This window comes from Streptomyces sp. 2P-4 (assembly GCF_030167965.1).
GTDB lineage: Bacteria > Actinomycetota > Actinomycetes > Streptomycetales > Streptomycetaceae > Streptomyces > Streptomyces globosus_A.
On record NZ_CP095012.1, the window covers coordinates 173,015 to 549,987 of the forward strand.

The following is a 376,973-nucleotide window of genomic DNA, read 5'->3' on the forward strand; positions in this document are numbered from 1 at the left end:
ACCGGCCCGGACTCACCGCCGAGCGGTTCGTCGCCGACCCGTACGGCCCGCCCGGCGCCCGCGTCTACCGGTCCGGGGACCTCGCCCGCCGCCTGCCCGGCGGCGAGCTGGAGTTCCTGGGGCGCGCCGACCACCAGGTGAAGATCCGGGGCATCCGGATCGAGCCGGGCGAGATCGAGTCGGTGCTGTCCCGGCACCCCTCGGTCGCCCAGGCCGCGGTCGTGGCCCGGGACGACCGGCCCGGCGGCAAGTACCTCGCCGCGTACGTCGTGCCCGCCGCCGGGCACGGCTGGGATGCGGAGGAGCTGCGCCGGCACGCGGAGGAGTTCCTGCTGAAGGCGATGGTGCCGACCGCGTTCGTGCCCGTGGACGCCTTCCCGCTATCCCCGAACGGCAAGCTGGACCGCAGGGCCCTGCCGGCCCCGGCGCTCGACGCCGCACTGACCGGCCGGCCGCCGCGGACCGCTCTGGAGCGGGCGCTGTGCGGCCTGTTCGGGGAGGTGCTGGACCGGCCCTGGGACAGCATCGACGACAACTTCTTCGCCTTCGGCGGCCACTCCCTGCTGGCCACCCGGCTGATCAGCCGGATCCGCTCCGAGCTCGGCGCCGAACTGCCCATCCGGACCGTCTTCGAGACGCCGACCGTGGCGGCCGTCGCCGAGGCGCTGGCCGGCGCGGGCGGGGACGCCGTGCGCAGGCCTCTGGTCCGGGCCGCCCGCCCCGAGACCGTCCCGCTGTCCTCCGGGCAGCGCCGGCTGTGGTTCCTCAACCGGCTCCAGGGCCGGCGGGCCGCGTACAACATGCCCTCCGCGATCCGCCTGACGGGCGCACTGGACGTGCCCGCCCTGGAGGCCGCCCTCGGCGACCTCACCGCCCGGCACGAGATCCTGCGGACGGTGTACCCCGACTCCCCGCAGGGCCCGCGGCAGCGGGTGCTGGACGCGGCGGACGCCAGGCCGGTCCTGCGCACCGGGCAGGTCGCCGAGGCGGACGCGGCCGCCGCCGTGGCCCGCGCGGCCGCCGAGGGCTTCGACGTCACCGCCGACCTGCCGGTCCGGGCCCACCTGTTCGAGACCGGCCCCGACACGTACGTCTTCGTCCTCGTCGTCCACCACATCGCCGGCGACGGCTGGTCGATGGGGCCGCTGTGGCGCGACCTGTCGGCCGCGTACGCGGCCCGGCTCGACGGCACCGCGTACACCGGGCCGGAACTGCCGGTGCAGTACGCGGACTACGCCCTGTGGCAGCGGGAGCTGCTCGGCGACGAGGACGACCCGGACAGCACCGTCTCCCGGCAGCTCGCCCACTGGCGCCGGGTTCTGGACGGGGTCGCGGAGGAGACCGCCCTGCCGGTCGACCGGCCGCGCCCGCCCGTCTCCTCCCACCGCGGCGGGACGGCGCCGTTCCGGGTGCCGGCACCGCTGCACCGGCGGCTGCTGGAGGTCGCCGAGCAGACCGACTCCAGCCTGTTCATGGTCGTCCAGGCCGCGCTGGCGGCGCTGCTCACCCGGCTGGGCGGCAGCACCGACATCGTGATCGGCACACCGATCGCGGGCCGCACCGACGAGGCCCTCGACGACCTCGTGGGCTTCTTCGTCAACACGCTGGCGCTGCGCACGGACACCTCCGGCGACCCCACCGCGCGCGAGCTGCTGCACCGGGTCCGCACCGCCGACCTCGCCGCGTACGAGAACCAGGACGTGCCCTTCGAGCGGCTCGTGGAGGTCCTCAACCCGGCCCGCTCGATGGCCCGGCACCCGCTGTTCCAGGTGATGCTGGCCCTGCACAACACCACCGAGGACCTGCCGGACCTGCCGGGGGCGGCCGCCTCCGCGCTGCCCGTCGAGACCGACGCCGCCCAGTTCGACCTGCACTTCGACCTGACCGAGAGCCGCGCCGGGGACGGCGCGCCCGCCGGCATGGACTGCTACGTCGAGTACGCCGAGGACCTCTTCGACCGGGACACCGCGCAGTCCTTCGCGGACCGGCTGGTGCGCATGCTGGACGCCTTCGGCGAGGACCTGGACCAGCGGACGGCGGCCGTCGGCCTGCTCGGGCCCCAGGAGCGGGAGCTCCTGCTCACCGGCTGGAGCGGCAGCGGGCACCCGGCCGAACCGGTCACGGTCGTCCGCCGGTTCGAGGAGCGGGCCGCAGCCTCGCCGGAGGCCGTGGCGCTGCGCACCGGACCGCTGGTGCTGACCTACGCGGAGCTGAACGCGCGGGCCAACCGGATCGCCCGCCGGCTGATCGCGCGGGGCGCCGGGCCGGAGGACCTGGTGGCGCTGGTGCTGCCGCGGTCGGCGGAGATGGTCGCGGCCATGCTCGGCGTGCTGAAGGCCGGCGCGGCCTACCTGCCGGTGGACCCCACGCACCCGCGGGCGCGGACCGCCGCCGTGCTGGAGGACGCCGCTCCGGCGGTCGTCCTCACCGCCGAGGACGTGTCCGCCCTGCTGGAGGGGGCGGATCCGGGAGACGCGGAGCACTCCGCGAACCCGGTGGACGCGGACCGGGTGCGGCCCCTGGCCCCCCGCCACCCGGCCTACGTCATCTACACCTCGGGTTCGACGGGCCGCCCCAAGGGCGTGGTCGTGGAGCACCGCTCGGTGGTCAACTTCCTGGAGACCACCAACGACTACTACGAGCTGACCGCCGCCGACACCGTCCTGCACTTCGCGACGCCGACCTTCGACGTGTCCGTGCTGGAGATCTTCTGCCCGCTGCTGGCCGGAGCCACCCTGGCGGTCGCCGACGCCGACCAGCGCCGGGACCCGGAGCTGCTGACGGAGTTCATCCGGGAGGCCGGCGTCACGGTCGCCGACCTGCCCCCGGCCCTGCTGCCGCTGCTCGACCCCGACCGGCTGTCCTGCCTGCGGATCGTGTCGGTCGGCGGCGAGGCCTGCCCGGCCGGCCTGGTCGCCGCCTGGGCCGCCGACGGCCGCCGGTTCATCAACAGCTACGGCCCGACCGAGAGCACCGTGGCCGTCACCGTCATGGACTGCACGGGCAGCTACGACCGGAACCCGCCCATCGGCCGCCCGATGCAGAACATCCGCGCGTACGTCCTCGACGGGGACCTGAACCCCGTCCCCGCGGGGGTAGCCGGCGAGCTGTACCTGGCGGGCGCCGGCCTGGCCCGCGGCTACCTGCGGCGCGCCGCGCTGACCGCGGAGCGCTTCGTGGCCTGCCCGTACGGGGAGCCGGGGGCCCGCATGTACCGCACCGGGGACCTGGTGCGCTGGCAGCGGGACGGCACGCTGGACTTCCTCGGCCGCACCGACGACCAGGTGAAGATCCGCGGGTTCCGCATCGAGCTCGGCGAGATCGAGGCGGTGCTCTCCGCGCATCCGGCGGTCGAGCAGGCCCGCGTCCTGGCGGTCGACCTGCCGTCCGCGGGGCTCTCGCTCGTCGCGTACGCCGTCCCCGCGGCGGGCTCGCCGGCGGCCGGGGCCGAGGAGCTGCTGCGCGCGCACGCGGCGGCCGCCCTGCCCGGGCACATGGTGCCGGCCGCGTTCTGTGTGCTGGACGCACTGCCGATGACGCCGAACGGCAAGCTGGACCGGAAGGCGCTGCCGACCCCGGACCTCCGGGCGGCGGAACGGCCCCGCGCGGCTCCGCAGTCGGACACGGAGCGGGCGGTGGCCGGGATCTGGGAGGAGCTGCTCGGCGCCGGGCGGGTCGGCCGGGACGAGAGCTTCTTCGCCCTCGGCGGCCACTCGCTGCTGGTGGTGCGGGCCGTGAACGCGATCCGGTCGCGGTTCGGGGTGGCACTGCCGATCCAGCAGTTCTTCCGGGAGCCGACCGTCGCCGGGTTGGCGCGGGCGGTCGAAGCGGGCGCCGCCGCCCCGGTGGAGGGCGCCGCCGCCGACGGCCCCCGTGTCGTCCGCCGCGCCCGCACGGCCCGTACCGCCGCGCCGTCCGCCGGGGGGAACCGGTGAAGCCCCTCGCGCAGGACGAGATCCGCCGCGCCTTCGTGAACATGTCGAAGAGCCGCTCCCGGGCCCTGAGCGTGCCGGTCCTGGACCGGGTGGACTGGGAGGACCGCGACTTCTACGCGTGGACGGACGGCCGCGACCTCAGCCGCGCCTACCTGGTGGCGCAGCGGCCGGACGGGCCGGTCGGCGTGGAGCTGCGGGCCACCCGCCGGACCGCGGACTTCCGCAGGAAGTCCATCTGCGGGCTGTGCTACACCTCGCACCCGGTCGGTGGGACGGCCCTCTTCTCCGCCCTCAAGGGCGGCAGGGAAGGCCGGCTGGGGAACTCGGTGGGGCTGTACGCCTGCCGGAACCTCGCCTGTTCCGCGTACGCCCGGAAGAAGATCGCGGCTCCCATGGGCCAGATGGACGAGACGCTCGACCTGGACGAGCGGATCGCCCGGGTCGTCCAGGGACTGGAGGCGTTCGTGTCGCGAATCCTCCACTGACGGCGGTCCCGACCGCGCCGCGCCGGGCGTCGGCGCGGCGCCCGGCGGGTTCAGGGGAGCGGGGGCGGGCGGCGGATAGGGTGCGGTGCGTGTCCGAGCCACTGCGCGACCTCGCCGGCTACGGCGCCGAGCCGCCGCACGCCGCCTGGCCCGGCGGCGCCCGGGTCGCCGTCAGCCTCGTCCTCAACTACGAGGAGGGCGGCGAGAGCAACGTCCTGGAGGGCGACGCCGCCTCGGAGGGCTACCTGCACGAGGTGGTGGGCGCTCCGCCCGTCGTCGGAGGGCGCGACCTGAACTCCGAGTCGATGTTCGCGTACGGGGCGCGCGCTGGATTCTGGCGCGTGCACCGCACCCTGGCGGCGCACCGGGTGCCGGTGACCGTGCACGCGGTCGGGCAGGCGCTGGAGCGCAACCCGGAAGCGGGGCGGGCGATGGGCGCCGCCGGCTGGGAGGTGGCGGGCCACGGCCGGCGGTGGATCGACTACCGGGACGTGCCGGAGGACGCCGAGCGGGCCGACATCGCGGACACGGTCCGCACGGTCGAGCGGCTCACCGGCCGGCGGCCCGTCGGCTGGTACACGGGCCGGACCAGTCCGGCCACGCGGCGCCTCGTCGCCGAGGAGGGCGGCTTCCTCTACGACTCCGACGACTACGCGGACGACCTGCCGTACTACGTCGAGGCGGCGGGCCGGCCGCACCTGGTGCTGCCGTACAGCCTGGACGCGAACGACTTCAAGTTCCTGATCGTGCACGGCTTCACCACCGCCGACGACATGCTCGCCTACCTCGTCGACACGTTCGACGTGCTGCACGCCGAGGGGGCCGACCGGCCGCGCATGATGAGCGTCGGCATGCACGGCCGGATCATCGGCCGGCCCGGGCGGATCCGGGCGCTCGACGGGTTCCTGCGGCATGTGGCGCAGCTCGGCGGGGCGTGGGTCGCCACGCGCGAGCAGATCGCCCGGCACTGGCTCGCCGCGCACCCGCCGCCGCGGTGACGCCGGAAGGCGGCGCCCCGGTGGGACGCCGCCCTGCGGCCCGGGCGGGCCGCCGCCGGGTCAGCGGCAGTTCACCCAGGTGTTCGACTTGATGTAGTGCGTGGCGTTGTCGGACTTCTTGAAGCCGCGCGGGACGGTACCGCTCGACCCGCTGTGGTTCTTCTCCGAGAACCACTTGAAGTCGCAGGAGGAGCCGCGGTTGTACCAGGACTTGAAGCTCTGGAAGACCGTGTAGTTGGTGAGGTCCTTGTTGGTGCCCGCGACCTGCTGCCGACGGCCGGTGTAGTTGGAGCCCGACCACACGCAGAAGTAGCCCGACGGGCAGTCCGACGCCGCCTGCGGCTCGGCGCTCGCGGCTCCCGCCCCGCCGACGAGCAGACCGCCGGTGAGCGCGAGGCCGCCGGCGACGGCGGCGAACTTCTTGGTGACGCGCATGCTGTTTCCCCCTCTGATGTGCAGGTGGGCCGACCGGTTCGGCCGGCTCGCCATCGAGACTGCGGGGCGGGGTGCGGGGCGCGCCACAGCCTGCGGGGAAATGAGGCGGTTACGGGACGTCCCGGGCGCTGACCTGCTGGGATGCGGGTGGGAGGTGACGGCTCGGTGGGAGGCCGCGGGCGGCCGCGGCGGCGGGGAGGAGCGTCCAGCCGTCCACTTCCGTCACCGTCGGGGCGGCGGGGTCCCAGCCCGCGGCGAGGGCTGCGTCGAGGAGGGCGCGGACCGCGCCCGGCTCGTGGAGGTTGAGCCACTCCTCCCGGGACGTGCCCACCGAGCCGGAGGGGGCCAGACCGTCGGGTACCCAGCGGCCGGGGCCGTTGCGGAAGACGATCCTGAGCACGGCGCGCCGGTCGCGGCCGTGGACAAGCGTCAAAGACTCGCGGCAGTCGCAGCGTCCGTCCTCGCGGCGTGTGTGGGAATGGCGTACCGACCAGGTGAACGTCCGGTCGCCGGCCACCAGTCGGCGGCCCCTGCTGGTCCTGCGCGCCATCGTGTCCTCCGTTGGCTGCCGTGGCGGTGCTGCCGTGCTGCCGTGCTGCCGTGCTGCCGTGCTGCCGTGCTGCCGTGCTGCCGTGCTGCCGTGAACGATATCCGGCCGGTGGATCTTGCAGTGATGTGCGATCCGCGTGGCGTTGGGCGTGGGATCCAGAAGCGTTCCGGCTAGGCTGTGGGGCGGAGGTGACCGCTGTGTCCACTGAGAACGAGCTGTTCAGCGCGGTCGACGCGCTGCTGGAGCAGGTCGCGCAGGACCCCCTGCCGCATCCCGCCGAGCGCCGGCGCCTGCGCGAGGCCGCGGGGCTGAGCCAGGACCAGATCGCGGCCGCCCTGAAGACGCGGCGCGAGACGGTCAGCGGGTGGGAGGCCGGGCGTACGGACCCCCGCCCCCCGAAGCGCGCGGCGTACGCCAGGCTCCTGGAGGGCCTCGCCGAGCGCTTCCCGCCGCCCGGGCAGGAGGCGGCAGCCGCCGACGCCGCGGCCGGAGCCGGAGCCCGGGAGGAGGCGGAGCCTGCCGGCGGGGCTGCGGCCGAACCGACCGCTCCGCCGGCCGGCGGAGCCCGGGCCGCAAGGCCTGACGGCGCCTCAGTCCCGGCTGCTGCCCCTGCCGCAGCCTCCGTCCCCTCCCCCGCTCCCGATGGCCGGTCCGTGCCCCGGCCCGCCGTTCGCACGACCGGCGGCCCGGAGCGGCGGCGGCCCGCCCCCGTGGCCGGCGAGGCGCGGTTCTCCCACGGCCCGCTCGTCGTCCTCGACGCGGACGCGGACCGGCAGGTCGTCGCGTACGGCGTCGGCGGCATCGTCCTGGACGTGCCCGCCGCGTCCCTGCCGGCCCTGGTCGAGTGGGCGCTCGGCGAGGCGATGCTCGGCGCGCCGCGCCTCCACCGCAACGGCCGGGACTCCGACCCGGTGCTCGTGCTGACCGACGCGGCCGCCGAGCGCTACGGGCTGCCCGCGCGCCTCTCGCCGCAGGAGCGGCTCGCCGGGCGGCTCCCGGACGACCACAAGGCGGTCAGGCAGCTCACCAAGGCGGACTGGCAGCTCACCCGGCGCGGCCTCGGCCCCTGGGCCCGGATCTACCGGCCCGCGCAGGGCGGCCGGCGCTCCTGCGTGCAGCTGTGCGTCCTCGGCTGGGACGCGCTCGACGCCCGTTCGTGGGGCGGGGCCGCGGAGCTGCCGCCGGCCGAACTGGCCCGGCTGCTGGGCACGTACGCGACCCGGGTCATCACCCCGCGCGGCTCGACCGCGGTCAACGGCCTGGAGCTGATGACCGCCCTGCACCCGCCGACCCGGGCCGGCGAGCCGGACGCCTCCGGGCGCCGCCACAGCGAGCACAACCCCGGCTCGCTCGGCACGCAGCCCGTCGACTGCGCGCCGCCCGAGGCACCCGACGGGCACCCGCTGCTGGCGCACCTCCCCCGCTTCCACCAGCGCGGCCCCGCCGAGATGCTGCTGGAGGAGGCGTACGACTGGGCGCGGCCCCTCACCGACGAGGAGTGCCTGAAGCCGTACGTGGTGGGCATCGACGTGAACATGGCGTTCGCCGCGGGTGCGAACGGTGCCGTCGTCGGGCTCGGCGCGCCGACCCGGGTCTCCCGTCCCGCCTTCGACGCGAGGGTGCCCGGCTGCTGGCTCGTCGACCTCTCGCACGTCGAGCTCGACCCGCGCCTGCCGTCGCCGTTCACCCCGACCGGTGCCCGGCCGGAGGGGCCCGCCTGGTACGCGACGCCGACGGTCGCGTACGCGGTGGAGCTCGGCTGGTCCGTGCAGCCGCTGGAGGGCTACCTGCGCGCCGAGACCGGCCGCTACCTCGACGCCTGGTACGGGCGGCTGCGGGACGCGTACGTCGCCACGATGGCCGACCTCGGCGTCACCACCGGCATGGAGCCTCAGGCGTTCCTCGACGCGATGGCCCGGCACCGGGAGGCCGACCCGGAGCTGGCGCTGGTCCTGACCGCGATCAAGGCGACCGTCAAGGGCGGCATCGGCAAGCTCCGCGAACGCCCCCGGGGCGGCGGCTGGCGGCCCGGCCAGCCCTGGCCCGCGCTGCAGCGCCCGACGTGGCGCCCCGACATCCGGGCGGCGGTCATCTCCCGCACCCGCGTCAACATGCACCGCAAGATGCGCAACCTCGCCGCCGCGACGGGCCGCTTCCCGGTCGCCGTCCTGTCGGACTGCGCTGTGTACGCTTCCGACGGGCCGAGCCCGCTGGACTTCCTCCCCTACGAGGACGGCAAGCCCCTCAAGGGCGGCTTCCAGCTCGGGGTCTCCCCCGGCATGGTCAAGCACGAGGGCACCCAGACGGTGCTGTGGGCCGAAGGCGTGCGCGAGGAGCACGGGGACTGCCTGAACCTGGCCCGCTACATCAAGGACGGCCGGATCACCGCCCAGGACGACGGAGAGTAGGGAGCGCCCGATGGACACGGTCGGGGAAGGCCTGGAAGGGGCCCTGCAGGCGGCGTTCACCCGTCCCGTCCCGAAGAGCGCGGGCGCGCAGATGCGCTACCTGGTGCGGCAGTACAAGGGCCGCACCGGGGAGGTGGCGCGGCTCCTCGGCATCAGCCGGCGCACCGTCGAGCGGTACGTGCGCGACCAGCTGAAGCGGCCCCGGCCCGAACTCGCCGCCCGCCTGGAGCGCGAGGTGCTCAGGCGGTGGCAGCCGCAGGTCCGGGCGCGGGCCCGGAAGGCCGCGGCCACCACCGGCGGCATCATGATCGACACGCGGGCGCGGTTCGGCTACACCGCCGCGCCCGGCACCACCGACGACGCCCGGCTGCGCCACCTCACGGTGGCCCTGCCGCCGGAGTTCGCCGGCCGCCTCTTCGACGCGCAGGAGGCCGGTGCCACCGAGCAGCAGCTCCGGCAGATCGCCGCGGAGGGGCTGCAGGAGATCTACTTCAAGGACCAGGGGCGGCGCGCGCAGGGCCTGCTGGTGGAGTACACCGACCTGGAACACGTCGAGTTCGAGCTGTAGGCCCCGCTGCGGGGCTCTGGGCACGGCCGGGAGCGGTGGCGCGCTCGGGGCCTGCCTCAGACTGCCCGGGGCGGCTTCGGGCGGCTCTGGCAGCCTGCCGGGCGCTCGGCGTTGCGGGTGGCTGCCCCTTTGAGGCGCCTCGTGCCCCTGGAGGGCTCTGAGCGGCCCTGAGGATCCCTGAGGGGCCCTGCCGTGTCTTCCGTGTCCTCCCAGGCGCCTGGGCAATCCCTGGGAGCGCTCTGAGGGCGGTTCCCAGTGGCGTTGGTACGGGGGCCGGTTGGGGCCACGGCTGGGCCGGGGGACGGAATCAGTACGGACCGCGCGGCGGTGTCGGCCGGGGCTGGGCCGGGGAGGGGCCATGCTCGGAGCCCCGGCCCCTTCCCGCTGGGCACCACTCCCCTGCGGCCGCAGCCGGCCCGCTCTGCTCCCCGTTGCGTGCCTGCCGGTCGGCGGCAGGGACTGAAGCCTGCGGCGGGGTTCCGGAGGGCCCCTCCCCCTGTACTCCCTCCCCCGAACCGGGGGGACTGAACGCCGGTGAGCACGCTTCGGTCCCTGTCCCTTCAGTCACTGCACAAACCTGCAGGTCAGCGGCCTCCCTCTCGTTTTCCAGGGACCGAAGGGACTGAAATCGCTAGTTATGAGCTACCCAGAGACATGCAGTCATACTTACGCCCGCGCATACACGCACGCACATAAAGAGTGGAAGTAGTGATTCCGAGTCCCTTCAGTCCCTGTCCCGTCCCTCTCAAGGCTCTGACCTGCACTTTTACAAAGGGACCAAACACGGAGGGACTGAACGAGGGTCCAGCCCCTTCAGTACCTCGACCCCTCTGACGGACACCTCGGAGACGGATCGCGCGCCTGAGGCCGAGAGGGACCGAACGCCGCGGGCCGGGTTCGGTCCAGCAGTCGGTCCCGCGGACCACCGGCGTTCGGTCCCTGCCGACGGAGACCTCCTCCGAGGGAGGGACGGTCGAGTGCGGCTCCAGGAGGAGTCCAGGGGCGATCCACGAGGCGGCCGCGACACGCCCGGACGTACACCCGGCTCCAGAAGGGGCCATTCAGGACGAACCAGGTGAGAAAGTCAGGGTCTGAGGGACTGAAGGGACTGAATTCCGGATAGTGCGGCCGCTACATCCCGGGCCTGCGCGGACTCTGGGGTAACCTCCGGCATAGTGAATCTTGAGTCCCTCTGGTCCCTGAGGCGCAGGCCGGCGCACATCTCGGGGAGCAGTCCAGGGATGGGAACGACCGTCGCCGACACCGCGTCAAGGAAGAGCCAGTGCCCGTCTATTCCGAGAGCCTGCCACATGCGGTGAGCGGCGGGTCGGCACTGGACGTGGCCACCTGGCTGGCCCGACGAGGCTACCCCGTCCACCCGCTGGCCCCGGGGGCCAAGACGCCCGCAGCCAACTGCCCCGACTGCCGCGGCGCCCGCCACTCCCCCGCCGGCTGCCCCTGCCACTCCGAGGGCCGCTGGTGCCATGGCTTCCACGCCGCCACCACCGACCTCCGCACCCTGCAGCGCTGGTGGCGCGCCGAGCCGGCGTTCGGCATCGGGGTCTCCTGCGGCCCTGCCCGGCTCGTCGTCATCGACGTGGACGCCCACGCCGCGCCCCTTCCCGACCGCCGCAAGCTGCTGCCCGGCATCCCCGTCGACGACCGGGTCGACCTCACCGGCCTGCGGAACGGCTACCACACCCTGGCGCTGCTGGCCGCGTACCGCTCCCGGCCCCACCCCTGCGAGGACGCCTCGACGCTGCGCGTCCGCACGCCCTCCGGCGGGATGCACATCTGGTACCGGGTGCCCCAGGACGGCCCCGCCTTCCGCAGCTCCAGCGGCTCCGGCTCGCGGGCGGCCCTCGCCTGGCAGGTCGACGTCCGCGCAGGGGGCGGGTACATCGTCGCCCCTACCACCCGTACGACCGCCGGACTGTACGAGGCGCTGCCCGGCGCCCGTGTGCCCGCGGCGCTGCCGCTGTGGCTGACGGCCGAGCTCGTCCGCACCGGACATGCCCCGGACGAGGCCCCGGCCGCGCCTGAGGCTCCCTCAGAGGCTTCCGGAGGCCCCCTGGCGGCCCCGCGGAGCCCCGCACGGCCCGCGCCCCGCGCCAGGGCCGGCCGACGCCTCCTCGGCCCGCTCCTCGACGACGTACGCGCCTGCGGCACAGCCCCCGCCGGCACGGCCTTCAGCGAGAAGCTCAACCGGGCCGCGTTCACCGCCGGAGGGCTCGCCGCCGCGGGCCACCTCGACCACGGAGAGGGCCGCCTCCTGCTCCTCGAAGCCGCCGACCACGCACGACCACACCAGCAGCGCCGGAACCGCCTCATCGTCGAAGCAGGGCTGCGCGCCGGAAGCGACCGACCCATCCACCCCAAGGAATGCCCATGAGCAGCGCCGAAAGCACCGGGTTCAACGCCCAGGCCGCGGCGGAACAGCTCGCTGCGTTCACTCCGGACCCCGGACCGGCCGCACCGGCCGCGGCAGCCGCGACCGGCCGCCGCCTGCCCGCCCAGCAGGGCGGCGCCCAGGCGCCGGGCCCCGTCAACGACTTCATCGCGGGCGGTCTGCTGCGCAACCTCACCGACCGCGGCAACGCCAAGCTCTTCGCCCACCTCCACCACCACCGGTTCCGGCACGTGGAGGGACTGGGCTGGTACGTGTGGGACGAGTACCGGTGGAAGCGGACCGGCGGGGAGAAGGCCGCCATCTGGGCCGCCGGCGAGATGGCCGAGGAACTGCCCACCCACGACCCGCGGGGCGTCTTCACCGACCGCGAGCTGGCCCAGCACCGCAAGCGCGCCATGTCCACCTCCGGCGTGAAGGCCATGCTCACCCAGGCCAAGGCCTCCCCCGAACTCGCCCTCGACCCCGACACCCTGGACGGCGACAAGTACGCGCTGTGCACCCCCGCCGGCGTCGTGGACCTGCGCACCGGCGACCTGCGCAAGCCGGACCCCACCCGCGACCTGCACTCCCGCGCCACCTACCTGGCGCCCGAGGCCATGCCGACGCCCCGGTTCCACGACTTCCTCCACCAGACGTTCGGGGACGACGACAAGGGCAAGGAGATGATCAACTTCTTGCACCTGCTGCTCGGCTACTCCGTCACCGGCGACGTCGGCGGCCAGGTCCTGCCCTTCCTCTACGGCGTCGGCGCGAACGGCAAGTCCGCGCTCCTCGACGTCGTCATCAAGATCCTCGGTGACTACGCGGACGTCGCCCCGCCGGGCTTCCTGATGGAGCGCGGCAAGTTCAACGAGCACTCCACCGAGTTGACGGAACTGCACGGCCGCCGCCTGTTCGTCTGCAGCGAGCTCAAGCCGCACGACAAGTTCGACGAAGCCCGGGTCAAGCTCCTCACCGGCGGCGACCGGCTCAAGGCCCGCCGGATGCGGCAGGACTTCTTCAGCTTCGAGCCCACGCACAAGCTGTGGCTGCTCGGCAACCACCGCCCCGAGGTCGGCACCGGCGGACACGCGTTCTGGCGGCGCATCCGGCTCATCCCCTTCGAGCGGGTCGTGCCCGACCACCGGAAGATCGACAACCTGGCGGACATCCTGGTGACGGAGGAGGGCCCCGGCATCCTCAACTGGATGATCCAGGGAGCGAAGGCCTACCTCGCGACGAAACCGGCCCTGACCGGCCCCAGCGTCGTCCGCACCGCCACCCAGGCCTACGCGACGACCGAAGACCACATCGGGCGGTTCCTCGCCGAATGCTGCACCACCGGGGCGGACCTGGCAGAACCCCGTGATCTGAAGGTGGAGCAGGGAGCCCTCTACCGGGCGTACAGTGCATGGTGCCTCGACGGCGAGGGACTGCGCCCCGCCACGACCCGCGCGTTCGCCACACGCATCCGGGCCGAGGTCGGCGTCGCGTCACCGAGCGAGATGCTCCGCTCGAACGGCCAGAAGTTCTATCCAGGTCTGGCCCTCCTCACCGACGAGGAACAGCCGCCCCGTGAGGCGAACAGGGCAGGTTCCAGGTGACCGGCCGGACGTGTGCAGCCTCCCCGGGGCGGGCACGCCTACGATGGACAAGGAAGATGAACAGACCCACCGGGCGGCGGCGGCCCGCAGCGCACTGCCGCATATCGGTTTCGGCGCCGCCCGCGGCGTGGACGAACAAGGGGCCCGGAAGGGCCGACGTGAACGAGGAAGGACCCAGGCCATGAGCTCGCTACTGACGGCAAGCGATCTCGCCCACGAGGACAAAGTGGTGTGGCTGGAGGACCCCGAACAGCTCGATTACGTACGCCAGGCCCTGGACAAGACCCCTCGTCGGCGCGGGAAGCCGCGCTACCACCGCGACGGCCGCATGATCGGCTTCACGGAGCTCGGCGACACCGCGGAGGCGGACCCGGACAGCGGCCTGCAGAAGCGGCGCGTCTTCTACCTGCTGCCGCACGACCGGGACGCCGAGCCCGACGGCCTGTACCGGGAGGGCGCGCCGGGCGAAGCCGTCGACCCGCGGACGATTGAGCCGCGGCAGGTCGGCAGGAAGACCGCGCGGTCGCAGCGCGGGCTGTCCGCGCCTACCGTCGCCTGAACCTGTCTGCCCCGAGGGCCGCGATCCGGTCCCTTTCAGGTGTGTTTCAGGTCGTTGTCCTTGACGCGGCGGGCGCCGCCGCGGCTGAAGTGGCGGCTGAAGCGATGGCTGAAAAGTGGCTGAAGCTTATGGCGAATTTCAGTCCCTTCAGTCCCTACGGTCCCTTCCCTGGTCCCTCCCCCGCTGTGGGTGGCGGGGCCGTTGAGGCGTTAACGCCGTTAACGGCGTTAACGCCGGCGGCCGCCGCGCAGCCTCAGATGCGGGTGATGAGCAGCTCCGTGACGGCCTTCAGGTCGTCGGGCGTGAGGTGCGCGGTCAGGGCGTCCGCGATGGTCTCGGGCGAGTCCGTCGCGATCATGATGCGCGGGTGTCCCGTCGGCGACGGTCCCTGACCGAACGCCTGCACCGAGCCCGTTGCCGCGCCTGCTGCCGTGCCTCCTGCCGTGCCTCCTGCCGTGCCCGTCGGGGCGACCGGAGTCGGACGGGCCGCAGGTGCGGCCGCCACCGGCGCGGCGGGGGGCGGCGCAAGGGCCGTAGCCGGCGAGGGCGGCGGGGGCGGCGGGGTGTGGGTGCGCTGGCGCGGGGTGACCGTCGCCGCCTCTGCGGCCGCTGCCTCCTGCTGCTCCTGCGGCAGCCGGCCGATGCGGCGGGCCGGCTCCACCTTCAGCTCTCCCGTGTCCACCTTCTCCTGGAGCTCAGGCGTCAGGTTCAGCAGCGCCAGCCGCTGCGACACCCACGCCGGCGTCTTCCCGAGCCGCTTGGCCACCTGGGCCTGCGAGCCGTGGACCTCCACGAGCTCCTGGAGGGCGCGCGCCTGGTCCATGGGCGCCACGTCGACCCGGTGGACGTTCGCGATGAGCGCCGACTCGAGGATGTCCGCGGCCGAGGCGGCGAGAGAGTCGTTCACGTGGATGTGCATCGACTTCAGGCCCGCCAGCTGGGCCGCCGCCAGGCGCCGGTTGCCGTCGATCACCACGTACGGGGCCCGGCCCAGGCCGTCGGTCTGCCCCGGGTGCGCTTCCATGAAGGCCATGCGCGTGGCGACCGCGAGGGGCTGGAGCTGGCCGCGCGAGAGCAGGGACTGGGCCAGCTCGTCCAGCTCGGTCAGGTCCTCGCGGAGGTTGAACGGGTTGTGCGCGAGGGCCTCGATCGGCACCTCCGACGGCGGCTGGACCCCGGAGGTCGGGGCCCCCGTCGCCTCCGCGATGGCGGCGCGGCGGGAGCTGACGCCCACCGGCTGGGCCCGGGCGAAGGACGCCGAGACCCCGAGCTTGTCGGCCTTGCTCATGAGATCTCCCTGGCGAGGGCGCGCATTGCGACCGCCTGGTCGCCCTTCGGCGCGTAGACGAAGAGGGGCTGCTTCACACGGACGGCCTCGCGCTGTTCCTTCAGGTCGGGAACGACCGCGACGACACGGGGATCCTTTATGTCCATCCACGCCTGGAGCGAGGACGTCGCGATGAAGCCGCGGCGGCCGTCGTAGAGGTTGACGACCAGCCCGAGGTAGTCGATGTCGAGGCTCAGGTCGTCCCGCAGGTCGTTGATCTGGGAGGTGAGGAGGTCGTAGGCGTCGGCCGACGAGTCCTCCGCCTGGACGACGATCAGCGCACCCGAGGCGCCCGGCTGCTCGTTCTCCCGGCGGCGCCCGTAGTAGATCGCGGCATCCATGCTGAGGCCGAGGCTCGGCGGGCAGTCGATGATGACGATGTCGTAGTCCGACTCCAGCGGGGTCAGGGCCCGTTCGAGGGAGGCCTCGCGGGCGCGGACCGTGGAGAGGCGGACGTCGAGGAGGAAGGCGTCCGTGCAGGCGGGCAGCAGGTGCAGGCGGTCGCCGAAGCGGGCGTCCGGGATCGGGACGACCAGGTCGGCGAGGGGGCCCTTGGCCTCCCCCGCCATGTGGCAGGTGAGGCTGTCGCCGCCGATGGGCAGCGGCTGCTGGCCGAGCTGCTTGGTGAGGTGGCCCTGCGGGTCGAAGTCGACGAGCAGGACGCGCATCCCGAGGCCCGGCAGGTCCTCCAGGTCCAGCGAGCTGCCGGAGCCGGCTGCCGGCGGGGCCGCCAACTGGCGGGCCACACGCACAGGGTGGAGGGAGTCGGGGTCCTCGGCGAGCGCCTCGCCGGTGCCGGCGGTGATGGCCGTCTTGCCGACGCCGCCCTTCTGGTTGCACACGACGATGCGGCGGACCACCGAAGGGCGCTGCACCGTCGGAGCCGGGTTCATCTCCAGCCAGAGGCTGACCGCTTGGGCCAGGCCCTGGATGAGCGAGACGCCGCGGTCCCTGGCATCGGCGCGGAACGACTCCCACTGGCCGGCGGGCAGCCAGGTGGAGAACGACTCGGCGCCGGAGGTGTCCACGGAGGACGGCGCGGACGCGAGCGCGCTCCACTGGGCGATGCCCTGGTGGACGGCGTCCTGGATGTCCACCCGGAGTTGGGCGGTGCGGATCTTCAACTCCTGGCGGAGCCAGGGCGGCAGCTTGGAGACGACCTTCTCTCGGTCGCTCGGGGTGGGAGAAGTCATGAGAGGGACTTTACTAACGTTCTGGAGTATGTGTGGGCGGCGCGCTTGGGTTTTGCTAACGAATTGGTTCGAGATGCGGATACGCGCGGCTACGGGCGCCCGTGACGGAGGGTCCGGAAAGCCGACAGGGCGGCCTCGCACACGCCGTAGCGAGCACCCCCGTGGTTCACCACGGCGCATGCGAGGCCGCCCTGGGCGGCACGTTCGGGCGGGGCCGACCGGGCGGGGCCGACGGGGTCAGCCGACCCCGACCGCCGCCGAGTCCGCTGACACGAGTCCGAGTTCGGCTCGGAGGTCGGGCGACCCGGCGGCCGCGAAGAGCGGTATGCGGTCCGCGGGAACGATCCCGGGGAGCAGGAACGTCCACAGGTCGGCGACCCGGTCGTGGAGGTCCCTGCGCCCGGTGCGGACGTGTGAGGTGACCTGGATGCCGGTGAACGAGCCGACGAGGCACGTCGCGAGGTTGTTCACGTCCAGCCCCGGCAGGAGGTCCCCCCGCTCCCGGGCCGGCGCCAGGCACACGCGGACCGTCTCGATCCATGCGTCGTAGGGCGCCGGGTCGGGGTTCGTGAAGGAGCCGAACTCGATGACGAGCCGGATGCCGGCGCGGATGCGGACGTTTGTGCGCAGTCCGTGCGCCATCTGGTGCGACAGGTCGATGACCGTCTGGAGGCCCGGGTCCTCTATGGCCGGGACGTCCGCGGAGACCTGGAACTGCTCGTCCATCAGCGTGCGGGCGAGGGCTTCCTTGGAGCGGAAGTGGAAGTACAGGGCGCCCTTGGTCACTCCGGCGTGGCGGACGACGTCGCTGAGGCTGGTCCCGCCGAAGCCGCTGCGGTCGAAGGCCTTCGCGGCGCCGTCGAGGATCGCCTGCCGGGTGATCTCGGCACGTTCCTGCCGGGCCCTCGCCACGTACGCCACTCCTGCTGCTCTCGGCCGAGCGGCTGCGCCGCTGCGGCGGTTCTCGTGCGGGCCCGGGGACGCGGCCTGCACCGGAGCCAATGTACTGGGAGGACGCCAAAAAATACCAGTCGACAGGTACTTTTTGGAGCGTGGGGAGGGGCGCTGACGGCGTTAACGGCGTTAACGCCCCTCCCCGTCGGGTGGCCTGGTCGCGTCGGCGGCGGGCCGAGCGTTAACGCCGTTAACGCCTCTCCCCCAGCGGGCGGCCGGGGCGGCCGGGGCCTGCCGAGCGTTAACGCCGTTAATGCCCGGCCGCCATGTGCCAGCCGTCAGGCGCCAGGGACGAGGGCGTTAACGGCGTTAATGGTCCCGACCCTGTGGGGCGTTCACGGTGCCAAGCTACGGGGCGGGCGGTGCGTCCAGGGCGTTCAGGGCCGTCTGCCAGGGGAAGTGCGGCGGGGCGTCCTGGCCCGCGGGGCCCGGGACGAAGCCGTTCTCCCCGAAGAGCACCGTCACTCCGGCGGTGCGCAAGGTCGCCAGCGACGGCTCGAACTGCGGGTGCGCTGCCAGGGCGGCATTCGTACACGGCATGGTGACGACCGTGGCGCCCTTGCCGAGCGCCTCGGCGGCGATACCGATCGCGAAGCGGTCGGTCAGACCCAGCGCCCAGGCGTTCACGGAGTTGAAGGTCGCCGGGGCGAAGAGCACCGCGTCGGCCGCGGGCCAGACATCGGGCTCGCCGGGAAGCTTGTACTGCCAGCGCACCGGATGCCCGGTGAGGGCGGCCAGCCCGTCGGTGCTGCCGGAGAGCCAGTGTGCGGCCGTCGGGGTGAGCCCCAGGCAGACGTCCCACCCTCGGGACTGGGCGTCCTCGATCACGTGGGCCACGTCGAACACGGGCGGTGCGGCGGAGCAGAGCAGATAGAGCGTTTTCGTGCTGGTCATAGCGACATGTGATCACATTCCTTGACCTCGACCACAGTTGAGGGCAGAGCATCGGAGCCATGAGCGAAGAAGACACGGCCCTGAAGGCCATTGAGCAGGTTGTCGCCGACGTGCAGCGCACCCAGCGTGAGAAGGATGCGGAGGGCTTCCTCGCCCTCTTCCACCCCGACGCCCTGTGGACGACCGCACACGGCAAGGTCCTCATCGGCTTCGATGCGATAGCCGACTTCACCCGGTCCGTGCTGCCCGGCGCGAGCTGGGACGGCGAGGTGACCTACGACGTGGTGCACACCCAGTTCCTGCGGCCCGATGTCGCCGCCGTGAAGGTGCGCCAGCTGTACACCGACGCGGAGGGGCGCCCGGAGAGCGAAGGAGCGCCGCTGTACGTGATGACGCGCGGCGGCGACGGCCGCTGGCTGCTGACGGCCTGCCAGAACACGCAGGTCCGCGCCGCCTAGACGCACGCGTATGCGGGCGAGCCTCTCGGCCATGGCCCGTCTCGCGGCGACCGGCTTCACTGGGGCCATGACGCAGACAGAGATGCAGACGCAGACGCAGGCGCAGACAGCGGCCGGGACGACCCTCGTCATCGGGGGACGCGGCAAGACCGGGCGGCGCGTCGTCGCCAGGCTCCAGGACAAGGGCCGTCCCGTGCGGGTGGGGTCGCGAAGCGGGCAGCCCGCCTTCGACTGGCACGAGCCGGCCGGCTGGGCGGCCGCCCTCGACGGGGTCGACCGGGTGTACGTGACGTACCACCCCGACCTGTCCTTCCCTGGCGCCACCGAGCAGGTCGGCGCGCTCGCGGAGGCGGCCGTCGCCGCCGGGGCGCGCCGCCTGGTGCTGCTCTCCGGGCGCGGGGAGCAGGCCGCACAGCGGGCCGAGGAGGCAGTGAAAGCGACGGGCGCCGACTGGACGGTCGTCCGGGCCAGCTGGTTCAACCAGAACTTCGACGAGGACTTCTTCCTGGAATCCGTGCGCGCCGGGGAGTTCGCCCTGCCGACCGCGGACGCCGTCGAGGCGTTCGTCGACGCCGACGACATCGCCGACGTCGTCGTGGCGGCGCTGGAGGACGACCGGCACATCGGCCGCACCTACGAGCTGTCCGGGCCGCGGCTGCTGTCCTTCGGCGACGTGGCGGCCGAGCTGTCCAAGGCGACCGGGCGGCAGATCACGTACGTGCCCGTCTCCGATGCGGACTTCCGGGCGGTCCTTCGAGAGCAGGGGCAGCACGAGGACTTCGCCGACCTGTTCGGGCTGCTGCTGGACGGGCGCAACGCCCACGTTGTGCACGGCATCGAGGACGTGCTCGGCAGGCCGCCGCGGGACTTCTCCGCGTACGTGCGCGAGGCGGCGGCCACCGGCGTCTGGGACGTGTGAGCAGGACAGCATGGACATGATGAGCGGGCTGCTCGAAGGGCCCAAGGCGCGGGGTGCCGTCGTGCTGAAGTCCGTCTTCGATCCGCCCTGGGCGGTCCGCATCGAGGACCGGGCGCCGCTGACGGTCATGACGATGGTCCGGGGGGAGGGCTGGCTCCTTCCGGACGGGGGCGCACCCGTGCGGATCCGCCCGGGGGACGTCGCCGTCGTACGCGGTCCGGACCCGTACACGCTGGCGGACGAGCAGGGGACGCCGGTGCAGATCACCGTGGACGCCGAGCAGAACTGCAGCCTTCCGGACGGCACCGACGTCAACGGGGCGATGGATCTCGGAGTCCGGACCTGGGGCACGACGGTGCAGGATGCCGGGTCCGTCGTCATGCTCAGCGGCACCTACACCGAGCCGAGCGAGGTCGGGCGGCGGCTGCTGGGAGCCCTGCCGACCGTCCTCGTACGGCCGGCGGCCGAGGTCGACGCCACGCTGATCGGGCTGCTCGCATCCGAGGTCTCCCGCGACGAACCGGGCCAGGAAATCGTCCTCGACCGGCTGCTCGACCTGCTGCTGATCGGAGTGCTGCGCGCATGGCTCGCCGACCCGGGTTCGGGGGCACCGGGCTGGTACCGCGCTCAGTCCGACCCGGTCGTCGGACGGGCGGTGCGGCTGCTGCACGAGAACCCGGCCCACGGCTGGACGGTCGCAGAGCTCGCGCAGAAGACCGGGGTATCCCGGGCAGCACTGGCGCGACGGTTCGCGGAGGTCGTGGGGGAGCCTCCGATCGCGTACCTGACGGGGCTGCGGCTGGCGCTGGCCGCGGACCTCCTCCGCGAACCGGACGCCACTGTGGCGACCGTCGCCCGGCGGGTGGGCTACGGCTCGGCGTTCGCCCTGTCGACGGCGTTCAAACGAGTCCGCGGCCTCAGCCCGCAACAGTCCCGCACCCAGCCCGCCACATCGGCCCCGCCGACACCGCCCGGCCCGGGGGAGCGTTAACGCCGTTAATGATCGCGGAGTGTTCCGCCCCGCCCATGGGCGTTAACGGCGTTAACGGCCCCGGGCGCGTGGGGGGCGGCAGAGGGCCGCTGGGTGTGGGGGCATTAACGGCGTTAACGGTTGCCGGGGGTGAGGGGTGGGGAGGGGGCGACGCTCCGAGCGTTAACGGCGTTAACGGTCAGGCCTGGCGGTGGCAGGTGCCCAGCGTTAACGGCGTTAATGCCGGCCGGCCATCGGGGGTGGGGGAGGGGGTGGCGTTAACGGCGTTAATGGTTGAGGCGTGGGGCTCTCGGGGGAGGGGCGGCGTTAACGGCGTTAATGATCGTTCCGGTCCGGGGGCGGATGGTGTGTGTCAGGCGGAGACGGGGGTGCGGGTGAAAGCCGTGCGCAGGGCGAAGATGCCGAGGAGGCCGCCTGCCGCATACCGCTGGGCCGTCATGACGCGGGGGCGGGTGGCCAGGAATCCCGAGACACGTGCTGCGCCCAGCATGACCAGGGCGTTCACCGCGAGCCCCACGGTGATCTGCACGGCACCGAGCTGCAGCAGTTGCGCCCAGGCCGGGCCCGCCTGCGGGTCCATGAACTGGGGGAGGAGCGCGGCGTACATGAGAGCGATCTTGGGGTTGAGGAGGTTGGTGAGGAGCCCCATGGAGAACAGGCGGGCGTCGGAGACGGGAGGCAGGTCGTTGGACGGGGCGAAGGGCGAGCGGCCGCCGGGCTTGAGCATGTCCCACGCCAGGTAGGCCAGGTAGGCGGCTCCGGCGAGCTTGACCACCGTGAACGCCAGGGGGACGGCGGCGAACAGTGCGGACAGCCCGGCGGCCGCGGCCAGCAGGTAGCACAGGAATCCCACGGCGGTCCCGCTCAGACTGACCAGCCCTGCCCTGCGGCCCTGGGTGATCGCGCGTGAGGCGAGGTGGATCATGTTCGGTCCGGGGGTGAGGGCCATGCCCAGTTCGACCAGGGCGACTCCCCCCACTGCGGCCAGACTGATCACTGGACGACTCCTGTGGCAGGCGCGAGGGGGAGGACGCCCACCGCTTGGCCGCCTGAGGTTTCGCCTGTGAGGTGGAAGCCCAGATTCAGGTAGAACGGCTCCGGGGTGCCAGGGCCGGGTTCCCACGTCACGTAGGCGTGGGTCGCGCCGCGGCGGGCCAGTTCCGCCGTGACCGCCTCGACCGCGAAGCGGCCGTAGCCCCTGCCCTGGTGGGCGGCGGATATGTTCAGGCGCCAGATGCCGGAGCGGATGTCCGCGGGGTCCTTCTCGGGATTCCACGCCACGTCCAGGAACGCCATCACGAAGCCGACGACCTCGGTGCCGTCGGCGATGGCACGCGGCCAGGCGGCCGGCCCATGGACGTATGCCTCGGCAAGCGACTTGACCACGGGGGAGACCAGGTGAGACTGGTCGGGGCGGACCTCGACGGCGCAGACGGCGTCGAAGTTGGCTGCGGTCACCGGTTCCAGGCGCAGTTGTGCGGCAGTGCTCATGGGCGCACCCTATCCGGGGCCCCGGCACGCGTCTCCGTGCTCGACAGGCCGTCATGGCGGCTGGATGTGCCGGGGGTTGCTCCCGTGCGGGGACTTCGTCAGCGGACTGCCAGGGTCCCGGCCAGGCAGGCCAGGGCGATCGTGCAGAGTGCCGTGCGCCAGCGGTTCGCGGGGACCCAGCGGGACTCGAACGCCTGCCGGACTGCCGCCGGGTCGGGGACGCGGTCCGCCGGACCCGCCTGCTCCAGGGCGTTGTTCAGCGGGATGTTGATCCGTCCCGTGACGGCGAGGGCGAGGACGTACGCGCACAGCGCGGCTGTCAGCAGGACGGCCGCCCGGCCCCCGCCGCCTGCGAGGTGCAGCGCGAGGGCGAGGCCGGTGAAGAGGAGGGCGCCCAGGAAGCCAGTGAGGAACCAGCCGTTCACCTGATTTCTTCCAGGATGCCCCGGCCTTCAGGCTGGGGAGGAATGCGTCCTTGGCGTGGAGGCGCGGAGCGCCGGAGTTCTCTTCGCATCTGTTCTGGCCTGCACTCTCTTTCGTTGTCAGTGGCGGGTGTTACGTTGCGGATCATGGCGACGGCAGTGATGTCCGAGACGGTGGCCGGGCACGCCCGGTACACCTTCCGGCTGCGTCTGTCGTCCACGGCCCGTACCGCTCTGGAAGCGGAGTGGGGGCGGTGCCGGTGGGTGTGGAACGAGTGCGTGGCGATGTCCTGCAAGGTCCACAAGCACAACAAGGCGACCGGCGAGAAGACGACGTGCGGCCCGGCGCAGCTCGACAAGATGCTGACCGAGGCCCGCCGGTCGATGAGCTGGCTGCGTGAGGGTGCTTCGGTTCCTCAGCAGCAGATCATCCGGGACTTCGCCAAGTCCCGGGCGAAGGCGCTGGGGGACATCAAGGCGAAGCTGCCGATGCGGCAGCGGGCCGGGATGCCGCGCCCGAAGAAGAAGCGCGAGGCCGCGCCGTCGCTGAACTACACGACTCGTGGTTTCCGCCTCAAGGACGGCCGTCTGGATCTGGCGGGCGGGATCGTGCTGACGGTGGTGTGGTCGCGTGACCTGCCCAAGTCTCCGTCCTCGGTGCGGGTGTACCGGGACAGCCTCGGGCATTGGTATGCGTCGTTCGTCGTCCGGGCGGTGACCGAGGCCCTGCCGGAGACCGGTCGTGTGATCGGCGTGGACTGGGGCGTGGAGGAGACCGCCACCACCACCTCCGATGCCCACGACCTGCCGCACGCCCAGCACGGCAGGACGGCCGCGGCCAGGCTCGCGCACTACCAGCGGATGATGGCCCGGCGCCGGACTGCGAAGAACCGGCCCGACACCAAGGGCTACAAGAAGGCCCGCCGGGCAGCGGCGAAGGTGTCCAAGAAGATCGCCCGGCAGCGGCAGGACACCGGCCGCAAGTGGGCCAAGGCCGTCGTCCGCGACTTCGACCACCTCGCCGTGGAGGACTTCCGCCCGAAGTTCCTCGCCAAGTCCACCATGGCCCGCAAGGCGGCAGACGCCGCGATCGGAGCCACCAAGACCGCGCTGGTCGAGATGGCCCGCAAGCACGGGCGCACCGTGCACCTGGTCCACCCCGCGCACACCACCATGGACTGCGCGCACTGCGGAGCGAGAGCCAAGCACCGCCTGCCTCTTTCCGAGAGAACGTATACGTGCACCGCGTGCGCAGCAGTGTCCCCCAGGGACAAGAACTCCGCCCGCGTGATGCTCGTCCGGGCTGGTCTCGTACCCGGCCAGTGCTGATCTTGTAAGACCTGCACCCCCGCCGGGGGCCAGGCGAAGTGAGCTGGGAATCCCCTCCCTTCAGGGAGGGGAGGAGTCAAGATCGCCGTGTTGATGCGCTGCATCACCTCGATGAGCGTGCGGTCGTCGCAGCGCTTCAGAGCCGGCATCACCGACACGTCGAAGGCGAAGAACAGGCCCGCCATGAGGCCCGTCGTGAGGGTGGCGGCGATGAGCGAGGCGAGTGCTGCGAGTTCCACGTCCGGGGCTCCCTGGTGTCGGTCGCGGTGCGGTGGTGGTGCCGGGTGCCGATCGTACGGGCGGGGACGGGTGCTGTCGCGGGTCTTGGTGAGGGCCCGGCGCGCGGTCGGTCGGCGCCGCGTAGGCCGTAGCCTGGCCGTGGAGCGCCGGGTGAGGGCATCCGGCATCGACCGGCAGGAGGCTGAGCGTGCTGACCGCACTGGACGGGGCGTACGGGGACCGCGCGGACGCGGTAAGTGTTGCCGGGCGGACCGCCTCGTACGAGGAGCTGCTGGCCGCGGCGCGCGCGGTCGCGGCCGACGTGGCCGGGGCACCGGCGTTCGCCGTGACCGCGACGGCGTCCCTGGAGACGGTGGCCGCGGCGGTCGGCGGGCTGCTGGCGGGGGTGCCGTTCGTTCCGCTGCCGCCCGACGCCGGCCCGGCGGAGCGGGAGCACATCCTGCGGGACTCCGGGGCCGTCACCGTGGAGGTGGACTTCGCACGCAGGGCAGCGGGAGCCCCGGCCGGTGCGGGCGGGGCGCCGGAGGATCCCGCGCTCGTGCTGTACACCTCCGGGACGACCGGTGCGCCCAAGGGGGTCGTCCTCACCCGTGCGGCCATCGCCGCCGACCTCGACGCCCTCGCCGAAGCCTGGCAGTGGAGCGCCGACGACACTCTCGTGCACGGGCTGCCGCTGTTCCACGTGCACGGTCTGGTGCTCGGTGTCCTCGGGGCGCTGCGCACCGGCAGCCGGCTTGTCCACACCGGCAGGCCGACCCCCGAGGCGTACGCGCGGGCCGGCGGCAGCCTCTTCTTCGGGGTGCCGACCGTGTGGTCCCGGATCGCCGCCGACGCGCAGGCCGCCCGCGCCCTGTCCGGGGCGCGGCTGCTGGTCTCCGGGAGCGCGGCCCTGCCCGCGCCGGTCTTCCGGGACCTGGAGCGGCTGACCGGGCTGCGGCCCGTGGAGCGGTACGGGATGACGGAGACCCTGATCACGGTGAGCGGGCGGGCCGGCGGGGAGGTGCGCCCCGGCACGGTCGGCACACCGCTGCCGGGGATCCGCACCCGGATCGCCGCCGAGCCCGGTGCGGAGATCGGGGAGCTCCAGCTCACCGGGCCGACGCTGTTCTCCGGGTACCTGGGGCGGCCGGAGGCCACCGCGGCCGCGTACACCGAGGACGGGTGGTTCCGTACGGGCGACATCGCCGCCGTCGACGAGGACCAGGTGCACCGGATCGTGGGGCGGGCCTCCATCGACATGATCAAGTCGGGTGGGTACCGGATCGGCGCCGGGGAGATCGAGAACGCCCTGCTGGACCACCCGAAGGTGCAGGAGGCGGCGGTTGTGGGTGTGCCCGACGCGGATCTGGGGCAGCGGATCGTGGCCTTCGTCGTCGCCGAGGGAGTGACCGGCGCCGAACTCACCGACTTCGTCGCCGCGCACCTGTCCGTGCACAAGCGGCCGCGGGAGGTCCGCTTCGTTGCGTCGCTGCCGCGGAACGCGATGGGCAAGCCGCAGAAGAAGCTGCTGCTCGCCGACGAGGCCGGGCCCGCGCCGAGGTAGTTTCGCTTCCCCTATCGGAATTTTGAGTCGCTTCAGTCGCTGACGGCGCGGGGGCAGGGGGTTGACCTGCAGTTCCGTGCAGGGACCGAAAGCGGGAGGGACTGAGAGCGGGAGGGACCGAGAGCGGCGGCGCCGGTGGCGCCCCGGTCCCTCGGGTGCCGGCCGGCTGCTGCTCGTCGGCCCGTTCCTCCACGTCGGCGAACTCCGTTCCGGAGGCGCTTCACGATGCCGTGTGGTGCGTCGTATGCCCGCGGGAGGCCGACCGGCCTTCCGCGGGCCGGCCGTTCGCCTTCCGTGCCGGAAGGCTCAACGACCTCGCAACTCGCCTGTGCTACAAGGCAGTTACACCTACTTCAGGCCGTTACGAAAGAACCGGCCATCCGGTATGGTTCCCGCGTCGTGCGGGGGACGCCGGCCGGCAGGCGCCCGTGCACCGATCGGGCACGGCTTCAGTCGAAGGCGAGCAGGGGGCGCATCGGATATGCAGACGCATGTGGTGATCATCGGCGGGGGGCCGGTCGGGCTGCTCATCGCCGCCGAACTGGCCGGGTACGGGGTCGACACCGTGGTGCTGGAGGCACAGGACGCGGTGTCCGAGCGGCCCAAGGCGACGACGCTCCACGCCCGGGCCGTGCAGTGCCTGGCCCGGCGCGGGCACCTCCCGGAGCACGTGCCGCTGTCGGCGGGCGGCGACGGCTGCGGCTGCCCGTTCCACTTCGCCGGGCTGCCCGGCCTGGTGATCACGGCGCCGGAAGGCGAGCCGGAGCCCATCCTCAAATGGCCGCAGGCCGAGCTGGAGCGGCTCTTCGAGGCCCGTGCCCGCAAGGCCGGCGCGCGGATCCTCCGCGGCCACCGGGTCGCGGCGATCAGCCAGGAACAGGAGCCGGAGCACAACCCGGAGGACGGCGCCGGCGCCGGGGCCGGGGGAGCGGTGACCGTCAGAGCCGAGGGGCCGCACGGCCCCCTGACCCTGACCGCCCGCTACGCGGTCGGCGCGGACGGCGCCCGCAGTACGGTCCGCGAGCAGGCGGGCATCACCTCCGAGACGCACCCCGCGACCGTCTCCGCGCTGACCGGCACCGTCCGGCTGCGCGACGGCGCCCTCGCCGACGGCTGGCACCGCACCCCGCACGGCTGGATCGTCGCCAAGAGCGATCCGCACACCGGGGACACACACATCCGCACCCTCAACTGCGCGGGCGCCCACAGCGAGCGGCACCTGCCGCCCACCCTCGACGAGTTGCGGCGTGAGGTCGCCTGGATCGCGGGCCGCCACATCGCGATGGACGAGCCGCGCTGGCTCGGCCGGTTCAGCGACTTCGCCCGCCTGGCCGGAACGTTCCGCCGGGGCCGCGTCTTCCTGGCCGGGGACGCCGCGCACGTGCACTTCCCGATCGGCGGCCAGGGCCTGAGCACCGGAGTGCTGGACGCCCTCAACCTCGGCTGGAAGCTCGCCCTCGCCGTCCGCGGCCAGGCGGGCCCCCGCCTCCTCGACAGCTACGACCGCGAACGCCGGCCCGCCGCCCGCAGGGTCCTCGACAACACCCGTGCCCAGCTCGCCCTGATGCGGCCCGGCCCCGAACTCGACGCCCTCCGTGCCCTCTTCGCCGCCCTGCTGTCGGCGGACCGGGACGCCGGACACCTGCGGAACATGATCAGCGCCCAGGACACGGTCCTCCCCGGCTGCACCGGGCGCACGCCCTCCGGAGGCGGGACGTTCCTGCCGAACGTCGCGCTCCGCACCCCGCAGGGGGAGACCGACGTCATCGGGCTGCTCCAGGAGGGCCGGCCCCTGCTGCTGTCCTTCGGGGACGGGGCCTGCGTACACCGGGAGACGGCCCGCGACTGGGAGGGCGTCCTGCGCGTGGTCCGCGCGCGCCCCGTGCCCGAGATCCCGTACGAGGCGCTGCTGGTGCGGCCTGACGGGTATGTGGCCTGGGCGCCGGGCGGGGAGGGGCTGGAGGCGGCGCTGTCCGAGCACTTCGCCGCGCCCGCGCCGGCGGTGCTGCCCTGACCGGTCCCGCACCCCCCGTACGGAAACGGAATCGGAAACGGAACCGGAGGTAGAGCTTCCGGCGAGTGTGCCGACGGGGGCCCGCCGCGCGGTGGCGGCGGGCCCCCGTCGGGTTGCCGGCGGCCGGTCCGGCCTGCCCGGCCCGGTCAGACCGGGGAGGGCACCCCGACCGGTTCCGTCACCTCCGAGGCGTGCCGCTCGGCCCAGTTCTCCAGTGCCGTCCGGCAGGCGTGGTCGAGGTGGCGCAGGCCGCCGAGGTGTAGTTCGACGGGCCTGTCGTGCGGCAGCGACTCCAGGGTGTCGAGGATCTTCGGCAGCCGCAGGAAGGTGGCGTTGCCCGTCAGGTGGGCCTGGACGGGGCCGGCGCCCTTGTCGACGACCTCGACCCGGACGTGCGAGGTCTCCCACGCCGTCTTGGCCACGGCCAGGGCGAGTCCGACGAGCACCCCCTCGAACATGCCCACCGCCACGATTGCGAGGGCCGTGGCCACCAGGACGACGGCCTCTCCCCGGTGCTCCCGCCACAGCGACCCGATCTCCCGTACGGGGATCAGCTTGCAGCCGGCGTGTACCAGGACGCCCGCCAGCGCGGCCACGGGGATGACGCCGAGCGCGGCCGGCAGCAGCGCCGCGAACAGCAGCAGCCACACGCCGTGCAGCACGCGGGACGCCTTGGTCCGCGCGCCCGCCTGCACGTTCGCGGCGCTGCGGACGATGACAGCGGTCATCGGCAGGGCCCCGAGCAGTCCGCACACGGTGTTGCCGGCGCCCTGGGCCATGAGCTCCTTGTCGTACTCGGTGCGCGGCCCGTCGTGGAGCCGGTCGACGGCGGCGGCGCAGAACAGGCTCTCAGCCGAGGCGATCAGGGCGAACGCGAGGACGGTGCCGACGGCGCCGATGCCGGCGAGCTGCGCGAAGTCGCCCGCGCCCGGCGGGTTCACCGCGTCCAGCAGCCCCTGCACCTCGACCTTCGCCACCGGCAGCCCCAGCAGGTACACGGCGGCCGTGGCCAGTCCGACCGCGGCGAGCGGTCCCGGCACCGTCTGCACGGCCTTCGGGAGCCGCTTCCACAGCACCAGCACGGCGATGGTCCCGGCGCCGACGGCGAGGGCGGCCGGCGAGGCGGTGGAGCCGAGGGCTCCGGCCAGGGTGCCCGGCAGCTGAAGGATCTTGTCCAGTCCGCTGGAGGGCGCCTTGACCTCGGCCATCGCGTACAGCTGGCCCGCGATGAGGACCAGCCCGATGCCGGCGAGCATGCCCTCGACGACCGCGAGGGAGATGGCGCGGAAGAACCGGCCGAGCCGCAGCGCGGCCATCAGCATCTGGAGCAGTCCGGCCGACAGGACGAGCACGCCCAGCGCGGCCACCCCGAACTCCTGGACGGCTTCGAAGACGAGCACGGTCAGGCCCGCGGCGGGCCCCGACACCTGGAGGCTGCTGCCCCGCATCGCGCCGGCGACGATCCCGCCGACGATCCCGGTCACCAGGCCGAGTTCGGCGGGCACCCCGGAGGCGACGGCGACGCCCACGCACAGCGGGAGGGCGACGAGGAAGACGACGACCGAGGCCCCGAAGTCGCGGGCCAGGCTCGACGGGTCGGGCAGCCGCCGTCCGGCGGTCTTGTCGTGCGCGCTCACAGGGCGAGGAAGGCGTCGGCGTCCGGCTGGTGGGCCAGTACGGAACCTGTGTGGACCTCGTAGAACCAGCCGTGCAGCCGCAGCCGGCCGTCGGCCAGCCGCGCTGCCGCGCTCGGGTAGGCGCGCAGCCGGTCGAGCTGGTCCAGGACGTGGGCCTGGACCGGGCGGGAGAGGTCGGGCGGCGCGGTGCCGGCGCCGGCCGGGAGGGGGGTGGCCTGCTCCAGCCATTCGCGGACCGCGGGCACGGCGGTGAGGTCGTCCCCGCGGGCCATGGCGCCGACGGCGCCGCAGTGGGAGTGTCCGCACACGATGATGTCGGAGACCTCTAACACCTCGATGGCGTACTCGATGGTGGCGGATTCGCCGGCCGGGTGGGGCTGGTCGTGCCGGGGGACGATGTTGCCCGCGGTGCGCAGCTCGAACAGCTCGCCGGGGCGGGCCCCGGTGATCAGGGCCGGGACGACCCGGGAGTCGGAACAGGTGATGAACAGGGCCTGCGGGGACTGGCCGGAGGCGAGCCGGCTCAGTTCCTCCGGCTGCACGTTGAGCTCCGGGAAGGCGCGGGCGTGCTCGATGAGGTGTTGCATGTCATGCCTCCTGATGCGTCTGAGGGCGCGTCGGTGTGACGTGTGCTGTGACGTGTGCTGTGACGTGAGTAAGGAGTGACTCAAGGGGTGCTAGAGGATGGAATGAGTCCGAAAAACGTCGGTACGTGTGGCAGGTAGGCTGCGTTCCGAGCGCGTCGGAGTGCCGGCGTGCGGAGGCAGCGCGGGACGGTGGGCGGCCGCATGCGTTCCGGCGTACGGGGCTCCACGGCGCGGGGTGCGGGCGTACGGTGGCACGCGCGGCGGCGGCAGGTACGGCGGACCGGGGTGGGGTCGGCCGCCGGAGGCGGGCGTTGTGGCGCGGTGTGCGGCGCTGTTCAGCAGCGGAACGCCTGGATCGCTGCGAGGCGTCTCGACCCCGACATGCCGGCCGGCACGCAGGGGCCGGAGGTGTCGGCGGCGGTCGCGGGCCTGGCTCCGTCCGCTGGGCGGGCGCCGCTCCGGCCGGGCCGGTCCACGCCGGTGGACCCGGAGCGGACGGCGTTGCGGCAGTGGCCCGGGGCGGATTTCGCCGCGGGCGCGGCCTCGTCGCACAGCGGGCTCTCCGTGCCGACGGCGAGCGCCGGCACGGGGCGGCTCTCGGGTACCCCGTCACCGCGGGCCAACAGCAGGGCCAGAAGGGTGGCGGCCAGCGTCGCCAGGAGGAACCGGCCGGTTCGGGATCGTGTCACGGTTCGGCTCCTCCCACGGCAAGAATCGGTGCACGTAACAGCGGACCGGGGGCACGGCGGCCGCCCCCTGACGGTGACGCTAGCACCTCAACCTTGAGTGGAACGTTAACCGGACGTGACCAAAGCCCCTCGGGAGTGGCCGGATTCCGAGGGGTCGGGGCTGTCGCACGCCGCCCCGAAGAAGGTTCACGGGAGCGGCAGTTGGGAGGCGGCGGCCGGAGCGGCCGCGCCTGCCGCGTCGGCGCCGGGCCGGGCGGCGGGCGTGCCCCGGGCCCGGCGGCGGCGGTCGTCAGGCGGCGCCGGCGGGCGCGGCCTCACGGGCGGCGGCGAGGTTCTCCATGGCCTCCGCGTACACGGCGGCGCCCCGGTGCTCGGACAGGTCCAGCGCGGCCAGCACGGAGGGGATGACCACGCTCGGCAGGACGTGGCGCATCAGCGCCGACACCCGGCCCACCAGGTCCTGGTACTCGCAGATCGCCTGCGACATCGACTGGATGCCCGCGAAGGACCCGACGATGACGTCGGCGGTCTCGGAGGGCACGACGTGCGGCAGCAGCTCGCCTTGCGCCTGCGCCCGCTGGAGCAGCTCCAGGCCGACCTCGCCCCACCGCAGGAACGGGCCGCTGCGGTCCAGGCCCTGGGCCAGCTGGTCCATCGACAGGCGGACCCCGGCGCGCACCATCGGGTCGGTCTGGAGGCGGTGCGCGTGCAGCATCACCACATCCACGATCTCCTGCATCTTGGATGCCCGCGGCGGGACGGAGAGCTGCTGGTCCTGTTCGGCGAGGACTCCCTGCGCGAGGTCTTCCTTCGACTGGAAGTGGAAGTACAGTGCCCCCTTCGTCACCCCTGCGGTGGTGAGGATCTCGGAGATCGTCGCCGCCTGGTAGCCGCGCTCTTCGAAGATCTTGGCCGCTGCGGAGAGGATCGTCTTGCGTGTGCGGATGGCACGGACCTGCTCAGCCACGTGACACCTTCCTCCTCGGGTTGGGCGAACCGATGAAGGCTCAGAAAAAACCGTCCAGTTCGTATTTTACAAAGCGTAACGGCTCCGAGGACCCTGCACCACTAACAGGTGTAACTTTCAGTCAAGTTGGGACGCCCATGATCCTTGTGACCGGCGGCAGCGGCACGATCGGCCGCGAAGTGCTCCGCCTCCTCCCCTCCGACGTGCGCGTTCGCGTGATGGCCCGGGTGCCGGAACGCGTCGTGGGAGCGCCCGCGGCCGCCGAGGTCGTCCACGGCGACTTCGGCGATCCGCGCTCCGTGGCGGCCGCCTTGGAGGGCGCGGACGCGGTCTTCCTCGTCACCAGCCGTGTGGAGGAGGACGACGGCCGGTTCCTGCAGGCCGCGCGGTCCGCCGGGGTGGGGCACATCGTCAAGCTCTCCGCCGCCGCGGTCGAGGACCCCCTCGCCGACGACGCCGTCACCCGCTGGCAGCGGCGCAACGAGGAACTGCTGCGCACCTGCGGGACGGCTTGGACCCTGCTGCGCCCCCGCTCCTTCATGTCGAACGCGCTCTCCTGGGCCGGGTCCGTCCGCGAGCAGGGGGTGGTGCGGGCCCTCCACGGCCGCTCGCCCAACTCCTGCGTCGACCCCCGGGACGTCGCCGAGGTGGCCGTACGGGCGCTCACCGGGCTGATACCGCCGGGCGGGGCGCACACGCTGACCGGTCCCGAAGCGCTCACCGCCGCCGGGCAGACGGCCGTGCTCGCCGGGCTGCTGGGGCGGCCGCTGCGGTTTGAGGAACTGGGTGCGGAGCAGGCACGCGCCGTGCTCGCCGCCCGCTACCCCGCGGAGGTCGTCGAGGCGCTGCTGAAGAGCGCGGAGCGGCAGCGGGCCGGGGCGAAGGCCGCCGTGGGCGCTGCGGTTCCATGCCTGCTGGGGCGGCCTGCAGGCTCATTCCGCCGGTGGGCGGCCGACCACCTGGCGGCCTTCGCCGGCGGGTGACGGCCCGGCGCCGGGCCGGCCGGGCGGCGGCGGGTGGCCGGGCGAGCGGGGGGTGGCGGCGGGCGTGGGGGGTGGTGGCGTACGCGGCGCCGCTCCGGGGCCCGGCCTGGCCGTCACGACCCGTGGCGGCCCGCCCTGACCGTGGAGGTGAAGACGGCCTCGCCCGCCTGGCGGGCCGTCACCACCACGGTCTCCTCGCCGTCGGGGCCGGTGTGCGGGGCGCGCACCGCCTCGATCATGCAGGGGGTGTCCAGCTCCGCGTACTTCGTGAACTCGCTGGCCAGGCCGAGGGGCAGGTAGGAGGAGCGGCCGAGCGCGGCGGCCGTGGCCTGGCGGGCGGCCTCCAGCAGGACCATGCCCGGCACGTGGTCCACCGCGTGCTCGAACAGCACGGGGTGGCTCGTGTCCACGCGCAGCCGCCAGAGGTCCTGCTCGCCGGTGGGGGAGAGCACGACGTCCATGGGCGACATGCGGCCCACGCTCTGCGGGGCCGCCGGGCTGATCAGCGGCAGCCGGTACCAGTCGCCGTCGAGGGTGTGGCCGCTGCGGATCCGGCGGTAGACGGCGGGCGCCATGCAGGAGAAGGAGCCGCCGCCGGTGGCGACGACGTGGCCGTCCCGGTGCAGGACCGCCTCGAAGCGCAGACCTGACAGAGCGGTTCCGCGCCGGTTGACCTCGGTGCAGGTGACGTCGATCGTCAGTGCAGCGGGTTCGAGGCCGACCCGCAGGTGCCGGGGCTCGACGTCGATGTGGATGTCCCGGATGGCGAAGTGGTGGCCGAACGGCACGCCGAACTCGGCGTGCCCCAGCAGGATCCCGATCTGGCGGACGGTCTCGCAGGCGATCAGCGGGTCGTGGTGGCCGCCGGCGACGGGGGTGAAGAAGCTGTGGCCGCGCGGCCACTGGGCCGCCATCACGAAGTGCGTGTCGTCCACTCTGGCCCAGTCGGTGAGCACCACCTCGGCGACGGCCGAGCGGTGCACCAGCTCCTTCGGGACCGTCGTCGTCAGCGGTGTGGAGAAGGAACTGCCGGGCCGGGCGGCGAAGGCCGCGAAGGCCGCCCTCATGTCTCCGTCGAACGTGGTGCGCTCAACCTGGAACGTGCTCGCAGACATCGATCCCCCCTGGGTCCGTTTGAGAGCGAGTCGGGTGCGGGTTGCCCTTGGCCGGGAAAACTACATACCAACCGGTTTAATTTCTAGTGGCTGTCGGAGCGCGATGCCGAAATTGGCGGACGCGTTGACTCCGTGTTGCCCGCCCCTTGCCCGCGAGTTGGCCCCCGTCCGGCGTTTCCGCTGGTCGCTGTGGTGTGGGGGTGGGGGAGGGGCATGAGTCGGCCCTGAGTGGCCCTTGAGGGGGCCTCGAACGAACCGTGCCGTGACGGGAGGCCGGGCGTGTCCGAACTGCGCCCCTGTGGCGGGTTGCGTGTCGACGTGCTGTAAAAACCGCTTGGGCGGTTTGTTAGAGTCGTCGTCAGTTGGGGCTGCTGGCCTGCCCCCTTCCGTGTGCGCGGCTTCCGAGCACGACTCCGGTCCGTCTTCGGCGAGCACGGCACCCCGGCACTGACGGAGCAGTCGATGACCAAGCAGGAGCGCGCCGTCCGCACGCGTGGAACGCTGATCCGGTCCGCAGCCGAGGTCTTCGGCAGAGAGGGGTACTCGGTCGCCTCGCTCGCCGCGATCAGCTCGCTGGCCGGGGTGAGCAACGGGGCCCTGCACTTCCACTTCGCGAGCAAGGCCGTCCTGGCCGACGCCGTCGAGGCCGCCGCCCTCGCGCGCCTTGCGGAGCTGGTCGGCGGGCCGCTCCCGGCACCCGGCGCGGGCCGGGTGCAGCATCTCGTCGACGTGACCCACCGCCTTGCCGGCGCCCTGCGCGCCGACCCCGTGCTCCGGGCCGGCTTCCAGTTGGCCGGAGAGTCCTCCCGCCCGCCCCGGCACGACCTGCGCGGGCACTGGCGCGCCTGGGTCGAGGAGGCCGTACGGGGCGCGGAGGCGGCCGGGGAGCTCCGTGCCGGGGTGGCGGTGCGGGACGCGGCGGCCGCCGTGGCCGCGGCCACCACGGGCCTGGAGGTCCTCGGCGCCCGCGACGCGGAATGGCTCTCGGCCGCCGCGGTCGCCGGGCTCTGGCGGCTGCTGCTTCCGGCCCTCGTGCCGGAAGCGGTCGTCAAGGGGATCGAGGTCGCGGGAGCCCGCCCGCTGTAGAGACCCTCCGGTCTGTTTCAGGCGGGACGCGACATGATTCCGGTGAGATGCGGCTGTGGTCCGCGAGGTTGCCGCCTGGTCACACACGCGTGAACTCGCCTACTGAACAGGCAAGTTGAGCGAGCCTCAAGGGTGACCGGGCATCAAAACAGCACGGTCGGTTTTGTATTGACAAACCGTCGGACCTGTTTTTTACTGAGTGCGGCTCATCCACGAACCAGGGGAGTACGGCGTGGACATCGAAGTACTGGGCACACTGGCGGTTCGGGAACAGGGCGTCTCCATTACGCCGACCGCCCCCAAGCCGCGACAGGTTCTGGCGCTGCTCGCGCTCCATGCCGACCAGGTCGTCCCGGTCTCGGCCCTCATCGAGGAGCTGTGGGCGGGCACCCCGCCGCGCAGCGCCCGCACCACCCTCCAGACATACGTCCTCCAGCTGCGGGCCCTCATCGCCGCAGCCCTCGACGAGGCCGCCGCCCGGTCCGCCGGGACCGGCCCGGACGGGCACCCCGCGGAGGGCGCGGCGGCCGCAGGCCGGCGCACCGCCAAGGACGTCCTCGTCACCCTGCCCGGCGGCTACCTGCTCAACAGCGGCGGCGGCACCAGCGACGTCCGCGAGTTCGACCGCCTCGCCGGCATGGGCTACCGCGCCATGGACGCGGACGACTTCCCCGGCGCGGCCCGGCTGCTCCGCGAGGCGCTGTCCCTGTGGTCCGGCCCGGCCTTCGCCGACGTCCAGGGCGGCGTCCAGCTCGACATGGAGACGCGGCGGCTGGAGGAGACCCGGCTCTGCGCCCTCGACCAGCGCATCGAGGCCGACATGCGCCTCGGCCGGCACCGCGAGCTGCTCGCCGAGCTCACCGTCCTCGTCAGCCGCTACCGCACCCACGAGAACCTGCACGGCCAGTTCATGCTGGCTCTGCACCGCTCCGGCCGCCGCGGCGAAGCCCTCGACGTCTACCAGCGGCTGCGCGCCACCCTCGTGCGGGAGCTGGGCATCGAACCCTCCGCGGCCCTGCGCAGACTGCAGCGCTCCATCCTGATGGCGGCCCCGGAGAACCAGCTCGACAGCGCCGCCAAGGCGGCCAGCGAGCGGCTCGTGCGCGTCGGCTGACATGGCCGGCGCGCGCAGGACCACAGCCGGGGCCGCGGGCGCCGCGGCCGGGACCGCAGGCAGGACCGCGGCCGGGACCGCAGGCAGGGCCGGGGCCGCGGGCAGCGCGGGCAGGGCCGGCGGCAGGGCCGCAGGCCGGGGAGGCGGAGCCGTGCAGGAGAGGTCGGAGCGCACCCGCCGGCGGCTCGTCCGGGCCGGCGCCGAGATGTTCCACCGCAACGGCTACGCGCAGTCCACGCTCGGCGACATCGCCCGCACCGCCGGCGTCACCAAGGGCGCCCTGTACTTCCACTTCGGCTCCAAGGACGAACTCGCCGAAGCCGTCCAGCAGCGCGGTGCAGCCCTCCTCGGCGAGACCGTGCACGAGCTGCGCGCCGCCGGGGCCTCCCCGCTGCAGGCGCTGGTCACCACCACGCACTGGCTGGCCCGCGCCCTGCACGACGACCCCGCCGTCCCGGCGAGCTTCCGCATCACCAAGGAGTGCACCGGCCGGCCCGCCGGGACCGCGGACTTCCACCGGGCATGGCTCGGCGCCGTCCGCACGCTGCTGCGGCAGGCCCGCGATGCGGGCGAACTGCGGCCGGGGCTCGGCTGGGAGAGCGCGGAGTCGCTCGTCGCCGCGGCCGCCTGCGGTATCGAGGCCCTCGCCGCCGCCGGCATGCCGAACGACGAACTGCGCAGCAGGGTCGCCGCCATGTGGGAGCTGCTGCTGCCCGGCCTCGTCCCCGGCACTGCCGCCGCCGCGTACGCCCTCCGCCCGCCCGGGGAGGAGCCGGCCGGGCCGCCCGCGCCCGTGGCGGCGCAGCGCCGCCCCGGTACCGCCGAACCCCTGGAGTGCCGCCGATGACGACCGGTGAACACCCGCTCCCCGAAGCCGCACCCGCACCCCCGCCCGCCGAGGTCCTGGCCGACGTCGTCGGCGTCCTCGGCGACGTCCTGCGAATCGACGCCGCCCGGATCGACCCGCGGCAGACCTTCCGGTCCCTCGGCATGGACTCCCTGCTGACCGTCGAACTCGTCGCGGTCGTCAACGCCCGCCACGGCACGGCCATCCTCCCGACCGACCTCTACGACCACCCCACCCCGGAGTCGTTCGCCGCGCAGGTGGCCGCGGAACTGCACCGGACCGCCGCCCCCCGCCCCCGCCCCGGCCGCCGCCCGGCGCAGGCGCCGCCCGCCGCCGCGGAAGCAGGCCCGCCGGCATCCCCGCCCGCCGGAGAGATCGCCGAGGTGCTGCGCGAACAGCTCGCCGCCGTCCTCGGCTGCGACGTGTGGGAGATCGGCCCCGCCGCCGACTTCACCGGCCTCAACGTGGACTCCGTCCTCGGCGCCGAGTTCGTCGCCACCCTCAACCGCACCTTCGGCCTGCGGGAACGCGCGGTCGTCCTCTACGACCACCCCGACCTGGCCGCCCTGTCCGAGCACGTCGCCGGACTCCTGCGGACCGCGCCGCGCCCACCCGCTGCCCTCGGCGCGCGCGAGCTCGACGTCCTGCTCGACGCCGTGCGCGACGACCGGCTCACCGTGGACGAAGCCCTCGTCCTGCTGTCGCGGCACGGCTAGCAGAAGTCGCGTCCGGATGGACGAGAGGGAGATCCTGACCCGGTTCCGCGACGGGACACTGGACCGCGGACAGGCCATGGCCCTGCTCGCCGGAGCCGTCCCGGCGCCCGCGCCGGTCGCCCCTCCTGCCGCTTCTGCCGCCCCGGCCGCCCTGGCCGCCCCGGCCGCCCCGGTTGTCCCGGCCTGCCCGGCCGCCCCGGCTGGCCCGGTCGCGCCGCCGCCCGGTGCGGCCCCCGTGCCGCGCCGCGAGGAGGCCGCTGCCGCCGCGCCGGTCGCCGTCGTCGGCATGGCCCTCCGCCAGCCGCAGGCCCCCGACACCGCCGCCGTGTGGCGGCAGCTGCGCCGCGGGCACTCCACCGCCTCCGCCCCGCCGCCCGGCCGGGCAGCCACCGGCACCGGCCACTACCTGGACGCCGTACAGGACTTCGACGCCGAGTTCTTCGGCATCGACCCCGCCGACGCCGCGCTCGCCGACCCGCAGGAACGGCTCTTCCTCGAGACCGCCTGGGAGGCGCTGGAAGACGCCGGCTGCACCGGAAGCCGCCTCGACGCCCTGCGCACCGACGACGGCACACCCCGCAGCGTCGGCGTGTACGCGGGCGCCGGCAGCGGTGAATACGCCCTGCTCGCCGCCGCCGCTGCCGCCGCCGCGGACGGCGAGCCGGGCGGCGGCGGCCCGCTGCCCCGCCCCGACACCTGGAACCTCGCCAACCGCGTGTCCGCACTGCTGCACCTGACCGGCCCCAGCCTCACCCTCGACACCGCAGAGTCCTCCGTCCTGGTCGCCCTCCACCATGCGCTGGCCGCGCTGCGCCGCGGGGAGTGCCGGGCGGCCCTCGTCGGCGGCGTACGGCTGCTGCTGCACCCCTCCGGCCGGCCTTCCGGAGCGGGCGAGGCCGTCGGCGCCGTCGTGCTGAAACCCCTCGAACGGGCCCTCGCCGACGGGGACACCGTGCACTGCCTCGTCCGCGGCAGCGCCGTCGGGTACGTCCCCGCCGGACCGGACGCGGCCGGGGCGCCCGCGGAGCGGCTCGTCCGGGCCGCCCTCCGCGAGAGCGGCCCCGGTGCGGCCGCGCCGCCGCCTGTGGAGGACGCCGCCTCGGTGGCCGCCGCCGTCGGCGACGCCGGGGCCGCCACCGGCGTGGCCGTGCTCGCCCGCGCCGTGCTCCGACTGCGCCACGGCACACCGCTGCCCCGGCCCGGCCGGCCCCCGGCCGAGGACGCGGATCCGGCCGGCACGGTCGATCCGGCCCGCACGGCGGGCCCGGAGCGCGCCGCGGTCCGCGTACGGGGTGCGGGCGGCGTGGAGGCGTACGCGGTCCTGGAGGCGTACGCCCCCGGGCGGGCCGCACCGCCGCCGCAAGCCGCCGCGACCGTACGGGTCCGGGCCGGGGAGCGGGCCGGCGAGCGGGCCGGGGAACCGGGCGCGGAGGAGGCCGAACTGGTGCTGCTCTCCGGGCCCACCCCGGCCCATCTGGCCGCCACGGCACACCGGTTGGCCGGCTTCCTCGCCGCCCCGGGCCCCGCGCCCGGGCTGGCGGCCGTCGCCCGCAGCCTCCGCACCGGCCGTGCGCCCATGCCCTGCCGGTACGCCGTGCTCGCCACCGACACCGAGCGGCTGGCCCGACAGCTCGCCGGCCTCGCCCCGCAGGACGCGACCGACCTCCGCCACGGCGGCGCCGACCCGCTGCGCCTGGGCGCCGTGCCCGAGACCGGCCCCTACCTCGCCGCCCTGTGGGCGGGCCGCCGCCTGGACCAGCTGCGCGACCTGTGGCTGGCCGGCGTCGACGTGGACTGGGCCGTGCTGGAGCAGGGCCGGTCCGGGGCCGGGGCGGCGGTCGTCCCGCTGCCGCCGTCGGCGTTCCTGCGCAGCACCCACTGGCTCGGCGGCGGCCCCGCCCGGTAGCGCACGCGGGCATGGGCCGTGCCGCACGCCCGCCGCGGGGCGGCAGACCGGCCCGGCCGCGCCCTGCTTTTCCCGTAACTTCTCTGCGAACCGTCCTCGAGTCGCCTTCCGCGGGCCTTCCGGGCATCGTCCGGTCTTTTTCCGGCGGCCGAACCGGAAAACGCTCCGGAGGACCGCGGCCCACTCGCCGGGCAGCCTCCCGGTCGAGAATCGGACGGAAAATACCGCACGGTTATCCGAAGGGCGCCGGAGCCCTGTCGGAATTGACCGCCGGGGAAAGCCCCCACGTCGGATCGGCAAGCGCCTCCGAGGCCCGCGGGCCGTCATCCGGAACCAGCCGTGGCAGGCTCGGGCGGGCCGTCGCACCGGACAGCTCCTGGAGCCGCCGCAACAGGACCTGCTGCTGCCGGCCCAGTACGGCGATCCGGTCGCCCAGCAGTGCGATCTCCCGCCGCAGCGCCGGCAGCTCCGCCTCCGCGTCCGCCGCCTGGTCCGCCGCCTGGCCCGGGCCCGCGTACGCCGCCGCGGCCGGCCCCGGGGCCGCCAGGGAGGGGGCGTGCCGCAGGATCTCCTCCATCCGGCCGTGCAGCGCCGGCCCCGGCTCCACGCCGAGCCCGTCCACCAGCCGACGGCGGGCGCGCTCGTACACGCCGAGCGCCTCGCCCTGCCGGCCGCACCGGTACAGGGCCAGCATCAGCAGGTCGTAGAACCGCTCCCGCAGCGGGTGGCGGGCCGTCAGCCGCTCCAGCTCCCGCACCGAGTCGGCGTGCCGGCCGCAGCGCAGCCGCGCCTCGTACAGCGTCTCCAGCGTCGTCAGCCGCAGCTCTTCCAGCCGGTCCGCCTCGCCCGCGCAGATCGGCCCGCGCGCCCCGCCGTCCAGAGCCGGACCCCGCCACAGCGCGAGCGCCGACCGCAGCAGGCCCGCCGCCCGGTCCGGTTCCCCGGCGAGGAGCGCGCGGCCCTCCGCGGACAGCAGTTGGAAGCGCTGCGCGTCGCTCGACGCGCCGCCCGGCTGCAGCAGGTAGCCCAGCGGGTGCGTGCTGATCCACTCCGCCTCGCCGCCGTCCGGGCCGGCCGGGCCCTGCGGCAGCAGCCGGCGCAGCCGCGCCACGTGCGCCTGCAGGGCGTTCGCGGCGGACGCCGGAGGGTGGTCGCCCCACAGCTCGTCGATGAGCCGGTCCGCGGCCAGCACCTCCCCGGCCCGTACGACCAGCGCGGCGAGCAGGGTCCGCTGCTTCGGGCCCGACGGCACGACCCGCGTCCCGGTCCGGCCGTCGTGGACCTCCACCGGGCCCAGGATGCGGAACTCCACCCCGCTGCCGCTGTACGCGCCGAATTCCATGCTGCCTCCTCCCGGAGATCCGGTGGGATGCGCGCAAAAACCGACCCCGGTTCGAAATCTAGCAGCTCGAACAGGCGCTGCAAGCGCCGCCGTCGGAGGCCCGCTCGACGCCCGCTCAAGAATTCCGGGACATTGTCCGGGGCCGGGCTACCGTTCCCGTTCGGAGTCTGAAAATCGATGGGACTCGACAAACAGGCGGAGGAATCCATGAAGATTCAGGTTCTGGGTCCGTTGAGTGCCGAAGTCAACGGGGCGTCGATTGTTCCGACGGCCGGCAAGCCGCGGCAGATCCTGGCGCTGCTCGCCCTGTACCCGGGCCGCGTGATGCCCGTACCCACCCTGATGGAGGAGATCTGGGGAACGAACCTGCCCCAGAGCGCGCTCACGACCCTCCAGACGTACATCCTCCAGCTGCGCAGGCGGCTGGGCACCGCCATGGGCCCCGGCACGCCCGGCAGCGCCAAGGACGTCCTCGCGACCCGGCACGGCGGGTACCTGCTCCAGGTGCAGCCGCAGTCCGTGGACGTCCACGAGTACGAGACGCTCGTCTCGGGCGGCCAGAGCGCCTTCGAGGCGGGCGACGACGAGCAGGCCGCCGACATGCTGCGCAAGGCCCTCGCCATATGGCAGGGCCCGGCCCTCGTCGACGTGCGGGTCGGCCCGATCCTGGAGATCGAGGTCATGCGGCTGGAGGAGAGCCGCCTCGTCACCGTCGAGCGGCGCATCGACGCCGACCTGCGGCTCGGCCGGCACACCGAACTCCTCGCCGAGCTCGCCGAGCTGATCGCCCGGCACCCGCAGCACGAGGGCCTGCACTCGCAGGCGATGGTCGCGCTGTACCGCTCGGGCCGCCAGGCCACCGGGCTCGACGTCTACCGCAGGCTGCGCGCCCGGCTGATCGACGAGCTGGGTGTGGAGCCGTCGCCGCAGCTGCAGCGGCTGCACCAGGCGATGCTGACCGTCGACCCGGCCCTCGACGTGGTCGCGGGACCGCGCCGGGTGTCCACGTTCGACCTGTACGCCGCCTAGCGGCCCGGCGCCCGCTGCCGCTGCCGAAAGCCGCTGCCGCCCCGCTCCTGCCGTTCCTGCCGTGCCCGCCGCGCCGGGCCGCGCGCGGTGGCGGTCCAGCAGGCGCGCAGCGGGGTTCGAGCAGGTCTCCAGCGGCTTCCGCGAGGGTCGGGACGACATCGCGGAACGGGGAGGGTGGAGATGGCGGTACGACTGCACTGCTTCGCGCACGCAGGGGCCGGGGACTCCGCGTTCCGGCGCTGGAGCCGGAGCACGGGCAGCGGCGTCGACACCGTCGCCTGGCCGCTGCCCGGCCGCGACCGGCGCCGCCGCGAGCCGCGCGTCACCACCCGCGAGGCGCTCCTCGCCGACCTGGGACCGCTGTTCGAGCACATCGCCGACGAGCCCGGTGTCCCGTACGTCCTGTACGGGCACAGCCTCGGCGCGACCATCGCCTACACCGTCGCCCGCGCCCTCCGGCAGACCGGGCTGCCGCAGCCCGCGCTGCTCGCCGTCGGCGCCTGCCCGCCGCCCGGCACGCCCGCCGTGCTCGCGGCCGCCGCCGAACTGCCCGACGCCGAACTCCTCGCCGTCCTCGACCGGTACGGTGCCGCGCCGCCCGACACCCGGCCCGGCGACGTGTGGCACCGGCACGTCATGCCCGTCCTCCGCGACGACCTGCGCCTCGCCCTGGCCCTGCGCGCCGCCGCCGACGGCCCCGTCGACGTACCGCTGCTCGCCGTGGGCGGCGCCGACGACCGCCTCGCCGACGCCGGCGCGCTCGCCGCGTGGGGGGACTGGACCACCGGCCGCTTCGTGCAGCGGACCCTGCCCGGCGGCCACTTCTTCGTCCGCGACCGCGAGCTGCCGCGGCTCCTCGGCCGGGCCGCCCGCATCGTCCGGCGCAGCCGCGCACAGCAGCTGCAACAGCAACAGCAACAGCAACAGCAGCAGGAAGCGCAGCGACAGCAGCAGGATCGGGAACAGGGAGGGGCGCGATGAGGCGCGTCGTCATCACCGGCATCGGAGTCGTCGCCCCCGGCCGGCCCGGCACCCGGGAGTTCTGGTCCCTGCTCACCGAGGGCCGCACCGCCACCCGCGCGATCAGCCTCTTCGACGCCTCCTCCTTCCGCTCCCGCGTCGCCGCCGAGGCCGACTTCGACCCCGTCGCCCACGGCTTCACCGCCGAGGAGCGCACCCGCCTCGACCGCGCCGCCCAGTTCGCCCTCACCGCCGCCCGCGAGGCCCTCGCCGACGCGGGCGCCGCCGCCGACCCCGTCCGCACCGGCGTCACCCTCGGCAGCGCCCTCGGCTGCACCACCGGGCTCGACGCCGAGTACGGCGTCGTCAGCGAGCGCGGCACGCGCCGCCTCGTCGACCACACCAAGGCCGTCGCCCACCTGCACGACTACCTCGTGCCCAGCTCCATGGCCGCCGAAGTGGCCCGCGCCGCCGGCGCCCAGGGGCCCGTCGCGCTCGTCTCCACCGGATGCACCTCCGGCCTCGACGCGATCGGGCACGCCGTCGACCTCGTCCGCGAGGGCAGCGCCGACGTCATGCTCGCCGGCGCGACCGAAGCGCCCATCACGCCGATCACCGCGGCCTGCTTCGACGCGATCCGCGCCACCTCCACCCGCAACGACGACCCGGCGACCGCCTCCCGCCCCTTCGACGCCACCCGCAACGGCTTCGTCCTCGGCGAAGGCTGCGCCGTCCTCGTCCTGGAGGAGTACGGGCACGCCCGCCGCCGCGGCGCACACATCTACGCCGAGATCGCCGGTTTCGCCTCGCGCAGCAACGCGTACCACATGACCGGGCTGCGCCCCGACGGCGTCGAGATGGCTGCCGCCATCACCGCCGCCCTCGACGAGGCGCGCCTCGCGCCCGACCGGATCGACTACGTCAACGCGCACGGCTCCGGCACCAAGCAGAACGACAAGCACGAGACCGAGGCCTTCAAACGGGCCCTCGGACAGCACGCGTACGAGGTGCCCGTCAGCTCCATCAAGTCGATGATCGGCCACTCCCTCGGCGCCATCGGCGCGCTGGAGGTCGCCGCCTGCGCCCTCGCCATCGAGCACGACACCGTCCCGCCGACCGCGAACCTGCACGAGCCGGACCCCGCCTGCGACCTCGACTACACCCCGCTCACCGCCCGCTCGCGGCGCACCGACGCCGTCCTGACCGTCGGCAGCGGCTTCGGCGGCTTCCAGAGCGCGATGATCCTGACCGACCCCGGACTCACCCCGAAGGCCGAGGACTGACCGATGAGCACCGCAGCCACCGCCACCGCCCCCGCCGTCACCGGGATCGGCGTCGCCGCCCCCAACGGCCTCGGCCTGAAGGCCTGGTGGGCCGCCGTACTCCGCGGCGAGAGCGGCATCCGCCCGCTGACCCGCTTCGACGCCTCCCCCTACCCGGTGCGGCTTGCGGGCGAGGTCCCCGGGTTCGTCGACGAGGAGCACGTCCCGAGCCGGCTCCTCCAGCAGACCGACCGGGTCACCCGCCTGTCGCTCGCCGCCGCCAAGGAGGCCCTCGACGACGCCGGCGCCGACCCCGCCGACCTGCCCGACTACGCGGCCGGCGTCGTCACCGCCAACTCCGCCGGCGGGTTCGAGTTCGGGCAGCGCGAGCTGGAGGCGCTGTGGAGCCGCGGCGGCCGGCACGTCAGCGCCTACCAGTCCTTCGCCTGGTTCTACGCCGTCAACAGCGGCCAGATCTCCATCCGGCACGGGCTGCGCGGCGCCAGCGGCGTCATCGTCACCGAGCAGGCCGGAGGCCTGGACGCGACCGCGCACGCCCGGCGGCAGATCCGCAAGGGCGCCCACCTCGTCATCACCGGCGGCATCGACTCCTCGCTGTGCCCGTGGGGGTGGGCCGCGCACCTCGCGGGCGGCGGGCTGAGCACCGAGCCCGACCCGGCGCGCGCCTACCTGCCGTTCGACCCGGACGCGAGCGGGTACGTGGTCGGCGAGGGCGGGGCGCACCTGGTCCTGGAGGACGCCGCGCGGGCGCGGGAGCGCGGGGCGCGCGCCTACGGGGTGATCGCCGGGCACGGGGCCGCGTTCGACGGGCCTGGCAGCGGGTCCGCCGGCGGGCCTGCCGGCGGCGCCTCGGGCGGTGCCGTGAGCAGCGGCTGCCGGCTGGGCGCCGCGGCCGAGGCCGCACTCGCCGACGCCGGCATCGGACCCGGCGACGTGGACGTCGTCTTCGCCGACGCCGCCGGCGAACGCACCGCCGACCGCCGCGAAGCCGAGGCCCTCGCGGAGCTGTTCGGGCCGCGGGCCGTGCCCGTCACCGCCCCGAAATCGATGACGGGGCGGCTCGCCGCCGGCGGATCCGCCCTCGACCTTGCCGCCGCGCTGATGGCGCTGCACGAGCAGGTCGTCCCGCCGACCACCGGAACCTCCGCCCCCGCCGACGACTGCCCCGTCGACCTCGTCACGGGCGCCCCCCGCACCGGGCTGCGGCTGCGCACGGCGCTGGTCCTGGCCCGCGGGCGCGGCGGCTTCAACTCGGCCGTCGTCGTCCGCGCCCCGGCGGCCTGAACCCCCCGGCCGCCCCTTCGTACGTCGTCAAGCCCGTCCCCACACCCCCTCGCCCACTGAACAGAGGTGTTGCATGAACCGCCTGGAGCTCAGCAGTCTGACCCGCATCCTGCGGGAGTGCGCCGGAGAGGAGGAGGGCGTCGACCTCGACGGCGACGTCCTCGACCAGTACTGGTTCGAGCTCGGCTACGACTCCCTCGCCGTGCTCCAGACCACCGGCTACATCGAGCGGGAGTTCGGCATCGTCCTCGACGGCGAGGACTTCGACGAGGCCGACACGCCCCGCCGCTACCTGGACATGGTCAACCGGGTCCTCTCGGAGCGGGCCCCCGTCTGACCGCCGGCGCCGCCTCCGGCGCCCCCGTACCGAGACGACGACGGGCGCGAGAGCCGCCGCCGGACCGCCGGGTGCCCACCCGGCCCGGTCCGGCGGCGGCTCTTCACCGTACGACGGCCGCCCGCCGGGCATCCGCCCCGCCCGGTCAGCGGAGGTCGTCGCGGGTCACCAGGCGGCGGGAGACCTGCCAGCCCGAATCCGCGCGGACCAGGGTGTCCTCCATCACGCACATCCGGTACAACCGCGGCTCCCCGCCCCGCGGCGTCAGGTGGACCTGGGCGTACGCGCGGGTGCGGAGCGTGCCGTCCGGGGCGGGGCGGACGTCCAGCATGCCGATCCAGTGCCGCAGCCGGTCCCCGGTCGCCTCCTCCGCCTGCCGGTTGCGCCGTACGTTCGCCACCAGGCCGGCCCGGCCCCGTACGGGCTCCGGCAGCGTCGGCACGTCGAAGACCGCGTCCGCGGTGAACGTCGCCGCCCAGCCCTCCGCCTCGAACGAGTCGAACAGCTGCATCTGGCGGGCGTAGAACTGCTGGACCTGCGCGTACAGCGGGCCGAATTCGGCCGCAGGCAGCGCTGATTCGGCACGAATGCCGGATTCGGTGCGGGTGCTCATGGGATTCCCTCCGTCGGGTCACCACAGTCTTTGCGGCCCAGGTCGAGCACCCTTCGAAGCCTCCTCAAGCACTCCTCCCCAGGGTGGTGAGCGTGCCGCAGCCGCGACCGCCCCATCGGGAGCCAGCAGGAGGACGCACCATGCCGACACTCGTGTACCCGCAACTCCCCTTGGACGGCCTGCTGCGCCGCGCAGCCGTCCGGGACCCCGCCGGCTGGGCGATCCGCGCGGGCCGCGGCCGCGGGCGCGCCGGCGGGGCCGGGACCGCCACGTTCGCCGAACTCGACGCCCGCACCGACCGGATCGCCGCCTGGCTGGAGGAGGCCTGCGGCCGCCGCGGCGCCCGCATCGGCGTCGCCAACACCCTCGACGCCGGCTTCGCCGCCGCCTACTACGGGGCCGTGCGCAGCGGCAACACGGCCGTGCTGGTCAACCCGCTGCTCAAGGAGGCGGGCCTGCTGCACGTGTGCACCGCCGCCGCCGTCGAGATCGCCTTCGTGCCCACCGCGACCGCCGAGACGCTGCTGAAACTCGCCGACCGGCTGCCCGCGCTGCGCACCGTCGTCGTGACCGACGCGCCGGACGGGGTCGTCCCCGGCGACGCCCTGCCGCTGGCCGCCGTCCTGGACTCGGCCGCCGAGCGGGCCTGCCTGCCGCCGGGGCGGGCCGACCTCGACGCCGACGCATGCATCCAGTTCACCACCGGCACCACCGGCCGCCCCAAGGGCGTCCGCCTCAGCCACCGCAACCTTGTCGCGAACGCCGCACAGATCGCCGCCGCGCACCGGCTCGGCAGCGACTCCGTCACCCTCAACCACCTCCCCCTGTACCACGTGATGCACCTCAACTCGGCGGTCTTCGCCGGCTCCTTCCAGGTGCTGTGCCCCGACCCCGACCCGGTCGCCTCGCTCGCGCTGGCCGCCGAGGTGTCCGCCACGCACTACTACGGGCTCCCCGCCCGCCTGCACGCCCTCGCCGCCGACGACCGGCTCGCCGGCCCCTTCCCGGCAGGGACGAGCCTGACCGCCGTCCTGTCCGGGGGGAGCGCGCTCGCGCCGAGCGCCGCCCGCGCCCTGGAGGAGCGGCTCGGCGTGCCCGTCGTCCAGGGATACGGGATGGCCGAGCTGTCGCCGCTCTCGCACTGCCAGGACCCGCACGACCCGAAGCCGGGCTCCGTGGGGAAGGCCGTACCGGGCACCGAGTTCCGCATCGTCCACCTGGAGACGCGGACCCCGCTCGACGTGTACGCCACCGGCGAGGTGCAGGTCCGCGGGCCGCAGGTGACGGCCGGCTACCTGGACCGGCCCTGCCCCGCCCTCGCCCCCGACGGGTGGTTCTCCACCGGAGACGTCGGCTACCGCACCGAGGACGGCTCGCTGTTCCTCGTCGACCGCCTCGGCGACGTCTTCAAGTACGACAACGAACTCGTCTCGCCGACCGCCGTCGAGCGGATCGTCGCCGCCGACCCGCGCGTCGCCGACTGCGTCGCCGCAGGCTGGCCCGACCCCGTCCACGGGGCCGTCGTCTGGCTCGGGCTCGTCCTGCGCGACGCGGCCGCACCCGCCGCCCGCCGCCTCGACCTCGCCGACGCGGTCGTGGAGGGCGCCAACGAGCGCCTCGCCGGCTTCGAGCAGATCCGCCGCGTCGACATCCTCGACGCCGTCCCCCGCAACCACGCCGGCAAGCCCGAGCGCGCCGCCCTCCGCAAGGACATCCGGGCCCGCGCCGCCGCCGAAGCGGCCGCCGGGGCGCCCGGGGCCGCCGGGGCCGCCGCCGTTGCCGCCCCGGACGCCGCCGAGGCCGTCCTGTGACCCGCCCGAACCGCCAGACACAAGGAGCCACCGCCATGCGGACCCGGACCACCACGCCCCCGCCGCACACCACCGCCCCGCGGCACACCACCGCCCTGCGGGCCGCCACCGGCACGCCCGCCGAGCCGCCCGCCGGCCGGGCCGCCCGCGTCCTCGTCGTCGGCGCGGGCCCCGTCGGCCTCACCGCCGCCCACGAACTCGCCCGCCGCGGCCTGCCCGTACGGCTCGTCGACGCCGCGCCCGGCCCCGCCGCCACCAGCCGCGCCGTCGCCGTCCACCCCCGCACCCTGGAGACGTTCGACCAGATGGGCCTGGCCGACGCCTTCCTCGCCGCCGGCCGCCGCAACCAGGCCTTCACCATGTACGCCTCCGGCCGGCGCCTCGTCCGCCTCGAAGCCGACTACGAGACGATGCCGACCCGGCACCCGTACAGCCTCGTCATCGAGCAGACCCGCACCGAGGAACTGCTGCGCGAGGCCGTCGCCCGGCTCGGCGTCACCGTCGAATGGGGCGTCCGCCTCACCGCCCTCGACCAGGACGACACCGCCGTCCGCGCCACCCTCGAACACGCCGACGGCACCCGCGAGGAGTACGAGGTCCCCTGGCTCGTCGGCTGCGACGGCGGCCACAGCACCGTCCGCAAACAGCTCGGCCTCCCCCTGATCGGCGAATCCCGCGACACCTGGGAGCTCGCCGACGCCGCCGTCGAGACCGACCTCCCGCCCGACACCATCTACTGGGCGCACACCGGCGGCCAGGCCCTGATGATGGTCCCCTACCAGGAGGCCGGGCGGTGGCGGCTGCTCGACACCGCACCCGTACGCCGCCCCGGCGACGCCTACGACCCGGCGGACGTCGCCGCACGCTTCTCCCGCAAGCTCAGCGCCGGCCTCGGCCGCCCCGTCACCGTCGGCGAACCCGCCTGGAGCTCCGTCTTCACCTTCCAGCAGCGCATGGTCCCCCGTATGCGGGAAGGCCGCTGCTTCGTCGCCGGCGACGCCGCCCACGTCCACAGCCCCGCCTCCGGGCAGGGCATGAACACCGGCATCCAGGAGGCGTACAACCTCGGCTGGAAGCTCGCCATGGCCGACCGCGGGCAGGCCGGACCCGAGCTGCTGGCCACGTACGGCATGGAGCGCGTCCCCGTCGGGCGGGCGCTGCTCGGCTCCACCCGCAAGGCCACCTTCCTCGTCCAGTTCAAGAACCGGCTCGCCGGCGTCGCCCTGCCCGTCGTCTTCACCTTCGTCCGCAACATCACCCCACTGCGCCGGGCCATCCAGCGCAAGGTCCTCGGCGGCATGTCCGGGCTCCGCCTCGCCTACCCCGACAGCCCCCTGTCCACCCCCGTCACCGGGCCCGGCCTGCCCGCCGGGACCCGCGCCGCGGCCGCCGCCGCCCGGCACCCCGACGCCCCCGGCGCCCAGGCCCTCACCGCCGAACTCCGCGACCCCCGCTGGACCCTGCTGTGGGCCGCCGCCGGACCCGGCGAAGCCCTCCGCGTCGCCCGCGCCACCGCCGCCGAACACGCCGACTGGCTCTCCGTACGCACCGTCGGCGACACCGCCGGCCGCGGCCCCGACCCGCTGCCCGACCCCGACGGCCTGCTGCGCCGCACCCTCGCCCTCGCACCGGGCGGCTGGCTCCTCATCCGGCCCGACGGGTACGTCGCCGCCGGCGGGCCCGTCCTCGGCTGGCAGGCCCTGGAGCGGGCGCTCGCCCCGCTGGGCCGGCTCGCCGAGGTCCACGAGCTGCGCCCGTACGCCGAGGCGCGGGCGGAGGCACGGGCCGAGGCGCAGGCGGAGCAGCAGCGCCGGCAGGCCCTCCAGCAGGTGTCCGGCGGATCTCCAGCGGTCCGCGACACGGTCGAGTCCACACCACGAGTCCTGGAGGGACAGCGATGACAGCACCGACACCGGCATCGGCACCGGCACCGGCACCGGCGCGGGAGTCCCGCCGGCCGGTCGCCCTGGTCACCGGCGGCACGAGCGGCATCGGCCTCGCCGTGGCCCGCGACCTCGGCCGGCGCGGCCACCGCGTCTTCCTGTGCGCCCGTACCGCCGAGGCCGTCGAGCAGACCGTCGCCGAACTGCGAGCCGAAGGACTCGACGTCGACGGCACCGCCGCCGACGTCCGCTCCGGCGAGTCGGTCGCCGCGCTCGTCGCGGCCTGCGTCGCGCGGTTCGGACCGATCGGCGTCCTCGTCAACAACGCGGGACGCAGCGGCGGCGGGCCGACCGCCGGGATCAGCGACGAGCTCTGGTACGACGTCATCGACACCAACCTGAACGGCGTCTTCCTGCTGACGCGGGAGGTGCTGCGCAACGGCGGCCTCGCGGACGCCGCGAACGGCCGGATCATCAACATCGCCTCCACGGCCGGCAAGCAGGGCGTCCTGCTCGGCGCGCCCTACTCGGCCTCCAAGCACGCCGTCGTCGGCTTCACCAAGGCCCTCGGCAAGGAGCTCGCGCCGACGGGGGTCACCGTGAACGCCGTCTGCCCCGGGTACGTCGAGACGCCCATGGCGGAGCGGGTGCGCGCCGGGTACGCGGCGGCGTGGGGGACGACCGTCGAGGACGTGCAGGAGCAGTTCGAGGCGAAGATCCCGCTCGGCCGGTACGCGACACCCGACGAGGTCGCGGCGATGGTCGGCTACCTGACCACGGACCTGGCGGCATCGGTGACGGCGCAGGCGCTCAACGTCTGCGGCGGACTGGGGAACTTCTGATGGCGGAAAGAGGGGCGGCAGGGACCGTGACGAAGATCGCCGGCGCAGTGGGGGAGATGCACCGCACGGTGCACGACATCGAGGTCGACGCGCCGGCAGGCGTCGTCTACGGGCTCATTGCCGACCCCGTGCAGTGGCCGCTGCTCTTCCCGCCCAACGTGCACGTGGACCGCCTCGCCCACGACGGGACGCACGAGCACCTGCGGATGTGGGCCACCGCCAACGGCCAGGTCAAGACGTGGACCTCGCGCCGCGTCCTCGACGCCGGGAACCGCCGCATCGAGTTCCGGCAGGAAGCCGCCGCGCCGCCGCTGAGCGAGATGACCGGCACGTGGGAGGTGGAGCCGCTGGGCGGCGACCGGTGCCGGCTGACGCTGCTGCACGACTTCCGGGTCAGCGGCGACAGCCCCGAGGACATCGCCTGGGTCGAGCGCGCCACCGACGCCAACAGCCGCGCCGAACTCGACAGCCTCGCCCGCATCGCCGGCGGGTGGGCGCTGATGGACCAGCTCGTGATGACCTTCGAGGACACCGTCCGCGTGGAGGCCCCGCCGGAGCGGGTGTACGCCTTCCTGGAGCGGGCCGACCGGTGGCCCGTACTGCTGCCGCACGTCGCGCGCCTCGACCTCACCGAGGACCCGGCCCTCCCCGGGGTGCAGCTGCTCGCGATGGACACGCTGACCGCGGACGGGTCGTCGCACACCACCGAGTCGGTGCGGGTGTGCTTCCCCGAGGAGGGCCGCATCGTCTACAAGCAGACCCGGCCGCCGGCCCTCATGTCCGCGCACACCGGCGCCTGGACGGTCGCCGGCGACGCCCGCGGCTCGACGGTGACCTCCCGCCACGGCGTCGTCCTGCGGCCGGACGCCGTGACACGGGTCCTGGGCCCGACCGCCGACCTGGCGGCGGCCCGGCGCTACGTACGCGACGCGCTGGGCCGCAACAGCACGGTGACGATGACGCACGCGAAACGGGACGCGGAGGCCGCGGCGCGCGCGGCGGCGGCCCGCGCGGCGGAGCCGGCCGTGCGGGCGGCCTAACCGCGCAACGGCCGGGCGGCGTAGCCGCGCAGGGCCTGGCGGCCGGCGGCCTGCGGCTCCAAGACGGCTCCACGGGGGCTCCAGCGGATGCCGACAGACTCTGCATCAAGCGTGAGAGAGGTGTGTGATGGCTGTCCAGCGAGTGCACCGCGCGTCCTACACCATGGACGTCGCCGCGCCGGCCGGCGTGGTCTACGGGCTGGTGGCGGACACGACCCAGTGGCCGTTGTTCGTCCCCGCGAGCATTCACGTGGAGCGCCTGGACTTCGACGGCGTCCACGACCGGTTCCACATGTGGGCCACGGCGAACGGAACCGTCCGGTCCTGGCTCTCCCGCCGAACCCTCGACGCCACCCGGCACCGCATCGACTTCCGGCACGAGCTGCCCGCGGCCCCCACCACGGCCATGGGCGGCAGCTGGACGGTCGAGCCACGCGGGCCGGGCCGCTGCCGCCTGCTCCTCGAACACGACTTCACCGTCGACGGGGACCGGGCCGCGGACGCCGCATGGGTCCGGCGGGCCACCGACACCAACAGCCGCGCGGAGCTCGCGCAGCTGAAGGAGACCGCCGAGCAGTGGAGCCGCCTGGACGACCTGCTCCTCACCTTCGAGGACTCCGTCCGCGTCGACGGCCCCGCGGACCTCGTCTACGCCTTCCTGTACGACGTCGCCGACTGGCCGCGGCTGCTGCCGCACGTCTCCCGGCTCGACGTCAGGGAGGACGAGCCGGGGGTGCAGCTGATGGCGATGGACACCCTGACCGCGGACGGCTCGGTGCACACCACGGAGTCGGTACGGGTCTGCTTCCCGCACGCCGGCCGCATCGTCTACAAGCAGACGGCCACGCCCGCGCTGATGGCCGCGCACACGGGGGAGTGGTCGGTCATCCCGGACGAGACGGGCGTCACCGCGGTCTCGCAGCACAGCGTCCTGCTGCGCGAGGACGCGGTGGAGCGCGTACTGGGCACCGGCACGACGCCGGCACAGGCACGCGCGTACGTCCGCGAGGCGCTGGGCCGCAACAGCACGGCGACGCTGGCCCTGGCGAAGCAGCACGCGGAGACGGCGGTGCGGATGCTGTAGCGGAGGGCCAGGGCGCCCCCCCTCGGCCGCTGCCGCCACTGTCACGGCCCCGCTGCCACCGCTGCCACCGCTGCCACCGCTGCCACCGCCGCCCCCGCCGCCCCCGCTGCCCCCGCCGCCCCCGCTGCCACAGACCCGCCCGCCGCTGGTCGGCTGCCTGCCGGAACCGGCCGCAACCCCCGGCCCGCCGCTCCCTGCGGGCCGGCCCCGGACCCGCGGTACCTGCGGCCGCGGCACGGCAGGGCCCCGCCGGAACCCTTCCACCCACGCCCCCTCCGGCGGGGCTCCGCCGTCACCCCGGCGGCGCGTCAGGCCGTGTCAGCGATACGTGGCAGAGGCATGCATCATGGTCCCCTTTGCAGGCCCACGCCGAGGAGGGGTACCGATGGCAGCCGCCCTGACCGTGGTCATCGCCCCAGGTCCCGCACCGGCCCTGGACCTGCGCGGCCCACTTGACCCGGACGCCCTGGAGGCCGCGCTCGCGGCACTCCCGCCGAGCGCCCACACCCTGCACCGGCACTCCGCGACCCACCACACCCTGCGCCTGGAGTCGGGCGACTGCCCGGCAGGCGCCCTCGCCGACCTGCTGACCGCCCCGCCGCCGCAGACCCCAGCTGCTGCGGACGCGGCAGTGCCGGCCGCCGCCGCACGGGACGACGCGGCAGGGCTGCCGGCGGAGCACCCCCTGCCCGCGCACGGCACCGCGTCGCGGGGGGCGGGCGCAGGGGCGGGGACAGCGGCGGTAGGCGCGGCAGGCGCGGCAGGCGCGTTTGGTGTCGCTGGTGTGGCCAGTGCGGGCACTGCGACGGCTGGGGCCGGTGCCGCGGCCGCGCGGGCCGGGCGCGGCCGGGCCGCGGCCGTACCCCCTGCCGGACTGCCCGCAGCCCCCCGGCAGCGGGAAGTGCTGCTCGACGCGCTCACCGCGCGGTCCGGTGCCGCGCCGCTGCACGTCGAGCAGCTGCACTGGCGCTGGTACGGGCCCCTGGACACCCGCCGCTTCCGCGACGCCTGGCGGGCGGTGGCCGCGCAGGAGCCCGTGCTGCGGGCCGCGTTCGCCGAGCACGCCGCCGACTCGGCCGCCGCCGGGCCGTGCGTCGTCGTACACCCGGAGGCCGCCCCCGACCCCGTACGCCACCCGTACGGCTCCGCCGACTGGCACTCGCTGCTCGTCGGCGAACGCCTCCGCCCCTTCGACCTGCACCGCCCCGGCCCGCTGCGCATCGCGCTGCTCGACGAGCAGGCCGGCCCCGCCGGCCCCACCCGCGTCATCCTCACCTTCCACCACGCCCTGCTCGACGGGTGGAGCGTCCGGCTGCTGCTGCGCTCCTTCTACCGCGCCTATCTCGCCGCCGGCCGCACCCACGGCGGCGAACGCCGCCCCGACGTCCGCGACCACCTCGACTGGCTCGCCCGCCAGGACGACACCGCCCCCCGCGCCTACTGGGCCCGCGCCGTCCCCCCGGCCGACTCCCGCACCCTGCCCCCCACCGCGGCCGCCGCCGTCGCGGCTCGCGGCGACCGGCCCGCCCGCACCGGGCCCGCCCGCACCGGACACGGCCGCGCCCGTATCCGGCTGACCCCCGGCGAAGCAGTCCGGCTGCGCGAATGGGCCGCACGGCACGGCGCCGCCGAGTCCACCGCGCTCGGCGCCGCCTGGGCGCTGCTGCTGCACCGCGGGACGGGCTCCGGGTTCCGGCCGTCGCCGGTCGCGTTCGCCGTCGCCGCGTCCGGGCGCGGCATCACCCTGCGCGGCGCCGCCGGCCTGCCCGCCCCGCTCCAGGGGCCGCTGCCGCTGCACGTCCGCGTCGACCCGTCGGCGCCTGTCGTTCGGCTGCTGGCGGACCTGGCCGGGGCGACGCTCGGGGCTTCCTCGTACGAATGGGTGTCGCACGGGCAGATCCACACCTGGAGCGGCCGCGGCGCCGACAGCGAACTCACCGCCTCGCTGCTCGCGTTCGACCCCCCGGCGGGCCCGCCCTTCCATCCCGGGCCGCCGGCCGCGGTGGAGGCCGAGCTCGCCGAGGAGGGCGTACAGCTGGGGCGGCCGCAGGCCGTCGACGCGTACACGGCGCTGCCGATCAGCATCCGCGCGCACCACGACTGCGAGGGCGGGCTGGTGCTGACCGCCGTGAACGACCGCACCCGCATCCCCGACGCGGAGGCCGAGGCGGCGCTCGCGCAGACCGCGCTGCTGCTGCGCGAGCTCCCGGCCGACACCGACGGCACCACGCCCGCCAGGCAGTTCCTGCGCCTTCTCGCGGAGGCGGCCGGGCCGGCCACGCCGGCAGCCCCGCCCGCGGCCCGCGGCACCGGCCTGGTCGAGCTGCGGTCGGCCGCGCACCCCGGCGCCGGAACGGTCCTGCTCGTCCCGCCGCCCGGCGCGACCGCCGACTGCTACGCCGGCGTCGCCGACGCCTACCGCGGCCCGCAGGCCCTCGCCACCGTCCCGCCGCCCGCGGACGCCGCCGCCTGCCTGCGCGCCCTGCGGCCCGCACTCGCCGCCGGGGAACCGCTGCTCCTCGGCGGCCACTCCGGCGGCGGGCAGCTCGCGTACGAGATCGCACGGCGCATCGGCGCGCACGGCTGGCGCCCGCCGCCCGTGGCCGTCGCCGCTTCGGCCCGCGGCCTCGCCCGCACCCTGCGCACGGCGGCACCGCCCACCGACGGCGACTGACGACCACTCAGACAGCGGCGGGCAGCAACTGCTTCCGAACAAGCCCCACCACATCGTCAACGTGGTCGTTGAGGTAGAAGTGCCCGCCGTCGAACCAGTGGAACTCGGTCTCCGCGTCCGTGTGCCCGCGCCAGGCCGCCGCCTCGCGCAGCGACACCTTCGTGTCGCGCTGCCCGACCAACGCCACGATCGGGCAGCGCAGCGGCGGCCCGGGCCGGTACCGGTAGGACCGCGCGGCCTCGTAGTCGGCCCGCAGCACGGGCAGGCTCATCCGCAGCAGCCGGTCGTCCGTCAGCAGCTCGTCCGGAGTGCCGCCCAGGTCCTTCACGGTGGACAGCACCCACTCGTCGTCGCCGATGTTGTCGTACTCGCCCTCCCGGTGCGTCGACGGCGCCCGGCGGCTCGACGCGAACAGCACGAGCGGCTCGATGCCCGCCGCCTCCAGCCGCAGCGCCACCTCGAAGCCGACGGTCGCGCCGATGCTGTGCCCGAAGAACGCGAGCGGCCGGTCCGACCAGGACAGCAGCTCGGCGTACACCCGGTCCGCCATCTCCTGCACGTCCGTCACGAACGGCTCCGCCCGCCGGTCGCCCCGCCCCGGGTACTGGACGGTGAGCACCTCCAGGGCGGGGGAGAGCGCCCGCGAGAACGGGAAGAAGTAGCTGGCCGACCCCCCGGAGTGAGGCAGGCACACCAACCGCACCGCCGCCTCCGGCGCCGGATGGAACCGGCGCACCCACGCCCCGCCCGCGCTCCTCGCGCTCATCGCACCTCCCGTACGCATCCACTGGCACGGGCCAATCTCCCCACCCCGCATCGTGCCCCCTTCGAACCTCCCTTGAGCGGGGATGGCGTCGGCACAACCGGCTGCACGTTGCAGCCTGACCGTGCGGGGGTTCGACGCGAGTGGAGGGGATTGGACGGGGGTTCGAGTGAACGTCGAGCGGGCGTCGCGACGCTGGTCGTCCGTACGGACCAGCTACGGACCGGCCACGGAACAGCCCGGCCCCGCGGCTCCGTGAGGCCGAGCCCCCCGAGCCCTGTGACGAAGGAGCTGATCCACGCCGCCATGGCCACGACGACCGAGACCACCGCCGGTACCGCTGCCGCCGTCCCCGGCCCCGCCGGCACGGCGCCGGGCCGGGTCGCCGCGGTCCCCGCCGGGGCGCCCGCCGTTGCTCCCGAGGAGGCCGCCGCCCTTGCCCGCGCCGCGCGGCTCGACGCGCTGCTCGGCGACCCGCTCGACCCCGCCAACCCGCACGGCCTGGCCGAGCTCCTCGCTGCCGACACTCGCGGCGAACCCCCCGCAGCCACCGAGCAGTTGCTTACCGACGCACGCCTCGGCGCCGAGTTCGTGCCCGCCGAGTTCGGCGGCCGCCTCACCCGCGCCGACCTGCTCGCCAAAGTGCTCCGCCCCGTCTTCCGCCGCGACGTCGCCCTCGGCTTCGGCTACGGCATCACCTCGCTCTTCGGCACCGCCGCCGTCTGGGCCGCCGGCACCGAACGGCAGCGCGCCGACACCGCCGGGCTGCTCCTGCGCGGCGGCCGCGCCTCGATCGTCCACCACGAGGTCGCCCACGCCAACGCCATCCTCCGCGACGAGTTCACCGCCACCCCCGGCCGCTCCGGCTACACCCTCAGCGGGCGCAAGGACGTCATCATGAACGCGTCCCGCTCCGCCGCCTGGGTCGTCTGGGCCCGCACCGCGCCCGAACGCGGCCCCCGCAGCCACTCCGTGCTCCTCCTCGACCCCGCCGACCTCCCCGCCGGCACCGTCACCCGGCTGCCCCGCGTCCCCACCCCCGGCATGCGCGGCGGGCTGTTCTCCGGCCTGGAGTTCACCGGCGCGCCCGTCCCGTCGTCCGCCCTCGTCGGCCGGCCCGGCGAAGGCGTCGCCCTCGCGCTGCGCACCTTCCAGGTCAACCGCTGCCTGATCCCCGCCCTGGCCGTCGCCGCCGCCGACACCGTCCTGCACTCCGCCGTCCGCGCCGTCACCCCCGGCCGCGGCGGGCGCACCGTACGCCGCTGGTACAAGCCGCTCACCGGCGTCTTCGCCGACCTGCTGGCCTGCGACAGCATGGCGACGACCGCGCTGCGCGCGCTCAGCCTGCTGCCCGAGCGCAGCCACGTCCTGGCCGCCGCCGTCAAGTACGTCGTGCCGGACCTGCTGCGCGAGGACCTCGAAGCCCTCGCGTCCGTCCTCGGCTCGCACGGGTACGAGCACCGCAGCCCCCAGTACGGCTCCCTCGACAAGCTGGTGCGCGACCTGCCCGTCGCCGGCCTCGGCCACACCGGGACGGCCGCCTGCCAGGCCGTCATCGTCCCGCAGCTGCGCAGCCTCGCCGAGCGGTCCTGGTTCAGCGCCGAGGAGCCGCCGCCCGCGCTGTTCCGCGCCGGCGCGCCCCTGCCCGTACTGGACTACCGGCTGCTCGGCATCGCCAGCGGCGACGACTTCCTCTCCGCCACCCTCGCCGGCACCGCCGAACGCCTCGCACCGCACCGGGCCGACGGCGGCCCCGCGAGTGACCTCGCCGCGCTCGCGGAACTCGCCGAGACCTTCGTCAACGAGCTGCGCGGGCTCCGCGCCCGCTGCCTGCGCATCCCCGAGACGCGGGAGTCGCTGACCGACCCGGCCGTCGTCACCCTCTCCGACCGGTACGCCCTCGTCCTCGCCGCGGCAAGCGTCCTCGGCGTGTGGGAGTCCCGTTCCCAGGACGGCCGCGACCCGTTCCTCGCCGACCCGGCCTGGGCCGTACTCGCCCTGACGCGGATCGGCCGCCGCATGGGCATCCCCGTGCCGGAACTCCCCGACGGCGTCCTCGACCGGATGCTCGCCGAACTGTCCGCGCGCTACCGCGACGGCCGCAGCTGCGACCTCGACGGGCTCCCGCTCGCACGGTGACGCCCGGCGAAGCATCCGCCCGCCCGCACCGGCCCCAGAACCGCCCACAGGAGGAGCCCGCCCATGCCGGACCACCCCGCACCGGACGCGCCGCGCACCGCGACGCGCATCGCGCCGCCCGTCCACGTCCCCGGCCCGCACGGGCCGTGGGACGAGGTCCACCGCGGACTGGACCGGTACGGCAGCGCCGTCGTGTACGCGACCTGGGGAGAATGGCTGCCCGCGGCCCTCGCCGAGCCGGGCCTGCGCCCGCTGCTCGGCCGTGACTGGCAGCGCTACCGCGGCACCGCGGACGCGGCGATCCGGTACCGCTTCCTGACCTCCCGCATGATCATCAAGTACACGGCGGCTGCCGCGCTGTGCACCGGCCCCGCCGCGTTCGACCTCGCGTACAAGCTGGGCGGGCGCCCGTTCATCCGCGGGCTCGACCAGATCGACATCAGCCTGAGCCACACCGACGACCTCATCGCGGTCGGCGTCTGCCGCACCGGCCGCATCGGGGTCGACGTCGAGCCGGCCGACCGCCGCATGTCCTTCGAGCTGCTCCGCAGCCACATGTGCACCCCCGCCGAACACGCCGAGCTCGCCCGCATGTCGGGGGAGCGGCAGACCGCGGAGCTGCTGCGGCTGTGGACGCTGAAGGAGGCGTACACCAAGGCCCTCGGGCAGGGCCTCCAGCTCGGCTTCACCGAGTTCGGCTTCGGCCTGACCGGCGGCGGCCTGATCGCCCCGGACGGCACCCCGGCCGCGGGCGGGGAATGGGCGTTCGCGACGCACCCGGTCCTGGCCGACCGCTACCTGCTGAGCACGGCATGCCACGACACGGGCCTGGACACGGCCCGCGACACGGCGGTCGACACGATGCTGGACCCGGCGTTCATGGCGGCGGTGGAGGACGCCCTGGCGACGGGGTGACAGCCGTTGCATTCCGGCGCGTACGAAGGCGGCCGCTCCCCCGATGCCGGGGGAGCGGCCGCTGTGGTGCGGTGGTGCGTCGGCTACCAGGCGGGTACCGGCAGCGGGGCGGTGCCCAGTGCGGGCACCGTCCACCGCTGTGCGGCGCTGGGGTTGCAGTCGAACAGCCAGAGCCGGGTGCCCGGGGTGGTGTTCATGCTGCCGAGGTCCAGGCAGCGGCCGGAGGCCGGGTGGTAGACGTTGCCGTCCGCCCGGGGCAGGAACTGCTGGCTCGGGGCTCCGCTGTCGCAGGTGCGGAGCTCGATGGGTGTCGTGTTGGCGGTGCCCGCGTTCACGGCGTTGAGGCACCACGTGTCCTGGGTCCGGATCGTTCCGTCACCCCGGACCTGGAACTTCTGTGCGTCGGTGCCGTTGCAGGCCGCTATCTGGATCCTGTTGCCGTCCTCGGTCCGGTTGTGGTCGTTGTCGACGCAGTTCGACGGGGCGCCGGTCAGGGAGATGGGGCTCACGGCGTCAGGCGCGGTCGGAGCGGCGGCATGGGAGTAGACGGCGAAGTTGCTGATGCCGCCCGCCTGGAGGTGGTCCAGGCTTGCTCCGTCGGCCTTGAAGCGCCCGAGTACGAGCGGGCCGCTCGGCGCGGGGCTCGTCGACGCCCGGTGGTGGCCGCTGCCGGCCAGGACGCCGTTGACGTAGAGGCTCATGCGTCCGGTGCCGGCGTCGTAGACGGCGGTCAGGCGGGTCCAGGCGCCGGGCGTGAACCGGGCGGCTTCGTTGGTGGTGGAGGTGAAGTCGAACGGCCAGCCGTCGGCGTCCGCCCATGCCAGGGCGAAGTACCAGCGCCCGGAGTTCCGGTCGGGGTAGAGGATGAAGGTGCTGGTGCGGTTGCCGTCCTGGCTGGCGATGATTCCGCCGCTCGCATCGGCCTTGGCCCACGTGCTGAGCGTGAAGCTCTTGCGCGTGTCGACCGCCGGCCGGGCCGTGGTGAGCGTCGCCGGTGACTGCCTGCCGTCGAAAGCCGTGTACGGGACGGAGCGGCCGCCGATGGCCTCGGACGCGGCGACCGTGACGCTGCCGGACGCCGTGGCGTGGTTGGTGCCGACGGCGTCCGGGGCGGTGGTGCCGTTCTGCTCGCTCAGCTTCCACTGCGCGGAGGGCCGGTGCAGGTTGCCGAGGAAGGTGGGTGTCGTGTCGATGCCGGTCGCCGTGGGATGCGGGACGGAGCTCCCGTTCGGGGCTTGGCCGAGTCCCTTGAAGCCGACGACCTGGTGGCTCTCGTCGACCGCCCACAGGTCGGGGATCCCGTCTCCGGTGAGGTCGCCGTCGGAGCCGACCCGCGGGTAGCGGGACGGGTCGACCTTCCCGCCGAGGACGCCACCGGCCGGGTCGCCGAAGCCGGTGAGGTCGGGCGCCTGTGCCGTGCCCTTGACGGAGAAGGCGTGCAGGGAGCCGTCGGCCTTCGAACGGGCCCACAGGGTCGGCAGGTCGGTGCCCTGGGCACGCCCCGGGGTGATCAGCTCGTAGCCGTCCCAGCGGTTGTCGTTGGGGGAGAGCAGCATCGCTTGGCCGGCCAGCTGGTTGGCCGTACCTGCAGTGGCCAGCCAGAGCCGTCCGTTCTCGACGAACAGCAGGGAGGTGCGCTTCAGCGCGCCGTCCTTGGCCGTGTCACCGGAGAGGGAGCCGAAAGCCGCGATCTGTGTCGTCTTCGACCAGTCGGCACCGTATCCGTGGGCGGCGCAGTCGAGGGCCGCCCCGCCCGGTGTGGCACAGCCGGCCGGCTTGGGGACGTCTACGGGTGCCGTGCCGTCCAGGAGGCCGCCGGTCCCGCTGTTGCGGTAGACGTAGAGGTCGGGCTGGCCGGGCTGGTGGGCGAAGAGGTCGTCGACGTTCTTGAAGCCAAGGCTGCCGCGGTGGGTGGTCCGGATGCCGTTCCAGCCGTTCCACCCGGGCGCGAGCTGCGGGCGGGCGCTCGGGGATGCGGCCGGGTCGGTTCCGGCGCCGATGACGCGCAGGGCGCCCGAGCTGTCCGGCAGGAGGACGTCGGGCTTGCGGTCGCCCGTCACGTCCCCGAAGACCGGGGCAGGGCTGTCGGGGGAGGAGGGGACGTAGAAGCCGTAGGCGACGGGCTGGGAGAGGTTGCCCGCGTTGTCCTGGGTCTGGACGTACAGGTGGTTGGTGCCCCACTGGCGGGGGGTCAGCTTGACGGCGGCCTTGCCGTCGGTGAGCCGGACGGTGTCGGTGTCGGTGCACTTCCAGTTGACGGCCGCCGCTCTGGCGGGGTCGGTAGTCCAGCGGGCGCACGCCAGGCCCGAGGTGCGGCTGCCGGCGGCGGGGGCCGGGTCGGTGCCCGTGATGGTGAAGGTGCCTTCTTCGCCCACCCGCTTGGGGTGGGCGTCGAGCGAGCCAGAGGCAGGGAAGTCAGCGGAGGAGACGACTGCGGTCGGCGGCGTCCGGTCGACGCGGAAGAAACACATCTCGGTGGCGCTGCTGGTGAGGGTGCCGTCAGTGGTGCGGGCGACCCAGCCGTACTGGTGTCCGTCGGTCAGGGCGCCGATGTTGACCGTGACTTCTCCGTAGCTGCTGTTCCAGCCGGAGTCGGCCCACGAGCTCTTGCCACCGTCATCGTCATCCCAGTACTGGAAGCCGGTGTAGAGCTGCCGTCCGGTCGCGGAGTACGTCGACGTGGTGAGGGTGACGTTGTTGTTGGCTCCCACCCAGCCCGGGTTGTCCCAGGGGTTCGCGGTGCCGGGCGTGCGGCAGTCGGCGTACGAGCCGGAGCCGGCGAAACCGGGGGTGGGCCGGGTGCGGGGCCACCACACGGTCGGCGTGATGTCGTACTCGACCGTGATGTGCGGGGTGTTCTCGTAGCGCTGCCGGTAGTACTTGTTGTACTCGTCATCGGGGGCCAGGCCGACGGTGATGGTGGGCCACTTGCCGCGGACGGCGCCCTTCACCAGGTCGGTGACGTTGAAGTCGATCTGGCCGGTGCCCGACATGTTGGTGTGCCCCACCTTGGTGCAGCCCTGCATCCTGGAGGCGGTGCCGCAGGGCTGCCGGTTCCAACTGGTCGGGTTCCCGATGGCGTTGGTGGAGTACAGGCCCATCGGGGTGGATGTGCTGGGGCTGGACGAGGAGATGACGGTCGCGGAGAACGTCGCGGCGATGACCTCGGTGTTGTGTAGGCGGGAGTCGACGCCGATCTGGAAGTAGGCGCGGGTGCGGCCGATGCCGGTGCAGGGCGGGTTGCCGACGTTGTAGCCGCAGTAGCCGGTGGCCGGCTTGTCCTGGCCGTGCTCGGTGCCGTTGAACTCGTTGGTGTCCGGATAGGCCTCCTGGACCTGGGCCCAGGCCTGGTTGGGGTTGTCGAGCGTGGGATTCCAGCCGGGGTCGATGAACCAGGGGCCGGTGCCCTTGCTCAGCAGCTCCGCATCGGGGACCAGTTCGATGCCCTTGGCGTCGACGCTCGTCCGCACCTGCTTCACGGAGGCTCCCGCGCCGGGACCGTCTGCGGTGGACGGCGACGGCGGCTGGTCCGCGGGCGGCGCCGACTGCGGCGCGTCGGCGCCGGCCGACTTGCCCGGGCGCTGGGCGGCCCCGGCAGCCGCAGACGGCGCCGAGGCCGCCGAGTCCCACATGAAGGAGGTGGGGCTGGTGAAACGGGTCCTGCCCTGGTCGTCCTTGACTTCCAGGTTGCCTGCCGAGTCGCTGCTGACGGCGAGGCCGTCCGCCTCGACGCCGAGGCGCATGGTTCGGACCGCCGGATTCGCGGCGGCCTGCGCGGTGCGGACGATCAGGACCTGGCTCCAGCCGCCCTGCCGGTCGGCGCTCAGCCGCAGGTCGACGTCGGGCAGCACGTTGCGGTAGTAGGCGCTGTCCCCGACGAGGGTCGGTTTGGGCAGCGCGAAGGGGGCCTTGAAGGACAGCGTCTTACCGTCGCCGGTGGCCATCGAGACCATGGGGCCGCTGCCCCCGCCGGAGAAACCCAGCTTCGAGGAGACGGCGGTCGGGACGACCGTTCCGTCCGGGGTGGTGCGGAGGGTCGCGTCGAGGGCGCGCCACTGCCCGTCCGGGCCTTTGAGCCGCTCCGGTACGGCGCTGGTGTCGGTGGTGAGCGTGCCGCTCGGGTTGGCGAACGTCTGACTGCTCGCGGTCGTCAGCTCGGTGACCGCCACCCGCTTTCCGCTGCTCCTGGCCCCGGCGAGGGCCTTGCCGACGGCAGCCTCAAGCGCACTCGGCGCACGCTTGGGTGGAGGCGCCGGCCAGCTGGTGTGTCCCGGGCCGTGGCCGCGGGCGCCGCCGTCGGCCGCCGCTTGCGGAGCGGCGGCAAGGCCTGCTCCGAGCGACAGGACGACCGCTCCGGCGACGGGCAGCAGTGCGGAGCGCACGGCACTCCGTCTGCGGCCGCCTGGCCGTGGTGTGCGCGGTGTGAGAGAAGACGGCCTCACGTGCATTGCCCCCTGAGCTGTGAGACGGACAGAAGTCAACCGCACGATTTCTTCACGACTGCAACTCTGTCAACGAGTTTTCGTGGTCCGGGTGATCGGTTTGGGAGATAACGCCCTGGTGCGCCCCGTGGGTGATATGAGTCACGTGAGGGGAATGTAGGGCTCCGCTGCTAAATCGAACGCCCTCTCCGTAAGGTGCGTTCTCTCTGGGTGGCGTCTGCCCCGGAGTTCGCGTTCTTCGGTGTCCTGTGGGGGGATTCGGTTGTCTCGTAGACGGGCTTTCTTCGCGCGCTCGCGTCCGCGGCGTGCCCGCGTCGCGACGGTGGCGGCATTCGCCGTTGTCGTCTCCGGTCTGGGTTTGCCTGCCGTCCAGGCGGCCGAAAAGCCTCCACGCGTGTGGGTTCCACCCCAAACGGCGCTGCCGGATGTGAAACCGGTCAAGGGGGTCGACGCAAAGCGCTCCGCGAAGCAGGCGCCGTCTGGCCGAAAATGGACGCCCGATTCGAACAAGAAGATTCCTTCGGGTGTAGTTGATGTCAAGCTGGCGCCGAAGGGTTCGCCTCAGGGGGCGTCGGGGAACGGGTCGATTCAGGCCGGAAAGCTGCCTGTCTGGATCGCACCTGTAAATGGCGCGAACAGTTCGGCTGGATTCTCGTCCCGGGTTCTCGGAGCAGCCGGGGCCGGATTTCGTCAGGACTCCGCCCTCCGCGTCGAACTCAAGGACGCCGCCAAGACCCGTACCGCCGGAGTCAACGGCGCACTCGTCGGCCTCAGCGCCGCGCCCGGCGCCGGGCCGACCGGCAAGGTCGAAGTCGCCCTCGACATCTCGGCATGGGCCGCGGCCACCGGCGCGAACTGGGCCGACCGGGCCCGCGTGGTGCAGATGCCCGCCTGCGCCCTGACCACCCCGGGCGCCGCCGGCTGCACTTCGCGGACGCCGCTGGACTCCCGCCGCGACGCTTCGGGGCGCCTCGTCGCACAGATCGACGCGCCGAAGCCGTCCACACCTTCCGCGGGCAAGGACGGCAAGGCCGGAGCCGCTGCGTCGGCCCCGCAGGTACTCGCCGCCCTGGACACGGCGATCGCCGTGGAGGCGGGCCCGCGGGGCGCGAGCGGCGACTACACGGCGACGCCGCTGCAGCCGTCCGCGTCCTGGCAGGCCGGGGCCAACGCCGCGAACTTCACCTACGGCTACACCGTCGAGGTGCCCAACGGCATCGCCGGCGCCGGGCCGAGCATCTCGCTCGGCTACGACTCCTCCTCCGTGGACGGCCGTACGGCGTCGACGAACGCGCAGGCCGGCCCGATCGGCGAGGGCTGGGACTGGAGCCCCGGCTCGATCTCCCGCTCGTACAAGAGCTGCAAGGACGCGGGCATCAAGGACTCGGGCGACGAGTGCTGGGCCGGCGACATCCTCTCCCTGAACCTGGCGGGCCACTCCGGCCAGATCGTCCGCGACGACACCACCTGCGTCTACCGGCTGCAGAACGACGACGGCACCAAGATCGAGAGGCTGACCGGCCAGCGCAACTCGGCCTGGCAGGGCGAGGCCTTCAAGGTCACCATCCCCGACGGCACCCAGTACTACTTCGGGGCGAACCGCCTGCCCGGCGGCGACGGAACCGACCCGGAGGCCAAGTCCGTCTCCACGGTCCCGGTCTACTTCAACAGCGGCCAGGACAAGTGCCTCGGCGCCGCGACTCCGGCCAACGGCACCTGGAAGCAGCTGGGCTGGCAGTGGAACCTCGACTACGCCGTCGACCCGCACCAGAACCTGACCAGCTACCGCTACCACCAGGAGGACAACTACTACGGGCGCGGGGGCGGCCAGAACAACGGCACCGGCACCTCCACGAAGTACCAGCGCGCCAGCATCCCGACGTGGATCGGCTACGGCCAGCGCCTGCCCGAGCAGATCGCGGCCAAGGGCACGCTCAAGCCGGCCGCGCAGATCCGCCTGGCCTCGGCGGAGCGCTGCTTCCCCAAGGACGGCATCACCTGCGACCCGGCGCAGCGCACGTCGGCGAACGCGAAATCCTGGCCCGACACCCCCGTCGACCAGGAGTGCAAGTCCACCGGCCAGTGCCTGAACCTCTCGCCCACGTACTTCAGCACCAAGCGCATCACGAAGATCTTCACTGAGGTCCTGGCCGGCACGAGCCACCGACTGGTCGACACCTACCTCCTCAACCAGTCGTTCCAGGACCCCGGCGACGGTTCCTCGCCCACCCTCTGGCTCAACTCGATCGAGCGCAGGGCGTCCAACGGGCAGCCGGAGCAGAAACTGCCCCTGGTGTCCTTCGCGCCGCTGCAGATCGCCAACCGCGTCGACGGCGTGGTGAAGCGCCCGGACGGCACGGAAGCCTCCGCGCCCCGCTACAACCGGCCCCGCATCCAGACGATCACCACCGAGACCGGTGGCGAGATCAACGTCGTCTACAAGGCGCCGGAGTGCTCCCGGACCAAGGGCACGATGCCTTTCGCGGAAGACCGCAACACCATGGCGTGCATGCCGGTCAAGTGGTACCTGCCCGGCCAGTCCTACGCGGACCCGGTGAACGACTGGTTCCACAAGGTCGTCGTCCAGTCGGTCACCCAGCAGGACAAGGTCGCCGGCCAGGTCACCACCGTGACGGACTACGAGTACGGCGGCGGCATCGCCTGGCACCGCAACGACTCCGAGTTCGCCGACCCCAAGACCCGCACTTGGGACCAGTTCCGCGGCTTCGCCACGGTCACCACCCGAACCGGCAACGGCAACGCGGCCGAGGCCCCGCGCACGAAGACGGTGGCCACGTACCTGCGCGGCATGGACGGCGACACCCTCGCCGACGGCACCAAGCGCAGCGTCACCCTCGCGGACGCCCACGGCGGCTCCACCAAGGACCAGGAGGCCTTCGCCGGCCGGGTGCTCCAGACGGAGACGTACGACCGTGACGGCGGCAAGGTCGTCGCCGACGAGGTCACCACCCCCTGGCTCGCCGAGAAGGCCACCGCCACCCGCGCCCAGTCCGGCGGCATGCCCGCCATCACCGCCCGCGCCCAGAACACGGCCAAGGTGACGAGCCGGGCCAAGCTGGCGGACGGCACCTGGCGCACGAGCGAGCGCACGTCGAAGTACGACGACACGCTGTTCACCCGCCCGATCGAGGTCGACGACAAGCAGGACCTGGCCCGCCCCGAGCAGCGCCTGTGCACCACCTTCGACTACGCCGCCGGCCCCGGCGGCGCCGTCACCGAGCTGGTCTCCCGCACGCTCGTCCTCTCGGGCGCCTGCGGCCAGACCCCGACCGCCGCCAACACGGTCGGCGACACCCTCGCCTACTTCGACAACCTGCCGGCCAAGCAGACCGGCGCTACCGGCGACCAGACCGGCACCGCGGTCCTGGAGCGGTACGACGACGCGGGCAAGCCGGTCTACCGGCTGAACTCCACCTCGACGTACGACGCGTACGGCCGCGTCACCAGCAACACCAACAAGGTCCGCAAGGACGCCGCCCACCCCGACGGCGCGGTCACCACGACGGAATACAAGCCGGCCACCGGCGCCGTCCCCACGGAGGTCACCCACACCAACCCGCTCGGCTGGAAGACGACCACCACCCTCGACCCGGGGCGCTCGCTCCCGCTGAAGACCACCGACGAGAACGGCCGCGTCGCCGAACGCGCCTACGACCCCTTCGGCCGCGTCACGTCCATCTGGCAGCCCGGCCAGGAGCGCGCGAAGGGCGCGCTGCCCGTGCGCAAGTACGCGTACGCGATGAACGGCACTGCGGCGCCGTCCAGCGTTCTGAGCCAGGCGCTCATGAGCAACAAGACGTACACCTCCAGCTACACCATCTACGACGGCCTGGGCCGCATCCGCCAGACGCAGGCCAACCCGGTGTCCGGCACGGCCGGTCGCCTGATCACCGACGCACTGTTCGACTCCCACGGCCGGCAGGTGAAGACCAGCGCCGCCTACTACAACAACGAGGCGCGCCCGTCGGGGGCGCTGTTCCTCCCCAACGGCGGCGTCAACCCCGACAGCAAGCTCCCCTCGCAGACCGTCACCGTCTTCGACGGCCTCGGCCGGCCCACGGCGTCGATCCTCCAGTCGTACGGCGTGGAGCAGTGGCGCACCAGGATGGAGTACCCAGGTGCCGACGAGACCCGCACGATCCCGCCGAACGGCGGCTTCGCGACGGCGACCATCAGCAACGGCACCACCTCGCTCCTGCGCCAGTACAAGTCGAACACGCCGACCGGCCCGTACGACGAGACGACGTACGAGACCAACGCGCAGGGCAAGGAGCTGCGGCGGAAGGACGCCGCGGGCAACGAGTGGACGTTCGCCTACGACCTCCTCGGCCGGGTGGTGAAGACCACCGACCCCGACTCCGGCACCGGCACCACCCTCTACGACGACAGCAGGAACCTCACCACCGTCACCGACGGCCGGGGCAAGAGCGCCACGACCCTCACCGACATCCTGGGCCGCACCGTCGCCACGTACGAGGGCACGGCCGTCGACCCGGCCAAGCAGGTGGGCGGCTTCACCTACGACACCAAGGCCCTGGGCAAGCCGGCGACGACCACCCGCTACGTCGGTGGGGCCGGGGGCAGCGCCTACGTCTCCGAGGTCACCGGGTACGACGCCGGCTACCGCCCGCTCGGGACGAAGACCACGATCCCGGCAGTGGAGAAGGGACTGGCCGGCACTTACGAGTCCAAGAACACCTACAGCTCCTTCGGGCAGCTCGCGACGACGGTGCTGCCGTCCATCCCGCAGGCAGGACTTGCCGCCGAGACCCTGACGTTCTCCACCGACACCGCGGGCAACCTCGTCGCGTTCGATGGCACGATTGATGGGACGCTGTCGCCGTACCTCGTCGACCTGTGGCGCGACCCGTACGGCAACGACGTCCGCACGACGCTCGGCACGACCGGCAAGCAGGTCGTCTCCACGGTTGACCACGACATCGCGACCGGCCGCACCATCCGCTCGACTCTCGACAAGCAGACGGACGCGACCGCCAGTGTCGACGCCGTCGACTACACCTACAACCAGGCCGGCCGACTGACGTCGATCGGCAATACGCAGGACGGGGCCCAGCGCGACCTGCAGTGCTTCACGTACGACCACCTGGGTCGGCTGACCCAGGCCTGGACCGACAGCGGCACCCAGACCACCGCCCCGCAGCCGAGCGTCCCGGGCATCGGCGGCTGCACCAACCGCGACGGCCCCGCGGTCGACGGCACGGGCAAGCCCAGCGTCAGCGGCCCGGCCCCGTACTGGCAGCAGTACGAGTACGACCTGATCGGCAACCGCAAGAAGCTGGTCCGCAAGGACGTCACCGGCAACACCGCCAAGGACACGACGGTCACCCAGACCTTCGGCGGCCGTCAGAACACCGGCACCGGCACGGGCGGCCCGCACGCCCTCATGGCCTCCACCGAGACCGGGCCGTCCGGCACGAAGGTCACGTCGTACACGTACGACGCGGGCGGCAACACCGCCTCCATCACCAGCACGCCCGGCACGAAGACGCTGACCTGGAACGAGCAGGGCAAGCTCGACAAGATCGTGGGCACCGGCGAGAGCGCCGGCACGAGCTACCTGTACGACACGAGCGGCAACCAGCTCATCCGCCGCGACCCGGGCAGCACCACCCTCAACCTCGGCTCCGACCAGATCACCCTCGACTCCGCCACCGGCAAGGTCACCAACGTCCGCACCTACGCGGCTCCCGGCGGCCTGTCCATCACCCGCACCACCGCCGACGGCACGTCGAACCTCACCTACCAGAGCTCCGACCACCACGGCACGGGCGGCGTCCAGCTCAACGCCACCGACCTCAGCCACGTCCGCCGCGCCTCGGACCCCTTCGGCAACGACCGCGGCACTCCGCCGGCACCCGGGGCCTGGGCGGGGGACAAGGGCTTCGTCGGCGGGACGAAGGAGAAGTCGACCGGCTTCACCCTCCTGGGGGCCCGCGAGTACGACCCGACAACGGGCCGCTTCATCAGCCCGGACCCGATCATCGACGCGGGCGACCCCCAGCAGTGGAACGCGTACGCGTACTCGAACAACGACCCGATCAACAAGTCGGACCCGAGCGGCCTCAAGAACGGCTGCGACAACCCAGTTGAGTGCAAGAACAACAAGGACAGCGGCTTGGACAAGCCGTTCACCCGGAGCACCGGCAGCACCACGCCCGATGACGGCGAGACGGCGCTTCGGAACGCGAACAACAAGCTCTACAAGGCCAAGCAGCGGCGGGACCACCTCGTCCGCGAGGTCGTCAACCTCATCGGCGACCTGATCGGCTACAACGACGCCCGCGACTGCTTCACCAAGGGCGACGTCATGGCCTGCATCAACACGGCCCTCAACTTCGTCCCCTGGGGAAAGATCGCCAAGGCCATCAAGGTCGGCATCAAGGCCTTCAAGATCTACAAGGAGCTGAACAAGGCCTACGACGCCGTCCACGAGGCGGAACGCGGGGTCTCCAGCGCGGCAGAGTCCATGGCCCGTGCCAAGACTGCTGCGAAGGAGGCGAGGGACGCCGAGGCGAAGGCAGCGCAGGCGGCATCAGAGAAAGCCGGCAAGGAGACGGCAACCGACAGCGCAGGCACGCAGAGCAAAACAACACGAGAGGCGGCCGACAGCGAGGCGAGCACCAGCAGCTCCTCTTCCCGCAGCGACGCGGAGACCTCCGGGCCGAGCTGCAAGACCAACAGCTTCCCCACCGGCACCCGTGTGCAGATGGCCGACGGAACGACGAAGGAGATCCAGGACGTCCGCGTCGGCGACACCGTCCTCGCCACAGACCCGCAGACCGGCGAGACCCGCCCCCAGCGGGTGACGGCCACCATCACCACCCCCGACGACAAGGACTTCACGGACCTCACCCTCACCGACGACAGCAACCCCCGCGCCCCGCCCGTCCAGCTCACCTCCACCCTCCACCACCCGCACTGGAACGAGACCCGCCGACAGTGGGTCGACGCGGGCGACTTCAACCCCGGCGAACAACTCCGCCGCCCGGACGGCACGACCCTCACGGTCCAGACGAAGCGCAACTACCCCTACGCAGTAACCACCCACAACCTCACGGTCAACGACTTCCACACGTACTATGTGCTCGCAGGCGCCGCCCCCGTCCTCGTCCACAATTGTCCTGTAGCTGGAGATGACGGCCCCGAGATCATCAGGGGCCGTGGCCGGGCCTCGCAAGACCCGGCCGAGCTGCCGGATATCGTCGATCCTGCTAACGGCGGGTATAGCTCACCTCGCGGGACGCGATCCCACTCGGAACCGGGCACTACCCGTCGCGCGAGTCAAGCGGTGGGTGACGAGGCACAGACCCGAGCCTCTACTGTGTCCCGCGCCCCGACTTATGCAGAGAAAATGGCGGATCTGGCAGACTCTAGTGGTGGTTCCGGCGGCATCGTAGAAGCGGCTGCTGCGGCTGGCATGGTCGGTTGGCGTGCTTGGCAAATTCTGAGGGGGTGGTGGAATGGGCGTCGTGGACAGTGAAGCACGTGCCATCTTGGAAGAGTTCACCCGTGATGGTCACCTGTCACCGAGTTCATCAGAGAGAGCCAAATGGGGTGACTGGCAGCAGGTGACTCCGGGATGGGTTCTCCTTCTCAGCCTCAAGGCTTTGCTTCTCTTGCGCTGGGAGGGAGGCCGAACGGGTCCCGAACTGCTTCCTCGGCTGCCTCCAGGGCTGTCTCGTGACGAGGGCGATCGTCTGGTAGACGCGCTGCGTGGCAACCTCTCGGCAGCCCGTGTAGCGCGGCAGAGCGGAGCATTTACCCTCGAGCGAGTGCTTGAACTCTTGGTTCTTCTCATTGCCGAGGAAGCGATGACGGATGAAGAGGTCACCGTCCTCATGGAGTCGGCGCGAGCGATGAACGAGGAGGCGTTGCAAGCAGGAGACCTGCTTGCAACCCCGTGCCGCGGAGTCGATGTCGGTCCGTGGGACGTGAGTGAGACGGGATGGCAGACCCTCGACCTGCTGGACCTCGGGGGGCTGAGGATTCCGCGTGGGGCTGCACGAAAGGTAGAGCTCAACCGTCTGCGGTCCGGCCCGGAATACGGGGAGGTGGTCCTCCTCCGTGACACCACCGCAAGCCTGCAACTTCAGGCATTTCGGATACTCGGGGAGCCGGAGTGGGAGAGGGTCCGCGTCCGGCTTGAGGAGGACGTGCGAGCACGTGGAGGCGAGGCTGAGCAATGGTCTGGGCGGGCTGGTGTCGAGCTCAGAGCGACGATCCCCGTTGTCAGTGATGTTCACGGGCGAGACTCCATGACGGTGCGGTTCATCGGATGTGACGGTCCGGGCTGGCTGCTGAGGGGAGTGATAAACGGCGAACTGGCCCTCCCTGAAAGTCGTGACGATTGGGCATATTCCTGCTTCGAAAGTGTGGTGGTTGTGCCCTCCTTCGCGATGCGTACCACAGGTATTTCCGCCTCGCCCACCGATTACGGCCTGGCGCCGCCGGAGCATACTCGGGCGATTCCGCTGAGAATGCCTGTGTGAATGTCGTTGGGTATGGTCGGGAAATGGCAGGCTGATCCATCCCTTGAACCATGCTGACCCTCTCAGGGCCTATCCTGCTGGGGTCGACCGCTCGCAACGGTTCGGGCGGGCCACTCAAGGGCTCGCGCGTGTTCGTGAGCGAGTAGATGTGAGACTCTTTAGAAAATTTGGGGCCCTGCCGATTATCGACAGGGCCCCAAATCGTCTGACGGCAACGTCGGTGAAGCTAGTTACCTGGTTGAAGAGTATTGGCGTGGCTGCCCTTCGAAATGTATTTAATCGCCCGCGGTGCCGGCATCCCGTTCCAGTCTGCGGATCGTGTTAATCGACATGGAAAGGATTCAAATAGCTGACCCTGCAGAACGAGGAATCCTGGCGGGGAGATGAACCGGGAGATCGCTACTGTGTTGCGGGTCAGCGAGCGATCGGTGGAGCGGTGGCGCCGCCAGTGGCGCGGTCGTGGCGAGGCCGGAGTCCTGTCGAAGGGCTCGCGGGGGCGACCGCGGCTCGCGAGAAGCAGATCGCCAGACTTGAGCGGGAGTCGGACCGTGGTCCGCTGGTCCATGGTTGGGCCGACCAGAGGTGGACGCTAACGCGGGTGAAGATACTGATCGGCCGTTTGTTCCATGTGAGCTACACGGTGGAGGGCACATGACGGCTGCTGAAGCGGCACGGCTGGTCGTGGCAACAGCCGATCCGCCGAGCCATCGAACGCGACGACGCGGCCGTGGAGCTGTGGAAGAGGGACGTCTGGCCGCGGGTAAGAGCACCGCGGCGGCATGCAACGGCTGGATCGTGTTTGAGGACGAAGCCGGCCAGTCGATGACGCCGCCGCGTGCCTGAACTTGGGGCCGGATCGGACGGACCCCGGTCGTCCGAGTTCGTGGACGGGGCGCCGGACGAGTGTCGATGGTGGGCATGACCTGCTACCCACCCGCGATTACACGATTGCCGAGCGGTCGAAGAACTACCGACACTCCACGAACCATCAGGTCGTCATCGACGCCGACACCCGACTGGTCGTCTTGGTCGGCCGGCCGCTTGCCGGGAACCGCAACGACTGCAAAGCGTGGGAGGAGTCCGGCGCCAAGGCATCCGTCGGCAAGACCCTCACGATCGCCGCCGGCGGCTACCCAGGCACCGGACTCGTCATTCGCACCGTCGGCAGCGCGGCCAGGCTGCGCTGCCGGACTGGAAAGAGGACCACAACCGGTCCCACAAGCAGGTCCGTGCCCGCGTCGAGCATGGCCTCGCCCGCATGAAGACCTGGAAGATCCTCCGCGACTGCCGCCTCAGAGGCGATGGCGTCCACCACGCCATGCTCGGCATCGCCCGGATGCACGACGTCGCTCTCGCCGGATAGACCAGGGGGCCACACCGCAGCCAACCATGCCCGAGTCGACTCGGAGATCTTTTACGGGACAGCTCTTAGCGGCGGGGCTGTGTGGTGCGGGTGAAGCGGGTGAAGCGGGTGAGGGTGGTGCCGGTGGGGAAGGTGGTGCGTTCCGTGACCGTGAAGGCGGTGGGGTCGAAGGGGCCGTCGAAGGCGGGGATGCCGGCTCCGGCGACCACCGGGTAGCTCTTGACGATCAGTTCGTCGATCTCGGGGAGCAGGGCGCCTGCCAGTTTGCCGCCGCCGCAGAGCCAGATGTCCAGGCCGCCGCCCGTGTCCTCCTTTTTCAGGTCGCGGACGAGGGGGAGGGGGTCGCCCGGGACGACCGTGACCGCAGGGTCCGGGTTCGGGGTGAGGGTGCTCGAGATGACGTACTGGCGCAGGTGGGCGTACGGGCTCGTGATGCCCGCGTCGTAGGCCGGGCGGTAGGTGCCGAGGCCCATGAGGACGGTGTCGAAGCGGCGGTTCGGGGTGTCGGCGACGCCGGAGGCGGTGCGGAAGGCCGTCGGGACGGTCTCCGGGTAGAGGGTGTTCGTCCATGCGGTGTACGCGGCGGTCTGCTGTTCGTCGCCGGTCGGGAAGAAGTCGTACTCGCCGCCCGGGCCGGCGATGCGGCCGTCGATGGAGACGCCTACGTAGTACACGAGCTTGCGCAAGATGGGACTCCGTTTGTAGTACTGTGTTTGTAGTGGTTTGACTGTAGTACTACGGATGGAGTGGTGGCAATGGCGAGGCGGAACGAGGAGCGGCGTAGGGCCTTGGTGGACGCTGCGATCGAGGTGCTGGCGAGGGAAGGCGCGCGAGGGCTCACCTTTCGCGCGGTGGATGGCGAGGCCGCCGTGCCGGCGGGTACCGCGTCGAACTACTTCGCCAACCGCGACGACCTCCTCACCCAGGCCGGCGCGCGCGTGTACGAGCGGCTGCAGCCGGACGAGGAGACGATCGAGCGGCAGCGGACGGCCGGACGGGATCGCGAGACGTACGTCGAGCTGATGCGGGAACTCGTCGGGCGGGTCGCGTCCTTCCGGACCGGGTACCTGGCGCTGCTCGAACTGCGGCTCGAGGCGACGCGTCGGCCTGAGCTCCGGAAGGTCCTGACCGAGCGGGTCCGGACCGATGTCGATGCGAACGTCGCCTACCACGAGGCCTCTGGGCTGCCTGGTGATGCGACTGCCGTCAAGTTGCTGATGCTGGCGCTGAACTGGCTGATCGTTGAGCAGCTCACCTTGCCCGAGGTTTTCGGGGAGGAGGAGCGGGATGCGCTGGTCGCTGCTGCGGTCGAGCGCATCGTGGGGGCGGCGGCGTCGTCGTCGTCCGCGTAGGCGGCCCCGTCCGCCCCGACGGGGCTGTCTGCCCTGTCTGCCTCGTCTGCCTCGTCTGCCCCGTTGGCCCCTCGGCCCCTCGGAGCATTGGCCGGTTGTACTGGGGCGCCCGGTGCGGCCGGCTGGTGGGTGGGGGTTGGCGTTCAAACCAACCTGCAGGAGAGGGGGAGCGGGGGCCGGGGTGTGATCTCGGCCGGCCCTTGTGAGGGGCCGGGCGTTCGAGATGCGGGTGCTTCTCGCCGTTTCGGCGTGGCGGCGCCGCGGTCACGGGGTGGTTGCCGCCGGCTCCGTCAGGCGGGCCGTTGCGATGCGGAGGAGGAGGTTGGCTGCGGCCGTGCGGCAGAAGGGGGTGTCCGGGGTGGGCGGGTTGGCCCAGTAGAGCGGGCGGGCCGGGGTCGGGTGGTGGTGGGTGGGGTGCGGGACGCCGAGTCGGGTGTCGGCGCCGAGGCATTCGGCGCGGCGCTGGTGGGTGCGGTTCCAGCGGGTTCGCGTGCCGGGGGCGACCAGGAGGTAGTAGTTGCCGCCGCGGGGGTCGTGGATGATCGGGCCCTCCAGAGCGTCCGCGAAGGCCAGGTTCACGACCGTGGTCGTGGTGCAGCCGACTGCTGCGGCTGCGAGAGCCTGCGGGAAGCGGATCGCCTCGAAGCGCTCCCCGAGCGGGAGCACCGCCACCCCGCACGTCCGCCATGCCGCGTACGCCTCCGCCGGGTCGCGCAGTGCTCCGGCGTACCAGTCCGTGGGTGATGTGTTGTGGTGCAAGGGGCCTTCCCTACCGTCGTCGGCTCGGTGTGGCGACGACGGTAGGGGCCCCGGGTGGGGGGAAGGGGCCCGGTTTCGGCCCCTGTGCGTCAGGCGGCCAGGAGGCCGAGGTCGACCGCCAGGCGGCTTGCCAGGCGGCGGCGTTCCGGAGCCCGGCTGGTCGTCTCTTCCAGGACGATGACGCGGGCGAAGCCGTTGTAGCGGGTGGTGTCCGGGGCTGCTGCGTGCGCCTGTTGGAGGGTCGTCAGCGCGGCTTCGGCTTGGCCGTCCAGGTGGTACGCACGAGCCTGCTCGACACGGTGGCGGGCGCGTCGCGGGCGCGACGGGATGGTGGCGGCCTCTGCCCGGGCGGCCTGGCGGGCGGCCTCGCCGCCGGAGTGCAGCTCCACGGCCACGCTCACGCCGTGCGCGCCCATCAGCGCGCGCCCGAAGGACGTGATGGGGTGGAAGTAGTCGGCGGGCAGGCGCTGTGCGATCTGGTCGGCGCGTTCCCACCAGCCCCACGCCGCGCCCGTCTCGCGCCGCTTCGCGGCGGTGAGGCCGGCCTCCGCACGCAGTGCGCCGACGAGCGCCTGGACGTGCTGGGGTGCCCGGTCCAGGTTCGGTTCGAGTAGGTGCAGGGCCTGACGGACGACTTCGTCCGCCTCGTCGTAGCGGCCGGGGCCGGAGTCGCGGTGGGCCTGGGCGGACAGCCATGCGGCCACGCCGATGGCGTGCGGGTCCTCGGATTCGTGGGCCGCGGCCGTCCCGCGCTCGGCGACCCGCCACAGCAGCGACGGGTCCGGCTGGTAGGCGACGAAGAACTGCGCCAGGTGGAACGCCTCCGCCTGGAGGGCAAGGGCGGCGCGCCGCTCGGCTGCGGTGTCGGCCTGGCGGACCGCCAGCTGCGTGTCGCGGATCAGTCCGGGCAGGAGGGAGCCGATCACCTCGCGGTGGTCGGGTGCCCCGTGGCGGGCGCGCCACGCGGAGTCGAGGGCGGCGCGCAGGAACTCCGGCGACGGGGCTTCGCGCGTCCCGGGCGGAGGGTAGGAGGCGAGGGCCGTGCGGACGGCCGCCAGTCTGTCGTGGTCGGGGCCGAGGAAGAGGTCGGTGTGCGGCTCGGCGCCCATGTCGCCGACGAGGTCGTCCAGGCGGCGGATCCGCAAGGCCTGCGCGATGCGCAGGATCTCCGGCAGCCGCGGCATGCGCATGCTGCCCGTCTCGATCTTCTTCACCCAGGACGGGTGGTGGCCGAGGAGTCCGGCCAGTTGCTCGCGGGTCATGCCGCGGCGGGTGCGGTGGATCTGGACACGTTGCCCGAACGCGATGGGATTGTCGTGCGGGCCGGGGGGAGCATCGAATGACACGGCCTTGCCCCTTCTCTGTGCAGCTCGACACAGGACAGCGTAGGACGCGGGGTCGGCCTCGGGTGCCCAATCCTTTTGCCGGTACGCGACGTTCGGGACCGGCTGGAGCGGACGAGTCGGCCTCAGGTCACCGGGTACGCGGACTGGAAGGACAGGCGGGACTCGGCCGTGTCGGCCAGGGTGGTCAGGGTGTCGTCCAGGGGCAGGAAGGCCTCCCAGGGCTCCGTGCCTGCGGCCCTGGCCAGGTGGGCGGTCAGGAGGTCCTCCAGGTCGGGGACGCGCTTGCCCTTCCAGACCTTGTCCGCCGTGCTGACCAGGAGGTCCTCCACCGTGGCGGCCGGGTCCGTCCAGCGGGCGTGGGTGTACGCGAAGCGGGCCAGGCGGGGTGGGAAGCCGTGGGCGAGGAGGAGGGCGCGGCCGGCCGGTTCGTGGGCGGAGCCGGGGCCGGTGAGTTCGGCGGGGTGCAGGACCTTGCCGATGTCGTGGGTCGCCGCGCCGAACAGCACCGCCTCGCGGTCGATCTCCAGGGTGGTGAAGTGGTTCGCGACCCAGGTCGTCAGCTCGTACGCCACGTCGTGGACGGCGCGCAGGTGTGCGGCGAGGCGGGGGGCTGCTCCCAGGGTCGCGAGGAGGTCCGGTACGGGGTCCGGGAGGGGGCGCAGGGGCGGGTCGAGGGGTGTCGTCAGGGCGTGGGCGAGGAGGGTGGAAGGCATCTGCCGAGCCTAGGGGGAGTTTCCAGCGGGCTGAAGCAGAGCCGGACCGGGCGGAGGGTTCGAAGCCACGGCCTCGGGAGGTGATCGGGGAAGAAGCCCCCCCGTGCGATGGTTCGGCGGCCTTTTGGCCCGGCTCGACGAACAGGCCGGGTGACGCGCAGCCGACCGGGGGACGCCAGAAACCCGTGGTCCGGTACCGCCACCAGTAAAGAACCGTTGGATCGACCGGCCACGCGGCCAGCTGAACGCCCTGGGGTTCGAAGTGGTCGCGCTCGGGATCGACAGGCCGCCAACTCCGGTCCTGCGGCTCGTCGTCCCGAGGTGGGCGGACGTGTTCCACGGACCGCTCATCACAGGCCCCGAAAGCCTGGTAGTTCTGTTGCGCCTCGACCAGTGAGGTCCGGTTGGCGCCCACTTCCCAGTCGGGCCAGCGCAGCTGCAGGGCGTCGTCCTCCCAGAAGCACACCGGGCAGATCTCGTACGAGCCGGGTGGCTCGCCCATTGTCAGACGGCCGCAGCACACGCAGGGGTACTTGATGATCACGCCTGTCATCCTGTCCTACCGCGCAGTCAACCCCGATCCGGACCTGCTGCTGCCGGCGCCTTGTCCAGGTCGAGTTCGATCGCGGGGATTCGCAGCCGGAAGCCGCCCGATCAGGTGGCTGCCGAAGGCCGCACACGTGGGGGTGTCCGTTGGGGTCGGTACGCGTGTGCGGGTGGGGGTGGGGAGGTGCCCTCGGGGGTGCCCTTCTGGGCCTCGGCGGTGTGGGGGAGCGTCGCTAGCGTCGGGGTTTTCGGTGGAGGGAGGGGTGCGGGGTGCGTGAGGTGAAGGAGGCCGGGGGTGCCCGGGCGGGTCGGGAGGGTGGGCGGCGTGCGGAGGCGGCGCCGCTGCACGGGATTGCCGCCTTGCAGCGGGCCGCGGGGAATGCGGCCGTCACCCGGTGGATCCAGCGTGCTGCCGAGCCGCCGGAGGCGGGGCGGGAGCGGGAGTACGCGATGGCGCCTACCGCGCACGCGGAGTGGAGCGACTTCTGCTCGATGATGAGGGAAGCCGGAGTCGCCGATGACGTGGTCGATGACGCTTGGCAGTTGGTGTTGGGCGGCCTCGCCGAGCAGGGGCAGGTCAACGCGGAGGCCGCGCAGATCCAGGACGTGCAGGAGCGGCGCGGCCACGCCATGTCGAACACGTGGTTCTCGGATCTGGTGAAGCTCGTGGGGAACCACCTGGAGATCGACACGCCCACGCTGGCCCTGTGGTCCGGCGGCGAGGCGGTCAGTCGGTATGCCGCGGTGAGGGGGCACACGCCGTTGGAGGAAACCCGGTTCGGGCGGGTGCTCGACAGGCTGGTGATCACGCCGGACTGGGACCTGAAGTTGCCGATGTGGCGCGTGGTGTCCCAGGCGTTCGTGAGCCGGGCCACCGTGCCCGTGCATGTCTTCATGCGGGCCTACGAACCGGAGAGCGTGCTCTTGTTGCAGGAGGTGCCGCAGTTGCGGGCGATTCAGACGATGAATCCCAACGTGACATTGCACTGGCATCCGCTGTACACGCAGCCCGACGGGACGCTGCGGGAGGTGAATTCCGACCTGGAGTTGGTGGACGACGCGGCCTATACGAGTCGGGACCATTGTGTCGCTGCCCTCTACCAGTACTTGCTGCGGGTGCACGACCGCGGGAACGCGCAGGGGGAGCACGCCTATCGGGCCATGAGCGCCATGCTCGGCGCCAACGGCAATCCGCAGGACTGACGCCTCCGCGGCGTCAGTGCAGGGGGCCCGCGATGGCTCGTAGGGCCGTCAGGTGGCGGGTGTAGGCTGCGCGGCCGGCGTCGGTCAGGTACAGCCATGTGCGGGGGCGGCGGCCTGCCTGGCCCTTTTCGATGCCCAGCCAGCCCGCCTCCTCCAGGCGTGTCGCCTGCTTCGAGAGGGCCGAGTCGGTGATTTCCACCAGGTCGCGGATGTAGGCGAACTCGGCCTTGTCGATGCCGGCGAGCGCTGCGACGACCGACAGGCGGACCGCCGAGTTCAGGAGGGGTTCGAGGGCGTGGCGGGGGTGCCCCGTCGGCGGGGCCGGCTTGGTCGTCATGCCGGGCGGGATTCGCGGAGGGCGGCGACCGCCGCCGGGGCGGCGCAGGCCAGGGCTGCCGCGGCCGCGAAGGGGACGCTGCCGGTGAACGCGGTCAGACCCAGCGCGAGGCTCGCGCAGTAGGCCGCGGCCCAGGTGCCGATTACCGTCAGGTGCCTGCGGCCCATGCCGCGCGGCACCACCGGCCGGCGTACGGCGAACACGGAGAGGGCCGTGACCGCCAGGGCGTTGGCCGGCATGGTGACGGCCAGTGCTGCCGGGCCGCGCCACAGCAGGACGGCGGGGACGAGGACGAGCTGCCATGCGGCGAACAGCCACAGGTAGCGGCCGTACCAGCCCCTGCCTGCCTGGGATGCTGCCTCGATCCGCGCGATGCCCTGCAGGGTCGCGCTCGCGCTTGTCTGGTCTGCCACCTGTTGCCCCCGTGCGTCGTTGCGCGCCGGACGGGTTTGTTTGCCGTCCGGCATCTACTTTCCACCTTAGCAAGTAGATGCCTGAAGGGAAGGGCGGCGGGCGGCGGACGCGGCAGGGCCCGGTCGGTTCAACCGACCGGGCCCGCGGGGTGGGTGGCGGGGCGTCAGGCCGTTGCCGTCGCCGTCGCCTTCGCCGGCTGGGGGGCTGTCTCGTCCGGCGTCGGCTCGTCCGCCGCCGGGCGGGCGGCGGGGGTGCGGGGGATGGCCAGGGCGGCCGCGGCGCCCACGAGGACCACCGCCACGCCGACCCAGATCGCCGGCTTCATGCCGTCCACGAACTGCTGGGCGTTCTCCGCGGAGCCGTTGCGGACGAACACCGTGGCCAGGACGGCGATGCCGAGGGCGCCGCCGACCTCGCGGGCCGTGGTGTTCGCGCCCGACGCCGTGCCGTACAGCTTCTGCGAGACCGACGCGAGGACGACCGCCGCGGTCGGGGCGAAGGCGAAGCCCATGCCCGTACCGCCGATGATCATGCCGCCGACGAGGTGCGAGTACGGGGTGTTGTCCGTCGCCGCCAGGGCGATCCAGCCGAGGCCGACCGCCTGGAGGAAGAGGCCGAGCGCCATCAGGCGGCCGCCGCCGACGCGGTCGGTCAGGATGCCGGCCACCGGCGCGATGAACATCGGCATCAGGGTCCACGCCAGGGTCAGCACGCCCGCCTCCAGCGGGGTGCGCACCGGGGCGATCTGGAGGTACTGGGAGAGCAGGAAGATCGACCCGAAGACGCCGAAGTACATCGCCCCCGAGACCGCGTTGCAGAGGACGAACGAGCGGATCCGGTACAGCGACAGCGGCAGCATCGGCTCCGCGGCCCGCGCCTCCCAGGCGACGAACCCGGCGAGCAGGACCACGCCGGCGGCGAACGCGCCGATGATGGTGCCGTCGGTCCAGCCGTCCTCGGAGCCGTTGACGATGCCCCAGACCAGGGCGACGAGCCCGCCCGTGGCCAGGACCATGCCGAACAGGTCGAGGCGGGTGCCGGCCAGCCGGCTCTCGTCCAGGACCTTCAGCACCAGCGGGACCGCGATCAGGCAGACGGGCACGTTGATCCAGAAGATCCAGTGCCAGTCGATGCCGTCGACGACGGCGCCGCCGACCAGCGGGCCGAAGGCCACGGCCAGGCCGCTGAACGCCGACCACAGGCCGAGGGCCAGGTTGCGCCGGTTGGCGGGTACGGCCTGCGCCAGCAGGGTCATCGACAGCGGCATCACGGCCGCCGCGCCCACGCCCTGCGCGGTGCGGCCGGCGATCAGCTCGGCGGTGGTGTCGCACAGGCCGCAGTAGACCGAGGCGGCGGTGAAGAGGCCGATGCCCAGGAGGAAGACCCTGCGCCGGCCGAACCGGTCGCCGAGGGCCGCGCCCGTCAGGAGCAGGCAGGCGAACGCCAGGACGTACGCGTTGACGAACCACTGGAGGTCCTGCGTGTCCGCGCTCAGGTCCCTGGCCAGGGTCGGCAGGGCCGTGGAGACGACGAGGTTGTTCAGGGCGACCATGAACATCGGGACGCTCGTCGCGGTGATCAGCAGCCACAGGGCCGGGCGGCGGCGCCCCGCGCCGTCGTCCGCTCCTAAGGCGCCCGGGCCGCCGGGGCCCGTGCTCGGGGTCTTGGTCTGGTTCGTGCTCATCCGGGGGTCTCCAGTACGAAGGCGGGGACGGAAGACGGTCGTGCAGAGGAGGGGCCCGACCCGGGGCGGGGGTGTCCCGGGTCGGGAGAAGAGGGGTCCGGGCGGAGTGCGGCGCGCCCGGAGGGCGCCGTCAGGAGGCGTTCTCGGCGTCCGCGCGCAGTTGCGCGGCGAGGCGGGCGCGCGCGTCGTCCCAGTCCAGCGGGAGTTCGCCGACGGGCAGCTCCCAGAAGGTGAAGACGGCCGTGCGCATCGTGGGCCGCAGTTCGCGCATGATGCCGCGGTGCGGTTCGGTCCTCGCGTAGCCGTGGATCGCCTCGCGGCTCTCCCAGGCGGACAGCGTCCAGAACGTGCGCTTGAGGGGTTGGGCGATCAGGGAGGCCTCGACGGCTCCGCGCGACGTCTTCAGCTGGGCCCAGGCCGCGAGGGCGCGGACGAAGAAGCGGGGGACGTCGGCGAACGACCTGACCTCGAAGCGGGAGGCCATGATGTGGGTCCGGGTGTCAGCGGGGACCTGCTTGCTGCTCTGCCAGGTGAGTTTGGGCACCGTGGGTCTCGCCTTCAGTATTGGTGAGTGGCAGTATCCATGATAGATAGTGGAACTGTCCACTAGCTAATCAAGTGCAAAAATGAGCCGGGAGAAGGAAGAGCGATGCGTATCTCGGAGCTGAGCCGCCGCAGCGGGGTGCCGATCACCACCATCAAGTACTACCTCCGCGAGGGACTGCTGCATCCCGGACGCGCGACCGCCCCGAACCAGGCCGAGTACGACGATTCGCACGTACGGCGGCTCCGGCTGGTCCGGGCCCTGGTCGGGGTGCGCGGGCTGAGCGTGGGCGCCGCCAAGGAGGTCCTCGGCGGCGTGTACGAGCGGGAGGGCGACCCCCACCGCGTCCTCGGCCTCGTCCTCGGAGCCACCGCCGACGCGGCGGACACCGGGGACGCGGCCGGGGGCGCGGCGAGCCCCCGCATGTCCGAGGTCGACGCCCTGCTGGACGCCCTCGGCTGGCAGGTGTCCGAGGACGCCTCCGGCAAGGCGGTCGTCGCCCGGACCCTCGACACCCTCGCCGAGCTCGGCACGGACTACGACTGGAAGCGGCTCGTCCCCTACGGCGAGCTCGCCGCGCGGATCGCCGCCGTCGACCTCGACGGGATCGAGGGGATCCAGGACCCGCTCGAAATGGCCGAGCAGGCCCTGGTGCTGACGGTCCTGCTGGAGCCGGCCCTCATGGCGCTGCGCCGGCTCGCCCAGGAGCACCAGTCCGCGGTCCGCCGGGGCGCCGGGCCCGAGGGCCCGGACGCTCCCGGCGCGCCCGCGGGCGGCGTCAGCCCTCCGCCTGCTCCCTGAGCTCCTTCAGGAGCTGGGCCGCGGCCTCGGCGCCCGAGGAGAAGCCCGCCTCGTGCGAGCCGATCTGGTCCCAGCCCAGCTTCCGGGAGTGGAAGTAGGAGCCGGCCAGCTTCAGCCGCGTCCCCTCGTTGACGTTGTATATGTCCGCCTGGAGGTTGCGGACGTTGATGTCGATGATCGGGTGCGTGTACGGGAACTCCGCGATCACCGACTCCGGGTCCACCTCCAGCGGGTAGTCCAGCGTCACGAAGTAGTCCTTCTCCGCGGTGAAGCCGTGCAGCTTGTTCATGTAGTACGCCACGTACTGCTTCGCCTCGCCGCCCGCCACGACCTGCCCGTAGTTCCAGGCCTCCCAGCGCTCCCTCGTCGCCGGCATCACCGACGCGTCCGTGTGCAGCACCACCCGCGAGGAGCTGTAGCGCACCGGTCCCAGCACCTCCTTCTGGCGGGCCGTCGGGTTCTCCAGCAGCGCCAGCGCCTCGTCCGCGTGCGTGCCCACGACGACGTAGTCGAACGTCTCGCTGCCCCGGGCCGTCGTCACCGTGACGCCGTCCGCCTCCTGCCGGATCGACGTCGCCGGCTCCGCCACCCGCAGGTCGCCGCCGATCGCGGCGACCGCCTTGCGCACGTACGAGATCGAGCCGCCGCCGACCGTCCGCCAGTCGACCTTGCGGCCGCCGAGCCCGCCCTCGTCGTGCCCCAGGTAGAAGGCGATCACCGTCGAGGCCGGGATCTCCCAGATCAGCTCCGCCGGCACCGACCACACCGCCGAGCACAGCAGGATCACGTACGAGTAGCGGAACGCCTCGCTGTAGCCGCCCCGGTCGAGGTACTCGCCCAGCGGGATGTCCGCCTTCTTGCGCAGGAAGTCGCGGCGGCCCTCCTCGTGGAAGCGGCGCGCCTCCCGCCAGATCGTGACGAACTCCTCCGAGTAGCGGCCGACGACCTCCTCCTCCGACAGGTCCAGCTCGCGCGTGCCGTACTCCAGCCCGCTGTCCAGGTCGAAGAAGTTGAAGCCGCCCAGGTGCTCCACCGCCTCCACGCCCAGCTCCTCGAAGAAGCCGAACAGGTTCGGGTAGGCCGGCCGGTTGAAGACCACGAAAGCGGTGTCGATGCCGAGGATGCGGCCGTCGTCCTCCACCTCCACGGTGTTGGCGTGCCCGCCGAGCCGGTCCTCCCGCTCGAACACGGTGATCTGCGCGTGCCCGCGCAGGTGGTAGGCAGCGGAGATCCCGGCGACGCCGGCGCCGACGATCGCGACGCGGGGAGTGGGATTCTGCGACATGGAAACGTCCTTCACAGTCGTTGCGGCGATGTCAGATGCGGGCGGCGGAGGAGTCGGAGGTCCGCTTGGCGAGCGGGAACTGCCAGAGCGAGAACAGCCGGTCCTCCCGGTGCAGATGCCGCAGCACCTGCATCACGTCGTCGACCACGGACTGGTCCGTGACCGCTTCGTGCGGGTACAACTCCCTGCGTACGCGCTCCAACTGGAGCAGCAGTAGAGCGGGATTGGGGAGCGGGGCCTCGAATACCCCCTGCGAGTGAACGTACGACAGCACGACCGCCGCCGCCGCGTGCACCAGGCAGTACTCCTTGGCCAGGTCGAACAGCTCCGGCGACTGCGCGTACGCCCGGCCCAGCCGCGCCTTCAGGTCCCGCGCCCGCCCGTGCAGCGCGCCCGCGCGCCCCACCAGCTCCTCCGCGGTGTCCGCCGCGGCCAGCAGCCGCTCCCGGTCCGTGCCCGCGGCCCGCTCAGCGAGCTCCCGCAGCCGGCGGATCCCGTCCGGCGCGGCCAGCACCGCGTCGTCCAGGCCGCCGCGGCTGAACAGCTCCTGCTTCCACGGCGCGTACGGCGGCAGCTCCGCGTCCATCCCGAACAGCGTCGCGGCGCGCTCCTCGGCCACCGCCACGGCCGCCGGGTCCGGGTCGGCCGCCGACGCCAGCAGGCTGCCCAGCTGGTGGCCCAGGTTGCGCAGGTTCACCACCGTGTTGCCGTCGGCGATGTCGGTGATCAGGATGTCGCGGACCATCTTCTGGTGCATGCCGTAGTGCGGGTGGTCGCGGACGAACGTCCGCGCGCCCAGCACCACCGTCAGCTGCGACAGCGTCCGCTGCAGTTTCGTCGGCACCAGGTACTTCACCACCGACGACCACACGCTGACCTGCTCCGGGGCCGCCTGCAGGCTGCGCGTCGCCCCCAGGAACACCGCGTCCGCCAGCATCAGGTCCGCGAACGCCTCCGCCAGCTGGCGCCGCGTGTACGGGACGTCCGCGACGGTGTCGCCCAGCAGCACCCGGTTCTCCGCGAAGTCCACCGCCAGGCGCAGGCTCGTGTCCACCGCGGCCAGCGCCAGGTGCATCAGCACCACGCGGGCCGTCTGGCTCGCCTTCAGGGCGATCTCCAGACCCTCCCCGCGGCGCCCCAGCATCGCCGAGTCCGGGACGAACGTCCCGTCGAAGCGGACCCCGCTGAGGTCCAGCGCCCGCACCCCGTACAGGTTCTCGAACGGCGTGTCCTCGACCGTGCCCGGCTCCGCCAGCCACTTGTCCACCACGAACAGCGAGTACGCGGCCGGGCCCGGCCGCTCCCCGGTCCGCGCGAAGACGACCATCTTGTCGGCGACCGTCGCATTGCCGATCGGCCACTTCTCGCCGTACAGCCGCCAGCCGCCCTCGACCCGCTCGGCCCGCACCTCGTTCGCCACCAGGTCGCTGCCGTGCACCCGCTCCGACAGGCCCCAGGACATCGAGCTGCCCCGCCGCATGTCCGCGATCAGCGAGCGCTTCTGCTCCTCCGTGCCGGTGATCCACGCCGGCATGAAGCTGAGGTTGTTCAGCGCCGTGCCGACCGCGGTCGACGGGTCGCGGCGCGCCACCAGGCGCATCAGGTTGACACCGGTCTCCACGTTGCCCGCGAGGCCGCCCTGCTCGGCCGGCAGGCCCCGCAGGTGCGCGCCCCACCGGCGCAGCAGGTTCACGTAGTGCACCGGATAGGCGCCGCTCTCGTCGAACTCCAGCACCCCGGCGAACGGCATCCGGCTGTCCGGGTCGTGCGGGTCGCCGAGGTACTCCTCGAGCTCCGCGGCCAGCGCGGTCAGATCGGACTTGGACATCAGGACTCTTCCCGTCGGTTCGAGGCCAGCCGCACCGGCAGCGCGGTGAACAGCAGGCCGGACTCCCGCATGGCCAGCGCCGCGTCGAGCGCCGGCTCCAGCACCGCGCCCCGCCGCCGCGGGTCGCTGCCGTCGGCGCGGGCCAGCAGATAGCCGACGACCGCGCCCAGCCAGCCGGCCGAGCCGGGCTCCGTCCCGTACAGGGAGCGGTCCCGGTTGGCCCGCCACAGGTGGACGGCGCAGCCCGCCGCGTGCAGCCACGCGTACCGCTCGGCCGCGTCCACCAGCGCGTTCGGGTCGGCGCCCGGCCCGCGGGCCGCGCGGGTCAGCCCGCCCAGCCCCGCCACCGCGCCCGCCAGCTCCTCCACCAGCGCCGCGACGGGCGCGGCGGACGCGTCCGCCGCCAGGGCCGCCGCCACCTCCGCGGCTGCCTCGGGCAGGGCCGCCAGGACCGGGTCGGCGCCGCGCGCGAACATGTCGAGCCGGCCCGGCTCGTACGCCGGCAGCGCGGCATCCAGGGCGAACACCGCGGACAGCGCCCCCGGATCGGCCGCCGCGGCCCCGCCCTCGGTGAGGGTGGGCACCTGGCCGGCGTACGACTTCAGGTTCGCCAGGGTGCTCGCGTCGATCACCCGGACCACCGCCGTGTCCCGCTGGAGCTTCTGGAACAGCCCCGCGCCGCCCTCGCCCTCCCGCAGCACCGAGCGGGTGGCGAGCACCGCGCCCGCCCGCCGCACCAGCTCCTCGCAGGACTCCGCCACCACGTGCTTGGCCGCCGGAGCCCACACCGAGAACGCCTCCGGCACCACGTGCACGCCGCGGGCCGCGGTCAGCGCCGACACGTCCGCCGCGAGCAGCGCCGCCGCGGCGACCGACAGTTCGCGCCGCGGCCACGGCGACGCCGCCAGCACCGCCCTGCCGACCTTCCGCACGGCCGCGAAGTCCAGGGCGATGCGGACGGCGCTGTCCGCGATGCCCAGGCTGCCGGCCATGCTCATCAGGCGGACCGCCTGCTGCGCCTTGACGGCCGCCTCCAGGCCCTCGCCCTCCCGGCCGACGCGCGCCCCGTCCGGCACCCGCAGGCCCGTGAACCGCAGCCGCGCCAGGTCGATGCCGCGCATCCCGTTCGTCGCGGCCGCCGGCAGCCGCTCCAGCTGCCCCGCCGGCACGTCCCGCAGGTCCAGCAGGACCGCCGAGAACGCGCCGGGACCGCGGGCCCCGGTGCGGGCGACCACGTACACCGCCTCGCACCGCAGGCCCAGCCCGACCATCCACTTCTCGCCGTCCAGCACGCCGTCCGCGCTCAGCGCGACCTCGTTGGCCAGCAGGTCGCTGCCGTGCGCCGACTCGGTGAGCGCGAAGCCCACCGCGCCGCCGCCGCGCAGGACCTCCGCGGCGAGCTGCTGCTGCTCCACGCTGCCGTGCAGCTGCAGGCAGGTCGCCGCGATGATGCTGAACATCGTGCCGGGCATGATGTTCACGTCCCGGCGGGCCGCCGACCGCACCAGCGTCAGGCTGCGGTCGAAGGCCTCGAACGTGCCGCCCCACTCCTTGGGCAGGTAGTTCAGGTGGAACCCGGCCCGCGCCAGCTCCGCGCAGAACTCCGCCGGGAACGCGTCCCGCTCGTCGCGGCCGACGGCCGCCGCGAACCCGTACGGGTTCGCGTCGTCCGCCGGGTCGCCCAGCAGCGCCTCCAGCTCCTCCGCGTCGCGCACGCTCACGGCATCCCCGCCGAGGTCTCCAGCGGCACCGGCCGGTAGTCCGCGGCGGACGCCGGGACGTGCACGCCCGCGTTGCGCAGCTGGTTCAGCCGGGTGTGGAAGGCGGCGCCCCGCATCAGGTGGTGGGCCACCTCGGCGACCCGGCGGTTGCCGGGCGTCTTGAGGTAGCTGCCGGTCACCCAGTCGTTGAAGCTGCCCATGGCCGGCCCGCACCACACCTGGTAGTCCATGGCGCGGTCCGCGTCGCCGACGACCGCCCACCGCGAGGCCATGCCCAGGTACCAGCGGAACACCAGGGCCATCTTCCGCTTCGGGCTGTCGGCCGCGCGGGCCAGCTGCTCGGGGTCGCGGCGGCTGAAGTACTTCACGCACTCCTGCCAGACGTCCTCCAGCGGCCGCCGGAACACCTGCGACTCCAGCTTCGCCCGGTCGGCGGCCGGGATGTCCTCCAGGCCGTCGTACGCCTGGTACAGCTCGTACAGGCGGCGGGCGCGCATCGGGAAGAACGTGCCCTTCTTCAGGACCTGGAGGTCCACGCCCATCTCGAACATGTCGGCCGCCGGGGCCATCTCGCAGTCCGCGATGCCCGCCTCGGCGAGCATCGCCTTGGCGGCGGTGGAGGCGCCCGACTCCAGGCAGGACTGGTTCACCGAGCCGGTCACCGCGTACGCGGCGCCCATCGCGAAGGCGGCCGCCACCGCGACGGGCGTGCCCAGGCCGCCGCCGGCGCCGACCCGGATCGGGACGGCGTACCGGTACTCGCGCTGGACGTGGTCGCGCAGCCGCAGGATCGTCGGCAGCAGTGCGGGCAGCGGCCGGCGGTCGGTGTGGCCGCCGGAGTCGGCCTCGACGGTGATGTCGTCGGCCAGCGGCAGATGGCGGGCCAGCTCGGCCTGCTCCGCCGTCACCAGCCCCTGCTCCAGCAGGGCCGCGACCAGCGCGGCCGGCGCCGGGCGCATGAACCGCTCGGCGGTCTCCGGCCGGCTGATCTTGGCGATCAGCCGGTTGTCGGCGGCGATGCGGCCGTCCTCGTCCCGGCGCAGCCCTGCCAGCCGGTAGCGCACCACGTGCGGGGTGAGGTCCATGTACGCCGACGCCTCGACGCAGCGCACCCCGTGCCGCAGGAACAGCTCGACGGCCTCCCGCTCCAGCCGGTCCTCGCTCGGGCTGTGGATCAGGTTCACCGCGAACGGCAGGCCGGGGATCTCCGCGGCGAACCGGGCCAGCGCCGCCTCGATGTGCTCGGGCAGCAGGCCGGCCGCGCCGAAGGAGGCGAGGAACCCCTCCCGGGCGAGGGCGACCACCATGTCGGCGGAGGCGATCCCGCCCGCCATGGCGCCCGCCATGTACGCGTACCTCACCCCGTGAGCGGCGCGGAAGGCGGCCGAGCCCAGCCGCTCCGGCGGGAGCGGCTGCGCGGCGGCCAGCAGGGGCAGGCCGTCGCCGTCGGCGGTCGCGAAACCGCCGGCCGCGGCGCCGATGCCCTCACGGGTGACGGTGATGAAACACGGGTGGTCCAGATCGGCCAGCACCTGGTAGATCCCGGCGGGGTCGATGCTCGGGTTGCGCTCTCCGTACCACCGGAGAGGGGTCTCGAGAGTGTCCATGGGGAAACGAAGCTCCTTGGGCTCAGCTGTCGGGCCGTCAGGCCTCGGTGGAACGGACCTCGATGGCCACGTCGGTGAGTTCGTAGATGCGCAGTCCCGGCTTCGACAGCTCGGCGTCGGCGATGACCAGCAGGCGCCCCTCCTCGCGGCGCACCTCCTTGACGTGCACGTCGAAGGAGAGCTCCTTGTCGTGGCGCAGGATCTGGCCGCGGTACTTCCAGGACATCTCCACCCCGGTCGCCATCGCGAAGCGCGGCCGCTCGAAGCCCTCGGCGAGGTTCTCCTCGATCACGTACAGGCGCATCGCCTGGAGGATCGCCTCGACGCCGAGCGAGCCGGGCATCACGGGGTCGCGGTGGAAGTGGCAGTCGAAGTACCACTCGTCGGGGCGGATCGCCCGGTGGCCGTGCAGGTAGCCGCGGCCGTGCCGGCCGCCGCCCTCGACCAGGTCCACCCGGTCGACGAGCGCGAACCGGCCGCCGGGCAGGTGCAGGTGGCCGCCTGACGGGTCGGTGAAGGCGGGCGCGCCCTCGGGGAGCTCGATGCGGCGGACCTTCGCCGGGTCGACCTCGTTCGTCTCGATCCAGGGGGCCACGTACGTGCCGTTGTCCAGGCCCACCTGGTTGGCCAGGGCGGCGTCGCTGAAGTAGCCGAACAGCGACTCGCCCGTGTAGAAGACCTCGCCGTCGGCCGACAGCTCGTAGGAGAAGTTCTGCAGGACGGCGCCCGTGACGGCGCTGGTCATCAGGAGCCTGGAGTGGTGGCGGATGGTCTTGCCCCGCAGGTCGATGTCCTTGACCAGGGTGGCGCGGCCGTCCAGGTTGCGGATGGCGTACTGCTCGTCGGTGTTCTTCAGGGTGGCGCCGAGGTAGTAGCCGAGGAAGATCGCCGCCTGGAGCGAGCTCTCCATGTAGACGGCGTTCGGCATGTGCGGGTAGGAGTTCTCCTCGTAGTACCAGGCGTCGGCGGGGGAGTCGTACTCGGTCACCATCTCCGAGCCGGGGCCCAGGTCGCCGCGGGTGCCCTTGAGGGACATGACGCGGTCGACGAACTGGAACGCGCCGTTCGGGATGTACGGGGCCCGGCTCGTGCGGTAGACCTCGAACTCCGGGCCCATCGCGATGTCCAGGTCGCCCTTCGCGGCGTGCGCCAGGTGCATCTCGTTGATCATGGCGGCCTCGCCGCTGCGGTTGCGGCGGCCCAGGAACTGCGGGATGCCGCCGGCCTCCGGGCGGTAGGGGGTGCCCGGCTTCTCGCGGACCTGGAGGCCGAGGTTCTTCATCCGGATGACCGGCAGGTCCCCTATGTAGATCAGCACGTCCGCGATGACCGTGGCGCGCGGCAGGAGCGTCAGCTCCATGACCTCGACCTCGTAGCGGATCTGCGTGTGCTTCTGCGTGATCTGGCCGCGGACCTGGACCTCGATCGGGGTGTCCGTGACGCACTGGAAGGCGGCGTCCGGGAGGGTCAGGTGCATGCCCTGGTGCAGGAGGTAGATCTGCAGGAGCTGGACGGCGCCCTCGGCGACGAGGGAGCCGGCGAGCACCGGGTCGTCCGGGAAGTGGCACTCGAAGTACCAGGCGTCGGGCTGCAGGTTCTTCACCGCGCTGAGCGTGCCGAGGCCGCGGGGGCCGCCCTTGCGGTCGATGGTGACCTCGTCGACCATGCGGAGCTTCTCGACGGGCAGCCGCAGGGCCGGGTTGATGCCCGGGTCCTGGGCGTGGTCGGGGCCGAACACGTCGCCGGGGCGTCCCTGGGCGAGCAGTTCCAGGTCCTCGGCGGTGAGGTGGTTCTTGTCGGTGTAGGCGAGCGGCTTGAAGTACCCCTTGGGCAGGGCGGCCCGCTCGGCCTTCTCCTTGTCGGTCATGACCACGCCGATCGGGGTCTCCAGCTCGGCGGCGCTGAAGAAGCCGGCGCAGGCGTTGTGCAGCTCCAGGATGAGCTCGCCGTCGGCGTAGCACTTGTAGCTGAAGAAGAAGAGCGTGGTGTCGCCGTTGTGCACGAACCGGTCGATGGAGATGTCGTACTTGAGGGTCTGGCCGACGCGCGGCAGGTTCCCGCGGAAGACCAGCGTGCTGTCGAGGAGCCGGTAGACCCGCTCGCCCTTGTTGCGGAAGTCGATGCCGAGGTAGCTGACCAGCAGCAGGTCGCACTGGCCGGCCTCGACGGTGACGGCCGGCGGCACGCCCCCGTCGACGGCGTACCAGGCGTCCTCGGGGACGTCGTACTCCGTGGTGATCTTCGCGGGCTTGAACTCGTGCGTGGTGCCGGACAGGGCGGTGACCCGGCTGACGAAGTGGTACGGCTCGGCGGGCAGCCGGACGCGCTGGGCGTAGCCGTCGATGACGCCGAACTCCGGGCCGAACACCTTGGCGACGCTGCCGACGGCGAACTCCATCAGGTCCGCTTCGTCCCAGATCACCCCGTCGGGCTTGGTGGCGGGGGCGGCCGGCGGCAGGACGGCGCTCGCCTCGATGACGCGCGGCGCGGACGGCTGCGGCGGGGCGGCCGGCGCGGCGGGCAGCGCCGCCCGGGCGGGCGCGGCGGGTACGGCGGGCGCGGCGCTCACCGGGGGGACGCCCCCGGCGGTGGCCGGACCGCCCTCCAGCAGGGATTCCGCGCGGCTGAGCGCGGACTCCTGCAGGATGCGCTGGGTCTCCATCACCACCCCGTGGGTGGAGACCATCTGGCGGCGGATGTCGCGGACCAGGTCGGCGGCGGCCGCGGCCGCGTCGCCGGAGGCGGCGGAGGCCGGGGCCGCCTGGGCGGACCGGGACGGCGCGCGGCGGGCGCCCGCCCGGGCGGGCTCCGGCGCCGGCAGGAGGGAGCCCTGCCCGGCCGGGGCGCCCGGGGCCGCGGGTGCGGCGGGGGCGGCCGGCTCGGCGGCGGCGGGCTGCACGGCCGCGGGCACCGGGGGCGCCCACGGGAGGAAGGAGATCGGCTCGCCGTCGAAGGCGATGACCTCCGGATCGGCCAGGGTCGGGTCGGCAGGCATGAGGCGTGGGTCCTCCGGCGGTACGGACGGGACGGGTGCGGGTGTTGCCGCGGCCGACGCCGCGGCCGGAGCAGGGGCGCCCGGACGGGCAGGTCTGCCGGCGGCCGGGGCGGCCGTACCGGTGGAACGCGGCCCGGCGGCCGGGGCGGGCCCCGACCCGGCGGGCGCGGAGCCGGTGCCTGCGGCACCGGTGCCGGCGGCGGACGGGGCCGAGGCGGACGATGCGGGGCTCGCGGCCGCCGGACCGGTGGGACCGTCGGCGGCAGCCGGGACGGAACGCCCGCCGCCGGTCGAGCCGGTCGGCGCAGACCCGCGCGCCGCAGGAGCCGTGGTGGCCCCGGCGGGCCCGGGGGCCGCGGTCCCCGGCGTGGCCGGTGCGGACCCGGCGAGCGGCCCGGCCGCGCCGGCCGCGGTGACGCCCGCGGCGACCCGCGACGGCACCGGGACGCCGCCGCCCACCCGGAAGCGGGAGTTGCGGGCCGCCAGCACCGGCGCCGGCTCGGCGGCGGGAGCCAGCAGCGGCTCCAGGTCGACGGCGAGGCCGTGCCCCACCAGCCGGGCGGCCAGCTGCGCCACCGACCGGGCGGCCGGCACGCCGCGCCGGTCCACCGGCACGGCGACGTGCGCCGCCCCGCCCAGGGTGTCCTTGACCCATCGCGAGCAGGTCGAGCTCGGCCCGACTTCCAGGAAGTAGCGGAACCCCCGGTCGTAGGCCCCGCGCACCAGCCGCGGGAAGTCGATCGTCGAGCGCAGCGTGTGCGCGATCCGGCGGCTGACCTCCGTGCGGTCCAGGTCCCGGATCGCCTCGTAGTCGTACGCGCTGAACAGCTCCAGGCCGCCCGTCGAGCCGGTCGGGTAGTCGTTCAGGCCGGCCAGCCCGTCCAGTTCGGCGTCGACCGCCGGGCAGTGCATCACCGCGTTGACGGGCGACCGGGCCGCCGGGCAGCCCAGCTCCGCGATCAGCGCCCGGCACTGCGCCGGATCACCCGCGACCACCAGCTCCTTCGGGGTGTTGACGTGCGTCAGGTACACGCGGTCGTAGCCGCGGGCCAGCGCCGCCCGGACGGTGTCCGCGTCGGTGAGCAGCACATGGCTCGCCCACACGTCCGCGTCCGGGGTGTCCTCGGGCAGGCCCCACAGCTCGCGCACGGTGCGCCGCGGCCCGCACAGCCGGTCGTGGAAGAGCGGCGTGTTGCTGATCAGGTCGTCGCGGCGGCCCTCCGGCAGCCAGCACTCCGTCGCGAACAGCATGCTCGACTCGCCGAGGCTGTAACCGAAGCCGCCGTGCGCGGTGATCCCGAGGACGCCGCGGACCAGGTCCGTGTACAGCATCGCGAAGCTGGTGCCGGTCGCCAGCATGAACGGGATGTCCTCGCCCAGCGAGGCCTCCAGCTCCATCAGCTCCCGCCGGCCCGGGGCCGCCTGCGTCCGCGGGTACAGGGCCGCGGCCCGCATCAGCCGGGCCGGCTCGTCCGCCTGCCCCTCGAACCGGTCCAGCAGCCCCGGGAACGCCCGGAAGAAGTCCTGGCCCAGGCCCGGGTAGGAGTTGAACGCCCCCGGGTAGACCAGCGCGACCCTGCCGTCGGGGCCGATCGGCGCGGCCGTCGAGAAGCTCCCCGCCGGCGTCGCCCACTCCCCGCCACCGGCGTGCACGCCCGGCAGGTCCCGTACGGCGAGCTCCAGTTGGGCCAGCAGCTCCTCCCGGTCCCGCCCGACGAGCACCGCGCGCACCGGCTTGCCGGCGAGCGTGCCGGCAGCCGCGCGGGCGAGCTCGTACGGGTCGCGGCCCTCGGCCAGCAGGTCCCGGTGCAGGGCGGCCAGCGTGAGCAGGTCGTCCGCCGAGTCCGCGGCCAGCGGCAGCAGCACCGGCCCGTCCGCGCGCCGCCAGTCCGCGGCGCTGACCGCGCCGCGGGTGGTGTCGGAGGACAGCACCATGTGGCCGTGGGCGCCGCTGCCGCCGAGGAAGCTGACCGCCGCGTACCGGCGGCTGTCCTTGCGGGTACGCAGCCACGGTTGGGAAGCGGTCGGCACATACAGCCCGGACGCCGCGAAGTCCTCCGCGAGATCGCCGGCCGGGCGCTGCCAGCCGCGCGTGCCGGGCACGTAGCCGTGGTGCAGGCCCAGCACGGAGCGGATCAGCCCCGCCATGCCCGCCGCGCAGCCGGCGTCGCCGACCTGCGCCTTGGCGCTGCCCAGCGCGGCGCTCGCCGTGCCCGCCGGGTACACCGCGGCCAGTGCCGCGATCTCCGCCCGGTCCTGGGCGGCGGTGCCGCCCGCGTGCGCCTCGACGCAGCCGATGTCGGCGGCCGTGACGCCCGCCTCCTCCAGCGCGGCGGAGGCCGCCGCCGCGAACGCGTCCGCGTCCGCCTCCGGCAGCTCCCCGTCGACGGGGTCCGCGTACCGGATGGCGAGGGACTCCAGCCGCGCGTACACCCGCGCGCCCGGAGCGGCCCCGCCGGGACGGGTGACGACGACGGCGCCGGCGCCCTCGCCGATGCGGCGGCCCCGCCCGCCCTCGCCGAAGGTCAGGCCGGCCTCGGCCACCGCCTCCGGCGTCAGCAGCAGGTTCTCCGCCGAGCCCGCCAGGTCGACCGCACCGACCAGGACGGCCTCGATGCTGGGGTCGAGCAGCAGCAGCCGCGCCACCTCCAGCGCCTCGGCGGTGCCCGAGCCGTCCGCGGAGACCGTGAACGACGGGCCCGTCAGGTTCCACAGCGAGGAGATGCGGCTCGCCATCACGTTGCCGATGTAGCTGAGGACCTCGTTCGCGACGATCGGGTCGACGACCGCGTCCCGGCCGACCGCCGTCAGCGCGGACAGCACCTCCTCGTCGACGGGCACCCCGGCCCGCTCGAACTCGGCGCGCAGGAACTGCCCGAGCCGGTAGCGGGTCAGCCGCAGGTGGGTGGCCGGCTCCATCTCCATCGCGACGACCACCGCGACCCGGCGCGGCTCGGGCGCGGTCCGCCCGGCCGGCACCGCCCGGCTGTAGCCGGCGTCCAGCAGCGCCTCGTCGGCGACCTTCGTCGCCAGCGCGTGCTGGAGGTTGTACGTGCGCAGGTCCGTCGGCGGGATCTTCTGGTCGATCGGGTCGATGCCGACGCCGTCGACGAACGCGCCGTGCGGCAGGGCGTCCGGCGACACCCCGGCCGCGGTCTCCAGGGAGCCGCCCCGGGTGCCGTCCAGGCCGCGCCAGCGCCGCTCGGGCAGCGGGACCAGGGCGTCCTCGCCGCCGTACACGGCCCGCTCGAAGGAGCCGACGCCGTCCAGCGCCCCGAAGTGCGCGCCCAGGCCCACCACGTCGAGGGCGGGCAGCGCGGCCGCCGGCTCCTCCGCCGGGGCCTCGCCGCCGGTGTGTTGCGACAGCACCACGTGCGCGTTCGTGCCGCCGAAGCCGAAAGCGGACACCGCGCCGCGGCGCGGCCCCGGACCGGACGGCCAGTCGCGGCCGGCGCGCACCAGGTTCGCGGAGCCGACCCGGCCGTCCCTGGAGGACACCGGCTGCTCGACGCCGATCGTCGGCGGGATGTGCCCGTTGCCCATCGCCAGGACGACCTTCAGCATGCTGCTCAGGCCGGCGACGGTGAGGAGGTGCCCGATGTTGCCCTTGACCGAGCCGATCAGCGGGGTCCGGCCGGCCGCACCGAAGAACTCGGCGACCGAGCCGGCCTCGGTGGCGTCGCCGATCGGCGTCCCCGTCGCGTGGCACTCCAGGTAGTCGATCGCCGCCGGGTCCACGCCCGCCTGCGCGTACGCCAGTTCGTACGACTGGAGCTGGCCGCCGGACTGGGGGACGAGCAGGTGGCGGCCCGCGCCGTCGTTGGTCAGGCCGATCCCGTCGACCACCGCGTGGATGGTGTCGCCGTCGCGGAGCGCGTCCGCGAGCCGCTTCACGGCGACCATGCCCGCGCCCTGACCGGTCAGGATGCCGCCCGAGCGGTCGTCGAACGGCTGGCTGAACCCGTCCCGCGGGTAGGCCTGCAGGTCGGAGAACGACAGGTGGATGAGGGTGGGGTCGGGGGCGCACACGCCGCCCGCCAGCACCAGGTCGGCCTGCCCGGCCGCCAGGTGGTCGCAGGCCAGCTTGAGCGCGTACAGGGCGGAGGAGCAGGCCGCGTCGAGGGCGTAGCGGGGACCGCCCAGGCCCAGCGCGGCCGCGGCCACCCCGACGGGGGAGCCGCTGACCCGCAGGTCCTGCGGGTTCAGGGACGCCGCGTCGATCTGCAGGGCCTTGTCGGCGAGTGCGCCGAGCGCCGGGTGCCCGGCGTCGCGCAGGCCCTGGAGGACGGCCTCCTGCACCAGCGGCACGCTGACCTCGGCAGAGGCGAGGGTCGGGAAGGAGTAGTTGCCCAGGATCAGACCGGTGCGGGCGAGGACCTCCGGCCGGTCGGCGTGCCCGCTGTCCCGCAGCGCCTCCCGCGCCACGTGCAGCGACCAGTGGAAGATCCGGTCGAGGCCGGCGAGCTGCCCGGCGTCGAGGCGGTAGCCGGTCGGGTCGAAGGCGAAGTCGGTGATGAAGCCGCCCCGGCGGCAGTAGATCTCGTGCTGGGGGTCGGTGTCCCGGGGGTCGAGGGCGGGGCCGAAGACCTCCTCCCCGCCCTCCCTGCGGCTGTCCGTGCCGGAGCTGAGGTTCTGCCAGAACTCGGCAGGCGTCCCCGCTCCGGGGAACAGGCAGGAGAGGCCGACGATCGCGTACTTGCTCATGAGAGCTGTGGGGTCCCTTCTGAGGGGCGGCCGGCCCGGACGGGCGCACGGTGCGGGTACCGTCCGGGCCGACACGACCGCTTGCGTCGGATACGGAGCGGAATCAGCCGCTGGTGCCGTTCCGGGTGGCGAACTTCGCCGCCAGCTGCGGGGCGGAGACCACCGACACGTTGTCGAAGCGGGTCAGGACGCGTCCGTCGGGCGCGCAGGCCGTGATGGTGAGCGAGGAGCTGGTGCCGTTGCTCGCCGCGGTCGGCTCCACCACGATCAGGAACGGCTCGCCGTCCGGCAGCGGGTGGTGCAGGTCGGCGCGGCCCACCGAGAGCGGCAGCCCCGACGTCCCGCGGAAGAGCTTCACCCACACCAGGCCCGCCTGGAGCAGCAGGTCGGCCGTGCCGGGCGCGTAGCGGGAGCCGCCGTAGGCGCCGCCGTCGGGCCGGTGCTCGGCCAGCGAGGCCTCCAGCACCAGCCGGGACTCCGCCTCGGCCAGGATCCGGCGCACCCCGCGCAGGGACGGGCCGTGGAAGAGCGTGCCGTCGGCGTACAGGAACCCGGCGTCCCGGCCGGTGCCCGTCGCCGGCAGCCCGGCCACAGCCGGAGCGTCGGCCGCCGCGCCCGTCTCGACCACCGCGCCGTAGTGCGGCCGCGGGCCGCCGTCGGCGCCGGTCGAGCGGATCGCCGCGCCCAGCGTGCCACCGGACGGGGTGAGGGTCAGGGAGATCCGGGCCGGCTCGGTGCCGTCGAAGACGATGCCCTTCTGGACGGTGAAGTCCCGGACCCGGTGCACCTCCTGGCCCGTCGTCCGCTCGGCCGCGCCGATCGCCCAGCCGAGGGCGACCGCCGCCGGCAGCACCGCCGCGTCACCGATCACGTGGTCCCCGATGACCGGGTCCCCGGCCAGCGCCTCCAGCGACCGCTCCACCGTCACCGGCGCACCGCTCGCGGGCCGCTCCGGCTCGGACAGCGGCGTCGTCGGCCCGAGGACGGTGACGACGTCGTCCGCACGGCCCGCCGAGAACTGCTCGGCGAACATCTTCGCCCCGGTCTCCACGGGGATCAGGACGATGCCCCGCTCCTCGAAGATCGCCTTGACCTGCGGGGAGACCATGCCGCTCTCCCACGCCCCCCAGTTCAGGGAGGTGATGTGGGCCTGCGGGTTGCGCTGCTTGAACGAAGACGCCCAGGTGTTCAGCACCTCGTTCGCCATCGCGTAGTCCGACTGGCCCTGGTTGCCGAAGAACCCGGCGACCGAGGAGAACAGCACCGCGTGGCGCAGTGCACCGGCGGGCAGGGCCGCGGCCACCGAGCGCAGCCCGGCCAGCTTCGGCGCGAAGACCCGCTCGATCTCCGATGCCTTCTTGTTCGCGATCAGCTGGTCGGCCAGGACGCCCGCACCGTGCACCAGGCCGGTGACGCGCTCCCGGTACGGGGCGAGCGCGGCGGCCGTCGCGGCCGCGTCGGTGATGTCCGCGGCGAGGTACTCGACCTCGCTGCCCGCGGCCCGCACCTCCTCCAGCGTTGCCCGGATCTCGCGGGCGCCGACGACCGCACCGCTGAGCTGCTCCACCCGCTTCGGGGTCGGCTTCTCACCGGTCGCCTTCAGGTGCGCGGCCGCCGCGCCCTTCAGCGCGGACCCGGCCACGCCGCGCGCCCACTCCGGCTCGTCGGCCAGCGGGGTGCGGCCCAGCAGGAGCAGTCCGGGCCGGTACTGGCGGGCCAGTTCGACGACGCAGGCGGCGGTGATGCCGCGGCCGCCACCGGTGACGACCAGCAGGTCGTCGGGGCCGAGCTGCGGGACGTCCGTGGCGGCGGCCCGCAGGGGCTGCTCGGCGACGGTGAGGCCGACACGGCGGGTGCCGTCGTGGCCGACCTGCACGGTGTCGGCGACGGCGTCGGACGCCTCGTCCACGACGAGGGCGGCGGCCGCCTGCGCGTCGAGCGCCGGCGCCAGGTCCACGGCCCGGCAGAACACCGCCGGCGCCTCCACCGCGAGGGTCTTCACCAGGCCGGCGACACCGCCCGCCGGGACCTTCTCCTCGGGCACCCCGCCGAGGCCGAAGCGGCCGTCGAGCCGGGTGGCCGTGACGAACGCGGCGCGCCCGGAGGCGGCTGCGGTGCCGAGCGGCTCGACCGCGTGCTTGGCGACGAGGAGGGTGTGCGCCAGCCGCCGCACCCCGTCCGACCAGTCGCCGCCGTCGGCGGCGGACACGTCGACGACCAGGCTGACCCGGTCGGCCAGCACCGGCTCGATCCGCTCGGCGAGCTCGGTGACGCCCCAGCCGGACAGGGCGTGGTCGGTCACGCCGGTGATCCGCTCGGCGACCCCGGGAAGCCGCAGTACGTGCACGCGGCGGCCGGACCCGGCGAGCCGGGCGGCGACGGCCGAGGCCAGCTCGGAGCCGTCGTCGACGACGAGGGCGGCGCTGCCGTCCTCGTACGCGCCCACCAGCAGGTCCGGGGTGGGCAGGGCCGTCAGCGCGGCCTGCGCCCGGCCGATGCCCGCCTTGGGCTGCGGGGCAGTGCCCGCGGCGGTGGGTGCGGACGGGGCGGGGGCTCCGGTGGGGGCGGAGCTTCCGGCGATCAGCTGGACGATGTCGCGGAGGGTGCGGAGTTCGGCGAGCTGCTCGGGTCCGGCGGTGACGGTGGCGTCGGCGCGTTCCTGGAGGACGCCCATGATTTCGACGCGCTTGATGGAGTCGATGCCGAGGTCGGCTTCGATGTCCATGTCGAGGTCGAGCATGTCCGCCGGGTAGCCCGTCTTCTCCGAGACGACGGAGAGCAGGACGGCCTGCACGGCGCCCGCGTCGGGTCCGGAGGCCACCGGGGCGGCGGGGGCCGGGGCGGCGGGAGCGGCGGAACCGGCGATCAGCTGGACGATGTCGCGGAGGGTGCGGAGTTCGGCGAGCTGCTCGGGTCCTGCGGTGACGGTGGCTCCGGCGCGCTCTTGGAGGACGCCCATGATCTCGACGCGCTTGATGGAGTCGATGCCGAGGTCGGCTTCGATGTCCATGTCGAGGTCGAGCATGTCGGCCGGGTAGCCCGTCTTCTCCGAGACGACGGAGAGCAGGACGGCCTGCACGGCGCCCGCGTCGGGTCCGGAGGCCACGGGGGCGGCAGCCGGAGCGGCGGGAGCGGCGGGGGCGGCGGCCGCGGTGGGGGTCGCGGAACCGGCGATGATGCCCACGATGTCGCGGAGGGTGCGGAGTTCGGCGAGCTGCTCGGGTCCTGCGGTGACGGTGGCTCCGGCGCGTTCCTGGAGGACGCCCATGATCTCGACGCGCTTGATGGAGTCGATGCCGAGGTCGGCTTCGATGTCCATGTCGAGGTCGAGCATGTCGGCCGGGTAGCCCGTCTTCTCCGAGACGACGGAGAGCAGGACCGCCTGGACGGCACCGGCGTCCGGGCCGGAGGCCGCTGCCGGAGCGGGGGCCGCTGCCGGAGCCGCCGCGGTCGAGCCGGCCATGATGCCGATGATGTCGCGGAGGGTGCGGAGTTCGGCGAGCTGCTCGGGTCCTGCGGTGACGGTGGCTCCGGCGCGCTCTTGGAGGACGCCCATGATCTCGACGCGCTTGATGGAGTCGATGCCGAGGTCGGCTTCGATGTCCATGTCCAGGTCGAGCATGTCCGCCGGGTAGCCCGTCTTCTCCGAGACCACCTCCAGCAGCACCGCCTCCACCGCGCCCGACGTGGGAGCGGCCGCAGGGGCAGGGGCCGCCGGGGCGGGGGCCGTCGCGGTCGAGCCGGCCATGATGCCGATGATGTCGCGGAGGGTGCGGAGTTCGGCGAGCTGCTCGGGTCCGGCGGTGACGGTGGCTCCGGCGCGTTCCTGGAGGACGCCCATGATCTCGACGCGCTTGATGGAGTCGATGCCGAGGTCGGCTTCGATGTCCATGTCGAGGTCGAGCATGTCGGCCGGGTAGCCGGTCTTCTCCGAGACGACTTCCAGCAGGACGTCCGCCACACCGGCACCGGCCGGGGCCTGCGGCGCGGACACCGGGGCCGGGGCAGGCGCCGGGGCCGGGGCGGCCTTCGGCGCGGCGGGCTGCGGGGCGGCCGCGGGGGCAGTCGGCGCGGTCGGTGCGGCCACGGCCGCGGAGACCAGGACCGGGGCCGCGGCCGGGGCCTGCGGCGCGGGCGCCGCCGGGGCGGCGGGCGCGGGGCCGGGGCGAGGGCGGCCGGGGCCGGGGCGGGTGCCACGGCGGGCCGGGCGGCCGGCGCGGACACCGGCGCCGGGGCGGCGCTGCGGACCGGGGCGCCGGCGGCGGCGCCGAGCTCCAGTCCGGCGAGGTCGCGCAGGATCTCGTTGGCCCGCAGGTGGCTGCGTCCGATGTCGAGCCCGTGCTCCTTGACGGCGTTGACCGCGTCGAGGACCTCGCTCAGCCGGCCCTGCTCGGCGGCGCGCTCCAGGAGCCCGGTCAGGCGCTCGGCGCTCTGCAGCTGGCCCGTCAGGTAGTCGTCGTGCAGGGAAAGGTGGTCGGCCACTAGATCGGCCAGGCGGTCGTTGTCCACGTGGGCTGTCTCCATGACGGCGGGTTCCGGGGCCGGCGTCGGCGTCGGCGCCGGGGCGGGTGCGGAGGCCGCGACCGGGGCGGGTGCGGGCCGGACGGCCACGGCCGTCGCGGTGGCGGCCGGTGCGGCGGCGGCGAGGGCGGCCGCGGCCGGGACCGGTGCCGGGGCGGACGCCGGCGCCTTCGCCGGGGCGGCCTGCGGCGCCGTGGCGGGGGCGGTCGGGGCGGTCGGGGCCTTCGCGGCGGCCGGCGCCGGGGCCGCGGGCGCCGGGGCCGCGGGCGCCGGGGCGGCGGCCTTCGGCAGGGTCGGGACCGCGATGCGGTACCCGTTCTCGAGCGCGTCGCGGTAGGCGGCCTTGCGCTCCGGCGAGACGTAGTTGATGCCGTTGAGGAGGATGGACATCCCCTTCTTCGGCGCCTGCTCCGCCTCCGCGGCGGGCCCGTACCGGTCCGCGGTCTCCAGCGGCAGGCCGAGTACCGCGAGCTGGGCCACGCCCTGCTTCAGCGCGGTGTCCGCGTCCTTGCCGGGACCGGCGTCGAGCGCGACGACGGTGTGCTCGCGCCCGCCGAGGATCCGGCCGACCAGCTTCGCCAGCACGTCCTTCGGGCCGAACTCGACGAACACCCGGAACCCGGCCTCGTACATCTCCTCCACGCGGGCGGCGAAGTCGACGGGGTTCAGCAGCTGCTCGGTCAGGATGCGCCGGTTCGCGACGGTGTCCGCGCCGTACACGGCACCCCGCGTGTTCGCGAACACGGGTGCGGCGGGCGCGGCGACCTCGACCGCGTCGACGCTGCCGCGGAACGCCTCCACGGCGTGCCCGACGAACGGCGTGTGGAACGCCGCCGACACCGGCAGGCGGGAGGCCCGTACGCCGGCCTCCTTGGCGGCCGCGATCAGCTTCTCCACCTGGGCGGTCGCCCCGCCCACGACGATCTGGTCGGGCGCGTTGCGGTTGCAGACGACGACCCCGTCGACGGCGGCGAGCAGCTCGGCCACCCGCTCCTCCGGGGCGGACACCGCGGCCATGGCACCGGCCTCGAAGTTCTCCTCGGCCGGCGGGGACATCGCGTTGCCGCGGGCCCGGGCGAGCGTGAAGAACGCGTCGTCGCCGAAGGAGCCCGCCGCCCACAGGGCGGTCAGCTCGCCGAAGCTGTGGCCGAGGAACCCGTCCGCGGCGAAGCCCAGCTCGGACAGGTAGCGGTACTGGCCCGCGGACAGGGCGCCGATCGCCGGCTGCGCGTACGCGGTCGCCCGCAGAGCGGCCTCCTGCTCCTTGCGCGCGGCGTCGTCGAACGCGGGCGGCGGGAACGCGACCGCCGACAACGGTGCGGCCGCGCCCTCGAACTGCCGGTTCGCGGCGTCGAACGCGGCGCGCAGCGGCGGCAGCGCCATCACCGCGGTCCTGCCCGGGTTGACGTACTGGCTGCCCTGCCCGGAGAACAGGGCGCCGACCTTGCCGGCGGCGGCCGCGCGGCGGCGGAACCAGATGCCCTTCGGGTGCGACCAGGCCTCCTCCGCGGGCCGGGCGCGCAGCTGCCCGAGCGCGGTGTCGCGCAGCGCGGCGAGCTCGCCGGCGGTGCGGGCGACGAGCGCGATGCGGGCGCTGCCCTCGGGGACGGGCCCCGCGGTGGCGGGGGCGCCGCCGGCCAGCAGCTCGGTCAGCGCGGCCGTGTCGGGGGCGTGCCAGAGGTGGACGGCGGCCACCTGGTGGCCGGCGCGCAGGTCGTCGCCCTCGCCGTGCTCCTCCAGCACCATGTGGAAGTTGGTGCCGCCGAAGCCGAACGAGGAGATGGCCGCGCGGCGCTTGGGCCGTTCGGGGTGGCGGATCCAGGGTCGGGCCTCGGAGTTGACGTACAGCGGGCCGGCCCCCGGCTGCAGGGAGCTGCCCGGCTCCTGGACGTTGATCGTCGGGGGGAGCACCTTGTGGTGCAGGGCCATGGCCAGCTTGATCATTCCGGCGGCGCCGGCGGCGGCCTTGGTGTGGCCGATCTGCGACTTCACGCTGCCGACGGCCGCGTACGCCTTGGCGTCGGTGGCCTCGGCGAGGACGGAGGTGAGCGCCTTCAGCTCGGTGGCGTCGCCGACGGCGGTGCCGGTGCCGTGTGCCTCGAACAGCTCGACGCTGGCGGGGGAGCAGTCGGCGTCCTCGTACGCGCGGCGCAGCGCGACCATCTGGCCCTCTGCGCGCGGGGCGTAGATGGACTTGAAGCGGCCGTCGCTGGAGGTGCCCATGCCGCGCAGCACCGCGTAGATGCGGTTGCCGTCGCGTTCGGCGTCGGAGAGGCGGCGCAGGGCCAGCATGCCGATGCCCTCGCCGATCAGGGTGCCGTCGGCGTCCTTGTCGAAGGGGCGGATGTTCCCCGACTTCGACAGGGCCGGCGTCTTGCTGAAGCACAGGTACATGAAGATCGTGTTCTCGGCGTCGCAGCCGCCGACGAGCATGGTGTCGGAGCGGCGCTCCAGCAGCTCGCTGACGGCCGCGCGGACCGCGCCGAGCGAGCTGGCGCACGCGGCGTCGACGGTCATGTTGATGCCGCCGAGGTCGAGCCGGTTGGCGACCCGGCCGGCGACGACGTTGCCGAGCATGCCGGGGAAGGAGTTCTCCTCCCACGGGGCGTACGCGAGGCGGAACTTGGCGGCGATCTCCTCGGCGTCCCGGTCGGTGAGGCCGCAGCTGCGGACGACCTCCTTGATGACCGGGGTCTGGAGGCGGGCGGTCAGCGGCTGGGTGAGCTGGTTGGCGCCGGTGATGCCGAGGACGACGCCGGTGCGGGAGGCGTCGTACCAGGGCTGGTCGGCCCCGGCGTCCTTGAGCAGGTCGCGGGCGACGACGAGGCTGAGGAGCTGGAGGACGTCGGTGACCTCCAGGGTGTTCGGGGGCAGGCCGAACTCCAGCGGGTTGAACGGCACGTCCGGTATGAAGCCGCCGCGCCGGGAGTAGGTCTTGTCGGGTGCCGACGGGTCCGGGTCGTAGTGCTCGGAGAGGTCCCAGTGGGTGCCGGGCACGTCCTCGATGCAGTCGGCCGCCGCGACCACGTTGGACCAGAACTCGCGCAGGTCGGGCGACTTCGGGTACAGGGCGGAGAGGCCGACGATGGCGATCGGGTCTCGGGCCAGCCGGCGGTCCAGCTGGCTGTCCGACGGCGGAGTGACGGGCTGCGGAGAATTCACGACAGAGCTCTCAGGGTCTCGGGGCGATCGGCCGTGGGCCGGGGTCCGCCGGTCATCGTGGAGAAGGGCCTGCCAGGAGCGGGCGGCGGTCAGGCGGCGTGCACCAGCTGCGCGATCAGGGCGGCGGCGTCCGGGCGGCTGAGCATGGTGTAGTGGTCGCCGGGGCTGCGGTGCAGGGTGAGCCCGCGGGGGGCCAGCGGCTCCCAGCCGAGCGTCGGGTCGTCGGGGATCAGGCTGCCCTCGGCCGTGACGAGGACCAGCGGCACGCTCGACGGCACGGCCTCGTACGGGGTGGTGAGCCGGTTGTTGCGCAGCAGCCCGTCCACATACGTGTCGTACAGCTTGCGGAGCCCGAACACCGGGGTGCCGGCCTTCAGGGCGCCGGCGGCGACGGCGGCGTCCAGGACGGCCTCCAGGCCGCGGTCGACGTCCGCGCCGGCGAGCCGCTCCGGGTCCGGGGCCACCGGCAGGCCGCGCTTCGCCCCGAGGTACAGGGCGAACCAGCCGAGGAGCAGGGTGGGGTCCAGCTCCTCGTCGGACGGCTTGTACGCATCGGTGGGGGCGATGCTGTCCAGCAGGACGAGCCGGCGGGGCCGCTGCCCGGCCGGGAGCTGCTCGACGAGGGCCTGGGCGACGACGCCGCCGAAGGACCAGCCGGCCAGGGTGTACGGGCGGGCACCGCCGGCCGGGGAGCCGCCGGCGCGGGCGTCCTCGGCGCGGGCGCCGAGGAGCTCCGCGGCGAGCCGGCCGGCGAGGTCCTCGACGGTGGTCGCGGCGCGGCCGCCCGTCAGCGCGGCCTCCCAGTACTCGGGGAGCGCCGACAGGTCGAGGACGGTGAGCCCCGACCCGGCCGGCAGCGCCGCGGCGAGCGTCCGGTGCACCTCGGCGTCCAGCGCGCCGGGGTGCACCAGGTACACCGTGTCGGCCCCGGCCGCGGCGGTGCTCAGCCGGCGGACGGGCGCCGGAGTCCGGTCAGGACGCAGCCGCATGCCGTTCCTCGGCTCGGGTCTTGGACTCCTCCGCGATGAAGGCGGCCAGGTCCTTGATGGTGGGGTGGTACCACAGGGTGGTGGTGCCGAGTTCGAATCCGAGCCAGTTCTCCATTTCCCCGGCGAGGATCAGAGCCTCGGTGGAGTCGAGGTCGAGCTCGTCGAAGTAAAGCTCCGGCGACACCTCGCTCTGCTCCACACCGAGCTTGTGGGCGATCTTCTCGACAAGCCACTGCTGGGCTTCTGACGCCGTCACAACGAGCACGTTGGTTCCTCCCTGGTCCGTGAATTCCGGAAGACCCGGTCTGAAAGGGGGGCGAGGGCCGGCAATGGCCGTCGTGCGCGGTCGGCGCACGTCCGGGCCGTCCTGACGCCGCACTGCCGGCAGGTGCTGCGCGGCGGTGGGAAAAGGCGTCGGAGAAATTACGGGACCCCTGCGCCGGTGATTCCGCCGGCGGTGGGGAAGGAAATGGCGCGGTACATGGTGCACCCCCCCGGGCGGGTCCGGAAACAGAAGACGGAGAAGACGGATCCCATGAATTCCACGGGTTCTTCCCCGTGCCTTGCCCCTGTCCTTGTCCAGCACAGTAGGCAGGTGCCGGAGGGTGTGGCAAGCAATTCCCGCCGCTGTCCGGGACATGCCTGTCGGGCCTCCACCCGGCGTTGAGTTCACGTCGAGGAACCGCCCCGAATAACGGGAGTAGCCGGGCTTTTCGGGCACTCGGATGGTGTGCCGCACACGGACGAGCGCCCCTCCGGAGTGGCCGGAAGGGCGCTCATGGGACCCCGCAGGAGCAGTCGCGGGGACGGTGCGGAATCGCGGTGCGGGCAGCGCAGGGCAGGGCAGCGCGGGGCAGGGCAGGGCAGGGCAGGGCAGGGCAGGGCGGGGCAGGGCGGGGCAGCGCAGGGCAGCGCAGGGCAGGGCAGGCCCCCGCCCCGCCCCCGCCCGCCGGACGGCTACGACGCCCAGGCGCCCGGCGGCGCGAACACCGGCGGCCGGCGCCGCGGCAGCCTGAACACCACCGCCGACTCCTCCTGCTCGGCCGCGGCCTGCGCCTCGGCCGCCAGTCGCAGCCTGGCGGTCAGCAGCACCGCCACCGCCGCGACCTCCTCGGCGGTCGGGTTCCCCCGGGTGATCCGGATCGCCGCCGCCGACAGCGCGGTGCTCCCGTCGGCGCTCACAGGGGCAGGTTCCCGTGCTTCCGGCTCGGCAGCTGCTGGTGCTTGGCCCGCAGCATGTCGAGGGCGGCGATCAGCCGGGAGCGCGTCTCCGCAGGGTCGATCACGTCGTCGACCAGGCCGCGCTCGGCCGCGTAGTAGGGGTGCATCAGCTCGGTCTGGTACTCCTTGATCTTCTGCGCGCGGGTCTCCTCCGGGTTGTCGGAGGCGGCGATCTCCCGCCGGAAGATGACGTTCGCCGCGCCCTCCGCGCCCATCACCGCGATCTCGTTCGACGGCCACGCCAGCGCGATGTCGGCGCCGATCGACCGCGAGTCCATGACGATGTACGCGCCGCCGTACGCCTTGCGCAGGATCAGGCTGATCCGCGGCACCGTCGCGTTGCAGTACGCGTACAGCAGCTTCGCGCCGTGCCGGATGATGCCGTTGTGCTCCTGGTCGACGCCCGGCAGGAAGCCCGGCACGTCGATCAGCGTCACCAGCGGAATGCTGAACGCGTCGCAGAACTGCACGAACCGGGCCGCCTTCTCGGACGCCTGGATGTCCAGCACGCCCGCCAGGTGCGCCGGCTGGTTCGCCACGATCCCCACGACCTGCCCGCCGAGCCGCGCCAGCGCGCACACCACGTTCTGCGCCCACTGGCCGTGCACCTCGAAGTAGTCGCCGTGGTCGACGACCTCCTCGATCAGGTCGCGGATGTCGTAGCCCTGCGTCGGCCGCGCCGGGACCAGGTCCAGCAGGCTCTCGCAGCGCCGGTCGCACGGGTCCTCCCGGTCGCCCGCCGGCGCCAGCTCCCGGTTGTTCGACGGCAGCAGCGACAGCAGGTGCCGCACGTCCTCCAGGCAGCTCTGCTCGTCGTCGTACGCGAACGCCGCCACACCGGAGGCCGCGGCGTGGCTGTCCGCCCCGCCCAGGTGCTCCATCGTGACCGCCTCGCCGGTCACCGCCTGGACCACGTCCGGGCCGGTGATGAACATCTGCGAGGTGCCGCGCACCATGAACACGAAGTCCGTCAGCGCCGGCGAGTAGGCGGCGCCGCCCGCACACGGGCCGAGCACCACCGAGATCTGGGGCAGCACACCGGAGTTGCGGACGTTGCGCTGGAAGATGCCGCCGTACCCGGCGAGGGCCGTGACCCCCTCCTGGATGCGGGCGCCCGCCCCGTCGCACAGGCCGACGATCGGCGCCCCGGCCGCCTCGGCCAGGTCCATCAGCTTGTGGATCTTCTCGGCGTGGGCCTCGCCCAGCGCACCGCCGAAGATCCGGAAGTCGTGGGCGTAGGCGAAGACGGTCCGGCCGTGCACCTTGCCCCAGCCCGTCACCACGCCGTCCGTGTGCGGCCGCTTGTCCTCCAGGCCGAAGCCGGTGGCACGGTGCCGGCGCAGCCCCTCCACCTCGTTGAACGTGCCCTCGTCGAAGAGGATCGCGATGCGCTCGCGGGCGGTCAGCTTTCCCTTGGCGTGCTGCGCGGCGGTCGCGCGCTCGCTCGGACCGGCCTCGGCGAGCGCCCGCATGGCGCCCAGCTCGGCCGTCCGCTCGCGCAGGGAGGCGTAGCGGATGGTCTCGTTCTCCAGCGGTCTTTCGTCGACGATGCTCATGCGGGCCCTTTCGACACATCAGGCACCGGGTGCGGACCGGTGTCGCGTAGTGCTGTGACCGGGACGGTCTGCTGTCCGACAACGCGGCGAGGCGCCGTGCCGGGCGCCGTGACCCGGTGAACCTTCCCGGCCACAGCACTAGCCAGCTTGGGAGCGCGCGCTACAGCCGGGCTCGAATTCCGACCGCAGCCCGGCGCAGGACCGCCGGTATCCCGGCAGGGGCGGGTTTCCGGTCCGGGAACACCCCTCCCGCCAGGGCGTTTCGAGTGCCTGTCGAGGCCGGCGGGCCACCTTGGGCGCAACGGGGGCGCGCGGTGGCGCGGCCCCGACCGAGCGGAAGGAGGCCCGCCGTGCACGGCGCGCACCACCGGGATCCGGCCGGCGACGCCACCCTCACCGAGGTGGCCGACGGCGTCCACGCCTACGTCCAGCCGCCCGGCGGCTGGTGCCTGAACAACGCGGGCGTCATCCACGACGGCGGGCACAGCGCCCTCGTCGACACCGCCGCCACAGAGGCCCGTGCCCGCGGGCTGCGCGCGGCGGCCCTGCGGCTCGCCCCGCGGCCGCCGAGAGCCGTCGTCAGCACCCACTTCCACGGCGACCACACCTACGGCAACTGCCTCTTCCCCGAAGCGCTGGTCATCGGCCACGAACGCACCCGCAGCATGGTCCTGGCCGCCGGGAAGCACATGGCCGGCGTGTGGCCGGAAGTGTGCTGGGGCGACATCGACATCACCCCGCCGCAGCTCACCTTCCGCGACCGGACCACCCTGCACGTGGGGGACGTCCGGGCCGAGATCGTCCACATCGGGCCCGCCGCGCACACCACCGACGACACCGTCGTCTGGCTCCCCGACCAGCGCGTGCTGTTCACCGGGGACCTCGTCATGAACGGCGTCACCCCCTTCTGCGCCATGGGCTCCGTCAGCGGCTCCCTCGACGCACTGGACCGGCTGCGGGCCCTCGGCGCCGACACCGTCGTCCCCGGCCACGGCCCCGTCGGCGGCCCCGGCCTCCTCGACGCCAACCAGGCCTACTTCCGGTACGTACGGGACCTCGCCGCCGACGGCGCGGCCGCCGGCCTGGCCCCGCTGGAACTCGCCCGGACCGCCGGGCCGGGCCCGTACGCCGGACTCCTCGACCCGGAGCGGCTGCTGCCCAACCTCCACCGCGCGTACGCCGAGCAGCAGGGGCGGGAGCCGGGCGCCCCGCTCGACATCGGCGCCCTCTTCGAGGAGATGTCGCTCTACCGCGGAGGCCGCCCCGCCTGCGCCGCCTGACCCCTCCCCGGCCCCGCGCCCGGCGCTCCGGCCCCGCCGGCCGGAACCCCTCCCGAGCTGCGCTGGAGCCGCCCTGGAGAGGCCCTGGAGGGCCGCGCCACCCCGCCCGGTCCGACCGGCGCGTTCCGGCCGCGGCTCCCCTAGCATCCGGAAGGAGGGGCGGGCCGACCGCCCGCCGGAGCCCGCAGCGGGGGATCAGGAGGGACCGGGTGAGCGGGGACGTCAGCTTCGCAGTGCTGGGACCGCTGGAAGTCAGGACCGGGGACGAACGGCTGCGCCTGGGCGGCCCCATCCCCGCGCGGGTGCTCGCCACCCTGCTGCTCGAACCCGGCCGCACCGTCTCCGTCTCCCGCCTCGTCGCGGCCGCCTGGGACGACGAACCCCCCACCACCGCCGCCCACCAGGTCCGCAAGGCCGTCGCCGACCTGCGCCAGCGCATACCCGGCGGCGCCACCGCCATCGCCACCGAAGGCCCCGGCTACCGCATCGACGTCGACCCCGCCCGCCTCGACCTCACCCTCTTCACCCACCGCCTCCAGCAGGCCCGCGGCGCCCTCGACGCCCACCGCCCCGCCGAGGCCGCCGGGCACCTGCGCGACGCGCTCGCCCTGTGGCGCGGCCCCGTCCTCGCCGGCAGCAGCGGCCCCGTCATCGCCGCCGCCTCCGCCGTCCTCGAGGAACGCCGCCTGACCGCCGTCGAACAGCTCGTCGAACTACGCCTCGCCCTCGGCGAGAGCGGCGAACTCATCGGCGACCTGCGCGAACTGATCGCCGAGCACCCGCTGCGCGAAACCCTCCGCGGCCACCTGATGCTCGCCCTCTACCGCTCCGGACGCCAGGCCGAGGCCCTCGCCGAATTCGGCCGGGTCCGCGAACTGCTCGTCGAGGACCTCGGCATCGACCCCGGCCCCCAGCTCACCCGCCTCCACGAGGCGATCCTCCGCGACAGCCCCGAACTCGCCGCCCCGAACCCGCCGCCCCACCCGCCGCCCCGCCCCCGGACACCCCCCGCGCACCGGCCGGCGCCCCCTGCACCCTCCCGCCCGACCTCCCCGACTTCACCGGCCGCGAACGCGAGCTGCGCCACCTCCTCGCCCCGCCCGACCCGGGCCTGCCGGACGCCGCCGCCCGCGTCCTCGGCATCGACGGCATGGGCGGCAGCGGCAAGACCGCCCTCGCCCTGCACGCCGCGCACCGCCTCGCCCCCGGCTACCCCGACGGCCGGCTCTACGCCGACCTGCGCGGCTTCTCCTCCGCCGAGAGCCCCCGCCCGCCCGGCGCGGTCATCGGCTCCCTGCTGCGCATCCTCGGCACCCCCGGCGAACGCATCCCCGACGACCTCGACGGCCGCACCGCCCTGTGGCGGGCCACCCTCGCCGACCGCCGGGTCCTCCTCGTCCTCGACGACGCCGCGGACGCCGCACAGGTACGGCCGCTGCTCCCGGCCTCCTCCGGCTGCCTGGTCCTCGTCACCAGCCGCACCCGCATGACCGGGCTCGACGGCGCCGACTGGATCAGCGTCGCGGCGATGCCGCCGACCGACGGCCTCGCCCTGATCACCCGCGTCCTCGGCGCGGACCGCGTACGCGCCGAACCCGGCGCCGCCGCCGCACTCGGCTCCCTGTGCGGGCACCTGCCGCTCGCCCTGCGCATCGCCGGCGCCCGGCTGCGCAGCCGCCCCCGCTGGACCGTCCGCCACCTCGTCGACCGGCTCGGCGACGAGGCCCGCCGCATCGACGAGCTCCGCTCCGGCGACCAGAGCGTCAAGGCGACCCTCCAGCTGTCCTACGAGGCGATGGCCCCCGCCCACCGCGAGGCCCTGCGGCTCCTCGGCCTGCACCCGGGCCGCGACATGGGCGTCCACTCGGCGGCCGCCCTGCTGGGCACCGGCCTGCGGGAGGCCGAGGACGTCCTGGAGCACCTCCTCGACATGAACCTCGCCTGCCAGTACGAGATGGGCCGCTACGCCCTCCACGACATGGTCCGCAGCTTCACCCACAGCCTGCACGGGGCGCCGCCGCGGCCGCAGGAGCGGGCCGCCCTGCAACGGGTCCTCGACCACTTCCTCGCCGCCACCGAGGAGGCCTGCCGGATCCGCTTCCCCGGCCGCGCCCCCGCGGGACCGCCCGCGCCCGCGCCCTCGGAGGACGGCCTGCCCGGCCTCCCGGGCCCGGTCGACGCCGCGGCCGCGGAGGACTGGTTCGAGCGGGAACAGGGAGCCCTGCTCGCCGCGGCGCAGTGCGCGGAGCGGGCCGGCTTCGACCGGCACGCCGTCCACCTGGCCCGCAACCTCGCCTTCCACCTCAACGCGCGCAGCAGCCTGGAGGAGTTCGGCCGGGCCGCCGCCGTCGCGGTAGCCGCGGCCCGCCGCCTCGGCGACCCGGCCGTGCTGCGGGTCAGCCTGTCGAACCAGGCCGTCGCCCACTGCAAGCTCGGCCGGTTCCCCGAAGGCGTCACCGCGGCGACCGAGGCGCTCGGCCTGGCGGCCGGCCTGGACGACCGGTCCGGCGAGGCGGTCTGCCTCACCCTGCTCGGCCTGCTGCAGAGCCTCCTCGGCGACCTCGGCGCGGCCCGCCGCCACCTGGAGCGCGGGGCCGCCCTGCACCGGGAGCTCTCCGATCCGCGGCAGGAGGCGTACACCCTGTGCAACCTGAGCTCGGTCCTGACCTGGACCGGCCGGCCCGCGGAGGCCGCCGCGGCCGCCGCCCGCGCAGTCGCCCTGGCCGGGCGGGCCGGCACCGCCGGCGAGCAGGTGTCCGCGCTCAACGACCTGGCCGCCGCCCGCCTCGCGCTCGGCGAGGAGCAGGAGGCCCTCGCCGCGCTGGAACGGGCCATGGACCTGGCAGGCGAGTGCCGCATGCCGGAGAACCTCGGCCTCACCCTCGCCCTGGCAGCCGAGGCCTGCCAGCGCACCGGCCGCACGGTCCTCGCCGGAGACCACGCCGAACGGGCCCTGGAGCTCATCCGGGCGCACGGCACCGCGCTGCGGCAGGCGGTCGCGGAGAACGTCCTCGGCCGGGTCCACCTGCTGCGCGGCGCCCCCGAACGGGCCCGGGAGCTCCACGCCGAGGCCCTCCGCAGCGCCGACGCCGTCGGCTACCGCATCGAGTCCGCCAGAGCCCTGCGCGGCCTGGCCCTCGCCCACGAGGCGCTCGGCGACCGGGACCGGGCCCGCACCCACCGCGACCGGGCGGACGCCGCGTTCGCCGCCCTGACCGGCGCCCCGGCGCCCGCCGCCCTGGCCACCGTCCCCTGAGCGAAGGCAGAGAAGGGCGGCTCAGCCCTACGGCCGGACGAACGACGGGCCGATCTCGGTCGCACGCACGCCCCCGCCCCCGTCCCCGCCCGCCGGCCCGAGGGCGGCGCCCGCCCCGCAGACAGCCGCCGCTGCCACCGCCGCCACCAGGACGGCCACCGTCCTCCGCATCACGCAACCTCCTCCTCGCCGGGGCCGGCGCGCCCCGCGGCGCCCGGCAGGAACCATGCTGGCCGCGGCCGTTCCCGAAGGGTTCCCGCCCGGATCCCGGCCGCGGCGGCGGCGCGGGCCGCCCGTACGCCCTCAGCCGGTCAGGCGCAGCGGCAGCGTCCGCAGCCCGCCCACCACGACCGAGTCCAGCCGCTCCGGCGGGCCGTCCGGCTCCACGCCGCGGACCTGGCGGACGAACTCCCGCAGCACCGCCCGGATCTCCAGCTTCGCCAGCTGCGAGCCCACGCAGTAGTGCGGGCCCGCGCCCAGCGCCAGGTGCCGGTTCGGGGTGCGGCGGATGTCGAAGGCGTCCGGGTCGGCGAAGTGCGCGGGGTCCCGGTTCGCGGACGGCAGCCAGCACACCACGAGGTCGCCCTCGCGGACCTGCCGCCCGCCCAGCACCGCGTCCCGCGCGGCCCGCCGCACGAGGTGCGTGGCGCTGGAGGTCCACCGCAGGATCTCCTCGATCGCCGTCCCGGCCACCTCCTCGAAGCCGGTGCGCAGCAGCTCCCACTGCGCGGGCCGCTCCAGCAGCGCGAGCATGCCGCCCGACATGGCGAGCCGTACGTTCTCCGTCCCGCCGACCAGCAGGTTGTCGCAGTTGAGGACGACGTCCTCGACAGGCAGCGGCCGGCCGTCCACGTGCACCGCCGCGAGGACGCTGACCAGGTCGTCGCCGGGCTGGGCCCGCCGCCGCTCCGCCAACTCGCCGAAGTAGTCGAGGATCTGCAGGTGCGCCAGCGTCCGCTCCGTCGCGGTGCCCGCGCAGAACGCGTCCGTCGTCCACTCCACGATGTCCGGCCGGTCCCGCTCCGGAATCCCGAGGAACGTGCAGACCACCTCCACCGGCAGGACGGCCGCGATGCCGGTCACGAAGTCGGTGCGCCCGGCCGCCACCGCGTCCCGGACGATCCGCTCCGCCTGCGCGTCCAGCGCGTCCGACAGCCGGCGCAGGTTGCGGGGGGCGAACCAGCCGGCGACGGCCCCGCGCAGCACCCGGTGGCGCTCCGGCTCGGACAGGGCCAGGGTCCGGTTGCCGCCCGGGTCGTCGCCCTGGGCGCGCGGCCGCAGCAGGATCCCCGAGGCGGAGCTGTACGTCCGCGCGTCCCGCAGCACCTCGTCGATCTCGTCGTAGCGGGTCAGCGACCAGAAGCCGGGGAACTCGCCCGGCCCGTGCCACAGCACCGGCTCCTGCTCGCGCAGCCGGGCCCACAGGGCGTACGGGTCGCCGGAGCGGTGCGTCTCGCCGTCGAGGAGGCGTGCGGTGTCCTCCTGCGCCGTCGTCCGCGGCGCGTGCGCCGCCGCCGTCGCGCTCACGGCGCCGAAGGGGCCGCGGCGGCCGCCGACCGGGCCAGCTCGTCGGAGATCAGCGGGAACGGCGGCTCGGTCCGCAGGTAGAAGTGCCCGCCGGGCAGCACCAGCGGGGTGAACGTGCCGGAGGTGTGCCCGCTCCACCGGGCGAACCGCGTGCGGATCTCCGGGATGTCGTCCTCCCCGGCCACCGCGACCAGGCGGGAGGAGATCCGGGCGCCCTCGTACCCGTCGTAGCGGGAGACGAGCCGCAGGTCCGCCTTGATGTACTCCAGCAGCAGCTCCATCAGCTCGTCCTCCCGGAGCAGTTCGATGCTGAGCGGCTCGTACCGGCCGAGGTAGCGGAGGACGTCCGCGGTGTCCTCGAACGGCACCGGCGGGCGCAGCGCGGGCGCCGCCGCCGACGACACCACCAGGACGGGCACCGGCCGGCCGGCCCGCTCCAGCAGCCGGGCCGTCTCGAAGGCGACGTACGCGCCCATGCTGTGCCCGAACAGCACGGAGTACGCCTCCCCGCTCGCCAGGACCTCGTCGGCGACGGCCTGCGCCAGCCCGGTCAGCGACTCGGGATGGTCCTGCGTGATGCGGTCCTCGCGGCCCGGGTACTGCACGGCGTGGACGCGGGCCCCGGGCAGCAGGCCCTGCCAGGAGCGGAAGAAGGAGGCGCAGCCGCCCGCGTGGGGGAAGCACAGGACGGCCGGGCGCCCGTCGTGCCCGGGGGCGAACTCTCTGATGGAGCTGGTGGTCGAAGGCATGGGGAACCCATCGGTGTCGTGGCGGACGTACGGACGGACGGACGGCGTGCGGAGGCGGGCCGGGCGGGGCCCGCGGTCAAGGCTGCGACAGCAGTTCGACCTGCTCGGGGATGGTGCCGCACCGGTACACCTGCCGGACCGGCAGCGTCCGGCCCGCGATCCGGCCCAGCGCGCGGGAGAGCCGCAGCACGGACAGCGAGTTCCCGCCGAGGTCGAAGAAGGTGTCCTGCTCGGTGCCCCGCACGGGGACGCCGAGGACCTCCTCCCAGGCGCGCGCGATCTGCGCCGCGAGCCCGCCCGCCACGGGCGCCGGGGCAGCTGCGGCGGGCGCGGGCCGGCGTACCGACGCCAGCAGCGCCGCCCGGTCGATCTTGTCGTGTGCGGAGCGCGGCAGCGACGGCAGGAACACGATCCGGTCGGGCACGACCGCCGCGCTCAGCGCCTCCTCCACCACCCGCCGCACCGACGCCGCGTCCACCTCCGCGCCCGGCTCTCGCACCGCGAAGGCGTACGAGGTCGCGGACTCGGCGTCATAGGCGACGGCCGCCGCCCGCAGGCCCGGATGCGCGGCGATGGCCTCCTCGACGGCCTCGATGTGGACCCGCACCCCGCGGATCTTCACCTCGTTGTCGAGCCGGCCCACGAACTCCAGGCCGCCCTCCGGCAGCCACCGCCCCAGGTCGCCCGTCAGGTACACCCGCTCCAGCCGGCCCGGCCCGGTCTCGACGTCGGTGAACCGGGCCCGCGTCAGCGCCTCGTCACCGACGTAGCCGCGGGCGACCGTCGGGCCGCTGACCGCGATCTGCCCGGCCGCGCCCAGCGGCACGGCGCGCAGCCGCTCGTCGAGCAGGTGCACGGTCGCCCCCGGGATCGCGAAGCCGATCGTGGAGTCCGCGGGCTCGGTGTAGAAGCGGTACGTCGACCAGACGGTGCACTCCGTCGGCCCGTACTCGTTGCCCAGCACCACACCGGGCAGCAGCGCGAAGTGCCGGTCGATGACGGACCGGGCGAGGGACTCCCCGGCGCACACCACCACCCGCAGCCGCTCCAGCGCGGCCGCGACGCCCGCATCCTCCCGGGCGGTGTCCAGCAGCTCGGAGTGGAAGCTCGGCACGGTCAGCGTCTGGGTGACGCCGTACGCGGCGATCAGCCCGGCCAGCGCCTGCGGGTTGCGCCGCTCCTCCTCGTCGGCGACGACGAGCGTCCCGCCCACGGCGAGCGTGCCCCACACCCCGGCCACCGACGAGTCGAAGTGGAACGGCGACAGCAGCAGGAACACGGGCCTGCCGAACCGCTCGTACACCTCCACGCGCGCGGCGTTCGACGCCGCCAGGTTCCGCTGCGAGACCGACACGCCCTTGGGGCGGCCGCTGCTGCCCGAGGTGTACAGCACGTACGCCTCCCGCTCCGCGGGGTCCCGCACCCACTCCCGGCCCGCCGAGGCGCCTACCGGCGGCGGCTCCGCGGCGGCGTCGAACGCGCCCGTGCGCGGATCGACGACCACCCCCAGCCCCGCCGACTCCCGGATGTGCGCCAGCGCCTCCGGCGCCGCCCGCGGGTCGGCGAACACGAACGACCGGCCCGACAGCCAGGCCGCCAGGGCGTACACGACGGCCCCGGCCGTCCGGTGCGACAGGATGCCGATCCGGTCCGCGCCGGCGGACCGCGGGTCGGCGTCCAGCTCCCGGGCGGCGGCCTCCGCCGCCTCCCGCAGGGCGCCGTAGGACAGTACCGAGCCCCCGCACACCACGGCGGGGCCGTCGGGGCTGCGCAGGGCGTGCTCCATCACCGCGTCGAGGGCAAGCTGATGTCTCGTCATGGCCCGCATGCTGCGCAGCCGCCCTTCCCGGATCCTTCCCGACGCGTTCCGGGAACCCGCCGGGAAGCCGCCGGGAACGCGCCGGGAGCGGCCCCTCCCAGACTCGTCGGTGCCGGCGGCCCGCGCACACCCCTGCCGCCCGGCCCCACGGACACCACTGGAAGGGACAGCCGCGGTGTACAAGTCTTTCGCCGAGAAGCTCTCGGAGCCCGACCTCATCGACCTCGGGAACGGCATCCACGTCCTGCGGTTCGAGGTCATGAAGGTCACCTCGGTCCGCGCCGCCGTCGTGGACCTCCTCGAACGCGGCGTGATCCGCCCCGGCCAGACCCTCGTCGACAGCTCCAGCGGCATCTACGGCCACGCCCTCGCCCTCGTCTGCCGCGAACTCGGCCTCAAGGCACACGTCTTCGCCTCCGTCGCCGTCGACGCCGCGATCCGCACCCAGCTGAAGTACCTCGGCGCCACCTACACGCAGGTGCCGTCCTCCGGGGACGACGGCCTCCAGCACGACCAGGAGACCCGCGTCCGCCTCGTCCACGCCTACCTGCGCGAGCACCCCGACGCCTACTGGATGCAGCAGTACCACGACGACGTCCACTACCTCGGCTACGAGCGCGTCGCCCACACCGTCGTCAAGGAGCTCGGCTCCGACGGCGTCACCCTCGTCGGCGGCATCGGCACCGGCGCCTCCACCGGCGCGATGAGCCGCTACCTGCGCGCCGCGTCCGCGGGCGTCCGCGTCGCCGGCATCCAGCCCTTCGGCAGCCGCTCCTTCGGCTCCGAGGCCATCCCCCTCGACGGGTTCATCATCGCCGGCATCGGCAGCGGCATCCGCTTCGACAACATCGACTACAGCGCCTACGACGACATCCACTGGCTCGACTTCTCCGTCTCCGCCGCCGGATGCCGCCACCTGCTCTCCACCACCGGCGTCTTCGCGGGCCTGTCAGCCGGCGCGAGCTGGCAGGTCTCCCGCCACATCCGCGCCGCCGAACCCGACGGCAGCCCCATCGTCTTCCTCGCCGCCGACCCCGGCCACCGCTACGTCGAACGCGTCTTCCCGCCCGACGGCCCGCTCACCGAGGACCCCGCCTACCACCCGCGCACCATCGCCGACCTCTCCGAGATGGCAGGCCCCTGGTGCACCATGCGCTGGGACCGGCGGCCCTACAGCGTCACCGACGACCTCCCGCCCTACACCCCCGCCGCCGCCCGGCAGCCCGCGTACGCCTGACCCCCCCGCCACCCCGTCCGGCACCTCCTGCGAGGCCACACCATGACCCACGTCGCCGTCATCAACTACGGCCCCCGCCACGACTACGCCGCGATGCTCCCCGAACTGGCCGACCGGCTCCACGTCTTCAGCCACCACCGGCTCACCGGCACCGCCGCCCTCGCCTCGTACGAGTACGTCGAGGACTGCGAGTCCGTCCCCTACCCGGAGCTGCGCATCCGCGGACTCGCCCGCGACACCGGCCTCGCCCACGTCATCACCGACAACGAGTACGACCTGGAGCGCGCCGCCCGCATCCGCGCCGACCTCGGCCTCCCCGGCCAGAGCCCCGCCAGCGCCCTGTCCTTCCGCGACAAGGCCGTCATGAAGGAGACCGCCCGCCGCACCGTCCCCACCGCCCCCTTCCGGCGGCTCGCCGACATCACCGACCTGACCGGCTTCATCGCCGAGCAGGGCTACCCCGTCGTCGTCAAACCCGTCAAACAGGGCGGCTCCCGCGACATCAGCGTCCTGCACGACGACGACGCCCTCCTCGCCTTCAGCCGCCGCCCCTGGCGCGACGACCTCATGGCCGAGGGCTTCGTCGAAGGCCCCATGTACCACGTCGACGCCGTCGTCGCCCCCGGCTACCGCTTCGTCGCCGCCTCCCGCTACCTGCGCAGCTGCCTCGGCGTGTTCTCCGGGCACAACAACGGCTCCGTGCAGCTCCACCCCGTCCGCGACCCCTTCGCCCGACGGCTGGAGGAGTTCCTCGACCGCGTCCTGGAGGCCTTCGAGACCCCCGACACCGCCGCCTACCACCTGGAGGTCTTCCACACCCCCGACGACGAGCTCGTCCTCTGCGAGATCGCCTCCCGCGTCGGCGGCGACCGCATCCCCGCCCTCACCCGCCTCACCTACGGCGTCGACCTGCACACCGCCTGGCTGCGCCAGTCCGTCGGCCTGCCCGCCGCCCCGCCGCCCAGCGCGCCCCCCGCCGCCGTCCACGGCTCCGTGTCGATCCTCCCGCAGGGCCGGCCCGTCGCCGCGCCCGAACGGCCGCCGTTCCCCTGGGTGCGCCACTACGAAACCAACGAGAACCTCGCCGCCGGCGCAGTCGCCCAGAACAGCACCTCCTACCTGTGCTTCGCGATCGTGGAGGGCGCCGACGCCGCCCAGGTCGAACAGCGGCTCCTGGAAACCGAGGCATGGCTCATGGACCGGGTCCGGGACACGGAGGTGCCGGCCCCGTGAACACCTGGCGGCAGACCTCGCCGACCGGCCGCGCCCTCCTGGTCACCGTCCTCCTCACCGGCCTGACCACCTTCATGTTCCTCCCGCTGCTCGCCGTCCACCTCTCCTCGGAGGGCGTCCCCGCCGGCCGCACCGGCTTCCTCGTCGGCCTGCTGGCCTTCTGCAGCCAGGGCTTCTCCCTGGTGTGCGGGCTCGTCGTCGACCGCTTCGGCACCCGCGCCGTCCTCGCCTCCGGCTTCGGCCTGCGCATCGCCGGATACGCCCTCCTGGGCGCCGGGACCGCCTCCGCGACCGCCGTCGCAGGGATCGCCGCCGTCGGCATCGGCGGCTCGCTGCTGGGCCTGGCCGTCAAGACCCGGCTCGTCGCCGAGGACGGCGTCCCCGCCCGCGACATGCTCGCCCTGCGCTCCACGTTCGTGAACGTGGGCGTCATCGCCGGCCCCGCACTCGGCGCGCTCGTCTACCCGCTCGGCTTCGGCTGGATCCTCGCCGCCTGCATCCTCTCCCACCTGCTCCTCGGCATCCGGCTGACCCTCCGCCCCGCGGCCGCCGCCCCGTCGGCGGCCGCGCCGCCGCAGCCGGGCGGCGGCCCGACAGCCGCCACCGGGGCGGCGCCTGCGGCCGCGGACCCCGCCGCCCGGCGCCGGGCCGTGCGCCAGTGGGTCCCGCTCTGCCTGGTCGGCGTCGCCTTCTGGGCCCTCTACAGCCAGCTCAACGTCATCCTGCCGATCAGCGCCAAGGAGATGACCGGCAGCACCGCCGCCATCTCCGTCGTCTTCACCGTCAACGGCCTCCTCGTCGTCCTCCTCCAGTACACGCTCCTGCGCCACGTGTTCCGGCAGGCCGCCGCCCGCACCCTGCTCGTCGTCGGGTTCCTCGCCTTCGCCGCCGCGTACGCGCTCCTCATCCCGCTCGCCGGCTGGTCCGCGCTGCTGGCGTTCGTCCTGCCGGTGACGCTCGCCGAGATGCTCATCGCCCCCAGCCTCGACGAGCAGGCCGTCCAGGCCGGACCGCTCGGCCGGACCGGGCTCGCCCTCGGCGCGATGAGCGCCGCCGGCGCCGTCGGCAGCCTGCTCGGCTCCAGCCTCGGCGGCTTCCTCCTTCAGACGCTGCACACCGGCACCGGCATCTGGCTGGTGATCGTCGCGGTGTCCGTCGCCGCGGCCGCCTCCTCACTCCTCCTCCCGAAAGCGCGGATGCAGCATGCCTGACCTGCCCGACCCCACCGCCGCCGACCGGCCCGACCGGTCCGACCTTCCCGGCCTTCCCGAGCCGCGGCCCACCGCCGTCCTGCTCAACCCGCGTGACCTCGTCATCGCCGCCGCGCAGCGGCTCGGGCTGTCCGTCGTCGTCGCCGCCGACCCCTCCTCGCCGGTCCCCGTCCCCGACGGCCTGCCCTGCACCGTCCTGCGCACCCCGTGGATCACCGACCCCGCCGACCTCGTACGCCGGCTGCGCGCGCTCGCCCCGGCCGGACCCGCCTCCGTGTTCGGGTTCGGCGAGGCCGGCGCCGGCACCGCTGCCGCCGTGAACCGGGAGCTGGGCTGGCCCGGCAACCCGCCCGAGGCGCTGGAGGCCTTCCGGGACAAGGCCCGGCTGCGGGCCGCCGTCGGCGACCGGGCCGGCGTACCGGTGGCGTACGAGGTCTGCTCCGACCGCGAACAGGCCCGTGCCGCCGCCGCCCGCATCGGCTTCCCCTGCGTCATCAAGCCCGTCGCGGGCACCGGCAGCTCCGGCGTCCGCCTCCTCACCACGCCCGAGGAGGCCGAAGCGCACCTGGCGGCAGTGGCGTTCACCGCGCAGTACGTCGTCGAGGAGTTCCTGGAGGGCGCCGAGTACAGCGTCGAGGCCGTGAGCACCCCCGCCGGGCACCGCGTCCTGGCCGTCACCGAGAAGGCGACCACGGGCGCCCCCCACTTCGTCGAGACCGGCCACGTCCTGCCCGTGGTCCTGGACCCCGCCGACGAGGCCGCCGTCACCGCCGTCGTCACCGCCACCCTCGACGCGGCCGGGCTGCGCTACGGGCCCTCCCACACCGAGGTCATGCTGACCGCGGCCGGCCCCCGCCTGATCGAGTCGCACGGCCGGCCCGGCGGCGACCGGATCAGCGACATGCTGGGCCTCGCGCTCGGCGAGGACGTCTTCGCGCAGATGATGCTCGCCGTCTTCGGGCTGCCGGAGCCGGCGCGCGCCGCCCGCCGCCGCGTCGCGGGCATCCGGTACGTCACCTTCGACCGGAGCGTGCCCGTGCCGCCGCACGGGACGGGCACCGCGCTCGTCGCCTCGCTGCCCGGGGTCGCCGAGGTGGAGATCAGCGTTCCCGCCGGGGAACTGCCGCCGCCGGTGGCCGCGTCGGGCGACCGGCACGGCTTCGTGGTCGCCACCGGCGACACCCGCGAGGAGCTGGAGGCCAACCTCGCCCGCGCCGTCCGCACCCTGACCGCCGCCTGACCCGCCCGCCGCCGCCCGGCCGCCCCGCCCCGCCGCCGTCCCGTCCTTCCGAAGAAGAGGTGCCGTCCGTGCCGTACAAGATCCTCGTCCTGGTCTCCCAGGCCTCGAAGTTCGAGCTCGACAACCACTCGATCATCCCGAGCGCCCTCCACCGCGAGGGCCACGAGGTGCACGTCGGCGACATCGACACGCTGAACGTGCACGACTCCGTCGTCGTCTGCGACCGGGTGCGGCTCTCCGAGGAGTTCATCGCCGGCGGCGACTTCCCGTCGCTGAGCGAGCCCTACGCCTCCGCGGAGGACTTCGACCTGGTGTGGGTGCTCGCCGGAACCCACCCGGAGGCCGGAGACGACTCCTTCCGCCTGCTGTGGCTGCTGAACCAGCGCGTCCCGTTCGTCAACGACGCCTCCGCGCTGTTCTTCCTCAACACGAAGATCAACCTGGGGGCGGTCGTCCCCGCCGAGCACCTGCCCGCCTCGTACGTCTCCAACGACTTCGACTTCCTGAACGCGCTCGTGGAGTCCGACGCCGACCGCTCCTGGGTGGTCAAGCCGACCAGCGACGGCTGCGGCGCCGACGTCTTCGTCGTCAACAAGCTCGACCGCAACCGCTCCGCGCTGCTCGGCTCGGCCACCGGCAACGCCGCGTCCCGGAACGGCCGCTACGGCCGCGAGATCATCGGCATGGCCAAGCGGCACACCGTCGCCCAGGAGTACGTCCCCCACGTCCGCACCAACGAGAAGCGCGTCATCATCGCGGGCGACACCCCTGTCTCGGGCTTCCTGCGCTTCCACCCGGAGCACGACCACCGCTCCAACGCCACCCTCGGCGCCCGCTTCGAGGCACTGGAGCTGACCCCGCAGGAGGAGGACTTCGTCCGTCTCCTGGGCAAGCGGATGATGGACCTCGGCATCTTCTACTCGGGCATCGACATGGCGTACCCGTACGTCATCGAGGTGAACATGGTGAACCCCGGCGGACTCAGCTACCACACGCTCGCCACCGGCGAGGACACCTCGTCCGCGGCGGTCAACGCCGTGCTGGAGTCCCTCCGCTCCGCCGGCAGGCTGCGCTGACCGGGGGCGCGTACGCGCGGAAGCGGCCCGCCCCGTTCCCGGGGGCGGGCCGCTTCCCATGCGGTCCTCATACGACGGTGCTCACCGTCGTGCCGTGCGTGCGGTCGGTGCGGTCCGCGGCGGTCCGTGCCGGACCGCCGCGGACTACCAGCCGGCCGAGCCGATCTCCTTGCGGGCGCCGAGGCCGGAGCCGGTGCCCGGGTAGAGGAAGAGCTTGCCGGTGGAGTTCTGGACCGCGATCAGGTCGTCCGACGGGCTGTTGTTGAACAGGTCGCCGCCGATCAGGTCGGACATGCCGTTCCAGCCGCCCGAGCCGATCATGATGCGCGGGCTCAGGTACCCGCGGTCTCCCGGGTAGAGGAACAGCTTGCCCGTCGACTTCTCGACCGCGACGAGGTCCTGGCGGCCGCTGTTGTTCAGGTCCATGCCGGTCAGGTTCGTCATGCCGTTCCAGCCGCCGGAGCCGATCTCCTTGCGGGCGCCGAGGCCGGAGCCGGTGCCCGGGTAGAGGTACAGCTTGCCCGTCGACTTCTCGACCGCCGCGAGGTCCGCGACGCTGTCGCCGTTGAGGTTCAGCGCGGTCAGGTTCGACATGCCGTTCCAGCCGCCGGAGCCGATCAGCACGCGCTCGGAGCCGCCCGAGATCGTCGAGTTGTCCCTGCCCTTGTAGAGCCACAGCTTGCCGGTGGACTCCTCGACGGCGACCAGGTCGTCCTTGCCGTCCTTGTTGAAGTCGCCGCCCGTCAGGTTCGACATGCCGTTCCAGCCGCCGGAGCCGAGCAGCACACGGGACGAGCCGCCGGCGATCGTGCCGTTGCCGTTGCCCTTGTACATCCACAGCTTGCCCGTGGAGTTCTCCACCGCGACGATGTCGAGGACGTTGTCGCCGTTGAGGTCGGCGGACGCCAGGTCGTTCATGCCCTTGTCGGTCGGGTCGCCCGGCGGAGCCGGGATGACCGGCGGCTCCTCGGTCGTGGTGCCGCAGTTCTTGCTGGTCTGCGTCCTGTCCGGGTAGAACGCGGCGCCGTTGAACGTGGGCCGCTGGTCGGTGCGGTTCAGGCGCTGCTCGTAGTGCAGGTGGGCGCCGGTGGAGTTGCCCGTGCTGCCGACGGCGCCGATCTGCTGGCCGGCCTTGACGGAGGCGCCGTCCGAGACGCTGAAGCTGCTCAGGTGGGCGTAGACCGTGCTCCAGCCGCCGCCGTGGTCGATGACGACGTACTTGCCGTAGCTGCGGCCGCCGAGGTCGCGCACCGTCGCCTTGCCGGCGGCGCTCGCCACGACCGGGGAGCCGTACGTGGAGCCGCCCTGGGTGAAGTCGAGGGCGTAGTACGAGGGGCTGTGGCCGGAGCGGGAGCGGCCGGTCCAGGACTCGTTGCACTTGAACGGCATCTGGAAGTGCGGCCGTTCGGCCGAGGCGAAGGTGGACATCGGGCCGATGTCGTAGCCGGCCGGCAGGCCCATCTCGGAGACGGTCAGCTCGTCGAGGTCGCCGTGGAAGTGGGTGTCCTCGACGGCGTTGGCGCCGCTGACGCTGAGGGTGGTGGCGGCGATGGTCGCGCAGAGCAGACCGGTCGCGATGCGGACTCGCCTGGTCATGAACTTCTTGATCATTTCGGTGTCGTCGTCCAAACCGGCCGGGGGCCGAGAGAAGGGGAGGTCGGGGGCCGCCGCGCCGCACAGTGGCGCGGCGGCGGGCGCGCTGCGGCCGCGGTGCGGCCGGCGCGGGGGCGGTGCAGGAAGGAGGGGGCCGGGCGGATGCCGGGCCGGGTGCAGGGCCGGCGGGGGCGGTGTCGTCACCCCCGCCGGGGCCACGGGGCTGCTACCAGCCGCCGGAGCCGATCTGCTTGCGGGCGGAGAGGCCAGAGCCGGTGCCGGGGTAGAGCCAGAGCTTGCCGGTGGACTTCTCGACGGCGACCAGGTCGTCGTAGGCGTTCGAGGTGAAGTCGCCGCCGATCAGGTCGTTCATGCCGTTCCAGCCGCCCGAGCCGATCTCCTTGCGCTCGGCGAGGCCCGTGCCGGTGCTCTTGTAGAAGAAGAGCTTGCCGCTGGAGGACTCGGCGGCGACCACATCGGTCTTGCGGTCGTTGTCGACGTCCATGCCGACGAGGTCGTGCATGCCGTTCCAGCCGCCGGAGCCGATCAGGACGCGGCTGCTGCCGCCGCCGATGGCGCCGGTGCCGTTGCCCTTGTAGAGCCACAGCTTGCCGGTGGACTTCTCGACGGCCACGACGTCGGCCTTGCCGTCGCCCGAGAAGTCGCCGCCGATCAGGTCCTTCATGCCGTTCCAGCCGCCCGAGCCGATCTCCTTGCGGGCGCCCAGGCCGGAGCCGGTGCCGGGGTAGAGGTAGAGCTTGCCGGTGGACTCCTGGGTGGCGACGATGTCGTCCTTGCCGTCGCCGTTGTAGTCGGCGGCCGCCAGGTTGGACATGCCGTTCCAGCCGCCGGAGCCGATCTCGACGCGGGCGCTGCCGGCGGCGATGGTGCCGTTGCTGTTGCCCTTGTACAGCCACAGCTTGCCGGTGGAGGCCTCGACGCCCACGACGTCGTCGACGGAGTCGCCGTTGATGTTCGCGGCCACCAGGTCGGTCATGCCGGGGGCGGGCTGCGGCTTGGGGGCCTCGTCGTCCACGATGTTCTTGTAGCGGACCGGGTAGTAGGGGCCGTACCCCGGGTAGTACGGGTAGTCGTAGATGCGGTGGTGCACTCCGCTCGGGGTGAAGTCGAAGCCCCAGTACTTGGTGTGGTCGCTGTTGGCCCACCGCTCGAAGAGGACGACGTGGCCGCCTGCGCCGGGGTCGTTGTCGAGCAGGGCGTCGCCCGCCTTCAGGTCCGACTTGCCGATCTTGTAGACGGTGCCGCGCGGCTCGAAGCCGTCCGTGGTCAGCGAGGTGTCCAGGTCCCAGGCCATCGAGACGAAGCCGGAGCAGTCGGTGCGGTACCCGCCGTGGCGGCCGCCCCAGTCGTAGTCGAGGCCGATCCCGACCCAGCTCTTGGCCCGCTCGATGACCGTGTCGCGGGATATCTTCGGCGTCGTGGCGGCCGCGGCGAACGACGTGGCGCGGGCCTCGGCGTCGACGGGCGTCTCCGCGCCCTGGCCAGGGCTGCCGAAGTCCGGGTTTCCTGAGTCGGCCGATGCGGCGCCGCCGGTCACGGGGGCCACGGAGGCCGGGGCGGCGGTCGCGGGGCCGTTGACCGCGACGACGGTGCCGGCCGCTGCGGCGATGGCGAGGAGGGCCGCGATTCCGGTGCGGCGGGCGGTCTGTCCGTTGCGAGGCATGGGTGTACTCCGGTTCGTCGTGCGTGAGGTTGTGGTGGGTGCCGGGAGCAGGGGTCGTCCGTGGGCTCGACCGGCGGTTCGGTGCGCTGTCGTGGTGCGGCGGGGCCGCGGGCTGGTGCGGAGGGAAAGCCGGGTGGCGGCGGGGGAGGGGTTCCGGCGCTGGTCGGACGGCTGCCCTGCAGGTACAGCGGTCTGGTGTGGCGGAGGAGGCGCCGGTGCGTCCCCGGTGTGTCCCGGTGCGTCCCCGTCCGGTCGCCTGAGGGGACGTCAGCCGGCGAGGGCGCCGGCGGCGTCCGCGGCCGGTGCCGCCGTCCCCGGAGTGCGCTCCAGGGGGACGGCCGAGGCCATCGGGGCGACCGAGGTGAGGCCGACGGCGAGGGCGAAGACCGCGGCGGCCCTCATGACGTGGATACGCATGGCGCTGGATTCCTTTCGAACGACAGGGTCGGTGGTGTGGCGTCCCGCCCGGCCCCGTGAGCGGACCGACTCCTTCGGACACGTCCCGCGGTGACGTTTCCTCAGGCCTTCGAGGCGGTGTCCCCGAGGTCTCCCTCGCTGACAGGAATCAGCTTCGCCGCTGGTCAAAGCGCTGGGAAGAGAGATCGACTGGACCGAACCGGCCCTGGCCCAACCGGGCCAGCGGGACTGCCGCACGGTGCCGGCGCGCCGGGTGGCGGGTGGGGGAGCGAGGTCAAGGCGGACCGGGCGGTTCCGGACATCTTTTGCGCGGCTGCGCATGCAGCGGGGACCGTACGGACACCCGTTCCGTGCCCGTACGGGTGTCCGTACGGGGACGCCCGGCCCGGCACCGGCGCCCCGGGTCCGGGCCGAAAGTCCCGGACCGACAGGCGAATTGGCCCGCCGCGGTTTGGCCGATATTCGATCGGGCGGGCCCCCGGAACCGGTCAGGCGACCTGGGTAGGGAATTCCGTACGCTACGGTAACTTCGCTGTCCGTCACCAGTGACGGCCCTCAGCCATTTACCGACCGGAGCCACTGACCTTTCGAAGGCCCGGCGGATCGCCATGGAGGGCGAATATGAGTACCACCGAGCGCCGCAGCCGAATAGAGGCCCTCGGCGCCTTTCTTCCCGCGGGACGCGAGACCAACGACGAACTCCGCGCGAAGGTGCCGAACCTGGGCGACGCGGACGTCCGCCGGATCACCGGCATCGCCGAGCGCCGCGTCCACGACCCCGACCCGGCCGCAGGCGAGGACTCCTTCGGGATGGCCCTCGCCGCCGCCCGCGACTGCCTGGCCGTCTCCCGCCACCGGGCGGCCGACCTCGACGTCGTCATCAGCGCGTCCATCACCCGCGTGAAGGACGGCAGCCGCTTCCACTTCGAGCCGTCCTTCGCCGGGATGCTGGCCAAGGAGCTGGGGGCCCGGCCCGCCGTCAGCTTCGACGTCTCCAACGCCTGCGCCGGCATGATGACCGGCGTGTGGCTGCTGGACCGGATGATCCGCTCCGGCGCCGTCCGCACCGGCATGGTCGTCAGCGGCGAGCAGGCCACCCGCGTCGCCTGCACCGCCGCCCGCGAACTGCGCGACTCCTACGACCCGCAGTTCGCCTCCCTCTCGGTCGGCGACTCCGCCGCCGCGGTCGTCCTCGACGAATCCACCGGCCCCGCCGACCGCATCCACTACATCGAGCTCATGACCTGCGCCGAATACTCCCACCTCTGCATGGGAATGCCGAGCGACCGCAGCCAGGGAATCGGCCTCTACACCGACAACAAGAAGATGCACGACCGGGAACGCCTCAAACTGTGGCCGCGGTTCCACGAGGATTTCCTTGCCAAGAACGGGCGCTCCTTCGAGGACGAGGAATTCGACCACATCATTCAGCACCAGGTCGGCACCCGGTTCATCGAGTACGCCAACCGGACCGCCGAGGCGGAGTTCGGCACGCCCATGCCGCCGTCCCTCCAGACCGTGGAGCAGTACGGCAACACCGCGACCACCTCCCACTTCCTGACCCTGCGCGACCACCTCCGCCGCACCCGCGCCGCGGCCGGCGACGGCACCGGCCCGGATCGGGACCGCGCTGCCACCGCCGGCGCCAAGTACCTCCTGGTGCCCGCCGCCTCGGGACTCGTCACCGGCGCGCTGTCCGCCACCGTCACCCACGCAGGGGCGTGATCCGCCATGGGCATTGTCATCACCGCATCCGCGACCGCCACCCACACCGACCCCGGCACCCCCGCCTCCGCAGCCGACCTCGCCGGGCGCGCCGCCCGCCGCTGCCTCGCCCGCGCCCGCGTCTCCCCGTCCGCCGTAGGCGTCCTCGTCAACGTCGGCGTCTACCGCGAGAACAACACCTTCGAACCGGCCCTCGCCGCCCTGGTCCAGAAGGAAACCGGCATCAACCCCGACTACCTCGCCGACCCCCAGCCCGCCGCCGGCTTCTCCTTCGACCTCATGGACGGCGCCTGCGGCGTCCTCAGCGCCGTCCAGGCCGGCCAGTCCCTCCTCGCCACCGGCACCACCGAGCGGCTCCTCATCACCGCCGCCGACGTCCACCCCGGCGGCGACGCCTCCCGCGACCCCGACTACCCCTACGCGGACCTCGCGGGCGCGTTCCTCCTCGAACGCGACGCCGACCCCGGCACGGGCTTCGGGCCCGTACGCCACTACGGCGGCGACCGGCCCACCGACGTCGCGGGCTACCTCGACCTCGACACCATGGGCACCGGCGGACGCTCCCGCATCACCGTGCACCGCACCCCCGGCCACGAGCAGCGCACCGCCGAACTCGCCGCGGCCGCGGTCGCCGCGTACACCGCCGAGTTCGGCCTCGACACCGGCCGCACCCTCGTCATCGGCCCGGACGCCCCCGCGGGCGCCGGCGGCGATCCGGGACGCGGCCGGCCGCACACCGCGGCCCCCGTCCTCGGCTACCTGCACGCCCTGGAACACGCCCGCCCCGAAGGCGTCGACACCCTCCTGTTCGTCACCGCCGGCGCCGGACCGCGAGCGGCCTGCGCCTCCTACCGCCCGCAGGGATGGTGACCGCCATGCCGACCACGACCGCCACCCCGGCCGGAGCCCGGCCCGCAGCCGCCGACGACCTCGGCGCCCACAGCCTGGCCGGCCTCCTCGAACGCAACGCCCGCGCCTTCCCCGACAAGCCGGCCGTCATCCACCCGGTCGGCGGCCCGCGGCGCGACGGCGCCCGCCCCGCCTACCGGACCCTCACCTACGGCCGGCTCCAGCAGACCGTTGAGGAGCTCGCCGCCGGCCTGGTCCGCGCCGGCATCACCAAGGGCACCAAAACCGTCCTGATGGCGCCGCCCGGACCCGAACTGTTCGCCCTCGCCTTCGCCCTCTTCCGGGTCGGCGCCGTGCCCGTCGTCGTCGACCCCGGCATGGGCGTCCGCCGGATGCTGCACTGCTACCGCACCGTCGGAGCCGAGGCGTTCATCGGGCCGCCCCTCGCGCACGCCGCCCGCCTCCTCGGCCGCCGCACCTTCGCCGGGATCCGCGTCCCCGTCACCCTGGGACGGCACCGCCTCGGCAGGGCCCGCACCCTCACCGCCTTACGGACCCTCGGCGCCGAGGGCGGCGCGGCCGCACCCGTGGCCGCGGGCCGCGACGACCTGCTGATGATCGGCTTCACCACCGGCAGCACCGGCCCCGCCAAGGGCGTCGAGTACACCCACCGCATGGCCCTGTCCATCGCCCGCCAGATCGAGGCCGTGCACGGCCGCACCCGCGACGACACCTCCCTGGTCACCCTGCCGTTCTACGGGGTCCTCGACCTCGTCTACGGCTCCACCCTCGTCCTCGCCCCGCTGGCCCCCTCCCGCGTCGCCCAGGCCGACCCCGCGCTCGTCGTCGACGCGCTCGAACGCTTCGCCGTCACCACGATGTTCGCCTCGCCCGCCCTCCTCGGCCCCCTCGCCGCCCACCTCGGCGCCGCCGCCCCCGGCCGCCACCCGCTGCCCGACCTGCACTGCGTCGTCGGCGGCGGAGCACCCGTACCGGACACGACGGTGGCCGCGCTGCGCCGCGTACTGGACCCGCGGGCCCGCATCCACGTCACGTACGGGGCGACGGAGGCGCTGCCGGTCACGTCGATCGAGGCGGAGGAACTCCTTGGCCCGGCCGCGGACGCGGACGCGGCCCCCGGCGGTGGCGGCGGTGGCGGCGGTACGGCGGCACGCGCCGCCGAAGGCGCCGGAACCTGCGTGGGACGCCCCGTCCCCGGCATCCGCCTCGCCATCCTGCCCGTCACGGACGGCCCGCTGCCCCGCCCCGCACCCCACCTCCCGGCGGGCCGGGTCGGCGAGATCGCCGTCCGCGGCGACTGCGTCAGCCCCCGCTACCACCACTCCCCGGACGCCGACCGGCTCCACAAGGTGCCCGACGCCGCCGACCCTGCCGGCCCCGCCTGGCACCGCACCGGCGACCTCGGCTACCTCGACGACGACGGCCGCCTCTGGTTCTGCGGCCGCTCCGCGCAACGCGTCCGCACCGAGCACCGCGACCTCCACACGGTCCGCTGCGAGGGCGTCTTCAACGCCCACCCCCAGGTCCGCCGCACGGCCCTGGTCGGCATCCCCGCAGCCCCGGACAGCGGCTGGGGCCGCGGCGGACGCACGACGACCCGCAGCGGCACCGCACGCGGCACCGCCCAGAGGACGATTCCCGCCCGCGCCGCCGCGGGCAGCAGCGCACACACGAACACCGACACCGCCCGCCGCACCGCCGAGGGCGGCACCGCCGCTGGCAGCGCGACAGCCGCCGGCGGCTCAGCGCCCGGAGGGCCATCCGGCACCGCCCCCGGCGGTGCGCCCGCGGACCCGCGGCGGGACCGCCTCCGCCCGGTCGTCTGCGTCGAGACCGTCGACGAGCACCTCGACGACGCCGCCTGGCAGCGCCTCACCGCCGAACTGCGCGCCCTCGCCTGCGCTCACGCACCGACCACCGGCGTCGAGGAGTTCCTGCACCACCCCGGCTTCCCCGTCGACATCCGGCACAACGCCAAGATCGGCCGCGAGGAGCTCGCCCGCTGGGCCGAACGCCGCCTCACCCCTCCCACCTCCCCGACACCCCGCCGGCGCGCCGCCCGGCTCGTCCCGCTCGCCGGGTGGGCGTACCTCGTCGGCGGCGCCGTATGGGCGGCGGCCGTCGGCGTGCCCGAAGCGCGCCTGCCGCGCCTGCTGTGGTGGGCGGACGCCGTGCTCAGCACGGCCGGGCACGCCGTCCAGATCCCGCTGGCCCTGCCCCGGGCCCGCGCGGCCGGCATCCGCCGCCCCGCCGCCGTCGGCCTGACCATGCTCTACGGGGCGACCTGGTGGCGGCAGCTGTGAAAATCCTGATCACCGGAGCCACCGGCTTCCTCGGGGGCCACCTCGCCGACGCCTGCCTGCGCTCCGGCCACGGCGTACGCGCCCTCGTCCGCCCCGGCAGCGACACCGACCGGCTGCGCACCCTGCCCGGAGTCGAACTCGTCACCGGCGACCTCACCCGCCCCGACTCGCTCCGGCGCGCCGCCGACGGCTGCGAAGCCGTCCTGCACAGCGCCGCCCGCGTCGTCGACCACGGCACCCGCGCCCAGTTCACCGAGGCCAACGTCACCGGCACGCTGCGGCTGATGGACGCCGCCCGCGCCGCCGGCGCGCGCCGGTTCGTGTTCGTCTCCAGCCCCAGCGCGCTGATGCACCTGCGGGAGGGGGACCGGCTCGGCATCGACGAGACCACCCCCTACCCCACCCGCTGGTTCAACGACTACTGCGCGACCAAGGCCGTCGCCGAACAGCACGTCCTCGCCGCCGACACCGCCGGCTTCACCACCTGCGCCCTGCGGCCCCGCGGCATCTGGGGGCCGCGCGACCACGCCGGGTTCCTGCCCCGCCTCATGGGCGCCCTGCACGCGGGACGCCTCCCGGACCTGTCGGGCGGCAGACCTGTCCTGGTCTCCCTCTGCCACGTCGACAACGCGGTCGACGCCTGCCTGCGGGCCGCCGTGTCCGCCCCGGCGGAACGCATCGGCGGGCGCGCGTACTTCGTCGCGGACGAGGAGACGACCGACCTGTGGCCGTTCCTCGCCGACGTCGCCGCCCGCCTCGGCTGCCCGCCGCCCGCGCCCCGCATCCCGCTGCCCGCGGGCCGGGCGCTCGCCGCGGCGGTCGAGGCGGTGTGGCGGCTGCGCCCGGACGCCGCGGCCCGGGCCCGGACGAGCCCGCCGATCAGCCGGTACATGATGGCCCTGCTGACCCGTTCGAGCACGTACGACACGACGGCGGCCCGCCGCGACCTCGGCTACACCCCCGTCCGCACCCGGGAGGACGGCCTGGCCGGCCTGACCCGCTGGGTCGCCGCGCAGGGCGGCGTCGCGTCCTGGACGGCCCCCCGCCCCCGCCCCGCCCACACGCACACCCCGGACGCCACACCCCCGGCCCCGGCACGCGCCCCGCACCCGCCGGCAGAAACGGCACCAGGCGGCGGCACCGCCGGACCCCGTACCGCAGCCGCACACACCGCGGCCCGCCCGCGCCGGCAGCACGCCGCCCCCGCCACCCCGCGCAGCACCGCCCACCCGCACACCGGCCCCGCAGCGGACCCCGCCGAACACCCGGCCCCGCACCCTCCGGCCGACACACCGCCGGGCTCTGCACCTGCCTCCGGTACTGCACCTGCCTCCAGTCCTGCGCCGGCCTCCGGTACGAGCCCGACGTCCGCTCGCGGCCCCGCCGACATCCCGTCCGCTGCCGCGGGCCGCGGCCGCCGCGCCGCACGCGGTCCCGCGGGACAGCCCAGGCCCCCCGGCACGCCGCGCCGCGCACCGGCAGAGCCCGAGAGCGACGACTCCGGCCGCCCCGCGCACGGGACCCGCCCCACCGGCACCACACGTGCCGGAGCCGCGCGGCCCGCAGACGCCGGCGGAGGGGCGGCGCCCGGAGGGGGGACGCCGCGTCACGGATCCACCGATCCGGCCGGACCCGCCGGCCGAGAGGACACCTCACGATGACCACCAGCACACCGCACCCGCCCGGCACCTCGAACCAGCCGGAGCAGCCCCGCACACCCGCAGCCTCCGACGAGGCGGGCCCGCAGAACACTTCAGGCCCGTCGGAGGCGCCCCGGCCGTCCGCCGGGTCCGGCACACCCGCCCCGCCGGAGGAGGCCCGCACGCCCGGCGGTGTGTACCGGCGGCCCGTGTCGCCCACCGAGCGGCTCTACCTCGCCGCCGGGCAGCCGCGCGGTGCCATGGCCCTGCGGATCGTCGTCGAAGGCGACGGCCTCCCCGACCCCGACCGGCTCCGCACCGCCGTCGCACGGGCCGCGCAGACGTGCCCCGGCTCCCGGCTCGTCCGCAGCGGCCCCCTGTGGACGGCCGGGGGCCCGCCGCCGCACGTCCTCCACGCGCCCCCCGCCCGGGGCCGGTTCGACGTATCGGACCCGCACACCGCCCGCCTCCTCACCGACCGGTCCGGCCCGGCGGACCAGCCGGGCTGCGAGGTGCTCGTCGTGCCCGGTGCCGGAGGTGCCCGCACCACCCTCGTGTTCAGCGCCTCGCACGCCCTGATGGACGGGCACGGCGCCCTCACCTGGGTGCGCGAGGTCTTCCGCGCCCTCCGCGGCGAGGCCGCCCGGCCCGCCGCCGACCCGTCCACCGACCTCGGCGTGCTGCGCCGGCTCGCCGCCGACCAGGGCGGCCGACCCCGCCGGCGGCCCGCGCCGCTGCCAGGGCGGCGCTCCCCGCTCGGCCCCGCCGCGGCCGCCGGCTCCCCGTCGCAGACGCTGTGGCTGCGCCGCACCCTGCCCGGCCGGCACCCCGCGCTCACCGCCCGGCTCGCCCAGGCCGTCGCCGACACGGCACGGCTCGACACGCGCGCCATGGTCCCCGTGGACCTGCGCCGCCACCTCCCGCACCTCGCCGCCGCCACCGGCAACCTGACCCTGCCCCTCTTCCTCGACCTGCGCCCCGGCCAGGACTGGGCCGCCGCCCACACCCGCCTGCTGACCGCGCTCACCGCGGGCGGCGAACTCGCCGCCGGGTTCGAAGCCGGGCTCGTCCGCCGCCTGCCCGGCCCGGCCCTCGCCGCGCTGCTGCGCGCCGCGCAGTCCGCCGCCGTACGCACGGACCGGCACCTGGCCTCCGCCGTCGTCTCCCACCTCGGGCGGCTCGACACCGGCGGGCTCTCCGGCGGCGGGTTCACCGCCGCCACGGCCTACGCCCTGCCCGCGCACGCGCCGCTGGTGCCGCTGTCGTTCGCCGTCGCGGAGACGGCCGACACGACCGAGATCACCCTCGGCGTCCGCGCCGCCGACCCCTCCCTGCCGCGCCGCGCCCCCGCCTTCCTGGACGCCGTCCTCGACCGGCTTCTCGCAGGCGGCGCCGACACTCGTACGGGCGCCCCGGCCGCCCCGGCTGTCCCCTCCGCCCAGGCTGCCCCGGCCAGCGCGACTGTCGTCGACCTGTTCCGCGCGCAGGCCGCCCGTACCCCCGCGGCCGTGGCCCTCGACGGGCCCGCCGGACCGGTCACCTACGCGGAGCTGGACCGGCGTTCCGACGCGGTCGCCGCAGAGCTTGTGCGGCGCGGAACCGCCCGCCAGGACCTCGTCGGCCTCGTCGTGGACCGCACCCCGGAGGGCGTGGCCGCGCTGTGGGGGATCCTCAAGGCCGGCGCCGCCTACGTCCCCCTCGACCCGGCCCACCCCGGCCCGCGGGTCCGCGGCGTCCTCGCGTCCTGCGGCGCCCGTCTCACGCTGACCCGGCGCCACCTGGTCCCCGGACTCGCCGGGTTCGTCCCCGGCGAGCTCCTGGCCGTCGAGGACGTGCCGACGCCCGCGCAGCCCGCCGACCCCCCGGCTGCGGCCGGCACCGCACCGGCCCCGGGCGACCTGGCGTACGTCATGCACACCTCCGGCTCGACCGGCCGCCCCAAGGGCGTCCTGGTCGAGCACCGCGGGCTGGCCGCCTTCGTCCGCTGGATGACCGGCCTGTGCCGCGTCGGCGAAGGCACCCGCTTCGGCTTCGCCTCCTCCTACGCCTTCGACATCTCCTGCTTCCCGCTGTTCCTGCCCCTGCTGGCCGGCGGAACGGCCGTCCTCGCCCCGGAAGCGCCGTCCCCCGCCGTGCTCCGCGCGCTCGTCGCCGAACACCGGGCCGACACGCTCGCCCTGACACCGTCCCACCTGGCCCTCCTCGACGGCGACGGCGGCGGCCGCCTGCGCACCCTCCTGCTCGGCGGCGAGGAACTGACCCCGGCGGCCGTCCGCTCCGCGTACGCCGCCTTCGGCACCGGCTGCCGGCTGATCAACGGCTACGGGCCGACCGAGGCCACCGTCGCCTGCCTCGCCCACGTCGTGGACGACACCGAGACGGGCCCCTCGCTGCCGCTGGGCACACCGGGCCCGGACCTCCGCGTCGACCTGGTCGCGGAGGACGGCACGCCCATCGGGTCCGGCCCGCAGGACGCCGGCCGCGTCGGCGAGATCGTCGTCCACGGCGTGCAGGTGGCGCGCGGCTACCACCGCCCCGATCAGGCGCCCGCCGAACCGGCCGGCGCCGGCACGCCGTTCGCGACCGGGCCCGACGGGATGCGCTCGTACCGCACCGGCGACCTCGGACGCCGCCTCCCGGGCGGCGGCATCGCCTTCGCAGGGCGGGCGGACGGCCAGGTGAAGGTGGCCGGCCACCGCATCGAGCCCGCCGAGATCACCGCAGCCCTGGAGGCACACCCCGGCGTGGCCCGCGCCGCGGTCACGACCCGGCGCCGACCGGGCGCACGGGGCCCGGTCCTGTGCGCGTACGCAGTCCCCGCCCGCGGCACCACGGCCACAGCCCCGGCGGCCGCCGACCCGGCGGCCCCGGCCGAGTCCGGCCCGGCGCCCTCCGCCGGTGCGCCCTCGGCGGACGAGCTCCGCGCCCACCTGGCCGGGATCCTGCCCCGGCACCTGATCCCGGCGCACGTCCTGACCGTCGCAGCCCTGCCCGCCACCGTGAGCGGCAAGACGGACTTCGACGCCCTCCCCGACCCGTTCGCCGGAACCGCCGCCCCACCCACGGCCGAGCCTCCCGAGCCTCCCGAGCCTCCCGAGCCGGCCGGCACCGACCCCGGCGGCAGCCCCGCGGCGCTGCACGCCCGCGTGGCCCGCCACTGGGCGACCGTCCTCGGGGTCGACGCCTCCGCGCTGACCGCCGACTCCGACTTCCAGGCGCTCGGCGGCGATTCGCTCGCCCTCGTCGAGATGCTGAGCGCCGTCAGCGCCGACCTGCTCACCCCGGACCAGGCGCGCCGCCTCACCGAGGACCTCGCCGTCCTGGTCCGCGACCTGACCCTCGGCCGGGTCTGCGACCGCCTCACCGCCGTACGCGAAGGAACCACCGCATGATCTTCGTCGGAGAGGGCGCCCTGCTGCGCCGTGCCGTCTCCCACGCCGCCGCCGGAGGCCACCGCGTCGACCTGGTCTGCTCTTCGGACCCGCTCGACGCGGCGGCCGCCGGCCCCGGCACGGCGCACCTCGCCGCGGCCGACGTCAACGCGGCGGCCGCCGACCTGGCGGCGGCCTGCACCGACGGGGTCGTCTGGTCGGTCAACAACCGGCAGGTCTTCCGCGCCCCGGTGCTGTCGCTGGGGCTCCGCATCGTCAACGTCCACAACGGGCTGCTGCCGCAGCACCGGGGACTGCCGTCCGCCGCCGTGGTGTTCGCGCTGCTCCACGGGGACACCGAGTACGGGGCCACCGTGCACGAGGTCGACACCGGGATCGACACCGGCCCCGTGCTCGCCGAGCAGCGCTTCCCCATCGGGCCCGCGGACCGCTTCCACGAGGTGATGCTGCGCGGCGTCCGCGCCTGCCAGGCGCTGTTCGAGCAGACGCTGCCTGCCGTGGCCGCGGGCGAACGGCCCCCGGCCGCCCGGCCGAACCCGCCGGCCGCCGCAGGGCCGGGCGCGTACTACGGGCGGCGGGCCCTCGCCCGCCTCGGGGAGCACCGCGGCTCCCCCTCCTTCGCACGCGCCACCGACCTCGGCCCCTTCGCGGTCCACGCCCCCGAGGTCGCCGAGGCCCTGCACCGCGTAGGACCCTGAGCCGGGGCGGCCGCCCGGCCTCCCGTATGCGTACGGGAACTTCCTCCGCAGCAAACGGGGTTGGGCCGCCCCGCGACCCGATGCCATGATCGTTCCGCGGCGCGCGACCCGGCTGCCGGCCGACGGCCCGGGGCGTACCGCAGCGGACCCACAGGAGGGACCCGGCGTGCGCCGACTCGTCTACTACATCGCCACCACGCTCGACGGCTTCATCGCCGGCCCGGACGGCGCCGACCCGACCGGTCCGAACGGCTTCTGGCCGATCGCGGAGGACTACATCGAGCACCTCGTCGCCGAGTACCCGGAGACTCTGCCCGTCCATGCCCGGCAGGCGCTGTCCGTCACGGCCGAGGGCACCCGGTTCGACACCGTCCTCGAAGGGCGCCGCACGTACGAGATCGGCCTTGCGGCCGGCATCGCCGACGCCTACCCGCACCTGCGGCACCTCGTGTTCTCCCGCACCCTCACGGAGCTTCCCGACCCGGCCGTCGAGCTGGTCTCCGGCGACCCGGTGGCGACCGTGCGCGAGCTCAAGCAGCAGGACGGCAAGGACATCTGGCTGATCGGCGGCGCCGAGCTGGCCGGATCCCTGTACGCGGAGATCGACATGCTGGTCCTCAAGGTCGCCCCGCTCACCCTGGGCGACGGGATCCCGCTGTTCTCCCGCAAGGCGGTCTTCGACCCCCGCACGTGGACGCTCGCCGACCACACGGTCCTCAAGAGCGGAGCGGTGTTCCTCACCTACACCCGCACCACTGCCTGACCCCAGGGCGGCCCGGGCCCGCCCGGTGCGGGCGGGCCTACCGGCCGGAGGGAGCCGCCGGCCCCCGGGCGATCACGACGCCGGCTTCCCGGCGCCAGCCCAGCGAGGAGTAGAGGCGCCGCCCCTCCTCGCTGGCGATGAGGAGACCGGTACGGGCGCCCTGGGCCACGGCGGCCTCCGCCAGAGCGCCCATCACGGCGCGTCCCAGGCCGCGTCGCCGGTGCGCCGGGTCCGTCTCGATGCGGTCGGCGACCGCGTCGGCGCCGACCACGGCGACGGTGCCGCGCGCCGCCACCTCTCCGGAGGGGTGGCGGAGGGAGACGGCCGTGACCGGTCCGTCGGTGCGGACCTCGCGCTCGTACGGTGCGGCGGGCGCGTGCTGCGGGTGTCCGCCCAGATCGGCCGACATGAGCCACTCGGACCGGTGGAGCAGCTCCAGCCCGGCGGCGTTGACGACGGCTTCGACGGCGTCCGGGCGCTGTGTGGGCACCGTGAGCCAGGTGGTCTGCCTCGCGGCGGCCACGGCTGCCGCCAGCCGTGTCAACGATGCGGGGTCCTCGTCCGCGCGGAGCGCGAACACCTCGACCTCGCGGCCGGGTTGGTCGCATCTTGACCGCAGGCCGTCCCCGGCTGACCCGACCGACTCGGCCTCGGGCAGGGAGCGGGCCGCGGTCCAGCCGTTCAGCCAGCGCCGTATCAGCTCTGATTCGATCTTCGCCATCCGGCGATTAGAGCATGACCGCAACGGGTCGTGGGGCGAGCGGCCGTCCCCCGCCGCCGTCCGCTGACGGGTCCGGTTTGCCGCCGCGCAGGCCGCCCGCTCGGCTTCACCGACACCGACGGCACCCAGCCCGACTTCGCCGTCCACTGGGCCGACGCCCTCGAACCGGTCCACGGCCCCCTCGGCGAGCCGCTGTAGCCGCCGCCGGCCACCGCGTCGTCCCGGGCCCCGGTGCCCGGGCGCGCATCCGGCACCGGCATCCTGGTGCCCGGCGGGCCGACCGCCGGGCGGGCGGCGGAACGCCCGTACGCGCACGAACGACCGGAGAAACCAGGATGCAGGACGCAGACCGCTGGCTGAAGCGCTTCACCCCCGCAGCCGGCCGCACCCCCGGCACGGCGGCCTACGCGCCCGTCACCGGCTTCCGCTCCCGTGTCGTCTGCCTGCCCCACGCCGGCGGCGCCGCCCCCGCCTACCAGCCGTGGGCCCGCCACCTGCCGGCCGACACCGAGCTGTTGGCCGTCCAGTACCCCGGCCGCCAGGAGCGGCTCGGCGAGCCCTGCCCCGACACCCTCGGCGAGCTCGCCGACGCGGTCGCCGCCGCCCTCGCCGCGCTCCCCGCCCTGCCCACCGTCGTCTTCGGCCACAGCATGGGCTCGCTCGTCGCGTACGAGACCGTCCTGCGGCTCGCCCGGCACGCCCCGCAGGCCCTGCCCGTCCGCCTCTTCGTCTCCGGCGCACCCGCCCCCGTACGCGACCGCACCAACCTGCCCGCCCTTGACGACGACTCCCTCCTCGCCTACGTCCGCGACCAGGGCGCCGCCCAGCCCGAGGTGTACGACATCCCCGAACTCCGCGAACTCCTGATGCCCTCCCTGCACGGCGACTTCGGGCAGCTCACCCGGTACCGCCCGGCCCGCCCCCTGGCCCGCGTCCCCGTCCCGGTGACCGCGCTCGGCGGCGACTCCGACGCGGGCTGCCCGCCCGAATCCCTCGCCACCTGGGCCGAGGCCACCACCGAGGACTTCACCTCCCGCATCTTTCCCGGCGGTCACTTCTACCTCCAGGGCCGCGAGGACACCCTGGCCGGCCTGGTCACGACCGCCCTCCGCGCGGCGGCCCGCTGACGGCGCCGTCCGGCCCCGGGCGCCGGTCGCGCCGCCGCAGGCCACGGCGTACGTTCCCCCGATCGCGTGCGCCCGGAGGGGGCCGGGTCCACCGCGCCCGCCGACGCCGGATCCGGCCGCTGCCTGCGCCGCGCCGCGCCGCGGAGGCCGCGGGCGGCCGAGGCCGTGACCGATCGGAGCGGCCGCCACCGGCCGAGGAGCAGGGGACGGGGGCCCGGGGAACACCACCGGTTCCCCGGCCCGACGGGCGGCAGCCCCAGGTGAGCCCCCGGCCCGGCTACCCGGCTGCTGTGGCCGCCGTCGCCGCGTCGGCCGGGTGGCCGGCGGCCGCCTGCGGGCCGTCCGGGATGTGGAGGACCGCTGCCGCGCCCGCCAAGACCGCCGCCCCGAGAGGGAAGCAGCCCTGCTGCGGCACGGTGTCGGTGCGCGCGCGGGCCGAGTCGGCCTCGGGGGCCGGAGCCAGCCCCCACGCGGCGCCCTCCGCCCGGCGCTGCAGCAGCCCCTCGTACGTGTCGGGCTCCGGCTCGCCCAGGCCGATCGCCGCGCTGCGGCCCAGGCTGCCCGCGACGAACGCGTACTCCGCCCCCAGCAGGGCCCCCACCACCGCGCCGGCACCGGACCAGGTGAGGTCCGCGTCGCCCAGCCGCATGCTGCTCGGCGGCCGCTGGAGGTGCAGGTTGTGCGCGGACACCAGCGTCGGGCCGCGCCCGGCCTCGGCGGCGCGGATGGCGAGCAGGTTCTCCGCCATCAGCCCGTCCCGCACGGCCAGCAGCCCCCGCAACCGCTCCGGCCGGTCCATGGGCCGCGCCGCCTGCCGGTGGTAGCGCAACAGGCCGCGCCCGGCGGCGAGGTGCACGCCCGCCCGGTGCCACTCCTCCCGCGACGTGGCCGCGATCCGCTCCGGGGCACGGGAGTACAGTGCGCCCCACAGGTCGTCGGCGAGCGCCAGCAGCGCCGCGGCCGCCGGCTCGGCCCCCGGCGAGGCCGCCGCGTCCAGCACCGCCTCCGGCCGGCTCCACCGCCCGTCGTCGCCGGCCAGCTCCGCGAGGTCGACGCCGAGGTCCAGGCCCAGGTGGGCGCGGGCGTGCTCCAGGTAAGGCCGGGGGCTGGGCGCGCTCATGGACTCCGTCGGCGCGTCGAAGCCGTGGAAGGCGAGCCGCTCCCGAGGGGGCCGGCTCCGGTTGTACGCGTGCATCCAGGCGACGAGCCGCCGGTTGGCCGCCGACTCACCCCAGCCGTGGCTGAACCCCTCGCGCATCACCGCGTCGAGGGTCCCCTGCCCCTTGCGGACGTAGTCGTCGACGGCGAGCGCGGCCACCCGGTCGACCTCCAGGGCGACCGACCGGAAGCCGAGCCCGACGAGCTGCTCGAACAGGTCGTTGCGGACCCACCCGAAGGCGGGTTCGAGGTGCGTCGGCTCTCCCAGGCCCAGCAGGCCGCACGACGCAGGGACGAATTTCCGGATCTCCCGACTCATCATGTCCCGCAAGCGTATCTTTGAAAGCTCGGTGGAGGCTTTGCTCCCCATCCGCCTTGGATAGAGGGCCTCTCCGTTTCCAAAGTCTCAAACAGCAGGGAAGCGATGCGCCCAGCCGACCTGGCCCGCGGCCACGGCCTCTCCACCCAGGCCGTCCGCAACTACGAGCGCGACGGGTTCCTCCCGCCCGCCGAGCGCACCCCCAGCGGCTACCGCGTCTACACCACGCTGCACGCGGCCGCACTGCGCGCCTTCCTCGCGCTCGTCGCCGCGTACGGGCACCAGCCGGCCGGCCGCATCATGAACGCCGTCCACCGCCACGCCCTCGACGACGCCCTCGACACCGTCGACCGGGGACATGCCCGGCTGCTGCGCGACCGGGAGACCCTCGCCGCCGTACGGCAGGCCGTCGGCCACCTGGCGGCAGAGCCGCCCCCCGCCCCCGACCGGCCCGCCCCCGAGCAGCCCACCTTTGCGCGGCCCGCCCGGGCCGGCGGGCCCCTGACCGTCGGCGAACTCGCCCGCCGGCTAGGCGTCACCCCGGCCACCCTGCGCAACTGGGAGGCCGCCGGCATCCTCGACCCCGCCCGCGATACCGGCACCGGGTACCGCGTCTACCGCGAGGCCGACGGACGCGACGCCGAACTCGCCCACCTCCTGCGGCGCGGCGGCTACCCCCTGGACCGCATCGCCACCGTCGTCCGGCAGATCCGCGCGACCGCCGGCACCGGGGCCGCCACCGGCCCGGGTGCCGACGCCCTCACCAGCGCCCTCGACGACTGGCAGCGCCGACTCACCGCGCGGGGCGTCGCCATGCTCACCGCGGCCGCCCGGCTCGCCGACTACCTGGCCTTGCGCGACGGCCCCGCCCGGCTGGACCCCGCCGCCGCACAGCCGCCCGCCGGATGACCACGCCCTCTCGGCGCCCCGTCACGGGCCGTCGAACTCCGGCAGGGACGGCGCATGGCGGTACCACCGGGCGATGGCCGGGTGCGTGAACGACCACCCGTCCGGCCCGGCCCGCAGCACCTCCTGCGCGGCGGCCTCGTCGAGCAGCCGGTACACCGCGTCCGGGGGCAGCCCCCACAGGGCGAACCGGGACGAGACGACCGCCCGGATCCAGTGCCCGGTCACGGTGCTGCCCGCCAGGAGCGGCACCAGCAGCACGAAGGCGGCCGAGGCGGCGAGAACGAGCGCGGAGCACAGCAGCGTCGCCGGGAGGTCCCCGACGACCCACAGCCTCCCCGTAGGGCGCGCCGTGTGGTCCGCGAACCACGAGCTGAAGCCCAGCAGCATCGCGGCCCCCGTCAGGAACAGGACGTCCACGACCGAATCCGACACCGCCACCGCGAACAGCAGCACCAGCCCGCTCGGAACGCCCTTCAGCAACCCCTGCCAGACCCGCCCGACCGGATCGCCGCGCGGCGCCCGCGGATCCAGCCTGTGCCGCTGGTACGCGTACCAGGCGAACCCGGCAAGCACGCCCAGCAGGAACCACGCCGGCCCCTGGTCCGAGTCGGACGTGCCGTACGCAGACCCGTAGTACGAGTCGTCGGCCCGGCTCACGGAGTCGTCCAGGCTCAGCATCAACCACACCAGCACGCACATCAGCGCCGCATACGCGCCGGCCAGCCACCGGGACGGCCGCCGCCCGCAGTAGAGCACCCGCAGGTCGCCGACCGGCCCGCCCTCCTCCTTCTCCCGGAAGGCCAGCAGCCGCAGGGCCGTGTGGCGGCGCTGCTCGCGGAACGGCCCCCGGTGCTGGCGGTACGGCAGGTACGCCCCGAACAGGTGCCGCACCAGCCGGAGTTGCAGCGACTCCTCCGTCGCGTCCTCGGCGACCAGCTCCGCGGGGTCCGCGCGCCCGTCCGTGTACAGCAGCCGGGCGGCGCCGGCCAGGGTCGGGTCGGCGAGGACCGCGGCGGCCGGCAGGTCGGGCCGGGCCGCGAGCGCCTCCAGCACCCGCGCCCACTCCCGCTGCTTCGTACGGGAACGGGAGCTGCGCTGGATCCACCCGTCGAGGTCGTCGACGCCGAGGGGGCGCAGCCGGACCCCGGCGCTCCCGGCGATGACGGTGTCGGTCCGCTCCACCGTGTCGGTGAACTCCGCCCAGCCGCTGACCAGGACGAACGGGGCCTGCTCGGGCAGCCGGTTGAACAGGTGCAGCGCGCAGGCCCGCTGGCGCAGGGTGAGACTGTCGAAGTCGTCGAGGATGGGCAGCAGGAGGTGCCTGCCGAGCAGGGTGCGGACGTCCTCGGCAGTGCAGCAGGTGAGCGCGCCCGCGATCCAGGCCAGCAGGTCGTCGACCGGGCCGGGCTGGGGGCGCCAGCCGCGCAGCGACACCAGCACGGGCACCGCCCCCGCGCCCGCCGAGGTCAGCAGCCGGGTGCCGAGGTGCCGGGCGAGCTGGGTCTTGCCGGAGCCGCGGTCGCCCAGGACGAGCAGGCGCCGCCCCCGGGCGAGGGCGTGGACGTCGGCGATGTCGTCGTAGCGCCCGTCGAGGTTGGGGGCGTCGGGGCCGGCGTCGGTGAAGTCCGGGCTGACGGTGGTGTAGCGCAGGGGGATCGGCGCCGGGTGGGCGGACACGCCCCAGGGCCGCCGGTCGGGGGCGAGGGTCCGCCAGGCGTCCCGTTCCAGGGAGCCGGGGCCCGGGCCGTCCGGGCCGGCGGCCGCCTGCCGGTCGGACGGGACGGCGGCGGGGTTCGCAGGGACGGCGGGGTCCGCGGGCCCCGCCGTCCCTGCCCGGGCGGGGATCGGGATCGGGGGCGGCCCCGGCACGCCGCCGGCGGCGGCGAGGGGGCCCGTACGCGGGTCGGAGCGGAGGCCTGCGCGGGGGGCTGCGGGAGGGGCGAGGTCCCTCGGGCCGGGCGGCGGCTCGGCGGCCGGGCCCTGCTGCGGCGGGACGACCCGGGCCCACTGGTGCTCCGCCCGGGCCCGCGCGTAACGGGCCTGCCACAGGTCGAGGTTGGCCTCCGGGTCGCACGCCTGCACCCACGCCCGTACGAGCTCCCAGCGCGGCAGGCTCCGCCCCGACGCGGCGGCGCTCAGCGCCCCCTTGCTCCAGTTGACGTCCGTGGAGAGGCGGGCCAGGGTCAGCCCGGCCGCGGCACGGAGCCCGCGCAGTTCCCGCGCGAGCTCCGCCAGGGCCGGGACGCTTGTGTCGAGCGGCTGTTCGGGCCGCCCGCGCCGTCCCGTCGCCATGTCGGCCGCTACCGGCCGGCCGGCGGGACGACGGGGCCGGCACCGTCCGTGCCGCCGTCGCCGGAGATGCGGCGGGCCAGCTCCAGGCCCGTCGTGGTGACCATCACGATCACCGCGAGGGACGTTCCCGGGTCCTGGCCGAGCACGGCCAGGACGGCGGTGACCACGGCCACCACCACGACGACGACCACCTTCACGCGTACGGGGGAGGGGCGTACGCCCAGCCCCGGAACCCAGCCAACGGAAGCCACGGACATTCCCATCACGGAATCCTCCGATCGAAGCAACGGTCCGGATCGAGGTGCGAAGCGCCTGCGCGGGCCCGCAGTTGGCGCTGCGGGCAGCCGCTCGGCGGCCGGAAGCCGACGGGCGCCCACCCACCATGCCCGAACGCCGCCCTCCCCGGCATTGGCCCGAAAAATGCCCCTATAGCCCGCTGTATCCACTGATGCCGGACCCAGTGAACATGCCGCCGCCCGGGCCGTCCGTCCGTGAACTATGCGCCTGGCGATACGTCCTCCGAGGTCACGGCCACCCTGGGGGCGGGGCAGCGTTCACGAAGAAGAGACCGCACTGAACAACACCCTCTGTCGCGCATACTGCCCTCGGGGGCGCATCCGTGAAGATTCGCGCCCCCTCCCGCGGGAGCCGACGGTCCGGATCCGCGCATCGGCGGGGGCCGTTGGCGCGGCCCCCGCCCCTCCGCCCCGCACACCGAAGACCCGCCGGGGCGTACGCCGGCACCCGCTCAGGCGGGAAGGCCGGTGCCAGTGCCAGTGCCGCTGCCGGCGCCCGGCAGGCCCGGCAGGCCCGGCGCGGCCGGTGCCTCCGGCGGTGCCCCGGCCGGATCCGCGGGCCGACGCGAGGCGATGCCGCGGGCCCGCGCCATCCGGTCGATGACCAGGCAGAACACCGGCGCGCTCACCAGCTCCACGACCAGCGCCTGCCACGGCGCGTCCGCGGCCGTCCCGGCGTCCGCCAACTGCCCCAGGGCGAGCGCCAGCCCGAACGACAGGACGTTGTTCGCCGTGTGCATGGCGATCACGGCCTCCAGCCCGCCGGTCCGCAGGACGAGCCACCCCCACCACAGCGCCGAGTACAGCAGCAGGAAGAAGCCGCTCCACCCGCCGAACCCGTGCGCCAGCGCGAACAGCACGGACGCCACGCACACCCCGGGCCAGGGGGAGCGCAGGAAGCCGCCGAAGAACTGGACGAGCCAGCCGCGGAAGATGAACTCCTCGGCCGCAGCCTGGAAAGGCACCAGCGCCGCGAACAACACCAGCCCCACCAGCAGCCGCGTCATCCCGGGGACGTCGCCCTCGAAGACCTCGTCCCCGGCCGCGAGCCACTCCCACAGCACGAGGACGCCCATCTGCACGGCCATGACCGCGAACGCCACGGCCGCGCACAGCCCGAGCCAGCGCCACCGCATCCGCCCGGCCACCGACACGACCGTCCCCGGCGGCCGCCTCCCGCACCACAGCACGCCCAGCAGCACCGCCGGGATGCCGAGCGCCAGGCCGGTCAGCGCGAGCGCCTGGTCGGCGAGCGGGTCGGCCAGCAGCCGGTCGCCTCCGTCCTCGGGGGCGGGGCCGAACCCCAGCGCCTGGCCGACCGCCATGCCGATCCCGACCAGCAGCACCATCGCCACCAGGAACAGCCCGGCCACGACGGCGAACTCGCCGAGGCGGTGCCAGGCGCGCTGACGCCCGTTTCGGGCCTGCTCGTGGTACTGCGTCCCGGCCGGCGCGGCGACCCGCCGCGGCGGCTCCGGCTGCACCGGCGGCCACCCCCAGGCCGCGCCGGGATGCGCATACGGCCCGCCGTGCGGAACGGCGGCGTAGGGCTGCCCGCCCTGCGCGCCCCCGTGATACGCCTCCCCGCCCCCGAGCGGCGGGGCCCCGGGGTACGCCTGCGGCCCGCCGGGGTGGGCCTGCGGCCCGGCCGCCGGCCCGGGGGGCGCCCACGGGTCGCCCGCCGATCCGGGAGGTGCCCACGGGTCGCGGCCCTCCGGCCGCTCCCGCGCGGCATCCCCTGCCCGGCCCGGCTCCGATATCTCCGACACGGCCGAAGCCCCTTTCACTCGCCTCGCCCCAGGACACCGCGATCACCGGGCCCGGCACGGCACACGGCCGCCCCGGCACCCTAAGCGATCACCCCCGCGCCCCTCCGCCGCCGGCCCGCGGGCGGGGGAGCGCCTACCGGGGGAGCACCCACCGGGGAGCCGCAGCGCGAGGCCGTCGAGGACGACCTCCAGCCCGTACGCGGACTCCGCGTCCCGCAGCGCGGCGGGATCGGCGCCGGCGGCGGCCGCAGGGGGCCGTCCCGGGCGCCCGCACCCGCCTGCCCGGCGCCGCCCCCGCCGGTGCGGGCCGCCTGCGCGGGCACGGGACGGGGCCCGGTCCGGATTCCGGTCGGGTCCGGTAGGTTGCCTGGCATGAGCACATCCCCGCCGTCCGGACCGCCCCACCCCCTCGGCGGGCAGCAGCCTCCCCCCGGTTCCGGTTTCGGGCCGCCGCCCGGCCCGCCCCCGCAGCAGCCCTGGGCCTTCCCGCCCGCGGCCGCGTCGCCCGCGGCCGCGTCGGCCGCGCCGCCGATGCCCGCCGTGCCGCCGTTCCCGCCCGGGGCCCCGTCCCGCCGCGGCGGCGCAGGCCGCACCCTCGCGATCACGGCCGGCGTCCTCGTCCTCCTCGGTGTCCTCGCCGTCCCCGCCCAGAAGGTCCTCGGCGCCGTCTCCACCAGCGCGTTCCCGCCGGCCGAGCACATGCTGACGGTCCCGCAGCACCTCCTCGGCGGCCGGTACACGCTGACCGACGACGAATCGGCGGCGATGAAGGAGGAACTGGCCGGCGAGGCCGTCCGGCGCGACCCCACCATCCACGACCCCCGGCCCGCCGTCGGCCGCTACAGCGGCTCCGCCGGGAAGAAGACCGCGGTGCTGTCGTTCTCCGGGCTGTACGGGCAGTTCAAGCACCCGGAAGCCGTCCGCGACTCGATCCTGCGCGGCGCCCGGACCTCCGAGGGCGCGGCCGAAGCCGGTCCGCCGCAGCTCTTCCGGCCCGCCGGCTCCGAGGTCGCCGTCAGCTGCCAGGTCCTGACGCTCACCGAGGAGGGCGCCAAGTCGACCGTCCCGGTGTGCGCGTGGGGCGACGGGAACACCGCCGCGTTCGTCGGCTGGGTCCTCCCGGACACCGTCGGCCGCGCCCCCGACGCGGTCGACCTGGCCGGCTTCGCCCGCCTGACCCTCGACGTCCGCGCCGAGACCCGGCGCCCCCTCACCCGCCCCTGAGCCGACCGCTGCCGCGGCCCGCCCCCGCCACGGCCTGTATGGCGCCCCGACCCTGCTCCAGTTGATCGCCCCGCCCGGGCGCGGCATCTGACGGCCCGACCGGGGCCGGGGGCCGCCACCCGCCGGGGGTGGCGGCCCCCGCGCGTCCCCGGGCTCCCGGTCGGGCGAGCAGACCGTGCCCGCCGCAGGCGGCGTACAGAAGCGGAATCCGCGGGCGGTCCCCTCGCAGGGTTCCGGACGGCCGCCCGACCGGATTCCGGCCCCCACTTCAAGGGCGCCCTAGCCGGACCTTAAGGGACGGATAACAGGGCGCCCACATCGCTTCCGGAGCCCGGAAGCGGACGGATTCGCGCTTAGGGTCACTGGCGTTGACCGAGGCACATCCGATGCCGCCGCCGTCTCCCCGGCGGATCGCCTGTTCACCAAGAGGTTCCTGATGTCCCGTAAGCGAATTGCCCTGGCCTGCGCGGCCGTGGTCGTCGGAGCGGCCTCCGTCGCCGTCCCCGTCGCAGCGAACGCCGGAGAGGACGGCGGGCTCGGCGCCACCTGCCGCATCACGGAGCAGTCCACCGCGTGGTGGGCGTCCGCCGAAATCTCCGTCGCCAACAAGGGGGACCGGCCCGTACGGGACTGGACCGCCCGGTTCGAGCTGTCGCAGGGCCAGGCCACCATCGACAACCCGTGGGCGTACGAACTCCGCCAGGACGGCAAGCGCGTCACCGTCAAGCCCATAGCCGACCGGGCCGACGTCGCCGCCGGCGCGACCCGGGCCGTCAAGGTCGGGATCAACCCCGCCGGCAAGGCCATCCCCAAGATCAGCGGCTGCAAGGCGACCGGCCCCGACAGCGGCAGCGGCAACGGGACCGGCACCGACGCCAAGGTCCCCGCCGACAGCGGCTCCTTCGTCAAGGACCACACCGCCGTCCACCTGATGTGGAAGCCGCCGGCCGGCGCCGCAGACACCGACCGCTACGAGGTCTTCCAGAACGGCAAGCGGCTCAAGACGGTGACCGGCACGATGACCGACATCGAGAAGCTCGCGCCCGGCACCCGCTACACCTTCAAGGTCCGCACCCTCCGCGCCGACGGCAGCACCTCCGGCTTCAGCAAGGACATCGTCCTCACCACCCACGCCGCACCCGGCCAGGACGCCGCGAAACCGGTCATCCCCGCCGACCTCGAAGCCACCGCCTCCGGCCCCTACCAGGCCACCCTGCGCTGGCACCCGGCCACCGACGACGTCGCCGTCACCGGCTACCGCATCTACCGCAACGGCACGCGCGTCCAGGAAGCCGACGCCAAGGCCGACACCGCCACCGTCTCCGGCCTCACCCCGAGCACCGCCTACCGCTTCAAGGTCACCGCGGTCGACGCCTCCGGCAAGGAGTCCGAGCCGACCCGCGAGGCCGGCGTGACCACGGCACCGGCACCCGGCGGCGGCACGGGCGGCGGAGGTACGGGCGGCGGCACGGGCACGGGAGCACCCGGCGACTTCACCGCCACCACCTCCACCAAGCAGGACGGCCCCGTCACCCAGCACTACCTCAACCTCGCCTGGTCCGTCCCCCGGAACCTCGGCCAGATCACGACCTACCAGGTCTACCTGAACGGCAAGCCGGCCCAGACCTTCATGTGGGGCACCGCCACCCCCGTACTGCCCGTGCCGACCACGAAGGGCACCCGCGAAGTCCTCGTCGGCTCCCACCCCGGCACCACGTACACGGTGAAGATCCGGGCGCGGCTCGGCGACGGCACCTGGGGCGCCTTCTCCCGCGAACTGACCGTCAAGACCGGCGGCTGACCTGCGGCCCCGCGCCCCGCGCCCCGCGGCCCCGCGCCCGCCCGACCCACCCAGGCACACACCAGGAGCACCCCGCATGAGCACCGCCCCGCACCCGACGACCTCCCCCACCCCCACCGCAGCCGCCCGGGCGCCCCGCCGCCGGACCGCGGCCCTGCGCCTCACCGCCCTCGCCGTCCTCCCCCTGGCCGTCACCACCCTCGGCACCGGCCCCGCCGCGGCGCACGGCGCGACCTCCGACCCCGTCAGCCGCAGCGTGGCCTGCACGAAGAACCGCACCGCGACCGAAGCCTGCCGCCTCGCCCTCGCCGCGAGCCCCGCCATCCCCGGCGACTGGAAGTCGATCGTCCAGGGCCGCGCCATCGACCACAGCACCCCCACCTCCTCGCCGCAGCACCGCGCCCGCATCCCCGACGGCAAGCTGTGCAGCGCCGGCAACGCCCAGTTCTCCGGCCTGGACCTGCCCCGCGACGACTTCCCCTCCACGACCCTGCCCGGCGGCGCGGAGTACGACCTGCGCTACGACATCAGCGCCCTGCACAACCCGTACCGCATGGAGATGTACGTCACGAAGGACGGCTACGACCCGAAGAAGCCGCTGAAGTGGTCCGACCTGGAGGACACCCCGTTCCTCAGCGCGGACAACACGGCGGCGACGGCGGCCCCGTCCGGGTACCTCGGCTCCAAGGCGTTCACGTTCAAGGCGGTGCTCCCCCAGAAGAAGGGCAAGCACCTGATCTACACGATCTGGCACGGCCTGAAGAAGCCCGACGGCTCCTTCCAGAGCGAGGAGGCCTTCTACTCCTGCTCGGACGTCACCTTCAGGTAGCCCCCGAGACCGAGGGGGGAGGGCCGGCCACCCCACCGCCGCCCTCCCCCCTCACCTTGGCCGCCTAAGGTGTGTCCGTGAACCACCTGGACGACCAGCCGCACGTGACCCTGCTGTGCCGGGACGACACCTCCGTCGGAGTCCGCTTCGGTGACCGGTCCGCACCCGACGGATACTGCGTGCAGTACGCGGTGGACCTGTGGGCCCCGGGCATGACCGCCCGGCTCGACGGCGCCGTGGCCTGGGTCCGCGGCAGCGACCTCGCCCCCTTCCTGGCCGGGCTGGCCGAGGACTTCCGCGGCTGGGACGGCGAGCGGACCTGGCAGACCCACGACGGCGACCTGACCGTGACAGCTGTCCACCGCTCCGGCGGGCACACCGGCCTGACCTGGACGCTGCGCCCCTGGCGGCTGTCGGCGGGCGGCTGGAGCGCCTCGGCGACCACGTGGCTGGAAGCCGGAGAGGGCATGCGCTCCTTCGCCGCCGATATCGGCCACTTCCTCGCCTGGGAACCCGCACACCCGTAGGCCGGGCCCGCAGAACCCGGCCACCGCGGACAAGATCGACATCAGAGTGTAGAGCCCACTGAACGCGACATCCGGGGCATCGGGGATGCTGGTCCTCCGCACGGTCGCGAAAGGGGCGGCGTTCATGGTGACTTGGCAGGACCAGTTACGGACGGCCCGCACCTGGCGGGACTACCGCCAGGCTCTCCACACCTTCTGGATGGACGGCCTCGACGTCGACACGCTCGGCGAACTGGGCCGGACGATGGCCGAAAGGGCCGCGGCATTCGACGGGCACGCCGGCGCCAATGGCTTCGACCGGGTCCTCGACCGGACCCTCCCCGACACCCGGCCGGACTGGGCAGAGGTCGAGTTGTGCGTACGAACCCGCGCGGAGCACCGCCCGGGCGAGGACGCCGCCGGCCTCGTCGCCCGATGGGCCGAAGGCTACCGCGCATGCGGAGGCGACCCCGGGCCCCGCACACCGCAGCACCGGGCAGCGCCAGGGGGGCGGAGGCGCCGGGCGGCCAGGACCGCGGCGGTGCTGCTGCTCGCTGCCGGGGGCATCGCCGCCGGCGCGTTCCAGGTCGGGGACTGGTGGAGGGACCGGCAGGGCCCGGCCGGCAACACAGCGGGCTCCGGGGAGTCGCCCATCCCCGGGAGCACTTCCGAAGGGACCGACGGAAACCGAAGCCGCCCCTCCAGCCCGCCGAGCCCCAGCCCCGACTCCGCCCCGCCCCCGTCGGCCGACGGCGGCGGACCCCGTTCGTTCGCCGCCGTGATCAGGTGGTCCGACGACGGTGCGAACGGCACCGACCCCTCACCGAGGGTGTGGGCCTACGACTCGCCCACCGAAGGCGGCGAGGCGCACCACAACGGCTTCTACGAGCCGGACCAGCACTTCCACGTCCAGTGCCAGGTCACCAACGGCCGGGTCTTCCCCCTCGGCGACGCCTACCAGGGCCCCCGCCGCGAGGGCGTCTGGTACCGCGTCCAGCCCGGCAAGTGGGTCCCCGCTGCGTACGTCGACGCCGTCACTGCTCCCCTGCCCGCCTGCTGACCCCCACCCGCACCCCATCCACCGGCGCCACCGGCGCCACCGGCGAGAGGGAGCCGCACCGTGTCACCATCCAGCACACCCCGACGCAGGAACCGCACGTCCGCGCTGACCGCGGCGGCGGTGACAGCGGTCGCCGTCACCGCCGCCGGAGCCGGCTGCCTGGCGGGCCGCAGTGAGCCGACGGCCCCCGACCGGCCTGCCGTCGAGATGGCCGGCAAGCCGGGCACCCTGCCCCACCCGGAGATCACCCGGCTCTCGGGCGCCAGCCGCGTGAAGTCCGACAGCCCCGGCCACCCCGTCAAGATCCGCCCCTGCCCCGGCCCCGCCCCGTACGGCAGCCACGGCTGCCACGAGTCGTCCATCCGCTTCCTGCCCGACAACACCCCCGTACGCATGTGGTGCTGGACCGACACGACGGCCCCCGACGCGCGACCGCCGTCCGACAAGCGCTGGTTCTACGTCATCGAGGCCGACGGCAGCCCCCACCCCGGCGAGGCGGGGTACGTCCACTCGGCACTGATCCCGACCGCCGAACAGATCCGGGTGCCGGAGTGCACCACCCGGCGGCTCCTGGAGGCGGCCCCGCTGCCCCCGGCCCAGACCGACCCGGCCCCGGACCCGAGCCCCGACCCCGCCCCCAGCCGGCCCGCCCGTCCGACGCCCGCCCCTCCCACCGCGCCGGCCGCGTCCCCCGCACCGCCGGCCGACAGCACGCCGGCTCCGCCGCCGGCCGGGCGCACCGTCACCCAGCAGAGCGGACGCCACGGATCCCCGACGTTCACCGACCCGCACGCCGTGAGCGGCCCGGGGCAGCGGATCCCGGCCCACAGCCGGGTGGAGGTACAGTGCCGGGTCCACGCGCCCGGGATGAAGTCCGCCAACCCCGACGGCTGGTGGTACCGGATCGCCGACAGCCCGTGGAACGGCCGCTACTACGCGGTGGCCAACACCTTCATGAACGGCGACACCCCGGGCCAGACCCCACCCACCAACACGGACTGGACGGTCCCCGTCTGCTGACCGCGGTGCCGTTGCCGCCGCGCCTGCCGCCGCGGACCGCTCCTGCGAATGTGCCCCCGGCATGTCCCGGCGGGCGTAGGGTCCGACGGGCAACGACGACCGGGACCGGCCCGCGCCTCCCCATGGGCCGTTCGACGAACGGGTGGAGAAGCCGATGGAGCCACTGGTGTTCCACAGCAGCGACCTGGACGAGACCGAGGCCTTCCTCTCCGGCACCTACACGGCCGTACGGATCTCCACCGCGGACGGGGACGGCCCGACCAGCACCCGGCTGATGCGCCGGACCACGCCCGGGTTCAGCGTGAACGAGTTCGAGATCGGCTTCGCCATGCAGTACGCGGCGCAGCCCCTCGGCCGGGTCTGCGTGGCGACGGTCCGCTCCGGCACCGTGTCCGTGGACGCGGACGGCACCGGCCCCGCCGCCACCTTCGGGCCCGGCGACACCTTCCTCCACGCCGTCCCGGACCGCCCCTACCGCGGCTCCCTGGACTCCGTATGCCAGACCGCGGTGCTCTTCGACCCCGACCTCCTCCCGCGGGTCGCCGCCCGCGGTGCCCGGGACCGCGGGCCCGTCCGCCTGACCGGCCGCCGTCCGCTGAGCGCGCAGGCCGGCCGGCAGCTCGCCGGCACCCTCGCCCACCTCGCCCACCTCGCCGCGCTGCCCCGGCAGCTGCGGACCGAACTGGTGCTGCGCAGCGCCGCGCAACTCCTCGCCGCCACCGCCTTGGCCACGCTGCCCAGCACCCTTGGCCCCGACGGCCACGGGCCGGGCGGCAGCCCGGGCCCGGCGCCCGTCGACGGCCGGGACTCCGGGACGGGAACTCTCCGCCGCGCCATCGCGTTCATCGAGGACAACGCCGACCGCGACATCTCCCTCGCCGACATCTCCGCCGCCGCCCGCGTCACCCCGCGGGCCCTGCAATACGCCTTCTCCCGGCACGCAGGTACGACCCCGCTGGCGTACCTGCGTGCCGTGCGCCTGGCAGCCGCGCACGCCGACCTGGCAGCAGCCGACCCCTCGACGGGAGCCACCGTCTCGGCGGTCGCCGCGCGCTGGGGCTTCGCCCACACCGGCCGCTTCGCGGCCGCGTACCGCCGCCGCTACGGAAGCAGCCCGTCCGCCACCCTCCGCAGCTGACCCAGCGGAGCATCCCCGCGCCCGCGGGGTCGACACTTGCTGAGCTGGGGGTATGTCAGCTGCGGTAGCCGTTTTCATTCAGTTGCATGCAACTGCACTTCCTTAACATGACCGCGGTTCGACAGGGACATCCGTCATGGCTCACACGGTACAGCCCAGGCCTATCCGGCTGCTCCTCGCTTATGGCGGCGCCGCTCCCTTCGAAGCGGGTTTGCCGATGCCGATGCAGCGCACGGCCGTGCGCTGCATCGGCATGGAAGCCGGACAGCCTCGGTCTGGTGACTTGCGCTGTTCGCTCTCTGGGCAGCAGCTCCCCGTGATCCGTTCAGGGGCGCCGTCGAGTGCCTCCAGCAGCCGAGGCAAGGCCGGCATGCAGTGCCACCAGGTAGTTCAGTGGCCCGCCCGTTATTCGCCGAGGATGGTGGCGCGTGCCGCGCGTGCCCAGATCGCCTGTTGTCGTGTGGTGAACCCCATGCGGTTCCAGTGGAAGATGATGTGGCGAGAAAGGATGCTCCGTAGGCCGAGGGTGAGTCGGCCGTGGTCATGGGCGTCGGCGAGACACCGCCCGGCCTTCTCCAGCCCGGCGGCCCAGGCCGCCACGGGCATCAGCAGCTCGTCGTCGGCCGTGAGCCCGGCGGTATTGATCGTCAGGAGTCTGTGGATCGACGGTGTCATGGATGACACCTGCTCGCCGGGGATGCCGGCGGGTAGCGGGCGGCTTGCTTCCACGCGTGCCCAGACGTCGCCCTGCTCGCTCCATTCCTGGCCGGCTGCCCGCAGGAGCAGCGTGACCACGAGGAGGGACGTGACCTTCGCGTCGGGCTGACGCGAGGGGTTGGCGTCGGCGGTATGCAAGAAGGCGAGTGCTCCTTCGCTGTCTGTGTGGAAGAGGTCGTGAGCGAGCTGGATGCCGACCGCTCCACCGAAGGCTGCGGTCTCCGGCTCGTACGGGATGACCCGCCACTGCTGCACCGCCCCGCAGGCGATCGCGGCGTCGAGGTTCGCGGTGAGGCGCGCGCGTACGGCGCGACTCGATGTTGCGGGAGCGGGTAGGACGCGCAGCCGCCAGCAGGGGTGCTTGCGCACGAACCACCAGGAGGCGATGAGCCCTTCGTTGTAAGCCTGGCGGAGCGCTGGCAGCAGGTAGGCGGAGAACGCCTCGCGGGCGCGGCCGTAGTCGGAGAATTCCACGTTCACCTGCTGCCACCGCTCGGCTCCGTCGTTTGCGGAAAGCGCCGCCCTGCCGGCGGCACGGTAGAGGTCTACGGCGTCTGCCAGGAGCGGGACGGAGCAGGCGTGTCGGGCGGCGACTTGGGAGAGGGGCTGCCCGGTGAGGGCGGCCAGTACGGCGGCTTCGGGCGGTGTGTCCATGTGGGCTCCGCTCACACCAGCAGGAGGCTGGTGTCCCAGTCGCAGGCGGGCGCGGGGGTATCGGCGCTTTGGAAAGCGAGCGCTGCGCCGGCCGTCCCTTCCAGGAAACCTGAGCCTTGCGGGGGCGGTGCGGCCAGGAACCGCTGGGTGAGCCGGGGAACGTGCTCCTGGAAGCGGTGCGGGTCCAGCGCGTCCGCGGCCACGCGCTGGACTACCCGCAGGAGGCCGCCGATGCCGTGGCACAGACTGCGGCCGGTGAGCTGGTCGAGCTGGGCGGAGTCGCCGATGCAGGACAGGAGCGCCTCTTCGACGGCGCGTTGGCGGGCGGAATCGTCCAGGGCGAGGGCAGCGAGTTGCTGAGCGCGCACGATGCCGGGGGTTCCGTAGCACCAGGATGGTGCTTCCGTGTGGTGTGTGGCAGGGCCGGCCGTATGCGTCCATCGGGGCCAATGAGTGCCATGGCGGTCGGTTTGGCGTATCTGGTCGAGCCAGTGACAGATCGTCTGCATTGACGTTTCCTGGCCGGGCACGGTGATGCCGCGCAGCGTGGCGAGGGCGAGGAGGGCCAGGGGCCCGGTGATGCCGTGTGCGAGGCCTGCGTTGGCGTGTCCGGCTGGGGTGGGCTGGTGCAGGTTGGTGGGGCCGTGCCACACCCACCAGCCCGGCTGCCCGTCGGGTAGCGGCCGGGTCAGGCGGACCAGGTACTCCAGGACCCCCCTGAGGTCGTCGCCGGTCGGTGCCCGCCGCAGAAGAAGTGCGCCGATGCCGGTGAGGCCGCGCAGCAGGTCGTACTCGGCGAACGCGGCCGGGATGCCGTGGTCGATGCGGGTGTGGGCGGCCGCCAGGCGCTGCCGGGTGTGGGCCGCGATGGTGCGGTCCAGGGCGGCGAGGGCGTTGGCGTAGCGGCCGGTGTCTGCGGCAGCGAGGTGGAGGACGAAGGCCATCGCGGGAGCGCCGAGGAACAGGCCGGCCTGGTCGCCGTCTATGAGCGGTCCGATTCCCGTGAGCCGGCGCTGGACCTCATGCCAGGCAGTCGTTCCCCTGTGTGCCCGCTCGACGTCGAGGAGCACTGTGCCGAGTGAGCCGTGGGCCAAGGACTGACCGGTGGCGAGGTCTGCAGCGTGAGGAGTGGCGGTCACCGTGCTCCTTCGGCTCGGGCGGTGCTCTGCACGGCGATGGTGCGGGCCAGGCGACGGCAGTCCGCCTCCCCTTCCGGGTCCAGGCCGGCGGCTCGGTTGTGGTGCATGTGCAGCAGGGACGGCAAGACATCCAACGGATCCCGGCCCGCGGCGGAGAGGTCGTCCCGGTAGGACTCAAGAGCTGCGCGCCGCCGGGCCCATGCGTCGATGAGAACGGATCCACCGGGCACCTCGAGCAGCCCGGACCGGTCGGGGGCGGCCAGATACAGTGCGCTGGTCTGGACGGCACGCGGGGGCGCAGCGCCCTCCGCCTGTGGGAGAACGGACAGCAGCCACACCCGGGCTGCATCCGTGCTGCCGGCGAGGACGGTGGCGATGTCGTGGAAGCTGGCCGCCGTCACTGCCGGAGCGAGCTCGGCCGGTATCCGCAGCTTCATCTGCGCGCGGGCGGCCGCGGAGTCGGCGATGAAAACCTGCTCCGCAGCTGCCAACAGCCGGCCGGTGCCGTACCGGCCGGTCTCCGGCTCGTCGGTGTCCCATTGCACACGGCGCAGGAGCCCGTCCAGGCGGAGCTGTGCGGCCCATGCCCCGACGGCCTGCGCCACGTCGCCGAAGGCGGCAGCACCGGGGAGCTGGATGCGGATGCGCAGGTGCGGATCGGGGTCGCTGTAGCGAGTGAACCACCAAGCCGGCTGGGGATCCCAGGTGTCCATCAGGGTGGGCAGCGCGGCGGTCAGCAGCTCGGTGGCGCGTGCGGGGTGGCTGTAGAGCTTGAGGAACGTCCAGGGGGAGGCGCCCGGCAGGCGGCCCTCACCGCGGGGGACGACCGTCGTGGGGGTGGGGCGGCGGACGGGCCGCTGGGTGGCGACGAAGGGCATGGTGACCTCGTGCGCCCGTCCAAGCCACCCGTAGGCCGCTTCAGGAGGCGCCTCGTGCACGGTCACGCGGCGGGTGCGCTCCAGTTCCAGGCGCAGCAGCTGCTGATGGGCGAGGTCGGCCAGGTCGAGGCGCAGGCGTTGGTCGTCGGTCCCGAGGAAGACGGTGCGGGGGACGCCGTAGACGGCCCTCCAGTGCTCGAAGCGGTGCGGCCACCTCTCGGCGCCGTCACGGGCGAGCTCGTGGTGGCGCAGCCGCCAGCAGGCGGGCGACAGAATGGTGCGGCCGATGCGGACCTCGGGAAGGAACGGCAGGCTGCTAGCGGCTCCCCAGGCGAAGGGGGCGAGGACGGCGGTGTGTGAGCGGTGGACTTCCGTGACGAACCTGACCAGCGGGTGGGTGGCGTTGGTCGGCTCGACTGCGTTCATCACCGACGGCTCGATGATCCGCCCGGTGGAGAGCGAGGCCAGGTACAGGCGGCGGGAGTCGGCGCCGACGCCGAGGTCGTCCAAGTCGAGGTTGGCGACCGGGTTGTGCTCGCCCAGGCTCAGGAGGTGCGGCACGACCGCGGGCGAGCGGCTGACGTTCTGGGTACGCAGCCGCAGGGGCGGGCTGGAGACCTGTGCACGGTCCGCTGCTTCGGTGAGGGTGGGCAGGTCGGTGTAGACGCGCTGCATGCGCTCGCGGTCGTCCGGCTCCAGCAGGGGCAGGAACCGTCCGGTGGTGGTGCCGGCGGCGAGGGACAGGCCGACGATGCTCAGCTCGAACCGGCCGTCGTTGAGGGCGTGGAGGCTCGGGGCGTGAACGGAGAAGCAGAGCTCGACGTGTGCGGGTACCTGCCACAGGCTGCCCACCGTCAGGGCGTCGAGGTCCTCGCGGGTGAGCGCGATCTCACGCCGGTCGGTCTGGGCGGCGTCTTGGGCCAGGGCCAGGAGGTGCTCGTCGCGCCGGGTGGTGGCCAGTACGGGCCGCTTGAGGACCGAGCCGCGGTACCCGGCGGGGAAGCCCAGGCCGATGTTCGGGTCGGTCAGGTCTCGTACGGGGACCAGGGCGCCCATGCTGTAGCGCTCGAGGAACCGGGTGCGGTAGTCCTGCCAGGCCGGCGGGCCAGCCGGGTAGGGGGAGATCCGGGCGATGGCCGCCAGGGCCGTCTGGGCCTCGCGGGCCACCGCGGCGGGCAGTCGGACGTCGCAGTCCGGGCGCGAGGTGACCACCAGGGTGCGAGTGGCGACCCCGGTCACGGCCGTCATGCGCCGTGTGGCCTCATCCCGGATGTCGCGCTGGGCGGCAGGCGGGGACGCCAGGTGTCGGCGGAGCAGGCGGCGGATCCGCCGCAACTCCGCGACTATGGCCGCCGCCGCCGGAATCCGGTCCGCTCTGAGCAGGTCCAGCTGCTGTACGAGGTGGTCGAGGGGATCGTCGCAGGTCATGGGGGCGCGCAGGGAAGTAAGGAGGATGCGGTGGGAGATCAGTCCGCGGACGGTGTTCTCGACGATTTCGACCGGGGTCGTGGGGTAGTCGCCGTGCAGCTTGTCGATGATCTCGGCCACCGTGATCGGGGAGGCGGCCAGCGCGAGGATGGTCTCGATGGCCTTGGTGCGTCGCATGGTTTTCTCGACAGGGCCTTCCTTGCCGGGTTGGTGCGGCACGGTGACCTTCGCGCCGCGTATCACGTGCGTCGGGTCAGCGACGACCGGCAGGAGTTGCAGGATGCCGGGGATGTTCTCCAGCGAGGCGATGGCCGCGGCGAGCCACTCCGCGTCTGCCCGGACGTCGATCCGGTGGTGGGCTCCCCACCGGGCGTGGCCGGAGGCTCCGGTACGGATGGGTGCGGGGCCGGCGAACAGCCCGAACGGGGTGGCGCGGTACCGGCTGCGCAGCAGGTACCGCATCAAGGAGACCACTGCCCGTCGGACAGGCCGCGGGCGGGCGACCTTGCCGCTGATCACCCCTCGTACGGCATCCGCCAGGAGCGGGCTGGCGACCTCGACGGCGGCCGAGGCCGCCTCGTCGGACCAAACCTCCGTGATCCACGCGGTCCAGGCGGGGACGTCGTCCTGGGCCAGGTCGGGCCAGGGAGGCAGGGCATCCGTCAGGGGCCTGGCCGTGGCTCTGAGCAGTGCCGCGTCAAGGGCTTCATACATTGTCATGCCTCCTTCGTCGTCACCGGAGGGTGCGGGGCCGAGCCCGACGAGCAGGCCCGGCCCGGCCCCGCGGGAGGGGGCAGCAGCAGGGTCAGCCGCTGATGCAGGTGCTGTTGGAGCAGGCGGACTGGCAGGTGGACCCGCAGCCGTCGCCGGTGTCGTTCAGCAGGCCGGCGACGACCGGCGCGGACGCGAGCGTCTCGATGTCCAGGTCGAAGTCGGAGTCCGTGCCGGACGCGTAGTCCGTGGCCGCCTTCAGGACGGGGTTGTTCTGCCGTGCCATCTGGTTCCTCCTGTGAGGTGGTGGATGGTGCTCGGGACACCTGGTCGTAGCGGCGCCTCTACGGCCAGGAGATGATCACCCGGGTGTGCGGCCGGTCGATGACCCGGCCGCCCTCGGGAAGCTTTTCGTCCGGCGTGCCGGCCGGGTAGACGTCGATGCGCGCGCGGTCGTCGCGGAAGTCGCGGTCCCACGACTGCATCTGAACGACCAACGCCTCCGCGAGCCCGGCGCCTTCCGGCCCGTGGCCGATGGCGCCGAGTTCGAACCGGTCGGGGTCCTGGGTCCGACGCACCGTGCGGTACGCGAAGCTGCCGCCCCTGACGAGCGTCGGGACGCCGAGGGGGGAGGCGGACGCGATCAGGCCGCGCGAGCGGGCGGCCGCGGTGCCGGTGAGCAGAGGCAGGTTTTCGAGGACTGTGGTCAGGAACAAGTCGAGGTGCTCGTTCGACTCGTCTCCGGCCAGCGTCACCCCGGACCATGCTTCCACGCTTGGCATGTGCAGTGCCTCGCGCAGGGCCCCCTGGTTCGGCTCCGGGTGCCCGTCGAGGCGCAGGCCGACCTCCTCGCCCGGCACGTCGTGCAGGAGCAGCAAGCGGACGCGGTTCTCGCCGGCGCCCTGCATGGGGACAAAGCCGCACAGCTCGAAGCCGTCGCTGACGAGCCGCTCGCCGTCGCGCACGAACGCGATGGTGCGCGTCATGCCGCGCATGCGCAGCGGCACGACCAGGCGGCCGCCGTCGACCAGCTGGTCGATCCACGTAGGGGGGATGTCCGCGGCCTGCACCGTGACGATGATGCGGTCGTACGGGCCGTCGGCGGCGGCGCCGTCCTCACCGTCGGCCGTCACCAGTTTCACGCGCCGGTCGTAGCCCGTCTCCTTGAGGAAGCGTTCGGCGCGAGCGGTGACGTCGCGGTCGATGTCCATGGAGACGACCGTGCCGCCGGGGCCGACGATCTCGGCGAGGTAGGCGGCGTTCACGCCGCCGGATCCGATCTCCAGCACCCGCTGGCCGGGGTGGAGGTCGGCCTGTTCAATCTGCATGGCCTGGATCCGGGGGGCGGAAACCGAGCTGAGCTGGATGCCATCGGCGTCGGTCTTGGTGATCACGGCGTCTTCCACGCCGTAGGTCTTGGTGATGTCCGTCTGGGGGGTCGCGAGGTGCCGGGGCACTTTGCGGAATGCTGCCACGGCGCCGCTGCTCCGAAGGGCGCCCATCTCGATCAGGCGGCTGACCATTTGGTCCCGCAACTCCCGGTCGGACGCCGGGGGCTTCATGTCGGTGCTCGTCATGCGGGGGACGCTATCCATGCTGGTTCTCCTTTTGGCCCACATGTGCTGGGAAGGCTGAGAGCGCGTGGTTTGGTCCGGAGGAAGGCCACACTCCTCACTGGGGTGGGCGCGAGGTGTCTTGCACACGCCGGGCGCTCCGGCAGGCAGTTCCCGGACCGCCGACCGGTCACGCAGCGCAGCACAGCTGCGTTGCCCTTCCGCTCCGGCGAGGTGTGGCAGCGCATGCTCCAGCCTCGCTGCCAAGCCGCGCACCGGTCACAGCTCCGTGAGGGGCAGGGGGAGCTCGGCGCGTAGGGTCTTGCCGGGGCACCCGACGTCGAGAGACCAGCTCACCGCCACGCCCAGCCTGCCGACCCGCCGCAGGCCCAGAAGCCGCCTCGCAGCCCGCAGGCCCGACCGGTACTCCAGGAGCATCGGCCCTCCCACGTCCAGGCACAGCTCGTCCACAACCGGGTAGTGCCGTGACCGGGCCACAAGCTCCAGTTCCTCAAACTGCGCGCCGGCCTCCCGCTCGGGCGCCTGCACGTAGCGCACGACCTTGAGCATCAGACTGTTCCGGCGGGCAAGGCTCGCAGCGGCCCGCACTCCGTCCGTGCGGAACCCCCACAGCCGTGTCAGCGGTGCTGCCTGCCGGATCGGCCTGCTGGCCAGCGGCGACCACTGCCGTTGCAGGGCGTTGTCCCGCCCCATCCCGTCACGGACCGCGGGGATCTCGGTCAAGTCCACGGCACGCCCTCCTCCTCAATTGCCGGTACAGGGCCGGGCTTACGGCGGAGGGATGGCGCCCTCCTGGCCCGACCCCACACCCGTGGGGGTGTGCACGGTAGTGAGGGGAGGCGCATGCCCTGGCCCCGCGCACACCCTTAGTCAACGCCCGGTCACAGGGTGCGGGTAGGGCGATCCGGGGCGGGCGACGCTGTCTCCCCCAGGGCGATTTGACCCGCCCTTTGCCTGCGCCTGTCCTCGCGTTCAACCTACGGTTGGCCCGTGGACCCAAGGCGAAACGACGCCTTAGTGGCGTGGATGGCTGAGAAGCGGCTTGGCTCGCGCGAGCTTGCCGACCTGGTCAATGCCGCTGTCGGCGAGATCACCGGCCGTGTCGGAGGCCTGGACGACTCCAACATCCGGGCATGGCGGTCAGGCCGGGTCCGCTGCCCCAAGGGGGCGCAGCTCCGGGCTCTGGAACTGCTCTCCGGGCTGTCAGCAGCTGACTTAGGGTTCGTGCGCCGGGCCCGCCTGCCGGCCCCCGACCCCAACCAGGAGCCGCCCGTGGAACGCCGTACCTTCCTCGCCTTCCCCGCCGCTGCCGCCGCGGCAGGGGTCCCTTCGCCGGCCTCCGCTGCATCAACAGCCCGCGTGGGCATGTCCGACGTGGCACGCCTCCACCAGCGCTTCACCGACATCATCGCCTCCGACCACCGGCACGGCGGCCAGGCCAGCATCGAGCACGAGGCCGTCCGCCTAGCCTCTGAAGCACTCCTCCTCCAGAAGTCCGGCACTGCATCGCAGCGGGTTCGAACGAACCTGTATGCGACGGCGGCTTCGTTCATGTCCTCGGCAATGTGGGCCGCCATCGACGGCCGCCGGTTCGGCGATGCTCGCAACCACCTGCGGCACGCCGCGCAGCTCGCCGAACTCTCAGGTGATCCGGCGATCAAGTTCCGGATCTGGTCGCACGCGGGAACCATGTACCGCCATCAGGGCAGTCCGGCCGAGGCAGCGGCCGCCAACAACGTCGCCCGCGGCCTGTCCCTCGCCCGCCGCGACCCCCTGTTCGCCTCGCTCGGCCTGGCCCGGCACGCTGCTATCCACGCGGCTGCCGGCGAACGCAGAGCGGTTCGGCGTGCGTTCGGACATGCCCAGGAAGCGATGGCCCGCGCCAACCGCGGCGATGTCCGCCCGGTGTGGCTTACGGCGTTCTTCGACCAGGCCGAACTTGACTCTCTCGCCTTGTCGGCATACCTCACGCTCGGGGACTGGGCGATGGCGGAGGCCCACGGACACCGCTGCCTGGCAGCTCTGCGCCCTCACATGCGCAGGTCGAAGGCGATCACCACGTCCCGCCTGGCCCTTGCGCAGCTCGAACAGGGCGACGCCGAATCAGCCCTCGCGACCGCCATGAGGGTCCCTGCCGACGCTGCCTCCCGCCACCCCCGCGTGGTCGGCATGCTCGATACCTTCGGCCGCCGCCTTAACGCGATCGCCCCGCAGAGCGCCCACGAAGCCGCCTGGCGGGAGTTCATCACCAGGAAGGATCACACCGCATGACCACGTCTGCACCCGCCATACGGCGGCACGCGACGCTCACCCCGGCCTTGAAGGCCGTGATCGGAGACCTGTACGCCCTGGTGCGCGCCGATCTCCTTGACCACCCGAACTACCGCCTGGACGTGTTCCTGGAGCGGCTGGACCGGCACGCCGCCGAACCGGGTTGGGCCGTGGTCATCGCGCACGGCTCCGACGCCGCCCCGGTCGGCTACGCCTATGCCAACAGTGTGGGGCCGGGTGACCGGTGGTGGAAGCGGCTGAACTCGCCGGCTCCAGTCCGGTACACAGGCAAGGACGCCGTGGCTGTCAAAGAGATCGGCGTCATCCCCGCCTGGCGCGGGATCGGCGTATCCCGACATATGCATGACGCGCTACTGGCCGACCGCGGCGAGCCCCACGCGACGCTGATGGTGAACCCCGTTGCCGGCGATGGGAAGGTGATGCGCCTGTACGAGGGTTGGGGATACGAGGAGATCGGTGTGGTGCAGCCTTCCCCAGATTCACCGTGGCTGGTGTGCATGGGACGCCCTCTCCGCGCCTGACGAGTGCGCCGGAGCGGGGATGCGGCGCGGGGTCGACAGCTCGACGACGCTTGGCATGCAGGGCCTCCATCGGAACATCCCAGCCGGGCGCGGGGTAACGGCCGAACCAGCCGCGGCGCCGGATCCGGTCCGCGGCAGTGGCCGACATGCCGCGGTGCGCTGCCGCAAAGCTTTGGGCAGGGCCGGGCGGCTCCGTTACCTTCGCGACCCGACGCCCCAAGCCTCCTCTGGCCGGGCGGCGTGCCGTTCCGCAAGCCGAAAGGGCCCGAGAGGCGTGGATACAACCTCAGGCGCAGGACAAGCCGAAGCACGGGAGAAGACGGGATGGAGCATGCCCTGCCTTCTCTTCGCAGGGGTTGCCGTCGTGCTCCGTCACACCACCGTGTGGTCGTGGTGGACGCTGCTGTGGGGGCCGCTGCTGTTGCTCGGCGCCGCCACGGCGGTGCACGAGTGGCGGCTGTCGGCGCACAAACGGTGGCGGATCGGCGTCATGGAATGGCTTGCCCTCGTCTGGGCGAACGTCGGCTTCGCGGTGTGCCTGGCGGGCGTCTGGGTGCGGGGCTGACCGGTTGTCAGGGCCGCGTCGCGGCGTCGTCCGCTTCGGCGGCGGGGGGCTTCGCGTAGAGGATCTCGCGGGCCTGCTCCGCGGCGCGGACAATGCTCTCGGTGACGAAGTCGACGAAGCGGGCGATGTTCTCGAGGCGGGCGGCCGCCGGGGTGTCGGGGCCGAGGATGCCGACGCCCTGGCGGGCGACCACGACGAGTTGGGCCGTGGAACGGGCGCTGGCCAGCATCGACTGGTACCAGACGTCGTTGTCGACGATGTAGCGCTCGCGGCGGCGTTCGTCCCGCTCGCGGCGTACGAGGCCCTGCTCCTCCAGGAACGCGATCGCCTTGGAGACGGACGCCGGGCTGACCTGGAGCCGCTGGACCAGCTCGGCCGCGGTGAGGCTGCCGGCGTCGGTGGTGTACAGGCACACCATGACACGGGCCATCATCTTCGGGACGCCCGATCCCACGAGGACGGTGGTGAACTCCTCTTCGTACCGGCGTACTTCCTCGGAGTCGCGGCCGTGGGGCTGCGGGGGCGTCGGCGCGTTGCGCGGGGCCGGCTTCCTGCGGCGCTGGGCGCGCTGCTCGGTGGCGCGGTGCGCCAGGTCGGCGCGGTAGGCGGTGTGGCCGCCGTTGCGCATGACTTCGCGCGTGACGGTCGAGGTCGGGCGGTCGAGGCGCCGGGCGATCTCCGCGTAGGCGAGGCCGTCGGCCAGTCCCCGTGCGATCTGCTGGCGTTCCTGCTGGGTGAGCCTGCCTCCCGGCATGGCGCCTCCTTTGCGTTGCGGGACTCCAGTATAGCGTTTGCCCGCAGTTCATTGCAACGCCCGCCGGGTGATCGTTGCGTTATCTTCTGCCTCGGTGCAACGATTGCAGGGCTCTGAGCTGCCAAAATGACCGCTTCTCGCGATGTGTTGATTGCCTGCATGGAAAACGCAACGTAGCTTTTCTCATGTTGGAAACAGCGGGCCGCAAGGGCCCGCCGACCCACTCCAGGGAGAACGCAGCATGCAGACCTTCGCCACCCCCGCCCCCGTCTCCGTCGTCCTCGACGTCCCCGCGGGCAGCATCCGCTTCATCGCCGCGGACCGGGCCGACACCACCGTCGAGGTGCTGCCCGCGGACGCCTCCAAGGAGCGCGACGTCACCGCCGCCCAGGAGACGACGGTCGCCTGCACCGACGGCGTCCTGACCATCACCACGCCGAAGAAGAAGGGGCTCCTGGCCGGCGCCGGCTGCGTCGAGGTCACCGTCCGGCTTCCGGCCGACTCGCACGTCGAGGCCAGGACCGCCTCGGCCGAGTTCCGCGGCGTCGGACGGCTGGGCGAGGTCGCCTACGACAGCGCCCACGGCACCGTCAAGCTCGACGAGGTCGCCGCCGCCCGCCTCACCCTCCAGGCCGGCGACATCACCGTCGGCCTCCTCGGCGGACCGGCCGAACTCCGCACGCAGAAGGGCGACCTGACCGTCACCGAAGCCCGCCGCGGCCCGCTCACCCTGCGCACCGAGCACGGCGACATCACCGTCGGCGCCGCCCGCGGCACCTCCGCCTCCCTTGACGCCGGCACCTCCTACGGCCGCATCCACAACGCCCTCGCCAACGCCGACGGCGACGCCCCGGCCCTGCCCATCCACGCGACCACCGCCTACGGCAACATCACCGCCCGAACCCTGTGACACCCCACCGGCCGCACGGCCACCGAGGCCGACAGCGCTCCCGGCGCCGAGGGGCGCCGGGGCGCGCCGTCACACCTGCACCCCGCCCTACGCGCCGGCCCGCCCGCGCTCCACATGGGCCGTGATGCGGGCGATCGTGGCGGCGTTGTCCACGAAGAGATGGCCCTGCATGCCCGCCGCGCGGGCCGCCTCGACGTTCACCGCCACGTCGTCGACGAAGAGACACTCCTCGGGCCGCACGCCCAACTGGGCGCAGGCCGTGCCGAAGGCGCGCGGACCAGCGACGACGTCACCCCGATGCCCCCGGCGCCGATCAGGCTCCACAGCATTCCCGTTTGCCTCGCGCTGCCAGAGCCGCGTGCTCGGTGTTGTGGCCGATCGCCGCTGATCGCCTTCGGGAGCGCCGCTCGAAAGCCGGCACCGGTCCGGCGGTCGGGTGGCCAGGCCGGGGTCGGCGGTGAGCGTCTGCAGGGTCGCGAGGATCTGGCTCATCGTGTCGTGACTCGTCGGGCGGTCATACGGCAGGGGAGGGCGAGGGCGGGGGAGCCGGCATGGGTCGGGGTGCCGTCGGCAGCGGATCCCCGAAGGCTTCGCGGGCCGTGGCGAGCACCGCCGCGGCGAGGCCGCGTGCGGCCCCCGCCGTACGGCCGCGGATGCGGGACGGCCGGGCCGCGAGGCCGTGCGTCCGGATGTCCGCGTCGTGCGGGAGGTGCACCACGGCCGCGGTGTGCGGGGCCAGCATTGTCGCGGCCGCCCGGGCCACCGCCGGGAGGCGCCCGTCCGAGGCGGCGGAGAACGCGACGACCGTGCGCTGCAGGGGCATCCCTTCGCAGTGGCGGAGGACCTCCACGGCCTGTTGCAGCCGGTGTACGCCGCCCGCGGTGGGCTGTGCGCACAGCACGGGCACGGCGTACGGGAGGGCGCACCAGCCGCGGGTCAGCCCCGGCAGGCCCGCCCAGTCGGCCGCGGTGACGTCGTGCGCGACGGGGTGGGCGGTGTCGGCGACGAGGACCTGCCAGCCGCCGGCGGCGGCCAGTTGGTACCAGGCGGCGGGGTCGGCGGGGAGGGGCAGAGGGGCGGCGCTCCACTCGCGGCCGTCGGTCAGCACCGACCACCTGCCCTCGGCCGCCGGCCGGACCGCGGCCGCGTCGCGGATCTCGGCTCGGCTCAGCGGCCGGTCCGGCGGAAGGGCCCCGAGACCGCCGCCCTGGGCGCCCGCCGTCCAGGCCGGCCAGGGGGAGCAGAGCCGCGCCGACAGGTCGGCGACGACCGTGTCGCCGAGCCGGGCCAGCGCGTCCGCGAGCAGGCAGGCCACCGTCGAGCGGCCGCTGCCGCCGCCGGCGGCCATCACGGGCACCACGAGGCGCGCCGATTCGGGGATCCTCTCCGATGCCGGTTCGCCCCGTCCCAGTCCCAGTCCCATGAATTCCCGGACCCCCGCCCGTGCACGAAGGCTGATTTGTGTGAATTACGTATCCGCGGCTATCGCATGGACGGCGGCCGCGCACCCTGTACCGCCCACCGGGGGAGCCGGTTGACGGATTCGTCGGTCCTGCTCAACGAGCGCACATGGCATAGTGTCACGATCTGCGATGCGATCGCGGTCGCGGCAACTACCGGCCAGGGTGGCCACGTTGGCTACGGCGTTCGCACATCAGTGAGGCGTCGCGAGGGAATTCAATGAGGGTGAAGCGCTGGCCGGCGCCGGCCATGGCCGGGTCGCTCGCCGGATACGACGCGGGCCGGGGCCGTGTCGAACAGTTCCGCCGGATCCCTCCGGTCGCATTTGCCCGCAGGCAGACGCACGCCTACGTCATCAGGCAAATCCCCGAAGGTGACGGCCGCCTGCCCGCCGGCAACCTCTGCCCCCGCGTCGTCCCGTACGCGAGCCGGCGGAACTCGTCGAGCCGCATGACCCGGGTGACCGGCATGCGCAGGGGGGCGGAGTGGTGAGCGAAAGCGACCTGTTCCGCCCGTGGGGCGTGGTGACCGCGGCCTTCTGGACGGGCGCGCCCGGGCCCACCCCCGAGCCGCCCGGGCCCACTCCCGAGCCGCCCGGGCCCACCCCCGAGCCGCCCGGGCCCACTCCCGAGCCGCCCGCCGCTGCACCACCGGCATCCGCCGGACCCCCGGACGTGCCTGCCCGGATCGCCGTCATCGCCGCCCTGGCCGCCGAAGGCAGCGTGGACCAGGCCGTGCTGCACGCCGAGCAGCTCGACACCGCGTACGGAGCCGCCGCCGGAACCCCCGCCACCGCCCTCGCCGACATCCGCGAGGTGCGCGGCTACCTCGCCAGCCTGGCCGGCGACACGCGGGCGGCGGTCGGCTGGTACCTGGACGCGCTGCGCCTGCGTGCCGCCCTGCAAGGCCCCGCGCACCCCGACACCGGGGCCGCGGTCCGCCGCACGTACAGCCTCTGGCGGACCGTCGCGGACCCCGCCCTCGGGCAGGCCCTCGGCGCGGAACTCCTGGCCACGGCCGTCGCCGTCCAGGGCCGGGACAGTGCGGCCGCACGCCGCATCCGTGCGGTCCTGGCCGACCCGGCCCCCGACTGGTCGCACGACACTCCGACCGAACTGACGGCGTCCTGGGAGGACGCCTTCACCCTCTGGGAACGCGACGACCCCTGATGTCCGCCCCCGCCCCCTTCCCCTGCCGGCAGGCACCGCGGCTCAGCGGTCCGACTGGCGGGCCCGGAAGTCCGCGCGCACGGCGTCCAGGATCTGCGCGGCCTCGTCCAGGCCAAGCCGGCGGCAGCGCTTGGCGGCGGCCGAGAGGCGGGCCATCGCCTCCGAGGCCCGGCCGAGGCCGTTGTACTCGATCACCGCGGCCAGCCGGACGGATTCGGCCCGGGGCACTTCGCCCTGCTCGCCGTCCCGTTCGTGCGCGGCGACGGATGCCTCCGCTTCCGCCAGGGCGTCGGCGAAGCGCTCGGCCGCGGCGAGGACACGGGCCCGCTGGTAGTGGATGGTGCCGGACTCGTACGCGTGGGAGAAGCCGTCCGTGTCCTGCGGCACCGCCGTGCACACGGCGTCGGCCTCCGCCAGGTGGGCGAGTGCCTCCGCCACCCCCGGCGGCTCCTCCGCCACCCCGGGCTGCTGCTCCGCGTCCCCGGGCTGCTGCTCCGCGTCCCCCGCCCCGGGGCGCTCGCCGAGCGGGGTCAGCCGGGCGAACTCGCACATCATCCGGATGATCACCGGCGGGTTGGCCGCCTTCGCGTGCGCCTCGACGGCACGGGCGTACGCCGCGCGGGCGGCGTCCCACCGGTCGGCCGCCGCCAGCGACACCGCCGCCTCCGACGCCACCAGCGTCAGCACCGCCGGGTCGTCCTCCCAGCCCGCGACGGTGTCCGCCAGCCGCAGGAACACCTCCGCCGCAGCCCGGTGCTCCTCCAGCATGCGCAGACCGCGCCCCAGGGTCAGCCGGACCTGGGCGTGCAGCCGCTCGTCGAGGACACCCGACTCGTCCGCGTCGACGGACTCCAGGACGGCGACGGCCTCCTCCGGGCGGCCCGCGCGCGTGAGGACGTCCGCGAGCTGGAGCCGCATGTCGGCCGCCGCGTCGTGCGCGCCGCTCCGGTCGTGCCGGGCGGCGGCCTCGGACAGGTGCCGCACCGCGGTGGCCGCGTCCCCGACGTGCGAGGCCGCGTGCCCGAGCATGGCGTGCACGGAGACCAGCGGGAAGTCGGTCGCGCCGTGCCGTACGGCGAGCGCGATCACCTGGTGGAGCGGCTCGACGGCCTCCCCGTACCTGCCCTGCGCGAACAGCGTCTGGGCGAGGATCGAGCGGGTGCGCATGCCCAGCCAGGGGCGGCCGGACGCCTCGACCTCTTCCAGCGCGGCCCGCAGGTGGCCCTCCGCCCGCTCCGGCGCGCCGCGGCGCAGCGCCAGATCCGCCGTGAACTCCAGCGCGCCCGCCCTGCGGTGCGGTACGGCAAGCCGTTCGGCCTCGGAGCGCAGCAGCGCGACGGTCTCCTCGAACCGTTCGAGGGCGGCCGCGGAGACCTCCGGAAGCTCCACCACGGCGTCGTGGTAGGCGGCGTAGGCGCGGAAGTAGACGACGGTCAGGTACTCCTCGGCGGCTTCGGCCGCGTCGGCGGCGTCGGCGTCCGCCGCCCGGTCGGACGGCCCGGCCGGCAGGCCCGGGGAGTCCGCCGACGCGGCCAGCTCCTCCGCCTCGCGCAGGACCGCGTCCAGGCCGGCCCGGATCCCCGCCCGGTCCACAGCAGCCCCGGCATCGGAACCACCATCGGCAGCGCCGTCGGAACCGGAACCGGAACCGTCCCCGGTCCTCCGTACGGACGCCCAGGCCAGGGCCCGCGCCCGGCAGACGAGCGCGTCCCACGGCAGGCCGGCCGCGCCGAACAGCCCGGCGGCCTCCGTCATCGCGGCCACGGCCTCGGTCTCCCGGTCGTCCCCGAACAGCCCGTACGCGCGCTGCTCCACGAGCTCGGCGCGCAGGCGCCCCTCCGGGCCGAGCCGGTCGTCGTGCACGTACCCGTCCGCCCCGGCCACGGCGGCGATCCGCTGCCACAGCGGCGTGTCACCGGGGTGCGCCAGCACGGCCATCCGCCGGGCCTCCCGCACCAGCTCGACGAAGTCCTCCGGAATCGCGAGGGCGGCCGGAGCACCGGGGGCGCTGTTCCCGCCGCTCCCGCTCCCGCCCCCGGAGCCGGACCCCGCGCCCGCGGCGGCCGTACGCAGCCCCAGCGGCAGCGGCTCCCCGGTCAGGGGCGCGCACGCCAGCCGCGCGCGCCGCCGGTCGCCGACCCCCGTCGTGCCGTTGCGCGCGTCGAACGCCGCGGCCAGGGACTCCCCTTCCGCCCGTACGGTCTCCAGCAGTTCCCCCGCCGTCCAGCTCCGTCCGGGCGGCCCGGCCACCGGCGTGTCCGCGTGCCCGTCCGAGACGAGCCGGGCGAGGAGCACCTCCACGCCGGTCAGGAAGCCGAGGCGGGCCAGCGGCGCGCCGACCGCCTCGAAGAGCGGCCGGTTCTCGGCGAGGATCTCCAGGCCGCGGCCCTCGTTGCGGGTGAGGGCGCAGAACTCCAGGTGCAGCCCGACCTCGTCCTGCATGCCCGTCATGCCGCGGACCCGCCGGTAGCCGCTCAGGTGGTGCGAGCGCGCCTCGTCCAGGCGGCCGGACCGCACCAGCGGCAGCAGCGCCTGCGCCTGGCTCATCTGCGGTTCGTCGGAGCAGGACGATGCGCCCTCCAGGACCGGACGCCACACCTCCAGCGCCGCCGCGTCGTCGCCGGCGCGGACGCGGTGCAGCGCATGGTGGCGCGTCTCGCAGGCCTCGCAGTCGCTGAGCCGGGTGCGGGGCCGGGTCGCCCACAGGTCGTACGCCGCATCCGTGCCCACCCCGGTGTGCGCCGCGAGGTGGTACCGCATCGCCGCCACCGGCTGCACGCCGTGGCCGTCCGCCTCGTACCGCTCCCGCATGCGCCCGATCCAGCCCTCGATCGTCGCCGGCGGCACCTCCGGCACCTGGAGCAGCGACGTCGCGACCCACTTGAAGCGCCACAGGACCTGGTGCGCCTCCCATTCGCTGAACGAGCCCGGCGCCTCCTCCCACAGCTTCAGCAGCCGCGCGAACACCACCGGCGACTTGCGGTGCTCGCCGGTGTTCTCGTACGCCGCCATCAGCTCCATCAGCGCCGTGACCAGGATGTCCGGCTTGTCGAACGGCTCGGCGGCCTCGACCAGCTCCTCCGCGGTGACGGTGCGCGGCAGGCCGTACGGGCGCTCGTTGTTCTCGCGCAGCGCTTCGAACACGGCCTCGGGGGTGTCCAGCATCTACTGCTCCTTCCGGGGCTCGTCGGAACCGGGAGCGGACTGTGCGCCGCCGGGGTGCATGGCATGGGTGAGGAGGCTGATGAACGCCCGGTTCAGCAGGGCGCTCTCGTTCGTCTTCAGGGGCCGCCGGCTCAGCAGCAGCGCCTGCCCCAGCAGCGACTCGGCCGCGGCGACGGCAAGCCCCCGCTCGGTGATCGTCACGGCCTGGCGGACCAGCGGGTTGAGGTGGTTGAGGACGAGCTGCGCGCGCGGGGTCTCGCTGCGCAGCGAGCCGAGGATGTCGGCCCACAGGCCGTCGCTGTCGGCGGCCAGCCCGGACCGCGTCCGCTCGTGGCGGGCCTCCCGGTTGTCCAGCAGCAGCCCCGGCGCGGTGACCGGCTGGAAGTCGCGCAGGACGACGTCGCAGTCGTGCGCGGCGACCGTCTCGCGGGCGACGGCGAGGAACGCGGCGGCCCGGATCTCCGCGGACGGGTCCACGGCATCGAGGTGCGCCGTGACGGTCGCCGGATCCAGGTCGGCCACGGCCGTCCCCGGCCGGATCTCCGGCAGCCGGTGCACCAGGTCGCGGTCGTACGTGTATCCGCCGTTGACGACGCCGAGGCCGGCGGCGGAGGCGATCGGGGCGACCTGGCGGAACTCCTCGACGCTGCGGGCCACGAGGACGGTGGGGTGCGTCCGCGCGAACTCCTCCAGGGTGACGTTCCCGTCGGTCGTCTCGAACGGCAGCCACGGCAGGACGATGCGCAGCAGCTCGTCGTCGTAGCGGGCGAGGGCCTTGACCGCGAGGTGGTGCACGTCGATGAAGCGGTGCAGCAGCGCCGGGTCGCTCGCGGCGAGGCCGGTCAGCCAGTCGCGGATGCGCACGCCCAGCGCGTCCCGTACGGCGGCGAGGGTGCCGTCCTCGTACAGGGCCTCGCGGGACGCCGTCGGCCGCAGGCTCGTCGTGTCGATGACGCAGCGCACGAAGAACGCCCAGTCGGGCAGGAGCTCGGGCGCCTGGTCGCTGAGCAGCATCCCCTTGAGGTGGACGCGGTGCCCGGCGCGCTGGGCCGGGCTGAGCGCGGTCGGCAGCACGTACGCGACGCCGCGCAGGCCGGCGGCCGGCAGGTCGAGCTCGATGGTGTCGAGGGGCGTGAAGTCGAAGACGGAGCGGCAGTAGGCGGTCAGCGCCTCGCGGCGCGCGAGCGGCGAGCCGTGCTGCTGCTGCCACGGCGGGGCCTCGTCGATACGGGTGCGCGCGCCGTCCTCGCCGACGACGGCCACCTCGTGCGGCAGCAGGCGCCCGTAGTGGCGGGCCAGCTCGACGACCCGGGCGTGGGCCGTCCATTCGGCGTTGTCGGCGCGGGGGGTGAGCCGCACGGTGGTGCCGGGCTCCGGCACGGCGCCGGCGGGAAGGGTGCGGATGGTGTACCGGCCGTCGGAGTGGCCGCGCCACTCGACGGCGGGCGCGGCGGGGTCGGCGGCGTGCCGGCTGACCACGGTGATCTCGTCGGCGACGACGAAGCAGGCGAGCAGGCCGATGCCGAACTGGCCGATGAAGTCCCCGCGCTCGGCGGCGAGCCCGGCCCCGTCCAGGCCGCCGTCGGCGGTCCGCTTGGAGCTGCGGCCGATGGTCGCGAGGAACCGGTGCACGTCGGCCTCGGTCAGGCCGATGCCGGTGTCGGTGATGGTGAGCGTGCCGCCGGTCCGCACGGTGATCGCGGCGGGTGCGCCGGGGTCGGCGGCCCGGCGGGCGGTGATGGCGTCCACCGAGTTCTGCAGGAGTTCCCGCAGGTAGACGCGGGGGCTGGAGTAGAGGTGGTGGGACAGCAGGTCGACCAGGCCGCGCAGGTCGACCTGGAAGGTGTGGGCGGATGCGGAGTGCGACACCTGTACGGGATCTTTCGTTCGGCGCGCCGCGCGGGGCGGCGGCAGGACGGGGGAGGAGGTCTGGGCCGGCCCGGGGTCAGGCGCCGACGGAGGAGCGGTAGTTGCGGTAGGCCGCCACGGGGTCGCCGCCGTTGACGTAGTACCAGGGGAACTCGGAGACGACGCCGCCGGTCGCGTCGAAGCAGCGGCGTGCGTACTCCTTGTCCCCGGCGAGCGCGAACGCCATGGCGAAGGAGTTGCACGCCTGCACCCGGCCGTCTCCTGCCGCGAAGCCGGCGTGGAGGACGGACCGGTCGGCGGCCTCCCGCAGCGAACGCACGACGTCGGAGCCGCGCATGTACTGCGCGCACGCCTCGCCGTCGAGGTCCAGCCAGTGCTCGATGTGCGCGAGCGCGACGAGCTGCCCCAGCAGGCTCCCCTCGGGCGCCTTCAGCATCGACGCGCGGGCGAAGGCGTGCATCTCCTCGTGCGAGCCGCCCCACTTCCGGCACACCTGCTGCAGGTGCTGCTGGTGGGCCCGCAGATGGAACGGGTCGCGCCGCACCACCGCCTCGAACCGCCGCTGCGCGACGACCGGGCCGACTTCGAGGCCGCGGCCGCTGGTCTGCAGCACCTGCCAGGGCGAGACCCAGTCGGGCTCGCGTTCGGCGGCCGCGTAGAGGAACGTTTCGGCACGGCGCAGCCGCTCGTGGAACACCTCGAACTGGGCCCGCGACACGTGCGTGGCCCGCGCGCCGGTCCGCGCCTCCCAACCCCAGCCCACATAACGCGTCCCGGCGACCAGCAGCGGCAGCGCCGAGTCCGGCTCGGCCGCGATCGCCCGGTGGATCCACTCCTCCACCCCGGCGACCTCGGAGAGCGTCCACAGCATCCCGGCCCGGTCACCGTTGTCGGGCCGCGCGGCGAGCCCGTCCCGCACCCCCGCCCAGTCACCGGCCTCCGCGGCCTCCCGCACCCGCGTGACCGCAGGGTCGCCGCAGTCCTTCTCCAACCGCACACCGCCCCTGCCGACCCACCGCCGCAGCGACAGCCCCGCCCCCCGGAGCAACGCCATACCCACCCCTTGCTTGTCCCGCTACACGTCCATGACCAGGGCCGATGCCGGACCGCCCCCGCAAACCACTGAGTATCACGCCCCAGGGACACCCGCACAAACACTTTCCCGCCCCGCGCCAGACATGTGGCCGACAACCCCCACACACCGCCCGGAAGCCTCGCCCGGCCGGTGCCTACGACCTGGGGAGGGGGACCAGGGGAGGGGGTCGGATCGGTCCGCGGAGTGAGGCGGGCGGCTCGGGCGCGGCGATAGCGTCGGAGAGGGCGGGCGCGCAGTGCCTGAGGCGCCCCCTGTGAGCGCGAACGGACGGGTGGTGCAGTGGCGGTGGGCGAGGGCGTGGGCGTCGGCGGGTGGCAGGGGGAGTTGCTGGACCTGGAGGGGTACCTCGGGCGGACCGGGTTCCGGGGGGAGCGGGCAGCGACCGAGGGCGTGCTGCGGGAGCTGGTGCGGGCGCATGTGACCGCACTGCCGTTCGAGAACTTCGACGCCGTGCTCGGGGCGGCCATTCCGCTTGACGTGCCGGCCGTGCAGGACAAGATGCTGCGGCGCCGACGGGGCGGATACTGCTACGAGCATGCCGCGCTCTTCGCCGCCGCTCTCGAAAGGCTCGGGTTCCGCTTCACCGCCCTGCACGGTCGCGTAACCCTCGGCTCGGAGAAGGTCACGCCCGCCACGCACGCGCTGCTGCTCGCCGAAATCCCCGGCGACGACCGCCGCTGGCTGTGCGACGTGGGGTACGGCGCCGGCCCGCTGGAGCCGCTCGAACTGCTCGACGGCGCCCGTTCCGAGGCCGGAGGGTGGCCGTTCCGGTTGGAGCGGCGGCCGGGGGAGTTCGGCATCGACCACTGGTGGCTGCACCACCGCGGCCCGGACGGCTGGGTCGACCGGCACACCTTCACGCTCACCCCGCAGCACCCCGTCGACTACGTCGGCGGCAGCCACTACGTCGGCACGCACCCCCGGTCGCCGTTCACCCGCCGCGCCTACGCCCAGCGGTTCGACGGCCGCCGCCACCAGATCCTCGACGGGGACGAATGGACGACCGTCCTCCCGGACGGCACCCGCAGCAGCCGCACCGTGCACCCGCGCGACCTGGGCCGGGTGCTGGGGGAGGAGTTCGCCATCGTCCTCGACGAGGACACCGCAGCCCTGCTCGCCGGCAGGACGGCCGCCAACACCCCGCCTCCCCGATGAGGCCCGACACCTCCGCGCCGCCGCCCCGCGCCTTCGCCGCATGCACACGTGGTGGCCGAGGATCCTCCCCTCCCGGAGCGCCCCTAGGGTGCCCGTCAGGAACTGTCCAGCAGGACCCGGCCGGGGCATGCTCCCGGCCGGCGCACGCTCGCCTTCGTGGCCACCCGCCCGGCCGACCGGGCGGACCTGACCGCGGCCGCCCGCCCGCACGGTGTCAGCGCCCGTACAGGCACCGCCGCTCCGCCGCGTACGTGCCGTCCGGCAGGACCGCGTCCGTGAGCTCGAACTGCTCGCCGGCGCCGGCGCCGCCTGGGCCCGGCCACGTGAGGACGGTCCCCGCGGGCCGACTGCTGGGGAGGTGGACGGGCTGGCCGTCGGCGGCGCGGACACCGATCAGGGTGTAGGTCCGCAGGACCCGCGCGCCCGGAACCGGCTGTGCCGCCGGGCGGGCGGCGGCCCGGTGCGTCCGCGCCCGGCGCAGGAGGAAGAACACCAGGGCGACGGTGAGGCCGCCGAGCACGTCCGCCGTCCAGCCGGTGAGTACGGCGTGCATCGTCATCACTCTCCTCGCCTTCCGCGCCATGCCCGGCCGCCCCGGGGCAGCGACCGTCGCTCAGGGTCCTCGGCGGACGAACGGCCGCGCCCGGTGGAGCGCTCCCCGCCGCCGAGGCGCTCGCGCAGGGCACCGTAGTGCTCGCTGAGGTAGGAGATGGCGTGCTTCGCGGCGAGAGCGACGAGCATCGTGTACGGCGCGGGCTCGGCCAGGAGGTCGCCGGCGCCCTCGGCGACGGCCTTCAAAGGCACCTCCTGCACGACCTTGTACAGCCCGAACAGGCCCGCGCCCGGCAGCACGACGAGCGCACCCTTCGCCGCGGCCTCCCGCAGGAGGGCGAGGGCGCGCTCCGCCTGGGTCTTGACCGTCGACCCCGGCCGTTCCAGCACGGTGCCGGCCGCCGCCGCAGGCACCTGGAAGGCCTTGTGGACGACGACCGCCTCCTGCTGGCTGACGGGCAGCCGGGAGAGCGCGGAGTAGAGGACCACCTTGTCGACGACCGCCTGCGCCGGATCCGCGGACGCGCTGCAGCACACCTCCTCCACGAGCGCGGACGAAGCGTGCCTGACCGTGAGGGCGTAGCCGTCCTTGGCCACGATGCGGTAGGCCGCGCACTTCTTGTGGATCCGGTTGCGGGCAGTGGTCCAGATCGCCCGCTCCGGCCGCTCCCACCGCCCGAAGTGCCGGTACGCCTCGACCATCACCTCCTGCGCGATGTCCTCGGCGACCTCCCGGTGGTCCTCGTTGTCGGGCAGGAGGCCCCTCAGCCTGTCCAGGCAGAAGGAGCGCACCCGCGGCCGGTACAGCCGGAAGAAGCGGTCCCAGTCGTCGAGGTGGTGCAGGCACCGGTCGCACCAGCGCGACGGGTCGAGGTACTCCGCGGTCTCGTCCCCGGCCCGGTCCGGCGGTTCGGGCAGGTCCAGCAGGTCAACGGGAGCGGTGCACCCCAGGCACGGTGTGGCCGCGAAGGACAGGTCCATCATCTCGGTTCTCCTCACGACCGCCCCGGGTGGGCCGGTCGCCGTGGGTGAGGCACAGGGAACCGGATTTGGACGGGGTCGGAGAGAAGAACTTCGAAAAATCTTGGAACGGCACCCCCGCGCGGGCCGCGGAGCAGCCCGGAGAGCCGGTGCCCGCCAGGGGCACCGGCTCTTCAGCGGAGCAGGAACATCACACCATCAGCAGGAGCCGGGTCTGGGGGACCAGCTTGCGGTTGACGCTCGTGCTCTGCACGAAGATGGTGAAGTCGTCGTTGTGGTCGGGCTTGACGCGGACCTCCGCGTCCGGGAGGCCCAGCAGGGCGCGGGCCTCCGGCCCCGTGTACACCTTGTCCGTCTTCTTCTCCAGCACCGCGATCTGCTTGCGCGCCTGGACTTTCTCCGACTTGCTGAGCTGGTAGAAAGCCGAGCCGTTCTTGAAGGTGTGCCCGCATTCCACGACCCATTCGCGTATGCCCGCCTCCCGCGCCACCGGAATGAGCTCATAGCCCGACGGGTCCACCGCGGTCAGGCCGGCCGCCTTGATGGTGGCCTCGTTCACCGCGTCGCCGCCCGTGGAGAAGACCGCCTTCGAGCCGCGGATTCCCTTCGTGCGGCCCACCATGAATTTCTCCGTGGCCTCCCGGATGACCTCGCCGGCCTCCTCCAGGCCCTGGGTGCTCGTGGCGTCCCAGACGGCGATGTTGTCCCTCGGGAAGCCGCACTGCATGGCCTCCCGCTTGCCCATCTGGTCGGGCACGAGGACGGCCAGCGTCCAGTTGTCGTCCTGCGTCTCGATCATCTTGGACACCGCCTGCACCAGGGCCTTCGCGCTCTTGGAGGGCGCGTCCGCGCAGCGGTGGCTCGCGTTCTCCTGGCCGTCCGTCAGGATGAACGTCAGGAAGCTGTGGTCGCCGTACAGCTGGGCCGTCTGGGCCAGTTCCCGCTGCGACTTCAGCGTGGCCGCGAGCAGCGCCGTCATCCCGCCGACCCGGTAGAGCTGCTTCAGGGACGGCATGCGCAGCACGTCCTTGTCGTAGATGATGCACTCGACTTCGTTCGAGAAGACGTAGACCGTGACACGGGTTTCCTGGTCCAGTTCCCGCGAGCGGCGGGCCAGGTATTCGATCTGGCGGTCGGCGACTTCCACGACCTTGTTGTTCAGGTGCGACATCGACGAACTGGCGTCCAGCACAAGGGCAACGTGATTGATGTAGTTCTGGTTTCCGGACACGACCGCTCCCCGTCTTTTTCTTCCGAACCGATGTCCTTACTTTGTCACCCCCCACTGACAATCGACCCCGGCTCCGGCTCCGGCTCCGGTCCGGCCCGACCGGGGCGGAACGCCCGCAGCCGCCGCCTACCGCCGCCCGAACCGGGTCCGGTACGCCGACGGGGTGATGCCCGTCTCACGGCGCATCAGCGTCCGCAGACGCGCGGCGGTCCCGAGCCCGCTGCGCCGCGCCACCACCTCCAGGCGCGCCTCGCCCCGCTCGATCAAACGGCAGGCCAGGGCGACCCGTTCCGCCGTGAGCCAGGCCAGCGGCGTCGTTCCCAACTGGGCCCGGAAACGGCGGTGCAGCGTCGCCGGGCTGACCGCCGCGCGCGCCGCGAGATCGGCCACCGACAGCGGTGCGTCCAGGCGCTCCAGCGCCCAGGCCAGGACCGGCGCGAGGGACTCGTCGGGCAGGTCGGGCACGGGGCGCTCCACGAACTGGCGCTGGCCCCCGTCGCGGTGGGCGGCGAACACCAGGCGGCGGCTCACGGCGGTCGCGACCTCAGCGCCGTGGTCGCGGCGCACGATGTGCAGCCCGAGGTCGAGCGCGGCCGCGCTGCCCGCCGCGGTGAGGATGTCGCCGTCGTCCACGAACAGCACGTCGGACTCCAGCCGGACGGACGGGAAGCGCGCCCGGAAGGAGTCCGCCCACTGCCAGTGCGCGGTGGCCCGGCGCCCGTCGAGCACACCGGCCTCCGCCAGGGTGAAGGCGCCACTGCAGAAGCCGACCAGGCGCGCACCGCGCGCATGGGCGCGGCGGACGGCGTCCAGCACGGCGGGGCGCCGAGGAACCTCCACGTCGGGGCGGTTCGGGACGATCAAGGTGTCCGCCGCCTCGGCCGCTTCCAGGCCGGCGACTCCCGTCAGGGTGAAGAACCCGTCCCGCATCAGGGTGCGGGGCTCGGGGGAGCAGAGCGCGAACTCGTACAGGTCACGCCCGATCTCCGGTCGGCGCAGCCCGAACACCTCGGTCGCGCAGCCGAGCTCGAAGGGGTTCGAGTTCGCGTCGACGACCACGACGACCCGGTGCGCGCCTGCCGGGCGCGGTGCGTGCGAGGATCCGTGCGGCATGTGTGATTCCTAGCACTCACACCGCCTGCCCGGCAATGCGGACGATGGGCCCATGAGCAACGCACCCGTCTCCCTCGCCAAGGCCCTGGCCTCCTTCGACGCCCTGTGGAGCCCCCGCATCGTCACGCAGGTCAACGACTACGACGTGCGCATCGCCAAGGTCGGGGGCGAGCACGTCTGGCACGCCCACGACGACACCGACGAGTTCTTCCTCGTCCTCGACGGAGAGCTGCACATCTCCCTGCGCGAGCCGGAGGGGGAGCGCACGGTCCTCCTCCCCCGGGGCTCGGTCTTCACCGTTCCCAAGGGCACGCACCACAGGCCGTACGCCCCGTCCGGCGCCGCGATCCTCATGTTCGAGCCCACGGGGACGCCGACCACCGGCGACCGCCACGACGAGGTACCGGCCCACGTCGACGTGACGACCGGTCACGCACTCGGCACACTCGGGGCCTGAACCGGCGGCCCGCCGCAGGCAGCGTCCTCCAGCGGTGGACATCGCTGCACCCGCCTGCCGCCCGGCGACCGCGTGCGCTCGCCGGGCTCGCGGACGTCTCTGCCGGGCCAGACCCCCTCGTCCGCCCCGTCCCGGCGACAGGGGCCGCGCCACGGTCGGGCCGCGCGGGGTGAGCCACGCCTTCCTCGCCGCGGCCGCCGGACACAGGGCCCCAGGTCCGGGCCCCAGGCAGCAGGCTGACCGGGCCCGCCGGCCCGTCAGAGCCAGCCCTGCTGCGCCGCCTTCAGGCCTGCCTCGAAGCGGCTCGTGGCGTGCAGGCGCTCCATCAGCGCGGCCATCTGCCGCCGGACCGTCCGCAGTGAGACCCCCAGCCGCTTCGCCGCCGCCTCATCGGTCATGCCCGACGCCAGCAGCCGCAGCAGCTCCAGCTCGGCGGCGGTCGGCTGCGTGTCGCTGGGGCGCGGGCGGTCCGCCCCGAGGGGCACCGCCGCGTTCCACGTCTGCTCGAACAGGGTGATCAGCGAGGCGACGATGCCCGGCGCGCGCGTACACAGAGCGCCCAGACGGGAGTTGGCCGGGTCGATCGGCACGACGGCGACCGTGGCCGTCCTCTCCGACCTCATCTGGGCCCATGCCCGAGCAGCCCACGGACTCGAACACGTCCGGGCCAGGCCCTGCGACGCAGGCGTCGACCTCTACCTCTTCTTCCGCGCCGCCTCCGAGGCCGCCGCCCTCGACCAGGCCCGCGCCCTCCTCTCCGGCGCCCGCGCCCCGCTCCGCGCCCACGGCTACGCCACCCCGCCGCCGGGCCGCCCACCCGCCAAGGACCAAGGAACGCAGTGACCAACACCCTCCTCCAGGCCGCCCGCAAGACCGCCGTCGCCGCCCTGTCCGGCGTGCTCGGGGCCGGGCTGCTCACCGCGGCGACCGTCGCCGCCGCCCCGGCCGCCCAGGCCGCGACGACGTGCAGCGGCACCGCCTCGATCTACGGCGTCCTCCCCGACGGCCGCCTCACCTTCAGCAGCATCACGCCCGCCACGGGCGAGCTGAAGAAGGTCGTCATCGGAGCCGACCTCGGCTTCGAGCCGAAGGCGATGGCCACCCTCAACTTCAACACCGTCCTGGTCACCTCGACCGCCGGCGCCCTCTACCGCCTGGACGTCCTCACCAACAACACGTCGCTCGTACTGGAGCGCCCGCCCGTCAAGCTCTTCGACAGCGGCTGGACGCACGACAAGCTCACCTACGACGGCCACGGCCACCTGTACGGCACCGCCGGCGGCCTCCTCCTCCAGTACCTGGTGTCGCAGCCGAAGCCGACCGGTTCGGCGCACATCGGCCAGCGCAGGGAGATCGGCAGCGGCTTCGTCCTGAAGACCCTCACCGCCGCCGGCGACGACCGCCTGCTGGCGACCACGGGGGCGGGCGCCCTGTACTCGTACAGGATCGACAGCGCGGGCGGGTGGAGCCGCGACGACCTGAAGGCCTCTGGCTGGTCCGCCTTCGACCAGCTCGTCTCGCCCGGCGGCGGCCTCTACTACGGCCGGATCGCCACCACCGGCGCCATGTACTGGTACAAGGACGCCGATCCGGCCGACGGCAGCGGCAGCGACATCGCCTACCACAACGACACGCCCGTCAACACCGGCGGCTGGACGCAGCAGCTGCTCTCCGCCCAGCCGGGCACGTTCACCTGCACCACCGCCGCGGACCCGCTCGACGGCCGCGACATCCCCGCCGTGAAGGCGGCCGGCCGCGACCTGATGAACCGCCACGACGGCGGCGTCTGGAACAACTCCACCCAGTGGAGCTGCCTGGAGCAGCTCTGGGACAGGGAGAGCGGCTGGCGCTACTGGGCCGACAACCCGAGCTCCAGCGCGTACGGCATTCCCCAGGCCCTGCCCGGCTCCAAGATGGACGCCTTCGGCGACGACTGGCGCACCAACCCGATCACGCAGATCAAGTGGGGCCTGTCGTACATCGACGGCCGGTACGGCACGCCGTGCGGCGCCTGGAACCACTTCCTGAAGAACAACTGGTACTGACGCGCGCCGCGGCCGCGGCCCCGGCCGCACCCCGCGCCTCGTACCCCCCGGCCTCACGCTCTTCCGCCCCGCCCGGCTCAGGGCTGTCCGAAACCACCGGAGAAGAACCCATGCGTCGCTCGTCGTCCCGCACGCTCCGCCTCACCGCGACCCTCGCCGCGGCCGCGACCTCCCTCGGCCTGGTCACCCTCACCACGGCGACGCCGGCCCAGGCGGCCGCCATCTGCGGCGGCAACGTCTCCGTCTACGGCACCCTGCCGGACGGGCGCCTCACGTACACGGCGATATCCCCGACCACCGGCGACCGCGTCAAGACGCTGATCGGCGCGAACCCGGGCTTCACGCCGAAGGCGATGGCCACCCTCAACTTCAACACGGTCCTCGTGACGTCCACGGCGGGCGAGCTGTACCGCGTCGACATCCAGACCAACGACAGCGCCCTGGCACTGGCCGGCGTGACCAGGATCTGGGACAGCGGCTGGACCTTCGACAAGATGGTCTACGACGGCGCCGGCCACCTCTACGGCACGGTCGCGGGCCAGCTCCACCGCTACAACGTCTCCCAGGCCAAGCCCGCCGGCCCGGCGCACATCGCCAAGCACGTCGTGATCGACGAGGGCTTCGTCCTCAAGACCCTCGCCGCGGCCGGCGACGACGTCCTCGTCGCCACCACCGCCGACGGCAGGCTGCTCTCGTACCAGATCAACGGCGTCGGCGACTGGGAGCGCTCCGAACTGAAGAGCAGCGGCTGGTCGGCGGTCGACAGCCTCGTCTCGCCCGGCGGCGGCCTCTACTACGGCCGCACGAACGGCGGCATGTACTGGTACCACGACGCCGACCCCACCGACGGCAGGGGCGGCGACATCGCCTACCACTCCGACGACCCGGTCGACGCGAGCGGCTGGACGCAGACCCTGCTCTCCGCGTACGCCAACGACTGCACCTACCAGCCGCCGGCGCCCCCGACCCCGACCCCGTCCACCCGCGGCGGCCAGATCACCCGTACCGAGATCATGAGCCGCGCCGTGAACTGGCTGAACCGCGACATCCCGTACAGCCAGAGCGCGTACGCCTCCGACCCGGACGGCGGCCACTCGTACCGCACGGACTGCTCGGGCTTCATCTCGATGGCCTGGCACGCCGGCAGCAGCTACACCACCGCCACCCTCCCGGGCGTCAGCGCCACCATCTCCAAGTCGGACCTCCAGCCGGGGGACGCGCTGAACACGTCGTCCGGGCACGTGGTGCTCTTCGAGAAGTGGGTCGACAAGGCGGCCGGCAAGTTCTCGTACATCCACCAGTCGAACCCGAACGACGACATGATGCGCGGCCAGGACTACCTCAACGGCGGCTCGGACGGCCGCATCGCCGGGCACGCGGCGTCGGGGTACGTGGCCCTCCGCTACGACAAGGTGATCAACGGCTGACACCGGCACACCCCGGGGCCCGCGGGGCCGCAGCACGCAGGCTGCGCACCGCGGGCTCCGCTGTTGCCGGGCGCGTTCAGACTCAGATCATTGCAACGGAAGCCTCTTGCGTATTGCATTACCGCTCACGCTCACCGCAACGATTGCAAGTCAACTACCTGCACAAACGTAAATATCAAGCAGTAGGCATGTTGATGCTTGCTCAAACGCAACGTAGCTTTTCTGGTGTCGGAAACAAGAGCGAACGCCCCCAAACGGAGGACGACACCATGACGACGACCCCCTCACCCTGGACCGGCACGGTCACCGTCGACGACACCGCACTCGCGGTGACCGACACCGGCGGCCCCGGCCGCCCCGTGGTCTACCTCAACGGCTGCTACGCCGACCAGTCGCACTGGCGCCGCGTCATCGCCGACCTCGGCAGCACCGACTTCCGCCACATCACGTTCGACGCGCGCGGCCGCGGCAGGTCGCAGCGCTCCGCGGACTACTCCTTCGAGGCGTGCCTCCGCGACATCGACGCGGTCCTCGCCGCGCGCGCCGTGGAACAGCCGATCGTGGTGGGCTGGTCCTACGGCGCCGCACTCGCCGTCAACTGGGCCGCCCGCAACCCCGGCCGCGCCCGGGGCGCGGTGTGCGTGGACGGAGCGCTGCCGCACGAATGGCTCGACGACGCCGCCCGCGAGAAGATCCGCAAGCTGTTCCGCCGGCTGAGCCCGCTGTTCCCGGTCGCCCGCCGACTCGGCCTGGCGGCCCGCATGAGCGCCGCGCAACACGCCGAAATCAACATCGAGGCGAACGAACTCTGCGCGCCGGCCGTCCTCGACCCCGTCCTGGACAGCCTGACCCTCCCGGTCCGCTACGTCCTCGCCACCGGCGGCAACCTGGGCGGGGAAGCACAGCTGATGGAGAAGATCCGGGCCGACCTGACCCCGGCCACCCTCCGCAACCCGCACATCCGCATCGCCGCGAAGGCCCCCAGCAACCACTCGAAGATCCTCCGCAACGACTTCCGCGCGGTAGCGGACACCGTCCGCGAACTCGCCGGCGCCCCGCGCAGCCCCCAGGCGGCCTGACCCGTGACGCCCCCACCGCACCGGAACCCGGCCGCCGCAGCGAATTCGCCCGCGGCGACCGGTGCCGCGGGGCACACCGGTCAGGGCCGGCGCGCCCCGCGGGCCGCACGTTCCCGCCACAGGCAGTAGACGCCGGCCGGATCGCTCCAGGAACTCCAGGGTCGCGCACCCACCGAGCCGTCGACGAGCCGGAACTGCGCGAGCGCCTCGTCGTACCGCTTCTGCCGGGTCAGGAAGTAGGCCAGCAGGTGCCGTACTTCCGCCGTGTTCGGGTGCCCGGCGGGTGCCGCGGCCACGTCCGCGAGTGCGGCGTCGACCGCGGCCGTCAGCTCCGGAGTCCTGAAGTCGCCCGCCTTCGCGCCGTCGTCGTGGTGCTCGTACCACGCGATCAGCGGCAGCGCCGCGAGCAGGCTCCCGCGAGGGGCCGTTGCCGCGGCCTCCCGCGCGAACGACGCGGCCAGCTCCTCCGAGCCGCGCCACTTCGCGCACCAGAACTGAAGCGCCGCGCAGTGAGCGGCGTAGTGGTACGGGTCGCGGGCCGTGATCTCCTTCCATAGCGTCTGCATGTCCGCATGGGAGCGGCCGAGGCCCACCGCCACCCAGATCTCGTTGACGTGGGGTCCGGGGTCGTCCGGATTCAGATCCGCTGCACGTGCGTTCTCGGCCGGCGCCTGGACCAGGGTGCTGTGGAACCCCGCGAACTGCTCACGGCTGGTGTCCTTCGCCCAGCCGCCGCCCCGCAGGTCCCAGGCCAGCGCGATCGTGGCCTGCGCCCGTACGAGCACTGCGTCCGGGTCGTCCGGGCCGACGGAAGCCTCCCACGCGGCCAGCCAGCTGTCCGGGCGGGCGGCCCGGTGGTCGCCGAACGCCGCGGTGTAGTGGGAGCGGCGAGCCCAGTCCCTGCGCTCCCGGCTCGATGCGAGCAGCCGTGCGGCAGGCTCCCATATGCCGCGTGCGGCGGCGGCCTGCGCCAGTTCCAGCTCGGGTTCGGGAGCCGCCCGGGACGCATTCTGCTGCGAGGCGGGAAGCAGCCCCAACTTCTGGGCCTTGGCGGACGGATCGCGGGAGGAGGAACCACCGGTGGTGCTGCGGTAGTAGACGACCGCCACGGCGATGGCGACGGCGATGGCGAGGGCACGTGCGATGTCCACCATCACGCACTGCCTCTCCGGCGGGCGCCCGCCACGGGCACGGCGGTGCACAGCGCGCGCACGGATACAGCCATGAAGCGGTTTTCCCCCGGTTCGAGAAACAGGTCGGTCGGGAGCGGGCCGGGAGCACCCCGGCGCCCCGCAAGTCCGTTCCCCGTGGAAGGTGATCATCGCATGATCTGCTGCTCCCCTGGACTGCAAGGCGGGCCGGTGAGGGGATGTACACCACCCCGCGACGCCCGCCGGGGCGAGCCCCCTTCGGTCCTCGCCCCGGCGCTCGAACGTCGCCGTCAGCTGATGACGTCACCTCGTACACCTACCTGGGCGGCGCCGCCTGGGCGAAGAGCACCGACGAGTTCACCAAGGCCGAGGACCGCGTCCACTCCGTGTCGCGCGGCTACGGCCTGGTGCAGACCCGCACCGGCGCGGCGGACGACCCGAAGACGCTGACGGAGACGCGCTACTTCCGCGGCCTCGACGGCAAGGAGGTCAAGGACTCCGCCGGGGCAGCCGTCACCGACCGGGACGTCTTCGCCGGCACCCCGCGCGAGACCGCGCTCGACAACGGCGACGACACGGCCAAGCTCCTGACGGCCATGTCCGTCACGCCGTGGGTCTCGGCCCTCAGTGCCACCCGCATGCGCGCGGGCCTGCCCGACCTGGTCGCCGTCAAGTCGGGCACGGAGAAGCAGTCCACCCGCACGACGACCGCCGGCGGCACCCGCACGGTCGAGTCCACCACCCACCACGACGACCTCGGCATGGTGGACTGGGTCTCGGAGACCGGCGACACGGCCAAGACCGGCGACGAGAAGTGCACCAGCAGAATGACGGGGGCGACGGCTACGACACCGTCTCCAGCGTCCCCTCGACCTGCGGCCCTGCGAAGAACGCGCTCTGCTACGACATCCACGGGCGCCAGCTCGCCTCGGCCGACGCCTACGGCAAGGTCACCACGACCGCGTACACGCCGGCCACGGGCGAGGCGCCCACCTCGATGACGGTCACCAACCCGCTGGGCCACACCGTCACGTCCGAGGTCGACCCGCTGCGCTCGCAGCCGGTGAAGGTCACCGACGCCAACGGCAAGGCCACCAGCACGGCCTACGATGCCCTCGGCCGTATGACGAAGGTCTGGCTGCCGAACCGGCCGATGGCCACCTACCCCGATTCCCCCAGCCGCGTCTTCGCGTACACGATCCGCAACAGCGGCCCGAACGTCACCACGTCGAAGACCCTGACCCACGACCAGAAGTACTCCGTCGTCCACTCCATCCAGGACGGCCTGCTGCGCGAGCGCCAGACGCAGACGCAGTCGCCCGACCTGGCCGGACGCCTCGTCTCGGAGACGTTCTACGACACCCGCGGCCTGGCCTGGCGCAGCTCCGGCACCTACTACGCCGACGGAGCCCCGTCGCCCGACCTGGTGACCGGTGCCGAGACCGCCTACCCGTCGTCCACCGACACCGTCTTCGACGGCGCCGGCCGGCCCACGGCGGTCATCGCCAAGAAGTTCGGCACCGAGACCCGCCGCACCACTACCAGCTACACCGGCGACACCACCACGGTCGTCCCGCCCGCGGGCGGAGTGGCCACCACCGACGTCACCGACGCCCTCGGCCGCGTCATCAAGCGCAAGCAGTACACCGACCCCGCGCGCACGGCGTCCCAGTCGACGCACTACACGTACAACAAGCTGGGGCTGCTGGCGCAGGTCACCGACCCGGGCAACGCGAAGTGGACGTACACCTACGACGTCCGCGGCCGCCAGATCGAGGCGAGCGACCCCGACAAGGGCGTCACCAAGACCGCCTACGACGCCGGTGACCGGGCGACCGACGTCACCGACGCCCGCGGCATCACCCTCCACACCGACTACGACGACCTCGGCCGTCCGGTCGCGACCAAGCAGGGCGCGACCACCCTGACGGCGCACGTCCACGACACCGTCGCCAAGGGGCACCCGGCCAAGTCCGTCCGCTACGAGGGCGGCAAGGCGTACGAGTCGGAGATCCTCTCCTACAACGACCTGTACCAGCCGCTCGCCACGACGGTGACCATCCCGGCCACCCCGGATACGGGGGCCCTGGCCGGCACCTACCAGTGGACGAACACCTACAACATCGCCGGCCAGGTCCTCACCACCAAGCACCCCGCGATCGGCGGCCTGCCGGCGGAGACGGTCGGCAGCACCTACAAGTCGGTCTCCGGCCTCCTCAACAGCATGGGCGCCGGCACCACCCGACTCGTGTCGGCCATGGCGTACGACCACTACGGCCGCACCACCCGCTCCGAGCACGGAGCCCTCGGCCAGCGCCTGTACCGCACCACCGAGTACGACGAGCACACCGGCCAGGTCACCCGCTCCTACACCGACCGCGACACCGCACCCCAGCGGATCGAGGACACCAAGTACGGCTACAACCCGGCCGGCAGCATCACGTCCATCGCCACCGCGTACGGGCAGGACGCGCTGCGCACCACGGACACCCAGTGCGTCAACCTCGACGCGCTGAACCGCATCACGCAGGCGTGGACCAACCAGGGCGAGACCTGCGCGGCGGCCCCGTCGGCGGCTGTCATCGGCGGCGAGGACCCGTACTGGACCTCGTACACCTATGACGCGGTCGGCAACCGCAAGACCGAGACCAAGCGCAAGACGGCCTCGGGCCCGGCGGCCGACACCGTCCGCACCTACCAGGCCCCGACACCGGGCAAGCACGACCTGCCCAAGGTCACGCAGACCGGAGTCGACCCGCACGAGGAGGTCTTCACCTACGACGCGGCCGGCAACACCAAGACCCGCAAGACCGGCGCGGACACCGAGACGCAGTACCTCGACTGGGACTCTGAAGGCCACCTGAAGACCCTCAACCAGGGCACCTCCAGCAACTCCTTCGTCTACGACACCGCGGGCCAGCGCCTGCTCCGCAAGGACAGCAAGGGCACCACGCTGTACCTGCCGGGCGGCAACGAACTGCGCCTGGACAAGGCCGGCGCCGTGTCGGGCACCCGCTACTACGGCGGCGTGGCGATGCGCGAGGGCGGCAAGCTGACGTACCTCTTCGCCGACCACCACGGCACGGGCACCATCCAGGTGACCGGGGACGCGGCGCAGACGGTGACCCGCCGCAAGACGGGCATCTTCGGCGAGGCCCGGGGCCCGCAGCCGGAGTCGTGGGCGGGCGACAAGGGCTTCGTCGGCGGCACGAAGGACACCGACACCGGTCTCACCCACCTGGGAGCCCGCGAGTACGACCCGCTGACGGGCCGCTTCATCTCGGTCGACCCGATCATGGACCTGTCCAGCTCGCAGCAGATGCACGGGTACGTCTACTCCAGCAACAACCCGGTCACGCTCTCCGACCCGTCGGGCCTGATCGAGACGGACTGCCTGAACGGCCACTGCGATGGCAACTACGACCCGCGCGACGACAAGAAGCCGGTATCGGACCCGACCCGCAAGAAGGCAATAACGGGCGGCTACAACAGCCACAACGACTACCGGAAGCCGACGCTGCTGGAGGACGACTACGGCCTCACGATCCGGCTGCCAAAGAAGAAGCAGCAGCTCTTCATCAAGCTGTACGCCCAGCAGTACATCAAGCAGACCACCAGGTACGGCCTGGGGTTCTCAGAACAGGACGACTGGATCAACAAGACGCAGGCGATGATCTACGCCTGCGAGGCGATCAAGTGCGCCGAGCTCCGTGACTACGTGATCCAGCACGGCCTCGCCGTCGAAGCCGTGTACGGACCCTGGGAGGGCCGAAACCTCAACGCCCGGGCAGTGCCGAAGGCGATGCCCGCGAACTACCGCAAGATATCGACGGCCAAGGTGACCGGCTGCCAGTGCTTCCTCGCTGGCACGAAGGTCGAGATGGCCGACGGCACGACCAAGAGCATCGAGGACGTGCAACTCGGCGACGAGGTCAGGGCCACCGACCCGCGCTCCGGCGAAACCGGCAAGCGCCCCGTCACCCGCCTGATCGTCACCGAGAACGACAAGCACTTCAACAAGCTGTCCATCGCGACGCAGGAAGGCATCACCGAACTCACAGCAACCTACGAGCACCCCTTCTGGTCGCCATCTGAAAACGCCTGGCTGGACGCCGCCGACCTGAGGCCCGGCATGACGCTCCAGACGAGCGACGGCACCACGGCCATCCTGACGGCGAACCACCCCTTCACCCAGCACGCAAAGACGTACAACCTCACGGTCGCAGACCTCCACACGTACTATGTGCTGGCGGGGGCCACACCAGTCCTCGTTCACAACTGCAATGTGGACCCTCAGGGTGCCCCTGGGGGAAAGAACGGCGCTGCCGTCAGCATCAAGCAGGTGAAAATGGCACTGGGTAGGGCTGGCATGGGCGTTTCCCGGTACGACATCGTGCACGTGCCAGAGATCCGCACTGCAGGAGATGGTCTGCCTGCCTATGGAAACAGTCCTCACGACGGCAATGGCATGCCGAATCTGGGCCCGCGAGGACGTCCGGTAATCCAGATCTCCAACATGGGACTGGCTGATATGGATACGGCTGTGGCCATGATCTTCCACGAGATCCATCATCACCGGATGTACGCCACCTGGCCGGGATCCATGGGTGGAACAGAGTCCGCTGCGGAAGCATTCGGGCAAGCTATGCTCGGCGTTTTCAGGCGAAGGACGGGTTCATGATTCAGCTAACGCGCTTCACTCCCTCGGAAGTCGAGGCACTCGGGCGGGATCGAAACTTCCTCCGAGACCAGTCAGAGTGGCTTTGCCCTTCGTGCGGAGAGGTTTCGGTTCGCACCTACCTCAGAAATACGAAACACGCGAATCGTCCCGCAGTGATCAGCTACACGTGGTGTGCCGCATGCCGCAAGATGTATGGCTCAACCGGTCCTCTACCACCCGGTCTGACCATCTCGGATCCATGGCGGGAGTTGGACCCGGCGGCGTGGGAACAGTTCGATACCAGCCTGCCCGGGCTCTTCGCTAAGCTCGACCGACTCTGGGAGGACGGCGTGCTGCCGCAAAGCGTCGTCTGGACGCGGTAGCAGAGTGCCGATCATGTCGTAAACACGAGCAAACAGAAGCCCCGCCAGGTGACTCCTGGCGGGGCTTCTGCATGGGGTGACGGCAGTAGTTGACGGCAACGTCAACGGACGAGAGCAGCGCCGGCTGGCGGTTCATCGCCGTCGAGCCCAATTGCCTTGGCACCGGTCGGGCTGACGAGGGCCGTGCTGAGAGTGTCGATGGCGTCGCGCTGGAGGCGGAGCCGGACGTGGGCGTAGACGGTGGCGGTGACGCCGATGTGGGCGTGGCCGAGGAGTTCCTTGATCACGATGAGTTCGATGCCCTGTTCCAGGAGCAGGGTGGCGGTGGAGTGTCGGAGGTCGTGGAAGCGGATGCGGCGGAGGCCGGCCTTGCGGAGGAGCGTGATGAAGGCGCGGGTGAGGTTGGTCGGGTCGATCGGTCGGCCCTGCCCGGTGGTGAATACGTGCCCGTCGTGCTGCCATGTAGTGCCCGCGGACTCCCGCTCGCGCTCCTGCTGTTCGTGGTGGAGCTTCAGCGACTGGACGCAGCGGGTGGGGAGGGCGATGCGGCGTTCGGAGGCCCGGGTCTTGGTGGGCAGCGTGGTGAGCCCGCCTGCGGCGGTTCGCTGAAGGGTGCGGCGGATGGCGGCGGTGCCTGCGTCGAGGTCGAGGTCTTCCCAGCGCAGTCCGAGGAGTTCGCCCTTGCGGAGTCCGGTGTGGAGGGCGAGTTCGAACAGCGCGTGCAGCCGGTGGTTCTGGGCGGCGGTGAGGAGCTGGCGGGCTTCGCTGGCGGTGAGGGGTTCGAGGCGTCGGGGTCGTGGGGTGCCGGTGCGGACGTTGCGGGCGACGTTGCGCGGGATCTCCTCTTCGCGGACGGCGTGTTCCAGGGCGGACTTGAGGACGGAGTGGATGTAGGTGAGCGTCAGCGGGGAGAGCAGCTTGTGGCAGCACTGGCCAACGGCGCAGCAGCGGGGGATCTTCACGCCGGGCGTCGAGGCGGCGCGTGCAGCACTGGCAGGAGGTGCGGAGCTGGTTGAGCCAGGTGCGGACGTCCTTGGCGGTGAGCTTGACCAGCTTCTTCTTGCCCAGGCCGGGGACGAGGTAGCGGTTGACGCAGGTGGTGTAGCGGGTGTGGGTGGTTTCGCGGAGGTGGTGGACGGCGACGTTCTCCAGCCAGTACGTCAGGTACGTGGCCACGCTGCCCTGCGTGGAGGGGATGGGGAGGCCGCGGTTGCTGGTGGCGATCTTCTCGGTGAGCTTGGCCAGGGCGTCTTTGCGGGTGGTGCCGTAGACGCGGATGCGTTTGCGGGTGTTGCCGGGGGCGAGGACGTATCCGGCGGCTTCCCAGCGGCCGTCCTTGCGCTGGTAGACGGTTCCGTCGCCGTTGGCGCGCACGCGGCGGGAGGCGGGGGTGTCGCGGGGCGTGGTCATCAGGCAGCGTCCTGGTCGAGGCGGGTGCGAATGAAGTCGGTCAGGGCGTGGGTGGGGATGCGGCGGGCGCGGCCGAGGGTGATGGAGGCGAGCTGGCGGGTGCGGAGCAGGTCGTAGACGGCGGAGCGGCCGAGCTGGAGGCGGGCCATGACCTGGGGGACGGTGAGGAGTTCCGTGTCGGCGGTCACTCGGTGACCCCCTGCCGGTCTGCGCTGGTCAACCGGCAACCGGAGTGACGGACCGGGTGGCCGGCGCGGTCGCCGGAGCGCTTCGAGCGTCGGGTTCGGGTCGGTTGCTCGGGTCGGGTCTGCCGTTTCGCGGCCAGGAGGTCGGCGAGGTGTTCGAGTTCGGGCAGGAGGCCGGTTCCGGCGTACTGCCAGTGGGAGATGACCAGCGTCGTGTCCGAACCGTCGGGCCGTGCAGTGATATCGCGGTGACCGGGACGGTGACCTGTGGAATTACCGTGACTGGGTCGGTGACCGGCTGCGAGGTCAGTGGGGTGTCCGGCGCGGTCACTGACCGGAGTGCTGTCCGTCTGGCCGGCCTGCGTCTCAGCCGATGTTGGGGCCGGGGTCTGGGGGTCGGGTCGGCTGGTTCGCCAGGCGGTGCGTTCGGCTCGGAGGTGGGCGAGGGTGGTGGAGTAGTGGCGGGTGCGGGTGGAGAAGTGGCCTCGGAAGCCGAGCATGTGGGCCCATTGGCGCAGGCGCAGGTGGGCGTGCCGTCGTTTGGTGGCGAGGTGCCAGGCTGTGTGGATCATGCGGCGGGCATGGTCGGTGATGTCGTACTTATCCAGTTCGGCGAGGAGGCGAAGTCGGCGGTCGAGGGTGCCGGTGGTGGTCTCGGCTCCCTTGGTGGCGTACTTGGCGATGTAGGCGGCGACGTGCCGGTCGGTGACCGGGCCACCGCCGCTGAAGTCGGTGCCGCGGATCGCCCGGACGTCGATCTGCCGCCCGAACCGGAACACCAACCGCCCGGCCCGATGTGAGTTTTGGGGCTGGGGCGCGGGGATGTCCCCGGCGGGCTGCGGTTGCTTCGGCGGTTCGCCCCCGTGGCGGACGCGGGTGCGTGTGGCGGCGGCGCGGACGGCGTGGTCGAGGAGTTGGGTGGTGGCCCAGGCGGGCGGTGTGCTGCCAGGGCCCGTGGGTCCGTCGAGGCGGACGACGGCGTGGAAGTGGACCTGGCCCCGTTTCTGGTACTCGGCGACCTTCGCGTACGAGAGCGTGGCGTGGTCCCGCAGGACCCGCTGCGTCAGCCCTGCCGCTTTCGCGATCTCCCGCCGCAGGTGGGTGGTGAAGCGTGCCCACAGGGCCGGGGCGTGCGCGTTCCACAGGACCGCGCCCGCGTAGTCGTAGCGGTCGGGATCGAGTGGGGTGCCGAGGAGCGGGTCGTTGTCGGAGTGGGTGTGGCCGCAGTGGCAGCGGCCGGTGTCGGGCTGGTTGTGGACGGGCCCGAAGCCGGGTGCGGTGAGGGTGGCGAAGACGCGGGGGTGGGCGGCGACGCTGGTGGGGACGGTCTTGCCGCCGCGAAGTCCCGCGGCGATGAGTTGGTAGGTGTCGTAGCGGTAGATGGCGGAACAGGCGGGGCAGCGGGTGACGCGACGGTTGCCGCAGCGGACCAGCAGCTCGCCCGCCGGGAGCCGGCCGGAGTCGAAGTGGTCGAGGATCTCGCCGGTCGCGCTGTTCAGACGGGTTCGGTGCCCGGTCAGGCGGATCGGGTGCGCGCACCCGCCGAGCGTGCTGATCTGTCGTGCGAGGGGTGCGAGGTGGCCGGTGGCGGCGAGCTTCGCCAGCTTGGCGGTGAGCCTGGCGCGGCGCTCCAGGGTCGAACGTCCTGCCGCCGATGCGGTGACGTCCGCCGGGCAGGAAGGTGTCGTGAACGCCGACGACGGATGCGAGGCGGCTGGAACGGTTGCGGGGTACGGAAGTTGGAGCTGTGAGGGCATGCGGAACAGGGCCTTTCGGCGGGAGTGCGGAAGCGGTATGCGCGGGGTGGCGTGGGCAGGCCGAAGTGATCGGCTCACAGGGGAACGGGGCGCCTCGAAGTCGGGCGCGAGGGCCGGACCAGTGGGAGCCTGGTCGGCGGGGCGCGGTGGTGATCACCGGCGGGTGCGTGACGTTAACATCGCCCCACGGGCGCATTCAAGTGCATCCCTCCTCATTCCTTTCTGTGGGGTCGGGACGCGGGTAGTGTGGGGCCGGTTTCCCGGCTTGGACGGGCCGGATTTCGCTGGTAGAGGGCGTGGAAAGCGGGGTGGCAGGCGTGGTGACGACGCGGCGCGGGCGCAGGCCGGCGGGCAGCGGGGTACCGCTGACGTTCGAGGTCATCGCCGAGACCCTGCGCGAGCGCATCCGCTCCGGCGGGCTGCAGCCGGGTGATGCGCTGCCGACGCAGGCCGTGTTGATGCGGGAGTTCGGAGCGTCGAGCCTGACCGTGCAGAAGGCCATGGCCCTGCTGAAGCAGGAGGGGTGGGCGGTCTCCCGCCCCGGCAAGGGAGCCTTCGTCGCCCACCACGACCACGCAGATGGCGACGCTGATGACCTCGACGGCCCCGAGGCGACCGCGCCCGCCACCGGGACGGCGGCCCGCGTCGAAGCGCTGGAACGAGCGCTGGCCGAGGCCGCTCAGCAGATCGCCGACCTTCGTGGCCGCATCAAGGCCCTGGAATCAGGCAGCGGCGAGCGGGGCCACTGACCCACCGTGCCGCGTGGCCCAGGACCGGACAAGCGTGGCCGGGGGTGGCCCGGGGCGTGCGTTCAGATTTTCTCTACGAGGTTCAAGGCGGGCACCGCCCGCCTGAGCGGGCCGCCGTCGTCTGCAAACCCCGCCGTCTACTCCCGCGATCAGGCGCTACTGGAGGCACCGAGCCGAAGCGGTAGTGGGGCTGCGGGAGCGGCAACCGGCCAGATTGCCGGATGACCGGAGCCGGGCACCTGGCGGAGCAAGCTATCGCCTACGACCGTCCTACGGCCGGATCGCAGGCACAGGGCCGGCCAGGGGGCCGACCCTTCACGCGCGTCGCGCAGGCTCACCGAGGGCGGTGGCCGGCACCGCCTCCAGCGGGGGAGCGATGCCCCGGCGGCCCACCCTCGCGGCGGCCCCTCCCGCCCCGGCTCCGCGCCGCCAAACTGGGCGACGCATCAGCCCGGCCCATATATCATCGGCGCTATGGACAGCGGGCGGTACTCGATCGAGATCGAGCCGGAGGTACGGCTGTGGCTGGAGAGCATTCCGGCCCATCACTACAAGCAGGCCGAACGCGTTGCTGACCTGCTCGCGGAGCAGCCCACCACGCTCGACGAACCGCACTCCCGCCATCTGGGCGGCAAGCTCCGCGAGCTGCGCTTCCGCCTCGGCGATGCTCACCAGCGCATTACCTACTGGCTCGCACCCGACCGACGTGTCGTGCTGCTCACCGTGTTCCGCAAGACCAAGATGCGCGAGCAGGCTGAAGTGGACCGCGCCCACGCCGCACAGCGATTGTGCGAGGCAGAGCATGAAGCCGCAGCCGAGCACGACCTCTACAGCCGCAACCTCAAGGAGAACCGGTGAACCACAGCGAATGGAGGACCCGTCGCCACCGCCAGCTGCTGGGCGAACACCTGGACGCTGACCCCGAGTACGATCGGGTCTACGAAGAGGCCGGCCTCGCCATGACGTTGGGCAAGGCCGTCTACGACCGGCGTAAGCAGCTGGGCCTGAGCGAGGCCGACCTCGCCGAGCGCATGCACGTCGGCGTCGATGACATTGAAGGCATCGAGACGGCCACCGAGCTGCCGCCTATCGCGGTCATCATGCGCCTGGCCCGCGCATTGGACCTCACGGTGGACGTGCACCTCGCCGGCGGAGACGAGCCCACCGTCACCATCGTCGCCCCAGCGGCCTGAGGCGGGGAGGAACCATGCAGGACCCGCCTTCCGCGCTCGCCCGTGAGCTCGGGCAACTCGTCCACGACCGGCGCATCGAGCTCGGGCTGTCCCAGGCCGAGCTGGCCGAGCGGTGCGGGATGAAGCAGCCGCAGATCTCCCGCTTCGAAGGCGGCGGGACCGTGCCCACACTTCCCCTCCTGCGCCGCCTGGCTCAGGCTCTCGGCGCCGACCTGAGCATCAGCCTCACCCCGCACGACGAAGCCGCTTGACACGCATTCGGAATTCCTGGAATTCCCCAGGCGGTGTAGACCGCTGACGGCAGTAGTGACGGCAACAAGCGCGGACGCCAGGGCACAGCCACGGACGCCAGCGGAGCACGAAACCCCCGATGACCTGCGATAACGCAGGTGAGGGTGGGGTGCGTAGCACACGTACTATGTGCTCGCGGGCGATACGCCGGTACTGGTACACAACAGCGACTGCGGTACGCCTCGGGGTTTTCCGAACAGGGAGCTCCCGAGGGACCCCCGGACCGGTGAGCCAGCTCCTGACTCGGCGGCCGCCGGTTATCCACACACGCAGCTTGGGGTGAAGGTCAGCAAGCGGAATCCCCCGTACGCTCAGGCTCGGGAGTTTGATGCAGATGGCAAGCCTGTGAGGGACATCGAATTCACTGACCACGGACGGCCGCAGAACCATGACAATCCGCATCAGCATCGCTGGAATGAAAATGCGACTGGCGGCACCCGTAGTCGTGGTATTCCGGAGCCGCTGGATTGAGGGGTGATCGATGAATGGAATTCTGGAATTCCAGATGCAGGACGCTGAAGGCGGGATGATCGGTTTCGATAGTGTGCTTGCCTGGGTCCCTGACAATGGCTGGGTATGGTCTGTGCTCGAATTCGACGGGATTTTGCAGGCAATGGCGGGTTTGGGATATAGGGAATTTCTGCAGCGGGTGGCCTCCTCGCCGCAAGGGTGCGTCATGTCGTGGGATCAGCTCCAAGACTTCGCGGCCAGCGTGCAGCAGTGCTTCGATCTGCTACTCGTAGCGGTAAAGGATCGCTGTCTGCTCGATCCGGGGAAGTTCGCTGCAGGGGATTTCGCAGAATGCCTTCTGGTTCTAACTGCCAGTGACAGCACCTGGTGGACGGTAAGAATCGACCCCGCGGTGGAAGAAGTATCTGCTCTCGCAGTCCGTCTCCAGTCGGAGTACGGAGGTAAGGCGGGATAGGGGGAGGTCTCATAATGAGTCGCTGAGGCCAATTTGAAGCCCCGCCAAGTGCGCTTGGCGGGGCTTCTGCATGAGGTGGCGGCTGTACGATAGTCGACGGCAGTGTCATTGGACGGCGGCCTCGTTGGCGGCGCCGAGGCCACGGGGGCATTCCGGGGCTGCGGCCACCGCCGAAGAGATGCGAAGAGGCGGCTAAGGGCTTGCAGGGAACACGTTGATTTCCCGCGATCCCTTAGCCCTGCCAGTAGAGGAGTGTGTGGATGTCCATCGGCTGGCGGGAGCCGAAGTAGTAGACGTTCAGGCCTGTTACGTGCGTGGCGCCCGTTGCTGCGTCTATCCAGTGGAAGCCCGCGGATTCCAGGGCCGCTCGGGCCCGGGGGTCGCCCTCGAAGTCGCCTGCCCAGGGGCCCAGGGTGCTGATCGAGACCTCGCGGCCGTCCGCGTACTCGATCACGTGGTACGTGCCGTCGCCCTGCTGGTGTGCTTCGCCGCAGTGGACCGGGGGTTTCGGGGCGAGGCCCGCCGCCGTCAGGGCCGCCGACGCGCGGTGGAGTTGGGCCTCCTGGTCGGGGCGGGCGGGCGGGTCCGTGCAGATCGCCTCCAGGCGCCAGCGCGGGTCCGTGCCGTTCCCGCAGTACGGGACGTACTCGTGCACGATCGCCCGCCGGACGTCCTCGTCCAGCCCCTCCACCTCGACCCGCGGCCGGCCCAGCGCCTCGTACGCGGCCCGGGCCGGGGCAGGGTCCTCGGTCAGGCGGTACAGGGCGTACGCAGCCCAGAGCGCGGCGTCGACCGTAGGGGCTTCGGCGAGGTACGCGCGCAGTCGGTCCGTGTCGGCCATAAGGTCCTGGGCGGCGTACGCGACTTCGGGGTCCGGGTCGGTCAGCGCGTCGGTGATGTCCTCGCCGCGGAGGTCGCGCAGGCGAATGCGCAGGGCGCGGACGGCGGGCTCGGACTCGTCGAGGCCGTCGAGTGCGTCGGCCACGGCCGCGGCGCCGTGACGGTCCACCAGGGTCTCCAGGCACTCCCCGCCGGCCATCCGGTCGCGCCAGCCGGGGCGGAAGGCGAGGTCCGCCACCGCCGTGAGGGCCGTGAGGTCGCCGAGCCGGGTACGGGCCCGGAGGACGGGCTGCTCGATCCGGTAGCCGCGCTCTGCCCGGCGGTCCTCGTGGCGCAGCCACGGCAGCAGTTCCTCGCGGTCCGAGAGGAGGCCCAGGAGTTGCACGCGCACCTCGTGCGCGTCGTGCGGGTCGCGGACGCACGCCAGCAGCGCCTCCAGGTGCGTCTGCGGGACCCGGCCGTGCAGCGCCTCGGCGCAGGCCCGCCGCCGCCACGACGGCTCGGCCTGGTCCAGGGCGCAGTCGGCCAGTTCCTCGGCGGCGTACGCCCGGAGGCCGTCGCCGTTGATGCGGCCCGCTTCCGGAGAGAGTGCGCGGATATCGCGCCGGGGGCCGCTGCTCATGCGCCGTGCCGACTGGCCAGCAGCTGCACCATGCTGCTGTCCGCGGAGACGCTTTGCAGATCCGCTCCGGGGATGCGGCTGACGACCATGCGCCAGTCGGACTTCCGGTAGGACAGGAAGTCGGCCGCTGTCCGCTCGCCGTCCTGCTTCCAGCCGGCACGCTCCAGCGCCGCCCCGATCTTCGGCAACGCCTTCTCGGCGTCCGCGGACTTCGCCGTGCCGTACCAGTTGACCCTGTCCGGGTCCTTCACACCGCCCCGCTCGGAGGTGGTCATCGCCTGTGCGTGGTCCAGTCCGGCGGCGGCGAGGGCCTTGCGGAGGTCACCGTCGACGGCGACCTGGTCAATCGGCGAGCCACTCGTCGCGCCCGACGAGGACATGGACGCGGCTCCGCCGCACCCGCCCGACAGCAGCACCGCCGCAGCGGCTACGGCCACCACCACCGGCCTGTTACGCACGTACACCCTGACCCCCCGTTTCGATGAGGACGGGAGTCTCGCACGACCGCACCCGTGCACACGAACGAAATCCGTGCTGCACCTGCGGTTTCGCGCCGGGGTGTCCGACGTGCCGTGCGCCGCGAAAGGCTTAGTCTCAGCCTAACGTTGACAGTCCGATCATCCGACTCGCGCAGTGGCGTCGGATCCGCTCCTGCCGAGCCGGGTGCACCGAAAGGCCCGTAACACCCCGTGCTTTCCCATCCCCCGCTCCGTCTCCGGCGCTGGGCGCGGTTCGTCCTGCTGCCCGCCGTCGCCTCCGCAGTCCTGGCGGCCGCCGCCACCGGGTGCGGGCCGAAGCCGGCTGCCGAGTCGAAGAGCAGCCCGACGCCCCGGCCGCCGTTCGCGCCCCCGAAGCTCGCGCCCGCCTGGATGTCGCCCACCGCGACCGGGAAGCCCTTCCACACCACCCTCCACGCGACGTGGCACACCGCGTCGGCCCTGTACGTGGGCCGCGGCAGCGGTGTCGAGATCCTCGACGCGGCCACCGGGCAGTCCAAGGGGAGCGTCCAACCCCCCGAGCCCGGCGCGACCCTCTGTGCCATGACGCCGACCCTGTCCGCGGACGGGCTGGGGGCGGTCGCCTGGATCAAGGGCGACCCGGAAGGGCGTGGCGCCTCGTGTGAACACGTGTCGCTGGTCGACACCGGCAGGGACGGCGCCGTCGTCTGGACGACGTCGGTCACCGGCTCCGCGGTGGCCGGGCAGCCGTTCACGAGCGAGACCGCGGCTCTCGGTTGGGCCGGCGACGTGCTCGCCGTCATGACGCCCAACACCGTGGTCGGCCTGCAGAAGGACCACAGCCGGGCGTGGGCGTGGTCCAACCCGGGCGTCGCCCGGCAGGAATTCGTCTACAACGACGACATGGCCGTCCGCGGGGACCGCATCACCGTCATGCTCAGTGAGAAGGGCGCACCGGCCAGGCCGAACTACTCCTTCGTGACCCTCGACGGCAAGGGCCGCCAGACCAAGCCCGCGGCAGAGCGTGTTCCGCTCGGCGACGGCATGTACCTGCACCTGGTGTCCGACCACCCCGAGGCACTCCTCGTCACGCCCCCCTCCGAGGCGGCGCCCGAGCTGCTGCTCCTGGCGGCCGACGGGGCCATCACGCGCCGCATCGCGCTCACCACCCCCGTCGGTCACGCCGAGTTGCGCGGCATCGGCACCTACTGGCGGCCGGACAGCATGTTCGACATCCGGTTCACCGACACCACCGTCTTCGTCACGGCGGGAAGCACCATCAGCGACACCCCTGCCCACGTGGCGGCGTTCGACCTGAAGACCGGGGCGATGCGGTGGAGCCGGCCCGTGGAGGCGGTGACCGTGCCCCGCCTTGTCGGTGCCGAAGCGGACGCGGTGTACGTCCTCGCCGGGAGGACCACCTCCGACATGACCATGTACGCCTTCACCTCCGGCGACGGTACCCGGACGCCGATCAGCAGTGTGACCGCCCCGCGCACGCTGCTGCCGGTCACAGGTCTCGCGATCGACTACAGGGCGGGCAACCTCGCCATGACCGAGACCCGTGCGGGGATGTTCGGCACCCTGATGTTCCGCGCCCCCTGACGAAACCGGCAGGTGGCGGGGGTTCTCGGCCAGTTTTCGGAACGTGTGCCGGTACGGCCGGATCCGGCCCTGCCGTCGACAGGATCAACAGGTAAGTCGGTCGGCGCCGTTGCGGAGGAACGTTGTGAGGACTCTCGCAGAGGACATGGTCTTGCTCGCCTTCGACGACGAGGGCGGCCGGCTTCCCGTGCGGCAGTCCCTCGCTCCGGCGGTGCGCGGGGCGCTGCTCGCCGAGTTGCTCGACGGCGGCGCCCTCGCCGACCGTGCGGGCACGGCCCGCGCCGCCGGGCAGGCGCCGCAGGACGCCGTGCTGCGGCGGCTGTGGGAGCAGGTCGGGGCCGAGCCGGACCGGAAGTGGCTGCACTGGGTCCGCAAGGACGGCCGGGAGTCGATCCGCGAGGTGCTGCGCGGCCTGGAGAAGGACGGGCTCGTGGAGCAGAGTACCGACCGGGTTTTCGGGGTGTTCCCGCTGAACAAGGCCGCGCTCACCGCGGACGGCGTCGCCGCCGCCCGCGGCGTACGGGCGGCAGTGGCCGCAGCCGCCGAGGCGGCGGGCGGCGCGGACGCCGGCCGGGTCGCCCTGCTGGCCGGGATCGCCCACGCGGGCGGCCAGTTGGCCGCCGCCCTGCCCGCCGACCGGCGCCGCGCCCTCAAGGACAGGCTGGCCGCCCTGTCCGCGGACGCCGCACCCGTGTCGGCGGCCGTGCAGCGGGCGGTGCAGGACCTCCAGGGCGCGGCCGCCTCCGCGTAGCCAAGGGGCCGGGCGTCAGATGCAGCCGCGTTCCCGTGCCAGCAGCGCGGCGGTTGGGCGGCTCGACGCGCCGAGGGTCCGCAGCCGGTCGGCGACGTGGCGCGGGTACGTCCGCGCCGACATGCCCAGCTGCCGCGCCCCGACCTCGTCCTTCCGACAACTCCGCCACCAGGTACCGCGCACGGGTGCGGCCCGCTCGTGGCGAAAGACCACCGCGCCACCCGCCGCGCGCCCGAGCACCCCCCGACCCGCCCTCCACCGGCCCGCAGGGCACGCACAGGACGGAGCCGGCCGCCCGCCGACCGAGAGGGTCGACGAACGGCCGGCACCGCAGACCGGGGCAGGGCTTCGCTACGGGTGCACCTGCTCGACGAGACGGATCCGGCAGGAGGCGGCGCCCCGCTCCCCGCCGCTGTCGGGCAGCACCCAGAACGAGCCGTCGAAGTCGCGCCCGACCACCCGTACCTTGCTCTTCCAGGAGGGCGGCACGTACGTCCGGGCCGCCCTCAGCAGTTCGCCCAGCGCCTCCTCCCGCGTCCTGTTCCCGCTCACTGTCCTGATGACGGTGACGCGCCGCTGCGCGCCCGACTCCTCTTCGGCGATGACCAGCCAAGCCGGCATGGCCCAACCCCCTTCGTCTTGACGGCGTACGAACCCACGACCGGATCGGGTCAGGGCGAGGGCGAGGGACGGCGGCGCGTCAGCCCCGCCCGTCACACGCCTTGCAGTCCCCGCTCCCCTTGCAGCTGTCGCACTTCGCCCCGCTCCAGCCCCGGAACCCGGAGCCCCCGCAGGTCGTGCACTTCCCGTCGCCCTTGCAGCGCTGGCACATACCGGACCTCACTTCCGGCCCTTGGCGGGCGTGTAGACGCGGGCCTTCTCCCACCCGGGCGCCTTGTTCAGGACGGCGCCGAAGTACCGGTTCGGCGGGGTGGCCTGACCGTCGGGCAGGCGGCCGGCGCCCAGGGAGGGGCTGTACTTGCGGAAGATCGCAATGGCCTTGGTCAGGCAGTTGTTGTGGGTGACCTGGTAGCCGTTGGCCTTCATGTTCTGGTAGGTGCGCTGCGCCGCCCGCAGGTCGCCGCCGGGGGTGTTCGTGCACCGGTAGTGGTCGTAGAAGCCCTTGCGGTGCCCGCTGTCCGGCTTCAGGCTCGTGCGCAGCTTCTCCCACGTGCCGCCGGCGATCCAGCTGCCGTTCGGCTTGCCGGGCGCGGTGTACGAGTCGCCCTCGGCGTTCTCGGTCGCGCCCCAGATCCAGTGCTGGGAGTTCCCCGGGTCGCGGACGGCCCAGGCGATGTGCCCTGCGCCGCGCGCCCCCTCCGCGTCCTGGAAGAAGCAGACCCGCCCGCCCGCCGCGGCCTGCGCCTGCCCCGCGGGCAGCACGGCGGGGGAGGCGGCGCCGCACAGGACGGCGGTGAGCAGGGGCACCGCGAAGGCGGCGCGGCGGCGGCCTGCCCGGGTGAGTGATCGGATCACGTCGTTCTTCTCCTCTCCGGGGTGAACCCCGGCCTGAGCGGTGCGTCCGTCGCACCGCCGGGAACGACAATGGCCGCGGGTCCGGGGCCGGAGGAGGGGTGGCGGCCGGTGTAATGCTGCACCCCCGGTTACACCGCTCCGACCTGCGCTTTCAGTGAGTCGGTGCAACATGTTCAGGGGTGTGGTCGCGTTGGGGAGTGCCGGGAGCACCGGGAGTGCCGGTCCGCCGTTCACCGAGTTGGCCGGGGCGTTCGGCGGGGCACTGGACGACTGGTCGGCGGCGGTCAAGGACGCCCTCGCCGCCGAGGGCCGGTACCAGAACTGGCTGGCGCGCAGGCTGGGCACGCCCGCGCCGAAGGTGTCGTTGTGGCTGCGGGGGCGGGAACAGGTCTGGCTGAGCGGCGCGGGCCTGCCCGGCGCGGCCACCACCCGGGCCATCGTCCGCGAACTCGGCCTGGAGGGCCCGCCGGCGGACCGCCTGGCCGCCCTCGCCGCCCGCATCGACGACCTCCAACGCCAACTGGAGGCCCTCCACCCCCGCGACTGGCGCAAACGCGCGGTGGAACACCTCCGCGGCACCGCCCCCGATCCCGCGGCCCCGGACGCCCCGCCCGCGCCCCCATCCGCGAGCACCCGCCCCGCACCGCCACGCAGGCGGCGCCGCACGGCATCCCGCCTGGCGGCAGCGGCCGCGACGGGCGTGGCGGCAGCAGTCCTCGTCGCCTACCTGGCCTCCGCCCGCACGACCCCGGACACCGCAATGCCCGCCACCGCCCCGCAGCCGGCGACGACCCCGCGGGCGGCAGCCCTCGAACAACCGGGCCTGGAGAAGAACACCCTCGGCGCCGACAGCCGCTGCGGAGAGCCCGTCCCCGGACCGGAGTCGGTGGTCTGGCGGGTGTGCGCCCGGGTGGACGCGGACCGCGTCGCGTTCGCCGTAAAACTCACGAACCAGGCCGACCGCGCGGCAACGGCCCGCGTCCGGGTCAAGGTGCAGTACGCACGGCAGAAGGCCTTCCACGCGTGCCCGGAGGCACCGAACCCGCAGCCCGTCGACGTCCCCCCGGGCCGCACGGTCATCACCGACCCGGCCCGCTGCTCGATCCCGCGCGAGCCGGTTCCGTACGCCTACCAGGGCGTCGGCTGGGTGGTCCCGCCGAACGCCGACGCCGGCTCGTACGAACTCTCCCCCACAGCCCACGTCCACCCGGACCGCACGATCTGGAAGCCCGACCTTCTGTGATGTACGGGCGCGGGGTGCGGGGCCGCCACGTCAGAAGGAGTGGCAGGCCGGGCGCTCCCGGGGCCGGCCTGCCGGGTCGACGTCGTCGCGGAGCTCGCGGAACTCGCGCTCGGGGGCTCGGGTGAAGGTGCGCAGGGCATCGTCGGAGACCTGCGGGGGCAGCCGCTCGGTCACGTGGCCGCGTCCAGGCAGCCGCGCCGCAGACGGCCGCCGGTGGTCCCACTCGTCATGACCGCAAGCCCGGAAGCCCCGTCCCGCGCTGCCCGCACACGCGCCCCGGCACTCCCGGCCCGATTCACCCGCTCGGCCCCGCGCGGGGACCTGTGGGGCCCCGTCCCCGGCGGCGGCCGGATTGTGCGGGGGGTTGTTGCCGGGGTCTGGGGGGTGTGCCAGCATGCGAGGGCGTGATCGTGATCTTGGAGTCGGCTGTGGTGCCCCCGTGAGCGGGCCGCGGCGATCTGCTGACGAGAGGTGCGACGTTGAATTCGTCTGCCGACACGGCACCATCAGCTGGAACGAATCCGTATGGCCAGGTCGGACGTCCTGAGTCGGCCCGCGTGCCCGGACAGGGCTCCCCGCCGGGCGGTCCCGGTCCGGACGGCGCCGCCGTCGATCCGGTCGCCGAGCGGTTCCACTTCCTCGTGAACGCCCCCGCCCTCTTCAACGCCGTCGTCACCGCGCTCGAATGGGATGTCTTCGGCCATCTCTCCGCCCACCCCGGCGCCTCCTTCGAGGAGCTGCACGCCGCCGTCGGCGTGCCGGCGCACTCCCTGCGGGTGCTGCTGCACGCCGTGTGCACCACCGGCCTGCTGGAGCGGGGCCCCGACGGCGGCTACCGCAACGCGCCCGCCGCCGCCGAGCTCCTCGCCCCCGACGGCCCGGACAGCTGGCGCCACATCCTCACCGGCTGGCGGGAGATCTACTACCCCGCCTTCTCCCGTATGAGCGAGGCCCTCGCTGCCGGCACCAACCTCGCGCTCGACGCGCACCCCGGCGACGAGCCGACGCTCTACCGCCGCCTCGCACACGACCCGGAGCGGGAGGCGGTCTTCCACCGCAGCATGAGCGCCTTCACCCTCAAGAGCCTCGACGCGCTCGTCGAGACGGGGGAGTTCGCCACCGTGCGGCACCTGCTCGACATCGGCGGCGGCGACGGCACCACCAGCGCCCGGCTGCTCGCCCGCCACCCGGGCATGCGCTCCACCGTCTTCGACATCCCGTCCGTCGCCCAACTGGCAGCCGACGCCAAGGCCGAGGCCCGGGACCGCATCCGGCTGCACCCCGGCGACCTCTTCGCCGACCCCTTCCCGCCCGGCGCGGACGCCGTCCTCTTCAGCCACGTCCTGGAGATCTTCTCCGCCGGGCAGATCACGGAGCTGCTGGCCAAGGCGCACGCCGTCCTCCCCTCCGGCGGACGCGTGTTCGTCTACGGCTACAACGCCTCCGACGACGAGACCCGCGGCTGGTACTCCGCGCGCCTCTCCCTCTACCTCAACGTGCTCGCCAGCGGCCAGGGCATGGCCTACCCGGCCCGCGACTACGAGGAGTGGATGCGCCGGGCCGGCTTCGACGCCGTGCGCACCCGCACCGGCTACCCCTACGAGCACGGTCTGACCATCGGCACCAAGCCGTGAGCCGCCGGTTGCCCTCCGCCGGCCGCAGCCGGTTCCCCGCCGCCGACCCGGGGGCGCCCGCCACCGGCTCCCCGGTCCGCTTCCTGCTGTGGCTGGCGACCCGCCACCGCGCCGGCCTCGTCCTGGCCACGCTGTTCGGCGTGCTGTGCACTCTTGCGCAGGCGCTGGTCCCGGCGGCCGTCGCCCTCGGCATCGACCGCGGGCTCCTCCAGCGCGACCGCGACGCACTGCTGCTGTGGGGCGGGGCGGTCCTCGCCCTCGGGGTCTTCCAGGCCGTCGTCGGCATGCTGCGCGACCGGGCGTCGATCACGAACCGGTTCGGCGCCGTGTACGGGACCACCCAGCTCGTCGTCCGCCACGCCGCCCACCTCGGCGCCGACCTGCCGCGGCGGGCCTCCACTGGCTCCGTCGTCAGCGTCAGCGCCTCGGACGTCGGCCACCTCGGCACCGCCCTGGAGGGCACGGCGCGCGGCAGCGGCGCGATCGTCTCGATCCTCTTCGCCGCCGTGTTCATGCTGGTCACGTCCTGGCAGCTGGGCCTGGTCGTGCTGGTCGGCGTCCCGCTGATCGCCGCCGCCGTCACCCGGCTGATGCGCGTCCTGCACGGCCGCCAGCAGCGGCTGCGCGAACAGCAGGGCGCCCTCACCGACCTGTCCGTCGACATCATCGACGGGCTGCGCGTGCTGCGCGGCTTCGGCGGCGAGAAGACGTACGGCCGCCGCTACCGCGAGGGCTCCCAGGCGGTGCGCGCCGAGGGCACCCGCGTCGCGGCCACCGTCGCAGACATCGCCTTCCTGCGCGTCCTGCTGCCCGGCGCGCTGCTCGTCGCCATCGTCTGGCTCGGCGCGCACCAGGTGAGCACCGGCCGCCTCGAACCGGGCCTGCTCGTCGCCTTCTACGGGTACGCCGTCTTCCTCACCGACCAGCTCGGGCAGGTCACCGCCATGCTCGACCAGCTGACCCGCGCCAACGTCGCCGCCGGCCGCGTCCTGGACTTCCTGCGCCTGCAACGGGAACGGCCGGGCGGCACCCGCCCCCTCGACGCCGCCGCGGCCGGCCTCCCGCTGCACGACCCGGACTCCGGGCTGACCGTCCCGCCCGGCCGGCTCCTCGCCGTCGTCTGCGGCACCGAAGGGGACGCCCGTACGCTCGCGGAACGGCTCTGCGGCCACACCGACTCCGCGCTGCTGCTCGGCGACACCCCCCTCTCCGCCCACCGCACCGACGACGTACGCCGCCACGCCCTCCTCGCCGACAACGACGCCACCCTCTTCGCCGGGCGCCTCGGCACCGAACTCGACCCCCGCGACGGCGACCCCCGCGACGGCGACCCCCGCGACGGCGGCCCCCGCGACGGCGGCCCCCGCGACGGCGGCCTCCGCACCGAAGCCCTCCTGCGCGCCCTCGACGCCGCCTCCGCCCGCGACGTCGTCGACGCCCTCCCCGACGGCCTCGCCCACGAGACCACCGGCGGCCGCGAGTTCTCCGGCGGGCAGCAGCAGCGGCTGCGCCTGGCCCGCGCCCTGCTCGCCGACCCGCGGCTGCTCGTCCTCGTCGAGCCGACGAACGCCCTCGACGCCCCCACCGAGGGCCGCGTCGCCCGGAACCTCGGCCCCCACCGCGCCGGCCGGACCACCGTCGTCTTCACCACCAGCCCGATCGTCCTGGAACACGCCGAGTCGGTGGTGTTCGTCAAGGACGGCAAGGCCGTCGCCGAAGGGCGCCACCGGACCCTGCTCGCCGACCCCGACTACCGCGCCGTCGTCACCCGTGAGGTCCTGGCATGACCGCACCCGCCGCCACCGACCCGGACCCCGCCGCCGGCCTCGGCCCCGGCGCGGCCCCGCCCGCCGACCGGCTGCCCGTCGCCTCCCCCCGGGAGGTCCGCGCGCACGCCCGGCGGACCATGCTCCGGCACCGCGGCCCCCTGGCCGCGTCCCTCGCCCTGCACGCGCTGGCCTGCATCGCCGCGCTGGCCGCACCCCAGCTCCTCGGCCGGATCGTCGAGGCCGCCGCGCACGGCACCCTCGCCGTCACCCCGGTCGCCCTCGCCATCTGCGCCGCGGTCGTCCTCCAGGCGGTCCTCACCCGCTTCGCCCGGCTGGCCTCCCTCCGCCTCGGCGAGACCGTACTGGCAGAGCTGCGCGAGGAGTTCGTCGAGCGGGTGCTGTCCCTGCCCACCCCCGTCGTGGAGCGGGCCGGCACCGGCGAGCTGGTCACCCGTACCACCAGGGACGTCGACGTCCTCGCGCTCACCGTGCAGCGGGCCGTCCCCGACACCCTCGTGGCGGGCACCACCATCGCCCTGACCGTCGGCGCCGTGTTCCTCACCGACCCGCTGCTGGTGCTGCCCTGCCTGGTCGCCGTGCCGGTGCTGTGGCTGTCCACACGCTGGTACCTGCGGCGGGCCCGCGCCGGCTACCTGCGCTCCAACTCCGCGTACGCCCGCCTCACCGACACCCTCGGCGAGACCGTCGCCGGCGCCCCCACGGTGGAGGCGCTCCGACTCCAGGGGCGCCGCCGGCGCCGCACCGACGCGGACATCGCCGCCTCGTACGCTGCCGAACGGCACACCCTGAACCTGCGCAGCACCTACCTGCCGATCGCCGACACCGGCTACATCCTGCCCGTGGCCGCCACCCTCGTCATCGGCGGGCTGATGTACATCGAGGGGATGGTCGGCCTGGCCGCCGTCACCGCCGCCACCCTGTACGTCCAGCAGGTGATCGGGCCCGTCGACACCATGCTGTACTGGATGGACGAACTCCAGGTCGGCGGCGCTTCCATGGCCCGCATCCTTGGCGTCCGCGACGCCGCCGCCCCGGCGGCGGCAGCCCCGGCCACCGCCGCCCCGGACGAGGCCCCGCGGCCCGGCGGCCCCCGCGACGCCGCGATCGACGTCCAGGGCGTCCACTTCGCCTACCGGCAGCGGCAGGAGAGCCTCCGCGGTGTCGACCTGCACGTACGGCCCGGCGAGCGGCTGGCCGTCGTGGGACCCTCCGGCGCCGGCAAATCCACCCTCGGCCGCCTCCTCGCCGGGATCGACACCCCCGGCCGGGGCACCGTCCGCCTGGGCGGCGTGCCCCTGACACAGCTGCCGCCGGACGAACTGCGCCGCAGCGTCATCCTCGTCACCCAGGAGTACCACGTCTTCCGCGGCACCCTGGCCGACAACCTGCTCGTCGCCCGCCCCGACGCGGCCCCCGCCGACCTGGAGCGCGCCCTGCGGGCCGTCGCCGCCTGGGAGTGGGCGTCGGCGCTCGGCCTGGACCACGAGGTCGGCTCCGGCGCGGCCGAACTGCCCCCGGCCCGCGCCCAGCAGCTGGCCCTCGCCCGGCTGCTGCTCCTCGACCCGCCGGTCGTCGTCTTCGACGAGGCGACCGCCCTCCTCGACCCGCACACCGCGCGCACGGTGGAACGCGCCCTTGCCGCGCTCCTCGCCGGGACGGTCGTCTCCATCGCCCACCGCCTGCACACCGCCCACGACGCCGACCGCGTCGTCGTCCTGGAGGACGGCCGCATCACCGAGACCGGCACCCACGACGACCTGGTGGCCCGCGGCGGCGTGTACGCCCGGCTGTGGAAGTCCTGGCACGGCTGACGCGGCACAGGGCCGGCAGGGCCTCCGTCCCTCACCACGCCACGGGCAGCCGGTGCACCCCGTAGAAGCCCATGTCCTCGCCCAGCGGCACCTCCGACGGCGGCACGGCCAGCTTCAGCCCGGGGAAGCGCGCGAACAGCGCCGGGAACGCGATCCGCATCTCCGTGCGGGCCAGGTGCTGCCCGATGCACTGGTGCGCCCCGTGGCCGAAGGCGAGGTGCCCGGAGGCGGGGCGGGCGAGGTCGAGGCGGTCGGGGTCGGTGAAGCGCGCCGGGTCCCGGTTCGCGGCGGACAGCGACACCGTGACGGACTCCCCGGCGCGCAGCGTGCACCCCTCCACGACGACGTCCTCCAGCGGGGAGCGGGGCACCCCGAAGTGGAAGATGGTCAGGTACCGCAGCAGCTCCTCCACCGCGTTCCCGGCGAGCGACGGATCGTCCGCGAGCCGGGCCGCCTCGCCCGGGTGGGACAGCAGCGCGAACGTGCCGAGCCCGAGGGAGCCGGCGGTCGTCTCGTGCCCCGCCGACAGCAGGAGGGCGCCCACGCCGGCGACCTCCGCGGTGGACAGCTCGCCCCCTGCCGCGAGTGCGCTCAGCAGGTCGTCGCCGGGCGCCCGGCGCCGGTGCCGGGCCAGCTCCGTGAGGAACGCGTCCAGTTCGGCCATGGCTGCCTCGGCCTCGGCGGCGGTCGCACCGATCCGGAACAGGGTGGCGCTGTTGCGCTGGAAGGAGGCGCGCTCGCCGTACGGCACGCCGAGCAGCTCGCAGATCACCAGGGAGGGGACGGGCAGCGCGAACGCCTCGACGAGGTCGGCCCGGCCGCCGAGGGCGGCCATCGCCTCCAGGCGGTCCCCGACGATCTGCCCGATGCGGGGCGCCAGGGCCCGCGTACGGCGGGCGGTGAACCAGCCCATCAGGTGCCGGCGCAGCCGCGTGTGCTGCGGCGCGTCCATGTCGACGAGCCAGCCCGGCAGGGCGGGGCTGCCGTAGAACGGGTCTGTCCCCGGCCGGGCCACCGGCACCCGCTTCAGCTCCGAGCGGGCGCTGAACCGGGGGTCGGCGAGCACCCGGCGGGCCGCCTCGTGGCCGGTGACGAGCCATCCGAGGTGGCCGTCGGGGTAGCGCAGGCGGCTGACCGGGCCGCGGGTGCGCAGCGCCGTGAGCTCCGGCGGCGGGTCGAACGGGCGGTCCCGGTCGCGGGCGGTGGGGTGGACGGGAACGCGGCCGCTGTTCACGAGGAACCCCCCGGCCGCGCACCCGCTCCGGACCGCGGCCGGGCGTGCTCCCGGAGAAAGGCCCCGAGCCGCCGCACGCCCTCGTCGATCTCCTCCGGCTCCAGGTAGCTGCACGACAGCCGCAGCGTACGGGTGCCCCCGCCGCCCGGGTGGAAGGGCGCCATCGGCGTCCACAGCACCCCGTACCCGGCCGCGGACACCTCCAGCAGCCCGGCGTCCGCCGGCACGGGCAGCCGCATCCGGACGAAGAACCCGCCGCCGGGCCGGTTCCACTCCACCCCCTCCGGCAGCCCGGCCGCGCCCTCGCGGTCCAGCGCCCGCAGCAGGCGGGCGAGGTTGCGCCGGTACAGCGCGGACCTGGCCCGGCTCAGCTCGGCGAGCGAGCCGCCGTGCTCCAGCAGCATCCCGGCGATCAGCGCCTGGCACACCGGCGAGGTGTTGACGGTGACCGCGGTCTTCAGCCGCGCCAGCTCCGCCGCGAGCGGGACGGCCGCGGCCCCTGCGGTGGACACGGACTGGTCGGCGACGACGTAGCCGACGCGCGCCCCGGGGAAGCACACCTTCGCGAACGTCCCGATGTGCACGACCCGCCGCCCGCCGTCCAGGGCCTTCAGGGCGGGCAGTTCGGCGCCCGGGGGAGCGGTGAACCCGTACGCGTTGTCCTCCAGGACGAGGAAGTCCTCCTGCGCGGCCAGCTCCAGCAGCCGCGGCCGCCGCCCGGCCGCCATGCGGGTGCCGCCGGGGTTGGCGTAGTCGGGGGCGACGTAGCAGGCGCGGATGCGGCGCCCGGAGCGGCGGGCCGCCCGGCACGCCTCGGCCAGTGCGCCGACGTCGAGGCCGTCGGCGTCCTCGGGGACGGGCACCACCGCGGCGCCGAGCAGGCTGGCGGCGCTGGTGATGCCCACGAAGCACGGGTCGGAGACGGCCAGCACGTCCCCCGGGGAGGCGATCAGGGCGCGCAGCACGAGGAACATCGCCTCCTGCGCCCCGACGGTGATCACCAGCGCGTCCGGGTCGGCGTCGATGCCCTGGTCGCGGCGGAGGGCGTCGGCGACGATCCCGTTGATCAGCCCGCGGGCCGGCCCGTACTCGTACAGCAGCCGGGCCGCCCGCTCCGGCCCGAGACCCGACGCGGCCGCGTGCGCGGTGAAGCGGTCCAGGTAGCGGGCGGTGTCCAGGCCCTCGTACGGGGCCGGGTGGGGGGCGCCGGGGGCGAAGGAGAGGGCGTCGGGGTAGCGGCCCATGATCTCGTTGAGGAAGCCGATCGACTCCAGGACCGGGTCCTGGAGCGAGGCGTGCAGCACGTCGCGGGGGAGGACGGTCATGCCGGGGCCCGTCCCGAACGCGCCCGGTACCGCCCGGTCTTGGCCAGCACGTCGGGGCTGTGGATGCGGCGGGCCTGGACGACCGCGAACTCCGCCAGGTAGCCGCGCAGCAGCTCCAGGGGCTCCTCGGCGAGCGTCAGCATGGCCCGGTTGGCGGCCACGGCCGGCCCGGCCAGCTCGCGAACGGCCCGCTCGGCGGCCGCGTCGAGGGCGGCGGCCGGCAGCACCTCGTCGACCAGCAGGGCGGCCGCCGGGTCGGAGGTGTGGATGCGGCGCCCCGAGAGGATGACCTGCCGGGCCGTGCGGGCTCCGGTGAGGCGGGTGAGCCGCAGGTTGCCCAGGCCCGGGACGATGCCCTCGTCGGCGGCGGGCAGGCTCAGGAAGGCGCCCTCCTCGGCGATGACGCGGTCCAGGACGAGGAGGAGCTGCATGCCGCCGCCGATGGCGAACCCGTCGACGACGCCCACCCACGGCTTGCCGGCCGCGGCTCCGCCGGCGGCGGCCGGCCCCTCGCGCAGCAGGCCGCGGGCCAGCTTGTTGACGTAGCCGAGCTCCCGGCCGAGAAGGAACTCCACGAAGGAGATCCGGCCCGCGTGCAGCTCCTTGAGGTTGATGCCCGCGCTGAAGATCCGCCTCCCGGCGTGGCGCGGGTGGGTGACGGGCCCGCCGCGCAGCACGCCGACGCGGATCCGGTCGTCGAGGAGGGCCACGTCGACGGCGGTTTCGAGGTCGGCGATGAGCCGGTCGTCCTCCGCGTTGAGGCAGTGGCCGTTGCGGAAGGTGACGTACGCCCCCTCGCCGCGGCGTTCGAGCAGCACCGCGGGCAGCTCCAGCCGGTCCGTGCGCCGGAACTCCGCGAGGCGGGCCGCCGAGCCCGGCGCGGGCCGCAGCATGCTCTCGATCAGGTGCGTGCCCGCGGTCGGGGAGCGCAGCAGGGCGCCGAAGAAGATGCCCTGGTCGATCTCGCGGCCCTCCTTGTGCGCCTGGAGGCCTGCGCGTTCCGCGCCGAGTCGGGCGGCGTCCGGTACGAGCCCGGGGAAGCGTACGGCGGCTTCCGCGGCCAGTTCGGGCAGCCGGGGGCGGCGCGTCCGCCCCGCGGTGAGCTCGTCGTAGACGGCGTCGGCGTGGCGGGCGAGGAAGGCGTGCCGGACCGCACGGCAGTCCTCGTGGAGGTTCTCGGCCCGCTCGGCCTCGGCGGCGGTCCGGTCGGGGCGGGCCGGCAGGAGGGCGAGCCTCCGCTCGGTCTCGGCGGCGTACCCGGCGAGCAGCTTGGCGTCGGCGGCGGGGTCCCCGCAGAAGCCCGGGTCTCCCGGGACGGCGTCGGGGTCGGGGGCGTCGGGGCCGCCGACGCGGGAAGCGCGGGAGCCGGGGGAGTCGGGGCCGGCCGCCGGGAGGTCCGCCTCCCGGCGCGCCGTCCCGTCACTCACCCGGCCCTCCCGCCGTGCCGCCCGGCTCCGCCGCAGCGTCCGCGGCCGCGGCCAGGCGGCGCAGTTCGCGGTCGCAGGCGGCCAGGTGGGGGCCCAGCGCCTCGTCGAACTCCAGGCTCTGCGCCTCCAGCAGCAGCTGCCGGCGGATCGCGAGCTCCCGGTCGGAGATCCGGCCCATCAGCACGGCCGCGGTGTGCGCGGCCTCCTCCGTGTCGTCCGCGAGCTGGTCGACCAGGCCCAGGTCGCGGGCCCGCACGGCGTCGATGTCGTCGCCCCACAGCACGATCTGCCGGGCGCGGGCCGCCCCGAGCTGCCGGGATATCCGGTGCACGGCCATCCCGGGCCAGAAGTGCCCGTCGTTGACCGGCGCGAGGAGCCGCAGGTCCGGCGACCCGATCCGGTAGTCGCTGACCAGCAGCAGGTCGAGGGCGGCCCCGCCGCACGCCCCGGAGGCGACGGCGATGCTCAGCGCGGGCAGCCGCTCCAGCCTCCGCACGGCCCGCTCCCAGCGGTTGATCTGCCGGATGTCCACCTCCCCCGGCCAGGCCCGCGTCCCGGCCGGCGCGTCGGGCAGCCGCAGCAGGACCACCGAGCCGTCGGCCCGCGCCTCGGCCCGGTCGCAGGCGCCGGTGACGGCGGCGGTCAGCTCGGGCAGGGGCTGCCGGGCGTCCAGTTCCAGGGTGGTGCACAGCCCGTCCGCGGGGCCGCCGGGCACGGTCCTCGCCGTCCCGTCGGCCGGTTCGCCCTCCGCGGGCGGCGGCAGCGTGTCGTGCGTCCGCATCGCAGTTCCCTTCGTCGTCGCGCCGCCGCCCGCCGTGCGGCCCGGGGTGCGGGTCACCACCGCGCCAGCGCCATCTCGATCGTCGAGCCGGGCCCCATCGTCATCAGCACCCCCAGGTCGCCGGGGCGGACCGAGCCCTCGGACGCCAGGCGCTGGTAGGAGAAGAGGAAGGAGCCGCTCGACAGGTTTCCGTGGTCGCGCAGCACGCCGGTGGTGTGCCGGACGTCGTGCCGGGTCAGCCCCAGGTTGACCCGGACGGAGTCCACGACCTTCTTGCCGCCGGAGTGCACCACCCAGTGGCCGATGTCCGAGGCCAGCAGGCCCGTACCGTGCAGCAGCCGCCCCAGCGCCGCCTCCGCGTGCGCGCCGACGACGTACGGGATGTCCGGGTCCAGCCAGAAGCTGAACCTTCCGTGCCCCTCGTCCCAGTCGTAGCGCATCGCGTCGACGGCGTCGGGGATGATCCGGCTGGAGAACCGCAGCAGTGCCGGCGCCGGCGCCCCGCCCGCAGCCGGGCCGCCGCCGCCCGGCGCGGTGACGGCGACGGCCGCCGCGCCGTCCCCGAAGAGGCTGTTGACGACGGAGGAGCGCATCGTCCCGTCGAAGACGTACGCCGCCGAGCACACCTCCACGCACACCAGCAGCGCCAGCTCCCCGGGGTGCGTGCGGGCCCAGCCGGTGACCGCGCCCAGCGCGTTGAGCCCGGCGTTGCAGCCCATGCCGACGACGTCGAGGCGCGAGCAGTCGACGTCGAGGCCCATCTCCTTGATGAGCAGTGCGGAGAACCCGGGCGTCAGGAAGCCGGTCGACGTCACGCAGCACAGGTGGCGCACGTCCGACAGCCGCGCCCCGGTGTCGGCGAGGCAGTTCTCGACCGCCCGCCGCCCCAGCAGCAGCCCCTGCTCCGTGTGCTTGCGCAGCAGTTCGCCCTGCGTCTCCACCGCCCGCGAGCCGTCGGGGCCGGCGGCCGGGAGGGTCAGGCCGCGCCGCTCGATGGCGCTGTTCAGGAAGAGCGAGCGGACCCGGGGATCGGTGACGGCCAGCAGGTCGAGCAGCTCGCGCTGGCTGTAGCTGGTGTCGGGGACGGCCGTGCCGACCCCGGCGAGCCGGGCTGCGGTCCCCGTGTCCGGCAGGCTCATCCGAGGTAGTCCTCCAACCCGCCTTCGCGCACCGTGTCCAGGGTGAAGCAGTGGAAGCCCCCGCCGAACAGCCGCCGGTGCCGGTGCCGGACGGGAACCGCCGTGAAACCGTGCTTCTCCAGGGTCCTCGCGAGCTCCGGGCAGGCCTCGTTGACCAGCACCGTGTCCGGGCCGGCGGACAGCACGTTGAGGTCGATGAACGGGCTGGTCAGCACCAGGTCCTCGTCCTCGTAGCGGGGGAAGTTGTCGCCCTCCGGGGCGGGCGCGACGATCCGGTCCCACTTCCGCAGCGCCTCGGGCAGCTTCTCGGCGACGGCCTCCGAGCGCACGAGCAGGGTGCCGGGCCGCAACGCGAGGACCATGCTGTCGATGTGGCTGTCGCTGAGCCGGTGCACGCGGTGGATCCGGAACCGGTCGCCCACGTGCCGCTCCAGCCAGTCGCAGGCCAGGGCGTGGTGCGCGGTGGAGACGTTGACGACGAGGTCGCGGCCGAGCCGCAGCACCTGCGCCCCGTCGAACATCATCTCGATGCCGACGTCGTAGGGGGAGGGGCTCGGCGTGCCGATGGGCTCCGTCGGGCCGCCGATCGTGCTCTCCCGGGCGTAGTCGAGGTCGAACGACGCGTCCGTCATCAGCGGGCGCGGCATCACCGTCCAGCGGGCGCCCTGCGCGAAGTACCGCTGGAAGACGGGGGTGAGGAACTGGGTCTCGAAGTAGCGGGAGCGGATCATCGGCGGCGTCTCGATGATCTCGTCGCCGAGGATCAGCGTGTTGTCGCGGATGTTCAGCGGCGGGACGACGGACGCGGACCACGCGGGGGTGCGCACCTCGCTGGTGCCGGGGTCGAGGTCCATCGGGCGGAGCACGGTGGCCCCGAGGGCGGTCAGGGCCGCCGCGATGCCCTCCAGGTCCTCGACGAGCTCGTCGACGTAGCGCTGCTTGATGGGCACCCGCCCCCGGCGGGACCCGTCCGGTCCGGCACTCCCCGGCCCGGCACCCCCCGGCCCGGCCCCGCCGACGGTGAGCCGCGGGTAGTACCACTCGGACCGCGTCGTGTTGTCTCCGGCGATGTTGTCGTGGAAGAAGAGGTCGAAGGACAGCTCCCGCTCGTGGGAGGTGTAGTGCGCCGCCGAGCCGACGACCACCTCCTTGAGCGGGGACCATTCGTCGAAGCTGTTCAGCGTCATCGTGAGCTCCCTCGCTCGCTCGAAGTGCCCGTCCCGGCCGCCGTGCGCCCGGGCAGGGCGGGCAGCCCGGACCGCAGCGGCAGCGCCAGGGAGAGGTACTTGCCGTCCTCCTCCAGGCAGATGCCGTGCGCCACGCAGGAGCCGAGGAACTCCTCGACCTCCGCCCGCCCCACGGCCCCGCCGTCCGCTCCGGTCTCGCCGCCCAGTTCCCGGTGGATGCGGGCGGCGCTGCGCGGGGCGTCGCCGCACAGCTCGTAGGCCCGCGCCCGCCACCCGGCGAGGGTCGTCTTGCGGCGCCGGCCGCCCCGCGTGTCGAACAGGGTCAGCCAGTCCGGCCCCCGCCGGTACGTGAGGGTGGGCCGGTCCGCGGAGGCCCATTCCCGCCCCCACGCCTCGACGGCCTTGGCGAGCTCGGCGACGGCGTCCGGGGAGGCCACCCCCGGCGCCCGGTAGTCGAAGAAGTAGGCGATCCGGCCGTGGTCCAGGCCGGGCACCGGGAACGCCAGCCGGTAGGCGCTCTTCGGCCTGATCTCGCCCATCCCGAAGGACGGGTCGGTGAAGTACGGGCTGAACCGCTCCAGCCAGATCCTCCCGACGCCGGCGGGCGGCTCCAGATGCGTCAGCAGCGGTACGAGGGCGGCCTGGCCGGTGTAGTCCTCGTCGGTCTCGCCGGGGAAGCCGGCCAGCACGTTCCAGTCGACGCGGACGCCGTAGTAGTGCGCCCACTTGAGCAGCCGGACGTTGAGGAGCCGCGAGGAGCCCTTCCGCATCAGCCCGAGGACGTGCGTGCTGAGGCTCTCCAGGCCCGGCTGGATCTTCCACACCCCGGCCTCGGACAGCAGGCGCACCTGGTCCCGGGTGAGGTTGGCCTTCACCTCGAAGAACAGGGCGGTGTCCCACGGGGCCCCGCGCAGCCCCGAGCAGAAGGTGTCGAGGTAGGCCATGTCGAGGATGTTGTCGACGGCGTCGACCGCGAGGACCCGGTGCCGGCGCATCAGCTCCTCCAGCTCCGCCAGCGCCCGCTCCGGGGACTTCGCCCGGTACTGCATGCCCAGCGCGTTGAGCCCGCAGAAGGTGCAGTGGTGCTTCGCACCCCACCAGCAGCCCCGGGAGAACTCCACCAGCAGCCGCTGCGTGTTGCGGCCGATCACGCGGTCCCGGCCGAGGGCGTCCAGGGCGGTGAAGTAGTCGTCGTAGTCGGGGATCGGCAGCTGGTCCATCTCGCGGGTGCGGGCACCGGGGGAGGGGGTGGTCACCCGGCCGTCGGGGGTGCGGCCGCAGACGCCCGGGAGGGCGGCCGGGTCGGCGCCGCGCGCGACGGCCGCCGCCAGCCGGGGCAGCGTCACATCGCCCTCGCCGACGACCACGTAGTCGATGAAGTCGAAATTCCTCAGGTACTCCGGCCCCATGTCGCCGTCGTAGTTCGCGCCGCCGAACACGGTGATCAATTCGGGGCGGGCCTCCTTCAGACGGCGCGCGAGAGCCAGCGCGGCGACGTTCTGGATGAAGGTCGACGTGAATCCGACGATGTCGAATTCCGACCACATGTCGCGGGCGGCGAGTTCGTCGATCCACGCGGGGAGGCGGTGCCCGCGCAAATCGGCCACGCTGTCCCAGTCCGCGCCCGCTTCGGCGCACATTTCGGCCACTTCCGGGAAACGCAGCCGGTAATCCTCCACGTCCTCGGTCACCCCGAAGGCCGCCGTACCGAAGAGCCATTCGCCGAACAGGTGGACCCGTTCCGAAGGGGCCTCGGTGATCACCTCGTAAAGGCCCGTCCCCAGTTCGGCGGCCAGCTCCAGATTCGGGTAGACGCTCCGGGCGTCGTGGCCGAAGGAGCGGAGCGCGGCCTGGAGCAGCCCGCACTGGATGGAAGGGGTGTCCGTGCGCGCCCACGGCATGTTCACCAGCCCGATCCTCAGCGGCCTCGCCGGGACGCAGTCCGGTGGGAACAGGGGCTGGTCGATCAGTTTCAGCTCACCGCCGCCTGACACGATTCCTCCGTACGTCCGCTCCGGCAGGCCGGACCCCTCCCCGGCGGGCGGGGAAGGACCCGGGTCGCGCACTGGTCGGTCCGCGGCTCAGTTTCAGTCCTTGACGTTGCTGGCCGAAACGATGCCGATGTCCTTCACATTGCTGTCCGAGACGATCTCCGCGACATCCGCGTCCTCGATCTCGGTCCAGACGATTTCACGCTCCATGGTTCACCTCCCTCCTCATATCCGGACATGAGATTCCGTCGGTGAACGGTCAACGATCGTAGGAAGCCCGCCAGCGGCGAACAAGGTGGCGATCCGGCCACCGCGGCATCCGGCCGGGCGGCATCCGGCCGATTCCCGTGGGGCCTCGGAGTCGGGAGAGGCGCTCTTGACGGTTTCTCACGCCGGTTTTCACAATGGGCCGGTCCGGCCGGGCCGGATCGCCTCGCCCGCCGCCGGAAAAGGGCACTGCGACCACGGGGAGTACTGCCGGATGCTGCGACTGCTCATCGGAAACGACTGGAGCGAGGAACTGGAAGAGCCGGCCGGCACCGGCTGGGCCGTGCAGCGCCTGCTGTGGTTCGCCCGCGACGGGGACGTCCTCGTCCTGCCTGTTCCGCCGGAGGAGGAGTTCCTCTCCTACGTCACCTCCCTGACGGGCACCCGCCGCGACTCCCTGGAGGTCGTCGTCCCGCCGCCCGGCCGCCTCGGCACCGGCGCCCTCACCGCGGACCGGCTCACCGACCCGGCCTTCGTCGCCGAGCTGCGCAAGCGGACCGCCGGCCGGCCCGTCGGCGAGGTCTTCGCCCTGTGGCCCGACGCCGCCGTCGCGGCCGCCGCCGACGCCCTGGGCTGCCCCGGTGCCCTCGAAGGGCACGCCTTCCTCACGCAGAGCGGCGGACTCCTCGGCAGCAGCAAGGCCGTCTTCCGCGCCCTGGCCGCCGGCGTGGGCGCCCCCCTCCCGGACGGCGCGGTCTGCGCCGATCCGCGGCGCGCCGAGGAGCACATCGTCCGCCTGCTCGACGACGGATGCCCCGTCATCCTCAAGCAGGACTTCGGCTCCGGCAGCGACGGCAACGAGATCCTCGGCCGCACGGCCGACGTCGACCTGCGCGGCGCACGCGCCGTACGCGCCCTCCCCGACCGGGCGGCGGTCACCGCGTACCTCGCCGAGCGCTGGGACTGGCTCACCGTCGGCGGCCGCGACCGGTTCGTCGTCGAGCGCTACCACCCCGGCAGCCGCGCCTACTTCGCCGAGTACTGGATCTCCGACGCGGGCATCCGCCTCGGCGGCCACGGCGAAATGCAGTACCGCCCCCTGCCCAACGCCCAGGTCATGCCCGCCCCGGACCTGACCGCCCGGCAGCTCGACGCACTCCTCGACGGCGGACACCGCATCTCGCAGGGGCTCCGCGCGATCGGCTACCGCGGCATCCTCAGCGCCGACGCCGTCCTCACCCCGGAAGGGGACGTCCTCTTCACCGAGTACAACGGCCGCGCCACCGGCTCCACCCACATCTACGAGATCGTCGGCAAGCGGGTCGTCGGCCCGGGCTTCGGCACCGACCGCATCCTGCTGGAGCGCGTGTGGCCCCGGCACTGGGAGGTGCCCTCCTTCACCGACGCCCTCACCCGGCTCCGCGACTCCGGCCACGCCTACGACCCCGCCACCCGCCGCGGCGCGATCATCCTGGCCGCCTACCACCCGGGCCGCAAGGGCGTCATGCTCTGCTTCGCGGACGACACCGTCGAGGCCGCCCTCCGCCGGGAGGAACAGGTCGCCCGGCTCTTCACCCCCGCCGCCTGACCGGGCCCGCGCGGGGAAGCGGACCCGATTGCGCCGAGGGGGGTCCGCGGGACCGGGCAGGGCGGTACGCTCCCGCTTCATCCGCTGCTCGCGAAGCGGGTGGGGAACCGTCGGGGGGTGGACGAGTTGGTGCTGGGCGACCGCTACGAGTTGAGCGTCGGGTGCCGGGTCAGCGTGGAGAGCCAGGGCAGTCTGACGACGGTGAAGTGGAGCGTGGCGAGGCTGTCGTCACCCGACATGCGCCGGCCGCGGGAGGGCGAGGAGCCGGTCGCCTTCTCGTGCCCGCGGTGCCGCAAGGACTTCACCGCCACCGTCGAGTGCGCCGCCAAGGCCCGGCGCAAGCGCATGGCCTACCTGGTGGTCGGCAGCGTGCTGCTGCTGTCGCTGCTGGTCACCCTCCCCATGGCCTTCCACCTCGGCGGGCAGGTCAGGGAGGAGGACGACCCCTCGATGAACCCCATGGCCGTCCTCGTGCCCCTCGTCGCCGTCGGGTTCGTCGCCGGGCTGACACTGTTCCGGTTCGGCCGCCGCTACGCGGGCATCAGGAAGTACCGCCTGGTCCGACCCGACGGGAAGCGGACGATCCTGGTCCAGGGGCACCGCTTCGACTGATCCGGCGGCCGCCGGACAGCTGATCCACCGTGTACGAGACCGCGTACCCGCCGGTGCGGCACGCCGAACGGCTCCGATCGGGAACGCGCGGGGCCCTGCGTACATCTATCAGTGCGGCGCGGTTCCGCAGGGGCCGCGCCGCACGTAACTGCACGGTGTGAGGGCAAGGCGGGGCTGGGATGAAGGCGATAACGGTGGCGGGCGGCTCTCCGGACGACCCGGAGCGCGAAAGGACGGCCGCGCCGGGGGCGGGCCGGGAGGCCGCGGACGCGGAACCGGACACCGCGGCCGCGTCGGCCGAGGCCGCGCCTGCCGCCGAGTCCCCCGAGGCGGACGCCGACGGTGACACGGGCGCCGCGCCCCCGGCACCCCCCGCCGGGGCACCGGACCGCGGGCCCGCCGAGGACACCGCCTCCGAGTCCGGACGCGAACCCGCGGCCGACCCCGACCCGTCGAAGGCCGCCGCCGCCGCAGCCGATGCCGCCGCCGACGCCGAGGCCGGTGCGCAGGCCCCGGCCGCCGAGGCGGGACAGGCGGACACCGCCGGCGACCCCGACGACCCGGCGGCGGCCGACACCGGGGCGGAGGGCGCCGGGGCCCGCCCGCAGCCCGAGCAGGCGGCCGACCCCCGGGTGGCGGCGCCGTCGCCCGCTCCCGGGGACCGCCCCGAGGCCGAGGCGGCGGACGATCCCGCGGACTCCGCGGACGGGGCCCGCCCCGAGCCGGACGACGCGCCCGGGGGCCGCACCGCGGCCGCGCCCGAGGACGGCGCGAAGGACGACGCGACGCTGGTGTTCACCAAGCCGCCGCGCGGCCCGGCCGCCACCCCCGCCGAGCCGGCCGCGAAGCCCGGCACCGAGTCCGCCCCGCCCGCCGGAGCACCGGCGGACGGCGCCGTCGCCGGGGCCGAGCCCGCTCCGGCGGCCGCGGACGACGACACGCGGACCCTCGTCTTCCGCGCCCCGGACGCCGCGGCGCTGTCCCGGAAGCCGGAGCCGGAGCCGAAGCCGGGCCCCGCGCCCGCGGCGGAGGACACCGACGAGCCGCCCGCCCGGGGCGACCGGCCCGACGCGTCCGGCAGCGACGGCCGGAAGCGGCCCGCGTGGGCGCGTACGGAGGAAGCGGAGGAGGACGACCCCGAGCGCACGACCCGCTTCGCCGCCTTCCAGCCCCCCACCACCCGTGCGCCCGCCGCACCCAAGCCCGCCGCCCCGAGGCCCTCCGGCCCGGCGCCGACCGCCTCCCGCCCCCTCGCTCCGGCGCCGGGAGCGCCCCGCCCCACCACCCCCGGGCCCACCACCCCCGGGCCCGCCGCCCCCAGGCCCGCCGCCCCGGCGTCGCCGAACGCGACCCGGCCCGCCGCCCCGCGGCCGGCCCCCCGCCCGCAGCCCGCGGCCCCGGCCCCCGCCGCGTACCAGCCGCCGCCGCTGGACCTGCCGGCGGTACGGCTGCCGCACACGGAGGCCCGGCGCCGCCCGCTGCTGCGCAGTGCCAGGCTGTGGGCGCCGGCCGGGGTGCTGCTCCTCGCCGGGGGCCTCGTCGGCGCGCAGCTCCTGCGCCCGCTGCCCGCGCCCCGGCTCGTGGCCGCCGAGACCACCCGTACCGTCGACGGGCAGTTCTCCGTCCCGTGGCCCGCCATGGGCCAGGGCGCGGTCCGCGTCGCCGGCTCGGGCGAGGTCGGCTCGTTCGGCGAGCAGAAGCCCGTTCCGACGGCCAGCGTCGCCAAGGTGATGACGGCCTACGTGATCCTCAAGGGCCACCCGCTGCGCAAGAACGAGCCCGGCCCCTCCCTCACGGTCGACGCGAAGGCCGTCGCCGAGGGGAAGTCGGAGGACGAGTCCCGGATCGAGGGGCTCACCGCCGGCCAGAAGTTCAGCCAGCTGGACATGCTCAAGATGCTGATGATCCCGTCGGGCAACAACGCCGCACGCCTGCTGGCCCGCTGGGACACCGGCACCGACTCCGAGGCCGCGTTCGTGGAGAAGATGAACGCCGCGGCCCGGGACCTCGGGATGAAGGACACCACGTACACCGACCCCAGCGGCCTGGACGCCGGGACCGTCAGCACCGCCGCCGACCAGCTGAAGCTGGCCGAGGCGGTGATGAAGGACGAGGTGTTCCGCTCGATCGTCGCCATGCCCAGCGCGCCCATCAAGGGGCTGCCGCAGCCGCTGGTCAACAACAACACGCTGCTGACCGCGCAGGGCCTCAGCGTCCGCGGCATCAAGACCGGCTCCAGCACGCCGGCGGGCGGCGCGCTGATGTGGGCGGCGTACAAGTCGGTAGGCGACGAGACCCCGCTGATCCTGGGCACGCTGATGGAGCAGCGGGTGGAGGGCTCCGACCCGAACGCCACGAAGAGCCTGGCCCTGGTGCTCTCCAACAGCAAGAAGATCATCGAGGCGGTGCGCTCGGCCCTGGCATCCGCGCCGCTCGTCCGCAAGGGCGACGTCGTCGGGTATGTGGACGACGGGCTCGGCGGCCGTACGCCCCTCGTGGCGGCCAAGGACCTGAACGCGATCGCCGTCCCGGGCCAGCAGTTCAAGCTGACGCTGTCCCCCGGGGCGTCGCCGCTGCGGCGCGAGGCGAAGGCGGGCACCCAGGTCGGCACCCTGACGGCCGGCGAGGGCGACGGCGCGAAGAGCGTGCCGGTGGCGGTCCGTACCGCCCTGGAGGAGCCCTCCCTCGGCACCCGCCTCACCCGCCTGCGCTGACGCCCGCCGCGCCTGAGGCCGGTGCCTCGGCGGGATCCCCGCCGAGGCACCGGTGCCCTACTCCGAGCCGGTGTCGGGCGGGCTTCAGGGGCGGCGGCCGGTGGTGGAGGCGAAGCCCAGCCAGGTGTGGCGGTTGTTCCACCAGCACCAGCCGACCTTGGGCGCGTTGCGCCGCTCGCGGCCGTCGCGGCCGGTGCCGTTGCTGATCCAGATGGCCGGCGTACGGGCGTCGAAGCTGCCGTTCGGCTTGCGCAGGCGCGAGCCGATGGTCATGAAGCAGCGGTTGCGCTCCAGGACGGCGGGCTGCTGGATCAGCCAGTGGATGCCCTCCGTGAGCAGCAGCGGGGTGCGGTCCTCCCGGTGGAGTGCGGGCAGCGCCTCTTCCGGGCTCCAGTTGGCCATCCGGTCGCCGCGGTCGGGGCCGGCGACGAGGTAGAGGGGCGCGTCGGGCAGGTCGATGCCGTCCGGGGTGAACCGGTCGACGTCCGCCATGTCGGTGACGACGAACCCGGGCTTGTCCCCGCGGCGGAGCAGCGGGGCGAGGGCGGAGGCGGGCGCCAGGTCCGGGTGGACGGCCAGCAGGAGATCCCCGCCGTCGCCGCCGGCGGTGGCGGCGTACGCCCGCAGTTGTTCGGCGGGGATCCCGGCCTGCTCGGGCACCCCGAGCTCGATCAGCCGTTCCGCCTGCGCGGGCAGCGACGGGAGCGGGAGGGCAGCGGAAACGGTCTCGGGCAAGGTACTTCCTCGTCTTCGTAATGGGGAGGGAAGGAGTGTGGCAGCGGCGGGTGCGGACTCAGCGGCTCAGGCCCCGGAACCGCTTCACCGCGAGTGGGAAGAACACCGCGATCAGCGCCACCGGCCAGGCCACGGCGAGGAGTTCGGCGTGCTCGGCGGCCCAGGAGCCGCCGCCGGTGCCGCCGGGGCTGCCGACGAGGCCGCGCACGGCGGTGGCGGTCGCCGACAGCGGGTTCCACTCCACGACCGCGCCCAGCCAGGCCGGCATCGTTCCGGGCGCGGCGATCGCGTTGGAGAGGAAGCCGACCGGCCACACCAGGATCTGCACCGCCTGCACCAGTTCCGGCTTGCCCGCGACCAGCCCCAGGTGGATGCCGACCCACAGCATCGCGAACCGCAGCAGCAACAGCAGCCCCACGGCCGCCAGGAAGGCGGCGGTCCCGTGGTGCCAGCGCCAGCCCATCGCGTACCCGACCGCGATCATCACGGTGAGGCCGACCGCCGACTGCAGCATGTCGGCGGTGCTCCGGCCGACGAGGACCGCGCCGGAGGCCATCGGCAGCGACCGGAACCGGTCGATGACGCCCTTGCCGAGGTCCTGGGTGACCGCCAGCATGGTCGCCTCCAGGCCGAAGGCCATCGTCATGGCGAGCATGCCGGGCACCAGGTAGGCCGTGAAGTCGCCGTCGACGCCCCGGCCGCCGCCGATCAGGAAGCCGAACATCAGCATCATCATCACCGGGAAGACCAGCCCGACGGCCACCTGCGCCGGCTCGCGCGCCCAGTGCATCAGCTCGCGCCTGGTCATCGTCCACGAGTCGGCGGCGGCCCAGCCCAGCCGCGTGCCCGTCCCCGTGCCCGTGCCGTGCGCCGCGCTCGTGCCGAGCACCGTACCCGTACTCATGCCGCGTCCTCCTTCTTCGTCAGGTGCATGAAGACCTCGTCGAGGGTGGGCCGGCGCACCGCGATGTCGCGCGCCTCGATGCCGGCCGCCTCCAGGGCCCGTACGGTCCCGGTCAGGGCCGCCATCCGGTCGGTGACGGCGGCGCTGACCAGGCGCAGGTCCTCGTCCACGACCGCCTCGCCCGGCAGGAGGGCGGCCGCGCGCGCCAGGTGGGCCGCGTCGTGCAGCACGACGTCGATGCGGTCGCCGCCGGTGGCCGACTTCAGCTGGTCCGGTGTGCCTTCGGCGATGGCCCTGCCGTGGTCGACGACCGTGATCCGGTCGGCGAGCTGGTCGGCCTCCTCCAGGTACTGGGTGGTCAGCAGGACGGTCGTGCCGCCGTCGACGAGCGAGCGCACCGCGCTCCACACCTCCGTGCGGCCGCGCGGGTCCAGCCCGGTCGTCGGCTCGTCCAGGAAGAGCACCTCCGGCTGCGAGATGAGGGCCGCCGCCAGGTCGAGGCGCCGCCGCATCCCGCCGCTGTACTGCTTGACGGCCTTGGGGCCGGTGTCCGCGAGCCCGAACCGGGCCAGCAGCTCGCCTGCCCGGCGTGCGGCGCCGCGCGCGCCGAGCCGGTGGAGCCGGCCGAAGAGCTCCAGGTTCTGGCGTCCGCTCAGCTCCTCGTCCACGGCGGCGTTCTGGCCGACCAGCCCGATGCGGGCGCGGACCTCGTCGGTACGGGTCCTGACGTCGGCCCCGGCCACCTCGACGCGTCCTTCGTCGGGGCGCAGCAGCGTGGACATGATGCGCACGGCCGTGGTCTTGCCGGCGCCGTTCGGGCCCAGGATCCCCTGGACGGTCCCGGCCCGGACCGTGAGGTCCAGGCCGTCCAGGGCCCGCTTGGCCCCGTAGCTCTTCCGCAGGCCTTCGACGAGGATCGCCGGATCGCGGTCGGTCACAGCAGAAGCCTTCCGTCAGTGGTCAAACTTGACTAGCGAACAAGAAGGTACGATGATCGAGCCGATTAGTCAAACTTGATTAGCACTGCATCGCGGACGCGGGCCCTCGCCGCCGGCGGCCCCGCCCCCGCCGCCTACGCTGGTCGAACCTGTCCTGAAGGGAGACGCCCATGTCAGCGATCCGGCTGCTGGTCCTCGGCGCGGTCCGCCAGCACGGACGCGCACACGGCTACCAGGTCCGCAACGACCTGGAGTTCTGGGGCGCCCACGAGTGGTCCAACGCCAAACCGGGCTCGATCTACCACGCGCTCAAGCAGATGGCGAAGGAGGGCCTCCTCCTGGCCCACGAGGTCGCCCCGAGCACCGCCGGCGGCCCTCCGCGCGTCGAGTACGAGATGACGGAGCAGGGCGCCGAGGAGTACTTCACGCTGCTGCGCCAGTCGCTGACCTCGTACGACCAGAAGATGGACGTCCTGTCGGCCGGCATCGGCTTCATCGTCGACCTGCCGCGCGAGGAGGCCGTCGCGCTCCTGAGGGAGCGGATCGCCCGGCTCGACCAGTGGCGGTCCGCGGTCACCGAGTACTACACGCCGGAGAACGGCCCCGGGCAGCTCGGGCACATCGGCGAGATCATGAACATGTGGGTGCACTCGGCCGACAGCGAGGCCGCCTGGACCAACGGCCTGATCGAGCGGATCGAGGGCGGCGCCTACACCTTCGCCGGGGAGGGCGAGCCCTTCGTCGCCGTCCTCGCGGACGGCGAGCCGAACCCGTACGCCGCCCCCCGCTGAACGGGCCGTACGCCGCACGGGCACGTCCGGGCAGCCGAGCCCGGCTCAGCGGTACGGTGCGCCGCGCCCGCGCCCGCGCCCGCGCCCGCGCCCGCGCCCGCGCCCGTGGGGCGCGATCCCGCCACGCCCCCCGTGCCTGCTCGCGCCCCTGTGCACCCCGGCGCGCTCCGGCGTGTCCGGCGTCTTCCGCAGGCGGCGCACGCCCGTCCGATGCGGTGAAGACCGTGCGTGGCATATGCGAAGTGCCGTATGCCCCGCCCCAGCATGTCCCTTGCACTGCCGACCACCACCGTGGAAAGGGACCTCTGTGGCCGACGCCAAGAAGGAAAACGCCAGGAAGTTCGCAGGATCCGTCGGACTCGTGACCCCGCTGGAGGGGCCTGCCGTCTCCCCGGCGCCGCCGGCCGACGAGACGTGGCAGCTGCCGCACGGCAGCGCCCGCGTCTACTACGGCGAAGGCCGCCAGGGCATGGTCCGGCCGGTCGTCCTGGCCGACGGCTTCAACATGGGGCCGACCGACTTCGACCGGCTCTGGGACGGCCTGGAGAACGGCCGGTATCCCTTCGTCAGCGAGCTCCGGCGCCGCGGCCGCACGCTGGTCCTCGTCGGGTTCGACGAGCGCAGCGAGTCGATCCTCCGCAACTCCGAGACCATGACCGCCGCCATCCTGCGGACCGTCGCCGAGCAGATCGGCGACGCCCGGCTGGTCGTCGGCGGGTTCAGCATGGGCGGCATCGTCGCCCGCTACGCGCTCGCGCACATGGAAGCACAGCGCATCGACCACCGCACCGCCGTCTACGTGTCGTTCGACAGCCCGCACCGCGGCGCGTGGGTGCCGGTCGGACTGCAGGCCTTCGCCCACTACCTCGCCCAGACCGGCAACGACACCTACCTGCGGCAGATCAGCAGCCCGGCCTCGCAGCAGATGCTGTGGCGGCACCTCGACGCCCTCGACGGCACCCCGCAGGAAAGCCCGATGCGCCGCGAGTTCAAGGAGCAGCTCCAGCGCCTCGGCGGCTGGCCCCGCGTCCCGCGGCTGCTCGGCGTGGCCAGCGGCCGCGGCGACGGCTCCGGCAACGGCGTCCGCGCCGGGGACAAGACGCTCAGCTGCGCCGGACCGCTCTTCGACGGTACGCACTTCCTCGCCCAGTCCCAGGGCGAGAAGGCCGAGGTCGCCGTCCTGAACGGCCTCCTCGGCGGCCCGCACACCATCACCACGAGCGGGTTCCCCGAGCTGGACGGGGCGCCGGGCGGCACCCTCGAGTCCTTCGGCATCATCGCCGACACCCTCGCCTCCTTCGGCGAGCGCGTCGACCTCGTCCACCGGTCGGTGTGCTTCGTCCCGTCCGTCAGCGCGGTCGCCATCCGCGACCTCGACCAGCAGGACGACCTGTACGCCGACATCGACGACCTGCCCCCGGACCAGTCCGAGCTCGACGACTACATGCTCTCCACCTCCAACGACCCGCACAGCGCCATGACCCCCGAGATCGCCGAGTGGGTCCTCGACCGCCTGCCCGGCTGACCGACCCGACCCCCCGGCCCGCCCCGGCCCGGCCCGCAGGAGAGCGGCCCGGGGCGGGCCGGATGTGATGCAGGTCACAGCGCAACCCTGTCAGGGATCGCAAGGCCGTCCGGTTCAAGGTGCGAGACCACGCCGGACCACGGCGGATCCCGAGCAGACAGGAGCACGGACATGCAGCACCGCATCGTCGTCCTCGGCGCCGGCTACACCGGAGCGGTCGCCGCCGGCCGCCTCGCCCGCCGGCTCCACGCCGACGACGTCACCATCACCCTGGTCAACGCCGAGCCCGACTTCGTCGAGCGGGTCCGCCTGCACCAGCTCGCCGCCGGCCAGGAGCTCCGGCCCCGCCCGTTCGACGAGATGTTCGCCGGGACGGGCGTGCGGCTGGAGCTCGCCGAGGTCACCGCAGTCGACGTCGACCGCAAGGCGGTCACGGTCCGGGGCGGTGACGGGCCTGCGGAGCTGGCCTACGACACCCTGGTCTACGCCCTCGGCAGCGGCTGGAACGACGGCGGAGTCCCCGGCGCCGCCCGGCACGCCCACGAGGTGTCCAGCCGCCGCGGCGCCCTCCGGCTCCGCGAGCGCCTGGCCGCCCTGGAGGCCGGCCGGCCCGTGGTCGTGGTCGGCGGCGGCCTGACCGGCCTGGAGGCCGCGACGGAGATCGCCGAGGCCCGCCCCGACCTCGACGTGCACCTGCTCACCCGCGGCGCCCTCGGCGACTGGCTGTCCCGCAAGGGCCGCGACCACCTGCGGAAGGTCGCCGACCGCCTCGGCATCACCGTCCACGAACACACGCAGGCCGCCGCCGTCGCCGCAGACCGGGTGACCACGGCCGACGGGACGGACCTCCCCTCGGCGGCCACCGTCTGGACCACCGGCTTCGCCGTCCACCCGATCGCCGGCGCCACCGGCCTCGAACTCACCGACGGCGGGCAGATCGCCGTCGACGCCACCATGCGCTCGCTCTCGCACCCCGACGTCTACGCGGTGGGCGACGCCGCGATGGCCCTCGGCCCGAACGACCGGCCGCTGCGCATGTCCTGCGCCTCGGGCGTGCCGATGGCCTGGCAGGCCGCCGACGCCATCGCCGCCCGGCTCGCCGGCGTGAAGGTGCCGCACGTCCCGATCCGCTACTACCAGCAGTGCATCTCGCTGGGCCGGAAGGAGGGCCTCATCCAGTTCGTCACCGCCGACGACCGCGCCGTCGAGAAGGCCCTCACCGGCCGCACCGCCGCCCTCTACAAGGAAATCATCTGCAAGGGCGCGACCTGGGGCGTCGCCAACCCGACCCTGGGGATGCCGACCCGGCGCCGCCGCACCGCGCCCGCGGCGCAGACCGCGCCCGCGGCCGCCCCCTCCGGGGCGGCGGCCTGACCGGGGCCCGGCCCCGGCCGCGCCCCCGGCCGCGTACGGATGCGGGCGCGGACCCGCGGCGCGCACCGGCGCCACGGGTCCGCACCGGCCGTCAGCGCGGGGTGAGGAGGCAGAACTCGTTGCCCTCCGGGTCGGCCAGCACCTTCCAGTGGATCGAGGACTGGTCGATCCCGGGGTCGGTGGCGCCGAGGGCGCGCAGCCGGGCGGCCTCCGCCTCCAGGTCGTCCCCGCGGTAGGGGGCGATGTCGAGGTGGACGCGGTTCCACACCGTCTTGGCGTCGGGCGTCCGGACGAACTCCAGGTACGGGCCGACGCCTTGGGAGGAACGCAGCGACGCGTGGTCGTCGGCGGCCTCGGCCACCGTCCAGTCCGTCGCCTCGCCCCAGAACCGGGCCATGGCCCGCGGGTCGGCGCAGTCGACCACCACCGCGGCGATCGGCCCGGTGTCCCGGTAGACCGGACGGGGCTCCAGGACGCAGAACTCGTTGCCCTCCGGGTCGGCCATGACCGTCCAGGGGACGTCGCCCTGGCCCACGTCGGCGAGCACCGCCCCCAGATCCTTCAGGCGGCCCACCAGTTCGGCCTGGTGGGCGGCCGAGGCGGTGGCCAGGTCGATGTGCACCCGGTTCTTCACCGTCTTGGGCTCCGGCCGGGCGATGAGGTCGATGCAGACGGCCGACGGGTCAGGATAGGAGAAGCCCACCGGTTCGAGGTTCGTCACCCCGGGCGCCTCGCTGTCGACGCCCCACCCCAGCACCTCCGCCCAGAACCGGCCGAGCGCGGAGTCGTCCTGCGCCTTCATGTTGATCTGCACGAGTCGTGTTGCCATACCGCGGATCCTAGGCGGCGGTCTCGGCGGTCTCGCCGGCCGGAGGGGCGTGGACGGCGTTCACCGGCCCGCCGAGGGCCTCCGCCGGAACTCCTTCAGCGGCCGTCCGCCCCGTCGGGCGGCCAGCGCGCCGGCCCGTAGAGCCGCTGCACGGCCTCGGTGTCCGCGGCGGAGAGTTCGCGCCGGCCGTCGCCGCCGGAGGCCGTCATCACGGAGTCGGTGTCGGCCGTCGTGTGGCCCAGCCCCAGGGCGTGCCCGATCTCGTGCACGGCGACGGCCTGGAGGTCGGTGAGCAGCCCGGGCCGGTTCGTCCACGTCGGGGCGTCGTTGAAGTGGACGTCGCCGGCGAAGGGTTCCGGTGCCGCCGCGGAGGGCGGCGGCCACGCATGCCCCAGCACCACCGCGTTGTCGTCGAAGGGCGGCGTGCCGAGGAAGGCGGGCGGATCGCCGTGCTCGCGGACCAGGAAGCCGACGAGGATGTCCACGCGGTACAGCCGGGTCAGCGCCTGCACGGCCCGTGCCTGCGTACGGTCGAAGGCCGGCCCGAAGCGGACCGCGAGCGCGAGCGCGTGCACGGCGCCGGAGGCCGCGAGCGGCGGGGGGAGGTGGCGGAACGTCAGGGGCGTCACCGCGGCCCAGGTGGCGAAGGCCTGCGCGACCGCGGAGGACGCCTGCGCCGGCGTCAGGTCGGAGGTGTGCCGCATGAACCCGTACGTCAGGTCCGTACGGGGCCAGGCGCGGATCGTCGGCACCGCCCGGGGCACCGCCGCGGCGCCCGGCAGGAGGTCCGGCACCCCGCAGCGCGGCCGCCGCAGCTGCGCCAGGGTGCGCTCGCCCGTCTCGCCGTCGGCTTCGAGCCCGAAGCACTCCTGGTACCGGCGCACCGCCTCGGCCAGCTGCTCGTCGTACTGGTCGGCGGCGCGCGGCGCGTAGGGTGCGTACCCCAGCCGTCGCAGGTACGCGTACAGGGCCGCGACCTCGGGGCCGTGGTCGCCCCTCTTCAGGGGCTGGAGCGGGGCCTTCGGCATCCGCGCCTCCCGGAGTCGGTGCGGCCGGCAGCCGGCACACGTAAACCCGGCAGCAGGGGGGCCGTCCGCGCAGTGGTGCTGCTTCCACGATAGGAGCCGCCCGGGCGGGCGCAACCCAGTGGCCGCCCGCGCTCACTCCCCGCCGTCCCAGCCCCCGTCCTCGTCCCACTCCTCGTCCTCGCCGTCGTACGCGTACTCTTCCGCGACGTACGCGAGCGGCTCGGCCACCCATCCCGCGGCCAGCACGAGCCGGGAGGACCGCTGCACCGCGAGGAAGCCGAACGGCCGGTCGAACCGGACGTCGACGGTCCGCACACGGTACGGAGGCGCCGGCAGCAGGCCGGCCCCCACCGCCGCGAACGCGGTGACGGCGGCGGCCTCGAACCCCTTCGCGTGGAACCGCGCCACCGCCGCCTGCCGGCCCGAACCGATCAGGAGCGGCTCCCGGGTGACCCCGGGGAAGTGGCCGTCGGCCTCGCGCGTGCCGGCGGTCTCCAGGCCGAACAGCCCGGCCTGCTCCAGCAGGTCGTGCTCGGCGTCGACGGCGAAGGCGACGGTGTCGACGCTCAGCCGCGGCTCGGGCCGGTACGCCGCCCCGACGCCGACCCGGAGGCCCGGCCCCGGCGTTCCCTCGGGCAGGGAGAAGCCGTCCACCGAAGGCACCGCCCGCGTCGCGGCGGAGATGCCGCCGGCCAGCACCTGCCCGGCCGGGGCGTCCGCGGAGCCGAGGACGAGGTGGACGTCCACCCCTGCATCGCCGACCACCTCCAGTACGGTGACGGGCCCGGCGGGCGTCCCCGCGACCCGCACGCGGTGCAGCAGCGAGGTCGTCCGGAGCAGCCGCACCACCTCCCGGCCGGCCCACGGCCCCTCCCGCAGGGTCCCGGGCCACTCCCGGAACGGCCGTATCCAGCGCAGCCGCAGCGCCAGCGCCGACGCCAGGACCAGCCGGGTGTCCTCGGTCAGCTCCACCGGCATCCGCTCGACGAGGCCGCCCGTCCGCGCGGCCGCCCACTCGTCGAGCAGCCTCCGGTCGGCGGCCGGATCGCCGCCGAGCGCTCCCCGCGCCCCCTCGGGCAGCCGGGCCGCCCACTCCGGTTCGAGCGGCAGGTCCGCCCGCGTCCACAGCCCGGCCGCGGCCTCCAGCCCCCGTACGCGCCCCAGTGCGGCCAGCAGCTCCCGGGCCGCGCCGGCGGCCCGCCCGGCGGGTATGCCGAGCGCCTCGGCCAGTTCCGCCCGCGCCGGCCCGCCGGCCCCGTCCGCCAGCAGCGCCAGCAGCGGCCAGACCCCGGCGGCGGTCAACACGGTCCCCGTACGCCCGTCGGCCGCGACAGCGGCCTCGGCCCAGCGCCCGGTCAGCCGGTTGACCGCCCGAACCGTCGCATCCCTTGTACTCATGCGCGGAGCCTACGGCCGCCCCGCCCCCGCCCCGGAACGCTTTTCCGCGCCCCGGGGCCTCAGGACGCCCTGGTGTACCGGGAGGCGGCTCCTTCCCGCTTGTAGGCCTCGACCCGGTGCCATGCGTCCGCCCACTGCCGGATCTCCTGCTCCCGGGTCACCCCGCAGGCCCGCACGAAGTGCAGCAGCACCTTCTCGCTGCACCCGCGCCGGCCCTTGAGGACGTCCCCGATGGTGGTGCTGGGCAGGCGGCTCACCCCGCCGGCCCCGGGGACGGCGGCGCGCTCCTCCAGCGTGCGCAGGGTCGGCTGCCCTGCGGCCAGCCGGAGCTCCCGCATGGCCTGGAGGAGGTCGGCGGGCTCCACCACGTAGGGAAGGGCCGGCGCGCTCCTCGGCAGGGCAACGGCGGTGCCCCGCGCGTCGACGGCCGCCTTCGCCGCGCGCTGCCAGAGCTTCTTCGCGTCGGCCACCGAACCGCCGCAGCACCGGACGTACGCCTCGACGGTCCTCCACGGCGGGAGGCTGCGGCCCTTGTCCGCCCGGCACAGCGCCGCCACCGAGGCGGGATGGCCCATCTCCTTCGACGTCTGCGCCATGCGGCTGTAGGAGAACCAGGACGGGCGGAGCGACCGGAGCCACTCCGCCAGTTCCTTCCTGGTCACCTCAGCACGGGCGCTCGTCCCGCGCCCCACCGCTACCGCGAGCGGCGGGAGGGGAGGACCTGCACCAGCCGGCGGACCAGCTCGATGCCCAGCAGACCGCCGACACCGACGGTGATCGCGGCCGTCTGCAGGTCCGTCCCGGCGAGGACCAGGCCGGTGACGGCCCCGAGGACCAGCACCACCATGACGGCGGGGACGGCGGGGATCAGCGGGGAGGGGGAGGCGGCGCGCTCCCCCTGTGCGTGCGTGTTGTCGTTTGCCCTACGGTTCACAGTCACCTCGCGGCTGGTAGTCAACTCGACGGGTGCCGCTGCAATCTGACGGCCTGCCAGGACCGTGAGACCAGACACCTCCGGCAAATTCTTTCGGCCCGCAAGCCCCGCGCATAGCGCGTGCGAGCCGGCGAACCGGGACACGGAGGGGGAACGGCCCGCGAGCACGCCGCCCCCACGCCCCCATCCCTTCCCCTGACCTGCAGCGGAGCGGGAGCGAGCGTTCCACGCAAAGGTGGGACGAACTGAAACGGGCGGTAGCGGGGCCCCGGGGGGCTGAGGCACTCTCTCTCTTGTTCGCGCACACACCGTAGTTGAGGAGAGGGTCATGCAAGGGCCTTAGGGGTGCCGTATGGCCGCACTGTTCCGGGGGGACGTACGACTTCCGGAAAAGGCCTGCCCTCCGTCCCGTCACGGATGCGCACCGTGGCCCTGGAGCCCTCCCCTGCCCTCTCCCCGTCCCACCTCGGCCTTTCCGGCCGGTAGCCAACTCGACACGCACCACACCGGGCCGGAACCCGTGCCAGCGGGTTCCCCCAAGCACTGGCGCCGTCAGGCCCTGGACCCCCAGGCCCTGACGGCGCTGCTGCGTGGGGGCCCGCAGGCCGGGCACTGCCGCGGCCTTCCGGCCCCGCACCTGGCGGCGGCCTCGGCTCTGCCGGCGGCGGCCCGTGCCGGAGCCGGTGCCCTGTACCCCCCGATGCGCGTTCGGTTAGGGTGACCTTGCCTGGCTGCAGGTTCGGGAACCGCTGCCGCAGGTGGCACCCCATGGAACGGAACAGTCAGAGGCAGGGCGCAGTGAGAGACGACGGCCGGGCGCATGCGTGCCGCGCCCCCGCGGGGACGGAGCACCCATGCGGGTGACAGGCGTTCCGTGCGCCGCCCCGGCGACCGGGACGAGGCGCCGTGGATAAGATCGCGCTCACGGCCGGAGCCCTCTACGCCATCGTGCTGCTCCGCGCAGGAGGAACCTTCGCCGTCGGGTGGCTCGCCGGCGCCGGCGCCCGGCGCAGCCGGTTTGCCGAGCGGATCTCCTCGGCGAAGTTCCAGCGGGTCGAGCGGGCGATCCAGCGCTGGGGCGCCCCGGTGGTGGCCCTCTCCTTCCTGACGGTCGGCTTCCAGACCGCCGCGAACCTGCTCGCGGGCAGCATGCGCATGCCACTGGTGCGCTACCTCCCCGCCCTGTTCATCGGCGGCGCGGCCTGGGCGCTGATCTACGCGACCGCGGGGCTCGGTGTGCTCCAGGTACTGGGCCGCCTCTTCGCCGGGCACCCGGCCCTCGGGGCGACCGCCGTGGCCGTCCTCGTCCTCGCGGTGTCCGGGACGGTCGCGTACCGCAGACGCAGGGCTACCTCGCCCCCACCCCCTGCGAGGGACGAGCCCTGAACGGCTCCTGCCGGGCCGGCGGCACCCCCGACCGACACCAGCGGTCCCGCTCCCTCCCCTGAAACGGCGGGACAGCCGCAGCCGACGGGCGCCGGCGGCGCCCGGGGGGCCGACACGCTCGCGGAGGCGGCCGCGCTGAGCCGCGAGTACGACGGCATCGTCGCGGCGAACGCCCTGGTCGCGGTGGACGACGAGCACGACCCGGAGGGCGGCAGCACCGCCTTCGAGCGGGCCCACGTAGCCGCCCTCCTGGCCCGCGCCCACGAGCACCTGCAGGAACTGGACGACGCCTTGGACCGCCTCGCACAGGGCCACTACGGCCCGTGCGAGAACTGCCGCAACCCCATCCCGCCGGAACGCCTGGAAATCCGCCCGGCAGCCGCCACCTGCGTCGACCGCGCTTCCTCACCCCCGCACTCCCTCACCGCCCGCCGCACCCTGCACGCCACGAGCTGACTGTTCCGACGGCCGTACACGCTCCCCTCGTGCCGGGGGTGCTGTCGCGGGGCCGGCCGGCCGCCCCGGGCCGATACGGGACAAGTACGGGACAGCGACCCCATGAAGACCGGGACCGCGTTCCGAGATCCTGGCGGCGTGGCTCCGGAGGGAGCCGACGAGAGGAGATTCTGATGCCGCAGTTGGAAATCGAGTTCCCGGCCATCGCGCAGAACTGGCTGGCGGTCGAGAACGTCCCGCAGATGAGCCGGGACGCGGCGGAGGAGCGCGCCTGGGTTCCCGCGTACTGGGCGACCCCCGCCGCCGCCTGATCCCGAGACCGGACCGGGGGGCGCCAGTTCCGGGCGCCCCCCGGTCCGTTTTGCCCGCACACCCCTCTTTTTCCTTCTCCGGACTACCTGGACGGTGCTTCGATGTCGCCTACAGCCTCACGTCATTCCTCCCGGGGGAAAATCGACCGCGTGGACGCCCTGCTCGTCGCCGACGGCCGGTTCGGTGATTCCCGGGCCATCGGGGAGCGCAACGCGGCCCGGTTCGTCCTCGGCCTCCGGCTGATGGCGCAAAAGGAGACCCGCCATCCGGAGGTGTTGCACCGGCTCTCCCGGCTGAGCCGCGAAGAGCTGCTTCCCCTGCTCGGCGACCCCGTCCTGCGCAATGCGTTCGAGGACGACATGGCCAAGCTGGAGAACGGCCGTCCCGACGCCCTGGGTCTGGCCGCCCTGGCCGCCCGCCTGCCCCTCGGCACGGACGGCCTGGGGCCGTGCGAGCGCATGGCCACCCCGCACGTGAGGCCGTGGCCGGAGTACGGGCCCGCATGGCTGTGGACCGAGATGAACCCGGCCGACCGGGTCCCGGGCGAGCTGTCGGTCCGGCTGCGTCGGCTCTACGACGGCAGCATCGAGGGCGGGCCCGCGGCGGACCCGGTCATCCCGTCACCCGACATGTGCCGGCGGCTGTCGCGCGGGGCGGACCTGCTCACACGGCTGCTCCCGCAGGTCGGGCCGAGCGTTCTGCGGCACGTCTCCGTCGTGGGCTTCACCCGGGGGGAATCGGCCGACGGCCCGCTCCAGTCGCTCTCGGGCGGCGACCCCCTCCCCTCGGCCATTCTGATGGCCCCGGAGCGCCTGACGGACCCGTGGACGGCCGCGGAAACCCTCCTGCACGAGGGCGTCCACCTCAAGCTCTTCGACGCACTGCGCTCGGGGGCGCTCCTGCGTGCCGCCGACCTGTCCGTGCCGATCCCGTGGCGGCAGACGCCCTGGCGGCTCGTGCGGGTGCTCGTGGCGCTCCATTTTTACGTGCACATGCTGGTCTTCCAGGAAGCTGCCCGGCACGCGGACGACACGCTGAGGGCCGAGTTCGGCGACCCGCCGGCCGACGAGGTCGTCGACGAGGTGAGCCCGGACACGGAGGCGGCCCGCGACGGCACCTACGGGACGAGCCTGGAGCGCGCCCGCTACCTGGCCGGATACGTACTGGCGCTCCCGGAGGACCACCTGACGGCCGACGGCCGGCGGTTCCTGCACTGGCTGCTCGACGCCCTGAACCTGGTGCACGAAGACTCCGGGATCACGCCGCCCGCGGGGGTGGCCGGCGTGGTCCCGGTACGACCGCCCGCGGCGACCGGGCAGGCGGCGGTGGTACGCCGCTCCGCCCGTGCGATGGCCCGGCCGATGCCCGAGCAGGGGGAACTGCTCGTGGTGAACACGGACACCGCGGCGATGCACTGGCTCAACGCGCGTTCCTGGCTGATCTACTCGCTGTGCGACGGACGGGACGCGCACGCCGTGGCGGCGGAGTACGGGCGCCGCTCGGGAGCGGCCGGCGAAGCGGCGCACGACCATGTCGCCGCCTGCATGTCGGAATTGACCGCGGCGGGCCTGCTCGAGTGAGGGGAGCGGAAACCTGTCGCGGCGCCCCGGCCGGAAATCCGGCACGGACCCGGGAAACCGCCGGATCGATCCCTTTCGGCCCCATCGTGGAGGGGAAAAACGTCTCCACGGTGCATTTCCCGTCATGGGGCCCCTCCGTTCACTGAAATACCGGGACACGGTCGGGACATCTGCCTCAGGAATACAGGACGCGAAATCCGGGATGATCGTCTCGTTCCATTCGGTTCCACACAGATGTGAGGAGAAAGACCCATGCCGGTTTCCCTGGCAACCCCGGGAGTCCAGGAATTCGATGTCGACGAGTTCGACCTCGACGTGCGCATCGCGGTGAACGCGGACATCCCGTCCGTCGAGGGCGGGTTCAGCAACTGGTACTCCTGCAAGGGCTCGTGCGCCTCGTACTGCTGCGACGGGCTCGGCAGCCTCCGCTGCACCATCAACCCGTAGTAGACGGAAGAGCAATGAGCGGCCTGCCCTTCCCCGGGCAGGCCGTTCTCCATGGGAAAGGGGCGACCCAAGTGTCAAGCGAGCGGGTCTTCGTCATTTCGCCGCGCAAGAGCGGAACGCATCTGGTTCAGGAACTCCTCGTACACCTCGGCTACCGCGTGTACGGCGAACCGGTACCGCCGGACGGAGGCCGTCCCGCCTTCAGCATCCGGGAACGGATCGAGATGGCAGAGAGGTTCCTCGACCCCGACGAGTTCGCCGCACTCGACCACGTACGGGACCGGGAGGCCTTCATCCGCACGACGGACGAGGCCTGGCTGCAGCTGGCGTGGGCCTGGCAGACCCGCCTCGCGGTCGCCCCCCTGGCCCATGTGGAGGCCATAGCGCCCGAGGCGCGGTTCGGTCCGAAGATGCGCCCCGAGATCTGGACCGCTCCGTTCTCCTCCACCCCGGCCGGAATGAGCTGGATCTTCCACTCGGTGGACGTCTGGCGGATGGACAACACCTTCCTGGCCGAGTGGGTCAACACCGGCTCCCCCAGAGTGATCCTCAACTACCGGGACCCGAGGGACGTCCTCGTCTCGCTCGTGGACTTCTTCTCCCGCAGCAACGGACTCAGGTTCCTGAGGTATCCGGAGTCGGCCGTCTTCGGCCCCGTCCTGGAGTCGATGGAGGACTACGGCAAGAAGCTGGACTACGCGCTGTCCGACCCCCGGATGCCGCTGCTGTCGGACTTCGAGTCCGCCATCAGCTTCCTGCACCACCCGAACGTCTGCCACGTCTCCTTCGAGGAACTCGTCGGCCCGCAGGGCGGCGGAACGCGCACGGCCCAGCTGGCTGCCGTCAAGCGCGTCGCGGACTGGCTGGAGCACGACATCGACCCGGCATCCGTGGCCGACTGCCTCTTCAACCCGCAGTCCTTCACCCTCAACAAGGGCCGTACGGGACGCTGGCGGGAAACCTTCTCCCCGGATCACGTGGAGCGGTTCGAGGCCCGGTTCGGGCACCTCCTCGACAGCTTCGGCTACGCACGCGGAGCCGCTCGGTGATCACCGGCCCGCTTGCGGAACAGGCGCGGCGCACCGCACGCCTCATCACCTCGCGCCTCGCCGACCCCGCCCACGTCCGGGCGAGCGTGTCCGCGTCGATCGAGGACCCCAACACCCCCGGCCCGCGGCAGGCCAGCTCCCTGCTCGCCGGCGACGCCGGCCTGGCGCTGCTGCTGCGCATGGCGTCCGATGCCGACCCCGGGGCGGGTTGGCACCGGGACGCCCACGAGCGGCTCGTCAGCGCCGTACGGAGCACCCACGACAACCCCATGGCCGAATACGGCCTCGTGGCGGGAACGGCGGGCCTGGCCCTCGTGCTCGCGGACTTCGCCTCGGCCGACCCGCGCTACCGGCACAGCCTCGGCGCTCTGCACACCCGCCTGGGCGAGCAGCTGCGCGAGCGCGGCCATCGGCGCCCGCAACCCCCTGTGAGCGTGGCCGCGTACGACACGCTGCAGGGAGCGGCCGGCACGCTCGGCTACCTCGTGTCCGTGCCCTCACCGGACGACGCCCTGCGCGACGGCATCCAGGGGCTCGTGGACGAACTGGTGGGAGTCTGCACCCCCGCCGCGACGCAGACCGAGCCACGCTGGGTCATCCCGCCCGAGGACTACCCGCTGCCCCGGGAGCAGGAGGAGTATCCGCACGGGTACATCAACCTCGGCCTCGCCCACGGCGTCCCCGGACCGCTCGCCGCACTGTCCCTCGCCTGGCGGGCCGGGTACCGGCGCCCCGGTATGCGCGAGGCCATCGCCAACGCGATCGACCTGCTGTCGTCCACCGCCGTCGAGGACGGCTTCGGAGCCGACTGGCCCAGCGGCGTCCCGCTGGACGCCGAAGGCCGGCGCACCCCGGCCCGGCACACCGCCAGGACGGCCTGGTGCTACGGCGCCCCGGGCATCGCCGCCGCCCTGCTCGTCGCGGCAGAAGCGCTGGAGGACGACCGGCTGCGGGCCTGCGCCGTCGCCGCGTTCGAGGCGGCACTGCGGCGGTCCGAGGACCGCCTCCACACGCTGCCGCCCACGATCTGCCACGGCCTGGCCGGCCTGCTCGCGATCTGCCGGGTCTTCGCCTGCACCACGGACAGCGCGTACGCCAGGACCGCCCTCCCCGTACTGGCGGACCGGCTGCTCGGGTGGTGCGACGAAGGCCTGGCCTTCGGCGTGCAGAACCGGGAGGAGCCCGGTCTCCGGATCGACAACCCCGACCTCCTGTGCGGTGCGGCCGGCGTTGCCGCGGCCCTGTGGAGCGTGTCATCGCCCGTCTCGCCGCGCTGGCAGCGCTCCCTGCTCATCGCCTGACCACCACCTGCGGAAAAGAGTGACCCCATGAGCCTGTACACCCCCGCGGGATTCTTCCTCGTCCGCTCTCCGGCGCTGCCGCTCGACCCCTACGTCGAGGCGCTCGACGGCCGCGGCCGACAGGCCCGCGACCACCTTTGGACACTGGGGGAGCAGCCCCTGGTGCGGCAGGCCATCGGAGTGGCCAGCCGCAGTCTGGCCGCGGAACTGGACAGGAACACCCCCGGAGCCGGCGGCCGGTCCGCCGACCGGATGCACTCCTCGCTGCTGCGCTACCTGTCCAGGATGTGCTCCAGGCCCACGCCGTACGGCCTGTTCGCGCAGGTGGCGGTTGGCCGGTTCGGGGAGGCCACCACGCTGGCACGCGCCGGTGAGCGCCCGGCCGCAAGCAGGACCCGCGCGGACATGGGGTGGCTCATGGAACTGGTCAAGGAGATGGAAGCCGACCCCGCACTGCGCGGTGAGCTGACGGTCCGCGCGAACCCGCTGCTCCAGCACATCGCAGGCCGGATCACGCTGCCTGTGACCCAGGCCCCGGGGACGGCGGACCGGCAGTCGAGCAGCGTCCGCGCCACCCGGGTCGTGACCGCGGCCCTCACCAGGGCGGCCGGCCGGCCGCGCGGGTCCGACCTGATCGCCGCGATGGCCGGAGAGTTCCCCACGGCCCCGCCGGAGAAGATCAGGCAGCTGGTGGACCGGTTGTGGGACCTGGGCATGCTGACGAGCGACCTCCGCCCGGCCCCGACCCACCCGCACCCCGAGCAGGCGGTCCTCGACCGCCTCGAAGGCATCCACCATGCAGAACGCCACCGCCGGGCGCTGCGCCGCACGCGGCAGCTGGCGACGGCCGCCGACCAGGCCGGTCCCGACGGCGGAGGCGGCCGACTGCTGGCGGAGCTGGCCGAGCACCAGAGGACGGTCGTGCCGGGGCACACCCAGGCCCCCTTCCACGTGGACGCCCGGCTCGATCTGCTCGGCACCACGCTCCACGCCCAGGTCGCCTCCGAGGCCGCGGACGCCGCCGAGGTCCTGCTGCGCCTTGGCGGGCAGGCCCCCCGGCTCCACCACCTCGCCGTGTACCACAGGGAGTTCCTGGAGCGGTACGGCCTCGGAGCCGAAGTGCCGGTCCTGGACCTGCTGAGCCCCGAGACCGGCCTGGACGCCCCGGAGACGTACAGGTTCCCGCCCCGGGCCCTGCCCCTGACCCCCGCCCCGCGCAACGACCCGCGGGAGCAGGACGCCGCCCTGGCCGCCCTCGCCGCCGCCGCGCTCCGCCAGGGGCAGTCCGAGGTGGAGATCACGGACGACTTCCTCGAGGCGTGGCGCCCCAGGGACGAAGGGGGATCAGGTCCGGACGCCCGCCCGTCACTCGACGTCATGGGACAGGTGGTCGCCGGATCGCGGCAGCAACTGGACTCCGGCGACTGGAAGTTCGTACTGAGTACGGGCTCCATGCGGGACGGCGGCCGATTCGCAGGGCGGTTCTTCGACCTCCTCGGTGAGGACTTCCGCAAAGAGCTCCGGGAGTACGCCGCGGCCGAGGAGGAACTGTGCCCGGGCACGGTCTTCGCCGAGCTCGAGTACGCCCAGATGGAGGCACGGCGGGGGAACGTGGCCATCCACCCCCCGCTCCGCCGCCACGAGATCTGCGTCAACGCCACGCCCACGGAGGGCGGTGTCGAGCGGATCGACCTCTCCGACGTGCTGGTGGGGGCGACGCGAGACCGCTTCTACCTGCGGTCCGCCCGCCACGGCCGACAGCTCCACGTCACCCAGAGCCACCTCGTCAACTGGGGCAGCGCGCCCAACGTGTGCCGGTTCCTGCTGGAGGTCTCGGAGGACGGCTGGGCCCCCCTCGCCGAGTTCTCCTGGGGCTCCCTCGGCCGGGCACCGTTCCTGCCCCGCGTGACCAGGGGACGGATCGTGCTCAAGCCCGCTCGCTGGCTGTTCGGCTCCGACGTTCCGGGCTCTCCCGCCGACTGCGCGGACGCCGCGGACGGGGACGCCTTCCTCGACGCCTTCCGCGCATGGCGGCAGACCTGGCGGGTACCCCGCTGGGTCCACCTGAGCCTGTTCGACCACCGGCTCCTCCTCGACCTGGACAATCCCCTGTGCGCGGAGGAGATCCAGCGCGCGCTGCGCACGTCCTACGGCCCCGGCGGCCCCGGCGCGCTGGTGCTGGAGGAAGCCGTGGCCGATCCCACGAAGCCGTCGTGGCTGCGCGACGTGGACGGCCGCTCCTACGCGAACGAGATCGTCGTACCTCTGCTGGCACGCAAGACGGCGGTGGAGAGGCCGCTGCCCGCCATGTCACCGGCAGCCGCAGCGACGCTCCGCGAGCGGGGCGCCGACCCCGCCGGTGCCAAGCGCCGCACGGCCGGCGGCGACTGGACCCACCTGAAGCTCTATGCCGCTGTCGCCCGGCACGACGACATCCTCGCCGACGCCCTGCCCGCGCTCGTCCGGGGACTGCGGGACGAGGGCCTGATCGACCGGTGGTTCTTCATCCGGTACGCCGACCCCCACCCACACCTGCGGATACGCGTCCGCAAGGCCCCCGGCGCCGCAGTCGCCGCGCCGCTCACCAGACTCGTCGGCTGGGCGAAGGAGCTGGTCGACGCAGGACTCGCCTCCGACCTGGCGGTAGCCTCCTACGACCGAGAGACCGAACGCTACGGCGGCCCGCTCGCCATGGACGCCGCCGAGGCGGTCTTCGAAGCGAACAGCGACATGGCGACGCGCCTGCTGGGCCTGCTGCGCGGCCGCCCCGGCATCGACACCGACACCGTCACCGCCTACGCACTGGACGTGCTGCACCGCCAGTGGGCGCCCCCGGGGGAAACCGCCGCAGCTGCGGTCAGGGACGTACCGCCCGCCACCCGCGACCTGTTCCGCACGGTGCGCCGCACCCTGGGCGACCTGATCGCACCGTGGGACGCACATCCCGATCCGCCGGCCCGGCAGTGGTCGCACGACCTCGCCGCGGTGCTCGCCCGGCAGGCCCCGGCGGTGGCCGCCGCGGGGGAACGCGTCCGTGACCTGGCGCGGTCCGGACATCTGGTCGGCACGGAGCACGAGATCCTCGACAGTCTCGCCCACATGCAGTTCATCCGGCTCGTCGGCCTGGACCGGGACCGTGAGATCCGCAGCCACCACCTGCGGGCGCTCGCCCTGCGTGCCGTCCAGGGCCGTCCCGGTGCGGGCGGGGGGCGACCGTGATCCGGCTCGCGGCGAGGTCGCTGCGGCTGCTGTGGCGGACCAGCCCCCGCCAGGTCGTGTCGGTGTCCGTCCTGTCCACGGCCTCGGCACTCCTTCCCGCAGTCCAGGTGTACTTCACCGCCCGGATGGTGCAGGCCGTGGCGGACGCGGCGGGCCGGGGGGCCCCGGCCGCGCCGGCGCTCACGGCGGGCGGCTGTCTGGCGGGCGCGGCCGTCGCGGGCCACTTCCTCGCGGTCCTCCACGACCACCAGCAGGCACTGCTGCGCAGCCGCCTTCCGGATGCGCTCGGGCTGACCATCATGGAGAAGTCGGCGCGGCTCTCCCTCGGCCAGTTCGAGGACCCGGACACCTACGACCGGCTGCAGCGCGCCACCCGCGAGTCCGCGTTCCGCCCCTTCCAGGTCCTCACGCACCTGATCGCGACCGGGTCGGCCGCGGTGTCCTTCCTTGCCGTCGGCGCCGTGCTGCTGGGAACGAGCGTGCCGGTGGCCGTCGCCATCTGCCTCGCACCGGTGCCCGCGGCGCTGGTGAACCTGCACTTCAGCCGCCGCACCCATGCCGTGGAGCGGGCCCGGGCGGACGGCCGCCGGCGGCTCACCTACCTGGAGCACCTGCTCACCAACGACCAGACATACAAGGAGACGAGGCTGTTCGGCCTGGTGCCCCTTCTCCTCGGCCGGTCGCGGACGCTGGTCGAGGGGTTCCACGCGGACGACCGGCGCATCGAGCACCGCCGGGCCGTGTTCAGCGCGCTGTTCGGCCTGCTCAGCGCCGGGACCCTGGTGGCGGCGATCCTGCTGGCCGTCCGATCCGCACTGTCCACGGGGCAGGTGGGCGTCCTCGCCGGGTACATCGCGGGCGTGACACTGATCCAGGCATCGGTGCGGAGCCTCTTCGCGAGCGGGGTGCACCTGTACGAGAACTGCCTCTTCCTCGGCCACCTCTTCGAGTTCCTCGACATGGAGGAGCAGCCGGCCACAGCCGGGGGCATGCTCCCCGTCCCGCCCCTGCTGGCCCGCGGCATCGAGTTCCGTGACGTCCGCTTCAGCTACCCGGGGGACGAGAGGCCGGTCCTCGACGGGGTCTCCTTCACCGTGCCGGCCGGCTCCTGCGTGGCACTCGTCGGCCGCAACGGCTCGGGAAAGTCCACCCTGCTCAAACTGCTCACCCGGTTCTACGAGCCCACCGGCGGCAGCATCCTCCTCGACGGCCGGCCCCTCGCCGACTACCACCTCGAGGACCTCAGGGAGAACATCGGGATGGTCTTCCAGGACTACCAGCAGTACGAGGCACCGGTCCGGGAGAACATCGGCTTCGGCAGGGTGTCCGCGCTGGACGACGACCGGCTGCTGTGGCAGGCGGCGGTGACCGCCGGAGCCCGCGAAGTCCTCGCCGGCCTCCCGCGCGGGCTCGACGCCCAGCTCGGACGCTGGTTCGCCGGCGGCCACCAGCTCTCGGGCGGGCAGTGGCAGAAGGTGGCCCTGGCCCGGGCGGTGGTCCGCCGGGCCCCGGTCATGATCCTCGACGAGCCGACGGCCGCGATCGACGCCGCCGCCGAGGCGGAGGTGTTCGACGTCCTGCGCAGGGTCCACACCCGGGCCACCTCGCTCCTCGTCGCGCACCGCTTCTCCGCCGTCCGCACCGCCGACCACATCGTGGTGCTCGACGGCGGCCGCGTGCTCGAACAGGGCGCGCACGAGGAACTCATGGCCGCCGGCGGACTGTACGCGTCCCTGTTCGACCTCCAGGCGGCCGGCTACCACTGACCCCGCCCGCCGGCCCCGCCCCTGCCTGGGCGTGCCCGTCAGCGCGCCAGCCCCATGCCGGCCTCCCGCCCGTAGACCACCGCCTGCGCACGGCAGTTGACGCCGATCTTGGCGAAGACGGCCGACACGTGGTTGCGTACGGTCTTCTCGGCCAGGGTCAGGGCGCGGGCGATCCGGCGGTTGTCGTACCCGCGGGCCACCAGGTCCAGGATCTCCCGCTCCCGCCGGGTCAGCATGGGCACCGGATCCGGCTCCGCCCTCGGCCCGGGCACTGCCAGCAGACTGGTCACCAGCCGGACCGCGACATCGCCGGCCACCATGAACCCGCTGCCCACCATGTGCACCGCCCCGACCATCTCGTGCGCTCCCGCCGACTTGGACACGTACCCGCGCACTCCGGCCAGCAGCGCCGCCCGCAGCAGCCCTGTGTCGTCGCCGCGGCCCGTCATCCCCAGGATCCCCCGCACCCCGGCATCGCGGACCAGCGCCCTGCACAGCTCCACCGAGGCGGACCCGGGCAGGTCCAGGTCCATCAGAACGACGTCGGGAGCGGCGCCCAGGGCCATGGGCACCACCTGACCGGCCTCCCCGGCCTCCGCGACGACGTCGATGCCCCCCGCACCGTCGAGTGCGGACCTGATGCCTGCACGCAGCAGGGGACGGCCCTCCACCAGGGCCACTCGAAGCCTGTTCTGGCCGGACGCAGACGTGGTCATGAAACAACTCCGATGTAGCGCGACGAACGTGGCGCCAGCATGTGAAGGCCCCGCTAGCGGATTACTAGCGGGGCCTCGCACGGGAGTTCCCGTAAGCTCCCCTGCACCCGAACGAAAGCAGGAGAGGGGTGCGGGTGTTCCACTATCGGATCCTGGGGCCGCTGACCGTCCAGCGCGCAGGCGAGCCTGTGGCGATCACGGCGCCGAAGGAACGGGATCTGCTTGCCCTGCTCCTGCTGAACGCCGACCGCCCCGCGCCGGCCGAACAGCTGATCGACGGGATCTGGGGCGGGGCGCCCCCCTCGACGGCACGCACCACCCTGCAGAACTACGTGAAGAGGCTGCGGCACGCCCTGGGCGACTGCCGTACCGGTCGGGACGTCCTGGCCACCGAGCCCGGCGGATACGTCCTGCGGCTCGACCACGGCGTCCTGGACCTGCGGGAGTTCGACGGGCTGACCCGGGGCGCGGCCGAGGCGTCGGAGCGCGGGGACGACGCCACCGCGTCGGCCCGGCTGCGCGCGGCTCTGGCCCTGTGGCAGGGGGAGGCGCTGGCGGGCAGCCGCGCGGACCGGCTCACCCAGGTGGAGGCGCCCAGGCTGAACGAATTGCGGATGGTCGCGTTCGAAAACCGCGTCCAAGCGGACCTCCGGCTGGGCCGGCACGCGGACGTCGTCGGCGAGATCCGGTCCGCGATCGGGAACCATCCGCTGCGCGAGCGGCTCCACGGACAGCTGATGCTCGCCCTGTACCGCTCGGGACGCCGGGGCGAAGCCCTCACCGCCTACCGGCAGGCGCGCGCCCGACTGGTGCAGGAGCTGGGGCTGGAGCCCGGCCCCGACCTGACCGCGCTGCACCGGCGCGTCCTGGCCGACGACCCCGCCCTCACGGACGAACGCGCACCGCTGACCGAACCGGCCCCCCGAAGCGCGAGCCGCCGCGCGCAGACCGCCGCCGGGCAGACGCCACCCGCCCAGCTTCCGGGATCCACACCGGCGTTCGCCGGCCGGGCGGATGCGCTGCGGCGACTCGACGCGATGCTGCCCACCACCGGCACCGTGTCCACCGGTACGGTGCGGACCGCGCTGATCACCGGCCAGGGCGGCGCCGGAAAGACAGCCCTCGCCGTCCACTGGGGGCACCGCCGACGCGACTCCTTCCCCGACGGACAGCTGTACGTGAACCTGCGCGGCCACGACGCGGGCCGGCCGCTGCGGCCCATCGACGCACTCGCCGGCTTCCTCCAGGCCTTCGGCGTGGCCGCCCAGCACATCCCGGTGGAGGCGGACCGGGCCGCGGCCCTCTACCGCTCGCTGTGCGCGGGCAGGCGCATGCTCGTCGTCCTGGACAACGCGCACAGCGCCGACCAGGTACGCCCGCTCTTCCCGGGCAGCTCGGAGTGCCTGGTCCTGGTGACCAGCCGCGACTCGCTCGCGGGCCTCGTCGCGCGGGAGGGCGCGACACCGCTCCCGCTGCGGACGCTGGAACCCGCCGAAGCCCAGGAAGTCCTCCTCAACATCATCGGCGCCCACCGGGTCCACGCGGAGCCCGGGGCCGCCGACGCCCTCACCGCCGCCTGCGCCTACCTGCCGCTCGCCGTGGCGATCACCGCGGCGGACCTGGCCGTCCACCCCGGGCGCTCCCTCGCCGAGCAGGCGGCCCGGCTGACCGGGGACCGGCTGGGGGCGCTCCAGGTGCCGGGGGACGAAGGGACCGCGGTCCGCTCCGTGCTCGACATGTCCTTCGCCACGCTCTCCCCGGCCGCCGCACGGATGTTCAGCCTCTTCGGGCTGGTCCCCGGCGGAGACCTCCCGCTCAGGGCCGCCGCGGCCCTTGCGGGGGTGGACCCCCGGGCCGCCGGGGCACTGCTGGACGAACTGGTCCGCAGCCATCTGCTGGAGGAGCACGCGCCCGGCCGGTTCTCCTTCCACGACCTGCTGCGCGCCTACGCCGCTGAGCGGGTGCGGGAACAGGACGACGAGTCGGCCGCCCTCGCGCGGCTGCACGCGTGGTACCTGGGGAGCACCGACAACGCCGTGCGGCTCCTCCAGCCCGAAGCCCTGCGCCTGCCCGTGGAGAGCGCCGGCCAGGGCCTCGGCTTCGCGGACGCCGCCGAGGCCCTGGACTGGATGGACGCCGAACGCCCGAACGCCGTGGCCTTCGTGCAGCACGCCGCGGAAAACGGACCGCGCAAGCTCGCCTGGACGCTCGCCGACGCCCTGCGTCCGTACATGATGAGGCGGGCCTACGCCGTCGACTGGCTCGCCGTGGGCGCGGCGGGCCTCGCCGCGGCGGAGGCCGACGGCAGCCTGGACGGACAGGCCGCCGCGCACCGCAGCCTGTCGAGCGCCTACCTGAACCAGAGCGACTACGACATGTCCGTGTGCCACGACCGCCGAGCCCTGGACCTGTACCGCACCACGGGGTCGACGGAGGGCCAGAGCGCCGCGCACAACAGCCTGTGCCTCGCCTCGTGGTACGTGGGCGACCTGAAGGAGGCCCTGCGCCACGGCGAGCGGTGTGTGGAACTCGGCCGCAGTACGGGCTTCCGCGCCGGCGGGGCCATCGCCACGGGCAACGTGGGGGCGATCCTCCACGAGATGGGCCGGCTGGCCGAGGCCGAGGAGCAGCTCACCCGGGCGCTGGTGCTCTACGACGAGCTGGGCTTCCCGACGGCGGCGGCACTCGCCGAGCGCAACCTCGGAGCGGTGCTGCACGAGAGCGGCCGCCCGGAGCGCGCCCGCGCGGCCCTGGACCGGGCGGCCGAGATCCAGCGGCGCCTCGGCAACCAGGTCGACATCGCCTACACCTTCTTCTGGCTCGCGCTGACCATGATCCGGTCGGGCGACCGTGCGGGTGCCCTCGACCACATCGACCGGGGCTTCGAGACCGCGACCGGTGAAGCCCGCGCAGAGTCCTACCTGTACGTGGGGCGGGCTCTGCTCTCGCAGAGCGTCGGCAACCACGGCGTCGCCCTGAAGCACTTCGAGACCGCCCGCGGCCTGGCCCGGCGCTGCAACGCCCGCACTCCCGAGCTCCGGGCCCTGCTGGGCCTCGCGGACTCCAGCCTGCGCCTGGGGAGGCCGGCGGACACGGCGCGGTTCGCGGAGGCGGCCCGCGAGTCGGCCGGCCGCAGAGGGTACGGACTCTTCGAAGCCCGAGCGCTGCTCTTGCTGGCCGAGGCCTCCCTGGAGCACGGCGAGCCCGAAGCCGCCGCCCTGCGGGCCGAGCAGGCTGCCGTACTGCTGCCGGAGCCAGGTCACCGGCACTACCGCGCCGAGGCCCTCGCTCTGGCGCAGCGGTCCCGCGAGGGGGCGACGGGCTGAACGCCGAGGCAGAGCCCCCGGCACCGCCCACCGAGCCCACGCGCCCCGGCCGACCAGGCATTCCGGCGCACCCCGCGCCTTCGTTTGCCGCGTTCTTCGCACCCCGTCGGCGTGCCGGCCCCGCGCCCGGCACCGGCGGACCCGAAGCGACGGTGCTGGTCGCAGCCACCGGCGAATGGCTGTGACCAGCACTCTCTCAACAGGCCCTCAGACCAACGGGTCTGCCGCCAGGACCCACAGGTCGCCGTCGCCGCAGGCGATGCGGCGGCCGGTGCCCGGGGGCGGCTGGTGCAGGGTCGTGCGGCGCAGCCGCCAGGGTGTGCCGTCGATCACCGCCACCGGGCCCTGTACGCGCGGGTGGTGTCCGGCGATGTTCCAGGCGCGGACCTGCTTGTGGATGTCCGAGGCCCGCCCCGACCAGTCCACCGCGGCGTAGTCCTCCGCGAAGAACCCGGCCCAGCTGCCCTCCCGCGCCGGCTGCGGCTCGCCCTCGTCCCCGCGCACCAGCCGCCGCAGCACCAGCGGCAGCAGCTCCGAAGCCGCCTCCAGCACCCGGGCGTTGACCCCGGTGAACGACCAGGCCTCGTCGTCCAGGGCGATCGTCGTCCGGGCCAGCACGGAGCCGGTGTCCAGCTCCGCGTCCATCCGGTGCCACGTCACGCCGATCGCACGCTCGCCGTTGCGCACGGCCCACCCCACCGGGTTCGGCCCCCGGTACGAGGGCAGGTCGGACGGGTGGCAGTTGACGGTCCCCAGCCGGGCCGCGGCCACAGCGGCGGCGGGCAGCTTCCGCGGGTAGCCGTAGCTGACGGCCACGTCGACGGCGTACGCGCCCAACAGGCCCGCGATCGTATCCGTACGGGAGGGAACGGCCAGGTCCACCCCCGGCGGCAGGTCGTGCTCGCCGAGCACGTGCCCGGGCCAGTCGGCGGGGCGCCGGTGGCCTACCACCACCGGGACCCGGTGCCCGAGGGCGCACAGCGCCTCGACCAGCGGGGGTGCGGTCTGCGGCAGCGCGGCCACGACGGCGACGCGCAGCACGGGCGTGTCCGGCGCGTTCACCGGGCGGTCCCGGCAGCGGCCCCGGCGGCCCGCAGCGAACGCGGCCGCAGGTCGGTCCAGGACGTCTCGACCCAGGCCAGGCAGGTGGCCCTGTCGGCGCGCGGGTGCACCTCCCGCCAGCCGTCCGGAGCGGTGATGTGGGCGGGCCAGAGGCTGTGCTGCTCCTCGTCGTTGGCCAGTACGACGAACGTGCCGTCGGGGTCGTCGAAGGGGTTCATGAGGTCTCCTCGTGTGTGGAATGCGGAATGCGGATGCGGGCGCGGCGGCGCAGCGCACCGCCGGATGGCACTGCCATCGGTCAAGGGAGAACAGCGGCGCAGGCTGAGGCCGGTCCCCGCGGCTCCGGGCCGGGACCGGCCCCCGGTCAGCCCCGTACGCGTACGGGCGCCTCCGCCGCCACCGCGGCGGCCAGCGCCGCCGGCGTGGCCCGCCGCATCACCTGGGCCAGCGTCACCGACGGGTCGAGCCCCTCGCGCAGGCGCTGGAGCAGCCGGGCGGCGAGCAGCGAGTGCCCGCCCAGGTCGAAGAAGTCGTCGTCCACGCCGACCCGCTCCAGGCCCAGCACGTCGGCGTACGCCTCGGCCACCACCCGCTCCGCCGGGGTGCGGGGCTCCCGCTGCACGGCGGGCGCCCGCAGCGGCTCGGGCAGGGCCCGCCGGTCCACCTTGCCGTTCACGGTCAGCGGCATGCGCTCCAGCACCACCACCCGCGCGGGCAGCATGAAGTCCGGCAGCACCTCCGCCAGCGCGGCCCGCAGCGCACCCCCGTCGAGGGGCGTGCCGGTCTCCGACGCGCCGACGGCGTACCCGGTGAGCTCCTTGCCGCCGCGCCCGTCCGGCCCCGCCACCACGGCGGCCTGCACCACCCCGGGCAGGTCGGCCAGCGCGGCCCGCACCTCGTCCGGCTCGATGCGGTGCCCGCGGATCTTGACCTGGTCGTCGTTGCGGCCGGTGAACTCCAGCGCGCCGTCCGGCAGCCTCCGCGCCAGGTCACCGGTGCGGTACATCCGCGACCCGGGCGGCCCCCACGGGTCGGCCACGAACCGCGCCGAGGTCAGCCCCGGCCGGCCCAGGTACCCGCGCGCCACCTGGCCGCCTGCCAGGTACAGCTCGCCGACCAGCCCGTCGGGCACCGGCCGCAGCCCCGCGTCCAGCACCCGCACCCGCGACCCGGGCACCGCACGCCCGATCGGGGGCCGCGCGGGCCAGCCGGCCGGCTCCCCGGCGACCTCGCCTGCCGTCACGACGTGCGTCTCGGCCGGCCCGTAATGGTTGTGCAGCCGCTTCCCGCCGCGGGCGCACAGGCTGCGCAGCTGCGGCCCGACGACCAGCGCCTCGCCGGCCTGCACCAGGTGCCGCAGGTCGGGCAGCGTCTCCCGCTCCCCGTCCGCGAACTCGCACAGCGCCGCCAGTACGGGCGTCGGCGCGAACAGCTCGGTCACCCGGTGCGTACGCAGCCATGCTGTCCAGGCGGCCGCGTCGGCCCGGGTGTCCGCGTCCGGGACGGCCAGCGTACGGCCCGTGCACAGCGCGGTGAGGACCTCCTGCGTGGCGACGTCGAACGCCATGGACGTGAACTGCGCCGTCACCGACCCCGGTTCCGCCGGGAAGCGCTCCTCGTGCCAGTCCACCAGCCGGTCCAGGGCCGCCCCTGGCATCACCACGGCCTTCGGCACCCCCTGTGTCCCCGACGTGTGCACCACGTACGCCGGATGCCCGGGCAGCCGCACCGGACGACGGCGCACCCGCGGCCCGCCCGGTCCGGCCGGCGGCTCGGGCGCCACGTGCCGCGGCTCCAGCAGCATCCGCGGCACAGCGGCGTCGACCAGTGACAGCGCCGCATCGAACTCCCGCTGCCGTACGAGCAGTGCGGGCCGCCCCTCGGCGGCCAGCGCCGCCACCCGGGCGGCCGGGTGCCGCGGATCCAGCCACAGGTACGCGGCCCCGGCCTTGAGCACCGCCAGCATCGCCGCCACCGCGTCCCGGCCGCGCCGCAGGCACAGGGCGACGACGTCCTCGGGCCCGATGCCGCGGTCGGACAGCTCCCCGGCCAGCCGGTCCGAGGCCGAGTCCAGGCCCCGGTAGTCCAGCACCCCCGCACCGTCCACGACGGCCGGCCGCCCCGGAGCCGTGCGCACGTGCCCGGCGAACCGCTCCAGCACCGGCACCGGCACCGGCACCGGCAGCAGCTCCTCCGCGCCCGCGCCCGCCCCCGCCGCCCCGACCGCCGCAACCGGCTGCGCGGCGGGCACGTCCAGATCGGCGGCCAGCGCGTCCAACGCCTCGACCAGCCGCGCCCCGATCTCCCGAGCCCCCTCCCCGCCGAGCCTCCCCGGCTGGTACTGGACCCGGATCGCCATCCGCTCCCCGGGCGAGACCAGCACGCACAGCGGGTAGTGCGTGCCGTTCTCCACCCGGCTGGACACCACCCGCAGGTCAGCTCCCCACCGGGTGGCGAAGGCGTCCGTATACGTCTCCAGCACGACGACGGTGTCGAACAGCTCGCGCAGCCCGGTCCCGCGGATGATCTCCGCCAGTCCCAGGTGCTGGAACGGCATCATCTCGGTCCGCTGCTCCTGGAGCGCCGCCAGCAGCCCGCCCCGGTCGCCGGCCGCCGCGGTGTCCACGCGCACCGGCACCGCGTTGTTCATCAGCCCGACCATGGACTCGACCCCGGGCAGGTGGGGCGGCCGGTCCGCGACGACCGTGCCGAACACCACGTCCGTCCGGCCGGTCAACTGGGCCAGCACCAGCGCCCACGCGCCCAGCACCAGCGTGTTCAGCGACAGCGCCCGCTCCCGGGCCCGCGCCCGCAGCGCGGCCGTGCGCCCGGCCGGCAGCTCCACCAGCACCGTGCGCGGCCGCCCCCGCTCCCCGCCGGCGCCCGGCGGCGGCGTCAGCAGCGTCGGCTCGCTCACGCCGCCGAGCAGGGCCTGCCAGTGCTTCCCCGCCAACGCCGCGTCCTGATCGGCGACGTACCGCAGGTACGCCAGCGCCGACGGCCGCGCGGCGAGCGCCGGCACCGCGCCCGAGGCGGCCTGCCCGTACAGGTCGGCCAGGTCGGCCAGCGCCACCTGCATCGACCAGCCGTCCATCAGGATGTGGTGGTAGCTCAGCAGCAGCCGCGAGCGGCCCCCGCCCAGCCGCAGCAGCACGGCCCGCAGCAGCGGCGGCGCGGCCGGGTCGAACGGCTCGTCCCGGTCCCGGAGCGCCTCCGCCTCCGCGGCGGGCCCGCGCGCGCCCTCGGGAAGCCCCGCCAGGTCCACCTCCCGCAACGGCACCGCGGCCTTCTCCGGCACGAACTGCACCGCCCGGCCCCCGCAGTCCCACCGGAACCCGGCCCGCAGGGCCGGATGCCGCTCGACGAGCAGGCCCAGCGCCGAGCGCAGCGCGCCCGCGTCCACCGGCCCCTCCAGGTCGAGCACGGTCTGCACGTGGTACGGATCCGCGGCGCCCCCGCCCTCGTGGGCGTGGTAGAGCAGCCCCTCCTGGAGCGGCGAGCACGGCCACTGCTCCTCCGCCCGCTGCCCGGGCACGAGGGCCGCCCCGGCCCCTCCCGGCCGCGCACCGCCGTCCGCCACTCGGGCGAGCGCGGCCAGCACACGGGCCCACTCCGCGGCCAGGCCCTCCGCTTCGCCGCTGTCGACCAGCCGCGCGGACCACCGCCACACCGCGGTCAGCAGCGGCTCCCCGGTGCGCTCGTCGACGACCGCGTTGACTTCCAGCGGGTGCGACAGCGGCTGCCGGGCGGCCCGGTGGATGCCGAGGACGGGCGCCTCCGCCGCGTGCGGCCACGGGTCACGGCCCGGGACGGCGTACCGGCCGAGGTAGTTGAAGAGCACCGGCCGCCCCGGCGCGGCCGCCAGCAGCCGGCCGGCCTGCGGGTGCAGGTGGCGCAGCAGCCCGTACGAGGCACGGTCGCGCGGCACCCGCCGCCACTGCTCGCGTACGGCGCGCACCGCGTCCGCGAGGTCCGCGTCCGCCGCGCCCGGGTCCGCGGTCAGACGGACGGGGAACATGCACGTGAACCAGCCGACCGTGGCGGCGACTCCGGCCTCCGCCCCGCCTGCCTCCGACCCGCCGTCCCGGCCGTGCCCCTCGGTGTCCGGGACCAGCGTCGGGGACCCGCTGCGCCGGGCGGCGGCCACCGCCAGCGCGGCCAGCAGCAGCTCCTGCGTCGTCGCGCCGTAGTACGCCGGCGCGGTGGTGAGCAGGGCCCGGCCGACCTCGGCGGGCAGCACCGACTCCCGGGACCGGGACGTCCCGACGGTGTCCGACTCCGCATCCAGCGCCCCGCGCGACGGCCACGGCACGGCAGCCGGTGCACCCGCCTCCAGCCAGTGCGGCAGCGTCGCCAGCACCTCGTCGCTGCCGGCCCGCCCGGTCTGCGCCCGCACCCACTGCCGGTACGGGGTTCCCGTGCCCCAGGCGCCCAGCGCCCGCGGATCCTCCGCGGCCCGCGCCAGGTCCTGCACCAGCACCTGCCAGGACACCCCGTCCACCACCAGGTGGTGCGCGGCCAGCAGCAGCCGGCCCGCCCGCGCCGGGCCCGCGTCCCACCACACCGCGCGCAGGGCCCGCCCCGCGGGCAGGTCCAGCGACCGCATGGCGCACGCCACCGCCTCCCGGACCTCGCGCGCGGACGGGGCGCCCGGCAGGTCCCGTACGTCCACCACGTCCAGCAGCGTGCCCGCCTCCACCTCGCCCGGCGGCAGCACCTCGGGCTGCCACACGGTGTCCGCGGACAGGTCGGGGAGCCGGGTGCGCAGGGCGTCGTGCCGGTCGAGCACCGCCTGCAGGGCCGCGACGAGCGCCTCACGCGCCAGCCCGGGCGGCGTCTCGAGGAGCTGAGACTGCACGAACTCGCCCACGCCTGCCCCCTGTTCGCGCAGCCACAGCGCGATCGGAGGCAGCTCCAGACGGCCGGTCGCCGACTGGTGCAGCAGGTCCGCGGCCGGCGCCGCGGCCTGCGCGCAGGCGGCCAGGGCGCCCGGGGTCCGCAGCCGGAAGACGTCCTGGGAGCTGATCGCCACGTTCTCCCGGCGGACCCGGCTGACCAGCCGCATCGCCGTGATGCTGTCGCCGCCCAGTGCGAAGAAGTCGTCACCGGTGCCGGCCCCGGCCAGCCCGAGCACCTCCGCGAACGCCGCGCACAGCGCCCGCTCGGCCGGCGTCCGCGCGACACCGCCCGCACCGCCCCGTACGGCGGCGGGCGCGGGCAGCGCCGCCCGGTCCACCTTGCCGTTCACCGTCAGCGGGATGTCGTCGACCAGCATGACCGCCGACGGCACGAGGTACTCGGGCAGCGCCCGGCCCAGCCGCTCGCGCAGCTCCTCCCCGGTGGCGCCGGACGCGCCGCGCTCCGGCACCGCGTAGCCGACCAGCCGCCCGCCGTGCGCCACCACGACCGCCTGCGCGACCCCGGGCAGGGCCGCCAGGGCGGCGCGCACCTCGCCGGGCTCGACCCGGTGGCCGCGGATCTTGACCTGGTCGTCGTCGCGCGCCAGGTACTCCAGTGCACCCCGGGGCCCCCGCACGGCCAGGTCGCCGGTGCGGTACATGCGCGTACCGGCCGGACCGAACGGGTCTGCGACGAAGCGCTCGGAGGTCAGGCCCGCACGCCCCAGGTAGCCCTGGGCCAGCTGCTCGCCCGCCACGTACACCTCGCCGGGCTCGCCGTCCGGCACCTCGGCCAGATCGGGCCCGAGCAGTCGTACGGCGGCCCCGGGCAGCCCGGTGCCGATCGGCACCCGCGCCCCGGACAACGGCTGCCCGGGCGGCAGGGGGTGCAGCGTGGTGAAGGTGGTGCACTCGGTGGGGCCGTAGACATGGCCGAGCGCCACCTGCGGACAGGCGGCCCGGATCCGTGCGAACGCCTGCGGGTCGGCGGCCTCGCCTCCGGTGAGCACCGTGTGCAGCCCCCGCAGCGCACCCGGGTCGTCCGCGGCGATCTGGTTGAACCAGGCGGTGGTGAGGAAGACCCCGGTGACACCGTGCTCGGCGACCAGGGCGGCCAGCCGGTGGGCGTCGAGCCGGTCCTCGGCGGGGACGACGACGGTGCCGCCCCGGGTGAGCGGCAGCCACAGGTCGTGGCTGAGCGCGTCGAAGCCGAGCGCGGAGACGAGCGCCGTGACCCGGTGCCCGGGCGCCTCCCAGTGCGGGTCGGCGGCGAAGTGCGCCAGGTTGCGGTGGGTGACCTGGACTCCCTTGGGGCGTCCGGTCGACCCCGAGGTGTAGAAGACGCACGCCACCCGCCCGAGTTCCCCGTCCGCCGCGGTCGCGGCCGGCCCCGTACGGGATCCCGCGGCCCCGGCGTCCGGCACGGCGACGGCCCGCGGCCGGCCCGGGCGCCAGGCCACTCCGGCCGGTACGAGCACGGCCGCGCACCCGGCGTCGTCCTCGACGGCGTCCAGCCGCTCGGCGGGCGTCCGCGGATCCAGCACCACGGCGGCGGCGCCGGCCTCGAACACCGCGAGCAGCGCGGCGACCAGCCGCGCCGACCGCGGCAGCCGTACCGACACGGCGGCCCCGGGCCCGACCCCGGCCTCCCGTAACCGCTGGGCCAACTCGCCTGCGTACGCCGACACTTCGCGATAGGACCACCTCCGGCCGCCCTCCTCCACCACCGCGGTGCCGTCCGGCGCGCGGAGTGCGGCGGCGGCGACGGCGCGGTGCACGGGCAGGGGCTCGCCGGTATCGCCCAGGGGATAGGCGGGTGCCCACGTCGCTGCTGAAAAGATCATGGACGTCATCCAAGACGCACCGAAGTGACGTTTTGCCCGGCCGCCACCCGGTCGGCGCAATTTGATCATCCGATCGGGTGCGCAGAGCCGGTGCGCCCCCACCTGTCACTCCAACTTCCGTATTCTCCAAAGCGGTTCACACCCGGTTGCAGCCAAGGGGGGCGCACACCCACCCCACGCGCCCCATCCCGGAGCGAACTCCTGTCTGACGGCGATGCAGAACACCGTGGCAGCGGAGGGCCTGAATGCCTATACCTGGCGGGCCCGAGGCGCTGGCACGAACGATTCCCCGGTTTGCCTGGACATGCCAAGAGATGATCATCTATTGGCGTCGGTTCAAGCGAAGACGAAGGAGCACCATGCGCGCCAGCGCCGTACGCCGTCTCTCCACCCTCGCCGCCGGGGTCGGGCTGACCCTCTCGGCCGCCTTCACGGCCGCCACCCCCGCCTCGGCCGCCGCCATCACGTGCCGGGAGGCGGGCGGCAGCCTGTACGTCACCGCCACGTCCGCCCCCGTGCGCACGACCTACTACCAGACCGGGCGCGTCGTCGACACCGTCCACCGGGGCGACAGGCTCAACTTCACGAAGTCGTGCACGAACTCCAAGGGCAACCTCTGGTACTGGGTCGACAAGACCTACGGCGTGCGCGACGGCTGGATCTACTCGGGCAACGCAGCCCGCATCTGAGCCCGTCCCGGCAGCGGCCGCCACCCCGAACCGGACGGCGGCCGCCGCCTGCCCAGCTCGTCACGACCGCCCGCCGCCGGAACCTGAGGTTCGCACGCCACTGGCCCTGAACCGACGTGATCACCGCCGCGTTCAGGGCCGGCCGGTGCGGACGAGTCGTAAGGCCGCGTAGAAGGCGAGCGCGGCCAGGGCGAGGGCGAGCGAGGTTTCGATGAGCTGCGTGGGCCAGTAGTGCGAGGCCGGGTGGAACTCCGTATACCAGGAAGTGACGTTCATGTCGCCGGGACAGTCTCGCAGGCTCTGGGTACGTGCCCAACAGGCGTACTCGGGGAGGCGTTCGCCCGAGCCGGTCACGAGTCCCGTGTCCGTGATGAATGCGGAAGCGGGCGCCTGCTGTGCGGGGTTGCCGTTGAGCGGCATGGTGGTGGTCGTGACGGGCAGGATGGACCAGCGCAGGGAGCCCACGGTCCACATCACCGCCCCGGTCGACAAGCCGGCCACGGCCATGGCGGGGAGGGTGCGCCGCACCAGCTGCCCGACGAGTGCGCCGAGGGCCACGGCGAGCAGGCAGTACCCGACCAGGACGGGGCCGGAGGCCTCGTAAGCGCCCCGGTCGGCCCACGTGAGCCGGTAGGTGTCGGCCACGCGGGTCCAGCCGATCCGGTAGACCCCGATCAGCGCGGCCGAGCCGAGTCCGGCGGTGGCCGCCGCCAGGAGGACCTTCACCCTGAGCCACGTCCTCGGATCGGCGGACTGGGTGAGTGCCAGCCGCCACGTGCCGCTCTCCCGTTCACGGCTGATCAGCGGCCCCGCGACGAAGGCTCCCACAACAGCAGGCAGGAACAGCAGGCCGCGGCCCGCGTACTGCATGGAGATCTGCAGGAACCCGTAGCCGTCGTAGGGAGTGGCGCCAGGGCCCGGAACCGCCCACGCACGCAGGCCGATCACCACGGCGAGGCCGGCCGCCGCCAGGAGGGGGAGGGCCCACAGCGCGCGCCGGTGCAGGCGCGCCGCGGCCCGGTACGGCCCCTTCAGCGCCAGTGCGTTCACGTCCGTGCTCCCATGCTGCCGAGGGCGTCATCGAGGGTGAGCGGCGGGGCGTCCGGGGCACGCAGGTAGGCAAGCACCAGCTCCTCCAGGGTTGCGTCGTCCGTCTGCCAGGTGCGGCCGTCGACAGGGCCCTGCGGGCGCACAAGTGCGGTCACCATGCGGCCCGCCGTCCGGGCTTCGACGACTGTGTGCCCGTCGAGGTCGGCGACGGCTGCGGTGGGGCCGGTGACCATCCGGTGCGCGGATCGGATCCCGTCCAGCGAGCCGGCGAGGCGGATGCTGCCGCCGGCGACGAGGAGCACGTGGTCGCAGGCTTCGCGCAGCTCGTCGATGATGTGCGAGGACATCACCACCGAGGTGCCGTGCTCGGCTGCGACGGCCATGATTTCGCCCATGAGCTGGTGGCGGGCGAGCGGGTCGAGGTTCGCCATCGGCTCGTCGAGCAGTAGCAGGCGGGGGCGCTTCCCGAGGGCGAGGGCGAGGGCGACGCGGGTGCGTTGGCCGCCGGACAGGGTCCGGACCCGGGTGTCGGGAGTGAGGTTGCCGGCCTCGATGATGCGCTGCGCCGCGACGGCGTCCCAGTGCCGCGGGTTCAGCTCGCTGCCCATCCGGAGCGTCTCGGCGATGGTGAGCTGCGGGTAGAGCGGCTTGTCCTGGCCGACGTACGCGAGGGTCTCGCGGGGTTGCGTGCGCAGGGTGCCCTCGGTGGGGCGGACGAGTCCGGCGGCAAGGAGCAGCAGGGTGGACTTTCCCGCGCCGTTCGGGCCGACCAGGGCGCATATGCGGCCTTCAGGAAGGCGGAAGGAACACTCTCGTAACGCCCAGACCCCCCGCCGTCGTCCGTAGCGCAGGCCGAGGCCTGTCGCCTCGATCACAGTGTTCGTCATGCTTTTGCTTCCCCCTTGAACTGCTGCTCCAGTACGGAAGTGAAGAGTGCGGCCACGTCGTCCCGGTCCATCCCGGAGTCCCGCGCGCGGCGCGCCCAGTCGGCGAGCTCCGCGCGGAGCGGGGAGGCTGCCGGGTCGTTGCCCAGGGACGCGCGGACGAAGGTGCCCACGCCCCGTTTCCCCTCGACGAGGCCTTCGCGTTCCAGCTCGCGGTAGGCCTTCAGAACGGTGTTGGGGTTGATGGCGGTTGCTTCCACGACCTCGCGGGCGGTGGGGAGTTTGTCACCGGGCTTGAGCAGTCCGAGGCGCAGGGCATGTTTGGTCTGCTGGACGATCTGCAGGTACGTGGCCATGCCGCTGTGCCGGTCGATGCGGTACTCGAGCACGCCCGCCACCCTTTCACTACTTCCTTAGTGAAAGGGTGTTATGGCGAAGCGCACTTGTCAACCGCGACCGGTTCGGCGGGAGAGCCCGAGCAGCGGAGTGCGGTCCGGAGCCGGCCTCGGAAGCGCCGGTCGCCGAGCCGCCCGTGCAGCTGGAGCGGGTGGAGTGCCGGCCGTTCGCGTCGTTGTGCTGCGGCGCCGGCCGCGGACGGTGTTCCGATCCCTGCGCCCGCCGGGGCCTGGGGTGCCGCCGCAGCCCTGCCGGTCAGCCGATCAACCAATCAGCCGATTGTCAGTACTCTGTGTCACCATGCGGACGCGTCCCGGGGGAGTGGGCGCGGTCTGCCGAATGCAAGGGGGTTGTGTATGGGAGCGGGTACCGAGCCGGACGGCTCGTCGAGGTCAGACGAGGAGTGGGAGCGGTTCGTGCGCGAGTCCGTGGCAGGTGCCGCCGACGCGCCCAAGGAACCGTCCGCGCGGGCTCGGGAGGTGGCGAAGCGGCTGCGGGCGGAGCCCGGTCGCACCCCGGAGGGCTGGCGCAGTTACACGCCTGCGCGACCCAGGCGGCGTACGGGCTGGTACGCGGCCGGGCTGTTCGCCTCGCTGGGGCTGCTGGCGGTGGTGGCGCTCGCGCCGGGGTGGGTGGTCGATGTGTTCGCCGGCGCCGACTCCCCGCCGTCGGCGGCCGAGACCGCCCGCCCGACCGAGGCGCCCCCGGCAGCGGCAGCCCAACGCCCCACCAGGGAGGAGCCGTTCCGCGGCTCGCCGGCAGCGGGCTGGGCGAGCGGAGCGGAGGGGATCACCGTACCGAAGGCCGAAGCCGTCGGCTGGATGAGCGCGGCGGAGGTCGAACGGGCCCTCGCCCGCAGCCGGGATTTCCTCCTCGCGTCCAGCCTGGACCGCAGGGTGCTGCGGGGCGAGCACCCCGAGAAGGCGATCGCTCTGATCAACCCGCACCAGAAGGACGTCCAGGACCTTCTGAGGACTGCGTTCGTCACCCCGAGCGAGAAGAACGACCCCCTGCTCCTCTTCAGCCGCTTCCAGCCCTCCCGCACCCAACTGGTCGGCGACGCCGTGAAGACCCGGGGCCGACTTGCCTACCAGGAGGGTGAGCACGGCGCGCTCCGGGTGACGGCCGACGTCACCTTCGTCTACCCGGTCACCCGCGCGGGCACGAGCGGCGACGACGAGATCGTGCGCACGATCGTCCGGCGCGAACTGGTCCTGAGCTGGGACGACCCCGCGAAGGTGGTCACCGAGCCCGGCACCTTCTCGGTCGTCTCGTACAAGTACGACATGACCAACGGCGGCTGCGGCGCCCCCACGGGCTACATCACCCCGCCCTTCGGCACCGACCGCCGGGCGGACGAGGCCGGCGCGGAGATCGACCCGTACGACCGCAGCGCGCCGGTCGGGCAGGGCGGGCCCTCCGGAGACAGGTGCGGGGAGGCGACGCGGTCCTAGCGTCCCGGTGGACCGGCCGCCAAGGCGGCCCCTCGCGGTCGAGGCCGCCCATCCCGACCCCCATCGCGACCCGGAGCCGGACGGGGCCGTACGCGGGCATCACGGCCCGGCGCGTCTCTGACGCGCCCTCACCTACCGCAGAACCACCCGCAGACCTCCGAACCCGGGCCCGGCGGCGCCATCCGGATCCGCCGGGTCCGAAGCAGGACTGAGCCCGGACATGCCGGCGACCGATCCCTGCGGGCGCCGCCGCGACCCGTCGGACCGCCCCCGCCCCCGCCCCCACGGCCGCCGACGGCGTTGCGCCCCGGTCAGGGGCCTGCGGGGCGTCTAGTCTCCGCCTGTGGGACAGCCCGACCAGCGCGCCGAAGGCGCGGGACCGTTCACCACCCGCCTCACCTGGCGCCCGCCGAGCGGCGGTACCGCCGTCTGGGAATCGCGGCTCGCCCGGCGCCGGGGCCTCATCGCCCTCAGCCCGCCCGGCGCGGCCGCCGCCCACTACGCCGTCGCCGACGACACCGCCCTCACCCGGCTGCGCCGGCTCAACGCCGTCGCCGCCACCGCCTTCGTCATCGGCGGAGCACTCTTCGCGGCCGGCGCCGCCGTCGCCCAGTTCGGCTCCGGCGACGCCCTCACCTGCGCGTCGATCTACTTCACCGGCGGCCTGTTCTTCAACACTGGCGGATACGTGTCCCTGCTCCAGGCCGTCAACGCGCCGCGCCACGTACCCGGAGGGGAGGGCGCCCTGGTCACCCGCCCGTGGCGGTGGTGGAGCTACGAGCCGGCGCGGGCCGACTGGCTCGGTGCCTTCGTCCTGTTCGCCGGGACCCTGGTGTTCGCCGTCAACCTGCTGGCCTCCTTCCTCCAGGGCCTGACGGTCCAGCAGGCCAACCGGCTGGTCTGGGCGCCGGACGTGATCGGCTGCATGCTCTTCCTCATCTCCGGCCACCTCGGGTTCGCCGAGATCTGCCACGGCCGGCCCTGCATCCGGCGGCGCGACCTCGGCTGGTGGATCGTCGCCGTGAACCAGCTGGGCTCCGTCCTCTTCATGGTCTCGGCGCTCGCCGCCTACACCCGTCCCGCCACCGGCAGCCTGGTCAACGCCGACGTCGCCAACTGGGGCACCCTCGCCGGAGCCCTCTGCTTCTCCCTGGGAGGCGTCCTCCAGTACTACGAACGCCCCTGACCCGGCGTTCTCCGACACCGCCGCCACCGCCTGTCTCCCGTTCCGGAGGCCCGCGGGCCACTGCTCCGGCAGGCGCGCGCCGGTGCCTCGTACGTCTTCCGCGACCGGCTGCTGCTCGGGCTCGCACTCCGCCCCGCGGTGGGGAACACCGCCTTCCTCGCCGTGGAGACCGTCCTCGCGCTCGTCGCGCACGAACGCCTCGGCATCGGCGCGTCCGGCTTCGGCCTGCTCCTCACGGCGGAGGCCGCCGGCGCCTTTCTCGGCGGCCGGCCGGCCGCCACCCACGACATCCGCACCGGGCCGCGCCGCCGCGTCACGGGCCGGCGGAGGCTCAAGACCCCGACCCCGCCGGCCCGCCGCGGCCACCGGGACGGCCGATCCGCTCCGCGGCTGAACCCGCGGCCGGCGCCGCCCGGGCGGCGGGCGTGGCGCCAGGACTTGTGCGGGTTGCCGGGTGAGGATGGCGCGGTGCGACTTGACCACGTGTCCTACGCGGTGGCCCGCGACAGCTTCGTCTCGACCGTCCAGTGGATCGGATCCGCCCTCGGCGCCGGGTTCGTCGACGGGGGCGTGCACCCGCGGTTCGGCACCCGCAACTTCATCCTCCCGCTGAGCGGCGGCACCTACGTCGAGGTCGTCACCACCCTCGACCACCCCGCCGCCGACCGCGCCCCCTTCGGCCGGGCGGTCGCGCGCCGCGCCGCCGAGGGCGGCGGTTGGCTCGGCTGGGTGGTCTCCGTCGACGACATCGCCCCGGTCGAGGCCCGCCTCGGCCGCACCTCCTCCGAAGGCCACCGCGTCCGCCCCGACGGGTTCGACCTGCGGTGGAAGCAGATCGGCCTGCTGGAGCTGATGGAGGACCCGCAACTGCCGTACTTCCTGCAATGGCTGGTCCCGCCTGAGGAGCGGCCGAGCGCCGACCCGCGCACCTCCACCACCATCCACGGGGTCTCCATCGCCGGCGACGCCGCCTCCATCGCCGAGTTCCTCGGCGAGCCGGCCGACCATCCCCTCGACCGGATCGATGTCACCTGGGTCGAGGACGAGGAACCGGGCCTGGTGTCGGTCGAGTTCGCCACCGCCCACGGCCCGGTCACGATCTGACCAGGGCCCAGCTGACAGCAGGCTGCCGCCGGCCGGCCGCAGCCTCTGCGGTGACCCGCCTCCCGCGGCGCCCCGTCCGGCCGAAACCCGATCTCACCCGGGCAGGCCGGTCATAGCCTCGTCCCATGACCACCACGCATGACACGACGTACGAGTTCCGCACCGCACGCCCCGAGGACACCGAGGCCATCGAGGCCCTCGACGGGTCCTTCACCACCGGCACCGTCTTCGAAGTGGCCGTCACCGGCGACGGGTTCGCCCTCCGCGAGGTCCCGGTGGACCCGCCGCTGGTCAAGGTGTTCCCCGAGGACGACGGCAGCGGCGAGGAGGACGGTGAGGAGGGCGGGGACGGCGACAGCCGCACGTTCGTGGCCGTCGGCGCCGGCGGCGACCTCGCAGGCTTCGCCGCCGTGTCCTACGCGCCCTGGAACCAGCGGCTGACCATCGAGGACATCGAGGTCGCCCCCGGCCACCGGGGTCGGGGCATCGGCCGTACGCTGATGCAGCACGCGGTGGACTTCGCCCGCGAACGCGGCGCCGGACACCTGTGGCTGGAAGTGACCAACGTCAACGCCCCCGCCATCCACGCCTACCGCAGCATGGGCTTCGCCTTCTGCGGCCTGGACACCGCCCTGTACCAGGGCACCGAGTCCGAGGGCGAGCACGCGCTCTACATGAGCATGCCCTGCCCCTGAGCCGCCAGCAGACGGCTGACGACGGGGCCGCCGCCGTCGCCCGGCGCGACCGTGGCGGTCAGGAGCCAGGCGGCGGCCCCCTCCGGCCCCGACGGAGGCGCGTACCACTCCACGCGCGCGTCCAGCAGCCGGTCACCGGCCCGGCGGCGTGCCGCGTACCACGCCCGGAACTCTTCCGTCCGCCACACCGCCAGCGGCACCGCCCGCTCGCCGCCCCCGCGTACGGCCCCCGTTCCCACCGCCCGCAGCGCGGCGCCGGCCGCACCCGCCAGGGTCCGCTCCACCGGCACGCCCAGCGCGTCGGCGAAGTGGAGCAGGTACTCCATGCGCTCGGCCTGCGGCGGCGCCCCGAGCACGGCGCGGCCGGAGCCGCACCACGCGCCCCACTTGATGTTCGACACCAGGCCCGGCAGCCGCCGCATGTCGCGCGGGATCCAGAACAGGACGACGTCGCAGCGGCGCATCGCGTCCTCCTCCCAGGCGATCTGGTCCGCGTACGCCGGGTAGGAGCCGCCGGGCGCCGGCTCGGGCAGGAAGACCGCCAGGCGCCCGGCGCAGGACCACAGGGACCGCAGGGCGGCGACGGCGTCCGGCCGCCACGACGGCTCGGCGGGGTCGGCGGGCGTCGGGCCGCACAGGTACACGGCCGCGGTCCACGACGGCGGCGGCTCCTCGCCGACGTGGACGACCGCGACCTCCGGGAGGGCGGGTGCGGCAGCCGGGTCGGGGAAGGACGCGGGGGACTCAGGGGACACGGGACACTCCGGGGTCGGTCGGGGCCACGGCGGCGAGGAAGTCGAACAGGAGGGAGTTGAAGGCCTCGGGGCGTTCCAGGAACCCGAGGTGGCCCGCGTCCGGCAGCTGCGCGTAGCGCGCGCCGGGGATCGCGGCGGCGACCTCCCGGCCCAGAGGAGCGGGCGCCAGCACGTCGTCGGCGAAGCCCACGACCAGGACGGGCACGGGAATCCGGCCGTAGGCGGCCAGCCGGTCGGTGACCGGCAGGGCCGGACCGCGGGCGGCTGCCGACACGCCCGACAGTGCCGCGACTTCGAACAAGTCGAGCCATTCCGCCGCGGCCCCCTCGTCGGCCAGAGTCCTGGGGGAGAGGTTCTGCACCAGGCGCACGAAGGCCTCGTACTCCGCGGGCAGCCGCGTTCCCGCCGCGGCGGTCGCGGCCTCGGCGCGCGCCAGCGCCTCGCCCACCGCGTCGGGCCGGCCGCGGGTCGCCGCGAGCAGGGCCCCGCTCGCCAGGTGCGGATCGGTCAGCAGCAGCTCCTGGACGGCGAACGCGCCGAGGGAGTGGCCCACCAGGGGGCAGGGCGGCAGGCCGAGCGCCGTCAGCAGCTCCCGCAGCCGGTCGGCCGGGTCCGCCGGACCTCCGGCCGCCGGCCCGTGGTCGAAGGTGACCACCCGGCGGCCCGCCGAGGTCAGCGCGGGCACCTGGTGGTGCTCCCAGATCCCCCCGGAACCGCCCGCTCCCGCGACCAGCACCACCGGGGGCGCCGCCTCCGAGGGAACGCCGCACACCGTCCCGGGCGGCGTGAGCGGCGGCTGGTGGAGGGTGTACGCCGTCCCGGCCGGCGTGCGCCCCGTCCTGCGCCCGGGGAGCCCGGGATGCCCGCGCCAGGGGGGCCCGGGGAGGTCCTGCCGCTCCTGCCGCCCGTGGTCGGGTCGGCGCTCCGGTGCGGCCCTCACCGCGCCATCCTCCGCAGCGCCGTCTCGGTCCACGCCGGGCGGCCGGTGTCCAGGCCGCGCAGCGCCACGTGGACCCACAGGAAGGAGGCCCGCGCGAGGATGTGCTCCCGCAGGCCGGCGCGCACCTCGCCGCCTGCCGACCGGTAGGCCGCCAGGAGGCGGTCGAGGACGGCGGTGCCCCCGGCGTACAGCATGTCCACGAAGTCCGCCGCGGGGTCGCCGACATCGGCGTTGGCCCAGTCCAGCAGGCCGGAGAGGGCCGGCGGGCCGGAAGGCGGGCGCACCACCAGGGTGTGGCCGGGGTGGACGTCGCCGTGGACGAGCGTCAGCCGGTCCGGCCACAGCCGCCCGTCGTCCAGCCAGGCCTGCCAGCGGCGCAGCCCGGCGGCGGGCAGGGGCAGTTCGGCGCGGGCTCGGGCGAGCCGGTCCGCGATGCGCGCGCGTACGGAGCCGGGATCCGCCTGGGCGCGGGCCGCCAGGACGGGGGAGCCCTCCGGCGGGGTGGTGTGCACGGCGACCAGGGCCCGGGCCAGGGGCTCCAGGTAGTGGGCGGGGTGGGCCAGCGGGTCTACGGACCAGCCGTAGACCAGGGTCTCGGGGTCCTCCGTGCCCGCCGGAGCCCCGGGCAGGCGCGGGTAGGCAACCAGGTCCGGGGTGTGCAGGCGCCAGTAGGGCACGGGCACGGGGATCCGGTCGCGAACGGCGGCCAGCACGGCCCCCTCGAAGGCCAGCCGGGCCGAGGCCTCGGGCCGGCGCGGCCGGCGCAGGATCCACCAGGTGCCGTCCGTCCCCCGGACGTGCACGACCCGGAAGTCCCAGCCGGACTCGTCGGCGCGGGCGGTCGCCGGGTCCAGGACCACGCCCAGCCGTCGCGAGGCGTACGCGGCAAGGCCCGCCAGGTCTGCCGCGTCTGCGAGTTCGGCCCCGGCTGCCCCGGCTGCCCCGGCCGCGCCCGCTGCCGCGGCCGCGCCCCGCCCGCCCGCCGTGGTCCGCCCCGCCGGCGCGCTCATCGGCCCGCCCCCGCCGCAGCCAGGTACCGGTCCCGTGTCGCGGTCCGGTCGACCTTGCCGGTGTGGGTGCGCTCCAGCTCCGCCACCGGTACGAGCAGGCTGGGCACCAGGTGCGGAGCCGTCGACTCCGCCAGCCTGGCGCGGATGCCGGCCGCCACCTCGGCGGGGTCGTGGCCGTCCAGCGGGACGAAGAAGGCCGCCAGGGTGCTGTGCTCCCCGCGGTCCACCCGCACGGCGGCGGCTTCCCGCACGCCCGCGCAACTGCCGACGAGGCCCTCCACCTCGACGAGGTCCACCCGGTGGCCGCGGATCTTGACCTGGTGGTCGGAGCGGCCGCGGAAGACCAGCGCCCCCGAGGGCGTCACCGTGACCAGGTCCCCGGTCCGGTACCAGCGGATGCCGTCCTCCTCGCGGAACCGGGCCGCCGTGGCCTCCGCGGCGGCGTGGTAGCCGAGGGCCAGGCCGGGCCCGGACACGTGCAGCTCGCCGTTGTCGTCGACGTGCTGGCCGACGTGCGGCAGGGGCAGCCCGATGGGCAGGTCGCCGCCGGTGCGGGGCAGTTCGGGCGCGCCCGGTCCGGCGAGCTGCACGGCGTGGGTCACCAGGGCGGTCTCGGTGGATCCGTAGGTGTTGAGCAGCCGCACCCCGCCGGCGCCGAGCCGGTGCCAGCGCTCCAGCATGTCGGCGCGCACCGCCTCGCCGCCGATGACCACCGTGCGCAGGGACGGCGGCAGGGCTGCGCCCTGGTGCAGCAGGTCGCCGGTCAGGGCGTGCCAGAAGCCGGTCGGCAGCACCGCGACCGTGACCTCCTGCTCCTCGGCGACCTGGGCGAAGCCCTCGCGGGCCGCGTCGTCGACGACCAGGGTGGCGCCCCCGGTCAGGGTCGGCAGGATCTCCTCCAGGCTGGTGTCGCCGCCCGCACCGTGGAAGTGCAGCACGGTGGCGTCCGGCCCGATGCCGTACAGGGTGCGCAGCGGCGGCACCACGGCGGCCAGTGCCCGGTACGGGACCACGACCCCCTTGGGCTCGCCGGTGGAGCCCGAGGTGAACAGGACGTACGCCGGATCCCCGGGCCGGACACCGCTGTCGGGGAGGACGGCGGCGCCGGCGGGCGCCGCTGCGGCCGGCGACCAGCGCGGGCGGACCACCCGGGCGAGCGGCGGCTGCCAGCCGGTGCCGGCGGTCGCCACGGCCTCCTCGACACCGAGCCGGGCCAGGACCGACTCCAGCCGGGCCGCGGGATGCGCGGCCTCCAGCGGCACATACGCGCGGCCCGCCGCCAGGACGCCCAGGAGGGCGGCCACGTCACGGACCGAGTGGTGGACGACCACGCCGACCGGCGGCTGGGGCGCGTCCGTGCGCGGCGCGACGGAGGAGGCCACCTCCAGCACCCAGGCGGCGAGCGTGCCGTAGCCGACGACGAGCCCGTTGTCGACGACGGCCGGCCGCGCCGGATCGGTGCGCGCCGTCTCGAAGAACGGCTCCAGGAAATGGATTCCGAAAATACCCGGGGGGTGCATTGTGAATGTCCTCGTCCTGATGGAATATGGGCGCGTGCGAATTGTTGTGGAACACGATCTGGAAATACCCCTGCGCGACGGCACCTTATTGAGGGCCGACCTGTACCGTCCCGACACCGCCGACCCGGTGCCGGTGCTGGTGCGCCGGACGCCGTACGGGAAATCGGGCAGCCCGGGCGGCGCCTCCGTCGACGGACTGCGCCTGGTCCGCGCCGGCTACGCCCTGCTGGTGCAGGACGTCCGCGGCCGGTTCGGCTCCGGCGGCGCCTTCGAGCCGTACTGGAACGAGGCGGCGGACGGGGCCGACACCGTCGCATGGGCGGTGCGGCAGCCGTGGTGCGACGGCACCGCGGGCATGTTCGGCCGCTCCTACGAGGGGATGGCCGCCCTCCTTGCCGCGGCCGAACGCCCGCCGGGCCTCCGCGCGATCGCCCCCCACGTGGCCGGATCGGGCTTCGACGAGGGCTGGACCCGCCAGGGCGGGGCCTTCCAGCTGGGCTTCGTCCTGTACTGGGTGCTCTACGACCTGCTGTTGGAGGGGGCCGGGCTGGAGGGGGCCGAGTGGCAGGAGGTGGCCCGGGCGATCGACCGGATCGACGACCTCTACCGGGACCCGGACGCCGCGTCGGACCTGCTGGACCGGCTGGCCCCGTACTACCGGCAGTGGCGCGAGCACCCGGGCGGCCACCCGTACTGGCGGCGCGCCGCCCCGCGCGAGTCGTACGCGGCGATCGACGTCCCGGTGCTCCACCTCACCGGCTGGTACGACATATTCGTCACCGGCACCCTGGAGAATTACCGGGGAATTCGGGAATGCGGAATGGCCTCGCAGCTGGTGGTCGGCCCGTGGTCCCACTGCGTCACCGACGGGATATTCCCGCAGCGCCGTTACGGGCTGGCCGCCGACGAACGCAGCATCGATGTCACCGGTCTGCACCTGGAGCATTTCGACCGGCATCTGCGCGGCCGGGCCGGCGCGGCGGTGCCGGAGCCGGTGCGGCTGTTCCTCACCGGCGCCGACGCGTGGCACACGTTCCCCGACTGGCCCGTCCCCGGCACCCGGGACCTCGTCCTGCACCTGGACGGCCGCCGCCTCACGGCCGGCGCTCCCCCGGCCGCCGGCGCCGACCTGCTCCGCCACGACCCCGCCGACCCGGTGCCCACCACGGGCGGCGCCACCGCCCAGCCCGGCCAGTACACCGGAGGCGACTGCGGTCCGCTGGACCAGCGCGAGGTCGAACGCCGCGCCGACGTCCTGTGCTTCACCGGCGAGGAGCTCGCCGAGCCGCTGACCGTCGTCGGCGACACCGTCCTGACGGTGTACGTCACCCCGGACGCGGCGGGCGCCGACGTGGCCGGCAAGCTCGTCGACGTCTACCCCGACGGCCGGGCCGAGCTGCTGTGCGACGGCGTGCGCCGCCTGGAGCCGGGGGCGGACACCGCGTCCGCCCCCGGCGAACCGGTCGAGGTCACCGTCGCGCTGGGCGCAGTCGGCCACGTGTTCCGCGCGGGCCACCGGATCCGCCTGGAGGTCGCGGCGAGCAACACGCCGCGCTTCGACGTCCACCCGCGGGTCCCCGCCCGCCACACCGTCCACCACGGCGGCGACCACCCCTCACGCCTGCTGCTGCCGCGCCTGTCCGGCGGCTGACGGGCCGGCCGGGCCGGCGGCGTCCGCGTGGAAGACCGACAGGTCGGCCACCTTCTCGATCCGCCGGCCCGCCTCCCAGTGCGCCCGCCGCAGCCGGCGCAGCTGGGGGCCGGTCAGCCTGGTGCTGTGCTGGGGGATCGACCGGACCATCCGCGCCCGCTTGGCGGAGGCGGGGTAGCGGTCGCGCACCCGGTAGGGGTCGTTGAGCAGGTGGTGCGCGGTGCCCACGTGGAAGGCCGCCTTCAGCAGCGCGTAGTACGCCGCCGCGCCCGCGCCCTTGTCGCGCGCGCAGTGCACGAGCGTCCTCGACGCCTCGAACAGCCGCCACACCACCGGCACCGCCGGAGTGGTGAACACGCCGGTCTCCTGGGCGATGCCCTCGCCGACGCCGTAGCGGAAGTAGCTGCGCATGTTGGCGAAGCCGTGCTGGGCGTCGTGGAAGATCCGCGCCTCCGGCAGGTACACCACGGGGATGCCCGCCAGCTGGAGCCGGAAGTCGAACTCCCGGTCCTCGCACCAGTGGATCAGCTCGTCGAAGTGGTAGCCGCCGATGTGGTCGACGATCGCGCGGTTGTAGATCAGCGGCGGGGACAGGGCACTGACGTAGTCGCCCTCGTCGAACTCCCGCACCCGCGCGGTCAGCCGGCTGAGCAGCCCCTCCGACTCGCCGTACACCACCTGGCCCTTGACCACGGGCGCGGTGAGCACCGCGCGGACCATGGCACGGACCACGCCGGGGGCGAAGGTGCAGTCGGAGTCCATCAGCAGCAGGTACTGGCGGTCCGTGGCGGCGGCCCCCGCGTTGTAGGCGGCGCCCAGGTTGCCGACGTCCTCGATCTCGGTGACGGTCAGCGGGCGGGGGTGCTCGGCGATCAGCTTCAGGACCGCGTCGCTGGGCCCGTTGAGCGCCAGGACGATCTCGACGTCCTCGTCGATCGAGGCGATGCAGTCGGCGATGCGCAGGTCGTCGCGCAGGGCGATGACCACGCTGGTCCGGGCGATGCCCTTGTCGACCGCCGCCTCGTCCACCGGGTCGGTGGCCATGTCGTTCTCCCTCGGCAGGCTCGTGTGCGTACGGTGGGCCCGGGCCCCGGGCCCGGTCACGGCGTCCCCGCCTTGAAGCGCAGCGGCAGGGCGCGCAGGGTGCGTTCGGCGACCGCCTCGGCCTCCTCCGGCCGTTCGGCGTGGGCGATCACCCCGGCCAGGACGTCGGCTCCCCCGCGGTAGGGCGGCACCACGGTGCCCGGCGACAGGTCAAGGCCCCAGAACACGTCGTACACGCCGGTCCGGCGGGCGACGTCCCGCGGGTCGCCGACCCACTCGACCACCCCGCCGTCCGCCGGCAGGAACCGCTGCACCACGGCGCGGCTGTGCCGGGGCCGGAGTTCCGCCAGGTCCAGCGGCCGGCCCAGCGCGAGGCGGACCACGTTGGGCAGCGGGTCCACGCCGGTCGCCAGCCGCATCACCTCGGTGGCGATACGGGCTCCCGTCAGCCGGCAGGTGATCTCCAGGAGGACCACCCGGCCGTCGTGCGTGCGCAGGATGTCGGTGTTGACCACCGCCGGGTCCAGGCGCAGGGCCGCGGCCCCGCGCCGTACGGTGTCGACGACCTCCGCGATCTGCTCGGCGGTCAGCCGGCTGGGCAGGGTGTCCCCGCCCTCGAAGAAGTGCGGGGCGAACTCCTCCTTGCGCCCGTACTCCCGGTCGGCGAACCCGAACGGGTGCAGCTCGCCGTCGACCATGAAGGCCGCCAGCGTGTGCTCGGTGCCCTCCAGGAACTCCTCGACCACGATCCGCCCGCCGGGACTCAGCCGCAGCGCCTCCTCCGCGAGCGGGCGGACCTGATCGGCCGTCTCCGCCTTCAGCACACCCAGCGAGCCGGTCTGGTCGCTGGGCTTGATGACCGCGGGCAGCCCGATGTCCGCCACGGCCCGCACCGCCTCGCCGACGCTCTCGGCGGTGGCGAACCGCGGCAGGTCGAGCCCGGCGGCGCGCAGGATCCGCAGCCGCCGGTCCTTCAGCGTGCAGTCCAGGGCCGTCTCCAGCGGCAGCCCCGGGCAGCCGAAGCGCCGTGCGAGGGTGCTGATCACCGGCGGGTTGTCCGCGCCCAGGGAGAACACCCCGTCGATCCGGTCGATGCCGGCCGCCGACAGCTGCGCGAGCACCGCCACGGCGTCGTTCGGATCGACGGCGAGCAGCACGTCCGCGGCGGCGCGGGCCCGGTCCGTCGGACGGTCGGTGGCCACCACCAGCTCCCACCGGGGCGAGCGCAGCTCCGTCAGGGAGCGGTCCATCCCGGAGCCCAGCCCGCAGACCAGGAGGCGGTCAGTCACGGCCGCCCCCCTCCATGCCGGCGGCGGGCACGCCGCCCAGCGAGATCACCTGGAACACCTCCGCGTGCCCAGAGCCGGACGACACCGCACCGCGGTAGCGGGCCAGGCCGCGGATGCCCTCGTCCCACGCGGCGTGCCGCAGCTGGGAGGCGTACGCGCGCATCGCCTCGACCTTCGTCTCGATCTGCCCGTCGATGTCCTCCGCGTACTGGAAGCGGGCCATCGGCGCCCACACCTCGTAGCCGAGCACCAGGCGGGGCGCCGGCATGGGGCGGCCGCCCGTCTCCTGGAAGAACTCCGACTGCGCCATCCACAGCGCCTCGACAGCCAGCTGGTGCACCATGCGGTGCTCGACGTCGTCGTCGTTGTCGTGCGGCAGGTACACCACCTGCGGCCGCACCTCCCGCAGGATCCGGACGAGGTCCAGGTGGACCCGGCGGGAGAGGGCGAAGTCCCGGGAGGGCTCCTCCAGGCGGATGCAGCGGTGCACGCCCAGGGCCTTGGCGGCGGCCTCCGTCTCGGCGGCGAACTCGGCGTCGGATACCGCGTCGTCCAGGGCGCTGCGCTCGCGGCCGATGACGATGACCACCGTCACCCGGGCGCCGTCGCGGACGTGCTTGGCGATGGACCCGCCGCAGCCGATGACGTCGTCGTCGGGGTGCGGTGCGACCACCAGGACGTCGCTCACCCCGGTCATGCGCCGGCCTCCGGGGCTTCCCCGGCCCAGCGCGCCCACTGACCGGTCAGCTCCACGGCCTCGGCGAACGGGGTGCGCGCCGTGAAGCCGAGGACCCGGCGGGCCTTGCCCGCGTCGGCGCGGGCCGTCGAGCGGTACAGCTCCAGCTCCCAGTCCGCCACCGGCTCACCCGCCGGGACCGCCGAGGGCCCGCCCAGGCCCCGCAGGGCGCGGACCGCGTCGAAGAAGGCGCCCCAGCGCAGCTCCTCGGCGTCGGCGACGAGGAACCGCTCGCCGGCGGCCGCCGCGCTGTCCACGGCCAGCAGCACGGCCTCGGCCAGGTCGTCGACGTACACGGCGTTGCACACGCCCCCGCCGCCCTCCGCGGGAAGCTGCGCGAAGTCGGACTCGGCACGCCGCAGTTGGGCGGTGGTCCACTGGCCGCCCCACGGGCCGTGGACGACGCCCGGCTGGATCACCACCGTCTCCAGCCCGTCGCCGTGCGCCTCCGTGACCAACTGCTCGGCGGCGAGCTTCTGCTGCTCGTACTCGCGGTCGGCCGGGTCGGCGCCCCGGGCGGGGGATTCCTCGGTCAGGTCGCCCGCGACGGCGGGGTCGTAGACGTCGATCGTGCTCAGGTGCACCACGCGGCGCACCCCGGCGGCGCGCGCCGCGGCCAGCACGTTCGCCGTGCCCTCCACGGAGGCGGCCCATCGGCCGGCCTCGTCGCCGGAGCTGCCGAACGCGCAGTGGACCACGGTGTCGCAGCCCTCGAACGCCGCCCGCAGCGTGCCGGCCTCCAGCAGGTCGGCCTGGCAGAACTCCAGCCGGTCCTGCGGCAGGACCGACAGCCGCGCGGCCCGGCCGAAGCCGCGGACCACCGGCCGGACCCGGGCCCCGGTGCCGAGGACCAGCCGCTCGACCAGCCTGCCGCCGATGAACCCGCTCGCGCCCGTCACCGCCACCGTGCGGCCGGCGAGCGACGGACCCCCGGCGGCCCCGTCGCTGCCGCGGGTGGTCCACGGCTGGGCGGAGGCCGTGCGGGCCGGGCCGCCGTAGCACTCCTGGATCAGCTTCACGACGCGTACGCCGTCCTCGGCGCCCGAGTGCGCCGGGGCGGCGCCGCGCACGGCGGCGGCGAAGTTGGCCAGCTGCTCCGTGAAGAGCAGCTCCCACTCGTCCTGGGCCGGGGCGACGGCGTCCACGTCGCCGCGGTGCAGCTCCACCCCGTCCGCGGTGACCAGGGTGCACTCCCCGGCCGGGAAGTCGGTGCCGATGGTGGCGGTCGCCCGGGTGCCGGTGACCGTGCAGCTGATCCCGAGGTCGCGCAGCCGGCTGAAGTCGCACCGCACGTCGGTGGCGCCGAAGCGCAGGTCGGCGCGGGCGTCGGTCTCCACCCCGCCGAGGGAGTTGTCCTCGTAGCGGACCACCTCGACGTCGGGGCCGAGCCACCACAGCAGCGTGTCGAAGACGTGCGAGGCGGTGTCGGTGAGCACGCCGCCGCCGGCGAGCCGCCGGTCGAACATCGACCAGGAGACCGGCTCGTGGGCGTACGGGTGGCCCTCCGACCAGTCGACCCGCACCACCTCGCCGAGCTCGCCGCTGTCGATGAGCCGCTTGACCCAGGCGTAGGCGGGGAAGAGCCGCCGCGGATGGGCCATGGCGAGCACCGGCGCGCCCTCGGCGGCGGCGGTCGCGGCCAGCGCCTCGGCGTCCTCGACCGAGGTGGTCATCGGCTTCTCCAGCAGGACGTGCTTGCCGGCCGCCAGCAGCTCCCGCACGATCGGCGCGTGCAGGGTGTGCGGGGCGACGACCACGGCGGCGTCGAACGCGTCGGCAGCCTCCGCCGGATCGGCGGCGAGCACCACCCGGTCGGCGTCGGTGCCGCCCAGCTCCCGGTAGAGGGCCAGGGCGGCCTCGGCCTGGCGCGGGTCGCGGTCGACGAGCGCGGTCAGCTGGACGTCCCCCTTGAGCGGGGGCAGGGCGGGCAGGTGGCAGCCGCGGGCGGCGGCGCCGCACCCGACGATCGCGAGGCGTACGGGAGGCATGTGTGCTCCAGGGGTCGTGTGAGAAAGGGGAGGGGCGGGGGCGGGGCGGGCATACGGCCGCGCCCCGGTCACGGCGCGGGCGGTCCGGCGGGGTGGTGGACCCACACGTTGGGCTCGGCATACGTGCCGTGGCCGTCCGCGGTGACACGCAGCGGCACCAGGCCGCCGGGCAGCAGGTGGTCCCCGGGGCCGGGCAGCGGATGGCCGAGGAACTCTTCCCAGCGGGCCACGGGCTGGCGGATCACCAGGGACCGCTCTGCCGTGCCCAGCAGGACGGCGCCGAGTTCGAGGTGGGTGCGCAGCCACGGGTCGAAGCAGCGCCCGTCCGGCCGGACCCAGGCGGCGTACTCGCCGATCGGGACCAGCGGGTAGCGGTGCTTGCGGGTGGGCCGGACCGGGATGACCACCCCGCGGGGCGCGTCCTGTGCGGCCCGCCGCCGGACCTCGGCCAGCAGCCGCTCGGCGTGGCCCGCCGCCCGGTGGCCGGGGTGCACGGACACCGACAGCATGCACACGGTGTCCGGACGGTCCGGCGGGCCGTGGTCGACGGCCTCCACCAGGACCTCGTCGCTGCCGGACGGCAGCGACGAGGTGCTGCCGTCCCAGCGGACCGGCAGCCCGTTGGCCGCCGCGACCAGGTTGCCGTCGCCGTCCACCAGGCACAGCTGGTGGGCGGGGTAGCGCTCGTACATGCCGTGCCAGCGCCAGTTCCCGGGGGACTCCCAGCCCATGAACGCGGGCATGTTGGCGGCGATCAGGTCGTCCACCGCGGGCAGCAGCCACGGATCCCGGGACAGGTCGGTGAGGGTCGGGGACACCGGCGCGTCAGCCCAGCAGCCGGGTCCGGGCCGTGGCCCGCATCTCGCGGGAGCGCCGCAGGTCGGACGTCACGCACACCCGCTTCAGCCAGCGGTCGGTGCCGTCGTAGCGGGCCTGGAAGGGCAGCCGGCCGTGCACCGCGCGGTGGTTGTCGATGAACAGCACGTCGCCCTGGTCCGCGACGACCTCCCGCATCCCGGCGTCCACCACCTTGAACAGCGCCTCGTAGGCCCGGCGCGCCTCCGTGTCGTCCTCCGGCACGGAGGTGAAGTACGGGTCGAGGCGCATGTACGGGTCCACGCGCGAGCCGTAGAGGAGCGGGCCGAGCGGCCGCTCGTCGATCATCCGCTGGATGGTGGCGAACCGGGCCGCCTCCTCCTCGGACGCGATCGTGTTGTTCTTCGGCAGGTGCGACTCGTCGGGGGCGATGTAGTAGCGCGGCTCGAAGAGGATGTCGATGTCCTCGGCGGACAGCGACGACAGGTCCAGCTCGCCCACCGTCGTGGGCACGTTGTCGGGATTGCGCAGCGCGCCGAGGATCAGGTAGTCGCTGCGGTAGGGGTGGAAGGCGTCCTCCGTGTGCCAGGTCAGCAGCTCCTTGCTGCCCATCCCGAGCTGGTCGTTCTCGTGCTGGCGGATCGGGAAGATGTCGTGCACGAGGTGGCCGTCCTGCTGCGTGGCCCAGCCGAAGGGCTCCCCGAGCAGCGCCGAGTACAGCATGAGCAGCAGCTCCTCGGGGAACTCCGGGCCGGGCCGGCCGCGGCCGCGCCAGTGGTCGGGAGTGGGGCCGATGCGCTGCTGGTCGAAGTCGTGCCCGCGGATCACGGTGTGGCCGTGCCGGTCGGCCAGCTTGAACTCGCGCAGGAAGTCCTGCACGCCCTCGGGCAGCCGGGCCGCGAGCCGCGGCAGTTCGTGCAGCAGGACGGGGTCGCCGAAGGACGGGTACGAGGCGGCCAGTTCGAGGCTGAGCTCCGCGATGGCGGAGGCCTCGTCGGCCGTCAGGGTGTAGCCGGGCGTGGACGGGTCGGTGAGGTTCGACATGCCAACTCTCGCTGAGTGGTCGGGGATGGTTGCTGCCCGCGTACGGCCGGAGCCGGCACGGCGGGCCCTCGGGTGGTGCGGTGGTGCGGTGTCGGACGGGGTGGTCAGCGCCGGGAGGCCCGGCGCTCGGCGAGCGCTCCGGCGAGCAGCCGGGGCGTCGGCGAGGCGAAGAGGGCGCTCGCCCGCAGTCCGGCGGCGGCCGGGTCCGACTCGCGCAGCCGCGCCAGCAGGCGCATGGCGAGCAGCGACTGGCCGCCGTGGTCGAAGAAGTTGTCGTCGGGGCCGAGCGCGGGAGCGCCCAGGACCTCGCGGAAGAGGGCGAGTACGGACTCCAGGGGCTCCAGGGGCTCCAGGGGCTCCAGGGGATCCCGCGAGGTGTCCGCGGCCCGGTCCGGGACCGGCCCCCCGGCCGGAGGGCCGGCCTGGGCCGCCGCCGCCCAGGCGGACAGCAGGCGCTTGTCCACCTTGCCGTGCGGGTTCTTCGGCAGGACCGCCACCCGGTGGAGCACGCGCGGGACCGCCCAGTCCGGCAGCTGCGCCTCCAGCGGCGCCACGAGCGCGTCCCGGTCGCCGCCCGTCAGCCGTACGGCCTCGCCGGGCAGCGGCGCGGCCGCCGGGTCCGCCGGCACGGTGAAGGCCCACAGGGCGGTTCCGGACGCCGGGTCGGGGAAGACCACCGCCTGGTCCACCCCGGGCAGCTCGCACAGGGCGCGCTCCACCCGGGCCGGCTCCAGCCGGTGCCCGCGGATCTTGACCTGGTCGTCGACCCGGCCGAGGAAGACCAGCTGCCCGTCGGCGTCGATCCGCCCCAGGTCGCCCGTGGCGTACAGCCGGGCGCCGGGCTCGGCGGCGTACGGGTCGGCGACGAAGCGGCGGGCCGTGGCGGCCTCGTCGTCGAGGAAGCCGCGGGCCAGCAGCGGGCCGCCGATGTGGATCTCCCCGGTCTCGCCGTCCGGCACCGGGCGGCCGCCCTGCCGGATGCTGATCTCCACGTCCCGCAGGGGCGTGCCCAGCGGCACCTCCTCGGCGTCGGACGGCAGCAGCCCGGTGTAGAAGGTGGAGCTGACGGTGCATTCGGTCAGCCCGTAGACATGGGCGAGGGCGGCCGGCTGCCGTGCCTGCCACGCGCGGTAGGGATGCGGGTCCATCCGCTCGCCGCCCACCACCACCGTGCGCAGCCCCGCCGGGGTGGTCGTGCCGCGTGCGGCGAGCCAGCGGGCGTACTCCAGCCAGTACTGGGTGGACAGCTCGACCACGGTGGTCCGGGTCCGGTCCAGGGCGGCGTGCAGCTCCTCGGCGTCCAGGGCGCGGGTGTCCTTGCGGCACACCACGGCCGCACCGGCGGCGAACGCCGGGAACACCTCCTCGATCAGCACGTCGAAGCCCAGCGACGCCACCTGGAGCCAGCGGTCGTGCGGCGTCAGCGCGAGCCGCTCGGCGACCGCCGAGGCGAACCGGCGCAGGGCGTCCCGCTCGACCACCGTGCCCTTGGGCCGGCCGGTCGACCCGGAGGTGAACAGCACGTACGCCACGTCGGACCCGGCGGCCGCCCGTACCGGCCGCGCCGCGTCCAACGCCGCCGCTGCCGCTGTGCCGCCGCCGGTGTCCGGACCGGCCGACGCGTACGCCCCCTCGGGTGCGTGCGCTCCGTCGCCCAGCCACACCGCGGCCGCCGTGCGGTCCACCAGTGCCGCGCGGGCCGCGGGCGGCAGCCGGTCGTCGAGTACGGTGAACCCCGCCCCGGCCTTGAGCGCCGCCAGCATGCCGAGCACGGTACGGGCGGGGTCGCCGAAGGCCAGGCCCACCAGCTTCCCCGGCCCGGCCCCGCGCGCCGCGAGTCCGGCCGCCCAGCCGTCGGTGAGCCGGTCCGCGTCCTGGTAGGACAGCTCCCGGTGCGGGGTCACGAGCGCGGGCCGGGCGGCGTGGTCGCGCACCGAGCGGTCCCACAGGTCGAGCACGTCGGGTGCGGCCGCGCCGGGTCCGGCCGCACCGGGTGCGGCCACGGCGGTCACCTGCCGCCCCCGCGGGAGCGCAGGAACTCCGACAGCCCGGCGAGCCCGGCCCGGAAGCCCTCCCGGGGGCCGCCGAAGCCGAGCCGGGCGCCGTGCGGCGCGCCGAAGGCCGTACCGGGCACGAGCAGGGTGCGGTGGCGGGCGAGCAGTTCCAGGCAGAACCGCTCCACCGCCTCCGGGCCCGCCGCCGCCCGCTCCAGCTCGCGGAAGACCGGCAGTGCGCACACACCGCCCTCCGGCGGGGTCCAGCGGACCAGGTCCTCGTGCCCGGCCATCCACTGCGTCAGGTATGCGAGGTTGCTCCGGGCCTCGGCCGCCCGCGTGCCGATCAGCTCGTCGGCGTGCCGCATGGCCCGCTCCGCGACCAGCTCGACCAGCGGCGAGAGGAACAGCGTGGTCCGGTCGCGCAGCGGGAAGGTGGCCGTGATCAGCTCCTTCGGCGCTACGGCCCAGCCCACCCGGAGGCCCGGCAGTCCGAAGGTCTTGGAGAAGGTGCCGTAGGACACCGTGTCGCCGCCGTCGGCCCCCGGGTCGGCGAGCACCTCCCAGCGGTGGGCGATCTCGGCGGTGGCGGCGTCCCACACCAGCACGGCGCCGGCCTGCGCGGTCTGCTCCCGCAGGGCCTTCAGACCCTGCGGGGACAGCGTGGCGCCGGTCGGGTTGTGCGGGAAGTTGACGATCACGGCCGCGGTGCCGGGCGTGACCAGGTCGGCCAGCACGTCGGGGTCGATCTCCCCGTCCTGCACGGCCCGGGCGGGCAGTTCGGCCACCTCGCAGCCGGCCGCCCGGGGGTAGTGGCCCAGCGAGTGGTAGATGCCCTGCTGGACGACGACCCGGTCTCCCGGGTGCAGCAGGGTGCCCAGCGTCAGCGCGATGGCCTCGCTGGAGCCGTGGGTGACCAGCACCCGGTCGGCGTCGCCGCCGGCGTAGCGGTCGGCGATGGCCTGGCGGATGCCGGCACCGCCCTGGGAGACGCTGTCGTCCATGACGATCCGGTCGAGGTCCGCGGCCGGGATCCGGCAGACGTCGCGTATCTCGGCGAAGGTGTACGGGTGAACCCCGCTGGAGCTGATGTCGTGGATGTCGGGGCCGAGGTGCCTGCGGTACCACTCCTCCAGTACCGGAGGGTCTTCACGCCGCGGACGGAGACTGCTCATGGCTGTGCAACTGTCCCTTCTCTACCCCTGACGGGTTTCCCGCCACCACCGCTGCCCGGAGAGCGGGAGCGTGTCGATGGGGTCGTAGTAGTGGTACGAACCGCTGTGGGCGTCCGGATCCGCCGCCTCCAGCGGGGTGAGATAGCTCTTGCTCCAGTGCGACACCCCGAGGTCGCGGTCGTAGGAGTCGGCTTGGTCCACCCACCGCTTGCCGGCCATCGGCACGTCGCACACGATGCGCGGGGTGGCGAACCCCGGGAGGTAGCCCATGATCTGGCGCTGGATCGCCTGCGCCCGGTGCAGCGGCACCCGCCAGTGCTCGGCGTTCGGGATCATGTCGCACATGTAGAAGTAGTACGGAGTGATGCCGGCGTGGTCGGCGAGCGCGAAGCACAGGTCGAGCAGGTCGTGCGCGCTGTCGTTGACCCCGCGCATCAGCACGCCCTGGTTGCGGACGTCGTGCAGACCGGCGCCCAGCAGCGCCCAGGCCGCCTGCGCCACCCCGGGCGTCACCTGCTGGGCCGCGTTGGCGTGGGTGTGCAGAGCGATCCGCACGCCGCGCGAGCGCGCCTTGCGGGCGATGCGCTCCACCCCGTCGAGCACGGGGCCGGAGCTCCAGTGCTGGGGCAGTCCGATCAGGCCCTTGCTGGCGAGGCGGATGTCGCGGATCGAGTCGATGTCCAACAGGCCGTCCACGAAGCGTTCCAGCCGCGGCCAGGGCAGGTTGGCCAGGTCGCCGCCGGAGACCACCACGTCCCGGATGCCGGGTGAGGAGCGCAGGTGCTCCAGGATCCGCTCGGCCCGGTCGACGGGCTTGAGCTGGAGCCTGTTCTTGGTGACCTGGGGTGTGGAGTTGCCCACCAGGTCCATCCGGGTGCAGTGCCCGCAGTACTGGGGGCAGGTCGAGAGCAGTTCCGCCAGCACCTTGGTGGGGTAGCGGTGGGTGAGCCCCTCGACCACCCACATGTCCTGTTCGTGCAGCGAGTCCCTGCTGGCCATCGGGTGCGAGGGCCAGTACGGGTGCCGGTCGGAGAACACCGGCAGCATGTAGCGGCGCACCGGGTCGTCGTAGAACGCCTTGGTCAGTTCGCCGGGGCGGGCTGCGGCCGCCTCCGGGGCCATGGTGTTGAGCATCTGGGGCGGCAGCAGCACCGACATGGTCGCGCGGTGCTTCCGGTCCTGCTCCCAGTCCTCGTAGAACTCCTCGTCGAGCAGGTCGCCGACGACGGCGCGCATTCCTTTCGCGTCCTTGACGCAGTGGGCGCGCTGCCACTGCGGGTCCGCCCACTGGGCTTCGGTGACATCCCGCCATCCGGGGAAGCGGCGCCAGTCCGGTTCCACGAGCGGGGTGCTCCGGTACGTGTAGACGCCTTCGATTGCCGCTGTTTCCGTCTGGCTGCGTGCTGTGTCCACCAACCCGCCACCCATTCCCGTCGCTTTCGGCCGTATCGCCTGACGGCAACTGATCTTGCAGAGCCCCGGGGTTGTACACGAGGGCCGGTTGTACGGGGCGCAAGGGATGTTCGGCCCTGTACAACAGGCCGCCGAAGGCGGATGGTTGTACGGGGCACCGGACAGCGTCGCCTCCATGCGGCGCAACGCCGCGTGCCGGGAAGCGGAACCCGCGGGGAACGCGTCCGGACGCCCGGCCCGGCGGGCCGGTTAGGTCAGCCTTATTCGGACGATCCGGCCGTCTGATGGCCGGATTTCTCGGCTGCCGATTGATCGATATGTCAGTGGCATGTACCAATGTCCGACAGGTCCCGGTGCGGAGGTCCCCCTGTGTCATGGGGGCCTCGCAACCGGTCGTCACGCCCGTGCGTCCGCCGGCCATCCGGTTGTACGGCGAGACGAGAACCCGCGCTTCGCTCACACCATCCATCACCAGGGGAGAAGCATGCCCAGGCCAGAGCGGTTGTTGGACCCCATGGCAGGACCACTGGAGGAGTTCGCCCACGAACTGCGCGGTCTGCGCAGGCAGGCGGGGAACCCCTCGTACCGGACGATGGCGAAGCACGCCCACTACTCGGTGGCCACCCTCGCCGAGGCGGCCCGCGGACTGCACAAGCCGTCCTTGAAGGTGACGCTCGCCTACGTGGCGGCGTGCGGCGGAGATCCGGAGCCCTGGATCCGCCGCTGGAACCGCCTCAGCAGCGAACTCGCGGAACGCGAAGGGCCCTCCCGCGGCCGGTCGGGATCCGCCTCCGCCGGCCTGGCGCCCGCCCGGCCGGACGCCCGCCGCGGCCCCCTGCACGGCGAACCGGCCGCCGCTGCCCGGACAGCCCCCGCGGCCCGGGTTGCCGCTCCCCGGACCGCCTCCGCCTCCCTCCAGGCGGCGGTCCTCCGGCAGCCCGCGCCGCCCTCGGCCGGGCCCCGCTCCGCCGGTTCCCGCAAGGCCGGAGCCACCCGCCCCGCCGCCCCGGCCGGCGCCGCCGCGCGCCGCCCCGCCGCGGACGCGCTGACCGCCGGCGAACGGGCGGAACTGCGCCGGCTGCGCAGCGAGGTCGAGGAACTGCGGCACGCCAACGCGGTGCTGAAGGAGGCGTCCGCGATCTTCGCCGCGGATCTCCGCACAAAGTCCCAGGTCGTGTACAACCCGGCGGACCGACAAGATCCGTTGCCGTGACCGGACGCCGAGCGCCCCGACGGGCCCGAGGCGGAACCGGAGGATCCCGACCGACCTTTGGGGACTGACCATGCGTGTGCTCGGAGTCAACGGCTGGCCCGGTGCCAGCCACGACGGTGCCGCCTGCCTCGTCGTGGACGGCGACGTCATCGCCCTGGCCGAGGAGGAACGCTTCACCCGCCACAAGCACGCCTACGGGGAAGCACCCCTCAACGCCGCGGCCTACTGCCTCGCCGAGGGCGGTCTCACCCTGGACGACATCGACGTGGTCGCCCACGGGTGGGACCTGCCCGCCCTCTTCGCCGACCGGGGCCTGGACTGGTTCGACAGCGACGCCGAGGCCCTCGAACACCTGCTGCCGAAGAAGCTGTTCCCGCGCAGCAGCGACCCCCGGCTCACCTTCGTCGGCCACCACACCGCCCACGCGGCCAGCGCCTACCTCCTCTCCGGCCGCGACCGCGGCGCGATCCTCGTCCTCGACGGACAGGGCGAGAACGAGAGCACCACCCTCGCCGTCGGCATCGACGGCGAGATCAAGACACTGCGCGCGCACACCCCCGGCTGGTCGCTGGGCTACTTCTACGCCGCCGTCTGCGCGTACGCCGGCCTCGGCGCCGACAACGCCGGCAAGATGATGGGCCTGGCCTCCTACGGCACCCCCGGCGACCTCACCTTCGGCGGCGCCTTCGCCTTCACCGACGAGGACTTCACCATCGGCGTGGTCCCGCCCGACCTGCGCTCCACGGGCAGCACCGACGAGGAGACGGCCACCATCCGGCACTGGCTGGAACACCTGGAGAAGGCCCTCCCGGACGCCCCCAACCGCAGCACGCGCCGCTTCGACCCCGCCACCGGCCGCTTCGCCAAGGCCACCGCCCGGGACCCCTTCGAGTACCGCGACGTCGCCGCCACGGCCCAGGCCGCCCTGGAGCGGGCCGTCATGGGCCTGGTCCGGGGCCTGCTCCGGGAGACCGGCGAGACCACGCTGATGATCGCCGGCGGGGTCGGGTTCAACGCCACCCTCAACGGCAAGATCATGCGGATGCCGGAGGTCCGGGACCTCTTCGTCCAGCCCCTGGCCGGCGACCAGGGCGTCTCGCTCGGCGCCGCGGTCTGGGCCGCCGCCCAGGAGGGCGACCGGATCAAGCCCATGAACGGCTCCGTCGCCTGGGGCCCGCAGTGGTCCCCGGACCGGATCCGGCACGTGCTCGACGCCTCCGGCACCGCCTACACCGAGCCCTCGGACATCGCCGCAGCCACCGCCGGGGTGCTGGCCGCCGGCGGGGTCTCCGGCTGGTTCCAGGGCCGGGCGGAGGGCGGCCCCCGCGCCCTGGGCCACCGCAGCCTCGTCGCCGTACCCGACCCCGAGTCCACCCGCGACCGCGTCAACGTCCGGATCAAGGACCGCGAGGCGTGGCGCCCGTTCGCCCCGAGCATGCAGGAGGAGGCCGCCGAAGCCCTCATCGGCACCGCCACCCCGCTGCCGTACATGATCGTCACCACCCCGGTGACCGAGGCCGGGGCCGCGGCCATGCCGGCCGTCGTCCACAGCGACCGCACCACCCGCCCCCAGACCGTCTCCGCCGCGGTCGACCCGCTCTACCACCGCCTCATCGGCGAGGTCGGCCGCCACACCGGCACCGCGGTCATCATGAACACCTCCTTCAACGGCCGTGACGAACCGGTCGTGTGCAGCCCCGCCGACGCGCTCGCCACCTTCCACCGGCTGCCCCTGGACGCCCTCGCCCTCGGCCCGTTCCTCGTCCGCCGCCCCGCCGGATCCCTGCGGGAGGCCGGCGCGTGACCACCCCCGTACGGCCGGCGGACCCCGAAGCCGCCCCCGCCCCCGCCCCCGCCCCGCACCCGCGACCGCCGGCCGGCCCGGACGGCGCGGCCGGCCCGGACGCCCCGACCGCGGCGCACGTGTACGACCGCCTCGCCGACTGGCTCGCCGAAGCGGTCCTCACCCCCGACGCCGACCTCACCGCCCCCCTGCGCGACCTCGGCGTGGACTCCCTCGACCTGATCCGCACCGCCCGCCGCATCGAAGCCGGCTTCGGCGTACAGGTACAGCTGCGCGAACTGTCCGCCCCCGACCTGACCGCCGCCCGCCTCGCCGAGCTCGTCGCCGACCGGGCCGCCCGGCGCGGCAGCGCCGAGGCCACCCCGCCCGGCACCGCCCAGGGCCCTGTCGTCCTCACCCCCGCCCAGGAACAGGCCTGGGAGGAGCAGACGGGCGAACGCGGCCACTGGAACCAGGCCCTGCTGTTCACCACCCGGGCGGGCATCGACCCGGAGCTGTTCGCCGAGGCCGTCCGCCGGCTCGTCGCCGGCCACGCCTCGCTGCGCCTGGCCGTCGAGGACCGCCCCGCCCGCCGGCCCCGGCAGACCGCCGCCGCCCTGGCCACCGACGGCCCGCCGGAGGCGGCCCTCGGCCCGGTGCTCGACACCGTCGACGTCAGCGAAGTCGCCGACGCGGACCTGTCGGCCGCGATCACCCTGCGGTGCGCGGTGGAACAGCGCTCCCTCGACCCCGCAGCCGGCCGCACGGCCCGTTTCGTCCGCTTCGACGCCGGCCCCTCCCGCCCCGGCCGGCTGCTGATCACCATCCACCAGATGGCCGTCGACATGGTCTCCTGGTCCGTGCTCCTCGCCGACCTGGAGGAGGTGTACACGGCGCTGGAGGCGGGCCGGCACGACGTGTGGCCGACCGAGGGCACCTCCTACCCCGAGTGGGCCCGGGCCCTCGCCGCCCACGCCCGCACCCCCGAGGCGGAGGAGCAGGCCGAGTGGTGGACGGAGGTGGCCCGCACCCCCGCAACCCTGCCGCCGGACCACCCGGTCGCCGACCCGCGGGCGGCCAACACCGCCGCCACCGCCGCCACCCACCGCGAGGAGTTCCCCGAGGAGCTCACCGCCCGCCTCCGCGCGGCGGCCCGCACCCACCGGGCCCACCCCGGCGACCTCGTCCTGCACGCCCTCGGCGAGGTGCTCGCCGAACGGCTCGGCGAGCCGGCGGTCCGCCTGGACGTCCTGCGCCACGGCCGGGAGGAGAGCGTGGGGGACACCCGCCTGTCCCGCACCACCGGCTGGTTCACCACCACCGTCCCGGTCCGCCTGGACCTCGCCCCCGGCACCCCCGCCGAACGCCTGGCCCGGACCGTCGGCCACCTCGCTGCACTCCCCGGCGGCGGCGTCGGCCACGGCGCGCTCGCCCGGCACGGCCGGCCGCGGATCGCCGCCGCCCTGCGCGCCGCCCCGCCCAGCGACGTCTCCTTCGACTTCGAGGGCGACGACGCCGACACCCTGCCGCTGGGCACCCTCCTGCCGGACGCGGCCCCGGAACCGGTCGGCGACATCACCTCCGGGCACTGGACGCGCCCGCACCCGATCGAGGTGATCGCCACCACCGAGGACGACACCCTGCGCGTCGAGTGGTGGTACTCCACCGCCCTGCACGAGGAGGCGACCGTACGCGCGCTGGCCACCCGCCACCGCGCCGCCCTCACCGCCCTCCTCGACGCCCTGGCCGGCCCCGGCGCGCCCGGGGCCCCCACCCGCTGAACCCCGACGGACGGACCGGAAGACGCCTGCCATGATCCTGCCCAGCGTGCTGGACCCCTTCTTCGCCATCGCCCGCTCGGACCCGGACCGGCCCGCCGTGGTCGACAACGGGGTGACCGTCGGCTACGGCCAACTCGCCCGCTGGGCGGGGGCAGTGGCCGACCTGGTCGCCACCCGCACCCCGGCGGGCGCACCCCCCGTGGCCATCCACGCGCACCACAGCGTCCGCGACATCGCGGCCGTCCTCGGCACCCTCGCCGCCGGCCGCGGCTACGTCCCCGTCGCCGACGGACCGGAAGGCCACGCCGACCGGGCCCTGCACGCCCTCGGCTGCCGCGAGCTCATCGCCACCGCCGAGACCGGCCGGCTGCCCGGAGTCGACCGCGTCCTGCGCCCCAACTGGGGCCCGTCCTGCGCCCCGCTGCGCGAGGCCGGCGAACCCGTACGGGCGCAGGACCCCGCCTACGTCCTGTTCACCTCGGGCTCCACCGGAGCCCCCAAGGCGGCCGCCGTCCCGCACGGGGCCCTGCACGCCGTGCTGCCCCACCTCATCCGGCAGTACGGCGCAGGACCCGGCACCGTCGCCCTCAACCTCCACCGGCTGGACGGCGACACCAGCCTGGAGGAGATCCTCCCGGCCCTGCTGACCGGCGGGCTCGTCGTCCTCGACGAGGACGGCGAGGCCGACCTCGACCGCGTCCTGACCGACAACGAGGTCACCCTCGTCAACCTGCCCGTCGACTACTGGCACCTGTACACCGGCCACCTGCTGGACACCGGCCGGTCCCTGCCCGCCTCCGTGGAGACCGTGGTCATCGGCGGCGAGGCCGTCCGCGCCGACATGCTGGAGCGCTGGCGCCTGCTGGGCGCCGACGACACCGTCCTGCTCAACACCTACGGCTCCACCGAGACCGCGCTGGTCACCCACACCGCGGTCCTCGCCGGCCCGGGAGCGCCCGACGACTTCCCCGACGGGGTTCCGATCGGCCGCCCGCTGCCGTCCGTACGGCAGGCCGTCGTGCCCAGAGCCGACGCACCGGACGGCCCCGGCGAACTCCTCGTGGCCGGGCCCCAGCTGGCCACCGGATACGTCGACGACCCCGCGCGCACGGCCGCGCGGTTCGTCGAGACCGACCCCGGCGGCGGCACCGACCGCTGGTACCGCACGGGCGACCTCGTCACCGACTGCGGCGACGGCGCGCTCGTCTTCCACGGCCGCATCGACCACCAGGTCAAGATCCGCGGCCACCGCGTGGACCTCCTCGACGTCGAGGAGGCCGTCGGCCGGCTCCCCGGCGTGACCGCCGTCGCCGCCGCCGAGCACACCAAGGGCGACCACACGGTCCTCGTCGCCTTCGTCGTCCTCGCACCCGAGCCGGCCGCACCGGCCGCACCGGCCGCCGCCGCGGCGCTGCGCGAGCGGCTGCGCGGCACCCTCCCCGAGCCGTTCGTCCCCGACCGGATCGTCGCCGTACCCGCCCTCGTGCACACCCGCACCGGCAAGGTCGACCGCGCCGGCACCCGGGACCGGTACCTGTGAGCAACCGACTCTTCGACGCCTCGGTCGCACCCGCCGCCGTTCCCGAGGCGGACGCCCGCGGCCCCTGGGCCTACCTGTGGTGGCTGGTGCGGATCCGGCCCCGGCCGCTGGTCCTCGCCGCCGTGCTCGGCGCCCTGTGGATGGTCCCCCTCGCGCTGATCCCCCTCGTCATCGGACGGGCCATCGACGAAGCCGGGCAGGACGCCGGCCGGTCCGGGCTCTACCTGTGGTCGCTGCTCGCCCTCGGCCTCGGCGTCCTCCAGGCCCTCGCCGGCGCAGGGCTGATCCAGGCCGCCGTCGGCGCGGAGGCGCACGCACTGTCCGTCACCCACCGCGTGCTGATGCGGCAGGTCGTCAGGCTCGGCGCCACCCTGCGCAGCAAGGCCCGCTCGGGCGACGTCGCCGCCTCCGCCGCGGCCGACGTGGAGAGCATCGGCAACGCCTTCGAGGTCGTCGGCCGCACCGTCGGGGCGGTGGTCGCCGCCGTCCTGGTGGCCGTCGCCCTCACCGTCACCTCACCCGTGCTCGGCCTCGCCGTCCTCATCGGCGTACCCGCCGCCGTCCTCGGCATCGGCCCGCTGCTGCGGCCCCTCCAGGAACGCGACGAGGAACAGCGCGAACAGATGGGCATCGCCACCTCCCAGGCCGGCGACATCGTGGCCGGCCTGCGCATCCTGCGCGGCATCGGCGGCGAGGCCGTCTTCGCCGAGCGCTTCCGGCGCACCAGCCAGCAGGTGCGCCGGGCCGGCGAGTCCGCGGGCCGGATGGAGGCCTGGCTCCAGGCGGCCGGCGTCCTCCTGCCCGGCCTGGTCACCGTCGGCATCGTCTGGTTCGGCGCCCGCCTCGCGCTGGACGGCACCATCACCGCCGGCGAACTCGTCGCGTTCTACGGCGCCTCCGCCTTCCTCACCCTGCCCGTCAGCACCGCCACCGAGGCCGCCGAGACCCTCAGCCTCGCCAAGGTGGCCGCCGGCCGGGTCTGCACCCTCCTGCAACTCACCCCCGCGACCGTCCGACCCGACCACCCCGAACCGCTCCCGGCCGGCGCGCTCGCCCTGGCCGACACCGGCACCGGCATCACCGCCGAGGCGGGCCGCCTCACCGTCGTCACCGCCCCCGCCGACCGCGCCGGCGGCCTCGCCGACCGCCTCGGCGGCCCCGGCGCCGGCGGCGCCGCGGCGGAGGTCCGGCTCGGCGGCGTCCCCCTGGACCGGGCCGACCCCGCCGAGGTCTCCGCCCGCCTGCTGCGCTCCGGCCCCGCCGACATCCTCTTCAGCGGCACCGTACGGGAGGAGCTGACCGCCGGATCCGCCCGCCCCGGGCCGGCCCTGGACCAGGCCCTGTTCGCCGCCGACGCCGCCGACGTCGTCGACGCCCTGCCCGGCGGCCTGGACGCCCGCCTCGACGAGGGCGGCCGCGCCCTGTCCGGCGGACAGCGCCAGCGGCTGATCCTCGCCCGCGCCCTGCTCGCGGCGCCCGACGTCCTGGTCCTCGAAGACCCCACCGCCTCCGTCGACGCCCACACCGAGGCACGCATCGTCGCCCGCGTGGCCGCCCTGCGCGCCGGCCGCACCACCGTGGTCCTCACCGACAGCCCCCTGTGGCAGGGCGCCGCCGACCGCGTGGTCCGCCTCGACGGGCAGCCCGTCCCCGGCAGCACCGACCGCTCCGCAGGAGTGCCCTCATGACCACCACCCCCGCCCGGGCCTCCGCGGCCGGCGCGGACACCGCCCCGGCCCCCGGCCCCGCCGGGCCCGCCGGAGCCACCGGCCGGCTGCCACTCGCCGACCGGTCCGACGTCCGCGCCTGGACCGGCGTCTTCCTCCGCGGCGAGGCACCCCGACTGGCCCTCACCTTCGGCCTGTTCGCCGCCGCCCTCGTGGCGAGCCTGGTGGGCCCCCGGCTCCTGGGCCACCTGGTCGAATCGGTCAAGGACGGCACCACCGCCGACCGGGTCGACGTACTCGCCCTCGCCTTCGTCGCCGTCCTCGCCTGCCAGACCCTCCTCGCCCGCGCCGCCCGCACCCAGGCCACCCTGCTCGGCGAACGGGTCCTCGCCCGCACCCGCGAGAACTTCGTGCGCCGCGTGCTCGCACTGCCGCTGTCCGAGGTCGAGGCCGTCGGCACGGGCGACCTGCTCAGCCGCGCCACGACCGACGCCGACCGGCTCAACGAGAGCATCCGCCAGGCGGTCCCCCGCATCGCGCTGGCCGCCGTCACCCTCGTCTTCACCTTCGCGGCCATCCTGCTGACCTCGCCCCTGCTGGCCCTCGGCCTGCTGGCCGGCGTGCCGTTCGCCGTGCTGTCCACCTGGTGGTACCGGCCGCGTGCCACCCGCGCGTACGAGCTCCTCCTCGCGCAGGAGGCCGACGTCCTGGCCGTCACCCACGAGACCGCCCGGGGCGCCGCCACCGCCGAGGCCCTCGGGCTCGGGCCCCGCCAGGCGCGCCGCCACGGCGCGGCCGTCGACGGGGTGGTGCGCACCCGGCAGCGCACCACCTGGCTGCAGACCATCTGGTTCCCGAGCCTGGACCTGGCCACCATGGTCCCGATGGCGCTCACCCTCCTGATCGGCGGACTCGCCTACCAGCGGGGCGAGGTGGGGCTGGCGGAGCTGACCGCCGTCGTCCTCTACGTCCAGGCCCTCGGCGAGCCCCTGAACGACCTGCTGACCTGGACCGACGAACTCCAGATCGGCAATGCCGCACTGCGCCGGATCCTCGGCGTCGAGCGGCTGCCCCGCGAGGAGCCCCGGCCGCCGGCCCCCACCGACGGCCACGCCATCCGCCTCGAAGGCGTCGGGTTCGGCTACGGAGCGGGCCGCGAGGTGCTCACCGGCATCGACCTCGACATCGCCGCCGGCGAACGGATGGTGGTCGTCGGAGCCTCGGGCGCCGGCAAGTCCACCCTCGGCAAGCTGCTCGCCGGCGTCCACCACCCCACCCGCGGCACCGTCCGGATCGGCGGCGCCGACATCACCGCCCTGCCCGTGGGGCAGCTGCGGCGCGAGATCGTCCTCGTCACGCAGGAACAGCACGTGTTCACCGGCACGGTACGGGACAACCTGCTGCTGGCCGGTGAGCAGGACCGGGCCGAGGACACCGCCGAGGACACCGCCGAAGACGCCGGCAGGGCCGCCGAGGCGGACACCCCGCTGTGGAAGGCGCTGGAGAGCGTCCTCCTCGCGGACTGGGTGCGGTCCCTGCCCGAGGGCCTGGACAGCGAGATCGGACCGGGCGCGGCCCTCGTCTCCCCCTCCCACGCCCAGCAACTGGCCCTGGCCCGCCTGCTGCTGTCGGACCCGTACGCGCTCGTCCTCGACGAGGCCACCGCGCTCCTGGACTCCACCGCGTCCCGCCGCGTCGAACGCTCGCTGGCGGCGCTGATCGAGGGCCGCACGGTCGTCTCGATCGTGCACCGCCTGGACTCCGTACGCGACGCGGACCGGATCGCGGTCATGGACGGCGGACGGATCGTCGAGCTCGGCAGCCACGACGAACTCCTCGCCGCGAACGGCGCGTACGCCGCCCTGTGGCACGCCTGGGACACCGCCCGCCGCCCCGGCCCCCGCACATGACAACCGCCGCGGCCGCCCCGCCGCGGACGGCACGACGGCGAGGTCGGCCGGCCGGCCACGGGGCCGGGGCAGCCGGGGCGACGAGCGGCATCCGGCGCCGCCGCCGGCGGCGGTGTCATCCCAATGGGGCGATGTGCGACACGGCGGATCAGGCAAGACTCTCGCCAAGCCCGACTCCGCCCCGGAGGTTCCATGCCGAACAGCGGCGCGCCCCGCCCCGACGTCCCGCGTCACGCCCCAGCCCGGCCGTCGCTCGTCCTGGCGTCCCTGATCACCGTCGCCGCGGTGGCCAACCTCAACCTGTCGGTGGCCAACGTGGCGCTGCCCGCGATCGGGAAGGCCTTCGACTCCTCCCAGACCACCCTGAACCTGGTCGCCGTGGGGTACTCCCTCGGCCTGGCCGCATCCGTCCTCTACCTGGGTGCGGTCGGGGACCGCCACGGGCGCAAGCTGCTGCTGCTCCTCGGCGTCGCCCTGTCCCTCCCCGCCTGCCTGCTCGCCGCGTACGCCCCCAACGACACCGTCCTCGTGGCGGCCCGGATCCTCGGCGGGCTCTCGGCCGGCATGGCCTACCCCACCACCCTCGCGCTGATCACCGCCCTGTGGGCGGGGCCGCCACGGACGAAGGCGATCGCCCTGTGGTCGGCGCTGGGCGGCGGCATCTCCCTGCTCGGGCCGGTGGTCGCGGGCGCCTTGCTCGAACGCTTCTTCTGGGGGTCGGTGTTCCTCGTCACCCTGCCCCTCGCCGTCGTCGCGCTGGCCATGGCCCTGCTGTTCGTCCCCGCGCACGCGAACGAGTCGGCCGAACCGGTCGACAACCTCGGCGGCGTCCTGTCCGTCCTCCTGATCGCGGGCCTGGTCCTGGCGATCAATTTCGCCGCCGTCCCCGGCGAAGGCGCGCTGGTCACCGGCCTCGCCGTGATCGCCGTGGCCGCCGGGGCAGCGTTCTTCCTCCGCCAGCGCCGGGCCCCCAACCCGCTGTACGACCTCCACATCGCCGCCCGGCGGACGTTCTGGGTCGCCGCATGCGCGGGAATCATCGTGTACGGCGCCATGATGGGCTCGGCGTTCGTCAGCCAGCAGTACCTGCAGAACGTGCTCGAGTACGACCCGGTCGAAGCCGGGGCCGCCATCCTCCCCCTCGTCGTGATGACCGTTCTCGTGGCACCGCGCTCCGCGAAGCTGGTCGAGTCGCGCGGCGCCCGCACCACCCTGCTGACCGGTTACGCGTTCCTCTTCCTCGCCTTCGCCTGGATGCTGCTGTTCTGGGGCGAGGACAGCAGCTACTGGCAGATCGGCTCCGCCTACGTGTTCATCGGCCTCGGCGCGGGCTTCGCGGGCACGCCCGCCTCCCACGCACTGACCGGATCGGTGCCCGTGCGACGGGCCGGCATGGCCTCGGGCACCGCCGACCTGCAACGCGACCTCGGCGGCGCCGTCATGCAGTCCGTCATGGGCGTGCTCCTCACCGCCGGCTACGCCTCGGCCTTCAACGCGGCGATCGCCGCCTCCCCCGAGAGCGAAGACGTGTCGGACCAAGTGCAGAGCGAGCTGACGAAGTCCTTCGCCTCCGCCGCGGAGACCGCCCAGCAGCACCCCCGGTACGCCGACCAGATCGTCGAGGCGGCACGCCAGTCGTTCCTCCACGGCGACGACCGGGCCTACACCGTCGGCCTGGCCGCGATCGCCCTGGGCGCCCTGCTGGTCTTCGCGATGTTCCCGCACCGCGACGCCGAGCGGGACCTCCTGCGGCACTACTCCGACGAGGACTCCGCCTCGGCCGCCACCGCGGGGCCCCGGTGACCGGCAGCCCGGGGCACCGGCCGACCCGCCGGGCCCCCGCCTGCACGGGCGCGATGCAGTACACGGCCCCGACAACCGGGAGCGGCTGAACCCATGGTCCTCGACCTGCTGGTGATCGGTACGGCCGTCACCCTGGGGCCGCTGCACAACAGCGCCTTCATCCTGCTCCTCTCCACGCCGCACGGCGTCCGCCTGGGCCTCGCGTTCCTGCTGTCCTGGGTGGCCAACCTGAGCGCGGTCATCGCCTGTGTGATGCTGCTGACCGGCGGACAGCCCCCGGCCCGCCACAGCGCCCCCTCGACCGCCGCGGACGCGGCCGAGCTCGCCATCGGTGCGGCACTGGTGCTGTACGGCGCCCACCGGCACCGCCGACCGCCCCGCCCGCACGGCCCGCCGCGCTGGGCCGCCCGGATCGACAACGCCTCCCCGGCCACGGCGGCCGGCCTCGCATGGCTGCTGCAGCCCTGGGCACTCGTCGGCGCCGGCGCCGCAATCGCCGTCGACGCGGACCTCTCCACCCCTGCCGACTGGCTCGCGCTGACCGGCTACTGCCTGCTGGCCACGCTCACCCTCATCGTCATGGAGGCGTATGCCCTGAGGTCCCCCACGGCCGCGCAGACCCGCCTGAACGCCCTGCGAGCCTGGCTGGAACGCCGCCAGGAGCAGCTGGTCACCGCCCTCTCCCTGCTCACCGGCCTGTGGCTGACGGCCCGGAGCATCTACGGCCTGGTGACCTGAGGCACGCCCCGGCCATTGTTTACTTACGGGTCGACCCGTAGGGTAAATCTCATGAGCGATGCTTCTCCGCCCTCCAGAGGGCGTCCCCGGGATCCCCGATCGCACGAGGCGATCATCCGCGCGACGGCAGAACTGATGGTCGAGTCCGGCTACGCCGCGACGTCGATCGGGGCGGTGGCCGCGCGGGCCGGCGTGGGCAAGGACACGATCTACCGGCGCTGGCCCGGCAAGCCGGAGTTGGTCTTCGAGGCCGTGTTCACGACCACCGACGAGGTTCCGCCCCCGGACACGGGGACGCTGCTCGGGGACCTGACCGCACTGCTCCAGGGCCTGGTCGACGAGTTCCGCGCGCCCGCTGCCGCGGCGGCGCTCCCGGGGCTGCTGGCCGACTTCGCCGCGGATCCGGACCTGAGGGCGCGCATCCGCGGCGACTTCCTGGCCCCGTCGAAGGAACGGCTGCTGGTTGTCTTCGAACGGGCCGTGCTGCGTGGAGAGATCGCGGGCGAAACGCCCGTGGACCTGGTCCTGGACACGCTGGCAGGAGCCGTCTTCTTCCATGTCGGGCTGGTCGGCGAGCACCCTCACCGAGAGACGGCCGCACTGCTGGCCGCCGTCGTGGCCAAGGGAATCGAGGTCCGATGAACGGCTGGCTGCTCGCAGCAGGGGTCACCGCTCTCGGCGTGACCGCGGTCCACATCGTCGGCGGCCACCGCGACGTGGTGCGCCCGCTGCTGTCCAGCGGGCTCGCGGACGAGCCCAAGCGCGTCCTGCACGCCGTGTGGCACATGGTGACCGCCGACCTGGCGCTCTCCGGACTCGCCCTGCTCTACCTCTCCCTGGCGGACGGTACGCCGGGTGCCGGCCTGCTGGCGTGGTTCGTGGCCGCGCACTTCACCGCGTACGCGGCGGCCTTCCTGGCCATCACGCTGTCCGTCAAGTGGCCCCGCCCCCTCCTCCGCCTGCCGCAATGGATCCTGCTCCTGCCGGTCGCAGCACTGGCGGCGGGCGCCGCGTAGTCGCCGCGGCAAGACGCGATGGAGGCCCCGGCCGCCGACACGCATAACAGATGAAAAAGAGACAACCCTATGTTCGTTCCGGACGCGCGTAGACCCGGCGCGGCGCCGGAACTGCGGGGATGACCTGCCGTGCTGTCAAGTCGGCGTAAATGGCTGAATGTTGAACTATTGGCCGACAAGCACACTACGGTTGCGGAGGTTGCTGTTCCACCGAGAGGAAACCCCTCATGACCGCTGCCGAAGCGCCGAGAACGGCCTGCATCCTCACCGGCTACCGCCCCGAGGACGGCTTCCTGGCCGCCGAACTGAATCCGCCTCCCCCCGAGTACGTGTGGCACGACAAGGAGGCCGAGCAGCAGGACCGGCGCTACGGCCCGGGGGTGGGCTACCAGCAGTGGCTCGCCGTCGACGCCCGTACCGGCGCCGTCTGGTTCGGGGACGTCGACTGGCGTGCCCCGCGCGAGGACGCGGAGGGCCGGCTTCCCGGGGTCCCGCGCAAGGCGCTGGGCGACGGCCTGCTGCCGGAGCCCGGGGTCCTGGTGCAGCTTCTGAGCCACATGACGCACGACGAGCAGCGCGGCTGCTCCTGGCGCTTCTTCACGGCCGAGGAGCTGCACGCGCTCGCGCTGCGCGTCCTGCCGGCCGTGCAGCGGCTCGTCGACTCGATCCACCGCACCGGGCCGGCCGGGGAGCTCGAGTGGTCGGCCGAAGCGGCCACCGCATGGGAGGACATCGAGCGGGTCGCCACCCACACCTTCCACGCCTCCCGAGAGGTTGTCTGGCCCAGGCTCCTGACGACCCCTGTCCCCGCCTGGCGGGTCGAGGTCGGCGCCTTCCTCGAGAGCAACCCCGACCTGTGCGACCCCGCCTGGGAGTCGGCCACCGACGCGGAGCTCGACGCCTGCGCGGACTTCCGGCCCGAGTCGGGCTACGGCGGTGTCCCGGGGCGCGTCTGCCTCGCCGCCGGCCGGCAGATCGAGGACGGCTTCACCTTCTACGGCCACCGTGCCGCCCTGTACGCCCACCGCGCCCGGGCCTGGGGCGACCGTACACCGATGGACGCCTGCACCTGGCTGGAGCGGACCGAGGCGGGCAGGAGGACCTGGGAGGCGGCCAAACCCCTCGGAGCCACTCTCGCCGACGTGCCGGACTGCGTCCTGTCGATGCTGGCCGACGGCTTCCAGAGCGCCGCGCAGGAAGAGGGGCTGGCCCTGATGGGACTGCCCGCCTACCTGCGGAGGCTGCGCGCCGAGGAGAGGGAGGCCGTCGACCGCCAGCTCGTCCGCGAAGGCGAGGAGGTCGAACGCCTGGAGAACATGCTCAGGGACTTCCGGGCCGCCCGGAACCGCACCGTGACCCGGATCCTGACCTGGGCCGACGGCCGCACCGACGAGGAGATCGCGCACCTGGCCTCCACGTCCCCCCAGTGCGTCGGCGACTGGCGGGCCCGCCTGGGCGAAGAGCAGACCTCCCAGCCCGCAGAGACCTGATCCGCCGGGTTGCCCGGCGACTCTTGACAGCCCTGCTCGACAGCCCGCAAGATCAGCCCGTGAACCTGTCAGACAGCCAGACAGGTGGCGGGATGCCGCGGCGCGTGAGCGCGATGGAAGCGGTCTTCGGCCACCTGCGCAACGCCATCGAGCGCGGCGATTACGCCATCGGGGACAAGCTCCCCTCGGAAGCCGAGCTGTGCCGCACGCTCGAAGTCAGCCGGCCCGTTCTGCGTGAAGCGCTCCGCGCCCTGCAGGCCATGGGGCTGACCGTGTCGAAGACCGGCAAGGGGACCTTCGTCGTGGCGAACACGGTCGAGGACCCGACCTTCGGCGACTACGCCGCCAGCGACCTGCTCGAGGTGCGCCGGCACGTCGAGATCCCCGTCGCCGGGTACGCAGCGCTGCGCCGCACCCCGGAAGACCTGGACCACCTGGCCCACCTGCTCGACCGGATGGAGCAGGAGACCGACACGACGGCATGGGTGGCCCTCGACACCGTCTTCCACCTGGCGGTCGCCGAGGCCTCCCGCAACCCGGTCTTCCGCCGGGTCATCGAGGAGATCCGCGACGCACTGGCACGCCAGTCGACGTTCCTCAACGAGCTGGGCGGCCGCCGCGAGCAGTCCAACCGCGAGCACCGGGCGATCTTCGAGGCGCTGATCGACGGCTGCGAACCGGACGCCGTCGAGGCCATGTCCCACCACCTCCACAGGGTCGAGACGACCCTCACCGACATCGTGCACCCCAAGCGCACGAACAGACCCACGGAAGGCGGACCCGAGGCGTGAGCGAGCAGTTCCTCAAAGACGAGAAGCGCCCGTCCACCCGTCACGTCGACGCCGGCGACGCCGGATACAGCAAGTCCCTGCAGCCCCGGCACGTCAACATGATCGCCATCGGCGGCGCCATAGGCACCGGGCTCTTCCTCGGGGCGGGGGGCCGGCTCGCCGAGGCCGGGCCCTCGCTGTTCATCGCGTACGCCGTCTGCGGCGTCTTCGCGTTCCTCGTCGTGCGCGCGCTCGGCGAGCTCGTCCTGTACCGGCCGTCCTCAGGCGCCTTCGTGTCCTACGCCCGCGAGTTCCTCGGCGAGAAGGGCGCCTACACCGCAGGCTGGATGTACTTCCTCAACTGGGCCACCACCGGAATCGCCGACATCACGGCCGTGGCCGTGTACACCCACTACTGGGGCCTGTTCTCCGATGTCCCGCAGTGGCTGATCGCCCTCGTCGCCCTGGCCGTGGTCCTCTCCGTGAACCTCATCTCCGTGAAGATCTTCGGAGAGCTCGAGTTCTGGTTCGCGATCGTCAAGGTCGGCGCCCTGGTGGTCTTCATGGCGCTCGGGATCTTCCTCCTGGTCACCCGCCACCCCGTCGACGGCACCGTCCCCGGCCCCTCCCTGATCACCGACAACGGCGGGATCTTTCCCAACGGCCTGCTGCCCATGCTGCTGATCGTCCAGGGCGTCGTCTTCGCCTACGCCTCCGTCGAACTGGTCGGCGTCACGGCCGGCGAGACCGAGAACCCCGAGAAGATCATGCCCAAGGCGATCAACTCGATCATGTGGCGCGTGGGCCTCTTCTACGTCGGCTCGGTCGTCCTGCTGTCGATGCTGATGCCGTGGAACGGCTACAGCGCCGACGAGAGCCCGTTCGTGACCGTGCTCTCCCACATCGGCATACCGGCCGCCGGCGGCGTGATGAACCTGGTCGTCCTCACCGCGGCCATGTCCTCGCTCAACTCGGGCCTCTACTCCACCGGCCGCATCCTCCGGTCGATGGCCGCCAACGGCTCCGCCCCCCGCTTCACCGCCCGGATGAGCCGCACCCAGGTGCCCTACGGCGGCATCCTGCTCACCAGCGGCGTGTGCGTCCTCGGCGTCGGCCTCAACTTCGTGGTACCCGACGACGCGTTCGAGATCGTCCTCAACCTCGCCGCCCTCGGGATCCTCTCCACCTGGGGCATGATCATGATCTGCCACCTGCTCTTCTGGCGGAAGACCCGCAGCGGCGAACTCGCCCGCCCCGACTACCGCCTCCCCGGCTCCCCGTGGACCCAGCTGATCACCCTCGTCTTCCTCGCCTCCGTCCTGGTCCTCATGTACGCCGACGGCGGAGCGGGACGCACGACCGTGCTGTGCGTGCCGCTGATCGCCGCAACGCTCGTGGCCGGCTGGTACGCGATCCGCGGCCGTCTCGCCCGCGCCGCCGCCAAGGGCAGCAGATGAACCGGACGGCGCCCCCGGCCTGTCCCCGCAGGCGGCACACCTCCGCCGAATCCGCCGCACACCCCCACCCGGCCTGAGCCGGCACACGTCAGAAGGAGCACAGATGCGCAGCGCACCCCTCGCGGACGCGCCCGGCATCCGGGAGCCCCTGCACGCACCCGTCGCCCACCTCACCCGGGGCGGCGTGATCGAAGGCATGCACTACGGCTCCCTCGTCGTCCTCGGCGCGGACGGCGAGGTCCGCTTCGCCCTCGGCGACATCGAGGCGGCCTGCTACCCCCGCTCGGCCCTCAAACCCGTCCAGGCCGTCGCGATGGTGCGGGCCGGCCTTCCCCTCGACGGCGCCCTGCTCTCCCTCGCCTCGGCCAGCCACTCCGGCGAGGATCGCCACCTCGCCGGGGTCCGGCAGATCCTCACCCTGGCCGGCGCCACCGAGGAGGACCTGGGCAACGTCCCCGACCTGCCCTACGACCCGGCCGTCCGGGCCACCTGGACGAGGCAGGGACGCCCGCCCTCCCGGCTCGCCCAGAACTGCTCCGGCAAGCACGCCGCGATGCTGTACACCTGCGCCCTGGCGGGCTGGCCCCGGGAGACCTACCTCGACCCCGCCCACCCGCTCCAGAGAGCCATCGGCGAGGCCGTCGAGGAGCTCACCGGCCAGCGCACCGCACATGTCACCGTCGACGGCTGCGGCGCCCCCCTGTTCTCGATCTCCCTGCACGGCCTCGCCCGCGCCGCCGCCCGCATCGCCACCGCCGCGCCCGGCACGGCGGAGCACCGGGTGGCCGAAGCCCTCCGCGGCCACCCCGAGATGGCCTCCGGCGCCGGGCGGGACGTCGCCGAACTGATGCGCACCGTGCCCGGCCTGATCACGAAGGACGGCTTCGAGGGCGTCCAGGTCGCCGCCCTCCCCGACGGCCGCGCCGTGGCCGTGAAGATCGCCGACGGAGCGAACCGCGCGCGCATCCCCGTGACGGCCGCAGCCCTGGCCATGGCGGGGACCGACCCGCGGCTGCTCGCCCGGTTCACGGAGCAGCCCGTCACCGGCGGCGGCCTGCCCCTCGGCGCCGTCCGACCGGTGCCGGCCCTCGCCGCGGCAACCGCCCCCGCCCCCGCCTGACCCGCGCCGCCGGCCCGAATCCGGCCCAGCCGGCCCACCACCTCAGGAAGAGGACCCGTACACCGATGACCGCCGCCACCCGCAGGGAACACGACCTGCTCGGAGACCGCGACGTCCCCGCAGACGCCTACTGGGGCGTCCACACCCTGCGCGCCACCGAGAACTTCCCCATCACCGGCACCCCCATCTCCGCGCACCCGCACCTCATCGACGCCCTGGCCGCAGTGAAGGAGGCCGCCGCCCTCGCCAACGGGGAACTCGGCCTGCTGGAGCCCGCCAAGGCCGCCGCGATCGTCGCCGCCTGCCGGGAGATCCGCGGCGGGAAGCTCCACGACCAGTTCGTCGTCGACGTCATCCAGGGCGGCGCTGGCACCTCGACCAACATGAACGCCAACGAGGTCGTCGCCAACCGGGCCCTGGAACTGCTGGGCCACCCGAAGGGCGCGTACGCGCACCTGCACCCCAACGAGGACGTCAACCTCGGCCAGTCCACCAACGACGTCTACCCCACCGCCGTACGCGTCGCCACCGCCTCCGCGGTCCACGGCCTGCTCGACGCCATGGCCGTTCTCCAGGAGGCCTTCGCCCGCAAGGCCGTCGAGTTCCGCGACGTCCTGAAGATGGGACGCACCCAGCTCCAGGACGCCGTGCCGATGACGCTCGGCCAGGAGTTCTCCGCCTTCGCCGTCATGATCGACGAGGACCGCAGCCGCCTCGCCGAGGCCGTCGAGCTGATCCACGAGATCAACCTCGGCGCCACCGCCATCGGCACCGGCCTCAACGCCCCCGCCGGATACGCCGAAACGGCCCGCCGCCACCTCGCCGGCATCACCGGCCTGCCCCTGGTCACCGCGGCCAACCTGGTCGAGGCCACACAGGACTGCGGCGCGTTCGTCCAGATGTCGGGCGTGCTCAAGCGCATAGCCGTCAAGCTCTCGAAGACGTGCAACGACCTGCGCCTGCTCTCCTCCGGTCCGCGCGCCGGCCTCGGCGAGATCAACCTGCCGCCGGTGCAGGCCGGCTCCAGCATCATGCCCGGCAAGGTCAACCCGGTGATCCCCGAGGTCGTCAACCAGGTCGCCTTCGAGGTGATCGGCAACGACATCGCCGTCACCATGGCCGCAGAAGCAGGACAGCTCCAGCTCAACGCGTTCGAGCCGGTCATCCTGCACTCGCTGGCGGAATCCCTCGCCCACCTGCGCGCGGCCTGCCTCACCCTCGCGGAGCGCTGCGTGGCCGGCATCACCGCCAACACCGAGGTGCTGCGCGCCGCCGTCGAGAACTCGATCGGCCTGGTGACCGCCCTGAACCCGCACATCGGGTACACCGCCGCCACCGAGATCGCCAAGGAGGCCCTCGCAACCGGCCGCGGCGTGGCCGAACTCGTCCTGGAGAGAAACCTGCTCCCGGCCGAGAAGCTCGCCGCCCTCCTCCGGCCCGAGGCACTCGCCGGACCGCGCGCGGGCATCGCCTGAGCAGGGCGCGGCGCCCCGGAGTGGACAGTGCGGAGGCCTCGGCGCGACACGGACGGTTCAGCCGGCCAGGGCCTCCGCCGCCAGCATGCCCAGCCCCGCGAGCGCGGTCACCCCGTGGACGATGGCCCCGATGGCCGCCACCGCCCGCACGAGGGTGCGGGGCCACCCGGTCAGGGCCGAGTCGTCCCTCCGTAGGAACGCGTACCACGTCCAGGCCAGTCCGCACGCCGAAACAACGGTGATCGTGCCGGCGCCCGCGGTGTCGCGGGACTGCGCGACGACGGTCCACCCCACGCTCAGGAGCACCGGGACGAAGCACAGCAGCTCCACGAGCGCCGTGCGCGAGGTCTCGGCCCGTGGCCGCGGGGGAGCGGAGGAGGCCGGAGGAAAGAGGTCCGCCAGGCCGAACTCGAAGGGGGCCTGCGGTCGAGTCGCCTGCTCGTCCTCTGCCCGCGCGAGCGCCTCAACCGCCGCTCGCATGGCGGCAGCGTCGTGATAGCGGTCCCCGGGATCCTTCGCCAGGGCCCGGGCGAGCAGCGACTCGACGGCCCCCGGAACGGAGATTCCCAGCGAGGCCAGGGACGGCGGCGGGGTGTGGAGGTGGGCGTAGCCCACGGACCAGGCGGAGTCCGCGTCGAACGGCACCCGGCCTGACAGCATGCGGAAGAGCAGGACGCCCAGCGAGTAGAGGTCGGAGCGCCCGTCCAGGTCCCGCCGCCCCTCCACCTGCTCGGGGGACATGTAGTGCGGTGTGCCGAGCACGGCACCGGTGCCGGTGAGGACGGTGCGGCCCGCCACTGCGGCGATCCCGAAGTCGGCGACCTTCGCCGTACCGTCCTCGGCCAGCAGGACGTTGGCCGGCTTGATGTCCCTGTGCACCACGCCCCGTGCGTGGGCCGCGGCCAGGGCCGCGAGGATCTGCAGGGCGAGCGGGAGCGCCTCGGCAAGCGGCAGCCTGCCCTGTGCGTCCAGCAGCTCCGCGAGGGAGCGGCCGGCCACCAGTTCCATGACCAGGTACGGGACCGGCCGGCCGCCGCCTGCCCGCCGCTCCTCGCCGGTGTCGTGGACGGAAACGATGTTCGGGTGGCTCAACCCGGCCATGGTCTGGGCCTCGCGCCGGAACCGGGTGACCCAGCCGGGGTCGTACGGCAGGTCGTGCCGCATCGCCTTGAGCGCGACGAAGCGGCCGAGCCGCTCGTCGCGGGCGCGGAACACCTGCGCCATGCCCCCGCTGCCGAGCAACTCCGTTATCCGGTAGCGGCCTTGGGCCACCGTCGACCCCGTCTGGAAGAGTTCCCCCATGGGCGGGATGGTAGGCCAGGGCGGCCCAGGAGGCACTCCTCGGAACCGGCCTGGGCTGCCCCCGCCCGACCGGCACGGGAGCGGGATGCACCGGTCGCCGGCTCCGCCGCGCGGCCTCCGGCACCCAGCGGATCGCCGACGCCGACGGGCCCGGCCCGACCACCGCAGTCCGCCGCCTGCCGCGGCGTCAGCGGGCCAGGAGCGGTGCCATGAGGTCGCGGGCGAAGTCGGCGACGGGGCGCGGCTCGCGGCCGGTCAACCGGCGCACCGCATCGGTCGTGTCGGCGTTGACACCCTCCCGGAGCAGTTGGAAGGTGCCCACCACTCCCTCGGCGAGCCAGGGCGGCAGACCCGCCTGGACCATGCCGGCCAGGGCGGCCTCGTCGGGTACGGCGACATACTCCACCGCCCGTCCGAGGGCGGCGGACAGCCGGCGGGCGACATCGGTGAAGGTGAGGGCCTCGGGGCCGGTGACCAGATGCGTCTCTCCGCCCCCGTGCTGCCCGGCGAGCACCGCGACGGCGCAGGCTGCCACGTCCCGCGGGTCGATCATGGCGATGCGGGCGTCGGCGGCGGGCAGGAAGATCCGCCCGGCCTGCCCGATCGTCGGCAGCGAACCCAGGAGGTTCGACATCAGGAAGCCGGAGCGGAGAATCACGGACGGGACCCCCGCCGAGCGCAGCCGCTGCTCGATGCAGCCGTGCTGATCGGAGAACGTCCTGGCTGCGCCGGCCTCGGCGCCGACCGTGGACAGCAGGACGACCTGCCGGACCCCGGCCGCGACTGCGGCGTCGATCGCGTGCGCCGCGTTCTCGACCTGCCGCGGGTCGTTGGCGAAACTCAGGAAGGCCTGATCGGCACCCGCGAAGACGGCGTGCAGCGATTCGGGCTCGGCGAAGTCGCCCCGGACGAGGTCGACGCCGGGGCCGAGCACGGCAGCGGCCCGTCCCGGGTCGCGGGTGAGCGCGCGCAGGGGGATGCCGCGACTACCCAGCCCCCTCACCACGTGCCGCCCGACGTTCCCGGTCGCACCGGTCACCACCACGGTCGTCATCGCGTCGCTTCCTCACGCCGGTTCCACAGCCGTCCACCCACTCTGTCTATCTGCGCCACGCACCGCCCCGAGCCCGTCAGGACACGCACGCATTCACTCGTCAGGACGCCCGCACCGGGGTGCCCTTCCGGGCCGGGAGAGCCGTCGACTGCGAGGAGGCGGCGGGAGTGGGAGAGGCCGACGGCGTTGTCAGTGCCCTGCGGCATGATCCTCGGCATGACGACTCTCCACGCCGATGAGGCGCTTTCCAGCATGTCCGGCCGCCCCGCGTACGAGGCTGCGCTCGAGCGGCTGCGCGCGGCCTCGCAGGCGTACTACGGCGACGGCGACAGCCCGCTGGACGACGCCGCCTACGACCGGCTGCGGCTGGCGGTGCTGGCCTGGGAGCAGGAGCACCCGGCGGAGGCTGCCGCGGATTCCCCCACCGGGCTGGTCGCGGACGGTGCGGCTCCGGCCGGCGACGTCGCGCACACCACGCGCCTGCTGAGCCTGGACAACGTCTTCGACGCCGACGGTCTCGCCGGGTGGGGGGCCTCCGTCGAGCGGCGGCTGGGCCGTGCGCCGGCGGGCGGGTTCACCGTCGAGCCGAAGATAGACGGCGCGGCCGTGGCCGCCCGCTACCGCGGGGGCCGGCTGGTCCAGGTCATCACCCGGGGCGACGGTTCCCACGGCGAGGACGTCAGCCATGTCATCGGCCAGGTCGACGGCCTGCCCGAGCAGCTCGCGGCGCCCGTCACCGTCGAGGTCCGGGGCGAGGTGGCCTTCACCCAGGAACAGTTCGAGACGGCGAACGCGGTTCGCGCCGCCCACGGCGCACCGGTCTTCGCCAACCCCCGCAACGGCACCGCGGGCACGCTGCGGGCGAAGGACCGCCCGTACCGGCTCCGTATGACGTTCTGGGCCTACGGGGCGGTGGAACTGGACGGGCAAACGTTCCTGCCCCTCGGCGGCACGCATGCGGAGGTGCTGGCCGCCGTGGCCGCCGCGGGCGTGCGGACAACCGCGGACTCCCCGGCCGGGCTGCACGTCGTGGCGGATCTCGCCGAGGCGCAGCAGCGCATCGACGCCGTCGCGGCGATGCGGGCGGAGCTGCCCGTCGGCATCGACGGTGTGGTGGTCAAGCTCAACGACACCGCCGAGCAGCGGTCGGCGGGCGTGGGGACGCGGTTCCCGTACTGGGCGATCGCCGTCAAGCTGCCCGCGGTGGAGCGGCAGACGGTGCTGGAGGCGGTGGAGTGGGAGGTCGGCCGGACGGGGGTGCTCGCGCCGACCGCGATCCTGCGGCCCGTGCAGCTCGACGGCTCCACCGTCACCCGGGCCACCCTGCACAACCCCGCGGACATCCGCCGCCGCGACCTCCACCTCGGCGACACCGTCACGGTGTACAAGGCCGGCGACATCATCCCGCGCGTCCAGGCGGCCGTGCCGGGGCTGCGTCCGGCCGGGGCCCAGCCCGTGCCGCTGCCGCAGGCGTGCCCCAACTGCGGCGGCGCGGTCGACAAGGCGCAGGAGCGGTGGCGGTGCGCCAGGGGCACCGCGTGCGCATTGCCGGCGCTGATCGGGTACGCCGCCGGGCGCGACATGCTCGACATCGACGGGCTCGGCAGGACGTACGTGGCGGCGCTGGTCGAGTCCGGCGACGTCACCGACGTCGCGGACCTGTTCACGCTCACCGTCGGGCAGCTGACCGCGGCGTCCGGCAGTGCCAAGCGGGGCGCCAGGCTCGCCGAGCAGATCGCGGCCGCCAGATCCCTTCCCCTCAGCCGGGTGTTCTGCGCGCTGGGCGTACTCGGCACCGGGCGCAGCATGTCCCGGCGGATCGCCCGGCACTTCGGCACGATGGACGCGATCCGGGGTGCGGACGCGGCCGCGCTGCAGGAGGTCGAGGGGATCGGCCCGGAGAAGGCGCCGGTGATCGTCGAGCAGGTCGCCGCGCTGGCTCCGGTCATCGACAAGCTGGTCGCGGCCGGGGTCAACATGACCGAGCCGACCGCGCCGACGGCGCCGACCGCACCCACCGGACCGACCGGTTCGACGGCCGGGCCGGCTCCCGCCGAGGGCCCGCTGACCGGCAAGGTCGTCGTGGTCACCGGGAAGATGACCGGACCGCTGGAGGCGTACGGCCGGTCGGACATGAACACCCTGATCGAGCGGGCCGGCGGGCGCGCGGGCAGCAGTGTGAGCTCCAGGACGTCCATCCTGGTCGCCGCCCCGTCCGCGAACGGCAAGCCGAGCTCCAAGGCGGTCAAGGCCGCCGGGCTCGGCGTGGAGGTCCTCACCCCGGAGACCTTCGCCGAGCTGGTCACGGCGTACCTGACCTGACGGCTGACCGATCGCCCGGGCTGCCTCCGCGGGTGCGGTGCCGAGCACGGCGGATCACCCGGCCTGCGGTTCGGCGGCGGCCGGTGTCAGCGTCCGCGGGAGATCTGCAGGAGCCAGGGGCTGGGGTGGGTGAGGGTGACGAGTTCCTTGTGCGCCGTGTCGCCGGGCAGGGGGACGACCAGCCACAGGCCGGGCGGGAAGAACCGGCTCTTGGTATAGGCGAGGCCGCCGTAGACGGAGCGGAGGAATGCGGGGACCGAGTCGCGCGGGACGTCCGGGAACTCGACGTGGTCCACCGTGATGTTCGCGTCGTCCTCGGGGAAGAGGCGGACGCTGACCGTCGGCGTGCCTTCGAGGTCGACGAACGCCTCGTGCGGCAGCGAGCCGTCGGGGTCGAGGGCGGTGCCGATGCAGGCGGCCGTGCGGCGCGAGGTCCGGTCCGCGCCGATGTCGTCGGTGACGGTCATCTTCAGGCGGTAGTCCTGCGCGATCTCGCGTATCGCGCGGACGGCCGACTCGGTCGTCGGAAGGTGCGGGGGGTTCATGGGGAGATCATTCCTCATGAACCCGGCGGCGTGGCGCGGCCGGCCCGACCGGGCCACTCGGCGCCGACCAGCTGCCGGCTCGCCGGATCGGGGCCCCGTCGGAGAGGCGGCAGGAGTTCGCCGGGGTTCGCCGGACGCCCTTCGGACAGCCAGAAGAGATAGTGGCGGAGGTGCTCCGCGAGGCCCCCCTCGATGTACGCGACGTACTCCCGGGCCCCGCCGGCCGCCTCGCGCTCTTCCTCCCGGTCCGAGACCGACCACTTGCCGTCCAGCGCCGCCGCCCACTCCCGTACCCGGCCCCGCTCCCTCCACCAGTCGCGGACAAGATCCGGAGTCCAGTGGCCGTCACCGTCGCAGGCGTACCCGGCCATCGGGTCCTGCGCGACCGCGCCCAGCAGCCGCAACGCCTGCGCCGAGTCACGGGGCTGCCGGTAGACGAACTCGGCGCCCCACTCGTCGTCGTACAGCACGTGCATCGGAGCGATCAGCCGGCCCGTCCAGCAGGTGTCGGTCCCGGCCCCGTAGAACGGCCCCGGCACGTTGCGCCAGTCGCGTTCCGCCCAGCGGCCGGGGCGGGCGTTCCACCAGGTACCCCGGTGTTCCGGGGCAGGCAGCCACGTGCCGCCGTCCGGCGCGGGCAGCGGCCCGCTCTCCGCGGCGCGGACGGACGGCAGCGGGTCCCAGTAGGCCATGTCCACGGGCCGCATCCTGTCAGGCGGCGCGAGTGGACGGAGATGCACCCTGTCGCCTTCCCCCACTCCGCCGACTGGACCCGCTCGCCTCCCCTGCGGCACGAAAGCCCGGGCCGAGCACCGTGTAGAGCACGAGACCGTCTGCCGGGCGGGGCTGCTGTGCCCCATCCGGGGGAATGGCGCGCCGGTCGTGCGTGACCGGGCATGCGGGTGTGCATCGTTCCCCCAGTGCGGGCGTGCGTGCGGCAGGGTGTCCGCGGCTCTGCCCGGACATTCCGTCCGCTCCACCGAGAAGGGATGCCCCGTGACCGTCACCAGCCAGTCAGGTCCTCGTCCCCGACGTGTGCGCGCCGCCCTGGTCGCCGCCACCGTCATCGCTGCCGCCACCACGTTCGGCTCGGCCGGCCCTGCCCACGCCGCTTCGCTGTGCTTCAACGGCGTGACTCCGCTTCCCGTCGTCGACGGCGAGATCAACGGCACCGAGGGCGCGGACGACATCCGCTGCCTCTCGCTGACCAACGGCAACACCCTCAACGGCCTCGGCGGCGACGACACCATCCGCATCCTCGGCCTCGTCGGCAACCTCCGCGTGTACGGCGGCGGCGGCAACGACACCATCACCGTCCGCGCGACCCTCACCGGCGGGTTCGGCAACACCGCGCTCGTCTCCGGAGGCGACGGCGACGACGTCCTCACCCTGGGCGGGCTGGAGCTCAACGGGGCCGAAGCCCGTGGTGACGCCGGGAACGACACGCTGAACATCGCGGTCATCGACCCCGGAGGGCGTGCCGAAGGCAACGAGGGCGACGACCTCCTGCAGATCGACTCCAACGCGAGCACGGTGATGGCGGGCGGCGGCAACGACACCATCCGGGGGCTCCGGACAGACCGCATGCACCTCACCCGCGGCTCCTTCACCGACGCCGGGGACGGCACCGACACCTGCCGTCTCCGTTACCCCGAAATCGGCACCCCCGCCGTCGCGGGCTGCGAGGTCACCCCCTGATCATGCGGTGCTCGCCGAGCCGACCGCCTCGCCGGGCGCGGTTACCCGTCGAGATCCCGGCGCGAGAACGGCTTCGACACCGTCCGGGTGCCCGGCTGCGCGCGCACATCAGGTCCGCCTGCTCCTGCACCCGCCGGATGGCCGTCACCCGCTCAGCCCGTGCGCCGGACGCTGTCCGTCGGGGCGCGGGACGTACGCCAGGCCGTGGGCGCCGGGTTCACCGAGCTTGGCGATGTCCAACCGGGCCAGGCGCTCCAGCGTCTCCAGGTCGACGATGTCGACGGTGGAGGAGACGACGCAGGCCACGTAGCCGAGTCGGCCGTCGGGGGAGGAGGTGATGGTCAGCGGGAAGAGGCCGACCTCGACCTGGCCCAGCTGCTTGCGGGTGTCGGCGCAGAACACGGTGAGGCAGCCCGGTTCGTGGCGCCCGAGTTGCGCCTCCTCGGCGGCCGTCATGCGCAACTCGCCCGCCAGCAGTCTGCCCGTCGACGTCAGGTGCACCGGCAGGATGACGTCCTGCGTCGGCAGGGTGTCGACGAGGGACGCCGTCCGGGTGTCGAAGACGCGGATGCCGGTGGCCGGCCGCTTCTCGGCGCTGCCGGAGAAGTTGCCGTACGGCGCTGCGACGAAGGCGTGCGTGCCGTCGGCGGACACGGCGAGCCCCTCGCTGCCCGGGACCTCGACCTTCGCGGTGAGGGTGCCCCGTTCGAGGTCGACGACGGACACGAACGGCGCTTCCTTGTTGGTGGCGTAGCCCGTCCGGCCCGCCGGGTCGATCGCGAACCAGTGCGGGCCGGGAGCGTCCGTGTCGATCCTGCCCAGGGGCCTGCGCGTCCCCGTGTCGATCACCACGACGCCTCCGGGCCGGTCCCGGGCGCCTTCCACGCTGACGTAGAGCCGCCCGCGTGCCGTGTCCAGCGCCAGCCCGTGCGGCCCGTGTTCCGGGGCGAGGTCGACGACCTCGACGATGCGGCGGCTGTCGGGGTCGATGACAGCCAGCTCGGTGCGCCGGCCGCCGTTCGCGTGGTAGTAGCCCGAGTGGTAGGTCAGCGAGCACCACAGCACCCGCTGCGTCGGGTCGTAGCACAGCTCGTGCGGCTCGGCGGGGACCTGTACGCCACCGAGGCGGCGGTCGGAGGCGGCGTCGAAGAACGAGACCGTCGGTCCGCTCTGGCTGACGACAGCGAGTACGTCGCCCTCTCGACCGGTACGGGGGGATTGCTGCACAGCGACTCCTTCAGCGGGGCGAAGCGCGAATGCCGCGCGTCTCTTCGCGGGCATGTCCACTCTCCGGTTCCGGTGGGGACCGCAGCAATGCAAAGATTGATACTCGATCATTGCCCCAAGTGGAACAATGCAGTTCAGGGAATCAAGCCATGGATCTCAACCTGCTGCGCGTGCTGGACGCCCTGCTCCAGGAGAACAGCGTGACCCGAGCCGCCGAGCGGCTGGGCACCTCGCCCGCGGCGGCCAGCCGGGCACTGGCGCGCCTGCGCCGCACCGTCGGCGACCCGCTGCTCGTCCGCGCCGGCCAGGGGCTGGTCCCCACCCCGCGCGCCGTGGAACTGCGGGCTGAGGTAGACGCGCTGCTGCGCAGCTGTGACAGCGTGCTGCGGCCCGGTGCCGGGTTCGACGCCGCGCACCTCCAGCGCACGTTCACGGTGCAGGCCGCCGACCTGCTCCTGGTGGGCGTGGCCGGCGGTCTGACCGAGCGGATCCACGCGGAGGCCCCGCAGGTGGACGTCGTCTTCCTGCCGGAGGCGGTGGAGGGCGGCCCGGGGCTGCGGCAGGGCTGGGTGGACGTCGAACTGGGCGTCCTCGGACACCTGGACCCGGAGATCCAGACCCGGCCCCTCACCCGGATGCCGCTGGTCGGCATCGCCCGCAGCGGGCACCCCCTCTTCGACGGGCCGATCGACGCCCACCGCTTTGCCGCAGCCGACCACATCGGCATCTCCCGACTCGGCAAACGCCTCGGTCCCATCGACAGCGCCCTCGCGGAACTCGGACTGCGCCGCCGGACCGCAGTCGTCGTACCCAGCCACACCAGTGCGATGATGCTCGCCCGGGACACCGACCTCGTCGCGCTCAGCCTGGCCGGCTGGCTCCCCGACACCGTCTCGGCCCTGGGCCTGCGGACGTTTCCCGTCCCCCTCGACCTGGAACCCCTGCACCTCGGAATGGCCTGGCATCCCCGCAACTCGGCCGACCCCGGACACCGCTGGTTCCGCGAGCACGTCGCGTCCGCCGTCCAGACCGACCGGGGCGAGCCCCACCCGCGAGCCGTGGACGGTCGCGCCTCCTGACCGGGGGCGGCCGTGCGGGGCCCTCCTCAGCCGCACGGCCCGTGTCCGGGATCCGGGGCCAAGGCCCCTCGGCGGCCCGCCCCGGCATCCCTCCACTGCCGGAAGCGGTGGTGGACCGTCGATGCCGAATCGTCACCGCGTGCGTCCCTCGGCGCGGCGCCGGCGTGCGGTCCCGGGGCAGGTGGCGTGGGCGGGACGTGAACTGCCGCCGCGGGGCGTCGGAGCCGTCACACGGCTCCCGGGCCGAAGCGGTTCCGGTAGGCGGACGGCGAGAGCCCGGTCTCGCGGCGTAACAGGACGCGGAGGTTGGCCGGGGTGCCGAGGCCGCTGTGGCGCGCGATCAGCTCGATGCGGGACTCGCCGCGCTCCAGCAGCCGGCGTGCCAGGGTGACGCGTTCCCCGGTGAGCCATGCGAGGGGAGTGGTGCCCAGTTGGGCGCGGAAGCGGCGGTGGAGCGTCGTGGTGCTGACGGCAGCCCGCGCTGCGAGGTCGGACACCGTCAGCGGGGTGTCGAGCCGTTCCTGGGCCCAGGCCAGGACGGGTGCCAGGGACGCGTCGGGTACTTCGGGCACGGGGCGTTCCACGAACTGTCGCTGTCCGCCGTCGCGGTGGGCGGCGAAGACCAGGCGCCGGCTGACGTCGTTGGCCGTCTCCGCGCCGTGGTCTCGGCGGATGATGTGCAGCCCGAGATCGAGGGCAGCGGCGCTTCCTGCCGAGGTGAGGATGTCCCCGTCGTCCACGAACAGCACGTCGGGCTCGACGAGGACGCCGGGGAAGCGGGACCGGAGCGCGTCCACGCACTGCCAGTGCGTGGCGACACGGCGCCCTTCGAGGACGCCGGCCTCGGCGAGGGCGAACGCACCGCTGCAGAAGGAGACCAGCCGTGCGCCGCGCGCGTGGGCCCGGCTGATGGCGTCGAGCACCGCGGGCCGGCGCGGCGCGTGCACGTCGGGCCTGCTGAGGATGATCAGGGTGTCGGCCGCGTCGGCCGCCTCCAGGGCGGCGACCTCCGACAGCGCGAAGAAACGGTTGCGCATGGAGGTGTGGGTGTCAGGGGCGCAGAGGGTGAACTCGTACAGGTCCCTGCCGAGTTCGGGCCGGGGCAGGCCGAAGAGCTCGATGGCGCAGCCGAGTTCGAACGGATTGGTGTTCTCGTCGACGAGCGCCGCGACCCGGTGTGGGGCTGCCGTCGTTGCGGCCTGCAAGAATCCTTTCGGCATGTGCCTGTTCTAGCACTCACGCCGGCCGCCGACAGCATCGGAGGATGGGTTCCTGCCGCGGGGCGAACCGGGCCCGCGCCGGCGGGCGGGACGTGCGGGAAGCGGCCTTTGGCCCGGCTCCCGGCCCGAGGGTCCCGCCGCCCTCTCCTGCCATTCTGCTTTCCTCCGAAGGGACCATCCGTGCGTAAAATCCAGCGTGCCGTCGTGGTGACAGGGCTCGTCACCGGCCTGTTCGCGTCCGTTGCCTCGCCGGCCTCCGCGGCCGGCGTCTACACAGTCAGCGCCAACACCGAGCAGGGGGCCTTCATCCTGCAGATGTGCGCGGAGTTCGAACAGCAGGGGACCGGTTGCACGGTCACGTGGGACACCTCCACCTACCAGACCTCGCACGCGGCCGAGCGGCCGGTCGGAGACACCGCCTTCAACTACAGCACGCAGGTACTCACCCACTCCATGAGCTGGTCCGACACCGTGGGCAGCACGGACAGCCTGGCGGTGAGCGCCAGTGCCAAGACCCAGCTGTGGAAGACCGTCGAGTTCGCGGTGACCACCACCTACACCAAGACCTGGTCGCGCTCCAGCACGGTCACGCAGACCAACAGCCTCCCGGTGCCCGCCTGCAGTGTGGGCTGGCTCAGCCGCGCCGCCGAGATGGGGCACGCGACGGGGCAGTTCCGGCTCCAGTTCAGCAAGAGCCACACGTTCAAGATCCACGGCAAGAAGTACCGGGCGTTCGTCGTCACCGACGCCGACTTCACCGCGCCCACCGGGAACGGCGCCCTCATCGCCCGCTCGCGTCCCATGACCGACCAGGAGCGCGCTTCCTGCACCCGCTGACGGCGCAGGGGCGGCGGCGCCGGCCGAGCCACCGCGTCCGGCGGCGAGCGCGGCCGTAACGGCGGCGACGTCGGGCAAGCTTGCGGGCAAGCCGCGCTGAGGAGTGTGTACGGCACGAGATCCGACGTTTGTGCGAGTTCTCCGGCGTCGGGATCCGTGGGCTGAGGGCGTGCAGCACTCGCTTCCCTTGCCGGGTGAGGGTGGTGAGTCCGGCGTTGCGCGGGACGGTGGCGTGTTCGCCGGCGCCGGCGGGGGAGGTGCGAGCGTGGGTGGCCAGTTGGCTGGTGGTGCATGCCGGGTACTCGGCGATCACCAGCAGGACCATGGCCCGTGTCCCGCCCGGCAGTGCGCGCAGGGACGCGGGGGCGTCGGTCAGGGTGCGTGTGGTGGATCCGGCGGCTGCCGCGGCGGCGTGGGCGCTGTCCTGGACGGGGAAGGTGATCCAGGGCTGCCCGTCGTCTGGGTGATCGCAGGCGGGGTGGTGGGCGCCGAGAACGGACGGGGTGAGCAGCAGCCCGCGCCCCGCGAGATGCACGTCGTCGTCGCGGCCGGAAGCCGCCGTCACATGCGGCACTGGCGATTCAGCAGGAGGCGGAGGCCGCCGGCCCGGCCGGGGCGTCCCGGCAGGGCCGGCGAGAGGTGGTCAGGCCGCGTCCGCATGCTCCTCGACGGTCGCCGCGACGATCGTCCGCAGGGACTCGGCGAACAGCCGCGAGATGCCGGGCAGGAACTCCGGCTCCGACAGCGCCTTGCGGTCCGCCGCCCGGCTGAGCGTCACCCGCAGGGTGAAGGCGAACCCGCCCTCGCCGTCCTCACCGACCTCGTTGACGATCTCCGTGACATCGGGATCGCCGTCGGGCAGGAAGGTCATCCGGCCGTGTTCGGGCTCGTGGACGACGCGCTCGCGGATGCTGCCGCCGCCGCGGGTCTCCGCGCTGTACCTGATCTCGCGGACCATGCCCTCGTCGGTGCTCTCCAGGACGGTGCACTCGGCGATGTAGGGGACGAACGCGGCCGGGGCTTCGGCCTTGTGCCGCATGCTCCGCCAGACCCCCTCCCGGGTCAGCCCGGCGGGCGTGGCCTCGTGCTCGGGCCTGCGCAGCGGAACCGTCCAGCTCAGTACGGTCATCAGGCGCTCGCACCTCCGTCCGCGACGAGGTCGTGGCCGACCACGAAGCTCGACTCCTCGGAGGCCAGCCACAGCACCGCCGCGACGATCTCCTCGGGGCGGGCCAGGCGGCCGAGCGGGATGCCGCCGGAGAGGCGGGCGTCCCGCTCCTCCGCGGTCTCGCCGGGGAGGAAGGTCATCCGGGTGTCGGACGCGCCGGGGCTGACCGCGTTGATGCGGATGCCGTCCTTGATGTGGTCGAGGGCGGCGGCGCGGGTCAGGTTGCTGACCGCGGCCTTGGAGGCGACGTACGGGGCGACGCCCGGGTAGCGGACGTGGTCGCCGATGTTGGAGCTGGCGTTGATGATGACGCCGCCGCCGTTCCCGCGCATGTGGTTGATCTCGTACTTCATCGAGAGCGCGACGCCCGTCAGGTTGACCGCGATCACCGAGTGCCAGGTGGCGTCGTCGGTGTCGCCGAACGGGGCGGGCGCCGGGAAGATGCCCGCGTTGTTGTGGGCGATGTGCAGGCCGCCGTGGCGGGCGACGGCCGTCTCGACCATCGCCCTGACGGAGGCGGAGTCGGTGACATCCACGCCGACGGCACTTGCCGTGCCGCCCGCGGCCTCGATCAGCTTGACCGTCTCCACGGCGTTGTCGGGGTTGAGGGAGGCGGCGACGACGGTGGCGCCGCGGGCCGCGAAGGCCAGCGCGCTGGCCCGGCCGATACCGGAACCGGCACCGGTGACGAGGACGACCTTGCCGTCGAAGCGGGAAGTGGTCTTGGCGGTAGGCATGAAAGAGCGATCCTCGTGTGTCGTGCAGGGTGGGAATGACCGCCGCGGCGCGGGCGGAGGCGGAACACCGTTGCAAGGAGTGAAATCGCCTGGCGCCCCTTCATGCTGCAAGCCCCGTTCAGGCCTTTCCCAAGACGCTTCCGCGAATCCGTCAGGTCTTCCTGGGCCTGCTTCCTCTACCTGACGCATTCCTGAACCGGGCTTGCATTCGCGTCGCCCCTGCCCCGCTGGCCGCCATCCCGGCCCTCATGAAAGCGGTGGCCTGTCGTACCCGGCCCGGTACTGCGCTGCGAGGAGGCCGGTCGGGCGATCTACGTCACGGGCGGCTTTCCGCTTGCCCTGCCGGGTCAGGTTCTTCTGCCGGCGCGGGGGCTTGCGGTCTTGCAGGCCGAGCTCGGCCGTGATCTGCGCGACGGTGTGCACGGTCGGCACGCCGGCAGTCACGGCGCTCGGCCGCGGTGCGAACTCGTTCATCAGCCTGGGGTTGTGGCGGAGAGGCAGGCCCGCAGTTCGGTTTCGTCGGCGTTGCCGCCGGTGCACATGATCGCCACGCGCCGGCCTGCGAGGCCGTCGCGCGCCGCGAGGAGCGCCGCCAGCGGTGCGGCGGCGGCCGACTCGGCCACCGTACGGGCATCGCGCATGAGCAACCACTGAGCCCACCGGAGGTCGTCATCGTCGACCAGTACGAAGTCTGCGAGGTGGTCGCGCAGCAGGCGCTGCGTCAGCTCGAAGCCCGACCCGGTGGCCAGACCCTCCGCCGACGTGTTGTTCGGACGCTCGACACAGCGGCCTGAGCGCCAGGAGTCGTGCGCAGCCGGTGAGTTGCGGGACTGCACCGCGATGACGCGGCAGCGCGGGCTGATCGCTGACGCCACCAGGCACGCGGCGGCGGCGCCGCTGCCGCCTCCGACCGGCACGATGATCGTGTCGAGGTCTGGTTCCTGCTCGAAGATCTCCAGATACGCCGTGGCCACACCCGCTATCAGGTCCGGTTCGTTCGCCGCGCTGACCAATCGCATCCCACGCCGAGGGGCGAGCTGTTCGGCGTGGCGGCGGGCCGCGTCGAAGTCGGCGCCGGCTTCGACCAACTCGGCACCCAGACGCCGCACGGCCTGGGCCTTCACAGGATTCGGGTTCTCCGGCATGACGATGGTGCACGGGACGTCAAAGAGCGCCGCGGCATAGGCGAGGGACTGCGCGTGGTTGCCGGTCGAGTACCCGAGAACACCCCGCGCACGCTCGTCCGGGTCCATCGCGGCCAGCAGGGTGACGCCTCCCCGGACCTTGAAGGCGCCGGTCGGCTGCAGATTCTCGTGTTTGACGAGCACACGGACGCCGGCGCCGACGGCGGCGTCGAGCGCCGGATAGGAGAGCAGCGGGGTCGGTGACAGGTGTGCGCGCTGCAGACGACGCGCGCGAAGGACATCGGAGATCGTCGGACTGTGCATGACGTCATGCTGTGTACCGGACGACCCATAGCACAAATGCCAGCTTTCGATGAGTCCATTGATATCGTCGATGAATGTTCGACGAGAACCGGCTCCGGGTGTTCGCCGCCATCGCTCGCGAAGGCTCGGTGACGGCTGCCGCCACCGCACTGCACTATGCGCAGCCGTCGGTCAGCCACCACCTCGCCAGGCTCGAAGCCGAAGCCGGTGTACCGCTCGTCCAGCGGGCAGGCCGTGGCATCCGGCTGACCGAGGCCGGCCGGCTGCTGGCCGATCGCGCGGAGGAGATCCTCGGCCGTATCGATTCGGCCCGGACCGAACTGGCCGCCCACGCCGGGCTCAGCACCGGACGCGTGCGCCTCGCGGCGTTCCCTTCCGCGCTCGCCACCGTCGTACCGACGGTGGCCGCCGCCTTCGGCACCGCGTACCCGGACATCGAACTGGCACTCATCGAAGCAGAGCCTTCGGAAGCGCTGGCGGCCCTGCGGCGCGGCGAGGTCGATGTCGCCTTCACCTTCCACCATGGTGACGGTCCACTCAGTGACCGCGAGGGCCACACCGTGACGCCGATCCTCCACGAACCGATCTACATCGTCAGCCGGGCCGGCGGATCCTGGCCTGGTCCGCGCACCGACCTTGACACCTACCGGGGGCAGCGGTGGATCGCCGGCTGCGAGCGGTGCCGCACGCACCTCCTGTCAGCGTGCGCACAGCGCGGCTTCACTCCTGCGATCGCCTTCGAGACCGACGACTACGTCGCAGTCCAGGCACTCGTCGCCGCCGGCCTCGGCGTCAGTACGCTGCCCGGCCTCGCCCTGCGCGCTCATCTCCACCCCGGCGTGAGGATCGACCGCCTGACGGACGACCACCGCTTCGTCGACGCCGTCGTCTACGGCGCACCACCGGCTCCGGCTCCGGTCGAAGCCTTCGTGAAAGTTCTCAAGCACACCGCCGTCCAGCCCACCCCATGGCCCTGAAGCCTCCAGCCAGTCCACGCGCGGGACGGACGTGTCGACGGCGCTGCCGAGGTGGAAGGCCGCCCAGGGGCCCGGCGAAGGACACCGCCCGGCCTGCGCACCGTCCGGGCCGGCGGCGAGGACGATGCGCAGGCCGCGTCCGCGCGGGGCGAGTTCGGTGAGGTCCACGCGCGCCACTGACGTCTGGAGCAGCCACGTGACGGGGGTGGCCTCGAAGACCAGACCGCTGACCGTACCGGCGGAGGCGATGAACCGGGCGGTGGCCGACATCTCCTCGCCGGCCAGGATGACGGTGCCGGTGACGGTCAGCGCGGACGGGTCGGCGGTGGCCCCGGTCAGGACCAACTGGCGTTCGGGCAGGTGCTCGAAGGTGGTCGATTCCTCGTGCCAGGCCAGTCTGCTGGTGTCGAGCTCGAAGAGGCCTGACGCCTCGGTGGGAAAGAGCGCGCAGCGCCTCGACCGTCAGTGCCATGGGAAACAACCCCCGCAGGTGAACGTCCGTTCCGGCTACAACAGGTGACGCTATAGGGGCGGAAAGTAGCATCCCATGATTTTCCCAAGAAGCCGCACCCCCTACGAGACCGGGCACCGCACCCCTCCCCCGGCCCGATGCCCGTCCAACCAACGGCCGAACAGCGTTGCGGCATTCGGTGCACCCGGCGGGGCAGGACCGGCCCGCTGCGGTGCGCAGGCTGGGGCCGCTTGGCGGCCGCGGTACCGGCACAAGTCCTCGCCGGCTGTTCCGCGCAGGCAGATCAACCGAGCGGGGGGTGTAGGCGCCGGGCGTCGGGGGGAGGAAGCGGTCGGGCTTCCGAACGGAGCCGGTGGCGGTCTGTGTACGGACCGCCGACAGGCTGGACTAGAGGATGATCATGGCTCGTGGCACAGTGAAGTGGTTCAACGCCGAGAAGGGCTTCGGTTTCATCGCCCAGGACGGGGGAGGGCCGGACGTCTTCGCGCACTATTCGAACATCGCCGGGGGCGGCTACCGGGAGCTGCGCGAGGGTGAGGCGGTCACCTTCGACGTGACCCAGGGGCAGAAGGGCCCCCAGGCGGAGAACATCATCCGCTCCTGACTCCCCGGAAACCGCCCGGCGCCTGCATGCGCGGGCGCCGGCCGCCGCAAGCCGGCGCAACGAGCAACCGGGTGAACCGCTGCGTGCACCGCACGGTTTGCCCCAGTCGGGAGAAGTCGCGAAGTGTGAGCGGAGGGGGGCACATCCGGAGGCGTGTGAGGGTCCGCCCGTGGAGTGCGATGTGTGCGGACGGCGATGTGGCAGGTGGCATCACGGACGCCGGCGGACCAAGGAGAGGATCTCCACTGAGCCGCACGCCCAAGCCGGAGCCGACTGCTCCCGTGTCCTGACCGCCGGAACCGTCCGGCCCGTGATTGTTTTGGAGGCATGACAGGCAAGGTTCGTGCCCGTGTACTGCCGGCCTCGCAGCGCCGTTCCCTGGACGAACTGACACAGGATCTCATCCTGTCGACCGGGGATACCGCATCCAAGCGCTCGGCCTTCTGGACGATGCTGACGCTGTCGTCGGTCATCGCGGCAGGCGGGGTACTCACCGACTCGACGGCGACGGTGATCGGCGCCATGATCATCGCGCCGCTGTCCACACCGATCATGGGGATCGCTCTGGGCTCGGTGCAGCGCCGCCGCACCGGGTCGGCCGCGATCGTCCTTCTCGCGTGCCTGCTGGTGATCGCGACGGGAGTGGTCATGTCGGTGGCCTTGCCGAGCAACTACGACCTGCTGTCGAACAGTCAGATCTCCTCACGGACGTCGCCGGGCCTGATGGACCTGATCGCCGCCCTGGCGACCGGCTTCGCCGGAGCGGTGGCGCTGGCCCGCCGCGACGTCGCCGCCGTGTTGCCCGGCGTCGCGATCGCCATCTCCCTCGTCCCGCCTCTGGTGGTGGCCGGAGTGTGCCTGGGGCAGTTGTCGGGGTGGCTGGCACTGGGCGCGCTTGCCCTGTTCGTGTCGAACCTCTTCGCCCTTGTCTTCGCCGGCATGGTGGTGTTCGCATCGCTCGGTTACGCCGCGGAGGCGGACAGGGCAGCCGGGCGCCCCGCCAGGGGGGCATCTGTCGCCATGGCCCTGCTGTTCGTTGTCGTACTCGTTCCGCTGGCTGCCAACACCACGGCCACGCTGCTGCTCAACGCCTGGACCGGCCGCACCAAGGAGGCTGCGGAACAGTGGCTCGGGGAGGAGCCGGACGCGACCGTCACGAGCGTCGAGGCGGCCTCCCGGACGATGTACATCCACGTTCGCACCCCTGGAGAACTCCCGCCGGTGAAGTCCCTGCTCGACCGGCTCGACGGACGGATCCCGGACGGCATCCCCGTTGTGGTGGACACCTCACGCGGTCGGCGCATCGACGCCGGAAGGGTCGGCGGCTGACCGCGGCGCCCGCATCCTGCCCTATCTGGTGCTGTTCCAGCTCGCCCTCCCGCTCGCCGCCCCCTCATAGACGCCGTGGACCCCTACGGGCCCACCACCGCAACATCCTCGGTTCCCACCATCGCCTGGGCCGCGTTCTGCCTCGCCCAACTCGCCCTCGCCGCCTACGCCCTGCGCAAGGACGACGGAGCGGTGCGACCTATGGCTCGTCCCGCACCAGCAGATCTTCTACCGGACGGGCCTGTGCCTGGTCACCCTCCAAGCCCTGGCCACTGCCGCCCTCGGAGCCGCTCCCCGATGGCACACCCCCGCAAGCACCCGGGCGAAACCCCGACAGCAAGCAGCCACGCTGTAACCCTCCGGCAAGGACCCGTGGTTTCGGCGCGGCACGGGTCCGGCGCCTGGTCCCCTGTCCCTGCCCCTGGTGCGGGTGCCGCGCGTCCTCGGTGTCGGTGGCTTGGCGCTCAAGTGCCGCCACCGCTACGCGACTGTCCTGATCGATGTCGAGACCGGTGAACGCATCGACGTACTCCCGGGCCGCGGCGCCGACGCCTTGGAGTGGTGGCTGCGCGGGCACCCCGGCGTCGGCTCCGGCGCCTACGGGGAGGCCGTGCGCCGGGCCCTGCCCGAAGCGGTGCAGGTCAGCGACCGCTGGCACCCGCGGAAGAACCTAGCTCGCCGGCCCCGGCCCCCCGCGCGCGTCGGCGTGCGCAACGGTGATGTGGGTGTGGGCGCCGGGAGACTCGAGTTCGTCGACCGCCGCGACTGCCAGGTCCTCGGCGCTGATCCACGACCGGCCGTCGTCGGTGGTGAGCATCGTGGTGGTGCCGCGCCGGTAGCGACCGGTGCGGACGCCGGGCTCGAGCAGGGCGGGCGGGCTGAGGTAGACCCAGTCGCCGTGGGCGTGGTTCCGGCAGGCGCGGAGTTGGGAGACTCCGGCGGCGGCGACCGGCTTCAGCGCGTCCGGCACGTAGGCGGGGTCGTCGGCGACGAGGATCTCCTCGTCGCCGGGGCTGCGCAACGCGCCCGCCCCGCCGACCACGAGGACGCGGAATCGGAGCTCCGCGGCGATGTCGAGCACCGTGCGGGTGGTGCTGACGAGGAAATCCTGGTCGACCGGTTCGGTCCGCAGCGCCACGACGACGGCGTCTGCGTCGGGGCGGCCGGCCGAGCCGGCGAGAGCCTCGCGCAGGGCGCGGGCGTCGGCCGCGTCCACGGGGACGGAGGTGACGCCCGGGTGATCGCCGGCGGGTCTGCGGGACAGGGCAAGGACCCGGTGCCCGCGTCCGAGCGCCTCCGAGATCACGCGGCTGCCGACCATCCCGGTCGCACCGAGCACGGCAATCGTCCGGGGTGTGCTCGGCGCGTCCGCCGTCATCGGAGCCTCTGTCCTCGTCGCCGCGCCAGTCGTGGAATCGGTCATCATCGAATCTGCTCTTCTCGTGGGGGAACGGGAACGGAAAGGGGAGCAGCCGCGGGTCGGCGGCGGCGCGCCGTACGGCCGGTCAGGTCCGCCGCGGTGAACTGGGCGGCGAGCAGCGCGGTCAGGGCGACGACGAAGCCGAGGGATTGCAGGGCGCCCAGCGACTCGCCGAGCGCGACACCGACGCCGGCCGCGACGAGCGGGGACAGCAGCACCAGCGGCGCGGACGCACCTACCGGCAGCGTTCCGAGCCCGCGGAACCACAGGGTGAAGGAGATCAGCCCGCCCATGCTGCCGAGCCACAGGTATCCGGCGGCGGCCCCGCCGTCGATCCGCTCCGGCATCCCTTCGAATGCGAGGACCAGTGGAAGCAACAGCAGTCCTCCGAACGTGAGTTGCCAGCCGGCAAGGGTGATCGGGCCGACCCCCTGGGGCCGTCCCCATCGTTTGGCCAGAACCACGCCGCCGGCCATGCCGGCCGTGCCGCCGAGGCCCGCGAGGATTCCGACGAGGTCGAGGCGGGCGCCCGGCCCGAGCACGACGAGTCCGACGCCGACCACCCCGATCACGCCCCAGCCCAGCCGCCAGGCCGATGGCCGCTCGTGGAGCACCGCGACGGCCAGGGCCGCGACCAGGAGCGGCTGCGCGGCGCCGAGGGTGGCGGCGACGCCACCGGGAAGCCGCTCGGCCGCCAGGAACAACAGAGGGAACAGGGCGCCGATGTTGAGCGCCCCGAGCACGGCGGCCTTCCACCACCAGTCGGCGCGGGGCAGTACCCGGGTGATTGCCAGCGCGAGCAGCCCCGCGGGCAGCGCGCGCACCAGTCCGCCGAACAACGGATGCCCGGGCGGCAGCAGTTCGGTGGTCACCGCGTAGGTCGTGCCCCAGGACATCGGGGCGAGCGCGGTCAGGGCGACGGTCGTCGCGCGTCGCGCGGACGCGGTCCGCGGCGAGCCCGTCGACCGCTCGGTCGAGGTGTGCATGCGGTGAAGTCTCGGGCCCCCACGGCCATGCATCCAAAGCATGGTTGAGATGCCAGCCATGAACTGGGACGATCACCGGGTGGACCTCCAGCAGATGCGGTACGTCGTGGCCGTCGCCGAAACCCTCAACTTCACCCGCGCCGCCGAGCGATGTGACGTGGTGCAGTCCTCGCTCAGTCACCGGATCGCCGGCCTGGAACGGGAGTTGGGCGTCCAGCTGTTCGCCCGCTCCAGCCGTCGCGTCGAGCTCACCAGCGCCGGTGTGGCCTTCCTCGTCGGTGCGCGCGAGTGCCTGGCCGCCGCCGACCGCGCGGTCGCGGACGCCGCCGCGGCGACCGGCGTGGTACGGGGCCGGCTCGCGGTCGGCGTCATCGTGACCACCGCTGCCGTCGACGTGCCCGACCTGCTGCGGCGCTACCGGGACCAGCACCCGCACGTCAACGTCCGCCTGCGCGCCGGGGGCAGTGACGAACTGGTCGCCGCGATCCGCACGGGCGAACTCGACATCGCCTTCCTCGGCCTGCCCGAGGGGGAGGAACCGCCAGGGGTGGAGAGCCTCGTCCTCGACCACGACGCGCACGTGCTGGTGGTGGCCGCCGGGCACCCGCTCGCGGGTGCGTCGCGGGTCGCGCTGCGGGAGATCGTGGCGGAGACGTTCGTGGACTTCACCGAGGGCACGCCCGCCCGGGCCCAGTCGGACCGGGCGTTCGCCGCCGCCGGCCTGGCCCGGGACGTCGCATACGAAGCGGGGTTCGCCGAACTGATCCCCCGCCTCGTCGCGCGCGGGCTCGGCGTCGCGATGCTCCCCTCCGCCTTCATCCGCCCGCTGGCCGCCGCCGACCCCGAAATCGCCCTGGTGCCGCTCGTGGACGGTCCCCGTCGCATCGAGAGCCTGGCCTGGAGCCGGTTCAACCCCAGCCCGGCCACCCGCGCCATGCTCGACGTCCTCGGAGTCAGCGCCACTCCACGGCCAGAGTCCGGACCCGCCGCCGACTAGCTTGATCTTCCACCTGTGCGGCGGGGGCGTGGGATGGTCGACTTCCTGTTCCGGGCCGTCGTGGTGCCGGTCTTGCGGGGTGTGTGGACGTCGTGTCGTGGGGTGGGCCTGGCACGAGCCTTGTCCGGGATGCGCATGCCCCACCAACGATCCCCAGAACGGGAAGCGACACGTTGATGATCTGCAAGCCCTCAGGCTCGCTCTCCCCGGCCCTGTGGCAGTGCCGGGTGCAGCTCAGGGCGCGCAGGCCGGCGTCGACGGCTTCGCGCCGGTGCGGGCACATCGCTCTGATCACCCCTGCTCTCCGTCCCGGGCGGTGGCCGGCGCCGGGCTGTCGTCCCTCCTCACCGAGGAGTGCAGCTGTCCCAGGATGCGGCCCGCGCCGTGCTCAGCGAGCTGCCGGGCCCGGTGGAACACGTCGGCGTCGAGCACCGGCCGGATGCGCACCCAGGCGCGAGCGACGGCCACCGGGCGTCGATCTCCTCCGCCACCCGCTCCAGCAGGCGCGGCCCGTCGCCGTACAGGCCGCCGATCCCCGGCCCGAGGCGCACCTGCTCGTCCCGCAGCCGGCCCGGCTCCCCGCGGACCCCGGCCGGCGGATGTGGCCCGGATCGCCGCGAGCTCCTCCTCCGGTGTCGGGGACGGACCGGCCGGCGCGGGATTGAGGAAGCCAGGAGCGTACTGGGTATCGCCTTCCTCCCGGTCGACGGCCGCCCGTCGAGCCGTGTCGTGCCGGCTCGCCGCGCGGGCGCCGCCGATCCGCTTGCCGACGCGGGGCAACCCGTCGCCGGAGTCGGCCATGCCACGGCCGCGGCCTGAGCCGAAGGGCGAATCTCCGCCCGGTCGGGACGCGACCCGTTCTCGGCCCGCGGCGAAGGACCGGACACGGGGTCCGGCACCGGCCCCTCACCGACCGTGCGGTCAGAGCTCAGGCCCTGCCGGACCAGCGCCGAACAGCGTGACTTCCACGGCATCGCCGTCGCCCGGGACACCTCTCCCGGCGTGTGCGCGGCCGGGGTCTTCGTGATGTCGACCCCAGCGGCCGCATTCCCCTGCGCTGAGCGCTGACCACGATCGAGCGGTACCAGGCCCCGCCCTCGCCGAAGACCTCGCGCCGCCCCTGCGGACCCCCTTTCACGGCACCGGGTGTCGGCTGTCCGAGGGGCGTCGCGGTCCCGGCGCAGGAAAGGCCCTCGCCGAGTCCGGCCGCGATGCGCTGGCGCTCCTGCCGGGTCAACCATCCTCCCGGCGTGCCGCCGGTATTGCCTTCGCTCACACTCATTGCAATGCGTCATTGCATTCGTTCGTGGTCATTGCATCAACTTACGCCTTTCTACCTGCACTTACATGCTCAGCAGATTGACCACATCGTGAACGCAACGTAGCTTTCGATATCGATCAAACGCGTCATACCGCGAGACGAGGAGCGAGCGATGAACGAGTCCGTTCACACGGTCGAGGCGATGCCGACGGAGCGCCGGCCGGGCTGCCCGTTCGATCCGCCGGCAGAGCTGATCGACGCCCAACGGCACTCCCCGATCAGCCGTTTCACCCACCCCGGCGGAAAGCCCGGCTGGCTGATCACCGGGTACGACCTGGTCAGGGCGGTCCTGGCGGACCCGCGGTTCAGCTCGCGCAGGGAACTGATGAGCGTCGTCGACTTCGAACTCCCGCCGGCGCCGCCCGGTGAGTTCCTTCTGATGGACGACCCGCAGCACAGCCGCTACCGCAAGCCGCTGGTGGGCAGGTTCACCGTGCGGCGGATGCGCATGCTGACCGAGCGCATCGAGCAGATCACCGCCGACCGCCTCGACGCCATGGAGCAGGCCGGGCCTTCGGCGGACCTGGTGACCGCGTTCGCCAAGCCGATCCCCACCATGGTGATCTGCGAGATCCTGGGCGTGCCCTACGAGGACCGGGCGCACTTCCAGGAACAGATCGACACGTTCATGGGCGGGGAGGCGAGCGACGAGGAGGTGATGGCCGCCTACACCGCGACCCAGGACTACCTCGCCCGGCTGGTGGCCACCAAGCGCGCACGCCCTACCGACGACGTGCTGAGCGAGCTCACCGGCAGCGATCTCACCGACGAGGAACTGAAGGGAATCAGCCTCCTCCTGCTCGCCGCGGGCTTCGACACCACTGCGAACATGCTGTCGCTCGGTACCTTCGCCCTCCTGCAGCACCCGGAGCAACTGGCCGCACTGCGCGCCGAACCGGCGCTGATCGACGGCGCGGTTGAAGAACTGCTGCGGTACCTGAGCGTCGCCAAGACCTTCAACCGCACGGCGCTGGAGGACGTCGAGGTCGGCGGACAGACCATCGAGGCCGGCACGACGGTGATCCTGTCGCTCAACACCGCCAACCGCGATCCCGCGCGTTTCACCGCCCCCGGCACCCTCGACATCCGGCGGCCGCACGAAGGGCACCTGGCGTTCAGCCACGGCATCCACCAGTGCCTGGGCCAGCAGTTGGCCCGCACCGAGATGCGGGTGGCGTTCCGTGCCCTGATCGAACGCTTCCCCACGCTGCGCTTGGCCGTACCGGCCGACGAGGTCCGCCTGCGGCCGGAGAGCGCGGACATCTACGGGGTCAAGAGTCTCCCGGTCACCTGGGACGCGGCATGAGCACGGCCCGCCTGAGCGTCGACCGCGGGCGGTGCATCGGCGCCGGGATGTGTGCCCTGACCGCCCCGGACGTCTTCGACCAGGACGCCGAGGAGGGCCTGGTGGTCCTGCTCCGGGCCGAGCCGGCCGAGACCCGCCTCACGGCTGCCCGCATGGCCGCCGGCATGTGCCCCTCCGGGGCGATCGCCCTCGGCGGGCCCGATGCCGGAAGCTCCGCGCTGCCGGCACCCCCCGCCGACGGCTGCCAGTGATCCGTACGAACTCCGCCGGTCGTCGTCAGGATGCGGCTGCTGCCGTAGCCGGCGTCGGCGAAGCGCAAGCGAGCGCCACACGTTAGGTGGATGCGTGCCTGTGGCTCAGCCAGGCGCTGTCCTGGAAGATCCACAATGCGGGTATGACAACGTTCTTGAGTCGGCGCCGCCTGCTCGGCGCAGCCGCCGCGGCCGCCGGTATCGGTTTCCTCGGTACCGCCGCCTCGGCGAGGGCTACGGACCTGCCCGCAGTCGGGCAGACCATCACCTTGGCCATGAACGCCTTCCGGGTCACTTTGGTCGTGGACCTTCCGCCGCCGCTGCCCACGCTCCACTTCATCGGCGCGCGGACCTTGAAAGTCACCTCCGCCGGCCCGGGCCGCATCGAGTACGCGACCGTGTCGGCCGTACTCGAAGCCGCCCACCCTCTGTTCGGGAAGATCACGGCCCGGATTCCGGAGGAGGACACCATCGGCGGCGGGGTCGTCCACGTCGACAGCGGCGGAGGCGTGGTGGACAGCTGGCACCAGAACTGGCGACTGACCTTCGAAAAATGCGGTGACATGCCGGGCCCCTACAGCTTCGTCTCCGCGGCCGAGGGACGGTGGGAAGGGCGCATGGACAGCTTCCCGCCGCCCGCTTCCGGCATGAACACCGACGGCTCCCCGACCGGGGGTGCTCCGTACACGAGCCTGGGGACGATCGACTTCCGACTGCCCGCCACCGAGGCCCCCGAAGGTGGCGCAGAGGGCCCCCTGGTCCAGCCCCTTGCCGGTAGCACCGACATCTACTGCCGCCTGCAGGACACAAGCATCAACCAGGGGACCATGGCCTGACCTTCGCCATCGGCACGCCCACTGCTCTCCTGCGCCCGGCCCGCACGACCCCGGCCTCCGCGGGGTCGCACCCGGCCCGCGCAGTGCGGGCCGGGTGCCCCGCGGGGCCGACTGGTGCCGTATCGCGCGCTCAGCGGTTTCACGCCGAGCGCGCGGACGAGGCGTCGGTACGTGTCGTGGTCGTAGCCACGGTCGCCGGGCGCGATGCCGGGACGGCGCCGTGGCCGGCCGCGTTTGCCCCGCACCGAAGGCACGGCCTGAAGCAGTGGGATGAGCTGGGTGACGGACGCGGCCCCGCGTCGGAGGCCGCGGCGATCCGGGCGCCGACGTGAAGGCCACCGACCCCTACGGACGGCGCTGGGCGATCCAGTGCAAGCACCGCTGCAACGGACTCGCCGGCTCGACGGTAGGAACCCCAGACCTGCAGGTTCTCAACGGCACCGCCCGCCAAGTGCACGGCGCGGACGTCGCGGTCCTGGTGACGAACGGCCGGGTCAGGCCTGGCCTTTGCCGAGCATCAGCATCTTCACGTAGTCGACCGTCACACCCTCGCAGCCTGGGCTTCCGGCTGACGGCCTCTGTGGGAGGTGCTCCGGGCTGTGCCGCCTCCTCGCCGACCGACCACTCTGTCCTGACCGCTCCATCCAGACGCGGGGCCCTGAGCCGCGCATGCAGCCACCTGACCTGTCAAGTCCCAGTAGAGCGGCATGGCCGCGGTGCCTCCGAGCGGAGTGCCACGACGCGATTGCCGCGCGCGGATTGGCGACACTGCGTCAGTTCCGTTTGGAATACAGAAGTTTGAGGTGGCAGCAGTAGTGTGATCGGATAGTCTCCGGACGTGCGGCCGCCTCCTCAGGAACGCCCGGTCTACCACTTCACGCATGCAAGCAACCTGCCCAGTGTTCTTGAGCAAGGGTTCCTCCACTGTGACCGCATAGTGCGTAAGGAACGCACTCTCCGGGTGGAGTGCGGTGATCTTGACATCAAGGAGCGGCGGCGGTCACGCAAGGTCGATCCTTACCCAGGTGGCGTCGTTGCCGACTACGTGCCGTTCTACTTCGCTCCTCGGTCGCCCATGCTGTACAAGATCAACAAAGGTGGGGTGCCTCACTACGCGGAGGTCAGGACCGCCTGGTCTATCTGGTGACCACGCCGCGGACCCTGGCTGCCTCGGGGTGTACCAGCGTGTTCAGTGACGGAAACTGTGCCGCCGATATCACGGTCATCGAGAACGACGTCTCCCTGCTCGGTACACACGTCGACTGGCAGGTGATGGGGCAAGAGCGGTGGAACAATACCGTCGAGGACCCTGACCGCATGCGGCGGCGGATGGCCGAGTTCCTCGTGCACGAGCGGGTGCCGGTCGAGGCCATCACTCAGCTGGCCGTACGGGGCGCCGCATGTGCCCAGACTGTCCGGGCGACGCTGCGGGCACACGGTGCCTGTGCTGCCGTGGATGTCAGACCTGCTTGGTATTACTGAGGAAGAGCCGATCGCCTGAGGAGGGAGACAACCGTGATCGTCTATGCGGAGGGCAACCTCCTCACTGCTGAAGTCGATGCGCTGGTGAACACCGTCAACACCGTCGGTGTCATGGGTAAGGGCATTGCCCTGCAGTTCAAACGCGCATATCCCGACAATTTCCACGCGTACGCGGAAGCCTGTGCGGCGGGCGAGGTCCACCCTGGACGGATGCATGTCCACGCCCGCAACACCTTGACTGCCCCCCGCTACATCATCAACTTTCCGACGAAGCGGCACTGGCGGTCACCCTCGCGCTTGGAGGACGTGGAGCAAGGCCTCCAGGATCTGCGCAAGGTCATCGTTGACCTTGAGATCGAGAGCATCGCTGTTCCCCCCTTGGGCTGTGGGAACGGCGGCCTGCCCTGGGACCAGGTTCACCCGCTGATCCTGGCGGCGCTGGCCGACCTTCCCGACGTGGAAGTGAGGGTCTACGCCCCACACGGTGCCCCGCCTGCTACGTCCATGCCGAACAACCAAAACGCTCCGGAACTCAATCGCGAGCGAGCAGCCTTCCTCGTTGCTCTGGACTGCTACATCTCACGCGGCTTGGCGTCCGGATTCATCGTGGACCGCCGGGCAACCCTCCTCGAAGCCCACAAGCTCGTTTACTTGCTCCAGTGCGTCGGATTCAGTCTCGGGCTGCGCTTCAGCAAGGGGCACTACGGCCCCTACTCGCCTGACCTGGACCGGGCCGTTGCGTCGCTGGAAGGCCACTACATCAGCGGATACGGGGACGGCACCATAGGAGCGTCCGCTCCGCTTGTCCCTGAGCCCGAGGCGGTGGCAAGCGGTGCACAGCTCCTCCGAGGCGATGCGGATTTCCAGACCGCCTTGCAGCGTCTCGAACATTTGGTTGATGGCTACGAGCACCCGTACGGCATGGAGCTCCTTGGCACGCTCCTGTTCGCGTCCCAGGCCTTGGCGTCCCATGGCGCGACGTTTGCCGAGACAGCCGCCGCCTACGTGAAGCAGTGGACTCCTCGCAAGCAACGCATGTTAACTGACGCCCATCTCACCGCCGCCTGGGAGCGGCTCACTGCCTGCTCTTTGACGCCTGCTCTCGTGTAGAGGACGCACAGACGGCCCCACCCGACCGCGCCGAAGTACGCCACTGCGGACCAGCGGCATCCGCGTCGTGTGCACTCGGCCGCCCCTGACGTACGGGTTGCGAGGCGTCGGAGGGTGAGGAAGGCGTGGGCGGCGGTGACGCGGGTGCCGTGGTGGTGCCAGCCGCGCCATGTGCGGCGTTCGAAGTGAGCGAGGCCCAGGCCGTGCTTCATCTCGCGGTAGTCGTGCTCGACCCGCCAGCGGATCTTGGCCAACCGCACGAGTCGATGGGTCGACGCGTCGGGCGGAGGCTGTTCTACCGGGCGCTGGCCGAGCACGCCAAGCGCGAGGCGTACCCCGAAGCCGTCGAACAGGCCCACGCCGACTTCGCCGCCCTCCAGGTCGGCGAAGTTCCCGGACCCCGCCTCGCTGTCCCTGACCGAGCGTCACTCTGATTACAGAGAGCTACTTGTCACTTCGCCGTAGCTTCGGGAGCACAGGGCCGTCTCCAAAGCGGTGACGTCACCCTCCACCCGCGCGGCTTGGTCGTCGCCGTGCTCACCGGCAAGACCAAGCACTCCGTCCGAACGCCAAGATCGGCTACGCCCAGGACCCCAAGATCTGCCCGGTCCGCACCTACACCGCCTACCGCGAGCGCCTGGTCGCCGAGCACGGCGAACGCTGGACCGACCCGTCCACCCCGGCGTTCGTCGGCATCGACCGGCACGGCCACATCACCGGCGGACTGGTCCCCGACTCCGTCACCCGCGCGGTCAAGCGCATCTCCGCCCGCGCCGGCGTCCCCATCTCCTGGACCGGCCACTCCCTGCGCATCGGCCTCGCCTCCACCGGCCGCAAGAAGGGCAAGGACGCCATCGCCATCGCCGATCAAGGGGGCTGGGCCCGCCACTCCCGCTCCATGCTCGGCTACATGCAGCGCGAGGACGGCTGGGACGACAACGCCTCCGCCGGCCTCGCCTGACCTTGCCAGCTCAGCCCCGGATGTACCTCGGAACCCGCAGGTCTACCCGGGGCTGACGTGTGCGCGGGAGGTCCGCTCGGAGACGTCTGCGATCTGCCGCCCGACTGCGGGTTGGGGATGCTCGATGCCTGAGCTCTTCGAGGGGTTGATCGCCTCCACCGGCTGCCCCTCCGGCGAGCTGCAGACCCGGCTGCGCCTCGGCCAGTTCGACGAGGCCCTGAAGTCGGCCTCCGAGTACCAGGACATCTTCGGCAAGGACCGCTACTTCCTGGAGCTGATGGACCACGGCATCGAGATCGAGCGCCGGGTCCGCGACGGACTGCTGGAGATCGGCAAGAAGCTCGGCATCCCCCCGCTGGTGACGAACGACTCGCACTACACCTACGCCAGCGAGGCCGCCGCCCACGACGCCCTGCTGTGCATCCAGACCGGCAAGAACCTCTCGGACCCCGACCGCTTCCGCTTCGACGGCTCCGGCTACTACCTGAAGTCGACCGACGAGATGTACGCCATCGACTCCTCGGACGCCTGGCAGGAGGGCTGCGCCAACACCAAGCTGGTCGCGGACCAGATCGACACCGAGGGCATGTTCAAGTTCCGGAACCTGATGCCGAAGTTCGACATCCCGGAGGGCTACACCGAGGTCACCTGGTTCCGCGAGGAGACCATGCGCGGGATGCACCGCCGCTTCCCCGGGGGCATCCCCGAGGACCGCATGAAGCAGGTCGAGTACGAGATGGACACGATCATCTCGATGGGCTTCCCGGGCTACTTCCTCGTGGTCGCCGACTTCATCATGTGGGCCAAGAACCAGGGCATCGCGGTCGGCCCCGGCCGCGGCTCCGCGGCCGGCTCGATCGTCGCCTACGCGCTCGGCATCACCGACCTCGACCCGATCCCGCACGGCCTGATCTTCGAGCGCTTCCTCAACCCCGAGCGCGTCTCCATGCCCGACGTCGACATCGACTTCGACGAGCGCCGGCGCGTCGAGGTGATCAGGTACGTGACCGAGAAGTACGGCGCCGACAAGGTCGCCATGATCGGCACCTAGAGGGCCCAGCCGATCGGCTTCTTGGCGAACTCACGATCATGGGCGACGCGGTCAAGATGGTGAAGGCCAACAACGTGATCGACACCAACGGGTAGTGATTGCGGAACAGGTCGACGAAGATCTGGTGGCCGGTGCGCGCCCGTGCTCCGTAGGCGTGCGTGAAGTCCGCCAGCAGTTCCGCAAAGCCGTCCTTGTCCGCCGTGATCGCCGGCGTCTGCGCCTGCTTGAGGTGGGTCACGATGTCGTTCTCCAGGGTGTCGCTGTGCCCCTCCAGCAGGATGTTGTAGAAGGGCAGGCTCGCGGAGCCGATGCCGACGCCCCGGCGGCCGACCACGTCCTTGACCCGGTAGGAGTTGGGGCGCACAGGTACCCGTCGAAGGCGGCCAGCACTTTGTAGCGGGTCGCGGCGTCCAGCGCACTGAGCGCCTTGGTGTAGCCGATCAGTGCGACGGAGGCGGCGAAGCGCTTGAGGTCCAGGGTGAAGGCGCCGACGTAGACCTCGTCGAAGTCGGTGACGTTGAAGGTCAACCGGCCGTTGGAGTCCATGTACATGCCGAAGTTCTCGCCGTGGATCCACACCCGCCCCGTCCGCTCGTCCAGGTACAGGCCGCCGTGCCGGTCCCGCTCCAGGTCGGAGTAGAAGAGGCAGGCCGTGCCGCGGTAGAAGGCGAAGGCAGGCCGCCATCCTGCGTAGCTTGCTCCGGAACGCCGCGGGGTCGCCGACGAGCACTTCACCGAATGCGGTGTCGAACACGTCGAGGATCTCGGCGCGCTGCTTGTCGGTGGCGATGGTTGTGGTGGCGCCGCTGCCGCGGGTGCTGCCGGACCGGTGCCCCGGGTTCTGCAGCCTATCCGTACCGCTGCGTGCCCCAGATCTGTCAACGGTGGGACGTAGAGTCCTCTTCATCCGATCGGCCGGACGGCTGAAGAGGTAGGCCACGTACAGCACATGCTTGGCGGCGAGCTGTACAGGGCCTCCCTCTTCGACGGATCGGTCGTCTACCTACGAACCGAAGGGGTGCTTTCCAATCCGCACGAGCAAGAGCGACGCTACCTCAGCGTTCACCCACGAAGCCAGAACGACCGTCTCCAGCCCTGCGCCGGTGATCGACATTCGCATCGGCGGCCTGCACCTTCGCATCCAGAAGATCCCGGTCACTCTGATCATCAGCCTGGCCGTCATGCTCGGGGGAGTCCTGGGGGTCCCCTGGGCTCGATAGTCCGAGCTCGTTGCCGCCCTCGCCCTTGCTGTCAGCCGAGAGCGAGGGCGGTTGCACTTCGTACCTGAGGGCCGCCACGTCCCAGGACAGCGGCAAGTAGCAGCACCTGCACGCCGACGGCCATTCCGGCAGTTCCGGGGAGGGCCACTATGCGTTGTGCCGCCCTACCCGTGGACGACTGGCACCTGCACGCCGCGGGATTCGGCGATGACCGCGGCCCCGATGCGGTGCTTCGGGCGGTAGAGGGTCCACGTCGGGACGGGTCCGGCGCGGACAGGACCAAGCCGCCGAGCGGGCCGCCGACGAAGCGGATCACGGTTTCCATGTGCACCTCGTGGTCCCGTTGGCCGCCAGGCATGGGATCTCCCTGCGGGACGGCTGTCCGGCTTTACCGGGGGGGCGTAGCCGAAGTCGGATTCGGCGCCAGCGAGGCAGGTGCCGCCGGCTGTCCGAAGCCGGGGGCGAGCAACAGCGCGAGGATCCCCGCCACGGCCGTCCCCGAGGTGATCGACATCCCCAGGTCCCCGCGGTCGGCGGCGCCGTGCGCCCGGGCGGTGTACTTGAAGACCGAGTAGCCGACGGCGTAGCCCACGACGATGAGCAGGGTCGCCAGCGGCGCGATCTGGATGGTCACGACGTTCTCCTCGGCGCCCGGTCCCGACCGAGAGGAGCATGCTGACCAGCGCTTTCGCCGGGCGTGGCCAGGCAAGGCGCCGTCCGTCGCTGGCGGCGGGCAGTCGATCCACAAAGTGCGTCCTGTGCTGGGCGGGGTGACGATGCCGAAAGGGGCGGGTTCACGCGAACTGAAGGGATCCGCGGATGCCCAACTTTTCCCAGAACACTGAGCAAGCCCGGATGGCGTGGAAGTACTACGCCAAGGGTGATCGGACGATTGCGTTCGATCCTGCCTCGCGGAGCTGGGTCCCTGTAGGCGGCGGTGCGGCCGCCTCCCCCAGTGACGCGAACCTCGGCGGTCTCTCAGAGGCGACGCTCGCGCGCATCGCTACGTGGACCGACGCAGTGCGGCGGGGCATCGTCACTCATGACGACGCCCAGGCCGAGATCATCAAGATCATCAGGGAAGTGACATAGGTGCCTATCGACTGGGCAGAGCATCTGAACCGCTCGGCGCCCACCGTGGAAGAGCTTGTCGGCCCCTTCCTGTTGAACGGGGTCAGCAGCTATGAGCAGGGAGTCATGTACGCCGCTGCGTTTCAGCGGTACCTGGCTTACCTGGGAACCCTCAACGAAACCGATGCGGTGCAGTCGATCAAGGCGCTGCTCTTGGAGCTTTCCACGACTGCAGCATGGCTCGCGCGAGAGGCGTCACCTAAGCGACCGGCGGCGACCTTCGCCTCGGTGCGGAGCGGGCTCATCTCCGGCCGGAACCTCACCCCGCTGGAAGCCGCACAGCTCATGGAAAAGTACAAGCTCAAAGGCTTCTGACGAGGCCAGCTGAGGGGCCGTGGCGGTGCCCGGCCCCTTCTAGCGCCGGATGTTGTGGGAGGGCCGGCAGAACGGAAGGGGCTACGCGCCGAGCTCCGCCGACACTCACCTCGCTGCCGTCGTCATCGGCCTGCGTGAGCGCGGGATCGGCGTCAGTGGCGACGACCAGGCCGCTGCCCGCAAGGCGCTGGCCGGGCTGGAGGTCAAGCTGCTGCAGGCCGGGGAGCGGCGCGGCCGCGGCCAGGCGGTCGGCGCCGACATCGACGGGCTGTACGCCATCGCCCGCTCCTGCTCCGACACCCTCGCCGGGGACCTGGACAAGGCGCTCGTCCTGACCGGTTTCCACTACGCGTTGCGCTCCCAGGACCCCGTCGGCCTCCAGTGCGGCGACATAACCCTGCCCGTGCGCGGCCTGGTCGTCGCCGTCTCCACCGGGAAGACCAAGCACTGCGTCCGCAACGCAAAGATCGGCTACGCCCAGGACCCGGAAAATCTGCCCAGTCCGCGCGTACACCGCCTATCGCGAGCGCCTGGTCACCGAGCACGGACCGCGGTGGGCCAGCCCGTCCACCCCGGCCTTCTTCGGTATCGACCGGCACGGCCACGTCACCGGCGGCCTGGTCCCCGACAGCGTCACCCGCGCCGTCAAGCGGATCTCCGCCCGCGCCGGGGTGCCGATCGCCTGGACCGGGCACTCCCTGCGCATCGGGCTGGGCCCGCCACTCCCGCTCCATGCTCGGCTACATGGATCTCCGCCCGGGCCGGGGTGCCGATCGCCTGGATCGGGCACTTCCTTCGCATCGGCTTGGCCTCCGTCGCCCGCCGCAGGGGCCGCGACGGCATCGCCATCGCCGACCAGGGCGGCTGCGCCCGCCACCGCTCCATGCTCGGCTACATGCAGCGCGACGACGGATCGGACGACAACGCCTCCGCCGGCCTCGCCTGACCCCGACACAGCTCAGTCCCGGTCAGGCCTGTTAGTTCCGACAGGTCTGACCGGGGCTGGCGTGCGTTCGGAAGGCCAGCTCGGTGGCGGGTCGAGCGGCCGCGCCCACTCCGGGCTGTGCGACCTCGCGGGGCGGTGAAGAGAAACGACTGGGCGTCGGCGGCAGGGCCGCGGATGATTGCGTGATGAACGACGAGGACGACAAGACGACCACGCCCGCCGGGGAGCACGGCGATGGACCGCTGACGATCGGAGAGCTGGGCGCGCTCTCCGGTGGTGGCCCTCTGACGCCTGGTGGCCTGATAGATCAGGTGAAAGCGGCTCTCAAGGAGGCGTACCCCGTTGAGGACCGTATGGCTGTCCTCTTCAAGGAGCTGTCGCCCTGGTCCGGTCTGGGTGAAACCCTCGACCGGATTGCTCGCCACGCGGAGACGCATGTGGAGAAGGCCCTCCCCGGCAACTGGTCGGGGCTGTCGGGCCGGTACGAGGAGATGATCCCCGTCATGAAGGAGGAGGGCATACCTCTGGCCTGGGTACCGCCCTCCCATATCGTCCGAGAACTCCTTGACGCTCCGGACGCGCAGGTGCGTCGAACGATCCTTGAGGCGCACCACCAGGCCGTGTGGACCGCCTGTCGGGAGGCGCTGGACGAGGTGGAGCGCCCGGAGTTCGCTGAGCAGGTGTCCATGCTGCGGGCCTGCCTGGACATGGCCGAGGACGGGCACCCCTGCGGCGCACAGGCGTTGGCCGCATCGGTGTGGGACACGACGGTGCGCGGCCTCATCCGGGCCACACCCTCGCTGCAGTCGAACCCAAAGTGGTTCCAGTACAAGGACCTGACGGGGCTGCCGAAGGCCGAGGAGGAGCAGACAGTCCGCAGGTTCCGGGTCGCCTCCCTGTTCGCTCCCTTCGAGAAGGCGTGTCAGCGCTTCACCTGGACTACGTCGGTACCGGCCTCGTTCAGCCGGCACGCCACCGCGCACGCCACTGGACCGACGCAGTACACCCTGGTGAATGCCACCATCGCGGTGATGCTGGCGGTCAGCCTCCTGCGGGGCCTGGAGGCCGACCCCATTGAGGTGGCCATTCACGCCTAGGGGAACGTGGCCGTGCCGGTCCCGGGAGCAGGGAGGGGAACTGGGGAGGAGGTGCTAGTCAGGGTGGCAGCCAGGCGTTCGGCGAGAGCGGTCACGTCCGGGGCGGAGTCGATCGCGGACGTACCGAGGGCATGCCGTCCGGCGTACTCGTCGAGCAGCTGCTCGAAGGACTTGGCGTTGGGGCCGTAGTCCTCCGGGAACGTCCGGGCCAGCCACCAGGCGAGCGCCCGCCACTGGGCCCGCAGGTAGCGGGTCTGCCGCTGAGTGACCTCCGCCCCCGTATCGGGGTCGATCCACGTAAGGACCTGCTCCTGGACCACGGTCTGACCCATGCCCGCGTCCATGATTCCCTTCACCGCCCGCAGCGCCATCCGCGCCCGGGCCTGGGACGCCCGCATGTAGAGGTCGACATACAGGTCGTCTGCCGGGTCGGGCCGCTCCTCGTCCTCCCGGGCTTCGGCGGCGTCGCGGCCGCGGGAGAGCCAGCGGGAGAGGGTGCCCCGGGCGATCCCGACGGCGGCCGCCGCGTCGCCGACGGAGACACCGACGCCCAGGACGTTGCCGATGGTGTCAATCCGGTCGGGGTTCAGCATGCTTGGCCGGCCGCGGCGGCGAGGGGTGCGTCGTGTGCTCATGACGGCGGACCGTACGGACCGTAGCAGTTACCGTCGCGGGCTCTTTCGCGCAATAGGTGACAGTCCTACGCGCGCGTGCGCGAGGTCTCACCAAAGGCCCCAGGCGTTCGGGCTGGTCACCCCGCCGGGATACCGGTCCCGTTGGAACCAACGGGGGTCAACCCTGTTGGGTCCAACCAACTGGCCTCGGCTTTTCCTCGATCGGGCGGCCTGTCGAGATCGACCCGAGCAGTCCGCCGCGCTGGCTCATGCCCCAAGACCTGGCTGGAGTGCTCTGGGTGAACAACGACTTCCCCTTCACCACGGCCTGGCGCCCCAACCCCGCTGTAGCCACCCAGCACCATTCGGGGGCTCCCCTGATCAGGCCTGAGCACATCGGCCGTAGAGCTCGGCGCCAGTTAGACCTATTGGGGTCAACAGGGTCATCTCTCTGCATCGCTGCGGCAGGCCGCGCTTTCGACCTGCGGAACTACCCCCGGGGCTGGGTGGGTGCACGCCGCGGCGTGCACCCACCCGCAGTGCTACGCGATGAGCTGGTGCAGCCCCACGACGGTCGCCGCCGCGGCCCCGAGGGCGGCCAGCGCGCCGCTGAGGACGAAGACGGCGGCGCCGGCCACGAAGCCGCCGATGAGGATGATGGCCCACCGCTGCGGCAGGGGCTCCGGGCGGTTCGCGGCGTTCTCGTTGGTGTTGGTTTCCACTAGGCTCCCAGGTGAGTGCTTGAACTGAGACGGCCCCGGGTTGCCCCCCGGGGCCGTTCGCTTTCGGTGCGAACGGCGGGCCGTCAGGGCCTTCGAAGAAGGCCCTGTACTGATGATCAGGCCGTTCCGACCCGCTTCTCCGGCAATCCGGCAACGCTTTGATCCGCACCCAGACCACTTAGTGATTAGTAATCTCTTGTGCGGATCAAAACGTTGGGATCAAAGCGGGGGGAACTTCTGTGGCTGATGCGCGTGTGGCGAACGAGCGGCGGGTGCGCCGACTGGAGCAGATGGACAGAACCGGCTCGACCGGGGCGGCGAACGGGACGCTGAAGGCCTTCTGGAGCGGCGGCCGGGAGCCCGCCCACATCGTGGTGCGCAGCGACCTGGTGAAACCCGTCGAAGGCGGGCCGCTCCTGACTCGGCTGCTCCTGCCCAGGGGCGTTGCGCTGCGCTTCTACCTGCTCACGCTCTTCGAGGCGCAGTGCCGTCTCGCGGCGGGAGGCCAGTGGGAGAACGTGCTGCCGCTGGCCGGGCCGGGGGGTTCGTCCTTGCGGTCCGGCCGCACGAGATGGGCTCCGAGGCGCTCGCTGACGAAGGTTTCGAACTCCTTCCCGGCGAAGCCCTTGTCCGCCAGGACCACCTGCCCGGCCCGGACGAGGTGGTGGTCGCGTTCCAGCAGCGCGGCCATCACCTCCCGTTCGCCGATCTTGGGGTTGGCCAGGCACCAGGTGACGGGCATGCCCTCGGCGGCGGTGACCAGGTAGAGGCGGAATCCCCAGAAGAAGCGGGAGTGGCTGCGGCAGTAGCCGTAGCCGCAATGTCCGGCCAGGTCGGAGCGTTTGACGGTCTCGCGGGAGGCCGCGCAGGGCAGTGGGGTGGAGTCGATCAGCCGCAGGTCGTCGTGCCAGGTAGGGACCTGCCGGGCCAGTGCCTCGATCACGCGGCTGACCAGCGGACCTGCGGCGTTGAGGCGCTTGTTGTAGGCGGACTGCTGGGGCAGGTAGCGGAACAGGTGCCCCGGCCGGGCGTGCGCGAGGCGGATCCAGTGCCGGGCCGAGGGGAAACCGAGCAGGACCTGGGCGACGGCCAGGCACAGCAGTTCGGCGTCCGTCAGTTTCGGAGGTCGCCCGATCCGGCGACAAGGCGCCACGTGGTCGTCGATGAACACGTACAGTGCCGCCAGAAGGGCGTCCAGGTTTGTCTTCACACACTGACCAACGGGCGTCCTTCGCCATGGTCGCGACCAGCACGGACATCGGACTCATTCATCTAGTTCGGATAAGACCAGATCGGCGCGCTCGGCCTCGTCCTCAACGCCCTGGTGCTCTTCAACACCCGGTACATGGACGCCGCCATCGCCCAGCTCCGCGCCGACGGCTTCGACGTCCGTGACGAGGACGTCGCCCGGCTCTCTCCGTTCGTGCGGCACCACGTCAACATGCTCGGCCGGTACTCGTTCCAGCTGCCGGAACTGCCCGGCGGCTTGCGTCCCCTGCGCGATCTGAGCGCCGCCGACGAGACATGATCGGGGGCGAGCAACCGTTCTCCGTCTTTCCCGGGCCAGGCGGGTCCGTATCGTAGGCGCAACGGTTGTTCACATGTTCGGGGGTTGGGTGCGCATCGCAGATCTCACCAGGTGGGACCGGCGCTTTCCGGTGAAGTTCCTCCTGGTTCAGGAGGACGAAGACGGGGTGGAACAGCTCTGGGCGAGGTGCGCGGGCGTCGAAGGGTTGTTCGTTGACCCGGTCCCGCCGCCACGGGAGGTTCTCACCCTTCGTGGATGTCGCCCCGATGGTCTCCTGAGCGAGGTCTTGGCCGAGCCCCACGGCTCGCTACGAGGTCTGGGCGACGTATGCGTCGAGGTCTGGGACGACGAGAAGCCCGTGCAGTGGTGGACTCTCGTCGATGCGGTCGTGGTGGCCCATCTGCCCCACTCGGTTGATCCGGCGCGGTACGACATCGTGCTCGGCGCCGCCGTCAGCAGCGAGGAGAGCTTCTTCGAACTGCCTGCGGCGCCGCGCTTCGAGCTCTTCGCGGGGACGACGGTCGCTGCGGCGAGTGCAGGTCGGTGCTCCGCCGTGGACGGCCTGTTCAAACCGCGAGCGGACCCGGCCCCTGTTCCGATGGAGCTGATCGGCTGCGAGCCTTCGGAGCCCCTGCTTGCGGCGCTGCGGCGGCCCCGTCGGTCGGAGCGGGACTGGGCCTACCTCCTGGTTCTGGATCGTCATGGGGCCGTGATGGCCTCCCGCACCGTGGGCCTGGCCATCACCGGAGCGCGACCGTCCGTGCTTGGCGGCACGCTCGTCGACATCACCCTTACCGATGGTGGCGACGATCGGCCATCGCCGGCGGCCCGCCCGATCTGGGCAGAGTGGTATCAAGGCCCGCCGGCAGAGTCCAACCTGTGGGCGCCGTACGACTCGCAGGGCAGGGCCGCGTGGCTGGACCTCACCACCCGTGCCTGGCGGGTGTCCGCGCCCCGGCCGGACCACTCCGGCGGCGACTACCACCTCGACGGCCGGTTCGTCACGGACGTTCCCGGGCTGCACTGCGCGATCGCCGAGGCCCTACTCGGGCCCGGCCGCTACTTCGGCCGGGAGTGGAACGCGTTCAAGGACTGCCTGGGCGGTGGATTCGGAGTGGCCCCGCCGTTCACCTTGACCTGGCACGACTCCGAGATCGCGCGCCGCGCGCTGGCGGACGTGGTGGAGGGTCCGGAGGACGGACTCTCCTACTTCGAGGACATCGTGCGGCTCCTCGAACGGTGCGGCGTCACGGTCGTGCTCCGGTGAGCCGCATGCGCCCGAGTGAATACGACTCCGGGACAGGCCGAGCGGACTTCAGCGCCTGCTGTTGCCGGGCGCGAGCAGGCTCGTGACCTTGGCGATTGCCTCCGGGGACGGCTTGAAGTAGCGGCGGACGTTCTCCGTCTTCTTGTGCCGTGACTTCGCCATCAGCATCAGCAGGCTGGCCCCGGCCTCACCGAGATGGGTCAGGCCGGAATGGCGGTACTCGTGCAGGTCCCAGCCCGTGCCCGGCCCGCGCACTGCGGTCTGCTCGTCCAGCAGGGCGCGGGCCTGCCCGTAAGAGAGGCGGGCGCGCCCGGTGTCCGGGCAGACGTCGCGCGGGCTGACGATCTTGCCGGGGCCGGGACGGCGGTGGGTGACGAACACGGGCCGCGGGTGCGGCCCTTGAGCAGCCGGGGCAGCAGCCGGGGCAGCAGCCGGGCGGTACCGGCGTCCCAGTAGACCGTCTCCAGCCTGTAGTCCTTGCGGGTGCCGCCGCGGCGGCGGACCTTGGGCTGGGCGCCCTTCGCCTTCACCGGGCAGCGGCGGCCGGCCAGGTCCAAGTCCTCGATGTTGACCTCCAAGACCTCCTCCGAGCGGGCGCACGTCTCGTAGAGCATCCGCCACAGCGTCTTCTCCCGCAGGTGGATGCCCCGACGAGCGACCAGCCGGTCGATCGCCAACTTCGAGCACACCGGAGTGTCCGAGTTCGGCGACGGCAGCCGCTTTGAAGCTTCCCCTTGATCGTGGACACCTGGAGACTGGGGCTTGAGGTTCCAGAGGAAGTAGCACCAGGTGGGAAGCAAGTACACGAAGCGGTACACCGAGGAGTTCAAGCGGGACGCGATCGCGCTCGTCGACTCCTCGGGCAAGACGGTCACCGCGGTCGCCCGGGAACTCGGCATCAGCTCCGAGTCCCTGCGCGGCTGGTACCGCCGGGCCAAGGCCGACCGGGGCGAGGGCGCCCCGGACGAGCTGACCAGCGCCGAGCGCGAGGAACTGCGGCGGCTGCGCAAGGAGAACCGCGAACAGCAGCAGACGATCGAGATCCTGAAAAGAGCGACGGCCTTCTTCGTGAAGGAGAGCGACCGGTGACCGTGTTGTACCGGTTGATCCACGCGGAGAAGGCGAACTACCCGGTCGTCCTGTTGTGTCGGGTGCTGCACGTGACCCGCTCCTCCTACTACGCCTGGCGCGAGGGCGAGGCCGCCCGCCGGGCCCGCCAAGCGGCCGACGACGCACTCGTGCACGAGATCACCGTGATCCACATCGTCTCCCGTCACACCTACGGCGTCCCGCGCATCCATGCCGAACTACGGCGTCTGGGGCACCAGGTGAACCGCAAGCGCATCGCCCGCGTCATGCGCGAGCGCGACATCCGCGGCGTCACCCGCCGCAAGCGGCGCTCGCTGACCCGGCCTGATGTGAAGGCGAAGCCGGCCCCGGACCTGATCGGCCGCGACTTCCACGCCGAGCGCCCCGGCACCCGGCTGGTCGGCGACATCACCTACCTCCCGACGGCCGAGGGCTGGCTCTACCTCGCCTGCTGGCTCGACCTGGCCACCCGCGAGATCGTCGGCTACGCCATGGCCGACCACCACCGGCCGAGCTCGTCGTCGACGCCCTCGACATGGCCCATGGCCGAGGCGGTCTGGAGCCCGGATGCGTGATCCACAGCGATCGCGGCAGCGAGTACACCTCAGCTCAATTCCGCGACCGAATAGACCAGTTGGAGCTACGACAGAGTTGCGGACGTACCGGATCGTGTTTCGACAACGCCGCAGCGGAGAGTTTCTGGGCCCTGCTCAAGGAAGAGATCGGAACCCGGACCTGGCCCGACCGGGCCACCGCCCGCGCCGAGGTCTTCACCTTCATCGAGACCTTCTACAACCGCCGCCGCCTGCGCAAGCACAAGATCTTCGGCTACCTCACACCGGCCGAGACCAGACAGCGACATCAACACGCCCACGCGGCATAACGAACGAGTGTCCAAGATCACGGGGAAACTTCAGCGACGCGATTACCCGTTCGCTGAGACAGCCTCAAACCGTGGGCAGAACGCCTGGCGAAGCGTGCAGCCACCGACCTGGCGGTAGCTGGTGACGATCTCGGCAGCACGTTCCACGATGCTCGGCCACTGGAGTCTGGGCACCCCAGTACATGTACCCATCGCCTCAGCGGCGGGTGCCTCCCAACTCGGGTTCTGGCGCAACTTCTGTGGAGTGTCACTCCCCGTGACGCAGGACTCTCGGTCGGCTGGGAGCCGTGATCATGACTGGCCGGGCCCGTCGAGGCGTTCGGTGGGACCGGCAAAGGAGAGGAAGAGAGTCCGCGTGGTGAGCAGCCAGGTGTCGTCCACCTTGCGGAAGGTGTCTTCGTAGTGACCCACCTGAACCGGGGGCCGCGGCGGTATGAGGCCCTCGCTGTAGCCGTCGACCCGGTACGTGGTGAAGTAGGTGGCGGCGGAGGCGGTGTCCGCAGAGGTCACGTTGACCAGGATGTTGGTGCATATGCGGCGTGAGAGTCGGTCTGCGGGCCGGTTGCCGAAGTAGGTGCGCAGGGCGTCGTGACCCGCGATGCGGCGGTCGCCGGCGGGCCATTCCCAGATGCCGTCCTGTGTGAAGAGCTCCGCCACCGAGCCCGGGTCCCCGAGGTCGAGCCGGTGGACGAACTCGACGACCAGCCGCTCGCAAGCCCGCTCTGCGAGTAGGCGTTCCATCGGGGCAAGAGTTTCAGCATTCATGATCAACTCATATCAGGTCGCCCCGGCTGAGGCAGCCCCACCCAAGCTGAGCTCCGGTTCCGGGCTGATGTTCTCCACCGTGCCCGTTCGTGGCCGCCCGCCGATCCGTGACTCAGCTTCCGGTGGAGCATGAACGCTGCGTGACGGTTGTGGGGCGAGTGGGCCCTGGGGAAGTTTGCCCGGAACTGGCCCGTACCGGGTGCGGTGTAGCTGGCAGTTCGGCCCGTGGAAGAAATGGTGCTCCGACTGGAGGAGTTGCTGTTCCCGTCGATCGCCGACGTGGCGGTGCTGTCCGTGACCGTGAACGACGAGGCGGTACGTATAGAGGCCCGAAGCACGGTACCCGGGGCCGTCTGTCCCGGATGCGGGATCTGGTCACGGCGGATTCACAGCTCCTACCTGCGGTTTCCAGCTGATGTGCCCAGCGGAGGCGGACGGGTCGCTCTTTGTTTACGCGTCCGCAGGTTCCTCTGCCCGGTCGTTTCGTGCGGGCGACGGACCTTCGCGGAACAGCTGCCAGGCTTGACCCGTCGGTACGGCCGGCGGATCGAGCGCCTGCGGTCGACACTGGCCGCGGTCGGCCTCGCGCTTGCCGGTCGGGCTGGTGCCCGCCTGGCGCGCGTATTCGGCGTGTCCGTGAGCCGCAGCACTGTGCTGCGGCTGGTCGAAGCGTTACCCGACCCCGAAGTTCCAGCCCCGCGGGTGGTCGGTGTCGATGAGTATGCGACCCGCAAAGGGCGTCACTACGGGACTGTCCTGGTCGACGTCGAAAGTCGGCGTCCAGTGGACCTGCTGCCCGACCGTGAGGCGTCCAGCCTCGCGGCTTGGCTCGCGAAACGGCCCGGGGTGGAGGTGGTCTGCCGCGATCGGGCACCGTTCTTCGCCGAAGGTGCCACGGCTGGGGCGCCGCAGGCGGTGCAGGTCGCGGACCGGTGGCATCTTTGGCACAACCTGAGCGAGGCTGCAGAGCGGTGCGTCGCAGACCACCGCGGATGCCTGCAGGTTCTGGCGCCAGATCCAGCCCAGCCTGCCCCCGAGCCGGAGAAGTTCGAAGACCCCTCCGGCTCGCCCTGGCCGAGGGGACACCGCTTCGCTGACCGCACCCGTGCCAACCACGCCACCGTCCACGAACTGCTCGCCGCCGGGCTCAGCCGGAGGGCGATCGGCCGCCAACTCTGGATAACCTCCCGCACCGTCAAGCTCCTCGCTGACGCAGCCACCCCGGAGGAACTGTTCCAGGGGCAGTGGCAGGGCCGGCCATCCAAACTCGACGCCTTCAAGCCCTACCTGGATGACCGCTGGAACCAAGGCTGCACGAACGCCTGGAGGGTATGGGAGGAGATCGTGCCGCTCGGCTATCAGGGCAGCTACCAGCGGGTCCGCGCCTATTTCCGGGAGAAGCGGCTCTCGCCAGGCCCCGTCACGGCTCGGCCACCGTCACCCCGGGTCGTCGCCGGATGGATCCTCCGTCGGCCGGAGAACCTCACCGAGACGGAGCACCTTCGGCTCAAGGCCGTTCTGGTCCACTGCCCTGAACTGGACGCCCTCACTGGCCACGTCCGCCCCTTCGGGCAGATGCTCACCGAGCGCCAGGGCGAACGGCTGCCGCAGTGGCTTGATGCCGTCCGGCAAGATGACCTCCCCGGCCTCCATACGCTCGCCGCAGGCATCGACCGTGACCGCGATGCAGTCGTCGCCGGCCTCACCCTGCCCTGGAGTTCCGGGGTCGTCGAAGGCCACGTTAACCGGATCAAGATGCTCAAACGCCAGATGTTCGGCCGGGCCGGCTTTCGTCTTCTCCGCAAGCGCGTCTTGCTCTACTCGTGATGCGCAGGTCAGACCGCATCATCAACGAGGCTGAAGCCTTCCGGAAACCCCTCCAGGAACTCCCGCCGCGCGGGGTCAGACTCGGCTTCAGCCATCGTCCCGAGCAGACCGATCAGTTCGTTCCGTTGGTCGCTCGACAGCTGGCTGACCAGGTGGGCGACACCCTCCAGGACCTTGACGGCATCGTCCGGATCCATCTGCTCGTCATCACTGCCCTCGATGAACCACAGGACATCAACCAAGGCTGCAGCCAGGGCGTGAGTCAGAGACGAGTACACGGGCATCAACGCGGTCTCCCAGCAGGTCAGGACAGCAGAGTCCGGCCATCCCACCACACACCACCGACATCACACTCAGTCAGCCCTCCACGGAAAGTGATCCAGAACCCGAACTCGTGAACATCGACTTGGTCGACTTTGGGGTGCCTCCCGCGCTCATCGACAAACGACTTCCGTTCTCGGTTCTGGCACAGAGCTTGGGGAGCGGTCGCGGAGGTGGCCTCGATGTTCGATTGTGAGGAGGCGGGTTCGTGTGAGACGGCGTACGCCTTGTCATCCGACGGTTAAAATTGACGCTCCCTCAGGTGTCTGTCGGCCGCTGCTGCAGCTGGTTGTGGCCGGTGATGGTGCTGGTCATGCAGACCGATGCACCGTTCTGGGACTCGCTGGTGTTCGACGGAATCGACGATGTGGATGTCGAGGCGGTCACAGCCGCGTTCGGCACGGTCGAGGTGGCGGCGAGAGGTCGCGCGGCCGGCTCTGTGTGTCCGGACTGCGGCCGTTTCTCGGACCGAGTCCACGACCGCTACCAGCGCAGGCTGAAGGACCTTCCGCTCGCTGAGCAGGGCTTTGTGATCCTGCTGACGGTCCGGCGCTTCATCTGCGGGTCGGCGGACTGCCCGCGCCGGACGTTCGCAGAGCCGTTCTCGCAGCTGGCTGCCCCGCACGCACGGTTCACCACGCGGCTCAACCACGCCTTGGAGCGAGTGGGGCTCGCGCTGGCCGGCCGGGCCGGCGCCCGGCTGGCGGCCCAGCTGGGATTCGGAGCCGGCCAGATGACCTTGTTACGGAGGGTCATGGCATTGCCCGATCCGCAGTGCGGTACTCCGCGCGTGCTGGGCGTGGACGACTTCGCGATCCGCTGCGGCCAGACCTACTCCACCGTCTTGACCAGCGTCGAAGACCATCAACGTGGTCGACGTGCTCCCGACCCGCGAGGCCGGGCCGCTGGCCGCCTGGCTGATTCGCCACCCCGGAGTGAAGATCTTCTGCCGGGACCGGGCCGGCGCCTACGCCGAGGGAGCACGACGCGGTGCCCCAGACGCTCTGCAGGTCGCCGACCGGTTCCACCTGTGGCAGGGCCTCGGCCGAGCCGTGGAAACCTGCGTTGCCGCCCATCGCGACTGCCTGCGCGACACTTCGCCCAGCAGCATGTTGCCGGAGGCCCCCCGACTGACTTCCGGCCGACCGCAGGACGACCCGGCGCCCGTCGGCCGACGGGCTGAGCGCAAGAAGGCCGCGCACGCCCTGGTCCACGAACTTCTTGCTCAAGGTCACTCGCGCCGGGCGATTGCCCGGCACCTGGGCTATGGCCTCAACACCGTCCTCCGGTACGCGAACGCCGCACGCTGGCAGGACACCATCCGCGACAACCGGCCCCGACCCAGCAGGCTGGACCCCTACAAGCCCTACCTGGAGCGCCGATTCACCGCCGGATGCACCAGCGTCACCCACCTCCACAAGGAACTCGTCGCCGACAACGCACCCGTCACCCACCAAATGGTCCGCGCCCACATCGCCACCCTCCGCGGGGCTCCGGCCGGCGCGCCGCCCCGGCCCCCGACGGTGCGCCAGGTGACCGGCTGGCTCACCCGGCACCCCACCGCGCTGAGCGAGGCCGACCACGCTGCCCTCAAGGATGTCCTGGCACGCTGCCCCGAACTGGACACCGCTGCCGGACATGTCCGCGCCTTCGGCGAGACACTCACTGGCCGCCTCGGCGCCAGGCTCCCCACCTGGATCGACGCAGTCGACGCAAGCCAACCCGGCCTCACCGGCTTCGCACTCCACCTGCTCCGGGACCTTGACGCCGTGACGGCCGGGCTCACCCTGGACTGGAGCTCGGGCAGCATCGAGGGTGCCGTGAACCGGAGCAAGAAGATCAAGCGACAGCTCTACGGTCGAGCCGGATGTGAACTGCTCCGAAAAGATGATCTTGCTTCAGTAGCTTCTCGCGGAAGTGTCCCCTGCCGCTGGTCGACGCCTTCGAAGCCGGTCGCGCAAATCCCGACAGGGTGCCCACTCGGGGGTTCGCGAGTGGGGCTGACCAGTGAGTACGGAGCCGGTTGGAGGCTGAGTTTCCCCCACTGGCGGTGGGCAGTCGCCGTGGAGGCCCCCGATCGGCCGTGGGGGCCGTCGTGCTACTTTTGCCGAAATTTGCGGGAGGGGTGGGCAAGCTTGTGAACAGTGCCCTGCGGCGTGCTGCTGTCGTGGCCCTTGGCGAACTCGGGCGAAGCAGCGACTCTGGGGACCGGGCGGACGCTGGTCGAGGTCTGGCGAGCTTTGCCGAAATGGAGGAGGCTGTCGATCCGCTGCTGGAGCTGGTGCTCGACCGCGAAGACACCTTTGTCACACGGGTGACCGCAGAAGCCTTGCTTCGACGGCAGGACAAGGCTGGACTGCTGATTGTCGCGTCCGCGCTGGCAATCGCCAGCCCGAACCATGGCGATTGGATCCACACCGCGGTCCGCGATGCATTTGCCATCTACGCCAGCGACCGCGACGACGCGATGCGACTCTGTGAGGAGCTGACGCGGGATCCTGACGAACGCCTCGCCCTGGGAGCTCGGGAGCTGAACGAAAGCCTGGCGGGGATCCCCTGCGTTCTTCACCCTGAATAGTGCAGGGGCACACGGCGCCGTAGGCGCTTGCGACCGCGGCTTGGTGACCAAGTTGCACTCACGTATCCGGACTCATGACTCCCGTTTTCCATCGAATGACACTGAGCGTTTTCAGCGTTGCCTCTCCAGGGTGAGGACGGCGGCGGCGATGACGCTCATGCGGTTGGGGCTGCAGCGGGCTCGACGGAAGATGCGCCAGGACTTCAGTCTCGCAACGCTTCGTTCGACTGGCGCCCGTGCCACCGACAGGGCCCGGTTGATCGTCTGCTGAGTCGCGGTGGGGTCCTGGTGCGGGAGCCGTCTGACCGGCGTGGTCACCCAGGAGCCGGCGCCGATGTAGGCGCGGTCGGCGAGAACGGGAACGCCCTGGCGTTCGCAGATCCGGATGATGCGGTGGGTGCGGGCCGCGGTCAGGTCGTGGGTGCGGCCGGGAAGTGCGGGCGAGATCCACAGCAGCCTGCCCGCGGGATCGGCCACGACCTGCACGTTCACCCCGTGACGGCGGTGCCTCTGCGAGAAGTCGGCCCGGCTGTCGCCGACCCGGTCGCACTCGGCGAGCGTCCCGTCGAGCAGTACGTGCTCGGGATCGGTCTCCCGCAGGACCCGCAGCAGGCCGGGCGCCCGGCGGGAGAGGTGGCCGACGACGGTGTTGACGTAGGCGTGGGCGGTGCCGACGGATATGCCGAAACCGGCGGCGATCTGCGCGAGCGGGTCGTGCCGGCGCAGGTAGACCAGGGCGACGAGAGCACGCTGGTGAGGCGGGAGCTTGCAGTGGCGGTCACCCTCACGGGTGACGAAAAGCATGGTTACCCACTCGACCAGGGCGTGGGGCAGGTCGAGTGCGGCAGGATAGGGAACCAACGAGGCTCCTGCGCTGATGAGTTGAGACGTCGAACACCTCTCTCAACAGCACAGGAGCCTCGTGCGTTGCGGGAAGCTGGCCCGTCCCCCGATCAGTGGCCGCTCTGAAAGAGCTCACTGTCACCATCTGTGACCACTCCCCAAGATCTGTGCCAGAACCTCAAGTGGTTCTGGCTCAGCTTTCGTGCAGTGGCCACGGTGACTGACGGCTGAGCGTCTCCGGGCGGTATGCGAAGTCGCCCGGAAATGGACGGTGGTCAGTGCCGCTGGGCTGACAGTCCGGGTCGTGGACGACGTTGCACCCGAGCTGAAGGCGCTGTTGTTCCCGGCGATCGCGGACATCGCGGTGCGGTCGGTGGACGTGGACGTGGAGAAGGTGCGCCTTGACGCGCAGTGCACCACGGCCGGCGCCGCCTGCCCGGAATGCGGAGTCTGCTCGACCCGGGTTCACAGCTCCTACCTGCGGTTTCTCGCTGATGTCCCGAGCGCCGGACGAAGCGTCGTACTCCAGCTGCGGGTCCGGCGGTTCCGGTGCGGGAACACCAAGTGCCCGCGTCGGACGTTCGTGGAGCAGATATCCGGTCTCACCCGCAGACACGGCCAGCGCACAGAACGACTGCGTTCCATCCTGACCGCCGTCGGCCTCGCCCTGGCTGGTCGAGCCGGCGCCCGCCTGGCTGCCGTGCTTGGCATGTCCATCAGCCGGAGCACGGTCTTGCGCCTGGTCGAGGCGCTGCCCGAGCCGGAGGTGCCGATTCCTCGGGTGGTCGGCGTCGATGAGTACGCCACCCGCAAGGGCCGCCGCTACGGCACTGTCCTGGTGGACGTCGAGACCCGTCGACCGATCGATCTCCTGCCTGATCGAGAGGCATCAAGCCTGGCCGCCTGGCTCGCCGAGCGGCCAGGGATCGAGGTCGTCTGCAGGGACCGCGCGCCGTTCTTCGCGGAAGGCGCCACAGCCGGGGCACCCCAGGCGACGCAGGTCGCGGACCGCTGGCATTTATGGCACAACCTCGGGGAAGCCGCTGAGCGTGCGGTGGCCCGCCACCGCCAGTGCCTTCGGGTTCTGGTCCCCGATCCCGTGGCGAAGGCCGACGAACCCGCGCCGCCCGAGGAGAAGACGGACTCGCCATGGCGGAGCGAGCGGTTCGCCAACCGCGTCCGAGCCCGGCATGCCACGGTCCACGCGCTGCTGGAAGCCGGCCACAGCCGCCGCTCCATCGGGCGTCAGCTCCAGATGACCCACCGCACCGTCAAGAGCCTCGCCGACGCTGCGAAGCCGGAAGATCTCTTCCGCGGCCAGTGGCAGCACAGCAGGACCTCCGTCCTCGACGAGTACAAGCCCTACCTGGACCAACGCTGGGACGAGGGCTGCACCAACGCCTGGAAGCTCTGGGAGGAGATCGTTCCCATCGGCTATCGCGGCAGCTACGGCCGGGTCAGCGCCTACCTGCGAGAGAAGCGCACCTCGCCACGGCCGGGCACCGCGCAACCGTCGGCACCCCGCGTGGTGACGCGATGGATCCTCAGCCGACCCGAGACGCTGACCGAGATCGAACAGCTCCGGCTCAAGGCCGTCCTGGCCAACTGCCCCGAACTCGATGCCCTGACCGGTCACGTCCGGTCCTTCGCCCACATGCTTACCGAACGCCAGGGTGAACGACTCCCTCAGTGGCTCGACGCCGTCCGCCAGCACGACCTGCCCAGCCTCCACACTCTCGCGGCCGGCATCGACCGGGACCGCGACGCCGTCATCGCCGGCCTGACGCTGCCCTGGAACTCCGGAGTCGTCGAAGGACACGTCAACCGGATCAAGATGCTCAAGCGCCAGATGTTCGGCCGCGCAGGCTTCGGCCTTCTTCGCAAACGGGTCCTGCTCGCCCCGTAGTCGTGTTGGTGTCAGTGCCTGATGCGAGGATCCGGGCGACCATACGCAAGGAGATCAGCATGGGCACCTGGGATACCGGTCCCTTCGACAACGACACAGCCGGGGACTTCGCCAACGCGCTCGACGAAGCCGAGCCCGAGGCGCGTGAAGCCCTGATCCGAGGCGTCCTCGTCCGGACGATCGACGCAACCGGCTATCTCACGGAAGCGGAAGAGGCGGTGGCCGCCGCCGCTCTGATCGGGGCGCAATGCCCAGGAGGCGAACCCGTCGACATGTCCTACGGCCCGGAAAAGCCCATGCCCGTGTTCCCTCCCGACCTTCGGGTACTCGCCGACGAAGCCCTCGCCCGCATCGTCGACGACGAGGATGGGCCAGCCTCAAACTGGGTCGACCCGGAGGACTGGAAGCAGTGGCGAGTCAAACTGACGCGCCTTCGCGCAGTGCTTGCCCCGCCACCCCCGTCCATCGCTCTCTTCGACGTCCAGCTGTAACGGAGCGTCACTCAGCACGGAAGCTGAGCCAGAGCCATAACCCGTGAACAAAGCCAGCGCCGCGTGCGCCAGCGCCAGGTGCTCGTCGCGCATCGCCTCCAGGGTGGCGTGGGTGTCTCCGTGGTCGTCGGGCTCGGGGATGACGTTTTCGATGAAGCGGATGATGCTGCGGGTGATGCCGGGCACCGCCGTGGTGGCGGAGTCGCGCGCCCAGTTCCGCAGCGCGGACAGCAGCACGCACCCGACCTCGTCCAGCACGAAAGAGTCCGCGCACAGGTCGGCGGCCTCTCCGTCCACGGCCGTGACGGGCCAGATGAGGTCCTCGGCAAGCCGCAGCAGGATGAACGCCAGCCCAGGGGTCGCCTCCACCCGACCAGCGGCGTAGGTACCGCCACCCGTCTGCAGCGCCAGGAGGTAGTCGAAGCCCTGCTCCACCTGCTCGGGCGTCAGCGGCGTACGGGTCGGGATCAGGTACGGCATGAACCTCTCCTCACGATGACCGCCGTGCGACTCACGGCGTCGTCCCAGAGGATCGGCCCGTCGGCCTGTGGACAGCGGCCAAAGATTTCTCCCCCCGAGACGAAACCGGCGAATCGGTGAGATCTTGATCCGTACTTGACCACGTGATGCCCAGTTGGCCGGTAGCGCCCGAGTTCGCGGTGAGCCAGCAGCCGGCCTGGACCACTGACAGGCGCCCGGCCGGCCGGAGGAGGGATCAGCGGCAGGTTTCGACGGCCCGCTTGTAGTCGTTCAGCAGCTCGCCGATGCGAGTCGAGCCATTCGTCGCTGTCGGCTCAATTCTGGTCCAGAACTGACGTAGCGTTCGCTGCATGAGCACGTCACCTCCTCCTTTCTCCTCCGGCCCGTACGGCCCCCCGCAGCAGCCCCATCCGTACGGTCAGCAGTCCTACGGTCAGCCTCCCCTGCCCTACACACAGCAGCAGCCCTACCCCGCGCAGGCAGCCTGGGGGCAGCCTCCGATCGCGATGCAGCCGCAAGCCCGCCGGTCCGGCAAGCCCGTATGGATAGGCCTTGCCACGGCCGTGGCGGTCCTGGCGGGTCTATTCGTACTGAAGCACGCTTCCCAGGCTGCAAACCACGCAAGTGGGGCCGGGTTCCCTGAGACCAAGCACAAGATCACTGTTCCCGGCACCCTGCTGAACGGCCAGTACAAGCTGGACGAGGATCTGTCTCAGACGGCGGGCAAGCAGGCGATCGACGGCAGCTACGACCCCAAGACCCGCAACCCCCAGGCCGTCGCGGCCCGGTATACGGCCGACTCACCGACACAGCCCGGCGTCCTCGTCATCTCCGGAATATACGGCCAGTTCAAGGACCCCGCGGCGTCGCGAAAGAAGATGATGGCCGGCGCGGCAAAGAGCGAGAGCGCAAAAGTGGCGGTTCCCGCCAGGGACGTCACGCCTCCCGGCTCCGACACCACACTGTCCTGCCAGGTGCTGACCACACGCCAGGGCGGAGCCGAGACCACCCTGCCGATGTGCGCCTGGGCCGACGAGAACACCGCCGCCTCCATCGGGGTGGCCACCGCCGAAATCTCCCAGCAAGCCCCCGACTCCGTCGACCTCACCCGCATCGCGGAAACCGCACTGAAGGTACGGGCCGAGACCCGTCAGCCGATCGGCTGAGTGCGTTGTGGCAAAGGGAGTCCCTGTTCGATGGACAGGGCACCGTCCGGTGCGGGGTGGGCGGCGAAGGCCTGGCCTACTCCCACCGCCTCCAGCTGGCGCAGGACCTCGGCGACGTCCTCGTGGTCGTCGGTGAGGAACTGCAGGACGAAGTCGATGACGGCGCAGGCGATGCCCTCCTCGGCCTCCGGCCCGGCCTGCGCCCAGGTTCGCAGGGTGGACACCAGGACCTGCCCGAGGGCTTCCAGAGCGAACATCTCCGTGGTCGGCTCGCCGGCCTCCGGGCCGGGCAGGGCGGTGACGGGGACGACGATCCGCTCGACGGCGTCGACGAGCAGCTCGGCCATCCGCGGCGCGACGCCGGCGAACTCGCGGGCGGCCTCGACGTCCTGGGCCTGGACGGCGCGGAGGTGGCTGAACGCGCTGATCGCCGCGTGCGGGGTCATCGGGGCGAGCGGCAGGGCGGGGTCTCGGGCATGACGGCTCCTCCGGTACGGGCCGCCATGCGGTTCACGGCGGCCACGAACGGATGCTCGAACGGCGCACCTGTGGACAGAGCCCGGCGCCGAGGGGGGAGAGCTCTCCCCCTCCGCGTTGATGTGACCGGACAAGCTTGGCGGCGGCTGGCCACGTACTTGGCGGGCCTGGTGCCGACGAACACGTGAGTGAGACTGAGCCCATCACCTGACCAGTGAGCAGCAGAGTTAACGGGTGGAGTGGCAGTTTTGGCAAGCCAGGCGCTGAACAGGGCCTGACGGGTGCCCCCGCTATCCGTGGCGGCCGGTGGGCCGCGATCAAGCTGATGTCAGTGGCTGTCTCTAGGGTCAGCCCATGAGAAATGACCTGGTCCAGGAATCATGGGACCGCATCGATGCTTGGCTGCGTGAGCACGCGCCTCGCACCTTCGCCACGTTGAGGCCGCCCGCTGGGCGTGAGGAGATCGTGGCAGCGGAGGAGGTTCTGGGCGTCACTTTTCCTCCCGACCTGGTCGCGTCGTTGCTCCGGCACAACGGGGCTCTGGACGGGGCGGACGCGTTCTGTTTCAGCACACACGACCGGCTGCTCGGAGTGGGTGAGATCGTCGAGGACACGCAGTGGATGCGCAACATCGCCGAGGACCTGGACGAGGAGGCCGCTGAGTACTACTGGATCGACGGCTACCTGAAGTTCGGTTCTTACGGGGTGACATCTGACGGTCTCACGGTCGACTGCCGCCGTGGGCAGGGCTCCTACGGTGCCATCGGGCGGTTTTTCGACGAGACCGGCACGGACTTCGGACGGGCCGACTCGCTGGGTAGGTATCTGGAAGAGCTGGCCGGCCAGCTGGAGAGCGGCCAGGGCGGGGGCGCCGTCACGTTCAACGGCCGACTGTTTTGGGAGTGGGCCATGCCTCCCGGCCCGGACTGGGGCAGTGCCGACGACCCCCTTCCCGGGCCGGATGAGCAGTTGCCGGAGCTGGACCTGTCTTGCGGCCCCACCGATGTCCTCCACGTCGGAGCCCTGGATGGGCTGGAGGAGCTTGGGGCGCTCCTCGCGGTTCTGCCACGTGAGCAGGTGGCCGAAGCCGCACGCAAGCAGCTGCGCAGAGTGGCCGTCGAAACGGGCCTGAACAAGTACCAGGAGATCGAGACGGTCCTGGACGCGCTTGAACGGGGCGACGCCCCGCCACCTCCAGAACAAACCGGCCCGCTCGCCCTGCGGCTGCGCACGGTGATCGTTCAGGCGGATACTCACCAAGACTCTCCTCGCCGGTGGGCCGCGGAGAAGATGGTGCACGGGATTTGGGGCTCGCCCTACAGGTCCGTGTGCGAGAGCGCGAGCATCCGCGGCCGCCTCACTGTCGACTGGCGTACGGATCTGCACGCGGACCTGGGCAACCCGCCACTGCCACCGATACCTGACGATCGCTTCTGGGGGACCCTGCGCAACCCCGCCATCGACTCCAGCTGGCACGCAGCTCAATACGCCCAAGACCAGGGCTGACCCCAGAGAGTTACGGTTCCCCATGAGCGTTTCATCTGGCGGGCCCCGCCAGATGAAACGCTCAGCCACAGTGAGCAGCGATTTCGTGCGCGCAGTCGGCCGTTTCGGCCCGCGTCCCGCCGACTACAACGGCCAGGGATCGCCAACCACGTTGGCCAGCAAGCCTGCGGCCAGGGAACACACCAACACCCGGCCGCCAACCAACGTGACCAGTCACAGTTGATCACGATGCGGTCACGGCGGAGAGGTTTTCCGAGGGAGGCGTCACACCGGAGGCGAAAAACCTACCTGTAGCAGGTGAATGGCGGGGTAGGCCCGCCTTCACCCCTTCAGGAGCACCTGTGGCCAGCACCGCTGACGAGCCCGAACAGACCCCCGAACAGGCCCGGAAGACCCCCTCCGTGGTCCCCTCCGTCACCCCCTCCGCGCCCCGTCCCGCCCAGCGGGGCGTATCCGCAGGTCAGACCGGGCGGGCAAGGGGTCGCCGCAGGTCCGACAACCCTCATGTACCTGGTGTTCTGTCCCGGGAGGTTGTGGACGGGTGATGCAGGTCTCGGCCGAGGGATCTTGAACGGGTGAGGGCCTTCCGGGTTCGGTGTGGATTGCGACGTCTACACCGACCAGAAAGGCCCTCGTGGTCCACCGTAATGCACCCCTGACCGAGACCGGACGGCTGCGTCTGGCCCGCTGCGTGGTCGAGGACGGCTGGCCGCTGCGGCGGGCCGCCGAACGCTTCCAGGTCGCGCCCACGACCGCCCAGCGGTGGGCCGCCCGCTACCGGGCCTCCGGCGAGGCGGGCATGGCCGACCGCTCCAGCCGGCCCCGTCACAGCCCCCGCCGGACCCCGACCCGCACCGAGCGCCGGATCATCAAGGTCCGCATCCTGCGACGGTGGGGACCGGCCCGCATCGCCCACCTGCTGGACCTGGTGCCCTCTACCGTCCACCGAGTCCTGACCCGGTTCGGCCTGGCCCGCCTGACACACCTGGACCGCGCGACCGGCCGGAACATCCGCCGCTACGAACGCGAACGCCCTGGCGAACTCGTCCATGTCGACATCAAGAAACTCGGCAACATCCCCGACGGCGGCGGCCACAAGGTCCTCGGCCGCCAGGCCGGCCGCAAGACCCGCAAGAACGCCGGCTACAGCTACATCCACACCGCCGTCGACGACCACTCCCGCCTCGCCTACAGCGAGATCCTCACCGACGAGAAGAAAGAGACCGCCACCGGCTTCTGGACCCGGGCACACGCCTACTTCACCAGCGTCGGGATCACCGTCGAACGGGTCCTGACCGACAACGGCGCCTGCTACAAGTCCCACACCTGGCGCGACACGCTGGCAGCGGCCGGGATCACCCACAAGCGAACCCGGCCCTACCGGCCCCAGACCAACGGCAAAGTCGAACGCCTCAACCGCACCCTGCTCGACGAATGGGCCTACGCCCGCCCCTACCGGTCAGAACAGGAGTGACGCGACGCCTTCCCCGACTGGCTGCACACCTACAATCACCACCGCGGACACACCGCGCTCGCAGGCAAACCACCCGCCAGCCGCGTCCCCAACCTCACAGGGCAATACACCTAGGCGTCCTAAGCACAGGAGGACTTCGACCGGACCGAGGCGCCGGGAACTGCTGCAAGCGCTGGGGATCTTCCAGAAGGCTACGCCCGACCAGTTATGGAAGCTGACCCGTCCGGAGAACAAGCACGACAAGCTGACGAGGGACAACCTCCTGGATCTGGAGGACCACCACCTGGTGAGGATCGAGTCGGTGCAGGAGGACCAGCGTCAGGTGTGGGTGCTGACCAAGCGCGGACACCGCGAGGCGAAGCAGCTGCTGGAGCCGAAGGGCATACGAGTGTCGGTGCTGCGTGAGGCGACGTACGACCCAGACACCGGGGAGCTGCTCGGCACCGGATACGACGACCACGCCGCGGCGGTCACCTCTACGGCCGCCGAGCTCCACCGGGCCGGGATCGGCCACCGGCTCGGCTTCCAGACCGAGATCGGCCACCGTCTGGGCAACAACTTCGTGCAGCGGGCGGACCTGGTGGTGCGGGCACCGGCGGCTGGGGTGCCGGTGCTCCTGGTGGAAGTCGACCGCCGTACCGAGGACGCCCACGAGCTGGTGCAGAAGTTGCACCGGTACTGGGAGTGGGGCCGGCTGCTGCCGCAGGGCGCGGACAAGCGCACCGTGGACCTGGTCCGGTCCCGGCCGGACGCGATCGACACGGTCGACCACGAGGAGCGGTTGTGGCGCCGGGTCTACCCTCCGACCGGCAGGGAGGGCCTGATCCCGGTGGCGTTCGTGTTCGCGGACACCACCGAGGCGAAGGTCGCCAACACCATCGCCGTGCTGGAGGAGGCCGGCCGACGCTACTGGGCGCCGCGCCGGTACGACACCTTCGAGCGGGGGGATCACCGCGCTCGACTACGGCCAGGCGGTGCCCGTTGTCGTGACCACCCTGGAGCAGCTCCAGGAGCTCGGCGCCGACGGGGCGGTGTGGCGGCGGCTGGGACGGACCGGCGAGCAGATGCTGACGGCCGCGCTCGACAACCCCGACGGCGACGCCCTCTACCGCGCCCAAATGGCCCGCGCCGACAAGCGGGTGGCACAGCGCCGGGCCGACGAACGGGAGGCGCAGCGCCCGGTGTGCAGCCGGTGCGGGCAGAAGTTCACCGACGAGCGCTGGGAGGAGACCACCGCGCGCGGCGGCGCCTGGACGGCCGGGGACCTGACCGTGTGCGGCACCTGCCACGCCGACGACGTCGCCCGCGAGCAGGCCGCCCGCCTCCAGGCCGCAGCGCCGCTCCTCGAGGACGACCGGGAGCCGGCCCGGCCCGGCCGCGGCCTCTTCCGCCGCCGCAGCTGACCGCGACGCCCGCCGGGCAAGCCCAAGGGGAGCCTGGGCAAGCCACCCCCGGGCACCGGCTTGCCCACCCCCACCGGGCGGGCCAGGCGGCGTCAATCGGTCACCGGCAGCCCCTGCCCCAAGACGCGGGCGTGCCAGCCGGTGACCGATGACCGGTCACCGGCCGTTCGGGAGTTGCACGGACCGGTCACGGCGCTGACGTGCTGTTTGATCGATCGCGAGCGACGGACCGGTCACGCTCGGCCGCGCTGACCGGTCACGGCCCAGCTGGGCAAGCCCTCACCACGGAGGGCTTGCCCAGCGTCCGGGCCGCAGGACGGGACGCCTCCCAAGGTCGTGGCAGCACCGTCTGGGACGCGGCGGCCCGGAGCCGGCCGAGGCCGCTTCACGGCCGTACACCGGAGCCATGAGACGAAACAAGCAGTCCTACGCCGGGCTCGTGCCGAGCCTCCCGGGAGACATGTGGCCATGCCCTTGCCTCCTTCCACGGAGCCCACGGCGAGCCCGTCGGCCGACTCGCCCCCTTCGACCACCCCGCCGCGTTCCTCTCCCTCACCCAGCCCGACGACATCGCCTTCACCGCGCGAGTGGAGCTGTCAGGCGGGGAGACGACGAGCCGGCTCCACAAACTGATCACGACGCTCACCCGCGACATCACCTACGAACTGGGCACTGCCACGCCCGGGACCGCGCTGGAGATCATGGTCGGCAAGCGCCACCGGCTCGCCCTCCACGCCGGTCACGTCGACGGCCTCGCCCGGCTCCTGCGCGATGCCGTCGACAACATCAACGCGCATGGCTCCTCCGGAGGCGACGGATCGTGCCGCCACTGCCATGGCACCGGGCGGGCATATCCCGTGTGGGGGGTGAAGAACGAAGAAACCTGAGCGCCAGGGCAAGCCTTAGGCGACCCTGGGCAAGCCCTTCACGAAGGGCTTGCCCGGACTCCACTCACGGGCTGTGCCGTCCCGGGCGCAGGACGTCGGCGTAGATCCGGGCCCGGACGCCGGGCTCCCCGGGATCCCGGCGCACCAGGCCTACGCCAACGGGGTCCGCCAGCCGTGCAGCCGCCCACCGACCCCTGCATCGCCCGCGCCCGGCACCGCGCCAACGGTGGTCACCGCGTGGGTGGTCAGGGCGGTGATCCGGGTCAGGTGCCGGCCGAACAAACAGGTGGATCGCCCCGGCTTCCGCGAACGTCGAACGGCAGGTCGGCGTTGGTCAGGCACTGGGTGGAGGAGATCCCAGTGGGAGTCCTCGTCCGATGACCGATACCCCGCTGAAACGCAACTGCGGGTCCCTCGAAAAGGCCTCCTGACGCCCTGGAAGCGCGCCTCACCGACGCTGTGCCGGTACCGGATCACCGGCTTACGAGATACCGGAAGGCAAATGCCGTGCTGAGCACTCCGTACCGTTCCAAGGCCAGCAGGAAAGCGGAGCCGCCCGCCCCGCCTCCGCCTCCGTCCGCCAACCGCTGCCGCATACCCGTGCCCACCGGCCGGGGCCGCGGATTGCTGATCGCCGCCGGCGCGGTGTGTGCGGCCCTGATGATGGCCTTGCACACCAGAATCCCGAACGGGGCCGCCAACTTCGCCAGCCTGTTCCAGACCTTCCTGCCCTGGGTCGGGCTGACCGTCCCCGTCCTCCTCGTGGCGGCGGCGGTACGCCGCTCCCGGCTCGCGGCCGTCGCCGTCCTGGCCCCCTGACCGTCTGGGGCTGCCTTTTCGGAGGGACCCTCACCGACAAGCGATCCGAGCGGCCCGGCAGCGGGAACTTCACCGTGGTCAGCCACAACGTGGACGAGGAGAATCCCGATCCGGCGCGGACCGCGCGAGCGCTCGCCGCATCGGGTGCGGACGTGCTGGCCCTGGAGGAGATGTCCTCGAAAGTCGCACCCGCCTACGAGCGCGAGCTCGCCGCCGGCTATCCGTACCGCTCCGACACGCTTGGCGTCAGACTGTGGAGTAAGCACCCGCTGAACGGCGTGGAAGCGGTGCCGATCATGCCGTGGACGCGTGCCGTACGGGCCACCGTCGAGACCCCCCCACGGCCCTGTCGCGGTCTTCGCCGCCCACCTCGCTTCGGTACGCCTGACCCCGGACGCCGGATTCACCGCCGACCGCCGCAACGATGCCGCCCGGAAGCTGGCCGCGGCCGTGCGGGCGGAGCCGCTGGCCCGGGTCGTCGTGATGGGTGACTTCAACGGGACGGCGGATGACACGGCTTTGCGACCGGTGACCTCCCAGCTGACCTCCGCACAGCGCGAGGCGGGCGCCGGTTTCGGTTTCACCTGGCCCGCTCCGTTCCCCATGGTCCGCATCGACCAGATCCTGGTGAAGGGGATGAGCGTGACTTCCTCGTGGACCCTGCCCGCTACCGGCAGCGATCACCTCCCCGTCGCGGCCTCCCTCCGGCTGTGACCGCACCGCAGACCCCACTGACTAGGATGGACTACACAATTGTCCGTTTCTGAGCAGGTAGGTGGCGTGTCGGCACCCCGGGTCCCAGACCCCGTCAGCGTCCTCGTCGTCGAGGACGACGCCACCATCCGGCGCGCCGTCCAGCTGTCCCTCGAGCGGTACGGCTATCAGGTCGCGGTGGCCGTGAACGGACTCGACGGCCTGGAGGCGTTCCGGGCCGGCAGCCACGACCTGCTGATCCTGGACGTGATGCTGCCCGAACTCGACGGCATCGGGCTGTGCCGCCGGATCCGCGAGCAGAGCCTGGTCCCGGTCCTCATGATGTCCGCGCGTGGAGACGCCCTCGACGTGGTCTCAGGGCTGGAGGCGGGCGCCGACGACTACGTCGTCAAACCCGTCGACACCCCCGTCCTCGTCGCCCGCATCCGGACGCTGCTGCGCCGTGCCACCTTCCGACCCGCCCGACCGGAGACGACTCCGGCGCGCGGGTCCGGACCGACGAACCCCGCAGTCGCCTCCGCGGACACCGGGAAGACCCGTACGGAGCTGGTCTTCGGGGACCTGTCCGTGAACACCCTCGGACTGGAGATACACCGGGGCGGACAGCCCGTTGCGCTGACCCCCACCGAGCTGCGGCTGCTGCTGGAGTTCGCGGCAGCCCCCGGTGCCGTACTCGACCGCCGCCGCCTCCTGCGGGACGTGTGGGACTACGGCTGGGAGGGCGACACCCGCGTCGTGGACCTGTGTGTGCTGAGACTGCGCAAGAAGATCGGAGCCGAGCGGATCGAGACCGTCCGGGGCTTCGGCTACAAACTCGTCCGCGACTGAGGGACCGTCCGCACCCATGACACTCCTCAACCCGCGCGCCCTGCGCTGGAAGGTAGCCGCCCTGACCGCGGCCGCCTGCTGCGCCGTGGCCGCTGTGATCGGCGTCCTCGTCCACCAGGCGATGGCCGAACGAAGTGAACACACCGGGAACGAACGCCTCTCCGCGCGCCTGGCAGCCGCGGAGCGCGAGTACACCCGCACGGGCAGCGCGCCGCTCGAAGTCGAAGTCCTCACTCCCGAGCGGCTCGATGCACCGCTGGCCCGGGCGCTGGCCGCCAAGGATCCGGCCGCTCTGTACGCGACCTGGAACGACCGCAAACCCCCCAACTGGTACTGGATGTGGGCGGCCATGCCCGTCGACGGCGGCCGGGTACTCGTCGCCCGGACGGACATGAGCTCCGAGGTACGCGGCCTCCAGCTCCTGGACCGCAGCATCGTCAAAGCCGTGTTCGCCGCCCTCCTGGTCGTCGTACCGCTCGCCGCCCTCGCCACCGAACCGATGAACCGCCGGCTGCGCCGGGGATCCCGCACGGCCCGGGCCATCGCCGACGGCGACCTCGACGCCCGGATCGGACCGGGCGGCCGGGCCCGAGACGAGATCACCGAGATGTCGGCGGCCGTGGACGAGATGGCTGCGGCCCTGCAGCACAAGCTGGAGGGCGAGCGCCGATTCACCGCGGACGTCGCGCACGAACTGCGCACCCCGCTGATGGGGCTGTCCACCGCAGCCGGTCTCCTCCCGGAGGGCGACGAGGTGGCCGAGCTCGTCCGGGACCGTGCCCGGGCCCTGAACGGGCTGGTCGAGGACCTCCTGGAAATCTCCCGGCTCGACGCCGGAGCCGAACAGGCCCGGACCGACGCGGTGCCGCTGGGCGAACTGGTCACCGACATCGTCCGCCGCACCGGGACGCCGACCGCCGTGGCGATCCGTGCCACCCCGATCCTGGAGACCGACCCGCGCCGGGTGGAACGGATCCTGGTCAACCTCGTCACCAACGCACACCGGCACGGAGCCGACCCCGTCCAAGTCGCCGTGGAGGCCACCGCCACGGGCGCGCGGATCCTCGTACGGGACCAAGGGCCCGGCTATCCCGCTGCACTGCTCACCGAAGGCCCGCAACGCTTCCGGACGGGAACCCCCGAGCGAGGGCGGGGGCACGGGCTCGGGCTGACCATCGCGCTTGGGCAGGCGAAGGTCCTCGGCGCCAAGCTGGCCTTCGCGAACGCTCCGGAGGGGGGCGCAGTTGCCACCCTCGACCTGGACGGCGGACGCGGTTCGTCCGGTGGCTGAAACGGTGTGATGTTCCGTCCCTGTCGGCGCTTCGGTGACCCGGCAGACCACGCGGCAGCTTCGTGCGCCAGTACGCCGCGACCAGCAGTGCCCGGTCCTCCAGCGGAAGGCTCCACGGCCGGCCCTTGCGGACCGGTCCACACCCCCGTGCCGCAGAACCGTCACGAGCCTGCCGAACTGTCGCGGGCTCAGCCCGGTGAACGGGGCCATCCAGGACGGCTCCAACGCCGTGATCACACCAGCCACGGCGGGATCAGCTCATCTTGATCTCGCTGCAGGGCCCGCGGAGCAGCTGCGATCTCTCGCTTTCGTGACAGTGGAGTGAGAGACAGCGAGGATTCGTGTGTTGGCGCAGGTCAGCGCTGGTTTTCGGGACGGGGGTCACTGTCATGGAAGTGAGAGACCGGGGCGATTGCACTGTCACGAGGCGGTTTTCGTGCAGGCGGCGCACTGACACGAAACCGAGAGATCGCAGTTCGGGACCTGCGAGTGGTACAAGATCACGCTCCGCGCGAAGAGCCGCAACGGGCTGCCGAAGGGGACCACGGGCTCGGTTCCGTGGGTGTACCTCAAGAAGTGGGTCGACAAGGGGACCCAGGGCTGCTGAAGGGCGACCCCGGCACACTGACCGCCAGCCCCACCCGCATCCGAACATCCCCACCACAGGTCACAGCCCCGCTCACCGGTCGGCCGCGGACCTCACCGGCGAGTTCCGAACTCACCGGTGAGGTTCATGATGCTCACCGGTGAGGTCCGCGGCCGCGAGCCAGGGCCTGATGCGGGCGTCCGGCATCAGCCCCCTTGAAGGTTCGTTCCGAACCGCGCCTACTACCTCGGGCGTGCTGTCTGTGGAGAACGTCTCGGGGGCTGGCACCGGCCGTATGGAACTGGGGTGCCGCCTGTGGAGGTCAGCGCCTGCTGCTCCGGCCGGGTCTCGGTCGCAGTGAAGGCGTGGGGTGCTTGAGGGCGTGGAGGCTTCCTGGTGCGGTTTCGCCGGCCCCCTCGTGACGACGAAGCCCTGCGGGCAGGGTTTCCCTGCCCGCAGGCCTTCGCGTCAGCTGATCGACATGATGGAGGCGTCCGTATCCTCAAGGCCGTTGAGGCCGTCCAGGATCCGGTTCCGGCCCACGAACGGCTTCAGGATGCTACAGACCTGAGAACCAATTCAGGAAGGGGACCCGGTGATGCCCTGATAGGGGGCAGTGATGTCTTCTGGGAGTTACACCTTCAAGCATTTTGGCTGTTCGAGCTGCGGGTATCAGCGGGCGTCGTACTTCATGATGAGGGGGGCGATTCTCTGCGGCGTGTCACTGGGGGCACCGCCCAGGATGTGGTTTAGGGTTTGATAAAGGGTGCCGCCGATGTTGACTGCGTCCTGCGGGCGTCGTGTGCCGGCAATGTCCCGGTGAGCGAGTATGGAGAGTCGCCGCCAGTTGTTTTCCAGGGAGACGCCGAACCCTCCGAGGGTGGTCTGATGGGCTTGGCCGTCATAAGCCTCCCCGAATGAGATGGTGTGGTCGATTCGGCGTTCAATCCATCCGATACGGATGGCTTCTGAGGTCATGGCGATGACGTTGGCGATCGCCCGCCTCCGCGTCGTGTCGTCCATGTTGTGCTCAGTCGTCGCGATCATCGAGTTGATGTAGGACATGACGTTGTGAGCCTGGAATGGGGCTGCTCCACGTACGGAATCGTTTGCCAGGTCCAGGTAGCTTCCGGTGTACGGAAGATTCGTGAATAGCAGGTTTCCCTGGCGGTAATGATTCCTAAATTCGGTGACCAGGGTCGTGCTGGGCTCCGAGAAACGGAAGTTCTGGCCGTTTGTAGTGAATCCCTCAAGGTAGAGGGTATCCAGCCGGAAGTAGAGGCTCAGGCGATGCGTAGGCGAGTCGTTGCGATTGATGACCCGCAGTTCGAGGTATTGCGCCGTTTGCCGCGTCGGCATGAGCTCCTGCACGTCGCCGATGCGGTGTGCAGCGTGACCGCGGAATTCATCAATCATCCTCCGGTACATCCTGCCGGCGTCTTCGTCTGCAGTTCCCCACGCGAGTTCCGTGATGTCCCACTCCATGGTGGTCCACCGGTTGGAGGTGTCCGCGTGGGCGGGTGTGGCGTTGATGTTGACGAGGGAGCAAGTGGCGAGGAGTGCCAGGAGGAGCACGCCGAGGCGTCTTCCGGTGTTCCGCGCAGCGGAGATCAGTTGCATTGGGGTCTTTCTGAGTTGTACGACGCTGTCGGGATCTTGGAGGTGTTCGGCTCGGCTGCGGCAGCGGGAGCCGGCAGGCTGGTGAGGACGCCGGTGAGGCCAGTGATCGACCTCAGCGGGGCCGCTGCTCTGGCGAACAGGGGGGAGCCGTTCGGCGCACAGCAGGAAACTCCTCAGCATGGTCGAGCCCGCGGCAGACGGCCTGCCAGCCGCCGGGGCCGGATGGAACACCCTCGGTGACGTGTGGTCACCGGATCGCCTACAGAGTCCGCGACCGGTGCTTCGGGCCGCCTTCCGCACGGCTTCCTCCAGTGCACGGTCGTGTATCAGTCGTGTATCGGACGACCAGTCACATGCAAGCCGGAGGACCAGGCGAGAGCAGGGCCCGTGCTCGTCACGGGGCAGCGGAAACCTGCCTGCCGCCGACCGCCGGAGAGTCGCCCTCTTGACCGTCAGGGCGCGGCGCGGGACGGTCGTTGCGCGCAACCATCCGCAACCAGCTCGAAAGGGGAGACCACCATGGAGTTACGGTTCGTCGGGATGGACCCGAATACCGGAGGTGAGGGATCACCGACGGTGTGGGTCGAGGAGGAGTCCGCAGATCTCGTCCTGCAGGGCGAGGAGGCCGACGAGCTCCTCACCGCCCTGGTCGGCTCCACCGAGTGGGTGGCCGGCCACAAGAAGGGCATCCCCGCGCACGAACGGTTGATCCGCATTCCGGCCCGGATGGTGCCGATCCTGAGGGAGGCGTGTGATGCCGCTGAACGCGCTAGCGCTGCACGGCGCGACGTTCGCTGAGCTCCTGGCCGCCACTGAGCGCACGGCTGTCCATCTGGAGATGCGCGACAGCTACGCCGTCGGCGACGAAGCCGACGATTTCGCCACCTTCCTGCGCACGGGTATCCCGAACCTGGACCCGGGCCGCTCGTTCTGGCCGCAGTGGATGCCCCTGGTGCGGGAGGCGGTGGGCCGGGGGGTGGTGATGCGCCGCGCGCGGATCGTCTCCGAGCCGGTCACCGACTACATCCGCTACGAGCACGCCATCACCCCGCTCAACCTTCAGGCCGGCGAGCAGGTCCGCTGGCTGCCGCGGCGCGAGGCGAGCACCATCGCGCTGCCCGGGAACGACTTCTGGCTCCTGGACGACACGGTGGTGCAGTTCCACCACTTCACCGGCACCGGCGACTGGGCCGAGGACGGCCGCGAACGCACCACCGACCCGGCCGCGGCCGCCCTGTGCCGCACTGCGTTCGAGAAGGTGTGGGAGCGCGCCATCCCGCACGCCAAGTACACCCCCTGACCTTCCACCCCAGGACAGCCCTGTCTCATGCCCGTCTCCCCGTCGTCCAGTGCCCAGGCCGCCCGCGAAGCTCTCGCGGTGCGCTTGGGCCACCTCATGCGGGACGCCGGGATCAACGGGCGTGAGCTCTCCCGCCGCTGCGGCTGGGACAAGGCCAAGACCTCGAGGATCCTCGGCGCCAAGGCCGCGCCCTCCGACGACGACATCCGCGCCTGGTGCACCGCCTGCAACGCCGAGGACCAGGCGGCGGACCTGGTGGCCACCGCCCGCGCGGTGGACTCGATGTACCTGGAGTGGCGCCGCCAGCACCGCGCCGGGATGCGCCGCGCCCAGGAAGACGTCCTCGCCCGCAACGCCGCCGCCCGCACCTGCCGCGCGTACGTCTCCAACGTCATCCCCGGCTTCTTCCAGACCGCTGACTACGCCGAAGCCCTGATGCGCTCCATCACCGACTTCCAGGGCACCCCCGATGACATCACCGAGGCCGTCGCCGCACGGCTTGCCCGCTCCCGCTTCCTCTACGAGGGCGAGCACCGCTTCGTCGTCCTCATCGAGGAGTGGGTGCTGCGCACCCGGATCGGCATGCCAGCCACGATGGCCGGCCAGCTCCAGCACCTGCTCACGGTGATGCCGCTGCCGTCGGTCTCCCTGGGCGTCATCCCGCTCGGTGTCCCGCGCACGGTGTGGCCGCTGGAGGCGTTCTACCTCTACGACGACCGGCACACCGTGGTGGAGACCCTCACTGCCGGCATCAACGTCCGTCAGCCCCGCGAACTGGCCGACTACGCCAAAGCCTTCAAGGGCCTGGCGCAGATGGCCGTCCACGGCGACGCCGCCCGCTCGCTCATCCGGGCCGCCGCCGACGCCTTGGGGTGAATCCGCGTAACTATCCGCAACCTTCTTGAGGCCCGGCCTGCGCCGTCCGTAGCGTCGAAGCACCGACGGACCACCAGCGGAAAGGCGGTGCCTCATGCGCGCACGCACGACCAGCACCACCGCTCCCAAGCCCCGGTACGGCGCTCCGTCCCCCGCGCTGCTCGCCCGCGCCGACTGATGATCTGCGGGTTTTTGTCGGTGGTGGTTCGGCATCGTGATGTCAGTCCGTTGGCGCGCTGTCCTTGCTGTTCAGCTCGTCGCGGTGAGTGGTTCGAGCGATGACATAAATGCCGATCCGGTGCTGACGTTGTTGCTGATGATGCGGGTCAATCGGTTGCCGGTCGGTACAGCATCGGGTGGTCAGGGTAGCTGTGGCTGTGGCTGGGTGCCGGCGGTGGGGATGGGGCCGCCAGTGTCGCCTTCTACGGTGTGGGTTTCAGGCTGTAGCGGATTCCCGTTGCGGTGAGGCGGAGTTGTTGGCCGTCCTGGGCCGTGATGAGGGGGAAGAGCGGACTGTCCGGTGCACGGCCCTTGAGCTGTCCGTGGATGCCGGCGGCGCGTACGAGGCGGCGCGCCCAGGTGGGGAGGGCGTGGAGCCGGCATCGGCGGTGGGTTGTGCTGTCGTGGACTTTGACGGCGGTCGCCGTTTCGTTGATGTCGATGCCGCGGATCAGCGCGAGCCGGCTGATGTCTGCCCTGGTGACCGCGTGGATGGTCAGGGCCGTCGCGTGGAGGGGGTGCGCCACAGTGTTCAGCCGGGCGGCGAGGACGTCTGCCGGCGTGCGGTCATGCCCTGGCGCTGGCGGTGCCCCGCTCTTGGCGGAGGTGAGCACGGGCGCGCCGGGCACCCGGCGCGTTTCGGACGGTCTGTCACCACGCCGTTGGGCCATGCCGGGGAGGTGATCCACGGCGCGTCGGCCAGGCCGGAGGCTGGTCCGGCGGTCGCTTGCTGTCCGGCGCTTCGCGTGGCGTCTGGTGAGTGTTTCGTGCGGTCCAGGACAGCACGGGCCTGGGGAGGTGTCGATGAGGTGGCACGGTCTGTTCGAGGAGGGTTCTCAGGGCTGGGCCGGCGGGCCGGTGCCACAGGAGGGTGAGGTGGATGCCGCAGCGTTCGCGCAGGGCGAGTAGTTGTTTCTGTCGGGCGGTGGTCAGGCGGTCGGTGCGGCAGACGATGAGATGTCTGATGCGGTGGGTGAGGATCCAGGCGGCGACGGCGTCCCAGGCGGGGCGCTGGGAGTCGGCCCATGTCCCGTAGGTTTCTCCGCCCTGGGGGAGGCGTTTTCCCAGGGCGGAGAGCAGGTCGTGGGCGAGGGCGGCGGGCGCGCCGTTGGCGGGGCTGGGGTCGACGGTCAGACGCCCCAGGGCAGGTTCGTGTGCGGTATGCGCGGCGGCCGTCCAGGCGGGGTGGTCGTCTTTGTCGATGAGGACAGTGACGGCCGGGGGGCCGCCGGCCGTCACTACATGCCGCCGATCTTGCTGTAGACCCAGCGCACGAGGTCTTCGTCGACCTGTGCGAGGTTCAGTTTCTTCATGCCGGAGAGGATGTGGGTGGTGATGTTGGCCCAGTTGCGGAAGCTGCCGTGGGCGGCCTGCTTGTCGATCGCGTCGATCAACGCGGTGTCGACGTCTGCCCAGACGGGGTGGAAGGCTGGGATCGTGGCCCGGACCTCGTCTTTGGACATGCGGGTGAACTCCTGCCAGATGAAGATCCTGGACGCCAGCATGGGTTCGCGGCGTAGGACCTTGTAGCAGCCGTCGCCTCCGGCGAAGATCACGGCTATGTTGGTGCGTTTGTCGTCCCACAGGTGGCGCCAGAACTCGAACCCGGTCTTCTTCATCCACTGCGCCTCGTCGCAGACCAGGACCCGGAACTCCTCGGCGAGCGTTTCCTTGAGGAGGGTGTCGAACTCGATCGGGCGGGTCGGCGGCTCACCGGGCAGCCCCAGCGCCTGGAAGAGACCGTGGCGGATGTCCCTGGGGGTCGGTCCGGCCCGTAGTTCCAGGCGGTGGGTGATGTCCGGGGCGAGGTGGCGCAGGGCGGAGTCCACCGACATCGTTTTGCCGGATCCGGCCGGCCCGTAGACGCACATCATGGCCTTCGCCTCGATGACGGCCTCGATGTTGTCCCGGGTGGTCAGCAGCGTGTCGGTGCCGACCAGCTGGGCCTGCTCCAGGCCCAGGAAGTGGTCTTCGCTCTCGTCGGGCAGCAGCCCGTAGTCCAGATCAGCGATCATCAGCGTGGTCCTCTTCAGGAGTGGATGTGCGCGCCGTCCTGGGGCGGGCCCAGGTATCGGGTGCGGGGCCGTGCGGAACCAAGTCGGGACGGGCCAGCGCACGGCGGTCCGTCTGCGCCGCTGCTGCCAGCTCCTCTTCCGCCTGTGCGGAGGTCGGTGCGACGAGTGGACGAGGCGGGGCTGCTGTGGTGGAGGCTTCGAAGCGCCGCCGGCGCAGCTTCTCTGCAGCCCTCAGATCGGCCTTGAGCCGCCGGGCGGCCGCTGTGCGTGCTGCCTGGACGGAGCGGATCTGCTCCCGGCTCGCCGCGGCGGCCAGGAACGCAGAGCCGAGGTGGCGGCCGGTTGCGGCGTCGAAGACTTCGATGGTGTCGTCGTGGTGGGGTAGGTGTCGTACCGAGACCTTGGTGCCGGTCCGGCCGTTCATCCACGGGGCGAGGTAATCGCGGCGGCGCCAGCGCACCCCACTGGTGCTGATCGTGTACGTGCGGCCGTTGTCCTCCAGGGCGAACGTCGCCAGCTGCCCCGCGGACACGTCCGTGAGCGGCGTCGCATCAGCCTGCCACGCCTCGACGGGAGTCTTCCGTGCAGCGCGGACGGGTGATGGCGGGTGTTCCACCAGGTCACCCAGTCCAGCAGCAGGCCCACGAACGCCTCGTAGGTGAGCGGTGGAGCCTCGGGGTCGGCGAGCCGACCGCTGGTGAGTCTCTGGCGGCCGGTGTAGCGGGGGCGAGATGAGGAACATCTCCTCCACCGCGTCGTTCAGCGCCTCGATCGTGCCCTTCAAGTGCGGGCTGTAGGCGGGCAGATCGGTCACGGGAACGGCGAACGCGCCCATCGCCGCGGTGACCGCCCGGCACAGGAACTCCTTGCCGCGGTCGACCCGGATCTGACCGGGCAGCCCGCCCACCGGCCCGAACGGCTCCGTGCGGGTGATCGCGATCCGTAAAGACGCCAGCACCGCGTCCCGGCTCGGCGCGTGCGCGGTGACCGCCACCCCCGTGATCGCCTTGGTGGCGCAGTCGATGAACCAGGTCACCCACGGCGTGGCCAGCTCACCCTCCACGTCCACCTCGACGGGCACGTGCTTGTGGTCGCCCTCCCATACCGCGTTGCGGTGCGTCGCCGGCCGCTGCCGGAAGACGTCATGCGCGCGCCGCGCCGCTTCCCCGCTCTTGAGGCCGGCCCGTTCCCCGCGGGTCAGGTCCCGGCGGATCGCCCGGTGCAACGTGGAGCGACGGTACCGGGGCGCGTCTGGATCCTCGGCCGCCCGCTGCACCAGCTCGGCGTGGACCCGGGACGCGTTCCCGCCCCACAACGCAAGCAGCCGCCGGACCTCCGTGGTGACCGTGAAACGGGACGACTCCACCCGGGCGAGACGGTGATCCTCCTGGGCAGCGGCCAACCACCGCCACACCGTCCGCTCCGACTTCCCCAACGCCTGAGCCACCAGGCGTACATGCGCGGCCGTCAGCTCTCACGTCCGTCGAGGTCCAGCAGCCGGGGCATCGCCGCCGCCCGCCCCGACGCCAGCGGGAACACGGCCATCGGACCGTCTTGCCGATCCTCGGCACGGCTTCCCGGCATGTGCGGCCCCTCTGCCCGAGTACTGGACAGCACGGCCGCCGTCCTGGTCCCAGGTATCCCAGTCCTTCGGCACCCAACTGACCGGAATCGGCATACGGCTGACACAAACCATCGCCATCCGCTACGGCTGCGGCCGCCACCACGACCCCGGCCTGGACGAGCGGATCGTTCCTGCCCCAGCTCGGCGGCGTGGCCAAACCCGTCTATCAGGCGGTGGAGGCCCCCCGCGCGCATCAGCGCGGCGGGTACCGACCGGTGGGCGGGCCTGCTCAAGCAGGCGATGCCGGGCGGCCTGGTGCGCGACGCGATCCTGGCCTCCCCGGCCTGGCCGGACATGGCTGCCAAGACGGCCCATCTCGACCAGCAGGGTGTCGACGTCGCCTCCTTCCTGACTGCCGCGCACGCCCACGGCGTCGGCGTCGACCAGGCTGTCGCCGCGCTCCTGGCCCAACAGGGCGCCGCCGCACCGGCCGCCGGACCCGCGGCCGGGGTTCCCGCCGCCCCGGCCCGCCCCCGCCTCCAATCAGTCGGCCCCGCCGCTCCGGCGCCCGCCCCCGTCTGCTCCTGATCAGGCTCCGGCCCTGGAGCCGGTGGTGGTGAGCGCGGACGCCCGCGCGATGTGGGGCCGCTGACCGAAGGCCTGGCGTTCCGAACGACCTGGACCTGTCCGACCGACCCGCCGCTCTTGAGCAGCTCGGCGTCAGCGGGGCGGCGAACAGCCGACTGGTGAACATTGCGAAGGACTACATCGGCTCCGAACGGGAGACCCCCCTGCTGGTGGGGCCTGGCCCCTGCTCGCGGCCCGCATGGCCGGCGTCGCCCGCGGCCCGGAAGGAGAGCAGGGGCTGCGCGCCCGGTTGAAGGCCGCCTTGATGGACAACCCTGCCTGGGAGCAGGCCCGCTGGGCGAGCTCGCGGGCCGCATGGTCGGCCAGGTCCTGCGCGCCCTGACCACCCCGCCCGGTGCCCCGATCCCTGACGGCCCCCACGTCTCCGCGACGGCCGCCCGCTCCCGCTCCACCACCACCCCCACCGGCGCCGCGCCCGGCCAGGCCGCGCCCTCGGAGCCCGCCGTGCCCGCGCACCGGCAGCAGCCGGCCCCCGCCCGGACTGCGGGCCGGGACCGGTGATGGCCACAGGCCCTGGGCGGCGGGGAATCGGTGCGTGGGCGGAGCGGGGACGGGAGCGGGCCGGTGGCTGATGCGGTGGTGGTGCCCGGTTGCGTCGGGAGTTCGCCGACCTGGTGGCCGAGCACTTCATCGACGCCATGCCCACGACCGCGGGCATGGCGGTCATCGACTTCATGATCGCCCGCTACGGCCAGGAAGCCCTGTGGGCGCTGGTCGCCGAGTTGCAGACCCCACCGTCCGGCCCACCGGCCGCTGGTGACCGCTCCGGCCATGGGGGCCGGATCTCGGAAGCCGTCACGCAGGGAGCCGGCCGAGCATGCCTGGGGTGGGCAGGCTCGGCCCTGGCACTTTGTGGATCAGCCGCCGTAACGGATGCGCAGCCACCACAGGGGAAGGGCGACAACGGCGACTCCGAGTTCGTAAGAGAAACCCTCGATGAACCGCATACGAGCTTGGCTTGGACGGGTTCTCGATGTCTGTCGTGCAGTCTTTGTTCGGTTAAAGATCCGATCCAGCAGATTCATCCTGCTGCCCCTCTCTGATCCTTCTGAAGTCGCCTTTCGGCTGTGGGGAACTCTAGGGCAGAGGCGAGGTAGTCCACGCCTGACGAATACCTGCTTGGCGGCACCTGTTTACTGTTGTCAACTATTTTTGGGGGAGATCGAGTGAGGGGATTGCGTCCGGACACCATCCGGATTCCGTTTCCGGGTGGTGTCCTGGGTGCGCCCAAGCCCTCAACGGACTGCGGGCGTCCGGACGTGTCGCGGACACCGCGTCCTGAGCGTGTCCGGACGATGTCCGTGCATTTCGAAGGGGTGGGTAGTGAGCGTTGTGGAACCGGGCACGGGCGCGTGGGACATGGTGTCCTGATCTTGTCCGGGCATGTCCGGACACTTTGTCCGGAGGTGTCCTGATCTTGTCCGGAACTCCGCGGCGACATTGATGGCCATTCAGGAGCAGGTGCGTACGCAAATTAGCGCTGTCCGAGTGGAGTTCGGTTAGTTGCCAAGAACACAGTGCGGACTTCGGAGTCTAGAGTCGAGCCAAGAACTCCTCTCCGTTAATAGCCTTCGCGATTCTCTGTTCGAGAGAATAGAAATATGTGGATGTGGCGCTACTGCGCGGCTGCCCAGTCGATGCCGAGGTGGGCCAGCGCCTGCAGCTGCTCGGCGCTGAGCCGGTCGCGGCGTTGGCGTTGGTTGGCCAGCCAGACGCCCGTGCGGTGCTCACTCCCGTCCGGGAGGCGTTCGACGTGGGAGCGTCCCGGAGTACCGCCGCCCTCCCGGGCGAGGTACTGCGCGAGGGCCTGTACGCCCGCCTCGAAGGCCGCCGCGCTCCGGCCCGACGTGGTGGTCGGCTTCTTCTGCGCAGGCGCGCTGCGGACCTGTACGACCCGCGCGGGGGTGACGCCCAGCTTGCTGAGCCGGGCCTGCTGCTCGGTGTTCAGCCGGGCCCAGTCCCGCCGTTGGGTGGCCAGCCACCGGCCGACGTCCTCGCCGTGCCGGGTCACCCCCGGGGTGATGGCCTTCAAACGGGCGCCTTCGGCCAGGAGCTGGGCGAGGTAGGCGTAGTGGCGTTGCCAGTCCACCGCCCACCCGCGTACGGCGGGGTTCCAGTCGGGGTCGATCGCGGCCAGCGCCGCCGCCCGCCGCTCGGCGCGCACCGGGTCCTTCCCGAGCCCGCCGGCCCGGCGCACGTTCGTCAGCCACTGTCCGACCTGGACGTCGAGGATCGCCGCGCCCCGCGGGGCGGCCAGGGTGCCATGCAGCCGGTGGTACGCCCGCGCGGCCGCGAGGTTCTCCTCGAAGGCGGCGTCCGCGGTGTCCCACACGATCCCGAGCCCCTCCAGCTCGGCCGCCCGCTCCCCGGTCATGGTCCCTGCGCGGTACGCCCTGCGCTGGTCGGAGAGCCACCGCCCGAGCGGGTACGGGCCCTCGGTGTGCTCGTAGGGCACCTGGAGGTCGCCCTCGCGCTCGCGGTACCGGAAGGCCGCCTCCACACCCCGACGCCAGTCCTGCCGCTCGGTGTTGAAGACCTGGTAGCTGATCCACTTCGCGATCAGCGCCGGATCCCGGGGGACCGCGAACCGGAGCAGCAGCCGGTTCTCCTCCTCGCCCTCGGCGGGCGCCCTCCCGACCAGAGGCGACGGCTGAACGATGCGCTTCTGGTTTTCCTGAGGAATTGCGAGCATTTCCACGGCACGCTCATCATGCGCCCGGAGCCCATTCAATACGCGAATAAGAGGGCCGTACGATTTCGAGGTGAGAATGTCCTCGGGTTTCTCGTCCTCCCGCAAAAATACGGGCACGATCAAGGTGGCCATCTTCCCCTGGCCTGGCTTCTGGCGCAGCGCCCGGCCGATGGCCTGCACGATGTCGACGGCCGATCCCTTGGGGTCGATCAGCGCTACCGAGTCCACTGCCCGGATATCGACGCCTTCCCCCAGAACGCGACAATTCGCGAGCACGGCGCGGCCGGCCCGGCGGCCGAAGTCGGCGAGCACGGCGGCCCGGTGCTCGGCCTCGTGCTCCCCGCGCAGCCACCCCGCCCACACCGTGGCGGGGTGCCGGACGGGGTCGACGGCGTGCAGCCGGGCGGCGACGCGGTCGAGGCCTTCGGCGAAGGCCTGCGCCTCGACGGTGCGGTGGTGGAAGGTGATCGTGGTCTTCAGGTCGTGCTCGGCCATGGTCTCCAGCAGCGTCGTCTGCACCGCGGCCAGCCGCTGGCCGCGCAGCCGCTCCTCCCACCGCTCCTCGCTGTAGAGCCTCTGCGGTGTGACGACCGGGTCGACCAGCTCGGCGACCACGACCTGATACCTCGCCAAAAGCCCGCGGGCGATGGCGTCGGCGAGCGACAGCTCGTAGACGACGGGCCCGAACACGCGCGGGTCGTCCATGGAGCAGGCCATCTCAGCTTGGGGAGCCGGTCCCACCGCGACCGCGGCACGTAGACCCGGCCCTCGGCCTCGGCTTTCCGCCGCCGCTCCTCCTCTTCCCGCCGCCGCTCCTCGGCCTGCTCCAGCTCCTGCGCCCGCGTCCTGGGCGGGCGTTCGGCCCAGATCCTCGGGGTGGCCGTCATGTACAGCCGGCGCCGCGCCGGAATCACCTCCTGGCGGTGCACATCCGCCCACGCCTTCCCCGCCGACCCGGACGTGCGGTGCGCCTCGTCCACGACCACCAGGTCGAAGGCCTCCATCGGCAACCCGTACTCCCCGCGGTGCGCCTCGGCGATCACGGGCAGGGAGCCAGGTGGCGTGGACGGTCACCGGCCCCCGGCCGTGCCACAGCGCGAGCTGCGGCGCCGACGTCGTCGACCGCACCTGAAGCCCGTAGAGCTCGACGTTGTCCTCCAGCGAGCACACCGCGACAGCCGGCCCGTCGTGCCCCGCCGTACGCCACTCCCGGGCGGTCTGGGTCAGCAGGTCCAAGGTGGGCAGCAGCACCAGGACCCGCCCGCCCCGGGCCAGCCGCAGCGCGGCCGCGGTGGCAATATGAGTTTTCCCGGTCCCGCACGCCGCCACCATGGCCGCAGACCCGCCTTAGGATCCGCTTTCCCGGCGGGATATCGAGCCCGGACAATCGCCTCCACCGCTTCCTCCTGATGAGGCCGGAGGGTGATTCCACCAGACTTCTGCATTCGCTTTCTCCGTCGAATAGAGGCGTCTCAGGTCCGGGGCAGTCGCGGGTTTCTCGGGTTGGTACACACCATCCGATTCCCGTGCACCGGATGCGCACTGGAAGACAGCACACCAGAATCTCCGGGAGGGTGCCAGACTTCCGGGATCCTACACTACATCTGCTCTGATGTAGACTCGACTCTACCGCGACGATGCACCCCGCGGACCGGATCCCCGAACCTTCTCCCCATCGGGATCACAACCCGTCAGCCGAGAGAGACCGCCACCCTCCGCTGCTGCCGGGCCGCTTGGGCCGGCTTCGGACTGGAGGCGAAGCCGGAAGGCC

General features: G+C 73.2%; 298 protein-coding genes and 25 pseudogenes (1 of these 323 cut by a window edge). 174 read left to right on the forward strand and 149 right to left on the reverse strand.

Going from position 1 to position 376,973, the window contains the following annotated elements; genetic code table 11:
- The 3 genes from MUK52_RS31505 to puuE form a co-directional block, all read left to right on the forward strand.
- Positions 1-3,935, forward strand: the 3' portion of a protein-coding gene (locus MUK52_RS31505; RefSeq protein ID WP_284581860.1) for a non-ribosomal peptide synthetase. The gene continues 2,656 nt to the left of window position 1, outside the view; only the last 3,935 of its 6,591 coding nucleotides appear in the window; its start codon lies off the left edge, out of view; the stop codon is at positions 3,933-3,935.
- Positions 3,932-4,420, forward strand: coding sequence for an FBP domain-containing protein (locus tag MUK52_RS31510; protein ID WP_284581861.1), 489 nt, complete (start codon positions 3,932-3,934; stop codon positions 4,418-4,420). The genes MUK52_RS31505 and MUK52_RS31510 overlap by 4 nt, the downstream gene beginning before the upstream one ends.
- Positions 4,421-4,509: 89 nt before the next feature.
- Entirely contained in the window at positions 4,510-5,418 is a 909-nt protein-coding gene (gene puuE, locus MUK52_RS31515) for an allantoinase PuuE (RefSeq protein ID WP_284581862.1), read from the forward strand.
- Between the two features lie 60 nt (positions 5,419-5,478).
- Here the strand turns inward: puuE and MUK52_RS31520 are convergent, their stop codons facing one another.
- Complete coding sequence (locus MUK52_RS31520; protein ID WP_284581863.1) at positions 5,479-5,853, reverse strand: peptidase inhibitor family I36 protein; 375 nt, start codon at positions 5,851-5,853, stop codon at positions 5,479-5,481.
- Positions 5,854-5,962: 109 nt separating this feature from the next.
- Positions 5,963-6,403: a hypothetical protein gene (locus MUK52_RS31525; protein ID WP_246043052.1), complete on the reverse strand. Its 441-nt coding sequence runs from the start codon at positions 6,401-6,403 to the stop codon at positions 5,963-5,965.
- Between the two features lie 197 nt (positions 6,404-6,600).
- Between MUK52_RS31525 and tap the strand changes: the two genes are divergently transcribed.
- The 5 genes from tap to MUK52_RS31550 all read left to right on the forward strand — a co-directional run bounded on the left by tap (position 6,601) and on the right by MUK52_RS31550 (position 13,931).
- Positions 6,601-8,811, forward strand: a complete 2,211-nt coding sequence (tap, locus tag MUK52_RS31530) for a telomere-associated protein Tap (RefSeq protein WP_284581864.1) — start codon at positions 6,601-6,603, stop codon at positions 8,809-8,811.
- A gap of 10 nt (positions 8,812-8,821) precedes the next feature.
- Entirely contained in the window at positions 8,822-9,379 is a 558-nt protein-coding gene (tpg, locus tag MUK52_RS31535) for a telomere-protecting terminal protein Tpg (protein WP_114059228.1), read from the forward strand.
- A gap of 1,282 nt (positions 9,380-10,661) precedes the next feature.
- On the forward strand, positions 10,662-11,771 hold the full coding sequence (locus MUK52_RS31540) for a bifunctional DNA primase/polymerase (protein ID WP_246043053.1): 1,110 nt from the start codon (positions 10,662-10,664) through the stop codon (positions 11,769-11,771).
- Positions 11,768-13,372, forward strand: a complete 1,605-nt coding sequence (locus tag MUK52_RS31545) for a DNA primase family protein (RefSeq protein WP_174250576.1) — start codon at positions 11,768-11,770, stop codon at positions 13,370-13,372. The genes MUK52_RS31540 and MUK52_RS31545 overlap by 4 nt, the downstream gene beginning before the upstream one ends.
- A 181-nt stretch (positions 13,373-13,553) precedes the next feature.
- Positions 13,554-13,931 carry a DUF6009 family protein gene (locus MUK52_RS31550; RefSeq protein WP_114059230.1) on the forward strand — a complete coding sequence of 126 codons (378 nt, stop codon included), beginning with the start codon at positions 13,554-13,556 and terminating at the stop codon, positions 13,929-13,931.
- Positions 13,932-14,184: 253 nt separating this feature from the next.
- Here MUK52_RS31550 and MUK52_RS31555 read toward each other — a convergent pair whose 3' ends face one another.
- From MUK52_RS31555 to MUK52_RS31570, 4 genes are all read right to left on the reverse strand, one after another.
- Entirely contained in the window at positions 14,185-15,219 is a 1,035-nt protein-coding gene (locus MUK52_RS31555) for a ParB/RepB/Spo0J family partition protein (RefSeq protein WP_284581865.1), read from the reverse strand.
- Entirely contained in the window at positions 15,216-16,451 is a 1,236-nt protein-coding gene (locus MUK52_RS31560) for a ParA family protein (protein WP_114059232.1), read from the reverse strand. Before MUK52_RS31560 ends, MUK52_RS31555 begins: the two co-directional genes overlap by 4 nt.
- Positions 16,452-16,688: 237 nt before the next feature.
- Positions 16,689-17,363: a ScbR family autoregulator-binding transcription factor gene (locus tag MUK52_RS31565; protein ID WP_246043054.1), complete on the reverse strand. Its 675-nt coding sequence runs from the start codon at positions 17,361-17,363 to the stop codon at positions 16,689-16,691.
- Between the two features lie 390 nt (positions 17,364-17,753).
- Positions 17,754-18,299 carry a flavoprotein gene (locus tag MUK52_RS31570; RefSeq protein WP_284581866.1) on the reverse strand — a complete coding sequence of 182 codons (546 nt, stop codon included), beginning with the start codon at positions 18,297-18,299 and terminating at the stop codon, positions 17,754-17,756.
- A 59-nt stretch (positions 18,300-18,358) separates the two neighbouring features.
- Between MUK52_RS31570 and MUK52_RS31575 the strand changes: the two genes are divergently transcribed.
- From MUK52_RS31575 to MUK52_RS31585, 3 genes are all read left to right on the forward strand, one after another.
- Positions 18,359-18,757 (forward strand): SgcJ/EcaC family oxidoreductase, encoded by a 399-nt coding sequence (locus tag MUK52_RS31575; RefSeq protein ID WP_284581867.1) that lies wholly within the window; start codon positions 18,359-18,361, stop codon positions 18,755-18,757.
- Between the two features lie 67 nt (positions 18,758-18,824).
- Positions 18,825-19,676 carry an NmrA family NAD(P)-binding protein gene (locus MUK52_RS31580; protein ID WP_246043055.1) on the forward strand — a complete coding sequence of 284 codons (852 nt, stop codon included), beginning with the start codon at positions 18,825-18,827 and terminating at the stop codon, positions 19,674-19,676.
- A gap of 10 nt (positions 19,677-19,686) precedes the next feature.
- Positions 19,687-20,667 carry an AraC family transcriptional regulator gene (locus tag MUK52_RS31585; RefSeq protein ID WP_284581868.1) on the forward strand — a complete coding sequence of 327 codons (981 nt, stop codon included), beginning with the start codon at positions 19,687-19,689 and terminating at the stop codon, positions 20,665-20,667.
- 352 nt (positions 20,668-21,019) lie between these two features.
- On the opposite strand, the gene MUK52_RS31590 is transcribed toward MUK52_RS31585, so the two are convergent.
- The 3 genes from MUK52_RS31590 to MUK52_RS31600 all read right to left on the reverse strand — a co-directional run bounded on the left by MUK52_RS31590 (position 21,020) and on the right by MUK52_RS31600 (position 22,583).
- Positions 21,020-21,664 carry a LysE family translocator gene (locus MUK52_RS31590; RefSeq protein WP_114059236.1) on the reverse strand — a complete coding sequence of 215 codons (645 nt, stop codon included), beginning with the start codon at positions 21,662-21,664 and terminating at the stop codon, positions 21,020-21,022.
- Positions 21,661-22,158 (reverse strand): GNAT family N-acetyltransferase, encoded by a 498-nt coding sequence (locus MUK52_RS31595; RefSeq protein WP_284581869.1) that lies wholly within the window; start codon positions 22,156-22,158, stop codon positions 21,661-21,663. The genes MUK52_RS31590 and MUK52_RS31595 overlap by 4 nt, the downstream gene beginning before the upstream one ends.
- 98 nt (positions 22,159-22,256) lie before the next feature.
- Positions 22,257-22,583, reverse strand: coding sequence for an anthrone oxygenase family protein (locus tag MUK52_RS31600; RefSeq protein WP_284581870.1), 327 nt, complete (start codon positions 22,581-22,583; stop codon positions 22,257-22,259).
- A 144-nt stretch (positions 22,584-22,727) separates the two neighbouring features.
- Here MUK52_RS31600 and MUK52_RS31605 point away from each other — a divergent pair.
- The 3 genes and pseudogenes from MUK52_RS31605 to MUK52_RS31620 all read left to right on the forward strand — a co-directional run bounded on the left by MUK52_RS31605 (position 22,728) and on the right by MUK52_RS31620 (position 27,706).
- Positions 22,728-24,003: pseudogene (locus tag MUK52_RS31605) on the forward strand (RNA-guided endonuclease InsQ/TnpB family protein).
- Positions 24,004-24,336: 333 nt separating this feature from the next.
- Positions 24,337-25,692 (forward strand): AMP-binding protein, encoded by a 1,356-nt coding sequence (locus tag MUK52_RS31615; protein ID WP_284581872.1) that lies wholly within the window; start codon positions 24,337-24,339, stop codon positions 25,690-25,692.
- 481 nt (positions 25,693-26,173) lie between these two features.
- Entirely contained in the window at positions 26,174-27,706 is a 1,533-nt protein-coding gene (locus MUK52_RS31620; protein WP_284581873.1) for an FAD-dependent monooxygenase, read from the forward strand.
- Positions 27,707-27,852: 146 nt separating this feature from the next.
- Here the strand turns inward: MUK52_RS31620 and MUK52_RS31625 are convergent, their stop codons facing one another.
- The 4 genes from MUK52_RS31625 to MUK52_RS31640 all read right to left on the reverse strand — a co-directional run bounded on the left by MUK52_RS31625 (position 27,853) and on the right by MUK52_RS31640 (position 31,586).
- Positions 27,853-29,343 carry a SulP family inorganic anion transporter gene (locus MUK52_RS31625; protein ID WP_114059240.1) on the reverse strand — a complete coding sequence of 497 codons (1,491 nt, stop codon included), beginning with the start codon at positions 29,341-29,343 and terminating at the stop codon, positions 27,853-27,855.
- Positions 29,340-29,930, reverse strand: a complete 591-nt coding sequence (locus tag MUK52_RS31630) for a carbonic anhydrase (RefSeq protein ID WP_114059241.1) — start codon at positions 29,928-29,930, stop codon at positions 29,340-29,342. Before MUK52_RS31630 ends, MUK52_RS31625 begins: the two co-directional genes overlap by 4 nt.
- Positions 29,931-30,265: 335 nt before the next feature.
- Positions 30,266-30,619 carry a hypothetical protein gene (locus tag MUK52_RS31635; protein WP_114059242.1) on the reverse strand — a complete coding sequence of 118 codons (354 nt, stop codon included), beginning with the start codon at positions 30,617-30,619 and terminating at the stop codon, positions 30,266-30,268.
- 289 nt (positions 30,620-30,908) lie between these two features.
- Positions 30,909-31,586 (reverse strand): ScbR family autoregulator-binding transcription factor, encoded by a 678-nt coding sequence (locus MUK52_RS31640; protein ID WP_114059243.1) that lies wholly within the window; start codon positions 31,584-31,586, stop codon positions 30,909-30,911.
- A 137-nt stretch (positions 31,587-31,723) separates the two neighbouring features.
- Here MUK52_RS31640 and MUK52_RS31645 point away from each other — a divergent pair, with 137 nt between their 5' ends.
- Positions 31,724-32,569 carry an NAD(P)H-binding protein gene (locus MUK52_RS31645; RefSeq protein WP_284581874.1) on the forward strand — a complete coding sequence of 282 codons (846 nt, stop codon included), beginning with the start codon at positions 31,724-31,726 and terminating at the stop codon, positions 32,567-32,569.
- Between the two features lie 113 nt (positions 32,570-32,682).
- On the opposite strand, the gene MUK52_RS31650 is transcribed toward MUK52_RS31645, so the two are convergent.
- The gene (locus tag MUK52_RS31650) at positions 32,683-33,684 is read right to left on the reverse strand and encodes a ScbA/BarX family gamma-butyrolactone biosynthesis protein (RefSeq protein ID WP_284581875.1); all 1,002 of its coding nucleotides are present in this window, start codon (positions 33,682-33,684) and stop codon (positions 32,683-32,685) included.
- A 462-nt stretch (positions 33,685-34,146) separates the two neighbouring features.
- Between MUK52_RS31650 and MUK52_RS31655 the strand changes: the two genes are divergently transcribed.
- From MUK52_RS31655 to MUK52_RS31675, 5 genes are all read left to right on the forward strand, one after another.
- Positions 34,147-34,770: a ScbR family autoregulator-binding transcription factor gene (locus MUK52_RS31655; protein WP_284581876.1), complete on the forward strand. Its 624-nt coding sequence runs from the start codon at positions 34,147-34,149 to the stop codon at positions 34,768-34,770.
- A 232-nt stretch (positions 34,771-35,002) separates the two neighbouring features.
- Positions 35,003-35,884: an AfsR/SARP family transcriptional regulator gene (locus tag MUK52_RS31660; protein ID WP_114059247.1), complete on the forward strand. Its 882-nt coding sequence runs from the start codon at positions 35,003-35,005 to the stop codon at positions 35,882-35,884.
- Between the two features lie 151 nt (positions 35,885-36,035).
- Complete coding sequence (locus MUK52_RS31665; protein ID WP_284581877.1) at positions 36,036-36,731, forward strand: ScbR family autoregulator-binding transcription factor; 696 nt, start codon at positions 36,036-36,038, stop codon at positions 36,729-36,731.
- Positions 36,728-37,447 carry an acyl carrier protein gene (locus MUK52_RS31670; protein ID WP_284581878.1) on the forward strand — a complete coding sequence of 240 codons (720 nt, stop codon included), beginning with the start codon at positions 36,728-36,730 and terminating at the stop codon, positions 37,445-37,447. The genes MUK52_RS31665 and MUK52_RS31670 overlap by 4 nt, the downstream gene beginning before the upstream one ends.
- A 16-nt stretch (positions 37,448-37,463) precedes the next feature.
- Positions 37,464-39,353 (forward strand): beta-ketoacyl synthase N-terminal-like domain-containing protein, encoded by a 1,890-nt coding sequence (locus tag MUK52_RS31675; protein WP_284581879.1) that lies wholly within the window; start codon positions 37,464-37,466, stop codon positions 39,351-39,353.
- 232 nt (positions 39,354-39,585) lie between these two features.
- On the opposite strand, the gene MUK52_RS31680 is transcribed toward MUK52_RS31675, so the two are convergent.
- Positions 39,586-40,695, reverse strand: coding sequence for an AfsR/SARP family transcriptional regulator (locus MUK52_RS31680; RefSeq protein WP_284581880.1), 1,110 nt, complete (start codon positions 40,693-40,695; stop codon positions 39,586-39,588).
- Positions 40,696-40,902: 207 nt separating this feature from the next.
- Here MUK52_RS31680 and MUK52_RS31685 point away from each other — a divergent pair, with 207 nt between their 5' ends.
- The 5 genes from MUK52_RS31685 (at position 40,903) to MUK52_RS31705 (ending at position 45,588) form a co-directional block, all read left to right on the forward strand.
- On the forward strand, positions 40,903-41,724 hold the full coding sequence (locus tag MUK52_RS31685; protein ID WP_114059486.1) for an AfsR/SARP family transcriptional regulator: 822 nt from the start codon (positions 40,903-40,905) through the stop codon (positions 41,722-41,724).
- A 180-nt stretch (positions 41,725-41,904) separates the two neighbouring features.
- Positions 41,905-42,705, forward strand: a complete 801-nt coding sequence (locus MUK52_RS31690; RefSeq protein ID WP_284581881.1) for a thioesterase II family protein — start codon at positions 41,905-41,907, stop codon at positions 42,703-42,705.
- Positions 42,702-43,967, forward strand: a complete 1,266-nt coding sequence (locus tag MUK52_RS31695) for a beta-ketoacyl-[acyl-carrier-protein] synthase family protein (protein WP_284581882.1) — start codon at positions 42,702-42,704, stop codon at positions 43,965-43,967. The genes MUK52_RS31690 and MUK52_RS31695 overlap by 4 nt, the downstream gene beginning before the upstream one ends.
- A gap of 3 nt (positions 43,968-43,970) precedes the next feature.
- Complete coding sequence (locus MUK52_RS31700) at positions 43,971-45,251, forward strand: ketosynthase chain-length factor (protein ID WP_284581883.1); 1,281 nt, start codon at positions 43,971-43,973, stop codon at positions 45,249-45,251.
- A gap of 73 nt (positions 45,252-45,324) precedes the next feature.
- Entirely contained in the window at positions 45,325-45,588 is a 264-nt protein-coding gene (locus MUK52_RS31705) for an acyl carrier protein (RefSeq protein ID WP_114059254.1), read from the forward strand.
- A 145-nt stretch (positions 45,589-45,733) separates the two neighbouring features.
- Here the strand turns inward: MUK52_RS31705 and MUK52_RS31710 are convergent, their stop codons facing one another.
- On the reverse strand, positions 45,734-46,201 hold the full coding sequence (locus MUK52_RS31710) for a nuclear transport factor 2 family protein (protein WP_114059255.1): 468 nt from the start codon (positions 46,199-46,201) through the stop codon (positions 45,734-45,736).
- Positions 46,202-46,341: 140 nt separating this feature from the next.
- On the opposite strand from MUK52_RS31710, the gene MUK52_RS31715 reads away from it, so the two are divergent.
- The 6 genes from MUK52_RS31715 to MUK52_RS31740 all read left to right on the forward strand — a co-directional run bounded on the left by MUK52_RS31715 (position 46,342) and on the right by MUK52_RS31740 (position 55,535).
- The gene (locus MUK52_RS31715) at positions 46,342-48,012 is read left to right on the forward strand and encodes a class I adenylate-forming enzyme family protein (protein WP_114059256.1); all 1,671 of its coding nucleotides are present in this window, start codon (positions 46,342-46,344) and stop codon (positions 48,010-48,012) included.
- A gap of 35 nt (positions 48,013-48,047) precedes the next feature.
- Entirely contained in the window at positions 48,048-49,913 is a 1,866-nt protein-coding gene (locus MUK52_RS31720) for an FAD-dependent oxidoreductase (protein WP_284581884.1), read from the forward strand.
- A complete protein-coding gene (gene fabG, locus MUK52_RS31725; protein ID WP_114059258.1) occupies positions 49,910-50,737 on the forward strand; it encodes a 3-oxoacyl-ACP reductase FabG in 828 nt (275 codons plus the stop codon). The genes MUK52_RS31720 and fabG overlap by 4 nt, the downstream gene beginning before the upstream one ends.
- Before the next feature lie 26 nt (positions 50,738-50,763).
- Entirely contained in the window at positions 50,764-51,777 is a 1,014-nt protein-coding gene (locus tag MUK52_RS31730; protein ID WP_350206509.1) for an aromatase/cyclase, read from the forward strand.
- 127 nt (positions 51,778-51,904) lie between these two features.
- Positions 51,905-52,861: an aromatase/cyclase gene (locus MUK52_RS31735; protein ID WP_284581885.1), complete on the forward strand. Its 957-nt coding sequence runs from the start codon at positions 51,905-51,907 to the stop codon at positions 52,859-52,861.
- Between the two features lie 385 nt (positions 52,862-53,246).
- On the forward strand, positions 53,247-55,535 hold the full coding sequence (locus MUK52_RS31740; protein WP_284581886.1) for a condensation domain-containing protein: 2,289 nt from the start codon (positions 53,247-53,249) through the stop codon (positions 55,533-55,535).
- Positions 55,536-55,542: 7 nt separating this feature from the next.
- Here MUK52_RS31740 and MUK52_RS31745 read toward each other — a convergent pair whose 3' ends face one another.
- Positions 55,543-56,301, reverse strand: coding sequence for a thioesterase II family protein (locus MUK52_RS31745; protein ID WP_284581887.1), 759 nt, complete (start codon positions 56,299-56,301; stop codon positions 55,543-55,545).
- A 303-nt stretch (positions 56,302-56,604) separates the two neighbouring features.
- Here MUK52_RS31745 and MUK52_RS31750 point away from each other — a divergent pair, with 303 nt between their 5' ends.
- Together MUK52_RS31750 and MUK52_RS31755 are read left to right on the forward strand one after the other, a co-directional pair.
- Positions 56,605-58,437 carry an acyl-CoA dehydrogenase family protein gene (locus tag MUK52_RS31750; RefSeq protein ID WP_284581888.1) on the forward strand — a complete coding sequence of 611 codons (1,833 nt, stop codon included), beginning with the start codon at positions 56,605-56,607 and terminating at the stop codon, positions 58,435-58,437.
- 63 nt (positions 58,438-58,500) lie between these two features.
- Positions 58,501-59,352, forward strand: a complete 852-nt coding sequence (locus tag MUK52_RS31755) for a 4'-phosphopantetheinyl transferase family protein (RefSeq protein WP_114059263.1) — start codon at positions 58,501-58,503, stop codon at positions 59,350-59,352.
- An 83-nt stretch (positions 59,353-59,435) separates the two neighbouring features.
- Here the strand turns inward: MUK52_RS31755 and MUK52_RS31760 are convergent, their stop codons facing one another.
- Entirely contained in the window at positions 59,436-63,734 is a 4,299-nt protein-coding gene (locus MUK52_RS31760; protein ID WP_284581889.1) for a ricin-type beta-trefoil lectin domain protein, read from the reverse strand.
- Between the two features lie 487 nt (positions 63,735-64,221).
- On the opposite strand from MUK52_RS31760, the gene MUK52_RS31765 reads away from it, so the two are divergent.
- The 4 genes and pseudogenes from MUK52_RS31765 to MUK52_RS31785 form a co-directional block, all read left to right on the forward strand.
- Positions 64,222-71,316 carry an RHS repeat-associated core domain-containing protein gene (locus MUK52_RS31765; RefSeq protein WP_284581890.1) on the forward strand — a complete coding sequence of 2,365 codons (7,095 nt, stop codon included), beginning with the start codon at positions 64,222-64,224 and terminating at the stop codon, positions 71,314-71,316.
- A 292-nt stretch (positions 71,317-71,608) separates the two neighbouring features.
- The gene (locus MUK52_RS31770; protein WP_284581891.1) at positions 71,609-72,325 is read left to right on the forward strand and encodes a DUF3710 domain-containing protein; all 717 of its coding nucleotides are present in this window, start codon (positions 71,609-71,611) and stop codon (positions 72,323-72,325) included.
- Between the two features lie 377 nt (positions 72,326-72,702).
- Positions 72,703-73,261: pseudogene (locus tag MUK52_RS33340) on the forward strand (winged helix-turn-helix domain-containing protein); the annotation flags it as partial.
- Positions 73,231-73,688: pseudogene (locus MUK52_RS31785) on the forward strand (transposase); the annotation flags it as partial. The pseudogenes MUK52_RS33340 and MUK52_RS31785, both read left to right, overlap by 31 nt.
- Positions 73,689-73,753: 65 nt before the next feature.
- Here MUK52_RS31785 and MUK52_RS31790 read toward each other — a convergent pair.
- Positions 73,754-74,374, reverse strand: a complete 621-nt coding sequence (locus MUK52_RS31790) for a dihydrofolate reductase family protein (protein ID WP_284581893.1) — start codon at positions 74,372-74,374, stop codon at positions 73,754-73,756.
- A 69-nt stretch (positions 74,375-74,443) separates the two neighbouring features.
- Here MUK52_RS31790 and MUK52_RS31795 point away from each other — a divergent pair, with 69 nt between their 5' ends.
- Positions 74,444-75,040, forward strand: a complete 597-nt coding sequence (locus tag MUK52_RS31795) for a TetR/AcrR family transcriptional regulator (RefSeq protein WP_284581894.1) — start codon at positions 74,444-74,446, stop codon at positions 75,038-75,040.
- A gap of 264 nt (positions 75,041-75,304) precedes the next feature.
- Here MUK52_RS31795 and MUK52_RS31800 read toward each other — a convergent pair whose 3' ends face one another.
- The 4 genes and pseudogenes from MUK52_RS31800 to MUK52_RS33235 all read right to left on the reverse strand — a co-directional run.
- Positions 75,305-75,799, reverse strand: a complete 495-nt coding sequence (locus MUK52_RS31800) for a hypothetical protein (RefSeq protein WP_284581895.1) — start codon at positions 75,797-75,799, stop codon at positions 75,305-75,307.
- 89 nt (positions 75,800-75,888) lie between these two features.
- The gene (locus tag MUK52_RS31805; protein ID WP_284581896.1) at positions 75,889-77,145 is read right to left on the reverse strand and encodes a helix-turn-helix domain-containing protein; all 1,257 of its coding nucleotides are present in this window, start codon (positions 77,143-77,145) and stop codon (positions 75,889-75,891) included.
- A gap of 122 nt (positions 77,146-77,267) precedes the next feature.
- Positions 77,268-77,858 (reverse strand): HD domain-containing protein, encoded by a 591-nt coding sequence (locus MUK52_RS31810; protein WP_284581897.1) that lies wholly within the window; start codon positions 77,856-77,858, stop codon positions 77,268-77,270.
- Positions 77,859-78,177: 319 nt separating this feature from the next.
- A pseudogene (locus MUK52_RS33235) lies at positions 78,178-78,411 on the reverse strand (CPCC family cysteine-rich protein); the annotation flags it as partial.
- 263 nt (positions 78,412-78,674) lie between these two features.
- Between MUK52_RS33235 and MUK52_RS31815 the strand changes: the two are divergent.
- The gene (locus MUK52_RS31815) at positions 78,675-79,607 is read left to right on the forward strand and encodes a hypothetical protein (protein ID WP_284581898.1); all 933 of its coding nucleotides are present in this window, start codon (positions 78,675-78,677) and stop codon (positions 79,605-79,607) included.
- A 13-nt stretch (positions 79,608-79,620) separates the two neighbouring features.
- Here MUK52_RS31815 and MUK52_RS31820 read toward each other — a convergent pair whose 3' ends face one another.
- The 4 genes from MUK52_RS31820 to MUK52_RS31835 form a co-directional block, all read right to left on the reverse strand.
- Positions 79,621-79,944 (reverse strand): winged helix-turn-helix domain-containing protein, encoded by a 324-nt coding sequence (locus MUK52_RS31820; RefSeq protein WP_284581899.1) that lies wholly within the window; start codon positions 79,942-79,944, stop codon positions 79,621-79,623.
- Complete coding sequence (locus MUK52_RS31825) at positions 79,941-80,357, reverse strand: hypothetical protein (RefSeq protein WP_284581900.1); 417 nt, start codon at positions 80,355-80,357, stop codon at positions 79,941-79,943. The genes MUK52_RS31820 and MUK52_RS31825 overlap by 4 nt, the downstream gene beginning before the upstream one ends.
- A 164-nt stretch (positions 80,358-80,521) precedes the next feature.
- Positions 80,522-81,916: a DHA2 family efflux MFS transporter permease subunit gene (locus MUK52_RS31830; RefSeq protein ID WP_502963650.1), complete on the reverse strand. Its 1,395-nt coding sequence runs from the start codon at positions 81,914-81,916 to the stop codon at positions 80,522-80,524.
- Positions 81,917-82,172: 256 nt separating this feature from the next.
- Positions 82,173-82,586, reverse strand: coding sequence for a DUF3291 domain-containing protein (locus MUK52_RS31835; RefSeq protein WP_428985509.1), 414 nt, complete (start codon positions 82,584-82,586; stop codon positions 82,173-82,175).
- Between the two features lie 105 nt (positions 82,587-82,691).
- Here MUK52_RS31835 and MUK52_RS31840 point away from each other — a divergent pair, with 105 nt between their 5' ends.
- Entirely contained in the window at positions 82,692-83,387 is a 696-nt protein-coding gene (locus MUK52_RS31840) for a MerR family transcriptional regulator (RefSeq protein ID WP_284581902.1), read from the forward strand.
- On the opposite strand, the gene MUK52_RS31845 is transcribed toward MUK52_RS31840, so the two are convergent.
- From MUK52_RS31845 to MUK52_RS31900, 12 genes and pseudogenes are all read right to left on the reverse strand, one after another.
- Positions 83,365-84,672, reverse strand: coding sequence for an NAD(P)/FAD-dependent oxidoreductase (locus MUK52_RS31845; protein ID WP_114059276.1), 1,308 nt, complete (start codon positions 84,670-84,672; stop codon positions 83,365-83,367). The two genes, MUK52_RS31840 and MUK52_RS31845, sit on opposite strands and share 23 nt — an antisense overlap.
- Positions 84,673-84,703: 31 nt before the next feature.
- Positions 84,704-86,500 (reverse strand): acyl-CoA dehydrogenase family protein, encoded by a 1,797-nt coding sequence (locus MUK52_RS31850; RefSeq protein WP_114059277.1) that lies wholly within the window; start codon positions 86,498-86,500, stop codon positions 84,704-84,706.
- Positions 86,500-88,221 (reverse strand): acyl-CoA dehydrogenase family protein, encoded by a 1,722-nt coding sequence (locus MUK52_RS31855; RefSeq protein ID WP_284581903.1) that lies wholly within the window; start codon positions 88,219-88,221, stop codon positions 86,500-86,502. Before MUK52_RS31855 ends, MUK52_RS31850 begins: the two co-directional genes overlap by 1 nt.
- Complete coding sequence (locus MUK52_RS31860) at positions 88,218-89,828, reverse strand: PfaD family polyunsaturated fatty acid/polyketide biosynthesis protein (protein ID WP_114059279.1); 1,611 nt, start codon at positions 89,826-89,828, stop codon at positions 88,218-88,220. The genes MUK52_RS31855 and MUK52_RS31860 overlap by 4 nt, the downstream gene beginning before the upstream one ends.
- A 37-nt stretch (positions 89,829-89,865) precedes the next feature.
- Complete coding sequence (locus MUK52_RS31865) at positions 89,866-97,527, reverse strand: beta-ketoacyl synthase N-terminal-like domain-containing protein (protein ID WP_284581904.1); 7,662 nt, start codon at positions 97,525-97,527, stop codon at positions 89,866-89,868.
- 103 nt (positions 97,528-97,630) lie between these two features.
- The gene (locus MUK52_RS31870) at positions 97,631-100,861 is read right to left on the reverse strand and encodes an SDR family NAD(P)-dependent oxidoreductase (RefSeq protein ID WP_284582061.1); all 3,231 of its coding nucleotides are present in this window, start codon (positions 100,859-100,861) and stop codon (positions 97,631-97,633) included.
- Positions 100,862-101,056: 195 nt separating this feature from the next.
- Positions 101,057-101,434: pseudogene (locus tag MUK52_RS31875) on the reverse strand (phosphopantetheine-binding protein); the annotation flags it as partial.
- A gap of 980 nt (positions 101,435-102,414) precedes the next feature.
- A pseudogene (locus tag MUK52_RS31880) lies at positions 102,415-105,210 on the reverse strand (beta-ketoacyl synthase N-terminal-like domain-containing protein); the annotation flags it as partial.
- An 89-nt stretch (positions 105,211-105,299) separates the two neighbouring features.
- Entirely contained in the window at positions 105,300-106,199 is a 900-nt protein-coding gene (locus tag MUK52_RS31885; protein ID WP_114059282.1) for an alpha/beta fold hydrolase, read from the reverse strand.
- Positions 106,183-106,464: an acyl carrier protein gene (locus tag MUK52_RS31890; RefSeq protein WP_114059283.1), complete on the reverse strand. Its 282-nt coding sequence runs from the start codon at positions 106,462-106,464 to the stop codon at positions 106,183-106,185. Before MUK52_RS31890 ends, MUK52_RS31885 begins: the two co-directional genes overlap by 17 nt.
- 692 nt (positions 106,465-107,156) lie before the next feature.
- Positions 107,157-107,381, reverse strand: coding sequence for an acyl-CoA carboxylase epsilon subunit (locus tag MUK52_RS31895; RefSeq protein ID WP_114059285.1), 225 nt, complete (start codon positions 107,379-107,381; stop codon positions 107,157-107,159).
- Complete coding sequence (locus MUK52_RS31900) at positions 107,378-108,976, reverse strand: acyl-CoA carboxylase subunit beta (RefSeq protein ID WP_162793369.1); 1,599 nt, start codon at positions 108,974-108,976, stop codon at positions 107,378-107,380. Before MUK52_RS31900 ends, MUK52_RS31895 begins: the two co-directional genes overlap by 4 nt.
- Positions 108,977-109,326: 350 nt before the next feature.
- Between MUK52_RS31900 and MUK52_RS31905 the strand changes: the two genes are divergently transcribed.
- From MUK52_RS31905 to MUK52_RS33350, 3 genes are all read left to right on the forward strand, one after another.
- Positions 109,327-110,256 carry an MBL fold metallo-hydrolase gene (locus MUK52_RS31905; RefSeq protein WP_284581905.1) on the forward strand — a complete coding sequence of 310 codons (930 nt, stop codon included), beginning with the start codon at positions 109,327-109,329 and terminating at the stop codon, positions 110,254-110,256.
- Between the two features lie 209 nt (positions 110,257-110,465).
- Positions 110,466-111,746: an AfsR/SARP family transcriptional regulator gene (locus MUK52_RS33345; protein ID WP_502963642.1), complete on the forward strand. Its 1,281-nt coding sequence runs from the start codon at positions 110,466-110,468 to the stop codon at positions 111,744-111,746.
- Positions 111,747-112,234: 488 nt separating this feature from the next.
- Positions 112,235-113,512, forward strand: a complete 1,278-nt coding sequence (locus tag MUK52_RS33350; protein WP_502963651.1) for a tetratricopeptide repeat protein — start codon at positions 112,235-112,237, stop codon at positions 113,510-113,512.
- A 27-nt stretch (positions 113,513-113,539) separates the two neighbouring features.
- On the opposite strand, the gene MUK52_RS31920 is transcribed toward MUK52_RS33350, so the two are convergent.
- The 4 genes from MUK52_RS31920 to MUK52_RS31935 all read right to left on the reverse strand — a co-directional run bounded on the left by MUK52_RS31920 (position 113,540) and on the right by MUK52_RS31935 (position 117,607).
- Positions 113,540-113,683 (reverse strand): hypothetical protein, encoded by a 144-nt coding sequence (locus tag MUK52_RS31920; protein ID WP_284581907.1) that lies wholly within the window; start codon positions 113,681-113,683, stop codon positions 113,540-113,542.
- A gap of 132 nt (positions 113,684-113,815) precedes the next feature.
- Positions 113,816-115,039 (reverse strand): cytochrome P450, encoded by a 1,224-nt coding sequence (locus MUK52_RS31925; protein ID WP_284581908.1) that lies wholly within the window; start codon positions 115,037-115,039, stop codon positions 113,816-113,818.
- Complete coding sequence (locus MUK52_RS31930) at positions 115,036-115,788, reverse strand: thioesterase II family protein (protein ID WP_114059289.1); 753 nt, start codon at positions 115,786-115,788, stop codon at positions 115,036-115,038. The genes MUK52_RS31925 and MUK52_RS31930 overlap by 4 nt, the downstream gene beginning before the upstream one ends.
- A gap of 76 nt (positions 115,789-115,864) precedes the next feature.
- Entirely contained in the window at positions 115,865-117,607 is a 1,743-nt protein-coding gene (locus MUK52_RS31935; protein WP_162793371.1) for a non-ribosomal peptide synthetase, read from the reverse strand.
- Between the two features lie 175 nt (positions 117,608-117,782).
- Between MUK52_RS31935 and MUK52_RS31940 the strand changes: the two genes are divergently transcribed.
- The 5 genes from MUK52_RS31940 to MUK52_RS31960 all read left to right on the forward strand — a co-directional run bounded on the left by MUK52_RS31940 (position 117,783) and on the right by MUK52_RS31960 (position 123,604).
- Positions 117,783-118,844, forward strand: coding sequence for a pyridoxal-phosphate dependent enzyme (locus MUK52_RS31940; RefSeq protein ID WP_246043008.1), 1,062 nt, complete (start codon positions 117,783-117,785; stop codon positions 118,842-118,844).
- 42 nt (positions 118,845-118,886) lie between these two features.
- Positions 118,887-120,077: an ATP-grasp domain-containing protein gene (locus MUK52_RS31945; RefSeq protein ID WP_284581910.1), complete on the forward strand. Its 1,191-nt coding sequence runs from the start codon at positions 118,887-118,889 to the stop codon at positions 120,075-120,077.
- A complete protein-coding gene (locus MUK52_RS31950; RefSeq protein WP_284581911.1) occupies positions 120,074-121,288 on the forward strand; it encodes an MFS transporter in 1,215 nt (404 codons plus the stop codon). Before MUK52_RS31945 ends, MUK52_RS31950 begins: the two co-directional genes overlap by 4 nt.
- Positions 121,281-122,528 carry an ATP-grasp domain-containing protein gene (locus tag MUK52_RS31955; protein ID WP_284581912.1) on the forward strand — a complete coding sequence of 416 codons (1,248 nt, stop codon included), beginning with the start codon at positions 121,281-121,283 and terminating at the stop codon, positions 122,526-122,528. The genes MUK52_RS31950 and MUK52_RS31955 overlap by 8 nt, the downstream gene beginning before the upstream one ends.
- 68 nt (positions 122,529-122,596) lie before the next feature.
- Positions 122,597-123,604 (forward strand): ATP-grasp domain-containing protein, encoded by a 1,008-nt coding sequence (locus MUK52_RS31960; protein WP_114059491.1) that lies wholly within the window; start codon positions 122,597-122,599, stop codon positions 123,602-123,604.
- A gap of 144 nt (positions 123,605-123,748) precedes the next feature.
- Here the strand turns inward: MUK52_RS31960 and MUK52_RS31965 are convergent, their stop codons facing one another.
- The 3 genes from MUK52_RS31965 to MUK52_RS31975 all read right to left on the reverse strand — a co-directional run bounded on the left by MUK52_RS31965 (position 123,749) and on the right by MUK52_RS31975 (position 127,298).
- Positions 123,749-125,200, reverse strand: coding sequence for a peptidoglycan DD-metalloendopeptidase family protein (locus MUK52_RS31965; RefSeq protein ID WP_162793373.1), 1,452 nt, complete (start codon positions 125,198-125,200; stop codon positions 123,749-123,751).
- A gap of 223 nt (positions 125,201-125,423) precedes the next feature.
- Positions 125,424-126,881 (reverse strand): C40 family peptidase, encoded by a 1,458-nt coding sequence (locus tag MUK52_RS31970; protein WP_284581913.1) that lies wholly within the window; start codon positions 126,879-126,881, stop codon positions 125,424-125,426.
- Positions 126,882-127,148: 267 nt separating this feature from the next.
- Positions 127,149-127,298: a hypothetical protein gene (locus MUK52_RS31975; RefSeq protein WP_284581914.1), complete on the reverse strand. Its 150-nt coding sequence runs from the start codon at positions 127,296-127,298 to the stop codon at positions 127,149-127,151.
- A 621-nt stretch (positions 127,299-127,919) separates the two neighbouring features.
- Here MUK52_RS31975 and MUK52_RS31980 point away from each other — a divergent pair.
- The 7 genes from MUK52_RS31980 (at position 127,920) to MUK52_RS32010 (ending at position 138,689) form a co-directional block, all read left to right on the forward strand.
- On the forward strand, positions 127,920-129,023 hold the full coding sequence (locus MUK52_RS31980) for a 3-oxoacyl-ACP synthase III family protein (RefSeq protein ID WP_284581915.1): 1,104 nt from the start codon (positions 127,920-127,922) through the stop codon (positions 129,021-129,023).
- Between the two features lie 6 nt (positions 129,024-129,029).
- Positions 129,030-129,893: a hypothetical protein gene (locus MUK52_RS31985; protein WP_284581916.1), complete on the forward strand. Its 864-nt coding sequence runs from the start codon at positions 129,030-129,032 to the stop codon at positions 129,891-129,893.
- A gap of 5 nt (positions 129,894-129,898) precedes the next feature.
- Positions 129,899-132,196, forward strand: coding sequence for an AMP-binding protein (locus tag MUK52_RS31990; protein WP_284581917.1), 2,298 nt, complete (start codon positions 129,899-129,901; stop codon positions 132,194-132,196).
- A complete protein-coding gene (locus MUK52_RS31995) occupies positions 132,181-133,857 on the forward strand; it encodes an NAD-dependent epimerase/dehydratase family protein (protein WP_284581918.1) in 1,677 nt (558 codons plus the stop codon). Before MUK52_RS31990 ends, MUK52_RS31995 begins: the two co-directional genes overlap by 16 nt.
- Positions 133,854-137,228, forward strand: a complete 3,375-nt coding sequence (locus MUK52_RS32000) for a non-ribosomal peptide synthetase (RefSeq protein WP_284581919.1) — start codon at positions 133,854-133,856, stop codon at positions 137,226-137,228. The genes MUK52_RS31995 and MUK52_RS32000 overlap by 4 nt, the downstream gene beginning before the upstream one ends.
- Entirely contained in the window at positions 137,225-137,926 is a 702-nt protein-coding gene (locus MUK52_RS32005) for a formyltransferase family protein (RefSeq protein WP_284581920.1), read from the forward strand. Before MUK52_RS32000 ends, MUK52_RS32005 begins: the two co-directional genes overlap by 4 nt.
- Before the next feature lie 166 nt (positions 137,927-138,092).
- The gene (locus tag MUK52_RS32010) at positions 138,093-138,689 is read left to right on the forward strand and encodes a dihydrofolate reductase family protein (RefSeq protein ID WP_114059303.1); all 597 of its coding nucleotides are present in this window, start codon (positions 138,093-138,095) and stop codon (positions 138,687-138,689) included.
- A 37-nt stretch (positions 138,690-138,726) separates the two neighbouring features.
- Here the strand turns inward: MUK52_RS32010 and MUK52_RS32015 are convergent, their stop codons facing one another.
- Entirely contained in the window at positions 138,727-139,410 is a 684-nt protein-coding gene (locus tag MUK52_RS32015; protein WP_114059304.1) for a GNAT family N-acetyltransferase, read from the reverse strand.
- A 102-nt stretch (positions 139,411-139,512) separates the two neighbouring features.
- On the opposite strand from MUK52_RS32015, the pseudogene MUK52_RS32020 reads away from it, so the two are divergent.
- Positions 139,513-139,608 (forward strand): annotated as a pseudogene (locus tag MUK52_RS32020) (short-chain dehydrogenase); the annotation flags it as partial.
- Between the two features lie 137 nt (positions 139,609-139,745).
- Positions 139,746-140,537 carry a thioesterase II family protein gene (locus MUK52_RS32025; RefSeq protein ID WP_114059305.1) on the forward strand — a complete coding sequence of 264 codons (792 nt, stop codon included), beginning with the start codon at positions 139,746-139,748 and terminating at the stop codon, positions 140,535-140,537.
- Between the two features lie 277 nt (positions 140,538-140,814).
- Here MUK52_RS32025 and MUK52_RS32030 read toward each other — a convergent pair whose 3' ends face one another.
- On the reverse strand, positions 140,815-142,014 hold the full coding sequence (locus MUK52_RS32030) for an erythromycin esterase family protein (protein WP_114059492.1): 1,200 nt from the start codon (positions 142,012-142,014) through the stop codon (positions 140,815-140,817).
- 105 nt (positions 142,015-142,119) lie between these two features.
- On the opposite strand from MUK52_RS32030, the gene MUK52_RS32035 reads away from it, so the two are divergent.
- Positions 142,120-142,923, forward strand: coding sequence for a TioE family transcriptional regulator (locus tag MUK52_RS32035; protein WP_284581921.1), 804 nt, complete (start codon positions 142,120-142,122; stop codon positions 142,921-142,923).
- Between the two features lie 21 nt (positions 142,924-142,944).
- Here MUK52_RS32035 and MUK52_RS32040 read toward each other — a convergent pair whose 3' ends face one another.
- The 3 genes from MUK52_RS32040 to MUK52_RS32050 form a co-directional block, all read right to left on the reverse strand.
- Positions 142,945-145,215, reverse strand: coding sequence for a helix-turn-helix domain-containing protein (locus MUK52_RS32040; RefSeq protein WP_284581922.1), 2,271 nt, complete (start codon positions 145,213-145,215; stop codon positions 142,945-142,947).
- A gap of 8 nt (positions 145,216-145,223) precedes the next feature.
- On the reverse strand, positions 145,224-145,466 hold the full coding sequence (locus MUK52_RS32045; RefSeq protein ID WP_284581923.1) for a hypothetical protein: 243 nt from the start codon (positions 145,464-145,466) through the stop codon (positions 145,224-145,226).
- 497 nt (positions 145,467-145,963) lie between these two features.
- A complete protein-coding gene (locus MUK52_RS32050; RefSeq protein ID WP_114059309.1) occupies positions 145,964-146,995 on the reverse strand; it encodes a CPBP family intramembrane glutamic endopeptidase in 1,032 nt (343 codons plus the stop codon).
- 657 nt (positions 146,996-147,652) lie between these two features.
- On the opposite strand from MUK52_RS32050, the gene MUK52_RS32055 reads away from it, so the two are divergent.
- The 7 genes from MUK52_RS32055 (at position 147,653) to MUK52_RS32085 (ending at position 154,858) form a co-directional block, all read left to right on the forward strand.
- The gene (locus tag MUK52_RS32055) at positions 147,653-148,504 is read left to right on the forward strand and encodes a hypothetical protein (protein WP_284581924.1); all 852 of its coding nucleotides are present in this window, start codon (positions 147,653-147,655) and stop codon (positions 148,502-148,504) included.
- A 436-nt stretch (positions 148,505-148,940) separates the two neighbouring features.
- Positions 148,941-150,305: a fibronectin type III domain-containing protein gene (locus MUK52_RS32060; protein ID WP_284581925.1), complete on the forward strand. Its 1,365-nt coding sequence runs from the start codon at positions 148,941-148,943 to the stop codon at positions 150,303-150,305.
- 76 nt (positions 150,306-150,381) lie between these two features.
- Positions 150,382-151,134 (forward strand): lytic polysaccharide monooxygenase auxiliary activity family 9 protein, encoded by a 753-nt coding sequence (locus tag MUK52_RS32065; protein WP_246043010.1) that lies wholly within the window; start codon positions 150,382-150,384, stop codon positions 151,132-151,134.
- 77 nt (positions 151,135-151,211) lie between these two features.
- Complete coding sequence (locus MUK52_RS32070; protein WP_284581926.1) at positions 151,212-151,661, forward strand: DUF6228 family protein; 450 nt, start codon at positions 151,212-151,214, stop codon at positions 151,659-151,661.
- 124 nt (positions 151,662-151,785) lie between these two features.
- On the forward strand, positions 151,786-152,700 hold the full coding sequence (locus MUK52_RS32075; protein ID WP_284581927.1) for a hypothetical protein: 915 nt from the start codon (positions 151,786-151,788) through the stop codon (positions 152,698-152,700).
- Between the two features lie 60 nt (positions 152,701-152,760).
- On the forward strand, positions 152,761-153,720 hold the full coding sequence (locus tag MUK52_RS32080) for a hypothetical protein (RefSeq protein WP_284581928.1): 960 nt from the start codon (positions 152,761-152,763) through the stop codon (positions 153,718-153,720).
- A 154-nt stretch (positions 153,721-153,874) separates the two neighbouring features.
- Positions 153,875-154,858: a helix-turn-helix transcriptional regulator gene (locus MUK52_RS32085; protein ID WP_284581929.1), complete on the forward strand. Its 984-nt coding sequence runs from the start codon at positions 153,875-153,877 to the stop codon at positions 154,856-154,858.
- Positions 154,859-155,263: 405 nt separating this feature from the next.
- Here MUK52_RS32085 and MUK52_RS32090 read toward each other — a convergent pair whose 3' ends face one another.
- The 6 genes from MUK52_RS32090 to MUK52_RS32115 all read right to left on the reverse strand — a co-directional run bounded on the left by MUK52_RS32090 (position 155,264) and on the right by MUK52_RS32115 (position 162,688).
- Positions 155,264-156,229, reverse strand: a complete 966-nt coding sequence (locus MUK52_RS32090; RefSeq protein WP_114059325.1) for a thiopeptide-type bacteriocin biosynthesis protein — start codon at positions 156,227-156,229, stop codon at positions 155,264-155,266.
- Positions 156,230-156,240: 11 nt separating this feature from the next.
- Positions 156,241-157,368: a lanthionine synthetase C family protein gene (locus tag MUK52_RS32095; RefSeq protein ID WP_114059326.1), complete on the reverse strand. Its 1,128-nt coding sequence runs from the start codon at positions 157,366-157,368 to the stop codon at positions 156,241-156,243.
- The gene (locus MUK52_RS32100; RefSeq protein WP_284581930.1) at positions 157,365-160,394 is read right to left on the reverse strand and encodes a lantibiotic dehydratase; all 3,030 of its coding nucleotides are present in this window, start codon (positions 160,392-160,394) and stop codon (positions 157,365-157,367) included. The genes MUK52_RS32095 and MUK52_RS32100 overlap by 4 nt, the downstream gene beginning before the upstream one ends.
- Before the next feature lie 85 nt (positions 160,395-160,479).
- Positions 160,480-160,671 carry an FxLD family lanthipeptide gene (locus MUK52_RS32105; protein ID WP_284581931.1) on the reverse strand — a complete coding sequence of 64 codons (192 nt, stop codon included), beginning with the start codon at positions 160,669-160,671 and terminating at the stop codon, positions 160,480-160,482.
- 58 nt (positions 160,672-160,729) lie between these two features.
- A complete protein-coding gene (gene fxlM / locus MUK52_RS32110) occupies positions 160,730-161,962 on the reverse strand; it encodes a methyltransferase, FxLD system (RefSeq protein WP_284581932.1) in 1,233 nt (410 codons plus the stop codon).
- 255 nt (positions 161,963-162,217) lie between these two features.
- Entirely contained in the window at positions 162,218-162,688 is a 471-nt protein-coding gene (locus tag MUK52_RS32115) for a hypothetical protein (protein ID WP_114059330.1), read from the reverse strand.
- A 261-nt stretch (positions 162,689-162,949) separates the two neighbouring features.
- Here MUK52_RS32115 and MUK52_RS32120 point away from each other — a divergent pair, with 261 nt between their 5' ends.
- From MUK52_RS32120 to MUK52_RS32130, 3 genes are all read left to right on the forward strand, one after another.
- Positions 162,950-164,230 (forward strand): NsdA family TPR-like regulatory protein, encoded by a 1,281-nt coding sequence (locus MUK52_RS32120; protein ID WP_114059331.1) that lies wholly within the window; start codon positions 162,950-162,952, stop codon positions 164,228-164,230.
- The gene (locus tag MUK52_RS32125) at positions 164,227-164,772 is read left to right on the forward strand and encodes an N-acetyltransferase (RefSeq protein WP_114059332.1); all 546 of its coding nucleotides are present in this window, start codon (positions 164,227-164,229) and stop codon (positions 164,770-164,772) included. The genes MUK52_RS32120 and MUK52_RS32125 overlap by 4 nt, the downstream gene beginning before the upstream one ends.
- A gap of 364 nt (positions 164,773-165,136) precedes the next feature.
- Positions 165,137-165,337: a hypothetical protein gene (locus MUK52_RS32130; protein ID WP_284581933.1), complete on the forward strand. Its 201-nt coding sequence runs from the start codon at positions 165,137-165,139 to the stop codon at positions 165,335-165,337.
- A 7-nt stretch (positions 165,338-165,344) separates the two neighbouring features.
- Here MUK52_RS32130 and MUK52_RS32135 read toward each other — a convergent pair whose 3' ends face one another.
- Positions 165,345-166,091, reverse strand: a complete 747-nt coding sequence (locus MUK52_RS32135) for a GbsR/MarR family transcriptional regulator (protein ID WP_284581934.1) — start codon at positions 166,089-166,091, stop codon at positions 165,345-165,347.
- A gap of 241 nt (positions 166,092-166,332) precedes the next feature.
- Between MUK52_RS32135 and MUK52_RS32140 the strand changes: the two genes are divergently transcribed.
- Positions 166,333-167,001, forward strand: coding sequence for a DUF4097 family beta strand repeat-containing protein (locus MUK52_RS32140; RefSeq protein ID WP_114059335.1), 669 nt, complete (start codon positions 166,333-166,335; stop codon positions 166,999-167,001).
- 87 nt (positions 167,002-167,088) lie between these two features.
- Here MUK52_RS32140 and MUK52_RS33355 read toward each other — a convergent pair whose 3' ends face one another.
- Both MUK52_RS33355 and MUK52_RS32150 read right to left on the reverse strand, forming a co-directional pair.
- Positions 167,089-167,493: an HAD-IA family hydrolase gene (locus MUK52_RS33355; protein ID WP_502963643.1), complete on the reverse strand. Its 405-nt coding sequence runs from the start codon at positions 167,491-167,493 to the stop codon at positions 167,089-167,091.
- A 22-nt stretch (positions 167,494-167,515) separates the two neighbouring features.
- A complete protein-coding gene (locus tag MUK52_RS32150; RefSeq protein ID WP_284581935.1) occupies positions 167,516-168,424 on the reverse strand; it encodes a hypothetical protein in 909 nt (302 codons plus the stop codon).
- A gap of 526 nt (positions 168,425-168,950) precedes the next feature.
- Between MUK52_RS32150 and MUK52_RS32155 the strand changes: the two genes are divergently transcribed.
- The gene (locus tag MUK52_RS32155) at positions 168,951-169,631 is read left to right on the forward strand and encodes a hypothetical protein (protein ID WP_284581936.1); all 681 of its coding nucleotides are present in this window, start codon (positions 168,951-168,953) and stop codon (positions 169,629-169,631) included.
- Positions 169,632-169,673: 42 nt separating this feature from the next.
- On the opposite strand, the gene MUK52_RS32160 is transcribed toward MUK52_RS32155, so the two are convergent.
- From MUK52_RS32160 to MUK52_RS32170, 3 genes are all read right to left on the reverse strand, one after another.
- Complete coding sequence (locus MUK52_RS32160) at positions 169,674-172,796, reverse strand: hypothetical protein (protein ID WP_284581937.1); 3,123 nt, start codon at positions 172,794-172,796, stop codon at positions 169,674-169,676.
- The gene (locus tag MUK52_RS32165) at positions 172,797-174,665 is read right to left on the reverse strand and encodes an HSP90 family protein (protein ID WP_284581938.1); all 1,869 of its coding nucleotides are present in this window, start codon (positions 174,663-174,665) and stop codon (positions 172,797-172,799) included.
- Between the two features lie 76 nt (positions 174,666-174,741).
- Positions 174,742-175,719, reverse strand: a complete 978-nt coding sequence (locus MUK52_RS32170; protein WP_284581939.1) for a hypothetical protein — start codon at positions 175,717-175,719, stop codon at positions 174,742-174,744.
- A 327-nt stretch (positions 175,720-176,046) separates the two neighbouring features.
- Between MUK52_RS32170 and MUK52_RS32175 the strand changes: the two genes are divergently transcribed.
- Positions 176,047-176,916, forward strand: coding sequence for an arylamine N-acetyltransferase family protein (locus tag MUK52_RS32175; protein ID WP_284581940.1), 870 nt, complete (start codon positions 176,047-176,049; stop codon positions 176,914-176,916).
- A gap of 214 nt (positions 176,917-177,130) precedes the next feature.
- On the opposite strand, the gene MUK52_RS32180 is transcribed toward MUK52_RS32175, so the two are convergent.
- The 4 genes from MUK52_RS32180 to MUK52_RS32195 all read right to left on the reverse strand — a co-directional run bounded on the left by MUK52_RS32180 (position 177,131) and on the right by MUK52_RS32195 (position 180,793).
- Positions 177,131-177,475: a hypothetical protein gene (locus MUK52_RS32180; protein ID WP_114059345.1), complete on the reverse strand. Its 345-nt coding sequence runs from the start codon at positions 177,473-177,475 to the stop codon at positions 177,131-177,133.
- Positions 177,475-178,452 (reverse strand): RNA polymerase sigma factor, encoded by a 978-nt coding sequence (locus MUK52_RS32185; protein WP_284581941.1) that lies wholly within the window; start codon positions 178,450-178,452, stop codon positions 177,475-177,477. The genes MUK52_RS32180 and MUK52_RS32185 overlap by 1 nt, the downstream gene beginning before the upstream one ends.
- Positions 178,453-178,639: 187 nt before the next feature.
- Positions 178,640-179,680 (reverse strand): vWA domain-containing protein, encoded by a 1,041-nt coding sequence (locus MUK52_RS32190; RefSeq protein ID WP_114059347.1) that lies wholly within the window; start codon positions 179,678-179,680, stop codon positions 178,640-178,642.
- Positions 179,681-179,806: 126 nt separating this feature from the next.
- Positions 179,807-180,793 (reverse strand): GlxA family transcriptional regulator, encoded by a 987-nt coding sequence (locus MUK52_RS32195; protein ID WP_114059348.1) that lies wholly within the window; start codon positions 180,791-180,793, stop codon positions 179,807-179,809.
- A gap of 52 nt (positions 180,794-180,845) precedes the next feature.
- Between MUK52_RS32195 and MUK52_RS32200 the strand changes: the two genes are divergently transcribed.
- Positions 180,846-181,250 carry a cupin domain-containing protein gene (locus MUK52_RS32200; protein ID WP_114059349.1) on the forward strand — a complete coding sequence of 135 codons (405 nt, stop codon included), beginning with the start codon at positions 180,846-180,848 and terminating at the stop codon, positions 181,248-181,250.
- 257 nt (positions 181,251-181,507) lie between these two features.
- Here MUK52_RS32200 and MUK52_RS32205 read toward each other — a convergent pair.
- Positions 181,508-181,846, reverse strand: a pseudogene (locus MUK52_RS32205) (LuxR C-terminal-related transcriptional regulator); the annotation flags it as partial.
- A 4-nt stretch (positions 181,847-181,850) separates the two neighbouring features.
- Between MUK52_RS32205 and MUK52_RS32210 the strand changes: the two are divergent.
- From MUK52_RS32210 to MUK52_RS32225, 4 genes are all read left to right on the forward strand, one after another.
- Complete coding sequence (locus tag MUK52_RS32210; protein ID WP_284581942.1) at positions 181,851-182,093, forward strand: hypothetical protein; 243 nt, start codon at positions 181,851-181,853, stop codon at positions 182,091-182,093.
- Positions 182,090-183,295 (forward strand): aggregation-promoting factor C-terminal-like domain-containing protein, encoded by a 1,206-nt coding sequence (locus MUK52_RS32215; protein ID WP_246043017.1) that lies wholly within the window; start codon positions 182,090-182,092, stop codon positions 183,293-183,295. Before MUK52_RS32210 ends, MUK52_RS32215 begins: the two co-directional genes overlap by 4 nt.
- A 110-nt stretch (positions 183,296-183,405) precedes the next feature.
- The gene (locus MUK52_RS32220) at positions 183,406-184,722 is read left to right on the forward strand and encodes a hypothetical protein (protein WP_114059351.1); all 1,317 of its coding nucleotides are present in this window, start codon (positions 183,406-183,408) and stop codon (positions 184,720-184,722) included.
- Between the two features lie 269 nt (positions 184,723-184,991).
- The gene (locus tag MUK52_RS32225; RefSeq protein ID WP_284581943.1) at positions 184,992-185,801 is read left to right on the forward strand and encodes an alpha/beta fold hydrolase; all 810 of its coding nucleotides are present in this window, start codon (positions 184,992-184,994) and stop codon (positions 185,799-185,801) included.
- An 80-nt stretch (positions 185,802-185,881) separates the two neighbouring features.
- Here MUK52_RS32225 and MUK52_RS32230 read toward each other — a convergent pair whose 3' ends face one another.
- Positions 185,882-186,955 (reverse strand): hypothetical protein, encoded by a 1,074-nt coding sequence (locus MUK52_RS32230; protein ID WP_284581944.1) that lies wholly within the window; start codon positions 186,953-186,955, stop codon positions 185,882-185,884.
- 215 nt (positions 186,956-187,170) lie between these two features.
- Here MUK52_RS32230 and MUK52_RS32235 point away from each other — a divergent pair, with 215 nt between their 5' ends.
- Both MUK52_RS32235 and MUK52_RS32240 read left to right on the forward strand, forming a co-directional pair.
- Positions 187,171-187,953, forward strand: coding sequence for a hypothetical protein (locus MUK52_RS32235; protein WP_284581945.1), 783 nt, complete (start codon positions 187,171-187,173; stop codon positions 187,951-187,953).
- Between the two features lie 152 nt (positions 187,954-188,105).
- The gene (locus MUK52_RS32240) at positions 188,106-191,633 is read left to right on the forward strand and encodes a polymorphic toxin-type HINT domain-containing protein (RefSeq protein ID WP_284582062.1); all 3,528 of its coding nucleotides are present in this window, start codon (positions 188,106-188,108) and stop codon (positions 191,631-191,633) included.
- A 463-nt stretch (positions 191,634-192,096) separates the two neighbouring features.
- Here MUK52_RS32240 and MUK52_RS32245 read toward each other — a convergent pair.
- From MUK52_RS32245 to MUK52_RS32255, 3 genes and pseudogenes are all read right to left on the reverse strand, one after another.
- Positions 192,097-193,405, reverse strand: a pseudogene (locus MUK52_RS32245) (tyrosine-type recombinase/integrase).
- The gene (locus tag MUK52_RS32250; RefSeq protein ID WP_284581946.1) at positions 193,405-193,593 is read right to left on the reverse strand and encodes a helix-turn-helix domain-containing protein; all 189 of its coding nucleotides are present in this window, start codon (positions 193,591-193,593) and stop codon (positions 193,405-193,407) included. The pseudogene MUK52_RS32245 and the gene MUK52_RS32250 overlap by 1 nt, the downstream one beginning before the upstream one ends.
- A complete protein-coding gene (locus MUK52_RS32255) occupies positions 193,590-195,347 on the reverse strand; it encodes a replication initiator (RefSeq protein WP_284581947.1) in 1,758 nt (585 codons plus the stop codon). The genes MUK52_RS32250 and MUK52_RS32255 overlap by 4 nt, the downstream gene beginning before the upstream one ends.
- 308 nt (positions 195,348-195,655) lie before the next feature.
- Here MUK52_RS32255 and MUK52_RS32260 point away from each other — a divergent pair, with 308 nt between their 5' ends.
- From MUK52_RS32260 to MUK52_RS32280, 5 genes are all read left to right on the forward strand, one after another.
- Positions 195,656-196,096, forward strand: a complete 441-nt coding sequence (locus MUK52_RS32260) for a GntR family transcriptional regulator (RefSeq protein WP_284581948.1) — start codon at positions 195,656-195,658, stop codon at positions 196,094-196,096.
- A gap of 474 nt (positions 196,097-196,570) precedes the next feature.
- Positions 196,571-196,954 (forward strand): type II toxin-antitoxin system RelE/ParE family toxin, encoded by a 384-nt coding sequence (locus MUK52_RS32265; protein WP_284581949.1) that lies wholly within the window; start codon positions 196,571-196,573, stop codon positions 196,952-196,954.
- Positions 196,951-197,289 carry a helix-turn-helix domain-containing protein gene (locus MUK52_RS32270; RefSeq protein ID WP_200305578.1) on the forward strand — a complete coding sequence of 113 codons (339 nt, stop codon included), beginning with the start codon at positions 196,951-196,953 and terminating at the stop codon, positions 197,287-197,289. Before MUK52_RS32265 ends, MUK52_RS32270 begins: the two co-directional genes overlap by 4 nt.
- Before the next feature lie 14 nt (positions 197,290-197,303).
- Positions 197,304-197,540 (forward strand): helix-turn-helix domain-containing protein, encoded by a 237-nt coding sequence (locus tag MUK52_RS32275; RefSeq protein WP_284581950.1) that lies wholly within the window; start codon positions 197,304-197,306, stop codon positions 197,538-197,540.
- A gap of 521 nt (positions 197,541-198,061) precedes the next feature.
- Positions 198,062-198,505: a hypothetical protein gene (locus MUK52_RS32280; protein WP_284581951.1), complete on the forward strand. Its 444-nt coding sequence runs from the start codon at positions 198,062-198,064 to the stop codon at positions 198,503-198,505.
- Between the two features lie 232 nt (positions 198,506-198,737).
- Here the strand turns inward: MUK52_RS32280 and MUK52_RS32285 are convergent, their stop codons facing one another.
- Positions 198,738-199,967 carry a hypothetical protein gene (locus MUK52_RS32285; RefSeq protein ID WP_284581952.1) on the reverse strand — a complete coding sequence of 410 codons (1,230 nt, stop codon included), beginning with the start codon at positions 199,965-199,967 and terminating at the stop codon, positions 198,738-198,740.
- The gene (locus MUK52_RS32290) at positions 199,964-200,425 is read right to left on the reverse strand and encodes a hypothetical protein (RefSeq protein ID WP_284581953.1); all 462 of its coding nucleotides are present in this window, start codon (positions 200,423-200,425) and stop codon (positions 199,964-199,966) included. Before MUK52_RS32290 ends, MUK52_RS32285 begins: the two co-directional genes overlap by 4 nt.
- Before the next feature lie 231 nt (positions 200,426-200,656).
- Between MUK52_RS32290 and MUK52_RS32295 the strand changes: the two genes are divergently transcribed.
- Positions 200,657-202,030 (forward strand): hypothetical protein, encoded by a 1,374-nt coding sequence (locus tag MUK52_RS32295; protein WP_284581954.1) that lies wholly within the window; start codon positions 200,657-200,659, stop codon positions 202,028-202,030.
- Between the two features lie 124 nt (positions 202,031-202,154).
- Positions 202,155-202,781: a GOLPH3/VPS74 family protein gene (locus MUK52_RS32300; protein WP_284581955.1), complete on the forward strand. Its 627-nt coding sequence runs from the start codon at positions 202,155-202,157 to the stop codon at positions 202,779-202,781.
- Positions 202,782-202,796: 15 nt separating this feature from the next.
- Here the strand turns inward: MUK52_RS32300 and MUK52_RS32305 are convergent, their stop codons facing one another.
- The 3 genes from MUK52_RS32305 to MUK52_RS32315 form a co-directional block, all read right to left on the reverse strand.
- The gene (locus tag MUK52_RS32305) at positions 202,797-202,994 is read right to left on the reverse strand and encodes a helix-turn-helix domain-containing protein (protein WP_162793359.1); all 198 of its coding nucleotides are present in this window, start codon (positions 202,992-202,994) and stop codon (positions 202,797-202,799) included.
- A 138-nt stretch (positions 202,995-203,132) separates the two neighbouring features.
- Entirely contained in the window at positions 203,133-203,402 is a 270-nt protein-coding gene (locus MUK52_RS32310) for a hypothetical protein (RefSeq protein ID WP_114059362.1), read from the reverse strand.
- Between the two features lie 219 nt (positions 203,403-203,621).
- On the reverse strand, positions 203,622-204,257 hold the full coding sequence (locus MUK52_RS32315; RefSeq protein ID WP_284581956.1) for a Tat pathway signal protein: 636 nt from the start codon (positions 204,255-204,257) through the stop codon (positions 203,622-203,624).
- A gap of 169 nt (positions 204,258-204,426) precedes the next feature.
- Between MUK52_RS32315 and MUK52_RS32320 the strand changes: the two genes are divergently transcribed.
- A complete protein-coding gene (locus tag MUK52_RS32320) occupies positions 204,427-205,500 on the forward strand; it encodes a hypothetical protein (RefSeq protein ID WP_284581957.1) in 1,074 nt (357 codons plus the stop codon).
- Positions 205,501-205,530: 30 nt separating this feature from the next.
- Here MUK52_RS32320 and MUK52_RS32325 read toward each other — a convergent pair whose 3' ends face one another.
- Positions 205,531-205,674: a hypothetical protein gene (locus MUK52_RS32325; protein WP_284581958.1), complete on the reverse strand. Its 144-nt coding sequence runs from the start codon at positions 205,672-205,674 to the stop codon at positions 205,531-205,533.
- Positions 205,675-206,057: 383 nt separating this feature from the next.
- On the opposite strand from MUK52_RS32325, the gene MUK52_RS32330 reads away from it, so the two are divergent.
- Genes MUK52_RS32330 through MUK52_RS32340 form a run of 3 tightly spaced genes read left to right on the forward strand, consistent with a single transcriptional unit; the run spans position 206,058 to position 210,735 of the window.
- Positions 206,058-207,134, forward strand: a complete 1,077-nt coding sequence (locus tag MUK52_RS32330; RefSeq protein ID WP_114059364.1) for a methyltransferase — start codon at positions 206,058-206,060, stop codon at positions 207,132-207,134.
- Complete coding sequence (locus MUK52_RS32335) at positions 207,131-208,921, forward strand: ABC transporter transmembrane domain-containing protein (RefSeq protein ID WP_284581959.1); 1,791 nt, start codon at positions 207,131-207,133, stop codon at positions 208,919-208,921. The genes MUK52_RS32330 and MUK52_RS32335 overlap by 4 nt, the downstream gene beginning before the upstream one ends.
- The gene (locus tag MUK52_RS32340) at positions 208,918-210,735 is read left to right on the forward strand and encodes an ABC transporter ATP-binding protein (RefSeq protein ID WP_284581960.1); all 1,818 of its coding nucleotides are present in this window, start codon (positions 208,918-208,920) and stop codon (positions 210,733-210,735) included. The genes MUK52_RS32335 and MUK52_RS32340 overlap by 4 nt, the downstream gene beginning before the upstream one ends.
- Before the next feature lie 31 nt (positions 210,736-210,766).
- On the opposite strand, the gene MUK52_RS32345 is transcribed toward MUK52_RS32340, so the two are convergent.
- The 8 genes from MUK52_RS32345 to MUK52_RS32380 all read right to left on the reverse strand — a co-directional run bounded on the left by MUK52_RS32345 (position 210,767) and on the right by MUK52_RS32380 (position 220,029).
- Positions 210,767-211,969 (reverse strand): cytochrome P450, encoded by a 1,203-nt coding sequence (locus MUK52_RS32345; RefSeq protein WP_114059367.1) that lies wholly within the window; start codon positions 211,967-211,969, stop codon positions 210,767-210,769.
- The gene (locus MUK52_RS32350; RefSeq protein WP_114059368.1) at positions 211,966-213,294 is read right to left on the reverse strand and encodes an aminotransferase-like domain-containing protein; all 1,329 of its coding nucleotides are present in this window, start codon (positions 213,292-213,294) and stop codon (positions 211,966-211,968) included. The genes MUK52_RS32345 and MUK52_RS32350 overlap by 4 nt, the downstream gene beginning before the upstream one ends.
- Entirely contained in the window at positions 213,291-214,721 is a 1,431-nt protein-coding gene (gene dpgC / locus MUK52_RS32355; protein WP_284581961.1) for a (3,5-dihydroxyphenyl)acetyl-CoA 1,2-dioxygenase DpgC, read from the reverse strand. The genes MUK52_RS32350 and dpgC overlap by 4 nt, the downstream gene beginning before the upstream one ends.
- A complete protein-coding gene (gene dpgB / locus MUK52_RS32360; protein ID WP_284581962.1) occupies positions 214,714-215,502 on the reverse strand; it encodes an enoyl-CoA-hydratase DpgB in 789 nt (262 codons plus the stop codon). The genes dpgC and dpgB overlap by 8 nt, the downstream gene beginning before the upstream one ends.
- Before the next feature lie 53 nt (positions 215,503-215,555).
- The gene (dpgA, locus tag MUK52_RS32365; RefSeq protein ID WP_284581963.1) at positions 215,556-216,641 is read right to left on the reverse strand and encodes a 3,5-dihydroxyphenylacetyl-CoA synthase DpgA; all 1,086 of its coding nucleotides are present in this window, start codon (positions 216,639-216,641) and stop codon (positions 215,556-215,558) included.
- On the reverse strand, positions 216,638-217,828 hold the full coding sequence (locus MUK52_RS32370; protein ID WP_284581964.1) for a glycine amidinotransferase: 1,191 nt from the start codon (positions 217,826-217,828) through the stop codon (positions 216,638-216,640). Before MUK52_RS32370 ends, dpgA begins: the two co-directional genes overlap by 4 nt.
- Entirely contained in the window at positions 217,825-219,822 is a 1,998-nt protein-coding gene (locus tag MUK52_RS32375; RefSeq protein ID WP_284581965.1) for a RiPP maturation radical SAM C-methyltransferase, read from the reverse strand. The genes MUK52_RS32370 and MUK52_RS32375 overlap by 4 nt, the downstream gene beginning before the upstream one ends.
- Positions 219,823-219,915: 93 nt before the next feature.
- Complete coding sequence (locus MUK52_RS32380; RefSeq protein ID WP_216827151.1) at positions 219,916-220,029, reverse strand: pheganomycin family RiPP precursor; 114 nt, start codon at positions 220,027-220,029, stop codon at positions 219,916-219,918.
- A gap of 271 nt (positions 220,030-220,300) precedes the next feature.
- On the opposite strand from MUK52_RS32380, the gene MUK52_RS32385 reads away from it, so the two are divergent.
- The 3 genes from MUK52_RS32385 (at position 220,301) to MUK52_RS32395 (ending at position 224,940) form a co-directional block, all read left to right on the forward strand.
- Positions 220,301-221,614 carry a preATP grasp domain-containing protein gene (locus tag MUK52_RS32385; protein WP_284581966.1) on the forward strand — a complete coding sequence of 438 codons (1,314 nt, stop codon included), beginning with the start codon at positions 220,301-220,303 and terminating at the stop codon, positions 221,612-221,614.
- A gap of 117 nt (positions 221,615-221,731) precedes the next feature.
- Positions 221,732-222,226, forward strand: a complete 495-nt coding sequence (locus tag MUK52_RS32390) for a hypothetical protein (RefSeq protein WP_162793384.1) — start codon at positions 221,732-221,734, stop codon at positions 222,224-222,226.
- A gap of 179 nt (positions 222,227-222,405) precedes the next feature.
- Complete coding sequence (locus MUK52_RS32395) at positions 222,406-224,940, forward strand: D-alanyl-D-alanine carboxypeptidase (RefSeq protein WP_284581967.1); 2,535 nt, start codon at positions 222,406-222,408, stop codon at positions 224,938-224,940.
- An 84-nt stretch (positions 224,941-225,024) separates the two neighbouring features.
- Here the strand turns inward: MUK52_RS32395 and MUK52_RS32400 are convergent, their stop codons facing one another.
- From MUK52_RS32400 to MUK52_RS32410, 3 genes are read right to left on the reverse strand one after another with little or no spacing between them, the layout of a single operon-like run.
- Entirely contained in the window at positions 225,025-225,675 is a 651-nt protein-coding gene (locus tag MUK52_RS32400; protein WP_284581968.1) for a DUF5701 family protein, read from the reverse strand.
- Positions 225,676-225,733: 58 nt separating this feature from the next.
- Positions 225,734-226,579 (reverse strand): ABC transporter permease, encoded by an 846-nt coding sequence (locus MUK52_RS32405; protein ID WP_284581969.1) that lies wholly within the window; start codon positions 226,577-226,579, stop codon positions 225,734-225,736.
- The gene (locus MUK52_RS32410; protein ID WP_284581970.1) at positions 226,576-227,517 is read right to left on the reverse strand and encodes an ATP-binding cassette domain-containing protein; all 942 of its coding nucleotides are present in this window, start codon (positions 227,515-227,517) and stop codon (positions 226,576-226,578) included. The genes MUK52_RS32405 and MUK52_RS32410 overlap by 4 nt, the downstream gene beginning before the upstream one ends.
- Positions 227,518-227,687: 170 nt before the next feature.
- On the opposite strand from MUK52_RS32410, the gene MUK52_RS32415 reads away from it, so the two are divergent.
- The 3 genes from MUK52_RS32415 to MUK52_RS32425 all read left to right on the forward strand — a co-directional run bounded on the left by MUK52_RS32415 (position 227,688) and on the right by MUK52_RS32425 (position 231,207).
- The gene (locus MUK52_RS32415; RefSeq protein WP_284581971.1) at positions 227,688-228,308 is read left to right on the forward strand and encodes a PadR family transcriptional regulator; all 621 of its coding nucleotides are present in this window, start codon (positions 227,688-227,690) and stop codon (positions 228,306-228,308) included.
- Positions 228,309-228,615: 307 nt separating this feature from the next.
- Entirely contained in the window at positions 228,616-229,833 is a 1,218-nt protein-coding gene (locus MUK52_RS32420) for an esterase/lipase family protein (protein WP_284581972.1), read from the forward strand.
- Positions 229,834-230,004: 171 nt separating this feature from the next.
- Positions 230,005-231,207, forward strand: coding sequence for an NAD(P)/FAD-dependent oxidoreductase (locus MUK52_RS32425; RefSeq protein WP_114059380.1), 1,203 nt, complete (start codon positions 230,005-230,007; stop codon positions 231,205-231,207).
- 91 nt (positions 231,208-231,298) lie between these two features.
- Here the strand turns inward: MUK52_RS32425 and MUK52_RS32430 are convergent, their stop codons facing one another.
- The 5 genes from MUK52_RS32430 to MUK52_RS32450 all read right to left on the reverse strand — a co-directional run bounded on the left by MUK52_RS32430 (position 231,299) and on the right by MUK52_RS32450 (position 235,396).
- Positions 231,299-232,036, reverse strand: a complete 738-nt coding sequence (locus MUK52_RS32430) for a VOC family protein (RefSeq protein ID WP_114059381.1) — start codon at positions 232,034-232,036, stop codon at positions 231,299-231,301.
- Positions 232,037-232,131: 95 nt separating this feature from the next.
- Positions 232,132-233,064 (reverse strand): matrixin family metalloprotease, encoded by a 933-nt coding sequence (locus MUK52_RS32435; protein WP_284581973.1) that lies wholly within the window; start codon positions 233,062-233,064, stop codon positions 232,132-232,134.
- A 132-nt stretch (positions 233,065-233,196) separates the two neighbouring features.
- Positions 233,197-234,462: a serpin family protein gene (locus MUK52_RS32440; protein ID WP_284581974.1), complete on the reverse strand. Its 1,266-nt coding sequence runs from the start codon at positions 234,460-234,462 to the stop codon at positions 233,197-233,199.
- Positions 234,463-234,521: 59 nt separating this feature from the next.
- Positions 234,522-235,124, reverse strand: a complete 603-nt coding sequence (locus MUK52_RS32445; RefSeq protein ID WP_284581975.1) for a hypothetical protein — start codon at positions 235,122-235,124, stop codon at positions 234,522-234,524.
- A gap of 32 nt (positions 235,125-235,156) precedes the next feature.
- Positions 235,157-235,396, reverse strand: a complete 240-nt coding sequence (locus tag MUK52_RS32450) for a hypothetical protein (protein ID WP_284581976.1) — start codon at positions 235,394-235,396, stop codon at positions 235,157-235,159.
- A gap of 906 nt (positions 235,397-236,302) precedes the next feature.
- Between MUK52_RS32450 and MUK52_RS32455 the strand changes: the two genes are divergently transcribed.
- From MUK52_RS32455 to MUK52_RS32495, 9 genes are all read left to right on the forward strand, one after another.
- Positions 236,303-236,782, forward strand: a complete 480-nt coding sequence (locus tag MUK52_RS32455) for a DedA family protein (protein WP_114059386.1) — start codon at positions 236,303-236,305, stop codon at positions 236,780-236,782.
- Between the two features lie 135 nt (positions 236,783-236,917).
- The gene (locus MUK52_RS32460; RefSeq protein WP_246043059.1) at positions 236,918-237,238 is read left to right on the forward strand and encodes a TraR/DksA family transcriptional regulator; all 321 of its coding nucleotides are present in this window, start codon (positions 236,918-236,920) and stop codon (positions 237,236-237,238) included.
- 173 nt (positions 237,239-237,411) lie between these two features.
- Positions 237,412-237,549, forward strand: a complete 138-nt coding sequence (locus MUK52_RS32465) for a hypothetical protein (protein WP_162793385.1) — start codon at positions 237,412-237,414, stop codon at positions 237,547-237,549.
- A gap of 150 nt (positions 237,550-237,699) precedes the next feature.
- A complete protein-coding gene (locus MUK52_RS32470) occupies positions 237,700-239,130 on the forward strand; it encodes a PqqD family protein (RefSeq protein WP_114059387.1) in 1,431 nt (476 codons plus the stop codon).
- A 252-nt stretch (positions 239,131-239,382) separates the two neighbouring features.
- Positions 239,383-239,577, forward strand: a complete 195-nt coding sequence (locus tag MUK52_RS32475; protein ID WP_114059388.1) for an FDLD family class I lanthipeptide — start codon at positions 239,383-239,385, stop codon at positions 239,575-239,577.
- Positions 239,578-239,591: 14 nt separating this feature from the next.
- Positions 239,592-240,626 (forward strand): sulfotransferase domain-containing protein, encoded by a 1,035-nt coding sequence (locus tag MUK52_RS32480; RefSeq protein WP_114059389.1) that lies wholly within the window; start codon positions 239,592-239,594, stop codon positions 240,624-240,626.
- Positions 240,623-241,927, forward strand: a complete 1,305-nt coding sequence (locus tag MUK52_RS32485) for a lanthionine synthetase C family protein (protein WP_284581977.1) — start codon at positions 240,623-240,625, stop codon at positions 241,925-241,927. Before MUK52_RS32480 ends, MUK52_RS32485 begins: the two co-directional genes overlap by 4 nt.
- A gap of 27 nt (positions 241,928-241,954) precedes the next feature.
- Entirely contained in the window at positions 241,955-245,146 is a 3,192-nt protein-coding gene (locus tag MUK52_RS32490; RefSeq protein WP_114059391.1) for a lantibiotic dehydratase, read from the forward strand.
- On the forward strand, positions 245,143-246,912 hold the full coding sequence (locus tag MUK52_RS32495) for an ABC transporter ATP-binding protein (RefSeq protein ID WP_246043023.1): 1,770 nt from the start codon (positions 245,143-245,145) through the stop codon (positions 246,910-246,912). Before MUK52_RS32490 ends, MUK52_RS32495 begins: the two co-directional genes overlap by 4 nt.
- Before the next feature lie 38 nt (positions 246,913-246,950).
- Here the strand turns inward: MUK52_RS32495 and MUK52_RS32500 are convergent, their stop codons facing one another.
- Positions 246,951-247,628 (reverse strand): LuxR C-terminal-related transcriptional regulator, encoded by a 678-nt coding sequence (locus MUK52_RS32500; RefSeq protein WP_114059392.1) that lies wholly within the window; start codon positions 247,626-247,628, stop codon positions 246,951-246,953.
- 134 nt (positions 247,629-247,762) lie between these two features.
- Here MUK52_RS32500 and MUK52_RS32505 point away from each other — a divergent pair, with 134 nt between their 5' ends.
- Positions 247,763-250,954 carry an AfsR/SARP family transcriptional regulator gene (locus MUK52_RS32505; protein WP_284581978.1) on the forward strand — a complete coding sequence of 1,064 codons (3,192 nt, stop codon included), beginning with the start codon at positions 247,763-247,765 and terminating at the stop codon, positions 250,952-250,954.
- A 207-nt stretch (positions 250,955-251,161) separates the two neighbouring features.
- On the opposite strand, the gene MUK52_RS32510 is transcribed toward MUK52_RS32505, so the two are convergent.
- The 3 genes from MUK52_RS32510 to MUK52_RS32520 form a co-directional block, all read right to left on the reverse strand.
- Entirely contained in the window at positions 251,162-252,016 is an 855-nt protein-coding gene (locus MUK52_RS32510; RefSeq protein WP_162793387.1) for a methionyl-tRNA formyltransferase, read from the reverse strand.
- Positions 252,013-252,234 carry an MbtH family protein gene (locus tag MUK52_RS32515; RefSeq protein ID WP_162793388.1) on the reverse strand — a complete coding sequence of 74 codons (222 nt, stop codon included), beginning with the start codon at positions 252,232-252,234 and terminating at the stop codon, positions 252,013-252,015. The genes MUK52_RS32510 and MUK52_RS32515 overlap by 4 nt, the downstream gene beginning before the upstream one ends.
- Positions 252,235-252,380: 146 nt before the next feature.
- Positions 252,381-258,758: a non-ribosomal peptide synthetase gene (locus tag MUK52_RS32520; protein ID WP_284581979.1), complete on the reverse strand. Its 6,378-nt coding sequence runs from the start codon at positions 258,756-258,758 to the stop codon at positions 252,381-252,383.
- A gap of 359 nt (positions 258,759-259,117) precedes the next feature.
- Between MUK52_RS32520 and MUK52_RS32525 the strand changes: the two genes are divergently transcribed.
- Positions 259,118-259,447: a hypothetical protein gene (locus MUK52_RS32525; RefSeq protein WP_284581980.1), complete on the forward strand. Its 330-nt coding sequence runs from the start codon at positions 259,118-259,120 to the stop codon at positions 259,445-259,447.
- Positions 259,448-259,579: 132 nt separating this feature from the next.
- Here the strand turns inward: MUK52_RS32525 and MUK52_RS32530 are convergent, their stop codons facing one another.
- Genes MUK52_RS32530 through MUK52_RS32540 form a run of 3 tightly spaced genes read right to left on the reverse strand, consistent with a single transcriptional unit; the run spans position 259,580 to position 261,770 of the window.
- Positions 259,580-260,497 (reverse strand): ABC-2 membrane transporter-related protein, encoded by a 918-nt coding sequence (locus MUK52_RS32530; RefSeq protein ID WP_284581981.1) that lies wholly within the window; start codon positions 260,495-260,497, stop codon positions 259,580-259,582.
- Positions 260,494-261,384 carry an ABC transporter ATP-binding protein gene (locus tag MUK52_RS32535; protein WP_284581982.1) on the reverse strand — a complete coding sequence of 297 codons (891 nt, stop codon included), beginning with the start codon at positions 261,382-261,384 and terminating at the stop codon, positions 260,494-260,496. Before MUK52_RS32535 ends, MUK52_RS32530 begins: the two co-directional genes overlap by 4 nt.
- Complete coding sequence (locus tag MUK52_RS32540; RefSeq protein WP_284582063.1) at positions 261,381-261,770, reverse strand: GntR family transcriptional regulator; 390 nt, start codon at positions 261,768-261,770, stop codon at positions 261,381-261,383. The genes MUK52_RS32535 and MUK52_RS32540 overlap by 4 nt, the downstream gene beginning before the upstream one ends.
- A gap of 363 nt (positions 261,771-262,133) precedes the next feature.
- Between MUK52_RS32540 and MUK52_RS32545 the strand changes: the two genes are divergently transcribed.
- From MUK52_RS32545 to MUK52_RS32560, 4 genes are all read left to right on the forward strand, one after another.
- Entirely contained in the window at positions 262,134-263,231 is a 1,098-nt protein-coding gene (locus MUK52_RS32545; protein WP_284581983.1) for a hypothetical protein, read from the forward strand.
- A 343-nt stretch (positions 263,232-263,574) separates the two neighbouring features.
- On the forward strand, positions 263,575-264,417 hold the full coding sequence (locus MUK52_RS32550; protein ID WP_284581984.1) for a hypothetical protein: 843 nt from the start codon (positions 263,575-263,577) through the stop codon (positions 264,415-264,417).
- A 138-nt stretch (positions 264,418-264,555) separates the two neighbouring features.
- A complete protein-coding gene (locus MUK52_RS32555; protein WP_350206556.1) occupies positions 264,556-265,521 on the forward strand; it encodes a VOC family protein in 966 nt (321 codons plus the stop codon).
- Between the two features lie 125 nt (positions 265,522-265,646).
- Positions 265,647-266,216 (forward strand): GNAT family N-acetyltransferase, encoded by a 570-nt coding sequence (locus MUK52_RS32560; RefSeq protein WP_114059400.1) that lies wholly within the window; start codon positions 265,647-265,649, stop codon positions 266,214-266,216.
- Here MUK52_RS32560 and MUK52_RS32565 read toward each other — a convergent pair.
- From MUK52_RS32565 to MUK52_RS32580, 4 genes are read right to left on the reverse strand one after another with little or no spacing between them, the layout of a single operon-like run.
- Positions 266,192-266,971: a nucleoside 2-deoxyribosyltransferase domain-containing protein gene (locus MUK52_RS32565; RefSeq protein ID WP_114059401.1), complete on the reverse strand. Its 780-nt coding sequence runs from the start codon at positions 266,969-266,971 to the stop codon at positions 266,192-266,194. The two genes, MUK52_RS32560 and MUK52_RS32565, sit on opposite strands and share 25 nt — an antisense overlap.
- Positions 266,961-267,911: an alpha/beta fold hydrolase gene (locus MUK52_RS32570; RefSeq protein WP_350206558.1), complete on the reverse strand. Its 951-nt coding sequence runs from the start codon at positions 267,909-267,911 to the stop codon at positions 266,961-266,963. Before MUK52_RS32570 ends, MUK52_RS32565 begins: the two co-directional genes overlap by 11 nt.
- Complete coding sequence (locus tag MUK52_RS32575; RefSeq protein ID WP_284581985.1) at positions 267,908-268,921, reverse strand: macrolide 2'-phosphotransferase; 1,014 nt, start codon at positions 268,919-268,921, stop codon at positions 267,908-267,910. The genes MUK52_RS32570 and MUK52_RS32575 overlap by 4 nt, the downstream gene beginning before the upstream one ends.
- Positions 268,918-270,441: an AMP-binding protein gene (locus tag MUK52_RS32580; protein ID WP_284581986.1), complete on the reverse strand. Its 1,524-nt coding sequence runs from the start codon at positions 270,439-270,441 to the stop codon at positions 268,918-268,920. The genes MUK52_RS32575 and MUK52_RS32580 overlap by 4 nt, the downstream gene beginning before the upstream one ends.
- Before the next feature lie 34 nt (positions 270,442-270,475).
- Here MUK52_RS32580 and MUK52_RS32585 point away from each other — a divergent pair, with 34 nt between their 5' ends.
- On the forward strand, positions 270,476-272,092 hold the full coding sequence (locus tag MUK52_RS32585) for a CocE/NonD family hydrolase (RefSeq protein WP_284581987.1): 1,617 nt from the start codon (positions 270,476-270,478) through the stop codon (positions 272,090-272,092).
- On the opposite strand, the gene MUK52_RS32590 is transcribed toward MUK52_RS32585, so the two are convergent.
- The 9 genes from MUK52_RS32590 to MUK52_RS32630 form a co-directional block, all read right to left on the reverse strand.
- Complete coding sequence (locus tag MUK52_RS32590) at positions 272,057-273,136, reverse strand: glycosyltransferase family 2 protein (protein WP_284581988.1); 1,080 nt, start codon at positions 273,134-273,136, stop codon at positions 272,057-272,059. The genes MUK52_RS32585 and MUK52_RS32590 overlap by 36 nt on opposite strands.
- Before the next feature lie 56 nt (positions 273,137-273,192).
- Entirely contained in the window at positions 273,193-274,425 is a 1,233-nt protein-coding gene (locus MUK52_RS32595) for an ATP-grasp domain-containing protein (RefSeq protein ID WP_114059505.1), read from the reverse strand.
- A complete protein-coding gene (locus tag MUK52_RS32600; RefSeq protein WP_284581989.1) occupies positions 274,418-275,122 on the reverse strand; it encodes a PIG-L deacetylase family protein in 705 nt (234 codons plus the stop codon). The genes MUK52_RS32595 and MUK52_RS32600 overlap by 8 nt, the downstream gene beginning before the upstream one ends.
- Positions 275,119-277,149, reverse strand: coding sequence for an NAD-dependent epimerase/dehydratase family protein (locus tag MUK52_RS32605; protein ID WP_284581990.1), 2,031 nt, complete (start codon positions 277,147-277,149; stop codon positions 275,119-275,121). The genes MUK52_RS32600 and MUK52_RS32605 overlap by 4 nt, the downstream gene beginning before the upstream one ends.
- 68 nt (positions 277,150-277,217) lie before the next feature.
- Positions 277,218-277,967 (reverse strand): GNAT family protein, encoded by a 750-nt coding sequence (locus MUK52_RS32610; RefSeq protein WP_114059407.1) that lies wholly within the window; start codon positions 277,965-277,967, stop codon positions 277,218-277,220.
- A gap of 7 nt (positions 277,968-277,974) precedes the next feature.
- A complete protein-coding gene (vioC, locus tag MUK52_RS32615; protein WP_114059408.1) occupies positions 277,975-279,009 on the reverse strand; it encodes an arginine beta-hydroxylase, Fe(II)/alpha-ketoglutarate-dependent in 1,035 nt (344 codons plus the stop codon).
- Between the two features lie 104 nt (positions 279,010-279,113).
- Positions 279,114-281,012 (reverse strand): amino acid adenylation domain-containing protein, encoded by a 1,899-nt coding sequence (locus MUK52_RS32620; RefSeq protein ID WP_284581991.1) that lies wholly within the window; start codon positions 281,010-281,012, stop codon positions 279,114-279,116.
- Positions 281,013-281,017: 5 nt separating this feature from the next.
- The gene (gene vioD, locus MUK52_RS32625) at positions 281,018-282,178 is read right to left on the reverse strand and encodes a capreomycidine synthase (protein ID WP_114059409.1); all 1,161 of its coding nucleotides are present in this window, start codon (positions 282,176-282,178) and stop codon (positions 281,018-281,020) included.
- A 21-nt stretch (positions 282,179-282,199) separates the two neighbouring features.
- Complete coding sequence (locus MUK52_RS32630) at positions 282,200-283,606, reverse strand: KamA family radical SAM protein (protein WP_428985505.1); 1,407 nt, start codon at positions 283,604-283,606, stop codon at positions 282,200-282,202.
- Between the two features lie 499 nt (positions 283,607-284,105).
- Here MUK52_RS32630 and MUK52_RS32635 point away from each other — a divergent pair, with 499 nt between their 5' ends.
- From MUK52_RS32635 to aspA, 15 genes are all read left to right on the forward strand, one after another.
- A complete protein-coding gene (locus tag MUK52_RS32635; RefSeq protein ID WP_246043026.1) occupies positions 284,106-284,804 on the forward strand; it encodes an XRE family transcriptional regulator in 699 nt (232 codons plus the stop codon).
- Between the two features lie 70 nt (positions 284,805-284,874).
- The gene (locus MUK52_RS32640; protein ID WP_114059412.1) at positions 284,875-286,608 is read left to right on the forward strand and encodes a carbamoyltransferase family protein; all 1,734 of its coding nucleotides are present in this window, start codon (positions 284,875-284,877) and stop codon (positions 286,606-286,608) included.
- Complete coding sequence (locus tag MUK52_RS32645) at positions 286,605-288,368, forward strand: condensation domain-containing protein (protein ID WP_284581992.1); 1,764 nt, start codon at positions 286,605-286,607, stop codon at positions 288,366-288,368. The genes MUK52_RS32640 and MUK52_RS32645 overlap by 4 nt, the downstream gene beginning before the upstream one ends.
- 31 nt (positions 288,369-288,399) lie before the next feature.
- Positions 288,400-289,908 carry an AMP-binding protein gene (locus tag MUK52_RS32650; RefSeq protein WP_284581993.1) on the forward strand — a complete coding sequence of 503 codons (1,509 nt, stop codon included), beginning with the start codon at positions 288,400-288,402 and terminating at the stop codon, positions 289,906-289,908.
- Positions 289,905-291,596, forward strand: coding sequence for an ABC transporter transmembrane domain-containing protein (locus MUK52_RS32655; protein WP_284581994.1), 1,692 nt, complete (start codon positions 289,905-289,907; stop codon positions 291,594-291,596). Before MUK52_RS32650 ends, MUK52_RS32655 begins: the two co-directional genes overlap by 4 nt.
- Positions 291,593-293,485, forward strand: a complete 1,893-nt coding sequence (locus tag MUK52_RS32660) for an ABC transporter ATP-binding protein (protein WP_284581996.1) — start codon at positions 291,593-291,595, stop codon at positions 293,483-293,485. Before MUK52_RS32655 ends, MUK52_RS32660 begins: the two co-directional genes overlap by 4 nt.
- A 192-nt stretch (positions 293,486-293,677) precedes the next feature.
- Positions 293,678-295,288, forward strand: a complete 1,611-nt coding sequence (locus MUK52_RS32665; RefSeq protein WP_284581997.1) for an MFS transporter — start codon at positions 293,678-293,680, stop codon at positions 295,286-295,288.
- Positions 295,289-295,381: 93 nt separating this feature from the next.
- On the forward strand, positions 295,382-296,026 hold the full coding sequence (locus MUK52_RS32670; protein ID WP_284581998.1) for a GAP family protein: 645 nt from the start codon (positions 295,382-295,384) through the stop codon (positions 296,024-296,026).
- 51 nt (positions 296,027-296,077) lie between these two features.
- Positions 296,078-296,668, forward strand: coding sequence for a TetR/AcrR family transcriptional regulator (locus MUK52_RS32675; protein ID WP_284581999.1), 591 nt, complete (start codon positions 296,078-296,080; stop codon positions 296,666-296,668).
- A complete protein-coding gene (locus tag MUK52_RS32680; protein ID WP_284582000.1) occupies positions 296,665-297,042 on the forward strand; it encodes a hypothetical protein in 378 nt (125 codons plus the stop codon). Before MUK52_RS32675 ends, MUK52_RS32680 begins: the two co-directional genes overlap by 4 nt.
- Before the next feature lie 227 nt (positions 297,043-297,269).
- Positions 297,270-298,532, forward strand: coding sequence for a hypothetical protein (locus tag MUK52_RS32685; RefSeq protein ID WP_284582001.1), 1,263 nt, complete (start codon positions 297,270-297,272; stop codon positions 298,530-298,532).
- Between the two features lie 113 nt (positions 298,533-298,645).
- Complete coding sequence (locus MUK52_RS32690) at positions 298,646-299,323, forward strand: FadR/GntR family transcriptional regulator (protein ID WP_114059508.1); 678 nt, start codon at positions 298,646-298,648, stop codon at positions 299,321-299,323.
- Positions 299,320-300,759 (forward strand): amino acid permease, encoded by a 1,440-nt coding sequence (locus MUK52_RS32695; RefSeq protein WP_284582002.1) that lies wholly within the window; start codon positions 299,320-299,322, stop codon positions 300,757-300,759. The genes MUK52_RS32690 and MUK52_RS32695 overlap by 4 nt, the downstream gene beginning before the upstream one ends.
- 103 nt (positions 300,760-300,862) lie before the next feature.
- Positions 300,863-301,879 carry an asparaginase gene (locus MUK52_RS32700; RefSeq protein ID WP_284582003.1) on the forward strand — a complete coding sequence of 339 codons (1,017 nt, stop codon included), beginning with the start codon at positions 300,863-300,865 and terminating at the stop codon, positions 301,877-301,879.
- A gap of 65 nt (positions 301,880-301,944) precedes the next feature.
- Complete coding sequence (gene aspA, locus MUK52_RS32705) at positions 301,945-303,354, forward strand: aspartate ammonia-lyase (protein ID WP_114059423.1); 1,410 nt, start codon at positions 301,945-301,947, stop codon at positions 303,352-303,354.
- 57 nt (positions 303,355-303,411) lie between these two features.
- Here aspA and MUK52_RS32710 read toward each other — a convergent pair whose 3' ends face one another.
- Together MUK52_RS32710 and MUK52_RS32715 are read right to left on the reverse strand one after the other, a co-directional pair.
- Positions 303,412-304,656, reverse strand: a complete 1,245-nt coding sequence (locus MUK52_RS32710; RefSeq protein WP_284582004.1) for a protein kinase domain-containing protein — start codon at positions 304,654-304,656, stop codon at positions 303,412-303,414.
- A 187-nt stretch (positions 304,657-304,843) separates the two neighbouring features.
- Positions 304,844-305,710: an NmrA family NAD(P)-binding protein gene (locus MUK52_RS32715; protein ID WP_284582005.1), complete on the reverse strand. Its 867-nt coding sequence runs from the start codon at positions 305,708-305,710 to the stop codon at positions 304,844-304,846.
- 216 nt (positions 305,711-305,926) lie between these two features.
- On the opposite strand from MUK52_RS32715, the gene ligA reads away from it, so the two are divergent.
- A complete protein-coding gene (gene ligA / locus MUK52_RS32720; RefSeq protein ID WP_284582006.1) occupies positions 305,927-308,032 on the forward strand; it encodes an NAD-dependent DNA ligase LigA in 2,106 nt (701 codons plus the stop codon).
- 86 nt (positions 308,033-308,118) lie between these two features.
- Here the strand turns inward: ligA and MUK52_RS32725 are convergent, their stop codons facing one another.
- Together MUK52_RS32725 and MUK52_RS32730 are read right to left on the reverse strand one after the other, a co-directional pair.
- Positions 308,119-308,577, reverse strand: coding sequence for an SRPBCC family protein (locus tag MUK52_RS32725; RefSeq protein ID WP_284582007.1), 459 nt, complete (start codon positions 308,575-308,577; stop codon positions 308,119-308,121).
- A gap of 14 nt (positions 308,578-308,591) precedes the next feature.
- Positions 308,592-309,269: a ferredoxin family protein gene (locus MUK52_RS32730; RefSeq protein ID WP_284582064.1), complete on the reverse strand. Its 678-nt coding sequence runs from the start codon at positions 309,267-309,269 to the stop codon at positions 308,592-308,594.
- A 304-nt stretch (positions 309,270-309,573) separates the two neighbouring features.
- Between MUK52_RS32730 and MUK52_RS32735 the strand changes: the two genes are divergently transcribed.
- On the forward strand, positions 309,574-310,275 hold the full coding sequence (locus MUK52_RS32735; protein WP_162793391.1) for a hypothetical protein: 702 nt from the start codon (positions 309,574-309,576) through the stop codon (positions 310,273-310,275).
- A gap of 144 nt (positions 310,276-310,419) precedes the next feature.
- On the opposite strand, the gene MUK52_RS32740 is transcribed toward MUK52_RS32735, so the two are convergent.
- Positions 310,420-311,556 carry a YncE family protein gene (locus MUK52_RS32740; protein ID WP_502963644.1) on the reverse strand — a complete coding sequence of 379 codons (1,137 nt, stop codon included), beginning with the start codon at positions 311,554-311,556 and terminating at the stop codon, positions 310,420-310,422.
- A gap of 95 nt (positions 311,557-311,651) precedes the next feature.
- Here MUK52_RS32740 and MUK52_RS32745 point away from each other — a divergent pair, with 95 nt between their 5' ends.
- Entirely contained in the window at positions 311,652-312,581 is a 930-nt protein-coding gene (locus MUK52_RS32745; protein WP_284582009.1) for a LysR family transcriptional regulator, read from the forward strand.
- A gap of 227 nt (positions 312,582-312,808) precedes the next feature.
- On the opposite strand, the gene MUK52_RS32750 is transcribed toward MUK52_RS32745, so the two are convergent.
- The gene (locus MUK52_RS32750; RefSeq protein WP_114059430.1) at positions 312,809-313,801 is read right to left on the reverse strand and encodes a helix-turn-helix domain-containing protein; all 993 of its coding nucleotides are present in this window, start codon (positions 313,799-313,801) and stop codon (positions 312,809-312,811) included.
- A gap of 180 nt (positions 313,802-313,981) precedes the next feature.
- Between MUK52_RS32750 and MUK52_RS32755 the strand changes: the two genes are divergently transcribed.
- Positions 313,982-314,638: a hypothetical protein gene (locus tag MUK52_RS32755; protein ID WP_162793392.1), complete on the forward strand. Its 657-nt coding sequence runs from the start codon at positions 313,982-313,984 to the stop codon at positions 314,636-314,638.
- Between the two features lie 643 nt (positions 314,639-315,281).
- Here the strand turns inward: MUK52_RS32755 and MUK52_RS32760 are convergent.
- From MUK52_RS32760 to MUK52_RS32775, 4 genes are all read right to left on the reverse strand, one after another.
- Entirely contained in the window at positions 315,282-315,767 is a 486-nt protein-coding gene (locus MUK52_RS32760; RefSeq protein ID WP_284582010.1) for an AtaL-like protein, read from the reverse strand.
- On the reverse strand, positions 315,767-316,543 hold the full coding sequence (locus MUK52_RS32765; protein WP_284582011.1) for an SDR family NAD(P)-dependent oxidoreductase: 777 nt from the start codon (positions 316,541-316,543) through the stop codon (positions 315,767-315,769). The genes MUK52_RS32760 and MUK52_RS32765 overlap by 1 nt, the downstream gene beginning before the upstream one ends.
- A gap of 246 nt (positions 316,544-316,789) precedes the next feature.
- Positions 316,790-317,017 carry a hypothetical protein gene (locus MUK52_RS32770; protein WP_284582012.1) on the reverse strand — a complete coding sequence of 76 codons (228 nt, stop codon included), beginning with the start codon at positions 317,015-317,017 and terminating at the stop codon, positions 316,790-316,792.
- Positions 317,017-317,991, reverse strand: a complete 975-nt coding sequence (locus tag MUK52_RS32775) for a threonine ammonia-lyase (protein ID WP_284582013.1) — start codon at positions 317,989-317,991, stop codon at positions 317,017-317,019. The genes MUK52_RS32770 and MUK52_RS32775 overlap by 1 nt, the downstream gene beginning before the upstream one ends.
- A gap of 74 nt (positions 317,992-318,065) precedes the next feature.
- On the opposite strand from MUK52_RS32775, the gene MUK52_RS32780 reads away from it, so the two are divergent.
- From MUK52_RS32780 to MUK52_RS32800, 5 genes and pseudogenes are all read left to right on the forward strand, one after another.
- Positions 318,066-318,968, forward strand: a complete 903-nt coding sequence (locus tag MUK52_RS32780; protein WP_284582014.1) for a LysR family transcriptional regulator — start codon at positions 318,066-318,068, stop codon at positions 318,966-318,968.
- Between the two features lie 205 nt (positions 318,969-319,173).
- Positions 319,174-319,488 carry a hypothetical protein gene (locus MUK52_RS32785; protein ID WP_284582015.1) on the forward strand — a complete coding sequence of 105 codons (315 nt, stop codon included), beginning with the start codon at positions 319,174-319,176 and terminating at the stop codon, positions 319,486-319,488.
- Positions 319,489-319,840: 352 nt separating this feature from the next.
- Entirely contained in the window at positions 319,841-320,044 is a 204-nt protein-coding gene (locus MUK52_RS32790; protein ID WP_114059438.1) for a cold-shock protein, read from the forward strand.
- 327 nt (positions 320,045-320,371) lie between these two features.
- Complete coding sequence (locus MUK52_RS32795; RefSeq protein WP_114059439.1) at positions 320,372-321,373, forward strand: DUF389 domain-containing protein; 1,002 nt, start codon at positions 320,372-320,374, stop codon at positions 321,371-321,373.
- Between the two features lie 409 nt (positions 321,374-321,782).
- A pseudogene (locus MUK52_RS32800) lies at positions 321,783-322,046 on the forward strand (ISL3 family transposase); the annotation flags it as partial.
- Here the strand turns inward: MUK52_RS32800 and MUK52_RS32805 are convergent.
- A complete protein-coding gene (locus MUK52_RS32805; protein WP_284582016.1) occupies positions 322,044-322,751 on the reverse strand; it encodes an NAD(P)-dependent oxidoreductase in 708 nt (235 codons plus the stop codon). The pseudogene MUK52_RS32800 and the gene MUK52_RS32805 overlap by 3 nt on opposite strands.
- A gap of 44 nt (positions 322,752-322,795) precedes the next feature.
- Positions 322,796-323,779, reverse strand: a complete 984-nt coding sequence (locus MUK52_RS32810) for an EamA family transporter (protein ID WP_284582017.1) — start codon at positions 323,777-323,779, stop codon at positions 322,796-322,798.
- Positions 323,780-323,858: 79 nt separating this feature from the next.
- Between MUK52_RS32810 and MUK52_RS32815 the strand changes: the two genes are divergently transcribed.
- Positions 323,859-324,776: a LysR family transcriptional regulator gene (locus tag MUK52_RS32815; RefSeq protein WP_284582065.1), complete on the forward strand. Its 918-nt coding sequence runs from the start codon at positions 323,859-323,861 to the stop codon at positions 324,774-324,776.
- Positions 324,777-325,067: 291 nt separating this feature from the next.
- Here the strand turns inward: MUK52_RS32815 and MUK52_RS32820 are convergent, their stop codons facing one another.
- Positions 325,068-325,244, reverse strand: a complete 177-nt coding sequence (locus tag MUK52_RS32820) for a hypothetical protein (protein WP_284582018.1) — start codon at positions 325,242-325,244, stop codon at positions 325,068-325,070.
- A gap of 965 nt (positions 325,245-326,209) precedes the next feature.
- On the opposite strand from MUK52_RS32820, the gene MUK52_RS32830 reads away from it, so the two are divergent.
- The 6 genes and pseudogenes from MUK52_RS32830 (at position 326,210) to darG (ending at position 331,082) form a co-directional block, all read left to right on the forward strand.
- A complete protein-coding gene (locus tag MUK52_RS32830; RefSeq protein WP_284582019.1) occupies positions 326,210-327,403 on the forward strand; it encodes a cytochrome P450 in 1,194 nt (397 codons plus the stop codon).
- Positions 327,400-327,654 (forward strand): ferredoxin, encoded by a 255-nt coding sequence (locus tag MUK52_RS32835; RefSeq protein ID WP_284582020.1) that lies wholly within the window; start codon positions 327,400-327,402, stop codon positions 327,652-327,654. Before MUK52_RS32830 ends, MUK52_RS32835 begins: the two co-directional genes overlap by 4 nt.
- Before the next feature lie 86 nt (positions 327,655-327,740).
- Positions 327,741-328,490, forward strand: a complete 750-nt coding sequence (locus MUK52_RS32840) for a hypothetical protein (protein ID WP_284582021.1) — start codon at positions 327,741-327,743, stop codon at positions 328,488-328,490.
- Between the two features lie 295 nt (positions 328,491-328,785).
- Positions 328,786-329,125 (forward strand): annotated as a pseudogene (locus tag MUK52_RS32850) (restriction endonuclease); the annotation flags it as partial.
- 203 nt (positions 329,126-329,328) lie between these two features.
- Positions 329,329-329,972 (forward strand): annotated as a pseudogene (darT, locus tag MUK52_RS32855) (type II toxin-antitoxin system toxin DNA ADP-ribosyl transferase DarT).
- Between the two features lie 33 nt (positions 329,973-330,005).
- A complete protein-coding gene (gene darG / locus MUK52_RS32860) occupies positions 330,006-331,082 on the forward strand; it encodes a type II toxin-antitoxin system antitoxin DNA ADP-ribosyl glycohydrolase DarG (RefSeq protein WP_284582022.1) in 1,077 nt (358 codons plus the stop codon).
- An 80-nt stretch (positions 331,083-331,162) separates the two neighbouring features.
- Here the strand turns inward: darG and MUK52_RS32865 are convergent.
- Positions 331,163-331,351 (reverse strand): annotated as a pseudogene (locus MUK52_RS32865) (IS701 family transposase); the annotation flags it as partial.
- On the opposite strand from MUK52_RS32865, the gene MUK52_RS32870 reads away from it, so the two are divergent.
- Together MUK52_RS32870 and MUK52_RS32875 are read left to right on the forward strand one after the other, a co-directional pair.
- Positions 331,349-331,516 (forward strand): hypothetical protein, encoded by a 168-nt coding sequence (locus MUK52_RS32870; protein ID WP_502963653.1) that lies wholly within the window; start codon positions 331,349-331,351, stop codon positions 331,514-331,516. The pseudogene MUK52_RS32865 and the gene MUK52_RS32870 overlap by 3 nt on opposite strands.
- 666 nt (positions 331,517-332,182) lie before the next feature.
- Positions 332,183-333,091, forward strand: a pseudogene (locus MUK52_RS32875) (PHP domain-containing protein); the annotation flags it as partial.
- Here MUK52_RS32875 and MUK52_RS33360 read toward each other — a convergent pair.
- The 3 genes from MUK52_RS33360 to MUK52_RS32885 form a co-directional block, all read right to left on the reverse strand.
- Positions 333,039-333,428, reverse strand: a complete 390-nt coding sequence (locus MUK52_RS33360; RefSeq protein WP_502963645.1) for a hypothetical protein — start codon at positions 333,426-333,428, stop codon at positions 333,039-333,041. The pseudogene MUK52_RS32875 and the gene MUK52_RS33360 overlap by 53 nt on opposite strands.
- Positions 333,329-333,829 carry a DUF2252 family protein gene (locus MUK52_RS32880; RefSeq protein ID WP_502963652.1) on the reverse strand — a complete coding sequence of 167 codons (501 nt, stop codon included), beginning with the start codon at positions 333,827-333,829 and terminating at the stop codon, positions 333,329-333,331. Before MUK52_RS32880 ends, MUK52_RS33360 begins: the two co-directional genes overlap by 100 nt.
- Before the next feature lie 873 nt (positions 333,830-334,702).
- Positions 334,703-334,948, reverse strand: a complete 246-nt coding sequence (locus tag MUK52_RS32885; RefSeq protein WP_284582023.1) for a hypothetical protein — start codon at positions 334,946-334,948, stop codon at positions 334,703-334,705.
- A gap of 185 nt (positions 334,949-335,133) precedes the next feature.
- On the opposite strand from MUK52_RS32885, the gene MUK52_RS32890 reads away from it, so the two are divergent.
- The 4 genes from MUK52_RS32890 (at position 335,134) to MUK52_RS32905 (ending at position 337,803) form a co-directional block, all read left to right on the forward strand.
- Positions 335,134-335,406: a hypothetical protein gene (locus MUK52_RS32890; protein WP_284582024.1), complete on the forward strand. Its 273-nt coding sequence runs from the start codon at positions 335,134-335,136 to the stop codon at positions 335,404-335,406.
- Positions 335,407-335,760, forward strand: coding sequence for a hypothetical protein (locus tag MUK52_RS32895; protein WP_284582025.1), 354 nt, complete (start codon positions 335,407-335,409; stop codon positions 335,758-335,760). It abuts the gene before it with no gap.
- A gap of 49 nt (positions 335,761-335,809) precedes the next feature.
- Positions 335,810-336,706, forward strand: coding sequence for an integrase (locus tag MUK52_RS32900; protein ID WP_284582026.1), 897 nt, complete (start codon positions 335,810-335,812; stop codon positions 336,704-336,706).
- 185 nt (positions 336,707-336,891) lie between these two features.
- Positions 336,892-337,803 carry a hypothetical protein gene (locus tag MUK52_RS32905; protein ID WP_284582027.1) on the forward strand — a complete coding sequence of 304 codons (912 nt, stop codon included), beginning with the start codon at positions 336,892-336,894 and terminating at the stop codon, positions 337,801-337,803.
- Here MUK52_RS32905 and MUK52_RS32910 read toward each other — a convergent pair.
- From MUK52_RS32910 to MUK52_RS32920, 3 genes and pseudogenes are all read right to left on the reverse strand, one after another.
- Complete coding sequence (locus MUK52_RS32910; protein WP_284582028.1) at positions 337,800-338,438, reverse strand: hypothetical protein; 639 nt, start codon at positions 338,436-338,438, stop codon at positions 337,800-337,802. The two genes, MUK52_RS32905 and MUK52_RS32910, sit on opposite strands and share 4 nt — an antisense overlap.
- A gap of 521 nt (positions 338,439-338,959) precedes the next feature.
- Complete coding sequence (locus MUK52_RS32915) at positions 338,960-339,139, reverse strand: hypothetical protein (RefSeq protein ID WP_284582029.1); 180 nt, start codon at positions 339,137-339,139, stop codon at positions 338,960-338,962.
- A gap of 541 nt (positions 339,140-339,680) precedes the next feature.
- Positions 339,681-340,349: pseudogene (locus tag MUK52_RS32920) on the reverse strand (IS982 family transposase); the annotation flags it as partial.
- A gap of 75 nt (positions 340,350-340,424) precedes the next feature.
- Here MUK52_RS32920 and MUK52_RS32925 point away from each other — a divergent pair.
- Positions 340,425-340,667, forward strand: a pseudogene (locus tag MUK52_RS32925) (Tn3 family transposase); the annotation flags it as partial.
- 88 nt (positions 340,668-340,755) lie between these two features.
- The gene (locus MUK52_RS32930; protein WP_284582030.1) at positions 340,756-341,934 is read left to right on the forward strand and encodes a barstar family protein; all 1,179 of its coding nucleotides are present in this window, start codon (positions 340,756-340,758) and stop codon (positions 341,932-341,934) included.
- A gap of 48 nt (positions 341,935-341,982) precedes the next feature.
- Here MUK52_RS32930 and MUK52_RS32935 read toward each other — a convergent pair.
- Positions 341,983-342,659: pseudogene (locus MUK52_RS32935) on the reverse strand (site-specific integrase); the annotation flags it as partial.
- A 64-nt stretch (positions 342,660-342,723) separates the two neighbouring features.
- On the opposite strand from MUK52_RS32935, the gene MUK52_RS32940 reads away from it, so the two are divergent.
- Genes MUK52_RS32940 through MUK52_RS32950 form a run of 3 tightly spaced genes read left to right on the forward strand, consistent with a single transcriptional unit; the run spans position 342,724 to position 343,906 of the window.
- Positions 342,724-343,023: a transposase gene (locus MUK52_RS32940; protein ID WP_284582031.1), complete on the forward strand. Its 300-nt coding sequence runs from the start codon at positions 342,724-342,726 to the stop codon at positions 343,021-343,023.
- Entirely contained in the window at positions 343,020-343,598 is a 579-nt protein-coding gene (locus MUK52_RS32945; RefSeq protein WP_284582032.1) for an IS3 family transposase, read from the forward strand. Before MUK52_RS32940 ends, MUK52_RS32945 begins: the two co-directional genes overlap by 4 nt.
- A complete protein-coding gene (locus MUK52_RS32950) occupies positions 343,559-343,906 on the forward strand; it encodes an integrase core domain-containing protein (protein WP_350206573.1) in 348 nt (115 codons plus the stop codon). The genes MUK52_RS32945 and MUK52_RS32950 overlap by 40 nt, the downstream gene beginning before the upstream one ends.
- A gap of 291 nt (positions 343,907-344,197) precedes the next feature.
- Here the strand turns inward: MUK52_RS32950 and MUK52_RS32955 are convergent, their stop codons facing one another.
- Positions 344,198-344,671: a nuclear transport factor 2 family protein gene (locus MUK52_RS32955; RefSeq protein WP_114059445.1), complete on the reverse strand. Its 474-nt coding sequence runs from the start codon at positions 344,669-344,671 to the stop codon at positions 344,198-344,200.
- Positions 344,672-344,896: 225 nt separating this feature from the next.
- On the opposite strand from MUK52_RS32955, the gene MUK52_RS32960 reads away from it, so the two are divergent.
- Entirely contained in the window at positions 344,897-346,498 is a 1,602-nt protein-coding gene (locus tag MUK52_RS32960; RefSeq protein WP_502963646.1) for an ISL3 family transposase, read from the forward strand.
- An 8-nt stretch (positions 346,499-346,506) separates the two neighbouring features.
- On the opposite strand, the gene MUK52_RS32965 is transcribed toward MUK52_RS32960, so the two are convergent.
- On the reverse strand, positions 346,507-346,782 hold the full coding sequence (locus MUK52_RS32965) for a hypothetical protein (protein WP_114059513.1): 276 nt from the start codon (positions 346,780-346,782) through the stop codon (positions 346,507-346,509).
- A gap of 350 nt (positions 346,783-347,132) precedes the next feature.
- Here MUK52_RS32965 and MUK52_RS32970 point away from each other — a divergent pair.
- The 3 genes and pseudogenes from MUK52_RS32970 to MUK52_RS32980 form a co-directional block, all read left to right on the forward strand.
- Positions 347,133-347,324, forward strand: a pseudogene (locus MUK52_RS32970) (ISL3 family transposase); the annotation flags it as partial.
- Positions 347,325-347,688: 364 nt separating this feature from the next.
- Positions 347,689-348,960 carry a transposase gene (locus tag MUK52_RS32975; protein ID WP_284582034.1) on the forward strand — a complete coding sequence of 424 codons (1,272 nt, stop codon included), beginning with the start codon at positions 347,689-347,691 and terminating at the stop codon, positions 348,958-348,960.
- Between the two features lie 107 nt (positions 348,961-349,067).
- Positions 349,068-349,397: a hypothetical protein gene (locus MUK52_RS32980; protein WP_284582035.1), complete on the forward strand. Its 330-nt coding sequence runs from the start codon at positions 349,068-349,070 to the stop codon at positions 349,395-349,397.
- A 111-nt stretch (positions 349,398-349,508) separates the two neighbouring features.
- Here the strand turns inward: MUK52_RS32980 and MUK52_RS32985 are convergent, their stop codons facing one another.
- Positions 349,509-350,258, reverse strand: coding sequence for a transposase family protein (locus MUK52_RS32985; protein WP_284582036.1), 750 nt, complete (start codon positions 350,256-350,258; stop codon positions 349,509-349,511).
- Between the two features lie 286 nt (positions 350,259-350,544).
- Here MUK52_RS32985 and MUK52_RS32990 point away from each other — a divergent pair, with 286 nt between their 5' ends.
- Together MUK52_RS32990 and MUK52_RS32995 are read left to right on the forward strand one after the other, a co-directional pair.
- The gene (locus MUK52_RS32990) at positions 350,545-352,146 is read left to right on the forward strand and encodes an ISL3 family transposase (protein WP_284582037.1); all 1,602 of its coding nucleotides are present in this window, start codon (positions 350,545-350,547) and stop codon (positions 352,144-352,146) included.
- A gap of 59 nt (positions 352,147-352,205) precedes the next feature.
- Positions 352,206-352,637 carry a DUF4259 domain-containing protein gene (locus MUK52_RS32995; RefSeq protein WP_284582038.1) on the forward strand — a complete coding sequence of 144 codons (432 nt, stop codon included), beginning with the start codon at positions 352,206-352,208 and terminating at the stop codon, positions 352,635-352,637.
- Here the strand turns inward: MUK52_RS32995 and MUK52_RS33000 are convergent.
- Together MUK52_RS33000 and MUK52_RS33005 are read right to left on the reverse strand one after the other, a co-directional pair.
- Positions 352,524-353,117: a hypothetical protein gene (locus MUK52_RS33000; RefSeq protein ID WP_284582039.1), complete on the reverse strand. Its 594-nt coding sequence runs from the start codon at positions 353,115-353,117 to the stop codon at positions 352,524-352,526. The genes MUK52_RS32995 and MUK52_RS33000 overlap by 114 nt on opposite strands.
- Before the next feature lie 235 nt (positions 353,118-353,352).
- Positions 353,353-353,475 (reverse strand): hypothetical protein, encoded by a 123-nt coding sequence (locus MUK52_RS33005; protein WP_284582040.1) that lies wholly within the window; start codon positions 353,473-353,475, stop codon positions 353,353-353,355.
- Here MUK52_RS33005 and MUK52_RS33010 point away from each other — a divergent pair.
- Complete coding sequence (locus MUK52_RS33010; protein ID WP_284582041.1) at positions 353,468-354,283, forward strand: hypothetical protein; 816 nt, start codon at positions 353,468-353,470, stop codon at positions 354,281-354,283. The genes MUK52_RS33005 and MUK52_RS33010 overlap by 8 nt on opposite strands.
- Here the strand turns inward: MUK52_RS33010 and MUK52_RS33015 are convergent.
- Positions 354,268-354,729, reverse strand: coding sequence for a hypothetical protein (locus MUK52_RS33015; protein WP_284582042.1), 462 nt, complete (start codon positions 354,727-354,729; stop codon positions 354,268-354,270). The two genes, MUK52_RS33010 and MUK52_RS33015, sit on opposite strands and share 16 nt — an antisense overlap.
- Positions 354,730-355,114: 385 nt before the next feature.
- Between MUK52_RS33015 and MUK52_RS33020 the strand changes: the two genes are divergently transcribed.
- From MUK52_RS33020 to MUK52_RS33055, 8 genes and pseudogenes are all read left to right on the forward strand, one after another.
- Positions 355,115-356,266, forward strand: a complete 1,152-nt coding sequence (locus MUK52_RS33020; RefSeq protein WP_284582043.1) for an SMI1/KNR4 family protein — start codon at positions 355,115-355,117, stop codon at positions 356,264-356,266.
- A gap of 634 nt (positions 356,267-356,900) precedes the next feature.
- Positions 356,901-357,854: pseudogene (locus MUK52_RS33025) on the forward strand (IS481 family transposase).
- A gap of 100 nt (positions 357,855-357,954) precedes the next feature.
- Positions 357,955-358,365 (forward strand): annotated as a pseudogene (locus MUK52_RS33030) (hypothetical protein); the annotation flags it as partial.
- Between the two features lie 349 nt (positions 358,366-358,714).
- Complete coding sequence (locus MUK52_RS33035; protein ID WP_284582044.1) at positions 358,715-359,143, forward strand: hypothetical protein; 429 nt, start codon at positions 358,715-358,717, stop codon at positions 359,141-359,143.
- Between the two features lie 587 nt (positions 359,144-359,730).
- Complete coding sequence (locus MUK52_RS33040) at positions 359,731-360,030, forward strand: hypothetical protein (RefSeq protein ID WP_284582045.1); 300 nt, start codon at positions 359,731-359,733, stop codon at positions 360,028-360,030.
- A gap of 660 nt (positions 360,031-360,690) precedes the next feature.
- A pseudogene (locus MUK52_RS33045) lies at positions 360,691-361,563 on the forward strand (endonuclease/exonuclease/phosphatase family protein).
- A gap of 66 nt (positions 361,564-361,629) precedes the next feature.
- The gene (gene cseB, locus MUK52_RS33050) at positions 361,630-362,391 is read left to right on the forward strand and encodes a two-component system response regulator CseB (RefSeq protein ID WP_502963647.1); all 762 of its coding nucleotides are present in this window, start codon (positions 361,630-361,632) and stop codon (positions 362,389-362,391) included.
- Between the two features lie 16 nt (positions 362,392-362,407).
- Positions 362,408-363,682, forward strand: coding sequence for a sensor histidine kinase (locus MUK52_RS33055; protein WP_284582047.1), 1,275 nt, complete (start codon positions 362,408-362,410; stop codon positions 363,680-363,682).
- A gap of 55 nt (positions 363,683-363,737) precedes the next feature.
- On the opposite strand, the pseudogene MUK52_RS33060 reads toward MUK52_RS33055, so the two are convergent.
- Both MUK52_RS33060 and MUK52_RS33065 read right to left on the reverse strand, forming a co-directional pair.
- A pseudogene (locus MUK52_RS33060) lies at positions 363,738-363,928 on the reverse strand (IS5/IS1182 family transposase); the annotation flags it as partial.
- 1,012 nt (positions 363,929-364,940) lie between these two features.
- Complete coding sequence (locus tag MUK52_RS33065) at positions 364,941-365,888, reverse strand: ribosome-inactivating family protein (RefSeq protein ID WP_284582048.1); 948 nt, start codon at positions 365,886-365,888, stop codon at positions 364,941-364,943.
- Positions 365,889-366,407: 519 nt separating this feature from the next.
- On the opposite strand from MUK52_RS33065, the gene MUK52_RS33070 reads away from it, so the two are divergent.
- The 3 genes from MUK52_RS33070 to MUK52_RS33080 are packed head-to-tail and all read left to right on the forward strand — an operon-like array spanning position 366,408 to position 368,064.
- Positions 366,408-366,686, forward strand: a complete 279-nt coding sequence (locus MUK52_RS33070; protein ID WP_284582049.1) for a hypothetical protein — start codon at positions 366,408-366,410, stop codon at positions 366,684-366,686.
- On the forward strand, positions 366,643-367,188 hold the full coding sequence (locus tag MUK52_RS33075) for a DUF6879 family protein (protein ID WP_284582050.1): 546 nt from the start codon (positions 366,643-366,645) through the stop codon (positions 367,186-367,188). Before MUK52_RS33070 ends, MUK52_RS33075 begins: the two co-directional genes overlap by 44 nt.
- A gap of 27 nt (positions 367,189-367,215) precedes the next feature.
- Complete coding sequence (locus tag MUK52_RS33080; protein ID WP_284582051.1) at positions 367,216-368,064, forward strand: DUF5753 domain-containing protein; 849 nt, start codon at positions 367,216-367,218, stop codon at positions 368,062-368,064.
- Positions 368,065-368,486: 422 nt separating this feature from the next.
- Here MUK52_RS33080 and MUK52_RS33085 read toward each other — a convergent pair whose 3' ends face one another.
- The 3 genes and pseudogenes from MUK52_RS33085 to MUK52_RS33095 all read right to left on the reverse strand — a co-directional run bounded on the left by MUK52_RS33085 (position 368,487) and on the right by MUK52_RS33095 (position 371,769).
- Entirely contained in the window at positions 368,487-368,810 is a 324-nt protein-coding gene (locus tag MUK52_RS33085; RefSeq protein WP_284582052.1) for a hypothetical protein, read from the reverse strand.
- Positions 368,811-369,521: 711 nt separating this feature from the next.
- Positions 369,522-370,298, reverse strand: a complete 777-nt coding sequence (locus MUK52_RS33090) for an AAA family ATPase (RefSeq protein ID WP_284582053.1) — start codon at positions 370,296-370,298, stop codon at positions 369,522-369,524.
- Positions 370,288-371,769, reverse strand: a pseudogene (locus MUK52_RS33095) (TnsB C-terminal domain-containing protein). The gene MUK52_RS33090 and the pseudogene MUK52_RS33095 overlap by 11 nt, the downstream one beginning before the upstream one ends.
- A 408-nt stretch (positions 371,770-372,177) precedes the next feature.
- Here MUK52_RS33095 and MUK52_RS33100 point away from each other — a divergent pair.
- The 3 genes from MUK52_RS33100 to MUK52_RS33110 all read left to right on the forward strand — a co-directional run bounded on the left by MUK52_RS33100 (position 372,178) and on the right by MUK52_RS33110 (position 373,553).
- Positions 372,178-372,450: a hypothetical protein gene (locus MUK52_RS33100; RefSeq protein ID WP_284581619.1), complete on the forward strand. Its 273-nt coding sequence runs from the start codon at positions 372,178-372,180 to the stop codon at positions 372,448-372,450.
- Between the two features lie 354 nt (positions 372,451-372,804).
- Positions 372,805-373,011 carry a hypothetical protein gene (locus MUK52_RS33105; protein WP_284582055.1) on the forward strand — a complete coding sequence of 69 codons (207 nt, stop codon included), beginning with the start codon at positions 372,805-372,807 and terminating at the stop codon, positions 373,009-373,011.
- 113 nt (positions 373,012-373,124) lie between these two features.
- Entirely contained in the window at positions 373,125-373,553 is a 429-nt protein-coding gene (locus MUK52_RS33110) for a hypothetical protein (RefSeq protein ID WP_284581621.1), read from the forward strand.
- 572 nt (positions 373,554-374,125) lie between these two features.
- Here the strand turns inward: MUK52_RS33110 and MUK52_RS33115 are convergent.
- The 3 genes and pseudogenes from MUK52_RS33115 to MUK52_RS33250 all read right to left on the reverse strand — a co-directional run.
- A complete protein-coding gene (locus MUK52_RS33115; RefSeq protein ID WP_350206582.1) occupies positions 374,126-375,907 on the reverse strand; it encodes a helicase associated domain-containing protein in 1,782 nt (593 codons plus the stop codon).
- A gap of 224 nt (positions 375,908-376,131) precedes the next feature.
- Positions 376,132-376,206, reverse strand: a pseudogene (locus MUK52_RS33245) (hypothetical protein); the annotation flags it as partial.
- Positions 376,207-376,447: 241 nt separating this feature from the next.
- A pseudogene (locus MUK52_RS33250) lies at positions 376,448-376,534 on the reverse strand (hypothetical protein); the annotation flags it as partial.
- Positions 376,535-376,973 lie beyond the last annotated feature (439 nt).

Excerpts from the sequence above, each read along its gene's own strand:
- MUK52_RS31520 (WP_284581863.1), bottom strand. The coding sequence starts at position 5,853 with ATGCGCGTCACCAAGAAGTTCGCCGCCGTCGCCGGCGGCCTCGCGCTC.
- MUK52_RS31525 (WP_246043052.1), bottom strand. The coding sequence starts at position 6,403 with ATGGCGCGCAGGACCAGCAGGGGCCGCCGACTGGTGGCCGGCGACCGG.
- tpg (WP_114059228.1), top strand. The coding sequence starts at position 8,822 with ATGGACACGGTCGGGGAAGGCCTGGAAGGGGCCCTGCAGGCGGCGTTC.
- MUK52_RS31545 (WP_174250576.1), top strand. The coding sequence starts at position 11,768 with ATGAGCAGCGCCGAAAGCACCGGGTTCAACGCCCAGGCCGCGGCGGAA.
- MUK52_RS31550 (WP_114059230.1), top strand. The coding sequence starts at position 13,554 with ATGAGCTCGCTACTGACGGCAAGCGATCTCGCCCACGAGGACAAAGTG.
- MUK52_RS31555 (WP_284581865.1), bottom strand. The coding sequence starts at position 15,219 with ATGAGCAAGGCCGACAAGCTCGGGGTCTCGGCGTCCTTCGCCCGGGCC.
- MUK52_RS31560 (WP_114059232.1), bottom strand. The coding sequence starts at position 16,451 with ATGACTTCTCCCACCCCGAGCGACCGAGAGAAGGTCGTCTCCAAGCTG.
- MUK52_RS31570 (WP_284581866.1), bottom strand. The coding sequence starts at position 18,299 with ATGACCAGCACGAAAACGCTCTATCTGCTCTGCTCCGCCGCACCGCCC.
- MUK52_RS31575 (WP_284581867.1), top strand. The coding sequence starts at position 18,359 with ATGAGCGAAGAAGACACGGCCCTGAAGGCCATTGAGCAGGTTGTCGCC.
- MUK52_RS31580 (WP_246043055.1), top strand. The coding sequence starts at position 18,825 with ATGACGCAGACAGAGATGCAGACGCAGACGCAGGCGCAGACAGCGGCC.
- MUK52_RS31585 (WP_284581868.1), top strand. The coding sequence starts at position 19,687 with ATGGACATGATGAGCGGGCTGCTCGAAGGGCCCAAGGCGCGGGGTGCC.
- MUK52_RS31595 (WP_284581869.1), bottom strand. The coding sequence starts at position 22,158 with ATGAGCACTGCCGCACAACTGCGCCTGGAACCGGTGACCGCAGCCAAC.
- MUK52_RS31620 (WP_284581873.1), top strand. The coding sequence starts at position 26,174 with ATGCAGACGCATGTGGTGATCATCGGCGGGGGGCCGGTCGGGCTGCTC.
- MUK52_RS31630 (WP_114059241.1), bottom strand. The coding sequence starts at position 29,930 with ATGCAACACCTCATCGAGCACGCCCGCGCCTTCCCGGAGCTCAACGTG.
- MUK52_RS31645 (WP_284581874.1), top strand. The coding sequence starts at position 31,724 with ATGATCCTTGTGACCGGCGGCAGCGGCACGATCGGCCGCGAAGTGCTC.
- MUK52_RS31650 (WP_284581875.1), bottom strand. The coding sequence starts at position 33,684 with ATGTCTGCGAGCACGTTCCAGGTTGAGCGCACCACGTTCGACGGAGAC.
- MUK52_RS31655 (WP_284581876.1), top strand. The coding sequence starts at position 34,147 with ATGACCAAGCAGGAGCGCGCCGTCCGCACGCGTGGAACGCTGATCCGG.
- MUK52_RS31670 (WP_284581878.1), top strand. The coding sequence starts at position 36,728 with ATGACGACCGGTGAACACCCGCTCCCCGAAGCCGCACCCGCACCCCCG.
- MUK52_RS31675 (WP_284581879.1), top strand. The coding sequence starts at position 37,464 with ATGGACGAGAGGGAGATCCTGACCCGGTTCCGCGACGGGACACTGGAC.
- MUK52_RS31680 (WP_284581880.1), bottom strand. The coding sequence starts at position 40,695 with ATGGAATTCGGCGCGTACAGCGGCAGCGGGGTGGAGTTCCGCATCCTG.
- MUK52_RS31685 (WP_114059486.1), top strand. The coding sequence starts at position 40,903 with ATGAAGATTCAGGTTCTGGGTCCGTTGAGTGCCGAAGTCAACGGGGCG.
- MUK52_RS31690 (WP_284581881.1), top strand. The coding sequence starts at position 41,905 with ATGGCGGTACGACTGCACTGCTTCGCGCACGCAGGGGCCGGGGACTCC.
- MUK52_RS31695 (WP_284581882.1), top strand. The coding sequence starts at position 42,702 with ATGAGGCGCGTCGTCATCACCGGCATCGGAGTCGTCGCCCCCGGCCGG.
- MUK52_RS31700 (WP_284581883.1), top strand. The coding sequence starts at position 43,971 with ATGAGCACCGCAGCCACCGCCACCGCCCCCGCCGTCACCGGGATCGGC.
- MUK52_RS31705 (WP_114059254.1), top strand. The coding sequence starts at position 45,325 with ATGAACCGCCTGGAGCTCAGCAGTCTGACCCGCATCCTGCGGGAGTGC.
- MUK52_RS31710 (WP_114059255.1), bottom strand. The coding sequence starts at position 46,201 with ATGAGCACCCGCACCGAATCCGGCATTCGTGCCGAATCAGCGCTGCCT.
- MUK52_RS31715 (WP_114059256.1), top strand. The coding sequence starts at position 46,342 with ATGCCGACACTCGTGTACCCGCAACTCCCCTTGGACGGCCTGCTGCGC.
- MUK52_RS31720 (WP_284581884.1), top strand. The coding sequence starts at position 48,048 with ATGCGGACCCGGACCACCACGCCCCCGCCGCACACCACCGCCCCGCGG.
- fabG (WP_114059258.1), top strand. The coding sequence starts at position 49,910 with ATGACAGCACCGACACCGGCATCGGCACCGGCACCGGCACCGGCGCGG.
- MUK52_RS31735 (WP_284581885.1), top strand. The coding sequence starts at position 51,905 with ATGGCTGTCCAGCGAGTGCACCGCGCGTCCTACACCATGGACGTCGCC.
- MUK52_RS31740 (WP_284581886.1), top strand. The coding sequence starts at position 53,247 with ATGGCAGCCGCCCTGACCGTGGTCATCGCCCCAGGTCCCGCACCGGCC.
- MUK52_RS31745 (WP_284581887.1), bottom strand. The coding sequence starts at position 56,301 with ATGAGCGCGAGGAGCGCGGGCGGGGCGTGGGTGCGCCGGTTCCATCCG.
- MUK52_RS31750 (WP_284581888.1), top strand. The coding sequence starts at position 56,605 with ATGGCCACGACGACCGAGACCACCGCCGGTACCGCTGCCGCCGTCCCC.
- MUK52_RS31755 (WP_114059263.1), top strand. The coding sequence starts at position 58,501 with ATGCCGGACCACCCCGCACCGGACGCGCCGCGCACCGCGACGCGCATC.
- MUK52_RS31795 (WP_284581894.1), top strand. The coding sequence starts at position 74,444 with ATGGCGAGGCGGAACGAGGAGCGGCGTAGGGCCTTGGTGGACGCTGCG.
- MUK52_RS31810 (WP_284581897.1), bottom strand. The coding sequence starts at position 77,858 with ATGCCTTCCACCCTCCTCGCCCACGCCCTGACGACACCCCTCGACCCG.
- MUK52_RS31820 (WP_284581899.1), bottom strand. The coding sequence starts at position 79,944 with ATGACGACCAAGCCGGCCCCGCCGACGGGGCACCCCCGCCACGCCCTC.
- MUK52_RS31830 (WP_502963650.1), bottom strand. The coding sequence starts at position 81,916 with ATGTTCATGGTCGCCCTGAACAACCTCGTCGTCTCCACGGCCCTGCCG.
- MUK52_RS31840 (WP_284581902.1), top strand. The coding sequence starts at position 82,692 with ATGCGTATCTCGGAGCTGAGCCGCCGCAGCGGGGTGCCGATCACCACC.
- MUK52_RS31845 (WP_114059276.1), bottom strand. The coding sequence starts at position 84,672 with ATGTCGCAGAATCCCACTCCCCGCGTCGCGATCGTCGGCGCCGGCGTC.
- MUK52_RS31850 (WP_114059277.1), bottom strand. The coding sequence starts at position 86,500 with ATGTCCAAGTCCGATCTGACCGCGCTGGCCGCGGAGCTCGAGGAGTAC.
- MUK52_RS31860 (WP_114059279.1), bottom strand. The coding sequence starts at position 89,828 with ATGGACACTCTCGAGACCCCTCTCCGGTGGTACGGAGAGCGCAACCCG.
- MUK52_RS31865 (WP_284581904.1), bottom strand. The coding sequence starts at position 97,527 with ATGAGCAAGTACGCGATCGTCGGCCTCTCCTGCCTGTTCCCCGGAGCG.
- MUK52_RS31870 (WP_284582061.1), bottom strand. The coding sequence starts at position 100,861 with ATGCTCGACCTCGACATGGACATCGAAGCCGACCTCGGCATCGACTCC.
- MUK52_RS31885 (WP_114059282.1), bottom strand. The coding sequence starts at position 106,199 with ATGCGGCTGCGTCCTGACCGGACTCCGGCGCCCGTCCGCCGGCTGAGC.
- MUK52_RS31900 (WP_162793369.1), bottom strand. The coding sequence starts at position 108,976 with ATGAGCATCGTCGACGAAAGACCGCTGGAGAACGAGACCATCCGCTAC.
- MUK52_RS33350 (WP_502963651.1), top strand. The coding sequence starts at position 112,235 with ATGGTCCGCAGCTTCACCCACAGCCTGCACGGGGCGCCGCCGCGGCCG.
- MUK52_RS31920 (WP_284581907.1), bottom strand. The coding sequence starts at position 113,683 with ATGCGGAGGACGGTGGCCGTCCTGGTGGCGGCGGTGGCAGCGGCGGCT.
- MUK52_RS31930 (WP_114059289.1), bottom strand. The coding sequence starts at position 115,788 with ATGCCTTCGACCACCAGCTCCATCAGAGAGTTCGCCCCCGGGCACGAC.
- MUK52_RS31935 (WP_162793371.1), bottom strand. The coding sequence starts at position 117,607 with ATGACGAGACATCAGCTTGCCCTCGACGCGGTGATGGAGCACGCCCTG.
- MUK52_RS31945 (WP_284581910.1), top strand. The coding sequence starts at position 118,887 with ATGACCCACGTCGCCGTCATCAACTACGGCCCCCGCCACGACTACGCC.
- MUK52_RS31955 (WP_284581912.1), top strand. The coding sequence starts at position 121,281 with ATGCCTGACCTGCCCGACCCCACCGCCGCCGACCGGCCCGACCGGTCC.
- MUK52_RS31965 (WP_162793373.1), bottom strand. The coding sequence starts at position 125,200 with ATGACCAGGCGAGTCCGCATCGCGACCGGTCTGCTCTGCGCGACCATC.
- MUK52_RS31970 (WP_284581913.1), bottom strand. The coding sequence starts at position 126,881 with ATGCCTCGCAACGGACAGACCGCCCGCCGCACCGGAATCGCGGCCCTC.
- MUK52_RS31975 (WP_284581914.1), bottom strand. The coding sequence starts at position 127,298 with ATGCGTATCCACGTCATGAGGGCCGCCGCGGTCTTCGCCCTCGCCGTC.
- MUK52_RS31980 (WP_284581915.1), top strand. The coding sequence starts at position 127,920 with ATGAGTACCACCGAGCGCCGCAGCCGAATAGAGGCCCTCGGCGCCTTT.
- MUK52_RS31985 (WP_284581916.1), top strand. The coding sequence starts at position 129,030 with ATGGGCATTGTCATCACCGCATCCGCGACCGCCACCCACACCGACCCC.
- MUK52_RS31990 (WP_284581917.1), top strand. The coding sequence starts at position 129,899 with ATGCCGACCACGACCGCCACCCCGGCCGGAGCCCGGCCCGCAGCCGCC.
- MUK52_RS32000 (WP_284581919.1), top strand. The coding sequence starts at position 133,854 with ATGACCACCAGCACACCGCACCCGCCCGGCACCTCGAACCAGCCGGAG.
- MUK52_RS32005 (WP_284581920.1), top strand. The coding sequence starts at position 137,225 with ATGATCTTCGTCGGAGAGGGCGCCCTGCTGCGCCGTGCCGTCTCCCAC.
- MUK52_RS32015 (WP_114059304.1), bottom strand. The coding sequence starts at position 139,410 with ATGGCGAAGATCGAATCAGAGCTGATACGGCGCTGGCTGAACGGCTGG.
- MUK52_RS32025 (WP_114059305.1), top strand. The coding sequence starts at position 139,746 with ATGCAGGACGCAGACCGCTGGCTGAAGCGCTTCACCCCCGCAGCCGGC.
- MUK52_RS32030 (WP_114059492.1), bottom strand. The coding sequence starts at position 142,014 with ATGAGTCGGGAGATCCGGAAATTCGTCCCTGCGTCGTGCGGCCTGCTG.
- MUK52_RS32035 (WP_284581921.1), top strand. The coding sequence starts at position 142,120 with ATGCGCCCAGCCGACCTGGCCCGCGGCCACGGCCTCTCCACCCAGGCC.
- MUK52_RS32040 (WP_284581922.1), bottom strand. The coding sequence starts at position 145,215 with ATGGCGACGGGACGGCGCGGGCGGCCCGAACAGCCGCTCGACACAAGC.
- MUK52_RS32055 (WP_284581924.1), top strand. The coding sequence starts at position 147,653 with ATGAGCACATCCCCGCCGTCCGGACCGCCCCACCCCCTCGGCGGGCAG.
- MUK52_RS32060 (WP_284581925.1), top strand. The coding sequence starts at position 148,941 with ATGTCCCGTAAGCGAATTGCCCTGGCCTGCGCGGCCGTGGTCGTCGGA.
- MUK52_RS32065 (WP_246043010.1), top strand. The coding sequence starts at position 150,382 with ATGAGCACCGCCCCGCACCCGACGACCTCCCCCACCCCCACCGCAGCC.
- MUK52_RS32075 (WP_284581927.1), top strand. The coding sequence starts at position 151,786 with ATGGTGACTTGGCAGGACCAGTTACGGACGGCCCGCACCTGGCGGGAC.
- MUK52_RS32085 (WP_284581929.1), top strand. The coding sequence starts at position 153,875 with ATGGAGCCACTGGTGTTCCACAGCAGCGACCTGGACGAGACCGAGGCC.
- MUK52_RS32090 (WP_114059325.1), bottom strand. The coding sequence starts at position 156,229 with ATGGACACACCGCCCGAAGCCGCCGTACTGGCCGCCCTCACCGGGCAG.
- MUK52_RS32100 (WP_284581930.1), bottom strand. The coding sequence starts at position 160,394 with ATGACAATGTATGAAGCCCTTGACGCGGCACTGCTCAGAGCCACGGCC.
- MUK52_RS32105 (WP_284581931.1), bottom strand. The coding sequence starts at position 160,671 with ATGGCACGGCAGAACAACCCCGTCCTGAAGGCGGCCACGGACTACGCG.
- fxlM (WP_284581932.1), bottom strand. The coding sequence starts at position 161,962 with ATGACGAGCACCGACATGAAGCCCCCGGCGTCCGACCGGGAGTTGCGG.
- MUK52_RS32125 (WP_114059332.1), top strand. The coding sequence starts at position 164,227 with ATGACCACGTCTGCACCCGCCATACGGCGGCACGCGACGCTCACCCCG.
- MUK52_RS32135 (WP_284581934.1), bottom strand. The coding sequence starts at position 166,091 with ATGCCGGGAGGCAGGCTCACCCAGCAGGAACGCCAGCAGATCGCACGG.
- MUK52_RS32140 (WP_114059335.1), top strand. The coding sequence starts at position 166,333 with ATGCAGACCTTCGCCACCCCCGCCCCCGTCTCCGTCGTCCTCGACGTC.
- MUK52_RS33355 (WP_502963643.1), bottom strand. The coding sequence starts at position 167,493 with ATGAGCCAGATCCTCGCGACCCTGCAGACGCTCACCGCCGACCCCGGC.
- MUK52_RS32150 (WP_284581935.1), bottom strand. The coding sequence starts at position 168,424 with ATGGGACTGGGACTGGGACGGGGCGAACCGGCATCGGAGAGGATCCCC.
- MUK52_RS32160 (WP_284581937.1), bottom strand. The coding sequence starts at position 172,796 with ATGCTGGACACCCCCGAGGCCGTGTTCGAAGCGCTGCGCGAGAACAAC.
- MUK52_RS32170 (WP_284581939.1), bottom strand. The coding sequence starts at position 175,719 with ATGGCGTTGCTCCGGGGGGCGGGGCTGTCGCTGCGGCGGTGGGTCGGC.
- MUK52_RS32180 (WP_114059345.1), bottom strand. The coding sequence starts at position 177,475 with ATGACGATGCACGCCGTACTCACCGGCTGGACGGCGGACGTGCTCGGC.
- MUK52_RS32185 (WP_284581941.1), bottom strand. The coding sequence starts at position 178,452 with ATGATGGACCTGTCCTTCGCGGCCACACCGTGCCTGGGGTGCACCGCT.
- MUK52_RS32195 (WP_114059348.1), bottom strand. The coding sequence starts at position 180,793 with ATGCCGCACGGATCCTCGCACGCACCGCGCCCGGCAGGCGCGCACCGG.
- MUK52_RS32200 (WP_114059349.1), top strand. The coding sequence starts at position 180,846 with ATGAGCAACGCACCCGTCTCCCTCGCCAAGGCCCTGGCCTCCTTCGAC.
- MUK52_RS32220 (WP_114059351.1), top strand. The coding sequence starts at position 183,406 with ATGCGTCGCTCGTCGTCCCGCACGCTCCGCCTCACCGCGACCCTCGCC.
- MUK52_RS32225 (WP_284581943.1), top strand. The coding sequence starts at position 184,992 with ATGACGACGACCCCCTCACCCTGGACCGGCACGGTCACCGTCGACGAC.
- MUK52_RS32230 (WP_284581944.1), bottom strand. The coding sequence starts at position 186,955 with ATGGTGGACATCGCACGTGCCCTCGCCATCGCCGTCGCCATCGCCGTG.
- MUK52_RS32235 (WP_284581945.1), top strand. The coding sequence starts at position 187,171 with ATGTACACCACCCCGCGACGCCCGCCGGGGCGAGCCCCCTTCGGTCCT.
- MUK52_RS32240 (WP_284582062.1), top strand. The coding sequence starts at position 188,106 with ATGGCCACCTACCCCGATTCCCCCAGCCGCGTCTTCGCGTACACGATC.
- MUK52_RS32255 (WP_284581947.1), bottom strand. The coding sequence starts at position 195,347 with ATGCCCTCACAGCTCCAACTTCCGTACCCCGCAACCGTTCCAGCCGCC.
- MUK52_RS32265 (WP_284581949.1), top strand. The coding sequence starts at position 196,571 with ATGGACAGCGGGCGGTACTCGATCGAGATCGAGCCGGAGGTACGGCTG.
- MUK52_RS32275 (WP_284581950.1), top strand. The coding sequence starts at position 197,304 with ATGCAGGACCCGCCTTCCGCGCTCGCCCGTGAGCTCGGGCAACTCGTC.
- MUK52_RS32280 (WP_284581951.1), top strand. The coding sequence starts at position 198,062 with ATGAATGGAATTCTGGAATTCCAGATGCAGGACGCTGAAGGCGGGATG.
- MUK52_RS32285 (WP_284581952.1), bottom strand. The coding sequence starts at position 199,967 with ATGAGCAGCGGCCCCCGGCGCGATATCCGCGCACTCTCTCCGGAAGCG.
- MUK52_RS32310 (WP_114059362.1), bottom strand. The coding sequence starts at position 203,402 with ATGCCGGCTTGGCTGGTCATCGCCGAAGAGGAGTCGGGCGCGCAGCGG.
- MUK52_RS32320 (WP_284581957.1), top strand. The coding sequence starts at position 204,427 with ATGTTCAGGGGTGTGGTCGCGTTGGGGAGTGCCGGGAGCACCGGGAGT.
- MUK52_RS32340 (WP_284581960.1), top strand. The coding sequence starts at position 208,918 with ATGACCGCACCCGCCGCCACCGACCCGGACCCCGCCGCCGGCCTCGGC.
- MUK52_RS32350 (WP_114059368.1), bottom strand. The coding sequence starts at position 213,294 with ATGACCGTCCTCCCCCGCGACGTGCTGCACGCCTCGCTCCAGGACCCG.
- dpgB (WP_284581962.1), bottom strand. The coding sequence starts at position 215,502 with ATGCGGACGCACGACACGCTGCCGCCGCCCGCGGAGGGCGAACCGGCC.
- dpgA (WP_284581963.1), bottom strand. The coding sequence starts at position 216,641 with ATGAGCCTGCCGGACACGGGGACCGCAGCCCGGCTCGCCGGGGTCGGC.
- MUK52_RS32370 (WP_284581964.1), bottom strand. The coding sequence starts at position 217,828 with ATGACGCTGAACAGCTTCGACGAATGGTCCCCGCTCAAGGAGGTGGTC.
- MUK52_RS32380 (WP_216827151.1), bottom strand. The coding sequence starts at position 220,029 with ATGGAGCGTGAAATCGTCTGGACCGAGATCGAGGACGCGGATGTCGCG.
- MUK52_RS32385 (WP_284581966.1), top strand. The coding sequence starts at position 220,301 with ATGCTGCGACTGCTCATCGGAAACGACTGGAGCGAGGAACTGGAAGAG.
- MUK52_RS32395 (WP_284581967.1), top strand. The coding sequence starts at position 222,406 with ATGAAGGCGATAACGGTGGCGGGCGGCTCTCCGGACGACCCGGAGCGC.
- MUK52_RS32405 (WP_284581969.1), bottom strand. The coding sequence starts at position 226,579 with ATGAGTACGGGTACGGTGCTCGGCACGAGCGCGGCGCACGGCACGGGC.
- MUK52_RS32415 (WP_284581971.1), top strand. The coding sequence starts at position 227,688 with ATGTCAGCGATCCGGCTGCTGGTCCTCGGCGCGGTCCGCCAGCACGGA.
- MUK52_RS32425 (WP_114059380.1), top strand. The coding sequence starts at position 230,005 with ATGCAGCACCGCATCGTCGTCCTCGGCGCCGGCTACACCGGAGCGGTC.
- MUK52_RS32430 (WP_114059381.1), bottom strand. The coding sequence starts at position 232,036 with ATGGCAACACGACTCGTGCAGATCAACATGAAGGCGCAGGACGACTCC.
- MUK52_RS32435 (WP_284581973.1), bottom strand. The coding sequence starts at position 233,064 with ATGCCGAAGGCCCCGCTCCAGCCCCTGAAGAGGGGCGACCACGGCCCC.
- MUK52_RS32440 (WP_284581974.1), bottom strand. The coding sequence starts at position 234,462 with ATGAGTACAAGGGATGCGACGGTTCGGGCGGTCAACCGGCTGACCGGG.
- MUK52_RS32465 (WP_162793385.1), top strand. The coding sequence starts at position 237,412 with ATGCCGCAGTTGGAAATCGAGTTCCCGGCCATCGCGCAGAACTGGCTG.
- MUK52_RS32475 (WP_114059388.1), top strand. The coding sequence starts at position 239,383 with ATGCCGGTTTCCCTGGCAACCCCGGGAGTCCAGGAATTCGATGTCGAC.
- MUK52_RS32480 (WP_114059389.1), top strand. The coding sequence starts at position 239,592 with ATGAGCGGCCTGCCCTTCCCCGGGCAGGCCGTTCTCCATGGGAAAGGG.
- MUK52_RS32490 (WP_114059391.1), top strand. The coding sequence starts at position 241,955 with ATGAGCCTGTACACCCCCGCGGGATTCTTCCTCGTCCGCTCTCCGGCG.
- MUK52_RS32500 (WP_114059392.1), bottom strand. The coding sequence starts at position 247,628 with ATGACCACGTCTGCGTCCGGCCAGAACAGGCTTCGAGTGGCCCTGGTG.
- MUK52_RS32515 (WP_162793388.1), bottom strand. The coding sequence starts at position 252,234 with ATGAACCCCTTCGACGACCCCGACGGCACGTTCGTCGTACTGGCCAAC.
- MUK52_RS32520 (WP_284581979.1), bottom strand. The coding sequence starts at position 258,758 with ATGATCTTTTCAGCAGCGACGTGGGCACCCGCCTATCCCCTGGGCGAT.
- MUK52_RS32525 (WP_284581980.1), top strand. The coding sequence starts at position 259,118 with ATGCGCGCCAGCGCCGTACGCCGTCTCTCCACCCTCGCCGCCGGGGTC.
- MUK52_RS32535 (WP_284581982.1), bottom strand. The coding sequence starts at position 261,384 with ATGACGAACACTGTGATCGAGGCGACAGGCCTCGGCCTGCGCTACGGA.
- MUK52_RS32545 (WP_284581983.1), top strand. The coding sequence starts at position 262,134 with ATGGGAGCGGGTACCGAGCCGGACGGCTCGTCGAGGTCAGACGAGGAG.
- MUK52_RS32560 (WP_114059400.1), top strand. The coding sequence starts at position 265,647 with ATGACCACCACGCATGACACGACGTACGAGTTCCGCACCGCACGCCCC.
- MUK52_RS32575 (WP_284581985.1), bottom strand. The coding sequence starts at position 268,921 with ATGAGCGCGCCGGCGGGGCGGACCACGGCGGGCGGGCGGGGCGCGGCC.
- MUK52_RS32580 (WP_284581986.1), bottom strand. The coding sequence starts at position 270,441 with ATGCACCCCCCGGGTATTTTCGGAATCCATTTCCTGGAGCCGTTCTTC.
- MUK52_RS32590 (WP_284581988.1), bottom strand. The coding sequence starts at position 273,136 with ATGGCCACCGACCCGGTGGACGAGGCGGCGGTCGACAAGGGCATCGCC.
- MUK52_RS32600 (WP_284581989.1), bottom strand. The coding sequence starts at position 275,122 with ATGACCGGGGTGAGCGACGTCCTGGTGGTCGCACCGCACCCCGACGAC.
- MUK52_RS32605 (WP_284581990.1), bottom strand. The coding sequence starts at position 277,149 with ATGCCTCCCGTACGCCTCGCGATCGTCGGGTGCGGCGCCGCCGCCCGC.
- vioC (WP_114059408.1), bottom strand. The coding sequence starts at position 279,009 with ATGTCGAACCTCACCGACCCGTCCACGCCCGGCTACACCCTGACGGCC.
- vioD (WP_114059409.1), bottom strand. The coding sequence starts at position 282,178 with ATGAGCAGTCTCCGTCCGCGGCGTGAAGACCCTCCGGTACTGGAGGAG.
- MUK52_RS32630 (WP_428985505.1), bottom strand. The coding sequence starts at position 283,606 with ATGGGTGGCGGGTTGGTGGACACAGCACGCAGCCAGACGGAAACAGCG.
- MUK52_RS32635 (WP_246043026.1), top strand. The coding sequence starts at position 284,106 with ATGGCAGGACCACTGGAGGAGTTCGCCCACGAACTGCGCGGTCTGCGC.
- MUK52_RS32640 (WP_114059412.1), top strand. The coding sequence starts at position 284,875 with ATGCGTGTGCTCGGAGTCAACGGCTGGCCCGGTGCCAGCCACGACGGT.
- MUK52_RS32650 (WP_284581993.1), top strand. The coding sequence starts at position 288,400 with ATGATCCTGCCCAGCGTGCTGGACCCCTTCTTCGCCATCGCCCGCTCG.
- MUK52_RS32660 (WP_284581996.1), top strand. The coding sequence starts at position 291,593 with ATGACCACCACCCCCGCCCGGGCCTCCGCGGCCGGCGCGGACACCGCC.
- MUK52_RS32665 (WP_284581997.1), top strand. The coding sequence starts at position 293,678 with ATGCCGAACAGCGGCGCGCCCCGCCCCGACGTCCCGCGTCACGCCCCA.
- MUK52_RS32670 (WP_284581998.1), top strand. The coding sequence starts at position 295,382 with ATGGTCCTCGACCTGCTGGTGATCGGTACGGCCGTCACCCTGGGGCCG.
- MUK52_RS32675 (WP_284581999.1), top strand. The coding sequence starts at position 296,078 with ATGAGCGATGCTTCTCCGCCCTCCAGAGGGCGTCCCCGGGATCCCCGA.
- MUK52_RS32680 (WP_284582000.1), top strand. The coding sequence starts at position 296,665 with ATGAACGGCTGGCTGCTCGCAGCAGGGGTCACCGCTCTCGGCGTGACC.
- MUK52_RS32685 (WP_284582001.1), top strand. The coding sequence starts at position 297,270 with ATGACCGCTGCCGAAGCGCCGAGAACGGCCTGCATCCTCACCGGCTAC.
- MUK52_RS32690 (WP_114059508.1), top strand. The coding sequence starts at position 298,646 with ATGGAAGCGGTCTTCGGCCACCTGCGCAACGCCATCGAGCGCGGCGAT.
- MUK52_RS32700 (WP_284582003.1), top strand. The coding sequence starts at position 300,863 with ATGCGCAGCGCACCCCTCGCGGACGCGCCCGGCATCCGGGAGCCCCTG.
- aspA (WP_114059423.1), top strand. The coding sequence starts at position 301,945 with ATGACCGCCGCCACCCGCAGGGAACACGACCTGCTCGGAGACCGCGAC.
- MUK52_RS32710 (WP_284582004.1), bottom strand. The coding sequence starts at position 304,656 with ATGGGGGAACTCTTCCAGACGGGGTCGACGGTGGCCCAAGGCCGCTAC.
- MUK52_RS32715 (WP_284582005.1), bottom strand. The coding sequence starts at position 305,710 with ATGACGACCGTGGTGGTGACCGGTGCGACCGGGAACGTCGGGCGGCAC.
- ligA (WP_284582006.1), top strand. The coding sequence starts at position 305,927 with ATGACGACTCTCCACGCCGATGAGGCGCTTTCCAGCATGTCCGGCCGC.
- MUK52_RS32725 (WP_284582007.1), bottom strand. The coding sequence starts at position 308,577 with ATGAACCCCCCGCACCTTCCGACGACCGAGTCGGCCGTCCGCGCGATA.
- MUK52_RS32730 (WP_284582064.1), bottom strand. The coding sequence starts at position 309,269 with ATGGCCTACTGGGACCCGCTGCCGTCCGTCCGCGCCGCGGAGAGCGGG.
- MUK52_RS32740 (WP_502963644.1), bottom strand. The coding sequence starts at position 311,556 with ATGCCCGCGAAGAGACGCGCGGCATTCGCGCTTCGCCCCGCTGAAGGA.
- MUK52_RS32745 (WP_284582009.1), top strand. The coding sequence starts at position 311,652 with ATGGATCTCAACCTGCTGCGCGTGCTGGACGCCCTGCTCCAGGAGAAC.
- MUK52_RS32750 (WP_114059430.1), bottom strand. The coding sequence starts at position 313,801 with ATGCCGAAAGGATTCTTGCAGGCCGCAACGACGGCAGCCCCACACCGG.
- MUK52_RS32760 (WP_284582010.1), bottom strand. The coding sequence starts at position 315,767 with ATGACCGTACTGAGCTGGACGGTTCCGCTGCGCAGGCCCGAGCACGAG.
- MUK52_RS32765 (WP_284582011.1), bottom strand. The coding sequence starts at position 316,543 with ATGCCTACCGCCAAGACCACTTCCCGCTTCGACGGCAAGGTCGTCCTC.
- MUK52_RS32770 (WP_284582012.1), bottom strand. The coding sequence starts at position 317,017 with ATGAACGAGTTCGCACCGCGGCCGAGCGCCGTGACTGCCGGCGTGCCG.
- MUK52_RS32775 (WP_284582013.1), bottom strand. The coding sequence starts at position 317,991 with ATGCACAGTCCGACGATCTCCGATGTCCTTCGCGCGCGTCGTCTGCAG.
- MUK52_RS32780 (WP_284582014.1), top strand. The coding sequence starts at position 318,066 with ATGTTCGACGAGAACCGGCTCCGGGTGTTCGCCGCCATCGCTCGCGAA.
- MUK52_RS32790 (WP_114059438.1), top strand. The coding sequence starts at position 319,841 with ATGGCTCGTGGCACAGTGAAGTGGTTCAACGCCGAGAAGGGCTTCGGT.
- MUK52_RS32795 (WP_114059439.1), top strand. The coding sequence starts at position 320,372 with ATGACAGGCAAGGTTCGTGCCCGTGTACTGCCGGCCTCGCAGCGCCGT.
- MUK52_RS32805 (WP_284582016.1), bottom strand. The coding sequence starts at position 322,751 with ATGACGGCGGACGCGCCGAGCACACCCCGGACGATTGCCGTGCTCGGT.
- MUK52_RS32810 (WP_284582017.1), bottom strand. The coding sequence starts at position 323,779 with ATGCACACCTCGACCGAGCGGTCGACGGGCTCGCCGCGGACCGCGTCC.
- MUK52_RS32830 (WP_284582019.1), top strand. The coding sequence starts at position 326,210 with ATGAACGAGTCCGTTCACACGGTCGAGGCGATGCCGACGGAGCGCCGG.
- MUK52_RS32835 (WP_284582020.1), top strand. The coding sequence starts at position 327,400 with ATGAGCACGGCCCGCCTGAGCGTCGACCGCGGGCGGTGCATCGGCGCC.
- MUK52_RS32870 (WP_502963653.1), top strand. The coding sequence starts at position 331,349 with ATGGGTCGACGCGTCGGGCGGAGGCTGTTCTACCGGGCGCTGGCCGAG.
- MUK52_RS32890 (WP_284582024.1), top strand. The coding sequence starts at position 335,134 with ATGCCCAACTTTTCCCAGAACACTGAGCAAGCCCGGATGGCGTGGAAG.
- MUK52_RS32900 (WP_284582026.1), top strand. The coding sequence starts at position 335,810 with ATGTTGTGGGAGGGCCGGCAGAACGGAAGGGGCTACGCGCCGAGCTCC.
- MUK52_RS32905 (WP_284582027.1), top strand. The coding sequence starts at position 336,892 with ATGAACGACGAGGACGACAAGACGACCACGCCCGCCGGGGAGCACGGC.
- MUK52_RS32910 (WP_284582028.1), bottom strand. The coding sequence starts at position 338,438 with ATGAGCACACGACGCACCCCTCGCCGCCGCGGCCGGCCAAGCATGCTG.
- MUK52_RS32950 (WP_350206573.1), top strand. The coding sequence starts at position 343,559 with ATGGCCCATGGCCGAGGCGGTCTGGAGCCCGGATGCGTGATCCACAGC.
- MUK52_RS32955 (WP_114059445.1), bottom strand. The coding sequence starts at position 344,671 with ATGAATGCTGAAACTCTTGCCCCGATGGAACGCCTACTCGCAGAGCGG.
- MUK52_RS32965 (WP_114059513.1), bottom strand. The coding sequence starts at position 346,782 with ATGCCCGTGTACTCGTCTCTGACTCACGCCCTGGCTGCAGCCTTGGTT.
- MUK52_RS32980 (WP_284582035.1), top strand. The coding sequence starts at position 349,068 with ATGGAGGAGGCTGTCGATCCGCTGCTGGAGCTGGTGCTCGACCGCGAA.
- MUK52_RS32995 (WP_284582038.1), top strand. The coding sequence starts at position 352,206 with ATGGGCACCTGGGATACCGGTCCCTTCGACAACGACACAGCCGGGGAC.
- MUK52_RS33000 (WP_284582039.1), bottom strand. The coding sequence starts at position 353,117 with ATGCCGTACCTGATCCCGACCCGTACGCCGCTGACGCCCGAGCAGGTG.
- MUK52_RS33010 (WP_284582041.1), top strand. The coding sequence starts at position 353,468 with ATGAGCACGTCACCTCCTCCTTTCTCCTCCGGCCCGTACGGCCCCCCG.
- MUK52_RS33015 (WP_284582042.1), bottom strand. The coding sequence starts at position 354,729 with ATGACCCCGCACGCGGCGATCAGCGCGTTCAGCCACCTCCGCGCCGTC.
- MUK52_RS33020 (WP_284582043.1), top strand. The coding sequence starts at position 355,115 with ATGAGAAATGACCTGGTCCAGGAATCATGGGACCGCATCGATGCTTGG.
- MUK52_RS33055 (WP_284582047.1), top strand. The coding sequence starts at position 362,408 with ATGACACTCCTCAACCCGCGCGCCCTGCGCTGGAAGGTAGCCGCCCTG.
- MUK52_RS33065 (WP_284582048.1), bottom strand. The coding sequence starts at position 365,888 with ATGCAACTGATCTCCGCTGCGCGGAACACCGGAAGACGCCTCGGCGTG.
- MUK52_RS33070 (WP_284582049.1), top strand. The coding sequence starts at position 366,408 with ATGGAGTTACGGTTCGTCGGGATGGACCCGAATACCGGAGGTGAGGGA.
- MUK52_RS33075 (WP_284582050.1), top strand. The coding sequence starts at position 366,643 with ATGCCGCTGAACGCGCTAGCGCTGCACGGCGCGACGTTCGCTGAGCTC.
- MUK52_RS33080 (WP_284582051.1), top strand. The coding sequence starts at position 367,216 with ATGCCCGTCTCCCCGTCGTCCAGTGCCCAGGCCGCCCGCGAAGCTCTC.
- MUK52_RS33090 (WP_284582053.1), bottom strand. The coding sequence starts at position 370,298 with ATGATCGCTGATCTGGACTACGGGCTGCTGCCCGACGAGAGCGAAGAC.
- MUK52_RS33105 (WP_284582055.1), top strand. The coding sequence starts at position 372,805 with ATGGTCGGCCAGGTCCTGCGCGCCCTGACCACCCCGCCCGGTGCCCCG.
- MUK52_RS33115 (WP_350206582.1), bottom strand. The coding sequence starts at position 375,907 with ATGGACGACCCGCGCGTGTTCGGGCCCGTCGTCTACGAGCTGTCGCTC.